Consider the following 455,036-nt stretch of genomic DNA (forward strand, 5'->3'; position numbering starts at 1 on the left):
AGCGTCTCATAGCTGACCTGGACGAAATCGGCGCCGCGCAGGACCGGCTGCGTGAGCCGCAGCTGGTAACGCCGGTCGCCATCGACGACGTCGATCACCCGCTGCGGCTGGAACCATTGTGCGGGCAGGATCGCCGACGCGTCGGCCTTCAGGGCCGGGGTGGCAGGCAGCAGGAAACCCTCGACAAAGGGTTCGCGCAGGCCGACAGGGCGTACCGCAACGACTTTCGGAAAGCCGGCGAGGACGTGGATGCCGGTTTCCATGACGCCGTCGGCGCGGTACATGAGCCAGCTCACCCGGGCGAGCAGGAAATGCTCGCTATCCGGGGGGCGCACACCCACGAGCTGATGGTGGCCGAGCCGCCCGGTGTGCGGGTTCTGGAACAGGCGGAAGCCGCTGACGGAATGGTCCGCAACCTGCCAGGGTTCGCACGTGAAGCCGAGTCTCGCGGCCGCACGTCGGCGTTCGCCCTCCGACCAGCGCCTGTTCTTGACCGGGGCGGCGCGTTCGCCGAAGGTCATCAGCGCGATGTCGTTGCGCAGGCTGCGCTGGGTCGCATAAATCGGAGGTTGCTCGAACGGGGTGCCGCTGACGTGGAAGGCGACCGCCGACCACCCTGCCGCGAGTTCGGCGCGTCCGTGGGCGCCGCGCCGCGGGAATCGGCGCCCTGCGGACGCAAGGCCCCAGGGGCGGTAGAGCGAGAGCAGTAGCCGGGAGCAGGCGTCGGCCGCGCAGTCGGCGCCAAGGCCTAGCGAGGACGGGGTGACGCCCTGCTTGAGCTGCTTGAACGCGGACTGGATCTGCCCGGCGAGTTTGCTGCCGTCGAAGCGGCGTGGCAGACCCGCGGGCTGCAGCACACCGAGCGGGCGCAGGCCGTGGTCGGCGCCGAGATCGAGGCCGTAGGCGGCGGGTTGCGGCGCGTCGCCGCCCGGCCCGTCGGACAAGTCGCAATAGGGCGCGAAGCGCTGCGCCCAGCGACATACCCATCCGAGCTCGCGTTCGCTGCGTCCGTACGGGTTGGCCAGGTCGACGAGCAGCACGGCGATAAAGGCCTCGGTGGGGCTCTGCGCCTTCCAGATGTCGTTGAGCGGGTCCGGCACGCGGATCGCGCCGACCCCCAGCGCCTCGGCGGCGCAATAGCTGTCGTGCAGGTCGGTCCAGGTGCCGTCGGGGAGGACGCGGTGCGCGCGGAAGTACTCGAGGGGGACCATCCCGGCGTAGTGGATGCGGCGCTGGGCGAGGAGTGCGCGCTGGTCGGCCGGGAGGCGTTCGGCGCCGCTTCTGCGCGCGATGTGTGCATAGGCGCTGGCCAGCGCGTTCCACAGGGTGACGACGCCCTGCAGTGTCGCGTTGTCCTCGCTGTCGGGCGGCAGCGGATGCGCGGCGTAGCGGCGGGACATCTCCGTCTGGGCAGCCGCGACATGCGGGCGCGCCGCTTCGAGGATCTCGAGGTGTCGCTCGGGCGTGAGGTCGGCCTGCAGCAGCGCCGGTACCATCTCCGACAGCAGCCGGTGGTTCTCGTCGACGTCCGGCGGCCGCAGCCTGCCGAGCAGTTCCAGGCACTCGACGGGGTCGTGATAACCCATGGATGCTCCGTGTGCGTTCGGTCCGTGCGCGGGGCGTGCTCAGCCGGCGGTCTGCTCGGTCAGCATGGCGACGAGCGTCGCGGCCAGCGCAGCGACGGACGGCGCCGCGCGGCGTGTGCCGGTGCGCTGCGGCGCGCTCCACACCGACTGGGGGAAGTGGGGGTCGTCGGCGAAGCGCGGGATCACGTGCCAGTGCAGGTGCGGAACCATGTTGCCCAGGCTCGCGAGGTTGATCTTGTCGGGACGCATCAGCTGTCGCAGCGCGGCCTCGGTCGCGAGCACGACGTTGAGGAGGTGGCGCTGCTCGCCCGCGGTGAGGTCGGTCATCTCGGCGACGTGGTGGCCCCACACGACGCGGCAGAAGCCGGGGTAGTCGGCGTCCTGGACGAGGATGACGCGGCAGCTGCCGTCGCGCCACACGAGGGTCTCGTCGGCGGCCAGGCACAGTGGGCAATCGGTCACGGGCTTCCCCTTCGGCAAGGATGTCGGAACGGCCACTCTAGCCTGACGGCATGGCGCTGCGAAGCGAAATTTACACGCTGCCTGCGCCGGCGGCCGGATTGCCCGCGATCGTCGCGGTGTCGCCGAGGGCCTCGATGGCGCCGTGGCGGAAGGCGAGCAGCGTGCCTGCCGGGATCGTCTGCCACACCTCGTTGTCGGTCAGCGCTGCGGTCGCGATCACCGCGACGCGGTCGGCGGGGGTCGTGAGCCGGCTGAAATCGACGCTGAGGTCCTGGTCGGCGAGGTGCGCGGTCGTGAACGGGGCCTGGCGGATGAGGTAGGTGAGCCGCGTCGAGCAATGCGCGAAGAGGTAGTCGCCGTTCGACAGCAGGAAGTTGAACGGGCCGTGTGCGCCGATGCGGATCGCGAGGCGCCGCAGCGCCGCGTACAGGGCTTCGGCCGGGGGCGGGCCGTCGGGGAATTCGGCGGCGAGGCTCTGCAGGATGTCGCAGAACGCGGCCTCGGAGTCGGTGCAGCCGACCGGCACGAAGCGGCCGTCGAAGCGCGGCGCGTAGTCGAGCAGGTTGCCGTTGTGCGCGAAGATCCAGTAGCTGCCCCACAGCTCGCGCTGGAAGGGGTGGGTGTTGTCGAGCGTGACGCGGCCCTGGGTGGCCTTGCGGATGTGCGCGATGACGTTGAGCGAGCGGATCGGGTAGTTGCGCACCAGCTCGGCGATCGGCGACGAGGCGCTGGGCTGGGGATCGAGGAAGACGCGCACGCCGCGTCCCTCGAAGAAGGCGATGCCCCAGCCGTCGGCGTGCACGTCGGTGCCGCCGCCGCGCGCCTGGAAGCCGGCGAACGAGAAGCAGATGTCCGTCGGCACGTTGCAGTTCATTCCGAGGAGCTGGCACATCGCGCGTTCCTCCGTCGATCGCTCCGGCAATGCTCCGTTCGCCCCGAGCCCTTCGTCGAGCCCGGCACAGGCCTGTCGCGGGGTGCTCGCGGTGACCGGGCTGCGACAGGCTCGCCCGAACGCTGCCCGGTTACCGGATCAACTGCCCGCGAGCTTGCGTTTCAGCAGATCGTTCACCTGCGCCGGGTTGGCCTTGCCGCGGCTCGCCTTCATGACCTGGCCGACGAGCGCGTTGAAGGCCTTCTCCTTGCCGGCGCGGAACTCCTCGACCGACTTCTGGTTCGCCGCGAGAACCTCGTCGATCATCGCCTCGATCGCGCCGGCGTCGTTGGTCTGGCGCAGGCCCTGAGCCTCTATGATCGCATCCGCCGTCGCCCCTTCGCCGTTCCACAGGGCTTCGAACACCTTCTTGCCGATGTTGTTCGAGATCGTGCCGTCGCTGATCCGCGCGACGAGGCCCGCGAGTTGCGCGGGCGAGACCGGCGAGGCGGAGATGTCGAGTTCGGCCTTGTTGAGCCGCGCCGCGAGGTCGCCCATGACCCAGTTCGCGCAGGGCTTCGCGAGCGCGACACCGGCGGCGTCCACCGTGGCTTGGTAGAAGGTGGCGACTTCCTTCGAGGCGGTGAGCGTCGTCGCGTCGTACGCGGAGAGGCCCCACTCTTCCATGAAGCGCGCCTTCATCGCGCCCGGCAGTTCCGGCATGCCGGCCTGCACGCGTGCCTGCCACTCGGGCGAGATCACCAGCGGCAGCAGGTCCGGGTCGGGGAAGTAGCGGTAGTCGTGCGCGTCTTCCTTCGAGCGCATCATGCGCGTCTCGCCGGTGTCGGGGTCGAAGAGGACCGTCGCCTGCTGCACCTTGCCGCCGTCCTCGATGGTATCGATCTGCCACTGCACCTCGTAGTCGATCGCCTGCTGCAGGAAGCGGAAGGAGTTGAGGTTCTTGATCTCGCGGCGTGTGCCGAGCGGGCCGCCGGGGCGGCGCACGGAGACGTTGGCGTCGCAGCGGAAGGAGCCTTCCTGCATGTTGCCATCGCAGATGTCGATCCAGCGCACCAGCGCGTGCAGCGTTCGCGCGTAGGCCACCGCCTCGCGCGAGGAGCGCATGTCGGGCTCGGAGACGATCTCGAGCAGCGGCGTACCCGCACGGTTGAGGTCGATGCCGCTCATGCCGTGGAAGTCCTCGTGCAGACTCTTGCCGGCGTCTTCCTCGAGGTGGGCGCGGGTGAGATGCACGGTCTTCTCGTAAGCGGTGTCACCTTCGCCGACGTGGATCGTGATCGTGCCGCCTTGCACCACCGGCAGCTCGAACTGGCTGATCTGGTAGCCCTTGGGGAGATCCGGGTAGAAGTAGTTCTTGCGTGCGAACACGCTCCGGGGCGCGACGTTGGCGCCGATCGCCAGGCCGAAGCGGATCGCGCGCTCGACGGCGCCGCGGTTGAGCACCGGCAGCACGCCCGGCAGCGCGATATCGACGGCGCAGGCCTGCGCGTTCGGCTCGGCGCCGAACGCGGTGCTGGCGCCGGAGAAAATCTTCGACGCGGTGTTGAGCTGGGCATGCACTTCCAGCCCGATGACGACTTCCCAATCCGATCTGCTCATGTTCGTATCTCTTGTTTCTTCACGCGGTCAGCTGCACTGGCCGTTCGACCGGTCCACCAGGATCGGCCACACATATTCGAACGCGCCGTGCGTGCAGCGTTTCGCGCATTCGGAGAATGCGACGGTAACCTGCTCGCCCTGTTCCCACACCCGCACCGTGCAGCCGTCGCGCGCCTGCAACTCGACGTGCGGCTCCTTGAGCACCTGCTTGAAGTCGGCGAGGTCGAACTGGCAGCTGCCATGCCTGGGTACGTCGAGGTGTGCGGCGAAGGCGCGCACCTCCGAGTAGCTGATGTCGAGCACGGCGCTGCCACCGTAGCCCACTTCGTCCTTGAACTGGCAATCGGTCTTGATCGAGAGCGGGCGCACCGGCATCGGCTTGAGCCGCCCGCGCTGCAGCGCACGCTTCGGCTCCGCCTCGGCGGCGGACTGCGCCGGGGAGGGCGTGGCCGCGGCCGATTCCGGCTTGCGCTCCGGCGGCGTCGCGCACGCGCCGAGCAGCACGGCCGCGGCGAGCGCCGCGGCGCGGAGGGCGGAAGGGAGGCGGCGCATGACGATCAGCCCGGACGGCGCAGGTGCCAGTCGGTAGCCTGCTGGTACTGGTGCACGGTGGCGAGCAGGCGCGCTTCACCGAAGTAGTCGCCGATGAGCTGCAGGCCGACCGGGAGCTTGCCGGCACCGAAGCCGCAGGGGTGCGACAGGCCCGGCAGGCCGGCGAGGTTCACGGCGATGGTGTAGATGTCCGACAGGTACATCTGCACCGGGTCGTCGGTCTTCTCGCTGATCGCCCACGCGGTGGTGGGGCTGGTGGGGCCGGCGATCACGTCGCAATCCCTGAACGCGGCCTGGAAGTCCTGCGCGATGAGGCGGCGCAGCTTCTGCGCCTGCAGGTAGTAGGCGTCGTAGTAACCGTGCGATAGCACGTAGGTGCCGACGAGGATGCGGCGCTTCACTTCGGCGCCGAAGCCTTCGGCGCGGCTCTTCGCGTACATCTCGGCGAGGTCGCGGTACTCGGCGGCGCGGTGGCCGTAGCGCACGCCGTCGAAGCGCGACAGGTTGCTGGAGGCTTCGGCGGGCGCGATCACGTAGTAGGCGGGGATCGCGAGCTTCGCGTTCGGCAGGCTCACGTCGACGGTGGTCGCCCCGAGCTTGCGGTACTGGTCGAGGGCCGTGTCGACCGCGGCACGTACGTCGTCGGCCATGCCTTCGGCGAAGAATTCGCGCGGCAGGCCGATGCGCAGGCCGGCGAGCGGTTTCTCGTTCGCCGGTGCGGCGAGCTCGCGCGTGTAGTCTTCGGCGGGGCGGTCGAGGCTGGTCGAGTCGCGCGCGTCGAAGCCCGCCATCGCGGTCAGCAGCTGTGCGCAGTCGGCCGCGGACGCGCCGAAGGCGCCGCCCTGGTCGAGCGAGCTCGCGTACGCGATCATGCCGTAGCGGCTGACGACGCCGTAGGTCGGCTTGATGCCGGTGATGCCGGTGTGGCACGCGGGCTGGCGCACAGAGCCGCCGGTGTCGGTGCCGGTGGCGATCGGCGCGAGGCGCGCGGCGACCGCGGCGGCCGAGCCGCCCGAGGAGCCGCCGGGGATGCGCGTGGTGTCCCAGGGGTTGCGCACCGGGCCGTAATGCGAGTTCTCGTTGGACGAGCCCATCGCGAACTCGTCCATGTTGGTCTTGCCGAGCGTGACGGCGCCGGCGGCCTTCAGTAGCGCGACGACGTGGGCGTCGTAGGGGCTGACGAAGTTCGACAGCATCTTCGAGCCGCAGGTCGTGAGCAGGCCTTCGGTGCAGAACACGTCCTTGTGGGCGAGCGGGATGCCAGTGAGCGGGCCGGCTTGGCCGGCGGCGATGCGCGCGTCGGCGGCCCGGGCGGCCGCGATCGCGCCGTCGCGGTCGACGGTGATGAAGGCGTTGAGCGTCGGGTTGTGCGCGGCGATGCGGTCGAGGAAGAGCGTCGCGAGCTCGACGCTGGATATCTTCTTCGCGTCGAGTGCGGCGCGCAGTTCGGTGAGGCTGGCGTGGATCATGGCTTACTCGATGACCTTCGGGACGAGGTAGAGGCCCGCTTCGGTCTGCGGCGCGACGCGCTGGAAGGCCTCGCGGCGGTTCGCTTCGGTGGCGGCGTCCTCGCGCAGGCGCTGCGCGACGTCCTGCGGATGGCTCATCGGCTCGACGCCGCGGGTGTCGACCGCCTGCATCTGTTCGATCAGGCCGAAAATTCCGTTCAGCTTGGCGCGCGTGGCCTCGACTTCGCCCTCGGCGAGTTCGAGCCGCGCGAGTCCCGCGATGCGCAGGACCTGTTCAGTGGTAAGCGACATGAGGAAACAAAACCCGCTTAAATCACAAAGATTTGTAGGTTATCATACTCGTTTGCCGCCAGTCCGGCCGGGCATCTGCCCCACCTCTCCTCACCGGTTTCGGGATCTTCCGCATGTTTGGTTTCCTGCGCTCTTATTTTTCCAACGATCTGGCCATCGACCTTGGCACCGCGAACACGCTGATCTACGTGCGCGGCAAGGGCATCGTGCTCGATGAGCCGTCCGTCGTCGCGATCCGCACCGAGGGCGGGCCCAACGCCAAGCGCACGATCCAGGCGGTCGGCCATGCGGCGAAGCAGATGCTGGGCAAGACGCCGGGCAACATCACGGCGATCCGCCCGATGAAGGACGGCGTGATCGCCGACTTCGTCGTCACCGAACAGATGATCAAGCAGTTCATCAAGAAGGTGCACGATTCGCGCATGTTCTCGCCGAGCCCGCGCATCATCATCTGCGTGCCCTGCGGTTCGACCCAGGTCGAGCGCCGTGCGATCCGCGACGCGGCCCTCGCTGCGGGTGCCTCGCAGGTGTACCTGATCGAGGAGCCGATGGCGGCGGCGATCGGCGCGGGACTGCCGGTGTCGGACGCGACCGGGTCGATGGTCGTCGATATCGGCGGCGGCACCACCGAGGTCGGCGTGATCTCGCTCGGCGGCATGGTGTATGCCGGCTCGGTGCGCGTCGGCGGCGACAAGTTCGACGACTCGATCGTCAATTACATCCGCCGCAACTACGGCATGCTGATCGGCGACACCACCGCCGAGAACATCAAGAAGGAAATCGGCTCGGCCTTCCCCGGCTCGGAAGTGCGCGAGATGGAAGTGAAGGGGCGCAACCTCGCCGAAGGCATCCCGAGGAGCTTCACGATCTCGTCGAACGAGATCCTCGAGGCGCTGACCGAACCGCTCAACCAGATCGTCTCGGCGGTGAAGATCGCGCTCGAACAGACGCCGCCGGAACTCGGCGCCGACATCGCCGACCGCGGCATGGTGCTCACGGGCGGCGGCGCGCTGCTGCGCGATCTCGACCGCCTGCTGATGGAAGAAACCGGCCTGCCGGTGATCGTCGCCGAGGAGCCGCTGACCTGCGTCGCGCGCGGCTGCGGCATGGCGCTGGAAAAGATGGACAAGCTCGGCTCCATCTTCGCGTCCGAGTAACTCGCGCCGTTGCGGCGGGCGATTGCGCCGGCCGCACTGCGCCGCACACGCCTCACGATGTCCCTCGCCGGTCATCCGTCGCCACCCATCTTCAAGCAGGGACCCACGCCGCTCGTGCGGCTGCTGGTGCTGGTGTCGGTGTGCCTGGCGATGCTGATCACCGACCTGAAGTTCCGCTACCTCGAAGTGATGCGCCAGGCCTTGTCGGTGGCGACCTGGCCGCTGCAGATGGCCGCCGCCGCGCCGGCCGACGTCGTGCGCAATGCGGCGGTGTATTTCGGGACGCTCGTGGACGTGCAGAAGGACAACGCCGTGCTGCGCGGCCGCGAGCTCGAAGCGGCGCAGCGCCTGTTGCGCTTCGAGCAGCTGGAGGAGGAGAACCGCCGCCTGCGCGGGCTGCTCGACATGAGCGCCGCGGTCGCGACGAAGAGCGTCGCCGCCGAGATCCTCTACGACGCGCCCGATCCCTTCGACCGCAAGGTGATCCTCAACCGCGGCAGCCAGCAGGGCGTTCAGGCCGGCATGGCGGTCGTCAATGAACAGGGCATGATCGGCCAGGTCACGCGCGTCTATCCGGTGCAGGCCGAGGTGACGCTGCTCACCGACAAGGACCAGGCAGTCCCGGTGCAGGTCGCGCGCAACGGACTGCGCGGCGTGCTCGCCGGCGCCGGCCACGGGCGGCTCGAGATGCGGTTCACGCTGTCCGGGGCGGACGTGCGTGTCGGCGACCGCCTCGTGACCTCGGGCCTCGACGGCCTCTTCCTCGCCGGCCTGCCGGTTGCCGACGTCGTCCGCGTCGATCGCGACGCCCAGACTTTCGCGGTGATCGTGTGCGAGCCGGTCGCCGGCGTCGAGCGCACGACGCAGGTGCTGCTGCTGAGCCGCGCCGAAGCGCCGCCGCCACGTCCGGTGCCGGAACCCGAACCTGCCGCGCCGCGCAAGGGTCGCAGGGGCTAGCGATGCAACCGACCCACCGCTCCAGCCGCATCCTGCTGCCCGCGAAGACCTGGTTCACCTACCTGAGCCTGCTGATCGCGCTCACGCTGAACTACATCCCGACCGGGCGTACGCCCGGCGTGCCCGACTGGGTCGCGCTGGTGCTGGCCTTCTGGTCGATCCGTGAGCCGCTGCGCATCGGCATGGGCGCGGGCTTCCTGTTCGGCTTGCTGGTGGATATCGGCCATGGCGCCGCGATGGGGCAGCATGCCCTCGCCTACGTCGTGCTGTGCTACCTCGCGACCACGGTGTCGCGCCGCGTGCTGTGGTTCGGGCCGACGCAGCAGGCGCTGCAGATGTTCCCGCTGCTGCTGCTGGCGCAGGTGATCATGGTCGTCGTGCGCGTCATCGCCGGGGCCGAGTTCCCCGGCTGGTGGTACTTCCTGTCCAGCTTCACGAGCGCGGCGTTGTGGGTGCCGTTGAACTATCTCCTGCTGCTGCCGCAATACCAGCCGGTGGACCGGGACGACAACCGGCCGATCTAAACCCATGATGGAATTCCGAACCCCCGACGAGGAACTGGGGCGCTTCCGGCGCCGCGTCCTGATCGCGGGCGTTTTCATCGCGGTGTGCTTCGGCCTGCTGGTCGCGCGCTTCTGGTTTCTGCAGGTGCTGCGCTACGACTACTACCACACCCGCGCCGAGGACAACCGCATCGCGCTGCTGCCCATCGTGCCGGGCCGCGGTTCGATCGTGGACCGCAACGGCGTGCCGCTCGCGCGCAACTACGCCGCTTATACGCTGGAGATCACGCCTTCGCGCGTGCGCGACCTCGACGCGACGATCGACGGGCTCGCCGAGATCATCGAGATCGACGCGCGCGACCGCCGCCGCTTCAAGAAGCTGCTCGAGGAGAGCAAGAACTTCGAGAGCGTGCCGCTGCGCAACCGCCTGACCGAGGAGGAAGTCGCACGGGTGATCGCGCGGCGCTACCAGTTTCCCGGTGTCGAGGTGCAGGCGCGCCTGTTCCGCGACTATCCGCAGGGCGAGCTCGCGTCGCACGTGGTCGGCTACATCGGCCGCATCAACCAGCGCGACCGCGACCGCATCGAGGACGCTGGCGACGACGCGAACTACCGTGGCTCCGAGCATATCGGCAAGAGCGGGCTGGAGCAGAGCTACGAGGCCGAGCTGCACGGCGTCACCGGCGCCGAGCAGGTCGAGGTGAATGCGGGCGGGCGCGCGGTACGCCAGCTCGCGCGCACGCCGGGCCTGGCGGGCAACGACCTCGAGCTGACGCTCGACATCGAGATGCAGAAGGTCGCCGAGGCGGCCTTCGGCAAGCGCCGCGGCGCGCTCGTTGCGATCGAGCCGGCGACCGGCGGCGTGCTGGCGCTGGTGTCCAAGCCGGGATTCGACCCCAATCTCTTCGTCGACGGCATCTCGACCGATGACTGGAAGGCGCTCAACGATTCGCCCGACCACCCGCTGGTGAACCGTGCGATCTTCAGCGCCTACCCGCCCGGCTCGACCTTCAAGCCCTTCATGGCGATGGCGGGCCTGACCGCGGGCAAGCGCACGGTCACGCAGACGATCGCCGACCCCGGCTACTTCATGTTCGGCGGCCACCGCTTCATGGACGACAAGCCCGGCGGGCACGGCATGGTGGACTTGCCGAAATCCATCGTCGTGTCGTGCAACACCTACTATTACCAGCTCGCCAACGACCTCGGCATCGACGGCATCGCGAACTTCATGCGTCCGTTCGGCTTCGGTTCGCGCACCGGCATCGACGTGCCGGGCGAGGCCGATGGCGTGCTGCCGACGCCCGAATGGAAGCGCAAGCGCTTCCGCAACAGGGAGCACCAGAAGTGGTTCGGCGGCGAGACGATCTCGGTCGGCATCGGCCAGGGCTACAACGCCTACACGCCGGTGCAGATGGCGAATGCGCTGGCGGCGCTGGTCAATGACGGCAAGATGTTCCGGCCGCACGTCGTGCGCAACATCGTCAATCCCGTGACCGGCGAGCGCCACGCCGTCGAGCCCGAGCCGATCCGCACGATCCCGCTCAAGCCCGAGCACCTGGCCGCGGTGCGCCAGGCGATGGTGGACGTGAACCGGGCCGGCACGGGCGCGCGCGCTTTCGCCGGCGCGCCCTACTCGGTCGGCGGCAAGACCGGCACGGCGCAGGTGTTCTCGCTGCGCGGCCAGCGCTACGTCGAGGGCCGCGTCAGCGAGCGCCTGCGCGACCACTCGTGGTTCATCGCCTACGCGCCGGCCGACAAACCGACGATCGCGCTGGCGGTGCTGGTCGAGAACGGCGGCTTCGGCGCGCAATCGGCGGCGCCGATCGCGCGCCAGGTGATCGATTACCATCTGCTCGGCAAGCGCCGCGACCAGCCGGCCGGCGAGGACGTCGATGCGGGCGACGAGGGCGACGCCCACGCGCACGCGGCCGAGCCGGCCGGCGCTGCAGGCACTCGCCCGGCCGATGCCGAGCCGCGCCCGGCGGAGGCCAGTCCCGAATGACCAACACGCGTTTCCATCCGCGCGAGCTGCTGCGCGCCTTCCTGCGGCCGATCGATCCGGCGCTGCTGCTGCTGCTCGGCCTGCTGCTCGCCTACGCCATTTTCGTGATGATGAGCGCCTCGCCCGAGCGCGTGGTGTCCCAGCAGGTCAATTCCGTCGTCGCGCTGGCGGCGATGTGGGCGGCGGCGCGCCTGCCGGCGCAGCGCCTGCTGAACCTCGCGCCGCCGCTGTACGTCGTCGGCGTGCTGCTGCTCGTCGCGGTCGAACTCTTCGGGGAGACGTCGAAGGGGGCGACGCGCTGGCTCAATATCGGCGTCACGCGCATCCAGCCGTCCGAGATCATGAAGATCGCGATGCCGCTGATGCTTGCGTGGTACTTCCAGCAGCGCGAGGGGCAGATCGGCCTGCGCGAGTTCATCGTCGCCGGCCTGCTGCTGCTCGTGCCGGTGGGCCTGATCATGATGCAGCCCGATCTGGGCACGGCGGTGCTCGTGACCGCCGCGGGCGTCTACGTGATCTACTTCGCCGGCCTGTCGTGGAAGCTGATCGTGCCGGTCGTCGCCGCCGGCGTGATCGGCATCGGCGCGATCGCCGGCTTCGGCGACCAGATCTGCCAGCCGGGCGTCGATTGGCCGGGCATGCGCGAATACCAGAAGCACCGCGTGTGCACGCTGCTCGACCCCACCCAGGACCCGCTCGGCAAGGGCTTCCACATCATCCAGTCGACGATCGCGATCGGCTCGGGCGGCGTGTTCGGCAAGGGCTGGAAGGATGGCACGCAGACGCACCTCGCCTTCCTGCCCGAACGCCATACCGATTTCGTCTTCTCGGTGCTGTCCGAAGAGCTCGGCCTCATCGGCATCGTCGTGCTGCTGGCGATCTACACGATGCTGCTGTTGCGCGGCTTCTACATCGCCGCGATGGCGCCGGCGCTCGGCACGCGCCTGCTCGGCGGTGCGATCACGATGATCTTCTTCACGTATGCATTCGTTAATATGGGCATGGTCAGCGGTATCCTGCCGGTCGTGGGCGTGCCGCTGCCCTTCATCAGCTATGGCGGAACCGCGCTCGTCACGCTGTGTCTCGGCATCGGGATATTGATGAGCATCCAGCGCAGCCGTGTGCTCGCGCAGGCGTGAATACGGAGACTGACTGATGGCCGTCCCCTTCCCTGCGGCCGGGTACAGGCTGCTGCTCGCGGGCCTGGCGATGCTGGCGCTGGTGCTGGCCGGCTGTGCCACGACCGCTCCCGTCGGCGCTCCCGCCGGGACGCAAGCCCAGCCTGCGCCGGGCAAGAGCAGCGTGCAGAAGCGGGGCGGCGCCTACTACAAGGACGACGGTCCGGGCGACAACCCGCCCGCGAACCTTGACGACATTCCCGATGCGCAGCCGCGCCTCGAGCCGTTGCACCGCTTCGCCAATCGGCCCTACAGCGTGCTCGGCCAGGATTACGTGCCGGCCACCTCGCTGATGCCGTTTCGCCAGCTCGGGCGCGCGAGCTGGTACGGCAGGCGCTTCCACGGCCAGTCGACCTCCAGCGGCGAGCCCTACGACATGTACAGCATGACCGCCGCCCACCCGACGCTGCCGATTCCCAGCTACGCGCGCGTCACGCACCGGGCGAGCGGCCGCTCGGTGATCGTGCGCATCAACGATCGCGGCCCCTTCCTCAAGGGCCGCATCATGGACCTCTCCTACGCGGCGGCTTACCGCCTCGGCTACGCCAGCGTTGGCAGCGCCGAGGTCGAAGTCGAAGCCATCATTCCCGATGGCGCCGATGCCATCGCCTCCGCGGCCCCGGCCGCCCGCGCCCGCCCGCCGGACGCCCCCGCCCCCCCGCCCCAACCGCCGCTGCAGCTCGCGATGGCCGAGCCGGCGACCCTCACCGACGCGCCGCGCGGCATCTTCCTGCAACTCGGTTCGTTTGCCTCCGCGACCAACGCCGAAGGGCTCCGCAGCCAGGTGCGCGACACCTTTTCCGAGTTCGGCGACCGCCTCGAAGTGGTCGCCGACGGCACGCGCCACCGCCTGCACCTGGGGCCGTTCGCGTCGATCGACGAGGCGAAAGGCGAAGCCGAACGCATCGCCCGCGTGCTCGGGCTCCATCCTTTTGTCGTCACACGCTGATGCAAACTGAACCAATTGCCGCCCGCAACGGTCTGCTGTGCGGGCCGGGCGAGCCTCTATAATCGACGCTTCGGCCCCGATCCCGACCCCTTTCCCCGCTCACTTCCACCTAGCCGACCCTCATGCGTTTCCTCGTCGCCCTGCTGTTCGCCGTCCTCTCCTTTGCCGTATCCGCCCAGAACGTTCCGCCCCCGGCCCTCGCCGCCCGTGCCTGGCTGCTGATGGACCAGGCCACCGGCCAGGTGCTCGCGTCGCGCGAGCCCGATGCGCGCATCGAACCCGCGTCGCTGACCAAACTCATGACCGCCTACGTCGTTTTCGAGGCGCTCAAGAGCGGCAGCATCAAGCTCGACCAGACCGTGCCGGTGTCGGAGAAAGCCTGGCGCATGGAAGGCTCGCGCATGTTCATCCAGCCCGACAAGCCGGTCACGGTGGGCGAACTCGTGCAAGGCATGATCGTCCAGTCCGGCAACGACGCCTGCGTGGCGCTCGCCGAGCTGATCGCGGGCGGCGAGGACTCCTTCGCGGCGCTGATGAACCGCGAGGCGCAACGCATGGGCATGAAGAACACGAGCTTCATGAACGCGACCGGCCTGCCCGACCCCAACCACTACACCACCGCGCGCGACCTGTCGCTGCTCGCGGCGGCGCTCTCGCGCGACTTCCCCGAGTACTACCATTACTACTCGCAGAAGGGATACACCTACAACGGCATCGCCCAGCCCAACCGCAACCGTCTGCTGTGGCTCGACCCCACGGTCGACGGCATGAAGACCGGCCACACCGCGAACGCCGGCTACTGCCTGATCTCGTCGGCGCTGCGCGGCCCGCGCCGCCTGGTGTCGGTCGTGCTCGGCACCGATTCGGACACCATCCGCGCGCAGGAATCGCTCAAGCTGCTGAACTACGGCTTCCAGTTCTTCGATACCGCCAAGCTCTACTCGGCCAACCAGGAGCTGTCGCGCTTTCGCGTGTGGAAGGGCGAGAAGAACGAGCTGCCGGTCGGCTTCCTCAACGATTTCGTGATCTCCCTGCCCAAGGGCCAGGCCGAGAAGGTCCAGAGCCAGCTCACCAGCCGGCAGCCGGTCGTTGCACCGCTGCAGAAGGGCCAGCAGGTCGGCACGCTGCAGCTCACGCTCGACGGCCAGCCGCTCGGCGAATACCCCGTCGTGGCGCTGCAGGACGTGCCGGTCGCGGGCTTCTTCGGCCGCCTGTGGGACACCATCGTGATGTGGTTCAAGAGCCTGTAGGACTCCCGGGGCGTCCATGAGCATCTGTTACCTCGATGGCAGCTACCAGCCGCTGGCGGAGGCGCGCATTTCGCCGATGGACCGCGGCTTCCTTTTCGGCGACGGCGCCTACGAGGTGATCCCGGCGTATTCGCGCCGCCCCTTCCGTATCGCCGAGCACATCGTGCGCCTCGGCCGCACGCTGGACGCGGTGCGCATCCCGAACCCGCACCCGGCGGCCGAATGGGAGACCATCGTGCGCGAACTCGTCGCGCGCAACGCCTGGGACGACCAGTCGATCTACCTGCACGTGTCGCGCGGCCCCGACGCGCGGCGCAATCACGCCTTCCCGGTAGTGGCGCGGCCGACGGTGTTCCTGATGAGCGAGGCGCTCGTGACGCCGCCGGCCGATGTGCTCGCGCGCGGCGTCGCGGCGGTGAGCGCGGCCGATTTCCGCTGGGCGCGCTGCGACCTCAAGACCACCGCGCTGCTCGCGAACTGCCTGCTGCGCCAGGTCGCCGTCGACAAGGGCTGCGCCGAGACGGTGCTGTTCCGCGACGGCTTCCTCACCGAAGGCGCGGCCTCGAACATCTTCATCGTCAGGGATGGCGTGCTGCTCGCGCCACCGAAGAGCCACCTGATGCTGCCGGGCATCACCTACGACGTGGTGCTGGAACTCGCCGCCCGGCACGGCCTCGAACATGCGGTGCGCGAGATCCTCGAGGACGAGGTGCGCACGGCCGACGAAGTGTGGCTGACCTCGTCGACCAAGGAAGTGCTCGCGATCACCAGCCTCGACGGGCGTCCGGTCGGCGACGGAAAACCCGGGCCGGTGGGACGCGCGATGCTGGCGTGGTACCAGGATTTCAAGAACAAGGTGATGCGTGGTGACTGACCAGAGCCGGGAAACCCTCCTCGAATTCCCCTGCGACTTCCCGATCAAGATCATGGGCGCGCGGGTCGAAGAGTTCGCGCAGGCGGTCGTCACCGTCGTGCGCACGCACGCGCCGGACTTCGATCCGGCGACGGTCGAGATGCGACCCTCCAGCAAGGGCACCTACCTGTCGCTCACTTGCACCGTCCGCGCCGTCTCGAAGGTGCAGCTCGACGCGCTGTACCGCGACCTGTCCGCGCACCCGCTCGTGAAGGTGGTGCTGTAGTGCCCGACGCGAATCCGCTGCAGTTGGTCGTGCGTCGCCTCGGCCTCGTCGAGTACGAGCCGACCTGGGCGGCGATGCGCGAATTCACCGGCGCCCGCAGCGCCGAGACGCCCGACGAGCTGTGGCTGCTCGAACACCCGCCGGTGTTCACGCTCGGCCAGGCGGGCAAGCCCGAGCACCTGCTGCGCGAGACCGGCATCCCGCTGGTGAAGATCGACCGCGGCGGGCAGATCACCTACCACGGCCCCGGCCAGATCGTCGTGTATCTGCTCATCGACTTGCACCGCCGCCACATCAAGGTGCGCGAGATGGTGAACCTGATGGAGCAGGCGCTGATCGACTGCCTCGCCGACTACGGCCTTGCGGCCGAGCGCAAGGACGGCGCGCCGGGCGTGTACATCGCCGGCGCGAAGATCGCGGCGCTGGGCCTGCGCGTGCGGAACGGCTGCACGTACCACGGCCTCGCGCTCAACGTCGACGCGGACCTCACGCCGTTCACGGCGATCAACCCCTGCGGCTACGAGGGGCTGGAGACGATCAGGATGAAGGATTTCGGCGTGACCGACGGCGTGGCCGCGGTGGGGGAGCGCCTGCTTGCCCACCTCGGGCGCCTGCTCGCACCCCGGCCGGCCGCCGACACGCCATAATGCCGCGGGCGCCACAAGCGCCCGCTACCCCGAAGAGACGAGAGAATCGCATGACCACCGACAACCGCAAACAGCGTGGCGCCGACAAGACCGCGCGCATCCCGATCAAGATCGTGCCCGCCGAGCGGCTGAAGAAGCCCGAGTGGATCCGCATCAAGCTCGGCGCCGGCCAGGAAGCCGAGCGCTTCAACGAGATCAAGGCGACGCTGCGCGACCACAAGCTGCACACGGTGTGCGAGGAAGCCTCCTGCCCGAACATCCATGAATGCTTCGGCAAGGGCACGGCGACCTTCATGATCATGGGCGACATCTGCACGCGCCGCTGCCCGTTCTGCGACGTCGGCCACGGCCGCCCCGAGCCGCTCAACGCCGACGAGCCGAAGGACCTCGCGCAGACCATCGCCGCGATGCGCCTCAACTACGTCGTGATCACCAGCGTCGACCGCGACGACCTGCGTGACGGCGGCGCACAGCATTTCGTCGACTGCATCCGCGAGACGCGCGCCGCGTCGCCGAAGACCGCGATCGAGGTGCTGGTGCCGGACTTCCGCGGCCGCATGGAGATCGCGCTGGAGATCTTCGACCAGGCAGCGCCCGACGTGATGAACCACAACCTCGAGACGGTGCCGCGCCTCTACAAGCAGGCCCGCCCCGGCGCGGACTACGCGTATTCGCTGAAGCTGCTGAAGGAATTCAAGGCGCGCCACCCGCAGGTGCCGACGAAATCCGGCCTGATGGTGGGCCTGGGCGAGACCGACGCGGAGATCCTCGAGGTGATGCGCGACCTGCGCGCGCACGACGTCGAGATGCTGACGATCGGCCAGTACTTGCAGCCCTCGACCGGCCACCTGCCGGTGTTGCGCTACGTGCACCCGGACACGTTCAAGATGTTCGAGACCGAAGCGCTGAAGATGGGCTTCAAGAACGCCGCCTGCGGCCCGATGGTGCGGTCGAGCTACTGGGCCGACCAGCAGGCTCACGGCGCCGGCGTCGTCTGAGCGCTTGCTCGATCATCTCCGTTCGCCCTGAGCCTGTCGCAGGGCATCAGGGCGGGCTTCGGCAGGCTCCGCGCATCGGCTGCCGGCCCCTTGACGGGTAGGCAGCCGGGCTGAACAGCGGCCGCCCCCGGAACTTTCAGCGGAAGAGGCGCTCCTCGCGCTCGTGGCGCTCCTGCTCCTCGATGCTCAGCGTCGCGGTGGGGCGCGCGATCAGGCGGCCGACGCCGATCGGCTCGCCGCTGACTTCACAGAAGCCATAGCTGCCGTCCTCGATGCGGCGCAGCGCCGATTCGACCTTGTGCAGCAGCTTCAGCTCGCGGTCGCGGATGCGCTGCTCGAGCACCTGTTCCTCTTCCTGGGTCGCACGGTCCGCCTCGTCGGGTGTTGCGACCGTTTCGCGCAGGTGCGAGCGTGTTTCCTCGCTGTTCTCGCGCAACTCCTTCTGCAGGTCGAGCAGGCGCAGGCGAAAGAATTCGAGCTGCGCCGCGTTCATGTAGTCGTCCGGCGACATCGCCAGCACTTCGGCCTCGGAGAGCGCGCGGGGGCGTGTGGCTGTTGCGGTCATCGTCAGTTCTCCGTATTGCCGCCCCATGCGCCGCAGCGCGGTGGAGCCATGTCGAAAAATGAATAAAGGGTAACTCTGGCACGCACACGATCACTACCGGGGGGTATCCTGAACGCCGTCTTGAGTCGGACCGTTTCTGGAGACCATCATGCGTTCCATTCTGCGAGCTTTCGCCCTGCTTGTCATCTGTGTGCCGGCCTGGGCGGCCGGGCTGGCGAACATCACGGATTCCGAGGCCTCCGGCGGCCTGCGCGAGGCCCTCACGCAGGGCGCCGGCCGTGCGGTGGAACTGCTGGGCAAGCAGGACGGTTTCCTCGGCAACCAGAAGGTGAAGATCCCGCTGCCCGACGGGCTTGCGCAGGTCGAGCCGGTGATGCGCATGGCGGGGCGCGGCAAGGATTTCGACCGGCTCGTGACGACGATGAACCGCGCTGCCGAAGCCGCGGTGCCGGAGGCGAAGACGCTGCTGGTCGATGCGGTGAAGCAGATGTCGGTGGAGGATGCGCGCAACATCCTGACCGGTGGCGACGATTCGGCGACGAACTACTTCAGGTCGAAGACGCAGGCGCGCCTTGTGGAGAAGTTCCTGCCCATCGTCAAGCAGAACACCGACCGCCTCGCGCTGGCCGGGCAGTACAACAAGCTCGCGGGCCAGGCGGCGAGCTTCGGCCTGGTGAAGAACGAGGACGCGCAGATCGAGAATTACGTCACGCGCAAGGCGCTCGACGGCCTGTACCTGATGATCGCCGAGGAAGAGAAGGCGATCCGCAGGAATCCGGTGCAGGCGGCGGGTTCGCTCGCGCAGAAGGTGTTCGGCTTGCTGGGGCGGTAGGTTTCGAGCCCTGCCGGACCGGTTGATCGTTCGGGCTGAACCGTCGAAGCCCTGCCCGCGCCCGTCGACAGACTCAGGGCGAACGGGGGGCGACCGGCTTGGTCCGCCCGCGTCGGGTTGCAAGCGGCCGATGCGCCGCAGGCGATGCGGTAAAATCCGGCCACGGCGCCGCCCGCGGGCGGCGCGGCCTTTTCCCCCACCGCAGTCCCGTCCGCAAGGTCCATGTCCGCACTCCTCAACGCCCCGCAGCGCGAAGCGATCCGCTATCTCGACGGCCCCAGCCTGGTGCTCGCGGGCGCGGGTAGCGGCAAGACGCGGGTGATCACGCACAAGATCGCGCACCTGATCAACGAGTGCGGGCTCAACCCGTCGAACATCGCGGCGATCACCTTCACGAACAAGGCGGCGAAGGAGATGCAGGAGCGCGTCGCCGGCCTGATGGGCGGGCGCGCGCCGGGCGGGCTGACGGTGTGCACCTTCCACGCGCTGGGCGTGCGCATGATCCGCCAGGAGGCGCAGCACTGCGGGCTGAAGCCGCAGTTCTCGATCCTCGACGCATCCGACACGGTGCAGATTGTCTCCGACATCTCGCGCGACGCCGACAAGGCACGCGCGAAGGCGATGCAGTGGCAGATCTCCGGGTGGAAGAACGCGATGGTGACGCCCGAGCAGGCCGCGCAGCTCGCCGACGACGAGATCTCGTCGGCCGCGGCGATGCTGTACGCGGAGTACGAACGCACGCTGCGCGCCTACCAGGGGGTCGATTTCGACGACCTGATCTCGCTGCCGGTGCGCCTGCTGGAAGAAAACCCGGAGGTGCGCGAGCGCTGGCAGAACAAGCTGCGCTATCTCCTGGTCGATGAGTACCAGGACACGAACAAGGCGCAGTATCGCCTGCTGCGCCAGCTCGCCGGTGTGCGCGGGGCGTTCACGGCGGTGGGCGACGACGACCAGGCGATCTACGCGTGGCGCGGCGCGGACGTCGAGAACCTGAAGCTCCTGCAGCAGGATTACCCCAAGCTGAAAGTCATCAAGCTGGAGCAGAACTACCGCTCGTCGCGGCGCATCCTGACCGCGGCGAACACGGTGATCGCGAACAACGAGAAGCTCTTCGAGAAGCGCCTGTGGTCCGAGCACGGCGACGGCGAGCAGGTGGCGGTGACGGCGTGCCGCGACGCGGACCACGAGGCGGAGTGGGTGGCGTCGAAGCTCGGCGCGCACAAGTTCGAGCACCGCACGAAGTTCTCCGACTATGCGATCCTGTACCGCGGCAACCATCAGGCGCGCGTGATCGAGCAGCAGCTGCGCAACCAGAAGATCCCCTACGTGATGTCGGGCGGGCAGTCCTTCTTCGACAAGGCCGAGATCCGCGACCTGATGTCGTGGCTGCGCCTCTTGATGAACGAGGATGACGATCTGGCCTTCATCCGCGCGATCACGACGCCGCGGCGCGGGGTCGGCGCGGCGACGATCGAGGCGCTGGGCAACTACGCCGGACGCCGCCACGTGAGTCTGTTTGCGGCGGTGTTCGAGGAAGGCGCGGCGCATGCGCTGAACGCGCGCCAGCTCGAGCAGTTGCAGGAGTTCGCCAACTTCATCAACCGCATCCAGTACCGCGCCCACCGCGAGCCGGCGGCGCGCGTGCTGGAAGACCTGCTCGCGGCGATCCGCTACGAGGCGTGGCTGTTCGAGCACCTCGACACGCGCGAGGCGGAGTCGAAGTGGAGCAACGCGCGCGACTTCGTGAACTGGCTCGGCAGGAAGGGCGAGGCGGACGGCAAGAACCTGATCGAACTGACGCAGACGATCGCGCTGATCTCGATGCTCGACAAGGACGACGCCGAGTTCGACGGCGTGCAGCTCGCGACGCTGCATGCGTCGAAGGGGCTGGAGTTCAAGCACGTGTTCCTCGTCGGCGTCGAGGAAGGCCTGCTGCCGCACCAGTCCTCGATCGACGAGGACAAGGTCGAGGAGGAGCGGCGCCTGATGTACGTCGGCATCACGCGCGCGCAGCGCACGCTCAACATCACGTGGTGCGAGCGGCGCAAGGCGGGCAAGGAGACGCGCACCTGCGAGCCGTCGCGCTTCATCGCCGAGATGGGCGGCGACGTGAAGATCAGCGACCGCAAGACCAACGCGCCGGTGTCGAAGGAAGAAGGCCGGGCGCGCGTCGCGAACCTGATGGCGATGTTCGAAGGGCGCTGAAGGCCGCGGCGCGCCACAAGGGCCGGCATTAAAGTTTTGCCGGGGCGGGACGAAAACAAGCGTACCTCCATAACCGGGAACCGTTCTGCCATGAGAACCCAGAACAAGCGGATACCCTTCGAGCTCGCCGCGGCGGCTTTCCTGATCGTCGCCGTCGTGATGGCGGTGCTGACCGTGGCGGTCACGCGCGAGCTGATGCGTTCGACCGAGGAGCGCCATCTGGGCGAGCTTCTGAGTCGCAGCGAGATGATCGTGCGGCAGCTGGAGACGTTCTCGGCGACGCTGAAGCAGTCGGCCGACCAGCTCGGCAACGTTTTCGAGTCGCACTTCGCGCGCGGACTGGCGATCGATCCGGCGCGGACGGTGGCGATCGGCGCCGTTGCGACGCCGGTGGTGAGCGCCGATGGGCGGGTCCTGAATCTCGTCTTCGACCAGGTGGACGACTTCCATCGCATGACCGGCGGCAACGCGACCGTCTTCGCGCGCCTGGGCGACGATTTCGTGCGCGTGACGACCTCGGTCAAGAAGGAGGATGGCAGCCGTGCGGTCGGCACTTTCCTCGGCAAGAGCCATCCGGCCTACGCTGCGATGATGAAGGGCGAGACCTACATCGGCCGCGCGACGCTGTTCGGCAAGGATTTCATGACCAAGTACACGCCGGTGCGCGACGCGCGCGGCGAGGTGTTCGCGATCCTCTACGTGGGCCTGGACTACGGCGCTTCGCTCGCGGCGATGAAGGATTACCTGCGCAAGCTGAAGATCGGCGAGCACGGGTATTTCTGGCTCGTCGACGCGGCCGAGGGCGCCAATCGCGGCAAGGTGCTGCTGCACCCGTCACGGGAAGGCGCCAGCGTGCTCGAGCAGGCCGAGTTCGCCGCGATGCTCGACCGCGATGCCGGCCGGACGAAGTATGTCGATGCGGGCGGCGAGCACGGACTCGCATTCGCGCGCAGTGCCGACTGGAACTGGGTCGTCGCCGCCAGCAGCGACCTCGACGAGTTCCAGGCCGATGCGCGCACGACGCGCACCTGGCTGATCGGTGGCGGCGCGGTCGCGGTGCTCGTGATCGGGGTGCTGCTGTATCTGCTGATCGCGCGCCGGCTGGCGCCGCTGGGCGAGTTCATCGAGGATGCGAAGCGGCTCGGCGGCGGCGAACTCGACGTGCGCATCGGCTATCGCCGCGCCGACGAGATCGGCGAGCTCGCCCGCGCGTTCAACCACATGGCGGACCAGCTCGCGGCGGTGATCGGTGGCGTGCGCACCGCGGCCGCAAACGTTCGCGACGGCGCGCTCGCGGTCGCGCAGACCGCAGACCGGACGCTCGAGGGCGCACGGCACCAGTCGGACGCTTCGGCTGCAACGGCGAGCGCGGTCGAGGAGCTCACGGTGAGCATCCACCACATCGCCGAACGCAGCCAGGACGCCGAGGCGATTTCGCTGTCGGGGAGCGAGGAGGCCGGGCGTGGCGGGGAGGTTGCGAGCCGGGCGGCCGACGAGATGAGCCGGATCGCTCAGGACGTCGGGCGCAGTGCCGAAGCGGTGCGCAATCTGGGCATGCGTTCGCAGGAAATCGGTGGCATCGTCGGCGTGATCAGGGAGATCGCCGACCAGACGAATCTGCTCGCGCTCAACGCGGCGATCGAGGCGGCGCGCGCGGGTGAGCAGGGCCGCGGCTTCTCGGTCGTCGCGGACGAGGTGCGCAAGCTGGCGGAGCGCACCGCCGGGGCGACCGGCCGGATCGCCGAGCTGATCGTGACGATCCAGGCCGAGATCGGCGAGGTGGTGCAGCGCATGGACGACGGCAACACCCGCGTCGCGCACGGCAAGGAGCTCGCACGCGAGGCTGCCGCGGCGCTCGCGGCGATCCACGAGGGGGCGATGCGCTCGCAGCAGACCGTCAGTGACATCGCGCTCGCGACGCGCGAACAGAGCGCAGCGGGGACCTTGATCGCGCAGCACGTCGAGGAGATCGCGAACATGACCGAGGCGAATACCCGCGCGGCCGACGAGGTGGCGCGGGCCGCCGGCGAGCTGCGCCAGGTGGCCGAGCAGCTGGAGGCCTCGATCCACCGCTTCGGATGACGCCCGCGTGGTCGGGGCCGGCTCCCCGGCAATAGGTAAATTCATCTAGCCGCCTGCCCGATCCCGCCAATTTTCGCTCGCCCCGGGCGGGCCTACAGTGGCAACGACTCCCACTCACCCGGAGCGTTTGTCATGAAACACCATAGCGAGTCCGCCGTCTCGGCCTCACGGCGGGCATTCCTGGGCGGTATCCCGGTGATCACGGCCGCCGCCGCGCTCGCCCCGGCGCCGGCGCTCGCCGCCGGCGGCAAGCAGCACTGGGCGATGCTCGTCGATGTCAGGAAGTGCATCGGCTGCCAGGCCTGCACCGTGGCCTGCATCCAGGAAAACGCGGTGCCCGAGGGCAGCTTCCGCACCGTGGTGTCGACCTACAGCGTGAAGCTGGTCGACGCCGTGCAGCCGGCGGGCACGTACCTGCTGCCGCGCCTGTGCAACCACTGCGAGGCGCCGCCGTGCATCCCGGTGTGCCCGGTCGGCGCGACCTTCAAGCGCGACGACGGCATCGTCGTCATCGATGGCGAGCGCTGCGTCGGCTGCGCGTACTGCGTGCAGGCCTGCCCCTACGACGCGCGTTTCATCAACCACGCGACCAACAAGGCCGACAAATGCACTTTCTGCGCGCATCGCGTGGATGCAGGGCTGTTGCCGGCCTGTGTCGAGACCTGCGTGGGCGGGGCGCGCATCTTCGGCGACCTGAACGACCCGCAGGGCGAGCTGCGCCGGCGCCTGGATGCCGCGAAGGCCGAGGTGAAGGTGCTGAAGCCTGAGCAGGGCACCGAGCCGCGCGTGTTCTACATCGGCCTCGACGAGCGCTTCCAGGGCAAGGTGGAAGGCCAGGGCACGCTGTGGCAGCCGCGCAAGGCCCACGGCTGACGCGCACAGGAGATCGATCATGACCCCGGATATCGTCGAAACCGTCAATGTCGCGCGCGAGATCGCGTGGCTGCCGTGGGCGGTGCAGTACTTCTTCCTCATCGGCCTGTCGTATGGCGCCTGGCTCGTGTCGCTGCCCGGACTGGTGTTCCGCCGCCGCGGCTGGGAAGGGATCTCGCGCCTGGCGCTGCTCGCTGCGCTGCTGTGCGGGCTGACCGCGCCGGTCGCGCTGCTCGCCGACCTGCACCAGCCGGGACGCTTCTGGCATTTCTACGCCTACTTCACTCCGACGTCGTGGATGTCGTGGGGGGCGTTCTTCATTCCGGTGTACCTGACCGGCCTGATCCTGTACGCATGGCTCGCGTTCCGTCCGGCGCTGGCGCGCCACGCGGACGAGGGCGGCAGGCTCGCCGGTCTCGCGCGCACGCTTGCGTACGGCGGGCACGAGAGCCGCAAGGCGCTGGTCGCGGCGGCGCTGCTCACCTTCGTCGGCGCGGCGCTGGTCGCGTTGTATACCGGCGTCGAGGTGATGCTGGTGCGTGCCCGTCCGCTGTGGCACACGCCGCTGCTGCCGGTGCAGTTCTTCGTCACCGCGCTGGCGGGCGGGCTGGGCCTCGCGCTGGTGTTCAACCGCGCGCTGCCCGGCGGCGGGGATCCGGCGGCGACACGCCGCATGGCGGTCGCGCTGGCGCTCACGCAGCTGGCGGCGCTGCTCGTCGGGGCGGCGTGGCTCGTGCTGGGCCTGAGCGGGATGTCGCCGGTGCATGCGCAGGCGCTGGCCGAAGTCGCGCCGTCGGCGAACTGGAAAGTGAGTGCGGTGTGGGCCGTGGTCGCGACCGTCGTGACGCTCGCGCTGGCCGTGCGCCGCCCCGGCTCCGGCCTGCTGATCGGGCTGCTGGCGCTGCATTCGGCGTGGATGATGCGCTGGACGATCTTCATCGGCGGGCAGGAGGTGCCGAAGACCGGCGCCGGCTACTACAGCTACCAGCTCCCGCTCGGCCCCGAGGGCCTGATGGGCATCGTCGGCACCGCCGGGCTGTGGATCTTCCTCTTCGTCGTGCTGACGACGCTGCTGCCGCTCGACCGTATCGGCCGTGCCGAACGTGTCGGCGCGTGAATCGAATCCAGGGAAACTGATCATGAAAATCGAACGTCGCGAACTGATTGCCGCCGGTGGCCTCGCCGCCTTCGCCGCGGGCTTCTCCCAGACCCTGGGCCGCATGGTGTCGGGCCTCGTCGGGGACGAACCGAAAGCGCACAACATCCACGGCCGCTCGGCCGAACCGGAATTCAGCGTGGATCCCGCGACCGGCGAGCTGCGCGTGAACCCGAACCAGCAGGTGAGCTACACCGCCTGTCTCGGCTGCACGACGCAGTGTGGCGTGCGCGTGCGCGTCGACAAGGCGAGCGGCAAGGTGATCCGCGTCGCGGGCAATCCGTACAGCCCGCTGTCGACCGAGCCGCACCTGCCGATGAAGGCCTCGGTGAAGGAGAGCTTCGTCGCGCTGTCGCGCTTCCAGGACAAGGGGCTGGCGGGGCGCTCGACCGCCTGCGGGCGCGGCAACGCGGCGATGGACCAGATCGAGTCGCCCTTCCGCGTGCTGACGCCGCTGAAGCGCGTCGGACCGCGCAACGGTGGCGAGTGGCAGCCGATCTCCTTCGAGCAGCTGGTCAAGGAGCTCGTCGAGGGTGGTGACCTGTTCGGCGAAGGGCATGTGGACGGCTTCAGGGCGCTGCGCGACCTCGCGACACCGATCGACCCGGCGGCCCCCGAGCTGGGGCCGAAGGTGAACCAGGTCGCGCTGATCTCCAGCGTCAATGACGGCCGCGAGCCCTTCGCGCGGCGCTTCTGGAACCAAGCCTACGGCACGCTGAACTTCGTCGGCCACGGCTCATACTGCAGCGGCGCCTACCGCTCGGGCTCCGGCGCGCTGTTCGGCGACCTGAAGAAGATGCCGCACGCGAAGCCGGATCTGGCCAACGCCGAGTTCGTGATCTTCATCGGTACGGCGCCGGGCAACGCCGGCAACCCCTTCAAGCGCACCGGCGCGCTGCTCGCGCAGGGGCGCAGCGAAGGGCGGCTGGAGTATGTCGTCGTCGACCCGGTGCTGACCAACGCCGACAACCGCGCGGCCGGCGAGCGCGGGCGCTGGGTGCCGATCCGCCCCGGCACCGACGGCGCGCTGGTGATGGGCATGATGCGCTGGATGTTCGACAACGGGCGCGTGAATACGGCCTATCTCGCCAACCCCAACCTCGCGGCGGCGGAGGCCGCGGGCGAGCCGTCCTTCACCAACGCGAGCTGGCTCGTGGTGGCCGAGAAAGGCCATCCGCGCGAAGGGCGCTTCCTGCGCGGTTCGGACATCGGCATGACGGTGGCCGAGGAGGACAAGTACAAGGAGGCGGACCCCTACCTCGTGCTCGGCCCGGATGGCAGGCCGATGCCGGCGGAGGCCACGACCGGTCCGGCGCCGCTGGAAGCCGCGGGCCCGGTGACGGTTGGCGACAAGGCGCTCGCGGTGAAGACCTCCTACGAACTGCTGCGCGAATCGGCGCTGAAGCTGAGCGTCGCGGAATGCTCGGCGATCTGCGGCGTGCCGGAAACGGTGATCACCGGCCTCGCCGACGAGTTCAGCCGCCACGGCCGCAAGGCCTGCGCGATCGCGCACGGCGGCATGATGGCCGGCAACGGCTTCTACAACGCCTACGCGGTCGTCACGCTCAACGCGCTCATCGGCAACCTGAACTGGAAGGGCGGTTTCGTCGTGAACGGCGGCGCCTTCAAGGACGCCGGCGCGGGCCCGCGCTACGACCTCGAGACCTTCCCCGGCATGGTGAAGCCCAAGGGCACGCCGCTCGGGCGCAACGTGCCGTACGAAAAGTCCGCCGAGTTCGCGCGCCGCAAGGCCGAGGGCAAGCCCTATCCGGCGCGCGACGCGTGGTTCCCGAACGCGCCGGGGCTGGTCACGGAGTGGTTCCCGGCGATGCTGCGCGGCTATCCGTACGGCGTGAAGGCGCTGGTGCTGTGGAGTTCGAGCCCGGTGTACGGCCTGCCCGGCGGGCGTGCGCTGATCGAGAAGGAGCTCGCCGATCCGAAGAAGATCCCGCTGATCGTGTCGGTCGATCCGCTGATCAACGAGAGCAACGCGTTCGCCGACTACATCGTGCCGGATTCGCTGATGTACGAGAGCTGGGGCTGGACGGCGCCGTGGGGCGGCGTGCCGACGAAGGCAACGACGGCGCGCTGGCCGGTGGTCGAGCCGAAGGCCGCGAAGACCCCCGACGGCCAGGCGATCGGCATGGAGACTTTCTTCATCGCGCTGGCGCAGGCGATGGAGCTCCCCGGCTTCGGCCCCGAAGGGCTCGCCGACATGGACGGCCGCCGGCTACCGCTGGAACGGCCCGAGCACTGGTACCTGCGCGGCGGCGCGAACATCGCTTTCCTCGGCAAGGCGCCGGTCGGCGATGCGAGCGACGAGGACCTCGCGCTGTCCGGCGTCGAGCGCCTGCGCCCGCTGCTGGAAGCGACGCTGAAGGAGGACGAGTGGCGCAAGGTGGCCTTCCTGTACACGCGCGGCGGCCGCTACCAGCCGGCCAAGGAGGCGCAGGAGACGCAGGATGGGGCGAACCCCGAATGGCAGACCAATCGCTTCCGGAACGCGCTGTGGCTGTGGAACGACAACGTCGGCGGCGCGAAGAATAGCCTCACCGGCAAGCGCTTCGCCGGCTGCGCGAGTTGGCAGCCGCCCGCCTTCGCCGACGGTACGCCGATGCGCGCGCTGCACAAGGAAACGGATTGGCCGCTGCTCGCGGTGGGCTACAAGTCCGCGCTGCAGAACGCCTATAGCATCGCGACGCGCATCACGTCCCTGCACCCCGACAACCCGGTCATCGTGCATCCCGAGGACGCCGCGCGCCTGGGCCTTGCCACCGGCGACCTCGCACGCATCCAGACGCCCGGCGGCGCGGCGACCTGCCACGTGATCGTGCATGAGGGCGTGACGCGCGGCGTGCTCGCGGTCGAGCACGGCTACGGCCACCGTGAGCTGGGGGCGCGGGCGCACCGGATCGGCGAGGCGCGTCAGCCGCAGCGGCGGGATCTCGTGGCGGGGATCTGTCTCAACGATCTGGGCCTGGTCGACCCGACGCGGGGCGGCGAAGCACTGTGGGTCGATGCGGTTTCGGGGACCGCGGTGCGCAACGGGCTGCCGGCGCGACTGGTGAAGCTCTGATCAGTCGAGCGCTGCGGGGTCGGCGCGCAGCATCAGGCGCGCGAGTTCCGCGGCGCTGCCGACCTCGGCCTTGTCCATGACGTGCTGGCGGTGCACATGCACCGTCTTCTCGCTGATGTCGAGTTCGCGCGCGACGAGCTTGTTGGGCAGCCCCTGCGCGACCAGGCGCGCGACTTCCAGCTCGCGCGGCGACAGGCGGGCGAGGCGTGCCTTCGCTTCGTCGCGCTGCGCGTGGCGCGAGCGGTCCTCGGCACCGCGCCGCACGGCGGCCGCGACCGCGTCGAGCAGCGCCTGATCCCGGAACGGCTTCTGCAGGAAGTCGCAGGCGCCGTGCTTCATCGCCTGCACCGCGAGTTCGACGTCGCCGTGGCCGGTGATGAAGACGATGGGCGGCAGCGTCCCGTCCGCGCGCAGGCGCTCCTGCAATTCCAGGCCGCTCATCGTCGGCATGCGGATGTCGAGCACGAGGCAGGCGGGGGCGTCGGCCGATCCTTGTCGTACCGCGAGGAAATCCTCGGCCGAGGCGTGGCTCGCGACGTGCCAGCCGACCGATTCGAGCAGGAACACGAGCGAGCGGCGGAAGGCCGCGTCGTCGTCCACGACATGGATCACGGCTTCATCGGTGGGCAGCATGGTCGGTATGGGACTCCGGTGGTGCGCTGGCGGGCGCGCCCAGCGGCAGGCTGAGGACGAATTCGCAGCCCGGCCCGCCGTCCGCGCCATCCACGGTGAGGCGGCCGCGGTGGGCTTCGGCGATCGTGCGGCAGATCGACAGGCCCAGGCCGAGGCCGTCCGGCTTGGTCGTGAAGAAGGGCTCGAACAGGCGTTCGCGCGCCGCCGCGTCGAGGCCCGCGCCGTGGTCGCGCACCGCGATGCAGGCGTGGCCATCGCAGTCGCGGAGGTGCACGGCCAGGCGCTGGCGTTCGGGCGGCAGGCCGCGGGCCGCATCGTAGCCGTTCTTCAGCAGGTTCAGCAGCACCTGCTGGATCTGTAGCGGATCGACCTCGACGACGGCGTCGGCCGGCAGCGTGTCGTCCACAGCCACTTCGGGCGCGTTCGCGAGCATGCCGCGGAACAGCGCCACCGCGTCGGCGACGAGTGCGCCGGGGGCGACGCGCTCGCGCACCGCCGCGCGCTTCTTCGCGAAGCCGCGGATGCGGCCGAGGATGCCGGCGGCGCGTTCGGCCTGGCCGGCGATCTCGCCGGAGGCTTCGCGCACGGCGTCGTCGGTGAGGCGGCCGTTGTCGCTGCGGCGGATGAGGCTCTGCGCATAGTTTGCGATCGTCGCGAGCGGCTGGTTGAGTTCGTGGGCGAGCGTGCCGGACAGCTCGCCCAGCACTGACAGACGCGCGAGATGGTCGGCCTGCTCCTGGTTGGCACGGATGCGCGCCTCGAGCGCCTCGCGTGCCGCGAGCACCGCGCGCAGCTCGGCGGTGCGCGCGTGCACGAGGTGCTCGACACGCACCGTGTACAGGATCCAGGCCGCCAGCAGCAGCGCGAACGCGGCGATCCAGCGCCAGTAGCGCTCGGCCAGCACCATCAGCGTCGGTTCGTGCAGGTAGGCATAGGGGCCGGTCTGCAGCTCGCGGAACATCTCGTGCACCGACTGGTAGTCCGCCGGCACGGCCCATGCCATGCCGTCCGCGCGCTCCGACATCGCCAGCAGCGCGAGCGCCACCTCCTTGGCGAGCGCCGGTGGCGTGTGGCGCAGGGTCGCGAGCGGCCAGTCGGGATACAGCCGCGTCGAGGTCGCGCAGGGGAAGTCCGGCTCGTTGCGTGCGCCCAGCACGGCGAAGGCGCTGCGCCATTCGTCGCGGCTTTCGAGCAGGCAGCTGCGAACGAAGCCGGCGTCCGCCTCGCCGCGCGCGACCGCGTCGAAGACGCCGGTCATCGGCAGGCCGACGACCTTCAGCTCGGCGAAATCGCGCTGCGGGTCGATGCCCTGCGCGGCGAGCTCGCGCCAGATCGTCTGGAAGCCGCCGAACACGTCGGTCGACACCACCGCGACGCGCCGCCCGCGCAGGTCGGCGAGCGTGCGCAGGGCACCGTTGCCGGCCTTCACGATCACCGTCGAGCCGAGCGAGCGCTCGGGCGCGCGCGGCGGGCCGGGGTCCAGCGTGAGGATGCGGCTCGCGCCGAGTTCGGCTTCGAGCTCGACGTAGTGGCCGGGGTTGGTGATGAGGAAGTCGATGTTGCCCGCGGCCGCGGCGTCGTGCAGGCCGCCGTGGTCGAGCTGCACGAGGCTGACTGGGCGCCCCGGCAGCGCGGCCTGCAGGCGGCGCAGCACCGGCGACCATTCGCCGGAGGCGGCGTCCGCGCCGAGAAAGGCGAGCACGCCGATGCGCACGGCGCCGGCATCGTCGGCCGGGGCCGCGCGGGCCGGCGCGAGCAGGGCGAAGAGCAGCAGCACGGCGCCGACGAGGCGCCGCCCGCCGGGGGATGCAGGCATCGCGCAAGCATCCCGCGTTCGCCGCGGCGGGTCAAGCGGCTGTCATGCGGGGGCGAGCCACCCGGCCGCGCCCAGCGCCTGCGCGGCCTTACTGCGCGACGGGGGGTTCCGCGAACTTCGCGCCGCCCTTGTTGGCGAGATAGGCGACCGCACGGCGCACTTCGGTGTCGGTGAGGTCGGCGCCACCACCGCGCGGCGGCATCTGGCGGATGCCTTCGATCGCATGCTTGGCCAGCGTGTCGAAGCCCTGCGCGATGCGCGGCCCCCAGGCGGCAGTGTCGCCGGCCTTGGGCGAGCCGAGCGCCCCCGCGCCGTGGCAGCCGGCGCAGATGCCCTGGTACACCTGTTCGCCGGTGCGGCTGCCCGGTGCAGCCTTCTGCACCTTGAGCGAGATCTTCGCGACCGGCTGGATGCGGCTGGCGCGCGCCTCCGCGTCGGTGTCGGCGGGTTGGCTGCAGGCCGCGAGCATGACGGCGGCAAGCGCGGCCGCCGCGAGGGCGAGGCGGCTGGCGCCGGGGTGGGAGAGGGGTTGGGGGCGGTCGCGCAGGTCGGACATGCGGGTTCCTTTGTTCGGTCTTGTTATGGAAAACCGCAAGTATAGCCGCCACGCCGGCTGCGGGCCGGGTGGCGGTCGCACGTCATTGCCCGCGGCGGGCGTTTACTTGTAGCTTAGCGCCTCGCCCTTCCGGGCGATCGCGCCGAGCGTTTCGGCGCCGGCAGCGCCCGCGCGCCGCGCAAACAAAAAGCCGGGGCGTCCCCGGCTGATCCGTATGCGGCGGCAGGACGTGCGCTTACTGCACGCGCACCTCGACGCGCCGCGCCTCGGCTGCGTCGCCGCCGCCCAGCGTCACCGCCGGACGGCGCAGCAGCACGCGCTCGGCCGGCACGCCCGCCTCGAGCAGCGCCTCGCGCACCGACAGTGCGCGGTTCTTCGACACTTCCGCGTTCGCTGCGGCGGCGCCGCTCTCGTCGTGAAAGCCCGACAGCAGCACCTTCTTGCCCGGCGTTGCATCCAGTGCAACGACGATCGTCGCGATGTCGGCCGGCGCATCCTCCGGCAGCGTCGCCTCGCCGACGGGGAAATAGAACTTCACCAGCGCCTCGCCCACTTCCGCGACATCCGCGAACTCGCTTGCCCCCGCCGCGGCCGCTTCCGGCTCCGCGGCCGCATGCAGCTTCCACATGCCGAGACCGATCACCAGCGCGATCACCAGTGCGATGACGCCGAAGAGCACCCCCATGACGACGTTGAGTTCGCCGTCTTCCTGATCGAACATGTCCTACGCTCCCATTATTGTGATCCCGCCTGTGCGGGGTCGCCCGGCAGTTTAGCCGAAGTGTATCGGAACATGTCGCAGGCAGACTGCGGCGCCGTGACGCGTGTCGCGGCGTGCGCAATGTTGAATTCCAGTTGCCTGCGCGGCGGCGTGGCGGTTGAATATGCGAAGTCCGAGGGGCTGTGCTCCGTCCGGAACGGCGTGGAAGCCGCCGCGTCCGGTCCATCGGTTGCGAGGGGAACACACATGGATGCACCGACGCTCATCGAAAAAGCCACGATCCTGGTGGTCGACGACACGCCGGACAACCTGTCGCTGATGTCCGGCCTGCTCAAGGACCGTTACCGGGTCAAGGTCGCCAACAATGGCGAGAAGGCCTTGCGCATCGTGCGCGGCGATGCGCCGCCGGAGCTCATCCTGCTCGACATCATGATGCCCGGCCTGTCCGGCTACGATGTGTGCGAGGCGCTCAAGGCCGACGCGGCGACGCGCGACATCCCCATCATCTTCCTCACCGCGATGACCGCGACCGAGGACGAGACGAAGGGGCTCGCGATGGGGGCGGCCGACTTCATTACCAAGCCGGTCAATCCGGCGGTCATGCTCGCGCGCGTCGCCACCCAGCTCAAGGTCAAGGCCGCCGCCGATTTCCTGCGCGACCAGAACGCCTACCTCGAAGCCGAAGTCGCGCGGCGCACGCGCGAGCTCGCAGCGATCCAGGACGTCGCGATCCTGGCGATGGCGTCGCTCGCCGAGACCCGTGACAGCGACACCGGCAATCACATCCGCCGCACCCAGTTCTATGTCCGGGCGCTCGCCATCCACCTGCAGCCGCACCCGCGCTTTCGCCATTTCCTCACCGACGCCACGATCGACATGCTGTTCAAGTCGGCGCCGCTCCACGACATCGGCAAGGTCGGCATCCCCGACCGCATCCTGCTCAAGCCGGGGCGCTTCAGCGCCGACGAGTTCGAGACGATGAAAGCGCACACGACGCTGGGCCGCGACGCGATCCTGCACGCCGAGAAGATGCTCGGCATGGATGTCGACTTCCTGCGCCTGGCGAAGGAAATCGCCTACTACCACCAGGAAAAGTGGGACGGCTCCGGCTATCCGGAGGGCATCGCGGGCGATGCGATCCCGATCTCCGCGCGCCTCATGGCGCTGGCCGATGTGTATGACGCGCTGATCAGCCGGCGCGTCTACAAGGACGGCATGTCGCACGCGGAGGCGGCCGTGATCATCCGCGAGGGCCGCGGCTCGCATTTCGACCCCGACGTCGTGGACGCCTTCGTCGCCCTGCAGGACGAATTCTGCGCCATTGCCGCGCGCTTTGCCGACTAGGCCGCTTTTTCAACCAGGCGCTTGCCGCCGCGACCGACAGGAGCCACAAGGATGCAATTTTCGATCACGGCGCTGGAGCGCCGCTCGCTCACCGCAAAGCTCGTGCTCGGCTTTGCCGGGCTGATGCTGGTGGTCGGCGGCATCAGCCTGCAGTCGATCTACAACCAGAACGTCGTCAACGCCGAACTGCGCGACCTGTACGAAAAGGAGCTGCTCGGCGTCTCGCACGTGAAGGAGGCGCGCATCCAGTTCGCGCAGATGGGCCACGCGCTGCGCCAGGCCATCCTGCCGCAGACGCCCGACGAGCGCGAACGCGCCTACCGGCAACTCGCCGAATCCGAAAGCCGCCTGCGCCAGGAACTGGACGACGCGTCGAAGCTGCTGCACCGCGAGGACACGCGCGCCGAGCTCGCGCGCTTCGACGAGCGCTTCGCGCGCTACAAGGCCGGCATTGCGCGCGTCATCGAGCTGCAGCAGAAGGGCGAACTCATGGACGCGCTGGGGGCGGTCGTCGCGCCCGATTTCCAGCTCGCCGGCCAGACGGCCGGCGACACGCTGGTCGGTATTGCCCGCATCATGGAGGAGGAGGCGCACGAGGCCGCGCGCCAGGCCAGCCGGCGCCTGGCCGAGATCAAGCGCACCACCTACGCCCTGATCGGCGGCGGCAGCGTCCTCGCGCTGCTGCTGGGCGCCCTCGTCGGCGTGTCGATCCGCCGCCCGACGCAGCGCCTGCGCGCCGTCGTCGAGCAGATCTCCGCCGGGCGCTTCGAGCAGCCCGTTCCGCACACCGAATATCCGAACGAGCTCGGCGAGCTCGCGCGCGCGATCGAGGTGCTGCGCGTCGAAGCGCGCAAGGTCGAGACGCAGCGCTGGCTCAAGACGCACCTCGCGGCCATCTCGGGCGACCTGCAGACGTCCACGAGCCCCGCCGAGCTCGCCCGGAAACTCCTTTCCAACCTCGCGCCGGTCCTCAAGCTCGGCCATGCCGCCTTCTACCGCCACGACGAAGCCGCGCAGCGGCTCGTCCTGCTCGCGGGCTATGCGCTGCGTGAGCCGGCGGAGCCGGTGCCGCAGTTCGCCCTCGGCCAGGGGCTGGTCGGCCAGTGCGCGCTCGAGCGCAAGCCGATCATCTTCACCAACCCGCCCGCGGACTACATCCACATCGGCTCCGGGCTGGGCGACGCCGCGCCCCGCGTGATCGCCGTGTTGCCCGTGATGCGCACCGACCGCCTGCTCGCGGTCGTCGAGCTGGCCACTTTCGACGCCTTCGGCGCCACCCACGAAAGCCTGCTCGAAGGCGTGATGCCGATTCTCGCGATGAGCCTGGAGATCCTCGAACGCAATGCGCGCACGCAGACCCTGCTCGAGGAAACCCAGCGCCAGGCCGAGAACATGGAGCAGCAGGCGCGGCAGCTCGAGGAGCAGACCGTCGAACTCGAGGCGCAGCAGGAGTCCCTGCGCGAAACCTCCGCCCACCTCGCGATCCTCGAAGAGCGCAGCCGCCTCATTCTCGGCTCGGTCAAGGACGGCATCGTCGGCCTCGACCAGGAAGGCGTGATCATCTTCGCCAACCCCGCCGCGCCGGCGATGCTCGGCTTTACCGAGGAGGAACTCGTCGGTCAGCAGATGCATGTACTGATCCACCACAGCTACCCGGACGGCCGCCCGTTCCCGCGCGAGGAATGCCCGATGTTCCGCACCGGCGTGGACGGACAGGCGCGCACCGTCGACAGCGAGGTCCTGTGGTGCAAGGACGGCACCGCAATCCCGGTCGAATACGCGACGACGCCCGTCCGCAAGGGCGACTCGCTCGTCGGCACCGTGGTCGTGTTCCGCGACATCACCGAACGCAAGGCCGCCGACAAGGCCATCGCCGACCAGCGCGCCTCGCTGCAGTACATCCTCGACCACAGCCCCATCGGCACCGCCTTCACCACCGACGGCGTCTTCCGCTACACCAGCCCCGAATTCACGCGCATGTTCGACTGCCGCGCCGGCGATTCGGCGGTGAAGATCTACGCCACGCCCGAGGACCGCGCGCGCATGGTGGCGGACCTGCGCCGCGAAGGCTACCTGCGCGACCGCGAGATGCGCCTGGTGGCGGCCGGCGGCGAGCTGCGCGACTTCCTCGTCACCTTCATGCCCTTCGCGCACGAGGGCGAACAGGGTGTGATGGGCTGGCTGCTCGACATCACCGACCGCAAGCGCGCCGAAGCCGAGATCCTGCGCGCCAAGGAGATCGCCGAGGACGCCACGCGCGCCAAGAGCGACTTCCTCGCCAACATGAGCCACGAGATCCGCACGCCGATGAACGCCATCATCGGCATGTCACACCTCGCGCTGCAGGGCACGCTCGACCGCAAGCAGCGCAACTACATCGAGAAGGTGCACCGCGCCGGCGAAAACCTCCTCGGCATCATCAACGACATCCTCGACTTCTCGAAGATCGAAGCCGGCAAGATGTCGATGGAAACGGTCGAATTCCGTCTCGAAGACGTCATGGACCACCTCGCCAACCTCGTCGGCCTCAAGACCGAGGACAAGGGGCTGGAACTGCTCTTCAACGCCGCCCCGGACGTCCCCACGGCCCTCGTCGGCGATCCGCTGCGCCTCGGTCAGGTGCTAGTGAACCTCGGCAATAATGCAGTCAAGTTCACCGAAACGGGCGAGATCGTCGTGGGTATCGACACCGTCACGCAGAGCGCGGACGAGGCCGAGCTGCATTTCTGGGTGCGCGACACCGGCATCGGCATGAGTCCCGAGCAGTGCGACACGCTGTTCCGCAGCTTCACCCAGGCCGACGCCTCGACGACGCGCAAGTACGGCGGGTCCGGCCTCGGGCTCGCCATCTCGAAGAAGCTCGTCGAGATGATGAAGGGGCGCATCTGGGTCGAGAGCACCGTCGGCCACGGCTCCACCTTCCACTTCACCGCGCGCTTCGTCCTGCAGGCCGAACCGGTGGCCCGACGCATGTTCCGCGCCGACGAACTGCAGGACGTGAGCGTCCTCGTCGTCGATGACAACGCCTCGGCGCGCGAAATCCTCTCCGCCATGCTGCGGCACTTCGGGCTCGCGGTCGATGTCGCGTGGGACGGCAGCCAGGCGCTCGACATGATCGCCGCGGCCGACGCGCGCCACGCGCCCTATGACCTCGTGTTGATGGACTGGAAGATGCCCGTCGTCGACGGTGTCGAAGCCGTGCGGCGCCTGCAGGCGCATCCCCCGGCGAAGCTGCCCGCGGTGATCATGGTCACCGCCTACGGCCGCGAAGAAGCGCTCGGATCGGCCGAACAGCGCGGTGTCGCGGTCAAGTCCGCGCTGACCAAGCCGGTCACCGCCTCGCGCATGCTCGAAGCGATCGGCGAAGCCCTCGACAAGCACGGACTGGTCGAGACCCGCGTCTCCGAGAGCATCAACGGCTCCAGCGCCGCGATGGCGGCCCTTGCCGGCGCCCGCGTGCTGCTCGTCGAGGACAACGAAATGAACCAGGAACTCGCCGCCGACCTGCTGCAACAGGCCCGCATCGACGTCGCGATCGCCGGCAACGGCCGCGAAGCGCTCGACCTCCTCGCCCGCGACGCCCGCTTCGACGGCGTGCTCATGGACTGCCAGATGCCGGTCATGGACGGCTACACCGCCGCGCGCGAAATCCGCCGCAACCCCGCGTGGGCGCACCTGCCCATCCTCGCGATGACCGCCAACACCATGGCCGGTGACCGCGACAAGGCCATCGCCGCCGGCATGAACGACCACATCGCCAAACCGCTCGACGTTGCCGAAATGTTCGTCACCCTGGCGAAGTGGGTGCGGCCCGCGGGCGCCGCCCGCGCGCCGGCGCCCGCGTCCGACAAAGGCGCCGCCGCGGTCGTCCTGCCCCCGCTGCCCGGCATCGACACCGCCGCCGGCCTCGCCACCACGATGGACAACCACAAGCTCTACCGGCGCATGCTCGCCCGCTTCCGCGACACCCAGGGCCGCTTCGCCGAACAGTTCGCCGCCGCCCAGGCCGGGGCCGATCCCGACGCCCCCCTGCGCGCCGCCCACACCCTCAAGGGCAACGCCGGCAACATCGGCGCCCACGGCGTCCAGACCGCCGCCGACGCCCTCGAACACGCCTGCCGAGACAAACTCCCCGCCGCGCAGCTCGCCCCGCTCCTCGAATGGACGCTCGCCGAACTCGCCCCCGTCATCGACGGCCTGCAACGGCTCGGCCCGGCCGAAACCGCCTTACCGGCCCCCGAGGAGATCGCCGCAACCATCGGCGCCGCGAACCTGCAGCAGGACTTCGCGCACCTGAAAGCCCTGCTCGAAGACAGCGACCCCGACGCCGCCGAAGCCGTCGCCACCCTCACCGAACGCGCCACCGGCACCCCGCTCGCACCCGCCCTGAAACAGATCGCCGCCAGCGTCGCCGCCTACGACTTCGACAAGGCCCTGGAAAGCCTCGCCGCCCTGACGCCGGCAGGTGGGTGAGACGGTTCACTGGCGCCACGGCGCCTGCCCTCCGAAGGCAGGGGTCGTCATGCGCCGCAGTTAAGGTATAATCCCGCGTTCTGTCGCCACGCCAGTGGCGCTTGGCGCCCGTAGCTCAGCTGGATAGAGTACTGCCCTCCGAAGGCAGGGGTCGGACGTTCGAATCGTCTCGGGCGCGCCAGATACCGGAAAGCGCTGATTTCATGAAGAAATCAGCGCTTTTTTCATATCTCGCCAGCCCGGCTGGATGTCCTCAACCGCCCGCTGGGCGCGCCCGGACGCCCGTGACCTATCAGCGCCGGTTTCTGATGAGTATGTTCCCAATGAGTCAGCTTTGCTGCCCCCTGAACTGGCGGACGCCCTCGCACAGGAAGGCCGGATGCAGGGGCGGCAACCCGCGAGGACGTATGTCCGGAAGGTCCTTGAACAGCTCCTGATCGATCGAGTACGGATAGCCCTGCGCCAGCCCGTAGCTTTTGGCCTCGTCCACATACTTCACAGTGGGCACTACATCTTTCTCCTCGCCTCGAAAGTTTCTTGTCGGACGCCTGGGTCATGTTTCGACGCCGGCAAGCTGCCGGCGTCCTGCCGCTCGATTGCGGCTGTCGCGCTATGGGACGATCCCATGGAGCGCCCGTAACGCGTCGATCATCAGTCGCTCGTCACCCTTCCAGATGCCTTCATTGCCGAGGTTGACGTCGGCCAGCGCTCTGCGCCCCTTCACCCGCCGGACGAAGTTGACAATGGTATCCGCGACGAACTTGGGCTGGTCGGTGCCGGCAAAATGGCCGGCACGGGGCACATAGGTAATCTGCACGTCGTCGGAGCCCAGCACGTTGGCGAAGCGCTGAGTCTGCGCGGCCGGCATCATGTTGTCGTATTCTCCCCACATGATCAGCGCAGGCACCGTGATGTTGTCGTACCGCACTCCCTCGGGATTTTCCCCTGCGTCGTAGGGCAGAAGCAGCGCGGGGCTGAGGATGGAGGCGCGATCCGCGAGCACGCGGATGTTGTGCAGCTTGAGGCGTAGGGTGACGGACTTTGCCACGTCACCCACCCCATCGCCCCGGTCGTTGCGCTCGTAATCGACGTCCACATAGGGGAAGGTGATGCGGCGCAGGTTGTACTGGTTATACACGGCCGGGTTGTAGACCATAGTTTTGTAGATTTGCACCAGCGTTTGGTCGAACGCACCGAAGGCGGCGGCGAACATGGCATTGCCTTCCGGGGTGTCGGGGATCAGGGATGCCCGTCCGATCGCCTGGATTTCGTTGACCGGGTAGCCGTCGAAGGCGATGGGGTCGAGCTGCACCAAGGCGTCCAGGCGATGGTTGTACTTGGCCGCGTAATGGGAGGCGATGCCGCTCCCCCAGTCGTCCGCGACGAAGATGAACTTGCGCCCCGGGTACTCGTGCTGCATCAGCTTTTCAACGTAGTCCGTGTCGTTCCTCCAGTACCACAGGTCGTTCCGGTCGGGATCGGTCTTCCTGCCGTACAGCCGCGGCATAGTGCTTTCTCCCATGCCAAGCATGTCGATGGAGATGGTCTCGCAGAAGCGCGAGACGTGGCGCTGGATGTCCTCCCATTGGGCCCGATTAGTTGGCACGCCGTGCAGGAAAAGCACGAGCGGGCCCTTGTCGCCCATCTTTGTGTAAGCGATCTCGAATTCGTCCGTCCAGATGGTGTCGGTGCTGTGAGGACCGCCCACTTGCACCAGCCCTTCCGCCGGGGCCTTGTACGGGTACCTGCCGTAAATCGCCCGGCCGAGCGGTCGATATATCGACAGATCGACGTCGCACCCTGCTTCCCGCACGGGAGCGTGGCTTAATGCTGCGTAAAAACCCTTGCTTTCCATGATGTCTCCTTCCCTCATTGGTGGGCTGTTGCCGCTTTGCGGCGAGGTCTTAGAAATTCCAGGTGAAGCCGATGCCGGCTTGTAGTTCCTTGACATCCACCCGGGTCGTGCCGATGGTTCGCTTGCCGTCGAAGGCATACCCGATCTGCGCATCGAGCTGGACAGTTCTGGACAGCGCATAGCCGACACCGGCGCTCACCTGCTGGCGCCAGTAGGGCTGGGTAAGCGTGGCCTGGACGAACTGGACCAGCGGCGGTGAGATCGGTACCGTGGCCCCACCCACGGCGAGTGAGCTCAGATTGCCGATGGAGCTGCCGACGTCCTTCTTCTGCAAGTCGGTCGAATAGCTGAAGCCCAGCCGAGTCTTCCAGGCCCCCGATGTGTGTTGCGTGCCGAGGGCCACGATGGTCTGGTTGCGCCACAGGTCCTTGTAGGTTTCGGCCGACGCCCAGTTTTTCCAGATCAGATCTGCCTCGATCACCCAATCGGGATGCAGCGCCGGCGTGGTGGCGATGCCGATCACCACGTCCTGAGGCTGCTCCACGCGCAGGTCGGTGAACACGCCTGGCGCCGTTTCCGTGACGCGGTCGAAATTGAGGACCAGGGGACTCGTGTAGCTCGCGCCCAAAATGACGGGGCCGAGATTGTAGGTAGCGCCGACCGAGCCGCGGACCCCGAAACTGTGGGTGAGTGCGGTGTTGCGCAGCAGCCCGACCTCAAGCAGGCCGAAGGCCACCGTGACCGAGGTGCCGACGCTTAGATTCGGCGTCACCTGGTAGGCCGCGGCGGCATTGGCGCCGAACACCACCAGTTCAACTTGGGGTGCCAGCGCGGTTGCGGCGCGGAAATCCGAGCCGAGGCCGGACACCACCTGCAAGCCGCCACCCAGCACCAGCTGATCGGACAGGCGATGGTGAACGGCGATGGTCGGCAGCAGGTAGTTCCTGGCGTCGGAGTTCGCATCGAAGGGCGTTCCAGTGATCGTTCCGTCGTGGCCCGCGTGGGCCGAGACGTCGAGCAACGCGGCACCGAAGGTGAAGCGGGTGCTGTTCTCGCCCTGGGTCAGAGTGGCAGGATTGCCGAAGACGGACGCAACCGGATCCTGCGGTCGGACATAGCCAGCCCCTGCCATGCCCCCCGTCGCCGGAGTCAGCGTCAGGTTCAGGTCCGAACCGAAATTGCCGGCGAATGCCGCCTCCCCGGAAACCAGCACTAAGGCGAGTGGCGTGGCCAACACAAGGCGAAGCTGGTTCATTCTTCCTTCCTCCTACTCGACCCGCCCGTGATTGGGCGATCCTCGCTTAGAGTTCGGCGCCGCTCGCGATCTGTCCGTGCGTCGAAACGAGATACGGCACTAGATATGTCAGTGCCATCTGCAGCATCACCTCGGGAGTGACCCCGGGCGCCAGCAGGACGCCGTAGTGGTTGATCAAATTAAGTGCCGTGCCGACGACCGCCGCCACCCTTGCGGCCCGCCTGATCACCTGCGGGTGGCGCCAGGCACCTCGGATACCCGCTCTCATCGACGAACTACCCGCATGTAACCCTCCATCGACCTCGTCATGATCGGCTTGTATGATCAGCAAAGATCATCAATGATCACGTGTCAAGAAAAAAGTGTATGCCTCGGGCGGCGGCCACAGCTGGCGTGCTTGCGCCTGCGCGCTGGATGGAATATATGTATCGCTGTGGCACAAAGATCATGCGTGATGAGCAAAGTACAAGACAGCGAGCTTCTCAACATCAAGCAGGCGGCCCAATTCCTCAACGTTAGCGAAGTGTCGCTGCGGCGCTGGACTGGCAGCGGACGGCTTGCCTGTCTGCGGGTCGGCGCCAAGGGCGAGCGGCGCTTTCGGCGGACCGACCTGGAAGCGTTCCTTCAACTCCAGGCTGCCGTCTCACCCGTCCCCGAATCGCAAGTTCGAACGGGATGCGCTGGACATGTGCTGCTGGAAGGCATCGTGATCAATCATGGTAGCCATCTTTGCTGCGTCTACGAGGGCGATCCGGGACGGGTCAAGCTCGCGGTTCCGCTGCTCGCCGAGGGGCTGGACCGGGGTGAGCTGTGCTTCCTCGTGGCGACGGGGGCCGCCCAGCATCATCTGCTCGACACTCTGGAGAAGTCCCGCCCGGGCGTGCGCGCCGAGATGACGCGCGGCAACCTGCATTTGGTGGAAGGCGCTGATTCGGCCACCGCCATGTACGACTACTTTGCCAACGCATTTGTGGCTGGCACACGCTCGGGAAACCGCTCGTTGCGTGTGGTGGGCGATATGGCGTGGGTCCTCGACAAGAAGCTGTGCTTGGACGAGCTGATCGATTTCGAACTTCGGTACAATCAGTTTCTGGCCCGGCAATTTCCCCTCGTGAGCCTTTGCCAGTACGACGCCCGACGGTTCAGCGGCCTGGCCGTCCTCAATGCGCTAAAATGCCATGAGGATACTTTCGCCTATCCGATGAGCCGTTTTCTTACATAGCAGAACGCCACCCGAACAAGCGCGCCGGGGACAACATGGAGCGCTCGCGGGTACTGCTTGAGGAGCGCTTTCCCGTCTTGTGACAGCATGCCCGGAGGATGAACTCGCCATTCTCCAGGGCCGGCACCTTGCCTTCATCTTAAGAAACTGTTCGCGGCGGCCTTCCTTGGCGAGAAGATCGATTTCGGAGCACTCATAGGGCGCGTCGACCTCTTCGAGGCCCGGATGTGGGAAGCCGATTTGAGTACCAGGTATGGACGGGCAGTTATCGCCTGGTTGGCAATGATATGGCGATGGGCAACTCCGCCACTTCGATCCAGTGCCCATGCTCGTCGTCTCGGGCGCGCCAGAATTCAAAATGCGCTGATTTCATTGGGAAATCAGCGCATTTTTCATTTTGACCGGCGCGACGGCTCTGGGCACGGGACACACAAAGCTGCTCTCACCCGCCGCATGGCCCGGTCTGGTGAAAAATCCGGTAGCGGATCGTTGTGGAGTAGAAGATCTGCTCAATTTCCTTTCCTTTCCGGTGAAAGTTGAGTAGATTTCCATGATCTCATCACTTCTGAGGAGATCAAACGGGATCTCCTCAATGTCACAGAAACTGCAGCCGGACGCCATTCTGAAGGCCGTCAAGGCGCTTGCGGCCGAAGGTCTCCTTGGCGTTTCGTCATCCCAAATCCATGCGCGCGTTGGCGGTAGCTACGCTACTGTCGGGCGGCTTCTCGGCAAACTCGTCCAGGCGCAAGCTCTCGTCCGGACCGGAAAGGCACGGGCCACCCGTTATTTCCTGCCGCCGGCCGAAGTCGACGTAAGGGAAGCACTGCGAGTCACGGACCTTGTGACGGCGACCGTTTCGCCAGCTTGGTCCGACCAAGCGCGATCGCTGCTGGATGTTCTCAACCGTCCGCTGGGCGCCCGGGCGCCCGTGACCTATCAGCGCCGGTTTCTGGACGAGTACGTTCCCAATGAGTCCGCTTTGCTGCCCCCTGAACTGGCGGAAGTCCTGTCACAGGAAGGCCGGATGCAGGGGCAGCAACCCGCCGGGACGTACGCGAGGAAGGTCCTTGAGCAACTCTTGATCGATCTGTCCTGGTCGTCGTCGCGACTGGAGGGCAACACGTACAGTCTGCTGGCGACGGAAGTGCTGTTCAAGAGCGGCGATCCGCCGACGGATTGGGAAGGCGTCATGTTGCTCAATCACAAGCGCGCCATCGAATTCCTGGTCGACGCGGTGCCCACCTATGGTCTCACCGACATCGTCATCCGCAACCTGCACGCGCTGCTGATGCAGGACTTGCTGGCCGACGCCGCCGGACTGGGGGCTATCCGAAGCAAGGTGGTCAATATTTCGGGCACCACGTACGTCCCAACGCAGGTGCCGCAGCTACTGGAGGAAATGCTCTCGCAGATCGTGGGCAAGGCCCAGCTCGTCAAAAATCCTGTAGAGGCCGCGTTCTTCCTGTGGGTGAACCTCGCCTACCTGCAGCCCTTCGAGGACGGCAACAAGCGCACGAGCAGGCTCGCCGCGAACATTCCGTTGATGCTCTATAACTGTGCTCCGCTTGCCTTTCTCGATGTCGATCCGCATGACTACGCGAAAGCCATGATGGGCGTCTACGAACTCCTCGATGTCACGCTGGCAGTCGAACTCTTCGCGTGGACGTACCGGCGATCGATCCGAAAATACAAGGTCATCCTGGAGGCGATGGGATCGCCCGATCCTTTCAGGGTCCGTCACCGCGAACACCTAACCGAAGCGGTGCAACTGGTTGTGAGAAATGGCAAGCCTTTCGGGCAGGCGGTGGTGGAAGTGGGCGTGGCTTTCGAGGAAGTGGAGCATTTCGGCGAGACGCTGAGAGCGGAGCTCAAAATGCTGACGGTGCACAACTGTGCGCGATACCGATTGACTATTCGGGAAGTGCAGGCGTGGATTGAACGCGGCAAGCCGATCTGAGTGTCAGGGTATGAGCCGACCCTATGGCTTGGTTGGCAACGGCAAGCGGGCGGACAACTCCGCCACTTCCATTCAGTGCCCATGCTCGTCGTCTCGGGCGCGCCAAATACAGAAAAGCCCTGATTTTCTTATGAAATCAGGGCTTTTTCATATCTCCGGGCCGGACGAATCCGGCTCTTACTCACTGTGTGTCGATCAGTCAGTTGCTCGGGCGGTAGTTCGCCAGCCAGTGCGCGTACGGGGCGGGCAGCACCCAGGACGGTTTCTCTTCCTTCAGTTGCAGGGCCGCCTGGTAGCTCCAGTGCGGATTGGCGAGATGCGCGCGGCCGATCATCACGAGATCCATCTGCTGGCCGGCAACGACCCGGTTGGCCGTGGCCGGCGCGTCGATGCCCCAGGACGCGGCGACGGGCAGTTCGGCCTCGCGGCGGACGCGTTCGGCAATCGGCGCGAGGAAGGCCGGGCCCCACGGGACCTGCGCATCCGGCGTGGAGAAGCCGACGCTGACGTTGAGCAGGTCAAGGCCGCCGCGGCGGAAGGCGCGAGTGAGTTCGATCGACTCCGCCAGCGTCTCCTCGTCGCGGCCGTCGTATTCGATGACGCCGAAGCGGGCCGTGAGGGGCAGGCGTTCCGGCCACACCTTGCGGACCGCGTCCAGCGTTTCGAGCAGGAAACGGCTGCGTCCGGTGAAGTCGCCGCCGTATCGATCGGTCCGCTGGTTGGCGTGGACGGAGAAGAAGCTTTGCGCCAGGTAACCGTGGGCAAAGTGCAGTTCGAGCCATTCGAAGCCGGCATCCCGCGCGCGGCGTGCCGCAGCGACGAAATCGCGTTGGACGCGGGCGATATCGTCAACGCTCATCGCGCGCGGCACCTTCGGCAGGTGGGCGCCGAATGCGAGGGCCGAGGGGGCCAGTGGCGTCCATGTGCGGACGTCGCCATCGGGGATGTGGTCGTCACCTTCCCACGGGCGGTTCGCGCTCGCCTTGCGGCCCGCGTGGCCGATCTGGATGCCGGGAACGGCGCCGCCGGCCTTGATCGCGGCCGCGATGCGGGCGAGGCTTTGCGCCTGTTCGTCGTTCCAGAGACCGAGGCACGCCGGGGTGATGCGGCCTTCCGGCGCCACCGCGGTCGCCTCGACGATCACGAGGCCGGTGCCGCCGCGTCCGAGGCTGCTGTAATGGCCCCAGTGCCAGTCGTTGCCGACGCCGTCGACGGCGCTGTATTGGCACATGGGAGGAATGGCGATGCGATTGCGCAGGGTGACGTCTTTCAGTTTGAAGCTGCTGAACAGGGCGGACAAGGTGTGATCTCCGGAAAGGGCGGACCGTATGCACGTCGACGCGTGCCGTGTCGAATGCGGGCTGGACGGGATCCTAAATCATTAATCGGTGATGTGCATGATTCCGCTCCCGCTCCGGACGGACGTGAATCCATGCCCGATCGACCTTGACCAGGGGCCCGGTTCGCTGCTCGTCCTGTGCCCCACCGCGTTGCCTTCTGCCCGGGCCTCGACCGGTCATGTCATATGCCGACGTCGATATGCTTACATCCGGATAAAATTGTTCCGATCGATTTCCGCCAAACCATTTGCTCATGGCCGCTCCGCCCGCCGCGCCGCGCGCGCGGTGCCTGTGTCTCGACATCGAAACCGCTCGCCAGGACCGCATGGCCCTGCGCGAGCTGGGCGTGTTTCGCCCGGATCTCGATGCGCGGCTGAGGCTTTCCGGCAAGGATTCCAAGCTCGTTTCCCGGCTGGATGCGCTGACCGAAGGTGCCGCCTTTGTGCTTGGTCACAATGTCATCGCCTTCGACCAGCCTGCGCTGGCGGCGCTGCATCCCGAACTCGCGCTGCACCGTTTGCCGCTGATCGACACGCTCGAACTTTCGCCCGTCGCCTTCCCGCAGAACCCGTATCACCGGCTGGTGAAGGACTACAAGCTATGCGCGACGACCCGCAATGACCCGGTGCGCGACGCGGAGCTCGCCTACGAGCTCTTCGTCGACCAGAACGAAGCCTTGCAGCAGCGCGTTGCCGACCATCCGGACGAGGCGCTGTGCCTGCACTTCCTGCTGGCGCCAGAGAACGGCAAGGGTGTGGCGAACTTCTTCGCGACCCTGCGTCGTGCCCTGAAGCCTTCGCTCGAAGAAGCCGCCGCCGCGTGGCAGCGCGCGACCGCGGGCAAGGTCTGCATCACCGGAGAGCGCTGGGTCATCGAGCACTGCCTGCCCGATCCCGCCTGGCACAAATCCCTGGCGTATGCGCTGGCGTGGCTGCGTGTGGCGGGCGGCAATTCGGTGCTTCCGCCTTGGGTGAGCCTGAGTTTCCCCCAGGCGCGCGAAGCGATCGCCGCCCTGCGTGACGTGCCCTGCCCGGATCCGGCTTGCGCATGGTGCCGCGAGCAGCACGACCTCGAAACGCTGCTGCCACGCTACTTCCCCAGCATTACGCGCTTCCGCAGCACGCCGACCACGGCCGATGGCCGCTCGCTGCAACAGACGATCGTCGAGAACGGCTTCGCCGGCCGACCGACGCTCGCGATCCTGCCGACCGGTGGCGGCAAGTCGCTGTGCTTCCAGCTGCCGGCGCTGGCGCGCTACTACCGTAATGGCAGCCTCACGGTGGTGATCTCGCCGCTGCAGTCGCTGATGAAGGACCAGGTCGACAATTTGGAGGCGCGCGGCATCACCTGCGCGGGCTACCTCAACAGTCTGCTCAACCCGATGGAACGGCGGGTGATGCTCGACAAGCTGCGCCTGGGCGACCTCGGGCTGATCTTCGTCGCGCCCGAGCAGTTCCGCAGCACGGCTTTCGCCAACGCGCTGATGCATCGCGAGATTGGCGCGTGGGTGTTCGACGAGGCGCACTGCCTCTCGAAGTGGGGCCACGACTTCCGCCCCGACTATCTGTACGTGTCGCGCTTCATCAAGGCGCGCCAGAAGGACAAACCTTCGCCGGTGTTCTGCTTCACCGCGACGGCCAAGCCCGACGTCGTCGACGACATCTGCGCCCACTTCGAGAAGCGCCTCGGCGTGGTGCTCGACCGGCTCGAAGGCGGGGTGGGTCGTGACAACCTCAGCTACGAGGTGTACCCGGTTTCGGTGCAAGCCAAATACGCCGCGGTGCTGCGCCTGCTGCAGGAAACGCTGCGCGAGGAGGGGGGCGCGATCGTGTTCTGCGCGCGGCAGAAGGGGGTCGAGGACCTCGCGCAGTTCCTGAGAGACGCAGGCCTCGACTGCGGTTTCTTCCACGGCGGCATGTTGCCCACCGACAAGCGCGCGGTGCAGGAAGCCTTTCTTGCCGGCACGCTGCGCGTGATCGCCGCGACCAACGCGTTCGGCATGGGTGTCGACAAGCCTGACGTGCGGCTCGTGATTCACCTCGACACGCCGGGTTCGCTGGAGAATTATTTGCAGGAGGCTGGCCGCGCCGGGCGCGATCAGGCACCGGCGCGCTGCGTCCTGCTGTATGACGATGCGGACCTCGACGTGCAGTTCCGCCTGCTGAAGAACTCCCGCCTCACTCAGCACGACATCGGCGCGATCCTGAAGGCGCTGCGGGCGATTGAACGCAAGGACCGCAGCGAAGGCCAGGTCGTCGTGACGAGCGGCGAGATCCTGCTCGAAATCCCCGATGCGCACCGCATCGACCCGGACGCGAGCGACGCCGACACCAAGGTGCGCATCGCCGTCGCCTGGCTTGAGGAAGCGCGCCTGCTTGAACGCCACGAGAATCACACCCGGGTCTTCCCTGGCAGTCTCCTCGTCGCGAACGAGGAAGAGGCGCGCGCGACCCTGCGCAAAAAGCTCGGGTCGGAGGCCGACATCGAACCTTATGTGCGCATCTTGTCGATCCTGATTCAGGCTGATGATGACGAAGGCCTGTCGACTGACGAGCTGATGCTCGCCACCGGCAAGGACTCGCGCACCCTGCAGCACATGCTGCGCGAACTCGACCGCTGGAAGCTGCTGTCGAACGACACCGAGATCGGCGTCACCTTCTACCGCGATCCCGACACGGCGCAGCGCCTCGATGAGCTCGCGCGCATCGAAGACGCTCTGCTCAAGAACCTGCGCGAAGAGGCGCCGGACGCCGACCAGGAAGGCTGGCAGGTCCTGAATGTGCGCCGGTTGTGCGACACGTTGCGACGCGATGCGCAGGTGGACTTCGACCCGGACAAGCTCACGCGCCTCCTAAAATCCTTCGCCGAGCCCTTCGGTGACGGCGTCGCACAACGTGGTTTCTTCGCCCTTCGTCCGCAGACCGCGGACAGCCGCTACCTGAAGCTCCTGCGCCCGTGGAAGGACATCGAGACCATCCGCGAACGCCGCATGCGCCTCGCCCGCGCGCTGCTGCAGGAATTCCAGCGCCGCCGGCAGGGCAACACACTGCTCGTCACGTGCAAGCAGGGCGAACTCGAAACCGCGTTGCAGGCCGATACGACCCTCGCCGATCTCGGCGTCGAAAAGTGGGACGTCGCACTGTCTGCGGCCTTGCTCTACCTCGACGCCAACGAGGTGCTGCATCTAGCGCGCGGCAAGGCCGTGTTCCGCTCTGCGATGAGCATCGAACTCAATGCCGAGGCGCGTCGCCGCCAGTTCAAGAAGTCCGACTACGCCGAGCTCGCGCTGCACTACAAGGACAAGATCGTCCAGGTGCACGTGATGGCCGAATACGCCAAGCTCGCAGTCCGCAAGGTCCAGGCGGCGATGGCCTTCATCGTCGATTACTTCAGCCTCGACCGCGCCGAATTCGTGCGGCGCTACTTCGCCGGGCGCAAGGACGTGCTGGAGATGGCGACCACGGAGGCCGCGCATCGGCGCATCCTCACTGATCTCGCCAACCCCGAGCAGCAGGCCATCGTCGCCGCGCCCCTCGAAGGCAACCACCTGGTGCTCGCTGGCCCAGGCGCCGGTAAGACGAAGGTCATCGTGCATCGAGTCGCGTGGCTACTGCGCGAATGCATGGTGCTGCCGGAAGCGATCATGGTGCTCGCCTACAACCGCTCCGCCGCCAACGAGATCCGGCGCCGCCTTTGGGCGCTGGTCGGCACGGATGCCGCCGGAGTGGCGGTGCAGACGCTCCACGGGCTCGCGATGCGGATCACTGGCACCAGCTACGCGGTGGCTATCGAACGCGGAGAGGCGGTGGACTTCGGTGAAGTGATCCGTAAGGCCACCCAGCGGCTCCGAGCCGCCGAGCAGGGCTCGGGCGAGGGGGATGGCGTCGGCCCCTCCATCGTCCGTGACCGCCTGCTGTCGGGGCTGCGCTTCCTGCTTGTCGACGAATACCAGGACATCAACGGCGACCACTACGAGCTCATCAGCGCGGTCGCCGGACGCACGCTGCAGACCGAGGAAGACCGCGTCTCGCTGATGGTGGTCGGCGACGACGACCAGAACATCTACGCCTTCGACGGCGCGAGCGTGCGCTATATCCGCCAGTTCGAGGCCGACTACGCCGCGCGCCGCTACGCGCTGATCGAGAACTACCGCTCGACAAAGCACATCATCCATTGCGCCAACCGTGTCGTCGAACGCGCCCGCGACCGCATGAAGGCCGGGCAGGCGATCCGCGTGAACCACGCGCGGCGCGAACAGCCCGACGGCGGCGAGTACGGCGCGCTCGATCCGCTCACAGAAGGCCGCGTGCACGTCCTCGAAGTGCCGCGCAACCCGCATCAGGAAGTGCAGGTCGCACTCGACGAACTGCAGCGTGCGCATGACCTGATCGCGCAGGACGGCGAGGCAGGCCAATGGGGCCGCTTCGCCGTCATCGCCCGCCGCTGGGAAGACCTCGAACCGATGGCCGCGCTATGCCGCCTGCGCGGGATCCCCGTGCGGCTGCTGCGGGACGGCGCTAGCGTCAGCCTGCACCAGACGCGCGAAGGCGACGCCCTCGCGACCTTGCTGCGCGGCCAGCGCCGCAGCCTCCAACGGCGGCGCGTGCTGATCCGCTCCGGCGTCCTGTCTCGCTGGTTCCGCCGCCGCTTCCACGCCCCGCCGGACGGCCTCATCGAGCACCCCCAGCGTGCCGCGCTCGCGCAGTTCATCAATGACGTCGAGTCGACTGCCCCCGGCCGCGAACTCGTCGTCGACGACCTCATCGAATCCCTCTACGACTTCGGCGCGATCGGCAAACCCACCGCCGACGCCCGCCCCAACGCCCCGCTGGTGCTGATGACCGCCCACCGCGCGAAGGGCCTGGAGTTTGACCACGTGCTGATCCTCGACGGCGGCGGTTGGCAGGGACGCGGGGATGACGAGCGGCGGCTCTTCTATGTCGCGATGACGCGGGCGCGGAAGTCGCTGACGGTGTGTGAGGTGGTCGGCGGGCAGCATCCGTTTGTGGGCGATTTGGAGAACCTGGTGATGCGCTCACGGCCGAATGTGCCGCCGCCGGAGCCGGGCGTCGCGCATCGGATCTGGTGTGCGGATCCGGAGAAGATCGTCCTTTCGTGGCCGGGGCGCTTCGCGCCCGCGGCACTCATTCATCGGGCGCTGGCGGCGCTCGATGTCCGCGATCCGCTTGCTTTGCAGCCCCGGAGCGACGGTGCTGCAGGCTGGGAGATTGCCGACGCGTCGGGCGTCGTAGTTGGACGGATGTCGTCGAAGTTTCAGCCGCCGCACGGCGAGATCACTGCCGTGCGGGTGGCGGCGGTGCTTGTGCGCCATGCGAGGGAGGACGAGCAGGAAAAATTGCGGCGCCAGTCCTGGGATCTCGTTCTGCCTGAAATCGAGTACGTGGGGAGATAACCCGCGTGGGACAGCTCATGGTCGAGATGTGATCTTCGCCTCTGGATCAGGTCTGCAAAGGAAGGCGCAAGCCAGGGGTATGGAAGGACGTCAAACCGCCAACAGATTCAGCATCCCATGAGCGCGATTGCGCTTGACAGAAGGGAGAGGTCGAAAGAGTATGTGTCCATTGTCCATGGACTGTGGACGGGTGCTGAGGGCAGATTGTGAAAAGTCAAGATGTCTATTTGTTACTGAAGCTGGTTTCACTCTCGAAGCAGGAGCAACAAGAGCGAGACGACCCCTTCGGTAGCAAGCTTATGCCACTTGAAGCTTGGCGAGACTGGAGCGACGAGGATGAATCGCACGAGCAGTTTGATCTCGGTTTTCCATCGTATGGAAAGGGACCTGATTCTGACCGCTACAGTGTCCGGTCCCTGTCCGTGCTCACAGGGATTAGCAAGTCGGAAATTAGCAACGCACTTAATCGATGTTACCAGTCTGGGCTCGCGAAGATTTCACGTGATGATGCCGTTCCGACAGTAAACACAAGGGCTTTACGCGATTTCATCATTTATGGGATTCGCTATGTGTTTCCCGCCAAGATGCAAGAAATGACAAGAGGGATCGCCACCGGCCTAATGGCACCTGTGTTTGGTGGCGAGCTCAGGTCTGCCGGACAACAAATTCCCGTTTGGCCTGATCCTAGAGGTAACACATCAGGTTTGGCGGTAGAGCCCCTCTTCAAGACTGTAACGATGGCAGTACGAAAGGACCGAAACCTATATATATTACTGGCTCTGGTGGACTCAATTCGCCTCGGTTTGCCGCGAGAGCGAAATCTGGCAATCAAGAAATTAGAGGATGTCCTTCGGGATTAGTAATGTCAATTTACGATGATCATGTCGCGATGATTGCGTGTGTCGCGGAGGCTATGGGGCCGGACTTGTGCAAGGAAGTCGCCTTTGTTGGCGGCTGTACAACCGGACTCCTCCTCACCGATCCTTACACGCGGGAGCTGGTACGGCACACAGACGATGTCGATTTAATCGTTCACGTAATCAGCACGCGGGGTTGGCACGAGTTACTCGATAAGCTTCGGTCTAAGGGCTTCAAAGAGGACATGCAGGAAGACGGCCCTATCTGCGCCATGTACCTGAATGGTCTTCGTGTAGATTTCATGCCGGATGATGCCTCTATTCTCAGTTTTTCGAATATCTGGTATAGGGATGCTCTCCAGAAGGCAGAGGAATACCGCCTCAGTGAAAAGCTGACAATTCGGTTGGTGCGGCCGGAGTATTTTGTTGCGACAAAACTAGAGGCCTATCGCAATCGCGGAAATGACGATCCACTTGAAAGTCGGGACATCGAGGATATTTTGAATTTGCTTGATGGGCGACCGGAGCTTCCGGCCGAAATACTGGCGGCTCCAAAAGCGATGCGGGTTTACATAAGTGAACAGTTCTCAGCATTGCTGCGAACACGTGATTTCGATTACGCCGTACAGGCGGCCGCGAACAGCGATAGTGGCCGCGAAGAGTTGCTCGTCGATCGTATCAAGCTTGTGATTGGCTTCGGTGACTTGGGATGAACATCGAAACTCGAATCGAGTGGCAGTGGACTAGTCGGCGTGGAGCTGAGCGGGGCGAAAATCGCGATGCATGCGGTCTTTTCGGCGGGAAGGCATACACCTTCGCGGCAATTATCGACGCGTCCTCAAAGGGAAAAAATGGCGTTCGCTTTAATGAGTTATGGATCAACGCTCTCTTGAATGGGCTGCCAGCGGATCGGGCGTCACGAGAGCAGGTAATAACGGCGATGCGCAACGCGCAGGGGAAGCTACGTTCTGAGGGGCTCTTTCAGGAACGGGCATGCTTTGCTGCACTGCTATTGCCTCACGCGCTTCCAAATACCGGTTTGGCTTTTACATGCGGCGACTGCAGAATTGGCTTCGAGTCACAGAGCGGAGAAATCATATGGTTAACGGAGACGCACAGGCTTGGGGACATCTGTCAGCGTAATGGCTTGGTACTGGATATACCCAATCCAAATATTGTTACCCGGACATTAAACGCAAGGCGTCATGAGGACCCGGAAATTCTTGAATTGATGGCACCGGAGGGCAGTGCGTGGGTGCTGGCGACGGATGGTTTCTGGTCAGACTGTAAGTGTCCTCGGACGCCACCAGAGGATGACAGTAGTTACTTGCTGCTTGGTTCGATGCTCAAGCGTTACGAAAACAGCGATACACCAAACCTGATTCTAGAAGGCTCATTCGCAGGTACGATCAGCGACAACTTGAATTTCTCCGCTGATCAGTGCGCTCTGCTTGTTCGATCGTAGCTATGCCTCCTTGGACCGTCGAAAGGAGTGCGATGAAAGGGAGATGGTGGTAACAATCAGCTCCTCCGAGAACCGGACGGCACCACCGCGGACCAACTCAAGTCCGCAAGACGCTATACCGTCTGAACAACGCTACCGGCAACGTCCGCTCCAGTCGCCACGTGATCGACAGCGGCCGATCCCCCTCCCAGCATTCCAGCGTCACCGGCCCCAATGCGCGATACGCCTGCCCGCGCGCCTCCCGGACGAAAAGTTGGAAATTCCACCCATTGCTCGGCGATTCGCAGTAGCGGCGCCCAGCCGGCGTGTCCGGCCCCGCGGAGTTTTGTGATTGCCAGTGGAACAGCTCCGGGCTGATCGCGTAGTCGTGGTAGGCGATGCGTTCGTTGAAGCCGTCGCGCTTGTCGAGGGTGACGAACAGGAGTTCGGTCTTGTGCTCGGGTAGCGCGAGGACGCCCGCGCGGAACGGAGTGCGACGTTCCGCAGTGAGCCAGCCGACGGCGGTGAGAATTTCGCGGATCTGGTAGGCGGCATGCAGGGTGAGCGGCCAGTCGGCGGGGGCGCCGGGGAGAGGCTCCGGGTCGAGATCGGCGCGCTCGTCGAGGCAGGTGGCGAGTTCTCCGAGTTCGCGGCACATGACGGGATTGTCGGCCATGCGGGCGAGGAAGGCGGGGACGTCCATCAGGGCGCTGCGGTCGCTGAAAAGCTGGTAGGCGAGCATTTGCAGGCGACCCCGCTCGGTGGGCGTGAGTTGGCCGGCGAGGTCGCCGGGGTTTTCTGCGACGCGGCGCAGGACCCGAAGGTGCTCGGGATCGTCGATATGCAGGAGCGCCGCGAAGTGTTTGCCGAGGTAGGTTTCGTCAGGATCGGGCGCGGAGTGTTCGAGATCGGCGGCGCGGCGCAGCGCGGTCCAGCCGGGTTTGCCGTCGTAGAGGTCTTCGAGGTCCAGGCACTGGTCGTGCACGAAGTCGGCGAGCGTCAGGGGCGCGCCGCGGCGGGTGGTGGCGTAATAGCGCAGTTCGGCGGTGAGGCGACGCCAGTTCTGGTTGCTGATCTGGCGCAGGCCGCGCAGGACGGCATCGCGCGCGACGCGGTCGAACTGGATGTGGCAGCCGGGTGGCAGCGTCGTGAAGCCCTGTTCGACGGCTCCGATGAGCTGCTGGCGGTTGAGGCCGGTAATCGAGCGATACAGCAGGTCGAAGCGGAAATCGTCTTGTAGCCGCCCGACGAAATCGAGAACGAGGCAGCTCTCCTTGCCGTCGGCGAGGCGTAGGCCGCGCCCGAGTTGTTGCTGGAACACGACCGGGCTTTGGGTCGGGCGCAGGAGCAGCAGCGTGTTGGCTTCCGGGATGTCGACACCCTCGTTGTAGAGATCGACGGTGCAAAGCACTTTCAGCGTGCCGGCGGCGAGGTCTTGCGGGGCGCGATCGCGGACGTCGCGCGGCGTCTGGCTGGTGATCGCGAGCGCCGGGAGGCCCGCCTTGGTGAGCCAGTCAGCCATGAAATTCGCGTGGGCGATGTCGACGCAAAACGCGATCGCGCGCATGGCGCTGTGGTCGGCGACGTATTGCTCGATGGCGTGGATCACCAGACGGGCACGGGCGTCGTTGCCGCTGATGACGTTGGCGAGCTGGGCGAGTTCGCCGGGCTGATTCCAGCGGATGCGGCTGAGATCCGTGCTGTCGGTACTCGCGTAGTACTCGAAGGGTGCGAGGAGTTGCTGGTCGAGCGCGTCCCAGAGGCGCAGTTCGACCGCCGGACTGCCGTCGGGGCGCGCGTCGAAGTACTGCAGCACCGAGCGTCCGTCCGCGCGCTCGGGCGTCGCGGTGAGGCCGAGCAGGAAGCGCGGGCGGATCGTGCTGGCGAAGGCGTCGAACTGGCTCGCCGGCAGGTGGTGGCATTCGTCGATGACGACGGTGTTCCAGTAGTCGACGCCGTGGCTTGCAAGCAGATCGCGAGCGGCGACCGACATGATCGTCGCGAAGAGGTGTTCGCTGCTGTCAGGTTGGCTGCCGTCCGCAAGGAGCTCGCCGAAGGCGGGGGAGCGCAGCACCTGGGGGTAGGTTTCGATGGCCTGCCGCAAGAGCTCGACGCGATGCGCGACGAACAAGAGACGCGGCTTGCCGCCCTGCTGCTCGCACAGGCGCTTGTAGTCGAACGCTGCGACGACGGTCTTGCCGGTGCCGGTCGCCGCGACGACAAGGTTGCGCGTGCGGCCGTGGCGGCGTTCGGCGGCGAGGCGGTCGAGCATCGCCTGCTGATAGGTCTTCGGCTGCAGGTCGAACCACGTGGGGGTGGCAATGGGCTCCGTGTTCGTGCCCTTGGCCTGATGCAGTGCGCGGCGCAGTTCGAGGCGATGCGTGTCGTCGTGAGGGTCGAAGCGCTGAAATTCCGGGTCGTTCCACAGCGTTTCGAAATGCGCCTCGGCAGCGGCGAAGAGGTCGGCTTGTCCGGCCTGGGTGAACTTGACCGTCCATTCGACGCCACCGAGCAGCGCGGCCGCCGACAGATTGGCGCTGCCGACGAAGGCGGTGCCGAAGCCGGTCGCGCGGTGAAACAGCCAGGCCTTCGCGTGCAGGCGGCTGCGGCGGCCGTCGAGGGAGATACGGAGTTCCACGCCCGGCAGGGCCGCGAGCGTCTCGACGGCGCGGGCTTCGGTCGCGCCGGTATAGGTGGTCGTGATGACGCGTAGCCGCGTGCGCGGCTGGCCGTCCGCGCCGATCGCGGTGACGGATTCCAGCACGTCGAGGAGCTTGCGCAACCCGCTCCACGTGATGAAGCTGACGACGATGTCCACGTGGTCGGCAGAACCGAGCTCGGCCCGAAGTTCGGCGAACAGCGAGGGGTCGGCGCGTCCGGCGGTGAACAGCCACGGTGCGAGCAGGCCCGTGGGAGGCTGTGGTGGGCGGGCGTTGGTGCGATAAATCGAGCGCAGCCAGTACGGGCGCAGTCCACTCCGCTGCGGGCGCATCGCCGTGTCGCAGGTGGGTGAGCAGGCGGTTGATGAGCGCCAGTTCGCGTTGCTCGCGTGCGATGTCGTCTTCGGCGTCGGTCGCCTCTTCGAGCAGATCGGGCAGCAGTCGGGCAAGCACTTCGACCAGCCGGCGGCGGCGGGCATCGCCGGTGAGACGCTCAACGTCGGCTTGCCCCGCATCGCGCAGCTGCAGCGCGAGTTCCCGGATACGCCCGTCGAGCAGGAGATCGTAGAGGCCGTTGGGGAGGCTGGTCATGAGTGCAGGATGCCGTCTTTCGGTCAGATGCTTTAATGGTATCGCCGCAGCATAGGCCGTGCGCTGCCTGTGCGGGCGAGACTTCTACTGCAACTGATGAATGCGTTCCTGTTACGTAATCGAAATGATCTCTATCCAGTGCCCAGTCTCGTCGTCCCGGGCGTGCCAATTTCAATGAAGGAGCCACCAATCGGTGGCTTCTTCGCTTCCCGCTACACCGCCGCGTGCCTACCCCCCGAGGTAAGCCTCCTCGACCTTGGGATTGGCCAGCAGGTTCTCGCCTGAATCGGACAGGACGATCCTGCCGGTTTCGATCACGTAACCACGGCGCGCGATTTTCAGGGCCTGGCGGACGTTTTGCTCGACCAGCAGGATGGTCAGGCCGGCGCGATTGATCTCCGTCACGGTCCGGAAGATTTCCTGCACCATCAGCGGCGCCAGCCCCATCGAGGGTTCGTCCAGCAGGAGCAGCTTCGGTTTTGCCATCAGCGCACGGCCGATCGCCAGCATCTGCTGCTCGCCGCCGGAAAGGTTGCCGGCGAACTGTCCGGCGCGGTCCTTGAGGCGGGGAAACAGCTGATAGACCTCGTCCAGGGAGTCGCCGACCCCGGCCTTGTCCGGGCGGGTGTAGGTGCCCAGCTGCAGGTTCTCGGCGACCGTCAGGGTCGTGAGGATCGCGCGGCCTTCGGCCACCTGTACCACGCCGCGCTGGACGATCTGGTGCGGTGCGAGGCGGGTGATGTCCTCGCCCTGGAACTCGATCTTGCCGCGCGAGGGTTTCAGCAACCCGGACAGCGCCAGCAGGGTCGTGCTCTTGCCGGCGCCGTTGGCGCCCACCAGGGCGGTGATTTCGCCTTCATTGAGGTCGAAGTCCAGGCCCTTCACGGCCTCGATGTGGCCATACCTCACGGCGAGGTCGTGCACGCGCAGGATCTCGCTCATGCCGCGTCCTCCTTGCCGAGGTAGGCTTCGATCACTTCCGGGTTGTTGCGCACCTCGTCCGGCGTGCCTTCGGCGATGATCCGGCCGAAGTTGAGCACGGCGATGCGGTCGCACACGCCCATCACGAAGCGCATGTCGTGCTCGATCATGAAGACCCCGTAGCCGCGCTGGCGGATGTTGCGGATTTCTTCCATCAGGACGGTCTTCTCCGCGGGGTTCATGCCGGCGACCGGCTCGTCGAGCAGCAGCAGCTTGGGCTCGGTGGCGAGCGCCCGGGCGAACTCCAGCTTGCGCTGGTCGCCGTAGGACAGGTTGTCGGCCAGCATGTCGGCCTTGTGCGCGAGTCCGACCCAGGTCAGCAGTTCGAGCGCGCGCTCGCGTGCGCGGCGTTCCGCCGCACGGTAGGCCCGCGTGTTGAAGAAGAGCCCGGCGCCTCCGTACTTCAGGTGCTCGTGCCGGCCGACCATGACGTTTTCCAGCAGGTCCATTTCCTTGAAGATGCGGATGTTCTGGAAGGTGCGCGCCACGCCGCGCTGCGTGATGCGGTGCGGGGCCAGGCCGAGCAGGCTTTTGCCGCGGAAGTCGATGCTGCCGCTGCTCGGCGCGAGGAGGCCCGTGACCAGGTTGAAGACCGTCGTCTTGCCGGCGCCGTTCGGGCCGATGAGGCCGTAGATGCAGCCCGGGGGCACTTCGAAGCTGACGTCGTGCAGCACGTGCAGGCCGCCGAAATGCTTGCCGACGTTGCGGATGGACAGCAGATTGGCGCTCATGCCCGCTTCCCCTTGTTGCGATTCAGCCAGTTGCGGATGCGGCGCGGCTCCCAGATGCCCTTGGGCAGGAAGAGGACGACCAGCACCAGGATGGCGCCGTTCACCAGCGAGCGGAAATCGTGCAGCGAGCGCAGCAGTTCCGGCAGCAGCGTGAGGATGGAGGCGCCGAGCATCGGGCCGAGCAGGCCGGAGGTGCCGCCCAGTACGGCCATGGTCAGGATGTCGACGGCGTTCTCGAAGCCGTATTCGCGCGGGCTGATGAAGAAGGTGAGGTGGGCGTTGAGCGCGCCCGCGATGCCGGCGATGAAGCCGCCGAGCACGAAGGCGAGCAGCTTGTAGCGATCGACGTCGACCCCCATCAGGCGCGCCGCCACCTCGTCTTCCTTGATCGCCTCGAAGGCGCGGCCGACCTTGGAGCGGCGCAGGCGGGCGAGGCCGTAGACGGTCAGGGCGAGCAGCAAGGCGATGTGCCAGCCCTCGGTGGCGAGCGGAATGCCGTTGAGGCCTTCGGGGCCGCCGGTGATGTCGAGGTTGAGCACCGTGATGCGCACCACCTCGCCGAACGCCAGCGTCGCCATCGCGAGGTACACGCCCGACAGGCGCAGCACCGGTGCGCCGATGATCAGGGCCACGACGGCCGGTGCAATGCCGCCGGCGAGCAGCACGGTGCCGAAGGGCCATTCGAGATGCAGCGTCAGCAGGGCCGACACGTAAGCGCCGATGCCCATGAAGGCGGCATTGGCGAGCGACAGCAGGCCACAGGACAGGGTGAGCCAGATCGACAGCGCGAGCAGGGCGTGGACGCCCACCAGGAACACGAGCGTGCTGTAGGTGGACCAGAAATCGCTGAAATTGCCGGGGAGCCATTCCATCATGCTTTGCGCTCCAGCTTGCGCCCGAAGAGCCCCGACGGGCGCACCAGCAGGATCAGGAAGAGCAGGCCGAAGGCAACGGCGTCGCCCATCTGGCTCGAGAGGTACGCCTTGCTGATGACTTCGGCGAAGCCGAGGAAGAGGCCGCCGAATAGCGCCCCGCGGATGTCGCCCATGCCGCCGAGGATGATCGCCGCGATGCCCTTGTGCAGGATGGGCTGGCCCATCTGCGGTGTGATGGCGTTGAAGTTGAGGCCGATCAGCACGCCGGCGATGCCACCGAGCGCGGCCGCCGCGAACGAGGTGACGTGGAACAGGCGCTCGACGTTGATGCCGAGCAGCCAGGCCGCCTTCGGCGACTCGGCGATGGCACGCAGGGCGCGGCCGAGTTGTGTGCGCTTGAGCACGGCGAACAGCACCGCCATGAGCGCGAAGGCGATCGCGACGATGGCGATTTCCAGCGCGCGGACATGCACGTCGCCAACGACGAACTCGCCGGCGGGCAGGGTGCCGTCGGGGAAGCGCAGGAGTTCCGCGCCGAACAGACCCTGCGCGGTACTCGTGAGCATGATGCCGACGCCGATCGTGGCGATCATCGGGATCAGGTGCGGCGCGTTGCGCGCGCGCAGCGGTCTGAGGATCAGCACGTCGACCAGCAGGCCCAGGGTGCCGCTCACCAGCATCGCGCCGAGCATGGCCGCCCACAGCGGCGCCTCGAGGCGGGTGACGAGGGCCAGGGCGGCATAGCTGCCCACCATGAACACCGCCCCGTGCGACAGATTGATCACCGCCAGCACGCCGAACACCAGCGTGAAGCCTAGGGCGAACAGCGCATAGACGCTGCCAAGCGTCAGGGCGTTGAGAAGTTGTTGTTCAAGCATCGGAAGATCCCGTGGGTGGAACGACACGCCGCGCCAAAAACAATGCGGGGCAGATTCTCATCGGCCCCGCATGTCTGGCGGATGCTGGCTTACTTGGCGTCGTGCAGCGCGAACTTGCCGCCCTGGACCACGTAGATGAACGGCTTCTGGTCGGCATCCCAGCCGCCGGGCTTGCCGTCCTTGGTCTTTGCCGGACGGAACTTGAAGGGGCCGGTGACGCCGTTGATCGCCACCTTGGGCAGGGCGTTCTTCACCGCCTCGCGATCGGCATTCAGGTCGCCGGAGAGCTTGACGTCCTTCAGCGCCGCCGCAGCGACGTACAGCGCGTCGTAGGCCTGGGCGGCGAACTGGTTGGGCTCGGCGTTGTATTTCTTCTGGTACTCGGCGACGAAGGCCTTGTTGACCGGCGCCGGGTTGGTATTGGCCCACGGGCTGCCGACGAAGGTGCCGTCACCGGCCAGCTTGGAGATCTCGAACAGCTTCGGCGAGTTGAAGCCGTTGCCGCCGATGAAGGGCACCTTGATGCCCAGGCTGCGCGCCTGCAGGATGATGTTGGCGGCTTCCTCGGCGAGGCAGGAACAGACCACCGCGTCCGGTGCCGAGGCCTTGATCTTGGTGAGCTGGGCCTTGAAATCCACGTCACCCTTGACGTAGGTCTCGGTGGTGGTGACCGGCAGCTTACGTTCTTCCAGCACTTTCTTGAAGACGTCGTAGCCGCTCTTGGTGAAGGCGTCGTCGTTGCCGTAGATCACGGCGACCTTCTGCAGCTTGTATTGCTTGGTCGCGGCAGCGACGGTGACCGGCAGCACGTCCGATTCCATCACCGAGTTGCGGAAGACGTAGGGGCCGATGTCGGTGATGCCGTTGGCGGTATTCGAGGTGCCGAAGACGACGACCTTGGCGGCGTTGGCGACGGGGCCGGCGGCGAACATCGAGTTGGACAGGGTGGGGCCGAAGATCATCAGCACCTTGTCCTGGAAGATCAGTTTCTTGAAGACGTTGATGCCTTCTTCCTTCTTGCCCTGTTCGTCCTCGATGACGAGCTGGATCTTGTTGCCATTGATGCCGCCCTTGGCGTTGATTTCGTCCGCGGCCAGCTGAAAGCCGTTGCGGATGGGGACGCCATACTGGGCCGCCCCGCCGGTCAGCGCTTCGGCGACGCCGATCTTGATGTCGGCAGCCTGGACGAGGCCGGCACAGGCGAGGGCGCCACAAACGACGAGGGTCTTCGACATCAACTGCATAAGTCCTCCAGTGAATTTGTTTGGATTAAGGGAACTTGCTGCCCATCGCTCATTGAACCGTACCCTTCCCTACAAGGCAAACACGTTGATAGGTCCATCCAGCGCCCGGATGCGTCCGCGGTGCCGCGCCAGAACTCGCAAGACGTGGATTTAATGCAAGAAATGGACAATTCGTGTGTTGTCGGGCGGGGCGAAGCCGGGCTCTGCGCGACGCGGCTGCCGCCGCTGGATTGGTTGCCGCCCTAATCCGGCTCAGCGACGGGCGTCGCGCCCTGCCATCGTTCCGAGCGCGCGAGTTCCCGGCACAAGGGGCCGGTGAGCGAGGCCACCGCCTCCGCTGCCGCCGACAAGGGCAGGTGACGCGACGCGCACAGCACGACACGCCGGCTCAGCGTCGGGCGTGTCAGCGCGGTGTCCGTGAGCAGGCCGGCGTCCAGCTCGTGGCGCAGCGGCATCGGGGGCAGCAGCGTGTGGCCGAGACCGGCCAGCAGGCTGGTGCGCAGGATGCTGATCGAACTGATGTCGGCCACCACGTTGGGAGGCGGCAAGCCGTGCTCGCGCGCGGCCTGCTCGATGATGGGGCGCACGCCGTGCGGCGGTGCGGGCAGGATCAGCGGCAGCGCCAGCGCAGCGGCGAGGGTGACCGATTTCCGGTGCGGGCGGTCCGGCGCCTGCGCGGGGGAAATCAGCATCAGGCGCTCGTCGAGCAAGGGCTGTTGCGTGAATTCGCCGATCTGGCCGTCGTCGAAGAGCACCGCGAGGTGAAGCTGGCCGCTGCGCAGCTGCAGCACCAGGTTGCCGGTGAGCTCCTCGGTCAGCTCCAGCTCGACTTTCGGCAGCTGTTCGCGCACCGCCTGCAACAGCGGCAGCGCGAGCGCGGCCGAGACGCTGTGCGGAATGCCGAACACCACCTTGCCCGTCGGCTCGCCGCGCGCCGTCTGCACCGCGACGCGCGCATCCTCCACCTGCCGCAGGATCGCCGCCGCATGGGCGAGAAAGATGCGCCCCGCCTCGGTCGGCTCCACGCCGCGCCGCGAGCGGTGGAACAGCGGCGTCCCCAGCTCCTCTTCGAGCTGTGCAAGCTGGTGGCTCAGTGCCGACTGCGCGACGAACACCTGCTCGGCGGCTTTCGACAGGCTGCCGGAGCGGGCGATCGCGATGACGTAACGCAACTGGCGCAATTCCATGCCGAGGATTGTAGCGGTATCTGAAAAAGAGATCGAACAATCGCGATTCTGTATTTTTCAGATCGTACCGATGCGGGTCTAATGAATCCATCCGTAGCCGATGCATCCCCCCGCCGTCACAAGCGACGGGCCCCGGCGACACCTCGCCAGGATGCCTCGGCCCGGCCTTCCCACCGGAATGCCGAGCGCCGGACGCTCCGCCCACCGGCGTGCGATGATCCTTCCGGGCCAACCCGCATTGTGCGGCGTTGGCCCGTGTCATTTATGCCGGCCGTCGTTCTGTGTCGGAGGTGCCGGTGCGACCAGACTGCACGAATCGCAAGCAATGCATCCGGCGGAAGGCGTTTTACCATGAGAACCGTTTGCGGGTCTGTTCCATGTCAGCGCTTCGGTTACAACCGCTTGGCCAATTCCTCCAAGGCAACTACGCAGTTGTCCAGGTAGTCTTGCTTTACCGTCACACGGTGTCCATTGACGGATTGCTTCCCGGCTCGAACATAGGAGAATGGCTGGCCTTTTGCGAAAGCAACGACCCCAGTTGTCTGGAAATCGCGAATGCTAACAAAACCTTCGTCCGCCTTCTCAAAGGTAAATAAGTCGGGGTTTGTTTTCAATAATGTGGCGACGTCAGAACGAATTGCTTGAAGAACAGCCGCATATGCCGAGGCTTCGCCCATGTACTGAGTAAGACGATTCCTCGCAATCAAGTGAATGGACGTGAGCAAGTCCTATTGTTCCTCTTTGCCCTGTGGATTGGCGACTCGCAGAACCGATAGCCGAGAGCCCTCAGGCGCGGAGCCAACCCCTGCCCTGCGTTCGAGTAACGCGATTCGACCCTTCAGCCCTCAGCACTGAGATCGAATGCGCTTTGCGGACTCTTCGGCGGCCAGCGCCCGGCGGCCTTGCGGTCTTCGAACCAGCGGTGCATCGCTGCATCTTCGACCGCGTATTCTCCGCGCGCTGATTTCCACACCAGCGCGGGCATTCGTTGCCGCAAGGATTCCAGTGCATTCTGGGCGCGTTGTGCCGTCACCTTTTCCGCGGTCTGTGCGCGGTAGAAGGCCAGCGCCTCGGCGTCGTAGGGGCGGAAACGTGTTCCCACTTCGAGCATGCGCCACAGGACGGCCTGCTCCAGCGGCTTGAGGCCCAGGTAGTCGGATTCCATCTGGGATTCGTCATCGCACTGGCGCTGCAAGGCAGCCTCGAGCATGGCCAATTCGAAGCGCTCGGTAATCCCCGCAAGTGGGCTGAGTGCCTGGCCCAGCGCTTCCATGAAGAACTGAGGACGATAGCCAAATCCCTCGAATGCCTTGTAAAGGGTGCCGCGATCAACGCGTCCAAGATCCGGGCGCTGTGCTTCGATCAGATGCGCGATGAAATCGATGAAGCGCTCATCCAGTGGGGGCATGCGCTGAATCTGGGAGCCGTAGAACGGTGCGCCGTTGGAATTCACCAGGCGCAGCAGTTTGTCGCGATCCGAACCGGACATCACAAGCATCAACTGCACGTTTCCCGGTCGGTTCATCTGGTCGCGTGCGGACTTCAACGCCGACATTGCGTTTTCGCCCGCGGCGCTGGTCAGCGCGTGCTGCGCTTCGTCGATGATCAGCGTCACGGGTTTGCCAGCGGTTTCGTTGAGCGCCCGTAGCGCGTCGACCAGCGTCAACCCGTCGACCTTGCCGATACGGGTGGCATCGACGTGCAGCCAGCCGCCGAGATTCACCTTTTCGAGCCCCGCACTCTTCGCCGTCCTGGCGACGACGCCCAGATGCGGTTGTAGTGCGCGGCCGATCGCTTCCGCGATCAGGACGCCAGGGTCGCGCGCGGCATCGGCCCACAGGTCAACGTACACAACTGCCACGCCGGCCGCTTCAAGGGCGGGACTCAGGTCGCCGCGCAGAAAGGTCGTCTTGCCTGTACGACGCGGCGCGGCGAGGAATAGGCCGTTATGCGCATCGCTGAAGCTGGCCTTGCCCTGCAGGGCGGTGACCAGTTCACCGGCTAGCTCGGCTCTGGAGAAGGAGATCATGATTTTATCGTGGATTATGCAGTTTTGGATAAATTATCAAAACGTGAATAAAAAGCAATAATCACCTGACAGGGGCGAGGCGTCTTCGGCCTGACCGGCGTCGCGCAGTTGCAGGGCGAGCTCGCGGATGCGCTCGTCGAGGAGCAAGTCATGGAGCCCGTCGGGAAGGATGGTCATGGGCGCTGGATTCTGCTGAAAGCCGACGCATCAGGAGTATTGCCGGAGCATACCCCGGCGCGATTGTCGCGCGGCCGGGTTTCCCGCTCATGCGCGTCGCATCACGCCTCGACCACTCGACTGTCGGCCGATTGACCGGCCTTTTCCGCAGCGCGACGCCACCCCCCGCCGCATTTGCGCGCGCCATCGCCGCCGCGATCGGCGCACAATGATCCTTCCACGGACGCCCGCGTGGTCAGCGCAGCGCATGCGCCGCGGGTGTGAAGGTGCGCATCACTCGCCAGCGTACGGTCGGAAGATATCGCCCGACACAGTGATGCGGACATAGCAGCCGGCGTAACGTCCGGCCGCCCGTGGCCACTCGCCGGTCGCGTCAGCGCCGTCGGAGCATCCAGACGCTTTCGGTGGCCGGGCACTTGCCTTTCAGGCCGCCCGGCACGTCGATCTGCACGAGCCGGGTGAGGTGGTAGGCAGCCTCGTAGTGCTGCCGTACCTCGTCGCCTTCGACCGCGAAGGGCGGCCCGGCGTGCTGGTCCTGCTCGTATTCGAAGCAGATGAGCAGCTGGGGCGCGCCGTGCGTGATGGCGACGAGATGGGCGGCGTAGCGTGGCCGCACGCCTGGCGGCAGGGCGACGAGTGCGGCGCGGTCGTAGACTGCGTCGACCGGGCCGAGAATTTCCGAGGTAAGACTGAAGATGTCGCCCACGTAGATGTCGAGATTCTCGGCCGTGTAGTGGTCGAACGGGCCGGCGCGCGACACCGTCGGTTCCACGCCGAGCTCGGCAAAGAGCTGCTGGATGGCGAGCGGGCTCAGTTCCGCGCCGACGACGCGATAGCCCTGGGCGAGCAGCCAGTGGATGTCCAGCGTCTTGCCGCAGAGCGGCAGGAAGATGCGGCTGCCCGGTGCGAGCGCGAGCGCATCGAAGTGTTCGAGGAGCAGCGGATTGGTGTCACTGCCGTGGAAACCGATCTCGTTGCGCTCCCATTTCGCGTGCCAGAAGTTGGCGTCCATGAGCGAAGCCCCTGCGGTTGTGTTGCGGTGGACCGGACAGTTTAGCGGCGCTGCGGGCCCGGACGATATGAAATCTGCCGACGCATCAGCGCACCAGCTCCGCGGCCAGCGTGCGGATCATGCGCTCGGCCTGGCCGAAGTAGCTGCGGCCGAAGAGGTTGAGGTGGTTGAGGATGTGGTACAGGTTGTAGAGCGTCTTGCGCAGTTCGTAGCCCTCGGCGGGCGGCCAGGCGCTGCGGTAGGTGGCGTAGAAGGACGGCGGGAAGCCGCCGAAGAGTTCGCTCATCGCGAGGTCGGCGTCGCGGTCGCCGCGGTAGACGGCGGGATCGAAGAGGACCGGGGTGCCGTCGGCGGCGATGGCGGCGTTGCCGTTCCACAGGTCGCCGTGCAGCAGGCTCGCACGCGGGCGGTAGTCGAGGAACACGGCGGGGATGCGTTCGAGGACCTTGTCGGCGTCGCGGCCGACCGCGCCCGCGTAGCCCTTCGCGCGCGCCAGCTGTAGCTGCGGCCGCAGGCGGCAGTCGACGAAGAACCGCGCCCAGGCGTCGTGCGGCGTGTTGAGCTGGGGCGTCGCGCCGACGTAGTTGTCGCGCGTCCAGCCGAACTGTTCGCCGGTGTCGCGGTGCAGCGCGACGAGCGCTTCGGCGAAGCGTCGGCCGTCCTCGGCGCTCGCGAGCGGGCGCAGCTCCAGGTGTTCGAGTAGCAGGAAGGCGTCGGTGTCGGTGGCGCCGCAGGCGAGCGCGCGTGGCACGCGGAAGGCGTCGCAGGCCGCCAGCGCGGCGAGGCCGTCGGCTTCGGCCTCGAACATCGGCCGCGTCGCGGCGTGGTTGAGCTTGAGGAAGTACCGCCGGCCGCCGGCTTCGACTTCCCGCGTGCGATGGATGCAGCCGCCGCCGACCGGCCGCAGCCGGGCACCCGCGAAATCGATGCCGCTCGCGGCTGCGAGGGCGCGGGCGAGGTCGTCGCCGAGGTTTTCAGGGTGTTCCACCGCTTGGCTCTCCGTTCGTGGATGTGTGAGTCTACGACTTCAACGACGGCGCGGCACGGCGAGAAGGCATTTGCACGTATTCTCGCGATCCTCGCCGGATCAGGATCGGGCACGGGAACGCACTTCAGGAGAGCACATGGAAATTCGCGATGCGCGCGCGGACGATGCGGAAGGCATCATGGCGATCTACAACGACGCGGTCGCCAACACCACGGCGATCTGGAACGAGACGCTGGTCGACGCGGCGAACCGGCGCAAGTGGATCGCCGACCGTCAGGCCCTCGGCTACCCGGTACTGGTCGCGGCGGGCGCCGACGGCGCGGTGCTGGGCTACGCCAGCTTCGGCGACTGGCGTGCCTTCGACGGCTATCGCCATACCGTCGAGCATTCGGTGTACGTGCATAAGGACGGCCGCGGTGCGGGCCTCGGCAAGGCGCTGATGCTGGCCCTGATCGAGCGTGCCCGGGCGCTCGGCAAGCACGTGATGGTCGCGGGCATCGAGGCCGGCAACGAGACTTCGATCGCGCTGCACCTGAAGCTGGGCTTCGCGCGCACCGGCCTGATGCCCGAGGTCGGGACCAAGTTCGGCCGCTGGCTGGATCTCGCCTTCCTGCAGCTGAAGCTCGACGACGCGCTGCCGCGCTAAGGCCCGTTTTTCGGGCGGGCGATGTGGGCGGTCGCGCAGGATGCGGACCCTGCGCGACGTGCTATGTCCTTGCCGCGGCCTCGTGCGCGGCAATGCAGGCGACGAGCTTCTTGTCGACGGTCGTCGTATGCAGCGCGAACCAGTTGAACATGAACTGCGCCAGCTCCTCGAGGGGGGCGCTATCGGTGTAGTACGCGTGGACTTCGTTTTCCAGCCGGCGCAGCAGCCACGCGTGTTCGTCGCGATGCTCGTCGTAGTCGGGGTAGCCGATGTCGAGCATGATGTTCTCTTCGCTGATGAAGTGGAACTCGGCGTACTTGCGCACTTCGAGGAGCAGGCGCAGCGCCTTTTCCTTGGGGCAATCGCGCTCGGCTTCGACGGATACCGCACGGATGAGATCCACGAAGGCCCGGTGCTCGGCGTCGATGCGCGGGTGCCCGATTTCGAATTTACTGTCCCACTTGATGTCGATCACGTTCGCCTCCGTCCGGCGCGTCAGGGCGCCGGGCGCTTTCCGCCCGGTACCCCCGGCACCGGGACCTCCGGAAAGCGCGCGTAGTGCATATCCTAAGCGAATATGCACATGCCGGCAGCTATCGTGCGCTGCGGGCCGCCAGGGCCGGGTCGGGCATCGCCGGTTCGGCGGCGGGTGCGTGCCCGCGCAAGCCCGGGATGTGGCGCTGCACGAGCGCCAGCGCGAGGAGCGTGAACACCATCGAGAAGCCGAGCAACGAGAGGTAGCTCGACGCGCCGCCCGAGGTGATCACCGCGGCGCCCGCGAAGGAGCTCAGGATCGCGCCGAGGCGCCCGAAGGACAGCGCCGAGGCGGTGCCGGTCGCGCGCACCATGGTCGGATAGACGTAGGCGCACAGCGCGTACATCGTCGCCTGCACCGCGATCACGAACATGCCGTGCAGGCCGAGGCCGATCATCAGCCAGGTCGTGTTCGCCGAGAAATCGACCCCCTGCAGCATGAAGGCGCTGGCCGCCGCACCAATACTGGCGAGGATCAGCGGCCAGCGCGAGCCGTAGCGCGTGATCGCCAGTGCGCAGCCGAGCGAACCGATCACGCCACCGAGGTTGTAGGCGGTGAGACCGGAGCCGGCCAGCGTCGCGGGCAGGCCTTCGGCCGCAAGCATCGTCGGCAGCCAGCTGAAGGCGGTGTAGGTGGCGAGCATCACGAGGAAGAAGCCGGCCCAGATCGCCAGCGTGTCGCGCGCCCGGCCGGCCTGGAACAGCGCCGCGAAGCCCGCGCTGTGCCCGGCGCCGGCTTCGGCGGCATCGACGAATACGGTGCCGGGAGCGGCAGGACGTGCCATGCGCGCGAGGAGCTGGCGCAGTTCCGGCCAGCGGGCGGTCTTGCGGGCGAGGTAGCGGGCGGATTCGGGCATCAGCGCGAGCAGCACGAGGCTGTAGGCGACGGGGACCGCGCCGCCGATCCAGAACAGCCCGCGCCAGCCGAGTACGGGCAGGATCGCGGCGGCGAAGAGACCTGCAAGCATGCCGCCGAGCGGGTAGCACACGATAGTCGCGGTGACGGCGAGCGTGCGCCGGCGGGCTGGCGTGAACTCCGCAGTCATCGTCGAGGCGCTCGGCAGCGCGCCGCCGATGCCCAGTCCGGCGAGGAAGCGCAGCACGGCGATCGTCGTCACGTCCGGCGCGAAACCGATCGTGATCGTCGCGGCACCGAACAGGAACACGCTCGCGGCCAGCACCAGCCGCCGGCCGAAGCGGTCCGCAACGATGCCGGCGCACGCGCTGCCGACCGCCATGCCGACAAGCCCCGCGGCCACGGCGGGCGCGAACGCGGCCTTCGTGATGCCCCACTCCTTGATCAACATCGGGATCGCGAAGCCGATCAGCTGCCCGTCGAAGCCGTCCAACACGATCGCCAGCGCGGCGAGCATCACGACGAGCCTCTGCATCGAGGTGAAGGGGCCGTAGTCGAGAATGCCGCCGATATCGACGGCGGAAGAGGAATGGGAATGCTGCTGCATCGGCATGTCTCCTGAGAATTGCCGGTCCGCGCCGGAACGGGCGACCTGTTTGCGGGAAACGATACTATTTTGATTGATTGACAGCAAGCAATTTGTATCACAACAGTAACGGCGGCGCGATCAGGCGCCTTCACGCCGGCGGGAATTCCTTGCAGAAGCTGTGGTCTTTTCAGGGGCTTCATGCGTTAACGAAACGTCAGCCAGTCGAATGGGGAGACCACCATGAAATGGCTCAAACTTGCGCTTGTTGCACTCCTGGTGCTGGGATCCGCGTTGCCGGACATGGCTGCGGCCGACCACCGCCGGTTCCGTGGCCACAGCCGTTCGAGCATCGGCCTCTTCGTCGGCGTCCCGCTGTACTGGGGGTGGCCGGGGCCGTATTACTCCCCCTTCTACTCGCCCTATCCCTACTACTACCCGCCCTATTACAGCTATCCGCCGGTCGTTACCGTGCCGTCGTCGCCGCCCGTCTATATCGAGCGCGAGGACGAAGCGGACGCGGACCGCGCGTCGCCGGGCGGTTACTGGTATTACTGTGACCGGCCAGCCGGCTATTACCCGGACGTGAAGGAATGCTCCGGCGGCTGGGAACGCGTGAAGCCGCGGTCGTCGCGTTGAGGGGGATCCGAACATGAGCACCTGTTTCCGTTTTGTGCCGCTCGCGCTCGCGCTGCTGACGGCCGGCTGCGTGTCCATGCCGTCCGGGCCGAGCGTGCTCGTGCTGCCTGGCACCGGCGCGAGCTTCAGTGAATTCCGTGCCGACGACGTGGCCTGCCGCCAGTACGCGCGCGAGTCCATCGGCGGGCGCTCGGCCGAGCAGGCCGCGACCGACGCCGGCGTGCGCAGCGCGGTCGTCGGCACCGCCATCGGCGCCGCCGTCGGCGCCGCGGTCAATGGCGGCCGCGGTGCCGGGGTGGGTGCCGGCACCGGGCTGCTGGTCGGCAGCGCGGCGGGCAGTGGCACGGCCGAGGTGTCGGGCTACGAGGCGCAGCGGCGCTATGACCACGCCTATGTGCAGTGCATGTACGCAAGCGGCCACCGCGTGCCGGTGCAGGGCCGGTATTCGCCCGGCCGCCCGGATCGTTATCGCAGCCCGCCTCCGCCGCCGCCCGCCGGCACGCCGCCTCCGCCGCCGCCCGGCGTGCGCTGAGCGGTCGGCCGCGGCCGCCGTCGCGCCCGTCGGCGTGATCGCGTGGCCCGCGTTCAATACTTCACGCCAGGCCGGGGCGGCGTCTCGCTATGCTGGAGCCATTCGACGCCGCCCGGAATGCGTCCGGGCGAGTTCGCCGAACGGGCGGCCATCCCCGCCACCACGAGGATGGGCCGGAAGAAGCCGAGCGGCGACTTTCGTGCCGGAACCCGGCGATGGGGCCGTAGCGGAGGACCGTCATGTCAGATGAGCCGAACAGCCGTCCCGCTGCGCCGACCCGTTCCTCGCTCAGGCTGAAAAAAATTGCCAGCCGGCTGCAGGACTGGTTCGTGATCCAGACGACGCTGGTCAAGCTCATCGTCGTGGCGGTCGTCGTGCTGATTCCCTTCACGGCCATGCATGCCGTGATGCTGGCGCAGAAGCGCGCCGCGCTGGCCGAGGAAGTCAAGGTGATGGAGGTCGCCGGGGGGCCGGGCGCGCGCGTGTGGGCTTTCGACGAGAGCGTGCCGGTGGTGCTCGGCAGCGGCTCGGTGCTCGGCTTCCTCGACGCGAACCCGGTCGACCGCGTCACGGTGATCTACGAGCCACTGATGTGGAACCTGTCGGAGCGCATCATCCTCGTGCAGTCGCGAGGGCGGCAGCATGCCTACTACCCGAGCGACCTGGAAACGAAGATCTTCGCCGACAAGGCGGTGTCGGCCCCGTGGTCCGGCCGCCTCGCCTTCATTCCGCGGGCCGAACTGGGCGAGGGCGCGCTGAAGGTGTTCGAGCGTCTCGACCAGCGCTTCGCGAACGGGCGCCCGCGTTCGGCCGACGACGGCTGGCGCGCCGTGATCAGCGGCGTGCTGTCGTCCGCGCTGATGCTGGGGTTGCTCATTTTCCTGTTCATGCAGCTGCGCGGGCAGTTCAAGGCGCTGAAGTTCATCGAGCCCGGGCAGGTGCGCGGCTCCATCGACGAACTCGTCGGCATGGACGACATCAAGGCCGAGGTTGCGCAGATCAAGGACCAGTACGAGCGGCGCGTGCTGTACGCCGAATACGGCATCCGCAAGCCGTTCAACGTGATGTTCAGCGGACCGGCCGGCACCGGCAAGACCAAGCTCGCGAGCTATCTCGCGAAGGAGCTGAACCTGTCGATCCTGTTCCACTCCGCCGCGAATCTGGAAACGGGTTACGTCGCCGGCGGCGCGAACACCCTCACCCGCATCGTGTCGATGGCGAAGCGGCGCAAGCGCTGCATCGTGTTCCTCGACGAGGCGCAGGATCTCTTCATGAAGCGCGGTGGACGGCGAAAATTCGACGACGATACCGCCAATACCCTGCTCGCCGTGCTCGACGGCGTGCGCAGCAAGGACGAGGCGGAGATCATCTGGATCGTGGCGAGCAACTTCAACAGCCAGTCGATGGAGATGGACGAAGCGATGCTGCGCCGCTTCCAGATGAAGGTGGATTTCCGCCTGCCCAACCGCGAAGAGCGCCTCGCGATCATCCGCCACTACCTCGCGCAGCGCGCCGACAAGGTGCTGCCCGACCTCGACCTGAGCCACCTCGTCGGCGTCACCGAAGGGCGCAGCCCCGCGGACCTCGAGACCATCGTCAACCAGGCCGGCATCACCGCGGTGCAGGCGGGCGAGATGATCGGCGCGGATACGCTGATGCAGGCCGCCGAGCGCGTGCTGGTCGGCAACGTCAATTCCAACACCACCGACGAACGCGAGCGGGACCGCCGCATCATCGCCGTGCACGAGTGGGGCCATTTCTTCGTCGACCTGCAGCGCGAGCGCGAGCGCACGCGTGACGACTGGGACCGCATCCTCGCCGACATGAAGACGATCAAGATCTCGCTGAAGGCCATTCCGCGCAGCAACGCCCTGGGCTTCGTCTTCCACAAGCAGGGCACCAACCTGCTGAAGACCAAGGGCGACATCGAGCACGACGTGCGCGTGCTGCTTGGCGGCATGGCCAACGAGGAGCTTTTCTTCGGCGAGGACGGCACGACCAACGGCGCCCACAACGACATCACCCGCGTCACCCAGCTCCTGCATCACGCCGTCGGCGAGATGGGCATGTACCGCAAGACGCGCCTCAACTTCGGCGCGCTCACGAACGACGGTCAGCGGTCGAGCCGCGTGCTCGACGAAGAAACGCGCGGCATCATGGAGGCGCAGAGCGAGCGGCTGTATGGCGAGACCAAGGCGGTGCTGGCGGGGTTCAGGCCGCTCACGGAGCATCTGGTCGGCAAGCTGCTGGAGGCCGGCGAGATGAGCCTGGACGAGACGCTGGCGGAGATCCGCCGCTTCGAGGCGTCGACTGCGGCATCGCCGGACTCGCGCGCCGGTTCCGGCCTCGCGTTCAGGGTGTGAGCCCCAGCTCCCAGATTCCCGCCGGCGGGGGGTTGCGCCAGATCACCGAGGTGCGTTTCCAGCGCAGATGCCGCGGCGCCAGAAAGGGCGCGCGCGGCTGGTACGTAAACTGCACGAGCTTGCGCTCGGGGTTGTGCGCGAGGAAGCGGCACAGGCTGTGCGCGGTCTCGGTCGCGACGTGCGCGGGGAGCGAGCGGAAGGGCAGGCTGGAGACAAGAACGATCCGGCCGGGGTGCTCTATCAGGGAGTCGACGACCTGGCTGGCCGTCGCCTGGCGGATGTCCGCGCCGGGATAGCGATGGCGCAGGCGGCGCGCGAGCGCCGCTTGCAGTTCGACGGCGATCAGGGGCACGTGGGGCAGTTTCTGCAGCAAGGCGTCGGTGACCGCTCCCGTGCCCGCGCCGAGTTCGACGACGAGGTCGGCACCCTCCGCGGCGCCCGCCATCGCATTCGCGAGCGCGCGCGAAGACGGCAGCAGCGTACCGGTCGACGCCGGATTCCGCAGCATCGCGACCAGCAGCTGCAAGTGCGCAGAAGAGGGCGTGGCAAGCCGAAACATGTCCGCCATATTAGTGAGCGACCGCCGCAGGGGCGCGCGCGCTTACATTTTGAAATGAAAACCCTCCGCACTGCTCGGGCCGTCAGGGGGAGTCGTGGCGCGGTTTTCCTCTGCCTGAGAACGCTGGATGACGAGGCGAGTTCCCCGGCGATGGGCGCGCGTGGTGCTTTCGACGGGCAGGGGTCCGAATCGGACGATGTGGGTCGCCTGCGCGACGACGTGGCGCGCCCGGAAAACCGTCCGGGTTCACACAAGGTGCCGGGATGGGCCTCAGGCCGCGGTCTCGGGCTTCTGGGTCTCTTCCGTGACGTCCAGGCCCCAGTCGCCGTACTCGTACCAGTCGTCGCCGAGCAGCTCGGCCGGGTGCTGCGTGCGGCCCGAGCCGTTGCCGCAGCCGAGCGAGTCCGCCGGGCAGTATTTGTCACAGCCCCAGCAGATGCGTTCGGGGTGCTTGGGGTGCAGGGGGAATTTCTTGGCCATGTCGGGGAGCCTCGTGACCGCTTGGGTTGCGGATTCTGTAGATGTCCGACAACTTTACTCGGTTATGGCCGGCGAACTTTGATGTCCGTCAAGATTGCCCGGTGTCGCGACGGCTGCACCGCAGGCGCGGGCGGCGTATAGTCGCGGGTCCGCGAAGCGCTCTTCCCTTTTCGCTCCGCCTGCCGACCCCGCGCCGCAGCCTCCCGTCCAGGCTGCGGCGCCCGCACTGCCGAATCAAGATGTCACTGCCCCGTTTCGATCCCGCCGACTACCCCGCCCAGCTCGCCGACAAGGTGGCCCGCTTCGCGAGCGATTTTGCGCCGCTGGGCGTCTCTGCCCCGGAGGTGTTCGCGTCCGAGCCGCTGCACTACCGCCTGCGGGCGGAATTCCGCATGTGGCACCACGGCGATGGCCTCGTCGACTACGCGATGTTCGCCGCGGACGACCCGAAGACGCCGGTGCTGCTCGAAGACTTCCCCGCGGCGGCGGCGCCGATCTGCGCACTGATGCCGCGCCTGCGCGACGCGCTGCGGGCGGACGACGTGCTGCGCAGGAAGATCTTCCAGGTCGAGTTCCTCGCGACGCTGAGCGGCGAACTGATGGTGAGCCTGGTCTATCACCGCGCCCTCGACGAGGCGTGGGCGGTGGCGGCGCGCCTGCTCGCGGAGCGGCTGGGCGTGCAGGTCATCGGCCGCAGCCGCAAGCAGAAGATCGTGCTCGATCGCGACTGGCTGCTGGAAGAGTTCGACGTGGACGGCCGGCGCCTGCGCTACCAGCAGATCGAAGGCAGCTTCACGCAGCCCAACGGCGGCGTGAACCGGCAGATGCTCGGCTGGGCGCGGCGCCAGGTGATGGGCGTCGGCGGCGACCTGCTCGAGCTCTATTGCGGCAACGGCAACTTCACGATGGCGCTGGCGCCGCTCTTCGAGCGCGTGCTCGCGACCGAGGTCAGCAAGTCCTCGGTGCGCGCCGCGCACTACAACCTCGAGGCCAACGGCATCGACAACATCACGATGGTGCGCATGTCGAGCGACGAGATCAGCGACGCCTTCGCCGGCGGGCGCGAGTACCGGCGCATGAAGGATGTCGATCTCGCGAACTACCGCTTCTCCACGCTCTTCGTCGACCCGCCGAGGAGCGGCCTCGACGACGCCACCGTGACGCTCGCGCGCGGCTTCGACCGCATCCTCTACATCTCGTGCAACCCGGTGACGCTGCGCGACAACGTCGCCGCCCTCGCCGACACGCACGACATCGCCGCCGCCGCGGTGTTCGACCAGTTCCCCTACACGCACCACCTCGAGGCCGGGCTGCTGCTGACGCGGCGTACCGCGGGCGGCTGATCGTTCAGCGGCGGTGTCCCTGGGGTCGCGGCGTCGACGGCGGATCGGGGCGCTCGGCGTCCTCCAGCGGATAGGAGTCGGCGAAATAGGCCGGCCCCTTCATGATCAGCACGATCACCGCGCCGATCGCCAGCACGGTGACGCTGCTGAAGGTCAGGCCGAGGATGCTGAGGCCGATGATGTCCGCGGTCGTGATGCTGGCGGTCGGATCCGGCCCGAACCCGGCCCACGCCAGCAGGCGCGCGAGTGCCGGCGCCAGGCCGGCGATCAGCGCGCCACCCACCAGCACGAAGGGAAGTCGTAAGAGCAGGTTGCGTTCAAACACCGTCGAGACGGCGGTTCTGTCGGGGAGGTGCGGGGAGTTCATGGCGACTCCTTTCGTTCTGGTGGGGGTTGGACGTTGCGCGGGGCGGATGATTCCATGCGAAATCGCTTCAGGGTGCAAGCAGCGGGACCCGACCCCGGATCTGACCGCGAGCCGATCGTCGAGACGGATCGCCCGGTTTAACGTGCTCCCGCTTCCTGCGAACGGGGAATTGTCGCCTCGCACTCGCGCAGGCGCTTGCGTGCGGCCGCAATGGTCTTGTAGTTGTTCGGATTGCCGAGGCAGTCGTCGCGTTGTTCGACACGTAGCACGCCGGGCGTGGAATCGAAATGCAAGGCGATGGTGGTGACGAATTCGGGCGGTTCGTAACGGGCCTCGGCGGGTTCCGCGCTGTCAGAATATCCGAGGGTGATCAGAAGGACGTCGCGCGCAGCGCCCGCAACAGCCATCGCCTTAATGCTCTGGCACCGGGGTTTGCCTTTCAACAGACGGCGGTCGCGGACGATGTTGAGCGGGATGACTTCGGCCAGACTCAAAGTACCGGCGCCGAACAGAAATAAATGACAGACCATGTGGCTATTCACCATCCAGTCACAGTTGCTGTCACAGTCTGGTAAAGGGTCAATATTCGAGGTGTATTGCGCTGCGGCGCTCAGATACTTCTTTCCGGAAATCGTCCATGCGAAGATCGAATTGTCTATATCCTCCTTACCGTCAAATACCCAAATGTTGTCACTGAACATCCCCTTGGCGCGGGGGGCTGCGTAGCGCTTGATCGATAGTTCGATGGACGGAATTACCGGTTTGACATCCAAAGTCTTGTCCAGGGTAATTTCGGCCACGGAGTGAGAAGCCGGCAGGCACGTCAGCGCTAGCGATACGAGGGCTGTATACAGGAGGCGCACGGACGATTTGCTCCAATCAGGTGAATGCGGCGTAAGCGAGTTTCACGTAGCTGCGTCGCAGCAGAACGGGGTTGTTGGCCGCGACCTTGTAACTGCCATTATTGTGATGGTCGATCTCACCCGGATTGACAATCCGGGTGACGGCATCGATGACAGCATCGGTGATACCTCCATCAGCTGCTCGCCAACACTTGTTATCCAGCCAGAACGACACCGCCGAACGGATGGCATAGGGCATGTGGCCGACCAAATCATTCTGTTGCTCGAAATCGACGTTTTCGTCCCAGATCTCCCGATGTCGAGCTGTAAAGTCTCGGTAGTTGCGTCGTCCAGTCAGCTGCTTCATGCCCCGTCCGCGGAAGCGCCAGCCATCGCCGGCTTCAGTGTTGCCTAGCCCTATACTCTTTCTTCCTGTCCCATACGCCTTATTCGCAATCGTCTCCTGTTCGGCAGGCTTTGTTCGCTTGGTGCCGTCGGGCAGTGTCGTGACTGTCCGACCATCGATCTGCGCTTCGTTCGGGTGCCGCTTGTAATACCTGAAAGTGCTCTTGAGCCCGTCCGGGCTGTAGTCCAGGCTCTCCGCGGCACCGGAGAGCAATGATCCGGCCTCGCGCTTGATCTGACCGAAGAAATGCGCGCGCCGCACGGGTGTATCGAGTTTGAATTTTCGCAGGTCGGCATTGAGTTCGTCCGCCACCGCCTGCAGGTGTGAGTCGGTCGGTGCGCCGCCCTTATTCTTCGGGAAGATCGTGCGCAATTGTGCGACGGTGATCTTGTCCGGCACGGGCCGTTCGGCAGGGAACAGCGGGTTGCCTTGCTCATCACGCTCGGGCGCCGGGGGATGAACTCCCTGGTTGGCCGCGGGCGAGGGGCCGGGTGGCGGCGGGGGGCGAGGGGCCTCGGGGCGAGGCAGTGGCGCCTTGGGCTTTTCCGGTTTGTCCGTTTCTCCCAGCACCTTGAGGGTGTTCAGGCGCTTGCGCACCAACATGGGCTGACCGAGCAAGGGTACGACCGGGTCCAGTTCCTCGAAGTCCTCGCGCTGGCGCGACCAGACCCACACCCGGATCGGAGCAAGCGTTTTCGGCTGGAATTCGATGCAATAGTGTGCGTCGGAAGTGGTGCCCGTCAGTTCCCGGCCATCGAAGCGGATTCTGTATTGCACGCCGTCGAGCGCATTCATGTAGCGGTTGACGAAACAGATCATGACTTTGCCGGGCGACAGGGGAGCGGCTTCACCGCTGGTGTCCGGGAAAGTGGTGCCATCCGGCAGGAGGGTCTGGATTTCCTTCGCCATCCTTTCGAGAAAGTCTTCCCAGGCGCTCATGCGAACTCTCCCGTGTCGCGGACGTGGTCCACGCTATCGATGAAATCCGTCCATTCGCTCTCCCCTGCGAACAGTTCAATCGATTCGGCGCTTGCGGTGCTGACCACGAAGCTGCGATTGAGCTCGTCGAGCGTCCCGCGGGCGATCAGTTCCGGCGTTTCGCCCCGCGTCCACACTTCAAAGCCGGTACCGAACAGTGCAGGGTCGTTATGGATCAGGCTCCCGATGTCAAAAACGGCCGTGCAGGATCCGCAGGCGCCTGACGCAAGTTCGCCGAGGCCCGACACCGGGAAACTCGGTAGTTTCACCGTCGTTGCCTTCGGCCCCGTCAGATTCTTCCTGCTCGCCTTGAGCGCAACCTTCCCCGGCGCATGCAGCTGGATGTCGCCCCCTTCGATCCTGAGATACGCCCCCTGCGCCGTGGCGAGGATGTGCTTCTTGGCGCTTGCCGACACGGCGGCGGAGGTGCTGGCGATGGTTACCTTCCTGTCGGCGGCGGCGGTGAACTTGCCGCTCTGGCTTTGCACGCTGATCGCGCCGCTTGCGGCGTGCAGGTGGATCCCGGTTTCGGTGTTGGGTTTTGCACCGTTCGGGGCTTTGCCGGCGGTGAAGAGGGCGATGCCGTTGCGGGCCGCCATGCCGTGATTGCCCTGGCTGACGAGCTGGGCGTCGCCGGTCGCGGTGACGAGGTGGTGGCCGGTGGCGAGGATCTGGTCCTGCGGGGTGAGGAGGGCGATGCCGGCGGGGGCGCTGTACTGGATTCGCGGCGACGACCAGGCGGCGACGGTGCCGGTGCCGCCGGCGGTGCGGCGGATGCCGTCGCTCGGGGCGTCGCGGCCGGGTGCCTGATGGCCAGCTGTGGCGGCGAGGGTGTCGCGGGCGCGGGCGAGCGAGGCGGTGGCGGGCAGCGGGTCGGGGGCCTTGTCGGGCGCGAGTCCGGCCAGCCTCTGCACGAGGCCGAGGGCCTGTTCGGTCTGGTCGATGGCTTCGCGGCTGTCGAGGTGGTGGCCACTGGCGTCGGGTCGGGCGTCGGCGCTGATGAGGAGGCCGCTGCCGGCGCGCACGGCGATGGCCGCGCGGGTCGCGAGTTCGGCGCCGTGCCCGCGGCTGGCCTGCCGGGCGTTGCCGGTTTGCTGCTTGAGGTGGCCGAGCTGCAGCTGCGTGGCGTGCTGGGTGGTCGAGAGTTCGATGCGCCCTTCGCCCGGCGTGTCGTCGAAGACGAGCTGGTTGTGGCCGCCGAGTCCGCTGCGGCTCGCCGCGAGTTCCTGCGTCTTCAGGCCGGAGAGGCTGGCGCGGTGGCTGTGCGCGGGATCGGATTGTCCGGCGAACCAGGCCGGGGCGTTGGCGGTGGCGTGCTGCGTGCCGCCGGCGAGGCGGTTGCCGGCGGCGTCCGGGGTGCCCTGGCCGTTGTAGACGCTGCCGATGACGACGGGGCGGTCGATGTTGCCGTGCTGGAAGGCGACCAGCACTTCCTGTCCCGGCCGCGGGACGAAGTGGCCGCCCCAGTCGGCGCCGGCCATCGGCGAGAGCACCCGCAGCCACACGCCGCGCGTGGCATCGGCCGGGGCGTTGTCGCTGCCGCCGGGGTGGGGCTGGCGGCTGGCGGCGCGGCTGCCGCGTTGCCAGTGGAATTGCACGCGGATGCGGTGGTCGCGGTCGGTGTGGGTGGGCGCCGGCTCGCCTCGGCCGGTGCAGTCGCCGACGACGATCGCGGTGGCGGGGCCGGTCGCGGTGGGGCGCGGGTGGATCGTGCGGCCGTGGCCGTCGTGCATCAGCGGGCGCCACGGCACGCTGGCGGGGACGCACTGGAGGCGGTTGCGATAGAAGTCGACTTGTCCGGCGTCCTCGCCGGAGTCGGCGGTCGCGGGCCGCAGCGTCGCGAGGTTGTTGCGTGCCTGATGCGTGACGGCGGTGATCAGGAAGCGGCGTCGGTCGGTGTCCGCGTGGCGTGCGTGGTCGAGGAGTTCGAAGGTGGTGCCCGGGGCGGCGCCGCGCGCGCTGCCTTCGCCGCCGAACTGCTGCGTGCGCGCGTCGATGGCCTCGCGCTGGCGGCGGATCATGCGTTCGCCGTCCGCCGCGGCCTGCCAGGCGTAGGGCCCGGGGTCGTCGGTGGCGGAGGTGGGGACGGAGGCTCCGACAGGCGTGGCGCTGTCGGCAGCTTGCGGGCGCGTCGCGCGGCTGCGGTAATCCCAGCTGGCGGCGCGCGTGCTGCTTGTGTCGAGGCGGGCGATCGCGGTCCAGCGGTCGAGGCTGTCTTCGGCGAGCGTCGCGCCGGCCTGGGTGAAGCGGAGGCGCGCGTGCGGGGCGTCGCGGAAGGCGGTGTTGTCGTCGGCGATCATCAGCGTGTGCGACCCGAGTGCCGCGTCCGTGTCGACCTGGTGCTCGAACCAGCAGAACAGGCCTTCTTCGGCGAGCAGGCGCTTGAAGAAGGCGAGGTCGCTTTCGCGGTACTGCGCGGTCATGCCGCGCCGCGGGTAGAGGGCGGGGTCGGCGAGCTGCCAGCGCCACGCGGGGACGAGGTGGCCCTGTCCGCGCCAGTCGGTGAGCAGTTCGTCGATGATGTCGACGACGCTCATGTCCTGGAAGAGATAGCTGTCCTGCGTATGGCCGAGGAAGCTCAGCCAGGGCTCGATCGTCAGCCGGTAGCGCGCGAAGCCGCCGTCGGCGCCGAGGCGGGCGGCGTGGGTGATGTGGCCGTGGAAGGGGCGGCGTTCGGTGCGCGAGGCGGATGTCAGGAGATCGACGCGCGCGGGCTGGCCGAGGAGCGTGGCGAGCGGCAGGTGGGCGTCGACGCTCAGCGCGGTGAGCGCGATGCGGAATCCGGCATGGTCGGCGAGCGGGCCGAGGGCCTCGTCGATGTCGGCCGTTTCGGCAAGCAGCACGTCGGGCCCGAGCGGCGTCGTCAGGGTGAGCAGGCGCGCGGTCTGGCGCCAGCCGGCGCCGCCGGCGATGAGGTCGGGAATGCTGGGCATGTGAGATCCGGGACGCACGCGTGCCGTCTCGGCATGGTTGCCGGAGAAGTCGAATAGCATATACGAAAAACATAATTGGCGGGCTCAGAAGGTCGGCCGCCGGGCTACCAGGTGCCCTTCGACAAGCTCGGGGCGAACGGCGTCAACTCTGTCGCTTTGCCGCGTCCTGCCTGCGCGGGATCGCACTGAGCGGGCAACACGGGGTCGAAGGCTCAGGGCGATGGCCTGCGGCGGGCCGGGCGGGGCGCTGGCGCCGCGAAAAATGTTGCTTACATTCTCCGGGCGCGTGTGCAGAATGGCGCTACGTGGGGCTTGGTGCGGAGGAGTGCGATGCGACTGCACGGGTTTCTGGCTGCGGCATTCGGTCTTTTCGGGTGGGCCGTGATTGCGTCCGGTGCGGGGGCGGCCGACGAGCGCGCGCTCAACGTCTACAACTGGAACGACTACATCGCGCGCGACACGATCCCCGCCTTCGAGAAGGCCACCGGCATCGCGGTGAAGTACGACCTGTACGACAGCAACGCGACGCTGCAGGGCAAGCTGCTGGCCGGGTCGAGCGGCTACGACGTCGTGTATCCGAGCGTCGAGTATGCGGGGCGGCAGATCCAGGCGGGCATCTTCCAGCCGCTGGACAAGGCGCGCCTGCCCAATTACTCCAACCTCGATCCGCTGATCCTGAAGGCAGTCGAGCGCGCGGACCCTGGCAACCGCTTCGTCGTGCCCTACATGTGGTACACGACCGGCGTCGCGATCAACGTCGACAGGGTCGAGAAGGCGCTCGGCGGCAAGCTGCCCGACAATGCGTGGGACCTGCTCTTCGATCCGGCCGTGACGGCGCGCCTGAAGGGCTGCGGCATTGCACTGATGGACGAGGCGAGCGACGTGATCCCGGCGGCGATGATCTACATCGGTGCCGACACGTCGAAGATGGCGCCGGCCGACATCCGTGCCGCGGTCGAGCGCATCCGTCCGGTGCGGCGCGACATCCGCGTGTTCAATTCGTCGCCGATCGACCTGATGGCCAAGGGCAGCGTGTGCGTCGCGATGATGTTCTCGGGCGACGCGCTGATCGCGGCGCGGCGCGCCAACGAGTCGCACACCGGGGCGAACGTCCGCTACCTGATCCCGAAGGCGGGGGCGATGATGTCGGTGGATGTGATGGCGATCCCGCGCGATGCGCCGCACGTCGCCAACGCACACGCGTGGATCAACACGATGCTGGATCCGAAGGTCGTGGCGCAGATTTCCAACGAGACCTATTACCTCAGCGCGAACAAGGCGGCGCTGCCGCTCACGGCGGCCGAGATCACCGGCAATCCGGCGATCAACGTGCCCGAGGCGCTGAAGCGGCACCTGCAGGCGAAGCCGGTGCTGACGCAGGACGCCCAGCGCGAGCTCACGCAGGCGTTCAACCGCTTCAAGACCGCCAGGTAGCGGGACGATCGGGCCGGCCGCCGTGGCACAGGATAGCGACTCCGGATCCCGGCCGCGCCGGGACTACCTGCGCATCGAGGGCGTGACCAAGCGTTTCGACGACACGCTCGCGGTCGATGGCGTGTCGCTCGCGATCGCCGAGCGCGAGATCTTCGCGCTGCTGGGCAGTTCCGGCTGCGGCAAGACCACGCTGCTGCGCATGCTCGCGGGGCTGGAGACGCCCGACGCCGGCCGCATCGTGCTCGACGGCGAGGACGTTGCGGCGGTGCCCGCGTACCGGCGGCCGACGAACATGATGTTCCAGTCCTACGCGCTGTTTCCGCACCTGACGGTCGAGGCTAACGTCGCCTTCGGGCTGTGGCAGGAGCGGCCGCGGCTGGCGCGCGCCGAGGTCGCCGCGCGCGTCGCGGCGATGCTGGAGCTGGTGCAGATGCAGCGCTACGCGCGCCGCAAGCCGCACGAGCTCTCGGGCGGACAGCAGCAGCGCGTCGCGCTCGCGCGCAGCCTCGCGAAGGAACCCAAGCTGCTGCTGCTCGACGAGCCGCTCGCCGCGCTCGACAAGAAGATCCGCCAGCGCACGCAGCTCGAGCTCGTGAACCTGATCGAGCGCGTCGGCGTCACCTGCATCCTCGTCACGCACGACCAGGAGGAGGCGATGACGATGGCCGGACGCATCGGCGTGATGAACGAGGGGCGCCTGCTGCAGGTCGGCACGCCGGGCGAGATCTACGAGACGCCCAACTGCCGCTTCACCGCCGAATTCGTCGGCGAGACCAACCTGTTCCGCGGGCGGGTCGATGGCGCTGTGCTGCATTGCGAGGATTTTCCCGCGCCGATCCTACTGCCCGCCAATGCCGACCCGGACGACGGCGGGGAGGCCTGGCTGTCGGTGCGCCCCGAGCGCGTCGCGCTGAGCCGGCCGGGCGCCGCGCCCGCGGGCGCCGGCTGCAACGCCGCGGCGGGCGAGGTCGCCGAGATCGCCTACCTCGGCAGCCATTCCGTGTATCACGTGCGGCTGGCGAACGGCCGCATCGTGATCGCGAGCGTGCCGTCCGCGCATTGGCGCGACGCCGCGCCGCCGACCTGGGGCGACGCCGTGCACGTCGCGTGGTTCGCGCCCGACGGCGTGGTGCTGACGCGATGAAACGGGCGCGCTGCTTCCTCCTGCGCGGGCACTTCTGGGTCGGGCTGCTGCCCTGGGCGTGGATGCTGCTGTTCTTCGCGCTGCCCTTCGCGCTGATCCTCAAGGTGAGCCTGTCGACGCCCGAGCTCGCGGTGCCGCCCTATGTGTCGCCCTTCGTGGTGGAGCCGGGTGCGGTGCTGCCGCATTTCCGCCCGGACCTCGCTAGTTACCGCCGCCTGCACGACGAGCTGCTGGCGCTGGGGCAGGCCGGCGCGGACCTGCAATACCTCTCCGCGTGGGGCGGCTCGCTGCTGCTCGCGGCGCTGACGACGCTGCTGTGCCTGCTGATCGGCTATCCGTTCGCGTACCACATCGCACGCTCGCACGAGGCGGCGCGCAACACGCTGCTGATGCTGGTGATGCTGCCCTTCTGGACGTCCTTCCTGCTGCGCGTGTATGCGTGGATGTCGCTCCTCGACAGCAGCGAGCTGGGCCTCATCAACCGCCTGCTGCTCGGCGCGGGGCTGGTCGATGCGCCGCTGCAGCTCCTCTACAACCGCGGCGCGGTGCTGCTCGGCATGGTGTACAGCTACCTGCCCTTCATGGTGCTGCCGCTCTATGCGAACCTCGTGAAGCTCGACCAGCGCCTGCTCGAGGCGGCGGCCGACCTCGGCGCGAAGCCGTGGATGACCTTCCTGCGCGTGACCCTGCCGCTGTCGCGCCGCGGCATCGTCGCCGGCTCGATGCTGGTGTTCATCCCGGCGGTGGGCGAGTTCGTGATCCCGGACCTGCTGGGCGGCGGCGACGTGCTGATGATCGGCCGCAAGATCTGGGACGACTTCGGCCCTAACCAGGACTGGCCGATGGCTGCGGCGGTGGCCGTGACGATGGTGCTGGTGCTGATCGTGCCGATCGCGCTGCTGCATCGTCACGGGCGCGCCAACGGCAACGGGGCGCAGCGATGAACGCGCGCTCCCGCCCCGGCGCGACGGCCTGGCTCGTCGTCGTGTACGCCTTCCTGTACCTGCCGATCCTGTGCCTGGTCGTGTTTTCCTTCACCGCGGGCGAGATCACCACCGAGCTCGACGGCTTCTCGCTGCGCTGGTACGCGGAGCTGCTGCGTGACGAGGAGCTGATCGCTGCCGTGCTGCTGTCGCTGCGCGTCGGCGCGTTCGCGGCGACGGCGGCGGTGATCGTCGGCAGCGCGGCGGCCTTCGTGCTCGCGCGCTGCGGGCGCTATCCGGGCAGTGCCGCCTTCGCCGGCATGACGACCGCGCCGATGGTGATGCCCGAAGTCGTGATCGGCCTGTCGCTGGTGCTGTTGTTCACCCATCCGGTCTTCGCCTTCCTCGGCGGGCGCGGAGTCGCGGCGATCTGGGCGGCGCACACGACGCTGTGCACGGCCTACGTGACCGTGCTGGTGCAGTCGCGCCTGCGCGAGATGGACCGCGCGCTCGAAGAGGCGGCGCTCGATCTTGGCTGCCCGCCCCTCAAGGTCTTCTTCGTCATCACGGTGCCGGTGATCGCGCCGGCGCTCGCGGCCGGCTGGCTGCTCGCGTTCACGCTGTCGATGGACGACTTCGTGCTCGCGGCGATGCTCTCCGACCCCGGCAGCACGACGCTGCCGGTGCTCGTGTTCGCACGCCTGCACCACGGCCTCAAGCCGGAGATCAACGCGCTCGCGACGGTGATCGTCGCGGTCGTGTCGCTCGCGGTCGTCATCGCCAACCGGGTCATGCTGTCGGCACAGCAGAAACGCATGGCCGCGACGCAGCATGCGGCAGGAATTTCACCTGCGGTGGGACAGCCGTTACACTGAGGGATCCCGACATTCGGAGTGAATGGATTGCGCATCCCTGAGACCGCCGCGACCGAGGAAGACGAACAGGCGGTGCAGGCGACCGTCGCCGTGCTCGCGGACCACGAGGCGGCGCACGATCGCCCCGCCAGCCTGCCGGCGATGTACCGCGCGCTGTGGCAGCACGCGGACGGGGTGCGCCACCTGATCTTCGGCGCCTTCGGGCTGCTGCTCGCGTCGCAGCTCTTCAAGCTCGCCGTGCCGTGGTTCGCCGGCAACGCGATCAACGCGATCCAGAAAGGCGGCATCGAGGCCTTGTCCAGCGCCGGGCGCTGGCTGATCCTGCTGTTCACGGCCATCGTCGCGACCTGGCTGCTGCACGGCCCGGGCCGCATCCTCGAGCGCAACGTCGCGCTGCGCGTGCGCGAACGCCTGTCGGCGCTGCTGGTCGGGCGCCTGATGCGCGCGCCCCTGGCGTGGCACGAGCGCCACCATTCGGGCGAGATCACGCATCGCGTGCAGCAGAGCACGGGCGCCCTGTACGACTTCGCGCAGAGCCAGTTCATCTACCTGCAGAACACCGTGCAGCTGATCGGCCCCATCGTCGCGCTGTGGCTGATCTCCTCGCTCGTCGGCAGCGTCGCGGTGATCGGCTACGGCCTCATCGCGCTGATGATCACGCGCTTCGACCGCGTGATGATGAAGATCGCCGTCGACACCAACCGCGCCGAGCGCGCCTGGTCGGCGACGATGGTCGACGTGCTCGGCAACGTGCTGTCGGTGCTCGCGCTGCGCCGTGCCGACGGCGTCGCGCGGCTGATCGCGGCGCGGCTGGAGGCGATGGCGGGGCCGTTGAAGCGCAGCATCGTCATCAACGAGGGGAAGTGGGCGGCGGTGGACCTCCTCGCGAGCCTGCTGTGGTGCATCCTGGTCGCCGTGTACGCCGCGCAGGCGGCGGGGCTGATCGGTGCCGGGGCCGCCGCGGGCGTCGCGAGCGGCATCGCGCTGGGCAAGGTGTTCATGGTGTACGAATACTCGCAGCAGGCCGGCGGGGTGATCACCGCGATCGCGTCGCACTTCCAGTCGCTGTCGCGCCAGCGTGCCGACTTCGCCTCGGCGCGGCCGGTGTTCGCCGCACGCGAGGCCGCCGAGCCGGCGCGCTGTTCGGCCGAAGGCGAGCCGTGGCGGCACATGACGGTCACCGACCTGCGCTTCGCGCACGCCGGCAGCGACCGTGCGGGCGCCGCGATCGACATCCCGCACCTGGAACTCGAACGCGGCCGCCGCTACGCGCTGGTCGGCCCCAGCGGCGCGGGCAAGAGCACGCTGCTGCGCCTGCTGGCGGGGCTGGACACGCCCGTCGAGGCGGTCGTGAGCTTCGACGCGATCCCCGCGCCGGAGACGGCCTCGATCCTGCGCGGCATCGCGACGCTGATCCCGCAGCAGGCCGAGATGTTCGACGGCACGGTCGCCGAGAACCTGCTGCTGGGCGGCACGGCCAGTCCCGACAGCATCAGCGCGGCGCTGCGGGCGACCTGCGCGGATGCCTTCGTCGAGGGCCTGCACGGCGGGCTGGCGGCGCGCGTTGTCGAAGGCGGCGCGAACTGGTCCGGCGGCCAGCGCCAGCGCCTCGCGCTCGCCCGCGGCGTGCTCGCCGCCGACGGCAGCTCGCTGGTGCTGCTCGACGAGCCGACCAGCGCGCTCGACCCGGAAACCGAGGCGCGCGTGTACCAGGGCATCTTCGACCACTTCGCCGACGCGGTCCTCGTCTCGTCGGTGCATCGCCTGCACCTGCTCGACCGCTTCGACGGCGTGATCCTGATGCAGGACGGACGCATCGAGGCGATGGGGACGGCGTGGGAGCTTGCGCAGGCGTCGCCGCTGTTCCGCGAGATGCTCGCGGCGCAGGGCGGCGTGCGCGCCTGAAGCGGCAAATGGCTGTGTCGGGGCGTCTGCCAACGCGGCGCTGAAACGAAGGTGTGCGACGGTTCCGGTGCTTGTGGCCTGCCGCCGCTGTTCAAATCGGGGCTGAGGCGACGTCGGGGAGGAATCCGGCCGGAGCTGCCGAGCACACCTATGAGCGATGGCTCGGCAGCGTCAGCTTTCCGGTGCGAGGCGCCTGAACTCCCGGATGCGGCCATTATCTGACGCTCACTGGCCGCGCAGGGCCGCCGTTCGAGCGACTACTCTGCGTGGAGAGTAGTCCGACGGCCGGGCAGACATTGCTTTTGCCTTTCATAACCGATTTGCAAGTGCATCACGTCGATAGTGGAATGACCAAACATGCGCTCGGCGTGTAGCCTTGATCGGTCGTTTTATTTTTTCCTTAAATAATGAACGTCAGCGTCCTCCACGCACTCCTTGCGGCAGCCCTGTTCGGCGCAAGCACCCCGTTTGCAAAACTCTTGACCGGTGGGTTACCGCCGTTGCTGATCGCGGGGCTCCTCTACCTCGGCAGCGGCGTCGGCCTCACCATCGTCAGACTGGCACGCGACCGCGGGTGGGCACCGTCCGGCCTGTTGCCGTCGGAATGGCCGTGGTTTGCGGGCGCCATTCTGTTCGGCGGCGTGCTCGGACCGATGGCTTTACTCTTTGGGCTCACCTACACGGTCGCCTCGACCGCGTCGCTGCTGCTCAACCTCGAAGCCGTTCTGACGGCCGCCATTGCGTGGGTGGTGTTCAAGGAGAACGCCGATCGGCGCATCGTGCTAGGCATGGTCGCAATCGTCGCCGGCGGGTTGGTATTGGCGTGGCCTGCAGACGACGGTGGCGCCTCTCGCTGGATCGGCCCGGTTGCCGTAGCGGCGGCCTGCCTGTGCTGGGCGATCGACAACAATCTGACGCGCAACGTGTCCGCGTCCGACGCCTTCTTCATTGCGGGCATCAAGGGTCTGACGGCGGGTAGCGTCAATACGGTGCTCGCGTTTATCCTCGGCGCGGCCTGGCCCGATGGCGGGATTGTCCTCGGGGCGATGACCGTAGGGTTGCTCGGCTATGGGATCAGCCTGGTGCTCTTCGTGCTCGCGCTGCGCGGCTTGGGGACGGCGCGCACGGGCGCCTATTTTTCCGTCGCCCCCTTTATCGGGGCGGCGGTGTCGTTGGCCTTGCTCGGCGAGACGACGTCACTGGCGTTCTGGCTGGCGGCCGCCCTGATGGGCATCGGGGTGTGGTTGCATCTCACGGAGAAGCACGAACACGTCCACTGGCACGAACCGATGGAGCATACCCATCGGCACATCCACGACGAGCATCATCAGCACTTACACGATTTCCAGTGGGATCCGTCGAAGCCGCACACCCACCGGCATCGACACGCGGCGATGAAGCATAAGCACCCGCATTTCCCGGACATTCACCACCGGCACTCGCATTGATTGCGTGGCGAGTGCGTCTAGAGCAGGGCGTTGCAGTCAGCGATGACGGAGAGAGTGCGCTGTAACAGACGTTTCTTTTTTTGAAATACACAATGTTTAGATGTAGTATGTGATTCATACAGGAAATCACTTATTACATCATGAACTGGCTACTCCTTATTGCAACCCTTCCTGGACAGGCCGGGAGCCTGCGCCTTCGATTCTGGCGCCATCTCAAAGGAGTCGGAGCGGCGAACTTGCGCGATGGCGTCTACCTGTTGCCTGCACAGGAGCCCGCGCGGCCAGGGCTGGCAGCTTTATGCGATGAATTGATCGCCGCAGGAGGTAGCGCCTGGCTGTTGGATGTGCCGGGCCAGTCTCCGGACGTGGAGCAGGCTTGGCGAGCCTTGTTCGATCGCAGCGACGCCTATCGGGAATGGCGGGCGGCGCTGGCTACGGTGCAGGACGGGCTGACCGAAACGGCGGAAACGGACGCCCGTCGTCAGATGCGGCAGTTACGCAAGGATCTCGAAGCCATTGCGGCGACCGATTTTTTCCCGGACCAGCAGCTCGACATCTCACGCCGGACGCTCGCCGACGCCGAGCGGCGATTGACCCGCCAGTTCTCCCCCGACGAGCCTGAAGCATTTGGGGGCGCCGTACCTCGACTGGAGCTGTCTGACTACCAAGGCCGCCGATGGGCGACGCGTGCACACCTTTGGGTGGACCGAGTGGCCTCCGCATGGCTGATCCGGCGCTTCATCGATCGCGATGCCCGCTTCGTTTGGCTTGAGGATGTCCGCGCATGCCCGGCCGATGCACTGGGTTTCGACTTCGATGGCGCAGCGTTCACGCACGTCGGCGACCTCGTGACCTTCGAGACTCTGCTGGCGAGCTTCGGTCTGGACGCGGATCCAGGCTTGTTTCGCCTTGGAGCCTTGGTACATGCCCTGGATGTCGGCGACGGCTTCGCGCCGGAAGGTCAGGGCTTCGAGGCCATTCTTGAGGGCGCACGCCAGCGCCACACCGATGACAACAAGCTGCTGGAAGAAATCGGCCCCGTCCTCGATTCCCTCCATGCCTACTTCGCACAGACGAAGTGACCCGCTTTCCCCAAATCTGCCAAGCGAGGTTTCTATGACCGCACCATCCACGCACCCCAGCTATACGCTGTGGCAAATCGTCCTCTACATGCTGCGCCTCGGCTCGCTGGGTTTTGGCGGGCCCGTTGCGCTGGTCGGCTACATGCATCGTGACCTCGTCGAGCAACGCGGCTGGATCAGCGAATCGGACTACAAGGAAGGCATCGCGCTCGCGCAGATGGCACCCGGTCCGCTTGCCGCACAGCTCGCCATCTACCTCGGCTACGTCCACTACCGCCTCCTTGGGGCAACGCTGGTGGGCATCGCCTTCGTCGTGCCGTCGTTCCTGATGGTGGTGGCCTTGGGCTGGGCCTACGTCGCCTTCGGCGGGCTGCAATGGATGCAGTCGGTCTTTTACGGGGTCGGTGCGGCAGTCATCGGCATCATCGCGATCAGCGCGTTCAAGCTGACGAAGAAGAGTGTCGGCCAGGACAAACTTCTGTGGGCGATCTTTCTGACGCTCGCGGCCGTCACCGTCATTACGGAATCCGAGGTTGCCTGGCTGTTCATTGCCGCGGGTGTCCTCGTCTGGTTCTGGCGCGCGCCGCCGGAATGGCTCAAGAAGGGTGGGGTGGCCGCGGCTCTTTCGGCGCAATTGCCACCCGCCGCCGGTCTAGCCACGTCCTTCGATCCGGCGCTCCTGACCCAGATCGGGCTTTTCTTCGCCAAGGCAGGTGCTTTCGTTTTTGGTTCCGGCCTCGCCATCGTGCCCTTCCTCTACGGGGGCGTCGTCACGGAGTATCACTGGCTCAACGACAAGCAGTTCGTGGATGCGGTCGCCGTCGCGATGATCACGCCGGGGCCGGTGGTGATCACCGTCGGCTTTATCGGCTATCTGGTGGCCGGGCTGCCCGGTGCCAGCGTCGCGGCGCTGGCGACCTTCCTGCCATGCTATCTCTTCACCGTCATCCCGGCGCCGTACTTCAAGAAGTACGGCAAGCGGCCCGGTGTTGTCGCGTTCGTCGATGGCATCACGGCCGCGGCAGTCGGGGCCATCACGGGTTCGGTCATCGTCATCGCCCAGCGGTCGATCACGGACCTGCCCACGGCCTTGCTGGCGGTGTCGGCGACGGCTGTCCTATGGAAGTTCAAGAAGCTTCAGGAACCCGTCGTCGTGATCGTCGCGGCGGCTCTCGGTCTTGCCCTGTATCCCCTGATGCATCCCTGAGTTGGAGGAGCCATCATTCCCTATGCACGGATGCCGCTGTCGTGCGACCCGACGAAGCTGTCAGGCTTGTCCGTGCTGAAGAATGTTCTCTGGCTGCTGGCTGCCCTGGGCTTCGCTAGCACGGCTAGTGCTGGACAGGAGGGGGCAGGTTGGCGCGCCGTCAGCGGCAAGGCGCTGCAGGCGCTCTTTGCCGACCAGGACCTGGGTGACGGCGTGCATTACGCCGATCAATTCCATCGCGACGGCCTGCTCACCGGCATGAACATGGGGAAGCCCGCCCGGGGCACCTGGAAAGTGACTGGGAAATACCTGTGCTACACCTGGAGCCGGCGCGGCAGTGAGGAAGAGTGCTACGAGGTCCGGCTGCGCGGCCATGAGGTCCGGATGTTCCGGGATGGCTACGAAGCCTTTTCAGGGACCTTGACCCCCATTCAATCCCTTCCATCGAAGGAGTGACCCCATGAAATGGATTACCCGCGAGCGCCCGAAAATCGACCGCATCGCCTGCCCTTGGCTGATTGCTCGCTTCATCGACGAGAGCCCGGAGTTTCTCTACGTGCCGTCGGGCGAGGTAATGAAGATCGCCGCCGAGACCGGGTCCATTCCCTATGACGTATCCGGGGTGGAGTTGGGCCACCATGGCGACCAGTGCAGCTTCGACGCTTTCATCGCCAAGTACGAACTGGCCGATCCGCCCCTGCAGAAGCTGGCGACTATTGTCCGCGCCGCCGACACCGGTCGGCCCGACTTGGCCAAGGAAGCGGCCGGGCTCCTGGCCATCTCGAAGGGATTGTCCCTCAATTTCGAGGACGACCACGAGATGCTCAAATACGGCATGGTGATCTACGACGCCCTCTATGCCTGCTGTGCGGAAATTCGCTGACGCGAAACAGGGTTTCTGTTGCTCCTGGTCGCCAATGCGCTGCTCGCTAACGGCGTCGAACGCATGGTTGCGCAGGAGTGCTTGCCGCCGTTGCTCGCTCCGGCCTGGGACCCTTCCGTCATCCTCGCCGACGGGCAGAGCATCGGACGCTTCCGTGCCGATTTTCACGTTTATCGAGCACGACCTCCCGGCGTTCTCCTGGCTGCCAGCCTTGCATTCCGGTGCTATGCGCTGTGGCGACTCTGCAGTCCGCAAACCGATGGGGCATCGGATACGCAATCCTGACGAGAAATTCAGAAACTCTTCAGTGGAGTCAGGATTACAGCCTCTCTAGCATATCTCCTGTCCAATCTTTCCATTCCGTCATGCGCATCCTGATCGTCGAAGACGAACTCAAATTAGCCGAGGCCCTCAAGCAGGGGCTCGAGGCCGAGCATTACGAAGTGAAATTGGCCTGCAGCGGCGAAGAGGGGTTCTTCCTCGTCAACACGGAAGTCTTTGACTTGATGCTTCTCGACCTGATGTTGCCGGGGAGAGACGGCTTCGAGGCGCTGGCCGCCTTGCGCGGGCGGGGCCTGCAAACCCCTGCATTGATCATCTCAGCAAGGGATGCCGTTGAGGATCGCATACGCGCGCTGGACAGCGGCGCCGACGACTACCTCGTCAAGCCGTTCGCGTTTCCGGAACTCCTCGCCAGGATCCGCGCCTTGATCCGCCGCGGACGGGCCGACGAGATTCTTCGCCTGCGAGTGGCCGATCTGGAAATCGACTTGCTTACGCGCAGAGTCACTCGCGGCGACCAACTTCTCGATTTGACGGGCCGCGAATTCGAACTCCTCGAATACCTGCTGCGCCACGAAGGGCAGATCGTCTCCCGCGAAATGCTGGCGCGGGACGTTTGGAACGAGGTCCAGCGGGCCACACCGCTGGACAACGTAATCGACGTCCATATCGCCCGCCTGCGCAAGAAGGTGGACGGCACCTCAGCGGCCAAGCTGATCCACACGCTGCGCGGAGTCGGATTCACGGTGCGCGAGACGACACCGGGCGGATTGGACGTCTGACCGGACATGGAGGCGGCCGAGGGGTGACGAACTAGCGTTATTGTTGTTCTTAGGGAGAATGCATAATGAATATGACAGAAATAGCACGGAAAACAATCCGTTGGGGCAGGGCGATAGCGGTATTCGGGTTGGCCGGGCTGGCCCATCTTGCAATGGCGCAAACGACGCTGACGCCGACGGAAACGTTCTCGGCGGCGCGAGAGGCCCACCGCGTCGAATCGGGGCAGAAGTTCTTCGGCGACGCCAAGTATGCCGGCAGCGATAGCTGCAAGTCCTGCCACGAGAAGCAGTACGGCGAGTGGAAGAACACCTGGCATTCCAAGATGCAACGCCTGGCGACGCCCGACGTCGTCGTCGGCGATTTCAACAACCGCATCGTCACCTACAAGGACGTGGCGATCAAGGACAAGGACGGCCATCCGGCCAAGGATAAGGACGGCAAGGAGATCAAGCTCACCTTCCAGGTCCGCGCCCACCGCGAGGGAGACAAGTTCTTCTTCACGGTGCTCGACCAGGACAATCCCGCCAACAACCAGACCTACGAGATTTACAAGGCACTGGGCGGCAAGTGGGACCAGCAATATGAAATCAAGGTTGGCGACAACTTGTTGCCGGGCATCCTGCGCTGGTCGGTGGCCAACAACGGCTGGATCGTCAACTCCTACCGCCCCGATGAATGGGTGATCGCCGACGGCACGCCCGACGGCCGCCCCCGCAAGCCGGAGGAACTGCCCAAGAATCGCTTCGCCGAAGCCAAGTGTTCGGGCTGTCATACCACCGGCAACGACTTCTATAAGGATGAGGCGGGTGTCTGGAAGGCCAAGCCCAATGGCACGAGCGAGATGGCCGTCGCCTGCGAGCGCTGCCATGGCCCGGCGAGCAAGCACGTCGCCGAGGCGGAGGAGGCCAAGGCGGCCGGCAAGAAGCTCGCGCCCGAGGCGACCACCATCGTGCATCCGCTCAAGGATCTCAACAGCCTTCAGCAGCTCGAAATGTGCGCCCAATGCCATGGGCGCCACAGCAACAAGGAAATTCCCGACATCAACTTCCAACTGGGCTTTCGCCCCGGCGATGTGGACATGACGACCCGCGCGCGCTTCTGGAACTATTCGAGCACCCCCAAGCACTCGGAGAACCATTATTTCTGGGTCAACGACTGGGCCGCGCGCAACCGCCAACAGTGGCAGGACTTCACCAAGAGCAAGCACTTCAGCAAGGCTGGCATGAGTTGCCTGACTTGCCATACCTTCCACGGCGAATGGGAGAACGCGCAGCTGCGAATGAAGCCCGAACAGCTTTGCGTGTCCTGCCATGCCAGCGGCGGCTATGCGAAGCGGCCCAACGCCGAGATGTTCAAGGACAGTCCGATGGAGAAGGCCGGTGTGCAGTGCGTCGACTGCCACATGCCGAAGATCGGCTACCGCTCCGACAAGACCGCGACCAAGCCGCATCCCTGGGATGTCACCGCGCACACTTTCATGGTGGCAAAGCCGGAGTTGGAACTGCGCCAGGAAATCCGCAGCAGTTGCACGAGTTGCCACGTCGAAGGCAATAAATTGGCTTCAGGCGCTCAGGCCCCTGCTTTCGACATCAATACGCTCGACGTCGTGCTCAAGCAGAAGCAGTCCATGACGCGCGCCGAGATCGATGCCGTGGAGGCCGTGTTGACCAAGGCCGAGCAAGGCAAGTCGGCGGAGGCCAAGAAGCTCATGGCGGACGCCCGCGGCAAGCTGAACTTCGTTTTGCTCGATGGCAGCATGGGGTTCCATAACCAGGAGAAAGCCATGAACTACATCGCCGAGGCGCGTAAGTTGGCCGAGAAGGCCGTCAAGAGCAAATAAGCGTTTCCTGCAACCGACAAGAGGGGAGAGTTTCTCTTCCCCCTTTTCGCAGTAAGAGTCTCTACCCATGACTTTCAAAACCATCCTGTTCCCTATCATATCCGGCTGCGTCGTCACGGTCGTATCGCTCCCTGCCGTAGCCGGCGAGCCTGTGTTCGGTGAGCCGACGCTGTACGGGCGGATCAACGCCACCGTCGAACGGGCAAGAATCGGCGGCAGCGGCGCCGATACCGATCTCGTGGACAACGGTTCCCGCCTCGGCATGCGTGCCGGCAAGGTGCTTTCCGACGAGACATCGGTGATGATTCAGCTTGAAGGACGTATCCGGCCGGAAGATGATCACGCGGGATGGATACTCAAGACCCGTGACAATTGGGTCGGCATCAAGAATGAGACGCTGGGAACGTTGCGCCTCGGCAAGATGGAAGGCCCTCTCTATCATGCCACGTATGATGAAATCAGCATGCACAACCACGACAGCGGCCGATCCTCCGACAAGCTTCTTTGGGAGGATGCGACGGGGGGGCGGATGACCAAATCCGTGTACTACAGTGCTCCCTTCTCCGGGCCGGTCAAGGTCGAGGTGCTGCACGCCTTCCTGGACAAGGACAACGGCAAGCCGCACGCCTCGAATCCGCGTCATGACGAGTTCGCGGTGACCTACGAGTACGGCGAGTCGTGGATCGCCGGCGGGTACGCCGAAAGCCGGGATCTGGACGTCAACAAGGCATGGACGATCGGCGCCGCCACAACAATCCAAGGGATCGTCCTTGCCGGCGTGGTCGAGAGGGCGGCGAGCCTTCCCGAGGGCGGGTCGTCCTCGCATCGCAACTATGCGCGGGTCGCAGTGAAATATCCGTTCGGCAAGCATGAGCTTCACGTCAATTACGGCGTTGCCGGCAATTGGTCCGGCCGCCCCGATAGTGGCGCCACGCAAAGCACCCTCGGCTACAACTACAACCTGACCGAGAAAACCAAGATCTACGGGTTCGTCACCCGGATCAAGAACGATGCCAACGCTTCTTACAGCTTCCTTGAGCATACCCCGACGGGAGCGTCCAACACCTCTTTGGCGCTGGGAGTTCGCCATAATTTCTGAAGACTCTATGAAATCCGAAAAAGGCGTGTCGCCGGCATGGCGGTGGGCCGCGCTAAGTATCCGCGCGCGGCTGTCGATGAGCTATGCCGCGGCATTGGGCATGATGCTCGTTATTTATGCGGCTTTCGTCTACACGACGGTGCGAGAGCGCTTCGGCGTCGAGATCGACCATCGCCTCGATCAGGAGGTCGAGATCGCCGAGCAAGCGCTGGTGCGAGATGCTACCGGGCAACTGTCCTGGCGAATGCCCGGAGAGCGGGTCGACGGTTACGTGACCTTAGCCAACATGCTGTGGGTCGACGTACATCTAACCGACGGGACTTTGGTTTATCGCCTAACCGGCGGTTACGCGAAGAACCGAAATCCGGAGGCCCTGCCCTTCGGTAGGCGAGCGCCCGGCTTTTTCTCGACCCGACTCAGCAGCGGTGTGTCGCTTCGGGTGTTGCAGCGGGAGGTCGAGGTGGACGGGATTCGCGCCGTCATTCGCGCGGCATTTCCCGAGGAGCAGATCGAGCGGGAATTGGCTTCCTTGCTTTGGGTGCTCGCCGTCGGCCTGCCGCTTGCCATCGGGGCTGCCGGAATTGCCGGCTACTGGCTGGCAGGTAGGGCGCTGGCGCCTGTCTCGAAAATGACTGATGAGGCACAGTCCATCACCGCTGACCGTTTGCACGCCCGTCTGCCCATCGCCAACCCCAACGACGAACTGGGCCGCCTCGGTACCACCTTCAACGATCTGTTTGCCCGGCTCGAAGGATCCTTCGAGCAACTGCGCCGATTCACCTCCGACGCCTCCCACGAGTTGAGGACCCCGCTGACGGTTATCCGCAGTGTCGGCGAGGTCGCGCTGCGCGAGCGCCACGACGAAGCCGGCTACCGTGAAATCATCGGGGCCATGTTGGAAGAGTCGGATCGACTGGCCCAGTTGGTGCAAAGCCTGCTAACCCTGGCCAGGGCGGACGGCGGACGCATTCCATTGAATCCCGCGCCGTTCGATCTGGCGGAACTGGGCGAGGAAACGGCCAGTCATCTTCAGATTCTCGCCGAGGAGAAATCTCAGCAACTCCTCTTCGATAATCGCGCCGGACAGCTGCCGGTCATGGGGGATCGAAGCGTCATGCGGCAGGCAGTGCTCAACGTTCTGGACAATGCCATCAAGTACAGTCCGGAAAAGGGACCTATCAGGGTCGTGGCGCGCTGCGATAACGGCAGGGCGATTCTTGAGATTGAGGACAGCGGGCCGGGAATCGCCCTAGAGCATCGCGCCAAGGTCTTCGATCGGTTTTACCGCATCGACTCTGGGCGCAGCCGCAAGGAAGGCGGATTCGGGCTCGGCCTGGCCATCGCACGTTGGGCCGTCGAGGCCAATGGGGGAAGAATCGTTGTCCAGCGGGGGGATCCCGGCGGGAGCGTGTTCAGAATGACGCTGCCCCTTTCGAAACAAGCGGACTGAGTCGATGCAAGGCGAAATTAGCGCCCTTCCTCCTCCGAGTGTGCTGGCGGTCGCAGGATTGTCCCGACGGTTCGGTGACTATCAGGCGCTTGTCCAAGCCGATTTCGAGGTCTATCCCGGCGAAATTCTGGGAATCATCGGGCCGAACGGGGCAGGCAAGACAACACTGATGGAATGCCTGGCGGGATTGCAGCCCGCCGATGCCGGCGAGGTGACGTTCCGTGGGCGTCGGCTTGCGCCCGGCAGGCGCAAGGAGGCAATGTTCTACCTGCCGGACGGGATTACCCCTTGGGCGGAACAACCCGTCTGCCGAATCACTGGTTTCTTTCGCGAGATGTTCGGCCGAAGCCTGGCCGATGAGAGGCTTGCGATCGACCGCCTGGCATTGGGTCCCGTCCTGGGGAAAGCGACGTCCGCCTTGTCCAAGGGGTATCGGCGGCGCTTGCTGCTCGCCCTGGCTCTGCTGACGCCGCATCCCGTCTTGATTCTGGATGAGCCCTTCGATGGCTTCGACTTGCGCCAGACCCTTGGGGTCATGGCTCTGTTGCGGGAAATCGCCGCAGAAAAGCGGACACTGATTCTCTCGATCCATCAACTCAATGATGCCGAACGCATCTGCGACCGGCTGTTGCTGCTGGATGCCGGGCGGGTTCTCGGATGCGGAACCCTGGCCGAGTTGCGCCAGCAGGCCGATCTGTCCCACGGCTCCCTGGAGGAGGTGTTCCTTGCGCTTACCTGATCGTTTGCGGATAGCGCGGGTTCTGCTGCGGCATGAAATTCGTGGCGTCCTCGCCTCCAAGGCACTGTGGGCGATGCTGTTGGTGCTTTCCCCGCTGGTTGGCTACAGTTTCATTCAAGCGGTTTCTCTGTTCGGCGAGGCCAGCAAGTCAGCCTTGGAGTTTCCCGAATTGCGGCGCGGCATGACGCCCCTGGATGGCATTCTCGTGCCGACCCTGGGATCGCTCTATATGGCGATAACCCTACTGTTCCCTTTCGTCGCCATCCGTGTCGTCGGCCAGGACAAGCAATCCGGGGCCGCCAAACTGGCCGAGCAGTACCCGGTAGGCATGGGAACCTTGCTAACCGTCAAAACGCTGGCCGTCGGCGTTGCCTGGTGCCTTGCCATGATTCCCGCCTTGTCGGCCACGGCGATCTGGGGTGTCGCGGGAGGGCACACCCATTTGCCGGAACTGACCAACCTCCTGCTGGGGCATGCGCTGTACGGTTTTGCCGTCACCGGCATCGCTTTCTTTGCGGCGGCGGTCGCAGATTCTGTGGCGACCGCCGCGATTGTCGCCCTGGCCTTTACACTGGGATTCTGGGTGTTGGACTTCGCCGCCGGCAGCAGCCAGCTGGACTGGGTGCAGACGGCTTCGCGCCTTTCATTGACCGCACTATTGCGGCAGTTCGAGCATGGCTTGTTCGGGTTGCCCCAGGTACTGGAAACCATCCTGCTGGGCCTCTCGCTGATCGTGGCGGCGGGGCTTTGGCTCTCCTGCGGTCGCCGCCTATCCCGAAAAATCGGTGGCAGCCTGTGCGTTGCTGCCGCCGCTGGATTGTTGCTGGCGGCTTCCGGCCACGCAGGCTTCTATCGCGATTTCAGCGAGGATCGTCGCAACAGCTTCGGCGCAGCGGAGGAGGCGGCGCTGGCCCGCATGCCGCAGCGCTTGATCATTACGCTGAATCTTTCCCCGGACGATAGCCGTCTGAAGGATATCGAGACCAACGTGCTGAGCAAGTTGAGGCGGCAGGTGCCGGGGCTGGAAGTCGGTTTCGGCGATGCCGGGAGAGTCGGGCTGTTCGGTTCTTCGGGCGACCAACGCTACGGGCTGATCATCTACGAATATGCGGGCAAGCGGATGGAAAGCCGTTCCAGCGATCCGCGCGAAATCTTGTCGATCATCCATGGCTTGGCCGACGTCACGGTACAGTCGGAGGATGCGACACCCTACCCAGGCTATCCGCTAGTGGCGGATGTCGCCTGGTCGGGTTACTGGTTTTATTGCGGTTTCCCCCTGCTGACACTCATATTCTGGCGCTTCTCGCGGATGACGCCAAGGCATGACATTGGAAAGGAGAAGAGATGAATTCGGCCAATCTGTTTAGGTCACTGATATGCGGCGTCACACTGGTCGCGATCTTGCCGGCCGCGGCCGCGGCGGCGACGGAGATGAAAATCGACTTTTCGACGGAGAAGGTCGGCGCCGAACCCACCAGCTTTGTTGCCACCGTTGGCAACTGGGCCATTGCAAAGGACGGAGACAACGTTGTGCTGGCCGTCGAGGGCTCGACGTGGTCGCGCAACCAGCCCACGGCGGGAATCGCCGACAAGGCCAGGGCGCTGTATGGCGAGCGCTACGCCGAATTTCTCGATAATGTGAAATCCTACGCGTACTACCCGTTGGCCGTCGCCAAGGATGTGGAAGATTTCCGCGAGGGAGAGATCAGTTTCCGTTTCAAGGGGATCAGCGGTCGCATCGACCAAGGGGCGGGTATCGCCTTCAACCTTAAACCCAACGGCGACTATCTGATTCTGCGTGCCAACTGCCTGGAAGATAACCTGGTCCTGTTCAAGTACGAGCGCGGCAATCGCAGCGCGGTCAAATGGATTCGGAACACGCCGACGCCCTCGAAGCAGTGGCATGACTTGCGTCTGGTTGTTCAGGGAAAGAACGTCAAAGGCTACCTTGACGGCAAGCTGTATCTCGAACACACGCTTTCCGAACCTGTCTCCGGCCGAGTTGGCGTCTGGTCGAAAGCGGACAGCGTCGTGTATTTCGACGACTTCCGCGTCGAAACCGCGAAAACACAGTGATCAGGGCGCGCCCTTTGAACTGCCTGGGTCAAAGATTAACCTCTCGTCAGCGTCTAGCGACGACCAGCACTGGCTGGAGTTTCAATACCGGCCATGCGCTCAATGCCGCCACAACACACACCAGCAGGAAGTTGTGTGCGTCCAGTTGTGCAATTTGGGGCCGACGTCCTGTCGCTGGGTGATTACGCCGAATGACTGCCAGACTCAGTTACCTGCCGTTGGAAACCCAAAGCGCCGAACGGCAGGTGTGGGTCGGTGGCGGCCGGCCGAACCTCGCGGGAACTGCCGATCGCTCCGGCGGGCCGGATCAACTGCCCGAGCCCGCGTCCGCACTCCGCGCCCCGGTCAGGACCAGCCGGCCATCCTTGACGGGAATGCGCTCACCGGGTTCGTGGTCCATGCGCACGTGGCCGAGCTGCTCGCCGAGCCGGTATTTGACGTCATAGCCGATCACCCGTTCGCTGGTGTCCGTCACCGTCTTGCACCGGGTTTCGGTGGTGCTGTAGGTGTCGTTGGCCTGCATGTTCTCCTGGACCTTCTTGCCCGCATAACCGCCGGCGGCCGCGCCGGCGAGGGTGGCGACCTTCTTGCCGGAGCCTGCGCCGATCTGGTTGCCCAGCAGCCCGCCGGCCAGCGCACCGACCACCGTGCCGGCGATCTGGTGCTGGTCCTTGACCGGGGCGCGATGATTCACCACGACGTCCTTGCACACTTCGCGCGGCGTCTTGACCGCTTCCTTGAGCGGCTGCACGGCGACCACCTCGGCGTACTTCGGTCCGTGGTCGACCAGGTTGTAGGTGGCGACGGCACCCCCGGCGGTGACGCCCAGCGCCCCCAGCCCGATGCCCAGCATCATCGATTTATCCATAGGTTCTCAGTGGTTCCCGAATCTGGTGCGAAGAACTCGCGGTAACCGATTCTACTTCCGCGTCCGCTGCCGGTTCGGGTGGGGAAACAAAGAGATACCCAAACGTCGTTCGGAAATGTAACCGGGGACGAAATCGAGGTCGGGAAAGGCCGCGGCCGCCGCACCGGCGGCGATCGTCTGCCGGACGGGCAGGGGCGCCGTCGTTGCGAAGGGGGTTGCGGCCGCGGTGGAAGCGGTCACCGGACGCCGTGCGGCGAGCAGGCGCCCGAAAGCGCGCGGGTGAGCGTATCCATGCGGCGTTTGAGACGATCCGGCGCGCTTCGTTCCCGCCCGGGAGAGGCGTTTGCCGCTTATTCGGGGCGGAAGGCGTAGAAGAGGTTGGGTTCGCTGACGACGTAGAGGCTGCCGCGCCCGTCGAGCGCGATCCCGGCCGCCTGCGGGACGCTCTCCGCGAGGCCGGCGAAGCCCGCGCCAAGCCCCTGGTAGCCGATCTGGCGGCCGTCGTCCGCGTCGATCTCCAGCGCGAGCCGGGAGGCGGCGCTGAGCAGCAGCAGGTGGCCGGTGCGCGGGTCGAATTGCACCGAGGAAAGGTCGCGGGCGAGGAGCTTGCCGCGCAGCCAGGCCTCGCGGTCGATGATCCGGGCGTCGCCCTGCCCGGCGAGGCTCGCCTGCAGGTCGCGGATCTCGTGGAGCTTGCGTGGCGCGTGTTCCGTGACGAAGAGGCGGTCGCCGGCCTCGTCGTAGGCGATGCCTGCGATGCCGGCGCCGATGCCGTCACCCGGCGCGAGCGTCAGCGTCGGCAGGTTGTCGCGCGACAGGACTGCGTCGGGGCCGGCCGGGACGGGCGCGACGACGAGCGACTGGTGCGCTTCGACCAGCAGCAGACGGCCGTCGCCCAGCACGGTGACGCCGGCGACGTCGTGGAAGCCGGCGAGCGGATGGCGCGCCAGCACTTCGCCGCGGGCGTCGAGTGCGAGGAGCTGCGGCGGTTCATTGCCGACCGCCCACAGGTGGCCGCGCTGCGCGTCCCACGCGAGGCCGGAGAGCTTGCGCGTGACGCCCGCGACGGGGCGGGCCTCGACGCTCACGCGGTAGTCGGTCAATGCGCTGACCGTGCCTTGCGGGCGGGCCGGCTTCAGCGCGGCGATCGTCGCGGCGAAGGCGCGGTCGGGCAGCCCGGGGTCGGCCTGCAGCGCGAGGCCCAGCGCCAGCGCCGCGACGATGCCGCCCCACCAGGCATTCGGTCGGGGGAACGCGAGAGGTTTCGCGAGGCGTTTCGAGAGGGGATTCGACAGGGTGGTCATGGCGCTGCCTTGTGTGTTCGTGCATGCAGCGTCCAGTCTCGCAGGCCAATGTTTCAGGCGCTTGTCGACCGGTGCGGGTCGCGTGCTACTGTAGCCGGCTGCGCGGCGGAAGTGGCTTCCACGGACATCGCTATGCGACATGGATTGTCGCGAGCGGGCGTTAGAGTGCGTACCGTGGCCGCGGCGGCGGCGGAAGAGTGTGCGGGAGACGGGAACAGGTATGGGGCGCGAGGACGATCTGGCGGGCGAACCGGGCGGCGGGCTGATGGTGATTCACGGCAATCACCCGGAGGCGCTGCGCGACGTGCTGGTCGCGTGGATGAAGCGCCATCCGCTGGCGCCGCTGGAGAACGAGCTGATCCTCGTGCAGAGCAATGGCATCGCGCAGTGGCTGAAGATGGCGCTGGCGGCCGACGAGGCGGCGGGCGGCTGCGGCATCGCGGCGGCGCTGGATGCCTTCCTGCCGTCGCGTTTCGTGTGGCAGGCCTATCGCGCGGTGCTGGGCATGGAGGCCGTGCCCGAGGTGTCGCCCTTCGACAAGCCGCGGCTGGTGTGGCGGCTGATGCGCCTGCTGCCGGCATTGCTGGTGCGCGCGGAGTTCGCGCCGCTCGCGCGCTTCCTCGCCGACGACGCGGACCTGCGCAAGCGCCACCAGCTCGCTGAGCGCCTCGCCGACCTTTTCGACCAGTACCAGATGTATCGCGCCGACTGGCTCGCGGCGTGGGCCGAGGGCGACGATGTCGTGCTGACCGCGCGTGGCGGACGTGAGCCCTTGCCGGCCGCGCAGCGCTGGCAGCCGGCGCTGTGGCGGGCGCTGCTCGAAGACGTCGGGGCGGCCGCAGCGGGCAGCGGCCGGGCGGCCGTGCATACGCGCTTCCTCGCCGCCGTCGCGCGGCTGCAGGGCGCGGCGCGCCCGCCTGCGCTGCCGCGCCGCGTGATGGTCTTCGGCATCTCCTCGCTGCCGGCGCAGACGCTCGAAGTGCTCGCCGCGATCGCGCAGTGGAGCCAGGTGCTGCTGTGCGTGCATAACCCCTGCGAGCACTACTGGGCCGACATCATCGCGGACAAGGACCTGCTGCGCGCGGGGCGCTCGCGGCAGTCGCGCCGCGCCGGCATGCCGGAAGTACTGGCCGAAGAGGCGCTGCACCTGCATGCCCACCCGCTGCTCGCGGCGTGGGGCAAGCAGGGGCGCGACTTCATCGGGCTCCTCGACGAGCACGACGCGGGCGAGGCGCGCGCCCGCTATGCGTCGCAGTTCGCGGAACTCTCCCAGCGCATCGACCTCTTCGAATCGCACGGCGAGGACTCGCTGTTGCACCAGCTGCAGGACGACATCCGCGACCTGCGCCCGCTCGCCGAGACGCGCGCCCGCTGGCCGGCGGTCGATCCGGCGTCGGACCCTTCGATCCGCTTCCACGTCGCGCACGGCCCGCAGCGCGAAGTCGAGATCCTGCACGACCAGCTGCTCGCGGCCTTCAACGCCGACGCCAGCCTGCGCCCGCGCGACGTGATCGTGATGGTCCCCGACATCGACGCCTACGCGCCGCACATCCAGGCAGTGTTCGGCCTGATGGACGCCGACGATCCGCGCTTCATCCCCTTCACGGTCGCCGACCAGGGCCTGCGCCACCACGATCCGCTGCTCAACGCGGTCGAAAAGCTCCTCGGCCTGCCGCAGTCGCGGGTGGCCGTGTCCGACGTGCTCGACCTCCTCGAAGTCCCGGCCTTGCGCGCGCGCTTCGGCATCGACGAGGACGACGTGCCGCTGCTGCACCGCTGGGTGCGCGGCGCCAACATCCGCTGGGGCCTGCACGCCGAGCAGCGCGCGAGCCTCGGCCTGCCCGACGGCGCCGAGCAGAATTCCTGGCTCTTCGGCCTGCGGCGCATGCTGCTGGGTTACGCGGTCGGCGGCGCGAGCGACACGGATGGGGCCTGGCAGGGCATCGAGCCGTACGACGAGATCGGCGGCCTCGACGCGGGGCTCGTCGGTCCGCTCGCGGCGCTGCTGGAGCGGCTCGACGCGAGCTGGCGGATGCTGCGCGATCCGGCGACGGTCGACGACTGGTGCGCGCGCCTGCGCGGCCTGCTCGCCGACTTCTTCGATCCCGCCGACGGCAGCGGCGCCTTCACGCTGCAACGCCTCGAGGCGGCGCTGCAGGCGTGGCAGGAAGCCTGTGCCGCGGCCGATCTCACGGAAGCGCTCCCCTTGTCCGTGGTGCGCGAACACTGGCTCGCGCAGATGGACGAATCGGGCCTGTCGCAGCGTTTCTTCGCCGGCGCCGTGACTTTCGCGACGCTGATGCCGATGCGCGCGATCCCCTTCCGCCACGTATGCCTGCTCGGCATGAACGACGGCGACTACCCGCGCACGCGCATGCCGATGGACTTCGACCTGATGGGGCGCGACTACCGCCCCGGCGACCGTTCGCGGCGCGAGGACGACCGTTATCTCTTCCTCGAAGCGCTGCTCTCGGCACGCGAACGCCTGCACGTGAGCTGGGTCGGGCGCAGCATCCACGACAACACCGAGCGCCCGCCGTCGGTGCTGGTCGGGCAGCTGCGCGACCATCTCGCGGCCGGCTGGCGGCTCGCGGGGGAGGACGGCGACGATGCCGGCGACCGCCTCCTCGCCGCGCTCACCGTCGAGCACCGCCTGCAGCCCTTCAGCGCCGACTACTTCCCCGCCGCCGGCAGCGCCACGCCGCTCTTCACCTATGCGCGCGAATGGCGCGAGGGCCATGCCGCCCCCGCCGAGGCTGCTGTAGCGGGCGCGTTGCCCCCGCTCGAAGAGACCGAGCCGCTGACCCTGCGCGAGCTCGCCGATTTCCTCAAGGAGCCCGCGAAGGTCTTCCTGCGCCGGCGCCTCGGGGTGTATTTCGAGCTGCCCGATCCGTCGAGCGAGGACCACGAACCCTTCGCGCTCGACGCGCTGGAGAACTGGCAGCTGCAGGACGAACTCATCGCCGCCCAGCTCGACGCGCTGCGCCATGACGCGCTGCGCCATGACGCGCCGCGCGAGGAGGCGCTGGCGCGGACGCTCGCGCGCATCGAGCGACGCGGCGAACTCGCGCCCGGGCACTTCGCGGCGCTGATGCAGGCGCAGCTTGCCGAGCCGATGGAAAACCTCTTCGAGCGCTACACCAAGGCGCTGGACGAATGGCCGGAGGCGGTCGAGCCGGACGAGGAAATCATGTTCGAACACGAGGTCGGTGGCGCGCGCCTCGCCGTCGCGGATCGCCTCGGCAGCCTGCGCCGCAGCGCGGACGGTAGGCGTGGCCGCATCGTGCTGGAACGCAGCGGCGTGGTGACGAAGCAGAGGAAGTACCGCCGCGACAAGCTGCTGCGCCACTGGATCGCACACGTCGCGGGCCACCTCGCGGGCGTACCGCTGACGAGCCACGTCGTCGGCAAGGTCGGCGACGCACCCATGGATGCGCTCGACGTCGAGGCCGCGTGCGGCTGGTTCCACGACCTGCTCCAGGCCTGGCATGAAGGCCTCGTGCGCCCGCTGCCGCTCGCCGCGCAGACCGCCTTCGCGTGGATCGAAGCGGGCGGGCGCAGCGATACGCCGAAGGACAGCGACGCCGGCCGCGCCGCGCGCCTCGCCTACGAGGGTGACGGCTTCTGGCGCCGCGGCGAGATCGAGGACAGCCCCTATCTCGCGCGCGCATGGCCCGATTTCGATGCGCTGTGGGCGGACGGCGAGTTCGCGCGCCGCGCCGACACACTGCTGCGGCCGGTCTATCTGGGGATCGGCACGGCCAAGGACCACAAGCTGGGCCTCGCGCAGGGAGCCGAGGCATGACCGCCGCCATGACGACTGCCCACCCGAGCCCCGCCCGCAAGCTCGACCCGCTCGCCTTCCCGCTGCACGGCAGCCGGCTCATCGAGGCGAGCGCCGGCACCGGCAAGACCTTCACGATCGCCGCACTGTACGTGCGCCTCGTGCTCGGCCACGGCGGCGACGCGGCCTTCGCACGCCCGCTCACGCCGCCCGAGATCCTCGTCGTGACCTTTACCGACGCTGCGACCAAGGAGCTGCGCGACCGCATCCGCGCGCGCCTCGCCGAGGCCGCGACGTGCTTCCGCGCCGATCCGGCGGCGGTCGGCACGCTGGCACGCGGCCAGGACTTCCTGCACGACCTGCGTGCCGACTACCCGCCCGCCGCGTGGCCCGGCTGCGCGCGCAAGCTGCAGCTCGCCGCGGAATGGATGGACGAGGCGGCGGTGTCGACGATCCACGGCTGGTGCAGGCGTATGCTCAACGAGCACGCTTTCGACAGCGACAGCCTGTTCACGCAGCAGCTCGAAACCGACCAGGGCGAACTGCTCGCCGAGGTCGTGCGCGACTTCTGGCGCAGCTTCTTCGTGCCGCTGGACGAACGCGCGGTGGCGCAGATCGCCGGCTGGTGGGCGACCCCGGACGCGCTGCTGGCGCAGCTCGGCAAGCTCGTCGAACACGCCGAGGCGCTGGAGGATGCGCCCGTGCCGGCCGCGGCGATCGCCACCGCGCGCGACGAAAAGGCCCGCGCGCTCGCGGCACTCAAGGCCCCGTGGGCGGAATGGATCGAGGCGCTGCAGGAATTGTTCGACGGCGCGGTCGCGGCGAAGAAGATCAACGGCCACAAGCTCAAGAAGGCGCATTACGACAACTGGCTCGACCTCCTGCGCGCCTGGATCGTCGATGCGGACCAGGTCACGCCCGCGCTCTCCGATTCGGCGTGGAAGCGGCTGACGCCCGAGGGCTTCGCCGAAGCCTGGAAGGACGGCGAGGCGCCCCGGCATCCCGCGCTCGAAGCGCTGTCGTCCCTGCGGGGCGAACTGGCGCAGCTCCCCGACGCCCGCGCCGAGCTGCTGCGCTTCGCCGCGCGCTGGGTTGCCCGGCGCTTCGCCGCCGAGCAGCAGCGCCGCGCGCAGATGGGCTTCAACGATCTCCTCACGCGCCTTGCCGCCGCCCTGCAGCAGCGCAACGGCGCACGGCTGGCCGAAGTGATCCGCGCGCAGTTCCCGGTCGCGCTGATCGACGAATTCCAGGACACCGACCCGGTCCAGTACGACATCTTCGACCGCGTCTATCGCATCGATACGAACGCCCCCGACACCGGCGTCGTGCTGATCGGCGATCCCAAGCAGGCGATCTACGCCTTCCGCGGCGCCGACATCTTCACTTACCTGCGCGCGCGCCGCGACGCCGGCGGGCGGCTCTTCACGCTGGGGACCAACTACCGCTCCACCGACGGCATGGTCGCCGCGGTGAACCGCTGCTTCGCGCAGGCCGAGGCGCGCGCGGACGGCCAAGGCGCCTTCCTGTTCCGCGCGCAGGACGACAACCCCGTGCCCTTCCAGCCGGTCGTCGCCCACGGCCGGCGCGAGCGCCTTGTCGTCGATGACGCGCCCGTCGTCGCGCTGACCTGCTGGACGCTGGAGGCCGGCGAAAACGGCCATGCGCTCACGGCGGGCCCCTACCGCGCGCGCATGGCCGCCGCTTGTGCGGCCGCGATCGTGCGCCTGTTGAACCTCGGCCAGCAGGGTCGGGCAGGCTTCGCGCGCGAGGGCGAGCCGCTTGCTGCGCTGCGCCCGGCCGACATCGCGATCCTCGTGAACAGCCGCACCGAGGCCGACGCCGTGCGCGCCGCGCTGGCCGCGGGCGGCGTGCGCAGCGTGTATCTCTCCGACCAGGAATCCGTGTTCGCGAGCCCGCAGGCGGCCGAATTGCAGCGGTGGCTCGCCGCCTGCGCCGAGCCGGACGACGAGCGCCTGCTGCGCGCCGCGCTCGCCACGCCCTGCCTCGGACTCGACTGGGCCGCACTCGACCGCCTGCGCCGCGACGAGCTCGAGTGGGAAGCGCGCGTACTGCAGTTCCGCGACTATCGCCAGCTGTGGCGCCGGCAGGGCGTGTTGCCGATGCTGCGGCGCCTCTTGGGCGACTTCGGCGTGCCGCGGCGGCTCCTCGGTGCGGGAGAGGGCGCACCGCCCGACGGCGAACGCGCGCTCACCGACCTGCTGCATCTCGCCGAACTGCTGCAGCACGCGAGCGTCGCGCTCGAAGGCGAACACGCGCTGATCCGCCATCTGGCCGAACAGCGCGCGGACGCCGCGAACGGCGACGACGCGCGCAAGCTGCGCCTCGAAAGCGACGCCGATCTCGTGCAGGTCGTCACCGTGCACAAGTCCAAGGGCCTCGAGTACCCGCTCGTGTTCCTGCCTTTCGCGTGCACCTGCCGCGTCGTCGATCCGGCCGACCTGCCGCTCAAGCTGCACGACGACGCGGGCCGCCTCAGGCTGGTGCTGGAAGCGGAGGGGGACGACCTCCCGCGCGCCGACCGGGAACGCCTCGGCGAGGACCTGCGCAAGCTCTACGTCGCGCTGACGCGCGCGCGCCACGCGACCTGGATCGGCGTCGCACCGGTCGACAAGCTCGACCGCAGCGCGCTCGGCCATCTCCTCGCGGGCGGCGCGGCGATCGCGGCGGATGAACTGCCCGCGGCCCTCGCCGCCTTGCGCGGCGACTGCGAACACATCGCGATCGCGGCCGCGCCCGAACCGACCCGCGAGCGCTTCACGCCGCGCACCGCCCAGACCGCCATCGGCGCCGCGCGCGAGCCGCGCCGCCCGGTGCGCGAAGCCTGGTGGATCGCGAGCTATTCGGCGCTGCGCACCGCGGAGGCGGGCAGCGCGCAAGCCCTTGCCGGCGAAGCCTCCGCGGCCGCCGCGGAAAGCCTGCCGCCCGCTGCCGACACGCCCGCCGAGGATACCTTTTCCGAGATCCTCGACGAAACGCCCGGCGTCCCCGCCGCCCCCGCGGGCGACTCGCGCCTGCACCGTTTCGCGCGCGGCGCCGGCCCCGGCACCTTCCTCCACGAACTCCTCGAATGGGCGGCCCGCGAAGGCTTCGGTCGCGTGCTCGCGGCGCCCGAACGCGCCCGCGACATGATCGCGCGCCGCTGCGCCGTGCGCGGCTGGAGCCACTGGACCGACACGCTCGCGGGCTGGCTGATCGACTTCGTCGCGACGCCGCTGCCGCTGCCCGACGGCGCCACGCCCCGCTTCGCCGACCTCGCGGGCGCCCGCCCGGAGATGGAATTCTGGTTCGAGGCGCACCACGCCGACCTCGCCCGCCTCGACGCCCTCGTGCACCGGCACACGCTCGCCGCCGCGCCGCGGCCCGCGCTCGCCCCGGGCCAGCTCAACGGCATGCTCAAGGGCTTCATCGACCTCGTCTTCGAACACCGGGGGCGCTACTACGTGGCCGACTACAAATCCAACTGGCTGGGGCCCGACGACGCGGCCTACACCGCGGAGGCGATGCGCGACGCGGTGCTCGCGAAGCGCTACGAGCTGCAATACGTGCTCTACCTCTTTGCGCTGCACCGCCTGCTCAAGTCGCGCCTGCCCGACTACGACTACGACCGCCATGTCGGCGGCGCCGTGTACCTCTTCCTGCGCGGCAGCCACGCGCCGACGCGGGGCCTGCACTGCGAACGCCCGCCGCGCGCGCTGATCGAGGCGCTCGACGCCGAATTCGGCATGGCCGTCACGGCCGGGGAGGGCGTGCGATGACCCGTGCGACCCGCGGCAGCCGTCCCGGCGCCGAGCTGATGGGCGACCTGTTCGATCCCGCGCCGGCGGCGCTCCTCGCCGGCCTCCCGCAGCTGCTGCGGCGCTGGGTCGAGCACGGCTGGCTGCGCCCGCTCGACCGCGCCTTCGCGCAATTCCTGCGCGACCATGCGCCCGACGCCGACCCGCTGCTCCTCCTCGCCGCCGCGCTCGCGAGCCACCAGCTCGGCCGCGGCCACGTCTGCCTCGACCTCGCCGCGACGCTCGCCGACCCGCGCTTCGCGCTGTCGCTGCCGCCCGAAGGGGATGACGAGAGCGACCTGCCGCCGCTGCCCGACGAAGTGCTCGCCGGCGTCACGCTCGAATGCTGGCGCGCGGCGCTCGACCACCCGCTCCTCGTCGCCCCTGGCGCCGGCAACACCCCCCTCGTCTGCGTCGGCACCCGTGTCTACCTGCGCCGCTACTGGCAGTACGAGCGCGACGTGCGCGCGGGCATCGACGCGCGCCTCGCCGCCCCGCCCGCGGCGCCGGACCCCGCCCCCTTCCGCCAGGCGCTCGACGCGCTCTTCCCGCCGCGGGCAGACGATGCGGTCGATTGGCAGAAGCTCGCCTGCGCCCTCGTCGCGCGCAGCGCCTTCGGCATCGTCACCGGCGGCCCCGGCACCGGCAAGACCACCACCGTCGTGCGACTGCTCGCGCTGCTGCAAAGCCTCGCCCTCACCGGCGCGCCGCAGCGCCCGCTGCGCATCCGCCTCGCCGCGCCCACCGGCAAGGCCGCGGCGCGCCTCAACGAATCGATCGCCGGCGCCGTTGAGAAGCTCGCGCTCGCCGACCTGCCCGGCGGCGAAGCGGTGCGCGCGGCGATCCCGACCGCGGTGAGCACGCTGCACCGCCTGCTCGGCAGCCGCCCCGACACGCGCCATTTCCGCCACGACGCGGCGAATCCGCTGCCGCTCGACGTGGTCGTCGTCGACGAGGCCTCGATGGTGGACCTCGAGATGATGGCCGCGCTGCTCGCCGCGCTGCCCGCGCACGCACGCCTCGTGCTGCTCGGCGACAAGGACCAGCTCGCCTCGGTCGAGGCCGGCGCCGTGCTCGGCGAACTGTGCGCCGGCGCCCGAGAAGGCCGCTACACGCCGGCGACGCGCGACTGGCTCGTCGACGTCGCGGGCGCGCGCCTCGACGCCGCCCTCGTCGACCCGCAGGGCGGACCGCTCGACCAGGCCGTCGCGATGCTGCGCGTGAGCCACCGCTTCAGCGCCGACAGCGGCATCGGGCGCCTCGCCGAGGCCGTGAACGCGGGCGATCTCGCGGCGATGCACGCCTTGTGGCCGCGGGGCTGCGCGGATCTCGCGCGTGTGCGCGTCGCGGCCGGCGATGATGGCGCCTTCCGCGCCCTCGTGATCGACGGCGGCGGGGCGAACTTCCCCGCGCCAGGGCGCGGCGGCCGCAGCGGCGACGCCGCCCTGGCGCCGCCCGTGGGCTTCGGCCACTACCTTGCGGCCCTGCGCGACGGCCAGCCGAGCGCCGATGCCGACCCGGCCGCCTTCGACGACTGGGCGCGCATTGTGCTCGCCGCGCATGGCCGGTTCCAGCTCCTGTGTGCGCTGCGCCGCGGACCGTGGGGCGTGGAAGGGCTCAACGAGCGCGTCGCGCGCCTGCTGCATGCGGCCGGCCTGATCCCGGCCAGCCACGGCTGGTACCTCGGCCGGCCCGTGCTGGTCACCCACAACGACTACGGCCTGGGCCTCATGAACGGCGACATCGGCATCACGCTGGCCCGCCCGCGGCCCGCCGCGAACGGCGGCGAACCGCAGTGGGCGCTGCGCGTCGCCTTCCCCGCCGGTGACGGCACGGCCGCCATCCGCTGGGTGCTGCCGAGCCGCCTGCAGGCGGTCGAGACCGTGTATGCGATGACCGTGCACAAGTCGCAGGGCTCGGAATTCGCGCATGCCGCGCTGCTGCTGCCCGATGCGCTGAATCCCGTGCTCACGCGCGAGCTCGTCTACACCGGCATCACGCGCGCGCGCGAGCGGCTGACGCTGGCAACGGCGGGCCCCGACCGCGTGCTGGACGAGGCGGTGCAGCGCCGCGTGTTGCGCGCGAGCGGGCTGCTGGCTGGCCCGTCTTCCGTGTGAGCCGGCCGCCGCGCACTGGCCCCGCGGGTGTTTCGGGATAGGCCGAATGCCAAGTGATCCGTATGCGGAAATTCGTGACGGATAGCCGTTATTACCTGAATCGGATAGGAAAAAATGCGGCTATCGGTACCCGGGGCGGGGAAGCCCCGTAAGGTTTGCGGCGTGCGGGATGTGCCGCGGCCAGCTGCATCTTGTAGCGTTAAGTCGTTCACGGTTTTCGCCGGTGATTGCGCGCACACTGCATCGAGGGTGCGCACGGGGCATTTCACCCGTCGTGCCTCTTGCAAGAGGTCGATGCAAACATGGACAGCGTCCGGAAACCCTTCAACCTGCGCAAATGGTTCTCCATCGTCAGCCTGGTGGTGACGGGGGGGGCGGCAATTGTCTCGGGCGCGATCCTGTCCAGCTTTTTCGTGAACGAGGCGATCAAGCGCGACGCGATGCTGACGACGCAGTTCATCCAGTCGATCGCCGAGATCGAGTCGCGCCACGCCCGCCTGGGCCCGAACCACACCAGCCTCGCCGCCATTCTCGATGATCGCCTGACGGCGCGGGAGCTCGGCGTTCCGGAGGAAAACCTCGAGCGTGCACGCGCGGAATTCTTCGATCATCTCCGCCAGATGCCCGAAGCCCTGCTCGCGACCGTGTTCGCGCCTGACGCCTTCGTGATCTGGTCGGCCAATCCCAAGCTGACCGGGCAGAGGCTAAGTGACAACGACGAGCTGCAGGAAGTCCTCGAGCACCGCCAGACGGTGGCCGCGGGCCATCTCAAGGAGTCCGAGGGCAAGAAGGCCGAGCAGAAGTTCGTGCGCGAGCCGAAGGACATGTACATCGAGAACTACGTGCCCCTGCTCAACACCGACGGGAGCGTGGCCTCCGTGGTCGAGATCTACAAGGAGCCGCGGGACCTCATCAGTTCGCTCAAGCGCGGCTATCTGCTGATCTGGCTGGCCGCCCTGCTGTCGGGCGGCGCGATCTACGGATGCCTGCACTGGATCATCGACCGGGCCGCGCGCGAACTCGACGCCCAGCAGCGCGAGATCGTCGAGAACCAGACGCTGGTCGCGCTCGGCGAGATGTCGTCGGCGATCGCGCACGGCCTGCGCAACCCGCTCGCCTCGATCCGCTCCAGCGCCGAAGTCGCGCTCGAACTGGGCGATTCCGGGACCACGAAGAACCTCAACGACATCATCACCCAGGTCGATCGCGTGTCAAAGTGGGTACGGGAATTGCTACAGTTTTCGAGGCCGATCACCGACCAGAATGAGGCCGTGAACGTCGTGACTGCGCTGGACAACGCGCTGAGCACCTACGATGTGCAGATACAGCGGGCCGGCATCGAAATCGACTGGGCGCCGCAAGCGGCACCCGCGGTGGCGGTGCAAGCCAACGGCTCGCTGCTGGAACAGGCGCTCAACAGCGTGTTCTCCAACGCGATCGAGGCGATGCCGCGCGGCGGGCGCCTCGGCGTGGCCGTCGAGCAGCCCGCGCGCGACCGCGTCACGGTCAGGGTGGCCGACACCGGCTGCGGGATGTCCGAGGCGCAGCTGAAGACGCTCTTCAAGCCGTTCCACACGACAAAACGTGGCGGCCTGGGGGTTGGATTGGTGCTGGTAAGCCGGATAATGGAACGCTTCGGTGGTGCGGTTGAACTGGACAGCAAGGAACAGGCGGGAACCACCGTCCGTCTGACCTTCAAGGTAGCGAATCAGGAGTAGGAAGATGCCAAACACGATCCTGGTCGTCGAAGACGACGAGATCCTGGGCGAAAATATCTGCACCAGCCTCAAGCGCAATGGCTGGGATGCGCAGCTGGCGGACTCCTCGGAAGAAGCGTTGCGCCTGGTGGCGACGCTGCACCCCGACGTCGTGCTCACCGACCTCAACCTGCCGGGCATCACCGGCATCGAACTGATCGGCCGGGTGCGCCAGGCCGAACCGGACGCCAAGGTCATTCTCATGACCGGGGATGGCAACGTGCAGCGTGCGGTCGAGGCGATGAAGGCCGGCGCCTACGACTACCTCACCAAGCCGCTCGTGCTGGCCGAGCTCAAGCTGCTGATCGAGCGCGCCCTCGAAGCCCGGCGCATGGAAAAGACCCTGTCCTTCTATCACGAGCGCGACACGCGCGAATCCGGCATCGGCGCGCTGATCGGCAACTCCGCGCCGATGCAGGCGATGAAGGGCATGATCGGCCAGCTTCTCGAAGCCGAGAAACACATGCCCGCGAGCGAGCTACCCGTGGTCCTGATCAGCGGCGAAACCGGCACCGGCAAGGAACTCGTCGCGCGCGCCCTGCACGTGGACGGCACCCGCAGCAGCGGCCCCTTCGTCGAAGTGAACTGTGCGTCGATCCCGTCGCACCTGCTGGAAGCCGAACTCTTCGGTCACGAGAAGGGCGCCTTCACCGATGCGCGCGACCGCCGTGCCGGCCTCGTCGAAGCGGCCGACGGCGGCACGCTCTTCCTCGACGAGATCGGCGAGATCGACCTCGCGCTGCAGGCCAAGCTGCTCAAGCTGCTCGAGGAGCGCACGATCCGGCGCCTCGGTTCGGTCAAGGAGATCAAGGTCAATCTGCGCATCATCAGCGCCACCAACCGCGACCTCGAAGAGATGGTGCGCGAGGGCAAGTTCCGCAGCGACCTCTACTTCCGCCTGCGCATCATTACCGTCAAGGTGCCGCCGCTGCGCGAACGCGGCGACGACGTCGTCGCGCTGGCGAAGCATTACCTCGAACAGCACGCGCGCCGCTACGGCAAGCCGGGCCTGTACTTCAGCGACGACGCGCTCAACGTGCTGAAGTGCTACGGGTGGCCGGGCAACGTGCGCGAACTGCGCAACATGCTCGAACAGACGGTGCTGCTTGCCGCCGGCAAGGCCATCACGTCCAACCAGCTCGCGATCTGCCCCGGCCTGTACGGCACCTGCGACCGCGATTTCCACTCGCTCGACTCGTACTGCATGTCCGTGCCGGCCAGCGGCGTCAGCGTGCCGGAAGTCGAGCGCGATCTCGTCATCAAGATGCTCGACAAGACCGACTGGAACGTCACCAAGTCGGCGCGCCTGCTGGGCCTCACGCGCGACATGCTGCGCTATCGCATCGAGAAGCTGGGCCTCGAACGGCCGGAGCGCTGACGCAAGGAGTACGGGAGGGGAGGGGGAAAGGGGCGCGACGCGAGCCGCGCCCTTTTTCCTGTCGCGGTGCCGCCGGGACCGCGTGCGCGGGCGCTTACTGGATGCTGCTCGCCAGCTCGAAGATCGGGATGTACATCAGGATCACGATGACGCCGATCACCAGGCCGATGAAGACCATCAGCAGCGGTTCGAACAGGCGCACGAACCACTCGATGAAGCGGCCCATCTCCTCGTCGTAGAAGTCGGCGGTGCGCTCCATCATTTCGCCCAGGTTGCCCGCGTGCTCGCCGGCGCGCAGCATGCGCAGCGACACCGGCGTCGCCAGGTGGTTCTTTTCCAGCGCCCAGGACAGCGCCTGGCCTTCGCGCACGCGCGCGGCGACTTCATCCAGGCGGCTGCGCACGCCGACGCCGAGCAGGCCGCGCACCATGCCGATCGCGGTCAGGATGGGGATGCCGCCTTGCAGCAGGATGCCCAGCGAGCGGTAGAAGCGCGCCATCTCGTAGATGAACAGCCGCTTGCGGATCGCCGGCACGGCCTCCAGCGCCTTCGCCAGCGCGCGCCGCACCGGCGGCTGGCGCAGCAGCAGTGCCGCCCCGGCGACGGCCGCCACCGCGCCGGCGCCCAGCGCCGCCTGGTGCGCGTGCAGGAACTGGCCGGCGCTCAGCAGCACGCGCGAGAGCCACGGCAGGTTGGAGCCGAGGTCCTCGAACACCACCGCGAAGCGCGGCACCACGTAACCGATCAGGAACAGCAGCACGCCGCAGCCGACGAGGAACAGCAGCACCGGATACACCGCGGCGCTGACGATCTTCTGGCGCACTTCGTCGACGCGGCTGCGGTAGGCCACGTAACGGCCCAGCGCGGCGCCGACCTCGCCGGTCTTCTCGCTCGACTGGATCAGCGCGACGTACAGCTCGGGAAAGACTTCGGGCGTGCGCGCAAGCGCCTGCGACAGCGACTTGCCCTCGTACAGCGCGCGCACCAGGTCGTCCAGCACCTTGCGCGCCTGGGCGTCGCTCTCCTTCTCGGTGAGGCTCTCCAGCGCATCGATGAGGGCGAGGCCGGCGTTGAGCAGTGTCGCCAGCTCCTGGCTGAAGAGCACCAGCGGAAAGGCTTCCCGCCGCTGCCAGCGCAGCGCCGGCAGGCGTCGGGCCGTGCGCAGCGACATCACGCGCAGGCCCTGGTCCTCGGCCTGGCGGCGCGCGTCGGCGAGGTTCGCCGCGTCGATCGTCAGTGCGACGACGCTGGCCTCGCGGCTGACCCCCTTGACGTGAAAGCGCATGGCGGCACCTGCTGAAAAGTGGCGATTAACCCGGCGACCAATTGCCGTTCGGGCCGAGCGTGTCGAAGCCCCTGCTGAGCCCGCCCTTCGGCAAGCTCAGGGCGAACGGGGGGGGCTATTCAATGGCCTTGTCGATAACGTCTCACTGCCAGCTGTTCACGTCGGCGTTTTCGCCGTCGCCGCCCGGCTGGCCATCCTTGCCCAGCGAGGACAGGTCGTATTCGCCGTGCTCGCCGGGTGCCGCGTAGATGTAATTGCGGCCCCACGGGTCGGCCGGAATGTTCTTCTGCAGGTAGGGGCCGGCCCACCGCGGCTCGTTGGCGGGGCGCGTCACCAGCGCCGCCAGGCCCTGTTCGGTCGTCGGGTAGTGGCCGGTGTCGAGGCGGTACAGGTCCAGCGCCTTGGCGAAACCCTCGACCTGCGCACGTGCGGCCTTCACTTCCGATTTGCCGAGCTGGCTGAAATATTTCGGCGCCACCAGGCCGGCGAGCAGGCCCAGCACCACCAGCACGACCAGCAGTTCCAGCAGGGTGAAGCCGCGCGAAGGGCCGCGGGCGGCGCCGCGGCGAAGCATTCGACAGTCATCCATGATGTTGTCCGCAGAAATGAGGGAGGTGTCCCGCCAGTGTAGGAACAGGCTTCGGGCGGCGTCAATTTGCAGCAGCAGGAAACATGCCGGGGGCGTGACAGGTGTCGCGGGCCGGAAGGGGAAGGCACGCCGCTTGCGTAGCACCGTCCGGAGCGGGGATTCGTCCCCGGTGTACATGACCGTCCTGGAGCCGCCACATGAAACCGCCGATCCCGCTTCTCGCCGCCGTCTGGTTCGCACTGCCGCTGGCCGCGCAGGCCGATGTCTATCTCAAGGTCGAACCGGACGGGACGGTCACGCTCACCGACGAACCGCGTCGCGGTTTCGAACGCGTCGTCACGGCGCCCGCCCCCAGGAGTGGGGGATCGGCCCCCATAGGCGGGACCGGCCTCGTCCACGGCGAGCCGTCGGGCGAGATCGGTGCGCTGCCCTTCGCTCCGCAGGTCGCTGCGGCCGCGGCCGAGCACGATCTGCCGGAGGCGCTCATCCATGCGGTGATCCGCGTCGAATCCAACTACGACCCGCGGGCGGTGTCGCCCAAGGGGGCGGTCGGCCTGATGCAGCTGATGCCCCGCACGGCGCGTGCGATGGGCGTCGTCGACGCACGCAATCCGGCCGAAAACATCCGTGGCGGCGCGCGTTACCTCAAGCGCCTGCTGGAGATGTTCGGCAACGACGTCGGGCGCGCCGTGGCCGCGTACAACGCCGGACCGGGCGCGGTCGTGCGCAGCGGCGGCATGCCGCCGTTCGCCGAGACGCGGCGTTACGTGCCGCGCGTGATCGAGCATTTCGAGCGCCTGGGTGGCCGCCGCGCCGGGAGGCTGTCGTGAACGACCGGGGGAATCTCCCGTTGTTGGGGGAGTACCCCCACTCTTTGTGGCTGTGGGAGAATGCCCCCCGAAAGCGGGGGAGATGAGGAGGAGGTGGCGCTCGACCCCCGACACTGGCTGCGCATCGGGCCGGCGCCATGCGCCAGATCAAGGAACGTAGCCGGTGAGTGCAGTATGGTGCGGCGTTTGTTCAAGGTCTCCGGGGAAGGGTCCCCGGGGAAATGCCGATGCGGAACAGGGGAAAATGAGCACGATGGGTGAGGTCGCCGCCCGGCCGCAGCGGTTCGGAGCGCACGCCACGGCGAGGCAGCCGTGATGGCGTGCGGGCGTCCGGCTGCCGGAAGGGGGCAGCACGGCGAGCGCATCCTCGTCGCGGTGCTGGCCTTCGTGCTGTGGCTGGCGCCCATCCTCGCGCTGGGCCACGCGATAACGCACGACCCGGTGCCGGGGTCCGACATCTGCCGGGCGCAGTCCGCCGGGAGTGCGGACGAGCATCCCGCCACCGGGGGCGGCCATCGCTGCCAGGATTGCTGCTGCTCGGCGGTGCGCCTCGGCGGCGGGCCGCCGGCGAGCACGGGCTGGTTCTTCCTTCCGGCGTCCGCGCCCGTGCTCGCGGGCGACGTGTCCTCCGTTCCGCGCCCGCTCGTGTGGCGCGACCTTGCGCCGCCCCCGCGTGCGCCCCCCTCCCCGGCCGCTGATTCTGCCGTCGCACCCGGCATCGGCTGATCGTCCGATGCCGCCCGATCACGAATTCAGGCCCTGATCCGCCCATCTGCGTGGTGGACGGGGCCGGGGAGTCCAACCATGTTTTGCCTTCGCCCTGTCGCGGCGAGCGCGCTCGCGCTCGCGCTTGCCGTACCGTCAGCCGCCTTCGCGTCCTGCGGCTCCGCCTTTTGCTCGGTCAATACCAGCTCGGCCTTCATGAACGCCGGCCTCGCGGGTGACACCCGCCTGGGCCTGCGCTACGAGTTCATCGACCAGCGCCACCCCATGCACGGCGACAACGACGTGTCGGTGGGCGAGCTCCCGCGCCATCACGACGAAGTGCGCACGCTCAACCGCAACACGCTGTTCACGCTGGAGCGCGATCTCGCACCGGACTGGACGATCGGCGCGACGCTGCCGCTGGTTGACCGCAGCCACAAGCACATCCACAACCACCATGAAGAAGACGGCGACGTGCACCACGTCCCCGAGACCTGGAATTTCCGCGAGCTCGGCGACCTGCGCATCGAGGCGCGCCACGAACTCCTTACCAGCCGTGAGCAGGGGGTTGGCGTGAGCTTCGGGGTCAAGCTGCCCACCGGCCGCACCAACCTGAAGAACCGCGACGGCGACCTGGCCGAGCGCAGCCTGCAGCCGGGCAGCGGCACCACCGACCTGCTGCTGGGGGCGCACTGGCGCCGGGAACTGGCGGGCGGCTCGACGGCGTTCGCGAGCGTCAGCGCGGATCTGGCGACCGCAGAGCATGACGGCTACCGCCCCGGCCACCGCATGCACCTCGATGTCGGCTGGCTCAAGCCGGTCAGCGACCGCCTGAGCTTCCCGCTGCAGCTCAACGTGTCGTACAAGGCGCGTGACCGCGGCGCCGAGGCCGAGCCGGAGGATTCGGGCGCGACGACGGTGGCGCTGAGTCCGGGAGTCAGCTGGCAGATGTCGCCGCACTGGCAGCTCTACGGCTACTACCAGCGTCCCATCTATCAGCACGTGAACGGCGTGCAGCTCACGTCGCGCTGGAGCGCCGTGCTCGGAACGACCTACGCGTTCTGAGCCGGCCCCTTTTCCCCCGCCCCGGCCGCGCGACGCCCTGTCGCCGGCCGGAAGCCGCACGCCGCCCGGCCGCGTGCGGGGAATCCTCGCCCACGCCGCGTCCGAAAGTGGGTGCCCCACCCGCAATGCGGGGAAAAGTTGGGGAATCTTTCCGCGCTGACCTTCTGCAATAACGCAACGCATTGAAAAATAGCCAGATTTATCCTGGCACGGGCGTTGCGAGGAGGTTCACGGGATTTCCCGCCCGTGGTCCGGCTCGGGTGTGCAAAGGCCCAGCCGGGTATGGCGTGGCAGTCTGCAGTCGAGTCGTCATGGCGTTGCATCCGTGGGGGAACGACGATGAAGGGCACGCATCCGAAGGAGTTGGCACCTGCCGCAGCCGGTGGCGCATGCCGCCGGCTGCGGCTGTCCGGCCTGCTCGCGCTGGCCGGCGCCACGCTGTTTGCGGCCGGTGAGGCGAAGGCGGCGATCACGTGCACGCGCACGCTGGTGGCCGACGTGGTGGCGCTCGACCAGCCGCTGATGTTCAACCGGCTCGGCGCGCAGAACATCAACGGCATGATGTTTGCGCTCGAGGAGGACGTGGTCGATGCGGCCGGCCGGACGCTCGCGGCCGGCGGTGCGAAGTCGCCTGGCAACGTCAGGCTGCGCGACGACAAGCGCCCGCGTCCGCTGGTGCTGCGCATCGCGGCGGGCGAATGCCTGACCGTTCGGCTGACCAACCTGCTCGCCCCGACCGCCAACGCGCGCACCGCGTCGCCGCCCGAGATGCACATCGACGAGCAGGTCGCCGACCGCCACGTCGGCTTCTTCGCGCAGGGCATGCAGGCGGTCAACAGCATCGCCGACCTCGGCGACAACGTCGGCCGGAACATGAGCTCGCTGGTGGCGCCGGGCAACAGCAGGACCTATACGCTCTACGGCGAGCGCGAAGGGACTTTCGCGATCACGAGCTACGGCGCGACCTTCGGCGGCGAGGGCACTGCCGGCAACACCACCAGCGGCCTGTTCGGCCAGCTCACCGTGTTGCCCCCGGGGGGGGCGCCTATCGCAACGTCGTGAGCGAGGAAGAGCTGCGCCTCGCCGCCGACAAGAACGGCGACGGCGTGCTGACCGCGGCGGCCGGCGAGCTGACGGCGGCCGGGCAGCCGGTCGTGAATTACGAGGCGCGCTTCCCCGACGCCGAGCCGTGGATCTCCGAGGGCAAGGCCGGCAAGCCGGTGCTCAACATGGTCGACGGCACGCGCATCGTGCATACGGAGCTCGACGCCGTGGTGCTGGGCCCGGATCCCTACGGCACCTTCCCCGCTTCGACCTACCCGCTGGAGGCGATCGGCAAGCGCAACCCCGCCTACCCCAACCGCCTCGAGCCGTTCCGCGACTTCTCGGTGATCTTCCACGACGAGACGGCGGCGGCGCAGGCCTTCCCGGGCTTCTTCGACGACCCGGTGTTCGGCTACGTGCTGAAGGCGACCCGCGACGCGTTCATGATCAACTACGGCTCCGGCGGCATCGGCGCCGAGATCATCGCCAACCGCATCGGCGTCGGCCCGATGCACGACTGCCTGCGCTGCGCGTACGAGGAATTCTTTCTCTCCGCCTACGCGGTCGGCGATCCGGCACTGCTGGTCGACATCCCCGCGAACGTCGGCCTCGAGGCGCTGAAGCCGGGCCAGGCCCCGCAGCCCGGCACGACCGGCATCAAGGCGACCAAGGCGCTGTATCCGCAGGATCCGGCGAACGTGCATCACAGCTACATCGGCGACTTCGTGAAGTACCACAACGTGCACGTGGGCAAGGAACAGCACGTGTTCCACCTGCACAACCACCAGTGGTTGTTCAACCCGAACGACGACAACTCCAACTACATCGACGCCCAGGGCATCGGGCCGGGTTCGGGCTACACCTACGAGCTGGTGAATGGCGGCTCGGGCAACCGCAACCGCTCGCCCGGCGACGCGATCTACCACTGCCACTTCTACCCGCACTTCGCCCAGGGCATGTGGTACCTGTGGCGCATCCACGACACCTTCGAGGCCGGCACCCGGCTGCAGGTGTCGAACGGCGCCAAGGGCTACCACAGCACGCCGTTTGCGCTGCAGGACGGCACGCCCGCACCGGGCGCGCGCGCCCTGCCCGACGGCGAGCTGGTGGTCGGTGCGCCGATCCCGGCCGTGGTGCCGCTGCCGGGCAAGGCGATGCCGCCGATGCCGGGCAAGGTGGAGGTCGTGACCAAGTACGTCACCGACCCGGCCGGCGCGAGCCACATCGCCGGCTCCAGGGCGCTGGTCGACCGCAGCGCCGCCAACCGGAACGCCGACGGCACGCTGAAGAACCCGGGCTATCCGTTCTGGGTCGCGGGCATCGAGGCGACGATGGGGCAGCGTCCGCCGACCCCGCCGCTCGACATGCTCACGCCGGCGAAGGCGCAGGCGCTCAAGAACAGCGGCAACCCGCTGTGGTCCGGTCTCGTGCCGGCGCAGGCGGAGGGCTGGGACGGCGGCCTGCCGCGCGGCACGCTCGAAGGGAAACTGTCGGGCGGCACGGCCGAGGTGACGACCAGCCCGGTCGACTTCCTGAAGAAGCTGACGTCGGCGAAGGCGGTGTACTTCCCCGAGGAAGGCACGGACGCGGAGCAGGCCGCGATGGCTTTCCACGCGCAGCCTTTCCACGTCAGCTACGCGGTCGACCCGACCGGTGCCACGGTCAGGGCGGCGAACTTCAAGACCAACGGCGCGAAGCCTTCGGTCGCCGCGCCCTATGCCGAGCCCTGCATCGACGACACGCAGAAGCAGCTCACCAGCTCCGCGGGCGCGGGCACCTGGTTCAGCGGCGCGACCCTGACCGCGATGTGGATCGGCAAGGCCTCGAAATACAACGCGACCACGCCGCGCGTGTACAAGGGCGCCAACATCCAGTTCGACGCGGTGCTCAACAAGGCCGGCTACCACTTCCCGCAGCAGCGCATCATCACGCTGTGGGAGGACGCGATGCCGGTGATCAACAAGCAGCAGGCGCCCGAGCCGCTGGTGATGCGCGTCAACACCTTCGACTGCGCGATGTACTACCACACCAACCTGGTGCCGGAGTACTACGAGCTGGACGACTACCAGGTGCGCACGCCGACCGACATCATCGGCCAGCACATCCACCTGCCGAAATGGGATCTGACGACGACCGACGGGGCGGCCAACGGCTGGAACTACGAGGACGGCACACTCGCGCCGGGCGCGGTGGTCGAGAGCATCCACGCGATCCGCCAGTACAACCACTGCGCCGAGCCGGCCGATCGGCGCGACGGCACCAACGTCTGCCCCGTTGCGAAGAAGCACCCCTACTTCGGACAGTTCAATCGTCCGGACTGGATGGGCGCGCGCACGACGATGCAGCGCTGGTTCGCGGACCCGGTGCTGAACCAGCACAGCGTCGACCGCGGCCTCGGCAACATCTTCACGCATGACCACTACGGCCCCTCGACCCACCAGCAGATCGGCCTGTACGGCACCGTGCTGACCGAGCCGGCCGGTTCGACGTGGTACCACGCCGAGACCGGCACCCCGCTGTACACGCGTGCGGACGGCGGCCCGACCTCGTGGCAGGCGGTGATCAGCTCGGGCGACATCGACAACGACAAGATCGATGACAGCTTCCGCGAGTTCTACCTCGAGTTCACCGACTTCCAGCATGCCTACGAAGCCGGCGTGTATGTGGGCGCCGGCCCGGACGGCAGGCCCGACCCGGTGAGGTACCCGACCAGCCGCGACAGCTTCCGCTATGCGATCAACCCGCCGGCGAAGATGACCACGCAACCCATCTTCCCCGACATGCAGCGCATGGCCGCGGGCGCCCAGAAGCCCACCTGCCCGGTGCGTCCCTGCCCGCAGGCGATCTCGACGGACGACCCGGGGATGTTCTCGGTGAACTACCGCAACGAACCGGTGGCGCTGCGCATCTACGACCCGACCAGGACCGGCCCCGACGGCAAGCCCGGCATGCAGGCGGACGGCGACGCCGGTGATCTCGCCTTCGCGCTGCAAAGCCGTACCGACCGCAAGATCGCGAACTTCAACCTCGCGCCCGGCGCGATCACGCAGGCGACCGGTCCGACCGGCGGCGTCACGACCTTCCCGCCGCACATCAACAAGGGAGGCGACGTCGCGGGCGATCCCTTCACGCCGATGCTGCGCACCTACGCGGGCGACATCGTGCGCGTGCGCGTGCAGGCCGGCGGCCAGGAGGAGGCGCACAGCGTCAGCATCCACGGCGTGAAGTGGCTGCAGGCCGGCTCGAGCTTCGGCGCGGCGCCCAACTCGGGCTGGCGCAACGGCCAGATGGTCGGCATCTCCGAGCAGTTCAGCCTCGGCATGCCGGTGGCCATGTACGCCCACCCGGACACGCCGGCGGCCGACTACCTGTACTCGATCAACGCCTCGATCGAGGGCTACTGGAACGGCTCGTGGGGCGTGATGCGCAACTATGCCGAGAAGCGTGCCGACCTGTTCGCGACGCCCAATAACCCGCAACCGGTTGCTGCCGCCAACGCGGCGGACTTCAACGGCATCTGCCCGAAGACCTACACCGATCCCGTGCTCGGCGTGCTGCCGGTCAAGCAGCGCGACTTCAGCGTGGTAGTGGCGCTCGCCAACGACATCCTGCCCAACCCGCTCGGCCTGACCATCGGCATGGCGGACAGCAACGGCAAGCATGTCGGCGGCCCGCTCAAGGCCGGCGGCGGCACGCTGGTGTACAACGCGCGTCCGACCAGCATCCCGGCCGCGACCCTCATCGACCACGCGACCGGCCAGACGATCACGATCGGCGGCAAGTCGGGGCCGCTGCACGACCCGACCGCGATCATGTACGTGCGCAAGGAGGACCTCGATCCGACCACCGGCAAGCTGAAGGCCGGCGTCCCGGTCGAACCCCTGGTGCTGCGCGCGGCGTCCGGCGAATGCGTGAACGTGGTGCTGGAGAACCGCCTGCCGGCGGAGATGCCGGACCTGCCGTCGCCCAACCTGATGGCGCCGGTGGTCGTGCGCGACCGCTACGACCCGCTCGGCACCACCGCCTTCAACAACAACCTGATGCGCCCGTCCGCGCACGCCGGCTTCCACACCCAGCTGCTGATGTACGACGTGACGCGGTCGGACGGCACCAACGTCGGCATCAACCCGGTACAGACGGTTGCGCCCGGCGGGGCGCCGAAGACCTATCAATTCTACGTGGGAGACCTGGCGCGCGCGTATTCCAAGGCCACTTCCCTGGTGAAGGGGACAACCTCCACCCGGACGGGGAACGCCGACACGATCAGTGCCGTGGGGATCGAGTTCGGCGGCGTCAACATCATGCCGGCGGACAAGATCAAGCAGCCGCAGAAGGGCCTCAACGGTGCGTTCGTCGCCATGCCGCCGGAATCGACCTGGGTCGAGGACGGCAACATGCGCGCCGCCGCCACGGTGAGCAAGACCACGAAGCCCGCGCTCGTCACCTACCGCGACTTCGCGCTGCAGTGGGCGAAGGGCCTGAACATGCGCTGGGCCAACGGGGATCCGGTGGAGAACATCGCCGCCGAGGGGCCGATGGTGCATGAGGATCCGGAAGACAACTCTTCGATGGCGGTGAACTACCGGGTCGAGCCGCTGTGGTACCGCTTCGGCAAGGCGCCGGACGCACCTTTCGGCCACGCCAACGGCGCCGGCCTCGCGGACGTGCCCAATGCCAACGAGGCCTACAGCAACGCGCTGGTCGGCGGCGCGGACCCGGAGACCCCGGTGCTGACGGTGACGCGGGGCCAGCCGTTCCGCATCCACCTGGTGCAGGCGTCGGGCGGCAGCCGCATGGGCACCTTCGCCCTCCACGGCCACGTCTGGCAGCGCGATCCGTACCGTGCGCACAACGCGGTGCAGAGCGGCTACCCGTCGGTGAAGTACGGCGTCGCCTCGACGCGGATCCTGGAGAACCCGCTGGGGATGTACCTGGGCGGCCAGGAAAGCATCCTGCCGGCCGCGCACTTCACCTTCAACCTCGAAAGCGCGGGGGGCGCCAATGCCATCGCGGGCGACTACCTGTACCGCGACTTCGAGTCGCTGGGCAACCTGAGCGGCCGCTGGGGCATCGTGCGGGTGGAGTGAGCAGCACGCAGTCCGGGGACCCGGAAACGGGGCCCCAAAACCGGGGGAAAGCACCGTGAGCAGACTTCGCTTCGCAACAGGCTCGCTGCTGGTGTCCTGCGCCTTGTCGGGATCGCTTGCCGCGGCGCCGGCGCCGGTCCCCGCGCCGGGGGGCGCGGCGGCGGAGGCCAGACCCGCGGCCAGCGGGCGCGTGACGCGCGACGGCGTGGCGATCGACTTCGAGGCGCGCCCGGCGGACGGGGCCACCGAGCTGGTCGAAGGCGGTCTTGCCGACCTCACCTTCCGCATCACCGACGCCAGGACGGGCACGGGCGTGCCGGGGCTCAGGCCGGGTGCGTGGCTCGACCTCGCGCAGGTGATCGCGAACCCGAAGGCCAACGAGCAGAAGGAATGCAAGGACAAGATCGCCCTCTACCTGAAGGGCGTGGTCGGCGTGCGGCCGATGGTGGACCTCAACAGCTACTACCTGATGGTGCTCAACCAGGACCCCAGCATCAGCGTCATCGATCCTCTGACCTCGATGGCTGGCGTGACCAGCACGCTCACGCGCATCATGCTCAAGCGCCCGCCGATGGACTGGGCCAGGAGCGTCGACGGCAAGCACATGTTCGTGTCGATGCCGACCGCCGGTCAGGTCGCGGTCGTCGACACGGGCAGCTTCCGCGTCGTCGCCGACGTCGATGCCGGTGACGAGCCGGTGCGCGTCGCGGTGCAGCCCGACGGGCACTACCTGTGGGTCGGCAACAACGCGCGCGATCCCGGCAAGAGCGGCGTCACGGTGATCGACGCCCACGGCTTCGAGCCGGTGAAGCGCTTCGCGACCGGCAAGGGCCACCACGAGATCGCCTTCAGCGACGACTCGCGCCACGCCTTCGTGACCAACCGCGACGCGGGTAGCGTGAGCGTGTTCGACGTCGCCGCGCTCGAGAAGGTGGTGGACATCCCGACCGGTCCGCGGCCGATCTCGGTGGCCCTGTCGGGCCTGTCGAAGGCGCTGTACGTCGCCGACGGCGAGGCCGGCACGATCACGGTGATCGACGCGAAGACGCTTGCGCCGCGCAAGGTGATCCAGGCCCGGCCCGGCCTCGGCCCGGTGCGCTTCACGCTCGACGGCCGCTTCGCCTTCGCGCTCAACACGCGGGAGAACACCGCGACGGTGATCGACGCGGGCGGCGACGAGATCGTGCATGAACTCGGCGTTGCCGCCGAACCCTACGAGGTGAGCTTCACGCCGGGCTATGCCTACGTGCGCGGCCTCGCGACCGAGAACGTGGCGATGGTGAGGCTCGACACGCTCGGCAAGGGCCGCGAACCGGTGCTGCAGAGCTTCGCCGCGGGCGCCGAGGCGCCCAGGCTCGCCGGCGACCTGCCGCTGGCGGCGAGCCTCGCCACGCGCAGCGATGAGGGCGCGGTGTTCGTCGTCAATCCGGCGAACAACACCACCTACTTCTACATGGAAGGCATGAATGCGCCGATGACCGGCTACCTCCACCGCGGCCACACGGCGCGCGCGGTGACGGTGGTCGACCGCGCGATGAAGCAGACCGAACCGGGCGTGTTCTCGACGCAGGTGACGCTGCCGGCGTCGGGCAAGTTCGACGTCGCCTTCATGCTCGACCGCCCGCAGGTGCTGCACTGCTTCAGCGCCGACGTGAAGCCCGGCGCGATCAGCGACGCGAAGCTCGCCGCACCGCGCCTCGAGTTCCTGCCCGCGCCGGTGACCGTGCAGGCGCCGGGCAAGGCGACGGTGCGCTTCCGCCTCGTCGCCGGCCGCAAGGACACGCCGCGCACCGGCGTCAAGGACCTCGGCGTGACCTGGTTCCTGGCGCCGGCCGGCGCGCGCCAGCACACGGCGGCGCGCGAGGTGGGCGAGGGCGTGTATGAGGCGGAGCTGCCGCTCGCGCAGACCGGCGCGTACTACGTGCATGTCGATTCGGCGGCGCTGCGCGAGACGCAGAAGAAGCCCTACCTGACGCTGCGCGCGGTTTCCGCGGTGGCGGCGGGGACGAAGGACGGCAACTGAGGAGGGGGGACGATGACGAACGGAGCAAGGCGCATGCAGCACGATCGCAAGGCCGTCATGCGCGCCGGCCTGGCCGCGGTGGCGGTCGCGGCGGCCGTGGGCATCCTCATGCCGGGCGCGGCGCGGGCGCACGCCGAACATGCGAAGCCGCAGGGCGCCACGGCCGGCGCCCACGCGAACCACGGCGCATCCGGCCCGACGCGGCCCGAAGACGTGACGGTGCGCCTCCCCGACGTGACGCTGCTGGACCAGCACAGCCGCGAACGGCGCCTCAAGCCCGACGTGATCGGCGATCGCGTCGTGGTGATGGATTTCGTCTATACCAGCTGTACGACCGTGTGCCCGGTGGCCTCCGCGATCATGGCCGAAGTGCAGCAGAAGCTCGCCGCGCGGGTGGGGCGCGAGGTTGCGCTCGTGTCGCTGACCGTGGACCCGGTGCGCGACACCCCGGCGCGCCTGCGCGACTACGCCGGCGCCCGCGGCGCGGGCGAGGGCTGGTCGTGGCTCACTGGCAGCGCCACGGAGGTCAACGACACGCTCAAGGGCCTGGGCACGTGGACGCCGGACTTCGAGGACCATCCCGTCGTGATGATGGTCGGCGACGGCCGCAGCGGCAAATGGACGCGCTTCTACGGCTTCGCGGACCCCGCGGTGCTGGTCGCGCAGGTCGAATCGCTCATCGCGGCGCGTGCCGCAACCCGGGAGTAAGCACATGATCGCTGCACGCCGCACCGTCTTCCTCGCCGCCTTCGCGGCGCTCGCACAGGTCCTCACCCTCGCCGCCGCCGCGCAAGCGGCCGCGCAGGCCGTGGCGCCCCCCGCCACCGGCGGCACGCACGACGCGCGTGCCTACTTCACCGACACCGAGCTCGTCGACCAGCACGGCCGCAAGGTCCGGTTCTACAGCGACGTGCTGAAGGACCGCGTCGTGATGCTCAACGTGGTCTACGCGAACTGCAAGGACGCCTGCCCGCTCATCACGCGCAAGCTCACGGAAGTGCGCGCCACGCTGGGCGAGGAGGCCGCGCGCAAGGTGCATTTCATCTCGATCAGCAGCGACCCGCTGCACGACACGCCGGCCTCGCTGAAGGCCTTCGCGGCGAAGAACCACGCCGATAGCCCGAACTGGATCTTCCTCACCGGCGACAAGGCGAAGGTCGACTTCGTGCTGAGCCGCCTCGGCCAGCTCGGCAACAGCGTCGAGGAGCATTCGACGCTGCTGATCGCCGGCGACGTGCCGAACAAGCGCTGGAGCAAGATCCGCCCCGACGCACCGCCGCCGGCGATCGCCGAGCGCCTGAGGCTGCTCACCGAACCGGTGGAGAAGGTGAGCCTGGGACGGTAACGATCATGGCAAGCCGCCGCCTTACAGGGTGGTCGGGTCTGATGGCCGCGCTACTCTGCGTCGCGGGGCCTGTGGCCGCAATCGAGCTGACTGCTTCCGAACAGGCCGGCAAGCAGATCTTCGTCGAAGGCCGCAGCGCCTCGGGCAGCACCATTGCGGCCCGCGTCGGGGGCGCGGACACGGCGATACCGGGAACGGTGGTGCCGTGTGCCAACTGCCACGGCGCCGATGGCCGCGGGAGGCGCGAGGGGGGCGTGCGCCCGCCCGACATCACCTGGCGGCGGCTTGCCCTTCCTTATGGCCAGCGCATGGAAAACGGGCGCGAACGGCCCGCCTACGACGCGGCGAGCTTCGCGCGCGCGATCACCACCGGGGTCGATTCCGCCGGCAACCGGCTCGACCCCGCGATGCCGCGCTTCACGATGTCGGCGCGCGACGCCGAGGACCTCACGGCCTACCTGAAGCGCCTCGAGGACGACGGCGACCCGGGCCTCGCGCAGGACGCCGTGCGCGTCGGCACGCTGCAGCCCGCGACGGGGCTGCTGGCCGAGCTGGGCACGACCGTCACGGCCATCCTGCGCGGCACTTTCGACGCCGTGAACGCCGGCGGCGGGGTGCACGGCCGGCGCATCGAGCTGGTCGTCGCCGATCCCGGCAGCGATGCCGCGGGCGCGGAGGCCGCGCTGCGCCGCCTCGTCGACGAGGAAAAGGTGTTCGCCCTCGTCGCGCCGCTGGTGCCGGCGCTCGACGGGCGCCTGGGCGCGCTCGCCGACGCCGCGCACATCCCCGTGGTCGGCCCGCTCGCGCAGCTGTCGGCGAGCGGCGGCCGCTTCGTGTTCGATCCGCTGCCCGGCCTCGGCGAGCAGCTCGGTGCGCTCGGCGAATACGCCGCCGCCACGCTCAAGCTCACGAATCCGCCGGTCGCGATCGTGCATCCGGACGAACCCCGCAGCGCCGCCATCGCCAGCGCGCTCGCCGGGCGCCTCGCGCGCCACGGCTGGTCGCAGGTGCGCGCCTACGCCTACGTGCCGGGCGCGTTCAACGCCTCCTGGGTGGGCACGGCGGTGGCCGGCCAGGGCGCGAAGGCGGTCTTCTTCATCGGCCGCGACGCCGACTTCGGCGCGCTCGCCGCGCAGGAGCCGTTGCAGAAGGCGCCGCCGTGGCTGTTCGCGGCGGCGAACCAGGTCGGCCCGGCCGTGCTGCGGCTGCCCGCGCCGCAAGCCGAGCGCGTGTTCATCGCCTACCCGACCTTGCCGCAGGACTGGAGCCCGCAAGGCGCGGGCGCGCTGCGTGCGGTGCGCGCCCGCAGCGGCGCGGGCGACCGCCACCCCGCCTTCCAGGTCGGCGCCTACGTCGCGGCGTTGGTGATGGTGGAAGGCTTCAAGCGCGCCGGGCGCGACGTGAGCCGCGACAAGTTCGTTGCCGCGCTGGAGGGCATGCGTGGCTTCCAGACCGGCGTGGCGCCCGCGATCGGCTTCGGCCCCGGGCAGCGCGTCGGCGCGCCGGGCGCCCACATCGTCGGCGTGGATGCGCAGAAGCACATTTTCCGCCCGACCGGCCGCTATGTGCGCCTTGACACAGTACAAGAATGAGGTGATGAACTAATGTAGTAAATACCGATGGGAGGAGACGGGCTTGAGGACAGACCGGGCATCCGGCGGGCACGCCGTCACGACGCAGGGAAGGAGAGGAGGGGCCGCGCGCCGCCGTGCGTCGTGCGGTCTGCGGCATGTGACGGCGGCCCTGTGCCTGGTCTGCACCCTCGCGTTGCCGGCGCCGGCCTCCGCGCAGGAGGTCGGCGTCGCGGCACGCGTCAATGGCGCCGAAATCACCGTCTTCCGCCTCGAACGCCATTTCGAGGACTACCTCCGGCTCAAGGCGCGCAATGTCGCCGCCATCCGCAGCCCCGACGTGTTCAAGCGCCTCAAGCGCGAAGCGCTCGACCAGCTCATCGACAAGGAGCTGCTGTGGCAGGAGTCGCAGCGCCGCGGCGTGAAGGTCGATGACGCGGCGGTCGAGGAGATGCGCAGCGGCATCGAATCGGGATTCGCGACGCGCGAGGCCTACGAGCGCCGCGTCCGCGACGCCGGCTTCGACGAAGCCTCCTACGCCGAATACCTGCGCCGCGAGCTCGCGGCGAGCCGCACCCTGCAGGCGCTCGCGGGCACGCCCCGGATCAGCGACGAGGACGTGCGGCGCACGCTGGAGCAGGAGCCGGCGCCCGCGGGCATGCCCGAGGCCGAGGCGCAGCGCCAGGTGCGCGCGTACCTGGCCGCGAGCCGCCGCGCCGAAGCCGGCCGCGAGGCGCTGCAACGATTGCGCGAGTCCGCACGGGTGGAGGTGCTGCAGCCGTTCTGACGGGCGTCCGGCCGCATGCCCCGATTTGGGGACTGGCGGCCGGTAGCGGGTGGTTTTTCCCCGCTTTCGGGGGTGAAAAGGGCAACGGATCGGCGAAGTCATCGAAGAAATGGCCCAATCCGCGGCATGTATCGCGTGGCACGCGGCGTGCTGTAGTTGTGTCAAACGGGATCCGGCAGGCGATGCCGGAATCGGCTGGAAAGCGGAGAGCGGCCATGTCATCCACCACAAGAGTCCTGATCGTCGAGGACGAGGACATCCTCGCAGGCAACCTGCAGGCCTACCTCGAACGCGTCTGCTGCGAAGCCCGCGTCGCGCCGGACGGAGGCAGTGCGATCCGGTCGATCGATGCCTTTGTCCCGGATGTGCTGGTGCTCGACTATCGCCTGCCCGACATGACCGGCTTCCAGGTGCTGGACGCGATCCGGTCGCGCTGCGCCCACGCCAACGCGATCCTGATCACGGGGCAGCCGCGCAACGAGGTGCAGCAGGAAGCGGCGCGGCGCGGGATCGCGCACATCCTGTTCAAACCCTTTCCGCTCGCCGAGTTGTCCAAGGTCGTGTGCAGCATCGGCCCCTACGTTTCGGCGCACATCGCCGGTGATGCGGAGCCGCACGACGCGCACGGGCCGACGCATCCGGACCGGCGCCAGCACAAGCACAACCGCTTCCCGATGCGGCTGTATGACGGAACCTGGCTGTTCGCGGACCGCCGGCATGCGCACAAGTCCGGGCAGGATTGCGCAGACGACGAAGAATGAGGGCGGAAAGGTGCGGCGGGGCGCAGACGATGGCAGAATCATCGCGCAGCGCTGCGAAACATGGCAGGGCCGGCCCTTCTGGCCGGAAGGAGACTGATGCAATGGATATGCATGTCATCCCTGAAATGGTCGTACCGGACAGTGCCGAGGGCGTTGTCCAGAGGCTCGATGTCGCGCTGCTGCGTTCGGCGCGCGACCGCGCCGCGGCCCACGGCCGCCGCATGATCGACGAACTGGAGGAGCTCGCCGGCCTCGATCCGCGCGAATTCGTGCGCCGCCTTGCCGCCACGCTGCATTACCCGGTGCTGTGCGGCGAGGAGCTTTTCGCCGGCGCGCCGGACTTCTCCAAGGTGTCGCTCGCCGAGGCCATCAAGCACGAATTCGTGCTCGTGAAGCGTTCGCCGGACGCGGGCGGCGGCCTCATCGGCGTGTTCTCCGACCCCTTCGACGACGCGCGCCTCGCGTGGATCGACGAGCGCCTCGGCGGTGCCGAGCTGCATCTGGCGCATCCGGCCGACCTCGCGGCCTGCCTCGCGCGCCACGAGGAGGACTTCCATGCGATCGACTCGCTCGCCGCGGCGCAGGAGGAATGCGCTGCCGCCGAGGACGTCGAGACGCTCTCGCTCGCCCGCATCAGCGAGGACTCCAGCGTCGTCGTGAAGCTGGTCAACTCGACCCTCTACGACGCGCTCAAGGCCAAGGCCAGCGACATCCACCTCAGCGCCACCGGCAGCGGCATGGTCATCAAGTACCGCGTCGACGGCGTGCTCGACACCGCCAGCCGGGTGCAGGGCGCCGACGTCGCCGAGCAGATGATCTCGCGCGTGAAGGTGATGGCGGAGCTCGACATCGCCGAGAAGCGCGTGCCGCAGGACGGCCGCTTCAAGGTGTCGATCAAGGGCCGCCAGATCGATTTCCGCGTGTCGATCATCCCCAGCATCTTCGGCGAGGACGCCGTGCTGCGCGTGCTCGACAAGCAGGACCTCGCCGACCAGGTGCATGGCGTGCGCCTCGACTCGCTCGGCTTCGAGCCCGACGTGATGAAAACCCTGCGCCGCCTCGCGAGCGAGCCCTACGGCATGGTGCTCGTCACTGGCCCCACCGGCAGCGGCAAGACCACCACGCTGTACGCGATGCTCACCGAGATCAACCGCGGCGTCGACAAGATCATCACGATCGAGGACCCGGTCGAATACCAGCTCCCCGGCGTGCTGCAGATCCCGGTCAACGAGAAGAAGGGCCTCACCTTCGCGCGCGGCCTGCGCTCCATCCTGCGCCACGACCCGGACAAGATCATGGTCGGCGAGATCCGCGACGCCGACACCGCGCAGATCGCCGTGCAGTCGGCGCTCACCGGCCACCTCGTGTTCACGACCATCCACGCCAACAACGTGTTCGACGTGATCGGGCGCTTCACGCAGATGGAGGTCGACCCGTACAGCTTCGTTTCGGCGCTGAACGGCGTGCTCGCGCAGCGCCTGATCCGGCTCGCGTGCCCGCACTGTGCCGTCGAAACGCAGCCGCGGCACGACGAACTCCGTGCCGCCGGCCTCGATCCGGCCGAGGTCAGGGGCTGGCGCTTCGTGCATAGCCCCGGCTGCGGCCGCTGCCGCGGCACCGGCTACCGTGGCCGCACCGCGATCGCCGAAGTGCTGCTGCTCGACGACGAACTGCGCCAGACCATCATCGACCACCGGCCCATCGCCGAACTGAAGGAGCTCGCGAAGAAGCGCGGCCTGCGCCTGCTGCGCGAGTCGGCGCTCGACCTGGTGCGTACCGGCGAGACCACGCTCGAGGAGATCAACCGTGTCACTTTTGTCGCGTGAGCGCCTCATCGCGGTACTCGCCCCGGCGCGGGTGACGCTGCTGCGCGCGGGGCCCGGGCGCCCCACGCCGGGCGGCGCCTGCGACTGCGAGGGCGGCTGGGACGGTGCCGTCGATGCGCTGCAGGGCCTGCTGCGCGAGGCCGGCGTGCGCCGGAGCGACGTCACGGTCGTGCTCTCCTGCCACTTCGCGCACTTCCGCCTCGTGCCGTGGAGCGACGCGATCAGTTCGCCCGCCGAACTCGAAGCCTTCGCGCGCATCGGCTTCGAGGACGTCTACGGCGCCGTCGCGGCCGGCTGGGCGCTGCGCATCTCGCCCGAGGCGGCCGGTCGGCCGCGCGTCGCCGTGGCGATCGAAAAGGCCCTGCTGGAGCGCCTGCACACCATCGTCGAGGGCGCGGGGCTGCGCCTCGCCTCGGTGCAGCCCTACCTGATGGCCGCCTACAACCGCCTGCAGCCGAGCCTCGCGCGCGACGACTTCGTGTTCGCCGTCGCCGAGCCGGGCCGCTGCAGCATGCTGCTCGCGCGTGCCGGCCAGTGGCTCAGCGTGCGCTCCAGCGCGGCCGGCGACAACGAACACGCGGTCGCGGATCTCCTCGAACGCGAATGCGAACTCAACGGCATCGGCGACCCGCAGTCGGGGCCGGTGCCGCCGGTATTCATCCATGCCCCGGGGCGCGCCGCGAGCGCGTGGCCGCCGGTGGAAGGCGTCACTCCGCGCGCCCTGACGCTGGGCAGCGGGGACGATCCGTGGCAGGACATGGCGCGGGCGGTGGCGTGATGAAACGGCTACAGCTCGACTTCCGTCGTTCGCCCCCCGCCGGTGCCGGGGGCTGGGCGCTGCTCGCCGTGGGCGCCGTCCTCGCCGGCACGGTGACGTGGGCCGGCGTGCACATCCGGGGCGAGATCGCGGCGCAGGACGCGACCGCGCGCCAGATCCTCGCCGGCCTGCCCGGGCCCCTGCGCGACAGCAGGCCGGCCGCGGCGGGCGGCAGCGAGCGCGACGGCGCGCTGGCGGGCATGCATCGCGTGCAGGCGAGCATCGACAACCGCCCCTGGCAGGCGCTGTTCGCGACGCTCGAGGGCCTCGCCAGCGACGACGTCGCGCTGCTGGCGCTGACACCGGACGCGCGCAAGCACCAGCTCCGCATCACTGCCGAGGCGCGCGACCTCGGCGCGATGCTCGATTACCACCGCAAGCTGGAGGGCACGCCCGCGCTGCGCGACGTGGCGCTGGTCAGCCACGAGTTCGCCGAGCAGGTGCCGGGCCGGCCGGTGCGCTTCAGCCTCGTCGCAAGCTGGGTGACCGACCATGCCAATCCATAAGCTCACGCTCCACGAAGCCGTGCGCCGCCTGGGCCTGCCCGGCCTCGGCGGCGCCCTCCTGCTGGCCGCCGCCGCGGCCGGCACCCTGTCGGTCGTGCTGCCCGGCCTCGGGGCGCGCGAGCGCGCCGGGCAGCAGGTGCTGCGCGCGCAGGCCCAGGCCGCCGCCGCCCGACGCGGCGAAGTGCCCGACGCGCTGCCGCCCGCACGCCAGCTCGACGACTTCTACGCCGGCCTGCCGCCCCAACTCGCCGCGACGAAGGCGATCGACGGCCTGTATACGGCTGCCGACGCGGAAAAAATCTCCCTCGCGCGCGGCGAATACTCGCTCGCCGTCGAACAGGGCTCCGACATGGCGCGCTACCAGATCCTGCTGCCGGTGCGCGGCACCTACGCGCAACTGCGCCGCTTCCTCGACGCCGCGATCGCGAAGGTGCCGGGCCTCAGCGTGGAGGACCTGGACATCCAGCGCAAGGAGGTCTCCGAGACCGAGCTCGAAGGCCGCATCCGCATGACCCTTTACCTGTCGAGGCGGTGATGGCGAACCGGCGTGGGCTCTTCTGGCTGGCATTCCTCGGCGCGGCCGCGGCGCTCGCGGTCATTCCGGAATTCTTCGACAAGGCGCCCGACGAGGCCGCGCAACCGGTGAGCCGTCCGCGCGCAACGGCGAGCGCACCGCCCGCCGCGCAGGCCGGACAGCTCGCCGGGCTGCGTTCCGCGGCACCGCCCGCCGCGGGGCAGGACGACGCGGCAAGCGCTGCCGCCCCGAGCGCCCCGGAGGCGGGGCCGGCCGCGCCCCGCCCCGTGCCTGAACTCTTCGCCGCGCACAGCTGGTACGTCCCGCCCCCGCCGCCCCCGCCGCCGCCCCCCGCCCCGCCGCCCCCGCCCCCGGTGCCCGTCGCGCCGCCCGTCCCCTACGAATATCTCGGCAAGCTCGCCGACGGCAATTCCGTGCGCGTGTTCCTCGTGCGCGGCGACCGCCCCTACACGGTTTCCGAAGGCGATGTACTGGACGGCAGCTACAGGGTGCAACGCATCACGGACACCACGATGACGCTCGTCTATCTTCCTCTCAACATGCCCCAAACCTTGCCCGTGGGAAGCAAACCATGATGACGGATACCGTGCTCCGCCGAGTTGTCCCCCATGTCGCGATCGTGGTGCTGGCGTCATCGCTCGCCGGCTGTGCCAACGACGCCCTGCAGCGCGACGGCATGCGCCTGATCGACGAGGGACATTACGAGGAAGGACTGGCCAAGCTCGACGAGGCCGTGCGCGAACAGCCGCGCGACCCCTCCGCCAATGTGGCGCAGACGACGCAGCGCCAGCGCGTGATCACCGCGCTGCTGGCCAACGCCGAGCGCGCCCGTCGCATGCGCGACAACAACGCTGCGGCGCGCGACTACGAGCGGGTGCTCGGCATCGAGCCGGCCAACGAGCGTGCGGCCGAGGCGCTGCATCAGCTCGAGCAGCTGCGCAACGCCGGCGAGAGCGTGCGTCAGGCCCAGGTCGCGCTGCGCCGCGGCGACCTCGACGGTGCCGACCGCCTGGTGCGCCAGGTGCTCGTGCTCGACCCGCGCCACGAGGGCGCGCTGGCGCTCAGGCGCGAGATCGAGGACATCCGCTCGCGCACCGTCCAGACCTATCCGCAGCTGCGCACGAAGATGGCTGCGCCCGTGACGCTGGAGTTCCGCGACGGCAACCTCAGGCAGATCTTCGAAGTGCTGTCGCGCACTGCCGGCATCAACTTCCTGTTCGACAAGGACGTGAAGCCCGACCTCAGGGCGACGCTGTTCGTGCGCCAGGTCCCGGTCGAGCAGGCGGTCGAGCTGCTGCTGCTGCAGAACCAGCTGCAGCAGAAAGTCATCAGCGACAACACGGTGATGATCTACCCCGACACGCCGCAGAAGCAGCGCGACTACCAGGACCTCACGATCCGCACCTTCCACCTCGCCAACACCGACGCCAAGACGGCGATGAACATGCTCAAGACCCTGCTCAAGAGCAAGGACGTGTTCATCGACGAGCGCCTCAACACGCTGACGATGCGCGACTCGGCCGACGCCGTGCGCCTCGCCGAGAAGCTGCTCTCCGCGCAGGGGCTGCCCGAGCCCGAGGTCGTGCTCGAGGTCCAGGTCATGGAAGTGTCGCGCCAGCGCATCCTCGACCTCGGCCTGCAGTGGCCCAGCACCTTCGGCCTGCTGCGTCCCGACCTCGGCGGCCCGCCGGGCGTGCTGACCGACTACAACCACGTCAACGGCAGCCGCATCACCGTCGGCCCGTCCCCCGAACTGCGCATCAATGCCAACGACAGCGACGTGAACACGCTCGCGAACCCGGTGATCCGCGTCAGCAACAAGGAAAAGGCGCGCATCCATATCGGCCAGCGCGTGCCGGTCGTCAGCGCGACCTCCACCCCCTCGACGCAGGGCCCGGTGATCACCGAGAGCATCCAGTACCTGGAGGTCGGCCTGAAGCTCGAGGTCGAGCCCACCGTGCATCTGGACGACGAGGTGATGATCAAGATCGCGCTCGAAGTCAGCAAGGCCACCCAGCAGTCGCCGACCAAGAACGGCACCATCCCCGTGCAGGTCGATACGCGCAATGCGGTGACCGTGCTGCGCCTGAAGGACGGCGAGACGCAGGTGCTCGCCGGCCTGGTGCGCAACGATCACGACGTCGCCGGCAACCGCATCCCGGGTCTCGGCGACATCCCCGGGCTGGGGCGGCTCTTCGGCAGCAACAAGGACACCATCGGCAAGTCCGAACTGGTGCTGTCGATCACGCCGCGCATCGTGCGCAACCTGCCCTACATGAGCCCGCAGGACATCGAGTACCCGTCGGGCACCGAGGCGGTGCTGAGGTCGCGGGCCGACCTGATGCGCGGGGTGACCGTGCCGGCGGCGGGCGCCGCGCCGCAGGGCGCCGTACCTGCGGCAGAGGTCGCCGCCCTCGCGCCGCCGGCCGCGGTCAGCAGCGACGCCCCGGGCGCGCTCGCGTCGCCCGCGGCCGCCATCCTGTCGTGGACGGCGCCTGCCAGCCTCAGGCCCGGAGAGGAAACCGACGTGGTCCTGCGCGCGAACGTGTCCCAGCCGCTCGGCGCCGCGACGCTGCAGTTCGCCTACGATCCGGCGGCGCTGCGTGTCGTCTCGGTGACCGAGGGCGACGTGATGAACGCCGACGGCGCTATCACCTCCTTCGCGCCGCGCATCGACGACAAGACCGGACGCATGTTCGTCGCGCTGTCGCGCACCGCGCCGCAGGGCGCGCGCGGCGACGGCGCGCTGGTGCGCCTGCGCGTGGCCGCGCTGCCCGGCAGCACGGCGCCGGCGGAGCTCCGCGTGGTCGGCGTGTCGGCGTTCGGCGAGGGCAACCGCCCGGTCTCCGTGCCGCTGCCCGCCGCGCTCGCGCTCGGTGCGCAGCCCTGAGGGAGGGGGCGATGCGGCGCGCGCACGGTTTCTCCCTCGTCGAGGTCGTCATCACGGTGGCGATCGTCGCGCTGCTCGCGAGCATCGCCGCGCCGCTCACCGAGACGGTCGTGCGCCGCGGCAAGGAGCAGGAACTGAAGAGCGCGCTGTACCACATCCGCGACGCCATCGACGCCTACAAGCTCGCGGCCGACACCGGCCAGATCGAGAAGCTCGCCGACGCGAGCGGCTACCCGCCCACGCTGCGCGTGCTGGTCGACGGCGTGCGCGACGTGCGCAGCGTCGAAGGCAAGCGCATCTACTTCCTGCGCAGCATCCCGCGCGACCCCTTCACCGATCCCAAGCTGCGGCCGGAGGAAACCTGGGGCCTGCGCAGCTACGACAGCCCGCCCGACAGTCCCCGTGCCGGCGCCGACGTGTTCGACGTCTATTCGCTCGCGTCCGGCGAGGGCCTGAACGGCGTCCCCTATCGCCAATGGTGAGATCCGAAATGGACACCCTGCGCAAATCCCGGGCCGGCTTCACGCTGATCGAGCTGCTGGTCGTGCTCGCCATCATCGCGACCCTGCTCGCGATCGCCGCGCCGCGCTATTTCGGCAGCCTGGAGAGATCCGAGGACACGGCGCTGCGCCAGTCCCTCTCCGTCATGCGCGACGCGCTCGACCACTACTACGGCGACACCGGCGTCTATCCCGACTCGTTGCAGGCCCTGGTCGACAAGCGCTACCTGCGCAGCGTCCCCGTCGACCCCATCACGCAGCGCAGCGACACCTGGGTGATCGTGCCCCCGCAGGGCGCCGCCGGCGGCACCGTCGGCAACGTGCGCAGCGGCGCGGAGGGCAAGGCGCGTGACGGGACGCTCTACTCGGAGTGGTAGCCGTGCTGCCGGACGTCCGTGTGCGCGAACGGGGCTTCACCTACATCGGTGTGCTGGTGCTGGTCGTGATGATGACGCTGGCGCTGGTGGGCACTGCGCAGCTGTGGTCCACGGCCAGCCTGCGCGCCCGCGAACGCGAGCTGCTGTGGGTCGGCTCGCAGTACGCGCACGCGCTGCGCCTGTACTACGAGACGTCGCCCGACCTGAAACGCTTCCCGCAGCGGCTCGACGACCTGATCACGGACCAGCGCAGCCCCAAGCCGCGCCACCACCTGCGCCGCCTGTACGCCGACCCCATCACGCGCAGCACCGACTGGGGGCTGATCCGCAGCGCCGACGGGGGCATCGTCGGCGTGTACAGCCAGTCGACCGACGCGCCGCTGAAGCGCGCGCGCTTCCCGGTCGAGTGGGCCGAGTTCGAGGGGGTGGAAACCTATGCCGGCTGGCAGTTCGTCGCCGACCGCGCCTTCAGCACCACCGCGCAGGCCAACGGGAGCGCGAACGCACCGCCGGGGGCTGCGGCAGGAATGCCCGCCCCGGCCGACCCGCGCAAGAGCCTGATCGACGCTGCCCGTGCGCCGCGGCCGGCGCCGCCGGTGTCGCCTTTCCAGCAAATGCGCTGACGCCGCGCGCGCAGCCGGCGCGTACAAACAAAAAAAGCCCGGCAATGCCGGGCTTTCCTCATTCGAATCCAGCCGCGAGGCGGATTACATCGGGCGGATGTTGCCTGCCTGCTTGCCCTTCGGGCCCGAGGTCTCGTCGAACTGCACTTTCTGACCTTCGGCCAGGCTACGGAAGCCGTTGCCCTGGATCGCGGAGAAGTGAGCGAAGAGGTCTTCGCCGCCGTTGTCCGGGGTGATGAAGCCGTAACCCTTGGCGTCGTTGAACCACTTGACGGTACCAGTTGCCATTTTCTGAATTTCCCAAATCAAAGTTTAAATAAGGGGCGTTTGCCCAGAGTTGCGACAATCGCGATCGGGGAATGACGGACTGGAGTACCAGAGGACTTCGAGCACGAAACACCACGCGATGACTGATGCGCGCAAGCAGTCTGGTGAAAAACCGCGCCGCGGTCAACTGCCTTCGCGCGCCTTTCCAGGTCTTCCGGCACCGGCGGCGTGCAATCGGTCGCGGCGACGTGCGCCGCGCCCCGCGCGAACGCGCACACCGTGATGACATCCCGCTACAATCGCCGGCGAGGAGGTTCCCATGAATATCGAATGGTGGCACTGGACCGTCGTCGGCATCGCACTGATCCTGGCCGAGTTGGCGCTGCCGTCCTTCTTCGTGATCTGGTTCGGCATCGCGGGGCTGGCGATGGCGCTGGTGCTCTTCGTCGCACCGGGGCTGTCGCTCACCGCCCAGCTCGCGGCCTGGACCGTCCTGTCGCTGCTCATGGTCGCGCTGTGGTTCCGCGTCTTCAAGCCCGGCTTCCACAAGACCCGCATCGGCACGGCCGACGGTGAGGTCATCGGTGAAGTCGGCCTGCTGGTCGGCGCCGTCGCCCCCTTCGAGCGCGGCCGGGTGCGTTTCCAGCGCCCGCTGCTCGGCGCCGAGGAGTGGGTGTGCCTCGCCGAGAGCCCGATTTCCGCCGGCGAGCGCGTGCGCGTCGTCGCCGTCGAAGGCAGTTTCCTGAAAGTCGTCAAAGCCTGAGGAGCATTCATGAGCGGCAGCCTGATCTTCGTCGTCGCGGTACTCGTCTTCGTCATCGTCACGCTCGCGAAGGGCGTGCGCATCCTGCCGCAGGGCGAGGAATGGATCGTCGAGCGCCTGGGCAAGTACCACGGCACGCTCAAGCCCGGCCTCAACCTCATCATTCCCTACCTCGACAACGTCGCCTACAAGCTCGTCACTAAGGACATCATCCTCGACGTGCAGGAACAGGAAGTCATCACGCGCGACAACGCGGTGATCCTCACCAACGCGATCGCCTTCATCAAGGTCACCGACCCGGTGAAGGCCGTGTATGGCGTCACCGATTTCGCCGAGGCGATCCGCAACCTGATCATGACGACGCTGCGCTCCATCGTCGGCGAGATGGAGCTCGACGAGGCGCTCTCGTCGCGTGACAAGATCAAGGCGCGCCTGCGCGAGAGCATCGCCGACGAGGCGGTGGACTGGGGCCTCACGGTGAAGTCGGTGGAGATCCAGGACATCAAGCCTTCGCAGTCGATGCAGCGCGCGATGGAGATGCAGGCCGCCGCCGAGCGCGAACGCAAGGCCGCGGTGACGAAGGCCGAAGGCGAGAAGCAGGCCGCGATCCTCGAGGCCGAGGCGCGCCTCGAATCCGCCAAGCGCGACGCCAACGCCCAGGTGATGCTCGCGGAGGCGTCCGCCGAAGCGATCCGCCGCGTCGCCGCCGCGGTCGGCGACCAGCCCGGCCCGATGATGTACCTGCTGGGCGAGAAGTACATCCACGCGATGGAGCGCATGGGCTCGTCCGAGAGCGCCAAGGTCGTCGTGCTGCCGGCCGACCTGCAGGAGACGGTGCGCGGCCTGCTCGCGCGCGGCAAGGTCGCCGGCTAGGAGTCTGCGCGGCAGAAGCCAAGCGTCGGTGAGGTAAGCCCTCCCTGGCGTGTCGGGGCCGGTAGACTGTCGAGATGACGAGCTATCTGCCCTATTGCCCGCAGCAGCAGATGCTGCTGCCCCAGGCGCTGCAGGAGTGGCTACGCGAAGGCCACCTGGCGTACTTCATTAGCGACGCGGTCGACGGATTGGACCTGAGCGCGTTCCACACCCGGTATGCCGGGGGCGGACCGCGCAACCAGCCGTTTCATCCGGCCATGATGGTCAAGGTGCTGCTGTATGCGTACGCCACGGGCGTGTTCAGCTCGCGCAAGATCGCGCGCAAGCTGCACGAGGATGTGGCGTTCCGGGTGCTGGCGGCAGGCAACTTCCCGGCCCACCGCACGCTCAGCGACTTTCGCGCTGTCCACTTGAAGGAGCTGAGCGAGTTGTTCGTGCAGGTGGTGCGACTGGCTCGCGAGATGGGGCTGGTGAAGCTCGGGACGGTGGCCATCGACGGCACCAAGGTCAAGGCGAACGCCAGCCGCCACAAGGCGATGAGTTACGGCCACATGGTGAAGGCGGAGGCCGAATTGAAACGGCAGATCGAGGCGCTGCTCAATCGGGCCAAGGCCGCCGACGACGCCGAGAGGAACGAGCCCGAGCTGGATGTGCCGGCCGAGATCGCGCGGCGCGAGGCGCGGCTGACGGCGATTGCCGAAGCCCGGGCGCGGCTCGAGCAGCGCCAGCGCGAGGCCGATCAGGCGCGCGGGCGCAGCGACGATGACGACCGCCGTCCGCGCGGCGGTGACGGCAAACCGAAGGGTGGGCGCTACAAGCGCGACTTCGGGGTGCCCGAGGACAAGGCACAGGAGAACTTCACGGATCCAGACAGCCGCATCATGAAGCGCGCCGGCGGCGGGTTCGATCCGGGCTACAACGCCCAGACGGCGGTCGACGAGACCGCCCACATCATCGTGGCGGCCGAACTGACCAACAACGCCAGCGACGCCGGGCTACTGCCGGGGATGTTGCAGGTCGTGCGCGACACCCTCGCGCAGCGCCCGCGCCAGGCGCTGGCCGACACCGGCTACCGCTCGGAGCAGACGTTCCGGGAGCTCGACGGCTGCGGGACCGAACTGGTGGTGGCGCTGGGCCGGGAAGGCAAGCGCCGACTCGGTTTCGACCGTGAACGCAGTCCGCACACCGCGCAGATGGCCGACAAGCTCGATAGCGAGGCGGGCAAGACGGCTTACCGAAAACGGAAATGGATCGCCGAACCGCCCAACGGCTGGATCAAGAACGTATTGGGATTCCGGCAGTTCAGCCTGCGGGGCCTGGAGCGCGTCAAAGCGGAGTGGAAGCTCGTCTGTATGGCCCTGAACCTGCGCAGGATGAGCACACTGAGGACGGCATAACGGGAAAAAGGGGCGCAAATCTGTCCCCGTTCCCGTCCGGCACGGGCGCAGCACCGTCGCGAAGCAATTCAACCACGGCCGCAGTCTCTTCCCGCACCTCTCGCTTCGCCGATCCTTCTGCTAAAACCCCACTCTCTGGAGTTCTGCCGCGCAGACTCCTAGCCGCCGAGCCGGGTTCGACGGCAGGCGCTCTGCCTGGTGCGCAAGTGCGACGGACGGGTTCGGGTTGGTGCCGGGGCGGGAAATGTAAAAGGGTGATGGCCTTGGCCCCGGGCGTCGCGCAGGCAGCGCGAATTCACGCAGAGTGAATGCACCTCTTCCCGGCAGGGATTATCGCTGATACTCTCCCGCGCTTCACACACTGCGAGCCCGCGAGGAAAGTCCATGCGTACCCAGATCGTTGCCGCCGCGTTCGGTGTCCTGGTCGGCAACGCAGTATTCGCCGCACCGCCCGACGTTCAATCCCTGACGCAGCCCTGCGCGGAATGCCACGGGGCGGCAGGTGTCAGTGGGGCCGCGAAGATGCCATACCTGAACGGCCAGCTGGCGGACTACCTGGAGCAGGAGATTGCCGGCCTCGCGAACGGCGACCGTATCAGCGACATCCCGAACCACGTGCCGAAGACGTGGTCCGCGCCGGACATCGCCGCCGTGGCGCAGTTCTACGCTCAAAGTACCGCGCAGCGTCCGGCGCAGTCCGTCGATCCGCAGAAAGTCGCGCAAGGCAAGGTCATCCACGGTAAGCGCTGTGCCGATTGTCATCCGGATGCCGGTCGCAGCTCGGACCACGATGCGCCGCTGATGGCGGGCCAGAATCTTGAATACATGCTCGAGCAAATCAAGGCATTCGTGTCGGGCAAACGTAAATTCGTCTACCTGATGGACGACGCCTTCCGGGGGTTGACGCCCGACGAACTCGCTTCGGTCGCGCATTTCTTCGCCAGCCAGGATCAACGCAAGAAGTAGCGGCAGAGAGGCCGGCCGAATGATCGATCCACGTCACGCAAGAATGTGGTTTCTCGCCGCGGCTGTTGCCCTGACCGTCGTTCCGGCACCGGCTTCCGCGATCGATGCCGCTGAGGCGCAAATGTTCGCGCGCCAGAACAGCTGCTTCAAATGCCATGCCATCGACAAGCGCAAGGATGGGCCGCCCTATCGCGAAGTCGCCGAGAAGTACCGCGGGCGGGACGACGCGCAGGCTGCGCTGCTCCACCACCTCACGTCCGGGCACAAGGTGAAGTTTCCGGATGGGCATGAGGAGAGCCACAAGATCCTCAAAGCGCCGCCCGAGGACATCGACAACCTGATCGGCTGGATACTGTCCCTGTAAGTGCCGCGCTGCGCTCGCGCGCGGCAAGGTCACGGTCTGAACCGAAGGTCCCCGCGGCGGGCGCGCCGGAACTCAAGACCCGTCGATCGCTCGAAGGCTGTATCGATCTGCCCACCGCAGGTCGTTGTCCGGCCGCAGGTGGTTCGGATCGATACCGGACACTCGTTCCCAAGTGCGAACGAGACACTTGGACAGACGCCATCAGGCAGGAGGATGCCATGAGTTCCATGAAACGGAAGTCAATGCTGGCCGTTGCCATCACAGCACTCGTTGCGGTCCCGGCGGGGGCCCTGGCGGGCATGTACGGAGAGGGCCCCGGCAGCCACCAGATGCATTCGCAGATGGGGACCTCGGGACAGTTGCAGACGATGACCCCGAGCCAGTTGCTCGGCACCGAGGTGGTCGGCACCAACGGCGAGACCATCGGCACGGTGAAGACGGTCGTGCAGAGCCGCCAGGAGAAAAACATCCAGGCGGTGATTGCCGCCAGCGGGCTCGGGCTCGGCAACAGGGAGATTGCGGTGCCGCTCGACAGCATGCGTTATGAGGAGGGCAAGCTGCGGCTGAGCGCAAGCGCGGACGAACTGAAGGCGAGGCCCGCATACCGCGCCGAGCAGTACGTCGAGGTGCGGCCGACGGACCAGCCGATCAGTGAATTCTCGGCGTTCGAGACCGTGTCCGGGAGAGCTGCGCCCCACAGGGGATCCATGTGGGACCGTGGCAGCAGCAATCCCAATGCGTTCTATCCCGAGAGCAATCAGTTCACGCCGTAAGCGCACCGACCGGAACGGTGTCGGGCGCGGAGCGTCCGATGCGCCACAGCCGGCACGCCCGACGAGGTGCCGGCTTTTTTCTGCTTCGGCTCAGTTGTCGAACGCGGCGAGGTCTGCGGTGTCGCCCGGCACGTTCGCCGCGGCGGCGGTGAGGCAGTGGCTGAGGACCAGGCGCGGCGGCTCGAACGAGAAGATGAACGGCGCTGCCCGCTGCAAGGCGTTGAGTCCCAGGATCGCACGCGTGGCGCCGGGGAAGACCGCCGCCTCGACATCCTTGAGCCAGCATCCGCCGCCGATGCTCACGGCCTCGATCGCATACACCGGCACGGTCAGCTCGTTGCCGTTCGCGAGCCGGCCGCGCAAGTCCTTCACGTAGCGCACGCGGCCGGCCTGTGCGAGGCGCGCCAGCATGTCCTCGTTGATCGTCATGTAGCCGGAGCCGGTGTCGACCATCAGGTCGACGTTACCGAGTCCCGCAATCCGTCCTTCGACGTAGAAGGTCGTTGCGCTGGTCGCGCGCATGGCGACGGTGGTGTCGAACTCCCCCGCGCAGGCGAGGCCCACCGTGCCAGCCAGCGCGGCGGTCACAAGACACGAGAGAAGGCACGAGAATTTCCTCATCCGACGGTCCCCGGAAAAGTGGTTCACCCATTGCGTCCGGAGTACCGGCGATCGCGATATTAAACCAAGCAACGGGCGTGCCGGTACACGGCAAAAACGTCCGCTGTAACAAGCAGATACGGATTCCTCCGGCGAGTGAAGCGCCGCGGCTCGCCGCGAAAACGCGCGGGGCGCGAAAACAGGGGCGATGCGCCGCGGCGGCATGACGAATCGGTTGCCGGAGGGACCGGGGCGGGAGATGCGGGCGCCCGGCGCCGACGCGTGATCTGCGCACCATTCCGGAAACCGGTTCCCATATCAGGGAATTTGCTGCGCGGTGGCACAGCCTCGCGCCAGGGGGTGTGCCAGGGAGGGGCAAAGTATCGAGCATCGGCCCGGTCCGCATTACACTCCCGGGCACATTCACCGGACCGCGAAATGAGTTCCCAATTCCAGCTGATGCGCGAGCGGCGCTTCCTGCCTTTCTTCCTCACCCAGTTCCTCGGCGCCTTCAACGACAACCTGTACAAGAACGCGCTGGTCGTGCTGATCACCTTCCAGGCCGCGCGCTTCACGACGCTTGCGCCGGGCATCCTCGTGAACCTCGCCGCGGGCCTCTTCATCCTGCCCTTCTTCCTGCTCTCGGCGACTTCCGGCCAGCTCGCGGACAAGTTCGAGAAGACGCGCCTGATCCGCTTCGTGAAGCGCTTCGAGATCGCCATCATGGCGCTCGCGGCGGTCGCTTTCGCGCTCGATTCGCTGGCGCTGCTGTTCGCGGCGCTCTTCCTGATGGGCGTGCATTCGACGATCTTCGGGCCGGTGAAATACGCGGTGCTGCCCGTCTATCTGCGTGAAGCGGAGCTCGTCGGCGGCAACGCGCTGGTCGAATCCGGCACCTTCGTCGCGATCCTGCTCGGCACCATCGCCGGCGGGGTGGCGATCGCGCTGCCGGGCGGCGCGGCGTGGCTGTCGGCGGCGGTGATCGCCGTCGCCGTCGCGGGCTACCTGACGAGCCGGGCGATCCCCGTGGCGCCCGCCGCCGATCCCGGGCTGAAGATCAACTGGAACCCGCTCACCGAGACCTGGCGCAACATCCGCTTCACGCGCGAGAACCGCACGGTCTTCCTGTCCATCCTCGGCATTTCGTGGTTCTGGTTCTACGGCGCGCTGTTCCTGTCGCAGTTCCCCGGCTACGCGAAGGATGTGCTGGGCGGCGACGAGCATTCGGTGACGCTGCTGCTTGCGCTGTTCTCGGTCGGCATCGGCGTCGGTTCGCTGCTGTGCGAGAAGCTCTCGGGCAAGCACGTCGAGATCGGCCTCGTGCCCTTCGGCTCGATCGGGTTGTCGCTCTTCGCCTTCGACCTGTGGCTCGCGAGCCCCGCGGCCGCGCCCGCCGGCAGCCCGCTGCCGCTCGCGGCGGTGCTGGGTGCCCCCGCGACCTGGCGTGCGCTCGTCGATCTGGTGATGATCGGCGTGTTCGGCGGCTTCTTCATCGTGCCGCTGTACGCGCTGGTGCAGGCGCGCTCCAATCCCGCGCACCGCTCGCGCATCATCGCCGGCAACAACATCCTCAACGCCCTCTTCATGGTCGTCGCGGCCGGCCTCGGCGCCGGGCTGCTTGCCGCGGGCGTCACGATCCCGCAGCTGATCCTGATCACGGCGGTGCTCAACGCCGCCGTGGCGCTCTACATCTACACGCTGGTGCCCGAGTTCCTCGTGCGCTTCATCGCGTGGCTGCTCGTGCATACCGTGTACCGGCTGCGCGTGAAGGGCATCGAGCACATCCCCGCGGACGGGCCGGCGCTGCTCGTCGCGAACCACGTCAGCTTCGTCGATGCGCTCGTGATCATGGCGGCCTCGCGTCGGCCGGTGCGCTTCGTGATGGACCACCGGATCTTCCGCTGGCCGGTGCTGTCCTTCGTGTTCCGCGCCAGCCGCGCGATCCCGATCGCCTCGGCGAAGGAGGACGCGGCGATGATGAAGCGCGCCTTCGACGAGGTCGCCGGCGCGCTTGCAGCCGGGGAGCTGGTCGGCATCTTCCCCGAAGGGCGCATCACCGACGACGGCGAACTGAAACCCTTCCGTTCGGGTGTCACGCGCATCCTCGCGCGCACGCCGGTGCCGGTGGTGCCGCTCGCGCTGCGCGGCCTGTGGGGCAGCAGCTTCAGCCGCAAGGACGGCCCCGCGTTCAGCCGGCCGCTGCGCCGCGGTTTCTTCAGCCGCATCGAGGTGGTCGGCGGCATGCCCGTCGCGGCCGAGGCGGCCACGCCCGAAAGCCTGCAGGCGGCGGTCGCCGGGCTGCGCGGCGAGATGCGCTAGTCGCGCGCCAGGAAAGCCTCGATCGCCGCCGCGACCTGCTGCGGCTGGTCGTGCTGCAGGTTATGGCCGGAGTCGGTGATCGTGACGCGCCGCACGTCCGCGAAGCAGGCGAGGCGGCGCTCGACCTCGGCGGGGGCGTCGGCAAAGCGCTCGGCCACGTAGCCCTTGTCGGCGAGCATCATCAGCACCGGCGCCTTGATCCCGCGCCAGGCCGCCATCACGTCGCCGGCCTGGTAGCGCACCGGCGACGGCACCTTGTGCCACGGGTCGCCCGCCATGGTCACCTGGCCGTCGGGCAGCGCGCGCGACACGTTGCGTGCGAGGAAGGCGGCCTTCGCGTCAGTGAGCCGCGGATTGGCGAGCTGCAGCCGGCGTGCGAACGTGTCGTGGTCCGCGTAGCCGCGCAGCGGCTGTTCCTTGCGCAGGTTGTCGAGCCAGCCGGCGAGCTGCGCGGGCGCATCGCCTTCGGCCGTCGCGGTCAGGCCGAGGAAGTCCATCATCACGAGCTGCGCGACGCGGTCCGGGCGCACGCCGCTGTAGGCCGACGAGATCGCCGCGCCCATGCTGTGACCGACGAGGCGCGCCGGGCGGTCGGGCGAATAGTGCGCGAGCAGCGCGTCGAGGTCGCCGTAGTAGTCGGGGAACCAGTATGGCCGGCCGAGCCACTCGCTCATGCCGTAACCGCGCCAGTCGGGCGCGATCACGTGCCAGTCGTGCGCGAGCGCGTCGACGACAAACTGGAAGGTGGCGGAGGTGTCCATCCAGCCGTGCAGGAAGAACACCGCCGGGGCATCGGCGTTGCCCCAGTGGCGCACGTTGTAGCGCAGCCCGCGGAGGTCGAGCTGCTCGCAGTGGGAAGCTTTCATGCTGTCGATGATAGCAAGCCCGGCCGGCCCGCGCCGGGCCGGCACCGTCGCGGAAGGTTCACGCCGCGGTGATTTCGCGCGCCGTCAGCGTGTAGCGGAAGTTCGCCGGATCCAGGCTGTCGAAGCGGCCGTCGCGGTTCTCGCCCTGCGGATACATCAGGTAGGGCGCGTCGGGGCCGTCGCTGCCCGGCAGGCGGATGTCGTGGCCGAAGTTGTACGCCAGCCAGTTCATCTCCCACGCGCCGAACAAGGTGTTGCGCGCTGCCACGACTTTCGGATCGGACAGCAGCAGGTTGCCCGGCGGCTCCTCGAGCGCGACCTTGCGCACGTCGGCCGGATCGATCGGCGTCCAGCCCGCGTGTTCCAGCCAGACCTCGGCGCGGCAGTGCTGCGCGCGCGACACGTCGCCGCTCTTGCCCAGGCTCTTGTAGCCGTAGCGCGAGTCGGCGACGCGGATGCCGTAGACGTCGCGCGCCGGCACGCCCACGGAGCGCGCGAGGCCGACGTACAGCGCGTTGAGGTCGGCGCACTTGCCCGAGAGGTCTCCGGTCTCCAGCATCGCGCGGATGTCGCCCAGGCCGCAGCCGCGCGTTTTGGGGTTGCGGAAGGTGTTCGCGACGATCCACTCGTAGATCGCGCGCGCCTTGTCCTCGTCGGCCTTCGCGCCGCGCGTGATCTCGCGTGCGGTGTCGAGCACGATGCCGTCGGTCGGCAGCATCGCCGTCGCCCGTGTGTACAGCGCGCGCTCGGCCGCGGCGAGTCGCGGCACGCAGCCGCCGTGCGTGAGGTCGACCGCACGGTCGCGCGTCGCGCAGCGGCTCACGACCTCGACCACCGGGGCGTCGGTCGCCACCGGCCAGGTCGCGTGCAGCATCGTTGCGCCGTAGACCGGGTCGGTTGCGAGCGCCATCTCCTTGGCATTGCCGGTCCACGCGTTGCCGACGGGGCGGCTCCAGCCGCTTTCGGCCACCGTCGGCAGCGGGATCCACACCTGGGTCGGGCCGTCCGTCGCGACCGGCTCGACGCGCGTCACGAGCTCGAACACGCGCCAGCCGTTCTCCGGCCGCGGCGTGAAGACGGGCGCGACGGGCTGCGCCGCGCGGCTCCATGCGGGCAGCGCGAGGCTCGCGGCGATCGCGGAGGTCTTGAGGAAATTTCTGCGGTTCATGTTGATCGTCTCCGTTTCAGGCCTTGCCCGAACGATTCGCGGTGACGCTGCGGATGCGCGCGCGCACGCTGTCGTGATGCCAGTCGAGATCACCGCGCACGCGCAGCTGCGGCTGATGGGCAGCGTCGAGGAGCAGGGTGGTCGGCAGGTAGCGCACGTCCCACGCGCGCGAGATGACCTGCTCGGGATCGTTCACGAACGGCGGGTCGACGAGGTGGTCGTCGAAGAAGCGGCGCACCGCGTCCGCACGGTCGGCGACCGCGACAGTGACGAGCGCGAGGCCCGGTTCCGATTCGGCGAGGCTGACGAGTGCCGGCATTTCCGTGCGGCAGGGTTTGCACCAGGTCGCCCAGAAATTGACCAGCACGGATTTGCCGCGCAGCGGTTCCAGTGCCCGGCGCAGGGCGGCGGGCGCAGGCGGAAGCTGGCTCACCGCCTCCAGCTTGTCGCCCGGCTGCGGTGTCCGCGAGCTGCCGGGCATGGACAGCGCCGGCGGCGCGATTGCGGCCGCGACGAGGCCTCCGATGGAGGCGAGCACGCGCCGTCGTCCGGCACGATGCGGATCGAACATGATTCCTTCTCTCCCGAATCCTTCGTGGCGGCGCGCGCAGGCGCGAAGCCACAGCCGCCCCGGTGCGGAAGTCGCCGGGGCTTAAAAGGGGATGCACAAGGGCGTCCCGTCCGTGAAACAATGCGGTACGCAGACCGCGTCAGGCGGCCGATGCACAGATCGGCCTTTCGTGCCCGAATTTGCAATTATCGCACGGCCGCGGCGGGGCCTGCGTGGGGTGGTGAAATTCCCCAGTCGGGGTCGCGTAAGTCTCTGCCTTGCTGAGGAAAGTTGGTTACGATCCAGTCGAATGGTATTTTTTTTGCGTGATAGAATTTGCGGTTCCACGGCTAATCGGCCGTGACGTTTACGGAGAATTCCTGTGAAAGCCTGGTTGTTGGTCGCTGTTGCCGCGTCGGTCGGCCTTGCTGCATGTTCCAAGAAAGAAGAGGCTGCCGCGCCGAGCCCGGCGCCCCAGGCCGCTGCGCCCGCGGCTCCGGCGGGGCCCGCAGCCGTTTCCGCCGCCACGCCGAATACCGGCAAGGTCGTGCAGCTGCAGCAGGGCGGCGGCTACACCTACGCCGAGGTCGAGACGGCCAACGGCGAGAAGGTGTGGATCGCCGGCGGGCAGATCGAAGTCAAGGCCGGTGACACCGTCCAGTGGGGCGACTCGGCCGTGATGACCAACTTCGCGTCGAAGTCGCTGAACCGCACGTTCGACCGCATCCTGTTTGTAAACGCCTGGGGTCCCGCCGGCTCCGCGCCGACCGGCGTGGCGCCGCACGGCACGCAGCCGCTGGCCGGCCCGGCGATGGGCCAGCATCCGCCGATGCCGGGCATGCAGCAGCCGGCCGCGCAGGCCGCCGCGCCGGCCGGCAGCAGCGGTCAGGTGAAGAGCGTCGTGAACGGCGGCGGCTATACCTATCTCGAAGTGCAGCAGAACGGCGCCACCGTGTGGGTCGCCGCGCCGGTCACCGAGGCGAAGGCGGGCGACACGGTCAGCTGGGGTGACGGCATGGTCATGACGAACTTCACCAGCACCTCGCTCAACCGCAAGTTCGACCAGATCATCTTCGCCAGCGCGGTGCGCGTGGGCAAGTGATCCGGCGGCGGCCGCACCCGTGTGCGGCCCGGGATGCAGCAGGGGGCCGTGCTTTTCGCGCGGCCCTTTGCATTTTCAGCGCACGGGAATCGGCGTGGCGCGGTCCACCGCGACGGCGGTGACGCTGTTCTGCGGACTGCCCTCGATGATCTTGTCCGAATAGGTCAGATAGACGAGCACGTTGCGCTTGCTGTCGACCATGCGCACGACCTGCAGGCGCTTGAACAGGATGGATTGTCGCTCCGAGAACACTTCCTCCTTCTGGGGCAGCGGTTTCGCGACGTGGATCGGTCCGACCTGGCGGCAGGCGATCGAGGCCTCGGCGACGTCCTCGGCGAGGCCGAATGCACCCGACAGGCCGCCGGTCTTCGCGCGCGACACGTAGCAGGTGATGCCTTCGACGCGCGGGTCGTCGTAGGCTTCGACGACGATTTTGTGGTTCGGGCCGATCAGTTTCCAGACCGTCGAGACGTCGCCGAGCGTTTCCGCCAGCGCCGTGCCCGCCGGGAACAGGACGCAGCCGAGGAGGGCCGCGGCGAGCCGCGGTGTTGCGTGTGTCATGGCGTGAGGTTCTCCACGAGTGGCGGGATGCGACGCGCAGGCGGTGCCGCGGCGGCGCGGATGCGGGGAGTATAGCGCCGGCGATCGGCGCGGCGTCCGCGATTCCCGCGCGCGGGAACGGCACGACCGGAGCGTCGTCGTACGGATGTCGGGTTCGCGGGGGGTGGGTGGTCGTGCCGGACCGCGGTGCGTGATTCTGTTGTGGCCGGATCGCTGCGGACGGGGCAGAATGCGCGCCGAACGTGACGGTGCGTGCGTCCGCCCGGCGGCAAGCGCGGCAGGCGGCGGGCGCGTGCCATTGGTGCCGAACTTGCTTGCAGGCGCGGCAGGATGGATGGACTGTGATCTGATGGGAAAACGAATCTTGCGTGGCCTGGCCGGCCTGTGCGTGGCGGTCGCGCTGTATGCCGCCGGAACTGATGCCGGCGCCGTGTTGAAAGCCGTGGCCGTGCTGCCCGCTGCGGAAGAGACGCCGGCCGCCGCCGCGCCTGCGCCCGCACCCGCGCCGCGTGCCGCCGGACAGCAGCGCGCCCCCGCCAGCGAATTCTATGATCCGACGAGTCCCGCGTATGAACGCCTGCAGCGCGCCGACGAGGCGCTGAGCGACCTGCCGCGCGACCGCGACGGCAAGGTCGACTGGATGGCCGCGCTGCGCCAGGGCCTGATCAAGCCGCGTCAGCGCATCGACGGCAAGGACGGCGAGCCGCCGCTGGATCTCGACGTGATCCTGCGCAACACCAAGGAGATGCCCAACGTGCGCTTCCCGCACCGCGCGCACACGGAATGGCTGGCGTGCAAGAACTGCCACCCCGATCCGTTCGCGGAGAAGGCCGGGAGCACGAAGATCCGCATGGAGGACATCTTCCGCGGGCAGTTCTGCGGCAAGTGCCACGACCGCGTGGCCTTCATCACGCACCGCAACTGCTACCGCTGCCACAGCGTCAATCGGGACGGCACGCCCGCGCAGCCGCCGGCGGTGCTGCCGGTGCATCCCGCGGCACCGCCCACACCGGCGCACTGAGCGGTTCAGGCGTTCTGCAGCGACTGCAGGACTGCCGCGCCCAGCACCGCGGGGGTCTGCGCGCCGGAGACCGCTAGGCGGCGGTTGAAGATGAAGAAGGGCACGCCGTTGACGCCCTGCTTCTGCAGTTGCCCCGCCATGCGTCTGACCGTCGCCGCGTCCTCGTCGCTCTCCAGGTAGGCCTGGACGTCCTCGCGGTCGTCCCCCGCCGTCTCGGCCGCGATGTCGACCAGCGTCGCGATGTCGCCGATGTCCCGCCCCTGCTGGAAATGCGCCGCGAACAGCGCCTCGCCGAGGGCGTTGATCTGTGCCGCCGTGTGCCCCTGCGATTGCGCGCGGTAGGTCAGGCGATGCGCGGGGAGCGTGTTCGGGCGTGTCGCGATGCGGTCGAACGCGAACTGCAGGCCGTCGGGTGCGGCGGCCCCGGCGATGCGCCCGAGCATCTCGTCGACGCCGCGGCGTCCGCCGAACTTCGCTTCGAGGTAGGGCCGGTAGGGTTCGCCTGCGGCGGGGGTGTCCGGGTTGAGGAAGAAGGGCAGCCAGTTCACGCGCACCTCGAGGTCCGCGTGGGTCGCGCGGACCTGTTCGAGCGCGCGGACGAGACGCGTCCTGCCGAGGAAGCACCAAGGGCAGACGAAGTCGGAGACAAAGTCGATGTCGAGGATCATGGAGTACTGGTGGAGGGTGATGGGGCGGGCGGTCGCCCGGCGGAACACGGCATGCGCGGGTTGCTTGGCCGTCTTCGGGAGCGCCCTAGGGGACGTCCGGCGTGTCGGGCAGCCAGCGCGCTTCCCAGAGTGCCACATCCGGCAGGTGGCGGGAATGATTCGCGGCGACGAGCGTGTCGAGCTGTTCGAGCAGTTCGCGCATCCCGGCGTCCGGCGCCTCGGGCAGTACCGGCACCAGATGCACGATCAGGTCGCCCGCCGCCTGCCCCGTGCGCCCTGGAAAGCCCGCCCCCGCGACCCGCAGCGTGCGCGCGGCCGCAGTGCCGGCTTCCAGCCGGAGCGCGCGCGTGCCGCCCGGCAGCGGAATCGCCAGTTCTCCCCCGATCAGAAGCCGCAGCGCGCTGACGGGCCGCTCCAGCACCAGGTTGCGGCCCTCGAGCCGATACAGCGCGTGCGGCAGGTGCCGGACGTGCAGGATCAGGTCGCCGGGCGAGGCACCGGGAGCCGCATCCCCCGCGCCGGCGACGCGGATCTCTTCGCCGTCGAGCAGGCCGGCCGGCAGGTGGGCGATCACCGGCCGCAGCGTGCGCTGGCGCCCGCTGCCGTGGCAGCTCGGGCAGGCCTGTTTCGTCAGGTAGCCGCGGCCCGCGCAGTACCTGCACGCGACCAGCCCGGTGCGGCCATGCACGCGGCCGGTGCCGTGGCAGTGCGCGCACAGCCGCGTATGGCGCAGCACTTCCTCGCCGCTGCCGTCGCACGCGCCGCAGGCGCCCTCGTCATCGACGTCGACGGTGCGTTCGCCGCCGTGGAAGGCCGCTTCGATCGTGAGCGTGAGGTCGTGGTGGCGGTCCGCGCCGCGCGGCGTGCCGCCGGCCGCGTCGCGGCCTTCGTCCGCCGGCTCGGCATCGTCATCGCCCGCGGCGGGTGCTTCGCCGTTCCCGGCCGTCAGGCCGTCCAGCAGGGTTTCGTACGCGGCCCGCAGGGCCTTGAAGTGCTCCAGCGCATGCGGGTCGGGGTTGCGGTCCGGGTGCCACAGCATCGCCAGGCGGCGGAAGGCGCGCTTGATGTCGTGCGCGCTGGCGCCCGGCGCGAGGCCGAGCAGCTCGTGGGCGTCCATGTCGTTCAGCGCTCCGGCGAGGGCGGCAGGGGTGTGGCGAGGCGTTCGAGCATTGCCCGCACCGCCTTGATCTGTCCGCCGTTACGAGTCGCGTAGTCGGGGTCCGCGTAGCCCCACCAGTCCCAGCAGCCTTTCGGGTTATACACCCAGCGCAGCGATCCCCAGGCGAAGCCGCTGCGCGGCCGGACCTGCGGATACAGCACGATCAGCCGGTTGCTGTCGGCCCATTCATTGTAGCCGGCGCCGTCGACGAAGCGGCGGCCGACCTGGGCCTCGCCCTGGCGGCAGCCGTGGAAGGCGACATGTACGCGGCACCCGCCGCTGCGGCATCCGCCCGGCACGTACACGTAGCCGCGGTCGGCGAGGCTCAGGTCGATCGGGGCGCGGCCGGTGAAGGGGCGCTGGTCGAAGGCGAGCATCTCCCCGGTGCGGGCCGCGCTGCGCGGCGCGAGCGGTCCGAGCAGATGCGCGAGCAGTTCGCCCGCGGCATCGAAGTCGCCGCAGCGGTTGATGAAGGGCGGCTCCGAGGTCGCGCAGGCGTTCGGCTGCGGATCGGCGATCGACATCATCGCGTGACCGGCCTCGCCGACCTCGACGAAGCGGATCGCGTCGCCGGGCAGCACGCGTCGGTAGAAGGCGAGCAGCGCATCCACCACCGGGCGTTCGACGGTGTGGTCCGCGCCGCCGCTGAACACCCAGACCCGGTCGTCGCGCAGGCCCTCGGGCGGGTCGATGCTGTGTGCGGCGGCTTCCTCCCGCACGCGGGTGAAGGTCTGCTCGGCGCTCGGGGCGCGCGTGCCGGCGCCGGGGTTCATGCAGTTGTTCAGTGCGCGCCACATGCTGCCGGCCGCGCATTCGTAGGGGCCGGCCGCGAGGATGCCGGCGCCCGTCACCAGCGTGGAGTGGGCGACCTGGAACTGCACCGCCATGTAGCCGCCGGAGGACACGCCCGAAACCGTGAGCTGCGCGAGGCTGGCGCCCAGCGCGGGCATCGGCGGCGCGTCTGCAGCCTGCGCCGTGCCGGCCAGGAGGACGAGGCCGGCGAGCAGTCGGGCGATGGAACGGGTGGCGCGGGTCATGCCGTGCACGATAGCGGAAGCGGCCGTTCAGCGGCGGTTCGCGCCGAGCCGCACGAGGTCTTCGCCGCGTAGGTGCGTGAGCAGCGCGTTGCCGTGCGCATCGACGCGGAACTCGCCCCACTGCGCGTCGCGGAAATCGGCGGCATGGCCTTCCTGGAAGAAGAAACCGTTCGGTCCGATGCTCGCGCGACCGTTGCGCGAACGCAGCTTCATCGCGACCAGCGCGGGATCGTCGGGCAGGCGGTCGTCGAGGCCGACCAGGCTCGCGCGCCCTTCCGCGTCGAGGGCGAGGTGGGCGTAGCGGCCTTGCCCGTCGCTGCGCAGGATCTCGTTGTCGATCGCGTAGCGCAGCGCCATGTAGTCGCCCTGCATCAGCGAGCGCGGGTCGACCGGCGCGAGCTGCGCCAGCACGATGCGCCCCTCGGCGAGGACGCGTTCGTTGTTGCGCACCGCGTACAGTGCAGTCGCAACGACCAGCAGGAAGGCCGCGAGCAGGGCGGTGCGCAGGGTCTTCGGGTTCATGCGGTCCTCCCGGCGCGGGTGCGCAGCAGGGTGCGCAGCACGAGCAGCACCGCACCGCTGGCGATCAGCGCGAGCGATTTCACCAGCAGCGTTTCCTGCAGGCTGTAGTAGAGCTCGCCCAGGTAGAGCGTCGCGAACACCAGCGTCATCGCCACCCACGGGCGGTGGCTCGCCTGAAAGGTGGCGAGCAGCAAGGCCGTGGCGATGGGCAGGCCCGGCGTCGCGTAGGCGGCGAGAGCGAAGAGCAGTGCGCCCGCGAGGGCCGGCAGGCGCAGGGCGACGGAATCGCGGCACAGCCATGCGGTGGTGGCGAGGAGCACCAGGGCCGCGCCGATGCGATAGACGGGGAGGACGAGGCCGGTGCGGGAGCCGGTGATCGCCTCCTCGAGCACGCTCAGCATCGAATGCGCGTGGCCATAGGGTGCGATCGTCAACGCCGTGAGCGTCAGCGCATGGGCGGCGGCCTTGATCAAGGCGGCGCGCGGGCGGGCGGCCCAGGTCGGGCGTGCGAGCCACAGTGCCGCGGCGGCGGCGGCGGTGGCGATGCCGAAGAGCGCGAGTCCCGTGCCGGGGCCGATCAGCCACGCGAGGCTGGACAGGGCGAGCAGCGCGCATGCGCTGCGATGCAGGGTCGTCGCGGGTACGACGGCCATCGCCAGGCTGGCGGCGAGCGCCGCGAGCGCGAGGACATCCGCGCCCTCGACGAAGTCGGAGAAGCGCTCGGCGAAGGCCGAGACGAACAGCGACTGGCCCGCGAGCGAGAAGGCCAGCCCCATCTGGTCGGTGAAGGGTTTGCGCAGGCGGAACAGGAAGACGCTTGCCGCGGCCAGCAGGATGCCGCCGATGCCGCGCACGACCGGACCGTTGCCGAGGACGAGGACGGGGACGAAGAAGGACGACAGGATCAGCAGCGATGCGACCCACGCGGCGAAGCCGAGTAGCAGCGCGAGCCACCACGGCGGCCGCGTCAGCGTTTGCAGCGTGGCAAGACCGGCGGCGTCGATGATGCCCGCCTGGTGGAGACGCGTGGGGAACGGCGGGGAGGCGGTATCGCTCATGGCTGGCGCCCCTTGCGGTAGAGCCGCGCCAGCCACGTGCCGGCGATGCCGGTGCTGGCGATCACGAAGATCGCGACAAGGTTGATGGCGAAGAAGTCGGCGCCGTGCGGCAGCACGCGGATCAGCGCGGCGGTGGCGACGGCGATCGTCGCGAAGGCGGTCTGCGCGAGCATCGGCACGTCGCGCCGGTGCGCCAGGTAGGCCAGTGCGAAGGCGGCGGCGGTCGCGGCGAAGGCGAGACCTGCGAGGCGAAAATCCTTGTCCCACCAGCTCAGGCACGCGCCGAACGCCAGCGGCGCGAGCACGCCGAGTCCGGCGACGCGCGCCACATGGCGGCGCGGGTTCGCGAGCAGCCCGCGGGCCGCGGACTCGAACCCGAGCAGCACGAGGCCGTTCAGCGCGGCTACGGCGAGCAGCGACTCGGACTCGCCGAGAAAGCGCGCCCACCACGCTTCCGCCAGGTAAGCCAGCAGGCCGGCGTTGGCGACGAGGAGCCATAGCAGCCAGCTTGCCGACGAACGCGCGAGCAGCACGAAGGGCGTCATGAGCGCCGCCCATGCGACGAAGAGTTCCCAGATGTCGGCCCCCGTCTGGTAGATCTGGCCGATCAGCGCGAGCAGCGCGCCGGTGACGAGGCTGGCGGCGAGCAGCGCGGCGCGCCATGCCGTGCCGAAGGGTGCCGCCGCGAGGGCCGTGCCGGTGCACGCGGCGAGCGCGGCGACCGCGGTGCCGAGCTTCGCGAAACGGTGCAGGTCGTCCCAGTTCCAGGCGAAGAAGAAGATCAGGCCCGCCGCGAGGAGCAGGGCGCCGGCGCCGGCAAGCAGGCGGTCGGCGCCGGCCAGCCATTCGCCGCGCGTGGGCGTGAGGGGCGCGACCACGGCCGCCCGTTCGAGCTGCGTCGGCGTCAGCCGGCCGTCCTCGGCGAGTCCGAGCAGCGTGCCGCGATCGGGAACGGTCCAGGACATCGGCTTATCCGGAATGGTGGAATATGCATTGTAGTATCAAGGCAGCAACCGGATACAAGCTTTCGCCGCGAGTCCTTCGTCATGCCCGGGGCAGGCTTGCCGAAGGGCGCTGCCCGGGGCGTCGCCGGGCTCCGCCGTAACGGCAGGCACGTGCCGGGTTTGGCGTCGCCCCCTGCCGCTGGCACAATCGGGGTTCCGCCCGAACGCGGAGCCGGCGCATGCCGGCCACGACCCACCTGCGAAACACGGAGGCGCTGCTTACGCGAGAGGCGGCGCGCGCAAACCATGCCCGGTACCCTGATCATCATCACTGCGCCGTCCGGCGCCGGCAAGACGACCCTCGTGCGCGGGCTGCTCGAGCGCGACCCGCAGATGCACCTGTCGGTGTCCTACACCACACGCGCGCCGCGCGCCGGCGAGCAGGACGGGCGCGAATACCATTTCGTCGATGTCGGCACCTTCCGCACGCTGCGCGACCGCGGCGAGTTCCTCGAATGGGCCGAGGTGCATGGAAACTACTACGCGACGTCCCGGGTCTGGCTGAAGGACCAGATCGCTGCCGGGCGCGACATCCTGCTCGAGATCGACTGGCAGGGGGCGCAGCAGGTGCGCAGGAGCTTCCCCGACGCGGTCGGCGTGTTCGTGCTGCCGCCCTCGGTGGAGGAACTCGAATCGCGCCTGCGCGGCCGCGGCACCGACAGCGAAGAGGTGATCGCCCGCCGCCTGCTGGGCGCGCGCGGCGAGATGCGGCATGTAGGGGAATTCGACTACGTTATACTGAATGACGATCTGCAAAACGCCATCGGCGACCTCGTCGCGGTGGTGCGGGCGTCGCGGCTGCGCTACGGGCGCCAGCGCGTGCGGCACCAGCAGTACTTCGATTTTCTTGAACAGGACTGAACCATGGCTCGTGTCACCATCGAGGATTGCCTCAAACGAATCCCCAACCGCTTCCAGCTGACCCTGGCCGCGACCTATCGCGCGCGCCAGATCACCATCGGCTCGACGCCGCAGGTCGAAATCGACAAGAGCGACAAGGACAAGCCGACCGTGATCGCCTTGCGCGAGATCGCCGCCGGCAAGGTCGGACTGGAAGTCCTCAACCGCGGGCAGGCCTGATCCCCGCACGGGGCGCCGGGAGTCGTGCCGTCATGGAAGCAGCCGCTGCGGTTCCCGCCCCCGAACCTTTCCGTCCTCCCGCCTCGAGCGTGCTGTCGCTCGACTTCGCCGAACTCAAGGCGAAGCTGGCGACCTACCTGAAGCCCGAGGACGTCGGCCGCGTCGAGGCGGCCTACCATTTCGCCGCAAACGCCCACGAGGGCCAGTTCCGCATCAGCGGCGACCCCTACATCTCGCACCCCGTCGCGGTCGCCGACATCGTCGCCGACTGGCATCTCGACCCGCAGGCGCTGATGGCCGCGCTCCTCCATGACGTCATGGAGGACACCCACATCTCCAAGCAGGAGATCACCGAGCGTTTCGGCAAGACCACTGCCGAGCTCGTCGACGGGCTCTCCAAGCTCGACAAGATCGAATTCCGCTCGCAGGAAGAGGCGCAGGCGGAGAACTTCCGCAAGATGCTGCTCGCGATGGCGAGCGACCTGCGCGTGATCCTGATCAAGCTCGCCGACCGCATGCACAACATGCGCACGCTGCAGTGCGTGCGCCCGGCCAAGCGGCGCCGCATCGCCAACGAGACGCTGGAGATCTACGCGCCGATCGCCAACCGCCTGGGGCTCAACAACCTCTACCGCGAGCTGCAGGAGCTGTCGTTCGAGCACAAGTACCCGATGCGCTACCGCGTGCTGTCGCGCGCGATCAAGGCGGCGCGTGGCAACCGGCGCGAGGTCGTCGGCAAGGTGCTGCAGGCGATCGAGGAGCGGCTGCCGCAGTGGGGCATCCGCGCCGAGGTGCGCGGGCGTGAGAAGCACCTGTTCTCGATCTACCGCAAGATGTCCGAGAAGCACCTGTCGTTCTCGCAGGTGCTCGACATCTACGGTTTCCGCGTCATCGTGCCAGACGTGCCGGCCTGCTACCTCGCGATCGGTGCGCTGCACTCGATGTACAAGCCGGTGCCGGGCAAGTTCAAGGACTACATCGCGATCCCCAAGGCGAACGGCTACCAGTCGCTGCACACGACGCTGATCGGCCCCTTCGGCACGCCGGTCGAAGTGCAGGTGCGTACCGCCGAGATGCACCACATCGCTGAGAGCGGCGTCGCGTCGCACTGGCTGTACAAGGAAGACGAGAAGACGCTCACCGAGCTGCAGCAGAAGACGCACTCGTGGCTGCAGTCGCTGCTGGAGCTGCAGTCGGCGTCGGGCGAGGCGACCGAATTCCTCGAACACGTGAAGATCGACCTCTTCCCCGGCGAGGTGTACGTGTTCACGCCCAAGGGCCGCATCCTGTCGCTGCTCAAGGGGGCCACGCCGGTCGATTTCGCCTACGCGGTGCATACCGACGTGGGGAACCGCTGCGTCGCCTGCCGCATCAACGGCGACCTGATGCCGCTGCGCACCGAGCTCAGGAACGGCGACCAGATCGAGATCATCACCGCCGCGCACGCGAACCCCAATCCGGCCTGGCTCGCGTACGTGCGTACCGGCAAGGCGCGCGCGCAGATCCGCCACTTCCTCAAGGGCGCGCAGCAGGACGAATCGGTGACGCTGGGCGAGCGCCTGCTCAACCAGGCGCTGCGTCCGCACGGTCTGACGCTGGGCCAGATCAGCACCTTTGCGTGGGACCGCTTCCTACGCGACCGCGGCGTGCGCGCGAAGAAGGAGGTTTTCACCGACGTCGGCCTGGGGCGGCGCCTGCCGGCCATCGTCGCGCGCCGCCTCGCGCAGGCGCAGGACCAGGAGTCCGGCCGCCCTGACGTCATCAAGCCGAAGCCCGCCGGCGCGATCCTGATCCGCGGCAGCGAAGGCATCGCGGTGCAGCTCGCGCGCTGCTGCCAGCCGATCCCGGGCGACCCGATCATCGGCGTGATCCGCAAGGGGCAGGGCCTGGAAGTGCATCTGCACGACTGCCCGGTGGCCTCGAAAGTGCGCGGTGACCGCGGGCGTTGGGTGGATGTCGAGTGGGAGGCCGGCGAGGATCGTCTGTTCGACGTCACGATCCGCGTGCTGGCGAAGAACGTGCGCGGCGTGCTCGCGCGCGTCGCCAGTGCGATCGCCGACGCGGACTGCAACATCCAGAACGTGTCGATGGACAACGAGCAGGGCGGCCTGTACACCGCGATGAGCCTCACCGTGCAGGTGCGCGACCGCATGCACCTCGCGCACGTGATGCGCGGCGTGCGGCGCGTGCCCGAGATCGTGCGCATCGCGCGCCCGAAGAGCGACGCGCGCTCCTGAAATGGCCCACGCCCGGCCCGACGCCGCGGAGGGCGGCGACCGCCGCATCCCCGTGACGCTGCTGACCGGTTTTCTCGGCGCCGGCAAGACGACCCTGCTGAACCACCTGCTGCGCGACTCCGCGATGGCGCGCGCTGCCGTGCTGATCAACGAGTTCGGCGAAGTCGCGGTCGATCACCACCTCGTCGACAAGGTCGACGAGACCCTCGTCGTGCTCGACTCCGGCTGCGTGTGCTGCAGCGTGCAGGGCGACCTCGTGAAGGCGCTGAAGAGCCTCTTCATGCGCGCGCTGCGGCGCGAGATCCCCGGCCTCGAGCGCGTGCTGGTCGAGACCACCGGCCTCGCCGACCCGGCGCCGGTGATCTACACGCTGATGCAGGAGCCCTTCATCGCCGAGCGCTACCGCTGCGACGGCGTGATCACGGCCGTCGACGCGACGCACGGCCAGGGCCAGCTCGACCGCCACCGCGAAGCGGTGCGCCAGGTCGCGATGGCCGACCGCCTGCTGGTGACGAAGTGCGACCTCGCCGGTGCGGACGAGCGCGCGGCACTCGCGGCGCGGCTTGCGACGCTCAACCCGGGCGCGCAACAGGTCGAGGTGTTCCGCGGCGAAGTGCCCGCTGCGGCGGTGTCGGGCTGTGGCCTGTACGACCCGGCGGGCAAGATCCCGGACGTCGCGCGCTGGCTCGGCGACGAGCGCGTGCGCGCGCAGGCCGCGGCGGCGCCGGCATGGCGCAAGCCGGGGGCGAAGTCCGTCGCCGTCGAGGGCCACGCGGCGCGCCACGACGAGCACGTCACGAGCTACGTGCTGCGCTTCGACGCGCCGCTCGACTGGTTGGGCTTCTCCGACGGCCTCGGCCTGATCCTGCAGGTGTATGGCGCCCGCATCCTGCGCATCAAGGGCCTCCTGAACGTCGCCGGCGATCCGCTGCCGCGCGTCGTGCAGTGCGTGCAGCACGTCGCCTACCCGACCCGCAGCCTGCCCGCGTGGCCGGACGGCCCGCCCTACGACGACCGCAGGAGCCGCCTCGTGTTCATCGTGCGCGACCTCGCGCGCGAGGAGGTCGTGAGCATCCTGTCGAGCTTCTGCGGCCAACCCTGTTCATGACTGTTGCCGCGCGAGCTCTCCGAGCGTCATCAGCGCATGCACGTGCCGATCGGAGAACGGATAGCAGCCCGACAGCCGGATGTGCCGGGTGTAGCGCCCGCCGGGCGAGAACAGCTGTCCCGGCGTGATGCTGATGCCGCGCGCGAGCGCGTCGTCGAACAGGCGGTTCGAGTCGCAGCCCGCGGGCAGCTGCACCCATAGCAGGAAGCCGCCGGTCGGCCGCGTCGCCTGCGTGCCAGCGGGGAAGGCGCCGTCGATCAAGCCGCGCAGGCGCTCGACCTGCCCCGCGTAGCTGCGCCGCAGCCGGCGCAGGTGCTGCGCGTAGCCGCCGTTCTCCAGGAACACGCCGAGCGCCTCGCACAGCAGCGCGGGCTGCGCGACCGAGCTGCAAAACTTGAGATCGTTGAGTTCCCGCCGGAAGCGCCCGCCCTCCATCCAGCCGATGCGAAAGCCCGGCGCCAGCGTCTTCGTGTAGGACGCGCACACGATCACCCAGCCGTCGCGGTCGAAGGCCTTCGCGGCCGGCTGCAGCGGCGTCGCGTATTGCAGTTCGGCGTACAGCGCGTCCTCGATCACCGGTACGCGGTACTCGTTGGCGAGTTCGGCGAGGCGCCGCTTGCCTTCAACCGGCATGCTGGTGCCGAGCGGGTTGTGCACGTTGGGCATCGTCACGACGGCCTGCACGCGCTTTTCCGACAGCAGTAGTTCCAGCGCGTCGAGCGACATGCCGGTCCCGGGATGCGTCGGCACCTCGATCGTCTTCAGCCCCAGGCGCTCGGCGAGCGGGATCAGGTTGAAGTAGGTCGGCGACTCCAGCGCGATCGTGTCGCCGGCGCGCGTCACCGTGCGCAGCGCGAACTGCAGCGCCTCCATGCAGCCGTTGGTGAGGATGATGTCCTCGGGCGCCAGCGTCATCGCCAGATCCCGCGCATGGCGGCAGATCTCGCGCCGCAGCAGCAGCGATCCGGGCGGCAGGCAGTAGTCCGACAGCAGTTCCGGCCGCCTGCGGGCGAGGTCGGACACGAGCCGCCCGAGGCGTTCGCCCGGATAGAAGTCGCTGCCCTTCGGGCACGCGAGCGACAGGTCGATCGTGTCGGGGCTCGCCTGGGCGGCGACGACGCGGCTGATCTGGTCGAGGACCTCGGCTTCGGCGGATTTCGCCAGCGTGCTGGCGGAGGCGAAGCGCGGGGCTGCGGGCGTCGGCAGGCGCGAGCGCACGAAGTAGCCCGACTGCGGCCGCGCCTCGATCAGGCCGTGCGCCTCGAGCTGGCGGTAGGCCGCGAGCACGGTGTTGATGCTCAGCCCGCGGCTCTTCGCCGCCTCGCGCACCGAGGGCAGACGCTCGCCGCTCGCGAGGCGCCCGTCGGTCATCGCGTGGCGCAGTTCCAGCGCGAGGGACTGGTACAGCGGCTGGCTGTCGTCGAGCATGGTGGGAACCCCCGGGGCGATGGATGCAGTCTGTGCCGCAATCGAAGGATACAGTTCGATGACGGAGAAACTGTATCCAGTATAAAAGCTATTTTCTGGCGCTGTAACCGTGTCGTGCGAATCCTTATTCTGGGTGACATGCAAGACAGCCCGGAGAAGGCCCCATGTTCGACCTGCCTCTGATGACCTACGTGGTCACGATGTCCGTCACCCCCGGACCGAACAACCTCATGCTCGCCGCGAGCGGCGTCAATTTCGGCTTCCGCCGCACCTTGCCGCACCTGCTCGGCGTGAGCATCGGCCACGGCGTGCAGGTCGTGCTCGTCGCGAGCCTGCTGGCGTGGATCATGGTGTGGCTCGAAGCGCTGCGCGTGCCGCTGGTGATCGCCGGCTGCACCTACCTGCTGTGGCTCGCGTGGCGCCAGGCACGCGCCGGCGAACCGACCGCGCGGGGACAGGCGCGCCCGCTGGGCTTCTTCGGCGCCGCCCTGTTCCAGTGGGTCAATCCCAAGGCGTGGATGATGGTGCTCAACGTCGCGATTCTGTTCCTGCCGCGCGGTAGCGGCTGGCCGGCAGCGGGCGAGCTGGCGCTGTGGTGTGCGCTCGTGAACCTGCCGTGCATCGCGCTGTGGGCGTTCGCGGGCGACCGCATGGGCGTCTTCCTGCAGAGCCCGGTCGCGCTGCGCGCCTTCAACTGGACGATGGCCGCCCTGCTCGGGGCGACTGCCGCGTGGATCCTGATCAGCGAACTGCTGTCGAAGTAACACGTGGGAATCCCGTTTTGCGCACGCGGATTGGCGGGCGGCGGGGCAGGCGTCTACAATGCGTCGCCTTGTACCGGGAGAGAAGAAATGGCGATGTACGAATCGGATCACACCAAGTTCATGCGCGAGTGGCTGGAAAAGCATCCGAAGGAACTCGACGAGCAGAAGAAGGGCCGTGCCCTGTGGTGGGACAAGCCGCAGGACGTCGAGACCCAGAAGCGTTACGACGAGTCCCGCGTGCCCGTGCACGCCTACTACTACGATACGCACTCTTGATTCGGCACGGCTGATTCGTCCGCGGCGCCCGCGCCCGCTGTTGTCGCGTGCGTCCTGCCTGACGGGAATCCGACCTTTCCCACGCCCGCGTGTCGCTGCCTGACTCACTGGTCCTGATCGACGTCGAAACCACCGGCGCGAATCCGTTGCGCGACCGCGTGACGGAGATTGCCGTGCTGCGCATCGAGCGCGGCGAGCTGGTCGATCGCTGGGAAACGCTGGTCAATCCCGAATGCCCGATCCCGCCGCTGATCCAGCGGCTGGTCGGCATCACCGACGCGATGGTCGCCGGTGCGCCGACTTTCGCGGCGCTCGCCGACGAGGTGCGTGCCCGGCTGGGCGGCGCGGTGTTCGTCGCGCACAACGCGCGCTTCGACTACGGCTTCATCCGCAGCGAGTTTGCGCGCATCGAGCAGACTTTCGACGCCCCGGTGCTGTGCACCGTGAAGTTGTCGCGCGCGCTGTATCCCGAGCATCACCGCCACGGCCTCGACGCGCTGATCGAGCGCCACGGCTTCACCTGCGGCGCCCGCCACCGTGCGATGGGCGACACCGAGGTGCTGTGGCAGTTTGCCCGCCTCGTCACCGACTCGTTCGCGCCCGACGTGCTCGCGCGCGCGGTCGAGCGCGCGATGAAGCGCCCGGCGCGCGCGGTCGAGCTGCCCGAGGGCGTGCTCGAAGGCCTCCCCGAGTCGCCCGGCCTGTACTACCTGTACGGCGACAACGACCAGCTCCTCTACATCGGCCGCAGCCCCTGCCTGCGCGCGCGCGTGATGGAACACTTCGCGCCCGGCGTGAAGGGCAAGGACGCGGAACTCGCCAAGCGCGTGCGCCGCGTCGACTGGGAGGAAAGCGCCGGCGAGCTGACGGCGACGCTGCGCGAGATGGAACTGTTGCACCGGCGCTGCCCGCCGTACAACCGCGTCGCGGGCAGCGCGGACGTCTTCGGCCTGCAGTACGTGCCGGGGCGCAAGCGTCCCCCCATCCTGCAGCGTGTCGCGCTGGCGGGCAGCGATCCGGCGGCGTGGGGCGACGTGCACGGCACGTTCCGCACCAAGAAGGAAGCCGACAACCTGCTGCGCGAACTGGCGCAGGCCTATCAGCTATGCTTGCGCCGCCTCGGGCTGGAGTCGGGCAACAGCGGCCCGTGCTCGGCGCACCTCGCGAAGCGCTGCGCCGGCGTGTGTGCCGGCAAGGAAAGCTTCGCGGCGCACGACGAGCGCCTGCTCGGCGCACTCGGGGCCGTGCGGCTGCGCCCCTGGCCGTGGCCGGGCGCGGTGATGATCGCGGAACGCTGTCCCCACAGCGGCAGCGAGGCCTGGCACGTGGTCGACCGCTGGTGCCTGCTCGGCACCGCCGACAGTCCCCTGGCGCTGGACGCGTTGCGCGCGGCGCTGCCGCCGCGCCGCTTCGATCTCGACATCTACCGCACGCTGGTGCGCTGGCTGGCCGCGGACGGTCACCGCGACGCCGTCACGCCGCTCCTGTCCTGACCCTTCCGACCCTGCCGCGCTGCGGCGTCAGGCCGCGATGCGTTCGAGCTGCAGCCGGTTGGTGAGGGTGATCGCGCGCCGTCCGCGCGGCACGATGAAGCCGTCGCGCCGCAGCCGGTTGAGCACGCGCGAGAAGGTCTCCGGCGTGAGGTTCAGCTGCGACGCGATGGTCTGCTTGTCACAGGGCAGATGCACTTCGCCGTCGTCGCCATCGGCATGCTGGACGAGATAATGCGCGACACGCTGCGTGCTGCTGCGCTGCGTGCATTGCTCCATCCCTTCGACCAGTTCCTGCATGCGTTCGGACAGGCGGGCCATCAGGGCCATCGCGAACTGCGGCTGCGCCGCCATCGCGGCCTGCAGCGCGTTGCGCTGGAGGTGCAAGACGATGCTGCTGCGGGTCGCCTGCGCCGCGAGCGTCTGGCGCGTGCCGCTGAAGATGTTCTCCTCGCAGAAGGTGTCGCCCGGTCCGGCGAGGCGCACGACCTTTTCCGCGCCGGCGCTGGAGATCAGGAACAGTTTGACCTCGCCTTCGAGGACCAGGTACATGCCTCCGGGCTCCGTGCCGCGGTGCAGAATCATTTCCCCGCGCGAGGCGCGCACGGAGCGCACGCCGTGGGCAAGCCGCCCCAGCGTGGCGGGGTCGAGACAGTCGAAGGGCTCGAGGAGGGCGAGGGTCTGGACGGTCTGGGCCTGGATCATGTTCATTGCGTTACGCTCCCTGGACGTCACATGCGAGATTCGGGCCGATAATCTGGCCTGAGTCTAGAAGCAGAAGTAGTTTTGATCCAGTCTGCATATGCGGGGCGAGAAGCGGAAAATACCTCTTCGGAGGTATGAGTGGTAGTTGTTAGGTAATTGATGTTGATGGATTGTTGCGAATCAGGGTATTTCTCGAGACGGGTTTGGGTATATGGAGGTATTCCCATGAGTTCAGCCGCTGCAGCGCAGGGCGCTGGGTGGCGCGGGCTGCCGGAGCGCGTCTGGCGGATGATCGCCGGGCGCGCCGTGCTGCTCCTGCTGCTGCTTGCGTTCCTTGTCGTGGCGCTGATCGGCGTGGTCGGGATCGGCGGGTCGGTGGTGGTCATGGAGTCCGTCCAGGGCAGCGCCAGCGCGGTCAACGTCGCGGGCAGCCTGCGCCGGCTTGCGCACCGGGCCGGCGGGCTTGCCGTCGCGCGCAGCATCGGCGCGGCGGATCAGGAGGCGGTGCAGGAGGCTGTCGCGAAGTTCGAAGCCGCCCTCGCCAGCCCGGTGATCGCGAACGTGCTCGACCGTCAGCCGAGCAGCGTGTTCGCGTCGGTCTTCCGCGGGGTCGAGGCGGGCTGGGCGACGCGCATCCGGCCGCGCGTGCTGGCGATCCCCGAGGCATCACCCGGGGATCCGTCCGCGGCGGCGCATTACCGCGCGCTCCTCGCCGAAGTCGACGCCTTCGCCGAGGAGATCAACACGCTGGTCGCGGTGCTCGAGCACGACGCCGAGTCGCGCATCGAGCAGCTACGCACCCTGCTCGGCGCGGCGCTGGTGCTGCTGGTGTGCGCCATCGCGCCGGCGCTGTACGTGCTGCGTCGGCGCGTGATTGCGCCCCTGACCGGCTTGCGCAACTGCGCGGCGCGCATCGCCCAGGGAGACTTCGACGCACGCACCCGCTTCACCGGCCGCGATGAGCTGGGGCGCGTCGGCGAGGCCTTCAACGCGATGGCGGGCGAGCTGTCGGTCGCCTATCGCGAGCTCGAATCGCGGGTCGAGCGCAAGACCGCGGACCTCACCCGCAGCAACCGCGCGCTGGAACTGCTGTACTACGTGATCTCGCGCCTCTATCACGCACCGGCCAGCAGCGCGACCTACGCCGAGACCCTGAAGGATCTCGAGCAGACGCTGGGACTGCGCGGCAGTTTCATCTGCGTCGAGCCCAAGCTCGGCGGGGCGGCATCGGTGCTCGCCTCGACGATGGGCGAGTGTCCCGAACGCCGGGCCGGCAACGAGGATTGCGCCCGCTGCTCGGGGCGCCGAGCGCCGTGGAGCTACCGCGGCGAGGGTGACAGGGACGTGCTGCTCGTGCCGCTGCGCGACGCCGAGCGCCATTACGGCATGCTGCGCCTCGCGCTGCCCCCGGGCCAGCGCCTGGCGGACTGGGAGCGGACGCTGCTCGAAGCGGTGACGCGGCACATGGGCATCGCGCTCGGCATCTCGCGCCAGAGCGAACGCGACCGGCTGCTCGCACTGCAGGAAGAGCGCTCGATCATCGCCCGCGAACTGCACGATTCGCTCGCGCAGTCGCTGTCCTTCATGAAGATCCAGGTCAGCCTGCTGTCGCCCGCGCTGGCGCGGCCGCAGGCGCGCGAGGAAGCGGAGACGATCCTCGCCGACCTGCGCGAAGGCATCAACGCGGCCTACCGCCAGCTGCGCGAATTGCTGGCGACTTTCCGGCTGCGCATCGAGGGCGATTTCGCGCGCCTGCTCGGCAACACCGTGTCCGAGTTCGCGTCGCGCAGCGGGCTGCCGATCGCGCTCGAACTCGAGCTCGGCGGCAGCCACCTCAGCCCCAACCAGGAAATCCACGTCCTGCACATCATCCGCGAGGCGCTGTCGAACGCGGTCCGCCACGCCCAGGCCACGCGCATCCGCGTCGCGCTCGCCAGCGCCGCCGGCGGCGACATCACCGTCGTCGTCGAGGACGACGGCCGCGGCGTGGGCGACGAATCGGTGGCCGCCGCACATCACTTCGGCCTCACGATCATGACCGAGCGCGCCCGCGGCCTGGGCGGCTCGCTCGAAGTCCTGTCCTGTCCGGATGGCGGCACGCGCATCGTGCTGCGCTTCAACCCGCAGCCGGCCGAGGGGCGCCCGGAACTACCCATTGTCATGGAGAGCAAATGACCGACACCCGGCAACGCGTCATCATCGTCGACGACCACCCGCTGTTCCGCAAGGGACTGATCCAGCTGCTGCGCACCGTGCCCGGCTTCGATCTCGTCGCCGAAGTCGCCGACGGCAAGGAAGGCATCCGCCAGATCCTGCGCCTGCGCCCCGACCTGTTGCTGCTCGACCTCAACATGAAGGAGATGTCGGGCCTCGACGTGCTGCGTTTCGTGAAGCAGGCCGACCTCGACACCCGCGTCGTGATGGTCACCGTCTCGGATGCCGCCGACGACCTCGTCGCCGCGCTGCGTGCCGGGGCCGACGGCTATCTCCTCAAGGACATGGAGCCCGAGGAAATGGTGGACGCGCTGCGCGCCGCCGCCGCGGGCCGCATCGTCGTTTCCGATGCGCTCACGCACCTGCTCGCCGCCGCGCTACGCGACGACAAGCGCCCCGAGAGTGCGTCGGCGGCCGGGCTCACCGAGCGCGAGCAGGGCATCCTCGAATACATCGCCGGCGGCCTGTCGAACAAGCAGATCGCCCGCGAACTCACCATCGCCGAAGGCACCGTCAAGGTGCACGTCAAGCACCTGCTGCGCAAGCTCAACTTCCGTTCGCGCGTCGAGGCGGCCGTCTGGGCCGTCGAACACCTGCGCTCCGAACGCTGATTTCCACCCCTGCGGCGGGCCCGGATGGGAGCCGTTCGCATCTTGACTGCAGTCAAGGTCCGGCAATCGGGGCGCGTGTCCAATGAAAACCCATGAACGTTTCATGGTGTTGCGCGCGTCATGTCGACTTCACGCCGCGGTTTTCTCAGGGGGTATATCCGCTCGGATGTCGATGTGCTGCGTCCGCCCTGGGCGATCGCCGGCGGCGCCTTCGAGGATGCCTGCACGCGTTGCGGCGACTGCCTGAAGGCCTGTCCGACCGCCATCCTCGTCGCCGGTCCCGGCGGCTATCCGGGCGTCGATTTCGGCCATGGTGAATGCAGCTTCTGTGGCGACTGCGTCACTGCCTGCAAGGCCGGCGCGCTGCGGCGAAGCGACGGCCTTGCGCCGTGGCGGCTCGCGGCGGTGATTGCCGAGGCCTGCCTCGCGCGCCGCGGCATCGAATGCCGGGTGTGCGGCGAGGCCTGCGGGGCCGCCGCGATCTGCTTCCGCCCCAGCCGCGGCGGCGTCGCGCAGCCCCTGTTCGATGCCGAACGCTGCACCGGCTGCGGCGCCTGCCAGGCCCCCTGTCCGGCCGGCGCCATCGCAATGAAGAATCCCGTGGAGATGCCCGCATGAAGATCGCAAGCCTGGTCGTCCGGGTCGGCCCCGAGCACCTCGACGCCCTGAAGGACGCACTGCGGAAGATCCCCGGCGTCGAGCTGCACGGCGCGAGCAGCGAGCTCGGGCGCGTCATCGTCACCGTCGAGGACGGCGAAGGCTATGCGATGACCGATTCCCTGCTGGCCGTGAACGTGGCGCCGCACGTGCTCGGCGTCACGCTCGCCTACGAATACACGGACGAAGGTTTGGAACACGAATCGGAACACCCGGAGCCGATGCCGGGCCTGCCGCTCGCGGGGGACGGAATCGGCAGCGCTCAGGACAAGGAGGCTTGAAATGACCATGGATAGACGCGAGTTCATCAAGACCAATGCCATCGCGGCTGCCGCGGCGACCGCCGGCATCGGTATCCCGGCGGCGGCCGAGGCCCAGGCCCAGCCGGCCGGCAAGGCCTCCACCAAGGTGCGCTGGGACAAGGCGGCGTGTCGCTTCTGCGGCACCGGCTGCTCGGTGCTCGTCGGCGTGCAGAACGGGCGCATCGTCGCGACCCAGGGCGACCCCGATTCGCCCGTCAACCGCGGCCTCAACTGCATCAAGGGCTATTTCCTGTCGAAGATCATGTACGGCAACGACCGGCTCACGAAGCCGCTGCTGCGCATGAAGAACGGCAAGTACGACAAGAACGGCGAATTCGCGCCGATCACCTGGGACCAGGCCTTCGACATCATGGCCGAGAAATGGAAGGCCGCGATCAAGCAGCACGGCCCCGACTCGGTCGGCATGTTCGGCTCGGGCCAGTGGACGATCTGGGAGGGTTACGCCGCGTCCAAGCTGCACAAGGCCGGCTTCCGCAGCAACAACCTCGACCCCAACGCCCGCCACTGCATGGCCTCGGCGGTGGCGGGCTTCATGCGCACCTTCGGCATCGACGAGCCGATGGGCTGCTACGACGACATCGAGAACGCCGACGGCTTCGTGCTGTGGGGCTCGAACATGGCCGAGATGCACCCGATCCTGTGGTCGCGCATCACCGACCGCCGCCTGTCGAAGGAAGGCAGCGAGGTGCACGTGCTGTCGACCTACGAGCACCGCTCGTTCGAGCTCGCCGACAACGGCATGATCTTCGTGCCGAACACCGACCTCGCGATCCTGAACTACATCTGCAACTACATCATCCAGAACAAGAAAGTTAATACCGAGTTCGTCAAGACGCGGGTGAACTTCAAGAAGGGCGAAACCGACATCGGCTTCGGCCTGCGCCCCAACCACGCGCTCGAAGCGAATGCCACCAACAACGGCTACGCCGGCGCGGACGGCAAGCCCAAGGGCAACACCGGCGCGGCGACCGACATCAGCTTCGAGGAATTCGCCAAATTCGTGTCCGAGTACACGGCCGAGAAGGTGTCGAAGCTCTCGGGCGTGCCCGTCGACCGCCTCGAACGCATGGCGAAGCTCTACGCCGACCCGAAGAAGAAGGTCGTGTCCTTCTGGACCATGGGCTTCAACCAGCACACCCGCGGCACGTGGGTGAACAACATGATCTACAACGTGCACCTGCTGGTCGGCAAGATCTCCGAGCCCGGCAACAGCCCGTTCTCGCTCACCGGTCAGCCGTCCGCCTGCGGCACCGCACGCGAGGTCGGCACCTTCTCGCACCGCCTGCCCGCCGACATGGTCGTCACCAACCCGATGCACCGCGCGATCACCGAGAAGATCTGGCAGCTGCCCGACGGCACGATCCCCGAGAAGATCGGCTACCACGCCGTCGCGCAGAGCCGCGCCCTCAAGGACGGGAAGCTGAAGTGCTACTGGACCAGCACGACCAACAACATGCAGGCGGGGCCCAATATCAACGGCGAGGTCTACCCCGGCTGGCGCAACCCCGAGGCCTTCGTCGTCGTCTCCGATGCCTACCCGACCGTCTCGGCCCTGTCCGCCGACCTGATCCTGCCCGCCGCGATGTGGGCGGAGAAGGAAGGCGCCTTCGGCAACGCCGAGCGCCGCACCCAGTTCTGGCGCCAGCAGGTGTCCGCCCCCGGCCAGGCGAAATCCGATCTGTGGCAGCTCGTCGAGTTTTCCAAGCGCTTCAAGGTCGAGGACGTGTGGCCGGCCGAACTCATCGCCAAGAAGCCCGAACTCAAGGGCAAGACCCTGTTCGACGTGCTGTACAAGAACGGCGCGGTGAACAAGTTCCCGCTCGCCGACGTCGAGAAGACGAACGCCCACGCGATTCCCGGCTACATGAACGACGAGTCGAAGGAACTCGGCTTCTACCTGCAGAAAGGCCTGTTCGAGGAATACGCGCAGTTCGGCCGCGGCCACGGCCACGACCTCGCGGATTTCGCGATGTACCACAAGGCGCGCGGCCTGCGTTGGCCGGTCGTGGAAGGGAAGGAGACCCTGTGGCGCTTCCGCGAGGGCTACGACCCCTACGTCAAGACCGGCGAGGGCGTGAAGTTCTACGGCCACAAGGACGGCAAGGCGGTCATCTTCGCGCTGCCCTATCAGGATCCGCCGGAAATGCCGGACAAGGAATACGACATGTGGCTGTGCACCGGTCGCGTGCTCGAACACTGGCACACCGGCTCGATGACCCGCCGCGTGCCCGAGCTGCACCGCTCGGTGCCCGAGGCGCAGATCTTCATGCACCCGGACGACGCCACCAAGCGCGGCCTGCAGCGCGGCATGCTGGTCAAGGTCGCCTCGCGTCGCGGCGAGATCACCGCGCGCCTGGAAACGCGCGGCCGCAACAAGCCGCCGTTCGGCCTCATCTTCATCCCGTTCTTCGACGAAGGGCGCCTGGTGAACAAGCTCACGCTCGACGCCACCTGCCCGATCTCGAAGGAAACGGACTTCAAGAAATGCGCCGTCAAGGTGCTCAAGGTCTGACGGCATGGGGCAGCGGAGCGCGGATCATGGGTGACACGCAGGACAAGCCGGTCGGTCAGGGAGGCCCCTCGCCCCGCCGCCGCTTCCTCCGGGAAGCGGCGGGGGTCGCGGGCGGCGCCTGCCTGCTCTCGCTCGGCGTCGGCCTGTACGCGAAGCAGGCGAGTGCCCTGCCCGCGACCGCCCTGCGTCCGCCCGGTGCGCTCGCGGAAAGCGATTTCCTCGCTGCCTGCGTGCGCTGCGGCCTGTGCGTGCGCGACTGTCCCTACGACACGCTCCGGCTCGCCGAACTCGGCGACGGCATCGCCACCGGCACCCCGTACTTCGCCGCACGCCAGATCCCGTGCGAGATGTGCGAGACCATCCCCTGCGTCGTTGCCTGCCCGACCGGCGCGCTCGACCACGGCCTCACCGACATCGGCAAGGCGCGCATGGGCCTCGCGGTGCTGATCGACCACGAGACCTGCCTCAACTTCCTCGGCCTGCGCTGCGACGTCTGCTATCGCGTGTGCCCGGTCATCGACACGGCGATCACGCTGGAGCGCCAGCACAACCCGCGCTCCGACCGCCACGCAATGCTCTTGCCCACGGTGCATTCGGACCACTGCACCGGCTGCGGCAAGTGCGAAAAATCCTGCGTGCTGCCGGGCGAAGCGGCGATCAAGGTGCTGCCGGTCAAACTCGCGCAGGGCTCCAGGGCCGAGCACTACCGCAAGAGCTGGGAAGAAAAGGAAGCCGCCGGCGAGTCGCTGATCGGCGAACAGATCGAACTGCCCGTGCGCGGCCTCGAAGGCAGGTCCTACGGCGACACGCGCGTCGCGCCGGGGCAGGGGCCCGTGCCGGCTCCCGCCGCGCCGGCCCGGCCGGGTAGCGGCCTCGATTCGGGGTGGAAGCCATGAACGCCGCCGCCGCACCGAAGGCCGTGCGCCCGCGCGTCGGCGCCGACGCGATCGCCGCCAAGGGCTGGCTGCGCGCGCACCGGTGGCTCCTCCTGCGGCGCGTGTCGCAACTCGGCATCCTGGCCGCCTTTCTCGCCGGTCCCTGGTTCGGGCTGTGGATCGTCAAGGGCAACCTGTCGTCCAGCCTCACGCTCGGCGTCCTGCCGCTCACCGACCCTTTCCTACTTGCACAGTCGCTCGCGGCCGGAACGCTCCCGTACAAGGAGGCCCTCATCGGCACCGGCATCGTCGTCGCCTTCTACCTCGTCGCCGGCGGCCGCGTGTTCTGCTCCTGGGTGTGCCCGATGAACCTCGTCACCGACGCCGCCGCGTGGTTGCGCCGGCGCCTCGGCCTCAAGGGCGGCAAGCTCCCCTCGGGCGACACGCGCTACTGGCTGCTCGGTTTCATGCTGCTCGCCGCCTTCGCGACCGGCAGCCTCGCGTGGGAATGGGTCAATCCGGTGTCGATGCTGCACCGCGGCCTCATCTTCGGCTTCGGCCTCGCGTGGGGCATCGTCGGCGGCGTCTTCCTGTACGACCTGTTGATCGCCACGCGCGGCTGGTGCGGCCACCTCTGCCCGATGGGCGCCTTCTACAGCCTGCTCGGCCGCGCCGCACTCGTGCGTGTCAGCGCCGCGCATCGCAGCGCCTGCGACGACTGCATGGACTGCTTCGCCGTCTGCCCCGAACCCCAGGTCATCCGTCCCGCACTCAAGGCGGCCGGCCAGGACCATCCGGTCATCCTCGACCGCAACTGCACCAATTGTGGCCGCTGCATCGATGTGTGCGGCAGGAACGTTTTTCGAATCACGACCCGATTTGATAGGAGCGAGTCATGAAAAAACAGACCCGTAACCTGGCGCTGGCGCTCATTGCCGCTGCGAGCTTCGGCCCCTTCGGCGGACAGGCGCTGGCCCAGCAGGTGCAGAGCCTGCGCGGCGCGCCGGTGGACGCCGCCGAGCCGGCCACGGCGGCGGCGCACATCCGGCCCGACGGCCCGGCCATCTCGCGCGACTACGTGCAGCAGCCGCCCCTGATCCCGCACAAGGTCGAGGGCTACGAAGTCACCAAGAACTTCAACAAGTGCATGGACTGCCATGCCTGGAGCCGCTACCAGGAGTTCAACGCCACCAAGGTCAGCCTCACCCACTTCAAGGACCGGGACGGCGGCGAGCTGTCGAACATCTCCCCGCGCCGCTACTTCTGCCTGCAGTGCCACATTCCCCAGACCGACGCCAAACCGCTGGTCGACAACACCTTCAAGCGCGCCGAGGGCCTGCGCTGATCCTCGACGCCTCACGGACAGGGAACCAACATGACCCAGGACAACAACAACGCGAAGGGCAGCCCGTGGCAGCGCCTGCGTCGCCTCGCCTTCGGCGCCGTCGGCATTGCCTTCGTCGCCGGCATCATCTTCTGGGGCGGCTTCAACACGGTGCTGGAACTCACCAACCGCGAAGCCTTCTGCATCGGCTGCCACGAGATGAAGGAAAACGTCTTCAAGGAGTACCGCAACACCATCCACTACCAGAACCGCACCGGTGTGCGCGCCACCTGCCCGGATTGCCACGTGCCGAAGGAATGGATCCCCAAGATCATCCGCAAGATCCAGGCATCCAACGAAGTCTTCCACCACCTGCTCGGCTCGATCGACACCCCCGAGAAGTTCGACGCCAAGCGCATCCAGCTCGCGCAGAACGAATGGCGCCGCATGAAGAAGAACAACTCGCAGGAATGCCGCAACTGCCACAACTACGAGTACTTCGACTACTCCGTGCAGGGGCGGCGCTCCAACAAGGCGCACCAGGCCGGGCTCGCCGAGGGCAAGACCTGCATCGACTGCCACAAGGGCGTCGCGCACTCGCTGCCGCCGATCGAGCAGGACATCGGCGCGGCGCATGAAAGTGTCGCGCCCGAGGTGTTCCACCCGCCGGCACCGCCCAGGCAGGAGTGAAATTCCCGCTTTTCTCCGGTCCCGCCGCGATTTGATCAATCCGTTGATTGGATCGCGGTTTTTCCGCCGTGTGGGGCTCCCGAAGCGGCCCCGTCTGTGGTTAAATCCACGCCCATGCTTTATGCCAACGCTCTCGCCTGCGTGAAGGGTGACCGCCCGTTGTTCCGTGGCCTCTCCCTGCGGGTCGCTCCGGGGGACTTGGTGCGTGTCGCCGGCCCGAACGGCTTCGGCAAAACCAGCCTGCTGCGTATCCTGTGCGGCCTCGCGCTGCCCGAAAGCGGCGAAATCCGCTGGAACGACGTGCCCATCAACAGCGACCGCGAAAGCTACCATCGCACCTTGCTGTACCTCGGGCACGCACCGTCCCTCAACGACCTCCTGACGCCGCTGGAGAACCTGCGCTTCGCGTGTTCCTCCGGGGGCGACAAGGTCGACGAGGAAGCCTGCGTCGATGCCCTGGTGCGCATCGGCCTCGCCCAGCAGCTCGATCTTCCCGCCCGTGTCCTGTCGCAGGGGCAGCGTCGGCGCGTCGGCCTGGCCCGTCTGTTCCTCGAAGCCGACCGCAAGCTGTGGATCCTCGATGAACCCTTCACGGCCCTCGACGTCGCCGCCGTGGCCGACCTGACCGCCACCCTTTCCGAACACTGCGCCGCCGGCGGCATGGTGGTGCTCACTACTCACCAGGATGCGCCGTTCGCCAAGGCTCCGGTGGTACTCGATCTTACCGAGGTAGCCTGTTGAGCCGCGCCCTGGGTCCCTTCGCCGCGGTCCTGAGCCGCGATCTCCTGCTCGCCTGGCGCGGCCGTGCCGACGTTCTCGTCACGCTCGCCTTCTTCGTCGTCGTCGTCTGCCTCTTTCCGTTCGGCGTCGGTGCCGAACCCAACCAGCTGCGCGCCATCGCGCCGGGCGTCCTGTGGGTGGCGGCGCTCCTGTCCACCCTGCTGTCACTGCATCGCCTGTTCGCCCAGGACCACGCCGACGGCACGCTCGAACAACTGCTGCTCACTCCCGAACCCACCGTCCTGTGGGTCGTCGCCAAGATATCCGCCCACTGGATCGCCACCGGCCTGCCGGTGGTCGTCGTCGCGCCGGGCCTTGCGCTGTTGTTCGACGTGGAGCAAGGTGCGCTCGGGGTGCTGATCCTCTCGCTGGCGCTCGGAACGCCGATCCTCGCGCTGCTGGGTGCGGTCGGTGCCGCCCTCACGCTGGGCCTGCGCGGGGGCGGCATGCTGCTCGCGCTGCTGGTGCTGCCGCTCTTCGTGCCGGTGCTGATCTTCGGTGCCGGCGCGGTGGACGCGTACCTGTCCGGCTCCGGCGCGCAGGCACATCTTTTGCTTCTTGGAGGCGGTCTGCTGGCCGCCCTTGCGCTGGCGCCGCTGGCCTGTGCGGCTGCACTCCGAATCGCCGTTGAATGATGAAATGAAAGACATACAAAAGCCCGAACGCAGCAAGAGCCTTTTCCGCTTTGCGGCGCCGCAGATGTTCTACCCGCTGGCGGGCAGGCTGGCACCCTGGTTCGCGGTCGTTGCGGCGGTTCTCGCGGCGATCGGGGTGTGGCTCGGCTTTTTCGTCGCGCCGACCGACGCCGTCCAGGGCGACGTCTATCGCGTCATCTACATCCACGTCGCCGCGGCGTGGATGTCCATGTTCGTCTACCTGGTCATGGCCTTCTGGTCCTTTGTCGGCCTGGTCATGAACACCCGCCTGTCCTTCATCATGTCGCAGGCGCTGGCGCCCACCGGCGCGATGTTCTGCTTCGTCGCGCTGTGGACCGGCTCGTTGTGGGGGAAGCCGACCTGGGGGGCTTACTGGGTGTGGGATGCGCGCCTGACTTCCCAGTTGTTGCTCCTTTTCCTGTATTTGGGATTTATGGCGCTCACGCGCGCGATCGAGGATCCGCGCCGTGCCGACAAGGCGGGCGCGATCATCGCCCTCGTCGGCGCGGTCAACGTGCCCATCATCTATTTCTCCGTGAAGTGGTGGAACACCCTGCACCAGGGCGCATCCGTGAGCCTCAACAAGGCGCCCGCGATGGCGGCGACGATGCTGAGCGGCATGCTGGTCATGGCGCTCGCCGCGTGGGCCTACACCATCGCGGTCACGCTGTGGCGCGTGCGCTCGCTCATCCTGGAACGCGAACGCCATACCGAATGGGTCGCCGCCGAACTGAACGCGCTGGAGGGCAAGGTGTGATGCAGTGGGAATCCTGGAGCGCGTTCTGGAATATGGGCGGTTTTGCCTTTTTCGTGTGGGGCAGTTACGGCCTGGCGCTGCTGCTCGTCGTCGGGGAACTGATCCTCGTCACGCGTCGTCGTAGGGATACCGTGCGGCGCCTGTTGCGCCTGCGCCGGGCCAATGCGGCCGGTGCAGGCGGCCGTCGTGCTTTTGAGGAGATCGTTGAATGAAACCCCGTAGCAAACGGCTGATGCTGCTCGGCGGTGCCGTTGCACTGTTGGTCGGGGCGGTGGCGCTCGTGCTGTCCGCCTTCCAGGAGAACCTCGTGTTCTTCCATACGCCCACCGAAGTCGCTGCAGGCAAGGCCCCGAATGGCCGTACCTTCCGCATCGGCGGTCTGGTCGAACCGGGTTCGATCAAGCGCGCGGACGATGGCGTGACGGTGCAGTTCGCGATCACCGACACCGCGAAAACCATTCCCGTCACTTACAAGGGTTCGCTGCCCGACCTCTTCAGCGAGGGCAAGGGGGCGGTCGTGCAGGGCAAGCTGGGCCCTGATGGCCGGTTCACGGCCTCGGAAGTGCTCGCCAAGCACGACGAGAACTACATGCCGCCCGAAGCGCAGCACGCGGTCGACCAGGCGCACAAGACGGCTCAAACGGTGAAGCAATGATTCCCGAACTCGGTCATTTTTCGTTGATCCTCGCGTTGATTCTCGCCTTCGTGCAGGGGGTGGTGCCGCTCATCGGCGCGAGCCGCAACCGCCTCGCCCTGATGGCAGTCGGCCGCCCGGCCGCGCAGGGCCAGTTCCTGTTCATCGTCTTCGCGTTCGGATGCCTGACGTGGTCCTTCATCAACAGCGACTTCTCGCTGCAGCTCGCCGCGAGCAACTCGCACTCGGCCACGCCGTTGATCTACAAGATCACCGGCGTGTGGGGCAACCATGAAGGCTCGCTGCTCCTGTGGGCCATGGCGCTTGCGCTGTGGACCGTTGCGGTGACCGTGTTCAGCCGCAACCTGCCGGAGATCTTCATGGCGCGCGTGCTGGGCGTGCTGGGGCTCGTCAGTACCGGCTTCCTGCTGTTCCTGCTGGTCACGTCCAACCCCTTCGACCGCATCCTGCCCGCTGCCCCTGAAGGCCGTGACCTCAACCCGCTGCTCCAGGATCCGGGGATGATCATCCATCCGCCGCTGCTGTACATGGGCTACGTCGGCTTCTCCGTCGCGTTCGCGTTCGCGATCGCCGCGCTGCTGTCCGGCCGCATGGACGCGGCCTGGGCGCGCTGGTCGCGGCCGTGGACGACCGTCGCGTGGATCTTCCTCACCTGCGGCATCGCCGTCGGCTCGGGCTGGGCCTACTACGAGCTCGGCTGGGGCGGCTGGTGGTTCTGGGATCCGGTCGAGAACGCCTCCTTCATGCCGTGGTTGGTCGGCACCGCGCTGATGCACTCGCTTGCGGTCACCGAGAAGCGCGGCGCATTCCGCAGCTGGACCGTGCTCCTCGCGATCGCCGCGTTCTCGCTCTCGCTGATGGGCACCTTCCTCGTCCGCTCGGGCGTGCTGACCTCGGTGCATGCCTTCGCCACCGATCCGGCGCGCGGCCTCTTCGTGCTGGCGCTGCTCGTGCTCGTGATTGGCGTCTCGCTGGGGCTGTTTGCGTGGCGCGCGCCGACGCTGGCGGGCGGCGGCAGCTTCGGGCTGATCTCGCGCGAATCCTCGCTGCTTGCCAACAACGTGCTGTTGACGGTTGCCAGTGGCTCCGTGCTTCTCGGCACGCTCTACCCGCTCTTCATCGACGCGCTGAACCTCGGCAAGATCTCGGTCGGGCCGCCGTACTTCGAGACGGTTTTCGTCCCGTTGATGGCCCCGTTGGTCGTGCTGATGATGATCGGCCCCTTCGTCCGCTGGAAAGGGGATGACGGCAACAACGTCCTGCGCAAGGTTGCGCCGGGCATCCTGGGCAGCCTCGTGATCGGTGGCGGCACGGCCTTCGCCCTGGGGCATGTGAGCGTGCGGACCGTGCTCGGTCTTTCGCTCGCGGCGTGGGTCATCATCGGCAGCGTCCAGATCCTGTGGCAGCGCATTGCAGACCGCCGCGGCGCGGGCGCCGGCGCGCGTCTGCGCAGCATTCCCTCAGCGTGGTGGGGCATGTGGTTCGCACACGTCGGGATTGGCGTCTTCATCATCGGCGTTGCACTGGTCGGCAGTCTCAACACGCAGATGCAGGTCAAGATGCTGCCGGGCGACACGGCGCACCTGGCGGGCTACACGTTCACCTTCCGCGGCGCGAAGGAGGTCTCCGGGCCGAACTACGCAGCGGCGCGCGCGACGATCGACGTGACGCGCGGCGCGGCCAAGGTCGCCACGCTGAGCCCCGAGAAGCGCTTCTACCAGGCGCAGGGCATGCCGATGACCGAAGCCGCGATCGACGTCGGTCTCTTCCGCGACGTGTATGTGAATATCGGCGACCAGCTCGACGACGGAGCATGGGTCGTCGGCCTGTTCTACCGCCCGTTCATCAGCTGGATCTGGTTCGGGTGCGCATTGATGGCGCTCGGCGGCATCTTTGCCGCGTCGGACCGCCGTTACCGTCGTCTGGCCGAGCGCGAGGCCCCCGCGGGGGCTGCGCGCCAGGCAGCCTGAGAGGTTCCATGAAAGCGAAGTTCCTGATTCCCCTCTTCATTTTCCTCGCGTTGGCGGGCTTCCTCGGATACGGGCTCAAGCTCAATCCGCGCGAAGTTCCGTCGCCGCTCATCGGCAAGGCAGCCCCCGCATTCCGGGTGCCGCAGCTGCAGGCTGAGGGCAAGACCATTTCGCCCGAAGACATGAAGGGGCGCGTATGGCTTCTCAACGTCTGGGCATCGTGGTGCGTGTCGTGCCGTTACGAGCATCCGGTGCTGGTGCAACTGGCCCGCAACAGCCCGGTGCCGATCGTCGGGCTCAACTATAAGGAAATGCGCGGCGACGGCGCGGCCGACGTAAAGGGTGTCGCCCCTGCGACGGAACTGGCCACCGCGCGCCAGCGCGCGCGCCAGTGGCTGGTCGAGCACGGTGGCGACCCCTACACGGTGACCGCCCTCGATCTCGACGGGCGCGTCGGCATCGACTACGGCGTGTACGGTGTCCCCGAGACCTTCCTGATCGACCAGCAGGGCGTGATCCGTTACAAGCACATCGGCCCGATCACCCCGGAGTCGCTGCGCGACGTGCTGCTGCCGAAGATCGCGGAGTTGCAACGTGCGAGCTGACCTGATGCGCCGCCTGGCGCTTGTTGCGGCCCTGCTGCTTCCCGTGGCGGGACATGCCGGCGAAGCCGCGCCGGTGACCAATGATCCCGCTCTCGAGGAGCGCGTCATGCGCTTGGCGCATGACCTGCGCTGCCTCGTGTGTCAGAACCAGTCGATTGCCGAATCCAATGCCCCGCTGGCCGTTGATCTGCGCGATCAGGTACGGGAGCAGTTCCTGGCCGGGAAGGATGAAGCTGCCGTCGTCGATTATCTCGTCGCGCGTTACGGCGACTTCGTTCTCTATCTGCCGCCGTTCAAGGGCATCACGTTGTTGCTGTGGCTCGGGCCGGGGCTTCTGCTCGTGGCGGGTGCAGGGTGGCTTGTGTGGCGGCTGCGCAGCCGTGTCCGCGAGACACCGCATGCCCTGAGCGCGGAAGAACATGCCCGCGCCGCCGCCCTGCTTGACGGTACCGCCAAACCTTCCCAGGAGTCCCGCTCGTGACTGTTTTCCTGATTCTGGCCACCTTGCTGGTGGCCGGTGCCCTGCTGCTCGTCATTCCGCCCCTGCTGGGCGCTGGAGCGAAGGCGCGCGAACACGCGGCGCGGCAGGAGCAGGCGCGTACGGTGCTGGTCGTGTTGCGCGAGCAACTCGCGGATCTCGATGCCGAACGGGCTGCCGGACGCATCGCCGAAGCGGATTACCAACGGTCACGCGACGAACTTGAACAGCGTGCGCTGGCCGAAGGAGGGACGGCGGAAGCCGGTGTCGACGGTAAGCCGGCGCGCGGCTGGGCGCTTGGCGTGGTGTGCGCCGTGCCGGTGCTTGCGGTCACCGCATACATGCTGCTCGGCACCCCGGAGGGACTCGATCCCGAGAACGTGAAGCCCGCGCCCGAAGCCGGCCATCAGATCACGCCCGAGCAGATGCAGGCCATGGTGGCCCAGCTCGCAGAACGCCTCGAGCGCGAGCCCGACAACGTCCAGGGTTGGATGATGCTCGGACGTTCGTATGCGGTCATGCAGAACTTCCAGGGCGCCGTCGCGACGTGGCAGAAGATTGGTGGGCAGATCCCGGAGCAGGCCGATATTCTGGCAGACTGGGCCGACCTGCTTGCGGGCGCGGCAGGACGCAAGTTCGAAGGCGATCCCGATCGGCTGATCGCACGGGCCCTCGCGCTTGACCCGAACCACGTCAAGGCGCTTGCCCTGTCGGGGACGTCGGCCTTCCGTCGGGGTGATTATGCCCAGGCGTCGGCCCAGTGGGAGAAGATCCTCGCCAGCTTGCAGCCCGGCGTGGAGCCCTATCCGTCGATTCTCGCCAGCATCAACGAGGCGCGTGCCAAGGGCGGCCTGCCGCCGCTGAACCCGCCGGCCGGGCCGCAGGCGGCCGGAATGGCGGGTGGGGGGGGCGCGGCCCAGAGTGGTGCTGCGAGCACCGCGCTGACGCTGCGCGGGCGGCTCAGCCTCGCCCCCGAACTCGCGGGCAAGGCCGGTGCCGACGACACGATATTCGTCTTTGCGCGCCCGGCGCAGGGCGGCATGCCCATCGCCGCCCTGCGCGTCCGCGCCGGCGAGCTCCCGGTCGATTTCGATTTCGCCACCGCCCAGCGCATGTCGCAGGGGCCTTTGCCGGCACAGATCGCGATCGGTGCCCGGCTATCGAAAGGCGGCAGTGCCACCGCGAGCGCGGGCGACCTTGAAAGCCAGGCGGTGCTCGTTGCGCCCGATGCCGAGGGCGTGAGCATCGTCATCGACCGCGTGCGCAAGTAACAAGCGGGAACCTCAACCTTTGCCGAAGGGGGCGCGGTGCTGCGGCACCCGCCCCCTTCGTTCATGGCGGGGCGACTTTTGCCTTCCGGTTCAACTCGCGCCGAAGGGGGCCACGCCGTTCGATCCGCCTGTTGAAGCATGAAGCGAAGGCTTGGGCAGGTCGGGTTCGCGCGCCGCCATCCGGCCGGCTGAGGGCTATTGACCCGGCAACCAGATACCGTTCGGGCTGAGCCTGTCGAAGCGCAACTGCGGCGTTAATAAATGATCAGTGACCGGCGAGGAAGTGCCGGTTGCCGGCATTCATTCGGGAGGGTGCATCGACGCCTGTCGCGGGGATGGCGGAGGCATAAAAAAAGACCGCCCCACTTGCGCGGGACGGCCAGGGATGCGGTGCAGGTCTCGTCGGATCAGGAGTTCGGGCGGATGTGCGCGACGCCGCCGTAGCTGCCAACCCAAAGATCTCCTTCCTTCGTCGTGGTCATGGAGAACACGGCGTCGCCGAAAAGTCCTTCGGCCGACTTCATGACCCGGAAGCGGTCGCCGTCCTTCATCGCCAAGCCGTTGTTCGTGCCGATCCAGAGGCGGTTCTGCAGGTCGCGGTGCAGCATGAACACGTGGTTGCCAGGCAGGCCTTCGACCGTCGTGTAATTGGTCCACTTCCCGTCCTTGTAGTGGGCGAGCCCGCCACCCCAGGTGCCCGACCAGACCGAGCCGTCCTGGTCGACGACGAGGGAGATGATGTAGTTCGGGTTGTAGGCCTGGTCAATCCCTTCGAGGCCCATTTCGCGCTTTTGCTGGGCGTGGTGCAGGGACTCCTTCGCCGGATCGCTCTTGTAGGCGATATCCTGCTTGACCTTGTCGTAATCGGCACCGATGCCGCGGGAGTGGTTCCAGTTTTCCCACTTGCCGTCGGCAAAGTGCGCCATGCCGCCTTCCGTAGCGAGCCACATGTCGCCGTCCTTGCCCTCGGCGAGGCCGTACACCCAGTCGTTCGGCAAGCCGCCGCCGGTGCTCTCGACCGTATGCAGTTCCCAGGCGGACGGATCCTTCAGCTTGCCGCCGCGCACGCGATTGACGCCCGACCAGGTGGCGATCCAGATGTCGCCCGAGCGGGTCTCGACGACGTCATAGACGAAGGCGTCGCCGAGGCCCTCCGGGATGTTGTAGGTTTCCCACGTGCCCGTCTTTTCGTCGAGCATGGACATGCCTCCGCCGTAGGTGCCGACGGTGATCTTGCCCTGGACGCGGCCGACGTAGAACATGCCGTTCGACAGCAGGCCGTTCTGGTTGTCGTACATCTTGAATTCGTCGGTGCGCGTGTCGTAGCGGATCACGCCCCCCGAAGTCGCAACCCAGACGATCCCGTCGTCGATGTAGATCTTCTTGACGTTCTTGTTGCCTACCCGGAAGTGTGTGAATTTCTCGTTGGGGTCGACACCAACTTTGCCTTCACGGACTTCCTGGCTGCTCGCGGCGGGCGCGGTGCTGGTCGTTGCGCTGGCGACGGGCGCGGGGGTTTTGCCCTGCTGCTGGCCAAGCGTGAAGGCGCCGGCAATCGCGACGACGCCGACGATCGAGGCAACGGCTGCAACTTTGTAACTCATGCGAAAGACTCCTTGAAGTTCCGGTTGTCGCCCGCCAGGCCCGGACCACGGTCGGACGGGCGCTCCGACGAAGACGGTTATTTGCCGATGACCGCGACACCGCGGCGCGTGCCCACCCAGACGTCGCCGTTGGCAGCAGCCGCGATCGCGTAGACGTTGGAATCGAGCAGCCCTTCGTTGGTCGTGTAGGAGCGCCACGTCTTGCCGTCGAAGCGCGACACGCCCTTGTCGGTGCCGAACCAGAGGGCGCCCTGCTTGTCCTGGGCAATCGAGTACACGATGTTGCCGACCAGTCCGTCCTTGCTGTTGTAGTTCTTCCAGGTCTTGCCGTCGAACCGGGCGACTCCGCCGCCCCAGGTGCCGACCCACGCAGTCCCTTGCGGATCGATGTGCATGGCGAAAGAGTAGTTGGGGTTATAGGTCGGCTGCCCGTGTTCCATCGTCGTCAGATCGTGGCGCGCACGCGTGCCGAGGCCGGTGTTGCTCGATGCTGGCAACTGTTCGGTGTTCGGCGCCCCCAACCCGTCCTTGTGCGTCCAGGATTTCCATTCCTTGCCGTCGAACATCGACACGCCGCCCTCGGTGGCGAACCAGACGCGCCCCTTGGCGTCGACGTCGAGGCCGTACACCCACTCGTTGATGAGTTCCTTGACGTATTTCTTGAATTCGCCGGTCTTGACGTTGAACTGATTGACGCCTGCCCAGGTACCGATCCAGAGGTTGCCGTCCTTGTCGTTGGCGTAGGAGTAGATCCAGTAGTCGGCGAGGCCGTGCATCGGGAAATAGGTCTTCCACTTGCCGTCCTTGTAGCGCGAGGCGCCACCCGCGTTGGTGCCGAACCACTTGTAGCCCTGCGTATCGATGCCCACGGCGAACACGTACTCGTTCGCCAGCCCGTCCGCGCGGGTGAAGGTGTTGCGCGGCTTGCGCGTGGCGAGGTCGATCTCATGCACGCCGGTCGACGTTCCCACCCAGATCGTGTTGGTGTCGGGTTCGATTTTCAGTGCCCTGACGTACACGCTGTCGCCGACATTGAAGGTCTCGCGGATCCGGTAATCGGGCGACGGGGTCTCGGCGGCGGCGCCGGTCATGCAGGTGAGGGCCAGTGCGGCCGCCGTCAGGGCGTGCCGTGCGTGCTGCAGGTGCAGGATCATCGTTGAAGTGTCCGTAGATAAGCGATTACGTCGAGAATTTCTTGATCCCTGAGGATACCGTTGAACGATGGCATCGTCATCTTTCCGGCCTTGATGCTTGCAAGCAGGACCATGTCGGGCTGCATCAACCGCTCGCCGCGCGAAAATTTCGGGGCATTCGGGATCGCGCTGTTGCCGCCGGGGCCGTGGCAGCCGATGCAGTGCTGGTTGTAGATGCGCTGGCCTTCGATGACGTTCGCCGCGAGCGCAACGCCTGGCGTCACGAGCGCCGCGACAAGGAGGGTCGCCAGTCTGCCGATCGCCTTCATTTGCGCGCACCCTTCTTGTTCGTGCCGAGAATTCCCGCGATCCGTGCTTCCCATTGTTCCGCCTTGGCGGTATCGGTCGCGAGTCCGTACTTGCCTGTCCGGTAGCCCTGCGCCACGGCCTTGATTGCATCCACCTCGCCGAGTTCGGCGGCCTTGAGCAGCAGTGCGCCCGCTTCCGGCGTGTCGGAATTTTCCGCGTCGAGGCGCCGGTCATTGCGGACGAAGGCGAGCGCCATCGTGACGATCGCGAGGGGGTGCCCCTTTGCCGCAGCAGAGCGCATCAGCCGGCCGGCCTCGGACGGATTGGGGGCCTTGGCCTCGCCGGTGAAATACATCTTCGCCAGCCCGTATTCGCCATCCATGTTGCCCTGTTCGGCGGCCTTCTGGAGGTACTGCACGGCTTCGTCGTCGAGTTCGGCGCTGTCGAGGATGGAGCCGTAGAGCGCCTGTGCCGCCGCATGGCCCGCGTCTGCGGCCTTCTTGAGCGGATCCATCGCACCAGCGACGTCGTTGAGGTGATAGGCCTCGCGCCCCTTCTGATAGTCGGCCTCCGCGTCGGCCAGGGCCGCGGGCACCACGGTGATCAGGGCCAGGGCGAGAAGCGCGTGGCTGAAAGCGGGAACGATCTTCTCAGTTCCGGGAAGCTTCATTCTAGGTTCCTTGTTCGAAGTTGGGGTCACGTGCGGAATGGAGATTGCCAGCGCCGCTCCTGTGGATCCCGAACGCTTCGAATTCCTCGAGCTTCCGGTACAGGCTCGACAGGCCGATACCCAGCTTCTGCGCTGCAGTACGTCTGTCGCCGCTCGTTTCGTCCAGCATTCGATAGATCACGTCAGCCTCGAACTCGCGCAATTGATCGCGCAGGCTCCGCTGGCTAGCAATCGATGTGCCATGCACGGGTGAGCGTGTGCAGGTGCGCGCGATCTCGGGGGGAAGATCGTCCAGCGTGATGCAGCTGTCCTCGGCAAGGATGCACGCGCGGTTGATCACGTTTTCCATCTGGCGCACGTTGCCCGGCCAGGGGTAGCCGACGAGCAACCGCTCGACGTCGTCCGACACGGTCATGCAGGCGGCCGCATCGCGCTGGTCGCGTACCCGGTCGAGGATGAAGCGGATGAGGCTGCGGATGTCTTCCTTGCGCTCGCGCAGGGGCGGGATATGGATGTGGAACATGCTGAGCCGGAAGAACAAGTCCTCCCGGAAGGTGCCTTCCTTGACCATTTGGCTGAGGTCGCGGTTGGTGGCGGCGATGATCCGGCAGTCGACGCGTCGCGACTGCTCGCTGCCGACGGCGCGGATTTCCTTTTCCTCGATGGCGTGCAGCAGCTTGGTCTGCATCAGCATCGGCAACTCGCCGACCTCATCGAGGAAGAGAGTGCCCAGATCGGCTTGCAGGAACAGCCCCTTTCGGGCCTTGTCAGCGCCCGTGAATGCGCCCTTGGTGTGGCCGAAGAATTCGGCCTCCATGAGTGTTTCGGGGATCGCGCTGCAGTTGACCGGCAGGAACAGGTGTTCGCTGCGCCGGCTCTGTTCGTGGATCAGGCGGGCAAGCACGCCCTTGCCGGTTCCCGATTCGCCGGTGATCAGCACGGTGCTGTCGGTGGGCGCGACCTTGCCCGCGAGGCGTTCCACCGCGGCCATCGACGGCGATGTGAAGCGGAACTTGTCGGAATCCGCCTTGGCGAACTTGCGCAGGACGCGGTTTTCCTCGCGCAGGCCGCGCAGCGCCGCAATCTGCTGCACGCGGTGCAGCATCTCCTCGACGTTGAAGGGTTTGGTGACGTAATCGGACGCCCCCAGGCGCAGGGCCTCGACAGCCGACTCCATCGATGCGAACGCCGTGACCATGATGAAGTTGGTCTCGACCCCGGACTCCTTGATCGATCGCATCAGATCGACCCCGTTGCCGTCCGGCATCTTGATGTCGCAGAGCGCGAGGTCGACGTCGCCGCGCACCAGTTTCGACGCGGCTTCAGTGCAGTTGCGCGCCTCATCCACCGAGTAGCCGGCCTGTCGGCAGGCATCGGCGAGGATTTCCCGGACCGCGCGCTCGTCGTCGATGACCAGTATGTGCATCGAATTCCCTTGTAGTGTGGATGCCAGCCAGTTGTCAGGTTACCCGTTCGGGGGCGCGCAGGGGCAGGCGTATGCGCGCGGTAGCTCCCTTGCCGGCTTCGGACTCAAGGGTCAGGGAGCCGCCCGAGTCTTCGATCAGTTCGCGGCTGAGTGCGAGCCCGAGGCCGGTGCCCTTGCCGGCCGGCTTGGTCGTGAAATATTCGTCGAACACCTTCCCGAGCGTGACGGTATCGATGCCGGCTCCGTTATCCGCGATCTCGATCAGCGCTTCGGATTCGGATGCCCGCGTGCGCACGAGAATTTGCGCGGGATGGTCCGCAGGCATCTCCTCGAGGGCGTCCGCCGCGTTGAACAGAAGGTTCATCAGCACCTGCGTCAGGTGATCGCCTATCGCACGTATGGCCGGCATCTCCCCGTCGAGTTCCGTCGTCATGGCGATCCGGCGGAAGCGCCGATCGTAGCTGACGAAGGCGCAGGTATTGCTGACCAGTTCATTCAGGTTGAGCAATTCCGGACGTTGCGCCTGCGGGCGCGTGAAATCGGCAATCTGCCGTGTGATCGCCGAGATGCGCTTCGCCTGTTCGAGGATCAGTCCGGGGTGGCAGGTTTCGCCGTGGCTGGGGCATTGCCGGATCTGCTGCACCTGGCTCATCGCGCTCGCCACGCCGGTGATCGCCGCGATGGGGTTGTTGATTTCGTGGGCGAGCTGTGCAGCGAGCGATCCCACGGCCACCATTTTTTCGCGATGGAACTGTTCGAGGCGTGCCCGTTCGATGTGACGTTCGCGCTCGCGCAGATCCTGCTGCATGCGATTGACCGCGTGCATCAGCGTTCCCAGTTCGTCGTTGCGCGTGACAGGCAGGGGCGCGTCCCGGCTTCCATTCACGATCCCGTGCGCGTGTGCCTCGAGTTTGCGGATGTCCCATGTCAGACGGCTGAAGAATATGGCAGTGACGGCTCCCAGCAGGATCAGGCCGATCACCAGCATCGCCAGGCTGCTGAGTGTAATTCGATCGTAATTTTCCCGGTACTGGTCCAGCAGCATCAGCCGGTGGGCGTGTGCGCTCTTCGTGATGCCGTCGAGCTCGATGATCAGCTCGTTCAGTGTTGCACGTGCGACCCCCAGGGTGGTGAGCGTCGGCGACTGGGCAAGATCGCGCACCAGTGCGTGCAGCTTGCCGGCGAGCATCAGAACCGCGGGATGACGGTCCTGTATGGCTTCGAGCAGCGACAGGCTCGCTTCGACCTCGATCATCGAGCGGATCGCCGAAGATGCGAGGTCGTCGTCCGAAAAGGACATATTCACGGCGAACAGCGTACGCGCCATGGAGGTGTTGATCTCGAGGAGCTGAGCCTCGGTGCGGTGAGCGGCTTCGAGGTCCTGGACCACGCTCAGGAGTCCCTGGCGCTGGGTCTCGGTGGATACGCCGATCAGCAGCGAATAGGCGACCATCAGGATGAAGGCGATGATCCCCTTTGCCCTGAGCGACAGTGAGCGTGGCTGCGGCGCCACGGATTCCTGCGGCCGGGGCTCGTCGTCGGTCATCTCGTAGACACCGTCGGCAGTGCTGGAGGTCGTGTTCATCTGGCGCCTATGGGTGCGTACTCCGGTCGGGGCTGTCGGGCTACACTATGTGTACGCACCGACATTTTCTCAGATCGCGCGCCCGCCCGCACGTCGGGGTTTGGCGCGGGAAGTGTTGTGTATGAACGCGGCGGTGAAGATACGTTCGCTGCCGCGCTGCACGGTATGGTTATTGCATGCAAACCCCGCCAATGTGCCGGGAGCGCTGTGTTACCGCTTTCGGGAATCGAGCCGGTTTGATAGAGAGAGGGTTCTTTCATGTTGCGTCGTCTGGCCTTTTGCATGATGTTGCTGACCGGGGGAGTGCATGCCGCCCCGATCGACGATGCGCTCCAGCAGTACGACGGCGGCCGGTACGATGCCGCCGCCAAGCAGCTTGCGCCACTTGCGGAGCAAGGTAACGCGGTTGCCCAGGAAAAGCTTGCGGTCATGTATTTCTATGGGCGCGGTGTACCGGAGGATGAGGAGAAGGCCCTGCAGTGGGCCCGTCGCAGCGCGGATCAGGGCAACCTTGATGCGATGTTCTTCATCGGCAACATGTACGTGTTCGGAGACAAACTTCCAAAGTCCGTGCAGGATCCTGATCAGGAGGCTGCGCGCTGGTATTTCGAAGCGGCACGCAAGGGCCATGCCGAGGCCGAGTACGGCCTGGGCTTGCTGTTCCTGGCGGGCAAGGGCGTGGTGCAGGACCAGGAGGAGGCCATGCGCTGGATCCGCTCGGCGGCCGACCATGGTCATCCCGGTGCGCGGTCGTTCCTTGGGGGAGCGAAGGCCGGACACTGAGCGGCGCGCGGCCATATCTTGCAGTAACTCGGTTTCCCCGGGCAGGAGTTTGATTGATTTCATCGCAGCAGATCGGGAGAAGCCGATGAGATTGCGCTGGATGGCGGGTTTCCTGTCTGCCGTGCTCGCCGCGGCCGTGGGCGCTCAGGCGCCCGCCGACGATGCAGATCAGCGGCGGCGCTTGATCGAGCAGAAGATCCGGCTGGTTGATATCCTGATCAACTCGCCGGCAGGCCGGAGTGCGGCCGAGGGGCACGAAGCCGACTTTCGGGCTCTCATCGAGCAAGGGCACCAGGCGGTCGACGACGCGCGCAAGGCGCTGGTCGACGGGCGTTTCGACGAGGCCGCGAAGCTGGCCGACGACGCCTTGCGTTCCGTGTCGAGCGCATCGCGTCGCATGTCGCAAGAGGGCGCGCTGAGTGAAGACGCCCAGCGCAAGAACCTCCGTGATCTCGGCGACCAGGTGGGGATGTATCGCGGCTCGATCGAGGAACTTGCCAAGGATCCGCAAAAGAGCGCGGGGGCGAAAGCCCTGCTCGGACGCGTGGACGGCCTGACTGCCGAGTCGAAGCAACTCGCCGAGGCCGGCCGGCTCGGTGAGGCCGGCAAGAAAATGGCCGAGGCTTACAAGATCGCAGTCGAGGAGCTGTCGCGCCTTCGCGCCGGGCAGGAGGTCCTGCTTTCCCTGAAGTTCGACACGCCGGCTGACGAGTATGCGTACGAGAAGAAGCGTTTCGCGAGCAACGAGATCATGGTTGACATGATGATCGCGGAAGGTCGCGCCGCGGGCGACAAGCGCCGCCTGGTGGACGGATTCGTCGAGGCGGGGCGCAGGCTCGGCACGCAGGCCGAAGAGCAGGCGACGGCTGGCCGGCATGCCGAGGCCGTCAAGTTGATGGAGCAGGCCTCCGCCCAACTCGTTCGGGCATTGCAGTCGATGGGCGTCCCGGTGTTCTGACGCGACGGGCGTGGTATGGCAAGGAAGCTGGTGGCGGCTGGATGTACCACTGCCACATCCTCGATCATGCCCGGGCGGATGAGGGAAGGATTCGTGTGCGGGGCGACCTCGGCCCGGCGGCCCGTCGGGTGCGTGGAAGGTCTGCCGGATCAGGGTTTTCGTGATGCTGCAACGGGAAAGCGGCTCCGCACTTCGCGCACCGTGGCGGGGTCGGCCCAGTCCCGCTGTCCGAGATGACTGCCCAGGATGCGACCGTCGGCACCGACGTACAAGGTCTGCGGGAGCGCCACGACTCCCAGCGCGGACATGGTCTGGCTCGGTGAATCTGCGATGCTCACCGGCAGCTTGATCCCGTACTTGAGGAGAAATTCGCGCACCAGGTTGTGATCGGTATCGACGGACAATGCCAGCACGCGAATGCCGTCGGGGGCGAGGAGCGTTTCAAGGCGCTGCAGTGAGGGCATCTCTGTCCGGCAGGGCGCGCACCACGTCGCCCAGATATTGACGACGGTCGGGCGGCCGCCAAGCCAGTCCTGGCTGCGGACTGCAGCCCCGTCGAGACTGGTGAGCGACAGGGCCGGCATGGATGCCGGTGGGCCGGCGCTTGCCAACTCCGCCGCGGTGGTCAGGAGCGCGGCGAGTGCAAGGATGACGACAGTCCGGCTGATCCGCTTCCAAAGTGAAGCGATCCGGACCTTGGCTGGCAACGTTTCCCGATCAGAATCCTGAGTCCTCATTTCGCGGTTTCCTTTCCTTTAGTGCAATTTTGGCATAGCGGCCAAGATGCTCAAGGATGGAACGGCGCGTCAAGGCGATAACCCCAATTTCCGTGAGGATCACGACGATTGTGACGAGGTAGGCGTTCCAGATGTACAGACCGTCTCCCCCCATCGACCAGAATTCGCTCCAACCGCTCCAGTTCATGATCGTGCTCCGAAGTTCCGTGCAACCCACTCGCTGTTTCGTTCGCGCTTGAGAATGACGTTTCGCAGCCGGGCGAGCGTTGCCGCGACGGTGTACGCAAATAGTCCGAGGCCCATCAACAGAAGCCCCATGGTGATGATCGGATTTCCCGGAGCCGCCAATCCGCGCGGCGCGTTACCGTACATCGCGCTCCAGTGGATTATCGAGAAGTAGAGGAGGGGCAATCCAAACGCGCCGACCAGCGCAAGCAGGCCGCTTGCCCGATCCGCGCGCCGGGCGTCATCGATGGCTTCCTGAAGGGCGATGTAGCCGAGAAACAGGAACAGCACCAGGAGTTCTGCCGTCAGACGCGTCTCCCATATCCACCACGTCCCCCAGATCGGTTTGCCCCAGAGGGATCCGGTCCATAGCGCCAGAAACGCGAACATCGCACCTGTCGGCGCAAGGGCCGAGGCAAACATCGACAGGAAGCGTTGCCTTCTAGCGAGACTGCACCCCGCCGCAATGGCGGTTGCGAAATAGATGGCGACCGACAGCCAGAGGGCCGGGGTGTGGATGAATGCGATGCGGTAGTGCTCGTGCTGATGCGGATCCGTCGGTGCCAGGACCAGGCCGACGAAGAGGCCGAGCGTGCACAACACTACCGCCGCCCAGCCAAACCACGGATACAGACGCGTCGCCAGAGCGTACCCGCGCTGCGGCGTCGCTGCCGACCAGGTGGTCAGAAGCGGCGGATCGTCCGAGCGGAGGGCGCTGCTGAATGCGGGCATCGGTTTGTATGCGTTCGATTGCGGGGTTGCATGTCTTGGCTAGCAATCGGCATGCCGGCCCGCAGCGGGGCTGCAGGCGGCCAGCGGCCCCCGTGCCGCAGGGTTTGCGGAGCGCGGCGCGGAAGCCTAGCTGAATGATTTCCTGATATCAGGAAATCCGGCCCTTCCCATTTGCGGGGGCGGGCGGTGTGCCGTCTCCGGCGGATCGGTGATCGAGTCCTGCGTCCGCAGGCGCTCAACCGGGGATATAGATGCCCGCGCTGCGGATCGCCTTCACGAGTTCGCTCGTCGACTGTTCGAGCAGCTTGATGCCCGCTTCGTAGTCCTTGCGCGAGGCCGCCGCCTCGGCTTCGCCGCGCAGCGCGCCCGCAGTGGAGAGGAATTCGGTGACGCGCGGACTCATGGGCGCGCCGCCGAGTTTGTCTTCGAGCAGAACCTTCACGAGCATCTTGTGCGTTTCGTTGCGGTCGATCTCGTAGTGATACTCCTCTTCTTTCGAAGCGAAGTTCAGGGATCTGACCAGCGTGTCGCCGGAGCGCATGGAGCTGATGGACGCCTTGGCGAGCAGGTAGGCCTGTTCGAGGATGGTGCGGCCGCTAGCGTATTGGCCGGCAGCGGCCTTGCGTTCGGCGTCGGCGATAAACGCCTCGACCTGGTGGCTGCTTTCCTGTGATTCCTTGTTACCCTTTTCCGACGCAATCCGTTTCTGTGCGGCGAGGAGGGCGCGCACGCTTTCCAGCTTGTTCTTGTAGTCCGTCTCGATCTTCTGGGCGGTGACGCTCTCGGGTGCGGCGAGGCGTGCCGCCTCGAACATGGTCTTGCTGGCCGCGGACAGCAGCGTGGATGCCTTTGCGAGATCGCCCGCATCGAAAGCGGACTTGGCTTGCGTGTATTGTTCCTTCGCTGCCTTGCGTTTCTCGATGGCGGCTGCTTCGCCGCTGGTTTCGATCTGGCGCGCGGCGGTCGATTTTTCGATCAGTGTGCCAACCGATTCGAAGCGGCGTTCGAGCTGGGCGCGATCGGGTTCATTGGCCTGGAGCCGGGTCGATGCGCTGCCCGACGGTGCCGGTTCGGTCTGGGCGAGAGCGGAACCGGCAGCGACGAGCGCGAATGCAAGCGCTGCATGTCCAAGGATCCCTTTACGGTGGGTCGATTTCATCATTGCGGACTCCTGGACATGCAGGTTTTCGGCTTCAAAACGACTTGCTGGCCGGCTTACTGGGCGGTACGGGCGATCGGCCCGTCCTTCTTCTTCGAGTGGCACAGACGGCACTCGGATACGGGGAAGGCGACCTTGCCGTGGCACACGCCGCACTTCTGCCCGAGAAGGATGGCCGCCATGCTGATCTGGTTGGCACCCTTTTGCGGGATGAAGATTGCCGGGTGGCAATTGGAGCAGTCAAGCCATTCAGTGTGCTGCTTGTGCGGATAGACGACGTCCGGCATCGATCCTTTCACTTCGCGGACGATGTTCAGATCCATCACCACCGGCGCCGCTTTGGGGTCGATGCGGTCCCAGCGCGGGTTGATTGCGTGGTCTTCGAGCGCCTTCACCCAATTCACGCGGTTTCCGGCATTGCTGCGCGGAAGCGCCTCGAATGCGGCCAGCGGCGGCATCAGCGCAGCCGTGCCTTCGCTGGTGGGGTCATGGATGCCGTCCTGCATCGGCGGCAGGTTGCGCTGGTTGGCAGGCTTCAGCAGGCGGTTGAAGCGATTCACGTCGGTTGCCGGAGCGGCAGGAGCTGCGGCCGCGGGAGCTGCGGCGGGTGCGGTTGCCGGAGCTGCGGCCGGCTTGCTCTTGGCGTCCTGGGCTGCGACAACTGTCGAGCCGAACAGGCCTACGGCGACCGTCAGGAGAAGGATTGGAATGCGGCGGGTCATTTCTTGCTACCTCCTTGCCCGACGGGAACAGCCAGTTTCTGGATCGTGCTTTCGTGCACTTGCGTAGGAGTGTGCGGTTTGCCGGAGTGGCACAGGTCGCAGTTTTCGACCGACCAGGCGACCTCGCCGTTATGGCAGGCGCCGCAGAACTGGCCGTCGATGATCTTCAGCATCGTGATCTCGTTGCCGCCTGCCTTGAACTGGAATCCCAGGTCTGCGTGGCAGACCTTGCAGCGAAAGCGGATACGATGGAACCAGTGCGGGAAGATCGCCGGTCGCATGCCCGCCGCATCAGCGTAGTTGTTGATGACGATGTCGCCATACTCGGCGCGGCTGTCGGTCGGGGCCCACAACGTGATGGCCACCACGGCAAACAGCAGCGCAGTGAGCCCACGGCGGACTCTTGTTACCCACGGGACCTGCTTCATAGTTCAACCCTCTTGAAAACGTGAACCGTTCCAGCCAGCCAAATTGCCCGAGATTCCCCTGGCTGGCAACCTAACGAATGTAATCGTCCCCGTCGCTGCCCCAGACCTGCGAGGCACCGGAAGCTCGTACTGTTGCACCGAGTTCGTCCATCGTTGACGCCGCGATGGAGCTTCGATGTGTGTCGGACGGATGTCTAAAGCAAGAAACGCGCCGTATTGCTATCACCATTGGCGTATTGTTCCGAAGCGTGTGACGGCCGTTGGCTCTCCGTCGAATGTAACTGTTTATTTCGATCGCGAGAATGGGTTCCTGAATTCGGGAATGGCGTGCGGTCGCTTCGGCGCTGCCGGCCTTGCCTCATATTCTAGAGGACGCTCGGCCGGGTGCGAGCCCTTGCGCTCGCGGCCAGCGGGTGCGGAAAGGATGTGCCCTGCGCCTTCGCCCATGGATGCCGGTGCCGTCCACTTGCCGCGACGGGGTGTCAGCGCCCGCCGGCTTCGGTGCTGCCGGCGGCAGCGGCCGGGTTCTGCTGTGCCGTGCGCCATTCCCACAGAGCGGACTCAGCGCGTGCCCGGAAGGGGTCGTCCGCGGGCGCTCGATGGAGGTAGGTCTGCATGGCACCCATGGCACCGGCGCGGTCGCCCAGCGCATCGAGGGTTATGGCGAGCCCGTAGTAAGCATTGATCTGGTCCTTGCGCAGCTCGATGGCCGACTGGAAGAAATCGCGTGCATTCTTCCATTGCTGGAGTCCGACCAGCGCAAATCCCATATTGACATGCGCTTCCGGAAGCTTGGGATTCAAGGCGAGGACCTGGTGAAAGGCGGTCAGCGCGTATTCGTACTGGCGCATGTGGAGCATTGCGACGCCCTGTTCGAACCGCGCCCTCACCGCCTTCCGCGTCGCTGCCAGGGACTCGCCGGGCTTGAGCGTGAATACGTCCGCGAAGGTGAGCCGCGGAGGCGGCTTGAGGTTGCCCCGTTGCGGCCCCAAAGCGAGCAATCCCCCGAGCGCCAGCGTGGCGAGAACCGTGATGGCTATCGCGCGGCGGCGAACGTCGCGGCGGCTGCGGGGGAGTTTTGCGGGGAGATCGGGCTTGAGGCTGCCTGGCATAGATTGACAATCCGGGGTACGGCGATGAATGCGAAGTATGCGACGCCGACGATCGTGATGGTGCCGCCCAAGCCGGTCAGAGCGGCCGCGATGATCGCGGGAAGTTCGGCCCCGGCCGCGCTGAAGGCCACTTTGCGTGGAGCACCGAGCATGCCGCTCCATGCAAGGCTGCAAATCAGCGTGGTGATGCCGAAGAAGTAGATCGACAACGGCCTGCGGGTCGGTTTAGCGGAGCGTTTTGCGTCCTGGGGCGGCGACAGGCGCGCCAGCACAGCAGCCATTTGCGCCAGCGTGAAGGCGCCGATTGTACCGTGATAATGAGCCGGTATGAGGGTTGTCTGGCTGTCGATGGCGGCGCCGGCAAGAATGCCGATGCAATAGAGCCCGAGCGAGGCGGCAAAGCCATCGGCGCGCCGGGCACCCTTCCGCAGCGCAAGCAACAGGCCGAAGGCGAGCGGCGCAGGCCAGTTCGACCAGCGCATGGCCTGGGTGTGGAGATCGTGCAGGGTGCCGTGATCCACGCCGGCAAGCAGCAGTGTCGGGGCGATGATCGCGGGCAGCGAAGCGAGGGCGAACAGGGGAATTGCAATCGCGGGGGACAGGCCGCCTGCGTCAGCGCGTTCCGACAGCCGCAGCCAGATCGACATCATGAGGGTGACGAATCCGAACTGCAGGATGTGGCCGGCGCCCCACAGGGCGTCGATGAGCCGCATCTCCCGATGCCACGCCAGCAGGAGGTAGATCGTCGCCATGAGGAAGGGCAGGCGTGCGATTGCGAAGCCCCATTCGGCGACATCGCGGGGACGGATCAGCGAAATGCCTGCCGTGCACAGTCCGGCTCCGGCAAAAAGGGCGAGCGATGCGAGAAACAGCGGGTGATCGAGATAAGGGACGTAATTCGCGAGGACCGGATTGCCCGGGGCAAGGAGGCCGGCTGCGATGACGCCGAGCGCCCCGGCGGCCCCGACGAGCTGCAGCGTGCCTGCAAGGCGTTGACGGCGTGCGCCCAGCGTTTCGGTCCACAGCGCCGCCGCCATCGCGAAATACCACAGCAGGGTGGCGAGATTGACGTGCACCACGAGCGCGCGCGGAAAGCTGTCCGGCGGCACGAGGGACGTCAGGATGGGTGTGCGGGCGAGGACGAGGGCGGTGGCGGCAACCGCGGACAGGCCGAGCGATGATGCGGCGACCAGCAGCCAGCGGTGAGAGACGGCGGGCAGCGTACGCATTACGTGCGTCATCACACGGCCCCCTGGTGCGGGGTGGCGGATATGAACGGGACCCCGAAGAAGGTCAGGAAGGCCGTGACGAACACCGCGAGCACCAGGCCCGCGTGGACCGGGGGCGACAGGCGGTAGGCGAGGCGGGCGTGGATCGTGAACGCGACCGTCAGCCACGTGATGAAGGCCCACGTTTCGAGCGGGTCCCAGGCCCAATATCGCCCCCACGCATCCTGAGCCCAGATGGCGCCCGCGATGAGCATCAGGGTATGGAAGATCAGCCCGATCGCCATGCAGCGGAAGGCAAGCTCGTCCAGTTGCGCGCTGGCCGGCAACTGGGCAAACCGCTGCAACCCGATTCCTGCGTGTCGCAGGAGAATCACGCACGACAGGCCAACGGCCACCAGGACTGCGCCGAGAAACACCTTCCCGAGCCCGATGTGGATATACAGCCAAGGGGTGTTGTAGGTCGGGGGGTAGTGACCTTCCCCGGGGTGGGCGACCATCAGCCAGCCCAGCATGATGAACATCAGCGGCATCACGACGGCAGCGGACGCGCGAATCCGCGGAATCCGCCAGTAAGCCAGTGTGTAGGCGGTCATCAGGCTCCACACGTTCGAGCAAAGGATCTCGAACATCGTGATGAAGGGGCCGTGCCCGAGCCGCGCCCAGCGCAGTCCGATCGACAGGGCCTGGAGTGCCAGCCCCGCAAGCATGAGCGAGAGTACCGTGCGTTCCGGCCGCTTTCCCAGCACCACGCCCACGACGGCGAAGACACCGGCAAGCACGTAGGCCGTCACGGCGACCCAAAGGACCTGGAGTTCCTGTTCCATACTATGCGTCCCACGGCCTCGCCGTGAATTTTGTCCAGAAATGTGCAGCCAGACTCACGACCGCGACCGTACACGCGGCAAGGAGCCAGGGCAGGGTCCAGTCGTAGAACACGCGATAGCCCATCCAGTTGCGCAGGCCCTCGAATTCGAGCGTGCCATCGGGAGTCTGCAATGAATCGCCCGGATGCATTTCGTGGCGTTCGCGCCCGATCCGGACGACAAGCTTATAGTGTTCCGGAAGGTGGAACGACGTGTGTTCGGCGGGATCAAGAATGATTTCGTCAATGTCGAGCAGCACCCAGATCGGGAGCGCGCTGCCGGGAGGGCTCCATTCCGCGGCCTGGCTGTATTCCTTCATTGGGTAGGGAGGAAGCTGCACGGACCCGCGGACCACGTTGCCCTGATTGTCCCGCCACCGGAACGTGGGGGCAAAGCCCTTGTTGAACGTGGTGTAGAAGCGGTAGCCGGAAACGATCAGGGGCTTCTGGTCGCCGATGATTTCGTCGTGCCAGCGGCCGTCCGGGCCTTGCCAGGCGACCTGATTGCGCGTGGCCTCGCGCTGCAGGCCGGGGGCGTAGTCGATGTGGAAACCCTTGTTTACGAAGTGCACGCTCGAAAGCGCACCGGCGTGCAGCGGACCCCGGTCGACTCCCGACAGCTCGCCGTTGAAGGGCACGCCCTCGGTAACGCCGACATGGGCATTCAGGTAGGTAAGGCGTCCCGCCGCGACCAGCAAGAGCAGCACGACCAAGGCGAGGTGAAAGACGAGCAGCGCGGTCTGGCGCCGGAACACGCCGTTGCTCATCACGGCGGCCATCAGGTTGATCGCCAGCAAGACGAGCGGCACCACCAGGGGCCAGGTTCGCGCGCCTTCCCGGAGGTAGGCGAACGCGACGCCGCCGCCCAGAAGGACGATCAGTGCGAGGGTCAGCCGGAGCGAAGCAAGGCGGCGTACCAGTCTCCCGCCCGCGGAGCTTCGTTCGGTCGGATCGCTGCTGTCCGTTCGCGCCTGCCCGGAGGCCGCTTGCGCCAGTCCGTTCCGCTTCACGGCGCCATCCATCGTGCCGTCCGTACTGCCATCATTCCGCGTCGGCCTTCGCTCCACCAAGGTACTGGAAGATCGTCACGCGGCCGTTGAACGTATCGGCAACGAACACGCGATCGAAGGAATCGACCCAGACCCCTGCCGGGAGATAAAAGTTGCCCGTCCCCTGACCGACGCCGCCGATAGGCATCAGGAACTCCCCGGCCTCGTTGAAAACCAGCAAATTATCGTAATAGGACTCGACGATGTAGATGTTGTTTTCGCTATCGACGGCGACGCCCTTGGGTCGAACCAGGTTGCCGTAATAAAGACCGCGCCGCCCGATGATCTGCGGTTTGGCGTCACCTTCGAGCGGGATCACCTGCACGCGGTTGTTCATCGTGTCCGTCACGTAAAGCTTGCCGTGCGCGAGTGCGATGTGGGTTGGGAAATTGAACTCGCCGGGCCCCTCCCCGCGTTCGCCGATGACCTTTTCCAGCCGGCCGTCGCTGCCGAAGACCTTGATGTCGTGGGCGTAGGTGTCGGCGACGTACAGCAGGCCGGTCGCCGGGTCACGTGCGATTCCCGTGGGGCGCTGCAAAACGCCCGCACCAATGGGCGTCAGCGGGTTTCCCTGCGCATCGAGATGCGCAACGATCTGCAACTCCGAATCCGTAACCCAGACGCCGCCGCCTTCGGCGAGTGCGACGCCGATCGGGGAGACGAAACGCCGCAAGCCCACGGCGAACTCCCAGACCTTGAGTTCTCCGGCAGGTTTGTCAAAGACAAAGACGGCGGCGCGACTCACGTCGGTGACGAAGATCCGTTCGCGTTCATCCACTACCACGGCCTGAGGCCTCTGCAGGACGTTCGGCTTTTCCTCCTCCATCAGGCCGACCACCCAGGCGAAAAACTGCGCGACCCCTTTCGATTCGCCCTCGCGGACGAAATTCTCCTCGCCGGTGAGCTGGCCGGCGAACTGGTAGCGCGGGACGTCCGGTTCGGCCGGCCACATGAGCCGCTTGCCCTCGGGGGCATCGAGCAGCCCGTAATGGAGGCGCGCAGGTGTGGACTGCGTCGCGCAGCCCGTCAGCGCGGCGGCAAGCGCAAGAATCAGCCATGGGAGAGCGGACGACACGGTGGGTTTCACGCTCATCTCCGTGAGGGCGGGGTGATGCCGAAAATTCCGATCCGGCCGGCCGGGCCATCGGCGATGTATGCGGTATGGAGGTCGATCGAGATCGCCGTAACGTCGACGAGACCGAGCTGCGGGGGCTGCAGTGCGGCGACCAGCCTGCCCTGATCGAAGATCTTGAGACGCCGGTCGCCCCGGTCAACCACCCACGTGCGGCCGGCGGCATCGAGTGCAAGGTCCGCCGGGTTCAGCAGTTCGCCTTCTCCGTACTTGCCGATGACCGCGCCCTCGCGGTCGAAATCGATCAGGCAGCGGCAGCGCGGATCGAATCCGGTGACGCGCTCGCGGCTGGCGGCGAGCAGCGTTGCGCCGCCGAACTCGTCCGAAAAACCGTCGCCGCGTCCTACGAGAGGCTCGCTTTTTCGTCCGGACGGGTGGAAGGCAAAGACGCCTCCCGCCGCATCCGATATCCACGGCCGGTTGAGCGTGGGTTCGATGACGATGTCGGCGGGCTGAAGGATTTCGAACTTTGCGCTGAAAGTGGCGATCGGGCGCCCGTCGCGCGCGAGGCGAGCCACCTCTCCACGATCCGGGCGGACCACGTAGACGCTGCCGTCGGCACCAGCCTTGATGCGCACTCCGGGCAAGGGAGGTATTTCGCGCAGCGGCGTGACCGATTGACTGACCGTATCGAAATGCAGGAGCAAGCGCTGGCCGCTGTCGGCAACGTAGAGGTCGGGACCGTTGGCGGCCAGGGCCGACGGGTGAAGGAGCTTGAGATAGGCGCCGGTAGGGGGGCGCCCGGGGACCGGCGAGGCCGGCGCCGAAAAGCCGCCGACAATCATCCCCTGGGGCGAAAGAAAGGCGTTCGCCCGTTCGAGCGGCTCCGTATCGAGGCCGGCTGCGCCCGCAAGCAGGGCCCACGCGAGGAGCACACAGCCGGCTAGGTTACGCCACATGTTGAATTCACCAACGTCCAGGTCCGAGTGTCTCGTGGCCACCAAAAATACCGGGGGGCAGGCCCGCCTTGCCGGAATGGCACAAGTCGCAGTTCTCGACCGACCACGCAGTTTCTCCGTCATGACAGGCACCGCAGAAGCGGCCATCGATGATGTCGGTCATCTTGATCTGATTCGCGCCCGCCCGCATCTTGAAACCGAGTTCCGCGTGGCACACCTTGCAGCGGAACCGGATACGGTGGAACCAGTGGGGAAAGACGACCGGCCGCATGCCGGCCGCTTCCGCCACGCGATTGATGACGACATCAGCATACTCCGCCATGGCGTGCGGCGCTGTAAAAAATAGCGACATGCACACCAGTGCAGCATAGGCGATCCGCCGCGAGGTCTGTCGAGCAATCATTTGGACTTGCCCCCGGCCTTGTGGGCAGGCGCGTGCGCTTCTGGCGCCGGAGTCGCCGGGGGCGCCGGCGTCGGTTTTTCCGCGGGAGCGGGAGGCGGTGCGGCGGCTTTGGTGGCGGCTTTTGCAGCGGCTTCGCGTTCGAGTTCGGCTAGCGCGTCGGCGCGCTTCACGCTGTGACAGCGGGCGCACTCGGTCAGGGGAAAGGCCACGGCCCCGTGGCACACACCGCATTGCTCACCCTGCAGGATCAGGAACATGCTGATCTTCGACGCACCCCTTTCCTTTTTGAACAACTGGTCGTGGCAATTGGTGCAGTCCAGCCACTCGTTGTGGATGCTGTGAGGAAAGCGTACGACCGGCATCCCCCCATTGAGGTTCAACAGCACGTCCTTATCGTAACTTTCGCTTTTCAACGGTTTGCGCAGGCTTGACCGCGGATTGATCTGTCCTTCCCGCAAGGCGCGGACCCAGCGGACCTGGTTTCCCGCGGTATCCGGCTCGAGAGGGGTCAGCGCATCCGCAGGTTGCTGCAACACCTTCACGGCCGGGCCGTTGGGATCACGCAGCCCGTCCTTGGCGATCGGGAGCCAGGAACGGTCGTCCGCGATTGCAGGCTGCATGGCGGCCGCCACGAGGAGCCACAGGCAGCAGGCGAACGGTCCCAGAAAAGTACATCGTAGGCGGAAGGACATAGTTGCAGCGCACCCGGTTCGGGCAGATTGGTCCGACAGATTATCGGATTTAGTCGGCAGGGTGGGCGGAAGGTTGCATTCGGCCATATAACGTCCGGCCGATCGCTCTCAGAACGAGCCGAACTCCCGGATCACCCGGAAGAAAAGCAACTGGTTGCGCTCGCCCCTGATCTCGGCGATGCGGTACTGCAGTTCGGTATCGAGGCGGCCGATCCGATAGAGCAGGCGTTGGTCGAGATCCAGGGTTGCGCGGTCCTGCTCGCGCAGGGCGTCGGGGTTGCCGAAGCGCCGCGAGTCATCGCGGTTCGTATTGGCGCGGAAATCGAGCCGGTAGCGCAGGCCCCGGATACCCGCAAATCGACGGTGGCTGTAGCCCACGCCGCCGGAGAGACTCGTGTTGCCGGTGCGCGACGTGTCGTCACGGAACACCGGGCGTCCGAACTGGTCGATGAGGACCACCGGTTGGTTGATCCTGTCGGACTGCTGACGCGACCACTGCCAGGTGAGGTTCGAGTCGAGTTCCGAGTTCGCGTCGACGCGCCAATTCCCGGTAAGCTGGACATTGAACAACTGGAAGGAGGATGTGGCGTCCCCCCTTGTACGGCTGTCCGAGAAGCTCGTACTGAGATAGCCGGTGAGCCGGTCTCCTGCATTGGCCTGCATGCTGAGGCTCGCCCCGTGGTTGAGCGTGGTCGTGCTCGCCGATCCCAGGCCGGTCGTGCGGGAATTCGTGACCGACTGAGTGACACTGCCGCTGAGCAATGACTGGTCACTGATCTGCCAGCTCCGTACCAGGCTATGCCCGAGCGACCCGTTTATCGAACGGGAGGTAATGCCTTTGGCCGCGGTCGAGTTCGTCGCCGATGCAGAGGTGAACCACGTGTAGTCGTAGCCGCCCAGGTGCCGCGGGTCGCCGCTATAGCTCACGCCCAGCGCCTGGTTCGAATTCACCCGTCTGTCGCTGTCGACGTTGATGCCGGCAGTCCCGAAAAAGCTCAGGTTGCGGCTGGCCTGGTAGGTCAGGTTTGCCGCGCCGCCCAGGGTCCGGCTCTCGAAGGTCGTTCCGGCGATCGTGTTGTTCGTCTCGAAATAGCGAAGATTCGCCGAGCCGCGCCACTTGGAATCCATCGGGGTCCAGTTCGCATAACTGAAGACCTGGGTGCTTTGGGTCTTCGCAGTGGTGCTGTCTTCACTGCCAATGCCGAACTGCTGGCCGGTAATACTGGCGTTCGTGTTAAGGGAGAGTTCATCGCTGAAGCTGAACCCGTGTCCACCGCCGAGATAGTAACTTCTCGACGACTGACCGTCCGCGCGGCTCCTCGTGAAATCTCCGGAAAGGTTGACGGAGTGTTTTCCCAGTACGTTCGAGTAGTTGCCGAAGACGCGGTCCACGGTGTCCGAACCGAACGTTCCGGTGAGTTCACTGCGATCGTAGCCGGCTGCGGCTGTCCATTGCCCGATCTGTGGGCGGTAGTCCTGCCGCAGCGACAGGCGCCTTTGCTCGATGTTCGAGGTGGAGAACGAGCCGTTGCTGCGGCTGTCCGACAGGGCCAGCGAAGCCGTGAAGGGAAAACGACTCTGTGGAAACAGATTGAGCGTGCCGCTGCCGGTTACCGAGGTGCCGGCCAGGTTGCTCGACGCGGCGTCCCCTGAATCCTGGGAACGGATGGCGGTGAGTGCAAAATCGCCTGAAACGAGCGCGATATATGGTTTCCAGATGTAGGAGTTTGCACGGAGGCGTGCTTCGTAGATCTCGCTTGTCGTGCTGGTCGAGTTTTCCGAGGTGCTGCGCCGGAGGCCCGCCGAGAGTGTTCCTCCCCACCGCACCGGCGCCATGCCCCAACGTTTCCGAGGTGTAGTGGCCTGATCCGCCGCCGCGGAACCCTTGTTTCGCGAGGGGACAGGGAGATCTGCCACAGCAGGTTCGGCGTCCAGTTCGTCGGCGGGCCGGAAATCCCCGTCTCCGACGACTTTGGCATCCGAACCACGGGGCGCCGCCGATTCTGCGGTTTCGGCTGCGGCTAGCACGGGCGCGGCCGGCGTCCGGGATGTTTCGGTGTCGCGCTTGGTCTTGCCCGATTTATCATCGGCAGGATCCTGTGCGTCCGATTTCACGCTCGTCGAACGCCGGGCGGGAATGGGGGCCGCGTCCCCCCTCGACGGTTTATCGCCGGGTTTCGGTTGCTGGGGAGGGCGCGTGCCCTCGGGCGGACCGCCGCTCGAGGGTGGCACGACAGTCTGGGCCGCCGGTTGTGCGGCGGGCCCTTCGGGTAGCTGGTATGTCCACTCGAGAGCGAGGGGCGCGGGCTCCGTCGCCGGGCTGGCCATCTCCGCGGTGCCGGCCGTCGCCGGCGGGGCATCGGGGGCCGGCTGGCGCTCCTGTCGCAGGCTTTCGAGAATCGTTGCAAGTCGCAGACGAGGCTGCGCGGGGGGCTCTGCCGCTTGCGAAACGGATGCGGCGAAAGCCGGAACTGCGGTCAAGCCGAGAAGTACCCCCCCGCAGACAGGCGAAATGCGTCCGCGGCAGACCGATGACGCCGTGTCAAAGGTGCCGCGGTACGTGGACGCGATGTTCCGGGCGAGTATGAAGCGCAACATTCCGCCGAGCCTATTTCGGGGCCGGACTCTTCTTGGCAAGAGCGGGGTAACGCTGCGTGTTCATCTCGAGCTTGGCCTTCTTCCGTAGCTGGTCCTTCAGATTCCGCCAAGCTTCGTCGCCCAGGTCGCGCATCAGCAGATCGGTGGCCCGCGGTTTCACGGACTCAAAGTCGTGATGCTTGGGCGGCTGCAGCGCTTCGTAGCGGAACAATGCGACCCCTTGCAGCACTCGGGTGGGGGGGGACAGATCGCCGGGCTTCATGCCGTCGATCTGCCCCTGGATGCCTTCGGGCAACATGCCCCGGTGCATGTAGCCGAGGTCTCCGCCGTTGGCCGCCGACTCGTGGTTCGAGCGTTCTCGAGCCAGCTGTGCGAAGTCGGCGCCGCTTTCGTTGAGTTTGAGCCGCAGCGCGCCGGCCTCGGTCTCCGCGGCATCCCATGCCGACGTGGGTGCCGAAGGATCGACACGAAGCAGAAGAAGCGAAATGCGCATCTTCTCGGGTTCGGTGAACTTCTCCGGGTGCTTCTTGTAGTACGCAAGCACCTTGTCCTGCGTCGGCTGCGGGACGTTCCGCGTCGTCGCTTCGAGGGTCGCAAGCATGTCGTCCTCTTCCAGGCGCTGACGCAAGGGGGGGAGAATCTGCGCACGCTCCTGCTGCCAACGCGCACTCGAGGCGTAGCGCTTTTCGTAGCCTGCGAGTTGCTCATCGACCGCTTTCGTGTTGGGCTTCATGTCCCGCCGCTTCATCTCCTCGACCAGGAGAATGCGGTCGATCATGCTGTTGGCGACATCCCGAACAACTTGTTCGAGTTCCCCTTCGGGAGGTGTGCCGTGATAGAACTTCTGGCGGATCGCCTCGCGGGTCGCCGTATCGAATTCGGCGGAACTGATCACCTTGCCGTTGACGACCGCGACGTAAGGCGGCACCGCATGCGGGTCCGCGGGCTTTTGTGCCGCAACGGGCGTCGGGGATGCCCCCGCTTTGGGCGCATCCGCTGCATTGACGCCGAAGGCAATGAACATCGGGGCGAGAGCGCCGGTTACGGCGCGTGCGATCGTTTTCATCAGGAAATCTCGTCTGCTGGGCTGCAAGTGTCCACTTGGGCCGCAGGTGGCGCAAGCTGGTGATAATGCCCAATTGTGACAAAAAAAGGGCCAGGCGACTTTGTCGCCCGACCCTTTTCGCGACCGCGGCTGCGTCGTTCTTGCGGCAATGCGTGAAAAACAGGCCCGCGGTCTATGCCCGATTTACTTGACGTGGCAAGACAGGCAGATCTTGCTGCCGGACGTCGTCACGCGCATGAAGTTGACGTCGGAACCCGTAGCCGCCTTGTCGCTATGCGGGTCGTGGCAGGACGCGCATTCGACGGACGGGCCGGTTTGGGCGCCCGTGAAGGTCCGGGTGTAGAGGATCATGTCGGTCTTCTCGCGCGTGTTGTTGGCAACGCTGGTATCGACCCAGAAGACCTGCACGCCGTTGATGGTCTTGGTCACCGGCAGCTTGAAGTCCTTGTCGTTACACGTGCCGTTCACGGTCGTGCCCGTGCCGGTCAGGCCGCCGCCGCAATACTGGATGCCGATCGGGTGGTCGTTGGTCAGGTCCGGCTGCAGGTTTGCCACGCCGGTGATCTTGTTCGCGCCGGTGGTCCAGGTGTAATTGCGGTTGGAGCCGCCAACCACCAGGCCGCCGGAGCCCGGGGCGTTGACCAGGTTGTCCATCGCCTGGGTGCCGTCATGGCAGGACAGGCAGGCGGCAGACACCGAGCCGACGGTCAGCACGGCGCCGTCGATCGTGTTCGAGTTGGCCGTCGAGTAGGTTGTGTAGGTGGTGGGCGGCAGACCCTTGTTCCACAGGGGGGCATTAACGGCCGTGTTCGCGGCGTGCGGCGTATGGCAGAACACGCAGATCTGTTGCGTGGTGCTCTGCTTGTTCGGGCCCGGCCCGGTTGCCGTCAGGTTGTGCGGCGTGTTCGTGATGCCCGCCGACGCGGTGCCGGCGATCAATGCGATCGATGCGGCTGCGAGCGACCGGTGGAAGATTTTTTTCATGGTAACCCCCGATGGATGATTGAACGGTTTGTCAGTCACGCAGGGGGGCTGCCCGTGCTGCCGCCGCCGCCAACGACTGCCAAAACAAAGTTCGCTGTTGCAAGCGCTACAAGCATGTTTTGGTCCACTACTGCCAGGGGCGGTTGCGAAACGCTGCCGGATGCGTGGATCGCCTGTGTGGCGGGGGTTTTGAGCACGGCGCAGCAGGGTTTCTGCTGCGCCGTGCAGGGAGGGCTTAGGGAAAACCCGGAAGTGACGCTGGGATATTCCTGATCTCGGGAATATCGATTATCAGTGCTTGGAAGCGGCTGCCCGATGGACGAGGAAGCCCTGATCGGCCGGCAGACCGTATGGCCTGAAGACGTCGATCTTGGCGAACCACTGGTCGACGAAGTAGACCCGACCGTCTTCATCGACGGCGATGCCCGAAGGCAGGATGTACTGGGCGGGGCCGCCCTGCTCGGAGCGGTTCCCGACATACATCAGCAGCTCGCCCTCGGGGTCGAAGATCTGGAAGTTGCCGAAGGCGGCATCGGCGACGTAGACGTTGCCGTCCTTGTCTGTTGCGATTTCCTTTGGTCGGGCGAAATTCCCGAGTTGACGACCGACCGAGCCGAAGCTGCCGTGGTAGCTGCCGTCCGCATTGAAGATCTGGACGCGGAAGTTTCCGCCGTCCACGACATAGAGGCGCCCGTCCTTGCCGATGGCCATGTCGCGCGGAAGATTGAACTCTCCGGGGCCCGAGCCGCGTTTGCCGATGTCCATGACATGACGGCCGGTGGCAGTCTCGAAGACGCGGACGCGGTGGTGTTCGGATTTGACGCCGCCGATGTCGACGACGTAGATGCGCTGGCCCGAGGGGTCGACCGTGACGCTGGAGATACGGTCGAAGAGGTCGTTGCCGCCGATCTTGCGCAGGAACTTCCCGTCGCGGTTGTAGATCATGATCATCTTCAGGGTCGCGTCGGCCACGTACAGGCGCCCTGCGCGGTCGACGTCGATGCCGAGCGGCTTGACGAGCTGGCCGGGTTCGTCTTCGCCGATCACGAAGTACTTTGCTGCCGCGATGTCGAAGACCTTGATGGTCCGGTCTGCCGAGTCGGAAACGAATATCCGGCCGCGATGGACGGCAACGGCATAGGGTTTGGTGAGGAAATAACCTGTGCGCTGGGTTCCGGTGACGAGGCGCCGGAACGCGTCGTCGCCGGTGTCGATTTCGATGTCCGCCGAACTGGTGATCGTACGTTCGTAGACGAATCGGGGGGTGTCGGGAGGGCCGGGGAAAACGAGGGGGCCGGTGTTCGCGTGAGTGCTTGGTCCGGTGTCACCCAGCTCGGCGCATCCCGTGACCAAGGCGACGCCGCCTGCGACGACGCAGGCGAGAAGAAGCGAAATCGCGCGGGAGGCGTGCGAGCCCGTTCGGGGGGCATGGTGGCGAGGGAACAGTTTCATTGGCATATCGGGCTGGAAGGGTCGAAATGGAAATGCTGCGGATGGCTCTCTCTAGCAGCTTCTGTGCACGACGGCGTTGCCGGCTACTTGACGTGGCACGTCAGGCAGAGGTCACTCGGGTTGTCTTCGGCGCGGAGGAACAATGGGCGCACGGTATGTGGATCGTGGCAGCTCGCACACTCCACGAACGGGATTTCCATCTGGTCGGCCTGGTCGACGCGCACGAAAAGGGGGACATCCAGGCGGCCGCGCTGGGCCGAATCCGGATCCTTCGAGACCCACCAGACAGGGCGGTTGTCGACGACCCCGCGTCTGGCCGCGCGGAAACCGTCGTCGAACTTGAGCTGCTTGGCCGTGTTGATGAGTTTGCCGGCCCGTTGCAGTTCTTCACGGATTCTCTGGCGCTGCTCGGGAGTCAGGGCGCCGCGATACGGCACGGCGAAAGGGTGGTCGTAGGCCCCGCCGGTGATCCCGAAGGCCTGGGAGGAGTCGTGGCAGGAGAGGCAGGCGATCGACTGCGAGCCGACGGCTTCGCTCCCTTCGTTGCCCATGCGTCCGATGTCGTCGAACATGGGAAAGATGCCGCCACCCGGCACTGCGCTCTGCCACCTCGGTTGCGCCGCGTCGGCCGGGTTGGCATTGGTCGGCGTGTGGCAGAAGACGCAGATCTGGCGGGGGTCGACGCTGCCCTTGCCGTCGGACGGCTGCGTGAGGTTGTGCTTGGTGTTGCGCATGTCGATCCGCTCCGCGGCCGCCTGATCGCCCCAGAAGAGTGAGCAGGCCACCAGCAGCGTGCCGATCGCTGCGATCAGGCGGGAAGGAGGTACGGTGAGCACGCTACGCAATTGTCGCTCGCAATATCGCCGGATTTCCAAACCGTGGAACGCGTTCTCAAGTTCGGGAGCCGGTCCGCGCCGTGTTTATCGAGACTGCGAAACCATGTATTCGACGGCCGCCTTCACCTGGCTGTCGGAAAGACCTGGGTTGCCCCCCTTCGGTGGCATCCCACCCCTGCCCCGAAGCGCCGATTGCTGTAACGCGTCGAGCCCTGTGGGCAGGCGTGGCGCCCACGCTTCCCGGTTGCCGAGGATCGGGGCGCCGGCCACGCCCGTCGCATGACAGGCACGGCAAATTTGAGTATAAACCGCCTTGCCGTCAGCCGCTGAAACATTGGTTGTCGCGACGAGGAGTACCAAGCCGGCCGTTGCAAGGATAGGTTTCATTCTGGTCCCGTCGATGAATCGCAATGCTGATCCGAGGCGTCGCGCGCGGTCGGATCGGTATCCAAGCAATGCACGTGCCACTATCCGGAGCAGGTCGGTTCGGTTCTTGCATCAAGGCTGAAGTTTTTCGACCCAGAGGTATCTTGTGAATCAGAACAAGCAATTCACGCAGCTCCTGCGCGCGTGTGTCCTGCGCGCGTGTGCAATGGGTGTCGGTGCGGCGCTGAGCTTCGGCGCGAGCGGCAGCACGATCAAGGCCGACGTGCTCTATCACGAATATTGTTCGGTGTGTCATGGGGACCGGGGCGACGGCCATTCGCGGGCGATGAAGAGCCTCAACCCGCCGCCTAGGGACCTGACGAAGGCCGGTCCGTCGCTGCCGCGTGACTACATCTTCCACGTCATCTCCGAAGGGAAGCCGGGTACGGCAATGGTGGGATTCAAGACCCGCCTGAATGATGAGCAGCGCGGGGCATTGGCCGATTATGTGCACACCGAAATCGTCAATCGCGGCGCGGCCATTTCGGCCGGCCTCGTGAAGGGCATTTCCGGGACTTCGGGGACGACCGGCGGATCGGACTCGCCGACGCCGGCTCCTGCGGGCAGCGCGGCGCCGGTGCCGCCGATCGCTGCGCCGCTTCCGCCGATCAAGCCGGTGGGGCCTGACGAGCGGGCCGACATGGGAGCGCCGTTCCCGTCCGGACTGAAGGGCGATGCGGCCAAGGGGCGGGCGTTCTACGATAAGAATTGCGCGGAATGCCACGGAGCGAAGGGGGACGGCCAGGGGCGGCGTGCCTATTTCATTCGCCCGGTGCCGCGGGATTTCCTGCAGGAGCGTTCGCGCCTGACGCTGAACCGCCCGGCGATCTACGCGGCGGTCTTCTTCGGGCGCAACGGGACCGAGATGCCGGCATGGAGCAAGGTTCTGAGCGAACAGGAAATCGCCAACGTCTCGGAATACGTGTTCCAGAATTTCATCCGTTCCGGTGAGAAGGCTGCCAAGGCGAAATGATCGGACGTATCTGGCTGGGCGGGTTTGCCGCGGCATTGGCCGCGGCCTCGTTCACGGCGCCGGCGTTTGCCGACGCCGGCAGGGACGCCCGGCACGAGGCCGGGCGCAAGATCTACAACTTTCGTTGCTACTTTTGCCACGGCTATTCCGGGGATGCGAAAACGCTGGCAGCGACGTATCTCGCTCCCAAGCCGCGCGACTTCACGAAGGACGACGAGAAGTCGATCAGCCGCGAGCGGATGATCACCGCGGTGCGTGACGGAAAGCCGGGCACGGCGATGAAAGGCTTCAAGGGCATCATCTCCGAGCAGGACATGGAGTCCGTCGTGGATTTCGTGCGTGCCGAGTTCATTCGCGCCAAGGCGGTGAACACGCACTACCACACGCCCGAGAACGGTTGGTTCAACCACGAGCGGAACAAAGTGGCGTTTCCCTTCGCAACGGGGGCGATTCCGCTCGATCGTCCGTGGGAGAAACTCAGCCCGACCGAACAAAAGGGCAAGCGGCTATTCCTGACAACGTGCATTTCCTGCCATGACCACTCGCGGACCGAGGATCCGGGGCCGGCGTGGGGCGGGCGGCCGCTGTCCTACCCGCGCAACCATTTCGATCCGGGCGATTTCAACGCGCCGCCGCCGACCAAGACCGATGCGATCGCGAGCGCCAGTCCGTATGCTCTGCATGACGTGGTGCCGCAGGTGTCGGGCCTGACGTCTGGCGAAAAACGCGGGGAGACCCTGTTCCAGGCGAACTGCGCCTTCTGCCACGGCGCGACCGGCACGGGGCGGAACTGGATCGGCAGCTTCATGGAGCCGCATCCTCGCGATCTGACCGATCCGAAGTTCATGAAGGACATGACGCGTGGGCGCCTGGCGCATACGATCCGGGAAGGGCTGCCGAATACGTCGATGCCTGCGTGGAAATCGGTGCTGAAGGACGATGAGATCGACGCGATCGTTTCGTATGTTTCGCGTGTTTTCCATCCGGTGAAGCCGTAAGCCGGCAGGCCGCGGTCGGCGCCGGGCGCGTGCGCTGCCCGGCGCCTCCCAGGCTAGGGCTGCTGCGTGGTGCCGAGCTCGCCGATGAGGCGGGTTGCGCGCTCATCGGTGGGGTCGAGGATCAGTGACCGCTGCGCCGCTTCGAGTGCTTCGCGCCGGCGGCCGAATTGCGCCAGGGCCGCGGCGCGGCCGTAGTGGGCACGCGCGCTGTCGGAGGATTGCGCGATCACCGCGTCGAAATCTGCGAGCGCTGCCCCCGGCTTGTTGCTTCGCAGGTACGCGTAACCTCGATTGAGGCGCGTTCCGTCCTGGGCGGGATCGAGCTGCAGTGCGCGGTCGAATGCGCGGATCGCTTCGTCGAAGCGGCCGAGGCGACCGAAAGCCGCGCCGAGCAACGCGAAGTAGGGCGCGTCGGCCATTGCGGCGTCGCGGGCGCGGGCCTGTTCGAGGGCCTGGACCGTGGCGTCGGGGCGGCCGATGGCGAAATAGACGTCTGCAAGCTCGCGTGCGGGGAGTGCGGAGCGTCCGTCGAGCCGGCCGGCAAGGTCGAGCCAGCGGATTGCATCGTCGTATCGTCCGGTTGCGGCATACAGGCTGCCGAGCGCGTAGGGGCCGCGGTAGTCGCCACCTTCGAGGCGGACGAAGCGCTGGTAGTCGGCTTCGGCGGCGGCGAGGTCGCCACGCTTGCGGTAGCTCGAACCGCGGTTGAGATAGGCAATCGTGCGGCCCGGGTCGATCTCCAGGGCTTTCGTGTAGGCGGCGATCGCGTCCGTGGTCCTGTCTTCGCCTTCATAGGCCGTCGCGAGGTTGGTCCATGCGCGGGCCGCGCCGGGTGCGACGCGCACCGCATGCTCGTAAAGGGTGACGGGCGTCCGCCAGGTCGGGACGCGGGCGATCGTCGCGGCCATGAAGCCGAGCACGGACAGGATGGCCAGCGCGAACGCCGCCGGGCGGAGGCGGGTGCGGGCAAGGCGGTGAAGGCCGAGGCCGGCGAGACCGGCCAGCCCGACCGACGGCAGGTACATGCGGTGCTCGAAGACCATTTCGAGCGGGACGATGCTGCTTTCCACGGCCAAAGTTGCCGGGACCCAGAGAACCAGGAAGCCGGCAACGGGGAAATTGCTGCGCAGGGCGAGCCAGATGCCGCCGACGATCCAGGCGCCGATGCCGGCGATCGCGACGGCCGTGGTCCACGGCTGCCAGAGGCCTGTCGAATTCGGGAAGGCGTGTTCGATGGAGAAGCGGTCGGGCAGCGGGAGCAGTATCTGGCCGAGGTGGAAGAAGATCACGCGGGGTTGGGTGAGCAGGCGCTCGGTCGGGGTGAAGTCGCGATGTGCGTAGCCCGGCATCACATAGTCCGACAGGGGGCCATGCAGGATCGCGAGGTCTGCCACGGCATATAGGCCCGCGGCGACGGGCAGCGCGAGGACGAGGCAGTCGAGGCGCGAGGTGATGCGCTCGCCGGGTTTGCGGCACAGCGTGTATTCGGTGAGCAGGATCAGTGCCGGAAGGATGTAGGCCGTCTCCTTGGACAGGCAGGCGGCGACGCCGGCGAGGGCGGTGACGGCATACCAGGGCCGGTGGCGGGGAGCGTTTCTGGCATGGAGGTAGGCGATGAGCGCGACGAGCATGAACAGCGCCGCCATCGACGCCATGCGCTGGACGATGTAGGTGACTGCCTGGACCTGGATGGGGTGGGTTGCCCACAGCGTGGTTGCGGTCGCAGCGGTGATCCAGGCGCTTCGTTCGGGCATGCCGGCGCGCCGGAATGCCGCGAGGAGGAGGCCGAGCACGGCCAGGGCGGTGGCGGCGTGGATCAGGATGTTGGTGAGCTGGAATGGCGCCGGGGAGCCGTTGCCGCGCCACCAGTCGACTGCCAGGCTGAGGTTGGGCAGGACGCGTTGCGGCAGTACCGCCTGGGTGACGGCCCGTTTGAGTGACGCGATATCCAGTTCGGCGACGTGCATGGGGCCGTGACGCACGACGTTCACGGCGTCGTCGAAATGGAATCCGTTTTGCGGCGCGGCGTGGTAAGCGATCGCAATCGTCAGGAGCAGCAGTGCGATCAGGCACAGCCGCAGCAGGGCGAAAGGGACTCGTTGCACTTCGGCGCGGCTGGGGGTGTCGGACATGGGAAGAGGTGTTTTCAGCGGCCGCAGTCGATGCTTACGCCGAGCGCGCATGCCCGACGGCGGGCGATTTGCGCTTCGTCGAAGCGGCCTGCCTGCTGGTAGATTTCACCGAGATAGTGCTGGGCTGCGGCCTCGCGCGGCGAGACGGCGATCGCCTTTTCGAGGTCCGACTGCGCGCCGAGGGTGTCGCCCTGAACGTAGCGGGCGACGCCGCGATTGGTGAGCGGCGCGGCGTATTGCGCATCGAGCGCGATGGCGCGGTCGAAGGCTTCGAGGGCGCGCAGGTAGTGGTCGCGGCTGACGGTTTCGCCACGCCGCTGGGCGAGGTTGGCGATGCCGAGCTGGTTCCAGGCGCGCGCCGAACGCGGCGCACGCTGCACCGCCCGTTCGTACAGGCTCGCCTCCGAGCGCCACTGCGGGACCTGTTCGCTGGTCGCCCACCAGGCGAGGGTCGTGGCGGCGGCGAATACGAGGGTGGCGGTGGGCAGGGCCTTGCCACCGTGTCGTATCGCGCGCCGGAATGCGAGCGCGACCAGCCCGGCGAGGCCGACCGCGGGCAGGTACATGCGGTGCTCGAACACCATTTCCAGCGGGACCAGCGAGCTCTCGATCAGCAGCGTGACGGGAAGCCATAGCACGAAGAAGCCGGCGATACGGCTGCCCTGCCGTGCGGCGAGCGCGACGCCGGCTGCGCACCAGGCGAGGATCGCTGCGAGCGGCGCCCAGAAATCGGGAGACGCTGCGGAGCGCACGACGTCGATATCGTGCTCGAGCGAAAAGCGCTGCGGAAGCGGCCAGGCGATCTGGGACAGGTGGAAGAGGACGACCTTGGGCTGGGTAAGGAGGCGCTCTGTCATCGTGAAGCCGCGCATCGCGTAGCCCGAGAGCGCCCATTGGCTGACAGGCCCCCTGAAAGCGAGGTCGGCGAGCAGGGCAATTGCGGCGCATGCCGGGATGACGAGCAGCAGCGCGTCGCGCCGGTTGCGGATGAGCTTTGCGTCGTTGCGCGCGACCAGGAGCTCGGCCATCAGCAGCAGGACGGGCGTGATCCAGGCGTTTTCCTTCGAGAGCGCGGCAAGTGCGAAGCTGACTGCTGACAGCGCCCACCACGACCACCTGGCACGGCTTGCCGTGCGGCCTTTCAGGTAAGCCCAGACGCTCAGGACCGCGAACAGCGCCGCCATCTCGGTCATGCGCTGGACGACGTAGCTCACGGCCTGAACGTGGATGGGCTGGACGGCCCACCACAGGGCTGCCGCGCCGCTGGCGATGACCGCGGGGGCCGCTGGCGGCGTGTTCTTCGCGAGGATGTGCAGCAGCAGGGCGAAGACGGCCCACGCCGTCAGGATGTGGAAGACGAGGTTGGTGATGAGGAAGGTTGCGGGGTCGCCGCTGCCGCGCCACCAGTCGATGGCGAAAGTGATCGACGGAATGGGGCGCAGCGGCAGGAAGGCGCCGCGGGCGGCGTCGACGAGCGCCCCGACGCTGACATGTGCCATGTGCAGCGCGGCGTTGTCGAGGATGTTGGGCCAGTCGTCGAAATGGAAGCTGTTCCGCTCGATGCCTTGGTAGGCAAGGGACACGAGGAGAGCCAGCGCGAGCATCACAAGCAGGTGTTGCCCGCGGGTTGTGGTCCGGTTCGGTCGGACAAGGGGTGCGTCCGATGGCATGGCGGCGTGCTCGATCATGGTGGCCTTAGTGCGAGCAGTCCTTGGCGATCCCGAGACGGCACGCATGCAACCGCGCATCGGTGGCTTCGATCCCGCGGCCTTGTGCCGTGTAGATATTTGCGAGGTAGTGCCAGGCGATGGACTCGCGCGGAGAGAGCCGGACGGCTTTTTCGAGGTCGGGAAGCGCCGCCTGAGTGTCGCCGCGCAGCGCCTGTGCGGTGCCGCGGTTGGTCCAGGCAGGCGCGTAAGCGGGATCGGTATCGATCGCGCGGTTGAAATCCTGGATGGCGAGTTCGAACTCGCCAGCACGCAGGCGCATCAGCCCCCGGTTGTTGTATCCCAGCACTTGGCGCGGGAACAGGCGAATCGTCTCCTCGTACACGGCCAGGGCCTTGTCGGGCTGGCCCATGGCTTCCAGAAGCACGCCGCGATTGACGAAGGGGTAGCCGTCGCCCCAGCGGGGTTCGATTTCGTTGGCGCGGTTGATGGCGCGCCGTGCGCGATCGAGGTTCCCGATTTCGAGGTATTTCAGGCCGAGCTCGTTCCAGACCCGCACCGAGTGCGGCGCGTGCCGCGTCGAATTCTCCAGAAGGGTGATCTCGGTGCGCCATTGCGGCAGGCGCTGCTGGGTCGACCAGATGCCGAACGCAGCGGCGAGCGCGATCGCGGCCCATGCGAAGGGCGCAAGCCGGGCGGCGCGGCGCGGCGCCCGTGCGAGCCCGAGTGCAATCAGGCCCGCGACGCCGACCGACGGGAGGTACATGCGGTGTTCGAACACGAGTTCCAGCGGAATCACGGTGCTTTCGATCAGCAGCGTGACGGGAACCCACAGGACGAAGAAAGCCGCCGGCCGGGTGTCGCGCCGCCGTGCCAGCCACAAGCCACCGAGCGTCCAGGCGAGAATGGCGACCATGGGCAGCCAGAACTGGGGTGAGGCGGCGGAACGGACGACTTCGACGTCGTGTTCGAGCGAAAAACGGTCCGGTAGCGGCCACAGCAGTTGCGAGACGTGGAACAGCACGACCTTGGGTTGGGTGAGCAGGCGCTCGGCGAGCGTGAAGTCACGCCATTCGTAGCCGCGCAGGACCCACTGACTGACGGGGCCGTCGATGAGCAGGGCGGCGAGGCCCAGTGTTCCGATGATCGCCGGGAGGGCGAGCAAGGCGGCGTCCAGCCTCTTCCCGCTGAGCCTGTCTTGGCGGTGCACGATCAGGAACTCGGCCATCAGGACAAGCGCGGGCGTGATCCAGGCATTCTGCTTCGACAGCGCACCGAGCGCGAGACTCAGCAGTGACAGCGCCCACCACGCGGCGCGTCCGCGCGCGGCGGTGCGCCCCCGCACGTAGGCCCAGAGGCACAGGACGGAGAACAGCGCGGCGAGCTCCGTCATGCGCTGCACGACATAGCTCACGGCCTGGACGTGGATCGGTTGCGCGAGCCACCAGGCGGCGGCGAGACCGGCCGCGGCGATCGTCCGCAAGGCAGGAGGGCTGCCCGGTTCGCCCCGGCCCAGCGCCTGGACGAGGAATGCAAACACGGCGATGCCCGTGGCGACGTGCAGCGCCAGGTTCGTCGCGAGAAAGGAGGCTGCGTGCTCTCCGCCGCCGCGCCACCAGTCGAGTGCAAACGTGATCGAAGCGAAGGGGCGGTGGGGGAGCGATGCGCCGCGGGCCGCGTCGATGAGGCCGCCCAGGGTCAGGCGTTCGAGATGGACGGCAGGGTTCAGGAGGATGTTGTGCCAGTCGTCGAAGTGGAAGCCGTTCAATTCGATGCCGTGGTAGGCGAGGAGCGCCACCGCGACCAGCAGGGCGGCGGCGAGCGCGCGGGCAACGAAGGACGGGTGGGAGGGCGTCAGCGGGGGCACGGGTATCGGGGTGCGGATGCAGTGGTTCGGCTGCTGGTCTGGTGATTGTTCGAGTGGTCGAGGCTAAAAGCAAGCATCGTTCCCGCTTGGCGTGTACGAGCATGAATCGTGCTTGCAGTGTCAGGGGACGCTATCATTGTCGCCCCAATGACGAGGTAATGGCCGCGCGGCTGCCCGTTTCCACCGGAAGAAACATGAACAGACTCAGTGTCATCCTGCCCGCGAAGAACGAGGGGGCCGTAATCGGACGGGTCGTGGAGGGGGTCAGGACGCTTCTGCCCGATGCCGAAGTGCTCGTGGTCAACGACGGCTCCACCGACGCCACGCGCGACGAGGCGGAGCGCGCGGGCGCGACGGTCGTCACCCACCCCTACAGCATGGGCAACGGTGCGGCGATCAAGAGCGGCGCGCGGGCGGCGACGGGCGATATCCTCGTGTTCATGGATGCCGACGGACAGCATGACCCGGCCGACATCCCGCGCCTGCTCGCGCAACTGGACGACGGTTTCGACATGGTGGTCGGCGCGCGCGACGGCGGCTCGCAGGCGAGCCTCGGGCGCGGGCTGGCGAACCGGTTCTACAATCGCCTGGCGAGCTACATGACCGGCCACCGGATCGATGATCTCACTTCAGGGATGCGTGCGGCGCGTGCGCACCGCTTCCGCGAGTTCCTGCACCTGCTGCCGAACGGCTTCTCCTATCCGACCACGAGTACGATGGCGTTCTTTCGCGCCGGCTATCCGGTGTCCTACATCCCGATCAAGGCCGCGAAACGGGTCGGCAAGAGCCACGTGCGGATTCTCAAGGACGGGGCACGCTTCCTGCTGATCATTTTCAAGATCGGGACGCTGTATTCGCCGCTGAAGCTGTTTGCGCCGGTGGGGCTGGTGCAGGCACTGCTGGGGCTGGGTTACTACGCGTACACGTTCATCCTGCACGGACGCCTGTCGCTCGCGACCATCTTCCTGCTGACCTCGGCGGTGACGACCTTCCTGATCGGGCTGGTGTCAGAGCAGATTACGCAGTTGATGTATCGCTCACCCGGTGCGAGCGAGGTGATGAGCGGTATCGCGGCCGGATCGGCCGGTGTGCGGCCCAGCGTATCCGTCGGGATGTCGGACCGGGAATGAGATCGCCGGTCGGGCGTAACGCGGTCTGGAATATCGTCGGAATCGTCGTCCCCTCGGTGGCCGGGGTGTTGGCGGTCCCGATGCTGCTCCATGGGCTCGGTGCCGCGCGCCTGGGCGTGTTCACGCTCGCAATCGGATTGATCGGTTTTTCGGGCATCTTCGATCTGGGGCTCGGTCGGGCGCTGACCCAGGTCGTTGCGAGTGAGCACGGACGCGGGGCTGCGCCGTTCGAACTGGCCGCGCTGGCCCGCAAGGCGCTGGGCATGCTGCTGGCCCTCGGGGTGTTCTGGGCGGCGGTGTTGTGGTTCGGGGCGCCGCTGCTGGTCGTCAAGGCGTTCGGATTCGAGCGACTCCTGGGCGACGAGGCGGTGGATGGCCTGCGTTGGGTGGCCGCGTCCCTGCCGTTCACACTGGTGTCGACGGGCCTCGTCGGTTGCCTCGAGGGTTTCCAGCGCTTTGCCGTCGTCAATGTCGTCCGTCTCGCATTCGGCACCGCGACCTTTCTGGTGCCTGGCGTGACGGCCATGCTGACTCAGCGTCTCGATCTCACGCTCGCGTCGCTGGCGGCCGTAAGAATCGTCGCGATGCTGCCCTGGCTGTGGCTGGTACGCGCGGAACTCGACTTCGGTCGCGGGCACCGGGCCGCGGACGGCGCGATCCGGCGGCTCGTGAGTTTTGGCGCGTGGCTGTCGGTCTCGAGCGTGATCGGCCCGCTGATGGTTTTTGCCGATCGTTTCTATCTGGCCAGCATCCTGCCGCCGGCGGTAGTGGCGTTGTACACGGTACCGCTCGATGCGGTATCGCGATTCGGTGCGCTTCCGATGGGGGCGGTCAATGCCGCATTTCCGGAACTCGCGAAGCGGTCCGGGGCGCGGATGCAGAGTGCCGAACTGGTGCGCGGTGCCGTGACGGCGATGACGGTGCTCTGGTTTCCGCTGGTGGCCATTCCGATGCTGCTTGCCGATGAATTGCTGACCGTCTGGCTGAACGCATCGATGGCCAGCGAAGGGGCGGGAATCGCCCGCTGGCTGTTGTCGGGCGTGTTCCTGAACGGGTTCGCACACATCCCGTACGCGATGCTCCAGTCGGCAGGTCGTTCGGATGTGACTGCGAAGCTGCACCTGCTGGAGTTTCCGGTCTATGCGCTGCTGCTCGTGGCCGCAGTGGCGCAGTTCGGCGTACTGGGCGCCGCGCTGGCCTGGTGTGCGCGGATTGCGATCGACACGAGCCTGCTGTTCGTCGCGGCTGCGCATTTCGAGCCGGATTGCAGGGCCGTTCTGCGGCAAGCGGGAATACGCATTACGGGTGGCATGACGCTGCTGGCAGCCAGCATGATGGTGACGGCTCCGGTCTTGCGCTGGGCGCTTGCCGCGGTCGTCGCGCTGGCCTTTGCCGGAATGCTGTGGCGCTTCGGCCGTCAGCGACTGTTTGCCAAACCCCAGGAGGCCGATCATCGCCGCAGTTGACCCTTCCGATGTCGCCGAGTGGCCGGAGTCCGAGTGCGAGGCGGTCGAGCGTTGTCCGGTTTGCGGATTCGGGCAACGGGCGCTGCTGCACGCCGGACTGACCGACCGCATCTTTCGCGTTGCGCCCGGGCGCTGGAACATGTATCGCTGCGGGGGGTGTGGCGCGGCCTATCTGGCTCCGCGCCCGGATCGTGCGACGATCGGGCGCGCGTATTCGAACTACTACACGCATTGTGCCCAGAACGTGCCGACGGTCCGGCGGATCGGCGCGATCAGGACGCTGCTGCACGACTGGCTCAACGGCTACCTGAACAGCCGTTACGGGCTTGCGCGCCATCCCGCGCGAGCGGCGGGCCGTCTGCTCATTCCGCTGCTGCCGCCGCTGCGTGCGGCGGCGGACGCCGAATGCCGCCATCTGGCCCGTCCGCCGGCGGGTGGGGGCGCGCTGCTCGACGTGGGATGCGGCAACGGCCGCTTCCTCGCGGTGGCGCGTGAGATGGGGTGGCGTGCGGAGGGGATCGATTTCGACGAGCAGGCGGTTCGCGCCGCCCGCGCCGAGGGTTTGCAGGTCCGCCACGGCGGCATCGAGCTGTTCGACGACGTGCGCGAACGCTACGACGTGATTACCGCGAGCCATGTCATCGAGCATGTTCATGATCCCGTCGACATGCTCGTGCGCATCCACCGTCTCCTGAAGCCCGGCGGGCGCCTGTGGCTCGAAACGCCCAATCTCGCGAGCCTCGGGCATCGCCTGTACGGACCGAACTGGCGCGGGCTGGAGCCGCCGCGGCATCTCGTGCTGTTCACACCCGATTCGTTGCGCGCCGCCTTGCGCAAGGCCGGTTTTTCGCGTATTTCGCAGGAGCTCCGTGGGCTGGTGCTGTACTCCATCTTTGCCGCGAGCGAGGCGATCGGGCGTGACGAGGACGTTCTGACGGCATCGCGGAAAGGCAGACCGAAGATGTCGGATGTGCTGGCGGAGGCTTGCGAGATGCTCGCTCCCGGGCAGCGCGAATTCCTGACTTTTCGGGCGGTGAAGGAAAAGTGAGCGGCCTGTCGTTCTGGTCGGCAGTCGGGGCGTCGTGCCGGCGGGTTCCGGTTTCCACGCTCGTGGGATCTACGTGGTGCAGGCGAAGAAATGGCTGAAGAGCGCGATGTTTCAATCGGCGTCGTGATCGTCGCTTACAAGCCGGACCTCCAGTCCCTGCAGGAACTGGTGCGCACCTCGCTCCGCGAGCTGGACGCCGTCCGGGAGGTTCAGGTTTTCGTGTGGGACAACTCGCCGCTGGGCGGGGCGGAGTCGACGGAGGGCGTGGAGGGCGTGGAGGGCGGGCAGGTCGTCGTGATGGGGGGCGACGGCAACAACCTCGGTTTCGGGGCGGCCATCAACAAGGTGATCGAGGGCACGGACAAGGACTGGTACGTCGTGCTCAACCAGGATCTGCGGATCGGCGAAGGCGCGCTGACGCGGGCAGCACAGGCGATTCGGCGCGCGGGGCCCGTCACGGCGGTGCTGGAACTGGCGCATCGGCCGTATGAGCACCCGAAGGAATACGACCCGGTTTCGCGCGAGACGCCGTGGTTCTCGGGTGCGGCTTTCTGCGTGTCGCGCGAGGCATTCCTTGACGTCGGGGGTTTCGACAGCCGGCTCTTCATGTACGGCGAGGATGTCGACCTGTCGATCCGGCTGCGCAGCAAGGGGTGGGGGATCCGCTATCTCCCCGACTGCATCGTGTTTCATGACGACCTCGTCGGGATGCACGGGCAGAAGCCGCTGCAGGAAGCGTACGACCGGGCGAACAACATCCTCCTGCGTCTCAAGCATGGTTCGGCGCTCGTTGCCGTGCGCGGATTACTCTGGTTGTTGGGCGAGAGCCTGTATTTCTTCCTCAAGGGCAGGCGGATCGCCGTTCACCGTGTGCTGTCTCTGGTTGTCCGGCGCGCTGCAGCCTTCCGGGCCGACTGCGCGGCGGACGCGTCGCGGGCTTCCCGTCCGCAATTTGACCGCTGGCGATACTGCCGGCATCGGCTCGGCGGACGTTATGCGATCGAGGCGGTTGCGGCGAAGCCCAAGGTTTCGATCGTGATTCGAACCATGAACCGCCCGGCGATGTTGGTGGAGGCGATAGGGACTGCCTGGAACCAGACCTACGGCAATGTCGAGCTTGTCGTGGTCGACGACGGCGAGGGGCAGGGCAGGCAGATCGTGGAAAACCTTCCCGCAGCTGCCGGACGGGAGGCCGTGTACGTCAAGACCGGCGGATCCGTTGGTCGGGCGGCGGCAGGGAACCTGGGCCTTGCCCATTGCAGTGGCGAGTTCATCTGTTTTCTGGACGAGGATGACCAGCTGTACGCGGACCATGTCGAGGTGCTGGTCGCTCACGCGGGCAATAACGGCCTGAAAGTGAGCTATGCGCTCGCGGAGGAGATTACCGCCGAGTACGCGGCCGATGGCAGCTGGACCGACGGGGCGGTGGCCGTACCGTACCGGCAGGAATTCTCCCGCGTGCTCCTGTGGTACAAGAACTTTCTTCCGATCCAGTCGGTGTTGTTCGCGCGCTCCCTGTACGAGGAGCTGGGCGGCTTCGACGAGGCGCTCGATCTCTATGAAGACTGGTCCCTGTGGGTCAAGTACTCGACGAAATGTGATTTCGGTTTCGTTCCGAAGGTGACCTCGCGCTACAGGATCTTCACCGGCAGAGCGACGCGCAGTGCGGTCTTCGGCGATTCGTATGCGCGTGTTGCAAGCACGCACGATTACCCGGGCTTCGTGGTGTCGCCGGTGGAGTTCAGGCGCATGATCGCCGAATACATGCGATACCGTGGCCTCCTGTGCCTGACGCGCGAGCAGCTCATTGCGGCGCAGGCAAGGTTGCGCGCCCTGTTTCGCGGGCGGGCCTAGGCGCCTCTAGCGCAGCGCCGGGATCCCGTACTTCAGGAGCATCTGCAGCTTGCGCGGCAGCAGCGTGAAAGCGCTCCGATAGGCAGGCGTGCCGCGCCGGCGGGTGGCCTGCGCCGCCGTGCGGCTGCGCTTGAGGCGGTCGAATTCGCATCGCAGGCTTCGGTAGGTGCTCGCATACACTTCGCGCCACACGCGCAGGTCGCGCTTGAGCAGGACAAGTACGGCGCCTTCGGCGGCGAGCGCGAGCAGGTGCAGCGTGAGCAGAAGCCACATCCACGGTCCCGGCGTGCAGATCGCCAGCACGAAGGTCTTGTTGCGCTCGCTCAGGCGGCGGCGGCGGTAGGTGCTGGCGAGGCGTCCCGTGGTGGCGCGATTGCCGCCGAAGCTCTGGCCCTGGCGATGGCGATAGCCGCTCTTGTCGGTGACCTGCACCGGGTGGCCGGCCAGGCGTGCGCGGCAGCACAGGTACATGTCTTCCGCGATCGACTCGAACCATTCCGGGAAACCGCCCAGCACGTGCCACAGCTCGCGCCGGATCCACAGGCAGGCGCCGATCACCATCGCGACGTCGCGCCGGGCCGGGTCGAGGTTCGGGACCGGGTTGTAGAAGGGGTCGAGGAGGCAGCCGCGGTCGACGAGTTCGCCCGTTTCCCAGTCGTATTGCGGCAGGGTGAGGATGCCAGCCGGTTGCTGGCGGCGGGCGTGGGCGAACAGGGTGCGCAGGGCGTCCGGGGCGAGGGCGGCGTCGTTGTTCAGGAGCAGCAGGTAGCCGCCGCGCGCGCGCTGGGCCAGGCGGTTGTTGGCGATGCAGAAGCCGACGTTGGTGGTGCTGGCGATGACTTCGACCTGGGGGTAGCGTTCGCGCAGCAGTTCGAGCGAGCGGTCGGTGGAGGCGTCGTCATGGACGAGGATCTCGACGGGGAAGTCGCAGTCCTGCGCGAGAATCGAGTCGATGCAGTCGGTGAGGAGGGCTTCGCCGTTGTAGTTGGCAACGCAGACCGAGCAGACGGGGCGGGGAGTCATGTCGCGGCCATGTGCCACTGCCATGCGGCGGCGAGGCCCGCTTCGATCGTCGTGCCGGCGAGCCAGTCGTAGTGGTGCTGTGCGCGGCCGGGGTCGAGGACGATGCGCGAGACGTCGACGCTGCGGCCGGGGACGTAGTGGCGCTGCAGGGGGCGGCCGGTGACGTTCTCGATATGCGCGAAGAGTTCGTTGAGGCTGAGGCCCGTGCCGCTGGCGGCGTTCAGGACCTGGGTGCCGGCGGGCATCGGGCGGGCGAGGATGGCCAGGCAGAGGGCGACGAAGTCGTCGATGTAGAGGTAGTCGCGCACGGCGCAGCCGTCGCCCCAGACGGTGAGCGGGGTGCTGCCGCGCAGCGCGTCGAAGGCGGTGGGGATGATGCCGAAGCCCTGGCGCGTGCTCTGGCCGGGACCGTACAGGTTGGACGGGCGCAGGATCGTCGCGTGGCCGCCGAACTGGGCGCTCCAGGCGGTGATGAAGTGCTCCGCAGCGGCCTTGCCGGCGCCGTAGTAGGACTTGGGGCGGATGACGTCGCGCTCGGTCGCGGGGCTGATCTCGGCGTCGCCGTACAGCGTGCCGCCCGAGGATAGGTAGAGCAGTTCGCACTGCGGATGGGCCTGCAATGCGTCGAGCAGGGCGAAGGTGGGGCGGAGGTTGCGGTCGAGTTCGAACAGCGGTTTGCCGGCGCTGCTGCCCGGTGTCGAGGCGGACGCGAGATGCACGACGGCGCGGCAGCGCGGCAGCCATTCGGCGAATTGTTCCGGTTCGCTGAAGGCCGCGGGGACCGTCGTGATTCCCGGAACGGGAGCGTCGCCCGGATGGCGACCGACAGCGATGACGGCAGCGCCGGCGGCCGCCAGTGCGCGGGTCAGCGCGGTGCCGACGAAGCCGTGTGCGCCGAGGAGCAGGATCGCGTCGTTCATGCCTGGCCGTTGTCGAGGAGTTGGCGATAGAGCGCAGTGTAGCGGGCGGCGCAGTCGTCCCAGGTGCCGATTTCGCGCGCGGCCCAGGCGCGTGCGGCGGCGCCGGCCCGGAGGTTGGCGTCGGGGGCATCGAGGCGTTCGAGCGCCGTCGCGACGTCTTGCGGGCGGTCGCACAGCGCGCCGGTTTCATCGTGGAAGACGATGTTTTCGTGGGCCGGCAGGCGCGACGCGATGATCGGCAGGCCGGCGGCCATTGCTTCGAGCATGACCTGCGGGCGACCTTCGGCGTGCTGGCTGAGGGTGATGAGGCCGCGGGCGCGCGGGAACCACTCGCCCATCAGCTGGGCGGGCGTGGCGGGGCCGTGGTAATGCACCCAGTCGGGCAGCGCGATCTCTTCCTGCATCGGCCCGAAGAGATGCAGCTCGCGCGCGCCGTCGCGAAAGTGCGCTTCGCTCCACTCGAACAGGGACCCCAGCTTGCCGCGCGTGAGCCGCGTGACCGCGAGCCATCGGGCGGGGGCGTCGGCTGCGAAAGTTCGTTCGATCGCATACCAGCCCGGGTCGATGCCGAAGGGGACGAAGCGTACCGTCGCGAGGTCGCCGAATCGTTCCGCGAGTTCGGGGACCATCCATTCGGCGTTGGGGCAGATCGCCACGGCACGGCCGCGCATCGCGCGCCGGAGCAGCGTTGCCATCAGCGGCAGCTTCAGCAGCTGCATGTCGGTACCCAGAACGGTGATCAGCGCGGGGCGTCCGTTGGCGGGCAGCGGCAGGGCGTTTTGCAGCCAGTTGACGTGATAGACGTCGACTTGGCGGCTGCGCGCGTAAGTGCTGCGCAGGAATTGCAGCAGACGCAGTGCGCGGGCCAGCCCCTGCAGGGGGCTGTTGCGCAGCAGGTGGGCGATGCCGCCTTGCTGCATCAGCGCGGCGAGCCAGGCCGACTCGGCAGGCGTCGCGGCGGCGTGTACGGCAGGGTGCGAATCGCCCGGCGGCGCCCACAGTTGCAGGGCGAGGTCGCGGCGTCGGGCGAGCGCGTCGGAGAGGTGGCGGATGAAGAGGCCGCGCCAGTCGGTGAGCGTCGAAGGGTAGGAGGTGCTGACCATCAGCACGTCGAGGGAGGAGGCGTGATCGATCGCTGCTGGCATCACAGTGTTGAACGATGGGGGCGTGCCCGTCATGCAATTCGGCTTATGCCGGGTGCTTCGCGCCGACGGCGGCGCGAAACCGCCTGGCGGCCAGGAAGAGCAGTGTGGCAACGAGCAGCGGCCCCGTTTGTACGCCGGCGGCGGCCGCCACGTACTTGACACCCAGCAGTGCAGCGACGGCGGTGAAGAGGACCGTCTGCTCGCCGCGGCCGGCGTTGCGTCGCGTCGCCATGTCGGCCCAGATCCAGGCGGCGGCCGGCACCAACAGCACGAGATCGTAGAGATAAGTCATCGGGATCGTGAGCGGCGTCGCGGTGCAGAGAATGGCCGACTGCAGGCCGAGCGTGTCCGGGTGCCGGCGTCCGCGCCACCACGCCCAGGCCACAAGCGCAGCCATCAGCGCGGCCGTGGCGTACTGGGCAGTCCAGGCAGTGGCGAGCGGCAGGCCGGCCATTTTCAGGGCCGCCAGCACGGTCGCCATCGGGACGAGGTTGTAGGCGCCGGCCGCAAAGCCTTCCAGATGGAACAGGGCGGTGCCGATGAAGGCAAACCACGGGTCGTCGCCGTAGGCGACGACGCTCGCGGCGATCGTGGCGAGGACCGTTACCGACGCCGCGGCAAAGGTTCGCCAGTAGCCGCCTGCGGCCAGGGCGATCGGGATGAGGATGCCGAAGTGGGGCTTGAAGCTTGCGAGGCCGATCAGGGTGCCGGCGACAAGCGGATGGGTCGCGAGCAGGGCGAGGCCCAGCCCGATCAGCCCGCCGGTGAGAAAACCAGTCTGGCCGTAGATGACGTTGAAGAACACCGGCGGCGCGGCCAGCGCGGACGGCCAGGCGAGGGGCGCGGGCAGGATCCGGCGCATCGCCGCGAGGTAGGGTACGGCGGTGAGGCCGATCCATACGAACCACGACAGCAGGTAAGGCATGCCGGCGAGCGGGGCGATCAGGAGGATGAAGGTCGGCGGGTACATCCACGGCGCGAAACCGACGCCGCGCGCTTGCTCGGCCGTGATGCCGGGATAGGCGGCGACGGCGGCACGCCGTCCGGCTTCGGCCATGTATTTCGGGCGATACAGGTTCTCCGCAGGTATTTCGCGGACCAGTATCGACGCGGCGTAGGTCGGGGTGTAGTCCGTGTAGGTCGGCATTTTGCCGTCCGCGGCCGAACGGTAACCGTCGGCCAGTGTCCAGCCGACGAAGGCGGCATAGCTTCCCGCAAGCAGCCACATCGCTGCGATGGCGAGCCTGGCCCTCGTCATGACCGAATCGTTGCCGGGAGGGCGCGTCGCGTGCTGAATCGTCGGAGGGCGACCATCAACACGAACGCAAAGGCGCCGCAACCGCCCGGCAGGGTTTGCAAGGCCGGTCATCAATCATGGCGGGCTGGCGCACGTGCTCGTCATCCAGTTCTTGCCCGATCCCGGGTTGGTGAGGTTGGTTGTGCCGCCCTGGCTGTTCGCGATGAGGCTGGTGCCGCTTTTCAGGGAAGACCCGCAGTCGGTGTCCGCCCAACTGGTGTTCTCCCTGAAATTGATGATCTTGGCCTTCGCGTTGCGGTAGTAGGGACCCACGCTATAGGTGTCGGTGCTGGCGTTGATGGCGACTTCCTGGCTGCCGCTTTGCCCTGCCTCGGCACCGATGTCATTGAGATTCACCAGGAAGGACTTGTTCTTCCAGCCGTGTGGAATCGCGACATGGCACCAGTTGCAGCGCATGCGCCCGATCCGGGTGAAATGGATGGCGTGGCCGTCCTTGCCTATCGTCGTCGAAAACCCGGTCTGGCCAAGGTTGTCGCTGGAGGGAGTCGCATAGCGGGCCGCGTCATGACAGCGGAAACAGAGACCGGTGCTGTCGCTGCCGGTGTTCTGGTCATAGGGACGTTTCAGCAGGAAGTTGTTCTGTGAGCCGTGCGGACCCCACACGCCGGAGTCCGGTGTGATCAGCGGCGCCGTGATGCCGCTGGCATTGGAGCCATGACAGTCGGTGCAGTACATGGTCTGGTTGCCGACGTTGGCGTTCCACGGCGCCAGGAACGCGTTGGGGTCCATGTTGTTGCGCTGCGCGACGGGGCGGCCGGTGACGGCGATCACCGGGTGCCAGGAGCGGTGGTTGCCGGCCTGGTAGCTGGCACCGGCGCCGGTGTTGGTGAGTGCGTTGTTGGGCTGGAACTCGCGCGCCTGGTTGGTGTAGCTGGTGTAATTGGTGCGGACGCCGTCGGGGTTGGACGGAGTCAGGTTGGTCGTGGTCCCCAGTTGCGGGCGCCTGGTGCTGCTGGGATAGACGTTGTCATCCTGATAGGCATAGTCCGAATGGCATTTCAGGCAGATCTGGTATTCGCGCGTCACCCAGGGGCTGCTGACGGCGGTGGAGGCGCCCGTGCCGCCGTCCCCTTTCTTGTCCGTGTAGCTGTTGGGAAGGGAGAAGAAGCTGGTGCCGCTATAGACCGGTTCGACGCCAAAGGTGCCGCGCAGCACGCCCGAGGCGATGTTGCCGTTGCCGGTGGACGATGGCGTGCCATCGAGGCCGCCTGGCACGTGGGTGCGCTTGGCGTTGTCACCCAGGGTGGTGAACAGGTTGTTGCGCGTCAGGCGGTGCGGGTTGTGGCAATCCGTGCATTCGGCATGGCGGTTGGTGTTGCTGAGCTGGCCGAGCGTCGTGCGGTCCTCGACGAAGTCGCTGTTCTTGATGTCGTGCGTTTCGACGCCCGACGCCTGTTCGCTCGTGACGATCGGCATGTGCCGGAGCAGGCTGAATTCGGTCTTGATGTCGGGGACTGCGCCGGTGGCGGTATTCACGACGCTGTTGGCCGAGGTCGTGTGGCACTGGTAGCAGGTTTCCTCGATGGCCGAGACGCTGTTGGGATTCGAGGTCGAAGCCCAGCCGAGCTTGTAGGTACCCGTGCCGACGCCGCCGCTGCTGCCGAGCACGCCTTCGCGCAGCAGCCGCCGGGAGCCCTGCACGGTGTGGGTGTCGTGGCAGTTGAGGCAGCCGGCCTCCCACACCTGGATGCTCGCTTTCCCGCCTGCGAGGAATTCGCGCACGTTCGCGGCATCGGTCTTGTAGGTTTCGTCGCCAATGGTCTGCGACGCGTGCGAGGACTGAGCCCAGGCCGTGCCGAGTTTGTTGTGGCAGCCAAGGCAGATCTGGTCTGCCGACGCGTTGAATTCGCCGCCCGCCGGGTTGCTGACCTGGAGCCGGTTCAGACGCAGGAATTTCGGCACGTTCAGATGCGGGTCGTGGCACGTCGTGCATTGGACCTGGCCGGCGCCGGCCGTGCCCGTCGGCTGCAAGGGCAGGAGCGGCTTGTAGCCCGCTTTGCGGACGCCGATGACGGTGCCGGTGCCGGCCGGGTAGCGCTGTTGCGCATCCATGCGCCGCAATTCGCCGTCGGTGGCCGCGAGCGTGTCGTTGTACGTGAAGGAGATCGGGTGGTCGTTGCGCAGGTCGATGCCCAGATTTCGCGTGAAGCCGGTCGTCGCGCCCAGCCCGGTGGGCATCGTCCCGCCCGTGCCGGTACCCGTCATCGTGATCGAGACATTGGCCTTGCCGCCGAGCACGCCGACCGTCCCGATCGCCATCGTGCCATCGTGGCAGGACAGGCACAGCTTGGAACTGCCGCCCGGCTGCGACAGCGCGCCGAAGATCGTCTGGGCGTCGAGCGAGTTGGAGGTGTAGGGCGTGTAGGTGGCGGTGGAGAGCGTGCGGTTCCACAAGGGGGCCGGAGCGCTGGCGTTGGCCGCGTGCGGCGTGTGGCAGAAGACGCAGATCTGGCTTTCCGAAGTCGACTTGACGGTGCCGGTGCCGGATGTGGACAGGTTGTGTTTTGTCTGGGCGATGTTCGCCTGCTGTGCCCCGGCCGGTGCCATGCCGCCCACGACGGACAGCATGCACACGACGAACGTCAGTGCGTGCCGGAAACCGCTTGCGAGGAGACTGTTCATGTCCATTCGAGTGATATGGTCTTGCGCGCGCACAGATTTCAGCAACGCGTTAACTCGCGTCGCACCCTGGATGCCACCTGCGAACTGCTTCCCGGAGCGGCAGCGCGAAACGCTTGCGTGCGCCGGGAATCGTTCGCGGATTCCGGTTCGGCGGCCCGTCGGATAGCCGAACGTCATGACGCCGACAGCGGCGTCCCACCATTATCAGCCAGTGCGTGACGAATGGAAAGCGTGACGGTGCGTGCTTCGGTCCCCTTTGCGGGAAACTTTCAGAGGTACGGGAAATACTGTCGGTCGGCGCCGACGAGGTGCTGCGCGATGACGTCGTAGGCAAGAAACTGGAAGACGTCCGCCACCGGGATCTCGGCATTGTCCCGGGCGTGCCGGAACAGCCGGCCGGCACGGTCGAGCAGCCGTCCGTGTTCGGCCGCGTGCGCGTCGCGTGCGGGGAAGCCGATGCTTTCGTGCAGGCGCTCCTCGTCCTCGAAGTGTGTGCCGATATCTTCGATCAGGACTTTCATCGCTTCGAGGATTTCGTCGCGCGCGGCATGCGAGACGACGGCATGCAGCAGCCGGTTGGCGTGTTCGAAGAGCTGCTGGTGCTGGCGGTCGACGCGCTCGCTGCCGCAGCAGTAGCTGTCGCGCCAGATCAGCTGCACCGGCGAGCAGGCCTGGCGCGTGCCGTCTTCCGCCAGGGCGGTGAACGGGTCGAGGACGACGCGATTGCGCCCCGCATTCTTGGCCCGGTACATCGCGCGGTCGGCGCGTGCCAGCCAGTGATCCAGGCCTTCGCCGCAGCGGTATTCGGCGACCCCGATGCTGACGGTGATCGGCCGGGCGCTCGACAATTGCGCCTCGGCGACGCATGTGCACAGCTTGTGTGCGAGTTGTTCGGCTTCGCGCAGCGGCGTGTCGGGAGCGAGCACGATGAATTCTTCACCGCCCCAACGCGTGACCGTATCGGCGCGGCGGATGACCCCGCGGATGCGGCGCACGAGTTCGATGAGCACGTAGTCGCCTGCGGTGTGACCGAACTGGTCGTTGATCTCCTTGAAGTGGTCGACATCGAGCACGAGCAGCGACGCCGCATGGCCGTGGCGTACGGCACGGGACATTTCCAGCAGTGCGGCGTCTTCCAGGTGGCGGCGGTTCCACGCGCCGGTCAGCCGGTCGGTGTAAGCGAGGCGCTCCATTCGTTCGAGGGCGTGCAGCAGTTCGGCGTGACGCGCCTCGGCATGCCCGGCAGGGTTGGCGGCGGTCCCCGTGCGGCTGCCGATCGCGGTGGCGATCATCCCCGCGGCGATCGTCTCGCCGTCGGTGGCGCGCAGCGGGAAACGCGTGACGAGGAAGCGGCCCGACCGCTCCCCGACGGTGGCGTCCTCCTCGCCGCGTGTGACGCTGGTGGCGGCGTCGCCGCCGATGCGCAGGGCCGTGCGATTGCCGGCCGTGTTGAGGACATCGTCTTCGTGGCGGCCCGGCAGGGATTCGGCGGGCAGGCCCAGCATCTGCGCGAAAGCGTCGTTCGCGTAGAGGTAGCAGCCGTCGTTGCCGCGAATGGCGATCAGCGCCGGCGACTGGGCAACGAGCGAATACACGAGGGACGCTTGAGCATTCCCGACCGGGATGTCGGTTTGGGTCAGGGATTCACTCATTCAAACCGTTTCCCGTGTGCGTGACGACGAAACCGCACACCGCTCAGCGGCTTGCGATTGAGCCGGATTTTAGCGGTATCGGGGGGCGGCGCCGCGTGATGCCTTTCACGCGCCCGGCTCGGCAGGCGCGGGCCACCGCCGGCGCAAAGCGCGGTATAGTCCGCTCCGTCCAGAACCCCCGGGATTGCCAGTTTGCACGCCGTTTCCAACCGATTTCGAGTGTATGCGGTCGACATGGCCGGCAGGTGTGCGCGAGTGATCCGGCGGCAGGGAGGCTTCCACCGCAGGAGTGGCCATGGTCGGCCCTGAGGCGATGCGTCGCATCGACCGCTGGCTCGGCGTGCCGGTGTGCGCCGCGCTGTCCGGCGTGCGGCGGATCGTGCGGCGGTGGCGGAAGGGGGCGCCCGGGGGCGAGCAGGCGGTGCGGCGCGTGCTGTTCGTGCAGCTTGCCGAATCGGGGAGCATGGTCCTCGCCGATCCGGCGATGCGTGCGCTGACGGCGCGCAGCGGCGCGCAGGCGTACTGCCTGACCTTTGCCCACAACCGCGGCAGCCTGGCGATCGCCGGCACGGTGCCGCCCGAGCGCGTGTTCGCGATCCGGACCGCCTCGCCCGGCGCGCTGATCGCGGATACCTGGCGATTCCTGCGCGAGGTGCGGCGGGCGCGCATCGACGCGATCGTCGATCTCGAACTGTTCTCGCGCCTGACGGCGGCGCTGTGCCTGCTGACCGGCGTGCGCCGCCGTGCCGGGTTCCACCGCTTCGGCGGGGTCGGCCTGTATCGCGGCGATCTGTACACGCATCCGCTCGCGTTCAACCCGCAGCTGCACATGGCGCAAAACTACCTGATGCTGGTCGAGGTGCTGTTCGCCGACGGTGCGCCGCCCGCGCCGCGCGTGCCGGCGGCGATGCTGGTGCCGCGCGTCCGGCGGCGCGAGGTCGGTGCCGCGGAGCTGTCGGCCGTGAAGAGGCGTCTGGCGCAGCTTGCCGGTGCCGAAATCGGCCGCAGGCGCCTGATCCTGGTGAATGCCAACGCGAGCGCGATGCTGCCGCAGCGGCGCTGGCCGCAGGCGCATTTCGTGGCGCTGGTGCGCGCGGCGCTCGGGCGTCATGCCGACGTGCGCGTGCTGCTGATCGGGGGCGAGGACGACCGGGCGACGACCGCGGCGATCGCGGCGCAGGTCGCGGATCCGCGCTGCGTGGATGTCGCCGGGCGGTTCGCGCTCGGCGAGCTGCCGGCGCTCTTCACGCTGGGGACGGTGCTGGTCAGCAACGACTCGGGGCCGGCGCATTTCGCGGCGGTCACGGCGCTGCCGGTGATCGCGCTGTTCGGCCCGGAGACGCCGGTCCTGTTCCGCCCGCTGGGGGATGCGACCGTGATCAGCGCGGGGCTGGCCTGCTCGCCGTGCGTGCATGCGGGCAATCAGCGGCGCACGCGCTGCACGGACAACCAGTGCATGCAGCGCATCCCGGTCGCCGAGGTGTTCGGCGCGCTGTGTCGCGTGCTCGACGCGCGCGAGGCGGCGACGGCGCGAAGCGGCACGCTCGCGGAGGTCGGGGCGTGATCCCGCGGCGGCGCATTCCGCTGGAGTGGGCGGATCTCGCGGACGCGCTGCGCGCGCTCCGGGATTCGTCCGATGCCGCCGCGGTGCGGGTCGCGGCCTTCGAGCATGCCTTCGCGGTCGAAGTCGGCGTGCCGCACGCGGTCGCCACGGCGAGCGGCCGCGACGCGCTCGGCCTGATCCTCGACGGCATGGGACTGGGCGCGGGCGACGAACTGGTGATCCCCGCCTACACGCTGGGCGAACTGGTGCCGCTGGTGCAGGCGCGCGGCATCGTGCCGGTGCCGGCGGACGTCGATCCCGACACCTTCAACATGACCGCCGACAGCGTCGCGGCACGCATCGGAGCGCGCACGCGGGCGATCTTCGTCGTGCATCTGCTCGGCGCGCCGTGCGACATCCGCGGCATCTGCGCGCTGGCCGAAGCGCGCGGCATCCCGGTGATCGAGGACTGCGCGCACGCGTTCGGCGCGCGCGTCGATGGCCGCCCGGTCGGCAGCTTCGGCCGCGCGGCGCTCTTCAGCCTGGAGGCGACGAAGGCGGTCGCGGCCTTCGGCGGCGGGATCCTGGCGACGGCGGACGACGGTCTGGCCGCGGCGGTGCGGTCGCGGGTCGCGGGCCGTGCGCGGCGCGAATGGCCGCCGGTGCGCAAGATGCTCCTGAAGCTCGTCGAGGAGCTCGCGGTGCGCAGTCCGGCGTATGCGGTCGCGGCGCGCCTGATGTTCTCGCCGCACAGCGCGGGCGGTTTCGACCGCCTGTATCGCCGGGCGCACGACCGGGTACGCGGCCGCGCGGCGGCGTTCAGCGGTTTCCAGGCGCGGCTGGGGTTGCGCCGGCTCGCCCGCTCGGCCGCGCGCCGGCAGCACCTCAACGCGCAATGGGAGGCGCTTGCGCGCAGCCTGCCGGCACGCTTCCGTGTGCAGCGCCGCAGTGAATGCGGCGAGCCGGCCTTCTATAATTTCGTTGCGCGCTTCGACGGCGACATTGCCGCCTTGCGCGCCGCGGCGCAGCGCCGCGGACTCGATCTGGGCATCGGCGGCGAGGTGATGGACGATACGGCGGCGATGCTGGGTTTTACCGACTGCCCCGGCGCAGCGGCCGCGGCGGCGCAGGCGGTGCTGATCCCGTTGTACGACGGGCTGTCGGCGCGGCGGCTGCGGCGCACGGCCGACATCCTCGACCGGCTCGCGAAGGAACTCGAATGAACGGTGACGTGCATCCTGTCGTCGTACTGCGCATCGACCGCGAGGCGAGGCGCCATACCGGCCATCCGCGCCACCTGCATCCGGCGCTAGACCTGAAATACGTGCAGGCCCGGCTGGAGTCGGCGCTGAAGGTCCCGGTGCCGCTGTTCGACGGCTGGCTGGCGGACTTCTCCGTTGCGGCCTTCGTCGCGCAGGTGTTGGCGCTGCGCCCGCGCGTCGCGGTGATCCGCGCCGTGACCTGGTGCCTGGATGAGTCGGTACAGGTGGCGGCGGCGCTGCGTGCCGCCGGCATCGTCACGATCGCGGTCGGCCAGCAGGTGCAGCACGTCGCGCGCACGGGCTTCGCCGGCTGGGACGATGCCTACGACCTCGCCGTCGCGGGCGAACCGGAGGAGGCGGCGCCCCGCCTCGTGCTGCGGGTGCTGGCCGGCGCAGACGTGGCGGCCCTGCGGGACGAGTCCCGGCAGCGCATCGCGAGCGGCGCAATCGCGCTCGTCGCGGCGCCGGACGTGCTGCCGTGGCCGCAGGTCGCGCGCGACGAGCTGACGGCCTACGCCTTTCCGTTCCCGGTGCGCGGGCGCCCGGTGTCGCGCTGGGCTTACGTGCTGACGGCGTGGGGATGCCCGCGTCCCTGCCGTCACTGCACGGCGATCGTGCGCAAGAGCGTCGGGCGGGATCTGCGCGTGCGGACCGTCGATGCGGTCGTCGACGAGGTGCTCGCGCTGAAGGACGCGGGCGCGCAGGCGATCGCCTTCGAGGACGATTCGCTGCTGGTGCATCGCGCGCGCTTCCTGCAGCTGGCCGATGCGCTGGTGCGGCGCGGGGTCGGACTGCCGTGGATGGCGAATGCGCGTCCCGACGAACTCGACGCCGATCGCGTCGCGGCGGCGTCCGAGTCGGGGGCGGTGTTGCTCAAGGTGGGCGTCGACAGCGGTTCGGCACGCCTGATCGAGCGTCTGGGCAAGACCGCCGATGGGGCGGGCTGGATTACGGCGACCGAGTCGGCGTTCGAACGCCTCGACCGCGCGGGCATCGGCTCGGTGGCGCTGTTCATGGTGGGCATGCCGGACGAGACCGAGGAGGACGCGGAGGACACGCTCGCGCTGGCGCGGCGCATCCGCCCCGATTACCTGCAGATGCAGATCTACCGTCCGTATCCGGACGTGCCCCTGTGGGGCGAGCTGCCCCGGCAGGTGCGCACGCATGGCGCGGACTACCATTACCTCACACCGGCGAGCAGCTGCAGCCGCATCCCGCCGGCGGCGCTCGCCGCCTTGCAGCGGCGCTTCTACCGCACTTTCTATCTGCGCCCGGGCTTCGTCGCGCGGCATCTCGCGCGCCACTGGCGGCATTACCTGTCGAGCGCCGGGCTGGCGCGCGCGCCCGGCGCGCTCGCCTACCTGCTGCGCGGCGCCTGAGCCCGGCGCGCGGCCGGGCCCGGCCGGGGGATCAGTGGCCCGAGCAGCCGCAGCCGCCGCCACCGCCGCCGCAGCCACCGCCCTGGCGGGCCGGTGCCTGGGCCTGCGCCGGCGTCGATTCGGCGTCGCGCGGCTGCAGCTGGATGCGGAAGTCGATGACGATGTTGCCCGGTTCGCGCGCGACGTACTCGATTGTGACCTGCGAGCCGTAGCGCTGCTGGATCTGGCCGAGCAGCGGCAGGGGGTCGTGATCGTTCACGAAGCGCATCGTCTCGCCGTCCTCGAGCGACTCGAGGGCGCCGAAGATCGCCGCGTGGCGGAAGCGTTTGGCGACGCCGCGGGCGTCGAAGGGAAAGATCGCGTTGTCGAACATGGGAAGGTCGCTCATGGCTGGGGTCTCCGGGTGGGCGGTCAAATTGGGGACCGCAGGGTGCCGATCGTAGGCGGCGCACATGCCCCGCGCCTTGAGCCAGAACAAGAATCGGACCGGGGTGCACGAACCTATGGGAGTAATTTGTTTCTTTCGGTTATATGACAATGTGCAGGCTGCGGCCGCCTGTGCTATCTTCCGATAAAACAAGAAGATATTCGGGATATGAGGATGATGCTGCTTGGGCACCGTTCCATCGGGGACTGCAGCCGGGGCGCGGTCGTGACAGTCGCCGTGCGGGGACGCGTGGCGCGGAGCGGCCTTGCCGGGGCGGGCAGGAGTCGGGCGGTCGATGCGCGCTGACCCGCTTCCGGCAGCCCGCGAGCCCGGCGAGGCACCGCCCGCGCGGAAAGGCATGCGGCTCGGGCTGCGCGGGCGCTACACGCTGTACGGCGCGGCACTGACGACGCTCGTCGTCGTGGTGATGACCGCCTCGTCGTACTTCAACGCGCGCACGCTCGCGCACGGCATCGCCGAGGGGCACCTCGCGCAGATCGCCGCCTCCGTGTCGGAACGCATCGAACGGACCCTGGATCTCGCGCATCGCGAGCTGGCAGCCCTGGCGGAACAGCCGCTGCTGTCGAATGCCCTGCTCGATTCGCAGGGCCGCGACACCTACCTGCGACCTTTCCTCGCCCGGCATACCTTGCCGGTCTCCATCGACTACAACCTGGTCCTGACCGACTACCGCGGCGAACCCGTCGCCGCCCGCAAGGGGCCGCGCAGCTACCGTGGCGAGGCGTGGCTGTCGGACCGGGTGCTGCGCGGCGAGACGTATGCGGCCATCGACCGGCGCGGCACCGACGCGATCCTGCGCATCGCGGTGCCGATCCTGTTCAGCGCCACCGGCACGTTCGAGGGCGCGCTGGTGTTCGAGGCCAATCTCAGCCAGTGGCTGCTCGGCGCCGGCTCGCCCTTCGATCTGCAGGACGACGGCGTGATCGGCGTGGAGTTGGCCGCCGGGGGCGAGCCGCTGGTGAAACGCGCCTTTTCCGGCGAATCCGCGCGGCTGGTGACGAGTTCGCGCACCGTGAAATCCGGGCCGCCGCTGTCCGCGCCGCTGCAGGTGAAGGTCAGCATGGACGCCGAGGTGTTCGAGCAGCCGATCGAGTCGCTGCTGATCGAGCATGTGGGGTGGGGCCTGATCGCGATCCTGCTGGTCGGGGCCGCGAACAGCGTGCTGGCGCGCGCGCAGACGCGCCGCATCGAGGAGCTGGCGAGGGAAGCCGGGGTGGTCGCGCTGACCGGGCAGGCGCGGCCGGGGTTCAGCCCGGGGCGCTTCGGCAACGACGAGGTCGGCGATCTGGCGGCCAGCATCGTGAGCCTGCTCGAGGAGCTGAAGGCGCACGAGAGCGAGCTGGAGTCGCTGGTCGAGGAGCGCACCGCCGACCTCAACCGCGCGCAGGCGATCGCGCACGTCGGCAGCTGGGTGTACCTGCCGCGCACGCGCAAGCTGGAACTGTCGGCCGAGACGCGCCGCCTCTTCGCGCTCGCCGCCGGCCGGCCGCTGTCGTGGCCGATCCTGCTCGAGGCCGTGCACGTCGAAGACCGTGCCGCAGTGCGGCGGGCGTGGAGGCGGGTGATCGCGGGCGAGGCTTTCGACATCGAGCATCGCGTGGTGCTGGACGGCGAGGTCCGCTGGGTGCGCGAGATCGCCGAACGCATCGTGCTGCCGGGCGAGCCGCCGCGCTGCGTCGGCACGGTCGAGGACATCACCGTGCGCCGCCTGACCGAGGCGCGCATGCGCGAGGCGATGGTCGTGTTCTCGGCGTCGAGCCAGGGGATCATGACGATGGATGCCGAAGGCACGATCACGTCGGTGAATCCTGCCTTCTGCCGTATCACCGGGTACGCGGCCGAGGAAGTCATCGGTCGCCCGTCCGCCGTGTTCCGCTCCGGGCGCCAGGACGACGCCTTCCATGACGCGATGTGGGCAGCGCTGAAGACTGCTGGCGAGTGGGAGGGCGAGATCTGGAACCGGCGCCGCAGCGGCGAGAGCTACCCGCAGTGGCTGACGATGTCGGCGGTGCGCGGCGAGGGGGACGGCATCATCGAATACGTCGCGCTGTTCAGCGACATCACCGAGCGCAAGCAGCACGAGGACGAGATCTGGCGGCAGGCGAACTTCGATGCGCTGACCGGGCTCGCGAACCGCAGCCTGCTGTACGACCGCCTCGACCGTGCGCTGGCGCACGCGCGCCGCAAGGGCTGCAAGGCAGGACTGCTGTTCCTCGATCTCGATGGCTTCAAGTGGGTGAACGACACGCTCGGTCACGATGTCGGTGACGAGCTGCTGGTCGAGGTCGCGTGCCGCCTGCAAAAGTGCGTGCGCGAGCAGGACACGGTGGCGCGCCTGGGCGGCGACGAGTTCACGATCGTCGTCGGCGACCTGCGGGACACCGAGGACCTGCGCACGGTGGGCGACAAGGTGCTGGGGGTGCTGGCCGAGCCGATCGCGCTGGGTGACACGCGCCACCAGATCTCGGGGAGCATGGGCATCACGGTGTACCCGGACGACGGCGAGGACGTGAAGATCCTGCTGCGCAACGCCGACATCGCGATGTACAAGTCCAAGCAGAACGGCAAGAACCGCTTCCAGTTCTACGCGCGCGAGATGCAGTCCGACGCGATCAGGCGCATGCAGATCGAGGCGGACCTGCGCGCGGCGCTCGCGCAGCACGAGTTCACCCTCGAATACCAGCCCATCGTCGCGGCCGGCAGCGGCGAGCTGTTCGGCGCCGAGGCGTTGATCCGCTGGTCGCATCCCGAGCGGGGAGCGGTGGCGCCCGCGGATTTCGTGCCGGTGGCCGAGGATAGCGGCCTGATCGTGCCGATCGGGACCTGGGTGCTGCGCGAGGCGGTGCGCCAGATGCGCGAATGGAACCAGCGCGGCCATGTCCTGCCGCATCTGGCCGTGAACGTGTCGGGCGTGCAGTTCCGCGATCCGGCACTGCCGGCGCTGATCGCGGACGTGCTGGACGATCATGCCGTGGCGTCGGGCGCGCTGACGCTGGAAATCTGCGAATCGGTGATGGTCGATGCGAACAGCGCCACCGAGATGCGCATGCGCGCGCTGAAGGAGCTGGGCGTCGACTATTCGCTGGACGACTTCGGCACGGGCTTCTCGTCGCTGTCCTACCTGAAGCGCTTCCCGGTCGACATCGTGAAGATCGACCGCAGCTTCGTGCGCGACTGTCCCGACGACCGCAGCGACGCGCACCTGGTCGAGGCGATCATCAACATGGCGCACAGCCTCGACCTCAAGGTCGTCGCCGAGGGCGTCGAGACGCAGGCGCAGGCGGATTTCCTGCGCGAACGCGACTGTGACTACCTGCAGGGCTACCTGATCTCGCGGCCGCTGCGCGCCGAGGCCTTCGAGGCGCTGCTGGCGCCGGGCGGGCGCGGCGGCAGCTTCCGGGGCGAGCTCGCGATGGCGGGGTGAGGGGGCGGCGAGAGGACGCCCGAGAGAGCAGGATCAGCCGGTGTATTCGAAGCGCACGCGCTTGACGTTGCACAGCAGCTCGTAGGCGATCGTGTGCGCGCCCTCGGCGATGCGATTGACCGGGACGTTGTTGCCCCACAGTTCGACGCGGCTGCCCAGCCGCGCCTCGGGCAGGTCGGTGATGTCGACGGTGAGCATGTCCATCGACACGCGGCCGATCAGGCGCGTGCGGATGCCGTCGACGGCGACCGGCGTGCCGTTGGGCGCCGTGCGCGGGTAACCGTCGGCGTAGCCCATCGCGACGAGGCCGACGCGCGTCGGGCGCTCGGCGTGGAAGCGTGCGCCGTAGCCGAGCGGTGCGCCGGCGGGAATCTCGCGGATCGCCATGATCGCGCTTTCGAGCGTCATCACCGGGCGCAGCCCGTTCGGTTCGCCCGGCATGGGATCGGCGCCGTACAGCAGGATGCCCGGGCGCGCCCAGTCGCGGTGCGCATCGGGCCAGCCGAGGATCGCGCCCGAGTTGGCGAGGCTGCGGGGGCCCGGCAGGTCGCGCGTCGCGGCGTCGAAGGCGGCGACCTGCTCGGAGGTCGCGAGCACGTGCGGTTCGTCGGCGCGCGCGAAGTGGGTCATCAGCGTGATGCTGCCGACGCGGCCGTTGTCCTTGAGGCGCTGCCACGCGGCGCGCAACTCGTGCGGCAGGAAGCCGGCGCGGTTCATGCCGCTGTTGACCTTGAGCCACACGTCGAGCGGCAGCGCCGGCTTCGCGTGGTCGATGATGCGGATCTGCTCGGCGTGGTGCACGACCATCCACAGGTCGTGGCGCACGACGGCGTCGAGTTCGTCGGCGTCGAAGATGCCTTCGAGCAGCAGGATGGGCTGCTCGATGCCGGCCTCGCGCAGTTCCAGCGCTTCCTCGAGGAAGGCAACGGCGAAACCGTCGACTTCGGGGGCGAGGGCGCGTGCGCATTCGACGGCGCCGTGGCCGTAGGCGTTGGCCTTGACGACGGCGAGGGCCCGGCCGCCGTGGCGGCCGCGTGCGAGGTGGTAGTTGTGACGCAGGGCGTCGAGATCGATCAGGGCGCGGGCGGGTCTCATGCGACGGGAGAGAGATTAAGGCCTTGGGAGCGGGAAGCCGCTACTTTGCCATAACGCGCGAGTCCCAGATCGCGATGACGGATCGCCGGCTGTTTGCCGGTGACCAGATCGGCGACGAGCTGCCCCGAACCGCAGGCCATCGTCCAGCCCAGGGTGCCGTGGCCGGTGTTGAGGTAGAGCTGCGGATAGGCGGTTTCGCCGACGATCGGGGTGCCGTCCGGCGTCATCGGGCGCAGGCCGGTCCAGAATTCCGCGGCGGGCAGGTCGCCGCCGCCGGGGAAGAGGTCGCCGACGACCATTTCCAGCGTCGCGCGGCGGCGCGGGTTGAGCGAGAGGTCGAAGCCGGCGAGCTCGGCCATGCCGCCGACGCGGATGCGGTCGTCGAAGCGGGTGATCGCGATCTTGTAGGTCTCGTCGAGCACGGTCGACACCGGCGCCTTCGCGGCGTCGACGAGCGGCACCGTGAGCGAGTAGCCCTTCAGCGGATACACGGGCAGGTCGAGGCCCAGCGGCTTCAGCATCTGGCGCGAATAGCTGCCGAGCGCGAGCACGTAGTGGTCGGCTGCGAGCACTTCGTCGCCGACCTGCACGCCGATGACGTCGCCGCCGCCCGTCAGCACTTCGCGGATGTCCTGACCGAAGCGGAACTCAACGCCCAGTTCGCGCGCCTTCGCGGCGAGCCGCGTGGTGAACAGCTGGCAGTCGCCGGTCTCGTCGTTGGGCAGGCGCAATCCCCCGGCGAGCTTGTCGCGCACTGCGGCGAGCGCCGGCTCGGCGCCGGCGAGCGCGTCGCGGTCGAGCACTTCGAAGGGCACGCCGCATTCCTGCAGCACCTCGATGTCGCGCGCCGCGGCGTCGACCTGGGCCTGGCTGCGGAAGAGCTGCAGCGTGCCGCGCGTGCGTTCCTCGTAGCGGATGCCGGTGTCGGCGCGCAGCTCGCGCAGCACGTCGCGGCTGTACTCGGACAGGCGCATCATGCGTTCCTTGTTCACGGCGTAGCGGCTCGCGGTGCAGTTCCTCAGCATCTCGGCCATCCAGCGCAGCTGGTAGAGGCTGCCGTCGGCGCGGAGCGCGAGCGGCGCGTGGCGCTGGAACAGCCACTTGATCGCCTTCAGCGGGATGCCCGGCGCGGCCCACGGGGTCGAGTAGCCGGGCGAGACCTGGCCGGCGTTGGCGTAGCTGGTCTCGAGCGCCGGGGCGGGCTGGCGGTCGATGACCGTGACCTCGGCGCCGCTGCGGGCGAGGTAGTAGGCGGTGGTGGTGCCGACGACGCCGCTGCCGAGGACGAGAACGCGCATGACTGTCTCCATGACTTTCGATTCATTGAATATCTCCAGTCTAGTGATCATTTCTCAGTGAAATTCACTTAAGTTGATGCGCTTGTAAGTGAATTTATGTATGTTTGGGCAGTGATTTCCTTCGGGACAGTGAAATGCGCGAACTCGACCGCATCGACCGCAAGATCCTCGATCTGCTGCAGAAGGACGGCCGGATTTCGATGACCGATCTGGCGGCGAAGATCGGCCTGTCGGCGACCCCGTGCACGGAGCGCGTGCGGCGGCTGGAGCGCGAGGGGGTCATCACCGGCTACCACGCGCACGTGAATCCGCACGCGCTGGGCAAGAACCTGCTGGTGTTCGTCGAGATCAAGCTGTCGGCGAAGTCCGGCGAGGTCTTCGACCGGGTGAAAAGGGAGCTGAGCTTCGTGCCCGAGGTGATGGAGTGCCACCTCGTGTCGGGCGACTTCGACTATCTCGTGAAGGCGCGCATCACCGAGATGGGCGAGTACCGGCGCCTGCTCGGCAACATCCTGCTCAAGCTGCCGTCGGCGGCGGAGTCGCGCAGCTACGTCGTGATGGAGGAGCTGAAGGAGACGCTGTACATCCCCGCCGAATGAGCCTCAGATGAGGCCGGGGATGTCGGGGCGGAACAGCGAGTCGGCGAGCGGGGTGTCGAACTCGACCGTCTCGATCTCCGAGCGGCCGATGTAGCGGCCCATCGCGTAGTGGTGCTCGACGGCGGGGTAGAGCCGGCCGTCGACGCTGCGGAAATCCTCGTAGACGGTGCCGAACACCATCTCGCCGCCGCCCGGGTGGGTGAGGATGCCGTGCGAACGCAGGATGCGTCCGGACTCCGGTTCGACTTCGGCGACGACGCGCAGGGTGTCGCCGAGCGGCATTTCGATGAAATGCAGGCGCATGTCGCCGATGAGGTGCTCGCCGCCGTCGCGCAGCCGGTCGCGCGCCGCGAACAGGTTCCACGGTAGCGCGATGCGTGCCGCCTGCAGGATCAGCGCGCCGCGAAAGGCCTCGCCCATCGGCTTGCTGCGCTGCCACGCGACGGGGCCGTCGACGATGCGGGTCTCGACACCCGTGGCGTAACGGATCTCGATGCGGAAGCGCTCGGCGCCGCGATAGGCACGCAGCAGGGAGCCTTCGCCGCGGCTGAACGAGATCGTCCGCCCGCGCTGCAGGATCGAACTCGGCAGCGTCGTCGTGCCGTAGGCGCGTTCGATGCGCTCGAGCAGCGGCCCGAGGTCGGCCGCCCCCGCCGCACCGGCGCAGGCGAGCAGCGCCGCGGCGAGCAACAGGCGCAGCCAGCGTGGCGGGGCGGGCGTGCCGCGCATCGCGCTATTCCTTTTTCCAGCGGTCGTGGCCGATGAATTCCTCCCAGTCGATGAAGCCGTCGTGGTTCTTGTCGAGCCGGTCGAAATTCTCGCTCAGGTAGGGGTGGCTGCTGACCTCCTCGCGCGAAAGTTTTCCGTCCTTGTTCGTGTCGATGCTGTCGAAGCGTTCGATGGCCTTCTGGCGTGCGGCGCGACCGACTTCGCCGAGGTGGTCTTCGCGGTCGAGCGAGGGGATGCGCGACTGGGCCGTCGCGGCCAGGGGAGTCGCTAGCGCGAGCACGAGCAGGGTGGCGGCGAGGGAGTGTGCTGGGGAATTCATGGTTGCCTTGATGCTGGAGCGGAAACGCCGGTGCGCTGCGGATGCCGGGTGTCGAAAGGGATATTCCGCCAAATCCCGGGCGCTGGCAAATCGCAAACGGGCGAATCTCCCCGTCCACGCGGATCCGGGTGTTCCAGCCTGTAGCAACTGTGCCGCCGGGTGTTTGCCCGCTGTGTCAAAGCGGATCACTTCTGTGCGTCGATCTGTGAGTAATGCGCAGAGAAAATCGCTAAAACTGGCGTCAACGTGCAGTAATCCGGACTTGGCCCGGAGTTTGCGAAACCCGCCCGGGCACGCCGCCTGGCGTGGCTGCGCGCACCACATGCCGCCCTTCGGGGCAGGGACACGGGTGCGGAACGCAAACAAACAGGCATCAAAACCAAAGGCCAAGGAGGAAAAAATGAGGATTCGTGCGAAATCGGCGGTGTTGGGGCGAGCCGTGCTCGCCGGTGCGCTGTGCGCGCTCGGGCTGGGGCAGGCGCAGGCGGTGAGCTTCACGCAGGGCGACTCGACGGTCGACATCAACGGCACGATCAACGGCTTCTACTCGAACCGCACGGCCGAGGTCGGCGGCGTGAAGACGACGAACTCGGCGCTGACCAATGGCCTGCTGCCGGGCTGGATCAACTTCGTGTTCACGACCAAGGTCGAGGGTCTGGACATCAAGGCGCACGTCGGCTTCGCGCCGGGCATCAACGACAAGTCGAGCGTCGTCGGCCTGCCGACCAACCCGGGCTGCGGCGGCGCGACCGGCTGCGACAGCCCGTTCTCGCAGATCGACACGCGCAACCTGTACTTCCAGTTCGGCGCGCCCGACTGGGGCACGATCAAGCTCGGCCGCGATATCGGTCTCTTCGGCCAGAAGATCATCCTCTCGGACATGACGCTGCTGGGTCTGGGCGGCAACACCTTCGCCGCGACGCCGTTCAACACCACCTTCGGCATGATCGGCCACGGCTACATGTACACGGGTTTCCAGCCGCAGATCACCTACACGACGCCGACGCTGGGCGGCTTTTCGGCGTCGGCCGGCATCTTCGATCCGAACAGGTTTGCCGGCAGGGAGACCAAGGATCCGGGCGTCCAGGCGATGCTGAACTATGACTGGAAGGCGGGTGCGAGCACGAGCGGTTCGCTGTGGGCGGGCCTCATCAGCCAGGGCACGAGCGGCGCGGGCAGCTTCGACGCGCGCGGCTACGAGCTCGGCGGGAAGGTCGGCTTCGGCAACTTCGAGGCGGTGGCCTATGGCTTCGACGCGAGGGGGCTGGGCCTGTCGACGGTCGGCGCGCTGTTCTTCTCGCCCTTCGAGAAGACCAAGGGCAAGGGCTACTTCGTGCAGGGCACGTACAAGTTCGGCAAGACCAAGGTGGGCCTGAACTACGGCGAGAACCGCGACAGCGACGGCCTGCTGACCGACACGAACAAGTTCCGCTCCGCGACCCTGGGCGTGTATCACAGCCTGAACAAGTACATCACGCTGGTGGCCGAGTACAACCGCGAGAAGGGCACGGGCGCGGATGTGTTCCCGGGCGACCTGAAGACCCGCACGATCTCGCTGGGCGGCATCCTGTTCTTCTGATTGGCGTTGCGACATCGCCGGCGGCCCGTGGCAGGGGTCGCCGGCGCCGGCACCGCGGGAAATGATTCGTTGCAGCCACAGGCCTGAGCCGCTTGCGGCGACTGCGCAAAACTCGGGGCGGACCGCTCAGTCTACTCTGCTGACGTTGCGGTAAGATTGCGCACCTTCCGGTGCGATGCCGCCGTCCGGAAGCCCGCCGGAGTTGTCCTGTCAATGCGCGTTAGAAAACTGCTCAAACCTCTGGCGATCCTCGTCGGCTGCCTGCTGTATGCCGTCCCCGACTGGCTGACCGACGAGTTCGGTTCGGTGACGATCGATCAGGTGCTCTATCACCTGCGTTTCGGCACCGAAGGCCTGATGACCAGCGATCCCGAGCTGACGCGCCGCTTCCTGTGGCGTGCGGTGGCCTTGCCCGTCGTGCTGGCGCTGGTGCTGTGGGGGCTGGACGAGTGGGTGAACCACCTGCGCGCGCATCCCGACAAGTGGCCGGTGCCCTGGCTGCGGCGCGGCTGGTACTGGCTGCGCGTGGGCATGCGCCGCGTCGGGCGCGTGCTGGTGCGCATGACGCGGCACGGGGCGTCGCGCGCGATCCCGCTGATCGTGCTCGGGGCCGGCGTCGCCTATTTCATCGACAGCTTCTCGCTGGCGCGCTACGTGCGGGCCTACTTCGGCGAGGACTATTTCGCGGGTTCCTACGTCGATCCGGTGCGCGTGTCGATCAAACGCGGCAAGGAGCAGCCAAAGAACCTCGTGCTGATCTACGTCGAGAGCCTCGAGAACACCTATTCCGACCCCGCCCTGTTCGGGCACGACCTGCTGCACCGGCTCAACGCCTACAAGGGCAAGCCGCGCGTGGTGTCGTTCGACAACTACCACGAGATGCGCGGCGCGCACTTCACGATCGCCGGCATCGTGTCGACGCAGTGCGGGCTGCCGCTGAAGTCGGTGGCGCTGTTCGGCGGCAATGCGCAGGGCGAGCAGATCGAAAGCTACCTGCCGCGCGCGCGCTGCCTCGGTGACATCCTCGCGAGCAACGGCTACACCAACGTCTTCCTCAACGGCTCCAGCCTCGCCTTCGCCGGGGTCGGCAAGTTCTTCAAGGATCACCATTACAACAAGGTGATGGGGCGCGAGGAGTGGGTGAACGAGGGTGCGCGGCCCGAGCTGATGAGCGGATGGGGGCTGTACGACGACGACCTCTTCCGCAATGCGCGCGGCGAGCTCGACCGGCTGATGAAGACGAAGAAGCCCTTCAACCTGACGATCCTGACGATCGACACGCACCACCCCTACGGCCACCTGTCGGCGACCTGCGAGCGGCAGGGCTATGCGGATTTCGAGGGCATCGTCGAATGCACCGCCGGGCAGGTCGCGGACTTCATCGAGTACATCAACGCCAAGGGCTGGTCGGACCGCATCGCGATCCTCGTGCAGGGCGACCATCTCGCGATGGGCAACACCTCGTACGACAAGCTCGTGAAGAATCCGAACCGGCGCGTGTACAACCTGCTGATCGGCGCCGACAAGAAGCTCGTGAAGAACACCGACGAGGTCACGCACTTCGACATGCTGCCGACGATGCTGCGAGCGCTCGGCTTCGACGTCGAGGGCGAGCGGGCCGGGCTCGGCTACGCGGCGATCGGTCCGGCCGTCGTGCCGCGGCCGGCGGACCGCATCGCCCGGATGACCGAGCAGCTGATGAACTACAGCGCGACCTACCGGGCGCTGTGGGAGCTGCCCACCACGCAGCCCGCTCAGGCCGGCGGGACGCCCGAAGGCGTCGTGGTGACGCCGGTGCCGGTGCCGCCGCGCGCGGCGGTGCAGCGCGACATCGTGCGCGAGCGCTGAGGCGCCCGGGGGCAGCGCGCGTCCTGCGGGCGGTTCACCTCGAGTCCACGTGCACCGCGAGCCAGATGGTCGCCGGCCCGGTCGATTCGACGCGGTGGCGGCGATGCGGCGCGATCGTCGTCCAGTCGCCCGCTGACAGCGCCCGGCGCTCGCCGTCTTCGAACGCGAGTGTCGCCTCGCCCTGGATGACGATCACCCATTCCGTCTGCGCCTGGTCGTGCCAGAAGCCCGCGGGGCTCGCGTGGCCGTGCGAGACGATGCGCTCGATGCGCGTGCCGGGGCGTTCGAGCAGCGTATCGAAGGCTTCGTCGCCGCCGGGCGGCGGCAGGTCGGCGAACAGGTTCCCTTGCGTGGGCATGGCGGCGGCTCCGTGGGCGTGGGGGCCAGCATAGCGGTGATCGGGACGAATGGGGCCGGAGTGGGGCAAACGCCCGACTTGGGTGGGTGAAGACACCCTGCCGGCTCGAACGGTGCAACGGCGGTACGCCGGCGTCCACCTTTAAATCGATGAAACATGTTGAAAATCAATTCGTTGCACATTTCCGTGCAACACCTGCGGCATTGGCATCGGATGTGCTACATGCTGTCCAGGCGGGAAAATTTCCCACTGACCCATCAAGGACACCCTCAACCCCTTGCTCGGCAGTGCCGCGGATGACGCGCCGAATTGCTCAGGAGACGAAAATGGAAAGCAATCTGAAAAAGCTGCGACTGCACGTGCTGGTCCTCGCCGTTCTCGGCAGTGTCGCCGCAGGAGGCGCAGTTGCCCAGGTCGTGAGCGACGATCTCACCGCTGACGGGGTCAAGCTGCGTGGCGACGGCACGATGGACGACATGCAACCGGCCGGCGCCGTCGGCGGAGTCGATCTGCGTGGTGACGGCACCGTCGATGATACCCAGCCGGCGGGCGTTGCAGCGGGTGTGAAACTGCGCGGTGACGGTTCCGTCGATGACACGCAGCCGGGCGCGGCGGGCGCGGGTGTGAAGCTGCGGGGCAATGGCACCGTGGACGACCACCAGCCGCCGGGCGTTGCACTCGGCGTGAAGCTGCGCGGCGACGGCAGCGTCGATGACAATTTCGGATCGGTTGTCCGCGAGGTGGCGCGTGAGATGCGGGGGGGCCGGACGGATCGCCCGGAAAGAGCCGAGCGCGCCGAACGCCCGGAACGGGTCGAGCGTCCCGAAAAAGTCGAGCGCGCGGAGCGCCCGGAACGGGTCGAGCGTCCCGAAAAAGTCGAGCGCGCGGAGCGCCCGGAACGGGTCGAGCGTCCTGAAAAAATCGAGCGTGCGGAACGCCCGGAACGGGTCGAGCGTCCCGAAAAAGTCGAGCGCGCGGAGCGCCCGGAACGGGTCGAGCGCGCGGAGCGGGTCGAACGCGTCGAACGGCCCGAGCGGCCCGAGCGGGTCGAGCGGGTCGAGCGGGTCGAGCGGGTCGAGCGGGTCGAGCGGCCCGAGCGCGTGGAACGGGTTGAACGCGTGGAGCGCCCTGAGCGGGCGGAACGCGTCGAACGTCCGGAACGCATCGAACGTCCGGAGAGCGGCGAGCGTCGCGGCTGAGTTTGCGCAAGTCCCCGGCGCCGGCGGCACGCACCGCCGGCGCTGCGTGCAGAGGCTCCGCTTCGGCTCGCGCCTGTTGTTGGCACCCCGCGCGCCCTGAGCGAATTCTCGCAGTCCCGCGCTTCGCCGTGAGCGGGCCGCTGCGGTCGTCTATGTGGCTTTACGCGGGTGACCGCGAGTTCCCGCGAATTTCCCGGTGTGTCGAACCGGCGCCTCCCGTTCGAGGCGACACGCCTCGAGTTCGTCGTCGTGCGCGCTTCCGCGGGAGTCATCGTCAGGCTCGTCGATGTCGAATCCCGCCAGATCATCCGGCAGTATTCGCTTTCCCAGTTGTCCGACTACGTTGTTTCGGGTAGTGCCGGCTCCGGGAGGCTACTTTATGATACGGCGTGACCGTAAAAGAATGTAACTGCGTCGCCTCGCGGAGGCATGCCCGGGAGAGGCTTGCCAAAACACGGCCGCGGCCATGCAGGACGCCACAACAATGAGAATGAGTCCGACATGAATTCGAGGCCGGTTGCCCGGATGCACGTCCGTCTGCTGCTGCTGGTCCTCGCGGCGGTCCTGCCTTCGATTGCGATCATCGTCGATATGGGCGTGGAGCAGCGCCGCGGGGCGATGGCGGCCTCGGAACGGCTCGCACTGTCCACGGCGCGCCAACTGGCGACGCGCCAGCGGGACATGATTTCCTATGCGCACGAGGCGCTGCAGGGGCTGGCAGACGCACCCGAAATCCGGGGCCTGCACTCGACGCGCGACTGCAGCCGCTGGCTTGCGCGCGTGGCGACGCTGGGCAAACTCTATTCCGATCTCTTCGTCTTCGATCGCGGCGGGGACGTCCTTTGCAGTGCCAAGCCTTACGGTGACCGCATCAACGTGGCGGATCGCGCCTACTTTCGCCGCGCGGTCGAGCGGCGCGACTTCGCCATCGGCGACTTCAACCTCAGCCGGGCGAGCGGTAAGCCGATCGTGGTGTTCGCGAACCCGGTGTTCGACGAGCGCAACGAAATCTCCGCGGTCGTGGCGCTCGCGGCGGAGCCGCCGGCATTCGGGGCGCTGCTGCGCGAATTGCTGCTGCCGGACGATTCGGTGGTGACGGTCCTCGACAGCCAGGGCGTGATCCTCGCCCGCCTGCCGGATCCGGATGCGCTGGTGGGGCGCACGATCCCGGAACTGACCGCGTTCAAGGCCGCCACGGTCGATGCCAGCGAAGTGGTGACCGAAGCCGTTTGGCTCGACCGGATCCCGCGCGTGACGGCCATCGTGCCGGTACTCAGCACCTACGGTGACCTGTACGTGCGTGTGGGCATTCCCACCGCGATGGCGCAGGCGAACGCCGCGGCGGTCGCCCGGCACAATCTGCTGCTTGTCGCGGCGGCGGCGGGACTGTTGCTGGTGGTCGGCTGGGCCGCGGCGCAGCGCCTGGTGCTGCGGCGGGTGCGCGATCTCGCGGACACGGCCCGACGCATCGGCACGGGGGACCTTCAGGCCCGCTGCACCCTGCCGCCGGACGGCGGCGAGCTGGGAGAACTCGCGCGGGCGCAGAACGACATGGCGGAGCGCATCGAGCATGCGATGACGCGACTGCAAACGGCCGCGGAGGAAATCCGGCTGCGCAACCGCGCCATCGATGCGAGCCGCAACGGCCTGGTGATCTACCGCTATGCTTCCCCGGCCGGTATCGTCAGTGCAAATCCGGCGCTGCTCGCACTGCTCGCGATCACGCCCGCGGAGCTCGGCGCGGCCGATCTGGCCGCTCTCGGGCAGCGGGGTTTCGATGCCGGCGGCTGGGAACAGCTGGAGGCGCTGCTGGTGGCGCGGCGCGAGGGCGAGGTCGGGCTGCGCCTGACGCGCGCGGCGGAGGACGTCGTGTGGCTCGACGCCGGCGTGACCCTGGTTGTGAGTGCGGGCGGGGAGGCCGATCACGCAGTCGTCGAATTCCGCGACGTCACGGAGCGCCACCGCTATGAAGAGCAGCTCGCCCATCAGGCCAATTACGATACGCTGACCGGCCTGCCCAACCGCAACCTGCTGGTGGACCGCCTGCAGCAGGTGCTTTCCCCTGCGCCGCGCACTGGCGGCGGCTTTGTCCTGTGGCTCGACATCGACCGCTTCAAGGTCGTGCATGACAGCGTTGGCCGCCGGGCTGCGGACGCGGCGCTGGTTGACCTCGCCCGCCGCGTGGCCGACGCGGCGCCGGAGGGCGCGACCGTCGCGCGCGTGGCGGGGGACGAGTTCGTGCTGATCGCCGACGAGCTGCCGGGCCTGCAGGCGCTGGTGTCGCTCGCCAATCGCCTGCTCGAGGCCGTGCGACAGCCGCTCGTGGTCGGCGGCGAAGTGCAGCGGTTCACTGCCAGCATCGGCGTGGCCGAGCGTGGCGCAGCCGGCCAGGCGGCGGATGCGTTGCTGCGCAACGCCCGCGTGGCGATGAACCGCGCCAAGGAGATGGGGCGCGATACCTTCTGCTTCTACGATGCGGACATGAACGCCCGGGCGGCGCCGAGACTGCGGCTCGAACTCGAGCTGCGGCGCGCGATCGAGCGGCAGGAACTCCATCTGGTGTACCAGCCCGAGGTCGACCTCCTGACCGGCGCGGTGGTCGGCTGCGAAGCCTTGTGCCGCTGGCACCACGGGGAACTCGGGCTGGTGCCGCCGGCGGAGTTCATTCCCGTCGCCGAGGACAGCGGGCTGATCCTGCCGATCGGGCGCTGGGTGCTCGAGACTGCGTGTGCGCAGATGCGCGCCTGGGTCGATGCCGGGATCACGTGCCCGCGCGTGGCGGTCAATGTGGCGCCGCTGCAGTTTCTGCGCGATGACCTGGTGGCCGAAGTGCTGGCCCTGCTGTCGCGCTATCGCCTCGACGCGAATGCGCTGATGCTGGAGATCACCGAAAGCACGTTGATGCGCGACCCCGGGCGTGCCGTCGCGGTGATGAAGGGGCTCAAGGCCATCGGCGTGCGGCTGGCCATCGACGACTTCGGTACGGGCTTTTCGTCGCTCAGTGCGCTCAAGCACTTCCCGATCGATTACCTGAAGATCGATCGCGCCTTCATCACCGATCTGACGACCAACGCGAGCGATGCCGCGATCGCGGTCTCCATCATCGCGCTCGCGCGCAGCCTCAACCTGCGCGTGATCGCCGAAGGGGTCGAGAACGAAGGGCAGCTGCTGTACCTGCGCGGCCGCGGCTGCGACGAGATGCAGGGCTGCCACTTCTCGCCGCCGATCGCCCCCGAGGCCTTCGCGGACATGCTGTCCGGCGGGAAGAGGCTGGTGCTGCCGGTTCAGAAGGACCTTCCCGCGCGCACCCTGCTGCTCGTCGACGACGAGCCGTCGATCCAGTCGGCCGTGCGCCGCATCCTGCGCCGGGAAGGGTACACGCTGCTGTTTGCCGGCAGTGCCGCCGAGGCGCTGGATCTGCTCGCGCGGCATGCGGTGGGTGTGGTGATCTCCGACTTCCGCATGCCGGGCATGGACGGCGTACAGTTTCTCGACAAGGTGCGGGCGCTCTATCCGCAGACCACCCGCATGATCCTGTCGGGTTATGCCGATATCGCCATGATCACCAGCGCGATCAATCGCGGGGCGATTTTCCGCTTCCTGCACAAGCCGTGGGACGACCGCGAACTGTTGGAGGCGGTGCGCGACGCGTTCGAGCATTTCGAGCTCCAGGTGCTTGCAGCGGCGGCCTGAGGCTTGGCTGGGGGAAAATCCCCTTCGGTTTGGCAAGCTGCTGTTAAAATCCCGTTGTCCTGACTTGGGAGGGTTCATCCGTGATGTGCGGGCAAGATGCTGGCAACCTCGACGGGGCCGTCGCGGCGGGCCTGGGGACAGCGTCACCCGGAGCCGCAGGGGACGACCCGAGCGGGCGCATCTTCGATGCGATCGGCCTGCGCCGGCGCGCGGGCGACGAGGCACGGTTGAGCGGCTGGCTGCAGCCGCGGCTGCGTGAGCTGCGCCTGTCCTCCGCCGGGGGCTATGCGGACCTCATAGAAACGGCAGGCGCCGCGAGCCGGCGCGAGCGCGAACGGCTGATGGAGCACTTTTCCACCGGCGAAACCTATTTCTTCCGCGACCAGGGCCTGTTCGGGCTGCTTGCGGCCCGTGTCCTGCCCGAACTCGTCGCGCGCCGTTCGGCGCAGCGCACGCTGCGGCTGTGGAGTGCGGGCTGCGCGAGCGGGGAGGAGGCCTATACGCTGGCGATGCTGATCGACGAGATGGCGCCGGAACTGGCCGACTGGGACGTGCGGATCCGCGGAACCGACATCAATGGCGACGCGATTGCCCGTGCGCATCGCGGGCGGTACGGCGAATGGTCCTTCCGTGCGCTGGATGGGCTGCGCAGGGCACGCTATTTCCACCGACGCGGGCGCGAATGGCAGATTGACGCGCGCCTGCAGGCGATGGTCGATTTCGAGCGAAGCGACCTGCTGCAGGACGACGCCGGCGAGGCCGGCGGGTTCGACCTGATCCTGTGCCGAAACGTGTTCATCTATCTGACTTCGCCCGCGGTGACGCGCATCGCGGATAAGCTGGCGGCGGCCCTGTCGGAGGGCGGCTATTTCGTTCCGGGGCACGGCGAACTGCTGGGCTGCGTCCCGCCCGGGCTGGAGGCGCTCACCTATCCCGACGCGACCGCGTATCGCAGGGCGGCGGCGCCCGAACGGCCGCTGCCGCCCGGGTCGCCATCGGTGCCATCTTCCGCGCCCACCGGCTTGCCACGAACGCTGCCGGCGGCGAGCCTGGGCGGCCGGCGCTCCGCCCGGCAGCGCAAAGTCGAGCCCAGACCGAAACCCGAGGCGATGCCGGCGGCCGGGGCGGACGAGATGCTGGCGCAGGCCTGGCGTGCCGCCGACCGCGGCTCGGCGCAGACGGCGCTGGCTGCCTGCGAGCAAGTGCTTGCCGTTTCACCCCTCGATCCGCGCCCGTATTTCCTGCTCGCGAAGCTGGCCGAGGAGCGGCGCGCGAGCGACGAGGCGCAGACCCTGCTGCGCAAGGTGCTCTACCTCGATCCGGGTTTCGTCGCCGCACATCTCGAACTGGCCGATCTGTGCACACGCTCGGGCGACGTCCGGCGCGCGCGGCAACTGCGTGCGCAGGCGCTGCGCGAACTGGAAAAGATGCCGTCGGAGGCGCTCCTGCCCGTGCCGCCGCATGCCACCGTCGGCAGCCTGCTGCGCGAGCTCAGGGCCGTCACGGGTGGCGCGCCTGGTGGGCCGGAGGAGGCGCTGGATGGCTAGCCTGCATCTCATCTTCTCGCACCGGGGGGTGCGCTACGCGCTGGATGCCGCGCTGGTGCAGGAGATCGTGTGGCTGCCCGGACTGTCTTCGGTGGCCGAGGCGTCGACGCGGGTGATCGGGGCATTCAACCTGCGCGGGCACGTGATTCCCGTAATCGACCTGGCCCTGTGTTTCGGACGGGGGCGGTCGGCTCTGCAGGTCGGCGACGCGGTGGTCGTGCTGGCTGTCGATGGCGAGCGCTTCGGGATTCTTGCCGGCGCGGTGCTCGATGCGGTGACGATCGCTGCCGACGACGTCGAGGACGTGCGCGACCACGACCACCTGCTGGGCAACGCGGCGCCACTGCTGTCCGGTGTCGCCATGAGCGGCGCGGACCTCGCGATGGTGCTCGACGCCCGTGCGTTGCTTGCCGACGCCGCGACGGCCGCAGCGCTGGAACCGCCTTCCGCCGGCGCTGCGCCGGACGGCATGGCGTGCGCGGATCCGGCCGCCGGGATCTTTCGCACGCGTGCCGACAGGATGGCCCGTCCGCCGGACGCGCCGGACGCTGCCGGCAGTGCGCCGTTCGTGCTGGTCGGCCTCGATGGCGGGCTCTTCGGCATTCCGGCGGGGGTGGTGCGCGAGATCGTGCACCTGCGCGGCGTCAGGCCGGTGCCATGCTGTCCGGCGCACATTCTCGGCAGCATGAATCTGCGGAGCGAAATCTTGACCGTGGTCGACCTGCGCCCGGCTCTCGGTCTGCCGGCGCGGCAGCCGCTCGCGGCGGTCGTCGTCGTTCGGGTCGGCGCCCTGGTGGTCGGGCTCGCCGTCGGCGAGGTGCATGATGTCGTCGCGGCCGGCGCGCAGGCGGCGCCAGCGCAGGGCGAATACGACCTGCCATTCTGCCGCGGCCCCATGCGCGCGGACGAACGGATTTTCAGCATGATGGATATCGAGGCCATGCTTGCGTCGCGCGTGCTCCACGTCGCGGACGGGCCCGGCCGGGACAGACCGGAGCCACGCAACGCGGCTCCAGACGCAGGGGAGCAATCATGATCGGCACAATGAATCTGCGGCAACGCATCCTGGCGGGCTATGTGGCGCCGCTCCTCCTGATGATCGGCGTCGCGCTCGCCGTGTTCCTGCAGACCCAGCGCCTGCAGGCCCTGTCGGCGGACGCGGTCGAGGCGGGCCATGTCGTCGCGCTCGCGCAGGAGGTGCATGTGGGGCTGGCGCAATACCAGCGCGACATGCGCGGCTTCCTGCTCGGACTGGACCGCGCCCTGCTGGAGTCTGCGGCCAGGAACATCGCACGCACGAACGGGAACCTCGAATCGCTGACGACGCTCGTGAGGGGCGAGGAACAGCGTGTGCTGCTGGCCAGCCTGTCGAAGACCGTCGCGGAGATCGCCCGCGTCGGCGGCAAGTACCGCGAACTGACCGAGGGCGGCGGTGCGGCGAAGGCGGTGGAGTTCTACCGCCAGTCGAATCTCAACGATCTCGGCGCCCGCGTCGATGGCCTGATCGACCAGATCGAGGCGCACGAACGGGAAATACTGACGCAGCGGGACGCCGAGCGCACCAGTGCCGCGAACAGCCTGGTCTCGGTCGCGCTGGGCGCCACGCTGGCCGCGATCCTGCTGGCAGTCGGCATCGGTCGCGCGCTGGCGGCGCGCAGCACGCGCACGATCAGCGAATCGGTGGCACGGATGGGCACCGCGTCGACCGAGATGGCGGCGACCGTGGACGAGCATGAACGCACGGTCACGCAGCAGGTGGCGGCGGTCAGCGAGGTGTCTGCGACGGTGGAGGAACTGGGGATGTCGGCCCGCCAGTCGGCGAGTCAGGCCGAATCGTCCGCCGCGGCCGCGCTGGAGGCGCTGGAACTCGCCCGCCACGGCACCCGTGCGGCGGACGAGGCCGCCCAGAGCACTGCGGGCATGAAGGAGAAGATCGACTCGCTGGCCCATCGCATCCTCCGCCTGTCGGAGCAGGCGGGGCAGATCGGCGGCATCGCCAAACTGGTCGGCGAGCTCGCGAGCGAGACGAACATGCTGGCGCTCAACGCGGCGGTGGAGGCCGCGCGCGCAGGCGAGCAGGGCAAGGGCTTTGCCGTGGTCGCCAGCGAGATCCGCAAGCTCGCGGTACAGAGCAAGAAATCCGCCGAGCGCGCCGATGCGCTGGTCACCGAGATCCAGAATGCGACCAACAGCGCGGTGATGGTGACCGAGGACGGCTCGCGCAGCGCCGACGAGGTCATGGCGGCGGGCAGCCGTGTCGCGGAGGCCTTCGATGCGATCGCCGGAGCGGCCAACAACGTCTCGGAGAATGCGCAGCAGGTGATGCTCAACAGCAAGCAGCAGGCGGCTGCCCTGAGCCAGGTGACCGACGCGATGCAGAGCCTCGCTGCCGGCTCGCGCCAGATGGCGGCGGGCACCGAGCAGACGAAGGCGGGCATCGAGAACCTGAAGCTGGCCGCGCACGGGCTGCAGGCGATGGTGTGACGGTGGCGACGACGCGGAGCCGCGCGCCATGATTGCGGACGAACGCCTGCAGGATCTGTTCAGGCAGGAAAGCGGCGACTACCTGCAGCGGCTCGACGACGGGCTCTTGCGGCTGGAGCACGACGCCGGCGAGGACGCGGCCGTCGAGGCGCTGTTCCGCGACGCCCATAGCCTCAAGGGGGCGGCGCACATGCTCGGTCTGCACGCGGTCGAACTGCTCGCGCACAGCCTGGAGGACATGCTCAACGCCGCGCGCCATGATGCCGAGGCGCGTGGCCCCGAGCACGTCCGGGAAATGCTGCGGCAGCTCGGCGACATCCGCGTTGCGGTGGGCGATGCGCTCGGAGCGCAGGCGGGCGCGGCCGTGACGGCCGCGTCGCCCGGCGGGTTGCCCGCGCTCGACGCGGTGCGGGTCGACGCCCGCCGGCTCGACGCCCTGTTGAACGCATCCGGCGAGCTGGCGGCCGGATGCACGCGCACGTTGCGCAGGCTGGCCGACGTCGACGCCATCGTCGACCGGTGCGAGGACCTGCGGCGCGCGGTCGCGGGCGGACCGGGTTCTGCCGCGCCGGGCACGCTGGCGCTGCTCGAGCGCCTGGCGCCGGTCGAGGCGCTGCTCACGCGCCTGCGCGCCGCGATGGACGACGACCATGCGCAGCTGCAGCGCGTCAGCAGCGAACTCGGCGAAGGCGTCCGGGCAATCCGCCTGCTGCCGCTGGCGAACATCTTCCGCCAGTTTCCGCGCATGGTGCAGGAACTCGCGCGCAGCCAGGGCAAGGCGGTCGAACTGGTGATCGAAGGGGACGACGTCGGTGCCGACCGCCGCATCCTCGAGGAGATCCGCGACCCGCTGATGCACCTGCTGCGCAACGCGATCGACCACGGCATCGAGCCGGCGGCGGAGCGCGTGCGGGCGGGGAAACCGGTTGTCGGCCGCATCGGCCTGCGGGCGCGGCGGGGCGAGAGCACCGTCGAGATCGTCGTGGACGACGACGGGCGCGGCCTCGACGAGGAGGCAATCCGGCGGGCGGCGCTGGCGTGCGGGCTGGAGAGCGCCGCGACCCTCGCCGCGATGACGCCGGCGCAGCGGCGCGCGCTGGTGCTGCGTGCGGGCCTGACGACGGCGCACGACGTGACCGATGTCTCGGGACGCGGCATCGGACTCGATGTCGTGCGTGACGCGGTCGAACGCCTGAAAGGCTCGCTCGCGCTCGACTCGTCGCCCGGGCGTGGCCTGGTGTTCACGCTGCATCTCCCGGTGACGCTGGTCACCGCACGCATCCTGATCGTCGAGGTCGACGGCTACCCGTATGGCCTTCCGGTCGAGCACGTGCGGGGCATGCGCCGGCTTGCCGCGGCCGACGTCCTCCGGCTCGACGGGCGCGATGCGATCCTGTTCAACGAGCAGCCGGTCACGCTCGCGAAGCTCGCGGAACTGCTGGAACGGCCCGTCGCGCCGGTCGTTGCGGACGGCCGCACGGTCGTGATCCTGGAGGCGGCGGGCGGGTGCTTCGCGCTTGCGGTCGAGGCCCTGCTCGACGAGCAGGAAGTGGTGCTGAAGGCGCCGGGGAGCCTGCTCGAGCGCGTGCGCAACGTGGCCGGTGCCACGATCCTCGACAGCGGGGAGATCTGCGTCGTGCTCGATCCCCAGGATCTGTTTTTCGCGCTCCGGCATGCGGCTCCGGCCGCGCCGACGCCCGCCGCGGCGCCACAGCGGCGCAAGCGGGTGCTGCTGGCCGAGGACAGCATCACCACGCGCACGCAGGAGTGCCGCATCCTGGAGTCCGCAGGCTACGAGGTCGTCACCGCGGTCGATGGCCTCGATGCGCTGCGCAAGCTCGTGCGGGGCGAATTCGATGCGGTCGTCACCGACGTCAACATGCCCACGCTCGACGGCCTTGAACTGGCCCGGCGCATCCGCTGCGAGGCCCGGCACGCCCACCTGCCGGTCATCCTCGTGACCTCGCTCGCGTCGGATGCGGATCGGGTGCGGGGGCTGGAGGCCGGCGCGAACGCGTACATCACCAAACCCGGTTTCGACCAGAGGGAGCTCATCGAATGCCTGGAACGCCTGATCTGAGATCGTTGCCGAGGTTTCGGCCGTGAGCGGCGTCTGGCGGCCGCCGATCCGCGTGCTGCTGGTCGACGACTCGGCGGTCGCACTCGAGGTCGTCCGGCGCATGCTCGCCCCGGAACCGGCGATCCGCGTCTGCGGTACGGCGCGCGACGGCCGCGAGGCGCTGGCGCTGATCCCGCGGCTCAAGCCCGACGTCGTCTGCACCGACCTGTACATGCCGGGCATGGGCGGCCTCGAATTCACCCGCGAGCTGATGGCGGCTCATCCGCTGCCCATCCTCGTGCTGAGCGTCGCGGTGCAGCGCGAGCAGGCCCACACCATCTTCGAGATGCTCGAGGCCGGTGCCGTGGATATCGTCGCCAAGCCGCGCGACGGCCTGTCCGAAGCGTCGGCCGGGCTCGCCGCCGAGCTGGTGCGCAAGATCCGGGTGGCGGCCGGTGTCGTCGCGTTGCGCCGCCGCAACCGCGTGGCGCTCCCGGCTGCGGTCCCGCCCCGCCCGGCCGGACCGACCGGCGAACGCCCGCGCATCGTCGGCATCGCCGCGTCGACCGGCGGGCCGCAGGCGTTCGAGACCGTCCTGCGCCAGCTCCCGCGCGACTTCCCGCTGCCGGTGCTGTGCATCCAGCACATCGCCGAGGGCTTCATGGAAGGCCTGGTCCGGTGGCTGGCCAGTTCGGCGCCGATCGCGGTGCGTACCGCGCAGGACGGCAGCCTGCCGCAGCCCGCGACGGCCTATTTCGCGCCCGACGGCATGCACCTCGAGGTCGACGCGCACGGGCGCCTGCGCTGCTCGCCGCAGCTGCGCGGCCAGCCGCATCGCCCATCGGCGGATCTCGCACTCGCATCGCTCGCGCGCGTGCATGGCGGCGATGCCATCGGCGTGGTGCTCACCGGCATGGGGCGCGACGGCGCCGCCGGCCTCGCCGAGATCGCCGCGGCGGGCGGCGCGACGATCGCCCAGGACGAGGAGACCAGCGTCGTCTTCGGTATGCCCGGCGCGGCGATCCGCGACGGTGCCGCCGGGCTCGTGCTGCCGCTGGGGCAGATCGCCCCGGCATTGGTGCAGCTCGCGAGGGGCGAGGCGCCGGCCGGGGCTGGCGGAGGGTTCGTGCGATGACGGCGAACGCACCTGCCGCTCTCGGAGCGGTGCTGATCGTCGAGGACAGCCCGGTGCAGGCGGAAATGCTGCGGCGTGTCGTCGAAGGCGCCGGCTATGCGGTGCTGAGCGCCGGCGACGGTGCGACGGCGTTGACGCTGGCGCGCCAGCACCGCCCTGCGGCGGTCGTGAGCGACGTCAGCATGCCGGTCATGGACGGTTACGAGCTGTGCCGGCGCCTGCACGACGAGGAAGGGCTCGCGGGCATTCCGGTCGTCCTGCTGACTTCCCTCGCCGACACCGACGACGTCATCCGCGGCCTGAACGCGGGCGCCGATTGCTACGTCACCAAGCCCTATGACGAAGCCCTGCTGCTCGCCAGCCTGCGGGCGCAGATCGAGGCGCCGCCGTCGCCGTCGTGCGCAGGAGGGTGCCCGCCGATGCGGCTGCGCCTCGGCGACGCCGTGCACGAGGTGAGGCCGCGCGACGCGCGCCAGCTGGTCGGGCTGCTGGTGTCCACGTACGAGAGTGCGGTGCACCAGAATCGCGAGCTGCGCAGGATGCAGGAACGGCTGCTCGCTGCGAATCGCGAGCTGGAGGCCTCGAACCGCACCCTCGAGGCTGCCTATGCGGAACTGCGCGAGACCCAGTCGCGCCTCGTGCAGTCGGCCAAGATGGCCTCGCTCGGCGAGCTGGTGGCCGGGGTGGCGCACGAGATCAACAATCCGCTGGCCTTCGTGCTGAACCATCACGCGACGGTGTCGCGCGCGCTGGTGCAGGTCGAAGCGGAGGCGCGGCCGCATCTGTCGCCCGAACGTGCGCGGCTGCTGGACAAGGCGGAAGAGCGCCTCGCCGACATGGCGGGCGGGCTCGAGCGCATCCGTGACCTGGTGGTCAAGCTGCGCACCTTTTCCCGGCTCGACGCGGGCGAAATCCGCACGATCGACGTCGAGGAGGCGATCGATGCGGTGCTGACGTTGCTGCAGCACCGCATCCGCGACCGCATCCGCGTGACGCGGTGCAGCGGGCCGGCGCACGGGCTCGACTGCTACCCGGGGCCGTTCAACCAGGTCCTGATGAATCTGCTCGCCAATGCGATCGACGCGCTCGACGCCGCGGCGGGCGGCGGGGAAATCACCATCACCACCTTCCAGGACGAAGAGATGATGAGCATCGAGGTCGCCGACAACGGCAAGGGCATGTCCGAGGCCGTGCGCGAACGGATTTTCGAACCCTTCTTCACGACCAAGGGGGTCGGCGAAGGGACCGGGCTGGGCTTGTCGATCTCCTTCGGCATCGTCCGGCAGCACGGTGGCACCCTCGAGGCGTTCAGCGAGGAAGGCGCCGGCACGCGCATGGTGGTCCGCCTGCCGCTGCGGCAGACGGCGCCCCGCGCCGCGACGAACACGGGAGCACAAACATGACAGGCCCGACACCCCTTGCAGCGATGCCGGAGGCGTCGTTCGCGTATGTCAGCGAGCGTCCGGTGGTGCTGGCCGTGGACGACGAGCCGCAGATCCTTGCGGCGATCGTCGATACGCTCGAGGACGAGTGCATCGTGCACACCGCGCTGTCGGCCGAAGCGGCGATCGCCCTCATCCCCGAACTGCCGGATCTGTCGGTGCTGCTGTCGGACCAGCGCATGCCGGGCATGTGCGGCGACGCGCTGCTCGCGCAGGCGCGCGGGCTCTCGCGCGCCGCGGCCATCATGGTCACCGGCTATGCGGACCTCGATGCGGTGGTGCGCGCGGTGAACAGGGGGCGCATCTTCGGCTACATTACCAAGCCGTGGAACCAGGACCAGCTGCGCCTGATGGTGCAGTCGGCCCACGCGCATTACCGCCTGCAGCGCGAACTGCTCGCCGAGCAGCGCCTGCTGCGCGAGTTCATGGACAACAGTCCCGACCTGGTCTTCTACCAGGACGGCGGCCAGCGCTTCATCCGCGCCAACGGGCAGGCCGCGCACCTGCTGGGCAGCGACGGGCCCGAGGCGCTGATCGGGCGCACCGCTGCCGAGTTGCTCCCCGATGCCGAGTCGGCGGGACTGTGGGACCCGGCCGAACACGAGCGCGTGCTGCGCAGCGGCGAGCCGTCACGCGAGCAGTGCGTGCGCGTGCGCCTGCCCGGCAGCACGGAATGGCGCTGGTTTTCGACGACGCGCGCGCCGATCCGCAACGATCGCGACGAGGTGGTCGGCGTGGTGGGCGTCTCGCGGGACGTCACCGAGCGTCTCGGCGTGCTGGAGGCCTTGCGCCTGCGCGAGCGGGCGATCGAGGCGAGTGTGCACTCCGTTTCCATTGTCGACTGCCAGCAGCCGGATCTTCCGATCGTGTACGTGAACCCGGCTTTCGAGCGCATCACCGGCTACCGCGCGGAGGAGGCCATCGGACGCAATCCCCGTTTCCTGCATGGCGCGGACCGCGACCAGCCCGGCCTGGACGAGATCCGCGTGGCGGTCCGCGAGCGTCGCGCGGGGCATGCGGTCTTCCGCAACCATCGCAAGGACGGTCGCGTCTACTGGGCGGATCTGCACATCGCGCCGGTATGCGACGAGGCGGAGCGCTGCACCCACTTCGTCGGCATCCAGTACGACGTCACGGAACGGCTCCGCTACCAGGAAGAGCTCGAACGGCACGCCAATTTCGACAGCCTCACGGGGGTCGCGAATCGCAATCTCCTCGACGACCGTCTCGCGCAGGCGCTGGCGAATGCGAATCGCCACCAGCATTCGGTCGGGGTGCTGTCGATCGATATCGACCGCTTCGGCGGCCTCGTCGGCTCCTTCGGTCATGCGGCGGGCGACGACGTCCTGCGCCACGTCGCCGCACGGCTCGCCGCCCTGGTCCGCGAGGGCGACACCGTGGCACGCGTCGGGGTAGACGACTTCGTCGTCGTACTGGGCGATCTGGCCGGGGTCGATGCCGCCGGCGTGATCGTGCGCCGGATTCTCGACGAGATTGCCCGGCCGTTCGCCGTCGACGGCCGCGAGTTCACGGTCACGGCAAGCATGGGCGTGTGTCTCTACCCCGGCGACGGCGACAACCCGGCGGTGCTGCTGCAGCATGCCAACATCGCGCGACTCGAGGCGCGCAGCGCCGGCGGCAACCAGTACTGCTTCGATACCCCGGCGATGAACGCGGCCGTCGTGCAGCGCCAGGCACTCGAGCATGCGTTGCGCGGTGCGCTCGAACGCAGCGAGTTCGTGCTGCACTACCAGCCGCGCGTGAACCTGCGCGACGGCGCGATTGTCGGGATGGAGGCGTTGCTGCGCTGGCAGCATCCCGAACTCGGGCTGGTTCCGCCGATGGAGTTCATTCCGCTGGCCGAGGAAACCGGCCTGATCGTGCCCATCGGCGAATGGGTGATCGGCGCCACATGCCGCCAGATCCGGCGCTGGCGGGACCGCGGGCTCACGGTCCCGCCGGTCGCGATCAACCTCTCGGCCCGGCAGTTCCGTTCCGGCGGGCTGGATCGCACGATTGCCGCCGCGCTCGCAGCCACGGGGCTGGATGGCGCACAGCTCGAACTCGAGATTACCGAAAGCACGGCGATGACCGATGTCGGCGAGGCGGTTGCGGCGATGCAGAAATTCAAGGCGCTCGGCATGTCGCTGGCCCTCGACGACTTCGGCACCGGCTATTCGAGTCTCGCCTACCTGAAGCGCTTCCCCATCGACTACCTGAAGATCGACCGCGCCTTCGTGAGTGACGTGGTGACCGAGCCCGGCGATGCCGCGATCTGCATCGCGACGATCCGGCTGGCGCACAGCCTGCGGCTCCAGGTGATCGCCGAGGGGGTCGAGAACGAGGCGCAGATGGAGTACCTGCGGCGGCAAGGGTGCGACGAGATCCAGGGCTATCATTTCAGCCCGCCGGTGGAGGACGAGGCGCTCGCGGCGATGCTGGGCGAGGGCGCACGCATGGCGCTGGCGACGCCCGCCGAGGACGCCCCGCTCCCGACGCTGCTGCTGGTCGACGACGAGCCGCACGTCCTGAGTGCGCTCAAGCGGCTGCTGCGCCATGATGGCTACCGCATCCTGACCGCGGCCTCGGCGCGCGAGGGGCTCGACGTCCTGGCCCGGGAGCCGGTGCAGGTCCTGCTGTCGGACGAACGCATGCCCGGCATGAACGGCAGCGAGTTCCTGATGCGCGTGAAGGAACTGCACCCCGACACGGTGCGGATGGTGCTTTCGGGCTATGCCAACGTCGACGCCATCACGCGCGCGATCAACAACGGGGCGGTGAGCAAGTTCCTGCTCAAGCCGTGGGACGATGAGGAACTGCGCGTCACGATCCGCGAGGCGTTCGCGCGTGCAGGCGCGGGCGAGGTGGCGGAACCATGAACCGCGGACGCGGGCAGGCCGCAGCGCGGCAACTGCACGGTCTTCGGGGCGGGTGACATGGCGGACAACCGGCCGGACGGGCCGAACGCGGGGCTCGATGCCGCGCTGTATGCCGGCCTGGCGGAAATTGCCGCCGATACGTTTCCCAAGCGCTGCGCCGCGTGCGGCCGCAGTTATCGCGACGTCGATGATTACGTCGCACAGACGCAGCGCGTGGGCAGCGGCGGCAGCGGCCTCAGGCAGACGGTGGGCGACGACGGACAGGTGATCGTCGAACTGTTTCGCAACTGTGTGTGCGGTTCGACGCTGCTGGAGCTCTTCCACAACCGCCGCGATGTCGGCGAGGCGGGGCTGCGCCGCCGCGCGCGCTTCGGCGAACTGATCGAGATGCTGGTGGCGCGGGGACTCGAGCGCGAACAGGCACGCACCGAGCTGCTCAAGCTCCTGCGCGGGGAGCCGTCGGCGATCCTGACGGCGCGTCCGCCCGGCGGGGCCGGCATTCCCGAAGACGGGGAATGAGGCGGCCCACCGGGGCGCCGCGTCGGCGTTATTGACCCGGCAAGTTAATAGATCACCACCCGTTCGCCGTGAACCCGTCGAAGGGTGTTGGCAGGACTTCGACGGGGCTCGGTCCGAACGGCAGCATCCGGCTGCTGGGGCGCTTACTCGACGTGGTAGCGGCGCTGCACGACGCGGAAGCGGTTGGCGACGAAGGCGCTGTCGGCGTAGCTCGCGTTGGCCGCCGGGTTCATGCCGACGCCGTGGTAGTCGGAGAAGCCCGCCGACTGGTTCACGAACACGCCGCCGGTGAGGTTGATCGACAGCGCGACGCCCGCACGCCAGGTCGCCTCGGTCATCGCGTCGACGACTTCGGCCTTGCTCGAATACACGCCGACCGTCAGCGCGCCGTGCTCGCGCACGATGCGCTCCGACAGCGCCACTGCCGCGGCGCCGTCGGCGGTCTTCACGACGAAGGCGATCGGGCCGAAGCGCTCTTCCATGTAGGCCTTTTCATCCGCGGCGTCGCACGCGAGCAGCACCGGGCTGCGCACTTCGGCGCCGGGGAATTCGGCGTGCTCGATCTTCGCCGACGCGCGCACGACGCGGCCGTACTCGGGGGCCTCGGCGATGCGGCGCAGCGTGTCGGGCGACTGGATCGCGCCCAGCACCGCGGTTGCGACCGCGGGGTCGGCGAGGAACTTGTCGACCGCTGCGGCGAGGTCGGTGCAGACGTCGTCGTAGCTCTTGCGGCCCTGGTCGGTGTCGATGCCATCGGCCGGCACGAGGATCGCCTGCGTCGTCGTGCACATCTGGCCGGAGTACAAGCACAGCGTGAAGGCGAGGTTCCTGAGCATCGCCTTGTACTGGTCGGTCGATTCGATGACGACGTTGTTCACGCCGGCGAGCTCGGCATACACCTGCGCCTGCTTCGCGTTGTCGATGAGCCAGTGGCCGAAGCTGTTGCTGCCGGTGAAGTCGATCGATTTCACCGCCGGATGCTTCGCCAGCGCCTGTGTGGCTTCGCGCTTGTCGAAGGCCGCGAGCGTGACGAGGTTGGGGTCGAGGCCGGCCTCGGCGAGCACTTCGCGCGCGATGCGCACGGTGATCGCGGCGGGCAGGATCGCGTTCTGGTGCGGCTTGACGATCACCGGGTTGCCGGTCGCGAGCGCGGCGAAGAGGCCCGGGTAGGTGTTCCAGGTCGGGAAGGTGCCGCAGCCGACGACCAGCGCGACGCCGCGGCCGACGACCTCGAAGTGCTTCTTCATCTTCAGCGGCGGGTTCTTGCCCTGCGGCTTCTCCCACACCGTCTCGTGCGGGATGAACTTCATCTCGCGGTACGCGTAGGCGACCGCTTCGAGGCCGCGGTCCTGCGCGTGCGGGCCGCCCGCCTGGAAGGCCATCATCCAGCCCTGGCCGGTCGTCAGCATCACCGCGTGGGCGATCTCGAAGCTGCGTTTGTTGAGGCGCTCGAGGATCTCCAGGCACACGCCGGCACGCCCCTGCGCGCCGATGCGCTGCCAAGCGGGCATCGCGGCCTGCGCGGCGGCGATCAGCGCGTCGGCGTCGCACACCGGATAGCGCACGCCCAGCTCGACGCCGTAGGGCGAACGCTCGGTCGTCATCCAGCCGGCCTGGCCGGGCTGGCCGAGCTCGAAATCCTGGCCGAAAGTGGCCTCGACCGCCTTGCGGCCGTCTTCCTGCGCGGTTTCCCCGTACACCTTGGGGCTGGGCATCTCGGGGTAGGGCGTCCAGTAGCCGCGGGCGTGGATCGCCTGGACGGCGGCTTCGAGGGGCGCGTGGTGCTTGTCGAACAGCTGGGCGGGCGTGACGTGGGACATCGAGGGTCTCCTCTGGTGGCGGATCGGGGCTTCTGCGGCCCCCTGCGGATCGGTGGCGCTGACCTCGTTATAGCGGCCGGCGCGTTGTTGCGCTGCGGGGAAACTTGTCAAGCAAAAAACTGTTGTCTTTTGATCTGGATCAAGCTTACTATTGATTGACCGGTCGGTCAAACAAAGGCCGGACTACAAAGAAAGCTCGGAAACCGGGCGATTTCCCCGCCGTCAGGAAGCCTCGACGCTTCCGGGCGACCCAGAAAAGGAGACTCTGCAGAATTGCCGCCATGAAGGAATAGGCGCTTGTGCAGAGGGATGACAGGAGGAGACATGGGCAGCGAGTTGGGAAGCACCGATTGGAACATGCAGGGCGAGACGATCCGCCTGGAGGTGGTCGAGGGCGTCGCGACGCTGACGCTGAATCGCCCGGACCGGCTGAACTCCTTCACGAAGCGGATGCACGAGGAAGTGCGCGAGGCGCTCGCCAGCGTGAGGGCGGGCCGCGACGCGGGCGCCGTGCGCGTGCTGATGCTGACCGGTGCGGGCCGCGGCTTCTGCGCCGGGCAGGACCTGTCGGACCGCGCGGTCGCGCCGGGTGCGGCGCCGGTGGACCTGGGCGAATCGGTCGAGAAGAACTACAAGCCACTCGTGCTCGCGCTGCGCAGCCTGGAAATGCCGGTGATCGCCGCGGTGAATGGCGTCGCGGCCGGCGCCGGGGCGAGCATCGCGCTCGCCTGCGACCTCGTGTTTGCGGCGCGCTCGGCGAGTTTCATCCAGTCCTTCAGCAAGCTCGGCGTGGTGCCCGACACCGGCGGCAGCTGGATCCTGCCGCGCCTCGTGGGCCCGGCGCGCGCGATGGGCATGGCGCTGCTGGGCGACAAGCTGCCGGCCGAGCAGGCCGAAGCGTGGGGCCTGATCTGGAAGTGCGTCGATGACGAGGCGCTGATGCCGACCGTGCGCGAAGTCGCGGCGAGCCTCGCGAAAGGGCCGACGTTCGGCTACGCGAAGACCAAGCAGGCGATCTGGGCGAGCTCGACCAACGACTTCGAGACCCAGCTGAACCTCGAGCGCGACCTGATGACGGTGTGCGGCAACTCGAACGACTACCGCGAAGGGGTCGCCGCGTTCATGGAAAAGCGCGGCCCGAACTTCAAGGGTGACTGAATGAGCATCCTTGCGAAGGGCGCGAAGGTGCTGGTCGTCGGTGCCGGCGCGATGGGCAGCGGCATCGCCCAGGTTGCGGCGCACGCGGGCCACACCGTGTATCTGTATGACGGCCGCGCCGAGGCGATCACCGCCGGGCGCGCGGCGATCGAAAAGGATCTGAAGTTCCTCGTGGCGAAGGGCCGGCTGGGCGAGGCCGAGGCTGCGGCGACGCTGGCGCGCGTCGTGCCGGTGACGACGCTGTCGGAGGCCCGCGACGCCGCGCTCGCGATCGAGGCGATCGTCGAGAACCTGGACGTCAAGCGCAAGCTGTTCGCCGAACTGGAAAGCACGCTCGGCGCGGACGCGATCATCGCGAGCAATACCTCGTCGCTGTCGATCAACGCGATGGCGGCGGGGCTCGCGCGTCCCGGACGCCTTGCCGGCCTGCACTTCTTCAACCCCGCGCCGCGCATGGCGCTGGTCGAGGTGGTGTCGGGGCTGACGACCGACCGCGACGTCGCCGAGACCCTGTACGCGACGGCGCGCGCGTGGGGCAAGATGCCCGTGCATGCGACTTCGACGCCGGGCTTCATCGTGAACCGCGTCGCGCGTCCCTACTATGCCGAAGCGCTGCGCGTGCTCGCCGAGCACGAGGCGGAGCCGGCGACGCTGGATGCGATCCTGCGCGAAGGCTGCGGCTTCGCGATGGGCCCCTTCGAGCTCATGGACCTGATCGGCCACGACGTGAACTTCGCGGTGACGAAGTCGGTGTTCGAAGCCTACTTCCACGACCGCCGTTTCGCGCCCAGCCCGTTCCAGCAGGAACTCGTCGCCGCCGGGCGCCTCGGGCGCAAGACCGGGCGCGGCATTTTCGAGTACGGCGAACTCGCCGCGAAGCCCGTGCCGCAGGACGAACCGGCGCACGAGGGCGAAGCGCGCATCACGGTGGTCGGCGACATCGGTGCCGCGGCGCCGCTGCTCGCGCGCCTGGAAGCGGCCGGCATCGAGGTGCGGCGCGAGCCGGGCATGCCCGGGCATCGCGGCTGGATGCAGATCGGCGCCGCGCGCGTCGCGCTCACCGACGGCCGCACCGCGACCGGCCGCGCGGTCGAGGAACGCCAGCCCAACCTCGTGCTCTTCGACCTGTGCCTCGACTACGCGACCAGCACCCGCATCGCGCTCACGCGCGCCGACCAGTGCGGCCTCGGCGCGCTGCGCGGCGTCGCCGGCTCCTTGCAGAAGGCGGGCTTCAAGGTCAGCGTGATCGACGACGTCGCCGGGCTGATCGCGCTGCGCACCGTCGCGATGCTCGCGAATGAGGCCGCCGACGCCGTGCTGCAGGGCGTCGCCAGCGCGCGCGACGTCGATACCGCGATGCGCTACGGCACCAATTACCCGAAGGGCGGGCCGCTCGCGTGGGCCGACCAGCTCGGCGCCGGTTTCGTCGTCGAGGTGCTGGCGAACCTGAAGGAACACTATGGCGAGGAGCGCTACCGCGTGTCGCCGCTGCTGCGCCGCAAGGCCCACAACGGGGAGGCGATGTATGACTGAGGCAGGCTATCGCGACCTCACCAACGGCATGCCGCCGCAGACCGTCGCCGAGCGCGTGCGCGACGGCATGTCGGAGAACGACCGCGTGCTGCACGCCAACGGCATCCGCTTCGAGGCTGTCGGCCCGGGCTACGCGAAGCTCACGATGACGGTGCGCGAGGAGATGCTCAACGGCTTTGACATCTGCCACGGCGGCTTCATCACGGTGCTCGCCGACTCGGCTTTCGCCTACGCGTGCAACAGCTACAACGAGCAGACCGTCGCCTCCGGCATCAGCCTCGACTTCATGGCGCCCGGCCGTCCCGGCGACGTCCTGTGCGCCGAGGCGAAGGAAGTGTTCGCGGCCGGCCGCACCGGCGTGTACGACATCAATGTCACCAACCCCAGGGGCGAGCTGATCGCGGTGATGCGCGGCAAGTCGTACCGGCTGAAGGGGAGGGCGGTCGTCGAGCTGTGAAATGAACGGGGTTTGACGCGGGTCACTCCGGGATCCCCCGCAGGCGGGGAATAATTCCGGATTCATACGAAACCCGTGCAGACCGAAGAACCTTGGAGGAGAGAGAGCAATGCCCGTGAAGACCCCGTCGCCCGGCGACCTGGAATCGATCGAGAAGGCGAGCCAGGACGAGCTGCGCGCGCTGCAGCTGGAACGCCTGAAGTGGAGCGTGCGCCACGCGTACGACAACGTGCCGCACTACCGCAAGGCCTTCGACGCCAAGGGCGTGCATCCGGACGACCTGAAGACGCTCGCCGACCTGGCGAAGTTTCCCTTCACCGCGAAGAGCGACCTGCGCGACAACTACCCCTTCGGCATGTTCGCGGTGCCGCGCGGGAAGCTCGCGCGCGTGCATGCGTCGTCGGGCACGACCGGCAAGCCGACGGTGGTCGGCTACACGCTGAAGGACATCGACACCTGGGCCAACGTCGTCGCGCGCTCGATCCGCGCCGCGGGCGGGCGGGCCGGCGACATGGTGCACGTGTCCTACGGCTACGGCCTGTTCACCGGCGGCCTCGGTGCGCACTACGGCGCCGAGCGGCTGGGCTGTGCGGTGGTGCCGATGTCCGGCGGCCAGACCGAGAAGCAGATCCAGATGATCCAGGACTTCCGCCCCGACATCATCATGGTGACGCCGTCCTACATGCTGACCATCCTAGACGAGATGGAGCGCATGGGCATCGACCCGAAATCGACCTCGCTGCAGGTCGGCATCTTCGGCGCCGAGCCGTGGACGCAGGGCATGCGCGAGGCGATGGAAGCGCGTTCGGGGCTCGACGCGGTCGACATCTACGGCCTCTCCGAAGTGATGGGGCCGGGCGTGGCCAGCGAGTGCGTGGAATCGAAGGACGGGCCGGTGGTGTGGGAAGACCATTTCTACCCCGAGATCATCGACCCGAAGACCGGCGAAGTGGTGGCGGACGGCGAGGAAGGCGAGCTCGTCTTCACGACGCTGACCAAGGAAGCGATGCCGGTGATCCGCTACCGCACGCGCGACCTCACGCGGCTCCTGTCGCCGACCTCGCGCAGCATGCGGCGCATGGCGAAAATCACCGGGCGTTCAGACGACATGCTGATCATCCGCGGTGTGAATCTGTTCCCGACGCAGATCGAGGAGCTGATCTGTCACATGCCCCAGCTCGCCGCGCAATACCTGCTGGAAGTCGACAAGAAAGGCCACATGGACACGCTCACCGTGAAAGTCGAGTTGGACCCGGAAGCGGTCGTCGGCCGGCATCCCGAGCAGAAGGCGGCGGTCGGCGAGGAGCTCGCGCATCGCATCAAGACCTTCTGCGGCGTGTCGGCGAAGGTCATCGTCGGCGAGCCGTTCTCGCTCGAACGCGTGACGGTCGGCAAGGCGAAGCGGGTCGTCGACCATCGCCCCAAGGAATAAGAGAGGAGGAGACCACGGAATGTATACCCAAGCATTGGACATCCCGCAGCAGAGCGCCGACAAGGGGCCGAAGGCGGTCGAGAACCCCGCCTATCAGGCCGAGTTCGACGCGAAGATCGACGCGGGCGGCTACATCGAGGCCAAGGACTGGATGCCCGAGGCCTACCGCAAGACGCTGGTGCGCCAGATCAGCCAGCACGCGCATTCCGAGATCGTCGGCATGCTGCCCGAAGGCAACTGGATCACGCGCGCGCCGACGCTCAAACGCAAGGCGATCTTGCTCGCCAAGGTGCAGGACGAGGGCGGCCACGGCCTCTATCTCTACGCGGCGGCGGAGACCCTGGGCGTATCGCGCGACGAGCTGCTGGATGCGCTGCACACCGGTAAGGCCAAGTACAGCTCGATCTTCAACTACCCGACGCTCACCTGGGCGGACATCGGCGTGATCGGCTGGCTGGTCGATGGCGCGGCGATCATGAACCAGATCCCGCTGTGCAAGTGCAGCTACGGGCCGTATGCGCGCGCGATGGTGCGCATCTGCAAGGAAGAATCCTTCCACCAGCGCCAGGGCTACGACCTGTTGCTGACGATGATGAAGGGCACGCCCGAGCAGCGCGAGATGGTGCAGGACGCCGTGAATCGCTGGTGGTGGCCGTCGATCATGATGTTCGGGCCGCACGACAAGGATTCCGTGCATTCCGGCCAGAGCGCGCGCTGGGGCATCAAGCGCATCTCCAACGACGACCTGCGCCAGAAGTTCGTCGATGCGACTGTCGAACAGGCGAAGGTGCTGGGCGTGACGATGCCCGACCCGGAGCTGACGTGGAACGCCGAACGCGGGCACTACGACTATGGTGCGATCGACTGGGACGAGTTCTGGAACGTGGTGAACGGCCACGGCCAGGGCAACGTCGACCGCCTCGCCGCGCGCGTGAAGGCGTGGGAAGACGGCGCCTGGGTACGCGAGGCCGCGCTGGAGCACGAACGCAAGCGCGCCGCCCGCGAGCACCAGGCGGCCTGACAGGAACATCCCGAACACACCGACAGAAAGGGCGGCCCCGGCCAGCCCTCACGAGAGGAAAAGAGACATGGAACGCAAGGAATGGCCGCTGTGGGAAGTCTTCGTGCGCAGCCGCAACGGGCTCGATCACAAGCACTGTGGCAGCGTGCACGCGCCCGACGCCAAGCTCGCGCTGCAGGTCGCGCGCGACGTCTACACCCGCCGCCAGGAAGGCGTGAGCATCTGGGTCGTGCAGGCCGACCACATCGTCGCGTCGGACCCGGACGCGAAGCCCGAGCTGTTCGACCCGGCCGAGGACAAGATCTACCGGCATCCGACGTTTTACCAGCTGCCCGACGAAGTGAACCACATGTGAGAGGGCTGCAAAGATGACGACCCCCAACCCCGCTCACCTCGAATACGTCACCCGCATCGGCGACAACGCACTGATCCTCGCCCAGCGCATGTCCGAATGGTGCGGCCACGCGCCGGTGCTCGAAGAGGACATGGCGCTCGGCAACATGTCGCTCGACCTGATCGGCCAGGCGCGCATGCTGCTCACGCACGCCGGCCAGCTCGAAGGCCAAGGCCGCGACGAGGACCAGCTCGCCTTCCTGCGCACCGAGATGAATTATCGCAATCTCACGCTGTGCGAGCTCCCGAACGCCGACTTCGGCCGCACGATGGTGAGGAACTTCCTCTTCGCGAGCTTCCAGGTGCTGCTGTGGGAGCGCCTGCTCGCGTCGAACGATAGCGAGCTCGCCGCGATCGCCGCGAAGAGCATCAAGGAAGCCCGCTACCACGCGCAGCACGCCGGCGACTGGGTCGTGCGCCTGGGCGACGGCACCGCCGAATCGCACGCACGCACGCAGGCCGCGCTCGACTACCTGTGGCCCTACACGGCCGAGTTCTTCGTCGCGACGCCCGCCGACGAAGCCGCCGCCGCAGCGGGCATCGGCCCGGCGTGGAGCGAGCTCGAAACGGCGTGGGAAGCGGTCGTCGTGCCGGTGCTCAACGAAGCCACGCTGACCGTGCCGGCGCGCACGCCGTTCAAGTCCTACGGCAAGTTCGGCCGCCACAGCGAGTACCTGGGGCATCTCCTGTCCGAGATGCAGTACATGCAGCGCACCTATCCGGGCGCGCAGTGGTGAGTGCCGCGATGCTCAGCGAAACCCAGGCCTGGGACGTCCTCCACGCCGTGCCGGACCCCGAGATCCCGGTGATCTCGGTCACCGAGCTCGGCATCGTGCGCGAAGTGCTCGTGCGCGAAGGCGGACTCCACGTCGTCGTCACGCCGACCTATTCCGGCTGTCCGGCGACCGAGGTGATCTCGCAGAGCATCCACGACGCGCTGGTCGCGGCCGGCGCCGGCGAGGTTTCCGTCGAGACGCGCCTCGCGCCCGCCTGGACCACGGACTGGATCACCGAACCGGCGAAGGAGAAGCTCCGCGCTTACGGCATTGCGCCGCCGTCCGGCGACGCGTCGGTCGGCGGCGCCCAGCCGATCCGCTTCGTGCCCCGCAAGCTCGCTTGCCCGCGCTGCGGCTCGACCGACACGACGCGCCTGTCGCAGTTCGGCTCGACCGCGTGCAAGGCGCTGTACCGCTGCCAGAGCTGCCTGGAGCCGTTCGAGTACTTCAAACCCATATAAGGACCGAGTCGCTCGCAGAAGCGATCGAGGAGACAAAGACATGACGACGACGCACAGAACGCCGAAATTCCACCCGCTCAAAGTCGCCGAAGTGCGGCGCGAGACGCCCGAGGCCGTGAGCCTGCGCTTCGAGATCCCGGCCGAGCTCGCCGACGACTACCGCTTCGAGCAGGGCCAGCACCTCAACCTGAAAGTGAAAGTGAACGGCGAGGAGCTGCGCCGCTCGTACTCGATCTGTTCCGGCGTCGACGACGGCGAGATGTGCGTCGCGATCAAGAAGATCAACGGCGGCCTGTTCTCGACCTGGGCCAACGACGACGGCATCAAGGCCGGCGACGTGCTGGAGGTGATGACCCCCGAAGGCCGCTTCCATACCCCGCTCGACGCCCAGCACGCCAAGCACTACGTCGCCTTCGCCGCCGGCAGCGGCATCACGCCGATCCTGTCGCTGGTGAAGACGACGCTGCGCGCCGAACCCGAGAGCCGCTTCACGCTGGTCTACAGCAACCGCCGCCAGGCGAGCGTGATGTTCGCCGAGACGCTCGAGGACCTGAAGAACCGCTACATGGCGCGCTTCACGCTGTACAACCTGTTCTCGCGCGAGGAGCAGGAAGTGCCGCTGTTCAACGGGCGTCTGGACGGCGAACGCGTGCGCATGTTCCTCGATACGCTGATCCCCGCCGACACCATCGACGAAGCCTTCATCTGCGGCCCCGGCGGCATGATCGACGAAGTCGAGGCGGCGCTGCTGGCGGGTGGCCTCAAGGCCGAGCACATCCACCTGGAGCGCTTCGGCGTGCCGGCGACCGCGCCCGAGCACCACGTCGAGCCGGGCGATGCGACGCAGGCGAGAGTCACCGTGATCGCCGACGGCCTGAAGCGCGAGATGGAGTTCCGCGCCGAGGATCCGTCGATCCTGGATGTCGCGCTGCGTGCCGGCATGGACCTGCCCTATTCGTGCAAGGGCGGCGTGTGCTGCACCTGCCGCGCGAAACTGCTTGAGGGCAAGGTGCGCATGGACAAGAATTTCACCCTCGAGCAGCCGGACATCGATGCCGGCTACATCCTCACCTGCCAGTCGCATCCGCTCACCGAGCGCGTCGTCATCAGTTTCGACGAGCGCTGAAGGGCCGCGGCGGCAGCTCCCCGACACGGAATCCCGCATGGCACGAGGCAAGGCACCCACTTTCGAACTGCAGCGCGCGACGATGCTGCGCGCGGCGGCCGGGCTGTTTGCCGAGAAGGGTTTCCACAACGCGTCGATGTCGGCCATCGCGCAGGCCTGCGGCGTGTCGAAGCCGCTGCTGTACCACTACTACCGCGACAAGGAGCACCTGCTGTTCGACATCGCCGACAGCTACATCGACGAGCTGCTCGCGATCGTCGCGGCCGTGGAGGCGCGCAAGCTTGCCGCGGAGGACCACTTCGCGGAGCTCGTGAGGCGTTTCATGGAGGAGTACGAGCACGCGCAGGACCAGCACATGGTGATCGTTCAGGATGTGAAGTTCCTGCGCGAGGAGCAGGCCGCGAGTGTCGCCGGCAAGCAGCGCCGCGTGGTCGCCGCCTTCGCCGACGCGCTCGCGCGCGTGGAACCGGGCCTGAAGGGGCGCAAGCTCGACAAGGCGGTCACGATGATCCTGTTCGGGATGATCAACTGGACCTTCACGTGGCTGCGTGCCGACGGTCCGCTGACCTTCCGCGACATGGCGCCCATCGTCACGCAGATCTTCCTGAACGGCGTGCGTGGCCTGATGAAGAAGGAGGAGCCGGCAGCGAGCGAGGCCGGCTAGCGATGCGCCCGCGATCGAGACGTCAGCTTGAAGCAAGCGAGGACGCTTAGGCTCCAGGTACGACCTTCGGCGGTGTTTTCCGATGTCGCGAGTTTGTGACACAGATCAATAGTTTGACTGGCAATAGTTTGTATCGTAAGCAATAATCACCCGACGCGATCGCGGCTTCCCTCAGGCCCGGTCGCCAATAAATCACGAGGAGGAGACACACCATGAAACTGCGCACTTCCCTGATGGCTGCGATCGGTCTGGCCTTTACCGCGACTGCCGCGCACGCCGACATCAACGTCGGTGTGACGGTGTCGGCGACCGGGCCTGCCGCGTCGCTGGGCATCCCGGAAAAGAACACGATCGCGCTGCTGCCGACGACGATTGCCGGCGAGAAGGTCAACTACATCGTCCTCGATGACGCCTCCGACACGACCTCGGCGGTGAAGAACGTCCGCAAGCTGATCTCCGAGGACAAGGTCGACGTCATCCTCGGCTCGACCATCACGCCGAATTCGCTGGCGATGATCGACGTGGTCGCCGAGGCCGCGACGCCGATGATCTCGATGGCCGCGTCCGCGCGCATCGTCGATCCGGTCGACGACAAGAGGCGCTGGGTGTTCAAGACGCCGCAGAACGATGCGCAGATGTCGACGGCGATCGTCGAGCACATGACCAACCACGGCGTGAAGACGGTCGCCTTCATCGGCTTCTCCGACGCCTATGGCGAAGGCTGGCACGAACAGTTCGCCTCGGTGGCCGAAGCGCGCAAGCTGAAGATGGTCGCCAACGAGCGCTTCGCGCGCACCGACACCTCGGTCACCGGCCAGGTGCTGAAGATCATGGCTGCGAAGCCCGACGCGGTGCTGATCGCCGGCTCCGGCACGCCCGCCGCGCTGCCGGAGAAGGCGCTCAAGGAGCGCGGTTTCACCGGCAAGGTCTACCAGACCCACGGCGTTGCCAACAACGACTTCCTGCGTGTGTGCGGCAAGGACTGTGAGGGCACCTTCCTGCCGGCCGGCCCGGTGCTGCTCGCGAGCCAGTTGCCCGACGGCAATCCGGTGAAGAAAAGCGCGCTCGAGTACATCAACAAGTACGAAGCTGCGCACGGCAAGGGGAGCGTGTCGACCTTCGGCGCGCACGGCTGGGACAGCGGCGTGCTGCTCGCCGCCGCGGTGCCGACCGCGCTGAAGAAGGCCAAGCCCGGCACCAAGGAGTTCCGCGCCGCGCTGCGCGACGCACTCGAAGGCCTGAAGGAAGTGCCCGCCGCGCACGGCATCTTCAGCATGAGCGCGAACGACCACCTGGGCCTGGACCAGCGCTCACGCGTGATGGTGCAGATCCAGAACGGGGCCTGGAAACTCGCCAACTAAGTCCTTTCTGAGCTGAAGCCGCGCATCACGGGCAAGGCCCCGTGCTGCGCGGTCTCCTTCGTCGCTGAAAGAGCCGGGGCATCCGCTTCCGGCCGGAGTTCGTCCATGGATTTCCAGATAGCGCTGTTGCTCGCGCAGGACGGCATCACCAACGGTGCGATCTATGCGCTGCTTGCGCTCGCATTGGTGCTGGTGTTTGCCGTGACGCGGGTGATCTTCATTCCGCAGGGGGAGTTCGTCGCGTATGGCGCGCTCACCCTGGTCATGATCCAGGCCGGCACGGTGCCGGCGACGCTGTGGCTGCTCGTCGGGGCGGGGGTGCTCGCGGCGGCGCTCGATGCGCGCCATGCGCTCGCCAGCGGGCAGAAGGGGCGGATCGCCAACGTGCTGGCGTGGAACGCGGGCTACCCGCTGGTGCTCGCGGGCCTGCTCTACGCCCTGCCGCTCGCGACCTTGCCGCTCGCCGTGCAGGTGCTGCTGGCGCTCCTGGTGGTGGTGCCGCTGGGGCCGCTGATGTACCGCCTGATCTACCAGCCGGTCGCCGCCGCGTCGGTGCTGATCCTGCTGATCATCTCGGTGGCGGTGCACGTCGGCATGGTGGGCCTGGGGCTGCTCTTCTTCGGCGCCGAAGGCTCGCGCACGCCGGCCTTCTCGGAAGCGCGCTTCGAGCTCGGCCCGATGATGGTCACCGGCCAGACGCTGTGGGTGGTCGTCGCCTCGATCGTGCTGATCGTCGCGCTGTACCAGTTCTTCGGCCGCACGCTCTACGGCAAGGCGCTGCGCGCGACCGCGATGAACCGCAACGGCGCGCGCCTGATGGGCATCTCGCCCGCGCTCGCCGGGCGCCTCACCTTCCTCCTCGCGGCGGCGATCGGCGCGCTTTCCGGGGTGCTGATCGCCCCGATCACGACCATCTACTACGACACGGGCTTCCTTATCGGTCTCAAGGGCTTCGTCGCCGCCATCGTCGGCGGCCTAGCGAGCTACCCCATCGCCGCCGCGGGTGCGCTGCTGGTGGGCCTGCTCGAAGCCTTCAGCTCCTTCTGGGCCAGCGCCTACAAGGAAGTCATCGTGTTCACGCTGATCATCCCGGTGCTCTTGTGGCGCTCGCTCACCAGCCACCACGTGGAGGAAGAGGAATGAAGCCGCGCGTTGTCCTGGGCCTGTTCCTGGCCCTGCTGCTGGGGGCGCCGCTCGTGATGCCGCCCTTCTACGTCACGCTCCTGAACTACATCGGCCTGTACGCGCTGGTGGCGCTCGGCCTCGTGCTGCTGACCGGCGTCGGCGGCCTCACGAGCTTCGGCCAGGCCGCTTTCGTCGGCCTCGGGGCCTACACCACCGCGGTGCTCACCACCGCGACCGATCTGCCGTCCTGGCTCGCGTGGGCGGGCGGCTCGCCGTGGCTCGCGCTCGTCGTCGGCCTCGTGTTCACCGCCACCGTCGCGCTCGTGCTCGGCTCGATGACGCTGCGGCTCTCCGGCCACTACCTGCCGCTGGGCACCATCGCGTGGGGCATCAGCCTGTACTTCCTCTTCGGCACGCTCGAGACGCTGGGCGGCCACACGGGCCTCACCGGCATCCCGCCGATCGCGGTGTTCGGCTACGAACTCACCGACGGCAGCCAGATCTTCTACCTGATCTGGGTGTTCCTGCTGTCGGCGGTGTTTACCACCCAGAACCTCCTCGACTCGCGCGAAGGCCGCGCGATCCGCGCGCTCAAGGGCGGCATGGTGATGGCCGAGGCGATGGGCGTGGATACCGCGCGCTCAAGGATGGTGATCTTCGTCATCGCGGCGCTCCATGCCTGCGCCTCCGGCTGGCTGTACGCGCACATGCAGCGCTTCGTGAACCCCACGCCCTTCGGGCTGCACATCGGCATCGAGTACCTCTTCATGGCGGTGGTGGGCGGCGCGGGGCAGGTGTGGGGGGCGCTCCTCGGCGCGGGCGTCATCACCATCGCCAAGCAGTGGCTGCAGGACCTCCTGCCGCGGCTCTTGGGCGAGAGCGGCAATTTCGAAGTGATCTTCTTCGGCCTGATGATGGTCGTGATCCTGCAGCGCGCGCGCGAAGGCCTGTGGCCGATCGTGGCGCGCCTCGTGCCGGTGCGGGCGACGCGTCGCACGCTCGACGCCGCGGCCGAACCGCTGCCGCGAAAGCCCTTGCCGGCGCGCGGGGAAGTGATCCTCGAAGCGAAGGAGGTCACAAGGAAGTTCGGCGGGCTCGTCGCCAACAACGCGATGAGCCTCTCCGTGAAGGCGGGCGAGATCCTCGCGCTGATCGGCCCCAACGGCGCGGGGAAAAGCACCATGTTCAACCAGATCTCGGGCGTCGACACGCCGACCTCGGGTGAGGTGCTGTTTCTCGGCCAGTCGGTCGCCGGCCACGGCTCAAGAGAAATCGCGCGCATGGGCATGAGCCGCACCTTCCAGCACGTGAAGCTGCTCCCGACGATGAGCGTGCTCGAGAACGTCGCCATCGGTGCGCACCTGCGGGGCGGCAAGGGCGTGTTCCCGGCCGCGTGGCGCCTCGACCGCGGCGAGGAAGCGCGGCTCCTCAACGAAGCGGCGCGCCAGATCGAGCGCGTGGGGCTCGCCGAGCACATGTTCGACGCCGCCGGTAGCCTCGCGCTGGGCCAGCAGCGCATCCTCGAGATCGCGCGCGCACTCGCCGCCGACCCGTGCCTCTTGCTGCTCGACGAGCCCGCCGCCGGCCTGCGCTTCAAGGAGAAGCAGGCACTCGCCGAGCTCCTGAAGAAGCTCAGGGGCGAAGGCATGGGGATTCTTCTCGTCGAACACGACATGGACTTCGTGATGGGCCTCGTCGATCGCGTCGTCGTGATGGAGTTCGGCCAGAAGATCGCCGAAGGCCTGCCCGAGGAAGTGCAGCAGAACCCGGCGGTGCTCGAAGCCTATCTCGGAGGTGTGGAATGAACGGCATGAGCGTGGAGATCAATGCGATGAGGGACGTGATCGAGCAGACGCTCGACACCGCCCCCGGCACCCCGCGCGCGGTGCTCGAAGTGCGCGACCTGTGCGTCGCCTACGGCAAGGTTGAGGCCTTGTCGAACGCCAACCTGCGCGTCGGCGAAGGCCAGATCGTCACCGTGATCGGCCCCAACGGCGCGGGCAAGACGACGATGCTCTCCGCCATCATGGGCCTGCTGGAGTCGCGCGGCCAGGTCACCTTCGACGGCGAAGCCGAGTACGTGCCGCGGGTCGAGCGCATGGTCGCGCGCGGCATGAACCTCGTGCCGGAAAAGCGCGAACTCTTCGCCGAGATGAGCGTCGAGGACAACCTGCTGCTGGGCGCCTTCCAGCGCTACCGCATGGGCAAGCGCGACCACGGCGAGACGATGGAGGAGGTGTATGGCCTCTTCCCGCGCCTCAAGGAGCGCAAGGCGCAGATGGCCGGCACGCTCTCGGGCGGCGAGCGCCAGATGCTCGCGGTGGGGCGGGCGCTGATGGCCAAACCGAAGTTGCTGATGCTCGACGAGCCGAGCCTGGGGCTCGCGCCGCTGATCGTGCGGGAAATCTTCCGCATCATCAGCGAGCTGCGCCGGCGCGGCGTGTCGATCCTGCTGGTCGAGCAGAACGCGCGCGCCGCGCTGCAGGTCGCCGACTACGCCTATGTGCTGGAGACCGGCGAGATCTCGATGGAAGGGCCGGCCAAGCAACTCGCCGACGATCCGCGGGTGATCGAGTCCTATCTGGGGCTGGGCGGCAAGCACCAGGACAAGCTGGCGGGCTGAGGCTGAGGCTGAGGCTCAGGCCGGCCGGGCGTCGGGCGGGGGCTCCTCGCCCGGCGGTAGCGCGATCAGGTTACCCGATACGATGCGCGGGAAGGCGTCGTGCGGGCAGCTGCGGAAGTTCGCCGCGTCGAAGAGCGGCGGCTCGTGGCGGAACACGCGGTAGCCCTGCTCGCGCAGGAAGGTGAGCAGCGGGGCGAGCTGATCCGGGCGGTCGCATTCGACGTGGATCACCGGGCGGCAGCGGGCGATCAGCGCCGTGGCGCCGCGCAGTACGTCGAGCTCGCGTCCTTCCACGTCGATCTTGAGGAGGCGGCAGGCGGCGATGTCCAGGTCGTCGAGGCGCACGAGCTCGACCTCATCGCCTTCCCCGTCGTCGGCGAGGCTCACCCCGCCGAAGTTCGCCGCACTGGCCGGATCCAGGCGCGGAATGCGCGCGTGCACCACGGTGGCGCCGACGGCGCGGCGCTGCAATTCCACCTGTGCGAGTCCGCTGTCGGCGAGCGTCTGCGCGAGGCATGCGTGGATCGCGGCCTGCGGCTCGAAGGCGATGACGCGTCCGTCCTGCCCCACGGCGCGCGCCATCGCCAGCGTCAGCGCGCCGAGGTTCGCGCCGACGTCGATCGCGGTGTCGCCCGGCCGCAGCCACGCGGCGAGTACGGCCGCCTCGCGTGGCGAATATTCGCCGTACAGCAGCAGCGACAGCGTGATATAGCGGTCGAAAAGCGGCAACGTGACGATGCCGTCGCGGCAGCGTGCCTGTACCAGCGGGAACTCGTTGCGCAGGATCGTCCCCGCGGCGTCGACGTCGATGTTCCCGGACAGCGGGGCAGCGGCATCGCCGCCGAGGCGCGCGACGAGTCCGGCGAGCGGCGCATCCCAGCCGCCGCCCACCGGCTGACGGACCAGCGTGGCCGCGGGATACCAGTCGCAGCGCTCGCCGCCGAGGCCCCAGCGCCAGTCGTGCAGCCACGGCACGAGGATCCACGTCGGCACGCCCAGCGCGCCGGCGAGGTGCGCCGGGCCGGAGTCGAGCGACACGACCGCGTCGACGGCCGTCATTGCGGCGGCGAGGTCCTCGAAGTCGGCGATGTCGTCGGAGAGATCGACGAGGGCCCGACCGGCGATTTCGGGCTGCGCGACGCCGAACTGCAGCGAGACCGCGGTCCAGCCCGGCAGCGTCAGCAGCGGCAGCAGGGCGTCCTCGGGCAGGCGGCGCCGGCGGTTCGCCGAGCCGGCCTCGCCGCCGCGCCACACGATACCGAGCTTGCGGCCGGGGTGGGCGGCGAGGCGCGACGCGAAATGCGCGGCGCGTGCCGCGTCGTGCCCGAGGTAGAGGCCGGGGTAGGAGCCGGGGGAGGCGGCGTCCGCCGGCGCCGCGAGACCGAGGATGCCGGGCAGGCTCATCAGGCCGCAGGCCGTGTCGAACGTGCGGCCTTCCGCAATCGCGGTCACGATCTCCACCGCTTCCGCGCCCGGCGCACGTCGGGCGATGCGCGCGAGCGGCGGCGGCACGACGAGCGTCACCGCAGCGCCGGCGTGGCGGACCGCTTCGGGGAGGAAGCGCAGCATCTGCAGCGTGTCGCCCAGCCCCTGTTCCGCGTAGAGCAGCAGCCGGCCGGTGCTTTCGCCTGTCCACGGTGGGGCTGCGGCGTACTTCGTGCCACCGTGGTAGGGCAGGTCCCAGCGCGCCTCGAACAGCGGCCAGCCTTCGGCGTAGGCGCCGCGCATCAGCAGTGCGCCGGCGAGGCCGAAGCGTGCCTCGGCATTGTCCGGCTGACGGGCGAGCCAGGCGCGGTAGTGGCTTTCGGCTTCGCCGATGCGCTGCTGTTCCTTCAGCAGGTGTGCGAGGTTCAGGCGGGCGTTCTCGTTGTCCGGCGCGAGGTTCGCGGCGATCGTGTCGTACAGTTCGGCGCGCGCGAGGTCCTGGACCTCGTTGCAGGCTTCGCCGAGCAGTAACCAGCCGCCCCAGAAGCCCGGGCTGGCGGCGATCGCTTTTTCCGCCTCGGCGGCGCCGTCGGCAAAGCGCTGCGCCTGGATGTGATCGCGCGCCGTCATCGTGTGGAAGCGGGCGATCGCATTGCGCGCGAGCTCGTTGTCGCAGGTCCGCAGCTTCGCGAGCGCGCTCTCCACAACGTCGCCGTTTCCGAGCCGGCGCGCGAGCTCCAGGCTCTGCGCCAGCGCTTCGACGTAGCGCGCATCGAGCGCGACGGCGCGCTGCGAGGCCGCGAGCGCCTCCGCCGCGAGGCCGTCCGCAGCGAGCACCAGCGACAGGTTGTGGTGGGCCATCGCGAGGCCCGGCGCGAGGCGCACCGCGCTGTTGAAGTGCCGGCGCGCGCGTGCGAGGTCGCCGAGCTGGCGCCAGGCTTCGCCGGCGGTGTTGTGAAAGTTGGCGACATCCGGGGCCGCGGCGATCGCCGCTTCCGCGAAGCGCGCGGCATCCGTGTGGTGGCCGCGCGTGTGGCAGATCAGCGCGCGCAGATGCAGGGCGTCCGGGTGCCCGGGCACCTTGCGCAGGAGGTCGGCGTAGATCGCGTCGGCCTCGTCGAGGCGCCCCTGGTTCTGCAGCGCGATCGCTTCGTGGAGTCGCGCCAGCTGGCTCGCGGAAATGGCTTTCTTCTTCATCGGCTCGTGCGGAAGTGGATTTCCCGCGAGCGCGATCCGGCCCCGGCGGGTGTGCAGCGGACTATTCTAGCCGCATGCGCCCCCGCCCGCCGCCGACGTGCAGCGTGCGTTCGGCCTCAGCGTGGCGCCGCGACGGCGGCCGGGACCAGGCGCGCGAGGGGGCGTGCCGCGACAAAGGCGCCGAGCGACACGCACACCAGCCCCGCGAGCAGCCAGCCGGTCAGCGCCTCGTCGAGCAGCGGCACCGCGGCGACGCCGGCGAGCACCGGCACCAGCGCGATCAGCGCGCCGACGCGCTCGGCGCCGAGCTTCTCGACGGCCTTCAGGAACAACAGCATCGCGATGATGGTGGCGCCGAGACCCTGGTACAACCCCTGCAGCACCAGCGTGGACATCGGCACCGCGTCGAGCTGCTTGGGCAGCCACAAGAGATACACCGGCAGGTAGACCAGCGCCGAGCTGAAGGCGACGAAGCGCGTCAGCAACCAGGGATGGAAGCCCCAGCGTTTCGCAAGCACGCTGTAGAAAGCCCACATCAGGGCCGACGAGAGGATCAGCGCGTCGCCCGCGAGCATGGCTGGCGACCACGTGCTGCCGCCCAGGTAGGACTGCGCGGCGAAGCCGACCCCCAGCGCGATGAAGGCGAGGCCGAACGCCCGTTCGCGCGGCATGCGCTGGCGCGTCAGCAGCCACGCCACCCCCGCGACGAGGAAGGGCTGCATGCCGGGCAGCAGGATGCCGCCGTGCGCCGCCGGCACGAGCTTGAAGCCCGCATACACGAGCACGCCGTACAGCAGGCCGCCGATCATGCCCAGCGCCCACAGGCGCACATCGCGCCACGCCCCGCGCGGCAGGCTGCCGGCGAAAGGCAGCAGCAGGAAGGCAGCGACGCCCAGGCGCAGGGCGAGGATGTCGTGGCCCGTCAGCGCGCTCTTGCCACCCAGGCGCGAGATGAGGATGAAGCCCGTCCAGATCGCCACCGTGCCCGCTGCGGAGAGATAGCCGATGGTCTGGTCCCGTCCAGTGCTCATGTGCTGCTCCCGAGTGCTGTTGGTACGGCTGCAACGATATCGCTGGACATCGTTCGCGTAAAATGAATAATTCTGATTCAAAGCATTCTTGTGAGAGAACGATGGATCTCGACGACCTGACCATCTTCCGCACCGTCGTCCGCGAGGGCGGCATCACGCGCGCGGCCGAGAAGCTGCATCGCGTGCAGTCCAACGTCACGACGCGCATCCGCCAGCTCGAGGACAAGCTGGGCGTCGAGCTCTTCATCCGCGAAGGCCGGCGCCTCATCGTGTCGCCACCGGGGCGCGTGCTGCTCGACTACGCCGACCGCCTGCTCGCGCTCGCCGACGAGGCGCGCACCGCGGTCAGTGACGGCGCACCGCGCGGCCGCCTGCGCTTCGGCTCGATGGAGAGCACCGCGGCGGCGCGTCTGCCGGCGCTGCTTGCGCGCTTCCACGCCCAGTACCCGGAAGTGCAGCTGGAACTGCGCACCGGCCCGACCGGGACGCTGATCGCCGAGGTCATCGACGGCCATCTCGAATGCGCGCTCGTCAGTGGCCCGGTGGAGGACGTGCGCCTCGCGAGCGTGCCCGCCTTCGACGAGGAGCTCGTGCTCGTTGCGCCGGTGGGACATCCGCCGATCACCTCGCCGCGCGACCTGCGCGCGCGCACGCTGCTCACCTTCGAGCCGGGTTGTGCCTACCGCCAGCGCCTGCAGGCGTGGCTCGCGTCGGGCGACGTCGTGCCCGAGCGCGTCGTCGAGCTCGCGTCCTACCACGCGATGATCGGCTGCGCCGCGTCCGGGATGGGCGTCGCGCTGGTGCCGCGCAGCCTGCTCGCGAAGCTGCCGGTGGACGACAGCGTCTCGATCCACGCGCTGCCGCCCCGCTTCGCGCAGGCGCGCACGGTGCTGATACACCGCAGCGGCGCGCCGGGGCCGACGGTGCGCGCGCTGGCGGAATTGATCACGCGCGGCCGGGGCTGAGATACTCACCCGCTTTGCGGCGCCCCGCGTTCGTCCGACGGTCGCGGGACGACCCGACTGCGCCGGAACACCGCATCGAACACCAACAAGGAAAAACGAAGAACAATGACTGAGGCGACGACCGTACAGATGCTCGCGGCCGGCCTGTTTGCACTGGCCATCCTCCACACCTTCTCGACCAGGTTCTTCGAGCAGCTCGCGCATCGCCATCCGGCGCACGCCGGCGTGTTCCACCTGCTCGGCGAGGTCGAGGTCGTGTTCGGCTTCTGGGCGATGGTGCTGATCGTCGCGATGGGCGTGCTCGCCGGCCGCGGCGAGGCGATCGCCTACCTCGACAGCCGCAACTTCACCGAGCCGATGTTCGTGTTCGCGATCATGGTGATCGCCGGCAGCCGGCCCATCCTGCGTTTCGCACTGGCGCTCGTGCGCATGGCGGCGACGCTGTTGCCGCTGCCCGCCAACGTCGCGTTCTACTTCATCACGCTGGCGCTGGTGCCGCTGCTCGGCTCCTTCATCACCGAGCCGGCAGCGATGACGCTCGCGGCGCTGATCCTGCGCGACCGGTACTTCGCCGACCGCATCTCCACCCGCCTCAAGTACGCGACGATCGGCACGCTGTTCGTGAACGTCTCGATCGGCGGCACGCTCACCCCCTTCGCGGCGCCGCCGGTGCTGATGGTGGCCGGCGCCTGGAGCTGGGATACCGCGTTCATGGTCGCGAACTTCGGCTGGAAGGCGCTGCTCGCGGTCGCGGTCAACGGCCTGGTCGTGACGATGGCGTTCCGCCGCGAACTCGCCGCGCTCGACACGGGCGGCGCGCAGCGGGGCGAGGCGCGCATGCCGGTGCCCATCGTCGTCGTGCACCTGCTGTTCCTCGCCGGCGTCGTCGCGTTCGCGCACCACCCGGCCGTGTTCATGGGCCTGCTGCTGTTCTTCCTCGGCTTCGCGACCGCTTACGAGCGCTACCAGGATCGCCTGATCCTGCGCGAAGGCCTGCTGGTCGCGTTCTTCCTCGCCGGGCTCGTCGTGCTCGGCGGGCAGCAGTCGTGGTGGTTGCAGCCGCTGCTCACCGGCATGGACGCGACCACCGTGTACTTCGGCGCGACCGCGCTCACGGCCGTCACCGACAACGCCGCGCTGACCTACCTCGGCTCGCTGGTGCAGGGCCTGTCGCCGGAATTCAAGTACGCGCTGGTCGCCGGCGCGGTCACCGGCGGCGGCCTCACGGTCATCGCCAACGCGCCCAATCCGGCCGGTTTCGCGATCCTGCGCGGAAACTTTCCCGACGAGGCCATCCACCCGCTCGGCCTGCTGCTCGCCGCGCTGCCGTCGACCCTGGTCGCGATCATCGCCTTCCAGCTGCTGTAGGCGGGCTGCGCCTCAGGCGGGCGCTGCGCCGAGCAGCGCCTCGTACAGCGCGAGATCGCCCGCCGAAAAGCAGCAGAAGATGACTTCCGCGATCGCCGGCAGGGCCGCGACGCATTCGCGCACGGTCGCCACCGCGATGCGCGCGGCCTCGTCCTTGGGGTAGCCGTATACACCGGTGCTGATGCCCGGAAACGCCACCGTCGCCGCGCCGTTCGCCGCCGCCACTTCGAGCGAACGCCGGTAGCACGACGCCAGCAGCGCTGGCTCGCCGCGCGTGCCGCCGTGCCACACCGGGCCCACGGTGTGGATCACGAAGCGCGCCGGCAGGCGGTAGCCCCGGGTCAGCTTCGCCTCGCCCGTCGGGCAGCCGCCCAGGCCGCGGCATTCCTGCAGCAGCTCGGGGCCGGCCGCGCGGTGGATCGCGCCATCCACGCCGCCCCCGCCCAGCAGCGAGGAATTCGCGGCATTGACGATCGCATCGACGGGCAGCGTCGTGATGTCGGCCTGAAGGGCGCGGAGCCTCGCGGTCATGGCGGATGCCTCCGGGAAATGGGGAAGGGGCGCGCCGGGGGCACGCCCTGTTCCCGGAGCTTAGCAGCCCGCCGGTGCAGTCGCGCTCAGCCGTGGCTCGGGAACGCGAACTGCGCCTTCTCGATGCCCGCCACCGCCCAGCGCTGCGTCATCGTCTTGCGCCGCGTGTAGAAGCGCACCGCGTCCGGGCCGTAGGCGTACAGATCGCCGAACAGTGAGCGCTTCCAGCCGCCGAAGCTCTGGCACGCGACCGGCACCGGCAGTGGCACGTTCACGCCGACCATGCCGACCTGCACGGTGTCGGTGAAGTGCCGCGCGACCGCGCCGTCGCGCGTGAACACGCAGGTGCCGTTGCCGAACTCGTGCGCGTCGATCAGGCGGATCGCCTCTTCGAGGCTCCGCACCCGCAGCACCGCGAGCACCGGCCCGAAGATCTCCTCGCGATAGATGCGCATCGACGGCTGGACGTGGTCGAAGAGCGTGCCGCCGAGGAAGAAGCCCTGCTCGTGCCCGGGCACTGTCAGCGCGCGCCCGTCGACGACCAACTGCGCCCCTTCCTCGGCGCCGAGGTCGATGTAGCTCTTCACCTTGTCACGCTGCGGCCCGGTCACCAGCGGCCCCATGTCGAGGCCGCGCTCCCTGCCGTTGCCGATGCGCAATTCCTGCACGCGGGGCTTGAGCCTCGCGACCAGCTCGTCGCCGACCTCGTCGCCGACCGCGACGACCACCGAGATCGCCATGCAGCGCTCGCCGCAGGAGCCGTACGCCGCGCCCATGATCGCGTTGACCGCGCTGTCGAGGTCGGCGTCGGGCATCACGACGGCGTGGTTCTTCGCGCCGCCCAGTGCCTGCACGCGCTTGCCGTGCGCGGTGCCGGTCCGGTAGATGTATTCGGCGATCGGCGTCGAGCCGACGAAGCTCACCGCCTGCACGCGCGGATCGGTGAGCAGCGTATCGACCGCCTCCTTGTCGCCATTGACGACGTTGAACACGCCCGCCGGCAGGCCCGCTTCGGTCAGCAGTTCGGCCAGCAGCATCGACGTCGACGGATCCTTCTCCGAGGGCTTCAGCACGAAGGTGTTGCCGCAGGCGATCGCCATCGGGAACATCCACATCGGCACCATCGCCGGGAAGTTGAACGGCGTGATGCCGGCGACCACCCCCAGCGGCGGGAATTCGGACCACGAGTCGATGTCAGGCCCGACGTCGCGGCTGTGCTCGCCCTTCAGGAATTCGGGCGCGCCGCAGGCGTACTCGACGACCTCGATGCCGCGCGCGAGCTCCCCGTGTGCGTCCTCCCACACCTTGCCGTGCTCCTCGACGATCGCCGCGACGATGCGGTCGGCGTTGCGCTCGAGGAGCTCCTTGAACTTGAACAGGATCCGCGCGCGCTTCAGCGGCGGCGTCTTGCGCCACGCCGGGAAAGCGTCCGCGGCGGCGGTGATCGCCTGTTCGACGGTCGCCTGCGAGGCCATCGCCACCCGGCGCACGGGCTCGCCGAGGGCGGGGTTATGAACGGGTTGCGCGCGGGTTTCGTCGGCGACACGGGCGCCGGCGATGTAGTGTCCCAAGGTTTCCATGCTTGTCTCTCGTAAAGGGTGGGGGGTCAGGTGACGCTGCGGATCGCCTGGCGCACGGTGTCGAAGATGCGTCCAAGCTCGTCGGGCGTCGAATCGAGGAAGGGGGAGCACTGCAGGATGTCGCCGCCATTGCGGATCACGACCCCCGCCTCGAAGCATTTCAGGAACACGTCGAAGCCGCGCGCCCCCGGCGCACCGTCGCGCGGCGCGAGCTCGATGCCGCCCATCAGGCCGAAATTGCGGATATCGACGACGTTCGGCTCCCCGCGCAAGGAATGGATCATTTCCTCGAACACAGGTTCCACGCCGCGGGCGCGCGCGAAGCTGTCCTCCTCGCGGTAGGCGGCGAGCGTGGCGAGGCCCGCGGCGGCGGCGAGCGGGTGGCCGGAATAGGTGTAGCCGTGGAAGAGCTCGACCACGTGCTCCGGCCCCTGCATCAGCGCGTTGTAGATCGTGTCGCGCACGATCACTGCGCCCATCGGCACGACGCCGTTGGTGAGCCCCTTCGCGGTCGTGATGAGGTCCGGCATCACGCCGAAACGCGTCGAGGCGAAAGGCGCGCCGACGCGGCCGAAGGCGGTGATCACCTCGTCGAAGATCAGCAGGATGCCGTACCGGTCGCAGAGTTCGCGCAGGCGCTGCAGGTAGCCGATCGGCGGCACGAGGATGCCGGTCGAGCCCGCGACCGGCTCGACGATCACCGCGGCGATGTTCGATGCGTCGTGCAGCGCGCACAGGTGTTCGAGGTCGTCCGCGAGCTGCGCGCCCCACGCCGGCTGGCCTTTCGAGAACGCCATGTCCGCGGCGCTGTATGTATGACGGATATGGTCGACGCCGGGCAGCAGCGCCGCACTGAACACCTTGCGGTTGCCCGGGATGCCGCCCACCGACAGGCCGCCGAAATTCACGCCGTGGTAGCCGCGCTCGCGCCCGATCAGCCGCGTGCGCTGGCCTTCGCCGCGCGCGCGGTGGTAGGCGAGCGCGATCTTCAGCGCGGTGTCGGCCGACTCCGAGCCCGAGTTCGTGAAGAACACCTTGCCCATGCCCGCCGGCGCCAGCGCCGCGACGTCGCGCGCCAGCGCGATCGCCTTGTCGTTCGCCACCTGGAAGCTCATCGCATAGTCGAGGGTGGCGACCTGCTCCTGCACCGCCGCGACGATCTTCGGATGGCAGTGTCCGAGGCCCGAGGTCCACAGGCCCGAGAAACCGTCGAGGAGCTGCCGGCCGTCCTCGGTCGTGTAGTAGTGGCCGCGCGCGCCGGTGATGACGCGGGGCGATTTCCAGAACGCGCGGTTGGCGGTGAAGGGCAGCCAGAAAGCCTGGTCGTGGGACATGCGGAACTCCTTGTGGGGGTTGCGGCCATCCTACGGCGGGCGATGAGTGCAGAAAATCACAACTTGCGTACGCAAGGTTTCGAGTTGATGAAACAATGCCCGCATGAAACCGCGTGCCCTCCTCGCCAGCCTCGCCGAAGCCGACCTGCGCCTGCTGCGCGTGTTCATCGCGATCGCCGAGTCCGGCGGCCTCGCCGCGGCCGAGCTGCGCCTCAACATCAGCCGTTCGGTGATCAGCCGCCACCTCAAGGACCTCGAGCTGCGCCTCGGCGTGCGCCTGTGCGAGCGCGGCCGCGCCGGTTTCGCGCTCACCGAGGAAGGGCAGGTGGTGCTCGGTGCGGCACGGCGGCTCCTCGCGCAGATCGAGGCTTTCCGCGGCGAAGTCGCCGAGTTGCACGCCGGGATGCGCGGCGAGCTCAACCTCGTGATGTTCGACAAGATCGTGTCCAACCCCGGCTGCCGCCTCGCCGACGCGATTGCCGCCTTCGGCGCCGAGGCGCCTGCGGTGACGCTCAACGTCTTCGTCGCCGGCAGCAGCGAGATCGAGAAGGGCCTTCTCGAAGGGCGCTTCCACGTCGCCGTCCATCCCTTCCACCGCGCCAGCGACAGCTTCACCTCGGTGCCGCTGTTCGACGAGTTCCTGCCGCTCTACGCTGCGCCGTGCCACCCGCTGCTCGCCGGCGGGCGCCTGCCGTCCGACGACGAACTGCGCCGCGCGGCCTTCGTCGGGCTCGGCTACCACTCGCCCAACATGGAGCACTTCTGGCGCCTGGGCCTGCAGCCGGCCGCGCGTGCCTTCGAGCAGGAGGCGAGCGTGCTGCTGATCCGCTCGGGGCGCTACGTCGGCTTCCTGCCGGACCACTACGCGCAGGCCTTCGAGGCGCGCGGCGAGATCGTGCGCATCCCGTCCGAAACCCTGCGTTATGCGTGCGAATGGCAGGCGTCGACGGCGCGCACGCCCCCTCCGGGACGCGTGGCGCGGCGTTTCGTGGAGATTCTCGTCGCCCTGCATGCTCCCGCAGCGCCGTCCGGGGCCTGAAATGGCTGCTCCGGAGCGGATTCCGGCCCGTTTTCACCGCGAAAGCGCCGATTGCGCGGCGACGGTGGGCAGACGAGTTTCGGCGGCTGCGTATTTGCCCTTATTCCGATTTGCCGTACGACACCCGAAAATGTGTCCATGGCATCGAAACATGCTCAGGAATTCGTATCTTTGATGCGGATGAATGCCCCGCAAACCGCGACAATGCTAGAATCCGGCCGTTAGATGTGCAGCACCGAACAACTCACACACCAATCGAGGTAAAGCATGAACAAAGGTGAATTCGTCGAAGCCCTGGCTGACCGTCTGGACGTCTCGCGCGCCCAGGCCGACCGCGCCCTGTCCGCCGTGCTGGACATCATCGCCGAGCGCATGGCCGCCGGCGAGAAAGTGTCGTTCACGGGCTTCGGCTCCTTCGAGGTGTCCGAGCGTGCCGAGCGTACCGGCCGCAACCCGCAGACCGGCGCCTCGATCAAGATCGCCGCGTCGCGCGTGCCGAAGTTCTCGGCCGGCGCGACGCTGAAGGGTGCCGTCAACGGCTGATCCCGCCGTCTCGCAAGGAAGTGATGCGGAGGCCCGGTGCCGGATGGCGCCGGGCCTCGTTTTTTTTCTGCTTTCCTGCAGGCGCAAAATCGGCTACCATTACGCCCGTTGTGCAATGCAGCAGTCGGTTTTATTTCAGGTCTTGACTCGCGGAACAGGATTCCGCGGACCCAGCCGAGGGACTGTATCCACAGCCCCATCGCCCCCGACCCTCCCGTCGAACTCCTCTCGTTCTCCCTGATCGAAAGGCATCGCGAATGCCGGTTGGTGCCGATGCGCGGTCGCATCCGTCGCCTATAGTTGTTTCTGGTTCGACGGTATCCGACCGGCCCAAGCCCATCGCGCGCTTGCCGCCACCGCGTCCCCCGTGGACGGTGCGATGCCTTTTCATTGGTCCGCCAAAGCGGACCGTATGCCGTTGCGGCCACCCGCCGCCGCGGCGAACACAGGAAGAACCCATGACGTTCAACGAACTCGGCCTCAACGAACTGCTGCTGAAGGCCGTCGAATCCACCGGCTACACCGTTCCCACCGAAGTGCAGGCGCAGGCGATCCCCGCCGCGCTGGCGGGCGCCGACCTGATGGTGTCGTCGCACACCGGCAGCGGCAAGACCGCCGCCTTCACGCTGCCCAGCCTCTCGCGCCTCGTCGAGCGCAAGCCTGCGCCCGGTGCCGGTCCGCGCGTCCTCGTGTTGACCCCGACGCGCGAGCTCGCGCAGCAGGTCGAGAAGGCCGTGAAGACCTACGGCCGCCACCTGCGCTGGCTCAACACCGCCTGCCTCGTCGGCGGCGCGCCCTTCTTCGCCCAGGTGAAGCAGCTGCAGCGCCCCGTCGACGTTGTCGTCGCGACCCCGGGCCGCCTCATCGACCACCTCACTCGCCGCAAGATCAAGCTCTCCGACATCGAGACCCTGGTGCTCGACGAAGCCGACCGCATGCTCGACATGGGCTTCGTCGAGGACATCGAGACCATCGTCGCCGCGACCCCGGCTTCGCGCCAGACCCTGCTGTTCTCGGCGACGCTGGACGGCGTCGTCGGCAACCTCGCGAGCAAGCTGCAGCGCAACCCGCAGCGCATCGAGATCGCACCGACGGTCGAGAACCGCGGCAACATCGAACAGCGCCTGATGATGGCCGACAACCTCGTGCACAAGACGCGTCTGCTGGAGTCGCTGCTCGGCGGTGACGGGCGGCAGCAGGCCGTGGTGTTCACGGCCACCAAGCGCAGCGCCGAGGAAGTGTCCCTGTCGCTGCAGGAAAAGGGTTTCTCGGCGGCGGCGTTGCATGGCGACATGCACCAGACCGCGCGTAACCGCACGCTGGACAAGCTGCGCCAGGGCCGTATCGACGTGCTCGTCGCAACCGACGTCGCCGCGCGCGGCATCGACGTCGCGGGCATCAGCCACGTCATCAACTTCGACCCGCCGCGCCAGGTCGAGGACTACGTGCACCGCATCGGCCGCACGGGCCGCGCCGGCCGCGACGGCATCGCGATCACGATGTCCGGCCCGCGCGAGATGGGCATCATCCGCGCGATCGAGCGCTTCACCGGCAAGCGCATGGACGTGCACGTGATCGAAGGCCTGGAGCCGACCGCGCGCCCGACCTCGCCGCGCCGTCCGGGCGGCGGCAAGCCGGGCTATGGCGGCGGCCGTCCGTCCGGCGGTTCGGGCTGGAGCCGCGATGCGCGCGACTCGCGTCCGGGCGCCGGCAAGGGCTGGTCGTCGGAAGGGCGTGACGGCAATCGCGGCGGTTACGGCCGTGACGAGCGCAGCGGTGCCCCGCGCGAGGAGCGTCCCGGCTTCGGTCGCAGCGAGCCCCGCAGTTTCGGCGAGCGCGCCGAGCGCAGCACCTATCCGCGCGACGAACAGCGCGGCGGCTGGAACCGTGACGACCGCGGTCCGCGCCGCGAAGGTTCGCGCGACGGCGCCCGTTTCGGCAGCGATCGTCCGGAGGGCGCCCGCCGTCCGCGTCCGGCGGCACGCGGTTGAGTGCGCCTGACTGAGTGAGTTCCCGCCCCCGCAGGGGGCGTAGATGAAAGGCAGGGCCCGGCGGTGCGCTGATGCACTGCCGGGCCCTGCCGTTTTGCACCGTGCGGCGGCGCGCCCCGGATCGGGAAATGAAAACGGGCCTCGCGGCCCGTCTCGTCTTCCTGCTTGCGCGAGCGGTGCGTCAGGCCTTGCCGGTGTCCTTCGCCGCGCTCACCTCGACCGCGCGCAGCTTGGTCGCGAGCTTGTCGAGCACGCCGTTCACGAAGCGGTGGCCCTCGGTGCCGCCATAGCTCTTCGCCAGTTCGATCGCCTCGTTGATGATCACGCGGTAGGGCGTGTCGAGGCCGTTCTTCAGTTCGTGCGTCGCGAGCAGCAGGATCGCGCGCTCGACCGGGGAGAGTTCGTCGACGGAGCGGTGGATGAAGGGGACGAACTCCGCCTGCAGCGCCTCGACGTTGGCGAGCGTGCCGCGCAACAGGCTGACGAAGAATTCGCGGTCGGCCTTGTCGAAGCCGGTGACCTGGGCGACGTGGTCCTCGATCACGGGGACGGAGTTGCCCGACAGCAGCCACTGGTAGATGCCTTGCAGGGCGAATTCGCGCGCGCGGCGCCGTGCCGCCTTGCCACTCATTTCAGCATCCGCAGCAGGCGGGCCATCTCGACCGCGGTGCGCGCGCAGTCGCTGCCTTTTTCCTGCATCCGCGCGAGCGCCTGGTCGTCGTCCTCGGTCGTGAGCACGCCGTTGGCGATCGGCAGGCCGGTGTCGAGGCCGATGCGGTTGATGCCCGTGCCCATCTCGTTCGAGACCAGCTCGAAGTGGTAGGTTTCACCACGGATCACCGCGCCGAGCGCGATCAGCGCGTCGTAGCGGCCGCTGCGCGCCATCGCCTGCAGCGTGAGCGGGATCTCCAGCGCGCCGGGGACGGTCGCGATACGGATCAGGTCGGGTGCGACGTTCAGGCGCAGCAGCTCGGCGGTGCAGGCCGACAGCAGGCCTTCGCACACGTCCTGGTTGAAGCGGCTCATGACGATGCCGATGCGCAGGCCTTGCCCGTTCAGGTCGGGTTCGAATTCGGGGATGTTGTCGTAACGGGCCATGTTCGATTCTTTTGAAAGCGGAAAAGCCGGAAATCCGCAGGACTTCCGGCACAGTGAAACGCTGAGAGTACCACCTCAGGCCGGATCGACGAAACCCGTGATCTCCAGCCCGAAGCCGGCCATGCTCGGGATCTTGCGCGGGCTGGAGAGGAGCCGCATCCTGCCGACTTTGAGGTCGCGCAGGATCTGGGCGCCGACGCCGAACAGGCGCGCGTCCCACTTCGGCGGCTGGTAGCCCTCGCCGGTCAGGCTTGCGAGCAGTTCGCTGCCCGACTGCGGCCGGTACAGCAGCACGATCACGCCCTGCTCGGCCTGGGCGAGGCGGGCGAGCGAGAGGTTGACCGGGAAGGTGTGGCGGTTGCTTTCGGCGTCGAGGAAATCCACGACCGAGATCGGCTCGTGCACGCGCACCAGCGTCTCGCGCTCGGGGCGGATGTCGCCCTTGGTCATCGCGAAATGCACTTCGCCGGTGGTCTTGTCCTCGAACGCGAACAGGCGGAAGCGGCCGTGCGGGGTGTCGACGTCCTTCTCGGTGACGCGCCTGATCAGGTGCTCGTGCGCCGAGCGGTACTGGATCAGGTCGCGGATGGCGCCGATCTTGAGGCCGTGCTCCTTCGCGAACTCGATGAGGTCGGGCAGGCGCGCCATCGTGCCGTCGTCCTTGAGGATCTCGCAGATCACCGCCGCGGGTTCGAGCCCGGCGAGCGACGCGAGGTCGCAGCCGGCTTCGGTGTGGCCGGCGCGGATCAGCACGCCGCCGTTCTGCGCCATCAGCGGGAAGATGTGGCCGGGCTGGACGATGTCGGCGGGCTTGGCGTTGCGCGCGACGGCGGCCTCCACGGTGCGCGCGCGGTCGTGCGCCGAGATGCCGGTGGTGACGCCTTCGGCGGCCTCGATCGAGGTCGTGAAGGCGGTGCCGTGCGGCGAGCGGTTGTCGCGCACCATCAGCTGCAGGCCGAGCTGGCGGCAGCGCGCTTCGGTGAGCGTGAGGCAGATCAGGCCGCGACCGTAGCGCGCCATGAAGTTGATCGCTTCGGGCGTGACGTGCTCGGCGGCGAGCACGAGGTCGCCTTCGTTTTCGCGGTCTTCCTCGTCGACGAGGACGACCATGCGGCCGGCGCGGATTTCGTCGACGATTTCGGTGACGGGGGACAGTGCAGTCATTGTGCGGATTCCTCGCGCCACGCGAGCAGGCGTTCGCAGTAGCGGGCGATCAGGTCGATTTCCAGGTTCACGCGGTTGCCCGCCTGGAGGTGTTTGAGGTTGGTGACGGCGACGGTGTGCGGGATCAGGTTGATCGAGAACTCCGTGCCTTCGACGCGGTTCACGGTGAGGCTCACGCCGTTCACCGTGACCGAGCCCTTGCGCGCGATGTAGCCGGCGAGCGCCGCCGGGGCGCGGATCACGAGGTCGTGGCTCTCGCCGACCGGCGCGAAGCGCACGACTTCGCCGACGCCGTCAACGTGGCCGGTGACGAGGTGGCCGCCGAGGCGGTCGGCGAGACGCAGCGCCTTCTCGAGGTTCACTTCGTTGCCGACGGCGTCGAGGCCGGCGGTGCAGTTGAGCGTCTCGCGCGACACGTCGAACTGCACGCGCGGGCCGTCCGTCGCGATGACGGTGAGGCACACGCCGCTGTTGGCGATGCTGTCGCCGAGCTGCACGTCGGAGAGATCCAGGTCGGCCACGTCGACCGTCAGGCGAACGCCGTCCTGCAGGGGATCAATGCGCTCGATTCGGCCGCAGGCGGCCACGATTCCGGAGAACATTTGGGTGGGCGGGAGGATAAGGAAGCAGTGATTGTAGGCGAAACGCGCCGAAAAGCGATCGCTTCGCCCACTGTTGCGGGAGCGGCCGTCAGCGCAGCGCGCGGTCGAGCACTTCGCCGAAGGGGCCCGCTTCCAGGAAGCCGACGACGCGCAGGTCGTTGCGCTCCTTGCCGTTGCGGTCGAAGAAGATCGTGCCCGGCGGCCCGAAGAGGTTGAAACGCTTGAGCAGCGCCTTGTCGTCGTCGTTGTTGGCGGTGACGTCGGCCTTGAGCAGCAGCATGCGACCCATGCGCGCCGCGATCTTCGGGTCGGTGAAGGTGAAGCGTTCCATCTCCTTGCACGACACGCACCAGTCGGCATAGAAGTCGAGCATCACCGGGCGGTCGGTCGAGGTCAGGCGGGCGTCGAGCTCGGCGACCGAGGACACCTTCTCGAAGCGCGGCGCCTCGGCCGCGTTCGCGTTCGCGCCTGCGGTGCCGGTGTGCAGCACCGCGAGCGGCTGCAGCGGGTCGCGAGAGCCGGCGAGCGCGCCGACCAGCATCGCCGCGCCGCCGATCAGCAGCACGACGCCGACACCCTTCCAGAAGCGCTGCCAGCCCTTCGCCTGCGGCGGCAGCGGGTCGATCGCGTGCAGGAAAATGCCCGAGAACACCAGCAGCGCGGCCCATGCGAGCATCGGCAGCAGCGGCGGCACGACCGGCGTCAGCAGCCACACCGCGACGGCCAGCAGCATCACGCCGAAGGCTTTCTTGACCCCTTCCATCCACGCGCCGGCCCTGGGCAGCACCGAGCGCGCGGCGACGCCCACGGCAAGGAGCGGCGCGCCCATGCCGAGCGCCATCGCGAAGAGCGCGGCGCCGCCGAGCGCGGCGTTGCCGGTCTGCGCGATGTAGAGCAGCGCACCCGCGAGCGGCGCGGCGACGCAGGGGCCGACGATCAGCGCGGACAGCACGCCCATCACGGCGACGCCGCCGAGATGGCCGCCCTGCTGATGGCTGGCGGTCGAGGACAGGCGGCTCTGCAACGCGCTCGGCAGCTGCAGTTCATAGAAGCCGAACATCGACAGCGACAGCAGCACGAAGACGAGCGCGAAGCTGCCGAGCACCCAGGCGTTCTGCAGCGCGGCCGACAGCATCGTGCCGGAGAGGCCCGCGGCGACGCCGGCGGCGGCGTAGGTCACGGCCATGCCGAGCACGTACACCAGCGACAGCATGAAGGCGCGCCCGCGCGAGATGTTGTGGCCGTGGCCGACGATGATGCCCGAGAGGATGGGGATCATCGGGAACATGCAGGGCGTGAAGGCGAGCAGCAGGCCGAAGCCGAAGAAGCTCAGCAGCACCAGCGGGCCGCTCGCGTCGCGCAGCAGGCCGGCGATGCGCCCGCTCTCGTCGCCGGCGATGCCGGTCGCGCCCGGCGCGGACCTGTCGTCGCGTGACAGCAGGCCGTCGAGGAAGCTGCCGCCGGTCTTGACCGGTTTCGCCATCAGGTCGATGTCGGCGGTCTGCTCGTTGGGCGGATAGCAGATGCCGCCGTCCCAGCAGCCCTGCACGGCGCCGAGCAGGCGGAACTTCGTGACCCCGTCGGGCGCGGTCACCGGCAGCAGGAGCTTCACTTCCTTGCGGTAGGTCTCGACCCTGCCGAAGAACTCGTCGTTCTTCACATGGCCGGGCGGGCGCTGCGGCGTGCCGAAGCTGACGGTGTCGGGATCGGCGCGGAAGCGGAACTTGTCGGCGTAGAGATAGTAGTCGCTGGCGATCTTGACGGTGACCTCGACGGTCTGCGGGTCGAGCGCCTGGGCCGAGAGCACGAAGGCCTCTTCCGGGCGCATCGGCGAACCGGAGGGGGCGGCGCCGGCGGGCGCGGACAGCGCGAGCAGGCTGGCGAGGAGGGCAAGCAGGGACAGGAGGCGGGACATGGAATCGATGGGTATTGCGCGGTGGCGCGATTGTAGGACGGATGCGGCAGCGGGCGTTCGATATGGATCAATACCTCTGCGGGGCTGACCCGGACGCCAACAGGCGCACGCCGGACGTGCGCCTGATCACGAATCGGCCGCGTCTGCACCTTCTTCGCCGGGAAGCGGCGCGGTTTCCGCGGCGATCCAGTCGAGGTAGGCGGGCAGGCCCCGCATGACAGGGACCGCGACGATTTCCGGAAGTTCGTAGGGATGGTTGGCGCGGATCGCCGCCTCGAGTTCGGCGTAGCGCACCGGGCTGGTCTTGATCAGCAGCGGGATTTCGGTGGCGATTTCGGTCCTGCCCTGCCAGTGATAGGCCGAGCGGCAAGGGGCGAGGATATTCACGCAGGCGGCCAGGCGGCGCTCGACCAGCAGCGCGGCGAGCGTCTCGGCGCAGGCGGCGTCGGGGCAGTTGGTGAGCACGACGAGCGCTTCCGTCATCGCGGGTTCCTCCATATGGCAGTCGCGCGATTGTCCCAGAGTCTGCGGCCCGGCGCATGCGCACGGACCGGCGCAGGGTTCTGTCGCCGGCCCGCGCGCGTTATCCTGAGGCTTTGCCTGGGAGCCCGCATTGCGATGATCTCCAGTCCCGATTCCGCCGCGCTCGCGCGCTGGCCCGACGTTCCCGCCTGCTACGACTGGCTGTCGCTCGACCGCCGCGGCAGCTGGCGGCTGCAGGGGGAAGTGGTCGTGCATGCGGGTCTGGCCGGTTTCCTGAACGCGAACTACGGCCGCGACGCGGCCGGCAACTGGCTGGTGCACAACGGGCCGCAGCGCGTGTTCGTCGCGCTCGACTACGCGCCCTGGGTCCTGCGCCTGCACCCGGACGGCGGGCTGACGACGCATACCGGGGCCGACGCCGGCGCGATCGCCGCTGCGTATCTCGACGAGGAGGGCAACGTGCTGCTCGACGCGCCGCGCGGGCCGGGGCTGCTCGACGACCGCGACCTCGCCGCCTTCGTCGCGCAGTGCCGCCGCAGCGACGGCGGCGTGGCGGACGACGAGGCGCTGCTCGCGGTGATGGCGGGCGGATCGGGGGTGGCGTGGCGCGGCCTGCCGCTGCAGGCGATCGCCCGCGACGCGGTGCCGGCGCGCTTCGGCTTCCGGCGGTGGCCGGCGCCCTGAGCGGAGCGCGGCGATGGTGTCGGCGAGCTTCCGCTTCTACGAGGAACTCAACGATTTCCTCGCCCCGCCGCGCCGCTATCGCGAATTCACGGTGCCGTGCGCGCGTGCGGCGACGGTCAAGCACATGGTCGAGGCGCTCGGCGTGCCGCACACCGAGGTCGAGCTGGTGCTGGTCAACGGCGAGTCGGTGGCCTTCGACCACCCGCTGCGCGACGGCGACCGCGTGTCGGTGTATCCGCGCTTCGAGACTTTCGACATCACGCCCTTGCTGCGCGTGCGCGAGCGTCCGCTGCGCCGCACCCGCTTCGTCGCCGACGCCCACCTCGGCGGGCTCGCGCGCCTGCTGCGCATGACGGGCTTCGACACGCTCTACGACAACAACTTCGCCGACCCCGACATCGAGGCCATCGCCGCGCACGACGGGCGCATCGTGCTCACGCGCGACCGCGAACTGCTCAAGCGCCGCACGATCACGCACGGCTGCTACGTGCATGCGTTGAAGCCCGAGCACCAGTTCGCCGAGATCCTCGCGCGCCTGGATCTCGCCCGCAGCGCGCGGCCGTTCACGCTGTGCCTCGCGTGCAACGCGCCGCTCCACGCGATCGACAAGGCGAGCGTCGAGCACCTGCTGCCGCAGAGCGTGCGCGAGCGCCACCAGCGTTTCAGCACCTGCGACGTGTGCCGGCGGGTGTTCTGGGAAGGGTCGCACTGGGTGAAGATGCGGGCGCTGATCGCGCGCCTGCTGCCGCGTGACTGAGGCTGCGCGGTCAGCTCCCCGCGGCGAGGAGGGATTCGACCGTCTCGATCAGTTGCAGCGGGCTGAAAGGCTTGGTCAGGTAGGCGTTGGCGCCGGCGAGCTGGCCGAGTTCGAGGTCCTGCAGCTGGCTGCGCGAGGTGAGGAAAACGATGGGCGTGGCCGCGATCGCCGGGTGGGCGCGCACGCGTTCGCACACCTGGATGCCGTCGAGTTCGCCCGGCATCATCACGTCGAGCAGCACGAGATCGGGGCGCAGCGCCTCGATCATGCGCAAGCCCTGGGCGCCGCTGTCGGCCTCGTGCACCTCGTGCCCGCCGTAGTCGAGCGTCAGGCTGACCAGCTTGCGCAGGTCCGGCTGGTCCTCAACGACGAGGATGATCTTGTTCTTGTTCATCGCGTTTGGCCGTCGCGCCCGCGCGGACGAGCTGCACGAGATCCCGCGCGTAGCGTTCGAGCTGGGCCTTCATCACGGCGTCGTCCTGCGCGTGCGGGGCGCCGGTGGGGATCTCGAGCGTGATGCCGATCAGGCCGGCGAGATCCTGCTTCATCGCGATCGTCCCGCCGTGCGCCTCGATGACGCGCCGCACGATCTCGAGGCCCAGTTCCCGGTCCTCGGCGGGGTCGAGCAGCGTCGAGGCGCCGAGCGCCGCCGGGCGGCGTGCGCGCGGGCGCGAGAACGGGCCGCCCGCCTGCGTGGGGCGCAGCGCGAGCACGGCCACGCCGCCGCGCTGGCGCAGGCTCACCGCGATGTCGGTCGCGTGGGGGCAGGCTTCGATCGCATGGGCGAAGAGCTCGACGAGCCCGCGTTCGAGCCATTTTTCGCTGCCATACACCGGGGTGAGTTCGCCCGGCGCCTCGCTCAGCGCGATGCGGCAGCGCGCGTCGGCGGTGCGCCGGGCGATGTGCTGCATTGCCCGCTGCGCGACGCGCGCGAGGTCGACCCGGTCCTGTGCCGCCGCCAGCGGTCCGGCGAGGCTCAGTTCGAGGACCGTGCCGATCCGCTCGATGCGCTCGCGCAGTTCGCTGGCGCGCGCGAGCGCCTGCCGGCGGTCGCGCTCGAGCCGCGCGGCGTCCGGTTCGGTGGATGCGAGCCCGGCGATGACGCGGTCGAGCGCGACGCCGAGCTCGCCCAGCGCCGACGAGGGTTCGCCCTGCAGCAGCACCTGCAGGGTCGCGAGGGCGCGGTCGAGCACCGTCTGGTCGTCGCGGCGGCGCAGGACGATCACATATTCGCCGGTGCCCGTGCTCGGCAGCAGCATCGCGCGCAGCAGCTGCGGCGCGGCGGGAGCCGTGCCGGAGGCGGCCTGCAGCGCGTCGACGTCGAGCTCGGCTGGCAGCGGACCATCCACCGCACGCTCGACTTCCGCACGGATCCGCGCCGGCAGCGAATCCTTGCCCGCGCGGACGCCGGTCGTCTCGGCTGCCGCACGGTTGGCGAAGCGCACGTGGCCGCCGCGCTCGAACACGATCAGGCCGTCGCTCAGGCTGTTGAAGATCTGTTGGGCTCGCGAGAACATCGCATCTTCCACAATAAGCGTAAGAATACCATAGTGTAAATGTTACGCGCGATGCGCCAGTCAGGGCGGCCGCGGGAAAATTCATCGCAGATTCCGGAATTGCTCTTTCGTTTCAATGTAAATGCAGCCGGAATGAGCGTCGAGGCGCAGACGGGCGACGCCCGTCGAAGGGTAATGATTTGCGTTGCAGGTATGGTAATTTGAGGTTAAATTGACGCTGGCAGTCGCGTGGCGGTGAACCTGGCTTCGCGGCAGGGCATCTCCCTTTCGGCGACGTCGAGGAATCTGCACCATGCTCCTGAGCGGCCTTCCACCGGGCATCGACACCCTGATGCGTTACGGCGATTTTCTCTCCGAGCTCGAGATCGGGATCCTCGCCCATGCGCCCGACGGCTTGATCGAGTACGCGAATGAAACGGCGCGCAGCCACCTCGGTTTTCGCGGCCTTGCGGGCCTCGGACTCGACAGCACGTGGGACTTGCTGGACGCGGATGGCGGCCATCTCGCGTTGTCGGAACTGCCGGCGGTCAAGGCCTTGTGCCTGGGCCGGGCGGTCGCCGGGACCGTCGTCGGCTGCATCCTCGGCGGCGAACTGCGCCTGTTGCGCATGGATGCGCTGCCCGTGCCGGCGTGGGACGGTCGCATCGCCCGTGTCGTGACGGCCTTCCGCGATGTCACGCCGTCTGCCCCGGCGCCGCAGGCGGCGCTCTCCGGAGCGAGAGCGGCCGGCCAGATGACCGGTCGGGCGCCGAATCAGGCCTGAGCGGGCCAGCGTTCGTCGGCGGCGAGGCGCTCGGCCATCTGCCGCTGCGTCGCATCAAGGGTGTCGGCGAGCGCGCGCACCTGGTCGGGCACCTGGCCCGAATCGCCGGCGCGGATCGCCGCTTCCGTCTGCAGCGCCTGGGCCTGCAGGGCATTCAGCCCGAGATTTCCCGCCACCCCTTTCAGCGTATGCGCCTCGAGGCGCAACGGGTCGAGGTCGCCTTCGGCCAGGAGCCGGTGGAGGCGCGCCCCGCTGTCGCGGTGATGATCGAGGAACATCGCAGCCAGCTGGCGGTACAGCCCGGCGTCGCCGCCGATGCGCGCCAGGGCCTCGTCGAGTCCGGGTTCCGGCGGCATCGCGGAGGTGTGGCCCGGCGCAGCGGGGGCAGGGGGCTGGTCCGGGGCCGGCGTGTCCGCGCCCGCTCGCGGCTGCGCGTGCCCTGCGGCGGCATCGGCCACGGCGAGCCAGCGCGCCAGCACGTCCGGCAGGGTGCGGAAGTCGATCGGCTTGATGACGTGGTCGTTCATGCCCGCCGCCAGGCAGCGTTCGCGGGCCTCGCTGAAGGCGTCGGCGGTGATCGCCAGGATCGGCAGCGCGTCGTGGTCGAAGTGGCGGCGGATCTGCCGGGTCGCTTCGAGGCCGTCCATCACCGGCATGTGCAGGTCCATCAGCACGAGGTCGTAGGCGCCGTCGCGGGCGCGCGCGACGGCTTCCTCGCCATTGTTGGCGATGTCGACCGTCAGGCCCAGGCGGCGCAGGAACTCGCCGGCGACCTGCTGGTTGAGCGGATTGTCCTCGGCGAGCAGGACGTGGTGGCCGGCCAGGCTGAACGAAGCGGCGCCGGCCTGTCGGGCGGGTGCCGCCGACCCCTGCGCCGCGGCGGCCGGGCGCAGGCGCAGCGCGAAGCGGAAGCGGCTGCCGACGCCGGGCTCGCTGTCGACCGCGATCGCGCCGTGCATCAGTTCGGCCAGCTGCTTCGAGATCGCCAGCCCCAGGCCGGTGCCGCCGAACTGGCGCGTGATCGCATCGTCGGCTTGCGAGAAGGGCTGGAACAGGCGCGCGACCTGGGCGGCGGTCATGCCGATGCCGGTGTCGCGCACGACGAACTGCAGCAGGTCGCCGTCGGCATCGCTGCCCAGGCGCTGCAGCTCCAGGCTCACTTCGCCGTGGTGGGTGAACTTGATCGCGTTGTTCGCGAGGTTCAGGAGGATCTGGCCGATGCGCAGCGCGTCGCCGACGTAATCCATCGCGCCCTGCTCGTCGAGGCTGACGCGCAGCGCCAGCCCCTTTTCGCGCGCGCCGAAATCGAGCTGGCCGACCACTTTCGCGACGAGTTCGCGCAGGTTGAACGGCGCGGCGCCGATCTCCATGCTGCCGGCCTCGATCTTGGAGAAGTCGAGCACGTCGTTGATGACGTGCAGCAGGCCGTCGGCGGCGCCGCCGATCTTGTCGAGGTAGTCCTGCTGTTGCGCGTCGAGCGGGGTATCGAGCGCGAGCCGGGACATGCCGATGATGGCGTTCATCGGCGTGCGGATCTCGTGGCTCATCGTCGCGAGGAAGCGGCTCTTCGCACGGTTCGCGGCTTCGGCCGCATGCAGCGCCTGCTCGAGGCGCGCGTTGGCGTGTTCGAGCGCGTCGCGGCTCGCCTGCAGTTCCTGCGTGCGCAGCGCGACTTCGCGTTCGAGCTTGTCGTGGAACTGGCGGTGGGCGTCGAGCGCCTCGCGCAATGCGCGCGACAGGATGCCGATCTCGTCCGGGCTGTCGTCGGCCGGGATGGCGTGGACGCCCTGGGCGAGCGGCGCCTCGACGGCGCCGGCGAGCCGGTCGAGGCGCACCGTGAGCCGGTTCGCGAGCCGGTCGAGGCGCACCGTGAGCCGGTTCGCGAGCCGGTTCGAGAAGCGCCACACCAGCCACATCGCGGGCAGTGCCAGCGCGATCAGCAGCAGCAGGGTGTCGCGCAGGGGGCTGAACCACGGGTTGTCGCTGCGGGAGAGCTCGAACGTGATGTGATAGAGGTCGGGATGGCGCGGGGGCTGCACGACCTGCGTCACCGACGGGGCGTGCGGGCCGCGCGCGCTGCCATCGCGTATCGCGATCACCGGCGCGTCCCCGCGTTCGAGCAGGACGTTGAAGTGCTCGCCGAGCGTGCCGCTGGCCTCGGTGAGCAGCACCGACAGGTCGACGCGGCTCAACAGCACGCCGATCACGTCGTCGGTGTAGGGGAAGACGACCGGGTAGGCGACCAGCATCGCATTGCCCTGGTCGACGGCGATCGGGTGACGATCCGCGCCGGTCGCCGCGAGCACCCGCGACGCGAGTTCGTCGGCGACGGTCTTCGCTTCGTCGACGAGGTTTGCCGACCCGGCGATGAAGCGTCCGCGGTAGTCGAGCAGGGCGAGCCGGGAGATCTTGCCGCTGTTGTACTGGCGCAGGAAAGGCCGCAGGTAGGCTTCGCGCCCCGTCGTGTCGGTCAGCGCGGTCCAGATCAGGGGGCTGCGGCTGAGGTCTTCGGCGGCCTCGGTGAGGTTGGCGAGGCGGGCGTTGAAGTTGCCGGCCAGGACCTGCAGCGTGGTCGTCTGCGCTTGCCGGATCGAACGGCCGATGTTGTAGGCCTGCAGCGACAGCACGCCGACGCCGGTCAGCACCAGCACCGACATGGTCAGCAGGAAGGCGCTCTGCCGGATGCGGGCGGCGAGGCCGGTCGCGTGCTGGGCCACGAGCGCGTCAGCGCCTTTCCGTGCGCGCGGACGAAGCCGCCAGCGGCACGAGCACGTCCTGCGCGGTGTAGCGCGCCATGAACACCTGCTCGGGCGACAGCGCGTCGTGGCGATCGGGCGTGAACGGCCGTTCGTAGTTGCGCACCAGGCCCTTGTAGGCGGGCAGATGTTCGAGCGCGTCGCGCACCTTGGCGCGGTCGGCCGAACCGGCCCGCGCGATCGCCCGCGCGAGGAGATGGGTCAGGTCGTAGGCGTGGGCGACGCCCACCGGCGCACGCACCCGCTCGGCGCCGGCGATGCCGTAGCGTGCCTTCAGCGCCGCGAGCACGCGCTTCGCGGCAGGGGTGTCGCGCCCGATGAAGCTGAAGGTCTGGACGACGGCGAAGTCGACCTGGTCGAGCGCCGGGCCGGCCAGTTCCGCGAAGGCGCCGCCGGTCACCCCCCAGTGGCTGATGATCGGCATGCGCTCACCCGCCGGCAGGGCCGCGAGCTCGCGCACCAGCAGCGAGCCTTCGGTCTCGTTCGCGACGAGGATGATCGCCTGGGCGCCGGCGGCGCGCAGGTCGCGGTATTGCTCGAGCAGGGACTGGTCGCCCCAGTTGTACCAGCGCTCGCCGACGATGCCCACGCCGGCTGCGCCCGAGGCGGCGGTGAGGGCGGCGCGGTTGCTGCGGCCCCAGCCGGTGTTGGGCAGCAGGATGCCGACGCGGCTGGCGCCACGCTGGTGGCGCGCGAAGTTCAGCATCACCGGCGCAGCCCAGGAGTCCTTCAGCGACAGCCGGAAGGTGTAGCTCGGGCGGTACTTGTGCTCGGTGATCGGGTCCGCGGAGCCCCACGGGTCGAGGATCAGCACGCCCTGCTCCTGCGCCACCGGCAGCCATTCCAGGATCACCGGGCTGAACTTGCCGCCGAACACGCCGACGAGGTTGGGCATCGCCGCCAGTTCGCGCAGGTTGTCGACGCCGATGGCGGGGATCGAGCGGTTGTCGCGCGTGACGAGGGCGAGCTTGCGCCCGCCGAGCAGCCCGCCGGCGGCATTGATCTCGTCGATCGCGAGCTCGATGCCCTGCTGGATGGCCTGGGCGGAGGTGCTGGTCTTGTGTCCGAATTCGGCATCGAGGCCGACCAGGATGGGCGGCTGCTCGGCGGCCGCGGACGACAGGCTCACGGCGAGGGCGAGCGCGCCGAACAGGGCGTGCAGGGGCTTGAGCGACATCGGGAGCTCGTTCGCGGGGGCGTTCAGGCGTCGTCGTCGTTGAGCAGGGCCCCCAGTAACTGGAAAGCCTTGCGTTCGGACAACTTGTCCGTGCGCGACAGGTTGAGGATGGTCTTGGCGAGCGCTTCGGCGATCGGGCCGACAGTTGCGCGCGGTTTGTCGAACAGCGCCGTCGGTGCGGTGGCCTGCGCGAGCAGCGCGGCGACGGCGGCACCGGCTCCGCCGGAAAGGACGGCGTCGACCGGCGTGCGCGGTGCGGCGGGGGAAGGTGCGGCGCCCTCCGGGCCGGCGGGAGGGCCGAGCACGTCCCAGGCGGACTGCGGCACGGTGTCGTACGCCTGCGGCACATCGAGCCAGCCGCCGGGCAGGCCGAGGGCCCGCTCGATCGCCTGCGCGAACGGGTCGGACACGGGTTTGCGGCCGGAGGTCATCAGGCTCACGCGGCTGCTGGTCAGGTTCGCCGCATGCGTCAGCGCGATCTTCGCGCCGCGCGCGGCGGTCAGCATGACGAGGTTGCGCCGGCGCGTCTCGTTGCGCTCGTGCTTGCCGCTCGCGGCCAATGCGGATGGGCGGGGCCCCGGAGTGGCCGTGGGCGCCGTGTGGCCCGGTGACTGCGCGTGTTCATCCATGCAGGTTTCTCCATCGCAGGTTCCGGCAGGGTTCGCCCTTCGCCGAAACGCGTGCATCTCGTGTGGCTCGCCGGCCGGGAACGGCGGTGCCGCCGGGCGGGCCTTGCGCGGGGTGCGAGGTGGAATCTTACCTGTTTACCTGGCGCGCGTATGGTTCCCGGAATGTTACCTATCGGGGAGGGGGGCGTCAATGTGGCGGGCGGGTCGAGGCGGCCGTTAGTGGGCTTCCAGCGCGAACTCGTGCGCAAGGTCGACGCAGAAGCGCCGCAGCGCTTCGGCGAAATCCTGCGCATGGCCGCGCACGGCTTCGCGGTCGCCCGCGCGCGCGGCCGACCGCAGGGATTCGACGGTTCCGAGGACCTCGTGGGCGCCGATCGCTTCGGCGCCGCCCTCCATGGCGTGGCAGAAATCGAGCACCCCACGGAGGTCGCCATTGCGTGCGAGCCGGTCGAGCGTCGAGATGCGGTCCGCCGCCAGTTTGTAGAACTCTTCGGCAACGGCTCGCTGGATGGTCCGGTCGGGGCCGATGTAGAGCTTGATGTGTTCGAAGTCGATGCGCGAGTGCGTCGGCCGCCCGGGCGCGGTGTCGGGCGTCCCGGCCGACTCGCCCAGGCGCAGTCCCCAGCGCACGGCGCGCTCGAAGAGATCCGCGCGCACCGGCTTCGCGAAGATGAAGACGTTCCGGTACGCGCTGCGGATGCGGGCGAAGTCGCCCGGGGCCGAGCTGATCACGAGGACCGGCAGGGCCTCGTATTCCGGCTTGGACTTGACGATGTCGAGCAGCGCGACGCCGTCGAACTTGGGCATGCGCAGGTCGAGGATGATCAGGTCCGGCGTGCGTTCGGACAATGCCACCAGCGCGGCGTAGCCGTTTTCCGAGGAGCGGATGCGGATGTCGCCGCCCAGCTCCTTCAGCTTGCTCGCATACAGCGTGCGGTAGAACGGGTCGTCCTCGATGATCAGTACATGGTGGTGGGCATTCATCGTCCGCGCACGCGATGTGGGTAATGGAAGGATGGTACGCGAGCTTTCCCGCGTATGCAGTCTTGTTTCAATGTAACGGTTTACGTTTTGAGGTAAACTATACCTTGTGCCGCGGAGGGGAACGTGCCCTTCGATCGGGGCCGGGCGGCAGGGGAGAGCGAAGCGTGACCGGGGACGGAGCGGAATCAGGACTGGCGCCGAAGGACGGCGCAGGGGCGGGCGTGCGCCGGATCCTCGTCGTGGACGACGATCCGCTGATGTGCAAGCTCATGGGGGCGATGCTGTGCGAGTATCCGGCGCAAGTCCGCGTCGCCGGCGATGTGGCGGAAGCACGGGCCGCGATCGGCGCCTTCCGGCCGCAGTTGGTGTTCCTCGACGTCGCCCTCGCGGGGCCGTGCGACGGGCTCGATCTGTGCCGCGAACTGAAGGCCGCGGCCGGCGCCGCGTCACCGCTGGTGATCATGATATCGGGCCACAATGCGCTCGCCGACATCGATGCGGCGTTGCGCGCGAGTGCCGACGGCTACCTGCTGAAGCCGTTCTCGGCCGTCCAGGTGGAGGGGGTGCTCGATGCGGCGGAAGCGTGGCTGCTGGGCTCGCCGCGGCCGTTTCGCCATTACTGGCCGTTCGACCGGCGCTGCCCGCCGCCGGCCGCCCCGGTGACCGGTTGAGCGCCGTGCTTCGCGATGGCAGACCGCGCCCGGCTGCGCGGTCAGCGCGCGCGTGCGCAAGTCACGCGGCGTTTGTCGCAGTTGCCGGTATCATTTTCCGGGCAGCGGCGCAACAGATAGAAAGGCCGTGATGCGGGAAGGCGCGTGGTACGCCGCACGGCGCGGGAGGGAATTTCGCCATGACGGTTCGTGAGGAATTGGCGGCCGAGTCCGTCGCCGACCCGGCCGGGGAGCCGGGCGAGGTGCGTGGCTTCATCGCGGCGATCGTCCCGCAGGCATGGTGGGGGAAGGTCATCGCGCTGGCGGTGCTGTATTTTGCCGCCGGTCTGCTGGCGACCCTGCTGGTCGCTGCGCCCACCTACGCCTCGCCGGTGTGGCCGGCTGCCGGCGTGGCCTTCGTCGCCCTGCTCGTGTGCGGCCCGCGTTGCTGGCCGGGGGTGTGGGCGGGGGCTTTCCTCAGTGACCTGATCCAGGATTTTTCCGCGACCGGGGCCGTCTTTGCGGCGTGCGTCGCCACGGGGGCCGCGCTGCAGGCCCTGGCGGGTGCCTGCCTGGTGCGGCGCCTGCAGCCGGATCTGCGGTTGATGTCGCAGGCGGGCGACGTCGCGCGCTTTCTCTTCCTGATCGGCCCGCTCGCCTGCATCGTCGCGCCCAGCCTCGCGGTGTCGGCACGCCTCGGTCTCGGCCTGATGCCGCTCGATGCCCTGCCCGGCGAGTGGCTGGCGTGGTGGGCGGGGGACACGCTCGGCGTGCTGCTGTTCGCGCCGGTCCTGCTGATCGGCATGACGAGGGGGCGTCCGCCGTGGGCGCGGGGCGCGGCGGCGTTGCGCATCGTCCTGCCGCTGCTGGTGACGGCGATCCTGCTGGTTACGGCCAACCACGGCATCGTCCGTCTCGAGCAGAGCCGGATGCAGGCGCAGATCGCCCAGCGCATCGACGAAGTGTATGAGATCGGCTTCCTGCCGGTGCCGGGCGTGCTGGGGCCGCTGCGCGGAGTCGAGCGATTCTTGTCGTCGAGCGAGGAGGTCACCCGCGAGGAGTTCGAGCGCTTCACGTCGTGGTTCGCCGCCCAGTCCGCCGTGCTGGCCGTCGACTGGGCGCCGCACGTGACGCAGGCGGGGCGTGCGCGCTTCGAGGCGGACGTGGCGGCGGGAGGGGCTCCGGGATACCGCATCATGGAACCCGACGACGATGGCCGGCTGCGGCCGGCAGGCGAGCGCAGCGACTATTTCCCGGTGCTGTTCAGCGCACCACGGCGCGCGAACCTCTCGATCATCGGCCTCGATCACGCGTTCGAGTCGCTGCGCCGCGTCGAGCTCGCACATGGGCTCGCCAGCGGTGATGTGCATGTCGCGGAACAGATTGCGTTGGTGCGCAAGTCGTCGCCAGCCGTGCTCGCCTACCTGCCGGTCTTTCGCGTGGATGAAGCTGCGGGGCCGGGGCTTGAGCCGCCGGCGGCGCGCGAGGTCCGCGGTTATGTCGTGGGTATTTTCGACATCGCGCGCATGTTCGCGCCGCTGGCGGACGCGGCGCGTGCGCGGGGGCTCGCGTTCCGCATCTCGGACGTGACGTCCGGGAGCGGGAGCAAGGTATGGGTCGAACAATGGCCGGCCGGTACTGTGGCGCGGTGGGCGCGCGACCTCGATTTCGGCGGGCGGACGCTGCGCCTCGACCTTGCGCCGGCGGGCGGCGTCATGGCGGCGGGCTACTCCATCGAGCTGAAGATGTTCGAAGCCATCGCGGTGCTGGCCGCCTTCCTCGTCGCCTTCGTCGCGCTGAGCGCCGCGAGCCACGCGGCCGCGGTGCAGCGCGAAGTCGCCGTGCGCACCGCCGACCTCGCGCGCGAGCTCGCGGCCCGGCGCGAAGCCGAGGCACTGCTCGACCGCTTCTTCACGCTGTCCCTCGACCTGCTCGCGATCGCCACTGCGGATGGCCGCTTCGTGCGCGTGAGCCCGGCGTCCACGCAGACGCTGGGCTGGGGGGCGGACGAGCTGGAGGCGCAACCGCTCTTCGCGCAGGTGCATCCGGACGATGTCGATCGCGTGCGCAGCGAATTCGCCGCGACCGGCGAGGACGGCACGATCGGCTTCGAATGCCGGCACTGCTGCAAGGACGGATCCTGGCGCTGGCTCGAGTGGCGGGCGCGGCGCCATCCGGACGGTCTCGTGTTCGCATCGGCGCGCGACATGACGGAGCCGCACCAGACGGCGCAGCGCCTGCGCGAACTGAATGTCGAACTGCAGCGGGCCAGCGCCGACGCCGAGCAGGCGAGCCGTGCCAAGTCCGCCTTCCTCGCGACGATGAGTCACGAGATCCGCACCCCGATGAACGGCGTCATCGGGCTGGTCGACGTGCTGTCGCGCACCGGACTGACCGAGGAGCAGGCCGACCTCGTCAAGACCGTGCGCGAGTCCTCGACCAGCCTGCTGGGCATCCTCGACGATGTGCTGGATTTCTCGAAGATCGAGGCGGGCAGGCTCGAGATCGTGCGCACGCCGGTGGTGGTCGAGGATCTCGTCGAAAGCCTGTGCAGCTCGCTCGCGCCGCTCGCCGCCCGCCAGGGCGTGGACCTGTCGGTGTTCGTCGCGCCCGACATTCCCGAACGCGTGCTGGCAGACGAGACGCGCCTGCGCCAGGTGCTGTACAACCTCGTCGGCAACGGCATCAAGTTCTCCGCCGGGCGCCCCGAGCTGCGCGGTGACGTGGCCGTGCGCGCGCGCGTCGCCCAGGCGGAGCCCTTGCACCTGAGCTTCGAGGTGTCGGACAACGGCATCGGCATTGCGCAGGAGCGGATCGCCCACCTGTTCACCCAATTCACGCAGGCCGAAGCATCGACGACGCGGCGCTTCGGCGGCACGGGCCTGGGGTTGGCGATCACGAAGCGCCTGGTGAGCCTGATGGACGGACGGATCGAGGTCCGGAGCGCGCCGGAGGCCGGCTCGGTGTTCACCGTCACGCTGCCCTTCGACGCCGTCGAAGCGGCCGGGCAGCGCGAGCTGCCGCAGCTGGAGGGGATCGAGTGCATCCTCGTGTGCCGCGACGACCACGGTCCGGCGCTCGCGGATGTGCGCAGCTACCTCGAGCACGCCGGCGCACGGGTGCATCTCGCGCCCGATGCGGACGCCGCCGAGCGGCTCTCGGGCCGCCTCGCAGGCGTCTGCGTGCTCGTCGAGTGCAGTGCCGGTGCGGGGGCGCCACCGGCCGCGGGCGAGGCGCCGCCTTGCGGGCTGCGCCGGCTGCGCATCTCCCGCGGCCGGCGCAGGCACGTGCGCGTGGTCGACGCCGGCACGGTCAGCGTCGACGGCGACGCGCTGCGCCGCCGCACGCTGCTGCGCGCGGTCGCCGTGGCGGCCGGGCGCGAATCGCCCGACGCGGTGCCGGTGCAGGCTGCGCCGGCCGCGATCGAGTCGAAGGCCGCGCCGCCGGCGATCGCGGACGCGCGCGCGTCCGGCCGGCTGATCCTGATCGCCGAGGACGACCCGGTGAACCAGAAGGTCATCCTGCAGCAGCTCGCGCTCCTCGGCCACGCGGCGGAAGTCGCGGGCGACGGCGCACAGGCGCTGCAGATGTGGCGCGAGGGGCGCTATGCGCTGCTGCTGACCGACCTTCACATGCCCGGCATGGATGGCTACGAACTGGTGCGGACGATTCGCGCCGAGGAGGCCGGGCGCGGCCGCATGCCCATCCTCGCCCTGACCGCGAACGCGCTGCGTAGCGAGGCGCGGCGCGCGCAGGAGGGGGGCATGGACGAGTACCTGACCAAGCCGATCCAGTTGCAGCTGCTGAAGGACGCCCTGGAGCGCTGGCTGCCGCACGAGGCGGCGGCGCCGGCCGTCGACGCGCCCGCGGCGGTCGTCGCGGTGCTGGAGGCGCTGATCGGGGGAGAACGTGCGGTCGTCGACGAGTTTCTCGGCGATTACCGCAGTGCGCTGCGCGAACTGTCCGGCGTGCTGCGGACCGCCGTCGCGCACGACGATGCGGGCACCATCGTGGCCGTGGCGCACAGGCTGAAGTCCTCGTCGCGCGCGGTCGGCGCAGGGCAACTCGGCGAACTGTGCGCAGAGCTGGAGATCGCGGCGCGGGCGGGCCTCAGGGCGCTGGTGGCCCGGCACCTGGGCGAGTTCGATGCGGCGGCGGCCATTGTCGAGGCGCGCATCGACGAGCGGCTGCGCGAGCACGGCGTTTCACCGGAACGGGAGCACCCATGAATATCCTGATCGTCGATGACGACCCCATTCTCTGCAAGATTCTTGCGAATCAGCTGACCGTGCTCGGAGCGGGGCGGGTGAGCTGCCATGCGTGGGCGCGCGATGCGCTGGCCCGCGTCGCGCGCGGCGAGGCCATCGGGCTGATCTTCCTCGACCTGCGCATGCCCGAGGTCGATGGCATCGAGTTCGTCCGCGAACTCGCCCGTTCCGGCTACCGTGGCGGCCTGGTGCTGATCAGCGGCGAGGATCCGCGCATCCTGCGCACCGCCGAGCGGCTGGCGCAGGCGCACCGGCTGCGGGTGCTGGGCGCGTTGTCGAAGCCGATCCGGCCCGAAGGGCTGCGCGAGGTGCTCGACCGGCACGCGCGCTGCGCGCCCGAGGCGCCCCCCGCCGATCGCGTGTTCTATCCGGAGCAATTGCGGCGGGCGATCGCGTCGGGCGAGCTGGTGAATCACTACCAGCCGACCGTGTCGCTCGCGACCGGCGCCGTGATCGGGGTCGAGACCCTGGTGCGCTGGAACCACCCGTCCGAGGGGCTGGTGCCCCCCGATGCGTTCGTGCCGCTTGCGGAGGCGTGCGGCGTCATTGACGAGCTCACGCAAGGGGTGCTCCGCACCGCGCTGCGCGACGCGCGACGCTGGCACGACGCGGGGTACGGGCTGCAGGTCGCCGTGAACGTGTCGATGGAGAGCCTCGTCGCGCTCGACTTCCCGGACATGGTCAGGGACGAGCTCGCGGCCTCCGGGGTGCCGCCCGAACGGCTGGTGCTGGAGATCACCGAGAGCCGGCTGGCGCAGGATTTCGTCGCGGCACTCGAAATCGTCGCGCGCCTGCGGCTCAAGCACATCATGCTGTCGATCGACGATTTCGGCACCGGCTATTCTTCGCTGACGAAGTTGCGCGACATTCCTTTCAACGAACTCAAGATCGATCGCAGCTTTGTGAGCGAGGCCTGCGAGGACAGGACATCGTGTGCGATCGTCGACGCGAATCTGCGCCTGGCCCGCAGCCTCGGGCTCAGGAGCGTCGCGGAAGGCGTCGATACCCGTGCCGTGTGGGATATGCTGCAGGCGCGCGGCTGCGGCCTCGCGCAGGGCTGGTTCGTCGCCCCGGCGATGCCCGCCTGCGAACTGCCGGAGTGGATCGCGGAGTGGGAGCTGCGGCGGCCCGACCTCGTGGCGGCGGTTCAGGAACCCTGCTGGAAACCGCAGGGTCAGCGCGCGGGCATCGGCAACGCCTCGGCGCTCACCGACACTTCGGTCGCGACGAGGTAATACACGACGCCCTTGGCGTCGATCGTGCGGATCAGCACCGGCAGGCCGAAGTGCTCGGTCGCGAGCCATACGTCGGTCATCTCGCGCGCGCTGCCGTAGCGCGCGCGGACGTGGCGGGCGCGCCAGCCCTCGCCGAAGGGCAGATGCACCGTTTCTTGGCCGATGGTTTCCAGCTGGTAACTGCGCAGCGCCCCGCCGGCGGTGACCGCGACGCTGCCGCCGGCCGCCGCGCCGGGGTAGCCGAGCTGGTAGAGCAGCGACAGGATGTCCTGGGCGTCCTCGGGCAGCGCCTCGCGGGCGCCGGTGTCGCGGAATTCACCCGCGGCACGGTCGAGTTCCGCGAGCGTCTCGCCGGGGCGCCCGTCCTCGCGTTCGGTGAAGCGCTCCGGGCGCAGGCCGCTCGCGGTGATCCTTCCCGTGCTTTCGCGCAGCTTGCGGCCGGGGCGGAACCACGGGATCGCGGCCACCTGGGCCGGTTCGACGAGTTCGGAGATGCGATAGCTGCCGTCCGCCGCCACTTCCCACTGGTGCGTCGCGCGGCCCATGGGAAGCTGCTTCTCGCCCATCAGCGCGAGGTAGGCGATGCGCCCCGCGCGCGGCCAGGCCTGCCCGCCGCTGGCGGCGACCGGCGTCGCCTCGGCGACGGGCGCCCCCTCTTCGGTGACGGGCGATTCCGGCGCCGTCGCCGACGTGCCGGGGGGCGTCTCCGTTGCCGCGTCGGCGACCGTCGCAGGCGCCTGCTCGGGTTCGGGCGCGGGCGGTTCCGCCGCTGCGGCGGGCGTCGGGGCGGCGTCGGGCGGTGCGACGGGCTTCTCGCTGATGCTCGCCTGGGGGGGCTTCGCCGCCGCCCGGGGGCGGGGCGGTTTCTTCTTCGCGGGCGGCGGGGCCGGCGGCGGCGCCTCGCTCACGGCGAGCTGCGGCGCGGTGCGCACGAGCGTCACGTCGAGCCGCTTCAGCTCGGGCAGCGGGCGCAGGTCGACCCGCGGGCCGATCAGTACCGCGAGGTGCAGCAGCAGCGACAGCGCGACGCCCAGCAGCAGGGGACGCGACAGCACGGGAGAGGAGGCAGGCATCGACTCGGTCATTGATCGTTGCCCGCCGCGGCTGCATGTCGAATGACGACGACATCGGAAAGGCAGGCGGGCGCAATTCTAGCGCGAGTTCGCCGCCCGTGCCGCCGCCGTGCGAAAAAGCCCTCCCGTCAGCGCGGGCTGGCGTCGGGCTCCGTGTAGACGAGCGCCGGACGGGCCGGCAGGATTCAGGCGGCTGCCGAGGCAGGGCAGGAGCCGAAGCAGTGTTCGAGGCGCTGCTGCAGCCGGCCGCGGTAGAAGTCGACGAACTGGCGCACGCGCGCCGGCTGGTGCCGCCCCGGCGCATACACCGCGTACAGGCCGCCGCCCGACGGCGACCAGTCGGGCAGCACGCGCACGAGGCGGCCGCTGTCGATCGCGGTCTTCGCGCTGAACTGGTCGAGCGCCGAAATGCCCGCGCCGCCTTCGAGCAGGGCGCGCAGCGCGGCGGCGGAATCGGCGCGCAGGTGGCCGCGGGTGCGCACGCTGCAGCTTTCCCCGTCCGTGTTGGCAAAGGTCCAGGTGAGCGGCGCCGGCAGCAGGGTCAGGGCGACCCATTCGTGCCGGGCGAGATCCTCCGGGTGCTGCGGCAGTCCGGCGCGCGCGAGGTAGTCGGGCGCGGCGACGAGGTACTGCGCGAAGTCGGCGAGCTTGACTGCGCGCAGCGACGAGTCGCGCAGCCAGCCCATGCGGAAGCTCACGTCGAGGCCTTCTTCGACCAGGTCGACGACCTGGTCGCTGGTGCGCAGGTCGATGTGCAGGCGCGGGTGCAGCGCGGCGAATTCGGCGACCACCCGGCCGAGGGCCTGGACCGCGTGGTCGACGGTGCAGCCGATGCGCAGCGTGCCGCTCAGTTCCGCGGAGGGGCTGCCGAGCTGGGTCAGCGCTTCCTCGATGCCGCGCAGCCGCGGCACGCACTCCGCATAGAGCGTGTGGCCGGCCTCGGTGAGGGCGACGCGCCGCGTGGTGCGGCTGACGAGGCTGATGCCGAGCTGCGCCTCGAGCCGGCTGATTTCGGTGCTGACCTTGGCCTTGGCGACGCCCAGGCGATCGGCCGCGGCCGTGAAGCCGCCGGCTTCGGCGAGGGCGGCGAAGATCACCAATCCATTGAGGTCGATGCGGTCTGAGAGGCCCATGAGGTGTCCGGATTGTTTATCGACTGAAAACATTGAATTGTCCACTGGAATCTTTTTCAAAACAATCTCCGGCGCGATGATGGCGTCGCTCCAGCCCCAACCCCTCCCAATCGAACAGGTGAAACGCATGAACATCGTACTCATCGGCGCGTCCGGCTACGTCGGCGCCGCCCTGCTGAAGGAAGCGCTGGCGCGCGGCCATCGAGTGACGGCGATCGTCTCCCATCCCGCGCGGCTCGCGCCGCAGCCGGGCCTCGAAGCCGTCAAGGCAGACGTGCTCGACGCCGCGGCGCTGGCGGCGCAGCTGCCGGGACACGATGCGCTGGTCAGCGCCTTCAGCGGCCACGCCCAGGCGGACGTGCGCGGCTATTACGTCACGGGCATGCGCTCGATCATCGCCGCGGCGAAGCAGGCCCGCGTGCCGCGCCTGCTGGTGGTCGGCGGTGCCGGCAGCCTGGAGGTCGCGCCGGGCGTGCAGCTCGTCGACACCGCCGAATTCCCGGCGGCGTGGAAGGGCACGGCCGAAGGTGCGCGCGATGCACTGACGCTGCTGCGCGACGAGGCGGAGCTCGACTGGACGATGCTCAGTCCCTCGGCGTATCTCGAACCGGGCCAGCGCACCGGCCGCTTCCGCCTCGGCATCGACCAGCTCCTCGTCGATGCGCAGGGCGAGAGCCGCATCTCGCTCGAGGACTACGCAGTGGCGATGATCGACGAGCTGGAACGCCCCGCGCACTCGCGCCGGCGCTTCACGGTCGGTTACTGACCGCGGGGGGCTTTGCGAGAGGGGCGCCCGTCGCCCCGGCGGGTGAGTTAGCCGCCGCTGAGCGCCCCGACGACGACGAGCTCGTCGCCTGCGGCGAGCGGGCACGACAGCGCAAGGGCGGGGTCACGGTTGATGAAGAAGCGCACGTGCGGGCGGATCGCGCCGTGCTCGTCGACGACGCGAAAGCGCAGGCCGGGATAGCGGCGGTCGAGGTCGGCCAGCACCTCGCCCAGCGTCGCACCTTCGGCGGCGAGCTGCGACTGGCCGCCGGTGTAGCTGTAGAGCTGGCCGGGGACGACGACGCGGACGCTCACTGGACGACCCTCCTGTCGCTGCGCGACATCCTCCCCACGGGAGGGAGGGCGCCCCCTTCGGGCGGCCGGGCGGGGGCGCTCATGGTCCGACCGTGGCGGCTTCCACGGAGAAAATCTCCGGCAGGTGCTCGGCGAGGCACAGCCAGGTTTCGCCTTCGTCGTGGCTGCCCCACAGCTGGCCGCCGGTGGTGCCGAAATACAGCCCGAGCGGCGTGCCGGTGTCGGCGCAGAAGGCCTGGCGCTTCACCGTCCACCACGCGTGCCCGCGCGGCAGGCCGTTGTCCTGGCGCTCCCAGCTTTCGCCGCCGTCGCGGCTGCGATACGCGGCGGGCTTGCCGCCGGGCGAGGTGCGCGGCCAGTTCTCGGTGCCGTCCATCGGGAACACCCACAGCGTGTCGGGATCGCGCGGGTGCAACACGATGGGGAAGCCGATGTCGCCGATCTCCGCCGGCATCGCCCTGCCGATGCGCCGCCAGCGGTCGCCGGGGCGGTCGAGGCGATAGATGCCGCAGTGGTTCTGCTGGTACAGGCGATCCGGCGCGAGCGGGTGCAGCGCGACGCGATGCGGGTCGTGGCCGACGTCGGCATCCGGGTCGGGGAGGAAGTCGGCGGCGACGCCGCGGTTGAGCGCGCGCCAGTTCGCGCCGCCATCCGTGGTCTCGAAGGTGCCGCCCGACGACAGCGACACGTACAGGTGGCGCGCGTCGCGCGGGTCGATGCAGATCGAGTGGAGCGGCGGCCCGCCCGGGATCGGGCCGATCACCTCGCGCAGGTTGGGCAGGAGCTCGTGGTTGAAGCCGCGCACTTCCTGCCAGGTGTCGCCGCCATCCGCCGAGCGGAAGAGGCCCGGCGGCACGGTGCCGGCGTACCACACGCCGGGCTCGGCGGCGTGGCCCGGCGCGAGCCAGAACACGACGTCGACGCTGGGCGCCTTCGGGTCGTCGGACGGTGCGAAAGCGGGCGGTTTCGTCGCCTCCTGCCAGTGAGCGCCGAGGTCGGTCGAGCGGAACACGGTGGGTCCGAGATGACCGGGGCGCGTGCCCAGCAGCAGCGTCCTGCGGTCGCGCGGGTCGAGCACCATGTGATGCACCGCCGAGCCGAGGAAATGGGGGCCCGTGAGGCGCCATTCGCGCCGCGCGGCGTCGGTGTGAAGGAGGAACGCACCCTTGCGCGTTCCGATCAGCAGCACGCTCTCGTCCATGCGTTTGCCCTCCCCAGAGTCCTCAGGATAGCCGCTGGGGGGGACGAAACAAGCGTGCCGCGTGCCGGAAAAGAAAAAACCGGCCTCGCGGCCGGCCTTCGTCGGGGGCGGGGGTTCCTGCTTACTTGGCCGCCTTCATCTCGGCCTGGCACTTCTTCATGAACGAGTTCTTCGCCGCGCCTGCGAGCGGCTTGCCGTTCTTGTCGAGCGCCTTCGCCGAGCATTCGGTATTCGTCATCTCGGCGTGGCACTTCTTCATGAAGGACGACTTGGCGGCGCCGGCGAGCGGCTTGCCGTTCTTGCCGACGGCCTTCGATTCGCACATCGAATCGCCGGCGGGAGCGGCGGCGGGGGCCTGCGCAAAGGCGGAACCGGCGACGAACAGGCTGGCGAGGACGGCGGTGATCAAGCGGGACATGCGGGGATCTCCTGGTGATCCGGACCGAACCGTGCGGCGTATCGGGCGTCCCGCTGCCGGCGGTGATCCGGTGTGGTTGCGTCGAGAACTGCGGTCATGCACCTGCGCCCGTGAATATAACGTGTGATTACCCGTTGCGGGTGAAATCGTTTGCAACGATCCGCGTGCCGTGCGCCACGAACGCAAAAAAAAGAGCGCCGCAGCGCCCTTTCCCGGTGTCGCGCGTGTCGCCGTCCTACTTCTCGACGAAGGCGTGCTCGATCACGTAGTCGCCCGGTTCGCCGATGCGCTTGGACATGTGGAAGCCGCGCTTGTCGAGGAGCTCGCGCGAGCTCTTGAGCATCGCCGAGCTGCCGCAGATCATCACGCGGTCGACGGCGCGGTCGAGCGGAGGCAGGCCGATGTCCTCGAAGAGCTTGCCGCTTTCGATCAGGTCGGTGAAGCGGCCCTGGTTGCGGAAGGGCTCGCGCGTCACGGTGGGGTAGTAGATCAGCTTCTCGCTGACGGCTTCGCCGAGGAATTCGTGCTGCGGCAGCTCGTGCGTGATGTAGTGCTCGTAGGCCACTTCGCTGACGTAGCGCACGCCGTGGATCAGGATCACCTTCTCGAAGCGGTCATACACGTCGAGGTCGCGGATCACGCTCATGAAGGGCGCCAGCCCCGTGCCGGTCGAGAACAGGTAGAGGTGCTTGCCCGGCAGCAGGTCGTGCAGCACCAGCGTGCCGGTGGGCTTGCGCGACACGAGGATCTCGTCGCCCGGCTGCACCTTCTGCAGGCGCGAAGTCAGCGGGCCGTCGGGCACCTTGATGCTGAAGAATTCGAGGTTTTCCTCGTAGTTCGGGCTCGCGATCGAGTACGCGCGCATCAGCGGGCGGCCGTCCACTTCCAGGCCGATCATGACGAACTGGCCGTTCTCGTAGCGCAGCGCGCGGTCGCGCGTCGTGGTGAAGGAGAACAGCGTTTCGTTCCAGTGGTGCACGCTGACGATCTTTTCGGTGATGAATGCTGCCATGGCTACTTGGTCGGGTTTTGGGCTGAAGGCGTGAATTGTACTGCTGCGATGCAGCGTGGGGAGAAATATGTAGTAATCAGTTGGTTATAAGAGAAGGCAGGGCAGATCGAGCATCGGGAAAGACGGATGTCGGGGGGGCGGCTGCACGCGCCGGCGCAGGAACGCGATCGGCCGGCCGGGGTCGATGAACATGCTGCGGGTGAGTTGGCGGACGAACCGGCGGAGAACATGGCGGACAAGGCGAGGCCGGTGGCGACGCGCAGGGCTGCGCGGACGCGAGGAGTGGGGTGACGAGGGGGACGAGGATCGTGAATACGGATGCGAGGGAGCCGGTCATGCCATCCGAGCTCGTTCGCGGCTACCATGAGCGCAGCAAGCACCGCCCGGAGCGCTATGCGCCGGGCCCGGGCAGGCTCGACTGGGCGAACCAGCCGGACCCGTGGCGCACCTGGGACGGCACGCCGCGCACGGCGCTGCCGCTGGCGGCGGACGGCCTCGCGACGCGCCATGCCGCGCTGCGACGGGGCGAGCTGCCGCCGCCTGCGCCATTCGATCTCGTGCATCTGGGCATCCTGTTCGAACTGTCGCTGGCGCTGTCGGCATGGAAGGAGTTCGCCGGGTCGCGCTGGGCGCTGCGCTGCAACCCGTCGAGCGGGAACCTGCATCCGACCGAGGGCTACCTGATCGCGCCCGCGCTGGCCGGCATCCCGGCCGGCGTGCACCACTACCTGAGCCGCGAGCACGTGCTGGAGCAGCGTGCGCTGCCGCCCGCGGGCTGGGGGCGGGCCTTCGGCGGGGAGGCGGTGCTGGTGGCGCTGAGCTCGATCCACTGGCGCGAGGCGTGGAAGTACGGCATGCGCGCGTGGCGCTATTGCCAGCACGACTGCGGCCATGCGGTGGCTGCGCTGTCGCTTGCCGCGGCGGCGCTCGGCTGGTCTGCACGGGTGCTCGACCGGGTCGGCGACGACGCCATTGCCTGCCTGGCCGGACTCGACCGCGCGGTCGATTTCGGCGCCGCCGAACGTGAGGCGCCCGAGGTGCTGATGTGGATCGGGGGCGCGCAGGGCGACGTCGATGTCGATGCGCTCGTCGCGCTCGCGGGGCGTTGCACGTGGCAAGGGCGGGCCAACCGCCTGAGCGCCGGGCATGTCGACTGGCCCGATATCGGCGTCGTCGATGCGGCGGCGCGCAAGCCGCGTACGGCGGCTGTGCAGGGCGCGGCACGCCTGGCGCTGCCCCTGCCCGCGGCCGCCACAAACGATCTGCCCTTCGCGACGCTCGCGCGCCGGCGCCGCAGCGCGGTGGCCTTCGACGGCGTCACGACGATGGGCGGCGCCGCGTTCTTCGCGCTGCTCGATGCGCTGCTGCCGCGTGCGCACGTTCCGCCGTGGTCGGCGTGGCCGTGGCCACCGCAGGTACACCCGGCATTCTTCGTGCATCGCGTGGACGGGCTGGAGCCGGGGCTGTACGTGCTCGTGCGCGACCCCGCGGCCCTCGCCGGGCTGCGCGCCGCGCTGCGCGAAGACTGGCTGTGGCACAAGACCGGCCCCGCGCACGTGCCGCTCTACCTGCTGATTCCCTACGACCTGCGTGCGGCGGCGCAGCTGGTGAGCTGCCACCAGGAGATCGCCGCCGATTCGTGCTTCGCGCTCGGCATGCTGGCGCACACCGGGCTCGTCGCGCGCGAGCCGTGGCGCTATGCGCAGCTCTATCGCGAGTGCGGCCTGATCGGCCAGGTGCTCTATCTCGAAGCGGAAGCGGCGGGGCTGCGCGGCACCGGCATCGGCTGCTTCTTCGACGACGCAATGCATGAACTGCTGGGCATCACGGGCGATGCGTGGCAGAGCCTCTACCACTTTACCGTCGGCGGGCCGATCGAGGATTCACGCCTGAGTTCGCTGCCGCCGTACGCCGGACGCGGTGGCTGAAACCGCCCGGCTCGCGCCGGTTCCATTGTCGACGGCGGCGAAAACTCGCGCGAGACGCGATGGTCATAGTCATGTGAAGGCCGGTGCGGCGGGCGGTGCGGATTCGATGACGGCCGCGGCGTGCCACGTCGCAGGCGACCCGGGCAAGGAGGTCGTCATGAGAGGCTTGAGGAGGCTGTATTTCCTGCTGCCCGATGTCGGCATCGTGCGCAGGATCGTCGATGAGCTGCTGCTCGCCCATATCCCCTACGAACACATCCATGTCCTGGCGCGCGCCGAGACGCCGCTCGAGGAACTCCCCGAGGCCGGCGTCGCGCAGCGCACCGACCTCGTGCCGGCGATCGAACGCGGACTGGCCGTCGGCGGCACGGTGGGCGTCCTCGCCGGGCTGGCGGCGCTGGTGTTTCCGCCGGCCGGCATGGTCGCGGCGGGGGGCGCCATCCTGTTCGGGGCGCTCGGCGGGGCGGGGTTCGGCGCCTGGGTGTCGGCGATGATCGGGGTCGGTATCCCCAACTCGCATCTCGCGCGCTTCGAGGCTGCGATCGGGCAGGGCATGCTGCTGATGATGGTGGATGTGCCGAAGGACCGCGTCGAGGAGTTCGAGGACATGATCCGGCAGCATCACCCCGAGGCCGACATCGAAGGCGCGGAACCGACCATTCCGGCGTTTCCATAAGACAAAGACAACGCCCGCGGGCGGGCAGCGACCGGAGATCGGTCCATGGCTATGGCAATCGCGCTGGTAGTGATCGTCGTCGCGTCGGTGGCGTTCCACTTTGCCAGCCCGTGGTGGTTCACGCCGCTCGCGTCGAACTGGGGGCAGCTCGACGACACGATCCTGATCACGCTGGTGATCACCGGCGCGGTGTTCGTGGCGGTGAACCTGTTCGTCGCGGTGGCGATCCTGCGGTTTCGCCATCGCGAGGGGCATCGCGCCGCTTTCGAGCCGGAGAATCGGCGCCTCGAAGGACAGCTGACGCTGCTGACGACGGTCGGCATCGTTGTGATGCTGGCCCCGGGCCTGTACGTGTATTCGGAGATGATCGGCCCGCCGGCGGACGCGATTCGGGTCGAGGTGCTGGGCCAGCAGTGGCAGTGGCGCTTCCGCTTCCCCGGCGCCGACGGCCGTCTGGGGCGCACCGACACCCGTTTCGTCGGCCCGGACAATCCCTTCGGCGTGAATCCCGACGATCCCGCCGGCCGCGACGACGTGCTCGTAGACAGCCCGGAGCTGCACCTGCCGCTCGGCCGCCCGGTGCTGCTGCTGCTGCGCTCGCGCGACGTGCTGCACGACTTCTTCGTGCCGCAGTTCCGCGCCAAGATGGACCTGGTGCCGGGGTTGGTGTCGCGCTTCTGGTTCACGCCGACGCGCGCCGGCCGCTTCGAGGTCCTGTGCGCCGAGCTGTGCGGGCTCGCGCACTACAACATGCGCGGCCATGTCGTCGTCGAGGACGAGGCCGCGTTCCGCACCTGGCTCGCCGCCCAGCCGACCTTCGTCGCGGCGACGGCGAGATAGGAGGGGGCGATGAGCGAGCACGATGCACACGGCGAACCGCGCAGCTTCTGGACGAAATACGTGTGGAGCCAGGACCACAAGGTCATCGCGATCCAGTACAGCCTCACCGCGATCGCCGTCGGACTGGTCGCGCTCGTGCTGTCGAACCTGATGCGCCTGCAGCTGGGCTTTCCCGGCGCCTTTCCCTTCATCGACCCGGCGCGCTATTACCAGTTCGTGACGATGCACGGGATGATCATGGTGATCTACCTGCTCACCGCGCTCTTCCTCGGCGGCTTCGGCAACTACCTGATCCCGCTGATGGTGGGCGCGCGCGACATGGTCTTCCCCTACCTCAACATGCTCTCGTACTGGATGTACCTGCTGGCGGTGCTGGTGCTGATGGCCGGCTTCTTCGTGCCCGGCGGACCGACCGGCGCGGGCTGGACGCTGTATCCGCCGCAGGCGATCCTGCCCGGCACACCCGGCACCGAATGGGGCATCGTGCTGATGCTGGTGTCGCTGCTGATCTTCATCGTCGCGGCGACGATGGGCGGCCTCAACTACGTCACCACCGTGCTGCAGGCGCGCGCCCGCGGCATGACGCTGCTGCGCCTGCCGCTCACGGTGTGGGGCATCTTCGTCGCGTCGATCCTCGCGCTGTTCGCGTTTCCCGCGCTGTTCGTGAGCGGCGTGATGATGCTGTTCGACAAGCTGCTCGGCACCAGCTTCTTCATGCCGGCGATCGTGTCGATGGGGCAGCCGCTCAAGCACGCCGGCGGCAGCCCGGTGCTGTTCCAGCATCTGTTCTGGTTCTTCGGCCACCCCGAGGTGTACATCGTCGCGCTGCCCGCCTTCGGCATCATCTCGGACCTGATCAGCACCCATGCGAGGAAGAACATCTTCGGCTACCGCATGATGGTGTGGGCGATCGTCGCGATCGGCGGGCTCTCGTTCGTCGTGTGGGCGCACCACATGTACGTCTCGGGGATGAACCCGTACTTCGGCTACTTCTTCGCGACGACCACGCTGGTCATCGCGGTGCCGACCGCGATCAAGGTGTACAACTGGGTGCTGACGCTGTGGCGCGGCGACATCCACCTGCGCGTGCCGATGCTGTTCGCGATCGGCTTCATCAGCACCTTCGCGATCGGCGGGCTGACCGGGCTCTTCCTCGGCAACGTCAGCGTCGACATCCCGCTGTCGGACACGTATTTCGTCGTCGCCCACTTCCACATGGTGATGGGCGTGTCGCCGATCCTCGCGATCTTCGGCGGCATCTACCACTGGTACCCGAAGGTGACCGGGCGCCTGCTCGACGAGCGCCTCGGCAAGCTGCACTTCTGGGTGACCTTCCTCGGCACCTACGCGATCTACATGCCGATGCACTACCTCGGCTTCCTCGGCATGCCGCGGCGCTATTACGCGTACGAGGGCTACGAGTTCATCCCGGCGTCGGCGCAGGACCTCAACGCCTTCATCACCGTCGCGGCGCTGGTGGTCGGCGTCACGCAGCTGGTGTTCCTGTTCAACCTCGCGTGGAGCGTGCGCCACGGCCGGCCGGCCGGCCCGAACCCGTGGGGCGCGACGACGCTCGAATGGCAGACGCCGGACACGCCGCCGCGGCACGGCAACTGGGGCGAGACGCTGCCCGAGGTGCATCGCTGGGCCTACGACTACAGCGTGCCCGGCGCCGCGCGCGACTTCATCCCGCAGAACGTGCCGCACTCGGAGGCCCCCGCGGGCGACGGTGCGCCGCCCGCTGATCGGCATGCCTGGGAGGGCCACGCATGAGCGCACGCTCGGGCATCCTCGCCGCCCTCACGACGAAACCGTGGCTGCCGCAACCGCTGCCGCCCGTGGTGGTGCCGCGCCTGGCCGCCGCGACCGTGGGGCTGCGCGTGTTGCTGGGCGTGATCGGCGTGCTGTTCGGCCTGTTCGCGATCGCGCTGCTGGTGCGCGCGCGCCTGCCGGACTGGCAGCCGCTCGCGGGCACGCCGACGAGCCCGCTCGCGGGGCTGGGGCCGCTGTGGACGAACACGGCGCTGCTCGCGGCGAGCAGCCTCGCCTTGCAGGCGGCGAGCGTCGCGGCGCAGCGCGGCCGGCTCGCGGCGACGCGCCTCGGGCTGGTGTTGGCGGGCATCGCCGCGCTCGCCTTCCTCGTCGGGCAGGGGTGGGTGTGGTGGCTGTTCATTGCCACGGGCCATTTTGTCGCAAGCCACCCGGCGGCGAGCTTCTTCTATCTGCTTACCAGCGTGCATGGCCTGCATCTTGCCGGCGGCCTGGTCGCGCTGGGGCGCAGCGTCGCGCGGGCGTGGCGCGAGCGGTCGTGCGTGCGCGTGCACCCGGGGGTCGCGCGCTGCGCGCTGTACTGGCATTTCCTGTTCGCCGTGTGGCTCGTGCTCTTCGCGCTGCTCGCCAGCCCGCCCGCGACGCTGGCCGCGCTGGCCGACATCTGCGGCATCCGATGAGGGAAGGAGACGCGCCATGACCACGATCGCACCCGCTGCCGGCGCCGCCGCGAGCGGCTGGCGCAGCCTCGTCGCCGACTGGTCCGGCGACCGTCGGGCCTTTGCTGTGCCGTGGGGCAAGGCGATGATGTGGATCTTCCTGATCTCCGACACCTTCATCTTCGGCTGCTTCCTCACCGGCTACATGACGGTGCGCATCGCGACGACCGCCGCTTGGCCGAAGCCGTCCGAGGTCTTCGCGCTCACGATCGGCGGCGAGAGCGTGCCGCTGATCCTGATCGCGATCATGACCTTCATCCTGATCACCAGCAGTGGCACGATGGCGATGGCGGTGAACTGCGCCTACCGCCGCGACCGTGTGCCCTGCGCGGCGCTGATGCTGGCGACCGCGCTGCTCGGCGCGAGCTTCGTCGGCATGCAGGCGGTCGAATGGAGCAAGCTGATCGCCGAGGGCGTGCGCCCGTGGAGCAACCCGATGGGGGCCGCGCAGTTCGGCGCGAGCTTCTTCATGATCACCGGCTTCCACGGCCTGCACGTGAGCGTCGGCGTGATCTACCTGCTGACCATCGCCGCGCGCGTGCTCGGCGGGCGCTACGAGGCGCGCGGCGACTACACCATCGTCGAGATCGCGGGCTTGTACTGGCACTTTGTCGACCTCGTGTGGGTGTTCATCTTCGCGCTGTTCTACCTGTGGTAGGGGAGGGCACGGCCATGGACCATGCGTCCGGACAGCAGCATCCGATCGGCGTCTACCTGAAGGTGTGGGCGTTGCTCTTCGTGTTGAGCACGATGTCCTACCTGGTCGACTACTTCCACCTCCAGGGCCTGCTGCGCTGGGGCCTGATCGTCGCCTTCATGCTGATGAAGGCCAGCCTGATCGTGGCCGTGTTCATGCACCTGCGCTGGGAGCGGCTGGCGCTGGTGTATGCGATCCTGGTGCCGCCGCTGTGCGTGCTGGTGCTTGTCGCCCTGATGGTGCTCGAGGGCGACTACGTCTTCCTCACGCGTAGCGCGTTCTTCGGTGGGTAGGCGCTAGACCGGCGGCAGGGGTTTCACGAGGGTTACCGGGACCGGCGAACGCTCAAGCACGCCTTTGGCGACCGAGCCGAGCAGCGCCTGCAGCAGTGCGCCGTGGCCGTGGGTGCCCATGACGATCTGGTCGAAGCGGTGCTCGGTGGCGTAGCGGACGATGGTGTCGGCGCTGTGGCCGACCGCGATGTGGTGGCTGTACGGCACGGCGGCGGCGTCGAGCGCCGCGCGCGCGGTCGCCAGCGCGGCGAGTCCTTCCTCGCGGTACCAGGCCTCGAGGTTGTCGCGGCTGACGAAGCTGCGCGCGTGCCCGTCGACGGGGATTTGCACGTTGAGCAGGTGGATGTCGAGCTCGCCGCTCGCCGCGCGCAGCTTCATCAGGTGGTCGAGCACGCGGTTGGCGTTCTCCGAGCCGTCGAGGGGTACGAGCACCTTGAGCATCACGATCTCCTTGTCCGCCGGTCAGTGGCGCCGGGCATGGCTGTCGCCGGTGTCTTCGACCGCGAGCTCGACGAGCGGCGCCTGCGTGCCGGCCTTGCGTTGCGCGAGCCACGTGCCCAGCGCGACGACGAGGATCGCGCCCGCGGCCGAGGTCACGTAGTGCAGCCAGCCGGGCAGGTGCCCGACATACGGCTTCACCACCACGTCCCCCACCAGCATGCCACCGGCAATCCAGCCGAGCAACGCGGCGCCCAGCGTGATGACGACCGGGAAGCGGTCCATCAGCCGCAGGACGAACTTGCTGCCCCATACGATGATCGGGATGCTCACGACGATGCCGAACACCACCAGCGTGAGGTCGCCCTTCGCCGCGCCGGCGACCGCGATCACGTTGTCGAGGCTCATCACCGCGTCGGCGACGACGATGGTCTTGATCGCACCGAGCAGATGCGTCGAACCCTCGACGTTCGCGTGGCCGTCCTCGTCCTCCGGTTGCAGCAGCTTCACGCCGATCCACAGCAGCAGCAGCGCGCCGACGATCTTCAGGAAGGGCAGCGCGAGGAGTTGCAGCGCGAAGAAGATCAGGACGATGCGCAGCGCGATCGCGCCCACCACGCCCCACGCGATGCCCTTGTTGCGCTGGTGCGCGGGCAGCTTGCGGCAGGCGAGCGCGATCACGACGGCGTTGTCGCCGCCGAGCAGGATGTCGATGGCGATGATCTGCAGCACCGACGTCCAGAAGGCGGCGGTCGTCAGCGTTTCGAGCACTGCTCGTTCTCCTCGTCAGGCACGGATGCGCCGAAGGCCGCCATTGTCGCCAAGAACGGCGCTTCGGGACAGGGGGCGGCCGGGAACGGAACGGCGGTGCGGGCTACAGCGTCGCCCAGCGCGCGAACTCGCGGCCGAAAAAGGCGATCAGCACCAGCGCGAGCGGCGCGAAGGCGACGAAGACCTTCAGCACGCGGCGGATGAAGGCGTGCGCGAGCTCCGCCTCGATGAAGCGCTCGGCGATCAGCATGCCCTTCGCCCACACGATCGCGGCGACGACCACCGGCAGCCAGGGGGCGCCGTGGAACCATTGCCCCAGCACGAGGCTCACGAGCGTCAGCGCGACGAGGATCAGCCACGCCGCGGTCAGCGGGGCCAGCGCGGTGGCGGGTTTCCGTTCGGTCGGGCTCATCGTTTACGCCAGCACGTAGAAGAAGGGAAAGAGGACCAGCCAGATGATGTCGGTGGCGTGCCAGTAGCTCGCCAGCGCCTCGAGGCCGCTGTGCTCTTCGGCCGAATAGGCGCCGGCGACATGGCGCGCGAGCACCCACAGGATGCCGAGGATGCCCCAGGTCGCATGCACCAGGTGATTGAAGGTCAGGTAGTAATAGACGGTGAAGAAGATGCCCGCCTCGCCGTCGATGCCGTGCGCGAGGTTCCAGCGGATCTCGAGGACCTTCGCGACCGGATAGCCCAGCGCCACGACCAGCCCGGCGACGAGCCACCACAGCGAGCGCCGGCGCTGGCCGGCGCGCATCGTCACGACCGAGGCGGCGATGAAGAAGCTGCTCGTCACCATCAGCAGCGTGATGACGGTGCCGGAGACCCGTGACAGGCGTTCCGAGCCATGCTCGAAGGCCTCGGGAAAGTGCGCGCGGGAGACGAAATAGACGGTGAAGAGCACCGCGAATTCGACGAACTCGCAGGTGATGCCCACCCAGATGCCGCTGTTGCCGGGGACTCGCCCCGTCGGCGCAGCGTCCTGCCGCGGCGGGGGGGCGGGAATCGCGATCGTTGTCATGGTCGTGCGCCCATTGTTCATTGCGGCCATTGTCGCCCCGACGGGCCCCGAATGACAGGCACAGCCGGCCCGCTTTCGCGTCGGCACAGTTTCGGCGGCGTGCCGCGGATGGCGCCGCGCACGCTTCGGCTATCATCGGAGGAAGCGCCGCCCTCGTGCGGCGGGTGCGACAACCGGGCGGTCGACATGTCCTCGATCTTTGACATCCTTGCCGAGCAGCGCATCGCCGACGCCCTCAAGCGCGGCGAGTTCGATCACCTGCCGGGGGCGGGCAGGCCGCTCGTGTTCGACGACGAACTCTTCCAGTCGCCCGAGCAGCGCATGGCCAACCGCATCCTGAAGAACGCCGGCTTCGTGCCGCAGGAAGTGCTGCTGCGGCGCGAGATCGCCGCGCTGCGCAAGGCGCTGGCGAGCGCCGAGGAGGGCGAAGGCGTGGACGAAGCCGGCACGGCGCAGCTGCGGCGCCGGCTCGGCATGCTGGTGGTGACGCTCGGTTCGCTGCTGCGCCGCTGACACGCGGCCCGGCGATCAGCCCAGCAGGCGCCGCCGCGTGAGCCCCAGCGCGATCCAGAACGCGCCCGTGCCGTAGGCCGCGAGCACCGCGAGGTGCAGCACGATGTCGTCGGGCAGCTTGCCCAGCAGCAGCGGGCGCGCGAGCTCGACCGCGTGCGCGAGCGGCAGCAGCGAGGCGGCGACCTGCACCGTGGCGGGGAGCTGTTCGGCGGGGAAGAACACGCCTGACAGCAGCGTCATCGGCGTGATGAAGAGGGTGAAGTAGTACATGAAGAAGTCGTAGCTCGGCGCGATCGCGGTCACCACCAGGCCGAGCGCGCCGAAGCTCAGGCCGATCAGGAAGATCAGCGGCAGCAGCCACAGGATGTAGCGGCTGTCGACGAGGCCGAACACGGTGATCACGACGAGGATCGCCACGCCCGACAGGAGCGCCTTCGACGCCCCCCACACCAGCTCCGCGAACACGATGTCGTCGAGTTCCACGGGCGCGTTGAGGATGGCGTCCCAGGTCCGCTGCACGTGCATGCGCGAGAAGGACGAGTACAGCACTTCGAAGGACGCGCTGTTCATCGTCGATGAGCACACCATGCCGGCGGCGAGGAAGCTGATGTAGGACACGCCGCCGATCTCGGGCACCAGCATGCCGATGCCGAAGCCGAGGCCGAAGAGGTAGATCATCGGGTCGGCGAGGTTGCCCAGCACCGAGGGCAGCGCGAGCTTGCGCCACACGAGGAAGTTGCGCTGCCACACCGGCACGAAGCGGCGCGACAGGCGCGGCGTGCGGAAGATCAGGGCAAGCGGTGTCGCGTTCATCGGTCGGGACTCCTCAGTCGCGCAGGTCGCGCCCGGTGAGCTTGAGGAACACGTCCTCGAGGTTCGCCGGCCGGCGCAGGTAGCGCAGGCCCGGCTGTTCGGCGAGGTGCGCCATCAGCGGCGCCGCGTCGTCGAGGTAGCAGAAGGCGGTCTCGCCGCTGACCTCGTAGCGCCGCGCGAAGGCGCCCGCGTGCGCCTCGGCCCACGCCTGCGCGCCGCTGACCGCGCTGCGGCCCTCGCGTGCGGTGCCGTTCCAGTCGCCATACACCTCGACCACCTGCGCCTCGATCTGCGCCGCGATCACGTCGCGCGGGCTGCCCTCGGTGAGGATGCGCCCGGCGTCGAGGATCGCCAGCCGGTCGGCGAGGCGCTCGGCCTCGTCCATGAAGTGCGTCGTCAGCAGCACGGTGGTGCCGTTGCGGATCAGCTGCTTGAGGCGCTCCCAGATCAGGTGGCGCGCCTGCGGGTCGAGGCCGGTCGTCGGCTCGTCGAGGATCAGCAGATCGGGGCGGTTCACGAGCGCGCGCGCGAGCGTCAGGCGCCGCTTCATGCCGCCCGAGAGCGACTGGATGCGCGCGTCGCGCTTGCTTTCGAGGCCGGCGAAGGCGAGGAGCTCGGGGATGCGCGCCGTGATCGCGGCGTCGTCAAGGCCGAAGTAGCGGCCGTACACGAGCAGGTTCTCGGCGCAGGTAAAGTCGGGGTCGAGGTTGTCCTGCTGCGGCACGACGCCCACGCGCATGCGCGCCTCGCGTGCGCGCCCGGGCACCGGCAGGCCGGCGAGGAGGATCTCGCCGCCGGAGGGGCGCGTGAGGCCCAGCGCGCAGCGCAGCGTCGTGGTCTTGCCGGCGCCGTTGGGGCCCAGCAGCGTGAAGCATTCGCCTGCGCGCAGGCGGAGGTCGATGCCGGCGACGACCTCGTTGTCGCCGTAGCGCTTGCGCAGGCCGCGGATCTCCAGCGGGCTCGCGAGGGCGTGCGTCGTGAGGCGTTCGCCCGACACGGCCTCAGCCAACCGGCGGCTTGGTCGTGGTGAAGCTCGGGCGCGCAAACATGCGCCGCGCCAGCCCCGCCAGCGAGGGATGCTCGCGCCGCCATTCGTGCTGCGGGAAGCGCAGGTCGAGGTAGCCCAGCGCCACGGCGACGGCGATGTCGCCCAGGCTCAGCGCGTTGCCGTACATCCAGTCGCGCCCGTTCGCGCGTGCCTCCAGTGCGTCGAGGGCGCGGTCGACCTTGTCGATCTGGCGGTCGATCTCGGGTTCGCTGCGCAGGCTGGCGGGGCGGCGCGATTCGAGCAGCGCGAGCACGGCGGCGTCGGTCACGCCGTCCGCGAGCGCCTCGATCTGGCGCACGCGCACGCGCTCGAGCTCATCGGCCGGCAGCAGCGTCGGGCCGGCATCGAGCGTCTCGAGATAGCCGGCGATCACCGGCGAATCGAAGAAGATCTCGCCCGTGTCGGTTTCCAGCGCCGGCACCTTGCCGAGCGGGTTCACGCTCGGCACGCGCGTGTTGGCCTCCCAGGGCGAATCGACGACCAGTTCGTACGGCAGCGCCTTCTCCGCGAGGATGATGCGGATCTTGCGGGCGTAGGGGCTGGTGAGCGAGGCGAAGAGCTTCATGCGATCTCCTTGTGCAGAGGCCGCTCAGAGCGGCGCCCAGTTGCGCGCGATGATGTCGCGGATGAGGGTGAGGCGGGCGTGGAAGAAGTGGTCCGCGCCGGGCACGACGACGACCGGCAGGTTCTGCGGCCGCGCCCAGTCGAGCACGTTCGCGAGCGGAACGGTCTCGTCCGTCTCGCCGTGAATGATCAGCGTGTCCTTGGGCACCGGGCCGGTGGTGTAGCTGCGCGCGCCGCTCACCTCGCCCGCCGCGGTGCCGACGAGCACGATGCGCTGCGCGGGCGTCACGCCGCCGGCGAGCCGTGCGGCGACGCGCGTCTGCACGTAGGCGCCGAACGAGAAGCCGCCCAGCGCGAGCGGCAGCGTGCCCCAGCGCGACTGCATCCACGCGATCACCGAGAGCATGTCCTCGGTCTCGGCGTTGCCGTGATCGTGCTCGCCTTCGCTCTTGCCGACGCCGCGGAAGTTCGGGCGCACGACCGCATAGCCGAGCTCGCGCAGCGTGCGCGCGAGCGTGTGCACGATCTTGTTGGTGTTGGTGCCGCCGAAGAGCGGGTGCGGATGGCACACCAGCGCGATGCCGCGCACGGTGTCGGGGGTGTCGATCAGCGCCTCGATCGCGCCGTCGCGTCCGCGCAGCAGGACGTTTTCGGGAAGCTGCGGCCGGCTCATGGGTTATCGGAAAGCCGCAGGCGTTCGACGATGCGGCCGTGCGCGAGGTGCTCGTCGATGATCTCGTCGACGTCGTCCTTGTCGATGTAGGTGTACCAGACGTTGTCCGGGTACACGACCAGCACCGGGCCTTCGTCGCAGCGGTCGAGGCAGCCGGCCTTGTTGATGCGGACCTTGCCGCGGCCCTTGAGGCCCAGCGCGGCGATGCGGTCCTTGGCGTAGGTCTGCATCGCCGTCGCCTTGTGGTCGTTGCAACAGGTGTTGCCGGGTTCGCGCTGGTTGCAGCAGAAGAACACGTGGTGCTTGAAATAACTCATCGGGTACTCCGGAAGGGGGCGGGCGCGGCGTCGGGCCGCTCCGCAATGCGTCCGATTATAGCTGCCGGGCCGCTCAACGCTTGGTCAGATGCTCGCCGCGCCACAGGCCCACCGCGGACAGGTAGGCCAGCGCGAGAAAAGGCCACAGGTTGGCGCTCAGTTCGGTAAGGCCGTGGAAGTTCAGGAAGTTGCCCTGGGTCACCATGCGGTGGCCGATCTCGGCATAGGGGTTCTGCGGCAGCAGGTTGGTGAGGCTGGTGGCCGCGAGCAGGGCGACGCCGGCGAAGGCGTGCTGCAGCACGCGCGCCAGCAGCAGCGCCACGGCGAGCACGAGCACGCCCAGCAGCAGGCCCTGGCGCGTGCCGGGCGTGAGCCACAGCAGGGCGTCGCCGGGGATGTAGAACGAGGCCGTCGCGATCGACTTGGTGCCGATGCCCAGCAGCAGGAGCAGCGCGACCGGCCACGGCGAGCGGCCGCGCATCATGGAGCGCGCGAACAGCCCGACGCTGAGGACGGTGATCGCGACCTGCACCGTCTCGAGCAGGATGTAGCGTTCCGGCTCGAAGCGCAGCGGGGTCGGCAGGCCCAGCAGCTGGCGCAGGTCGCCGCTGCCGAACAGCACGTGGTCGGGCGTGAGCTGTGCCAGCAGCCACAATCCGAGCAGGATCAGCCCGAAGTCGCCGAGGTGTCCCGGGATGATGCGGGCGGCGCGCCAGCGCTGCAGCCAGCCGCGCTCGTCGAACATCGGATGGCCCCAGCGGGCGCCGGCGAGCGCGCCGAGGAAGGCGCCGGTGGTGTTGCAGGCGAGGTCGATGTTGGAGGGGACGCGCGTGGGCAGGAAGTTCTGCGTCAGCTCCATGCTGAAGGACAGCAGCGCCGCGATCAGCGTCGCGAGCGCGATGCCCGCGGCGCGGCCGATGCGCTGCGGCAGGGCGGGTGCGAGGACGAAACCGAACGGCATGAAACCGAGCACGTTGATCACGATGTCGGCGCTGCGCACATACTTCGGCCAGGGGGCGGTGAGGAAATCGAGCAGCGGGAGCCCCGTCGAGCGCCAGCCGGTCAGCGGGTGCAGGCACGCGTAGACGATCAGCAGGCCGTAGGCGAAGGCGAGATTGCGCGGCAGGGATGACGCGGCGCGCGCGGTGGGCATCGGCGGGTCGGGGCAGGCTTCGGAGCCTCGATTCTAGCGCGAAGGGCGGTCGATCGGTCCGGGCCGAGAGGGGGCAGGGCTTCCGTAGGGCGCGATTACCTCCCGTCCTACGGAAGCCTCTGCTGGGGGGCAGCCTGCTCAGTGCGCGCCGAGCGACTGCTGCGGGTGGTGGCGCGTGAGCGGGTTGAAGCGGCGCAGCACGCTGGCGGGCGCGTATTCGGTCCGCAGCGCGTCCCAGTCCACCGCATCGAGCGTGTTCTTGACCAGCAGGCCGAGGTCGGTCGCGCCCTCCATGAGCAGGCGGCGGCCGAAGAACAGCGTGTCGGCGTCTTCCTCGCGCAGCGCGAGCGCGATGTAGTCGCGCACATTGGCGGTCAGCGTGAGGTCGGGTTCGCCGCCGGCGGACAGCGGCACGAAGCCGCGCGGGCCGAGCGTGAAGTCGAGCGTCAGGCCGGCGTCGCGTACGCGCATGCGCAGGTGGCGGCCGGTCAGCGGCTCGAGGTCCTCGCGCGACAGCACGCGGCCGAGCGCGAGGTTCAGCGCAGTGGTCAGCGCGAAGGTGGGCGGGCGCTGCGGCAGGTGCGACGCGAGGCGCGCGAGCGCCGCGGGGAGCGTGAAGGCCGGGATGCGGAAATTGCTCATGCTCATGTGTGCACTCCAGGAAGACGGAATCAGGCGGAGACGTACTGTTCGACGCCGGGGCGGCCGTGCCAGAAGCCGTTGCACGGCGCTTCGACCATCAGCGTCTTGCTGCGGGTGAAGGCGTCCAGCGGCGACAGCGTGCCGGCGATGGCGTCGCGGAAGAGTTCGAGCACCGCCACGGTGTTGTCGCCCTGCGGGCTCACGCGCAGCACCTGCGCGGTGTCGCGCAGCGTCGGCAGGTCGGCGAGCAGGTTGTGCACGCGCGCGGACTGCGTCTGCACGCCGTTCAGCGTCAGGAAGGGCTCGCCTTCGCGGGTGCGCAGCACCAGGCCGTCCTTCATGCCGAGGCAGCGGAACTCGCAGGTGTCCTTCTGCAGGTTGTAGTGGCGGGCGGTGAAGCAGCGCGCCGAGTGGGCGAGCGGCAGGCGGCCCCAGGCGAGCACTTCGGTCTCGATCGCGGGCGCGCCGGAGGCGAGGAGTTCGGCGAGCACCGCGCCGGACATCTCGGGCGGCGCCATCCAGCGCGTCGCGCCCGATTCGGCCATCATCGACAGCGTCTGCGGATTGAAGATGTTGAGCGTCGGGCCGGCGATCCAGTCGCGGCGGCCGGCCTTGGTCAGCAGGTTCACCGCCGACATGTCGTTGGCTTCGACGCGGAATCCGTCCTGCGCGACGATGCGGCGCAGGGCCTTGAGGTCGGATTCGGACTCGATCAGCGATTGCGAGGACAGCACGGCTTCCTTGCCGGCGGCCTTGAGCATCGCCGCGACGTCGAGCCAGTCCTCGGCGCGCAGTTCGTGGCGGCGCGAGCACACCGTCTCGCCGAGATAGACGATGTCGGCGGGGCTTTCCGCGATCTGTGCGTAGAACTCCAGCGTCTGCTGGCGCGACCAGTAGTAGAGCAGGGGACCCAGGGCGATTTTCATTCTGTTGTTCACTTCCACGGCCGGTAGTACGCGCCGAGCGTATGGCTGCGGCCTTCGGAGACCTTGTCGAGTTCGGCGATCCACGCCGGCTGCACGGCGAAGCTGTCGGCGTCGCGCATCACCTTGTCGATCGCCTCGCGCCACACGCGCGTGACTTGGCCGACATAGGCGGGGCTGCGCTGGCGGCCTTCGATCTTGATCGCGCGCACGCCGGCGCGGGCGAGGTCGGGCAGCAGTTCCAGCGTGTTGAGGCTGGTCGGCTCCTCGATCGCGTAGTAGGTCTCGCCGTTCACGTCGAAGCGGCCCTTGCACAGCGTCGGGTAGCCGGCGCGCTCGCCGTCGTCGAAGCGGTCGATGAGGATGCCGTTGAGGCGCGTTTCCATGCCCTGGGGTGTCTGTTCCCAGCGCACGTGCTTGCCCGGCGAGCAGGCGCCGTTGCAGTTGGGCGATTCGCCGGTGGCGTAGGCGGACAGCGCGCAGCGCCCTTCGACCATCACGCACAGGCCGCCGAAGCCGAACACTTCGATCTCGACCTGGGTGTTGGCGATCACGTGCTGCACCTGCGGCAGCGACAGCACGCGCGGCAGCACCGCGCGCTGGATGCCGAAGCGCTCGGCGTAGAAGTTGATCGCCTCGTAGGTGGTCGCCGAGCCCTGAACGGACAGGTGCAGGCGCAACTGCGGGTGTTTCTTCTGCGCGTAGGCCATCAGGCCGGGGTCGGCGACGATGATCGCGTCGATGCCCATGTCGGCGGCGCGGTCCACGGCGGCCGTCCAGCCGGCCCAGTTGCCGGCCTGCGGGTAGGTGTTGAGGGCGACCAGCACTTTGCGCTTGCGGTCATGGGCGTAGCGCACGCCTTCGGCCAGCGCCTTGGCGTCGAAATTCAGGCCGGTGAAGTTTCGCGCGTTGGTCGCGTCCTTGAAGCCGAGATAGACGCAGTCGGCTCCATGGTCGACGGCCGTCTTCAGCGCCGGCAGGCTCCCTGCCGGGCAGACGAGTTCGATTTTCGTATTGGAGGTCATGGCGGGGGTTGGGGAAAAAAGCTCCGCAACCATAGTGCGCCGGCGCCCGAGCCGCGTTGACGGGGGTCAAGGGGCCGGTTCGGCGAGGCGGCAATTCTCTACAGTGGAGATCCGGAATGAGGTCACTCCGACAGGCCGGGCTCCACCTCGCGTGGGAGGCGCCGGCTTATTGACCCGGCAACCCAATACCGTTCGGGCCGAGCCTGTCGAAGCCCAACTGAGCCAGGCCTTCGACAAGCTCAGGGCGAACGGAGATGATCGATTCGACTGCCGTGTTAACAGCCTTCGATTCTTGTCGGTTTCCGCTGCTGCCCCATCTCACCCATCAAGGGGTCGAGATTTCCACGCGGCTGGCGAAAACCGGCGCGATACCGTACTTGCCGTCGCCGTATTCGATGCGTGGTATGCCGTCTTTATCGCCATCCTTCTGGTAGAGAGCTGTTTCGCCGGTCTCCTCGAACTCGCTCTGCTGGATGCCGCTCGCATCGATGGCCTGGGCCCAGAAGCGCTTGTAGCGGGCGATGAGTTCCGGGCTCTTGGTTTCCAGAATCATCTCCCGTAACGCACCGATGGCCGCACCGAGGTTCAGGGGGGTATACACGCTGGTGGCGGCGCCGAGTTCCGAGCGGTAAAGGCCGGTCTTCTCATCCCACAGCCGGGCATTCATGAAATCCAGCGCATTCCTTGCCGCCGTCTTGAAGCGCTCATCGCCGAGTACGTGGTAAGCGGCCAACAGGCCCCGGACGGTCAGGCCCTGATCGAGCAAGGCCGGTGCCCCCGCGACGGCCTTATCGCCGTCGTAGGCGGCGGTCACGCTGCCATCGCCTGCCTGCAGGGCGCTCGCCAGAAAGTCCGCCTGCCTGCGCAGCATCCCCTTGGCGCGTTCGACGACGGCCGTGTCGGTATGCACCTTGTCGACGTAGTTGGCCAGGGCGACCAGGGACATGCCCAGGTCGGCCGTCCTGGTCAAGGCGCCGCGCCCGTGCTCCGGGGTCCATTCGGAGGCCAGCACGCCGTTGGTGGCTTGATGCTTCGTTTCCATGGTCGATAGCACCAGATCGGCCAAGCCTTCGGCCAGAACGATGTACTTCTGCTCCATGATCGATCCGTCATAGGGCGTGTTGTCGCCGAATACCCTATTCCAGTTGCCTTTCACCGCGGGATCCGCGAAGTGATAGAACTCGCTCAGTCCCCACAGCAGTGAGGCTTGATCGAACAGCTGGCTGCTGTTGTCGACAACGGAAAATTCTTCCGGCCGCGGCGGCAGGTCGCCGACCATTCGCAACCGGACGCCGATACGGTGCGGGAAGTAATAGGCGCCGGGTTTTGCCGTGCGCGGATCGACGCCGCCCAGCGCCTTGCCGTCGTAGAGCATCGCCGATTTCATCATCAGCATCTTGCTGACGGCGCTCAGATTGAGCATGGCGCCACGGAAGCCGTCCTCGGGCGTAATGCCGAGATACTTGTCGTCGTGATGATTGCCTGCCAGGAAGAATTCCGACCACAGCGCCAGTTTCATCAAGACCTGGCCCTCGGCGCCCATGTCCACGACGTGGGACATCCGTCCGTGATCCCAGCGCAGGCTGAGGAAATTCTCGCGATAATTCACGCGGTAAGCCCAATCCTCGTTGCCTTTCGTATCTGCTCCATAAGGTGTGGCGGGGAAAGCGGGGCCGTAGATTTTTTTCAGGTCGTCGTCGCGCAGCCGGTTTTCGGTGCTCTGGAAGCTGCCGCCCTTGTCCAGCGGCCGGGTCAGATGCGGGTCGCAGGACTCGAACGCCAGCATCAGGGGCGAGGCATCCTCAAAGCGGCGGGGGAAGCCGGTTCTCGCCAGATACAGGGGCGTGATGTCCTGCAGCAATGTGCCCTTGTTCGATCGGACATATTCGCCGCGGTCGCGGTTGTCGTTGGCACGCCCTTGCTGCAGCGCTTTTTCCGTTACATAGGGGCCATGCACCAGATGAACGCCACAGCGGCTTTCGGTATTCAACGCTTCCATGTTGTAGCGCGAGTACCAGTAGGATTCGACGGTGGCCATGAAGATCAGGTCGCTATCCATCGGGATCCCCCGGTTTCCCGCCTGGATCAGGAACGGGAAACCGCTTCTTTCCATTTCGTTGGCCAGGTACATGGCTTCCTTGGTGGTGAAACGGCGGTCCGTTACGGTGGCCTTGATCGGGCTTCGGTATCGATCCAGATTGACCTGTTCGGTGCCGACGGCTTTTTCGAGCCGGTCGCCGGCCTGGCCGCGGTCCTGAGTTGAAAGCTGGGCGCAGCCGGCCAGAGCCAGCAGCGCGATCTGGGTCGCGACGACATTGAGCTTGAGTAGTCTTTTCATGACGATCTCCCGACGTTAAAAGGTATGCTGGACCGACAGATCGAAAGTCCACGTGGGCGAAGGTCCCTGGTCGGGTTCGGCGATCCGGACGGCCGGACTGGCAGTGATCCGGTAGCTCGGCGCGGGAATGTATGACAGGCTGGGGCTGAAGAACACCACATTGCCGTATTTGAAATCGGGACGCGGAGTGACGAACATCACGAGATTTCCGCTGGCGTCCATGACGGGCCCGCCGGTGGCAGGGTTGCGCTCGGGATGCATGATCAGGCCCGGGAATTTCTCCGCCCCCTTGTAGCGGCCGGCAATCGCCAGATCCAGCGACAGGCGGTCGCTGTCGAGGGGCGGGAACACATAGGAAACCCCGTAACGCAGTTCGTTGCCCACCGTAATGCCGTTGTTCTTGTCGAAGAAGTCGTACATGAAGCCGCCGTGAATCGCGCTGCGCTGGAATTGGTAGCTTGCCGCCAGACCGATGCGCCCGCCCCAGGCGCCTTGCCCCGGTTGCACGCCGGGCGGCAAGAGTTGCTCGTTGGCTCTGCGGCTGAAGATGTTGAGCGGCAGCGGCGAAAGGGTTGCCGGCATGCCCTGCATCTTGAGCGTCTGCGCGGTGTTGAATGTCTCGCCGTCGTCGCCCGTCGGGAAAATGACGCCGAACATCGTCGACAGCGTGACCGGATCGTTGCCCTGGTCGAGCCACTTTTTCTTCAGCGTCAGGGAAACGTCGCCCAGCCCGCCGCTGGTTCCGTCCATGCTCATGTCCATCGGATCGATGCGGAAAGGATGCCCCGTGCCTTTGAGCCGTGTCGTCTTGAACGGGATCTCGAGGTTGACCATCATGTCCTTGATGCCGAAGGCCTCGAACCCGTACATGAATTGCAGATCACTCTGCAGGGTGTCCACCTTCACGTTGTTGAAGAACTTGGAATAGAACGCGTCGCGGCCGAAATCGCCCGGGTTGTGCGCGACGCCGACATCGAGCTTGATCCTCGCCGCGCCGGGCGGCAGCACGTAACCGTGCAGGGGCCTGGCCGGTTCGTATAAGGGCGGAATCGACTGTTCGATCTGGTCGACCACGCGGTAACGCTCGGCTTTCACGTAGTCGGTATCCTGTCCCAGTTTCAGGAACCGGTAGTCCCGATTGTCCTGTGCGGCATCGCTCAGCTTCGGCGCCCGCCGCTGTTCCCGGCTGCCGGCGTTGTCGAGCGCCGCCTCGAGTTCCTTGATGCGCTTTTCCAGCGCTTCGTTTTTTGCTGCCAATTCGCCGTTTTCCTTCTTCAGGACACTGACATCGGCCGTGGGCCTGTCCGGCGGCGAGGCGTGTGCCGCTGGAAGTGCCAATATGCCTGCCGCGAAAACGGCTCCCGGAAGAAATGACCTTGGTTTTCTGCGCGATTTCATACATCGACTCCCTTTCTTGGTATGCCCAGTCGCTTAGTCGCCGATGGCGACATTTCCTTACAGGGAGCATGGGAATTCTTGTTTGGCCACAGCGAACGCCCCATGTCGTGCGATTTCGAGCGACAGAGCGCAACGCAGCAGGGCATTGGAAAGACAGCGGAAGCCGGCGAATTCTGTGAGGATTAGTGACGCCTGCCTGTAAGGAATCTCCTCCGCCGTCCGACCGACATGAACACCCAGATCGCCGCCAGCGCCCTCGGGGCAAAGCCGGGCAGCCGAGAACATCTCTGTCAGCGTCGGCAATATCAACGAGTTTGCCCACCGGACATCGGCCGATGCCCGCACGACCCAGGACGTCAGCGCACAGCTGGCCGGCTTGGCGCAAGAGCTGCAGTCCCTGGTGGGCCAGTTCCGCGCGCGACGAGGCTCGGCGCATGACATTCGACGATCGATGACTTTCTGATGGATGGGCGAACCATGAAACGACGGGCGACGATTCTGCTGACGAGCGTGCTGCTGCTGGTCGCGGCTGCGGCCGCCGTTGCGCAAACCAGGAACGGCTTCGACCTCACCGGCGCACTGGTGCCGGCGGCACAAATCCTGTCAGGCGGCCCCCCCAGGGACGGCATCCCGGCCATCGACCGGCCCAAATTCGTCAAGGCGGATGACGCTCGCTTCCTGCAAGGCGACGACCGGGTGCTGGGCGTCGAGCGCAACGGCATCGCCAAGGCTTACCCGGTGCGCATCCTCAACTGGCACGAAATCGTCAACGACACTTTCGGCGCCGAGCGCATCGTCGTGACCTTCTGCCCGCTGTGCGGCACCGGCATCGCCTATGTCGCGGAAACGGGCGGCAAGACCCTCGACTTCGGGGTGTCAGGGCTGCTCTACAACAGTGACGTGCTGTTCTACGACCGGCAAAGCCAGTCGCTGTGGTCGCAAATCCTCGCCCAGGCGGTGAGCGGACCGCTCAAGGGCGCGAAGCTCGCGACCGTCGCCCTCGCCCACACCAGTTGGGCAGACTGGAGGCAACGCCATCCGGATACCCTGGTGCTGTCCAACGATACCGGCTTCGCCCGCGACTATGACGTCGACCCTTACGCGGGCTACGCCCGCGATCCGAGCATCATGTTCCCGGTGACCGGCCGCAGCGCGCGCTATCAACCCAAGGAGCCGGTGATCGGCGTCGAGGTCGGCGGCAAGTTCAAAGCCTACCCCTTCGTCGAACTGGCCAAAATCGCAGGCGGCACGGCGACGGACCTGCTGGACGGGAAAAAACTCACGGTACGCTTCGATCCGCAACACCGGACGGGGGCGGTATTCGACGCCCAGGGCCGGGAGATGCCCTCGATCATCGCCTACTGGTTCGCCTGGTACGCCTTTCACCACGACACCGAAGTGTTTCAGGCGAAATAGTTTGAGCAGCCAGGGACGGGCCGAATGCCGTTCCTCGGCTATTGGCCCAATCACCCCTCGTTCGCCCTTGCCCGGTGCGCTCGTCAACCCGAGCGTTGGGCCAGCAGCGAAGCGATTTCCCCGCCCGGCACCGGCCGGCCGACGAGGTAGCCCTGCATTTCTTCGCAGCCATAAGCCTTGAGCCTGGCAAGCTGCGCCTCGGTTTCCACGCCTTCCGCGATCACTTTCAGGTTCAGGGCGTGGCCCAGCGCGATCACGGCCTGGACAATGGCCGCGGCGCTGGCCTCGCTCATCATTTCCCGCACGAAGGATTGGTCCACCTTGAGCTTGTCCAGCGGGAAGCGTTTCAGGTAGGCGAGCGACGAGTAACCTGTACCGAAGTCGTCGATCGAGAGCCGGACCCCGATCGCCTTCAAGTCCCGCAGCGCCGCGACGGTCGCCTCGACTTCCTGCATGGCGACGCTTTCAGTGACCTCCAGCTCCAGGTATTGGGGTGCCAGACCGGTCTCCTGCAGCACCCGGCCCAGCACCTCGGGTAGATTATTGCCGCGGAACTGACGCGCCGAGATGTTAACCGCCACTGTCATGGCCGGCCAGCCCGCCGCCTGCCATGCCCGGTTCTGGGCGCAGGCGGTGCGCAGCACCCACTCGCCGAGGGGGACGATCAGCCCGGTCTCCTCGGCCAGGGGGATGAATTCGCCAGGAGACACGATGCCGCGTAAGGGGTGGCGCCAGCGCACGAGGGCCTCGACGCCGACCAGGCGGCCGCTGCCGATCTCCAGTTGGGGCTGGTAATGCACCTCGAGCTGTTCCTGGGCCAAGGCCTGGCGCAGGACGGCTTCCATCTCCAGCCGCTCCAGCGCCAGCGCGCTCATCTCCCGGGAGCAACAGCGGAAGCCGTTGCCGCCGTCCTGGATCACCCGGTGCAAGGCACTTTCCGCGTTTTTCAACAGGGCCTCGGCGTCCATTCCGTCGTCGGGGAACAGGGCAACGCCGATGCTCAAGGTCCCGAACAGTTCCCGCCCGTCCACCACCAGCGGGGCTTCCATCGATGCGGCCAGACGGGCGGCGAACAAAGCCGGTGTCCCGGGCGATTCGACGTCGACGGCGAGGATGGCGAAGAGGTCGCCTTCGAATCGGAACAGCGCCATATTGCGGCCGGATTCCCCGGTCCGCTCGACCTGTTGCCCCAGGCGTTGTGCCGCGGCGGCCAGCAAGTGGTCGCCGACGGCCTGCCCCAGGCTTTCGGTAACCAGCTTGAAACGGTCGAGGCTGAGGAGAATGATGGCGGTCTTGCCATCGCCGGCATCCGCGCAGGCCTCGTCGAGCCGTTCCAGGAAACGGCGACGGTTGGGCAGCCCGGTCAGCGCGTCGTGGTAGGCCACGTAGATCAGTTGCTCCTCGGCCCGCTTGCGCTCGGTGATGTCCGACAAGTAGGCGTGGAACTCCCGGTAATCGTCCAGGTAGTGAATGGCGCAGCCGAAGCTGCGGCCGCGGACGACGTATTCCCAGGCGTCCTGGTCCCTCCCCGATGCCTTCATGGCCGTGAGGCGCCGGGTCAGGTCCGGCGGAAGCAGCGCCACCGGCCCGCTGCCGGCGAGGCCCAGGCGCCGCAGCGCCGCCCGCGCGCCGGGATTGGCATAGCCTACCGCCCCATCCTCGGCCAGGCTGAACACCGGATTCGGGTCCCGCTCCGGGAACATCGCCAGGCGCCGTCGCGCTGCGCCCTCGGCCAGGTAGCCCCGGGCGTAGTAGCCGCCGATCAAGGCGACGATGAACAGCAAGGCGCTGAATACCGCCACCAGGTGGGCGATCCCTTCGATACCGCGCTGCACGACAGTGCCTCGGTCCGCCACCCCCTGCTGGATGGACTCGGCCAGTCTTTCGACATTGCCGTTGATGCTCATGCACACGCTGCTGACCCCCATCAGCAGGAAACTCGCCTGTTCCCAGTCGATTGGCCGGGTGTCGAGGACCTGCCCGAGGCGACCGACCAGGGACTTGATCTGCCCGTACTGCGCGTCGATCTCGCCCAGCCCCTGGTCCTGGGGGAAGGCGACACGGATCGTCTTCAATCCGCGCTCGATGCTGTCCTCGGCGGCTCGGGCGCGATTGAGGAAGGTTTCCCGGTCGAGCCGCACGTAATACTGGTAGACGATGGGCTCCAGCGCCGCCACGTCGTACTTGAGGTTGGCCAGCGTCCTGAGCGTGGGGATGTCGTCGTCCACCAGGAACCGCGTCGCCTTGACCGCCGCCTGGCCCTGCCAATACACGATTCCGGAGAAAGCGAGGCTGACCAGGAAAATCAGCGCATAGACGATCAGCACGGTCTGCTTGAGGCTGAGCCGAAGGATTCCCTTTACTTCGGGACGCTGGAGAACATGATCGGACATCAATGCCCCCTTGTCGTTTTCGCCACAACAGGTTCAGCGCGCCCTGCAGCTGCTCGCACGGCCGCCTGTGCAATAGTCGGAGAAATCCGGGAAAAATTACATCAGCCGGTCCGGCGCGATCGGCTCGGGAACGGGATCGGCGCGCTAGCGGGCTATCCGGCGCAGGGCGACGATTCCCGGATCGAAGGCACTGATGACCGATCCGTTAAGCAGCTTGAGGATCTTGAAACCGGCCTCGTCTGTGTCGCTGGTCGGCATGGCCTGCCTCCCGACGACGGGCGCCGTGCCGTGGATCATTTCCCGGGAATCACCAGCGGCAGCGTGGCGGGCGGCAGGCAGGCTTCGTCGTTGCACGCCTGGACGCTGACTTCGGCATCGATCGCCTTAACCGGGAGGGCGCCGGGTTTCGCTACCCGGGCGCTGATGTTCACCGTGCCCTCGTAGGTCTTCAAGCCCTCCGGCGCGAATTGCGGCCTGATCACGGTGGCGTCGGGATAGGTGATCGGGATGCCCGGCAAACTCTTGAAGGATACGCGGGTCGGGATGAGGTAGTCGAAAGTGGCGGGATTGGCATTGACGTGATACCCCGGATCGACCACGAGGGTAATGCTGATCATGTCGCCCAGGTCTGTGCGGCGCACCTCGCCTCGGGCGTGTACATGATCGGCGCTGCTCGGCGGGCCGGGTCGGACTTTGGCCTCGTCCGTCGCGTGCTTCCTCGCCGTCTCGTCAGCCGGAAGCGGGTAGCGAGTCATGGCGGCGATGGCGCTGGGCCACTGACCGGGCTGTCCGGTCAAGGCCGCACCGAGGTGGACGACGATGGACTCTGCGGCATCCGCATACACCGCCTTGCCGGTGGCGATGTGGAGCCGAGCGAGCAATTCCAGTGCGGCCGATGGGCCGGAAGGGGCAGCGTGGTCCCCGTATTGCGGCGGCGGCAGCAACAGGTCATCGCCGGACTGGGTGGTGGCAAGCCCATCGGCATGCCAGAAGCGGCGCAGCATGGCCGCTCCGACCTGCTGGGCCCGCTGTTGCCAAACCGCTTCCCCGCTCGTCTCGCCAAGACTCAGCAAGGCGCTGCCGAACAAGGCGTAGTCGTCCAGATAGGCGGGGATCTGCGCCCGACCGTGAAAGATCTCGTGTTTCAGATCGCCGGTTCGGGAATCAAACGCCTGCTCCCAGAGAACGCTTGCTGCCTGTCTGGCAAGGGCGATATGGTGCGCCTCATCCAGGATTTGCCCGCTCCGTGCCAGCGCATCGATCGCCAGCGCGTTCCAGGCGACGATGATTTTTTCGTCGCGGGCGGGCTGTGCCCGGCGTTCACGGGCTGCGCGCAATGCATCCCGGGACGGCGCCAAGGCGGCCAGGACGCGGGTGAGCTCGTCGTCGCCGGCACGCTTCAGGGTCTCGCCGAGCGGCACGCGCACGCGCAGCACGCCTTCGGGATCGTCGGTCGGGGATGGGGCCCGGTCCGGCAGCGTGGTCAGGGCATAGACCCGGAAGAAGTGGCGGGCCGCCACCTTGCCCAGGATGGCCTCGATTTCCGTCTGGTGCCACAGGTAGCTCGCCCCCTCGCGCCCGCCGACCTCGGCGTCCTGGGCGGCATAGAATCCGCCGGCGGGGGCCATCATCCGCTGTTCGAGGTAGGCGGCGATGTCCTCGGCCATGGCGCGGTAGAGCGGAACCCGGGTCAGTTGCCAGGTCTCGGCATAGAGTCTCAACAACTGGGCGTTGTCGTACAGCATCTTCTCGAAGTGGGGGATGGACCAGCTGGGCTCGGTACTGTAGCGGTGCAGGCCACCGCCGAGCTGGTCGTGGATGCCGCCCAGGGCCATCGCGTCCAGGGCGGTCTTGAGCATCGCGAGCGACGCGACATTGCGGGTGGCACGGTAATCCGCCAACAGCAGGCTCAGTGCTGGTGCGTTGGGGAATTTCGTGGTGCCCTGGTTCAGTCCGCCCTGCTTTGCATCCTGCTCACGCAACAGTTCTTCCCGGACCTTGGCCAGGGATTCGGCCGGTTCGATCGGAACACTTGCCGCCGCGTCCTGTTGCTGCACCTGGCGCATGGCGGCGAGAACGGCGTCGGCCCGGCGCAGAACGTCCGCCGGATGGCTTGACCAGGCATCGTGGATGGCCTTGAGCACGGTCGGAAAACCGGGGCGCCCGGGGCCGTCATCGTTCGGGGGAAAGTAGCTGCCGGCGAAAAAGGGTTTCAGGTCCGGCGTCAGGAACACGTTGTTGGGCCAACCGCCGTGGCCCGCCATCAGCTGCGTCGCCAGCATGTAGATGCCGTCGATGTCGGGGCGCTGCTCGCGATCGATCTTGATGTTGATGAACCAGTCGTTCATCAGCTTGGCGATCTCCGGATTGGAATAGATCATCCGCTCCGCCACATGGCACCAGTAGCACGTGCTGTAGCCCACCGAAATGAATATGGGGCGATTCTCCCGCTTGGCCTTCGCGAGCGCTTCCGGCCCCCAGGGGTACCAGTCCACGGGGTTGTGGGCGTGCAGCAGCAAATAGGGATCGTCGGAATCGATCAGGCGGTTGGTGTAGCGGTGAGTGCTGCCCGTATCGCCCGCCGAAGCGTCGTCGCAATGACCGGGCCCTGCCGCGAACATCACGCTGGCGGCCAGCGCCATGCCGCGGAGCAGGGCGCCGGCGCTCATCCGGTTCATGGCACGGCCTTCTCGCCCATGGAACGTGTCGGGCGCGCAGGCAATGCCTGTCGCGACTCGTAGAGCACGTAGCTTGACTGCTCGGCGTGGCGCAATGCCTGGCTGATCGCTGCGCGGCCTTTTTTGAAGTCCGGGTCGCGCAGGGTGGCGCGGTAGAAATCGGCATAGAAGGCATCGGGTTCGACCTTGATCCGCACCGCCAGGGCAACCGCTTGCGGATGCAACGAGCCGCGGTAGGAATAACGCCGCACCTCGTCCGGCAGGATGCGCGTGTCGGCGTGCTCGGTGGTGAGATCCAGGCTCACGTCGCGGGCGATCAGGTGGCGCTCGACCGTGGATTCGACCAGTGCGCCGTGCCCGTCTGCCTGGCCGATCTCGACCAGGACATGGGGCGTGACGTAGGTCGGGAAGGCATGTCCCACCCCCTGGTTGGCAATGCGCAGTTCACTCGAAACGTCACCGCCGGCGATGGCCGGGGCCGAGGTCTCGATGCCCAGGCCGGACTTCACCATTTCCGGATCATGGATGCCGCGCCACAGATGGCGCCGGTCGGGCATGTGGCAGGACTGGCAGGTGCGCTGCTCCTTGGCATGGCGGCTGGCCCGCCACTCCTCGTAGGTGTTTTCCAGAAGCTTGCCGTTGAGGGCCGGGCCGTCGGACTCGAACTGGTGGCAGGCGGCGCAGAAACGGGAATCCTCGAAAGCCGCGCTCACTTGCCAGCCGGCGTGGGGCAGTTGTTCTCCCGCTCCGGGGCCGCTGCCGTCTCGGCGGGCCGGGCCGAAGCGCCGCTGCTCGCGGACATGGCAGCCGGCGCAGGTGAGGCCATGGGCGTAGGCCGCGCCGTCGGGTCGTGGCGGCACGGAACGGGGCGAGGCGGCCAGCGCCTGCTGCAGATGCTCTTCCTGCTCGGCCAGCGGCGCGTGGCAGCGCAGGCAGGCCTGGTGGTCATCGACGGCGTCGGCGGCCATTTCCTGCAACTGCCCGAACAGCCCGGGCCCCATGGCGCGGCTGTGCAGCGCCGTCTTCCAGTCCTCGAACTGACTCTGGTGGCAGGTGCCGCAGGCGGCCGGGTCGAGGGAGGCTTCCTGCGGGCTGACACCCGCCGGCGCCTTGCCCTGCGGTGCGAGCGGCCGTTGCCAGTGCCGTTCGAGAAAAGCCTGATGATCTTCCGCCGCCGGCGGCGCGGCCGCCGGGGAGGAGGAGGCTCCCGGACCGGGACTGCAGGCGGCAAGCAGCAGCATCAGTGCCCCGCCCCCTGCCAGCCATCCGATAGTCCCGTTCCGGATCTGCATCGCGGCTTATTTCTTGGTGGCGGCGCAGGGATTGGCCGCCTTGGCCGCGCAGGGGTTGGCGGCGGCCTTCTTCTTGGCCTTCTTCTTGGTCTCGTGTTTGGCGGCGCAAGGATTCTTGGCCTTGGCCGCGCAGGGGTTCGCTGCCTGGGCCGCACAGGGGTTGGCCATCCCTTCGGCGGCCGCCACCGGCAGGGCCAGGGCGGCAGTGGTCAGGGCAAGCAAACCGAGGGAAACCATTTTGCGGGAAGCAATTTTCATGGACAGTCCTTTCGAGTTATTGAATGCACGCGAATGCGATTCGCGCCGGAATCATCAACCTCGTCGCGCCGACAGTGCGGCACCAACCAGGCCGACAACGGAAAAAGCGGGTCGCTGCGCCAGGCAACGATGGCCCGGCAAAAGCGCCCGCGCGTCAATGATAGGTACATTCATCGAGAGCCGGAAGCACCCCATTCTCATGATTTCGTGATGGAAGATCGTGGATCGGTGAAAATCGAAGGATAGGACAATCGCATTACTGCTTCTTGGCGGCACACGGGTTCTTGGCAGCACAAGGATTGGCCTTCGCCGCACCGGGCTTGAATCCCTTCTGCACCTCGCCGACGTACGCGACAAGCGATGCCAGTTCCTTGGAATTCCAAGGCAGCGGCTGGGTGGCCATGGGCTTCACCATGCACAGCTGGACCATTTCATCGAGGTGAATCTGCTTTAGCCCGACGCTCTCCTTGGCCATCTGGACGGCATGTGGGTAAGGCTTGGCGAAGCTCGCCTGATAAGCGTTGTCGCCCTGGTGGCAGGTGTTGCAAGACATGCCGTTGGTGCTCAGCTTGGTGTCCTTGAAGAGTCGTTCGCCGTCGGCGAGCAGCGCGGCCTTGTCCCCCTGGTAGGGCTTGTAGCCGGCCGGTCGGACAACTTGCTTGGGGTCGATCTTGGCGCCTGCCGCGCAGGGGTTCTTGGCGGCACACGGATTCTTCGCCGCGCAGGGATTGCCGGCCTTGGCGGCGCACGGATTTTTCGGTGCACAAGGATTGGGATTGGCGGCCAGGACCGGCCCCCCCAGGATGGTGGCCAGCAGGCCGCACGAAATCAGCGCAGCGAGTCGCGCATTGCGGGGTTTTGCGGATGAATTCATATCAACCTCCCAAGTTGGATCAAAAGGTCGAGGCCGCTTGCGAGGCCTCGTCTGGCGCAAGGGCGCCACCATAACTGCGCCCCGGACCGGCGGTGCAGCCATGGCAACGGTCGACCACTCGGGCCGGGGCGGTTCTCGAATCTCATCCCGCAATCCGGATGAATGCGTCCGATGTGTCACCCAGGGGGCTCCGGAGAGGTCCTTCCCCGTTAGTCGGACCAGCCCGCCGTTACCTTACAAACATGCCGAATATATGTGGCCGGGGATGGCCGGGCATGGCCGCCGCGGACGCGTGCGGATCGATCGGCGCGAACCCCGGCACGGGCGGCCGGAGCGGTCGCGCCGGTGCGCTTACTTCGCCGCGTTGGGGAAAAAGAGCTGCTCGCCGTTGATCTTGTAGTCGGCGATGACATTCTGGCCCGTCGGCGAGACGACCCAGTCGATGAACTGCTGGCCCATCTCGCGTTTCACGTGCGGATGCTTCGCGGGGTTCACGAGGATCACGCCATACTGGTTGAAAAGACGCTTGTCGCCTTCGACCGCGATCACGAGGTCCTGGCGGTTCTTGAATGACAGCCAGGTGCCGCGGTCGGCGAGGATGTAGGCGCCGAGCGAAGCGGCCATGTTGAGCGCGGGGCCCATGCCCGAGCCGGAATCGCGGTACCACGGCCCTTTGGCTTGGTCGAGGTCGATGCCGGCGATTTTCCATAGGCGCAGCTCGGCCGCGTGCGTGCCGCTCTTGTCGCCGCGCGAAACGAAGGGCGCCTTCGTCGCCTCGATCTTCTTCAGTGCCTCGACGATATCGTGGCCGCCGGCGACTTTCGCCGGATCGGCCTTCGGGCCGACGAGGATGAAGTCGTTGTACATCACTTCCTTGCGTTCGACGCCGAAGCCTTCGGCGACGAATTTCTCTTCGGCAACGCGGTCATGCACGAACACGACGTCGGCGTCGCCGCGGCGGGCCGTGTCGAGCGCCTGGCCGGTGCCCAGCGCGACGACGTGCACCTTGATGCCGGACTGCTGTTCGAAGCGTGGCAGCAGGTAGCCGAAGAGGCCGGATTGTTCGGTGGAGGTTGTCGACGCGACGGTGATGAATTTTTCCTCGGCATGGGCACCCGCGATGCCCAGCAGGCAGGCGCAGGCGAGCAGCAGGGGGCGGAACAGACTTGCCATGAAAGGTCTCCTTGGAGTTGTTGTGATTGAGTGGTCGCGCGGCGCGCGCATAGCGACCCTTGTATCAAAAGCCGTGTCGCCACGGGCTGACGGCGTCGGAAGCGGGGCGGCGGCTTATGCATGGATTTGCATAATGACATCCGCCACGAGCGAGGGGCGGTGGCAGTCCTGACGAGGGCATCGATCGGCTTGGGCCTTGCTTCGGGCGGTACATTGGCATAAAGGCATGTTGCTTTTTGCGCATCGGCAGGGCGGCAGTGGGCGGCGCTGCACGAGGGGAATTTCGGTTAAGCTCGATGCATGGGCGTGACACTCGATTACCGCTTCACTGCCGGCGCCGGCGACCCGCAGCCGGGCGGCGCCTTGCAGTTGGGCAATCCGCTGACGGCGATGCTCGACGCGATCCGCGTGCAGGGCTCGATCGCGAAGGCGGCCGGGCAATTGGGGGTGTCATATCGCCACCTGTGGGGCGAACTGCGGCGGCACGAGGCGGCGTTCGGGCAGGCGTTGATCGCCGGTGGACAGGGGCGTGCGGCGCGGCTGTCGGAGTTTGGCGAAAGGTTGCTGTGGGCCGAGAAGCGCGCACTGGCGCGCCTGCTGCCGCAGGCCGAGAGCCTCGCGGGCGTGCTCGATCGCGAGATGCTGCTGGCGGTTGATCCGGGACTCGTGGTGACCTCGGTTGCGGCGAGCCATGACCTGCTGTTCGGCGGGCTGCGCCAGACGCTGCTGGGGGCGGCGCGCGTGCTGCTCGATGTCGAGTACGTCGGCAGCACGCAGGCGCTGCAGCGGCTCAATGCGGGGGGCTGCGCGCTCGCGGGCATCCATCTGCCGCTCGATGACGAGCGCCTGTGCCGGCGCGGTTCGCGCATCCACGCCGCGATCGGGCGCGAGTTGCGCCTGGGCGTGCACAAGCTGATCCGCTTCGCGCACCGCGAGCAGGGCGTGATCGTCGCGCCCGGCAATCCGCGCGGGCTGGCGGCGCTCGCGGACCTCGCGCGGCCGGGCGTCGTGTTCGTCAATCGGCGGAAGGGTTCCGGCACGCGCCTGGTGTTCGACGAGCTGCTCGCGCGGGCGCACCTGTCGCACGCAAGCATTGCGGGGTATGCCACCGAGGAGCACACGCACCTGTCGGTAGCGGCGCAGGTGGCCGCGGGGAGCGCTGACTGCGGCTTCGGGCTGCGCGCGGCAGCGCAGCGCTTCGGCCTCGATTTCGTGCCGCTCGTGCGCGAACAGTATTTCCTCGTGTGCCTCAAGGAGGAACTGGCGTCGCCGGCGCTGCGGGCCGTGCTCGACGCCCTGCGCAGCGACGGTTTTCGCCGCCTGGCCGAGGCGCAGGCGGGCTACGATGCGGCCGGCGCGGGCGAGATCGTGTCGCTGCGGCGCACGTTGCCCTGGTACAAGTAGGGCGCTAGCCAAACCGTCCCGTGATGTAGTCGGCCGTTTCCTGTCTCTCCGGATTGACGAAAATCTTGTCCGTGCGGTCGACTTCGATCAGCCTGCCTAGGTACATGTAGGCCGTCGTGTCGGACACGCGAGCGGCTTGCTGCATGTTGTGCGTCACGATGACGATCGTGTAGTTCAGCTTCAATTCGCTGATCAGTTCCTCGATCCGTATCGTGGAAATCGGATCGAGCGCGGAGGTCGGTTCATCCATCAGGATGACTTCCGGCTGGACGGCGATCGCGCGGGCGATGCACAGGCGTTGCTGCTGGCCCCCCGACAGGCTGTGCGCGTTCTGCCGGAGCCGGTCCCGGACTTCATCCCACAGCGCGGCCGAACGCAAGGCCGCTTCCACGCGACCATCGAGTTCGGAGCGCGATACGCGTTCGTGGTGGCGTATCGCGAAGGCGATGTTTTCGTAGATCGACATCGGGAACGGAGTCGGACGCTGAAAGACCATGCCTACCTTGCGGCGGAGACGGTTGATCGGGTAGTCCGGTTCCAGGATGTTTTCGCCGTCCAGCAGGACTTTCCCCTGCGCGTGCTGCCCGGTCTGGGTGTCATAGATCCGGTTGAAGATTCTCAGCAGGGTGGATTTCCCGCAGCCCGAAGGGCCGATGATGGCGGTGACCCGGGAGTCGGGGATGTCGAGGCTGATATCCGTCAACGCCCGCGTCTTGCCGTAAAAGAAATCCAGGTGACGCACCGATATCCGGGCGGGAAATTCCTGCGCGGGTTGCAGGATGTCGCCGATCATGGCGAGATCAGATTCATTCATGTGATATCCGTCGCTTCGCAACCACCGACCGGGCGATCAGGCTCAGCACCAGGACCAGCAGCGTGATGGCAAACGCGCCGGCCCAGGCGAGCGCGTGCCACTCTTCGTACGGGCTCATGGCGTACTGGAAAATGACCACCGGAACGCTGGCGAGCGGCGCGCCGAGATCCGTGCTCCAGTACTGGTTGTTGAGCGCAGTGAACAGGAGGGGCGCGGTCTCGCCGCTGATGCGCGCGAGCGCCAGCATGATGCCGGTGATGATCCCGGGCAAGGCGGCGCGGTACAGGACGTGGGTCGTCACTTTCCATTGCGGGATGCCCAGCGACAGTGCGGCTTCGCGCATGGCGGCGGGAACCAGTCGCAACATCTCGTCGGTGGTGCGCACGACCACCGGGAGGGCGATCAGGGCCAGCGCCACCGCGCCCGCCCACCCCGAAAAGTGACTGAACGGGCGCACCAGCAGCGTGTACACGAAGAGACCGATGATGATCGAGGGGGCCGACAGGAGGATGTCGTTGACGAAGCGCACGCTTTCACGCAGGGCCCGCCACTGTGCCGTTTCGGCGAGATAGGTACCCGCGGCGATGCCGATCGGCACGGCCATCACGATGGCGAGGAAGCTCATGGTCAGGCTGCCGAACAACGCGTTCGCCAACCCGCCTTCCTCGCCCGGCGGCGGCGTCATGTGGGTCAGCAGTTCGGGCTTGAGCGCCGTCAGTCCGTGGGCGAGCGTGACCCACAGAATCCAGCTCAGCCAGAAGAGCGCGAAGCCCACCGCAGCGGCGCTGAGGGTCTTGGCGAAGCGGTCGCGGATCTTCCGGCGCAGGATGTGCTTGTGCAGGGCGGGTTTCATCGTTGCCCCTCCTTCCGGGCGACGCCGCGCAGCATCAACCGTGCAATCAGGAGCACGACAAAAGTCACGACGAACAGGAGGAAGCCGAGCGCGATCAGTGACGACAGGTACAGGTCGGAGTCGGCTTCGGTGAATTCGTTGGCGATGGTCGCGGCGATCGAGTTGCCGGGCATCAGGAGCGACGCCGACAGTTGGTGCGCGTTGCCGAGCACGAAGGTGACGGCCATGGTTTCCCCCAGCGCCCGGCCAAGCCCGAGAAAGATGCCGCCGACCACCGCGGTGCGCGTGTAGGGCAGGACGACATCCCACACCACCTCGAAAGTCGTGGCCCCCAGCGCGTAGGCCGACTCCTTGAGCCCGCGCGGCACCGACAGGAACACGTCGCGCATGATCGACGAGATGAAGGGGATGATCATGATGGACAGCACGATGCCGGCGCTGAGCATCCCGATCCCGAGCGGCGGCCCCTGGAACAGCGCCCCCACCCCGGGCAGGCTGCCGAGGTTGTCGTTGATCCACGGCAGGGCGTTGTCGGCCATGAAGGGCACGAAGACGAAGAGCCCCCACATGCCGTAGATGATCGATGGCACGCCGGCGAGCAGTTCGACGGCCGCGGCGATCGGCGTGCGCAGCCACTGTGGCGCGACTTCGGTGAGGAAGAACGCGATGCCGAAGCTGACCGGCACCGCGATGAGCATGGCAATCGCTGCGGTCACCAGCGTGCCGTAGATCGGCACCAGCGCCCCGAAATCCTTGTTGACCGCATCCCACTCGGTGCTGACGAGGAAGTGCCAGCCGAAGGTTTCGAAGGCGGCGCGCCCGCCCCAGATCATCGATGCGCCGATGAGGGCGAGCGCCACCAGGACGAAAATCGCGGCGCCCGCCACGCACCGGCGGAAGAACCGATCCGCCCGGGCATCCACATGCGAGCGGTCCGAAATGCCCGATCGGAATTGGTTTCCGGCCCGGACCGAGTTTGCGAAGGAGTTAATGGTTGCTACTCACAATAAAAAAATTGGGGTGCCAAGCACCCCAAAGTATACCAAGTCAGAACCGGTTACTTGATTTCCGAGCTCCAGTGGGTCTCGATCTGCTTGACCAGCGGGGCCGGCAGCGCGACGTAGTCGAGCGCCTTCGCCGCGGCCTGGCCGTTCTCCATCGCCCACTTGAAGAACTCGAGCGTCGCCTTGCTGCGTTCCGCATCCTTCGGCTGCTTGTACATGATCACGAACACCGAGGCAGCGATCGGCCACGAGTCGGCGCCCGGTGCGTCGGTGATGACGAGGTAGAAGTCCTTGGCCTTGTTCCACTCCGCGCTCGCCGCTGCCGCCTGGAACGTCTCCAGGCTGGGCTCGACGAATTTCCCGGCGCGATTCTTCAGGCCGACGTAGGACATCTTGTTCTGCAGCGCGTATGCCAGTTCGACGTAGCCGATGGAGTTCTTGAGCTGCTTGACGTATCCGGCGACGCCTTCGTTACCCTTGCCGCCGACACCGACCGGCCACGGCACGGACGTACCTTCGCCGACCTTGGACCCCCACTCGGGACTGACCTTTGCCAGGTAATTCACGAAATTGAACGTCGTGCCGGAGCCGTCGGAACGATGCACGACGTTGATCGTTGCCTCGGGCAACGCTACGCCGCTGTTGAGCGAGGCGATCGCTGCATCGTTCCATTTCGTGATTTTACCGAGAAAGATGTCCGCGAGCACGGGGCCGGTCAACTTGAGCTTGCCCGGTTCGACTCCGGCGATGTTCACCACCGGCACCACCCCGCCGATAACCACCGGGAACTGGGTCAATCCGGCCTGTTGCAAGTCTTCCGTCTTCAGGGGGGCGTCGGACGCGCCGAAGTCGACGGTGCCGGCCTTGATCTGGGCGATGCCGCCACCCGAGCCGATCGACTGGTAGTTGATCTTGCTGCCGGTCTTGGCATTGTATTCCGATGACCATTTGGAGAGGATCGGGTACACGAAGGTGGATCCTGCGCCGGTGATATCCGCGGCGGAGACTGCGTAGGCCATGCCGAGACCGAAGACGACCGCGGCCCCCTTGGCCACGCGCGAGGTAAAGCTCATCAGTTCACTCCTCAATAGGCCCTATCGCCGGGCCGGATTCAAACTTCTAATCATATTGACGAAATGTTTCAGAAATTTGAAATCCAGCCCTAGCCGGAGATGGGGGGCCACCTGCCCCGCTGCCGACCGGGGCGGCAAGCGCCGCTAGTAGAGCTCCGGGAAGCGTTCGAGCCACAGCCAGTCGACGGCGAGCAGGAGCGCGACGAGCAGCGTCCAGGTCGCGAAGATGAAGCAGGCGGCGGCGGGCACGGTCAGGCCGAGCGGTTCCAGTGCGCCGCCGGCCGCCATCGCGAACAGCGTCAGGAAGCTCCATTTCGCGACGAAGCCGGGGAGGTGGCGGCGCATCGCGCGGTTGTGACGGTAGGCCTGCTGGCGCTCCAGGCGGCCGCCGCGCGTGACGTCGCGGAAGTACTGGAAAGGCCACAGGTAGCGATAGAGCAGGTAGGGGAAGGATGGCGCCGCGCCGCGCCCGTCGATCTGCGTGCCCATGTACCCTCCCTTGGTCGCCTCGCCGCCGGCGAATGCCCACTTTGATCCCATCCGCTGAAAACGTCACCGTCGCAGGGATGAAATTTACGCTTTTCAGGCAAAGGCCGTGCGACGGGTTCGCGGCGAGACCCGCGACGCGGGGCGGCGGGCGGCGAGGCGGATGCCGGTCAGAGCGTAGGGCAGGCGTCGCCGAGCGTTGCGGGGCGCGCGTCGGCGGCGACCAGCGTGACGCCGTTGCGGCGCGCGGTGAGGTCGGCGAGGATCGCGAGCGCGATTTCCGGCGGGGTGCGGCTGCCCAGCGGCAGGCCGACCGGGCCGTGCAGGCGGTCGACGTCCGTGTCGGTGAGGTCGAAGAGCTTGAGCCGTTCGCGCCGGCGTTCGCTGTTGGCGCGCGAGCCGATCGCGCCGACATAGAAGGCGTTGGTCTTGAGCGCGTCGATCAGCGCGAGGTCGTCGAGCTTGGGGTCGTGGGTCGCGCCGATGATCACGGTGCGGCGGTCGGGGCGCAGCGCGGTGACCGCGTCGTCGGGCATCTCGGTCGTGAGCGTCGCGCCGGGCACGGCCCAACTTTCTCGATATTCCTCGCGCGGCTCGCAGATCGTCACCTGGTAGTCGAGCGCCAGCGCGAATTCGGCGACGTAGCGCGACAGCTGGCCGGCGCCGATGATCAGCATGCGCCAGCGCGGGCCGAAGGCCGACACCAGCGTCGCGCCGTCGAAGACGACGGCGGCGTCGGGGACGTCGCCGAGGAGGTTGACCGCTGCCGTTTCGAGGTCCACGCGGCGCGCGACCATCTCGCCGCGTTCGATCGCGGCGAGCGTCTCGGCGAGGCGGTTGCCGGGGACGAGCGGCTCCAGCACCAGCTCCAGCTTGCCGCCGCAGGGCAGGCCGAAGCGGCGTGTCTGCTCGGCGGTGATGCCGTAGGTGACCTGCTCGGGGCGCGCGGGGCGTTCGGCGCGCAGGCGGTCGAGGAGGTCGTCCTCGATGCAGCCGCCGGACACCGAGCCGACCAGGCGGCCGTCGCCGGCGATCGCCAGCAGCGCGCCTTCAGGGCGCGGCGACGAGCCCCAGGTGCGCACGACGGTCGCGAGCGTGACCGGCACGCCGGCCGCGTCCCAGGCGACGGCCTGGCGCAGCACTTCGAGATTGACGCTGTCCATGTCAGCCTCCTTTGGCTTCATCCCACAACCGGCGCACGAGCCGTTTCGCCAGCACCGGCGTCGCGCGGCGGCGGTAGGGCACGCTCATCAGCGTCGTCTCCATCGGCTGGATGCCGCGCTTGACGTGACGTTCCATTGTAGCCAGCGCCGCGTCGTCGAGCGTCTGCCCGACGAGTTCGTCGAGCCCGGCGATGAGCTCGGGGCGCGAGGATACGCCGGTGCAGGCGACGCGCAGTTCGGCGATCCTGTCGCCGTCGCGGCGCAGTACCACGGCGACGCCCGCGAGCGGGAAGTCGATCGCGCCGCGCACGCGGATCTTCTCGTAAGTGCTGGCACGGCCCGCGACGAGCGGCACCGTCACCGCGACGAGGAGTTCGTCCGCGCCGAGTGCGAGCCAGCGCATGCCGTCATCGACGTAGAAGTCCGCCAGCGGCAGGCGGCGCGCGCCTTGCGGGCCGAGGAGTTCGACTTCGGCGCCGAGCGCGAGCAGGGCCGGCGCGACGTCGCCGCTGAAGGCCGCGTAGCAGCGGCTCGACTTCGGTGCGACGCGGCAGGTGTCGCCGTCGAGCTTCATGCAGAACTGGTTCGCGGCGCGCCAGTGCTCGCTCTGGTTGAAGTACTGGCAGCGGGTCTCGAGGCACAGGTTGCCGCCCAGCGTCGCCGCGCGGCGGTGCGTCGGGCCGGCGACGGCGAGTGCGGCTTGCGCGAGCGCGGGCAGGTGGGAGACGACGGTCGGATCGGCGGCGAGCGTCGCGAGCGTGACGCCGGCGCCGATGTGCAGGCGTTCGCCGTCGCGGCGCAGCTCCTTCATTTCGGCGACCGCGCCGAGGTCGATCAGGACCTCGGCGCCGACCAGCCCGCGGCGCATGTTCGGCAGCAGGTCGGTGCCGCCGGCGATGAAGCGGCTCGCCGGGAATTCGCCCCGCAGGCGCACGGCGTCGGCAGCGCTCGCCGGACGGAAGAAACGGAATTCGGACAGCGCGCCCATCAGGCTTCTCCTTTCGCGGTGGCGGTCGGGTTTGCCGCGGCCGCGGCGGCGGGTCTGGGTTTGCGGTTGAGCGCATCGAAGACGCGGTCGGGCGTGAACGGCGTCTGGCGGATGCGCGCGCCGGTGGCGTCCTCGACCGCGGCGGCGAGCGCCGACAGGAAGCCGGACAGCGGCCCTTCGCTCGCCTCCTTCGCGCCGAAAGGGCCGTTCGGGTCGATGCTCTCGACGATATGCACGTCGATCTCGGGCGAATCGGCCATCGTCGGCACGCGGTAGTCGAGCAGGTTGGCAGCCTTGTGGCGGCCGTTCTCGTACACCGTCTCCTCCGACAGCGCCTGCCCCATGCCCATCCACACTGCGCCCTGCACCTGGCCTTCGACCGACATCGGGTTGAGCGCGAAGCCGCAGTCGATGGCGGTCCACACCTTGTCGACGGTGACGGTGCCGAGCTCGGTGTCGACGCTGACTTCCACCGCCTGCGCGGCGTAGGAGAAGCCCATCGTCGAGCCGACCGCGCCGCCGCGCTGCTTGCCGCCCTGGAACTCGGGCGGGCAGGTGAAGATGCCTTTCGCCGTGATCGTGCCGGTCGCGACCAGCGCCTCCTCGACGGCGTCGGCGAAGGCGATCTGGCGCGCGGGATCGCCGACGACCGCCGCCGCTTCGCCGAGCCAATCGACTTCCGCCTCGCTCACGCCCAGGCGCTTCGCCGCCGCAGTGACGAGGATGCGCTTCAAGTTCTCGGCGGCATCGAGCGCCGCGTTGCCGACCATGAAGGTCACGCGCGACGAGTACGAGCCGTTGTCCTTGGGCGTGATCGCGGAGTCGGTGGCGATCAGGCGGATGCGCGAGTGGTCGATGCCCAGCACTTCGGCGACGACCTGCGTGATGATCGTGGACGAGCCCTGGCCGATGTCGGAGGCGCCGGTGAGGATCGTGACGCTGGCGTCGAAATCGACTTTCAGCACGATCACCGCATGCGGTTCGCCCGACCAATGCACGGGTTTCGCCGAGCCGCTGACGAAGTGCGAGCAGGCCATGCCGAGGCCGCGCTTCACCGGCCCGTCGCCGACAAGCTTGCCGCGCCGCGCGCGCCAGCCGGAGGCCTGCTCGACCCAGTCGATGCATTCGGGCAGGCCGTAGCTCATCACCTTCAGGCCGTTGATCGTGTCGGTCGGGGCCTTCAGCAGGTTCCTGCGGCGCACGGCGATCGGGTCGAGGCCGAGTTCGCCCGCCATCGTGTCGAGCAGCGATTCGAACGCGAAGCGCGCATTGACCGTGCCGTGCCCGCGCATCGCGCCGCAGGCCGGCGTGTTCGAATAGACGCGGTAGCCGTCGTATTTCACCGCCGGAATGTCGTACAGGCCGTTCAACAGCGCGCCGGCGTAGAGGATGGTGACGAGGCCGTAGCCGCCGTAGGCGCCGCCGCGCTGCACCATCTCGGCCTGGCAGGCGGTGACGCGGCCGTCGCGGGTGAGGCCCAGTTTCATGCGGATGTGGGTTTCCGGGCGGCCGCGATGGGTCAGGAAGGCTTCCTCGCGGGTCTGCAGCAGGCGCACCGTGCCGCGTGCGGCGCGCGCGAGGAGCGCACAGATGACCTCGAAGTTGAGCGCCTCGACGCGGTGGCCGAAGCCGCCGCCGACGTAAGGCTTGATCACGCGGATGTGCGCGGCTTCCATCTTCAGGCAGCGCGCGAGCGTGAGGTGCACGTAGTAGGGCACCTGCGTCACCGACCACAGCGTGAGGTGGCCGCGCTCGACGTCCCAGGCGGCGAGCGCGGCGTTCGGTTCCATCATCGCGTGATGGACTTCGGCGCACTGGTAGGTCTCCTCGCGCACCAGGTCGGCGGCGGCGAAACCCGCCGCGACGTCGCCGAATTCGTTGTGCACCTCGCGCTCGATGTTGCCCGGCTTGTTGTCGTGCAGCAGCACCGCGTCGGGCTTGCGCGCCTCCGCCGCGCTGAAACAGGCCGGCAGTTCGCGCACCTTGACGCGGATCAGCGCGAGCGCGGCGTCGGCAGTGGCCTCGTCGACGGCAGCGACCGCCGCGATCGGGTCGCCGTGGTAGCGCACGCGGCCGCGGGCGAGCGGGAATTCGTTCTGCGCGATCGGGATCACGCCGTAGGGCATGTCGCAGGCGTCGCCGGTGATGACCGCGCGCACGCCGGGGAGCTGCTGCGCCGCGCTGACGTCGACTTCGAGGAGTTCGGCATGCGCCCAGGAACTGCGCAGGATCTTGCCGACCAGGGCGCCGACGGCCGGCAGGTCCGCGGTGTAGCGCGCGGCGCCGGTCACCTTCTCGACGCCGTCGACGAGCGGCAGGCGGGCGCCGACGCCGTGCGCTTCGCCGCCGGCACGCCCGACGCGGGGCAGGACGCGGTCGGGGGCGTTCATGCCGTCACCTCGCAGCATTTCGACGCGGCCTCGACCGAATCGACGATCTTCACGTAGCCCGTGCAGCGGCACAGGTTGCCGGCGAGCGCGGCGCGAATCTCGTCGCGCGACGGCTGCGGATTGCGCCGCAGCAGCGCTTCGGCCGCCATGATCATGCCCGGCGTGCAGAAGCCGCACTGGCTGCCCAGATGCTCATGGAAGGCGCGCTGCAGCCGCGACAGGTTGCCCGCGGTGCTCAGGCCCTCGATGGTCTCGATGCGGCGCCCTTCGACGCTGTGCGCGAGCGTGCTGCACGCCAGCCGCGGCACGCCGTCGATCAGCACCGTGCAGGCGCCGCATTCGCCGCCGTCACAGCCCTGCTTGGTGCCCGTGAGGCCCAGCGTGTCGCGCAAGTAGTCGATCAGCAGCGTGTTCTCGGCCACCGCGTCCTCGCGCAGGCGCCCATTCACCGTCAGTGTCAGCAGTTTCTTCACATCGCCTCCCGTCCCGCGGGCAAATCCGGCGGGGTTCATCGGATTGATTGTTTGACATCAAACAATTTGGTGGGGCGATGCTAGCACCGTTCCCGGCAAAGGGAAATATGAAGGTGCATACATAGCCGGAACGCCCTTGCGGATCGCCGGAATATCGGCAATCCGCGGTTTTCCGGCATTCCGGGAGATCCGACGGTCTTGATCGGGGCAATGTGCGGGCGGGTATTTTGCGCCCCGGTTGCGGCCGGGCCGGGCAGCCCAGCGGTGCTGCGCTGTCACCGGTAGTGACCGTGACGCTCGAGCACCTCGATCTTGTAGCCGTCCGGGTCCTGGATGAAGAAGAAGCGCGCGAGCAGTTCGTCGCCGCGCTTGAATTCCTTCACCGGGGCAGGTTCGTAGCCCTTGGCCGTCAGTTCGGCGTGGCGTGCGGCGACGTCGGGCACGACGACGGCGATGTGGCCGTAGCCGGTGCCGTGCGTGTAGGCCTCCTCGCGCCCCTTGTTGAGCGTCAGTTCGAGTTCGTAGTCGTTCTCCGCGTTGCGCAGGTAGACGAGCGTGAACTCGGGAAAGTCGAGGCGGTGCGCTTCGCGCAGGTCGAGCACGTCGGCGTAGAAACGCATCGATCTGTCGAGGTCGAGCACGCGGATCATGCTGTGGATGATTTTGGCCATGGAGACTCCGTGAGTTGGGGGGAAATCGTTTTTGGCGGATGGTGCCGCGAAGGGCGCGGGCTTATGCCTTACCCGCCATTGCGACGATCTTCGAGGTCGCCGCCGGTAGCGCCGGCGACGCTGCGTTTGGGAGCGCGCGTTCCGCGGCGATGAGCTTGCGCCGCAGGTAGCGCATGCAGGTCACGCGCAGGAAGGAGGCGAAGTTCGGCACTTCGCCGCGGTGCGCGAGGATCTCGTCGTGGAAGGTCGCGACGAGATGGTTGGTCGTGCACTGCTCCTCTTCGGCCATCTCGGCGAGGATGTCCCACACCATGTTCTCCAGGCGGATGCTGGTGAGCACGCCGTGGATGCGGATGGTGCGGGTGCGCTGCTCGTACTGGATCGGGTCGGCCTTGACGAAGTATTCGCACATGGAAGGATCCTCGTGTCGGGGCGGTCAGAGCTGCTTGCGCTTCATCAGGTCGGCGATGTGATCGGCCTGGCGGATGGCGAGGGCGACGATCGTGAGGGTCGGGTTCTCCGCGCCACCGGTCGTGAACTGGCTGCCGTCCGAGATGAACAGGTTGGGGATGTCGTGCGTGCGGCCGAAGGCGTTGCACACGCTGTCCGCCGCCCTGGCGCCCATGCGGCAGGTGCCGAGGTTGTGCGTCGAGGGGTAGGGCGGCGTGCGGAAGCTGCGGATCGCACCCGCCGCCTGATAGACCCGCTCGCCCTGCGTATAGGCGTGCTCGCGCATCGCGATGTCGTTGGCGTGGTCGTCGAAGTGCACGTTGGGCACCGGGTTGCCGTACTTGTCCTTCACGTTGGCATTGAGCGTGACGCGGTTGCTCTCGCGCGGCATGTCCTCGCCGACCAGCCACATGCCGGCGAGCTGGCTGTAGTGCTCCATCCACCACGCGAAGTCCTCGCCCCAGCCGCCGGGGTTGAGGAAGGCGGCCATGAAGGGCACGCCCAGCGACAGCGTCTCCATCTCGTAGCCGCCGACGAAACCGCGCCGCGTGTCGTGTCCCGCCTCGTCGCGCACGATGCCGGCCATCGTCGTGCCGCGGTACATGTGCACCGGCTCCTTGAACGCCGCGTACACCGAGCCGGTCATGTGGCGCATGTAGTTGCGCCCCACCTGGCCCGACGAGTTCGCCAGCCCGTCGCGGAACTTGTCCGTGGCCGACATCAGCAGCAGGCGCGGCGTCTCGATCGAGTTGCCGGCGACACACACGGCGCGCGCCTTCTGCCGCTGTTCCTTGCCGTCCTTGTCGAAATACACCACCGCGCTCACCTTGCCGGCCGCGTTGTGTTCGATGCGCGTGACGTGGGATTCGGGGCGCAGGTCGAGGTTGCCCGTGGCCTCGGCCTTGGGCAGTTCGGTGTACAGCGTCGACCACTTGGCGCCGCTTTTGCAGCCCTGGAAGCAGAAGCCCAGCTGCATGCAGCGCCCGCGCCCGTCGCGCGGGCGGCTGTTGATCGCCATGCGGCCGGTGTGCACTTCCTTGTAGCCGAGCTTGGTCGCGCCGGCGTACATCACCTTGAAGTTGTTGTTGCCCGGCAGTCCGGGGATGCCGTTGGTACGCGTGACGCCCATCTTGTCCTCGGCCTTCGCGTACCAGGGCTCCATCTCCTTCAGCGTCAGCGGCCAGTCCATCAGGTTGGCGCCGTCGATGGCGCCGTAGCGCGTGCGCGCCTTGAATTCATGCTCCTGGAGACGCAGCGACGCGCCGGCCCAGTGCGTCGTCGTGCCGCCCACCGTCTTGCAGATCCACGCCGGCAGGTTCGGAAAGTCCTTCGCGAGGCGCCAGCTGCCCGAGGTCGTGCGCATGTCCAGCCACGCGAGCTGCGCGAACGATTTCCACTCGTCGTTGATGAAGCTGGCGCTCGACTGCATCGCCCCCGCTTCGAGACACACCACCTTGATGCCCTTCTGGCACAGCTCGTTCGCAAGGGTGCCGCCGCCCGCGCCCGAGCCGACGATGACGACCGCCGAAGCGTCGTCGAATGCGATCTTGCCCATGTCCCGTCTCCGAATATTTTGATTGTCGTGATGCCGTTCAGCCCATGTACGGCGGCGGGCTGGCGCTCTCCGGCGGGGCCGGCAGCCACTTCAGGTCCTGGAAGCCGCGAGTGATGTAGCCGCCCTTGCTCCACGATTCGCCGGGGTAGCCGAAGGCCGCCCAGGTCATGTCGTTGTCGTAGAGCGAGGTCACGCACTTGCCGCGCACGGTGGCGAAGAAGGGGCTGCCTTCGATCGCCTTGACGGCCGCAAGCTGCGCGGCCGCGCTGGCCTTGGCGAACGCGCCGCCGGCCGCCCGGTCGAGGCCGGCCACGCCTTCGCGCAGCTGCAGCGCGACCTTCGGGTCGGCTGCCGCCATCGCGTCGAGATCCTTGACGAGCAGGGCGTACACGGCGTCCGGCAGGTTCGGGTGGGGATAGAGGACGCGGCCGAACTTGAGCAGGGTCTCGCCCGTGGCCGTGTCGAGCGTCTTGAGTTCCAGCGCCCACGCCGGAGAGGGGGCGAGCGCGGCGAGCGGGGTGCCGATCGCGAGCGTGCCGAACAGGATGCCCGAGCCTTTCAGGAACTGGCGCCGCGTCAGCGGCAGATCGCGGCCGGACGCCGTGGACGACGACCCGTCGCGAATCGCCGCGGCGATCCGGATTGCTTGCATGGTTTGTCTCCTCGTCTTGTCAGGGACTGAGCGCCCTGATTGCCGAGCAGTATTTCATCGCGTCACCGCGCGCAGGTAATAGGCTGGTACCTACGGCGGTGGCGGCGATACCGTCCCGCATGTCCGGGCATACCCCTCATCGCAGCATAGGCATTGCAGGCGCGGGGGGCGAGCCATTCGGGCACGATGGTCGGGAAAAGTGCGGACGATCCGGGCCGGATCGCGGCGCGACCCGGCAAGGCAAAGGAGGGCGTGCGGGGCGCGACGCGCCCGCGGCCCCGGTGCAGGCGGGGCGGCGGAATGCGTCCCCGGTCAAGGCTCCGCGCGCACGTGTTGCTGTCCGTGCTCGTGCAGCGCCGGTCCGGCGTGGTGGGTCTGCGCGGCGGCGTGGCCGTGGCGCAGCATGTCGTGGATCCCGCGATCGTGCGGAATCGCCTGCGGCAGCAGCGAACCGGCCGCCATGCCGATGGCGCTGGCGATGAGGCCGGCGAGCTGGGCCGGGATGAAGGGGTCGTCGGGGCCGCCGAGCAGCACGCCGAGCCAGGTGCTGACGCCGAAGAAGATCGATACCAGCGCCCCCTGGTTGGTTGCCCGCCGCCAGTACACGCCGCACGCGAGCGGCACGAAAGCCATCACCAGCGTGATCTGGTAGGCGTTCTCGACCATCTTGAAGATGCTCGACTTGGAATACATCGCGTACAGCGTGACGAGTACGGTGAAGGACAGCGTGACGATGCGCATCGTGCGCAGCAGCTCGCGGTCGCTCACCTTGCCCAGCATCGGCTTGAGCAGGTTCTCGGTGAAGGTCACGGACGGCGCGAGGAGCGTGGCCGAGGCGCAGCTCTTGATCGCCGACAGCAGCGCACCGAAGAACATCACCTGCGCGAACAGCGGCGCCTTGTCCATCACGAGGCGCGGCAGGATCATCTGCGGGTCGCTTCCCGTCAGCTCCGCGACCATCTCCGGGGCGATCAGCGTCGCCGAATAGGCGAGGAACATCGGCACGAAGGCGAACAGGAAGTACAGGCCGCCGCCCAGCACCGAGCCCCACACCGCGATCTTCTCGGTCTTCGACGACTGCACGCGCTGGAACACGTCCTGCTGCGGAATCGAGCCGAGCATCATCGTGATCCACGCGGCGACGAAGCCGATGATCTCCTTCGCGTCGAGCGCCGGCCAGAACGCGAACTTGCCTTCCCCGGTCGCCTTCGCGATCACGACATCGACGCCCCCGACCATGCCGCTGACTTCGCCGCCAATCCACAGCATGCCGAGGACGATTACGATCATCTGCAGGAAGTCGGTGATCGCGACCGCCCACATGCCGCCGAACAGCGTGTAGATCAGGATCGTGCACGAGCCGATCCACATGCCCGCGAGTCGGCTGATCTCGCCGCCCGACACGACGTTGAACACCAGGCCCAGCGCCGAAATCTGCGCGCCGACCCAGCCGAGGTAGGAGATCACGATCGCGATCGTCGTCAGCGCCTCGGCCGAGCGCCCGTAGCGCTTGCGGTAGAAGTCCCCGATCGTCAGCAGGTTCATGCGGTACAGCGGCGCGGCGAAGAACAGGCCGACGAGGATCAGGCACATCGACGAGCCGAAGGGGTCGGCGACGACGCCGGCGAGGCCTTCGTTGAGGAAGGTCGCCGGAATGCCGAGCACCGTCTCGGAGCCGAACCAGGTCGCGAACACGGTCGCCGTGACCATGTAGAAGGGCAGGTGGCGCCCCGCGACGGCAAAGTCCTTCGTCGTGTGTACCCGGGTGGCGGCCCACAAGCCGATGCCGACTGAGATGGCCCAGTAGCCGATGACGAACCAGAGCAGCATAGGTGAGGATCTTTTCTAAGGGGCTCGAGAAAGAAGGACGTTTTCGATGGGCGCGCGGCAAACTCACGCTGGCCTGGCGGTCGTGGGCTGCCTCGCGACACGCTCACCCGCCGCCGACGCACCGATTCGGGGCGTTGCCAAACCGAAAGCAATTGAATTCGCGGGAAATTCTAGCAACGAATGCCGCTCCGGGGGCGACGATTTCCTCCGGAGCGGCAAGCGGGCGCGGCGCTGGGGCGCCGTCAGGGGTGCAGCGGTTCGTGACGTGGCACGGCGGTGGCGGACGCCAGCGTGTCGATGACGATGTCGGCCGCGGCGTCGAGCTCGGCCTCGGTGATCACCAGCGGCGGCGCGAAGCGCAGCACCGTCCCGTGTGTGTCCTTGGTCGCGATGCCGCGCGCGAGCAGCAGCTCCGCCGCGGTCGTTGCGCGCAGCAGTGCCGGATCGAGCTCGATGCCCACGAGCAGCCCGCGCCCGCGCACCTCGCGGATGCAGGGCAGGCGCGCGTCGCGGAAGCGGGCCATCAGGCGTTCGCCGAGGCGTGCGGCGTGTTCCCACGGACGCGTCTCGTCGAGGAGGGCGAGGACTTCCAGCGCCACGGCGGCGCCGAGCGGGTTGCCGCCGAAGGTCGAGCCGTGGTCGCCCGGCCGGAAAACGTCCATCACTGGTGCGTCGGCAAGGAAGGCCGACACCGGCAGCAGCCCGCCGCCCAGCGCCTTGCCGAGAATCAGCCCGTCCGGGTGCACGCCCTCGTGGTCGCAGGCGAGCAGGCGCCCGGTGCGGCCGAGGCCGGTCTGGACTTCGTCGGCGATCAGCAGCACGTTGTGGCGGCGGCAGATCTCGGCGCAGCGCGCGAGGTAGCCCGTCGGTGGTACGAGGATGCCGCCTTCGCCCTGGACCGGCTCGACGAGGAAGGCCGCGGTGTCCGGCGTGATCGCCGCCTCGAGCGCGTCCGCGTCGCCATACGGGATGCGCTTGAAGCCCGCCGGGAAGGGGCCGAAGCCGTCGCGGTACTGCGCTTCCGAGGACATGCCGACGATGGTGATCGAGCGCCCGTGGAAGTTGCCTTCACAGGCGATGATCTCGGCGCGGTCGGGCGCGATGCCCTTGACCTTGTAGCCCCACTTGCGCGCCGTCTTCAACGCCGTCTCGACCGCCTCGAGGCCGGTGTTCACCGGCAGCACGCGGTCGTAGCCGAGCAGGCTGCACAGGCGCTCCATCAGCACCGGCAGGCGGTCGTTGGAGAACGCGCGCGAGGTCAGCGCGAGGCGCTGCGCCTGGTCGTTGAGCGCGCGCAGCAGGCGCGGGTTGGCGTGGCCGAAGCTGACCGCCGAGTAGGCGCTCATCATGTCGAGGTAGCGCCGCCCCTCGACGTCCCACAGCCACACGCCCCGGCCGTGGCGGAAGACGACCGGCAGCGGGGCGTAGTTGTGGGCGCCGAACTCGCGCTCCTTCGCGCGCAGCAGGTAGGTCGACGGGCCCAGCGCCGCGCCGGCGATGTTCGCGACCCAGCCCGCGCAGGTGCCGCCCGGATCGAGGCCGGGCAGGTATTCGACGATCTCCAGCGCGGCGAAGTCGCCGCAGCCGCGCAGCGCGAGCAGCGCGTCGCACAGCTCCTCGGGCGCGATGCCCGCCGTTTCCGGGCAGGTGACCGCGGGGAAGGCCGAGGCGTCGAGCGCGTCGAGATCGATGCTGACGCCGAACGCGCCGGTGCGTTCGCGCACCACGCTCAGCGCGTCGCAGAACACCGCGGCGATGCCGCGCTCGCGCACCTCCGCCATGTCGAAGACCTGTACGCCCAGGCGCCGCAGGCGCTCGCGCTCTTCCGGCTCCCAGGTGCGGGCGCCGATCACGGCGACGTTCGCCGGATCGATTCTCGGCCCGTCGATCCCCGTCAGGGCCGGGTCGCCCTCGTCCAGCAGGGCCGCGAGCGGCATGCCGTGGATGTTGCCCGAATGCGTGCTGAGCTCGGTGTGGCTGTCGAGGTGGGCGTCGATCCAGATCAGGCCCAGCGCGCCGCGCGCTGCGACGCGGGTGGCGACGCCGCGCCACGTGCCGATGCCGATGGCGTGGTCGCCGCCGATCACGAGGGGAAAGACCTCGGGGGCGAGCGCGGTCAGGTGGTCCGCAACGCGCCGCGCGAGCTCGCCGACCGCATCGAGGCGCTCGCGCATCGGCGCGCCCGCGGGCGGCACCGTGAGCGGCGCGAGCGTTTCCTGCCAGCTCGCCGCCACCCCCAGCCCCCGCAGGTGCTGCAGCAGGCCGTGGCGCTCGAGTGCGGCAGGGGCCGCTTCCGGTCCCGGCGCGGGGGCGCCGAGGGCCGACGCGACGCCGACGATGCGCACGACGGCGCGCAGGTCGGCATGGGACGGGACGTGCAGCGGCGCGGAGTGAGTCATGGCCATCCTCCCTGCCCGCAGGAGTGCGGACGAATAATCGATGCGCTTACGCATTCGACGTACACCGCAGGGATTCGTTCAGGGGCCGCCGGCGTGCGCGGGCTGGCGCGTGACGGAGTGCGCGTCTGCCGCGCGGGGCGGTCAGCCGATGAGCCGGTACAGCTCCAGCCCGAGGATGGCCGCGAGCAGCGTCGAGACGAGCCACAGCACGCGCCCGTGCGTGCGCTGCGCGACAGCGAGACGCTCCAGCTCGCCGCTCTGCACCTCGTGACGATGCGCGGTCGAGTCGAGCACGCGATGCACGAGACGCGGCAGCTGCGGCAGCGTGCCGGCCCAGGATGGCGCCTCGTCCTTGAGGTTGCGCAACAGGCCGCGCCAGCCCATCTGCTCTTCCATCCAGCGTTCGAGGAAGGGCTTCGCGGTCTTCCACAGGTCGAGCTCGGGGTCGAGCTGGCGGCCCAGGCCTTCGATGTTCAGGAGCGTCTTCTGCAGCAGCACGAGCTGCGGCTGCACTTCCATCTCGAAGCGGCGCGCGGTCTGGAACAGGCGCAGCAGCGTCTTGCCGAAGGAGATGTCCTTCAGCGGGCGGTCGAAGATCGGCTCGCACACCGCGCGGATCGCGCTCTCGAACTCATCCACGCGCGTGTGCGCGGGCACCCACCCGGCCTCGATGTGGGCGCGCGCGACGCGGTTGTAGTCGCGCTTGAAGAAGCCGAGGAAGTTCTGCGCGAGGTAGCTCTTGTCCTCTGCGTTGAGCGTGCCGACGATGCCGAAATCAAGCGCGATGTAGCGCCCGTCGGCATGCACGAAGATGTTGCCGGGGTGCATGTCGGCGTGGAAGAAGCCGTCGCGGAACACCTGCGTGAAGAAGATCTCGACGCCTGCGCGCGACAGCGCCTTCAGGTCGGTGCCCTGCGCGCGCAGCGCGTCGAGCTGCGAGATCGGCACGCCGCGCATGCGCTCCATCACCATCACGCTCTTGCCGCACCAGTCCCAGTACACCTCGGGGACCTGCAGCAGCTTCGAGTTCGTGAAGTTGCGCCGCAGCTGCGAGCAGTTCGACGCCTCGCGCATCAGGTCGAGCTCGTCGTGCAGGTACTTGCTGAATTCGGCGACCACTTCGCGCGGCTTGAGGCGGCGCGCCTCGGGCCACAGTTTTTCGAGCAGCGCCGCCGCGGTGTCGAGCAGCGCGAGGTCGTGCGCGATCACCGGCTCGATGCCCGGGCGCAGGATCTTGACGGCGACCTCGGTGCCGTCGGGCAGGCGCGCGAAATGCACCTGCGCGACCGAGGCGGACGCGACCGGCGTGCGCTCGAAATCGACGAAGACCTCGTCGACCGGCTTGCGGTAGAAGTCCTCCAGCACCTTCAGCGCCTGTTCGGTCGGGAAGGGCGGCACGCGGTCCTGCAGCAGCGCGAGCTCGTCGGCGAGATCGGGCGGCAGCAGGTCGCGGCGCGTCGACAGCATCTGGCCGAACTTCACGAAGATCGGGCCGAGCGACTCCAGCGCCCGGCGCAGGCGCTCGCCGCGCGGCGCCTTGGGGTGGCGCCAGAAGAACACCATGTGCCACAGCTTTACCAGGCGTCCGCTCGGATCGGCTTCGAGCACCATCTGGTCGAGGCCGAAGCGCAGGCCGACGGTGATGATCTTGGCAAGACGGAAGAGACGCACTTTGGATTGCCGGGCGGGGAAAGGCGGGACTTTAGCCCGAAGGGGCGTGCGTGGAAAGGGTGGCGGCGCGGCCGGATGGCCGGCGGAAGCGCCGATCGGCAGCGCGGCCCCAAGCAACGCACTGCACGCGCACCGACACGTGCACGTCGGGCCTTGCCGGGCGATCCGCTATAATCGCGCGTTTAGTTTCTTTTCCGAGTGCCATGAGCGCCGATCCGAAAGTCCAACTTGCCGACCTGCTGCGCGCCGCGCTGAAGAGCGTCGCGCCCGATCTCACCGACATCCCGATCCAGCTGGAACGCCCCAAGCAGGCCGGTCATGGCGACTTCGCCACCAACCTCGCGCTGCAGCTCGCCAAGCCGCTGCGCCGCAGCCCGCGCGACCTCGCGACGATGCTGCTGGCCGAGCTGCCGGCCTCGCCGCTGGTCGCGAAGACCGAGGTGGCCGGCGCGGGCTTCATCAACTTCACGCTCAATTCGGGGGCGAAGACCTCGGTCGTCGCCGACGTCCTCGCCCGTGGCGCGGCATTCGGCCGCGGCGTGCGCCGCGACACCCGGGTGCAGGTCGAGTTCGTCTCGGCCAACCCGACCGGACCGCTGCACGTCGGCCATGGCCGCGGCGCGGCCTACGGCGCTTCGCTGTCGGCGGTGCTCGATTTCGCCGGCTACGACGTCACGCGCGAGTACTACATCAACGACGCCGGCCGGCAGATGGACATCCTCGCGCTGTCGACCTGGCTGCGCTACCTCGCCTTCCACGGCATCGAGATCGACTTCCCGCCCAACGCCTACCAGGGCGACTACGTCATCGACATGGCGCGCGAGCTGCGCGAGGGCCACAAGGACCGCTTCGCGAAAGTCACCGTCGCGCAGATCCTCGCCGGCGCGCCCGGCCTGCCCGCGCCCGAGCGCAAGGACGACGAGGCCAAGGCGCAGCGCGAGACGCACCTCGACGCGCTGATCGCCAACGCCAAGCGCCTGCTCGGCGAGGACTACCCCTTCGTGCATGGCTTCGCGCTCAACGAGCAGCTCGGCGACGGCCGCGACGACCTGCACGAGTTCGGCGTGCATTTCGACCGGTGGTTCTCCGAGCGCAGCCTGTTCGACACCGGCCTGGTCGAGCGCGCCGTGACCGAGCTCGAGAAGCGCGGCCACCTCTACCTGCAGGACGGCGCCAAGTGGTTCCGCTCGACCGCCTTCGGCGACGAGAAGGACCGCGTCGTGCAGCGCGACAACGGCCTGTACACGTACTTCGCGTCCGACATCGCCTACCACCTGAACAAGTACGAGCGCGGCTTCGACCGCATCATCGACATCTGGGGCGCCGACCACCACGGCTACATCCCGCGCGTGAAAGGTGCGCTCGCCGCGCTGGGCCTGCCGCCGGAAAAGCTCGAAGTGGCGCTGGTGCAGTTCGCCGTGCTCTACCGCAACGGCCAGAAGGCGGCGATGTCTACCCGTTCGGGCGAGTTCGTGACGCTGCGCGAGCTGCGCCGCGAAGTCGGCAACGACGCGTGCCGCTTCTTCTACGTGCTGAGGAAGAGCGACCAGCACCTCGATTTCGACCTCGACCTGGCGAAGAGCCAGAGCAACGAGAACCCGGTCTACTACGTGCAGTACGCGCACGCGCGCGTGTGTTCGGTGCTGCAGCAATGGGGCGGCGACGCGGGCGAGCTGGCCGCGGCCGACCTCGCGCGCCTCGAGAACGAGCGCGAACTGGCGCTGTGCGCACGCCTCGGCGCCTTCGCCGAGCTGGTCCAGGGCGCCGCCGCCGACTACGCGCCGCACCAGATCGCGTTCTACCTCAAGGACCTCGCCGGCGAGTTCCACAGCTGGTACAACGCCGAGCGCATGCTGGTCGACGACGAGGCGGTGAAGCTCGCGCGTCTCGCGCTCGCCGCCGCGGTGCGCCAGGTGCTCGCCAACGGCCTCGCGCTGTTGGGCGTGTCGGCACCGCAGTCGATGTAATCCTCGGAGAACCCCGTGAGTCGTGACCGCAAGCCCAGCAGGAAATCGAGCCGCCCGGCGAGGAGCGGCGGCGGCGTGATCGTCGGCATCTTCATCGGACTGGTGCTCGGCGCACTGTTCGCCGCCGCCGCCGCGTGGTACTTCACCCGCAATTCGCCCTTCCAGCCGCCGGCTGCGCCGGCGCCCGCCGCGACGCGCGCGCCCGCGGCCGAGCAGCCGCCGGCCTCGCTGCCGGGCAAGCCGGGCGACCGCCCGGTGGTCAAGCCCGACTTCGAGTTCTACAAGATCCTGCCGCAGGGCGAGGGCGCGCCGGCCGAGAGCAAGCCGCCCGCACCCGCCGCGGCGGCGCCGGCCGCGGCCGACAAGCTCTACCTGCAGATCGGTGCCTTCGAGAATCCGGCCGAGGCCGACAACCTCAAGGCCAAGCTCGCGCTCAACGGCATCGAAGCCAGCGCGCAGCGCGCGCAGCTGCCCGATGGCCGCACGATGCATCGCGTGCGCATCGGCCCCTTCGCCAAGCCGGAAGACATGAATCCGGTGCGCGCGCGCCTGTCCGAGGCCGGCTTCACGGCGACGGTCGTGAAGGGCAATCCCTGAGCGATACCGCCGTTCGCGCCGAGTTCGTCGAAGGGCTCGGCCCGAATGGCATCGGGGCGATATGCCGCAGAGATTTCGGGAACCACTCGCAGGGCCGGCCGTCTGAGACCTTGTCATCCACTCGGGAGTATTGAATGAACCGTCGTGCTGCACTCAAGCAACTGTCTGCCCTGACCGCCCTGTCCGTCCTCGGCGGCGGCGCCTGGGCCCAGAAGGCCGGCCAGCCCTTCCAGACGCTCGCCACCAAGGTGCCGACCGAAGTCGCCGGGAAGATCGAGGTGATCGAGTTCTTCTCCTACGGCTGCCCGCACTGCAACGACTTCGAGCCGCTGCTGAACCACTGGAAGAAGACACTGTCGCCCGACGTCAATTTCGTGAAGGTGCCGATCACCTTCAATCGCCCCGAGTGGACCAACCTCGCGCGCATCTACTACACCCTCGACGCGATGGGCGAGGCCGACAAGCTCGGTTCGGCCGTGTTCGCGGCGATCCACGAGCAGCGGCGCCCGCTGCAGAAGGAAGACGTGCTGCTCGAGTGGATCGGCGGCGTCACCGACTCGAAGCGTTTCAGCGACACGTGGAAGTCCTTCGGCGTGCAGTCGCGCCTGCAGCGTGCGAACCAGATCGCCGCCGCCTACCGCGTCACCGGCGTGCCGATGATGGCCGTCGACGGCCGCTTCGTGGTGTCGGCCTCGACCGCCGGCAGCCACGAGGCGATGCTCAAGACCGTCGACGAGCTGGTCGCGCGCGCGCGCTCGGAGAAGGGCAAGGGCTGATGCCCGCGCGGCCCGGCTGCCGCGCGTCCGGGCACGCATCCGATCGCCGATCCCGCATGGTTCGCTCCTCCGCAAGTCCGGCTCCGGCCGGACTTCGTGTTTTCCTGACCGGCGCCTCGAGCGGCCTCGGGCAGGCGTTCGCGCGCCATTATGCGCAGCGCGGTGCGCGGCTCGGGCTCGTCGCGCGGCGCGCCGACGCCCTGTCGCAGCTGGCGGCCGGACTTCCCGGCGAGCATCTCGTGCTGCCCGCGGATGTCGGCGACGGCGCGGCGCTCGCGGACGCGGCCCGGACCTACCTCGCGCGCGTCGGCGTGCCCGACATCGTCATCGCGAATGCCGGCGTGTCGGTCGGCACGCTGACCGAATGCGCGGAAGACCTCCCCGCCTTCGAGCGCGTCATGCGCACCAACGTGAATGGCATCGTCGCGAGCTTCCAGCCCTTCGTCGCGGCGATGCGCGAGCGCGGCGCGGGGCGGCTCGTCGGCATCGCCTCGGTCGCCGGCATCCGCGGCCTGCCGGGGGCGGGCGCCTACAGCGCGTCCAAGGCTGCGGCGATCGCCTATCTCGAAAGCCTGCGCGTCGAGCTGCATGGCAGCGGAGTGCGCGTCGTGACGCTTGCGCCCGGCTACATCGCGACGCCGATGACGGCCGTGAACACGTACCCGATGCCCTTCATGCTGCAGGCCGACGAGGCGGCGCGGCGCATGGCGAAGCTCATCGACGCCGGCCGCGGCTACGCCGTGGTGCCGTGGCAGATGGGTGTGGTCGCGCGCGTGCTGCGGGCGCTGCCCAATCCCCTCTTCGACGCCCTGTTCGCACGCGCCGGCCGCAAGCCGCGCGGATTGCCGCTGTAGTTCCCGCATACGGCGCGCCCCTTCCCCGCGGCACGCGATGCGGGTATGGTGATCCGGATATTCATCCGACAATGAAATACCGTTCGGGCTGAGCCTGTCGAAGCCCTGCCGGCGCCCTTCGGCAAGCCCGGGGCGAACGGGGTGTTTGATGGGCGCGGCCCGCGTCACGCGGGAGACAGCGATGCAGACACGCCATGTGGAGAGCGGTGCCGCAAGTTTCGAAACGATCCTGGAACAGATCGAACTCAAGCTGCCCGCCGACCAGGCGGCGCTCGTCGCGGCCTTCGCACGGCGCTGGTTCAGCCAGGTCGCCCCGGAGGACATCGCCGACTACACCGTCGACGACCTGTACGGTGCGGTGCTCAGCCACTGGAACTTCGCGCGCAAACACCGCGGCGGCACGCGGCTGAGGGTCTATAACCCGAAGCTCGAGGAACATGGCTGGGAGTCGACCCACACCGTCATCGAGATCGTCAACGACGACATGCCCTTTCTCGTCGATTCGATCGCGATGGAGGTCAACCGCCAGGGCCTCACGCTGCACCTCATCATCCACCCGGTGATGCGCGTCGTGCGCGACGCGGAGGGTGTACATCAGCGCATCATCGAGGAGGCCGACGCCTCGGAAGGGGGGTACGAGTCGATCATCCATGTCGAGGTCGACCGCCGCACCGATGCGGACGACCTCGATGGGCTGCGCGCGGGACTCGAGCATGTGCTGGCCGACGTGCGTCTCGCCGTCGCCGACTGGCGCCCGATGCAGCAGCGGGTGGCCGAGATCGTCGCGGAGGTCGAGCGGAACCCGCCGCCGGTGCCCGCGGAGGACACGCAAGAGAGCGTGGCGTTCCTGAAGTGGCTGATGGACGACAACCTCGTGCTGCTGGGGTGCCGCGATTACGAACTGGCCGAGCTCGATGGCAAGCCCGAGCTGTGCATCGTCGCCGGCTCGGGCCTGGGCCTGCTGCGCGAGAAGGAGGGCGAGCGGCAGTCGCGCTCCTTCGGCGCCCTGCCGCCGGAGCTGAAGACGAAGCTGCCCCACCTGCCCGTGCTGCTGACGGTGACGAAGTCGAATACGCGCTCGACGGTACACCGCGTCGGCTACATCGACCGCTTCAGCATCAAGCGCTTCGACGCGGACGGCCACGTGTGCGGCGAACGCCGCGTGATCGGCCTGCTGGCGTCGACCGCGTACAGCACCAGCCCGCAGCTGATCCCCTTCCTGCGCCGCAAGGTCGATGCGGTGATCGCCCGCGCCGGCCTGATGCCGAAGAGCCATGCGGCCAAGGCACTGCTGACCATCCTCGAACGCTATCCGCGCGACGAGCTGTTCCAGATCGACGCCGGGGAACTCTTCCACCAGGCGATGGGCATCCTGCACCTGGGCGAGCGCCAGCGCACGCGGGTTTTCGTGCGCTGCGACCCGTTCGCGCGCTTCGTCTCCTGCCTGATCTACGTGCCGCGCGAGCACTACAACACCGACCAGCGCCTGCGCATGCAGGCGGTGCTGATGGAAGCCTTCAACGGCGTGAGCTCGGACTTCGACGTGCAGTTCTTCGAGTCCGCGCTGGCGCGCGTGCTGATCACCGTGCGCACGCGCGGCTCGGCGATCCCGCCCTTCGAGGTGCATGAACTGGAACAGCGCATCGTGCGCGCGACGCGGCGCTGGGAGGACGAACTGCATCGCGTGCTGCTCGAACATTGCGGCGAGGAGCGCGGCATGGCGTTGCTGCGCCGCTACGGCGGCGCCTTCCCGGCGGGCTACCGCGAGGAGTATTCGCCGCGCGTGGCGGTGTTCGACATCGAGCAGATGGAATCGGTGGCGGGCGACGGCCTTGCGATGAGCCTCTACATCCCGCTCGAGGCGCCTGCGGGGCGGCTCAACTTCAAGATCTACCGCGCCGGTGCGCCGGTGCCGCTGTCGCAGAGCCTGCCGATGCTCGAACGCATGGGCGTGAAGGTGATCGAGGAGCGCCCGTCGGAGATCGCGCGCCAGGACGGCCAGTGCGTGTGGATCCACGACTTCGGCCTGGCCTACGTGGGGGCCGAGGAACTCGACATCGACACGCTGCGTCCGCTCTTCCACGATGCCTTCCTGCGCGCCTGGCGCGGCGAGATCGAGAGCGACGACTTCAACCGCCTGACGCTGCTCGCCGGCCTCACGTGGCGCGAGATCACGGTGCTGCGCGCCTACGCGAAGCACATGAAGCAGGCGGCCTTCACGTTCAGCCAGGCCTACATGCAGCAGACGCTCGCGGCCCATCCGCGGCTCGCACGCCAGTTGATCGAGCTCTTCTCGCTGCGCATGGACCCCGCGCGCGTGGCCGAGTGCGCACGGCACGAGGCGACGGTGCTCGCCGGCATCGACGACGCCCTCAACGACGTCGCGAACCTCGACGAGGACCGCATCCTGCGCCAGTTCCTCGCGATGGTGCGCGCGACGCTGCGCACGAACTACTACCAGCGCGACGCCGACGGCGCGATCAAGCCCTACCTGTCCTTCAAGCTCGACCCCCGGCGCATCCCGAACCTGCCGCAGCCGCTGCCGATGTTCGAGATCTTCGTCTATGCGCCGCGCTTCGAAGGCGTGCACCTGCGCGGCGGCAAGGTCGCGCGCGGCGGCCTGCGCTGGTCGGACCGCATGGAGGACTACCGCACCGAGGTGCTGGGCCTGGTGAAGGCGCAGATCGTCAAGAACGCGGTGATCGTGCCGGTCGGCTCCAAGGGCGGCTTTGTCGTCCGGAATCCGCCGCCCGCGGGCGACCGCGAGGCCGTGCTCGCCGAAGGCATCGCGTGCTACCGGCTGTACCTGCATGGCCTGCTCGACCTCACCGACAACCTCGTGCAGGGCCGTGTCGTGCCGCCGCCCGACCTCGTGCGCCACGACGGTGACGATCCCTACCTCGTCGTCGCCGCCGACAAGGGCACGGCGAGCTTCTCCGACTATGCCAACGGCGTCGCCGCGGAGTACGGCTTCTGGCTCGGCGATGCCTTCGCATCCGGCGGCTCGGCGGGCTACGACCACAAGAAGATGGCGATCACCGCGCGCGGCGCCTGGGAGTCGGTGAAACGCCATTTCCGCGAGCTCGGCCTCGACACGCAGAAGCAGCCGTTCACGGCGGTCGGCATCGGCGACATGTCGGGTGACGTGTTCGGCAACGGCATGCTGCGCTCGCGCAAGATCCGCCTGATCGCCGCCTTCGACCATCGCCACGTCTTCTTCGACCCCGACCCGGACCCGGAAGCGTCCTTCGTCGAGCGCGAGCGCATGTTCGCGCTGCCGCGCTCGTCGTGGAACGACTACGACCGCGCGAAGATCTCCGCGGGCGGCGGGGTGTGGCCGCGCAGCGCGAAGTCGATCGCGCTGTCGCCGCCGATGCAGGCGGTGCTGGGCGTCGAGGCAGAGTCGCTGACGCCGTCCGAACTGATCCGCGCGATCCTGCGTGCGCCAGTCGATCTGCTCTACAACGGCGGCATCGGCACCTACGTCAAGGCGACGAACGAGACCGACGCCGCGGTCGGCGACCGTGCCAACGACGCGGTGCGCGTGAACGGCGCCGAGCTGCGTTGCCGCGTGATCGGCGAGGGCGGCAACCTCGGCATGACGCAGCTCGGGCGCATCGAGTACGCGCTCAAGGGCGGCAAGCTCTGCACCGACGCGATCGACAACTCCGGCGGCGTGGATTGCTCCGACCACGAGGTGAACATCAAGATCCTGCTCAACAGCGTGATCGCCGAAGGCGAACTCACCGGCAAGCAGCGCGACGCGCTGCTCGGCGAGATGACCGACGAGGTCGCTGCGCTGGTGCTGCGCGACAACTACGCGCAGACGCAGATCCTGTCGGTGATGCGTTCGCGCGGCGTGGCGCTGCTCGACGAGCAGGCCGAGTTCATCCGCCGCCTGAGTTTCGCCGGACGCCTCAACCGCAAGCTCGAATTCCTGCCGCTCGACGACGAGATCGCCGAACGCGCCGCTGCCCGTATCGGCCTGGTCACGCCGGAGCTCGCGGTGCTGCTCGCCTACAGCAAGATCGAGTTGTACGACGAGGTGCTCGCGTCCGACGTGCCGGAAGATCCGTACATCGGCACCGCGCTGTCGCGCTACTTCCCCGAACCGCTGCGCGAGCGCTTCGCTGCGCACATCGCCAAACATCCGCTGCGCCGCGAGATCATCTCCACGCACGTCATCAACAGCATGATCAACCGCGTCGGTCCGACTTTCGTCGGCCGCCTGCAGGGCGAGCTTGGCGTCACGGCAGCGGATGTCGTGCGCGCCTACATGGCCACGCGCGAAGTGTTCGGGCTGGTGCCCACGTGGCATGCGATCGAGGCGCTCGACAACCGCGTCGAGGACGCCGTGCAGACCGCGATGATCATCGACTGCGGCCGCCTCGTGCAGCGCGGCACGCTGTGGTTCCTGCGCCACCGCGAATGGCTCGCCGACCTGCCGGCCACGCTTGCCTACTTCTCGCCCGGCGTCGCCGCGCTGTCCGAACACCTCCACCGCCTGGTGTCCGACGACTACCGCACGCAGCTCGACGCGGCCGTCGCGCGCTACGTCGAGCGCGGCGTGCCCGCGGAACTCGCGCTGCGCATCGCCTCGCTCGACGAACTCTACTCGGCGCTCGACCTCGTCGAGATCGCCGCCGACACCGGCCGCCCCGGGCCGACCGTCGCCGCCGCGTATTTCACGCTCGGCGGCCACCTCGACCTGTACTGGCTCGGCGCGCAGATCGCTGCGCTGCCAGCCGACACCCGCTGGCAGAACCTCGCCCGCGGCGCCCTGCGCGTCGACCTCTCGAACCTCGCCCGCGCGCTCGCCGCGGAGGCCCTGAAAGCCTCGCCCGACCTCGGCCAGCCGGACGACGTCATCGCGGCCTGGGAAGCCCGCCGCATGCCGCAGCTCGACCGCTACCGCCACCTCCTCGCCGATGTGAAGACGACGCAGGCGATCGAGATGTCGATGCTGTCGGTGCTGCTGAGGGAGCTGCGCGGGATGGTGTGAGCGCCGGGGCCGGACGAAAAAAAGGGAAGCCCGTGCGGGCTTCCCTCGGTTGCGCCCCCGGTGAGGGGGCAAGGGCGGGTCAGGCGTCAGTCAGCAGCTTGTGGTCCTGGACGAGCTTGTTGATCACGTCGGTGCCGCTGAACGTTCCGGTCAGGCCGAGATCGTTGCCGAGCGTGGCGATGCTCGTGTAATTGTCGAACACGATCTTCTGCGTCGCCGCAAACGAGCTCCCGCCAACCCCGCCGTCGTGATCGACGGACAGCACCACTTTGCCGCTCTCGATGTTGAGCTGCAGGTACTGCGAGAGGTTGCTCGGGGGGCTGCCGAGGCCGCTGTGCTCGCCCTGCAGCAGGTCGGCCAGGTTGAGCGTGTCGCCCGTGCCGGGGGAGAAATCCTTGATCGTGTCGATCGCCGGCGAAGTCGTGCTGCCCTGGTCGCCGAGTTGCCACTTGAAGGTATCCGCCCCGATGCCGCCCCACATCGTGTCGTTGCCCGGGCCGCCGATCAGCGTGTCGTTGCCGTCGCCGCCGACCAGGCGGTCGTCGCCGGCCTTGCCATCGAGGGTGTCGTTGCCCGCGCCGCCGTACAGCACGTTCGCGTCGGCATTGCCGGTGAGCACGTCGGCCGATGCGGATCCTATGATGTGCGGGGAGCTGGTCGTCGCGGTTGCCGTGACGCCCGATGTCGCTGCCGAGTAGTCTAGCGTCGTGGGAGCATCCGGCAGCAGATTCACGCCCAGCGTTGCGCTGACCTTGTCGCCGTCGCCATCGATCACGTCCAGTGCCAGTCCGAAATTGACCGGGGAGCCCTGGTGCAGTTGCGAGGTACCGAAGTCGCCGATCTTGAAAGCCTCTTCGCCGGCGTATTGGTATACGACGCTGCTGTACCCGTCCGCCGTATAGGTGGCAATTTTCGTGTCGGAGACCACGCCGGATACGGTGACCTGATAGATCGGCGTCGAACTGCCCGGACTGCTGCCGATATTGTCGAAGTCGACGATGAAGTCATGGCCGCCGACGGAGAACGTCGTTGCCGACAGGCCCGTCGCGTGGACCGACACGATTCGCGCTTCGCCGCGGTAGGTGATGCCGATAGCAACCACCGAATCCTGAGTACCGTTTCCGACAATGTTGTCGTGGTCGAAATCGTCGAAGGCCTTGATCAGCACGTCACTCTTCTTCTCGATGCCGGTGAAGAGCGCGGATGCGCCGTTCGTCGCGTAATGGCCCGTGAACGAGTGGGACGTGTAGTCCGTCGCGTAGGATTGGCCGTTCTTCGGCGTGCCGCTGAGATCGGTGACGAAGTCGATACGGATGGCCTCGCCGGCGCCGACGCTGTTGCCACCGCCAACCCCGCCCGCAATGTTGCTCGTATTAACCGTGCCGTCATTTATGTAGATGCCGGCGGAATTCTTCAGCATCGGCGTGATGAGCAAGTCGGAACTGTTGTCGGTTGCCGGGGTGTCGAAGCCTGCCCATGCACCGTTGCCGCCGGTGAAGTTGTAGCCGCCGCCGTTGAAGTCGATCGTGCCGGCGCCACCATCGACGGTGCCGAACATGTGGAGCTGATACGTTCCGTGGGCGGGATCGAGTGTGGCCGTGAAGACCGTTCCGGCCGCCGTCGAGGCGGTCAGGGTCAGTCCGTCGCCGGAAATCGCGTAGGAGATCGGCAAGCCGCCCGACGTGAGTGCGGTCGTGCCTGCGAGACTGGACGCGAAGCGGATCGAACCGCCATCGGCGCCGTAGTTGTTGACGATGCTCCTATCGAGATCCAATGCCCCGGTGAATGTCGCGCCGACCTCATTGACGAGGACCGTGGCGTCGGGCAGGAACGGCGTCGGGGCGTCGTCGTAGACGGTTACGGTGAAGTTCTTCGTGGCCGTCGAGCCGTCGGCATCCGTCGCGCTCGCCGTGATCGTCAGCACGATCGAGTCGTTCGGGTTGGTCGGGTCGGGATGATGCATCGCCGCCAGTTGCGTGAAAGTGTAGGTGCCGTCGTTGTTCACCGTGGCCTGCCAGGTGCCGTCGTTCGCCGTAAGTGTCTTCGTGGCGGCTGACCAGGTTGCGCCGCTTGCGGCGAGCGAAACGCTCCCGGCGGCATCGCCGCCATAGTTCACCGACAGCGTGCCGATGACCGTATCGAATCCGCCGGTTTCATCGACGGACTGGTTCGATGTGGTGATCAACGGCGTGTAGTCGATGTCAGTTGTCACTGATCCGGATGCGGTCAGGAACTCGAACGAACCTTGCGATCCGCTGACGGGCTGGGTTGCCGTCGCCGTCACCGGGCCAACCGATGGCGTTGTTCCGTCGTTCGGGGCCGTGGTCGTGATTGAACCCGTGGCGCCCGCCGTGATCTGGAACGAGAGTCCGTTGGACAAAGTCACCAGTACCGGCGCGTCTCCTGCACGCACGTCGTGATCGAGTGTCGCGGTATAGGTGATCGTCCCGCCGGGAACGGCCGAGGCCGTGCCGGTGAGCAGGACGGAGGTCGGGTCGGCGTCATCGACGACGGTGTTGGAGACGGTGCCGGTGGTGGCGAGGGCCTCGAAGTTGCCGCCGGTGGGAGTGCCGCTGATGGTGACCGGGGCGAGGGTCTGGGTGCCCTGGACGTAGGCGTCGTCGGGGCGCACATCGGCCGGGTCGGAACTCGCGGAGGTCGCGCCGACCGGGATGGTGACGGTGACGCCGTTGGACAGCGTGACCACGAGCGGGGTGCCGGTGACGGCGTTGTCGACGGAGACGGTATAGACGATGCTGCCGCCCTCGGTGATGGCCTGGCCGTTGGTGGCCGAGCTCAGCGTGACGGTGGTGGCATCGTGGTCATCGACGACGGTGTTGGAGACGGTGCCGGTGGTGGCGAGGGCCTCGAAGTTGCCGCCGGTGGGAGTGCCGCTGATGGTGACCGGGGCGAGGGTCTGGGTGCCCTGGACGTAGGCGTCGTCGGGGCGCACATCGGCCGGGTCGGAACTCGCGGAGGTCGCGCCGACCGGGATGGTGACGGTGACGCCGTTGGACAGCGTGACCACGAGCGGGGTGCCGGTGACGGCGTTGTCGACGGAGACGGTATAGACGATGCTGCCGCCCTCGGTGATGGCCTGGCCGTTGGTGGCCGAGCTCAGCGTGACGGTGGTGGCATCGTGGTCATCGACGACGGTGTTGGAGACGGTGCCGGTGGTGGTGAGGGCCTCGAAGTTGCCGCCGGTGGGAGTGCCGCTGATGGTGACCGGGGCGAGGGTCTGGGTGCCCTGGACGTAGGCGTCGTCGGGTCGCACATCGACCGGGGTGGAACTCGCGGAGGTCGCGCCGACCGGGATGGTGACGGTGACGCCGTTGGACAGCGTGACCACGAGCGGAGTGCCGGTGACGGCGTTGTCGACGGAGACGGTATAGACGATGCTGCCGCCCTCGGTGATGGCCTGGCCGTTGGTGGCCGAGCTCAGCGTGACGGTGGTGGCATCGTGGTCATCGACGACGGTGTTGGAGACGGTGCCGGTGGTGGTGAGGGCCTCGAAGTTGCCGCCGGTGGGAGTGCCGCTGATGGTGACCGGGGCGAGGGTCTGGGTGCCCTGGACGTAGGCGTCGTCGGGTCGCACATCGACCGGGGTGGAACTCGCGGAGGTCGCGCCGACCGGGATGGTGACGGTGACGCCGTTGGACAGCGTGACCACGAGCGGAGTGCCGGTGACGGCGTTGTCGACGGAGACGGTATAGACGATGCTGCCGCCCTCGGTGATGGCCTGGCCGTTGGTGGCCGAGCTCAGCGTGACGGTGGTGGCATCGTGGTCATCGACGACGGTGTTGGAGACGGTGCCGGTGGTGGTGAGGGCCTCGAAGTTGCCGCCGGTGGGAGTGCCGCTGATGGTGACCGGGGCGAGGGTCTGGGTGCCCTGGACGTAGGCGTCGTCGGGTCGCACATCGACCGGGGTGGAACTCGCGGAGGTCGCGCCGACCGGGATGGTGACGGTGACGCCGTTGGACAGCGTGACCACGAGCGGAGTGCCGGTGACGGCGTTGTCGACGGAGACGGTATAGACGATGCTGCCGCCCTCGGTGATGGCCTGGCCGTTGGTGGCCGAGCTCAGCGTGACGGTGGTGGCGTCGTGGTCATCGACGACGGTGTTGGAGACGGTGCCGGTGGTGGTGAGGGCCTCGAAGTTGCCGCCGGTGGGAGTGCCGCTGATGGTGACCGGGGCGAGGGTCTGGGTGCCCTGGACGTAGGCGTCGTCGGGTCGCACATCGACCGGGGTGGAACTCGCGGAGGTCGCGCCGACCGGGATGGTGACGGTGACGCCGTTGGACAGCGTGACCACGAGCGGAGTGCCGGTGACGGCGTTGTCGACGGAGACGGTATAGACGATGCTGCCGCCCTCGGTGATGGCCTGGCCGTTGGTGGCCGAGCTCAGCGTGACGGTGGTGGCATCGTGGTCATCGACGACGGTGTTGGAGACGGTGCCGGTGGTGGTGAGGGCCTCGAAGTTGCCGCCGGTGGGAGTGCCGCTGATGGTGACCGGGGCGAGGGTCTGGGTGCCCTGGACGTAGGCGTCGTCGGGTCGCACATCGACCGGGGTGGAACTCGCGGAGGTCGCGCCGACCGGGATGGTGACGGTGACGCCGTTGGACAGCGTGACCACGAGCGGAGTGCCGGTGACGGCGTGGTCGACGGAGACGGTATAGACGATGCTGCCGCCCTCGGTGATGGCCTGGCCGTTGGTGGCCGAGCTCAGCGTGACGGTGGTGGCGTCGTGGTCATCGACGACGGTGTTGGAGACGGTGCCGGTGGTGGTGAGGGCCTCGAAGTTGCCGCCGGTGGGAGTGCCGCTGATGGTGACCGGGGCGAGGGTCTGGGTGCCCTGGACGTAGGCGTCGTCGGGTCGCACATCGACCGGGGTGGAACTCGCGGAGGTCGCGCCGACCGGGATGGTGACGGTGACGCCGTTGGACAGCGTGACCACGAGCGGAGTGCCGGTGACGGCGTTGTCGACGGAGACGGTATAGACGATGCTGCCGCCCTCGGTGATGGCCTGGCCGTTGGTGGCCGAGCTCAGCGTGACGGTGGTGGCATCGTGGTCATCGACGACGGTGTTGGAGACGGTGCCGGTGGTGGTGAGGGCCTCGAAGTTGCCGCCGGTGGGAGTGCCGCTGATGGTGACCGGGGCGAGGGTCTGGGTGCCCTGGACGTAGGCGTCGTCGGGGCGCACGTCGACCGGGGTGGAACTCGCGGAGGTCGCGCCGACCGGGATGGTGACGGTGACGCCGTTGGACAGCGTGACCACGAGCGGAGTGCCGGTGACGGCGTTGTCGACGGAGACGGTATAGACGATGCTGCCGCCCTCGGTGATGGCCTGGCCGTTGGTGGCCGAGCTCAGCGTGACGGTGGTGGCATCGTGGTCATCGACGACGGTGTTGGAGACGGTGCCGGTGGTGGTGAGGGCCTCGAAGTTGCCGCCGGTGGGAGTGCCGCTGATGGTGACCGGGGCGAGGGTCTGGGTGCCCTGGACGTAGGCGTCGTCGGGTCGCACATCGACCGGGGTGGAACTCGCGGAGGTCGCGCCGACCGGGATGGTGACGGTGACGCCGTTGGACAGCGTGACCACGAGCGGAGTGCCGGTGACGGCGTTGTCGACGGAGACGGTATAGACGATGCTGCCGCCCTCGGTGATGGCCTGGCCGTTGGTGGCCGAGCTCAGCGTGACGGTGGTGGCATCGTGGTCATCGACGACGGTGTTGGAGACGGTGCCGGTGGTGGTGAGGGCCTCGAAGTTGCCGCCGGTGGGAGTGCCGCTGATGGTGACCGGGGCGAGGGTGTCGGTGCCCTGGACGTAGGCGTCGTCGGGGCGTACGTCGACCGGGTCGGAGCTCGCGGAGGTCGCGCCGACCGGGATGGTGACGGTGACGCCGTTGGACAGCGTGACCACGAGCGGAGTGCCGGTGACGGCGTTGTCGACGGAGACGGTATAGACGATGCTGCCGCCCTCGGTGATGGCCTGGCCGTTGGTGGCCGAGCTCAGCGTGACGGTGGTGGCGTCGTGGTCATCGACGACGGTGTTGGAGACGGTGCCGGTGGTGGTGAGGGCCTCGAAGTTGCCGCCGGTGGGAGTGCCGCTGATGGTGACCGGGGCGAGGGTGTCGGTGCCCTGGACGTAGGCGTCGTCGGGGCGTACGTCGACCGGGTCGGAGCTCGCGGAGGTCGCGCCGACCGGGATGGTGACGGTGACGCCGTTGGACAGCGTCACCACGAGCGGGGTGCCGGTGACGGCGTTGTCGACGGAGACGGTATAGACGATGCTGCCGCCCTCGGTGATGGCCTGGCCGTTGGTGGCCGAGCTCAGCGTGACGGTGGTGGTGTCAATACTGTCCACCAGCTGCACGGTACCTACGGTCGGGGCCCCGAGCGCCTCGAAGTTGGCGCCGCCGCTGATCGTGACGTTGGTGGCGACGAGCAGGTCGGCCGGCGCTTCCTTGTAGGGGTCCTCGAACAGCGATTCGGGGATCACCACGTTGACCGAGCCGGTCGTGCCTTCGGTGATGGTGATCGTGTGGGCGTGGCCGGCGAGGTCGGTGAAGCTCACGCGCACCGGGTCGTCCCCGGGGCGAACCGCAGCGCTCAGGGTGAGGACGTAGGTCAGGGTGGCGCCGTCTTCAGTGAAGGTCGGGGCGGCGTTGAGTTCGACGGTGAGCGCGGAATGCGTGATGTCGATCGTGTCGCGCACCTCCACGATGGCCGGACCGGTCGGGGTGACCGTGCCGAAGCCGCTGCCGCTGCTGCTGCCGACGCTGACCGGGAAGGTCTGGGCGTCGATGTAGGGGTCGTCGCCCTGGATCGGGAAGGGCGTCGAGGTGCCGGTGGTCGAGCCGACCGGGATCGTGATCGTTGCGCCGTTGCTCAGGGTGATTACCAGGTCGCTACCTGTAACGGGACTGTTTAACGTCGCAACGATGGTGGCCGTGCCCGACCCTTCGGTGACGGTGACGTTGCCGAGCGTGACGGTGGCGTTGAGCGGCTGCGGTTCCAGGGGCGTCAGCGTGGCCTCTTCGGGCACGATGCGGGCGATGGTTTCGTGGCCGAACTGGAAGTCGAGCGGGGAGACGCCTTCGGTGATGCGCAGCAGGCGCACGAAGCTGTTGCCCTCGCCGCCGCCACCGCCGGCGAGGCCGGCCGCGGGCGCTTCGAGGTTGTCGAGGTTGTCGCCTTGTTCGAGGGCCTGGATCACCTGATCGACGGTCGCCTGCGAGACATGGGCGTCTTCGGCGGTCGGACGGGTCGTCGCCGATACGTCGGCGGTGAGGGTTACCGTCTGGTCTTCGGTGATCGCCATCGGCGCGCCGTCGGACATCGAGAGTTCGACATGGCCGCCGGCCATCGTGATGACCACTTCGTTTTCCAGCAGCGTGTCACCCGCCTTGAGCGGGCGCAGGTTGCCGTCCAGATCGCGCGCAAAGGCCTTGCCCGTGACCGCCACGACTACTGCAATTGCTTGTGTCATTTTCGCTGCTCCTCTGATGGTCCGGCGAAGCCGCCAAGGGTGGCCGCACGATGCCTATTACACTTGGTAACAGGATATGACCCGGGGTAGTCGCGAGGTATTGGCCGGAGGTACAGGGGCGGGGCGGTTTTCGTGAAGCACTTCACGGGGTGTAACGATCTGTTTCGAGCGCCGTTGCCGCGCGGTGTGGCGCGACGGTCCGGCGCGAAAAAGCCTATCATTCGGGGCCGTCCGCGGTGTGCCGGACGCCTTTCGATGTCACCCGGTCCTGCCGATGTCGCACGCCTTCGCCCTTGAATTGCTCGCTCCCGCCCGCAACCTCGAATCCGGCATCGCCGCGATCGAGCACGGGGCCGACGCCGTGTATATCGGCGGACCGTCGTTCGGCGCGCGCGCGTCGGCGGGCAACAGCATGGCGGACATCGGGGCGCTGGCCGCGCATGCGCACCGCTATTCCGCGCGCGTGCTGCTCGCCCTCAACACCATCCTGCGCGACGACGAGCTGGAAGACGCGCGCAAGGTGGTCATCCAGGCGTACGAGGCCGGTGTCGATGCGCTGATCGTGCAGGACATGGGCCTGCTGGAGCTGGATCTGCCGCCGATCCAGCTGCACGCGAGCACGCAGTGCGACATCCGCACGCCGGCGAAGGCGCGCTTCCTGCAGGACGTGGGCTTCTTCCAGATCGTGCTGGCGCGCGAGCTGGACCTGCGCCAGATCCGCGCGATCGCCGACGCGACCGACCGCGAGCGCTGCGCGCTGGAGTTCTTCATCCACGGCGCGCTGTGCGTGAGCTACTCGGGGCAATGCACGATCAGCCACGCCTTCACCGGGCGCAGCGCGAACCGCGGCGAGTGCTCGCAGATGTGCCGCCTGCCGTGGTCGCTGAAGGACGCCGACGGCACGCCGGTGGCCGACCGGCGGCACCTCCTGTCGCTGAAGGACAACGACCAGACGGCGAACCTGGAGGCGCTGATCGACGCCGGCATCCGCTCGTTCAAGATCGAGGGGCGGCTGAAGGATCTGGCCTACGTGAAGAACGTGACGGCGCACTATCGGCAGCAACTCGACCGCATCCTGGAGACGCGGCCCGAATTCGCCCGTAGTTCGGCGGGCCGTTCGATCTTCAGCTTCACGCCGCGGCCGGAAAAGACTTTCAATCGCGGCAGCACGGATTACTTCGTGAATGGCCGCCACGGCGACATCGAGTCCTTCGAGTCGCCCAAGTTCGTCGGCGCCCCGGTCGGGCGCGTGCTGGGCGTGAGCGGGCGCTTCGTCACCGTCGAGGCGGCCGAGCCGCTTGCCAACGGCGACGGGCTGGCGTGGTACGGCGCCGCGGGCGAGCTGCAGGGCGCCCGCGTGAATCGCGTCGAGGGCGCGCGGATCCAGCTCGTCGACCTGCCGCAGGGCCTCGTCGCCGGCGCGACGCTGTACCGCAACGTCGATCACGTGTTCGAGAAGCTCCTGGCCGGCAAGTCGGCCGAGCGCCGCGTGCAGGTGGGACTACGGTTGGCCGATGCCACGGACGGACTGGCGCTGACGATCACCGACGAAACAGGCGTGTCGGCGACGGCGGCGCTCGCCTGCGACAAGGCCGAGCCGCGCGACCCGCTGCGCGCCGAGGCGACGCTGCGCGACAGCCTCGCGAAGCTCGGGGGCACGATGTTCGTCACCGAAGCAGCCGCGGTCGCGCTCGACACCGCGCAGCCGTGGTTCGTGCCGGTCGGCCAGCTCAATGCGCTGCGCCGTGCCGCGGTGGAGGCGTTCACCGAGGCGCGCGCGGCAGCCTGGCAGCGTCCGCCGCGCGCGGTGCCGGTCGATCCGCCGGCGCGCTACCCGGACACCTCGCTCAACTACCTTGGCAACGTCTTCAATGCCCGCGCGCGCGACTTCTACCGCAAGCATGGCGTCGAGCTGATCGCCGACGCCTTCGAGGCGAACCACGAGGACGGGCTCGTCTCGCTGATGATCACCAAGCACTGCCTGCGCTACAGCTTCAACCTGTGCCCGAAGCAGGTGAAGGGCATTCGCCCCGATCCGATGACGCTGTGGCAGGAACGCGGCGAGGACGGGCGCGTCGTGCGCGAACCGCTGACGCTGCGCTTCGACTGCAAGAAGTGCGAGATGCACGTGGTCGGCCGGCGCGTCGGCGGCAAGGGCGCGCGGCCGCAGCTTGGCGGCTGAGGGCGCGCGTCAGCGCACGAGGAAGGGCAGGTTGGCGGTTGCCGCCTTGCCCTTGCGGTCGCGGAGCGTGATGAAGAGGCGATAGGCGCCCGGCTGCCGCGGGGCGATGAAGCGCGCGCTCGTCGCATCGGCATGCAGCATGCGCACGTCGATGCGCGGCGGTGCGGCTTCCGTGTCGCCGCCCTTGCGCAGATCGGTCGCTTCGGCGAAGACGTTCCACTCCACCGTCAGCGGCGAGCCGTCGAACGAGGCGGCGTCGACGCCCGCGGAAATCTCCGCCCCCGGCGGGAACACATCCGCCCTGATGCCGATGCCGCGGATCGCCGGCGCGGGCTCGGCGACCGGCTTCCCCCACGCCTGCGTCAGCGCGTCGGTCATCGCCGTGAGGCTGCCATCGGCCAGCAGCAGGCCGTGCCACGTGGCGGTCTGTTCGTGCTTCGCGCCCCACAGGAAAGGGAACACCCCGGCGATCTGCGGCTCCTTGCGCAGGAAGGCGAGCGCATCGCGCAAAAAGGCGGCCTTCTCGCTGCTCGTCGGTTCGACCGGCGCGCCCCACGGCTTCTTGCCGGCCTGCCACTGGCCGAGCGGCCCCAGTTCGGTGACCACGGCCGGTTTCGCGATGCCGGCGTCGTGCAGCCGCTGCGGCAGGTCGAACACCGCGCCGGCATAGACGTTGATGCCCAGCAGATCGACGTTCGGGCAGCAGCCGGCGAGCGTGCGCAGCTGCGCCATGCCGGTGTCGGCGACGACCATCATCGTCGGGTGGGCGGGGTCGAGCGCCTTGACGATGCCGGCGAGCCGATCCACTTCGCGCCACGCAGGCGACGGGTCCGCCACGCCCGTTTCGACCTCGTTGCCGACGCCCCACGCGAGCAGCGCGGGGTGGCTGCGATAGCGGGTGACGAAGGCGCGGATCGCGCGTTCCTGCGCCTGTACGGCGGCCGGGTCGCCGAGATCGAAACCGTGGCGCGGATGACCGACCCACAGGCCCATCACGACCTTCAGCCCGAGCGCCTGCGCGGCGTCGAGCACCCACGCGTCGGACTCGCGGTACACACGCACGACACGCGCGCCGGCTGCGGCGAGCTTTTCCAGCGCGGCGCGATTGCCCTCGAAGGCGGCGCCCTGCCATTGCTCCGTCGCGGTCTGCGCATCGGCCGGCGGCGCTCCGAGGCTCATCGACGCGAACACGACGGCGAGCAGGTGGCGAAACGCGGAAGCGGGCCGCAATGGGATGTCCACGCGCGCTTCCCGCGCTTCAGGCCGTCCTGCCGCGCAGCGCATTGAGCAGGATCGCGATCGTGCTGCCGTTGTGCAGCATTGCCGTCGTCACCGGCGACAGCACGCCGATCGCCGCCGCGCCGAGGATCGCGGTGTTGAGGCCGACCGTCAGGCGGTAGTTGTTGCGGATGCGCGTCATCGTCGCCTGCGCGAGCGCCTTGGCGTCCGCGACGCAGCCGATGTCGTCTTCCAGAAGCGCGACGTCGGCGGTCAGGCGCGCGATGTCGGCGCCCTTCTGCATCGCGACGCCGACGTGGGCGCCGGCGAGCGCCGGAGCGTCGTTGATACCGTCGCCGATGAAGGCGATGCGGGCGCCCTGGCGGCCGAGATCCTCGACGATGCTCGCCTTCTGCTCGGGCAGCAGTTCGGCGTGGAAGCCGTCGAGGCCCAGCTCCGCGGCGAGTTCGGCGGCGCGTTCGTGGTGATCGCCGGTCAGCATCAGGATGCGGCGGGCACCGAGCGCGCGCAGCCGCGCGATGGTCGCCGCGGTGTTGGCCCGCACTTCGTCCTTCAGCGCCAGCACGCCCAGCAGCTTTCCGCCGAAGCCGATGTAGAGCAGCGTCTTGCCTTCGCGGTACAGGCGGTCGATCGTCTCGGTGTGCGCCGAGACGTCGATCTTCTCGTCGTCCTCGATGAAGTGGCGCGAGCCGACGACGATGCGCCGGCCGTCGATCGCGCTGGCGACGCCGTGCGCGACGATGAACTGTACTTCCTGGTGATCGAAGTGCTTGCCGGAAATTTCCTTCGCTGCCGCGACGACCGCCAGCGCCAGCGGATGGAAGTAATGCTCCTCGACCGACGCGGCGAGCCAGATCAGGTCGTCGGCGGAGTAGCTGCGGTCGAAGGTCACCGAGTCGGTGACCGCGAGCCGGCCGGCCGTCAGCGTGCCGGTCTTGTCGAAGATGAAGGTGTCGGCCTCGGCCAGCCGTTCCAGCGCGCTCGCGCCCTTCACGAGGATGCCGGTGCGCCCGGCGCGGTACATCGCCGACTTGAACGCCACCGGTGTCGCGAGCTTCAGCGCGCACGAGTAGTCGGCCTGCAGCACCGCGGCGGCACGGCGCCAGTCCCGCGACAGCAGGTAGGTCGAGCCGGCCAGCCCCAGCACGATCGGCACCAGCCGGTCGGCGAGCCGCGCCGCGCCGAGCTGCGCCTCGCTTTTCGCCGTGAGCGATTGCTCGACGTAATCGGCGATGCGCGCCGCGGCGGTGCGCGCGCCGACCTGCTCGGCGTAGATCTGCAGCCGGCCTTCCTCGATCAGCGTGCCCGAGAGCACCGAGGCGCCACGCGCCTTGGCGACCGCGACGCTCTCGCCGGTCATCGCCGCCTCGTTCACGGTGGCTTCGCCGCCGAGCACGGTGCCATCGATCGGGATCACGGCGCCGGTGCCGACGACGACCGTGTCGCCGACGCGCACTTCGGGGGCGGGGATGAGGACTTCCTGTCCGTCGCGCACGACCCACACCTCGTCGCTCGACGGGCGCAGCAGGTGCTTGAGGAGATCGTCCGAGCGCCGCGCGATCGAGTCCTCGAGGTACTCGCCCAGCGCGAGCATGAAGGTTGTCGTGTTGGCCGCGCTGAAGTCGCCGCGCGCGAGCGAGATCGACACGGCCAGCGCCTCGAGCACGTGCGAGGAGATGCCGTTGTCGCGGTAATCCGCGAGCGCGTGCTTGAGCAGCGGCGCGGCCGCGCCGAGCGTCACCGGCAACTGCACGGAGGCGGGCAGGTAGGGGGTGCCCAGCAGCGTCGCGAGGCTCGCCACCAGCGGTCCCGCGCCGCCCTCGACGTCAGCCGGTTTCGCCCGCGTCGCGCGCCCGTCCGGCGGCGGCAGCGCCGCCAGCGCCTGCTGCAGGGCTTCGACGCCGGTCGCGGCCGGATCGAAGCTCAGCACCAGTGAGTGCGCGCGCGGATTGACCCGCGCCTCCTGCACGCCCGGGATGTTCTCCGCCGCGCGCTCGACCGCAAGCGGCGTCACGGGCGTGTCGGGGGCGCACGTGAAGCGGAAACGCACCCGCCCGCGCGTGCGATGCGCGACCGCCAGCGAGCGGAACCACGATCCGCCGCTCATGCGCCGCCGTGCTGCTCCGCCTCGACTTCGGCCTTCAGGTCGGCCATCTGTTCCTTGAACTCCTCGACACCGCCGAGCAGGCCCGCATACAGCTTCATGCCGGTCTTCAGCAGCTTGCCGCGCAGTTCCTCGTCGCCGAGCACGTAGGCGGCTGCCGCGCCGATTGCCGCCCCGAGCAGGAACTGGTCGTACTGGCGCGATTTCAGCAGGCCGGGCATTGCCTTCAGCAGGCCCTCGTCGAAGCCGTGGCCCGCAGGGCCGCCCTGGCCGCTGGCCGGCGGCATGCCGTAGCCGCTGCCCCAGCCGCCCGGCGCGTAGCCGGCGTAGTCGTCATGCTGCGCTTTCTTGTGCTTCTTCTTGCCCAAGGTGCTTCTCCCCGTGTCCGTTGCTGCGGCGCGCCGATTTGCGCGCCAGGTAATCGATTGCGGCCAGTCCCGCCGCGCCGCCGGCGACCGCGACGAGCATGCCGCGGTAGTCTTGCCGCTGCCAGGCGTCGGCCGCGGCACAGCCCGCGGCCAGTGCCGTGCCGCCTTGCAGCGCCTGCTTCAGCACGCCGCGGGCGGCGCCGGCCGTGACGCGCGCGCCCGGTTCCTGCAGCGTCGCGAGGAGGCCGGTGGCGACGAAGCCGCGGACGAAATTCGCCGGCGCTTCGCCGGTCTTCACCTTGACCGGAAGCTTGTGGATGGCTCGCATCAGGCCGAGTCTCCGGTGTCGGCAGGCGGGGGCGGCGTGGCCTTCTTGCGCGTGCGCGGTGCGGTTGTCTTGGCCGTGCTGGTCGTGGCGCTACCCGCTGCGGCCGTGCTGCGCCGGCGTGCCGGGGCCTTGCGTGCAGGCGCCTCTTCCGCGGAGGCTGTCGCGGCTTCAGGAGCGGCGGCTTCTGGCGCGGCGGCTTCTGGCGCGGCGGGCGCCGCCGCCAGTTTGGCCTTCAGGCCGGCCGACGAATGTTCGATCGCGTCGAGGCTCGTGATCGTCGCCTCGCGCAGTCGTTCCTGAGCCTTGTCCAGACTGCCCTGCAGGCTCACCGTCTTGAGCAGCCTCACGGCCGCGGCACCGACCATCGCGCCGATTGCAAATGGAAGCACGGGATACATCTCATCCCTCCTTTCCGTCTTGAGTGAAATTGAGCTTGCCACGGGCAAGCAGGACGCCTGCGCCGCCGGCGGCGATGCCGGCCAGCAGTGCGGGGTTGAGTCTGCCCAGCAGCGGGCCGACCACGCCGATGGCGGCGTGCTGGCCGCTGAGCACCGAAAAGGTTTTTTCCAGGAAGTCGCCGATCAGCCCGTGTTCTATGTGCGCCTCGTCGGGTGCGATGCCGCTCTGCGCATGCAGCTGTTCGAGGCGGACGGCCTCGGCGACCGCTTCGTGCCACACCTGCAGCTGCTGCGCATCCTCGGCCTGCAGACGGCGCAGGCTCTTGCGCAGGGCGCCGTCGGTGCGCGCGCTCAGCGTTTCGTAAAGCTGCAGCCGCCCGAGCGTGCCCGCGAGCGCGCGCTCGCAGTTCGCGCGCCAGCCCGGCGCGAGGCTCGTCTCCAGCGGGAAGGGGTCGAGCGGGCTGGCGACGCCGTAGCGCCGGCACAGCCGTGCGAGCGTGGCGATGCGCGCTTCGGCTGCCTTCAGGCTCGTGGCGAAGGGTTCGCGCGGGCCGTAGGCCTCGACCGCCTTGCGGAAGAAGGCGCGCGCGGCAAATTCGTCGTACAGCGCGATGCGCAGCGCCTGGTGCGCGGGCGGGAACGGTGCCTTGCCCGCGATTCGCCGGCCGCGCAGGATCGCCTCGTCGTAGTTACGCACCCGTCACCTCGCGGTGCTTGGCGACGAGGATGCCAAGCAGGACTTCCGCCGCGGGCGAGCGCACGCCGCCGAGCAGGTCGGGCCACGCGGCCGTGGGGATCGCCCCGGTGTCGTATTCGACGGTACACGAGCGGGCGAGCAGGTTGAGCTTCACCGAGCGGATCCCGGGGATGTCGTCGAGCGCCCGGCCGAAGCGTTTCGCGTCGCCGATCGCGTCCATCTGCCCCGCGTCGAGATCGCTCTCGAGCTTGAGCCGGATGCGCCCCGGGATGTGGTGGGCGATGCGCAGGTTGCGCGAGAAGCGTTGCAGTTGCTCGAATGCGTCCATGAATGCAGTGATCGGGTCGGGATTTCTCGGCCTTCGTGAGCCGGCTATTTGAACAGATGACGGCGGTGCACCGCCAGGTGGACGCCCAGCAGGCCGAGGAACAGGCCCCCGGTTGCCGCATGCGCCTTCTTGTTGCCGGCCGCGGCGAGCGCGAGCGAGACGCCCAGGCTGCCGAGCATGCCGTATTTGGCCCAGGTGTTGAGGCGTCGGTCGCGCTGCCAGCGCCGCGGCGTGCGCGGGGCGTGGTCTTCCGCACGCGGGGCTGCCGGTGGCGCGAGTTCGGCGCCGACGGCGGCCGACACGCGGGCCTCCATCTCGACGCGTGTCGCGCGTTCCGGGGTATAGCGCAACAGCATGCTGCCGGTGCGCGGATTGCCTTCGACGTCGACGATCCCGTCGATTTCCGCAAGGACGGCACCCAATCGCTCCTGCCGTGCGGCATCGCGCAACTGGACGGCGCGGATCCGGATGCGGCCGGGCACGGCCGAGACGATCCACTGCATGCTGGCGTACCCCCCCTTTGCTGGAAAGCCGATTATTTCCGAATCATAGCTCGACCTGCGTGCCCAGTTCCACAACGCGGTTCGGCGGCAGGTGGAAGTAGTCGGCGGCGCTGCCGGCATTGCGGAACATGACGATGAAGAGGCGTTCGCGCCATATCGCCATGCCCGAGCCCATGCGGCGGACGATGGTCTCGCGGCCGAGGAAGAACGAGGTTTCCATCGTCTCGAAACGCATCCCCTTTTCGTCGCAGCGCGCCAGCTCGGCGGGGATGTCCGGGTCGTCCATGAAACCGAAGGTCAGGCGCACGCGATAGAACCCGTAGTCGATCTCCTCGATCTCGACGCGGTCCCTCTCCTGCACGTGGGGCACGTCTGCGGTGTTCACCTTCAGCAGCACCACGCGCTCGTGCAGCACCTTGTTGTGCAGCAGGTTGTGCAGCAGCGCGCGCGGCACGCCGTCGAGCCAGGTCGTCAGGAACACCGCCGTGCCCGCGACGCGCGGCGGGGGGCTCGTGAACATCGACTGGATGAACAGGCCGAGCGGGATCGTGTCGTTGCGGACGCGGTTGTTGAGCATGGAGCGGCCGCGCTTCCAGGTCGTCAGGAAGGTGAAGATCGTCGCCCCGATGAGCAGCGGGAACCAGCCGCCGGCGACGATCTTCACCGTCGTCGCGGAGAAGAACGCGATGTCGACGGAGAGGAATACCGCGAGGAACAGGCCCGCCTTCAGCCTGCCCCAGCCCCACAGCGGCCGCACGACGACGAACGCGAGCACCGTGTCGATCATCATCGTCATCGTCACGGCGATGCCGTAGGCCGAGGCCAGCGCGCTCGACGAGCGGAAGCCGACGACCAGCGCGATCACTGCGCCGAGGAGCATCCAGTTGATGCTCGGCACATAGATCTGGCCCATCTCGCGCGCCGAGGTGAAGATCGTGCGCATGCGTGGCGCGTACCCCAGCTGCATCGCCTGGCGCGTCAGCGAATAGGCGCCCGAGATCACCGCCTGGCTGGCGATGATCGTCGCCAGCGTCGCCATGCCCACCATCGGATACACGAACTCGTCGGGCACCAGCAGGTAGAAGGGATTGCGCACGTTGTCGGGGTGGTCGAGGATCAGCGCGCCCTGGCCGAGGTAGTTCAGGTACAGGGCCGGGAACACGATCGTGAACCACGCGAGCTTGATCGGCTTGCGGCCGAAGTGGCCCATGTCGGCGTAGAGGGCTTCGCCGCCGGTGATCGCCAGCACGACGGCGCCCAGCCCGAGCCAGCCCAGCAGCGGATTGTCGGCGAGGAAGCGGATCGCCCACCCCGGGTTGAGGGCGCCGAGGATCTCGGGGTGCAGCCGGATGCCGGAGATACCCAGCGCCGCCAGCACGAGGAACCAGCACACCATCACCGGCCCGAAGATCGCGCCGACGCGGCTGGTGCCGTGGCGCTGCATCATGAAGAGGCCGACCAGGACGATCAGCGCGATCGGCAGCACGTAGGGTTCGAAAGCCGGCGTCGCGACTTCGAGACCTTCGACCGCCGAGAGCACCGAGATCGCCGGCGTGATCATGCCGTCGCCGTAGAACAGCGCCGCGCCGAAGACCCCCAGCGAGGACAGCACCCAGGCCTTGCGCCCGTCGGGGACGACGCGCAGCGCGAGCGAGATCAGCGCCATGATGCCGCCCTCGCCGCGGTTGTCGGCGCGGGTGATGAAGACCACGTACTTGGCCGACACCACCAGCATCAGCGCCCAGAACACCAGCGACAGCACCCCGTACACGTTCGCCGGTGTCACCGGCACGGCGTGATGACCGTTGAACACTTCCTTCAGCGTGTACAGCGGGCTCGTGCCGATATCGCCGTAGACGACGCCGATCGCGGCGACGGCGAGCCCCGCGAGGCCGGCGCGATGTTCGGTGGCAGGTGCCTCGGCCGGTTGTTCCACACGGTCTGCAGTGTGCACGACAGCACCTGGTTGTTCTTTTGGGAGGCTAAGGATACTGCAATGCAATATCCCGAGACAGGGGAATTTGCGGGGCCGTGCCGGCGGGAAAAACCTTTCAGGACAGGCGCATCGGGCCGGTTGCGCACGGCCGCCGCGACTGCCCTACAATCGCCTGTGATTCCCGTCATCCCCATCACCACCATGCCGCGAGGTTGCCGATGAGCCACTCCCCTTCACCGGATCCGGTACCGTCCATGCGCGATGCGATCGGCACCGAACACCAGCCGGCCGCCGGCGAAGTCCGCATCGTCTCGCTCGTGCCCTCGCTGACCGAACTCGTGTGCGATCTCGGCCTGGCCGATCGCCTGGTCGGGCGCACCGGCTTCTGCGTGCACCCGCGCAGCGTGCTGAAGCTCGTCCCCAAGGTCGGCGGCACGAAGGACGTGAAGGTCGATGTCGTGCGGCAACTCGCGCCGACGCACCTGATCGTCAATATCGACGAGAACCGGCGCGAGACGGTCGAGGAACTGGCCGCCAGCGTGCCCCACGTGATCGTCACGCATCCGTGTGCGCCGACGGACAACATCGCGCTGTACCGCCTCTTCGGTGGCGTGTTCGATTGCGCTGCCCGGGCGGAGCAGCTCGTGACGGTCCTGGAGGGCGCGCTGGCCGAAGCGCAGGCGGTCGCGCGCGAGCTGCCGCGGGAGGAGGTGCTCTACCTCATCTGGCGCGCGCCGTGGATGACGGTCGCGCGCGAAACCTACATCTCCGCGACGCTGGCCGCCGTGGGCTGGGACACGCTGCCGGCGGAGGCGGGCGCACGCTATCCGGAAGTCGACTGGCGGGCGCCGTGGATGGAGCGCGCCGCGCGCGTGTTCCTGTCGAGCGAACCCTACCGCTTCGGCGAAACGCATCTCGACGAAGTGAAGGCGCTGTCGGGGCGGCCGGTGGCGCTGATCGACGGCGAGATGGCGTCCTGGTACGGCAGCCGCGCGATCGACGGCATGCGCTATCTCGCCGCGCTGCGCCGGCGGCTGCGATAAGGAGGCGGTCCTCAGGCCGCGGCCAGCGCCGCGACGAAGGCCTCGGGCGTCACGATCGCGAACAGCGGGCGGACGAGGCGGTGGCGGTTGAGCTTCAGCAGCAGCTTGTCGCGGCTCACGAGGTGGGTCGCGCCGCCGTCGCGCGCGAGCGTCAGGAACTTCTGGTCGTCGCCGTCCCGGCACGCGGGTAGCGGCGGGGCGCCGGCCGGGTCCTGCGCCGGCAGGACTGCCGTGCGGGCCGCATAGGCGGCGCGGAGCGCGTCCTGGCGTTCGGGCGCAATGCCGAACTGGCGGTAGGCGAGCACGCGGCGCAGCTCCTCGAGCGTCGCGTCGTTCGCGAGCAGTACCGGCGCACCGGCGTCGACGAGCGCGCGCAGTGGGGCGAGCCGGGGGTCCTCGAACACCCACAGCGCCATCACGGTGTTGGTATCGAGCACGAGGCGCAGGGTCGGAGGCGCGGGCAGGGGCGGCACGGGAGGGGGGGCATCGGCGGGTGGTAAACGAAATCGAGGGGGCGATGCCCCCCTCGGCTTCATCCCTGACGGGCTGGAATCAGGCGGCCTCTTGGGCGTCGAGACGGATCTTGACGTAGGAGCCTGGTGCGTCCTCCAGCACCTTCAGCTTGCCCTTCGCCGGATCGCGCACGTCGGTCTGTTCCGCGTCGTGCGCGGTGACCCAGGCCTGCCAGTCGGTCCACCACGAACCCGGCTGGTGCTCGGCGCCCTCGAACCATTGGTCGGCGGTGTCGGAGAGTTTCGCGGCCGGGTTCAGCCAGTAGCCGTACTTGTTGGCCGCCGGCGGGTTGACGATGCCGGCGATGTGACCCGAGCCGCCCAGCACGAAGCGCACCGGGCCGCCGAAGTTCGTCGCGCCGACGTAGGTGCTCTTCCACGGCGCGATGTGGTCTTCCAGCGTCGAGATGAAGTAGCAGGGCACCTTGATCTTGCCGAGGTCGATCGCCACGCCGTCGACCTCGATGCCGCCGGGCTGCACGAGGCGGTTTTCCATGTACATCGCGCGCAGGTAGAAGCTGTGCATCTTGGCCGGCATGCGTGTCGAGTCGGAGTTCCAGTACAGCAGGTCGAAGGGGAAGGGATCCTTGCCCATCAGGTAGTTATTGACGACGAAGGACCAGATCAGGTCGTTCGCGCGCATCATGTTGAAGGTGCCCGCCATCTCGGCGCCTTCGAGGTAGCCGCGCTCGAACATCTTCTTCTCGAGGCTGGACACCTGGCCTTCGTCGATGAACACGCCCAGCTCGCCCGGCTCGGCGAAGTCGGTCATGGTCGTGAAGAAGGTCGCTGCGGCGATGCGCTTCTGCTTCCTGCCCGCGAGGTAGGCGAGCGTGGTCGCCAGCAGCGTGCCGCCCAGGCAGTAGCCGCAGGCGTTCACTTCCTTCTCGCCGGTCTGCTTCTCGATCGCGTCCAGCGCCGCGATGATGCCTTCGAGCACGTAGGACTCGAAGGTCTTGTCGGCGAGGTGCTCGTCCGGGTTCACCCACGAGATCACGAACACCGTGTGGCCCTGGTCGACGCACCACTTCACGTACGAGTTCTTCTCGCGCAGGTCGAGGATGTAGAACTTGTTGATCCACGGCGGCACGATCAGCAGCGGACGCTTGTAGGTCTTCGCGGTCGTCGGCGTGTACTGGATCAGCTGCATCATGTCGGTCTGGAACACGACCTTGCCCGGCGTCGTGCCGACGTTCTTGCCCAGCTCGAAGGCGCTGGTGTCGGTCATCTTCACGCGCAGCTGGCCGCCACCGTCTTCCATGTCGCGCAGCAGGTTGTTCAGGCCCTTGATCAGGTTCTGGCCGTTGCTCTTGACCGTCTCGCGGAACACTTCCGGGTTGGTCAGCGCGAAATTCGACGGCGACAGCGCGTCGATGTACTGGCGGGTGTAGAAGTTGACCTTCTTCTGCGTCTGCTCGTCGAGGCCGTCGACGCAGCACACCGTGTCATGCACGTGGCGCGCGGCGATCAGGTAGGACTGCTTGATGAAGTCGAACAGGAAGTGCTCTTCCCACTGCTCGTCCTTGAAGCGCTTGTCGCTCTTCTCCGGCTCGACGATCGGCGTGCCGTGCATGCCCATCACGCGCAGCATCGAGTGCTGCCACAGCGAGAAGTAGTCCCACACCAGGTTCATCTGCGACTGGGCAAGCTTGTACGGGTTGGCGAGCAGCTTGGACATCATGTCCATGAAGGCCTGCGCGATGCCCAGCTCGTCGCTGGGGGTGGCGACGCCTTTCTTCAGCTGGCGCTGGACGTGTTCGCTGATGAGGTGCGAGGCGCGCTGGGCGACTTCGGAATAAGTCTTCGCGACTTCCTTGGGATCGGGCAGGTCGGCGAACACGGTCTCGGGGGTGGGTGCGGCCATTCTGTTCTTGCTCCTGTCTTCAAGCTTCAAGCTGTTTTTTCGAATCGGATGATGCTGGTCCGGTCGCCCACCCTGCGGGCCTCGCCGCGCGCGGCAAGGTAGTTGAGGTGGGCAATCGCCTCTCCCATGGCGAACATGACCTGATGCGTGTCCAGTTCGCGGGGGAACAGCGTCGATAGCAGTTCCCCTGCGCTGCGGGGGGTCTCGATCTCTTTCAATAGTGCACTGCAGCGTTCACGGTGGTGCGCCTCGAGTTGGGCGATGCGCGCACGGATGCCGCGGAACGGATGCCCGTGTGATGGTAGCACGAGCGTATCGTCGGGCAAGTCCTTGAAGCGATTTAATGATTCGAGGAACCAGCCGAGCAGGTCATCCTCCGGGGTGAGGGCGTAAACGCTGACGTTTGTCGAGATGCGCGGTAGCAGCATATCGCCCGAAATGAGCACTCCGAGCGACTCGCAATACAGGCTCGCGTGCTCAGGGGAATGGCCGAAGCCGACGATCACGCGCCAGTCCCGGCCGCCGATGCGGACGACGTCGCCGTCGAAGATCCGCTGGTAGGACTTGGGCAGTGCCGGCACGCCGCGGCGATAGGAGTTGCCGCGCTCGCGCAGCGCCCCCTGGCGTTCGGGGTCGAGCCCGTGGGCTGCGAAGTGCGCGACCATCTCGTCCACCGCGGTGCCCGCGATTTCGTTCCAGATCGCGTGGCCGTTGAAGAACTCGCCCTGCGTCATGACGACCGGCGCGCCGTTGCGTTTGGCGAGCCATGCGGCAAGGCCGAGGTGGTCGGGGTGGCTGTGGGTGACCAGCACGCGCGACAGCGGGCGCGGGTCGCGATCGAGGATCGCGCTCCAGTTGTCGCGCACCGCGTCGATGCCGAAGCCGGTGTCGACGACCGTCAGCGCGGCGCCGTCGTCGAGCAGCCACAGGTTGATGTGGTTCAGCACGAAGGGCAAGGGCATGCGGACCCAGCCCACGCCGGGCGCGACCTGCCGCACTTCGGCTGCGCCGGGGGTGTCGGGGAACGGGTACTGCAGATCCTGCAAGGTCGTCATTCGAATCTCTCTCGGTTGGCGGGGCGCACTCGAGCATTGCCCGAACCCCTGAATTCTGATTAACTTTTCCGCCCTGTCGGGGCGGCTCCGGCAAAAACACGGTCGGCGTCCGACCGTTTTACTTCGAGCAATCGGCCAATGGCAAGCGAACAGACCTACACCATCACGGAACTCGCGCGGGAATTCGACGTGACCCCGCGGGCGATCCGCTTCTACGAGGACCAGGGCCTGCTGAAGCCGTCGCGTGCCGGCCGCACCCGGGTGTACTCGAAATCCGACCGCACGCGCCTCAAGCTCACGCTGCGCGGCAAGCGCCTGGGTCTGTCGCTCGCCGAGATCAAGGAACTGATCGAGATGCACGGCGGCGTGGGCAATTCCGCCCCCCAGCTGCTGCGTTTCCTTGTCGTGCTCGCCGACCGCCGCGCCGCGCTCGAACAGCAGCGCGAAGACATCGAGGCGGTGCTGGGCGAGATCGATTCGCTGGAGAAGCAGTGCTCGGAACTGCTCGGCCACGACGCGTCGCGTGCTGCCGAGGAGCGCGCGGAAGTCGTGCGCCGCATGCGCACCGGGGCTTGATTTTTTTGATGGTTAGTTTACGTTGACGTAAACGTAATTACAACGGGAACGGCCGGGCAATACGGGTCGGTGTGACGAATTTTGCGGTGCTCATGCCCTTCGGAGATGGGCGCGGGTTGTGGCAGGATTGTGGATTGGGTGCGTCCGCTGCCATGAGCAGGCGGGCACGCGCGCATGCGGCGGGACCGGCGGTTCCGCTGCACACCGATAATCCGCGAGCGCAGGGATGTTCCCCGCTCGTGACTGTTCCTGGGAGTGACGATGGCAGCAAAGCTTCGCATACTGAGTGCCGACGATAAGGTCGAACTGGAGCACGTGCGCCAATTTTTCCGCAATTACGCGGGCTGGCTGGGCGTGGACCTGTGTTTCCAGGGATTCGGCGAAGAAATGGCGTCCCTGCCCGGCGCGTATGCGGCCCCCGAGGGGCGGCTGTTCTATGCGGAAAACGACAGCAAGCCGGCGGGCTGCGTGGGGCTGCGACCGACCACCGAAGGCGTGTGCGAGATGAAGCGCCTGTACGTCGAGCCGGCGCACCGCGGCCTCGGCATCGGCCGCGACCTCGTGCTCGCGGCGATCCGCAGCGCCAAGGATCTCGGCTACCGCCGCATCATGCTCGACACGCTGCCGGCGATGCGCATCGCGCTGAAGCTGTATCGGGAAATGGGTTTCAAGGAGACGCCGGCCTATTATCCGACGCCGGTCGAGGGGACGATCCTGCTGTCGCTGGACCTCGAGAACTGGTCCGAGGAAGAGGTCGCCAACGAGAACCTGTTCCACCTCTTCGACTACAACCGTGCCTGGTCGCAGCAGATGCACCAGGTCGATCCGACTTTTTTCCAGAAGCTCTCGAAGCTGCAGGCGCCGGAATACCTGTGGATCGGCTGCTCCGATTCGCGCGTGCCGGCCAACCAGATCATCGGCCTGCTGCCGGGCGAGGTCTTCGTGCATCGCAACGTCGCGAACGTCGTCGTGCATACGGATCTCAACTGCCTGTCGGTGATCCAGTTCGCCGTCGATGTGCTGAAGGTCAAGCACATCATGGTGGTCGGCCACTACGGCTGCGGCGGCGTGAAATCGGCGCTGGAACGTGATCGCATCGGCCTGGTCGACCTGTGGCTACGCCACGTGCAGGACGTGCATGTGAAGCACCAGAAGGCAGTCGACGCGCTGCCTGCGGAGCTCGCGCACGACCGTCTGTGCGAGCTGAACGCGCTGGAGCAGGTCGTGAATGTGTGCCAGACCGTGGTGGTGCAGGACGCGTGGCGCCGCGGCCAGCCGCTGACGGTGCATGCCTGGATCTATGGATTGAAGGATGGGCTGGTGCGCGACCTGGGGCTGAACGTGCGCCGTCCGGAAGACTTGATGCCGCGTTATGTTGCGGCACTGGAATCACTGGCCTGAGAGCCGGGTAACCAAGACGTTTTACAGGAGAGAAGCATGAGTGATCCCGTCGTTATCGTTTCCGCCGCGCGTACGCCGATGGGCGGTTTCCAGGGCGAGCTGTCCGGCCTGACCGGCCCGCAGCTCGGCGCTGTCGCGATCAAGGCCGCCGTCGAGCGCGCCGGGATCACTCCCGAGCAGGTTCAGGAAGTGCTGATGGGCTGCGTGCTGCCCGCGGGCGTCGGCCAGGCGCCGGCCCGCCAGGCGGCGCTCGGCGCGGGCCTGCCGCTGTCGGCCGGCTGCACGACGATCAGCAAGGTGTGCGGTTCGGGCATGAAGGCGACGATGCTTGCGCACGACCTGCTCGTGGTCGGCACCAACGACGTGATGGTCGCGGGCGGCATGGAGTCGATGTCGAACGCGCCCTACATGCTGCCGAAGGCGCGCGGCGGCTATCGCCTCGGCCACGGCCAGATGCTCGACCACATGTTCTACGACGGCCTCGAGGACAGCTATTCGAAGGAAACCAAGGGTCGCCTGATGGGCACTTTCGCCGAGGACTGCGCGGGCCATTTCGACTTCACCCGCAATGCTCAGGACGAGTTCGCGATCGCTTCGACGACGCGCGCGCAGAATGCGATCAAGGACGGCTCCTTCGCGTGGGAAATCGCGCCGGTGACCGTATCGGGCCGCAAGGGCGAGGTCGTCATCGACAAGGACGAGCAACCGCCGAAGGCGCAGATCGACAAGATCGCAGGCCTCAAGCCCGCGTTCGCGAAGGACGGCACCGTCACCGCCGCGAACTCGTCCTCGATCTCCGACGGCGCGGCCGCGCTCGTGATGATGCGCCGCTCGACTGCCGACAAGCTGGGCCTGAAGCCGCTCGCGACCATTGTCGGCCACGCGACGCACGCGCAGGAGCCGAAGTGGTTCACGACCGCCCCGGTCGGTGCGATGCAGAAGGTGCTGGCGAAGGCCGGCTGGACGAAGGATCAGGTCGACCTGTGGGAGATCAACGAAGCCTTTGCGGTCGTCACGATGGCGGCGATGAAGGAGCTCGACCTGCCGCACGACAAGGTGAACGTGCATGGCGGTGCTTGCGCGCTGGGCCATCCGATCGGCGCTTCGGGCGCGCGCATCATCGTCACGCTCCTGGGCGCGCTGAAGAAGTACGGCAAGAAGCGCGGCGTCGCGAGCCTGTGCATCGGCGGCGGCGAGGCGACGGCCGTGGCAGTGGAGCTTGCGTAAATGATCCTCACGCAAGAACAGGAAATGATCCGCGACTCCCTGCGCGCCTTCGCGCAGGAGCGCCTGGCGCCTTTCGCCGCCGAATGGGACCGCAACCACACTTTCCCACGCGAGGCGCTGAAGGAACTCGCCGAGCTGGGCGCCTTGGGCATGGTCGTGCCCGAGCAGTGGGGCGGCGCGGGGATGGACTATGTGAGCCTCGTGCTCGCGCTGGAAGAGATCGCGGCGGGCGACGGCGCGACCTCGACCATCGTCAGCGTGCAGAACTCGCTCGCCTGCGGCATCCCGAATCGCTACGGCAACGACGCGCAGAAGGACGAGTGGCTGAAGCCGCTCGCCCGCGGCGAGAAGCTGGGCTGCTTCTGCCTGACCGAACCGCACGTGGGTTCGGACGCCTCCGCATTGAAGACGACGGCTGTGCGTGACGGCGACTCGTGGGTCATCAACGGCGTGAAGCAGTTCATCACGACCGGCCGCGAAGCCGATGTCGCGATCGTGTTCGCCGTGACCGACAAGAACGCCGGCAAGAAGGGCATCTCGTGCTTCCTCGTGCCGACCGGGTTTCCCAACTACGCGCCGGGCTACATCGTCGCGCGCATCGAGGAGAAGATGGGCCAGAAGGCCTCCGACACTGCGCAGATCCTCTTCGAGAACTGCCGCGTGCCGGCGGGCGCGCTGCTCGGCGCCGAAGGCGAGGGCTACAAGATCGCGCTGTCAAACCTCGAAGCCGGCCGGATCGGCATCGCCGCGCAGTGCCTCGGCATGGCGCGCGCGGCGCTGGAAGCCGCGGTGAAGTACGCGCACGAGCGTGAGACCTTCGGCAAGCCGATCTTCGAGCATCAGGCGGTGAATTTCCGCCTCGCGGACATGGCAACGCAACTGGAAGCCGCGCGCCAGCTCGTCTGGCACGCCGCGACGCTGAAGGACGCCGGCCGGCCCTGCCTGAAGGAAGCGTCGATGGCGAAACTCTTCGCCTCCGAGATGGCGGAGAAGGTCTGCTCGGACGCGATCCAGATCCACGGCGGTTACGGCTACGTCAGCGACTTCCCGGTCGAGCGCATCTACCGCGACGTGCGCGTGTGCCAGATCTACGAAGGCGCGAGCGACATCCAGCGCCTGGTGATCGGCCGCTCGCTGGCGATCTGATCGGCCGCCACGTTATACGGTCCTGCGGGAGCAGTCGCGGCGGGCATCTCCCGCAGCCTCCCTCCCGATTTCTTGCCGCGTCCCGCAGGACCTCCTATCCCGGCAAGGGGCCGCAGAGCCCCACGCCTTGAAAATCGATCCGGAGACGAAATTGAAGTACGAAACTCTCGAAATCGCGCTCGAACAGGGCGTCGCCACGATCTGGATGAACCGTCCGAACGTCCATAACGCCTTCAACGCGCAACTGATCGCCGACATCACGGCCGCCTGTCGCGAGCTCGATGCAGACAACGCGGTGCGCGTCGTGGTGCTCGCCGGTCGTGGCAAGAGCTTCTCGGCCGGCGCCGATCTCAACTGGATGAAGGCGGCGGGCGAGGCCAGTGTCGAGGAGAACCTCGCCGACGCACGCAAGCTCGCGGGCATGCTGCGCACGCTGTCCGAGATGCGCAAGCCCACGATCGCGCGCGTGCAGGGCGCGGCCCTCGGCGGTGGCATGGGACTCGCTAGCGCTTGCGACATCTGTGTGGCGTCGGACAAGGCGGTGTTCGCGACCTCCGAGGTCAAGTTCGGGATCATCCCGTCGGCGATCAGCCCCTACGTGATCCGTGCGATCGGCGAGCGCCAGTCCTGCCGCTACTTCCAGTCGGCCGAGCGGATTTCCGCCGGGCGTGCAGGCGAGATCGGCCTCGCGCACGAAGTCGTCGCGGCCGAGGAGCTCGACGCGAAGGTCGCCGAGATCGTCACCGCGCTGCTGCAGGGCGGGCCGAACGCGCAGGCGGCGGCGAAGGACCTGATCCGCGCGGTGGCGCACCGGCCGGTGTCGGACGAGATCGTCGAGGACACCGCGCGGCGCATCGCCGGCCTGCGTGCGACGCCGGAAGCGAAGGAGGGGCTGGACGCCTTCCTGTCGAAGCGTCCGGCCGCGTGGGTGCCTGCGTCCTGACAAACCGCCGAACAACACACCCGTTCGCCCTGAGCCTGTCGAAGGGCTGGCACAGGGCTTCGACAGGCTCAGCCCGAACGGCCTTTGGTGCCGACTGAAGGCCGCCTGGGGATACAAGGTGAACCGAATGAACTTGCCGAAAAGCGTACGCATCGTCGACGTCGGCCCGCGCGACGGGCTGCAGAACGAGAAGCAGATCGTCGCGACCGAGACCAAGGTTGAACTGATCGCGCGGCTCGCCGATGCGGGCTTGAAGACGATCGAGGCGACGTCCTTCGTGTCGCCGAAATGGGTGCCGCAGATGGGCGACAATGCCGAGGTGATGGCGCGTATCGTCCGCCGTCCCGGCGTCGCCTATCCGGTACTGACGCCGAACTTGAAGGGCTTCGAGGCGGCGCTCGCCGCCGGGGCGGAGGAGGTCGCGGTATTCGGCGCGGCGTCCGAATCCTTCAGCCAGAAGAACATCAACTGCTCGATCACCGAATCGCTGGAGCGCTTCCGCCCCGTCGCCGAGGCCGCGCGCGCGGTGGGCGTGAAGGTGCGCGGCTACGTGTCCTGCGTCGCCGGCTGCCCCTACGAGGGCCCGGTCGCGCCGGAGAAGGTCGCCGAGGTCGCCGCGACGCTGATGGAGATGGGCTGCTACGAAGTGTCGCTGGGCGACACGATTGGCAGCGGCAATCCGGCGAACATCGCGCGCATGCTCGAAGCGGTGGTGAAGCGCGTGCCGGTCGAGCGCCTCGCCGGCCACTACCACGACACCTACGGCATGGCGGCGGCGAACATCTACGCGTCGCTCGAGATGGGCGTGTCGGTGTTCGATGCGTCGGTCGGCGGGCTGGGCGGCTGCCCCTACGCGGCCGGCGCGTCGGGCAACGTCGCGACCGAGGACGTGGTGTGGCTGCTGAACGGCCTCGGCATCGACACCGGCATCGATGTCGAACGCCTCGTCGACATCGCGGCGTGGATCAGCGGTGTGCTCGGGCGCGAACCGGCCTCCCGCGTGGCCCGGGCGGTGCTCGCGAAGCGCGCGAAGGCGGCCTGCGCGGGCTGACGCCGCGCCCGCACAGTGAACTCCATCGGGCAGTGGCGGACCAAACCTCACAACACGCCGCGCCCGATCCCAACGACACTCCCGACCCCGACATGAGTATCGCTTCCCCCTGCATCAACATCTGCCGCATGAATGCGGCGACCGGTCTGTGCGAAGGCTGTTTCCGCAGCCTCGACGAGATCGCCCGCTGGAGCCGCCACGACGATGCGGAGAAGTTGCGCATCCTCGAACGGGTCGCGCAGCGCCGTACCGAGCTGGGCGCCGCGGCGGCGCCGACGCTCGCTTCGACGGAGGAGGGCGCATGACCGAATCCCTGTGTGTCGGCGTGTGCATGATCGACTGGGACTCCGGCGTATGTCTCGGCTGCGGGCGCACGCCCGAGGAGATCGACGGCGTTCCCGTGCCCGAGGCGCAACCGGCGCCGAAACCGGCTGCGCCGCCGCTGCCCGACAACGTCGCCGCGCAGGTCGGCGAAGGCTCCGAATGAGCGCCGCGGCCAGGCTCCCCGACACCATCCGCGTGCTCGAACGCGGCTGGCTGTCGGCCAACAACGTCGTGTTATTCGATGGCGGCAGGGCGACCGTGGTGGACAGCGGCTACGTCAGCCACGGGGAGCAGACCGTCGCGCTGCTGCGCGAAGCGCTGGCGGGGCGGGAGCTCGCCGATCTCGTCAACACGCATTCGCATTCCGACCACATCGGCGCCAACGCGCTGCTGCAGCGCACCTTCGGCTGCGCGATCACGGTGCCGGCGGGCATGCTGCCGGCGGTCGCCGCGTGGGACGAGGACGCGCTGCTGCTGACGACCGCCGCGCAGTCGGCCGAGCGTTTCCACGCCGACCGCGCGCTGCATCCGGGCGACACGCTGGAGATGGGCGAACTGGTGTGGCAGGCGATCGCCGCGCCCGGCCACGACATGGATGCGCTGGTGTTCCACAACCCGGATCGCCGCATCCTGATCTCGGGCGATGCGCTGTGGCGCGACGGCTTCGGCATCCTGTTTGCCGAGGTGCTGGGCCTGGGCGACGGCATCGGCGCGACGCGGCGCACGCTGGAGGCGATCGCGCGCCTGCCGGTCGACGTCGTGATCCCCGGCCACGGCGCGCCTTTCGTCGAGTTCGACGATGCGCTCGCACGCGCCTTCGCACGCCTGCGCGCCTTCGAGGAGGACGGCACGCGCATGGCGCGCAACGCGATCCGCGCCTGCGTGACCTTCTCGCTGCTCGACACGCGCAGCATGCCGATCGACGCACTCGCCGCGCATCTCGCCAGCGTGCCGCTGTACCGCGAGGCCAACGCCCGCTTCCTCGGCCTCGCCCCGGACGCGCTCGCGGACTGGCTGGTCGGCGAGCTGACGCGCGCGGGCGTCGCGCGGCGCGAAGGCAACTTGCTCGTTGCTGCCTGATTAGGCTTTCGTCGTACGTGTAATCCTTGCGCGCTGGCCGCCGCGAGGCGCTTTGGGGATAATCACCGCTCCACGGCGGAGTTTGGGGTCATGCAGATCGTTCTGATAAGCGGCTTGTCGGGTTCGGGGAAGAGCGTTGCACTCAAGGTGCTCGAGGACGCCGGCTACTACGCCGTCGACAACCTGCCGGCGAGCCTGCTGCCGAAGCTCGTCGCGGAGCTGCGCCGCACCGGCTACGAACGGGTCGCGGTTGCCGTCGACGTGCGCTCGGGCGTCAACATCGAGGCGCTGCCGCAGAAGGTCGAGTACCTGCGCAGAACGGTCGGCGATCTGCGCGTGATCTTTCTTGAAGCGCGCGACGACGTGCTGTTCGCGCGCTTCTCGGAAACGCGCCGGCGCCATCCGCTGGCGAGCGACGAGGTCTCGCTCGAGGAGGCGATCCAGATGGAGCGCGACGCCCTCGAATCGATCGCCGCGCTGGGCCATCGCATCGACACCAGCGAGCTGCAGGCCAACACGCTGCGCGCGTGGATCAAGGACTTCATGCAGATCAAGCCCACCGCCGGGCTCACGCTGATGTTCGAATCCTTCGGCTTCAAGTACGGCATTCCGCTCGATGCCGACCTCGTGTTCGACGTGCGCTGCCTGCCCAACCCGCACTACGATCCGCTGCTGCGCCCCTTCACCGGCAAGGACCAGCCGGTGATCGACTTCCTGGAAAGCCTGCCGGAAGTCGAGCGCATGTACGAGGATATCCGCGGCTTCGTCGCCGGCTGGCTGCCGAGCTACGCGCGCGACAACCGCAGCTATCTCACGGTCGCGATCGGCTGCACGGGCGGCCAGCACCGTTCCGTGTACCTCGCCGAGCGGCTGGGGCAGCACTTCGCCGGATCGGTCCGCATGCTCGTTCGCCATCGCTCGGCCGCGCGCCGCGACGTCGATCGCCGGGCACGGCTGGTCGATCAGTGAGAGCGCGGCTGGCCGAGTGGATCGTCCTGCTGCGGCCGGGCGACTGGGTCGTGCTCGCCGGCGCGCTCGCGTTGTGCGTGCTGTCCGCCCTGGCGCTGTGGCGCGGTGGCGCGCCGGACAAGGCGGTCGTGCGCGCGGGTGGCAAGGTGTTTGCCGAAGTGGGACTCGCGCGTGCGCAGATCCTCGAAGTGCCCGGCCCGCTGGGCGTCACGCGCATCGAGATCGCACCGGGCCGCGCGCGCGTCGCTGCCGATCCGGGGCCGCGCCAGTACTGCGTGCGCCAGGGCTGGCTCACGCGTTCGGGGGCGGTCGCGATCTGCGCGCCCAATCAGGTCTCCCTGAGCCTCGCCGGCGGTGCCGCGGACTATGACTCCCTCAACTATTGAGATCGTGCCGACGCCCGACGACCGGCGCATCGCGCGCCTGGCCGCCGCCGCGATCGTGCTGACCGTCGCCGAAGCCGCGATCCCCCTGCCGCTGCCGGGCGTGAAGCCGGGGCTGGCGAACATCGTCACGCTGATCGTGCTCGCGCGCTGGGGCTGGCGCGACGCGGTGTGGGTCGCGCTGCTGCGCGTGCTGGCCGGCAGCCTGCTGCTCGGGCAGCTCTTCGCGCCCGGCTTCTTTCTCAGCCTCTCGGGCGCGGTCGCGAGCCTGGCGGTGCTGGGGCTCGCGATGCATCTGCCGCGCCGTTGGTTCGGCCCCGTGACGCTCAGCGTGTGCGCCGCGTTTGCGCACATCGGCGGGCAGCTCGCGCTGGCACGGCTGTGGCTCGTGCCGCACGACGGCGTGTTCTACCTCGTGCCGCTCTTCGCCGCCGCCGCGACGCTGTTCGGCCTGGTCAATGGCCTGATCGCCGCGAAGCTGATGCGGGGCCGGGTTACAGATAGAATCTAAAAATAAGAAAAATCTGATGTTTTCCGGAAAGGAGTGGTGACGTGAGCGAACCAGCGATCAGCCGTTTCCCGGTCCCCGAACTCAAGGACCTGCCCGACGACATCCGCGAGAAGATCCTCGCGGTGCAGGACAAGGCGGGCTTCGTGCCCAACGTCTTACTCACGCTCGCCCACCGCCCGGACGAGTTCCGCGCGTTCTTCGCCTACCACGACGCGCTGATGGAGAAGAACGAGGGCCTGACCAAGGCCGAGCGCGAGATGATCGTCGTCGCGACCTCGGGCGCCAACAACTGTCTGTACTGCGTCGTCGCGCACGGTGCGATCCTGCGCATCCGCGCGAAGAACCCGCGCGTCGCCGACCAGGTCGCAACCAACTACCGCAAGGCCGAGATCACGCCGCGCCAGCGCGCGATGCTGGATTTCGCGATGAAGGTCGCGCTCGAGGCGGCGGTGATCGACGAGGCCGATTTCGCGGTGCTGCACGGACACGGCTTCAGCGAGGCCGACATCTGGGACATCGGCGCCATCGCGGCCTTCTTCGCGCTGAGCAACCGCCTCGCCAACCTGGCCAGCATGCGGCCGAACGACGAGTTCTACCTGATGGGGCGCCTGCCCAAGGCCTGACGATCAGGGCCGCGGGCCCGTTACCGTCCGTGCCGAACCTGCCGAAGCCCTGCCGGGATCCCGCCCTTCGACGGGTTCTGGGCGAACGGTGGCTGCCGCTCGCCAGGTCAATCGGGGACGACGAGGATGCGCCCGGCGCGGCGGCGTCCGCCGATTCCGCCGGTCATCCCTTCGCCGCCATGCGCATGGCAGATCGCGCAGGCGAGCGCGTCCGCGGCGTCCGGGCTGGGGCAGCCGTCGAGCGACAGCAGGCGCTGCACCATGTGCTGCACCTGTTCCTTGTTCGCCTTGCCGTAGCCGACCACCGCCTGCTTGACCTGCAGCGCGGTGTATTCGTGCACCGCCAGGTCGCACGACACCGCGCCGCAGATCACCGCCCCGCGCGCCTGCCCGAGCAGCAGCGTCGATTGCGGGTTCACGTTCACGAACACCTTCTCGACGGCGACCTGGTCGGGCGAATAGCTCGCGACGACCTCGCGCACGCCGTCGAGCAGGGTCTTCAGCCGTCCTGGCAGTTCGCCGTCGCGCGTGCGGATGCAGCCGCTCGCGACGTAACGCAGCTGGCTGCCGAGCTTGTCGATGACGCCGAAGCCGGTGATGCGCAGTCCCGGGTCCAGGCCGAGGATGCGGGTGGCGACGATGCGCGATGCGGAGGCTTCCTTCATCCGCGCATTCTAAAGGAAGGCCGCGCTCCATCGCCCGGACGTCTTCATATACAAATCCTTTCATGACGAACGGGTTGATCGCGGCCGATGCCGGTAAGATACTCGCTTCGCTGCCACCCGATGTAGCGTCAATAACAAACCGGAGATCCCCGATGATCAGACCCGCACTGCTCGGCATGGCCGTCTCGGCGGCATTCAGCGCGAGCGCCCTCGCCGCCGATTTCAGTAGCACGATCTTCTTTGGCGACAGCCTGAGCGACGCCGGGACTTTCTCCGCCTTCCTGCCGCCGGGAGCCGGGCGCTTCACGACCAATCCGGGGCCGGTGTGGAGCGAGAACCTCGCCGCCGCGCTCGGCACCGGCGCGAGGCCGGCCGTGGCGGGGGGGACGAACTTCGCAGCGGGGGGCGCGCGCATCACGTCCCTGCCCGGTTTTCCCGACCAGAATCCGACCCGCTTAGCCACGCCGGTCCGCAGTCAGATCGCGGCCCATCTCGCCGCGAACGGCGGGCGCGCCGACCCCGGCGCCCTCTATTCCGTCTGGGGCGGCGCCAACGACCTCTTCGTGGCGCTCCAAAGTTCCACCCCGCTGGTCGGCGTCGTCACGGCTGCCCGTGACGAAGTGGCGGCCGTCGGCTCCCTGCAGGCCGCCGGTGCGCGCTACATCCTCGTGCCGAACCTGCCCGATGTCGGCGCCACACCCTTCGGCGCCTCGCTGGGGCCGGTCAATGCCGCGGGCGTCACCGCGCTCGTCGGCGCCTACAACCAGGTGCTGTTCGGCGGGCTCGCCGCCGCCCGCATCCAGGTGATTCCGCTCGATACCTTCTCGCTGCTGCGCGAGGTCGGTGCCGATCCGGCACGCTACGGCTTCGCGAACGTGACGGTTCCCGCCTGCGGGGCGACGCCGGCGCTGCTGTGCACGTCCGCCGATTTCATCGCGCCCGGCGCCGACCGGAGCTTCCTGTTCGCCGACGACGTGCATCCGACGACTGCCGGCCACCGCGTGATCGCCGAGTACGCGCTGAGCGTGCTGCGTGCGCCAGGCGCGGTGTCGCAGCTCGCCGAATCGCCCCTGTACACGCGTGAGGCGCTCTACACCACGGTGCAGGACCAGCTCGCGCTCGGCGCCTGGGCGCGCGGGCAGAGCGGACGCAACGTGTGGGCGAGCCTCGGCGGCGGGCGCCTGAAGCATTCGTCGAGCGAGTCCGTCCCCGGCGCCAGCGGCAATCCCTACGATCTCGCCGTCGGCGTCGATACCTGGGTGACGCCTTCGCTCAGCGTCGGCGCGGCGGTCAGTCTCGCCACGCTCGACGCCGACTTCGCCCGCGATGGCGGCGACTACGAACAGCGCGAGCAGACCGTCGCGGTGTACGCCGGCTACCGCAACGGCCCGCTGCATGCGACCGCCATCGGCGCCTTCGGCAACATCGACTACGACACCCGGCGCGATGTCACGCTCGGCGCGGCGCAGCGCACGATGAGAGGCTCCACGTCGGGCACGAACGTCTCGCTCGGGGTGCAGGCCGGCTACGACTTCAGCGCCGGCGCGCTGCGTCACGGCCCGACCGCCGGCGTGCATCTGCAGCAGGTCGAAGTCGACGGCTTCACCGAGAAGGGGCAGTCCTCCACGACGATGGCCTTTCGCAGCCAGGACCGCGATTCCCTTGTCGGCAACATCGGCTATCAGGCGAGCTGGGACCTCGGCCGCTACCTGCCCTACGCACGCGTCGCCCTCAACCACGATTTCGAGGACAACGACCGCACGGTGCGCGCCAACCTCGTCAGCCTGCCGGCCAACAGCTTCGCGCTGCCGGCCTTCGCGCCCGAGCGCACCTGGGGAACGGCGGCGGTCGGCGTCGGCGCCAAGTTCTCGCCGGCACTGAGCGGCAACCTGGCGCTGTCGACCCGCATCGCCCAGGACAACGTGCGCGCCTGGGCGCTGCAGGCGGGTCTCAGTCTCGGATTCTGACCTGCGCACGACGGGCCGTTTCCCGCGCGCCCGTCGCTGCAACGTGCGCCCGCCGGCCGTGGCGTATCCCGCGGCCTGGCGGGCGTGGCGCCGCTTTTCCCCGACGGTCGCCAGCGGCCCGGCACCTCTCCCCGCCCCGATCAAATCCACGACTGTGTCATGGTCAATGAGCTAGACTGGCAACATGAGTGGTGCGGCCACCCCGTTTCCGGATTGATGCTCCGGGAGGCCCGGAGCGGGCAAGGCCGGGCTCTGGATACCCAAGACGAGGGGAAAAATCATGAAAAACAGATCGAAACATGCGCTCGGAGCTGCGCTGATCGCGTCTGCCGGTCTGCTGGCGACGGCCGACGTGCTTGCGGACGTGCAGTCGGCCCGCGTTGTGGCTGCCGAGGAAGCACGGATGAAAAGCGCCTTTCCGCGCTTGCTCGACAGCGCCAGGGAGCTCAACAAGGCGCTCAAGCGCGTCAGCGAGCAGAGGAAGGTCGACAACTCGCGCGTGGTGCAGGACAACGACGCCAAGATCAAGCAGGCGGAAGCCGCGGCGGCCGACGGCAGGATCGTCGATGCGCGCCTGATGCTCGATGACGCCTATCTGGCGGCCAAGCTGGCGATCGCCGACATGGTGAAATCGGCGCCGCCGGCCGCCAAATCCGCGTCGTCCGCAGCCGGACAAGACACGCCCGATCCGCGGGAACAGAAGGACTATGCCGCACGCAAGGAGTCGACGCAGGCGCTGCGTGACGCGCTGGCCCGCATCGCCGACGAAAAGAACGACGACAAGGGCCGGGCCGAGGTGCAGGTCATCGACAAGCTGATGCGCGATGCCGATACCGAACGCGCCGGCAACGCCAGACGCGGCCGCGCGATTCTCGACCACGCCTACCTGCGCACCAAGGTCCAGATCGAACGCCTGCGCGGCGGCGAGACGCTGGTGCGTACGCTGCAGTTCGACAGCAAGGGTGACGAATACCGCTACGAGCAGGATCGCAACGAGACCTACCGCATGCTGATCCCCATGCTGGTGCAGAACGGCAATGCGCGCGAAGCGCGCCTCAAGGACATGCTCGACCGCGCCGCGAAGCTGCGCACCGAAGCCGATGCCCAGGCCAGGCGCAACGAGTTCGAAGGTGCGCTCAAGACCATCGACGAATCGACGACCGAGTACCAGAAGGCCATCCGCAACTCGGGCGTGCTGCTGCCCGGTTGAGCGGATCGCGGGCCGGCGCCCCGGCCCCGAGCGCCGCATGAAAAACAATCGGCCCGCCGACATCTGCCGGCGGGCCGATTTTCATCGTGGCGGCCGCGGAACGGCCACCGGAGGAGTGCTTACGCGTGGGCAGGGGCGGCTTGCGGCAGTTCGGCCGGCTGTGCCACTTTCGCCACGGCCGGGCGCACGTCCATGTGCGCGTCCTGCAGGTCGAGCACGGCCTCGGGGGTGTCGGCTTCGTCGAGCGTCTCGTTGTTGAGGTGGGCGTTGAGTGCCTTCATGTCCACGTCCTTGCACCACTTCGCCACCACGACCGTCGCGACGCTGTTGCCGATCAGGTTGGTCAGCGCGCGCGCTTCCGACATGAAGCGGTCGATGCCGAGGATCAGCGCGAGGCCGGCGACCGGCACGCCGCCCACGGCCGACAGGGTCGCGGCGAGCACGATGAAGCCGCTGCCGGTGACGCCGGCCGCGCCCTTCGACGTCAGGAGCAGGACGGCGAGCAGCGTGACCTGCTGCGTGATGTCGAGCGGGGTGTTGGTCGCCTGCGCGATGAACACGGCCGCCATCGTCAGGTAGATCGAGGTGCCGTCGAGGTTGAACGAGTAGCCGGTCGGGATCACGAGGCCGACGGTCGACTTCTTGCAGCCTAGGTTCTCCATCTTCGCCATGAGGCGCGGCAGCGCCGATTCCGACGACGAGGTGCCGAGCACGATCAGCAGCTCTTCCTTGATGTAGGCGATCAGCTTCACGACCGAGAAGCCGTGCACGCGGGCGATCAGGCCCAGCACGCCGAAGATGAACACGATGCAGGTCAGGTAGAAGGTGCCCATCAGCATCCCGAGCTGGGCGAGGGCGCTGACGCCGTGCTTGCCGATCGTGAACGCCATCGCGCCGAATGCGCCGATGGGGGCGGCTTTCATGATGTAACCGACGATGCCGAACAGCACGTGCGAGAACTTCTCGATGAAGTCGAACACCAGTGTGCCGCGGCCGCCGAACTTGTGTAGCGCGAAGCCGAACATCACGGAGAACAGCAGCACCTGCAGGATCTCGCCTTTCGCGAAGGCGTCGAAGACGGTCGTCGGGATCACGTTGAGCAGGAACTCGACGGTGCCCTGCATCTTCTTCGGATCGGTGTAGGCGGCGAGCGCCTTCGTGTCGAGCGTCGTCGGATCGATGTTCATGCCGGCGCCCGGATGGAGGACGTTGACGATCACGAGGCCGATGATCAGCGCGATGGTGCTGACAACCTCGAAGTAAAGCAGCGCGAGGCCGCCAGTCTTGCCGACCTTCTTCATGTCCTCCATGCCGGCGATGCCGACGACGACGGTGCAGAAGATGATCGGGGCGATGATCATCTTGATCAGCTTGATGAAACCGTCACCCAGCGGCTTCATGGCCGCGCCGGTCTCCGGGTAGAAGTGCCCGAGCAGCACGCCGACGACGATGGCGACGATGACCTGGAAATACAGCGAACGGTAAAGCGGTGTTTTTGCCACAGTTTTCTCCTCCATTTGTGGCGCGATTTTTTCCATAAGCTCCTTTTCTGGGTAGTGTGAATTTCCGCATTGTGGAAATCACCTAATCGTCACCGGAGGAAACGCGCCGCCACGTGGCGAAGGAAAACCTGTCGCGATCGTGCCGGCATCGGGCGCGATCGGGCGATGGCATTGCGGTTTTTCGGCTGGCCGTGTCAGGTCTTGCGCGCGAGCCACACGCCGGCCACCGCCACGGCCATGCCGACGAGCGCGAGCCCCGTCAGCGTCTCGCCGAACAGCAGCCAGGCCAGCAGCGCGGTGGTGGGCGGGGTCAGGTAGAACAGGCTCGCGACGTTCACCGCGCTGCCGCTGCGGATCAGCAGGTTGAGCAGGCTGATTGCGCCCAGCGACAGCACCAGCACGAGCCACAGCAGGGCGAAGACGAAGTCGCCGCTCCAGGCGACATGCATCGTCTCGGTGCGGCTGGCGAGCAAGGCGGTGACGGCCAGGCTGGGGATGAACTGCACCACCGAGCCGGTGCGCAGGTCGAAGCTCGGGCAGAAGCGCTTCTGGTACAGCGTGCCGACGGTGATCCCGACCAGCGCCGCCAGTGCCGGCATCAGCATCCAGCCGACCCCGGCGGTGGTGCCGTTGCCCGCGCCGACCTTGTTGCTGACGACCAGCGTGACCCCGATGAAACCCAGCGCGAGGCCTGCCCACTGGCGTCGCGTTACGCGCTCGCGCAGCAGCCAGCCGGCACCGAGCGCAGTCAGCAGCGGCTGCATGCCGACCACCAGCGCGGAGACGCCCGCAGGCAGGCCGCGGTGGATCGACATGAACACGCCACCCAGATAGGTTGCCTGCACCAGCAGGCCGGCGATGCCGATGTGCGCGACCTGGCGCCAGTCGCGCGGCCAGGGTGCGCGCATGGCCAGCGCCAGCGCACCCATCAGCGTGATCACGAGCACGTAGCGCGTGCTCAGGAAGGTCAGCGGCTCCGCGTAGGGCAGGCCGAACTTCGCGCCGAGGAAGCCGGTACTCCACAGCAGCACGAACAGCAGCGGGGCCGCGGCGGTGAGGCGGGAAGGCTGTGGGGGCATCGGTCGGCGGCGGACAGGTCGAAAGTGCACGATACTACCTGTGTGTGACCGATATTGCCGAGCGGATGCCGAAGTACAGGGGCAAAAATGCACAGGGCCGCCTTGCGGCGGCCCTGCTTGCGGTGATGGTGAGGCGGGAGGCTTATTCCTCGTCGTCCAGCACTGCCGACGTATAGACGTTCTGCACGTCGTCGAGCGACTCGAGGGCGTCGAGCAGCTTCTGCATGCGCACGGAGTCGTCGCCGGTGAGTTCGGTCTCGTTCAGCGGCTTCATCGTCACTTCGCCGAACTCGACCTTGAAGCCGGCCTTCTCGAGCGCCTCCTTCACCGCGGAGAACTCGTACGGGGCCGTGACGACCTCGATCGAGCCGTCGTCGTTGGGGATCACGTCCTCGGCGCCGGCTTCGAGCGCGGCTTCCATCAGCGCGTCCTCGCTCGTGCCCGGGGCGAACATCAACTGGCCGCAGTGCTTGAACTGGAACGCGACGCAGCCGTCGGTGCCCATGTTGCCGCCGTACTTGGAGAAGGCGTGGCGCACGTCGGCGACGGTGCGGGTCTTGTTGTCGGTGAGGCAGTCGACCATCACCGCGGCGCCGGCGATGCCGTAGCCTTCGTAGCGTACTTCCTCGTAGCTCACGCCTTCGAGTTCGCCCGTGCCGCGCTTGATCGCGCGGTCGATGTTCTCGCCCGGCATGTTCTGCGTCTTCGCGCTATCGACCGCGAGGCGCAGGCGCGGGTTGAAGTTCGGGTCGCCCCCGCCCATGCGCGCGGCGACGGTGATTTCCTTGATCAGCTTGGTGAAAATCTTGCCCCGCTTGGCGTCCTGACGGCCCTTGCGGTGCTGGATGTTGGCCCATTTGGAATGACCAGCCATAAAAACCTCGAATCCTGCCGGGTGGCGTTGAATGAACAGAACCGCGGGCATTATACAGGCGCGCTGCCCCCGACCTAACTGCTTGCGGGCTGTTCCGGCAGTGGCCGGCTCTGGTAGATTCCCGTCATTATTTGCGACCGCGCATGCCGGAGGGCCGGCGTGAAGCGACGGCGCGATGCGAAGGGAGAGACGATGCGGCGCAGGCTCTTGCTGGGCGCGGTTCTCGCGCAACTATGCGCGGGGGGAGGGGTGCATGCGCAGGAGCAGACCCTGTACTTCGGCTGTACCGATGCGGAAGGCCGCAGCGTGGCCGCGGTGAGCGATCCCTCGCTCGAACGGGTGGTGGCGAGTCGTGCGGGGCGCACGCCGGAGATCCGCTACAACGAGGCGATCTTGCCGCGCCTGACACCGGAGTCGCGCCTGTTCCTGTTCGCGCACGAATGCGCCCGCCACAACCTCGGCCTGCCGCTCGCCGGCGCGCGCTCGGAAGCCGACGCGCGGCGCGCGGACTGCCACGGGCTGGAGTCCTTGCGGCGCTCGGGGCTGCTCGATGCGGCGCGCATCGACGCGCTCGAACGCGACCTGCAGTTCTCCGCCGACGAGTGGGAGCGCATCCCGGGGCCGTCGCGGACCTTCGCGCTGCGCGCGTGTGCTGCGCAGGCCGCCGCCCGCGGCATCCTCACGCGGACGACCCCGGCGCAGCCCGAATGGAACGCCTGCGTACGCGGCTGCGGCGAGCGGCTGCGCGCCTGCGCCCCGCGCGCGGCCGCGTGCGACGACGCCTACGAGCGCTGCGCCGCGCTGTGCGATTTCCGCTCGCCGCCCTGAGCGGCGCGCATTGCGCCGCTGCTTACCGAATCCGCCCTGAACGCACCCATGAGGCATCCGAAATGGCCGAACCGCTGCTGATCGCAAAGAACGCCCAGAAGGACATCACCCTGCTGCCCCGCCTGGCCAACCGCCACGGACTCATCACCGGCGCGACCGGTACCGGCAAGACCGTGACGCTGCAGAAGATGGCCGAGGCCTTCTCGTCGATCGGCGTGCCGGTGTTCATGGCCGACGTGAAGGGCGACCTGTCGGGGGCCGGCGCCGCGGGTGTCGCGTCCGAGAAGCTGATGCAGCGCCTCGCCGCGCTGGGCATCACCGAATACACGCCGCGCGCGAACCCGGTGGTGTTCTGGGACGTCTTCGGCGCAGGCGGGCACCCCGTGCGCGCGACGATCTCCGACATGGGGCCGCTGCTGATCGCGCGCCTGTTGAACCTCAACGACACACAGGCCGGCGTGCTGCAGCTGGTGTTCAAGATCGCCGACGACAATGGCCTGCTGCTGCTCGACCTGAAGGACCTGCGGGCGATGATCCAGCACGTCGGCGACAACGCGAAGTCCTTCACGACCGAATACGGCAACGTCTCCGCGGCGTCCATCGGCGCGATCCAGCGCGGCCTGCTGGCGCTGGAGCAGGAAGGCGGCGACAGCTTCTTCGGCGAACCGATGCTGGACCTTGCCGACCTGATCCAGGCCGACGGCGACGGCCGCGGCGTGATCAACATCCTCGCGGCGGAAAAGCTCTACCAGTCGCCCAAGCTGTATTCGACCTTCCTGCTGTGGATGCTGTCGGAGCTCTTCGAGCAGCTGCCCGAAGTCGGCGACATGGACAAGCCCAAGCTGGTGTTCTTTTTCGACGAGGCGCACCTGCTGTTCAGCGACGCGCCGAAGGCGCTGGTCGAGAAGGTCGAGCAGGTCGTGCGCCTGATCCGCTCGAAGGGTGTCGGCGTGTACTTCGTGACGCAGAACCCGCTCGACGTGCCCGAGACGGTGCTCGGTCAGCTCGGCAACCGTGTGCAGCATGCCTTGCGCGCTTTCACGCCGCGCGACCAGAAGGCGGTCAAGACCGCCGCCGAGACGATGCGCGCGAACCCGGCGTTCGACGCCGCGACCGCGATCACCGAACTGGGCGTCGGTGAGGCGCTGGTGTCCTTCCTCGACGACAAGGGCCGCCCGGACGTCGTCGAGCGCGCGTTCGTGATCGCGCCCGCGTCGCGCCTCGGCCCGCTGACGCCCGAGGAGCGCAAGGCCGCGATCCAGGGCTCGGTGCTGTACGGCCACTACGAGCAGCAGCTCGACCGCGAATCGGCCTACGAGAAGCTGCGCGGGCAGGGCGCCGCCGGCGCGGCCGGGACGCCCACGGGTGCGCCGGCGGGACAGGCGCCGGCAGGGCAGGAGGGCGGGGGCATGCTGGGCGGCATGAGCGACATCCTCTTCGGCTCGACCGGGCCGCGCGGCGGCAAACACGAGGGGCTGGTCGAGGTCGCGGCGAAGACCGTCGTGCGCACGATCAGCAGCTCGGTCGGGCGCGAGATCGTGCGCGGCCTGCTCGGTTCGCTGCTGGGCGGACGCCGCCGATGAGGCGCCGCAACTGAGCGGCCGGCCCTCCCCGAACCGCACCGGGCTGCTCTTCGCGACGCTCGGCGCGGTCGGATTCTCGTTCAAGGCGATCTTCGTCAAGCTCGCGTACCGCTACGGCGTCGACGCGGAGACGCTGCTCGCCCTGCGCATGGGGCTGTCGCTGCCCTTCTTCCTCGTGATGGGGCAGGTCGCCGACCGGCGGGCCGCGCACCGGCTGGGGGGCGGCGACTGGCTGTGGATGGTGGCGCTGGGCTTCTCCGGCTACTACCTGTCGAGCTACCTCGACTTCCTCGGCCTGCGCTACATCACCGCCGCGCTCGAACGCCTGATCCTGTTCCTCTATCCGACCCTCGTGATCCTCCTGTCGGCGCTGTTCCTCGCGAAACCGATCGGCCGGCGCACGCTCGCGGCGCTGGCGTTGTGCTACGCGGGCATCGGCCTCGCGGTCGGGCACGACCTCCACGTCGCTGGCGAGGCGCGCGACGTCGCCGCGGGCGGCGCCCTGGTGTTCGCCAGCGCGCTCTTCTACGCGCTGTACCTGATGGGCAACGGGCAGGTCGTCGGCCGGCTCGGGGCGATGCGCGTGACCGCGTTTGCGACCAGCGTCGCGTGCGTGCTGTGCATCGGGCAGTTCCTCGTGCTGCGGCCGGTTTCCGCGCTCGACCTGCCCTGGCAGGTGTACGCGCTCGGCGCGACGATGGCCCTGATGTCCACGGTCGCCCCGGTATGGCTGGTGTCGGAGGCGATCCGCCGCCTCGGCGCCGGGCCAGTGTCGCTGATGGGCTCGCTGGGGCCGGTCGTGACGATTTTCCTCGGCTGGCTGCTGCTCGACGAGGGGCTCGGCGTGTCGCAGCTCGCCGGTGCGGCCCTGGTGATCGCGGGCGTGCTGGTGATGGCGCGGCGTTGAAGCCTGTTCGCGGCAACTCGCGCGGAGCGGGAGCGGTCCAACCGGACGTCCCCGCCCCGTGCACGAGGTCGAGCCATGACGCCAGAATCGGTCGAATCCCTGATTGCCGAGATCGAAGCCGAGGATCACATCGATTTCGGCGAGCTCGCCATCGGCGAGGAGGAGGCGCGCAGCCTCATGGCGCGCCATTTTTGCGACATCGACCGCAAGCTCGCCGAACACGGCCTCAGCGCCGAGGGCCGGCTGGAGGTGATGGCTGCGATCGCGGCGCACACCATGGTCGAGAACCTGGTGCTGCACCTGGGGCGCCTGCGCGGCGCCGCGGCGACGGCGGACTTCCGTGCGTGGATGCGTCGCCACGGCCTGTCCTGAAGGCCCGTCTTGCACCGGTCAATAAGAATTTCGATCCCGACTAAACTGCGTGAGATTCCTGCCGATATGTCCACCGTGGGAGACGGCGCGCGCGTCAGCGGCGCCGGAACCGATGCACTCTGACAGCAGGGGGAATGCAGCATGGGATGGTTTGGAAGCGGTGCCGAACTCGCGGCCCTGAGGCAGGAGCTGGCGGCAAACCGGGAGGCGCTGGAGCGCGAACGCGCGCGTTCGGCGGAGCTCGAGGCGCGGCTCGCGGAGCAGGGTAACGAGGCGGATGCGGCGACGCAGCGTCGGGCGATGCTCGATGCGCTGTTCGGCAACCTCAAGACTTATGGCGATTCACTGATCTCGGTCCAGGGGACCTTCGCCCAGCTGGCCGAGGGGCTCGGCCGGCAGCAGGACGTCGCCCGCAAGACGACGGCGTCGGCAGGCGGCAGCGCAACGACGATCGACCGGATCTCGAAGAATCTCGACCTCCTCGCCGAGGAGACCCACGGCACGGTCGCTTCGGTGCATCAGCTCAACGAGCGCGCCGGCCAGATCGACGGCATCGTCCGCCTGATTCGCGAGATTGCGGACCAGACAAACCTGCTCGCGCTCAATGCGGCGATCGAGGCCGCGCGCGCGGGCGAGCAGGGGCGCGGCTTCGCGGTCGTCGCCGACGAGGTGCGCAAGCTCGCCGAGCGCACGGCGTCGGCGACGAACGAGATTTCCGAGCTGGTCGGCACGATCCAGGGCGAAACCGGCCAGACGCAGGAAATGATCCACGCGCTGGCGAGCAAGGCCGCGGAAGCCGCCGAGGAAGGGCGCCACGCGCGGGAAAGCATGACCGAGCTGGTGGGCATGTCGCAGGAGGTGGCGGACACGATGGAGGGGGCCGCGGTGCGCAGCTTCGTCGAACTGGCGAAGCTCGACCACCTGATCTACAAGATGGAGGTCTACAAGGTCGCCACGGGCAATTCCGCCAAGCGCCCCGACGAATTCTCCGACCACCACAAGTGCCGGCTCGGCCACTGGTATTACGACGGCGCGGGCAAGCGCTTCGTGTCGCTGCCGGCGTTCCGGCGTCTGGAAGCGCCGCACGCGCGGGTGCATGAGAGCGGCCGCCGCGGCCTCGAGCGCCTGCTGTCGGGCGACAACCCGTCCGGCCTGCAGGACATCGCGGCGATGGAAGCCGCGAGCATGGAGGTGCTCGACTGCCTGCAGGAAATCGCCGGCAGCGTGCACGTGCAGGGGAGCTGAGTCCGGCTGCGTGCGCGAACCCGGGCGCCCCCGCCTGCGCGGAGGCGCCCGTTGTTTCAGACGAGCCTGAGGCGCTCGCAGATGGCCGTCGTGAGGCCGGCCTGGTTCATGCTGTAGAAGTGCAGGCCGGGGGCGCCGGCGGCGATCAGCCGTTCGCACAGTTCGGTCACCACATCGAGGCCGAAGGCGCGGATGGACTCCGTGTCGTCGCCGAAGGACTCGAACTTCCGGCGCATCCAGCGCGGAAGCTCCGCGCCGCACGCGTCCGAGAAGCGCGCCAGCTTGTAGAAGCTGACGATCGGCATGATCCCGGGCACGATGGGGATGTCGACGCCCATCGCACGCACCTCATCGACGAAATGCAGGTACGCGTCGGTATTGTAGAAGTACTGCGTGATCGCCGAATTCGCGCCCGCGTCCGCCTTGCGCTTGAACGCCTTCAGGTCGTCCCGCGGGCTCTTCGCCTGCGGGTGCCATTCCGGGTAGGCCGCAACCTCGATGCGGAAGCGGTCGCCGGTTTCGGCGCGGATGAATTCCACCAGCTCGTTCGCGTAGCGGAACTCGCCCGGATCGCCCACGCCCGACGGCAGGTCGCCGCGCAGCGCGACGATGCGACGGATGCCCGCGGCCGCGTAGTCGGCGAGGATCTCGCGGATGCCCGCGCGCGTCGAGCCGATGCACGACAGGTGCGGTGCCGCCTCGAAGCCCTGCGCGGCGATCTCCTTCACGGTCGCGAAGGTGCGCTCGCGCGTCGAGCCGCCGGCGCCGTAGGTCACCGAGAAGAACGCGGGCTTGAGGCGCGCGAGCTTGTCGCGCGTCGCCCGCAGCTTCTCCTCGCCGTCGGGCGTCTGCGGCGGAAAGAACTCGATCGAAAGTTCAGGCTTGTGCATGACGCACCCCGATCAGTAGCGGTAGTGGGCCGACTTGTACGGGCCCTGCTTTGACACGCCGATGTAGGCCGCCTGCGCATCGGTGAGTTCGGTGAGCTGCGCGTTGAGCTTCTTCAGCTGCAGGCGCGCGACCTTCTCGTCGAGGTGCTTGGGCAGCGTGTACACGCCCACCGGGTAGTCCGCGGTGCGCGTGTACAGTTCGATCTGCGCGATTGTCTGGTTCGCGAACGACGAGCTCATCACGTAGCTCGGGTGGCCGGTCGCGCAGCCGAGGTTCACGAGGCGGCCCTTGGCGAGCAGGATGATGCGTTTCCCGTCCGGGAAGATCACGTGGTCGACCTGCGGCTTGATCTCTTCCCACTCGTACTTCTCGATCGACGCGACGTCGATCTCGTTGTCGAAGTGGCCGATGTTGCACACGATCGCCTGGTCCTTCATCCGCGCCATGTGGTCGTGCGTGATGACGTGGTAGTTGCCGGTGCAGGTGACGAAGATGTCGGCATGTTCGGCGGCGTAGTCCATCGTCACCACGCGGTAGCCTTCCATCGCCGCCTGCAGCGCGCAGATCGGGTCGATCTCGGTGACCCACACCTGCGCCGAGAGCGCGCGCAGCGCCTGCGCCGAACCCTTGCCGACGTCGCCGTAGCCCGCGACCAGCGCAACCTTGCCGGCGACCATCACGTCGGTCGCGCGCTTGATGCCGTCGACGAGCGACTCGCGGCAGCCGTACAGGTTGTCGAACTTGGACTTGGTGACCGAGTCATTGACGTTGATCGCCGGGAACTTCAACTCGCCGCGCTCGTGCATCTGGTACAGGCGATGCACGCCGGTCGTGGTCTCCTCGGTGACGCCCTTCACCTGCGCGAGGCGGGTCGAGTACCAGCGCGGATCCTGCGCGAGCTTGGCGCGGATCGCGGCGAAGAGGATGGTTTCTTCCTCGGAGCCCGGCTTCGCCAGCACGGAAAGATCCTGCTCGGCGCGTGCCCCGAGGTGCAGCAGCAGCGTCGCGTCGCCGCCGTCGTCGAGGATCATGTTGGAGTAGACGCCATCCTTCCATTCGAAGATGCGGTGCGTGTAGTCCCAGTAGTCGGCGAGCGTTTCGCCCTTCACCGCGAAGACGGGAATGCCTTCGGCCGCGATCGCGGCCGCGGCGTGGTCCTGCGTCGAGAAGATGTTGCACGAGGCCCAGCGCACCTCGGCACCGAGCGCGGTCAGCGTCTCGATCAGCACCGCGGTCTGGATCGTCATGTGCAGCGAGCCGGTGATGCGCGCGCCCTTGAGCGGCTGGGCGGCGGCGAATTCCTCGCGGATCGCCATCAGACCGGGCATCTCGGTTTCCGCGATGCGGATTTCCTTGCGGCCCCAGTCGGCGAGCTTGAGGTCGGCGACGACGTAATCGGTGAAGGTTTCAGCCACAGTGTTCATGTGAACTCCTTGAACGTGTGGCCGGGAAGGGGTGCTGCGGGTGGGCTCACCTCGTCACCCCGTGCCCGGCACGGGTTAAGGTGAGCGCAGTTCCGGATAGCCGAGCCTGGGACGGGAGTCTCGCAGCGCTCCTCGGCGAGGGCGGATTATAGCGTAGGTGCTGCCGGATGCCGCAAGGCGCCGCCGATCAGCTGCCCTGCAGCGAATCGATCAGGCTGAAGAGCCGCTTGTAGAAGTCCGGATCCGAGATCGTTTCCTCGCCGACCTTGATCAGCGCTTCCTTGTCGGCGGTCCACGGCAGCGAAATGGATCCGATGCCCGCGACGCCGACGCCGGCGCTGGTTGCCGAGGATTTCAGCTCGTAGCGCGTCTGCAGCGCGTTCGCGTAGATCGCGGTGCCGACGTTGCTGGGCAGGCACACCAGCGTGATGTTGAGCGTCATGCCGTAGTTGGCTTTCGGCAGGAAGAATTTTTCGCCCTTGATGCGCGTGGTCTTCACCGCATCGACCTGATAGCCCTGGCTCAGCAGCGCACGCTTGGCCACTTCGCAGGCGGCGTCCGGGTCGCGGGTGCTCCAGGTGACGAAGGGCGATTCGGCCGAGAAGCTCTCGCCCCGGTAGGCGGCAGGAGGGGGGGAGGAGGCGCAGCCGGCGAGCAGCAGTCCCGAAAGCAGCAGGACAGGGAAGCGACGCGCGGAATGAAGCATGAGGTCGATCCGGAATGGGGTTGCGAAAACGGATATTAGAGCATCCCGCGGGCTCGCGGTTCGGCGTTGCGGGCTTCTCGCGCCCCTCGGCGTCAGGCGCTGCTAGCCGTGTACAGGACGGGCGCGCGCGGTGCCCGGCGTGCCGTGAAAAGTGTAAAAATTCATATTTTGTTTGCAAGACGAGGCAATGCGGTCCATAGTGCCCCCAGCGATCTTCAAGTAGCACAGTTGTTTGCTGGTCCGGTTTCTGCTGTTTCTGCGGTACTCCCTCCTCTGCATCCTGCCGTCTTGATCCTCGCCCGCGCCTTAGGGCAAATCTTTTATTTTTCAGGATATTCAAGACATGGCAGCAGGTACCGTGAAGTGGTTCAACGACGCCAAGGGCTTCGGCTTCATCACCCCGGAAAACGGCGGTGACGATCTCTTCGCCCATTTTTCCGCGATTCAGGGCTCTGGCTTCAAGACCCTGGCCGAAGGTCAGCGCGTCACTTTCGACGTCACGACCGGCCCGAAGGGCCAGCAGGCGTCGAACATCCGCGTGGCCGACTAAGTTCGCGCCGGCGCGGCGGGCATGCCGCGCCCCCGGTCCCGACGGGACCGGGAATCCGGAGTCCGTTCCGGAACGCATTCGCAAAGGCCTGGCACAAGCCCGGCCTTTTCTTTTTTCCGACTCCCAAGGAGAACTATCATCGCCAAGGAAGAACTGATCGAAATGGGTGGAGTGGTGACCGAGGTCCTGCCCGATGCCCGATTCCGTGTGACCCTCGACAACGGTCACGACCTCGTGGCGTATTCCGCAGGCAAGATGCGCAAACACCACATCCGCATTCTGTGCGGCGACAAGGTTTCGCTGGAACTGTCGCCCTATGACCTGAGCAAGGGGCGCATCACGTTTCGCCACATCGAAGGTCGTGGCCCGGTGAGCCCGCAGGCGCGGCGCCGCCGCTGAAACTTTTTCCCTGCCGGGAACAATTCGCGCTCGTCGGCTGTTTGAGTTGAGTGTGCGCCGCACCTGCGGGCACGCTTTTCCCCGACGACGAGGATTTTCCATGAGCAAACGATTCCCCGCGCTGGTTGGCGCGCTGTTTTGCGCCGCGACATCGGCTTTTGCCGTTGAGCCGGCCCCCAATGGCATCACGCTCCCCGAAGGCTATCGCCAGTGGCAGGTGCTGGCGGTGCATCAGCGCTCGGACAACACGACGCTGCGTGCCGTGCTCGGCAACGACGCTGCCGTGAAGGCGGCGCGCGAAGGCAAGACCAATCCGTGGCCGGATGGCGCGGTGCTCGCCAAGCTCGTGTGGAAGGGGGTGAAGCACGACCGCTGGGAAACGGCGCTTGCGCCGGGCGATTTCGTGCATGCCGAATTCATGGTCAAGGACAGCGCCAAGTACCCCGCCACCGGCGGCTGGGGGTTCGCGCGCTGGGTTGGCATGGCGCAGAAGCCTTACGGCACGGATGCGAACTTCGTGCAGGAGTGTTTCAATTGCCATCAGCCGGTGAAGGACCGGGACTTCGTCTTCACCCACCCGGCCCAGCTGCCCTGAGTGCGGACGCCCGCGGGCGCTGACCGCCCCGGCGGGCGCCGGGGCGGTGGGACGGCGCGCGTCCCGCGAGGGGCCTACAGCCCGGCGTCGGCGCGCAGCGCGGCGGCCTTGTCGGTGTTCTCCCACGTAAACTCCGGCTCGTCGCGGCCGAAGTGGCCATAGGCGGCGGTCTTGCCGTAGATCGGGCGCAGCAGGTCGAGCTCCTGGATGATCGCCTTCGGCCGCAGGTCGAAATGGCGCCGGACCAGTTCGACGATCTTCTCGTCGGTGATCTTGCCGGTGCCGAAGGTGTTGACCATCATCGACACCGGCTTCGCGACGCCGATCGCGTAGGCGACCTGCACTTCGCAGCGCTCGGCGAGGCCTGCGGCGACGATGTTCTTCGCGACCCAGCGGCCGGCGTAGGCCGCCGAGCGGTCGACCTTGGACGGGTCCTTGCCGGAGAACGCGCCGCCGCCGTGGTGGGCCGCGCCGCCGTAGGTGTCGACGATGATCTTGCGGCCGGTGAGGCCGCAGTCGCCGTGCGGGCCGCCGATGACGAAGCGGCCGGTCGGGTTGATGAGGTAGCGCACCTCGTTCTGCATCAGCTCCTTCGGCAGCACCGGCTTGATGACCTCCTCGATCACCGCCTCGCTGATCTGCGCGTGCGACACCTCCGGGCTGTGCTGCGTCGACACGACCACGGTGTCGATCGCGACCGGCTTGCCGTCGACGTATTTCACCGTGAGCTGGCTCTTCGCGTCCGGGCGCAGCCAGTTGAGACGGCCGTCCTTGCGCAGCTCGGCCTGGCGCTGCATGATGCGGTGGGCATAATAGATGGGCAGCGGCATCAGGCTCGGCGTCTCGTTGCACGCGTAGCCGAACATCAGGCCCTGGTCGCCCGCGCCCTGGTCGAGATCCAGGCCTTCGCCTTCATTGACGCCCTGGGCGATGTCGGCCGACTGGCGGTTGATCGCGGCGAGCACCGCGCAGCTCTTGTAGTCGAAGCCGATGTCGGAGTTGTCGTAGCCGATGCGGCGGATGACTTCCTGCGCGATCTCGCGGTAGTTCGGATGCGCGCTGGTGGTGATCTCGCCCGAGATCACGACGAGGCCGGTCGACACCAGCGTCTCGCAGGCGACGCGCGCCTTCGGGTCTTCCGCGAGGATCGCGTCGAGGACGCCGTCGGACACCTGGTCCGCGACCTTGTCGGGGTGGCCTTCCGAGACCGATTCCGAAGTGAAGAGGAATTCCTTGCTCATACGTTGCTCCTGAAAACAAAAATCCCCGGTGCTATCCGGCGTTGCCGGCTCCGGGGATTTCGTCGAGCAGGCGACGCTTTAGCAGTATTTGTTCGCCGCGACCGGTCTGGTGCGCTCGCGGCTCCGCCCTGCAAGTTGTCGTATTAACTCGGCGGGTAAGCGATAATTATAGCTTCCGAATTCAGTCGGTCAACGCGCGTCGCCCGCCGGGCCGTGCCTGCGCCGACGCTTGTGACCGTGACCGTCGATTTCCTGTTCCGCGTTCTCGCCCGCTTCCCACTCGCCTGGCTGCACCGCCTGGGCGGCCTCGCCGGCTGGCTGACCTGGCGCTTCTCGCCGAAGTACGCCCGCCGCCTCGAAGAAAATCTCACGCGCGCGCTCGGGCGCAAGGATCCGGCGATCCTGCGTGCGGCGATCCGCGAAGCCGGGCGCCAGGCGCTGGAACTGCCATACGTGTGGCTGCGGCCGCAGGACGAGGTGCTGGCGCGTGTCGTCCGCGTCGAAGGGGCCGAACTCCTCGAACGGGCGCGCGCCGACGGCGCCAGCGTGCTGCTGCTGACGCCGCACCTCGGCTGCTTCGAGCTGTGCGCGCAGTATTGTTCGATGCACGGTCCGATCACCGTGCTGTTCCGCCAGCCGCGCAAGGCGGCGCTGGGGCCGCTGATGGAGGCGGGGCGCGCGCGCGGCAACGTCAGGGTCGCGCCGGCCGACGTCTCCGGCGTGCGCCGCCTCTTGAAGGCGCTGCGCGGGGGCGAGATGGTCGGCATGCTGCCGGACCAGGCGCCCGGGGAGGGTGAAGGGGTGTGGGCGCCGTTCTTCGGCAAGTTTGCATGGACGATGACGCTCGCGGCGCGCCTGTCCGAAGTGAAGGGCGTGCGCGTGATCATGCTGTGGACCGAACGCCTGCCGCGCGGCGCGGGCTACGTGCTGCGCCTGTCCGAGCCGGCCGAGCCGATCGTCGGTTCGCTCGAGGAGCGTTGCGCGGCGATCAACCGTGCGATCGAGCGCCTGATCCTCGCCTGCCCGCAGCAGTACCTGTGGGGCTACAACCGCTACAAGCGCCCCGCCGGGGTCGAACCGGCGCCGGCTGAAGGGGGGGCGCAATGAGACTCTTCAGCTATCTCGCGGTCGCCTTCTTTTGGCTGTTGCACTGGCTGCCGCTGCCGGTGCTGGCTTTCCTCGGGCAAGGCCTGGGCGAACTGCTGCACCTGTTGGCGCGCCAGCGTCGCCACGTCGTCGACGTCAATCTGCGCCTGTGCTTTCCGGAACTGGACGCCGCGGCGCGCCGGCGTCTCGCGCGCGCGCATTTCCGCGCGCTCGGCCGCAGCCTGCTGGAGCGCGGGCTGTTGTGGTGGGCGAGCGCGGAGCGGCTGAAAGGGATTGTCCGTTTCGAAGGCCTGGAGCACTTGCGCACGCTGGTCGAGGCCGGTACGCCGGTGATGATGCTGTCACCGCATTTCCTCGGCCTCGACATGGGCGGCGCGCGCATCGCGATGGAATTCGACAGCGTGAGCGTCTACGCGCGGCAGAAAAACCCGGTCTTCGACCGTCTGCTCTACCACGGCCGCAGCCGCTTCGGCGATCAGCTGCTGCTGTCGCGTCAGGACGGGGTGCGCGGCACCGTGAAGGCGATGAAGGCGGGGCGGCCGTTCTACTACCTGCCGGACCTCGACTATGGCCGCAAGGAAACGATTTTCGTGCCTTTCTTCGGCGTGCCGGCGGCGACGATCACGGGCGTGTCGCGCCTGTCGCGGCTCGCCCGCGCGGCGGTCGTGCCGTGCGTGACGCGCCAGCTGCCCGGCGGGCGCGGCTACGTCGTCGAACTGGGTGTGCCCCTGCCCGATTTCCCGACCGAGGATGCCGAGGCCGATACCCTGCGCATCAACCAGTGGATCGAGTCGGTGGTGCGCACGATGCCGGAGCAGTATTACTGGGTGCACCGGCGCTTCAAGACGCGCCCGCCGGGCGAGAAGCGGCCCTATTGATCCCTGCCCGGCTGCCGTTCTCGTCGCCTTCACCGACGCGGCCGTCGCTGGACTCCCCCCGCATGCTGCGCGAGAATTCCCCGATTCGGCTCGCGCCGCTTCGAACCTTCTGACCGGAACCTTTCATGCACCTGCGCTTTGCCAAAATGCACGGCCTCGGCAACGACTTCGTCGTCATCGACGCCGTGCGCCAGTACGTCGAACTCACGTCCGAGCGCGTCCGTTTCCTCGCCGACCGCCATTTCGGCGTCGGCTGCGACCAGCTGCTGGTGGTCGAGCCGGCGACGCAGCCCGGCGTGGATTTCCGCTACCGCATCTTCAACGCCGACGGCGGCGAGGTGGAGCAGTGTGGCAACGGCGCGCGCTGCTTCGTGCGCTTCGTGCATGAACAGGGGCTCACCGCGAAGCGCGAGATCCGCGTCGAGACGAAATCCGGAGTGATCGCGCCGCGCCTCGAGGACAGCGGCCTCGTCACCGTCGACATGGGCGTGCCGGTGCTCGAGCCGGCGCGCGTGCCCTTCGTCTCGGATTCGGATGCCGTCGTGCAGCCGCTCGATGTCGCCGGCACGCCGGTCGCGATCACCGCGGTGTCGATGGGCAATCCGCACGCGGTGCAGGTCGTGGCCAACGTCGATGCCGCGCCGGTGGCGACGCAGGGTCCGCTGATCGAGCATCATGGGCGCTTTCCTGCCCGCGTCAATGCGGGTTTCATGCAGGTGGTGGATGAGCACCGCATCCGCCTGCGCGTATACGAGCGTGGCGCCGGCGAGACGCTCGCCTGCGGCACGGGGGCGTGCGCGGCGGTGGTCGCGGGCATCCGGCGCGAGCTGCTGGTGTCGCCGGTACGCGTCGAGACGCGCGGCGGCGAGCTCGCGATCGCCTGGGCGGGGCTCGGCGAGCCGGTGCTGATGACGGGGCCGGCCGTGACGGTATTTGCCGGCGAGCTCGAGCTCGCCTGATCGAGGCGGGCGGTGCCGTGTCATCCACGCGCCGTGCCGATTGCCAACGAACACGCGCGGGCGCGAACCGTCCGCAGGGAGTGGTCTTTCCATGAATGCAGCCGACGTCGCACGCTATCTCAAGGAACATCCGGATTTTCTCGCCGACCACGGCGAACTCTTCACCGAGCTGACCGTTCCGCATCCGCACGGCGGGCAGGCCATCTCGCTCGCCGAGCGCCAGCTGCATGCGCTGCGCGACAAGATCCGGCTTCTCGAAGGCAAACTCTCCGAACTCATCCGTTTCGGCGAGGAGAACGACGAGATCGGCGAGAAGATTCATCGGCTGACGCTGGATCTGCTCGAGGCCGAGGACTACGAAAGCCTGCGTCATGCGCTGTTCGAGAACCTGCGCGACGATTTCGCCGTGCCCAACATCGCGCTGCGTGTCTGGAACTCGGTGCTGACCCGCGAGAGCGAGGATTTCGCGCCGGTCGGCGAGGCCGTGCGCCTCTTCGCCGGCGACATGCGCCATCCTTATTGCGGCGCGCCGGCCAACCTCGAAGTGCTCGAGTGGTTCGGCACCGCCGCGGCGCACGTGCGCTCGGTCGCGCTGGTCCCGCTGCGGCGCGACGCGCAGGTCTTCGGCCTGCTCGCACTCGGCAGCCAGGAGAGCGAGCGCTTCTACCCCGAGATGGGCACGCTCTACGTCTCGCGCATCGGCGACATCGTCGCCGCAGCGCTGCGCCGCCAGCTGGGTTGAGCATGACGGGCCGCGACGCCCCGGCCGTTGTCGCGGATCAGCCGCCGCCCGCGTGGCTGGCGGACTATCTCGGCTATCTCGCGACCCAGCGCCGCGCCGCGGCGTTGACGCTGGAGAACTACCGCCGCGATCTCGAACGCCTGCAGCGGCTCGCCGACGGGCGCCCGCCGCAGGCGCTCACGGGGCACGACATCCGCCGCTTCGTCGCGCGCATGCACGGCGAAGGCCTGGGCGGGCGGTCGATTGCGCGCGTGCTGTCGGCCTGGCGCGGGCTGTTCCGCTGGTTCATCCGCCAGCGCCGGGAGATGGAGGCGAACCCCGCGGAAGGCGTGCGCCCGCCGAAATCGCCGCAGACGCTGCCGAAGGCGCTGTCGCCCGATCAGGCGCAGGCGCTGCTCGACGCCGAGCCCGACGACGGGCTGGAAGTGCGCGATCACGCGATGTTCGAGCTGCTCTATTCCTCCGGACTGCGCCTCGCGGAGCTCGCTGCGCTCGACGTCGGCCCCGCCCTCGACCTCGTCGAGCGGCTGGTGACCGTGCGGGGAAAACGTAACAAGATGCGTACCGTTCCGGTCGGCTCGCAGGCCGTCGCGGCGCTGCAGGCGTGGCTCGCCCAACGCGGCCATTTCGCCGCCGGGGACGAGGCGGCGCTCTTCGTCACGCGCAGCGGCACGCGCATGAGCGCCGGGGCGGTCCGCTCGCGCCTGGCGCGCTGGGCGCAGACGCGCGGGCTGGGCGTCCACGTGCATCCCCACATGCTGCGCCACAGTTTCGCGAGCCACGTGCTGCAGTCGAGCGGGGACCTGCGGGCCGTGCAGGAGCTTCTCGGCCACGCCAGCATCCGTAGCACACAGGTATATACGCATCTCGATTTCCAGCACCTCGCGAAGGTCTACGACGCAGCGCATCCCCGGGCCCGCCGCCGCTGACGACGCTTTCCGCCGCGGCGCGGCGGAAATACCTTTTAAATATTGTTTGCTTGTGCAGTGGTGCCCAAATCGGGTAGCGAAAATCCAGATCGGGAGTCGCGCGTGCGCTATGCTCGAAACGGGCATGACCCGATGAGCCGGGTTGGCCGATCCCAACACGTCTGCCTTACGTCGGTTGGTGGAGACGTCAGGGTCAAGGCAGCCATGAGCCGCATTATTAAAGAAGACAAGGAAGCCATCGGCCCGCACGCCGGAGAGCGCGGGTATGCGGTGGAGGAGGGCGCTTGCGCCAGTCCGCTACGTGCTGCGGCGATCCTGCTTGCGCGCTACCAGGTCCGCAGCCTGAGGCGCCTGTTCGAAGAGTTCGAGCGCGACATCCTGTTGCCGCTGCTGCTCGGCGAAATTGCGCTGCATAACATCGGTGCGCTCGAGAACAACAGCGAGTCTGCACTGGACCTCGACGCCAACGCGCTCGCGTCCATCATGCGTCCGTGCAATGCCTACTCGATCGCCGCTGCGACGGGTCTGCCGCGCGAGACGGTGCGGCGCAAGATCGTGCGCCTGGTCGAGCTCGGCTGGATCGCGCGCCGCGAAAACGGCCATCTGTTCCTGACGCCACGCGCGATCGATCATTTCGGCCGCCTGCTGGGCTCGCGCGATTTGCCCGAACTGCTCGACACCGCCGACCGCATCCGCCGCCGCCTGCAGGAGTAGGGGGCGGTTGCGTCGCCATCGGACGGCGGCGCGTTGGCTGGCGAGGCGGGGCGCGCGGCGATAAACTCACGCGCCTGATTTCCTCCGCGGTCCGCACCATGTCCAAGCTCGTTCTCCATCCCGGCAAGGAGCGTTCGCTCCTGCGCCGCCACCCGTGGGTGTTCGCCGGTTCCGTGGCCCGCCTCGAAGGCCGCGCGCGACCCGGCGATACCGTCGAAGTCGTCGCCGACGACGGCCGTCCGCTCGGGCGCGCCGCGTGGTCGCCGGAGTCGCAGATCCGCGCGCGCATGTGGACCTTCGCGCCCGACGAATCGATCGACCACGCCTTCTTCAAGCGCCGCGTCGCCGAATCGGTCGCCCGCCGCGCGACCCATCCGCTGCTCGCGCACGAGAGCGGCGTGCGCCTGATCCACGGCGAATCCGACGGCCTGCCGGGCGTGATCGCGGATCGCTTCGGCGACGTGGTCGTGGTGCAGCTCACCAGCGCGGGGGCCGACAAGTGGCGCGACGCGATCGTCGCCGGGCTGGTGCAGGCCACCGGCTGCAAGGTGGTGTATGAACGTTCCGACTCCGACGTGCGCAAGCTCGAAGGCCTGGCGCCGACAACGGGGTGCGTGCATGGCGAGCTGCCGCAGGACATCCTGACCATCGTCGAGAACGACGTGCGCATGGAAGTCGACGTCGTCGCCGGGCACAAGACCGGTTTCTACCTCGACCAGCGCGACAACCGCAAGCTGACCGGGCTGCTCGCGAACGGGCGCAGCGTGCTGAACTGTTTCTGCTACACCGGCGGCTTTTCGCTGCAGGCGCTCGCGGGCGGCGCGGCCTCGGTGCTGTCGATCGACTCATCGGGGCCGGCGCTGGATGTCGCGCGCCGCAACGTCGTGCTGAATCCGCAGCTCGATGCGGGGCGCGCCGAGTGGCTGGAGGCCGACGTGTTCGCGGCGCTGCGTGCGCTGAAGGCCGAAGGGCGCCGTTTCGACCTGATCGTGCTCGATCCGCCGAAGTTTGCGCCGTCCGCCGCGCATGTCGACCGCGCCGCGCGCGCGTACAAGGACATCAACCTCTTCGGCTTCCGCCTGCTCAACCCGGGCGGCATCCTGATGACTTACTCGTGCTCGGGCGGCATCGGGCTGGAACTCTTCCAGAAGATCGTCGCCGGCGCGGCGAGCGATGCGGGTGTCGATGCGCGCATCCTGCACCGGCTGTCCGCGGCAGCGGATCACCCGGTCGGTCTGGCGGTGCCGGAGGGCGAATACCTGAAGGGGCTGGCGGTTCAGATCGGCTGAGGACGCCTCGTGGGGCGGGGTGAAATCCGCCCTACTGCGGAGCGACGGCGTTGTCCGGTGCGCGCCAGTCCGGGTTCGGCCCGCGCTCGCCGAGCGTGAAGGCGGCGCCGACGAGGCCCAGCGCGAGCAGGATCAGCAGGAAGTAGCGGAGCTGCCAGCCGGGAGATGGCGTGCCGCGAACGCCGCGCGCCGCGCGCGCGATCACCATCGCGCCGAGGCCGGCGATCGTCAGCAGGCCGGCGCCCAGCAGTTGCGACGACAGGCCGCCGAGCCGGACCCCCTGCGCGGGATCGAAGCGGTCGGGCCAGAAGAAGGCCGGGCCCCCCAGCAGCCAGGCGCCGCCGAGCAGGCACAGCACCATCGTGAAGGCGACGAAGGCGCGCATGGGTGCGGGGTCAGGCGCCGAACAGATCGTCGCCGCGCCCCGGGTGGGCGAGGCCGAAATGCTCCCAGATCGCCGCGGTGGCGATGCGCCCGCGGGGCGTGCGCTGCAGGTAGCCCTGCTGGATGAGGTAGGGTTCGAGCACGTCCTCGATGGTGTCGGACGACTCGCCGATCGCCGCGGCGAGGTTGTCGAGGCCGACCGGGCCTCCGGCGAATTTTTCCAGCATCGCGCCGAGCAGCTTCCGGTCCATCAGGTCGAGGCCGAGGTGGTCGACGTCGAGCATGCGCAGCGCGGCGTCCGCGACCTTGGCGGTGATGTCGCCGCCGGCCTTCACCTGCGCGTAGTCGCGCACGCGGCGCAGCAGGCGGTTGGCGATGCGCGGGGTGCCGCGCGAGCGGCGGGCGATCTCGAAGGCGCCGTCGTCGTCGATCGTGACGTCCAGCAGGCGCGCCGAGCGGCCGACGATGAAGGCGAGCTCCTCCGGCGTGTAGAACTCCAGCCGCGCGACGATGCCGAAGCGGTCGCGCAGCGGGTTCGTCAGCATCCCCGCACGCGTCGTCGCGCCGACCAGCGTGAAGGGCGGCAGATCCAGCTTCACCGAGCGCGCCGCGGGCCCTTCGCCGATCATGATGTCGATCTGGAAATCTTCCAGCGCCGGGTACAGGATCTCCTCGACGACCGGCGACAGGCGGTGGATCTCGTCGATGAAGAGCACGTCGTGCGGTTCGAGGTTGGTCAGCAGCGCGGCGAGGTCGCCGGCGCGCTCGAGCACCGGCCCCGAGGTCTGGCGGAGATTCACGCCCATCTCGGTGGCGACGATGTGCGCGAGCGTGGTCTTTCCCAGGCCCGGCGGGCCGAACAGCAGCACGTGGTCGAGCGCTTCGCTGCGCTGGCGTGCCGCGGCGATGAAGATCTCCAGTTGTTCGCGGATCTTCGCCTGGCCGACGTATTCGGCGAGCCGCTTCGGGCGCAGCGCGCGCTCGACGGCGTCCTCCTGGCGGTCGGCGGGCTGCGCGGAGATCAGGCGCGGGGCCTGCAGCTTGTCGGTTTCGATCATGGCGGGAGTTTAGCGCAGCGCGAGGCGGCGTTTCAGCCCTTCGACAGGCTCTTCAGCGCGAGGCGGATGCCGTCCGACACGCCGCTGTCCTCCGGCACCGCCTTCATCGCGCCGAGCGCTTCCTTCTCGTTGTAGCCGAGCGCGAGCAGGGCGTTGAGGATGTCGCTGCGCGCGTCCGGTGCCGCCACGACGACGCCCGGCGAGACCGTCGCCCCCAGCGTCGGCAGCGCCTTGCCGAGCTTGTCGCGTAATTCCAGCAGCAGGCGCTCGGCGGTCTTCTTGCCGATGCCGGGAATCTTCACGAGGCGGCCGGCCTCCTGCAGCGCGACGGCCTGCGCGAGGTCGGTGACCGACAGGCCGGACAGCACCGCGAGCGCCGTGCGTGCGCCGATGCCGGACACCTTCAGCAGCTGGCGGAAGGCCGCGCGCTCGTCGGCGCTGGCAAAGCCATACAGGAAGTGGCCGTCCTCGCGCACCGCGAGGTGCGTGAACAGTGACACCGGCTGGCCGGTCGCCGGCAAGCCGTAGAAAGTGCTCATCGGCACATCGATCTCGTAGCCGACGCCCTGCACGTCGACGACGATCTGGGGGGGATTCTTTTCCAGCAGGTTGCCGGCGATGCGTCCGATCATGTGTTCAGGTCCGAAGATTGGGTCAGGCGTGGCGTGCAAACGCGAGCGTTGCAGCGAGCACGAGGCCGTGCAGGTTCGCCGCGGCGATCGTCAGCTTGATCGCGGGCCGCAGTTCGGCCGGCTCATCGGCGTGCTCGCGCAGCTGGCGCGCCGCATGGAAGGACAGCACCAGCGTCAGCGCCGCCGCCGCGCAGGCCTGCGGCAGGTTGTAGCGCCCGACCTGCAGCACGAGCCAGCCGTAGGCCGCGAGCGCGATTGCGAAATAGCCCCATTTCGCGGTGTCCGCGCCGAGGCGCACGACCAGCGTGCGCTTGCCGGCAGCCTCGTCGCCCGCGCGGTCGGGAAACTGGTTGATGAACAGCAGGTTCGCGACCAGCAGCGCGAACGAGACGCCCGCCGCGACCGGTGTCCACGCGAAGGTGCCGCGCTGCACGAAATCCGCCCCGACGACGACCAGCAGCCACGCGCCAGCGATCGCGAGTTCGCCCAGCCCGCGGCTCGCGAGTTTCAGGGGCGGCGCCGAGTAGGCCCAGCCGAGGACCAGCCCCGCGAGCCCGATCGCGAGCAGGCCGCTCCCGGAACCGTAGGCGAGCCACAGTCCCGCGGGCACGACCAGACCGAAGAGTGCATAGGCGAAGCGCGCGGTCTGGCCGGTCGTCAGGACGCCGTTCTGGATGAAGCGGCTGCCGCCGGTGAAGGGGTAGAGCCGGTCCGCGTTCGCATCGTCGGCGCCGCTCAGCGCGTCGTGGTAGTCGTTGAGCACGTTCGCGCCGGCATGCGCGAGCAGCGCGAACAGCACCGTCACGGCCGCGCGCAACGCATCGAGCGCGACGCCGTCCGCACGGGCCGCGGCCAGCCCGATCAGGCAGCCGACCAGCGTGACGGAGAGGAAGGCGGGCCGCGTCGCCGCGAAATAGCGCAGCGGCGCGCTGCCGAAACGCTGCTTTGTCGGCTCCGCGCCGCGGGATGTCGCGCGGGCCGTCACAGCAGCACGATGTCGAACTGTTCCTGCGAGTAGCTCGCTTCCGGGTGCAGCGAGATCTTCTTGCCGATGAAGTCCGACAGCATCGCGAGCGATTGCGATTCCTCGTCGAGGAAGAGGTCGATGACGTTGGGCGCGGCGAGCACGCGGAATTCGCGCGCGTTGAACTGGCGTGCCTCGCGCAGCAGCTCGCGCAGGATCTCGTAGCACACCGTGCGCGCGGTCTTCACTTCGCCGCGGCCGCCGCAGGTGGGGCAGGGCTCGCACAGCAGGTGGGCGAGCGATTCGCGCGTGCGCTTGCGGGTCATCTCGACGAGGCCCAGCGCGGTGAAGCCGTTCACCGTCATCTTCGTGTGGTCGCGCGCGAGCGCCTTGCGGAACTCGTCGAGCACCATGTCGCGGTGCTCGGGGTTTTCCATGTCGATGAAGTCGATGATGATGATGCCGCCGAGGTTGCGCAGGCGCAGCTGGCGCGCGATCGTCTGCGCGGCCTCGAGGTTGGTCTTGAAGATCGTGTCGTCGAAGTTGCGCGCGCCGACGAAGCCGCCGGTGTTCACGTCGACGGTGGTCATCGCCTCGGTCTGGTCGATGATCAGGTAGCCGCCCGACTTCAGGCTCACGCGCCGCGCGAGCGCTTTCTGGATTTCTTCCTCGACGCTGTGCAGGTCGAAGAGCGGGCGCTCGCCGCCGTAGTGTTCGAGCAGCGGCAGGACCTTGGGGCTGTATTCGGACGCGAAGGCGGTGAGCTTCTGGAAGTTCTCGCGCGAGTCGATGAGGATGCGCGTGGTGTCGTCGTTGACGAGGTCGCGCAGCACGCGCTGGCCCAGGCCGAGGTCCTCGTACAGCACCGCGGGCGGGACGCGGCCGGTGGCGCTGTTGCGGATCTCGCCCCACAGCTTCCTCAGGTAGGCGATGTCGGCGGCGAGCTCCTCGTCCGAGGCCGACTCCGCCATCGTGCGCACGATGAAGCCGCCGGCTTCGTCCTCGGGCACGAGGCGCGTGAGCCGCTCGCGCAGCGCCTCGCGCTCGGCCTCGTCCTCGATGCGCTGAGAGATGCCGATATGCTTTTCCTGGGGCAGGTACACGAGCAGCCGCCCGGCGATGCTGATCTGCGTCGACAGGCGCGCGCCCTTCGTGCCGATCGGGTCCTTCAGCACCTGCACGGTGAGGTTCTGGCCTTCGGCGAGGATGCGCTCGATCGGCTTGCCGGTGTCGCCGTTGTGGCGGTCGCTCCAGATGTCGGCGACGTGCAGGAAGGCGGTGCGCTCGAGGCCGATGTCGATGAACGCCGACTGCATGCCCGGCAGCACGCGCACGACCCGCCCGAGGTAGATGTTGCCGACGATGCCGCGGCTGGCGGTGCGCTCGACGTGCAGTTCCTGCACGACACCCTGTTCGACGATCGCGACCCGCGTCTCCTGCGGTGTGAAGTTGATGAGGAATTCGATGCTCATGGACTGACTGCCAATGGGAAATGCGCAAGCGCAGACGTGAGGCACCGATTGCGCATTGCCCATCGAGGGCGCGGCCCGACGCCCGGGGGCGGGAGCCGCCCGAGCTTACAGCGGATAGCCGAAGGCGTCGAGCAGCTGTGCGGTCTCGAACAGCGGCAGCCCCATGATTCCGGTGTAGCTGCCACGGATCTCCTCGATGAAGATCGCCGCGCGCCCCTGGATGCCGTAGGCGCCGGCCTTGTCCATCGGCTCTCCGGTGGCGATGTAGTGGCGGATCTCGAGGTCGGTGAGCGCGCGAAAGCGCACGTCGCTGGTGCTGATGCGGCTGCGGGTCTGCGTGCCGTCGCTGATGGCCACCGCGGTCAGCACGCGATGCGTGCGTCCCGACAGGCGGCGCAGGATCGCGGCGGCATCGGCCGCGTCGGCCGGCTTGCCGATGATCTCGCCATCGAGCGCTATCGTCGTGTCCGCCGACAGCACCGGGTAGAGCGGCAGGGTGCGCCACTGCAGGCGCCGCCAGCCGGCTTCGGCCTTGACGAGGGCGATGCGCTCGACATAGTGCTCGACCTCCTCGCCCGGCAGCGGCGTCTCGTCGACGTCCGCATCCGCGCCGCGTTCGCCGCCGCGAAACACCAGCAGATCGAAGGGCACGCCGATCTGGCGCAACAGTTCGCGCCGGCGCGGGCTGCGCGAGGCGAGGTAGATTCGGGCTTGGAGACTGGACATGAGTGCCGGAAAATCAGGGGCGGGGCGCCGCAATTGTTATGCCGGATTCTACCCTCCAATGCCCCGCAGGCGATTGCCGCGCAAGCCGCGCCGCGGTCATGCCTTACTCGCGGTGGTAGGGGTGGTTCTTCAGTACCGTCCAGGCGCGGTACAGGGCCTCGGCCAGCAGGGGGCGCACCAGCGCGTGCGGGAGGGTGAGGCTCGACAGGCGCAGACGTTCATGAGCGCCGGCCTTGAGCGCCGGCGCCAGCCCGTCGGGGCCACCGACGATCAGCGCGACGTCGGCCCCGTCCGCCTGCCAGGCTTCGAGCCGGCGCGCGAGCTCGACGGTCGTGAGGTCGGCGCCGCGCTCGTCGAGGATCACGCGGCGGCAGCGCGGCGGCAGCGCCGCTTCGATGCGCGCCGCCTCGGCCGTCATCATCGCCTCGACGGTCTTGCCGGTGGTACGCGGTTCGGCCTTCACCTCGACGAGTTGCAGCGGCAGCTCGCGCGGCATGCGGCGCGCGAATTCGTCGAAGCCGGCCTCGACCCACGCGGGCATGCGGGTGCCGACGGCGACGATCGAGAGCTTCACGGGAGGTGGGGGCGGGTTTGCAGCCGGCCGATGGCCGGCGGCAGCGCAGGCGTCATTGTGCCGCGACGCGCGCGGCCGCGCGGCCGCGCCGCAGGGTCGAGGGGGCGGCCCACAGTTCTTCGAGGTTGTAGTAGCTGCGGATCGCCGGCTGCATGATGTGCACGACGATGTCGCCGAGGTCCACCAGCACCCATTCCCCGGTCTCTTCGCCTTCCACGCTGACGACAGGGGCGCCCGCCTCGCGAACCTTGTCATGCACGTTGCGCGCCAGCGCCCGCGTCTGGCGGTTGGAATCGCCGGTGGCGATGATGATGCGGTCGAACAGCGAAGTCAGCTTGGTGGTGTCGATGACTTCGATGTCCTTGGCCTTGATGTCTTCGAGGGCGGCAACGACGGTTTCTTCGAGTGTGCAGGTGTCCATCAGGTTTTGCGGTAGAGGTGGTGCACCCCAATATAGTCGAGAACCGGATCGGGCAGCAAATAGCGGGCGCTGTGCCCGCCGCGGATGAGGTCGCGGATCAGCGATGCGGAAATCGCCAGCGGCGTCATGTCGAAGGGGACGACCCGTCCGGCAGGGCTCTCGTGCAGGATGGCCGGGTGGGTGTCAATCCGACTCGCGCAGGCGGCGTCGAGTTCCGGCGACAGGGTGCCCGGCCAGCGCCGGCCGTGCGGTGCGAAGCCGGGGCGGTTGGCGACGGCGATGTGGGCGAGGGCGAAGAGGTCCTGCCAGCGATGCCAGCCGGGCAGGCCGTTGAACGCGTCGGCGCCGAGGATGAGCACGAGCGGGCGGTCGGGTCCGTGCTGCGCGCGCAGGCGTTCCAGCGTCAGCACGGTGTAGCTCTTGTTGGGCGCGAACACCTCGCCGGTGTCGACGACGAGCCCGGGATTGCCGGCGCTCGCGAGCCGCACCATCTCCAGCCGGTCGACGGCCGGGGACTGCGGCGCGCCGCGGTGCGGGGGCCGGCCGGCGGGGATCAGCGCGACCTGCGCGAGGTTGAGCGCCTCGCGTGCTTCCTCGGCGAGGCGCAGGTGGCCGAAATGGATCGGGTCGAAGGTGCCGCCCAGCAGGCCCAGCGCACCCCGGTCAGGGTTGTTCGAAGGCATTCCCGGGTTCGCCGAAGATGTCGCGCGCGTTGGCGTAGAAGCTGGCGAAGACGATGGGGATGAGCAGCAGCGGCAGCGGCACCGACAGCAGGGTCGCGAGCATCGGCGACGCCATGCCGACGAGGCCGAGCAGGATGCCGGGCAGGACCGCGCCGAACAGGGCCAGCGCGATCGAGTAGGTAAGGAAGGGGCGCCAGTTGCGCAGGCACGCGTAGAAACTGAAGAACATTGCCTTGGGAGCCGAGAGCTTCCACCAGCCGGCGAGCAGCGGCGCGAACCAGTAGGCCATCATGACCGGTGTCGACAGCGTGATCGCGATCAGCAGTGCAACGGTGAAGCCGGTGCTGGTCGCGGCCTCGGCTTCGATCTTGCCGCCGCTGGTCATCACCTTGAGCAGCGTGCCGCCGTCGGCGAGGGAGGTGAGCAGCAGCACCAGCAGGCTGCCGGCAAGGTAGATCAGGCCGATCGTCACCAGCGCGGGGAGGTTCTGCTGGAAGCCGGAGAACAGCACGTCCGGCCCCGCCTTGCGCCCCTTGTCGATCGCCTGGCAGGTGTTGAGCACGCCCAGCGACAGGATCGGCATCAGCAGCGAGGCGATGACCTGGCCGAGGAACGGGACCACGGAGACGAGGATCAGCAGCAGCAGGTAGCCGAAGGACGCGAAGGTGAGCAGCGCCGGGTTGCGCCGCCAGATCTGCAGGCCTTCGCCGAGCCAGGCGAAGCCGCGCCCGGACGGGAGTTGTCGTGCTTGCATGCGCCTACTCGTCGGCGGTGTCGATGGGGGCGAGCAGGGCCGGGGCCGGCTGCGGGCGATCGGGCGCGAAGGTGTCCTGCCACGCGGCGTGCAGGGCACCGGCCAGCACCGGGACCAGGGCCAGCATGCCGAGCCCGGCCGGCAGCATCGCGATCCACACCAGCACGTAGAGGATGAAACCCAGCACGATGAAGCTGGTGAGGTTGCCAAGGCAGGCGCGCGCCGAGAGCTTCATCGCGTCGAGCGGCGAGACGCCCTGCAGCATCACGAGGGCCGGCGCGAACCACAGCGCCATCAGCAGCAGCACCCACAACACCGTGAACACCGCGACGGCAAGCATCACCCCGCCCGCCGCGAGGCTCATGCCGGCGAAGGCGCCGACCAGCATGCCGGTCAGCGCCGCGCTGCTGCCGACGGCGGCGGCGATCAGGGCCGCGAGCAGGGCGCCCAGCAGGTGGAAGCCGCCGATCATCAGGAGATTGCCGGCATGGCGGCGCACGCCGTCGAAGAGGTGGTCGATGCGCAGCGGCTCGCCCTGCGCCAGCGCATGGGCTCCGGAGAGCATGCCGGCGACGAGCACCGGGAAGGCGAGCGGTGCGAGCGCCCAGCCGAGGAAGGGCACGAGGCCCAGGGCGCTGAGGGCGACGATCAGCACGAGGGTCTGGGCGACCCAGATGCCGGGGCTGGCGGTGAAGGTCTTCCAGCCCGCGGCGATCCATTTCAGCGTGTCGGCCGGCGTGACATGGCCCGGCGGCGGCAGCGGATGGCGGCGGTGCGGGGCACCGTGTCCCGCCGGGTCGGCGGAATGGTGCGCGGAGTGAGTGGAGTGGGCTTCGTTCATCGTTCAGAGCGGCAGGGAAGGCGCTGCCGCAATGCGCAGGCGCAGGATGTCGCGGTATTCGGCGGGCGGCTTCACGAGCACCATCTCGCCCGGTTTGGGCAGGTGAAAGTCTTCGGCGCGTGACAGCCAGAAGCGCAGTGCGGCCGCGCGCAGCATCGCCGGCCAGCTCGCGCGCTCGGCGCCGGTGAAGGGGCGTTCGGCATGGTAGGCGTCGAGCAGCGCCGCGCTGCGCTGCGGGTCCAGTTCGCCGTCGGCGCTCGTGCACCAGTCGTTCACGGTGACGGCGACGTCGAAGAGCAGCGCATCGTGGCCGGCGAAGTAGAAGTCGATCACGCCGCCGACGTGGTCGCCGTCCCACAGTACGTTGTCGCGGAAGAGGTCGGCGTGGATCACGCCCTGCGGCAGGCTCGCGTAGTCCACGGCAGCCTGGAAGGCGAGCTCGGCGTCGAGCAGGGCCTGTTCGTCGGCGGGCAGGAAGGGGCGCACGCGGGCGGCGGCGGCCGTGCGCCATGCCGCGCCGCGCGGGTTGTCCTGCCTGCGGCCGTAGGACAGGCCGGCGAGGTGCAGGCCCGCGAGCATCGCGCCGACGCGCGCGCAATGCTGCATGCCCGGCGCCATCTCGGACTTGCCCGACAGGCGCATCACCAGCGCGGCGGGCCGCTCGCTGAGCGTGCCGAGATATTCGTTGTCGCGGTTGGCGATCGGTGCGGGCACCGGCAGGCCGTGGCGCGCGAGATGCGCCATCAGGTGCAGGTAGAAGGGCAGCTCGGCGCGCGGAATCGCCTCGAACAGCGTCAGCACGTAGCGGCCGAGCGTGGTCGTGACGAAGAAATTGCTGTTCTGGACGCCGGCCGAGATGCCCTGCAGCTCGACGAGGCGGCCAATGGCATAGTGGCCGAGCCAGCGGGACAGCGTCTCGGGGGCAACGGCGGTGAAAACGGACATGTGAGGATGAGCGGTGAGTCAGTGGCCCGCAGGCCGGAAGGGCATTACCAGGACTTGATCACCCACATCGGCACGGAGAGCGACGGCAGCACGTCCTGGCGCGACATGACGCCGTTGCCCTCGTTGTCGATGAGGTAGTAGGGCACGCCGTGCGGGGGCGTGACCTTGATCATGTAGAGCTTGCCGCGGATGCGGTACTCCTGCACCGTGTCCTGGCCGCGCTTGACGATCGTGACTTCCGGGTCCATCGACGGATCGCCGGCCGGCATCGGCGGCGGTTCGGGAATCGGTTCGAGCTTGGGGGGCTGCTGGGCCGCAACCGGGGTTGCGATGGCCATCAGCAGCACGATGAGATTTCGGCGCATGGTGCTCTCCTTATATGCGCGGATTCTAGCAGACCCGCGCCGTGCGTCCGTCATCACAGGTTGAGCAGCAGTTCGTGTTCCTCGGGCAGCGGCAGGAAGCCGCGGTGCTCGTAGTGCTTGAAGATCGCCTCGACGACTTCCTCGGGGGTGTCGATGACCTGGATCAGGTCGAGGTCCTCCGGGTTGATCATGCGTTCGGCGACGAGGCGGTCGCGGAACCAGTCGATCATGCCTTTCCAGAACGGCCCGTGCACGAGGATGATCGGGATCTTGCGGCCCTTGCCGGTCTGGATCAGCGTGAGCGCTTCCATCAGCTCGTCGAGCGTGCCGAAGCCGCCCGGCATCACGACGTAGGCCGAGGCGAAGCGCACGAACATGAACTTGCGCGCGAAGAAGTGCTGGAAGGTCTGCGAGATGTCCTGGTAGGGGTTGGAGCTCTGCTCCATCGGCAGCTGGATGTTGAGGCCGATCGACGGACTCTTGCCGAAGTAGGCGCCCTTGTTCGCGGCTTCCATGATGCCCGGGCCGCCGCCCGAGATCACCGAGAAGCCGGCGTCGGAGAGCAGGCGGCTGATGCGCTCGGCGAGGAGGTAGTACATGTGGTCGGGCGGGATGCGCGCGCTGCCGAAGATCGACACCGCCGGCCGGATCGCGTTGAGCCGTTCGGTCGCCTCGACGAACTCTGCCATAATTCCGAAGATGCGCCACGATTCGCGCGCATTGAAGCGCGGCGCGGTGCTGCTCGGGGCGCTGGGGGGGATTTTCTCTTTCGCGGCCATGTTGTTCTCGTCTTGTCGTTCTGCCGGTCCGTGCGCCGGCGTCTTCTGATTCCGGGCGGCGCCCGGATCCCGCAAGGAAATCTGCCTGATGCCCGTCCTGTTGCTCGTCGATGGTTCCAGCTATCTGTATCGCGCCTTCCATGCGCTGCCGGATCTCCGCACGTCGCAGGGCGAGCCGACCGGGGCGATTCGGGGTGTGTTGTCGATGCTACGTCGGCTCGAAAGCGACTACAAGGCCGAATTCCGTGCCTGCGTGTTCGACGCCAAGGGCAAGACCTTCCGCGACGACCTGTACCCGGAATACAAGTCGCACCGCCCGCCGATGCCCGACGACCTGCGCGCGCAGATCGAACCGCTGCACGCGGCGGTGCAGGCGGAAGGCTGGCCGCTGCTGGCGATCGAGGGGGTCGAGGCCGACGACGTGATCGGCACGCTCACGCGCCAGGCCCAGGAGCGTGGCTGGGAGGTCGTGATCTCGACCGGCGACAAGGACCTGACCCAGCTCGTGCGCCCTGGCGTGAAGTGGGTGAACACGATGAGCGAGGAGGTGCTCGACGAGGCCGGCGTGACGGAGAAATTCGGCGTGCCGCCCGAGCGCATCGTCGATTATCTCGCGCTGGTCGGTGATGCCGTCGACAATGTGCCGGGCGTCGAGAAGTGCGGGCCGAAGACGGCGGTGAAGTGGCTCACCGAGTACGGCACGCTCGACAACCTCGTCGCGAACGCCGACAAGGTGGGTGGCAAGGTGGGCGAGAACCTGCGCAAGCATCTCGATTTCCTGCCGCTGGGGAAGAAGCTCGTGACGGTAGTGACCGACGTCGCGCTGCCGCTGGCGCTCGACGCGCTGCCCGCGCGCGGGGACGACAAGGCGGCGCTACGCGCGCTGTACGAGCGCTTCGAGTTCCGCGGCTGGCTCAAGGATCTGGACGGGCCGGCGTCGGTGCGCAATGCTGGGGGTAGCGCCCGGTCGGCGAACGCCGTTGCGCCGGAGGCATCGGGCGCGGTCGCCGTCGTGACGGAGGACCCGCCCGCGGCGCCGGGCGCGCATCGCGGCGGCTACGTGACGATCCTCGACCGGGCGACGTTCGACGCCTGGCTGGCGAAACTCGAGGCCGCGGTGCTCGTCGCGTTCGACACCGAGACGACCAGCCTCGACCCGATGGCGGCGCAGCTCGTGGGCATGTCCTTCGCGACCGTCGCGGGCGAGGCGGCCTACCTGCCGCTGGCGCACCGCGGACCCGACGTGCCGGCGCAGCTGCCGCTCGCCGAGGTGCTCGCGCGCCTCAAGCCGTGGCTCGAATCGGACGCCCATGCCAAGCTCGGCCAGAACCTCAAGTACGACGCGCACGTGCTCGCCAATCACGGCATCCGTCTCGCCGGTATCGCGCACGACACGCTGCTGCAGTCCTACGTGCTGGAAAGCGACAAGTCGCACGACATGGATTCGCTGGCGAAGCGCCATCTGGGCCTGACGACGATTCCCTACACCGACGTGTGCGGCAAGGGCGCGAAACAGATCGGCTTCGACGAGGTCGCGCTCGAGCGTGCGAGCGAATACGCGGCCGAGGACGCCGACATCACGCTGCGCCTGCACGAGACGCTGTGGCCGCAGCTCGAGGCGGTGCCGGCACTGGCCGCGTTGTACCGCGACATCGAGATGCCGGCGATGCAGGTGCTGTTCGACATGGAACGCACCGGCGTGCTGATCGACGACTTCCTGCTCGCGCAGCAGAGCGAGGAGCTCGGGCGGCGCCTGATGGCGCTGGAGCGCGAGGCGCACGAGCTCGCCGGGCAGCCCTTCAACCTCGCCTCGCCCAAGCAGCTCGGCGAGATCCTGTTCGGCAAGCTGGGCCTGCCGGTCGTCAAGAAGACTGCGACCGGCCAGCCCTCCACCGACGAGGAGGTGCTCGTCCAGCTCTCCGACGACTACCCGCTGCCCAAGCTGCTGCTCGAACACCGCGGCTTCGCGAAGCTCAAGAGCACCTACGCGGACAAGCTGCCGCGCATGGTCAACCCGAAGACCGGGCGCGTGCACACGAGCTTCTCGCAGGCGGTCGCGGTCACCGGGCGGCTGGCGAGCTCGGAGCCGAACCTGCAGAACATCCCGATCCGCACCGCCGAAGGGCGGCGCATCCGCGCGGCCTTCATCGCGCCGCGCGACCACGTGATCGTGTCGGCCGACTATTCGCAGATCGAGCTGCGCATCATGGCGCACCTGTCGGGCGACGCGCGCCTGCTGGAAGCCTTCGCGCACGGCGAGGACGTGCATCGCGCGACCGCCTCGGAAGTGTTCGGCGTCACGCCGGCGGAAGTCACCAGCGAGCAGCGCCGCTATTCGAAGGTCATCAATTTCGGCCTCATCTACGGCATGAGCGCGCACGGGCTGGCGAAGAACCTCGGCATCGACCGCGCCGCCGCGCAGGGCTGGATCGACCGCTATTTCGCGCGTTATCCGGGCGTCGCCGACTACATGGAGCGCATCAAGGGCGAGGCCAAGGCGAAGGGTTACGTCGAGACGGTGTTCGGGCGCCGGCTGTATCTGCCCGACATCCGCGCGCAGCAGGTGGGGCGCCGCCAGGGGGCCGAGCGCGCGGCGATCAATGCGCCGATGCAGGGTACGGCGGCGGATCTCATCAAGAAGGCGATGATCGCGGTGCACGGCTGGCTCGGGGCGTCGGGGCTCAGGTCGCGCCTGATCCTGCAGGTGCATGACGAACTGGTGCTGGAAGTGCCGCGCGACGAGCTCGAGCTGATGCGCCGCGAACTGCCCGCGCGAATGGGCGGCGTGGCCGAGCTCGCGGTGCCACTGCTGGTCGAGGTCGGGGCGGGGAACAACTGGGATGAAGCGCACTGAGGGGCGCTGAGGACCGGCTATTAGTCCGGCAACCAACTACCGTTCGGGCTGGGCTTGTCGAAGCCCTGCCAATGCTCTTCGACAGGCTCAGGGCGAACGGTTGTATTTGGTTGCCGGGTGACTGAACAACCGGGATTCTTCTTTGGCGTTCACTGTTCTCGGCCTTTCCGGCAGCCGGGCCTGCGACCCGGCGGCGGCCTTGTACGTCGACGGGCAGCTCGTCGCGGCGGCCGAGGAGGAGCGCTTCGTGCGCGAGCGGCATGCGCCGGGCAGGATGCCGAGAGAGGCGGCGAGTTTCTGCCTGGCGTCGGCGGGGATTGCGCCGGACGAGGTTGATGTCGTCGCGGTGGCGCTAGCGTCGGATGGCGAATCCGCTACGGATCGGGCCCGGGTCGAAGCCTTTCTCGGCGACTTGGATTTCGATGCTGCGCGCACGCCGATCGAGCCGGTCGACTACCTCGATTCGCACGCCGCGAGTGCCTATTACTGCTCGGGCTTTGCCGAGCACACGGCGATCCTGTGTCTCACCGGGTCCGGCAGTCTTCTCGGTTACGGTGAGAGCGGGCGGATTCACCGCCTCCGCGAATCCGCCTATCCGCACTCGCTTTGGGCGCTGTACGGCGCTCTGACCGAATATCTGGGGTTCGAGATGGGGGACGGCGAATACAAGCTGATGGGGATGGCGCCCTACGGCGATCCGCGTCGCTTCGACCTGTCGCGGCTTGCGTGTTTCGAGGACGGCGAGCTCGTCATCGACACGTCGTACGTGAACGTGGCCGCCGGCCAGCGCTACATGGAAGACGGGCGGAGTTATTCGTTCTCGCGGCGGCTGGTTGACTGGCTCGGGCCGCCTCGGCGGGGCGATGCCGCTGACGAGCCCTACGTGCATTACGCGGCGGCGATGCAGGCGTTTTTCGAGGCGCTCGCGCTGCAGATGATCGACCATGACCTCGGCGACATGCTTCGCGAGACTGGGCGGATCGCGTTCGCGGGCGCGGGAGCGCTCAACGTCAAGCTCAACCAGCGCATCGTCGCGCGCGGCGATGTGCGCGAGCTCTTTGTGCAACCGGCCGCGGGGGATGCGGGGACGGCGCTCGGGGCTGCGGCGGCGGTATCGGCGAAGCGCGGCGTCGTGATCGAGTGCATGGAGCATGTCTATCTGGGGCCGCGGCATACGAACGAGGACGTAATCGCGGCGTGCGAGGCATATCCCGTCCTCCCGCGCTGGCATGTGCTAGACGACGTGCCCCGTCGTATCGCCCGATTGCTCGCCGATGGGCATCCGGTCGCGTGGTTCCAGGGGCGGATGGAGTTCGGGCCGCGGGCCTTGGGTGCGCGTTCGATCCTCGGCTGTCCGAGTGTCGCGGGTGTGGCCGACCGCATCAACGAGCAGATCAAGTTCCGCGAACGCTGGCGGCCGTTCGGCCCGGCGATGCTCGATCGGGTTGCCCCGCAAATGCTTGCGGGTTCGCATCCCGCGCCTTTCATGACGCTGACCTTCGACGTCGCCGATTCGTGGAAGGTGCGGGTGCCGGAAGTCGTGCACGAGGACGGCACGGCGCGCGCGCAAGTCGTGCGGCGCGAGCAGCATCCTCGGTATTACGCGCTGATCGAAGAACTTGAAAGGCTCACCGGCAACGGGGTTGTGCTGAACACCTCGCTGAACCGTCGTGGCGAGCCGATCGTCTGTTCGCCGCGAGACGCGCTCGATATGTTCTTCGCCTCTGACCTGCAGTACCTGGTGATGGAGGACGTGCTGGTCGAGAAGGGCTGAAGCTTCAGGTCGATGGCACGAATTCCGCGCGCCGGATCGGTGGCTGCTTCGGCGTGTTCTTGAGGTGCATCTTCCACAGTACACCGACCAAGCTGTCGCCGTAGGAGACCGCCTTGCGCGGCAGTGTCAGCGGGTCGTCGGCGACGGTCGCGGGCGCGCGCAGGCAGGTCGTCGCGCACGCGTAGCCCGCTTCGGCGACGGCCTCGACGGCGCGGATGTCGTGGCTGCCGTAGGGATAGCAGAAGTGCGGCACGGCTTCGCCCAGCAGGTCTTCGAGCATCGCTTTGCAGTCGGTGACTTCGCGGCGGATCGTCGCGGTGTCCTGCTCGGCGAGCTTCACGTGGTTCACCGAGTGGCCGCCGAAGCCGCAGCCTTCGCGGCGCAGCTGGCGGATGCGCTCGGCGCTCATCAGCGGCGGGGTGTCGCGGCCGTCGCGGGCGAACCATTCCGAGGGCTTGCCGATGAGTCCCGCGATCAGATAGACCATCGCCGGAAACTGGTAGCGCTGCAGGATCGGCCACGCGTGCTCGTAGAAGTTTTCATAGCCGTCGTCGAAGGTCAGTGCGACCGCGCGCTCGGGGATCGCCATTTCGCCCTGCACGCACGCGAGCACCTCGTCCATCGACAGCACGCGATAGCCGAAGCGGGCGAGCCAAGCCATCTGCGCGGCGAAGCGGTCGACGCGGCAGTAGGTCGAGCGGTGCGCCTGCATCGGCGCGAAATTGCCGATCTGGTGGTACATCAGGATGTTGATGCCGTGGCTCATGGCGGGGGCGGGCGGAGACTCAGGGCGCATTGTCGCACGATGCCGCGGCGTCAGCCGCCGGCGAGGCGCGCGTAGAGTGCCTGGTAGCGCGCGAGGATCGCGGCTTCGCCGAAGTCGTCGATGACGCGGCGCACGCCCTGCGCGACGAAGGCGGTCTGCAGCGCGGCGTCGGCGAGCAGCCCTTCGATGCCGGCGGCGAGCGCGGCTGGATCGTCGCACGGCACGATCCAGCTGTCCTCGCCGTGATGGGCGATCTCGCGGGCGCCGCGGAAGGCGGTCGCGACGAGCGGCTTGCGGTAGGCCCAGGCTTCGAGCACGACGTTGCCGAGCGTCTCCTCGTCGCGCGACGGGAAAACGACGGCGTCGGCGAGGTGGAACCACTGGGCGGGCTCATGCTGCCAGCCCGCCCA

The 455,036-nt window shown here is 68.1% G+C and carries 401 protein-coding genes, 1 tRNA gene, 2 pseudogenes and 1 riboswitch (3 of these 405 cut by a window edge); of the genes and pseudogenes, 209 read left to right on the plus strand and 195 right to left on the minus strand.

All coding sequences use genetic code 11. The features are described from left to right. A protein-coding gene (phoR, locus tag CDA09_RS00530) for a phosphate regulon sensor histidine kinase PhoR (RefSeq protein WP_286164505.1) crosses the window boundary here: on the plus strand, nt 1-16 show its 3' portion. 1,283 nt of this gene lie to the left of the window's left edge; only the last 16 of its 1,299 coding nucleotides appear in the window; the start codon falls outside the window, past its left edge; its stop codon occupies nt 14-16. Here the strand turns inward: phoR and CDA09_RS00535 are convergent. The 7 genes from CDA09_RS00535 to gatC all read right to left on the minus strand — a co-directional run. After that, a protein-coding gene (locus CDA09_RS00535) for a cyclic-di-GMP receptor FimW-related protein (RefSeq protein WP_121426835.1) crosses the window boundary here: on the minus strand, nt 1-1,586 show its 5' portion. Its footprint begins 43 nt before the window's first position; 1,586 of the gene's 1,629 nt are visible here — the first part of the coding sequence; it begins with the start codon at nt 1,584-1,586; its stop codon lies off the left edge, out of view. The genes phoR and CDA09_RS00535 overlap by 59 nt on opposite strands. 39 nt (nt 1,587-1,625) lie before the next feature. Continuing rightward, nucleotides 1,626-2,048, minus strand: a complete 423-nt coding sequence (locus CDA09_RS00540) for an HIT family protein (protein ID WP_121430664.1) — start codon at nt 2,046-2,048, stop codon at nt 1,626-1,628. Nucleotides 2,049-2,118: 70 nt separating this feature from the next. Further along, entirely contained in the window at nt 2,119-2,940 is an 822-nt protein-coding gene (locus tag CDA09_RS00545) for a class II glutamine amidotransferase (RefSeq protein WP_121426836.1), read from the minus strand. Between the two features lie 138 nt (nt 2,941-3,078). Further along, nucleotides 3,079-4,539 (minus strand): Asp-tRNA(Asn)/Glu-tRNA(Gln) amidotransferase subunit GatB, encoded by a 1,461-nt coding sequence (gene gatB, locus CDA09_RS00550; protein ID WP_121426837.1) that lies wholly within the window; start codon nt 4,537-4,539, stop codon nt 3,079-3,081. A 27-nt stretch (nt 4,540-4,566) separates the two neighbouring features. Further along, nucleotides 4,567-5,091, minus strand: coding sequence for a hypothetical protein (locus tag CDA09_RS00555; RefSeq protein ID WP_121426838.1), 525 nt, complete (start codon nt 5,089-5,091; stop codon nt 4,567-4,569). Nucleotides 5,092-5,096: 5 nt separating this feature from the next. Beyond that, nucleotides 5,097-6,560, minus strand: coding sequence for an Asp-tRNA(Asn)/Glu-tRNA(Gln) amidotransferase subunit GatA (gatA, locus tag CDA09_RS00560; RefSeq protein ID WP_121426839.1), 1,464 nt, complete (start codon nt 6,558-6,560; stop codon nt 5,097-5,099). Nucleotides 6,561-6,563: 3 nt separating this feature from the next. Next, nucleotides 6,564-6,851 carry an Asp-tRNA(Asn)/Glu-tRNA(Gln) amidotransferase subunit GatC gene (gene gatC / locus CDA09_RS00565; RefSeq protein WP_121426840.1) on the minus strand — a complete coding sequence of 96 codons (288 nt, stop codon included), beginning with the start codon at nt 6,849-6,851 and terminating at the stop codon, nt 6,564-6,566. A 113-nt stretch (nt 6,852-6,964) separates the two neighbouring features. Here gatC and CDA09_RS00570 point away from each other — a divergent pair, with 113 nt between their 5' ends. The 11 genes from CDA09_RS00570 to lipA all read left to right on the plus strand — a co-directional run bounded on the left by CDA09_RS00570 (nt 6,965) and on the right by lipA (nt 17,634). Beyond that, on the plus strand, nt 6,965-8,008 hold the full coding sequence (locus CDA09_RS00570; protein WP_076602349.1) for a rod shape-determining protein: 1,044 nt from the start codon (nt 6,965-6,967) through the stop codon (nt 8,006-8,008). Nucleotides 8,009-8,065: 57 nt separating this feature from the next. Continuing rightward, nucleotides 8,066-8,965: a rod shape-determining protein MreC gene (gene mreC / locus CDA09_RS00575; protein ID WP_121430665.1), complete on the plus strand. Its 900-nt coding sequence runs from the start codon at nt 8,066-8,068 to the stop codon at nt 8,963-8,965. 2 nt (nt 8,966-8,967) lie between these two features. Further along, a complete protein-coding gene (gene mreD / locus CDA09_RS00580) occupies nt 8,968-9,489 on the plus strand; it encodes a rod shape-determining protein MreD (protein WP_121426841.1) in 522 nt (173 codons plus the stop codon). A gap of 4 nt (nt 9,490-9,493) precedes the next feature. Next, complete coding sequence (gene mrdA, locus CDA09_RS00585) at nt 9,494-11,473, plus strand: penicillin-binding protein 2 (RefSeq protein ID WP_121426842.1); 1,980 nt, start codon at nt 9,494-9,496, stop codon at nt 11,471-11,473. Beyond that, nucleotides 11,470-12,612: a rod shape-determining protein RodA gene (gene rodA, locus CDA09_RS00590; RefSeq protein ID WP_121426843.1), complete on the plus strand. Its 1,143-nt coding sequence runs from the start codon at nt 11,470-11,472 to the stop codon at nt 12,610-12,612. Before mrdA ends, rodA begins: the two co-directional genes overlap by 4 nt. A 16-nt stretch (nt 12,613-12,628) precedes the next feature. Beyond that, on the plus strand, nt 12,629-13,600 hold the full coding sequence (locus CDA09_RS00595; protein ID WP_121426844.1) for a septal ring lytic transglycosylase RlpA family protein: 972 nt from the start codon (nt 12,629-12,631) through the stop codon (nt 13,598-13,600). 122 nt (nt 13,601-13,722) lie between these two features. Further along, on the plus strand, nt 13,723-14,850 hold the full coding sequence (locus tag CDA09_RS00600) for a D-alanyl-D-alanine carboxypeptidase family protein (protein WP_121426845.1): 1,128 nt from the start codon (nt 13,723-13,725) through the stop codon (nt 14,848-14,850). Nucleotides 14,851-14,866: 16 nt separating this feature from the next. Next, nucleotides 14,867-15,724 carry a D-amino acid aminotransferase gene (locus tag CDA09_RS00605; RefSeq protein ID WP_121426846.1) on the plus strand — a complete coding sequence of 286 codons (858 nt, stop codon included), beginning with the start codon at nt 14,867-14,869 and terminating at the stop codon, nt 15,722-15,724. 52 nt (nt 15,725-15,776) lie between these two features. Further along, entirely contained in the window at nt 15,777-15,989 is a 213-nt protein-coding gene (locus tag CDA09_RS00610; RefSeq protein WP_502697097.1) for a YbeD family protein, read from the plus strand. A 23-nt stretch (nt 15,990-16,012) separates the two neighbouring features. Further along, nucleotides 16,013-16,636: a lipoyl(octanoyl) transferase LipB gene (gene lipB, locus CDA09_RS00615; protein WP_121430666.1), complete on the plus strand. Its 624-nt coding sequence runs from the start codon at nt 16,013-16,015 to the stop codon at nt 16,634-16,636. A 50-nt stretch (nt 16,637-16,686) separates the two neighbouring features. After that, nucleotides 16,687-17,634 (plus strand): lipoyl synthase, encoded by a 948-nt coding sequence (lipA, locus tag CDA09_RS00620; RefSeq protein WP_121426848.1) that lies wholly within the window; start codon nt 16,687-16,689, stop codon nt 17,632-17,634. Nucleotides 17,635-17,770: 136 nt separating this feature from the next. Here the strand turns inward: lipA and dksA are convergent, their stop codons facing one another. Then, on the minus strand, nt 17,771-18,199 hold the full coding sequence (dksA, locus tag CDA09_RS00625; RefSeq protein WP_121426849.1) for an RNA polymerase-binding protein DksA: 429 nt from the start codon (nt 18,197-18,199) through the stop codon (nt 17,771-17,773). Nucleotides 18,200-18,347: 148 nt separating this feature from the next. Between dksA and CDA09_RS00630 the strand changes: the two genes are divergently transcribed. From CDA09_RS00630 to CDA09_RS00655, 6 genes are all read left to right on the plus strand, one after another. After that, nucleotides 18,348-19,031 carry a DUF4197 domain-containing protein gene (locus CDA09_RS00630; protein WP_121426850.1) on the plus strand — a complete coding sequence of 228 codons (684 nt, stop codon included), beginning with the start codon at nt 18,348-18,350 and terminating at the stop codon, nt 19,029-19,031. Nucleotides 19,032-19,253: 222 nt separating this feature from the next. Beyond that, on the plus strand, nt 19,254-21,236 hold the full coding sequence (locus CDA09_RS00635; protein WP_121426851.1) for a UvrD-helicase domain-containing protein: 1,983 nt from the start codon (nt 19,254-19,256) through the stop codon (nt 21,234-21,236). A 90-nt stretch (nt 21,237-21,326) separates the two neighbouring features. Next, complete coding sequence (locus CDA09_RS00640; protein ID WP_121426852.1) at nt 21,327-23,318, plus strand: methyl-accepting chemotaxis protein; 1,992 nt, start codon at nt 21,327-21,329, stop codon at nt 23,316-23,318. A 132-nt stretch (nt 23,319-23,450) separates the two neighbouring features. Then, on the plus strand, nt 23,451-24,191 hold the full coding sequence (gene dsrO, locus CDA09_RS00645; protein WP_121426853.1) for a sulfate reduction electron transfer complex DsrMKJOP subunit DsrO: 741 nt from the start codon (nt 23,451-23,453) through the stop codon (nt 24,189-24,191). Nucleotides 24,192-24,210: 19 nt separating this feature from the next. Next, nucleotides 24,211-25,308: an NrfD/PsrC family molybdoenzyme membrane anchor subunit gene (gene nrfD, locus CDA09_RS00650; RefSeq protein ID WP_121426854.1), complete on the plus strand. Its 1,098-nt coding sequence runs from the start codon at nt 24,211-24,213 to the stop codon at nt 25,306-25,308. A 22-nt stretch (nt 25,309-25,330) separates the two neighbouring features. Further along, nucleotides 25,331-28,423: a molybdopterin dinucleotide binding domain-containing protein gene (locus tag CDA09_RS00655; RefSeq protein ID WP_121426855.1), complete on the plus strand. Its 3,093-nt coding sequence runs from the start codon at nt 25,331-25,333 to the stop codon at nt 28,421-28,423. Here CDA09_RS00655 and CDA09_RS00660 read toward each other — a convergent pair whose 3' ends face one another. From CDA09_RS00660 to CDA09_RS00675, 4 genes are all read right to left on the minus strand, one after another. Next, on the minus strand, nt 28,424-29,056 hold the full coding sequence (locus CDA09_RS00660) for a response regulator transcription factor (RefSeq protein WP_121426856.1): 633 nt from the start codon (nt 29,054-29,056) through the stop codon (nt 28,424-28,426). It abuts the gene before it with no gap. Beyond that, entirely contained in the window at nt 29,040-30,872 is a 1,833-nt protein-coding gene (locus tag CDA09_RS00665) for a sensor histidine kinase (protein ID WP_121426857.1), read from the minus strand. The genes CDA09_RS00660 and CDA09_RS00665 overlap by 17 nt, the downstream gene beginning before the upstream one ends. Before the next feature lie 88 nt (nt 30,873-30,960). Then, on the minus strand, nt 30,961-31,428 hold the full coding sequence (locus CDA09_RS00670) for a c-type cytochrome (protein WP_121426858.1): 468 nt from the start codon (nt 31,426-31,428) through the stop codon (nt 30,961-30,963). A gap of 235 nt (nt 31,429-31,663) precedes the next feature. Then, the gene (locus CDA09_RS00675) at nt 31,664-32,149 is read right to left on the minus strand and encodes an OmpA family protein (protein WP_121426859.1); all 486 of its coding nucleotides are present in this window, start codon (nt 32,147-32,149) and stop codon (nt 31,664-31,666) included. Nucleotides 32,150-32,395: 246 nt separating this feature from the next. Here CDA09_RS00675 and CDA09_RS00680 point away from each other — a divergent pair, with 246 nt between their 5' ends. The 3 genes from CDA09_RS00680 to CDA09_RS00690 all read left to right on the plus strand — a co-directional run bounded on the left by CDA09_RS00680 (nt 32,396) and on the right by CDA09_RS00690 (nt 38,147). Then, entirely contained in the window at nt 32,396-33,493 is a 1,098-nt protein-coding gene (locus CDA09_RS00680; RefSeq protein WP_121426860.1) for a response regulator, read from the plus strand. Between the two features lie 51 nt (nt 33,494-33,544). After that, nucleotides 33,545-37,966, plus strand: coding sequence for a response regulator (locus tag CDA09_RS00685; RefSeq protein WP_121426861.1), 4,422 nt, complete (start codon nt 33,545-33,547; stop codon nt 37,964-37,966). Between the two features lie 104 nt (nt 37,967-38,070). Next, nucleotides 38,071-38,147 (plus strand) — tRNA-Arg (locus tag CDA09_RS00690). A 147-nt stretch (nt 38,148-38,294) separates the two neighbouring features. Here the strand turns inward: CDA09_RS00690 and CDA09_RS00695 are convergent. The 4 genes from CDA09_RS00695 to nrtS all read right to left on the minus strand — a co-directional run bounded on the left by CDA09_RS00695 (nt 38,295) and on the right by nrtS (nt 41,344). Next, nucleotides 38,295-38,474, minus strand: coding sequence for a hypothetical protein (locus tag CDA09_RS00695; protein WP_121426862.1), 180 nt, complete (start codon nt 38,472-38,474; stop codon nt 38,295-38,297). A 102-nt stretch (nt 38,475-38,576) separates the two neighbouring features. After that, nucleotides 38,577-39,821 carry an alpha/beta fold hydrolase gene (locus CDA09_RS00700; protein ID WP_164844344.1) on the minus strand — a complete coding sequence of 415 codons (1,245 nt, stop codon included), beginning with the start codon at nt 39,819-39,821 and terminating at the stop codon, nt 38,577-38,579. A 49-nt stretch (nt 39,822-39,870) separates the two neighbouring features. Continuing rightward, nucleotides 39,871-41,076: an OmpP1/FadL family transporter gene (locus tag CDA09_RS00705; protein ID WP_121426864.1), complete on the minus strand. Its 1,206-nt coding sequence runs from the start codon at nt 41,074-41,076 to the stop codon at nt 39,871-39,873. A gap of 46 nt (nt 41,077-41,122) precedes the next feature. Continuing rightward, complete coding sequence (gene nrtS / locus CDA09_RS00710) at nt 41,123-41,344, minus strand: nitrate/nitrite transporter NrtS (RefSeq protein WP_121426865.1); 222 nt, start codon at nt 41,342-41,344, stop codon at nt 41,123-41,125. Nucleotides 41,345-41,530: 186 nt separating this feature from the next. Between nrtS and CDA09_RS00715 the strand changes: the two genes are divergently transcribed. Together CDA09_RS00715 and CDA09_RS00720 are read left to right on the plus strand one after the other, a co-directional pair. Further along, nucleotides 41,531-42,298, plus strand: a complete 768-nt coding sequence (locus CDA09_RS00715) for an MEDS domain-containing protein (RefSeq protein WP_164844345.1) — start codon at nt 41,531-41,533, stop codon at nt 42,296-42,298. 592 nt (nt 42,299-42,890) lie between these two features. Next, nucleotides 42,891-44,255: a Fic family protein gene (locus CDA09_RS00720; protein WP_121426867.1), complete on the plus strand. Its 1,365-nt coding sequence runs from the start codon at nt 42,891-42,893 to the stop codon at nt 44,253-44,255. A 199-nt stretch (nt 44,256-44,454) separates the two neighbouring features. Here CDA09_RS00720 and CDA09_RS00725 read toward each other — a convergent pair whose 3' ends face one another. After that, a complete protein-coding gene (locus CDA09_RS00725; protein WP_121426868.1) occupies nt 44,455-45,555 on the minus strand; it encodes an NADH:flavin oxidoreductase/NADH oxidase in 1,101 nt (366 codons plus the stop codon). Nucleotides 45,556-45,848: 293 nt separating this feature from the next. On the opposite strand from CDA09_RS00725, the gene CDA09_RS00730 reads away from it, so the two are divergent. The 4 genes from CDA09_RS00730 to CDA09_RS23085 all read left to right on the plus strand — a co-directional run bounded on the left by CDA09_RS00730 (nt 45,849) and on the right by CDA09_RS23085 (nt 53,330). After that, a complete protein-coding gene (locus CDA09_RS00730; protein WP_121430667.1) occupies nt 45,849-51,008 on the plus strand; it encodes a RecQ family ATP-dependent DNA helicase in 5,160 nt (1,719 codons plus the stop codon). Nucleotides 51,009-51,214: 206 nt separating this feature from the next. Then, nucleotides 51,215-51,868: a hypothetical protein gene (locus tag CDA09_RS00735; RefSeq protein ID WP_121426869.1), complete on the plus strand. Its 654-nt coding sequence runs from the start codon at nt 51,215-51,217 to the stop codon at nt 51,866-51,868. Between the two features lie 2 nt (nt 51,869-51,870). After that, nucleotides 51,871-52,578, plus strand: a complete 708-nt coding sequence (locus tag CDA09_RS00740) for a nucleotidyl transferase AbiEii/AbiGii toxin family protein (protein WP_121426870.1) — start codon at nt 51,871-51,873, stop codon at nt 52,576-52,578. After that, nucleotides 52,575-53,330, plus strand: coding sequence for a PP2C family serine/threonine-protein phosphatase (locus CDA09_RS23085; RefSeq protein ID WP_128106517.1), 756 nt, complete (start codon nt 52,575-52,577; stop codon nt 53,328-53,330). The genes CDA09_RS00740 and CDA09_RS23085 overlap by 4 nt, the downstream gene beginning before the upstream one ends. Before the next feature lie 97 nt (nt 53,331-53,427). On the opposite strand, the pseudogene CDA09_RS00745 reads toward CDA09_RS23085, so the two are convergent. From CDA09_RS00745 to CDA09_RS00795, 12 genes and pseudogenes are all read right to left on the minus strand, one after another. Beyond that, nucleotides 53,428-56,560 (minus strand): annotated as a pseudogene (locus CDA09_RS00745) (DUF3427 domain-containing protein). 228 nt (nt 56,561-56,788) lie between these two features. Then, the gene (locus tag CDA09_RS00750; protein ID WP_121426871.1) at nt 56,789-57,502 is read right to left on the minus strand and encodes an ABC transporter ATP-binding protein; all 714 of its coding nucleotides are present in this window, start codon (nt 57,500-57,502) and stop codon (nt 56,789-56,791) included. Next, nucleotides 57,499-58,272, minus strand: coding sequence for an ABC transporter ATP-binding protein (locus CDA09_RS00755; RefSeq protein WP_174718395.1), 774 nt, complete (start codon nt 58,270-58,272; stop codon nt 57,499-57,501). Before CDA09_RS00755 ends, CDA09_RS00750 begins: the two co-directional genes overlap by 4 nt. Next, nucleotides 58,269-59,147 (minus strand): branched-chain amino acid ABC transporter permease, encoded by an 879-nt coding sequence (locus CDA09_RS00760; RefSeq protein ID WP_286164328.1) that lies wholly within the window; start codon nt 59,145-59,147, stop codon nt 58,269-58,271. Before CDA09_RS00760 ends, CDA09_RS00755 begins: the two co-directional genes overlap by 4 nt. Then, nucleotides 59,144-60,025 carry a branched-chain amino acid ABC transporter permease gene (locus tag CDA09_RS00765; RefSeq protein WP_121426872.1) on the minus strand — a complete coding sequence of 294 codons (882 nt, stop codon included), beginning with the start codon at nt 60,023-60,025 and terminating at the stop codon, nt 59,144-59,146. Before CDA09_RS00765 ends, CDA09_RS00760 begins: the two co-directional genes overlap by 4 nt. 89 nt (nt 60,026-60,114) lie before the next feature. Continuing rightward, nucleotides 60,115-61,260 carry an ABC transporter substrate-binding protein gene (locus tag CDA09_RS00770; RefSeq protein WP_286164329.1) on the minus strand — a complete coding sequence of 382 codons (1,146 nt, stop codon included), beginning with the start codon at nt 61,258-61,260 and terminating at the stop codon, nt 60,115-60,117. Nucleotides 61,261-61,511: 251 nt separating this feature from the next. Then, entirely contained in the window at nt 61,512-62,456 is a 945-nt protein-coding gene (locus CDA09_RS00775) for a LysR family transcriptional regulator (RefSeq protein ID WP_121426874.1), read from the minus strand. A 392-nt stretch (nt 62,457-62,848) separates the two neighbouring features. Further along, on the minus strand, nt 62,849-63,181 hold the full coding sequence (locus CDA09_RS00780; RefSeq protein WP_174718396.1) for a hypothetical protein: 333 nt from the start codon (nt 63,179-63,181) through the stop codon (nt 62,849-62,851). A 113-nt stretch (nt 63,182-63,294) separates the two neighbouring features. Further along, a complete protein-coding gene (locus CDA09_RS00785; RefSeq protein ID WP_121426875.1) occupies nt 63,295-64,485 on the minus strand; it encodes an ATP-binding protein in 1,191 nt (396 codons plus the stop codon). Nucleotides 64,486-64,521: 36 nt separating this feature from the next. Then, nucleotides 64,522-64,662, minus strand: a complete 141-nt coding sequence (locus tag CDA09_RS23230; RefSeq protein WP_164844346.1) for a hypothetical protein — start codon at nt 64,660-64,662, stop codon at nt 64,522-64,524. Between the two features lie 373 nt (nt 64,663-65,035). Further along, nucleotides 65,036-65,674 (minus strand): thiopurine S-methyltransferase, encoded by a 639-nt coding sequence (tmpT, locus tag CDA09_RS00790; RefSeq protein WP_121426876.1) that lies wholly within the window; start codon nt 65,672-65,674, stop codon nt 65,036-65,038. A gap of 85 nt (nt 65,675-65,759) precedes the next feature. Then, the gene (locus tag CDA09_RS00795; RefSeq protein WP_121426877.1) at nt 65,760-66,662 is read right to left on the minus strand and encodes a fructosamine kinase family protein; all 903 of its coding nucleotides are present in this window, start codon (nt 66,660-66,662) and stop codon (nt 65,760-65,762) included. Between the two features lie 136 nt (nt 66,663-66,798). Between CDA09_RS00795 and CDA09_RS00800 the strand changes: the two genes are divergently transcribed. Continuing rightward, nucleotides 66,799-67,308: a GNAT family N-acetyltransferase gene (locus CDA09_RS00800; RefSeq protein ID WP_121426878.1), complete on the plus strand. Its 510-nt coding sequence runs from the start codon at nt 66,799-66,801 to the stop codon at nt 67,306-67,308. 61 nt (nt 67,309-67,369) lie between these two features. Here CDA09_RS00800 and CDA09_RS00805 read toward each other — a convergent pair whose 3' ends face one another. Together CDA09_RS00805 and CDA09_RS00810 are read right to left on the minus strand one after the other, a co-directional pair. Then, complete coding sequence (locus tag CDA09_RS00805) at nt 67,370-67,783, minus strand: bacteriohemerythrin (protein WP_121426879.1); 414 nt, start codon at nt 67,781-67,783, stop codon at nt 67,370-67,372. 118 nt (nt 67,784-67,901) lie between these two features. Then, entirely contained in the window at nt 67,902-69,305 is a 1,404-nt protein-coding gene (locus tag CDA09_RS00810) for an MFS transporter (RefSeq protein WP_121426880.1), read from the minus strand. A 222-nt stretch (nt 69,306-69,527) separates the two neighbouring features. On the opposite strand from CDA09_RS00810, the gene CDA09_RS00815 reads away from it, so the two are divergent. From CDA09_RS00815 to CDA09_RS00825, 3 genes are all read left to right on the plus strand, one after another. Beyond that, complete coding sequence (locus CDA09_RS00815; RefSeq protein WP_121426881.1) at nt 69,528-69,923, plus strand: hypothetical protein; 396 nt, start codon at nt 69,528-69,530, stop codon at nt 69,921-69,923. Between the two features lie 13 nt (nt 69,924-69,936). Then, nucleotides 69,937-70,455 (plus strand): YMGG-like glycine zipper-containing protein, encoded by a 519-nt coding sequence (locus CDA09_RS00820; RefSeq protein WP_121426882.1) that lies wholly within the window; start codon nt 69,937-69,939, stop codon nt 70,453-70,455. A gap of 239 nt (nt 70,456-70,694) precedes the next feature. Then, on the plus strand, nt 70,695-72,818 hold the full coding sequence (locus tag CDA09_RS00825; RefSeq protein ID WP_121426883.1) for an AAA family ATPase: 2,124 nt from the start codon (nt 70,695-70,697) through the stop codon (nt 72,816-72,818). Here CDA09_RS00825 and CDA09_RS00830 read toward each other — a convergent pair. Together CDA09_RS00830 and CDA09_RS00835 are read right to left on the minus strand one after the other, a co-directional pair. Next, on the minus strand, nt 72,808-73,386 hold the full coding sequence (locus CDA09_RS00830; RefSeq protein ID WP_121426884.1) for a class I SAM-dependent methyltransferase: 579 nt from the start codon (nt 73,384-73,386) through the stop codon (nt 72,808-72,810). The two genes, CDA09_RS00825 and CDA09_RS00830, sit on opposite strands and share 11 nt — an antisense overlap. A gap of 261 nt (nt 73,387-73,647) precedes the next feature. Further along, nucleotides 73,648-73,857, minus strand: coding sequence for a DUF3079 domain-containing protein (locus CDA09_RS00835; RefSeq protein WP_121426885.1), 210 nt, complete (start codon nt 73,855-73,857; stop codon nt 73,648-73,650). Nucleotides 73,858-74,096: 239 nt separating this feature from the next. Here CDA09_RS00835 and trmA point away from each other — a divergent pair, with 239 nt between their 5' ends. Continuing rightward, a complete protein-coding gene (trmA, locus tag CDA09_RS00840) occupies nt 74,097-75,200 on the plus strand; it encodes a tRNA (uridine(54)-C5)-methyltransferase TrmA (RefSeq protein ID WP_121426886.1) in 1,104 nt (367 codons plus the stop codon). Nucleotides 75,201-75,204: 4 nt separating this feature from the next. Here the strand turns inward: trmA and CDA09_RS00845 are convergent, their stop codons facing one another. The 4 genes from CDA09_RS00845 to CDA09_RS00860 form a co-directional block, all read right to left on the minus strand. Next, nucleotides 75,205-75,567, minus strand: a complete 363-nt coding sequence (locus CDA09_RS00845) for a hypothetical protein (protein ID WP_121426887.1) — start codon at nt 75,565-75,567, stop codon at nt 75,205-75,207. A 137-nt stretch (nt 75,568-75,704) separates the two neighbouring features. Beyond that, nucleotides 75,705-76,367 (minus strand): hypothetical protein, encoded by a 663-nt coding sequence (locus CDA09_RS23090; RefSeq protein ID WP_128106518.1) that lies wholly within the window; start codon nt 76,365-76,367, stop codon nt 75,705-75,707. 79 nt (nt 76,368-76,446) lie between these two features. Continuing rightward, nucleotides 76,447-77,754 carry a glycoside hydrolase family 19 protein gene (locus CDA09_RS00855; protein ID WP_121426889.1) on the minus strand — a complete coding sequence of 436 codons (1,308 nt, stop codon included), beginning with the start codon at nt 77,752-77,754 and terminating at the stop codon, nt 76,447-76,449. Beyond that, nucleotides 77,751-80,726, minus strand: a complete 2,976-nt coding sequence (locus CDA09_RS00860) for a type VI secretion system Vgr family protein (protein WP_121426890.1) — start codon at nt 80,724-80,726, stop codon at nt 77,751-77,753. The genes CDA09_RS00855 and CDA09_RS00860 overlap by 4 nt, the downstream gene beginning before the upstream one ends. 330 nt (nt 80,727-81,056) lie before the next feature. On the opposite strand from CDA09_RS00860, the gene CDA09_RS00865 reads away from it, so the two are divergent. The 17 genes from CDA09_RS00865 to CDA09_RS00945 all read left to right on the plus strand — a co-directional run bounded on the left by CDA09_RS00865 (nt 81,057) and on the right by CDA09_RS00945 (nt 99,896). Then, nucleotides 81,057-82,160 carry a polyamine ABC transporter substrate-binding protein gene (locus CDA09_RS00865; RefSeq protein WP_121426891.1) on the plus strand — a complete coding sequence of 368 codons (1,104 nt, stop codon included), beginning with the start codon at nt 81,057-81,059 and terminating at the stop codon, nt 82,158-82,160. 22 nt (nt 82,161-82,182) lie between these two features. Beyond that, nucleotides 82,183-83,304, plus strand: coding sequence for an ABC transporter ATP-binding protein (locus tag CDA09_RS00870; RefSeq protein ID WP_121426892.1), 1,122 nt, complete (start codon nt 82,183-82,185; stop codon nt 83,302-83,304). Then, the gene (locus tag CDA09_RS00875; protein ID WP_121426893.1) at nt 83,301-84,248 is read left to right on the plus strand and encodes an ABC transporter permease; all 948 of its coding nucleotides are present in this window, start codon (nt 83,301-83,303) and stop codon (nt 84,246-84,248) included. Before CDA09_RS00870 ends, CDA09_RS00875 begins: the two co-directional genes overlap by 4 nt. Beyond that, the gene (locus CDA09_RS00880) at nt 84,245-85,102 is read left to right on the plus strand and encodes an ABC transporter permease subunit (RefSeq protein WP_121426894.1); all 858 of its coding nucleotides are present in this window, start codon (nt 84,245-84,247) and stop codon (nt 85,100-85,102) included. Before CDA09_RS00875 ends, CDA09_RS00880 begins: the two co-directional genes overlap by 4 nt. Nucleotides 85,103-85,129: 27 nt before the next feature. Next, nucleotides 85,130-87,007 carry an ATP-binding cassette domain-containing protein gene (locus tag CDA09_RS00885; RefSeq protein WP_121426895.1) on the plus strand — a complete coding sequence of 626 codons (1,878 nt, stop codon included), beginning with the start codon at nt 85,130-85,132 and terminating at the stop codon, nt 87,005-87,007. A gap of 407 nt (nt 87,008-87,414) precedes the next feature. Further along, nucleotides 87,415-88,455 (plus strand): DMT family transporter, encoded by a 1,041-nt coding sequence (locus tag CDA09_RS00890; protein WP_164844347.1) that lies wholly within the window; start codon nt 87,415-87,417, stop codon nt 88,453-88,455. Nucleotides 88,456-88,595: 140 nt separating this feature from the next. Further along, on the plus strand, nt 88,596-89,537 hold the full coding sequence (locus tag CDA09_RS00895) for a chromate resistance protein ChrB domain-containing protein (protein ID WP_121426897.1): 942 nt from the start codon (nt 88,596-88,598) through the stop codon (nt 89,535-89,537). A 34-nt stretch (nt 89,538-89,571) separates the two neighbouring features. Next, a complete protein-coding gene (locus CDA09_RS00900; protein WP_121426898.1) occupies nt 89,572-90,744 on the plus strand; it encodes a chromate transporter in 1,173 nt (390 codons plus the stop codon). Between the two features lie 72 nt (nt 90,745-90,816). Beyond that, nucleotides 90,817-91,200, plus strand: a complete 384-nt coding sequence (locus CDA09_RS00905; RefSeq protein WP_502697098.1) for a hypothetical protein — start codon at nt 90,817-90,819, stop codon at nt 91,198-91,200. Nucleotides 91,201-91,204: 4 nt separating this feature from the next. Further along, nucleotides 91,205-91,627 carry a chromate resistance protein ChrB domain-containing protein gene (locus tag CDA09_RS00910; RefSeq protein ID WP_121426900.1) on the plus strand — a complete coding sequence of 141 codons (423 nt, stop codon included), beginning with the start codon at nt 91,205-91,207 and terminating at the stop codon, nt 91,625-91,627. Nucleotides 91,628-91,992: 365 nt separating this feature from the next. Then, on the plus strand, nt 91,993-92,691 hold the full coding sequence (locus tag CDA09_RS00915; protein ID WP_121426901.1) for a response regulator: 699 nt from the start codon (nt 91,993-91,995) through the stop codon (nt 92,689-92,691). 152 nt (nt 92,692-92,843) lie between these two features. Next, nucleotides 92,844-94,532 carry an ammonia-forming cytochrome c nitrite reductase subunit c552 gene (locus CDA09_RS00920; RefSeq protein ID WP_164844348.1) on the plus strand — a complete coding sequence of 563 codons (1,689 nt, stop codon included), beginning with the start codon at nt 92,844-92,846 and terminating at the stop codon, nt 94,530-94,532. A gap of 67 nt (nt 94,533-94,599) precedes the next feature. Further along, nucleotides 94,600-95,631 carry a porin gene (locus CDA09_RS00925; protein WP_121426903.1) on the plus strand — a complete coding sequence of 344 codons (1,032 nt, stop codon included), beginning with the start codon at nt 94,600-94,602 and terminating at the stop codon, nt 95,629-95,631. A gap of 7 nt (nt 95,632-95,638) precedes the next feature. Continuing rightward, nucleotides 95,639-97,081: a sensor histidine kinase gene (locus CDA09_RS00930; protein WP_164844349.1), complete on the plus strand. Its 1,443-nt coding sequence runs from the start codon at nt 95,639-95,641 to the stop codon at nt 97,079-97,081. A gap of 4 nt (nt 97,082-97,085) precedes the next feature. Further along, nucleotides 97,086-97,820, plus strand: coding sequence for an ABC transporter ATP-binding protein (locus CDA09_RS00935; RefSeq protein ID WP_121426905.1), 735 nt, complete (start codon nt 97,086-97,088; stop codon nt 97,818-97,820). Next, complete coding sequence (locus tag CDA09_RS00940; protein WP_217351273.1) at nt 97,807-99,168, plus strand: ABC transporter permease; 1,362 nt, start codon at nt 97,807-97,809, stop codon at nt 99,166-99,168. The genes CDA09_RS00935 and CDA09_RS00940 overlap by 14 nt, the downstream gene beginning before the upstream one ends. Further along, nucleotides 99,165-99,896, plus strand: coding sequence for a LamG domain-containing protein (locus CDA09_RS00945; RefSeq protein ID WP_121426906.1), 732 nt, complete (start codon nt 99,165-99,167; stop codon nt 99,894-99,896). Before CDA09_RS00940 ends, CDA09_RS00945 begins: the two co-directional genes overlap by 4 nt. 307 nt (nt 99,897-100,203) lie before the next feature. On the opposite strand, the gene CDA09_RS00950 is transcribed toward CDA09_RS00945, so the two are convergent. Continuing rightward, a complete protein-coding gene (locus CDA09_RS00950) occupies nt 100,204-100,764 on the minus strand; it encodes a glycine zipper 2TM domain-containing protein (protein WP_121426907.1) in 561 nt (186 codons plus the stop codon). 350 nt (nt 100,765-101,114) lie between these two features. Then, nucleotides 101,115-102,068: an SdiA-regulated domain-containing protein gene (locus CDA09_RS00960; protein WP_121426908.1), complete on the minus strand. Its 954-nt coding sequence runs from the start codon at nt 102,066-102,068 to the stop codon at nt 101,115-101,117. Between the two features lie 220 nt (nt 102,069-102,288). On the opposite strand from CDA09_RS00960, the gene recC reads away from it, so the two are divergent. From recC to CDA09_RS00985, 5 genes are all read left to right on the plus strand, one after another. Continuing rightward, nucleotides 102,289-105,873 (plus strand): exodeoxyribonuclease V subunit gamma, encoded by a 3,585-nt coding sequence (recC, locus tag CDA09_RS00965; protein ID WP_121426909.1) that lies wholly within the window; start codon nt 102,289-102,291, stop codon nt 105,871-105,873. Next, entirely contained in the window at nt 105,870-109,628 is a 3,759-nt protein-coding gene (recB, locus tag CDA09_RS00970) for an exodeoxyribonuclease V subunit beta (RefSeq protein WP_121426910.1), read from the plus strand. The genes recC and recB overlap by 4 nt, the downstream gene beginning before the upstream one ends. Next, nucleotides 109,625-111,763, plus strand: coding sequence for an exodeoxyribonuclease V subunit alpha (gene recD, locus CDA09_RS00975; protein WP_121426911.1), 2,139 nt, complete (start codon nt 109,625-109,627; stop codon nt 111,761-111,763). The genes recB and recD overlap by 4 nt, the downstream gene beginning before the upstream one ends. Nucleotides 111,764-112,065: 302 nt before the next feature. Continuing rightward, nucleotides 112,066-113,481, plus strand: a complete 1,416-nt coding sequence (locus CDA09_RS00980; RefSeq protein ID WP_121426912.1) for a sensor histidine kinase — start codon at nt 112,066-112,068, stop codon at nt 113,479-113,481. 4 nt (nt 113,482-113,485) lie between these two features. Further along, a complete protein-coding gene (locus CDA09_RS00985; RefSeq protein WP_121426913.1) occupies nt 113,486-114,898 on the plus strand; it encodes a sigma-54-dependent transcriptional regulator in 1,413 nt (470 codons plus the stop codon). Nucleotides 114,899-114,992: 94 nt separating this feature from the next. Here CDA09_RS00985 and CDA09_RS00990 read toward each other — a convergent pair whose 3' ends face one another. Together CDA09_RS00990 and gspG are read right to left on the minus strand one after the other, a co-directional pair. Then, nucleotides 114,993-116,183 carry a type II secretion system F family protein gene (locus tag CDA09_RS00990; protein ID WP_121426914.1) on the minus strand — a complete coding sequence of 397 codons (1,191 nt, stop codon included), beginning with the start codon at nt 116,181-116,183 and terminating at the stop codon, nt 114,993-114,995. A gap of 142 nt (nt 116,184-116,325) precedes the next feature. Further along, nucleotides 116,326-116,772, minus strand: a complete 447-nt coding sequence (gene gspG / locus CDA09_RS00995) for a type II secretion system major pseudopilin GspG (protein ID WP_286164332.1) — start codon at nt 116,770-116,772, stop codon at nt 116,326-116,328. A 197-nt stretch (nt 116,773-116,969) separates the two neighbouring features. On the opposite strand from gspG, the gene CDA09_RS01000 reads away from it, so the two are divergent. The 20 genes from CDA09_RS01000 to CDA09_RS01090 all read left to right on the plus strand — a co-directional run bounded on the left by CDA09_RS01000 (nt 116,970) and on the right by CDA09_RS01090 (nt 140,064). Further along, nucleotides 116,970-117,602 carry a lytic transglycosylase domain-containing protein gene (locus CDA09_RS01000; protein WP_121426916.1) on the plus strand — a complete coding sequence of 211 codons (633 nt, stop codon included), beginning with the start codon at nt 116,970-116,972 and terminating at the stop codon, nt 117,600-117,602. A gap of 315 nt (nt 117,603-117,917) precedes the next feature. Next, nucleotides 117,918-118,328 (plus strand): DUF2946 family protein, encoded by a 411-nt coding sequence (locus CDA09_RS01005; RefSeq protein ID WP_121426917.1) that lies wholly within the window; start codon nt 117,918-117,920, stop codon nt 118,326-118,328. Between the two features lie 78 nt (nt 118,329-118,406). Next, entirely contained in the window at nt 118,407-119,372 is a 966-nt protein-coding gene (locus CDA09_RS01010; protein WP_121426918.1) for a transporter, read from the plus strand. 339 nt (nt 119,373-119,711) lie between these two features. Further along, complete coding sequence (locus CDA09_RS23585) at nt 119,712-120,434, plus strand: LBP/BPI/CETP family protein (protein WP_286164333.1); 723 nt, start codon at nt 119,712-119,714, stop codon at nt 120,432-120,434. Further along, nucleotides 120,431-125,503, plus strand: a complete 5,073-nt coding sequence (locus tag CDA09_RS01015; protein WP_286164334.1) for a cupredoxin domain-containing protein — start codon at nt 120,431-120,433, stop codon at nt 125,501-125,503. The genes CDA09_RS23585 and CDA09_RS01015 overlap by 4 nt, the downstream gene beginning before the upstream one ends. A 55-nt stretch (nt 125,504-125,558) precedes the next feature. After that, a complete protein-coding gene (locus CDA09_RS01020) occupies nt 125,559-127,526 on the plus strand; it encodes a YncE family protein (protein ID WP_121426919.1) in 1,968 nt (655 codons plus the stop codon). Between the two features lie 12 nt (nt 127,527-127,538). Then, complete coding sequence (locus CDA09_RS01025; protein WP_286164335.1) at nt 127,539-128,234, plus strand: SCO family protein; 696 nt, start codon at nt 127,539-127,541, stop codon at nt 128,232-128,234. 4 nt (nt 128,235-128,238) lie between these two features. Continuing rightward, entirely contained in the window at nt 128,239-128,871 is a 633-nt protein-coding gene (locus CDA09_RS01030) for an SCO family protein (protein WP_121426921.1), read from the plus strand. A gap of 5 nt (nt 128,872-128,876) precedes the next feature. Beyond that, nucleotides 128,877-130,463, plus strand: a complete 1,587-nt coding sequence (locus tag CDA09_RS01035; RefSeq protein WP_286164336.1) for an ABC transporter substrate-binding protein — start codon at nt 128,877-128,879, stop codon at nt 130,461-130,463. Between the two features lie 43 nt (nt 130,464-130,506). Beyond that, nucleotides 130,507-131,229 carry a SurA N-terminal domain-containing protein gene (locus tag CDA09_RS01040; RefSeq protein WP_174718397.1) on the plus strand — a complete coding sequence of 241 codons (723 nt, stop codon included), beginning with the start codon at nt 130,507-130,509 and terminating at the stop codon, nt 131,227-131,229. Between the two features lie 215 nt (nt 131,230-131,444). Then, nucleotides 131,445-131,990, plus strand: a complete 546-nt coding sequence (locus tag CDA09_RS01045) for a response regulator (protein WP_121426923.1) — start codon at nt 131,445-131,447, stop codon at nt 131,988-131,990. A 101-nt stretch (nt 131,991-132,091) separates the two neighbouring features. After that, nucleotides 132,092-133,816 carry a GspE/PulE family protein gene (locus CDA09_RS01050; protein WP_174718398.1) on the plus strand — a complete coding sequence of 575 codons (1,725 nt, stop codon included), beginning with the start codon at nt 132,092-132,094 and terminating at the stop codon, nt 133,814-133,816. Continuing rightward, nucleotides 133,797-134,594, plus strand: coding sequence for a hypothetical protein (locus CDA09_RS01055; RefSeq protein ID WP_128106520.1), 798 nt, complete (start codon nt 133,797-133,799; stop codon nt 134,592-134,594). Before CDA09_RS01050 ends, CDA09_RS01055 begins: the two co-directional genes overlap by 20 nt. Next, nucleotides 134,594-135,139 (plus strand): PilN domain-containing protein, encoded by a 546-nt coding sequence (locus CDA09_RS01060; protein WP_121426925.1) that lies wholly within the window; start codon nt 134,594-134,596, stop codon nt 135,137-135,139. Before CDA09_RS01055 ends, CDA09_RS01060 begins: the two co-directional genes overlap by 1 nt. Beyond that, nucleotides 135,126-135,674, plus strand: coding sequence for a GspMb/PilO family protein (locus CDA09_RS01065; protein WP_121426926.1), 549 nt, complete (start codon nt 135,126-135,128; stop codon nt 135,672-135,674). Before CDA09_RS01060 ends, CDA09_RS01065 begins: the two co-directional genes overlap by 14 nt. Then, on the plus strand, nt 135,674-136,249 hold the full coding sequence (locus CDA09_RS01070) for a secretion system X translation initiation factor (protein ID WP_121426927.1): 576 nt from the start codon (nt 135,674-135,676) through the stop codon (nt 136,247-136,249). The genes CDA09_RS01065 and CDA09_RS01070 overlap by 1 nt, the downstream gene beginning before the upstream one ends. After that, nucleotides 136,246-138,564 carry a secretin GspD/PilQ domain-containing protein gene (locus CDA09_RS01075; RefSeq protein WP_121426928.1) on the plus strand — a complete coding sequence of 773 codons (2,319 nt, stop codon included), beginning with the start codon at nt 136,246-136,248 and terminating at the stop codon, nt 138,562-138,564. The genes CDA09_RS01070 and CDA09_RS01075 overlap by 4 nt, the downstream gene beginning before the upstream one ends. 11 nt (nt 138,565-138,575) lie before the next feature. Next, nucleotides 138,576-139,046, plus strand: a complete 471-nt coding sequence (locus tag CDA09_RS01080; RefSeq protein ID WP_121426929.1) for a type II secretion system protein — start codon at nt 138,576-138,578, stop codon at nt 139,044-139,046. Between the two features lie 8 nt (nt 139,047-139,054). After that, complete coding sequence (locus CDA09_RS01085; protein WP_121426930.1) at nt 139,055-139,441, plus strand: type II secretion system protein; 387 nt, start codon at nt 139,055-139,057, stop codon at nt 139,439-139,441. Between the two features lie 2 nt (nt 139,442-139,443). Beyond that, on the plus strand, nt 139,444-140,064 hold the full coding sequence (locus tag CDA09_RS01090; protein WP_217351274.1) for a type II secretion system protein: 621 nt from the start codon (nt 139,444-139,446) through the stop codon (nt 140,062-140,064). An 84-nt stretch (nt 140,065-140,148) separates the two neighbouring features. On the opposite strand, the gene CDA09_RS01095 is transcribed toward CDA09_RS01090, so the two are convergent. Further along, complete coding sequence (locus CDA09_RS01095) at nt 140,149-140,352, minus strand: cold-shock protein (RefSeq protein WP_121426931.1); 204 nt, start codon at nt 140,350-140,352, stop codon at nt 140,149-140,151. A 298-nt stretch (nt 140,353-140,650) separates the two neighbouring features. On the opposite strand from CDA09_RS01095, the gene CDA09_RS01100 reads away from it, so the two are divergent. The 6 genes from CDA09_RS01100 to CDA09_RS01125 all read left to right on the plus strand — a co-directional run bounded on the left by CDA09_RS01100 (nt 140,651) and on the right by CDA09_RS01125 (nt 145,467). Further along, complete coding sequence (locus CDA09_RS01100; RefSeq protein ID WP_121426932.1) at nt 140,651-141,094, plus strand: NfeD family protein; 444 nt, start codon at nt 140,651-140,653, stop codon at nt 141,092-141,094. 9 nt (nt 141,095-141,103) lie between these two features. Beyond that, nucleotides 141,104-141,967 (plus strand): SPFH domain-containing protein, encoded by an 864-nt coding sequence (locus CDA09_RS01105; RefSeq protein WP_121426933.1) that lies wholly within the window; start codon nt 141,104-141,106, stop codon nt 141,965-141,967. Nucleotides 141,968-142,041: 74 nt separating this feature from the next. Further along, on the plus strand, nt 142,042-143,364 hold the full coding sequence (locus tag CDA09_RS01110) for an IS1182 family transposase (protein ID WP_121426934.1): 1,323 nt from the start codon (nt 142,042-142,044) through the stop codon (nt 143,362-143,364). Nucleotides 143,365-143,748: 384 nt separating this feature from the next. Next, complete coding sequence (locus tag CDA09_RS01115) at nt 143,749-144,330, plus strand: c-type cytochrome (protein WP_121426935.1); 582 nt, start codon at nt 143,749-143,751, stop codon at nt 144,328-144,330. A gap of 121 nt (nt 144,331-144,451) precedes the next feature. Next, a complete protein-coding gene (locus tag CDA09_RS01120) occupies nt 144,452-144,694 on the plus strand; it encodes a c-type cytochrome (protein ID WP_217351275.1) in 243 nt (80 codons plus the stop codon). Between the two features lie 218 nt (nt 144,695-144,912). Continuing rightward, the gene (locus CDA09_RS01125) at nt 144,913-145,467 is read left to right on the plus strand and encodes a PRC-barrel domain-containing protein (RefSeq protein ID WP_121426937.1); all 555 of its coding nucleotides are present in this window, start codon (nt 144,913-144,915) and stop codon (nt 145,465-145,467) included. A gap of 90 nt (nt 145,468-145,557) precedes the next feature. On the opposite strand, the gene CDA09_RS01130 is transcribed toward CDA09_RS01125, so the two are convergent. Continuing rightward, complete coding sequence (locus CDA09_RS01130; protein WP_121426938.1) at nt 145,558-146,088, minus strand: retropepsin-like aspartic protease; 531 nt, start codon at nt 146,086-146,088, stop codon at nt 145,558-145,560. Between the two features lie 417 nt (nt 146,089-146,505). Between CDA09_RS01130 and CDA09_RS01135 the strand changes: the two genes are divergently transcribed. Further along, nucleotides 146,506-148,386, plus strand: a complete 1,881-nt coding sequence (locus tag CDA09_RS01135; protein ID WP_121426939.1) for an MFS transporter — start codon at nt 146,506-146,508, stop codon at nt 148,384-148,386. On the opposite strand, the gene CDA09_RS01140 is transcribed toward CDA09_RS01135, so the two are convergent. The 3 genes from CDA09_RS01140 to CDA09_RS01150 are packed head-to-tail and all read right to left on the minus strand — an operon-like array spanning nt 148,383 to nt 150,991. Beyond that, complete coding sequence (locus CDA09_RS01140; RefSeq protein ID WP_121426940.1) at nt 148,383-149,252, minus strand: alpha/beta fold hydrolase; 870 nt, start codon at nt 149,250-149,252, stop codon at nt 148,383-148,385. The genes CDA09_RS01135 and CDA09_RS01140 overlap by 4 nt on opposite strands. 58 nt (nt 149,253-149,310) lie before the next feature. Continuing rightward, complete coding sequence (locus tag CDA09_RS01145) at nt 149,311-150,420, minus strand: transglutaminase-like domain-containing protein (protein WP_121426941.1); 1,110 nt, start codon at nt 150,418-150,420, stop codon at nt 149,311-149,313. A 16-nt stretch (nt 150,421-150,436) separates the two neighbouring features. Next, nucleotides 150,437-150,991 carry a TlpA family protein disulfide reductase gene (locus tag CDA09_RS01150; protein WP_121426942.1) on the minus strand — a complete coding sequence of 185 codons (555 nt, stop codon included), beginning with the start codon at nt 150,989-150,991 and terminating at the stop codon, nt 150,437-150,439. Between the two features lie 361 nt (nt 150,992-151,352). Between CDA09_RS01150 and CDA09_RS01155 the strand changes: the two genes are divergently transcribed. Further along, nucleotides 151,353-152,072 carry a GW dipeptide domain-containing protein gene (locus tag CDA09_RS01155; RefSeq protein WP_286164337.1) on the plus strand — a complete coding sequence of 240 codons (720 nt, stop codon included), beginning with the start codon at nt 151,353-151,355 and terminating at the stop codon, nt 152,070-152,072. Between the two features lie 75 nt (nt 152,073-152,147). Here CDA09_RS01155 and CDA09_RS01160 read toward each other — a convergent pair whose 3' ends face one another. After that, nucleotides 152,148-152,633 carry a CreA family protein gene (locus CDA09_RS01160; RefSeq protein WP_121426943.1) on the minus strand — a complete coding sequence of 162 codons (486 nt, stop codon included), beginning with the start codon at nt 152,631-152,633 and terminating at the stop codon, nt 152,148-152,150. Nucleotides 152,634-152,982: 349 nt separating this feature from the next. Here CDA09_RS01160 and CDA09_RS01165 point away from each other — a divergent pair, with 349 nt between their 5' ends. After that, nucleotides 152,983-153,654, plus strand: a complete 672-nt coding sequence (locus tag CDA09_RS01165; protein WP_286164338.1) for a c(7)-type cytochrome triheme domain-containing protein — start codon at nt 152,983-152,985, stop codon at nt 153,652-153,654. A 5-nt stretch (nt 153,655-153,659) separates the two neighbouring features. Here CDA09_RS01165 and CDA09_RS01170 read toward each other — a convergent pair whose 3' ends face one another. From CDA09_RS01170 to CDA09_RS01195, 6 genes are all read right to left on the minus strand, one after another. Continuing rightward, a complete protein-coding gene (locus CDA09_RS01170; protein WP_121426945.1) occupies nt 153,660-154,322 on the minus strand; it encodes a DsbA family oxidoreductase in 663 nt (220 codons plus the stop codon). Nucleotides 154,323-154,407: 85 nt separating this feature from the next. After that, on the minus strand, nt 154,408-155,439 hold the full coding sequence (locus tag CDA09_RS01175) for a DnaJ C-terminal domain-containing protein (RefSeq protein ID WP_121426946.1): 1,032 nt from the start codon (nt 155,437-155,439) through the stop codon (nt 154,408-154,410). 5 nt (nt 155,440-155,444) lie between these two features. Then, a complete protein-coding gene (locus CDA09_RS01180) occupies nt 155,445-156,518 on the minus strand; it encodes an extracellular catalytic domain type 2 short-chain-length polyhydroxyalkanoate depolymerase (RefSeq protein ID WP_164844350.1) in 1,074 nt (357 codons plus the stop codon). Nucleotides 156,519-156,545: 27 nt separating this feature from the next. After that, a complete protein-coding gene (locus tag CDA09_RS01185; RefSeq protein WP_121426948.1) occupies nt 156,546-157,040 on the minus strand; it encodes a GDYXXLXY domain-containing protein in 495 nt (164 codons plus the stop codon). Then, nucleotides 157,037-158,098 carry a DUF4401 domain-containing protein gene (locus CDA09_RS01190; RefSeq protein ID WP_121426949.1) on the minus strand — a complete coding sequence of 354 codons (1,062 nt, stop codon included), beginning with the start codon at nt 158,096-158,098 and terminating at the stop codon, nt 157,037-157,039. Before CDA09_RS01190 ends, CDA09_RS01185 begins: the two co-directional genes overlap by 4 nt. Next, nucleotides 158,095-159,063: a DUF2157 domain-containing protein gene (locus CDA09_RS01195; protein WP_121426950.1), complete on the minus strand. Its 969-nt coding sequence runs from the start codon at nt 159,061-159,063 to the stop codon at nt 158,095-158,097. Before CDA09_RS01195 ends, CDA09_RS01190 begins: the two co-directional genes overlap by 4 nt. A gap of 285 nt (nt 159,064-159,348) precedes the next feature. Here CDA09_RS01195 and gmk point away from each other — a divergent pair, with 285 nt between their 5' ends. Genes gmk through CDA09_RS01215 form a run of 4 tightly spaced genes read left to right on the plus strand, consistent with a single transcriptional unit; the run spans nt 159,349 to nt 163,527 of the window. Further along, nucleotides 159,349-159,963 carry a guanylate kinase gene (gene gmk / locus CDA09_RS01200; RefSeq protein WP_121426951.1) on the plus strand — a complete coding sequence of 205 codons (615 nt, stop codon included), beginning with the start codon at nt 159,349-159,351 and terminating at the stop codon, nt 159,961-159,963. Between the two features lie 3 nt (nt 159,964-159,966). Next, a complete protein-coding gene (gene rpoZ, locus CDA09_RS01205) occupies nt 159,967-160,182 on the plus strand; it encodes a DNA-directed RNA polymerase subunit omega (RefSeq protein ID WP_018989425.1) in 216 nt (71 codons plus the stop codon). Between the two features lie 32 nt (nt 160,183-160,214). Then, nucleotides 160,215-162,419, plus strand: a complete 2,205-nt coding sequence (locus CDA09_RS01210; RefSeq protein ID WP_121426952.1) for a RelA/SpoT family protein — start codon at nt 160,215-160,217, stop codon at nt 162,417-162,419. A gap of 1 nt (nt 162,420) precedes the next feature. Continuing rightward, complete coding sequence (locus tag CDA09_RS01215) at nt 162,421-163,527, plus strand: CobW family GTP-binding protein (protein WP_121426953.1); 1,107 nt, start codon at nt 162,421-162,423, stop codon at nt 163,525-163,527. Here CDA09_RS01215 and CDA09_RS01220 read toward each other — a convergent pair. Next, the gene (locus tag CDA09_RS01220) at nt 163,522-164,955 is read right to left on the minus strand and encodes an aminotransferase-like domain-containing protein (RefSeq protein ID WP_121426954.1); all 1,434 of its coding nucleotides are present in this window, start codon (nt 164,953-164,955) and stop codon (nt 163,522-163,524) included. The two genes, CDA09_RS01215 and CDA09_RS01220, sit on opposite strands and share 6 nt — an antisense overlap. A 164-nt stretch (nt 164,956-165,119) precedes the next feature. On the opposite strand from CDA09_RS01220, the gene CDA09_RS01225 reads away from it, so the two are divergent. From CDA09_RS01225 to CDA09_RS01235, 3 genes are all read left to right on the plus strand, one after another. Then, nucleotides 165,120-165,719, plus strand: coding sequence for a LysE family translocator (locus CDA09_RS01225; RefSeq protein ID WP_121426955.1), 600 nt, complete (start codon nt 165,120-165,122; stop codon nt 165,717-165,719). An 87-nt stretch (nt 165,720-165,806) separates the two neighbouring features. Continuing rightward, nucleotides 165,807-165,995 (plus strand): DUF3460 family protein, encoded by a 189-nt coding sequence (locus CDA09_RS01230; protein WP_121426956.1) that lies wholly within the window; start codon nt 165,807-165,809, stop codon nt 165,993-165,995. An 89-nt stretch (nt 165,996-166,084) separates the two neighbouring features. After that, on the plus strand, nt 166,085-167,488 hold the full coding sequence (locus CDA09_RS01235; protein ID WP_121426957.1) for an exonuclease domain-containing protein: 1,404 nt from the start codon (nt 166,085-166,087) through the stop codon (nt 167,486-167,488). 27 nt (nt 167,489-167,515) lie between these two features. On the opposite strand, the gene CDA09_RS01240 is transcribed toward CDA09_RS01235, so the two are convergent. Beyond that, nucleotides 167,516-168,196: a Crp/Fnr family transcriptional regulator gene (locus CDA09_RS01240; RefSeq protein ID WP_121426958.1), complete on the minus strand. Its 681-nt coding sequence runs from the start codon at nt 168,194-168,196 to the stop codon at nt 167,516-167,518. 219 nt (nt 168,197-168,415) lie between these two features. Between CDA09_RS01240 and CDA09_RS01245 the strand changes: the two genes are divergently transcribed. The 18 genes from CDA09_RS01245 to ccmI all read left to right on the plus strand — a co-directional run bounded on the left by CDA09_RS01245 (nt 168,416) and on the right by ccmI (nt 184,568). Beyond that, on the plus strand, nt 168,416-170,365 hold the full coding sequence (locus CDA09_RS01245; protein ID WP_121426959.1) for an ATP-binding protein: 1,950 nt from the start codon (nt 168,416-168,418) through the stop codon (nt 170,363-170,365). Continuing rightward, nucleotides 170,362-171,015, plus strand: coding sequence for a two-component system response regulator NarL (narL, locus tag CDA09_RS01250; RefSeq protein ID WP_121426960.1), 654 nt, complete (start codon nt 170,362-170,364; stop codon nt 171,013-171,015). The genes CDA09_RS01245 and narL overlap by 4 nt, the downstream gene beginning before the upstream one ends. Nucleotides 171,016-171,135: 120 nt before the next feature. Then, a complete protein-coding gene (napF, locus tag CDA09_RS01255; protein ID WP_121426961.1) occupies nt 171,136-171,633 on the plus strand; it encodes a ferredoxin-type protein NapF in 498 nt (165 codons plus the stop codon). Beyond that, nucleotides 171,630-171,953 (plus strand): chaperone NapD, encoded by a 324-nt coding sequence (locus tag CDA09_RS01260; protein WP_121426962.1) that lies wholly within the window; start codon nt 171,630-171,632, stop codon nt 171,951-171,953. Before napF ends, CDA09_RS01260 begins: the two co-directional genes overlap by 4 nt. A 1-nt stretch (nt 171,954) precedes the next feature. Further along, the gene (napA, locus tag CDA09_RS01265; RefSeq protein ID WP_121426963.1) at nt 171,955-174,507 is read left to right on the plus strand and encodes a nitrate reductase catalytic subunit NapA; all 2,553 of its coding nucleotides are present in this window, start codon (nt 171,955-171,957) and stop codon (nt 174,505-174,507) included. Between the two features lie 26 nt (nt 174,508-174,533). Further along, nucleotides 174,534-175,403 carry a ferredoxin-type protein NapG gene (gene napG, locus CDA09_RS01270; protein WP_121426964.1) on the plus strand — a complete coding sequence of 290 codons (870 nt, stop codon included), beginning with the start codon at nt 174,534-174,536 and terminating at the stop codon, nt 175,401-175,403. Beyond that, the gene (napH, locus tag CDA09_RS01275) at nt 175,400-176,281 is read left to right on the plus strand and encodes a quinol dehydrogenase ferredoxin subunit NapH (protein ID WP_121426965.1); all 882 of its coding nucleotides are present in this window, start codon (nt 175,400-175,402) and stop codon (nt 176,279-176,281) included. The genes napG and napH overlap by 4 nt, the downstream gene beginning before the upstream one ends. Further along, the gene (locus CDA09_RS01280) at nt 176,278-176,727 is read left to right on the plus strand and encodes a nitrate reductase cytochrome c-type subunit (RefSeq protein ID WP_121426966.1); all 450 of its coding nucleotides are present in this window, start codon (nt 176,278-176,280) and stop codon (nt 176,725-176,727) included. Before napH ends, CDA09_RS01280 begins: the two co-directional genes overlap by 4 nt. A 30-nt stretch (nt 176,728-176,757) precedes the next feature. After that, a complete protein-coding gene (locus tag CDA09_RS01285; protein ID WP_121426967.1) occupies nt 176,758-177,396 on the plus strand; it encodes a NapC/NirT family cytochrome c in 639 nt (212 codons plus the stop codon). Between the two features lie 114 nt (nt 177,397-177,510). Next, the gene (gene ccmA / locus CDA09_RS01290; RefSeq protein WP_121426968.1) at nt 177,511-178,137 is read left to right on the plus strand and encodes a cytochrome c biogenesis heme-transporting ATPase CcmA; all 627 of its coding nucleotides are present in this window, start codon (nt 177,511-177,513) and stop codon (nt 178,135-178,137) included. Continuing rightward, entirely contained in the window at nt 178,134-178,811 is a 678-nt protein-coding gene (ccmB, locus tag CDA09_RS01295; protein WP_121426969.1) for a heme exporter protein CcmB, read from the plus strand. Before ccmA ends, ccmB begins: the two co-directional genes overlap by 4 nt. A 4-nt stretch (nt 178,812-178,815) precedes the next feature. Next, a complete protein-coding gene (gene ccmC / locus CDA09_RS01300) occupies nt 178,816-179,589 on the plus strand; it encodes a heme ABC transporter permease CcmC (protein ID WP_502697083.1) in 774 nt (257 codons plus the stop codon). After that, the gene (gene ccmD, locus CDA09_RS01305; RefSeq protein ID WP_121426970.1) at nt 179,589-179,801 is read left to right on the plus strand and encodes a heme exporter protein CcmD; all 213 of its coding nucleotides are present in this window, start codon (nt 179,589-179,591) and stop codon (nt 179,799-179,801) included. The genes ccmC and ccmD (CDA09_RS01305) overlap by 1 nt, the downstream gene beginning before the upstream one ends. After that, complete coding sequence (gene ccmE / locus CDA09_RS01310; RefSeq protein ID WP_121426971.1) at nt 179,798-180,244, plus strand: cytochrome c maturation protein CcmE; 447 nt, start codon at nt 179,798-179,800, stop codon at nt 180,242-180,244. Before ccmD (CDA09_RS01305) ends, ccmE begins: the two co-directional genes overlap by 4 nt. After that, complete coding sequence (locus tag CDA09_RS01315) at nt 180,241-182,214, plus strand: heme lyase CcmF/NrfE family subunit (protein WP_121426972.1); 1,974 nt, start codon at nt 180,241-180,243, stop codon at nt 182,212-182,214. Before ccmE ends, CDA09_RS01315 begins: the two co-directional genes overlap by 4 nt. A gap of 8 nt (nt 182,215-182,222) precedes the next feature. After that, on the plus strand, nt 182,223-182,819 hold the full coding sequence (locus CDA09_RS01320; RefSeq protein WP_121426973.1) for a DsbE family thiol:disulfide interchange protein: 597 nt from the start codon (nt 182,223-182,225) through the stop codon (nt 182,817-182,819). A gap of 4 nt (nt 182,820-182,823) precedes the next feature. Then, nucleotides 182,824-183,300, plus strand: a complete 477-nt coding sequence (locus CDA09_RS01325) for a cytochrome c-type biogenesis protein (RefSeq protein ID WP_121426974.1) — start codon at nt 182,824-182,826, stop codon at nt 183,298-183,300. Further along, nucleotides 183,297-184,568, plus strand: a complete 1,272-nt coding sequence (gene ccmI / locus CDA09_RS01330; RefSeq protein WP_121426975.1) for a c-type cytochrome biogenesis protein CcmI — start codon at nt 183,297-183,299, stop codon at nt 184,566-184,568. The genes CDA09_RS01325 and ccmI overlap by 4 nt, the downstream gene beginning before the upstream one ends. Nucleotides 184,569-184,975: 407 nt before the next feature. Here ccmI and CDA09_RS01335 read toward each other — a convergent pair whose 3' ends face one another. From CDA09_RS01335 to CDA09_RS01360, 6 genes are all read right to left on the minus strand, one after another. Continuing rightward, nucleotides 184,976-186,172, minus strand: coding sequence for a ligand-binding sensor domain-containing protein (locus CDA09_RS01335; RefSeq protein WP_121426976.1), 1,197 nt, complete (start codon nt 186,170-186,172; stop codon nt 184,976-184,978). Nucleotides 186,173-186,249: 77 nt separating this feature from the next. Next, on the minus strand, nt 186,250-187,326 hold the full coding sequence (locus CDA09_RS01340; RefSeq protein WP_121426977.1) for a ligand-binding sensor domain-containing protein: 1,077 nt from the start codon (nt 187,324-187,326) through the stop codon (nt 186,250-186,252). Beyond that, the gene (locus CDA09_RS01345) at nt 187,323-187,634 is read right to left on the minus strand and encodes a c-type cytochrome (protein ID WP_121426978.1); all 312 of its coding nucleotides are present in this window, start codon (nt 187,632-187,634) and stop codon (nt 187,323-187,325) included. Before CDA09_RS01345 ends, CDA09_RS01340 begins: the two co-directional genes overlap by 4 nt. Next, nucleotides 187,631-188,284, minus strand: a complete 654-nt coding sequence (locus tag CDA09_RS01350) for a tetratricopeptide repeat protein (protein WP_121426979.1) — start codon at nt 188,282-188,284, stop codon at nt 187,631-187,633. The genes CDA09_RS01345 and CDA09_RS01350 overlap by 4 nt, the downstream gene beginning before the upstream one ends. A 1-nt stretch (nt 188,285) precedes the next feature. Further along, on the minus strand, nt 188,286-189,710 hold the full coding sequence (locus CDA09_RS01355) for a sigma-54-dependent transcriptional regulator (RefSeq protein ID WP_121426980.1): 1,425 nt from the start codon (nt 189,708-189,710) through the stop codon (nt 188,286-188,288). 34 nt (nt 189,711-189,744) lie between these two features. Continuing rightward, nucleotides 189,745-191,295, minus strand: a complete 1,551-nt coding sequence (locus tag CDA09_RS01360) for a sensor histidine kinase (RefSeq protein WP_121426981.1) — start codon at nt 191,293-191,295, stop codon at nt 189,745-189,747. Nucleotides 191,296-191,553: 258 nt separating this feature from the next. Here CDA09_RS01360 and CDA09_RS01365 point away from each other — a divergent pair, with 258 nt between their 5' ends. Further along, the gene (locus CDA09_RS01365; protein ID WP_286164339.1) at nt 191,554-192,078 is read left to right on the plus strand and encodes a tetratricopeptide repeat protein; all 525 of its coding nucleotides are present in this window, start codon (nt 191,554-191,556) and stop codon (nt 192,076-192,078) included. A 49-nt stretch (nt 192,079-192,127) separates the two neighbouring features. Continuing rightward, nucleotides 192,128-193,036, plus strand: coding sequence for a hypothetical protein (locus tag CDA09_RS01370; RefSeq protein ID WP_286164340.1), 909 nt, complete (start codon nt 192,128-192,130; stop codon nt 193,034-193,036). 149 nt (nt 193,037-193,185) lie between these two features. On the opposite strand, the gene CDA09_RS01375 is transcribed toward CDA09_RS01370, so the two are convergent. The 20 genes from CDA09_RS01375 to CDA09_RS01470 all read right to left on the minus strand — a co-directional run bounded on the left by CDA09_RS01375 (nt 193,186) and on the right by CDA09_RS01470 (nt 211,740). Beyond that, nucleotides 193,186-193,773: a TlpA family protein disulfide reductase gene (locus CDA09_RS01375; protein ID WP_286164341.1), complete on the minus strand. Its 588-nt coding sequence runs from the start codon at nt 193,771-193,773 to the stop codon at nt 193,186-193,188. Beyond that, complete coding sequence (gene ccmD, locus CDA09_RS01380; protein ID WP_121426983.1) at nt 193,754-193,960, minus strand: heme exporter protein CcmD; 207 nt, start codon at nt 193,958-193,960, stop codon at nt 193,754-193,756. The genes CDA09_RS01375 and ccmD (CDA09_RS01380) overlap by 20 nt, the downstream gene beginning before the upstream one ends. Then, a complete protein-coding gene (gene ccsA / locus CDA09_RS01385; RefSeq protein ID WP_121426984.1) occupies nt 193,957-194,730 on the minus strand; it encodes a cytochrome c biogenesis protein CcsA in 774 nt (257 codons plus the stop codon). Before ccsA (CDA09_RS01385) ends, ccmD (CDA09_RS01380) begins: the two co-directional genes overlap by 4 nt. Before the next feature lie 235 nt (nt 194,731-194,965). Next, nucleotides 194,966-195,892 carry a hypothetical protein gene (locus CDA09_RS01390; protein ID WP_286164342.1) on the minus strand — a complete coding sequence of 309 codons (927 nt, stop codon included), beginning with the start codon at nt 195,890-195,892 and terminating at the stop codon, nt 194,966-194,968. Nucleotides 195,893-195,945: 53 nt separating this feature from the next. Beyond that, nucleotides 195,946-196,611, minus strand: coding sequence for a c(7)-type cytochrome triheme domain-containing protein (locus tag CDA09_RS01395; protein WP_121426985.1), 666 nt, complete (start codon nt 196,609-196,611; stop codon nt 195,946-195,948). Further along, nucleotides 196,608-197,039, minus strand: a complete 432-nt coding sequence (locus CDA09_RS01400) for a c(7)-type cytochrome triheme domain-containing protein (protein WP_121426986.1) — start codon at nt 197,037-197,039, stop codon at nt 196,608-196,610. Before CDA09_RS01400 ends, CDA09_RS01395 begins: the two co-directional genes overlap by 4 nt. 482 nt (nt 197,040-197,521) lie before the next feature. Next, nucleotides 197,522-198,151, minus strand: coding sequence for a tetratricopeptide repeat protein (locus CDA09_RS01405; RefSeq protein ID WP_128106521.1), 630 nt, complete (start codon nt 198,149-198,151; stop codon nt 197,522-197,524). Next, nucleotides 198,076-199,392 (minus strand): hypothetical protein, encoded by a 1,317-nt coding sequence (locus tag CDA09_RS01410; protein ID WP_121426988.1) that lies wholly within the window; start codon nt 199,390-199,392, stop codon nt 198,076-198,078. The genes CDA09_RS01405 and CDA09_RS01410 overlap by 76 nt, the downstream gene beginning before the upstream one ends. Continuing rightward, entirely contained in the window at nt 199,392-200,204 is an 813-nt protein-coding gene (gene ccsA / locus CDA09_RS01415; RefSeq protein ID WP_121426989.1) for a cytochrome c biogenesis protein CcsA, read from the minus strand. The genes CDA09_RS01410 and ccsA (CDA09_RS01415) overlap by 1 nt, the downstream gene beginning before the upstream one ends. A gap of 1 nt (nt 200,205) precedes the next feature. Next, a complete protein-coding gene (locus CDA09_RS01420; RefSeq protein ID WP_121426990.1) occupies nt 200,206-201,264 on the minus strand; it encodes a cytochrome c biogenesis ResB family protein in 1,059 nt (352 codons plus the stop codon). A 19-nt stretch (nt 201,265-201,283) separates the two neighbouring features. Then, nucleotides 201,284-202,378 (minus strand): 6-bladed beta-propeller, encoded by a 1,095-nt coding sequence (locus tag CDA09_RS01425; protein WP_286164343.1) that lies wholly within the window; start codon nt 202,376-202,378, stop codon nt 201,284-201,286. Nucleotides 202,379-202,380: 2 nt separating this feature from the next. Then, on the minus strand, nt 202,381-203,322 hold the full coding sequence (locus CDA09_RS01430) for an NHL repeat-containing protein (protein ID WP_121426991.1): 942 nt from the start codon (nt 203,320-203,322) through the stop codon (nt 202,381-202,383). A 7-nt stretch (nt 203,323-203,329) separates the two neighbouring features. Next, complete coding sequence (locus CDA09_RS01435; protein WP_286164344.1) at nt 203,330-203,725, minus strand: c(7)-type cytochrome triheme domain-containing protein; 396 nt, start codon at nt 203,723-203,725, stop codon at nt 203,330-203,332. After that, a complete protein-coding gene (locus CDA09_RS01440) occupies nt 203,722-204,345 on the minus strand; it encodes a c(7)-type cytochrome triheme domain-containing protein (RefSeq protein ID WP_286164345.1) in 624 nt (207 codons plus the stop codon). Before CDA09_RS01440 ends, CDA09_RS01435 begins: the two co-directional genes overlap by 4 nt. A gap of 180 nt (nt 204,346-204,525) precedes the next feature. Then, on the minus strand, nt 204,526-206,532 hold the full coding sequence (locus CDA09_RS01445) for a TonB-dependent receptor (protein ID WP_286164346.1): 2,007 nt from the start codon (nt 206,530-206,532) through the stop codon (nt 204,526-204,528). A gap of 493 nt (nt 206,533-207,025) precedes the next feature. Further along, nucleotides 207,026-208,081, minus strand: coding sequence for a peptidylprolyl isomerase (locus CDA09_RS01450; protein WP_121426993.1), 1,056 nt, complete (start codon nt 208,079-208,081; stop codon nt 207,026-207,028). 183 nt (nt 208,082-208,264) lie between these two features. Then, nucleotides 208,265-209,065 (minus strand): cytochrome c3 family protein, encoded by an 801-nt coding sequence (locus CDA09_RS01455; RefSeq protein ID WP_121426994.1) that lies wholly within the window; start codon nt 209,063-209,065, stop codon nt 208,265-208,267. A 291-nt stretch (nt 209,066-209,356) separates the two neighbouring features. Continuing rightward, nucleotides 209,357-210,517: a 6-bladed beta-propeller gene (locus CDA09_RS01460; protein ID WP_121426995.1), complete on the minus strand. Its 1,161-nt coding sequence runs from the start codon at nt 210,515-210,517 to the stop codon at nt 209,357-209,359. An 83-nt stretch (nt 210,518-210,600) separates the two neighbouring features. After that, on the minus strand, nt 210,601-211,353 hold the full coding sequence (locus tag CDA09_RS01465) for a cytochrome c3 family protein (protein WP_286164506.1): 753 nt from the start codon (nt 211,351-211,353) through the stop codon (nt 210,601-210,603). Nucleotides 211,354-211,437: 84 nt separating this feature from the next. Then, the gene (locus CDA09_RS01470) at nt 211,438-211,740 is read right to left on the minus strand and encodes a c-type cytochrome (RefSeq protein ID WP_121426996.1); all 303 of its coding nucleotides are present in this window, start codon (nt 211,738-211,740) and stop codon (nt 211,438-211,440) included. A gap of 145 nt (nt 211,741-211,885) precedes the next feature. Here CDA09_RS01470 and CDA09_RS01475 point away from each other — a divergent pair, with 145 nt between their 5' ends. Continuing rightward, a complete protein-coding gene (locus tag CDA09_RS01475) occupies nt 211,886-212,752 on the plus strand; it encodes a c-type cytochrome (RefSeq protein ID WP_121426997.1) in 867 nt (288 codons plus the stop codon). Next, nucleotides 212,749-213,750 (plus strand): c-type cytochrome, encoded by a 1,002-nt coding sequence (locus CDA09_RS01480; protein ID WP_121426998.1) that lies wholly within the window; start codon nt 212,749-212,751, stop codon nt 213,748-213,750. Before CDA09_RS01475 ends, CDA09_RS01480 begins: the two co-directional genes overlap by 4 nt. Nucleotides 213,751-213,803: 53 nt before the next feature. Here CDA09_RS01480 and CDA09_RS01485 read toward each other — a convergent pair whose 3' ends face one another. From CDA09_RS01485 to CDA09_RS01495, 3 genes are all read right to left on the minus strand, one after another. Beyond that, on the minus strand, nt 213,804-215,882 hold the full coding sequence (locus CDA09_RS01485; protein ID WP_121426999.1) for a tetratricopeptide repeat protein: 2,079 nt from the start codon (nt 215,880-215,882) through the stop codon (nt 213,804-213,806). A 14-nt stretch (nt 215,883-215,896) separates the two neighbouring features. Next, nucleotides 215,897-217,486, minus strand: coding sequence for a tetratricopeptide repeat protein (locus CDA09_RS01490; protein WP_121427000.1), 1,590 nt, complete (start codon nt 217,484-217,486; stop codon nt 215,897-215,899). A gap of 91 nt (nt 217,487-217,577) precedes the next feature. After that, nucleotides 217,578-219,416 carry a tetratricopeptide repeat protein gene (locus CDA09_RS01495; RefSeq protein WP_286164348.1) on the minus strand — a complete coding sequence of 613 codons (1,839 nt, stop codon included), beginning with the start codon at nt 219,414-219,416 and terminating at the stop codon, nt 217,578-217,580. 194 nt (nt 219,417-219,610) lie between these two features. On the opposite strand from CDA09_RS01495, the gene CDA09_RS01500 reads away from it, so the two are divergent. The 4 genes from CDA09_RS01500 (at nt 219,611) to CDA09_RS01515 (ending at nt 224,914) form a co-directional block, all read left to right on the plus strand. Then, nucleotides 219,611-220,546 (plus strand): glycosyltransferase family 2 protein, encoded by a 936-nt coding sequence (locus CDA09_RS01500; RefSeq protein WP_121427001.1) that lies wholly within the window; start codon nt 219,611-219,613, stop codon nt 220,544-220,546. Further along, nucleotides 220,543-222,012 carry an oligosaccharide flippase family protein gene (locus tag CDA09_RS01505; RefSeq protein ID WP_121427002.1) on the plus strand — a complete coding sequence of 490 codons (1,470 nt, stop codon included), beginning with the start codon at nt 220,543-220,545 and terminating at the stop codon, nt 222,010-222,012. The genes CDA09_RS01500 and CDA09_RS01505 overlap by 4 nt, the downstream gene beginning before the upstream one ends. Continuing rightward, nucleotides 221,975-223,060 carry a class I SAM-dependent methyltransferase gene (locus tag CDA09_RS01510; protein WP_128106522.1) on the plus strand — a complete coding sequence of 362 codons (1,086 nt, stop codon included), beginning with the start codon at nt 221,975-221,977 and terminating at the stop codon, nt 223,058-223,060. Before CDA09_RS01505 ends, CDA09_RS01510 begins: the two co-directional genes overlap by 38 nt. 90 nt (nt 223,061-223,150) lie before the next feature. After that, nucleotides 223,151-224,914: a glycosyltransferase family 2 protein gene (locus CDA09_RS01515; protein WP_121427004.1), complete on the plus strand. Its 1,764-nt coding sequence runs from the start codon at nt 223,151-223,153 to the stop codon at nt 224,912-224,914. A gap of 6 nt (nt 224,915-224,920) precedes the next feature. Here the strand turns inward: CDA09_RS01515 and CDA09_RS01520 are convergent, their stop codons facing one another. The 6 genes from CDA09_RS01520 to CDA09_RS01545 all read right to left on the minus strand — a co-directional run bounded on the left by CDA09_RS01520 (nt 224,921) and on the right by CDA09_RS01545 (nt 233,594). Then, nucleotides 224,921-225,937, minus strand: a complete 1,017-nt coding sequence (locus CDA09_RS01520; RefSeq protein ID WP_121430683.1) for a glycosyltransferase family 2 protein — start codon at nt 225,935-225,937, stop codon at nt 224,921-224,923. Further along, nucleotides 225,934-226,857, minus strand: a complete 924-nt coding sequence (locus CDA09_RS01525) for an NAD-dependent epimerase/dehydratase family protein (protein WP_121427005.1) — start codon at nt 226,855-226,857, stop codon at nt 225,934-225,936. The genes CDA09_RS01520 and CDA09_RS01525 overlap by 4 nt, the downstream gene beginning before the upstream one ends. After that, nucleotides 226,854-228,002 carry a glycosyltransferase family 4 protein gene (locus tag CDA09_RS01530; protein ID WP_286164349.1) on the minus strand — a complete coding sequence of 383 codons (1,149 nt, stop codon included), beginning with the start codon at nt 228,000-228,002 and terminating at the stop codon, nt 226,854-226,856. Before CDA09_RS01530 ends, CDA09_RS01525 begins: the two co-directional genes overlap by 4 nt. 43 nt (nt 228,003-228,045) lie before the next feature. After that, the gene (locus CDA09_RS01535; RefSeq protein WP_121427007.1) at nt 228,046-229,260 is read right to left on the minus strand and encodes a glycosyltransferase family 87 protein; all 1,215 of its coding nucleotides are present in this window, start codon (nt 229,258-229,260) and stop codon (nt 228,046-228,048) included. A gap of 114 nt (nt 229,261-229,374) precedes the next feature. Beyond that, the gene (locus tag CDA09_RS01540; RefSeq protein WP_286164350.1) at nt 229,375-231,942 is read right to left on the minus strand and encodes a cytochrome c3 family protein; all 2,568 of its coding nucleotides are present in this window, start codon (nt 231,940-231,942) and stop codon (nt 229,375-229,377) included. 269 nt (nt 231,943-232,211) lie between these two features. Further along, nucleotides 232,212-233,594 (minus strand): diguanylate cyclase, encoded by a 1,383-nt coding sequence (locus CDA09_RS01545; protein WP_121427009.1) that lies wholly within the window; start codon nt 233,592-233,594, stop codon nt 232,212-232,214. Between the two features lie 295 nt (nt 233,595-233,889). Here CDA09_RS01545 and CDA09_RS01550 point away from each other — a divergent pair, with 295 nt between their 5' ends. The 3 genes from CDA09_RS01550 to CDA09_RS01560 are packed head-to-tail and all read left to right on the plus strand — an operon-like array spanning nt 233,890 to nt 237,778. Next, a complete protein-coding gene (locus CDA09_RS01550; RefSeq protein ID WP_286164351.1) occupies nt 233,890-235,158 on the plus strand; it encodes a glycosyltransferase family 9 protein in 1,269 nt (422 codons plus the stop codon). Then, nucleotides 235,155-236,360 carry a DegT/DnrJ/EryC1/StrS family aminotransferase gene (locus CDA09_RS01555; RefSeq protein WP_121427010.1) on the plus strand — a complete coding sequence of 402 codons (1,206 nt, stop codon included), beginning with the start codon at nt 235,155-235,157 and terminating at the stop codon, nt 236,358-236,360. The genes CDA09_RS01550 and CDA09_RS01555 overlap by 4 nt, the downstream gene beginning before the upstream one ends. Next, the gene (locus CDA09_RS01560; protein WP_121427011.1) at nt 236,357-237,778 is read left to right on the plus strand and encodes a B12-binding domain-containing radical SAM protein; all 1,422 of its coding nucleotides are present in this window, start codon (nt 236,357-236,359) and stop codon (nt 237,776-237,778) included. Before CDA09_RS01555 ends, CDA09_RS01560 begins: the two co-directional genes overlap by 4 nt. 31 nt (nt 237,779-237,809) lie before the next feature. Here CDA09_RS01560 and CDA09_RS01565 read toward each other — a convergent pair whose 3' ends face one another. Next, the gene (locus CDA09_RS01565) at nt 237,810-238,166 is read right to left on the minus strand and encodes a DUF2249 domain-containing protein (RefSeq protein WP_121427012.1); all 357 of its coding nucleotides are present in this window, start codon (nt 238,164-238,166) and stop codon (nt 237,810-237,812) included. Between the two features lie 334 nt (nt 238,167-238,500). Between CDA09_RS01565 and CDA09_RS01570 the strand changes: the two genes are divergently transcribed. Next, nucleotides 238,501-241,650, plus strand: a complete 3,150-nt coding sequence (locus CDA09_RS01570) for a bifunctional diguanylate cyclase/phosphodiesterase (RefSeq protein ID WP_286164352.1) — start codon at nt 238,501-238,503, stop codon at nt 241,648-241,650. 33 nt (nt 241,651-241,683) lie between these two features. Here the strand turns inward: CDA09_RS01570 and alr are convergent, their stop codons facing one another. Beyond that, on the minus strand, nt 241,684-242,745 hold the full coding sequence (gene alr / locus CDA09_RS01575; protein ID WP_121427013.1) for an alanine racemase: 1,062 nt from the start codon (nt 242,743-242,745) through the stop codon (nt 241,684-241,686). After that, a complete protein-coding gene (locus CDA09_RS01580) occupies nt 242,742-244,043 on the minus strand; it encodes a D-amino acid dehydrogenase (RefSeq protein ID WP_121427014.1) in 1,302 nt (433 codons plus the stop codon). Before CDA09_RS01580 ends, alr begins: the two co-directional genes overlap by 4 nt. Before the next feature lie 134 nt (nt 244,044-244,177). Here CDA09_RS01580 and CDA09_RS01585 point away from each other — a divergent pair, with 134 nt between their 5' ends. Continuing rightward, on the plus strand, nt 244,178-244,642 hold the full coding sequence (locus CDA09_RS01585) for an Lrp/AsnC ligand binding domain-containing protein (RefSeq protein ID WP_121427015.1): 465 nt from the start codon (nt 244,178-244,180) through the stop codon (nt 244,640-244,642). Between the two features lie 3 nt (nt 244,643-244,645). On the opposite strand, the gene CDA09_RS01590 is transcribed toward CDA09_RS01585, so the two are convergent. Continuing rightward, nucleotides 244,646-245,371 (minus strand): hypothetical protein, encoded by a 726-nt coding sequence (locus tag CDA09_RS01590; RefSeq protein WP_121427016.1) that lies wholly within the window; start codon nt 245,369-245,371, stop codon nt 244,646-244,648. A 4-nt stretch (nt 245,372-245,375) separates the two neighbouring features. Next, on the minus strand, nt 245,376-245,690 hold the full coding sequence (locus tag CDA09_RS01595) for an EF-hand domain-containing protein (protein ID WP_121427017.1): 315 nt from the start codon (nt 245,688-245,690) through the stop codon (nt 245,376-245,378). A 400-nt stretch (nt 245,691-246,090) separates the two neighbouring features. On the opposite strand from CDA09_RS01595, the gene CDA09_RS01600 reads away from it, so the two are divergent. Both CDA09_RS01600 and CDA09_RS01605 read left to right on the plus strand, forming a co-directional pair. Continuing rightward, nucleotides 246,091-247,269 (plus strand): porin, encoded by a 1,179-nt coding sequence (locus tag CDA09_RS01600; RefSeq protein WP_121427018.1) that lies wholly within the window; start codon nt 246,091-246,093, stop codon nt 247,267-247,269. 213 nt (nt 247,270-247,482) lie between these two features. Then, a complete protein-coding gene (locus CDA09_RS01605; protein ID WP_121427019.1) occupies nt 247,483-249,117 on the plus strand; it encodes a sulfatase-like hydrolase/transferase in 1,635 nt (544 codons plus the stop codon). Nucleotides 249,118-249,151: 34 nt separating this feature from the next. Here the strand turns inward: CDA09_RS01605 and CDA09_RS01610 are convergent, their stop codons facing one another. Next, nucleotides 249,152-249,475, minus strand: a complete 324-nt coding sequence (locus CDA09_RS01610; RefSeq protein ID WP_121427020.1) for a cupin domain-containing protein — start codon at nt 249,473-249,475, stop codon at nt 249,152-249,154. 326 nt (nt 249,476-249,801) lie between these two features. On the opposite strand from CDA09_RS01610, the gene CDA09_RS01615 reads away from it, so the two are divergent. The 10 genes from CDA09_RS01615 to CDA09_RS01665 all read left to right on the plus strand — a co-directional run bounded on the left by CDA09_RS01615 (nt 249,802) and on the right by CDA09_RS01665 (nt 266,432). Next, the gene (locus CDA09_RS01615) at nt 249,802-250,674 is read left to right on the plus strand and encodes a hypothetical protein (protein ID WP_121427021.1); all 873 of its coding nucleotides are present in this window, start codon (nt 249,802-249,804) and stop codon (nt 250,672-250,674) included. A gap of 501 nt (nt 250,675-251,175) precedes the next feature. Then, nucleotides 251,176-254,367 (plus strand): EAL domain-containing protein, encoded by a 3,192-nt coding sequence (locus tag CDA09_RS01625; protein WP_164844353.1) that lies wholly within the window; start codon nt 251,176-251,178, stop codon nt 254,365-254,367. Nucleotides 254,368-254,450: 83 nt separating this feature from the next. Then, the gene (locus CDA09_RS01630; protein ID WP_121427024.1) at nt 254,451-255,914 is read left to right on the plus strand and encodes a CheR family methyltransferase; all 1,464 of its coding nucleotides are present in this window, start codon (nt 254,451-254,453) and stop codon (nt 255,912-255,914) included. After that, complete coding sequence (locus tag CDA09_RS01635) at nt 255,907-256,950, plus strand: chemotaxis protein CheW (RefSeq protein ID WP_164844354.1); 1,044 nt, start codon at nt 255,907-255,909, stop codon at nt 256,948-256,950. The genes CDA09_RS01630 and CDA09_RS01635 overlap by 8 nt, the downstream gene beginning before the upstream one ends. Next, nucleotides 256,947-258,398, plus strand: coding sequence for a methyl-accepting chemotaxis protein (locus tag CDA09_RS01640; protein WP_121427026.1), 1,452 nt, complete (start codon nt 256,947-256,949; stop codon nt 258,396-258,398). The genes CDA09_RS01635 and CDA09_RS01640 overlap by 4 nt, the downstream gene beginning before the upstream one ends. A gap of 28 nt (nt 258,399-258,426) precedes the next feature. Further along, a complete protein-coding gene (locus tag CDA09_RS01645) occupies nt 258,427-260,478 on the plus strand; it encodes a hybrid sensor histidine kinase/response regulator (protein ID WP_121427027.1) in 2,052 nt (683 codons plus the stop codon). 22 nt (nt 260,479-260,500) lie between these two features. Then, nucleotides 260,501-261,592: a chemotaxis-specific protein-glutamate methyltransferase CheB gene (cheB, locus tag CDA09_RS01650; RefSeq protein WP_174718399.1), complete on the plus strand. Its 1,092-nt coding sequence runs from the start codon at nt 260,501-260,503 to the stop codon at nt 261,590-261,592. After that, on the plus strand, nt 261,589-262,995 hold the full coding sequence (locus CDA09_RS01655) for a hybrid sensor histidine kinase/response regulator (RefSeq protein WP_121427028.1): 1,407 nt from the start codon (nt 261,589-261,591) through the stop codon (nt 262,993-262,995). Before cheB ends, CDA09_RS01655 begins: the two co-directional genes overlap by 4 nt. Continuing rightward, nucleotides 262,992-265,913: an EAL domain-containing protein gene (locus CDA09_RS01660; protein ID WP_121427029.1), complete on the plus strand. Its 2,922-nt coding sequence runs from the start codon at nt 262,992-262,994 to the stop codon at nt 265,911-265,913. Before CDA09_RS01655 ends, CDA09_RS01660 begins: the two co-directional genes overlap by 4 nt. Nucleotides 265,914-265,970: 57 nt before the next feature. Beyond that, nucleotides 265,971-266,432, plus strand: coding sequence for an oxidoreductase (locus tag CDA09_RS01665; protein ID WP_121427030.1), 462 nt, complete (start codon nt 265,971-265,973; stop codon nt 266,430-266,432). 143 nt (nt 266,433-266,575) lie between these two features. Here the strand turns inward: CDA09_RS01665 and paaN are convergent, their stop codons facing one another. Beyond that, entirely contained in the window at nt 266,576-268,252 is a 1,677-nt protein-coding gene (paaN, locus tag CDA09_RS01670) for a phenylacetic acid degradation protein PaaN (RefSeq protein WP_121427031.1), read from the minus strand. Between the two features lie 324 nt (nt 268,253-268,576). On the opposite strand from paaN, the gene paaG reads away from it, so the two are divergent. The 14 genes from paaG to CDA09_RS01740 all read left to right on the plus strand — a co-directional run bounded on the left by paaG (nt 268,577) and on the right by CDA09_RS01740 (nt 282,382). After that, complete coding sequence (paaG, locus tag CDA09_RS01675; protein ID WP_121427032.1) at nt 268,577-269,410, plus strand: 2-(1,2-epoxy-1,2-dihydrophenyl)acetyl-CoA isomerase PaaG; 834 nt, start codon at nt 268,577-268,579, stop codon at nt 269,408-269,410. Then, nucleotides 269,411-270,943 (plus strand): 3-hydroxyacyl-CoA dehydrogenase PaaH, encoded by a 1,533-nt coding sequence (gene paaH, locus CDA09_RS01680; RefSeq protein ID WP_121427033.1) that lies wholly within the window; start codon nt 269,411-269,413, stop codon nt 270,941-270,943. After that, nucleotides 270,936-271,400 (plus strand): hydroxyphenylacetyl-CoA thioesterase PaaI, encoded by a 465-nt coding sequence (gene paaI / locus CDA09_RS01685; RefSeq protein WP_121427034.1) that lies wholly within the window; start codon nt 270,936-270,938, stop codon nt 271,398-271,400. The genes paaH and paaI overlap by 8 nt, the downstream gene beginning before the upstream one ends. 109 nt (nt 271,401-271,509) lie before the next feature. Further along, nucleotides 271,510-272,832, plus strand: coding sequence for a phenylacetate--CoA ligase PaaK (gene paaK / locus CDA09_RS01690; RefSeq protein ID WP_121427035.1), 1,323 nt, complete (start codon nt 271,510-271,512; stop codon nt 272,830-272,832). A 19-nt stretch (nt 272,833-272,851) separates the two neighbouring features. Further along, complete coding sequence (gene paaA, locus CDA09_RS01695; RefSeq protein ID WP_121427036.1) at nt 272,852-273,853, plus strand: 1,2-phenylacetyl-CoA epoxidase subunit PaaA; 1,002 nt, start codon at nt 272,852-272,854, stop codon at nt 273,851-273,853. 67 nt (nt 273,854-273,920) lie between these two features. After that, the gene (paaB, locus tag CDA09_RS01700) at nt 273,921-274,208 is read left to right on the plus strand and encodes a 1,2-phenylacetyl-CoA epoxidase subunit PaaB (protein WP_018989543.1); all 288 of its coding nucleotides are present in this window, start codon (nt 273,921-273,923) and stop codon (nt 274,206-274,208) included. Between the two features lie 13 nt (nt 274,209-274,221). Continuing rightward, complete coding sequence (paaC, locus tag CDA09_RS01705; RefSeq protein WP_121427037.1) at nt 274,222-274,983, plus strand: 1,2-phenylacetyl-CoA epoxidase subunit PaaC; 762 nt, start codon at nt 274,222-274,224, stop codon at nt 274,981-274,983. An 8-nt stretch (nt 274,984-274,991) separates the two neighbouring features. Beyond that, nucleotides 274,992-275,483, plus strand: a complete 492-nt coding sequence (gene paaD / locus CDA09_RS01710; protein ID WP_121430687.1) for a 1,2-phenylacetyl-CoA epoxidase subunit PaaD — start codon at nt 274,992-274,994, stop codon at nt 275,481-275,483. Between the two features lie 40 nt (nt 275,484-275,523). After that, on the plus strand, nt 275,524-276,609 hold the full coding sequence (gene paaE, locus CDA09_RS01715; protein ID WP_121427038.1) for a 1,2-phenylacetyl-CoA epoxidase subunit PaaE: 1,086 nt from the start codon (nt 275,524-275,526) through the stop codon (nt 276,607-276,609). A gap of 37 nt (nt 276,610-276,646) precedes the next feature. Further along, nucleotides 276,647-277,273 (plus strand): TetR/AcrR family transcriptional regulator, encoded by a 627-nt coding sequence (locus CDA09_RS01720; protein WP_121427039.1) that lies wholly within the window; start codon nt 276,647-276,649, stop codon nt 277,271-277,273. 212 nt (nt 277,274-277,485) lie between these two features. After that, nucleotides 277,486-278,634: an ABC transporter substrate-binding protein gene (locus CDA09_RS01725; protein ID WP_121427040.1), complete on the plus strand. Its 1,149-nt coding sequence runs from the start codon at nt 277,486-277,488 to the stop codon at nt 278,632-278,634. Nucleotides 278,635-278,739: 105 nt separating this feature from the next. Further along, nucleotides 278,740-279,777, plus strand: a complete 1,038-nt coding sequence (locus CDA09_RS01730; RefSeq protein ID WP_121427041.1) for a branched-chain amino acid ABC transporter permease — start codon at nt 278,740-278,742, stop codon at nt 279,775-279,777. After that, nucleotides 279,774-281,564 carry a branched-chain amino acid ABC transporter ATP-binding protein/permease gene (locus tag CDA09_RS01735; protein WP_121427042.1) on the plus strand — a complete coding sequence of 597 codons (1,791 nt, stop codon included), beginning with the start codon at nt 279,774-279,776 and terminating at the stop codon, nt 281,562-281,564. The genes CDA09_RS01730 and CDA09_RS01735 overlap by 4 nt, the downstream gene beginning before the upstream one ends. A 26-nt stretch (nt 281,565-281,590) precedes the next feature. Continuing rightward, entirely contained in the window at nt 281,591-282,382 is a 792-nt protein-coding gene (locus tag CDA09_RS01740) for an ABC transporter ATP-binding protein (protein ID WP_121430688.1), read from the plus strand. 15 nt (nt 282,383-282,397) lie between these two features. Here the strand turns inward: CDA09_RS01740 and CDA09_RS01745 are convergent, their stop codons facing one another. Together CDA09_RS01745 and CDA09_RS01750 are read right to left on the minus strand one after the other, a co-directional pair. Then, nucleotides 282,398-285,004: an FkbM family methyltransferase gene (locus CDA09_RS01745; RefSeq protein WP_121427043.1), complete on the minus strand. Its 2,607-nt coding sequence runs from the start codon at nt 285,002-285,004 to the stop codon at nt 282,398-282,400. Nucleotides 285,005-285,120: 116 nt separating this feature from the next. Further along, entirely contained in the window at nt 285,121-286,035 is a 915-nt protein-coding gene (locus CDA09_RS01750) for a DMT family transporter (protein WP_121427044.1), read from the minus strand. 101 nt (nt 286,036-286,136) lie between these two features. On the opposite strand from CDA09_RS01750, the gene CDA09_RS01755 reads away from it, so the two are divergent. Beyond that, complete coding sequence (locus CDA09_RS01755; protein ID WP_121427045.1) at nt 286,137-287,000, plus strand: LysR family transcriptional regulator; 864 nt, start codon at nt 286,137-286,139, stop codon at nt 286,998-287,000. 105 nt (nt 287,001-287,105) lie between these two features. Continuing rightward, nucleotides 287,106-288,368, plus strand: a complete 1,263-nt coding sequence (locus tag CDA09_RS01760) for a putative Na+/H+ antiporter (RefSeq protein WP_121427046.1) — start codon at nt 287,106-287,108, stop codon at nt 288,366-288,368. A 12-nt stretch (nt 288,369-288,380) separates the two neighbouring features. Here the strand turns inward: CDA09_RS01760 and CDA09_RS01765 are convergent, their stop codons facing one another. The 3 genes from CDA09_RS01765 to aptA form a co-directional block, all read right to left on the minus strand. After that, nucleotides 288,381-288,899, minus strand: a complete 519-nt coding sequence (locus CDA09_RS01765) for an O-acetyl-ADP-ribose deacetylase (RefSeq protein ID WP_121427047.1) — start codon at nt 288,897-288,899, stop codon at nt 288,381-288,383. Between the two features lie 86 nt (nt 288,900-288,985). Continuing rightward, nucleotides 288,986-290,479: a CoA-acylating methylmalonate-semialdehyde dehydrogenase gene (locus CDA09_RS01770; protein ID WP_121427048.1), complete on the minus strand. Its 1,494-nt coding sequence runs from the start codon at nt 290,477-290,479 to the stop codon at nt 288,986-288,988. Between the two features lie 26 nt (nt 290,480-290,505). Next, nucleotides 290,506-291,813 (minus strand): omega-aminotransferase AptA, encoded by a 1,308-nt coding sequence (gene aptA, locus CDA09_RS01775; RefSeq protein ID WP_121427049.1) that lies wholly within the window; start codon nt 291,811-291,813, stop codon nt 290,506-290,508. A gap of 103 nt (nt 291,814-291,916) precedes the next feature. Here aptA and CDA09_RS01780 point away from each other — a divergent pair, with 103 nt between their 5' ends. The 3 genes from CDA09_RS01780 (at nt 291,917) to CDA09_RS01790 (ending at nt 295,386) form a co-directional block, all read left to right on the plus strand. Continuing rightward, entirely contained in the window at nt 291,917-292,852 is a 936-nt protein-coding gene (locus tag CDA09_RS01780) for a LysR family transcriptional regulator (RefSeq protein WP_121427050.1), read from the plus strand. Between the two features lie 267 nt (nt 292,853-293,119). Next, nucleotides 293,120-293,395, plus strand: coding sequence for an HU family DNA-binding protein (locus CDA09_RS01785; RefSeq protein WP_050414315.1), 276 nt, complete (start codon nt 293,120-293,122; stop codon nt 293,393-293,395). A gap of 458 nt (nt 293,396-293,853) precedes the next feature. Then, complete coding sequence (locus CDA09_RS01790) at nt 293,854-295,386, plus strand: DEAD/DEAH box helicase (RefSeq protein ID WP_121427051.1); 1,533 nt, start codon at nt 293,854-293,856, stop codon at nt 295,384-295,386. A gap of 181 nt (nt 295,387-295,567) precedes the next feature. Here the strand turns inward: CDA09_RS01790 and nusB are convergent, their stop codons facing one another. The 6 genes from nusB to cutA all read right to left on the minus strand — a co-directional run bounded on the left by nusB (nt 295,568) and on the right by cutA (nt 300,648). Next, nucleotides 295,568-296,017, minus strand: a complete 450-nt coding sequence (gene nusB / locus CDA09_RS01795; protein WP_121427052.1) for a transcription antitermination factor NusB — start codon at nt 296,015-296,017, stop codon at nt 295,568-295,570. Beyond that, on the minus strand, nt 296,014-296,484 hold the full coding sequence (gene ribH / locus CDA09_RS01800; protein ID WP_121427053.1) for a 6,7-dimethyl-8-ribityllumazine synthase: 471 nt from the start codon (nt 296,482-296,484) through the stop codon (nt 296,014-296,016). The genes nusB and ribH overlap by 4 nt, the downstream gene beginning before the upstream one ends. 75 nt (nt 296,485-296,559) lie before the next feature. Continuing rightward, nucleotides 296,560-297,648, minus strand: coding sequence for a bifunctional 3,4-dihydroxy-2-butanone-4-phosphate synthase/GTP cyclohydrolase II (ribBA, locus tag CDA09_RS01805; RefSeq protein ID WP_121427054.1), 1,089 nt, complete (start codon nt 297,646-297,648; stop codon nt 296,560-296,562). Beyond that, complete coding sequence (locus tag CDA09_RS01810; protein WP_121427055.1) at nt 297,645-298,250, minus strand: riboflavin synthase; 606 nt, start codon at nt 298,248-298,250, stop codon at nt 297,645-297,647. Before CDA09_RS01810 ends, ribBA begins: the two co-directional genes overlap by 4 nt. An 88-nt stretch (nt 298,251-298,338) precedes the next feature. Beyond that, a complete protein-coding gene (gene dsbD / locus CDA09_RS01815; RefSeq protein WP_121427056.1) occupies nt 298,339-300,165 on the minus strand; it encodes a protein-disulfide reductase DsbD in 1,827 nt (608 codons plus the stop codon). A gap of 126 nt (nt 300,166-300,291) precedes the next feature. After that, a complete protein-coding gene (cutA, locus tag CDA09_RS01820) occupies nt 300,292-300,648 on the minus strand; it encodes a divalent-cation tolerance protein CutA (protein WP_121427057.1) in 357 nt (118 codons plus the stop codon). Nucleotides 300,649-300,783: 135 nt separating this feature from the next. On the opposite strand from cutA, the gene CDA09_RS01825 reads away from it, so the two are divergent. Both CDA09_RS01825 and CDA09_RS01830 read left to right on the plus strand, forming a co-directional pair. Further along, nucleotides 300,784-301,332, plus strand: coding sequence for a DUF2946 family protein (locus CDA09_RS01825; RefSeq protein WP_121427058.1), 549 nt, complete (start codon nt 300,784-300,786; stop codon nt 301,330-301,332). A 13-nt stretch (nt 301,333-301,345) separates the two neighbouring features. After that, nucleotides 301,346-302,089, plus strand: a complete 744-nt coding sequence (locus CDA09_RS01830; RefSeq protein ID WP_121427059.1) for a Mut7-C RNAse domain-containing protein — start codon at nt 301,346-301,348, stop codon at nt 302,087-302,089. Between the two features lie 10 nt (nt 302,090-302,099). Here the strand turns inward: CDA09_RS01830 and CDA09_RS01835 are convergent, their stop codons facing one another. Both CDA09_RS01835 and CDA09_RS01840 read right to left on the minus strand, forming a co-directional pair. After that, nucleotides 302,100-302,483, minus strand: coding sequence for a response regulator transcription factor (locus CDA09_RS01835; RefSeq protein ID WP_121427060.1), 384 nt, complete (start codon nt 302,481-302,483; stop codon nt 302,100-302,102). Continuing rightward, a complete protein-coding gene (locus CDA09_RS01840; protein WP_121427061.1) occupies nt 302,452-303,606 on the minus strand; it encodes a sensor histidine kinase in 1,155 nt (384 codons plus the stop codon). The genes CDA09_RS01835 and CDA09_RS01840 overlap by 32 nt, the downstream gene beginning before the upstream one ends. A gap of 292 nt (nt 303,607-303,898) precedes the next feature. On the opposite strand from CDA09_RS01840, the gene CDA09_RS01845 reads away from it, so the two are divergent. Beyond that, nucleotides 303,899-304,369: a PAS domain-containing protein gene (locus tag CDA09_RS01845; protein ID WP_121427062.1), complete on the plus strand. Its 471-nt coding sequence runs from the start codon at nt 303,899-303,901 to the stop codon at nt 304,367-304,369. Here CDA09_RS01845 and CDA09_RS01850 read toward each other — a convergent pair. The 4 genes from CDA09_RS01850 to CDA09_RS01865 form a co-directional block, all read right to left on the minus strand. Next, complete coding sequence (locus tag CDA09_RS01850) at nt 304,360-307,086, minus strand: ATP-binding protein (protein ID WP_121427063.1); 2,727 nt, start codon at nt 307,084-307,086, stop codon at nt 304,360-304,362. The two genes, CDA09_RS01845 and CDA09_RS01850, sit on opposite strands and share 10 nt — an antisense overlap. Before the next feature lie 7 nt (nt 307,087-307,093). Beyond that, the gene (locus CDA09_RS01855) at nt 307,094-308,302 is read right to left on the minus strand and encodes an ABC transporter substrate-binding protein (RefSeq protein WP_217351276.1); all 1,209 of its coding nucleotides are present in this window, start codon (nt 308,300-308,302) and stop codon (nt 307,094-307,096) included. A 23-nt stretch (nt 308,303-308,325) separates the two neighbouring features. After that, entirely contained in the window at nt 308,326-308,931 is a 606-nt protein-coding gene (locus CDA09_RS01860) for a hypothetical protein (RefSeq protein WP_128106524.1), read from the minus strand. A 216-nt stretch (nt 308,932-309,147) separates the two neighbouring features. Further along, nucleotides 309,148-309,915 carry a response regulator gene (locus tag CDA09_RS01865; protein WP_121427065.1) on the minus strand — a complete coding sequence of 256 codons (768 nt, stop codon included), beginning with the start codon at nt 309,913-309,915 and terminating at the stop codon, nt 309,148-309,150. A 164-nt stretch (nt 309,916-310,079) separates the two neighbouring features. Here CDA09_RS01865 and CDA09_RS01870 point away from each other — a divergent pair, with 164 nt between their 5' ends. The 3 genes from CDA09_RS01870 to CDA09_RS01880 all read left to right on the plus strand — a co-directional run bounded on the left by CDA09_RS01870 (nt 310,080) and on the right by CDA09_RS01880 (nt 316,068). Then, nucleotides 310,080-310,586, plus strand: coding sequence for a response regulator (locus CDA09_RS01870; RefSeq protein WP_164844355.1), 507 nt, complete (start codon nt 310,080-310,082; stop codon nt 310,584-310,586). Nucleotides 310,587-310,765: 179 nt separating this feature from the next. Then, on the plus strand, nt 310,766-314,794 hold the full coding sequence (locus CDA09_RS01875) for a CHASE domain-containing protein (RefSeq protein ID WP_121427067.1): 4,029 nt from the start codon (nt 310,766-310,768) through the stop codon (nt 314,792-314,794). After that, entirely contained in the window at nt 314,791-316,068 is a 1,278-nt protein-coding gene (locus tag CDA09_RS01880) for an EAL domain-containing response regulator (RefSeq protein WP_121427068.1), read from the plus strand. Before CDA09_RS01875 ends, CDA09_RS01880 begins: the two co-directional genes overlap by 4 nt. Here the strand turns inward: CDA09_RS01880 and CDA09_RS01885 are convergent. Both CDA09_RS01885 and CDA09_RS01890 read right to left on the minus strand, forming a co-directional pair. Then, a complete protein-coding gene (locus CDA09_RS01885) occupies nt 316,008-317,153 on the minus strand; it encodes a DUF3108 domain-containing protein (protein WP_121427069.1) in 1,146 nt (381 codons plus the stop codon). The two genes, CDA09_RS01880 and CDA09_RS01885, sit on opposite strands and share 61 nt — an antisense overlap. A gap of 173 nt (nt 317,154-317,326) precedes the next feature. After that, the gene (locus CDA09_RS01890; protein ID WP_121427070.1) at nt 317,327-318,274 is read right to left on the minus strand and encodes a LysR family transcriptional regulator; all 948 of its coding nucleotides are present in this window, start codon (nt 318,272-318,274) and stop codon (nt 317,327-317,329) included. A gap of 127 nt (nt 318,275-318,401) precedes the next feature. Here CDA09_RS01890 and CDA09_RS01895 point away from each other — a divergent pair, with 127 nt between their 5' ends. Next, complete coding sequence (locus CDA09_RS01895; RefSeq protein WP_121430690.1) at nt 318,402-319,040, plus strand: NAD(P)-dependent oxidoreductase; 639 nt, start codon at nt 318,402-318,404, stop codon at nt 319,038-319,040. A gap of 47 nt (nt 319,041-319,087) precedes the next feature. Here the strand turns inward: CDA09_RS01895 and CDA09_RS01900 are convergent, their stop codons facing one another. The 4 genes from CDA09_RS01900 to CDA09_RS01915 all read right to left on the minus strand — a co-directional run bounded on the left by CDA09_RS01900 (nt 319,088) and on the right by CDA09_RS01915 (nt 321,985). Then, nucleotides 319,088-319,354, minus strand: coding sequence for a MoaD/ThiS family protein (locus CDA09_RS01900; protein WP_121427071.1), 267 nt, complete (start codon nt 319,352-319,354; stop codon nt 319,088-319,090). A 79-nt stretch (nt 319,355-319,433) separates the two neighbouring features. After that, the gene (locus CDA09_RS01905; protein ID WP_121427072.1) at nt 319,434-320,555 is read right to left on the minus strand and encodes a beta propeller repeat protein; all 1,122 of its coding nucleotides are present in this window, start codon (nt 320,553-320,555) and stop codon (nt 319,434-319,436) included. A 121-nt stretch (nt 320,556-320,676) separates the two neighbouring features. Continuing rightward, complete coding sequence (locus tag CDA09_RS01910) at nt 320,677-320,973, minus strand: hypothetical protein (protein WP_121427073.1); 297 nt, start codon at nt 320,971-320,973, stop codon at nt 320,677-320,679. 235 nt (nt 320,974-321,208) lie between these two features. Then, nucleotides 321,209-321,985: a ferredoxin--NADP reductase gene (locus CDA09_RS01915; protein WP_121427074.1), complete on the minus strand. Its 777-nt coding sequence runs from the start codon at nt 321,983-321,985 to the stop codon at nt 321,209-321,211. A gap of 335 nt (nt 321,986-322,320) precedes the next feature. Here CDA09_RS01915 and CDA09_RS01920 point away from each other — a divergent pair, with 335 nt between their 5' ends. The 7 genes from CDA09_RS01920 to CDA09_RS01950 all read left to right on the plus strand — a co-directional run bounded on the left by CDA09_RS01920 (nt 322,321) and on the right by CDA09_RS01950 (nt 328,908). After that, complete coding sequence (locus CDA09_RS01920) at nt 322,321-323,913, plus strand: nitroreductase family protein (RefSeq protein ID WP_121427075.1); 1,593 nt, start codon at nt 322,321-322,323, stop codon at nt 323,911-323,913. Between the two features lie 157 nt (nt 323,914-324,070). Next, a complete protein-coding gene (locus CDA09_RS01925) occupies nt 324,071-324,589 on the plus strand; it encodes a DUF1269 domain-containing protein (RefSeq protein WP_121430691.1) in 519 nt (172 codons plus the stop codon). 45 nt (nt 324,590-324,634) lie between these two features. Then, nucleotides 324,635-325,429 (plus strand): cytochrome c oxidase subunit II, encoded by a 795-nt coding sequence (locus CDA09_RS01930; protein WP_121427076.1) that lies wholly within the window; start codon nt 324,635-324,637, stop codon nt 325,427-325,429. Between the two features lie 9 nt (nt 325,430-325,438). Further along, the gene (ctaD, locus tag CDA09_RS01935; protein WP_121427077.1) at nt 325,439-327,202 is read left to right on the plus strand and encodes a cytochrome c oxidase subunit I; all 1,764 of its coding nucleotides are present in this window, start codon (nt 325,439-325,441) and stop codon (nt 327,200-327,202) included. Then, the gene (locus CDA09_RS01940; RefSeq protein WP_121427078.1) at nt 327,199-327,879 is read left to right on the plus strand and encodes a cytochrome c oxidase subunit 3; all 681 of its coding nucleotides are present in this window, start codon (nt 327,199-327,201) and stop codon (nt 327,877-327,879) included. The genes ctaD and CDA09_RS01940 overlap by 4 nt, the downstream gene beginning before the upstream one ends. 16 nt (nt 327,880-327,895) lie before the next feature. Then, complete coding sequence (locus CDA09_RS01945; protein ID WP_121427079.1) at nt 327,896-328,576, plus strand: cytochrome c oxidase subunit 3; 681 nt, start codon at nt 327,896-327,898, stop codon at nt 328,574-328,576. Between the two features lie 14 nt (nt 328,577-328,590). Beyond that, nucleotides 328,591-328,908, plus strand: coding sequence for a cytochrome C oxidase subunit IV family protein (locus CDA09_RS01950; protein ID WP_121427080.1), 318 nt, complete (start codon nt 328,591-328,593; stop codon nt 328,906-328,908). Nucleotides 328,909-328,911: 3 nt separating this feature from the next. Here CDA09_RS01950 and CDA09_RS01955 read toward each other — a convergent pair whose 3' ends face one another. The 4 genes from CDA09_RS01955 to CDA09_RS01970 all read right to left on the minus strand — a co-directional run bounded on the left by CDA09_RS01955 (nt 328,912) and on the right by CDA09_RS01970 (nt 331,138). Then, complete coding sequence (locus CDA09_RS01955; protein ID WP_121427081.1) at nt 328,912-329,349, minus strand: universal stress protein; 438 nt, start codon at nt 329,347-329,349, stop codon at nt 328,912-328,914. A gap of 21 nt (nt 329,350-329,370) precedes the next feature. After that, nucleotides 329,371-330,117 (minus strand): TerC family protein, encoded by a 747-nt coding sequence (locus tag CDA09_RS01960; protein WP_121427082.1) that lies wholly within the window; start codon nt 330,115-330,117, stop codon nt 329,371-329,373. Between the two features lie 103 nt (nt 330,118-330,220). After that, entirely contained in the window at nt 330,221-330,529 is a 309-nt protein-coding gene (locus CDA09_RS01965; RefSeq protein ID WP_121427083.1) for a hypothetical protein, read from the minus strand. 3 nt (nt 330,530-330,532) lie between these two features. Next, nucleotides 330,533-331,138, minus strand: a complete 606-nt coding sequence (locus CDA09_RS01970) for a cytochrome c oxidase subunit 3 family protein (RefSeq protein WP_121430692.1) — start codon at nt 331,136-331,138, stop codon at nt 330,533-330,535. Nucleotides 331,139-331,324: 186 nt separating this feature from the next. On the opposite strand from CDA09_RS01970, the gene CDA09_RS01975 reads away from it, so the two are divergent. Further along, nucleotides 331,325-331,651, plus strand: coding sequence for a DnaJ family domain-containing protein (locus tag CDA09_RS01975; protein ID WP_121430693.1), 327 nt, complete (start codon nt 331,325-331,327; stop codon nt 331,649-331,651). Between the two features lie 15 nt (nt 331,652-331,666). Here the strand turns inward: CDA09_RS01975 and CDA09_RS01980 are convergent, their stop codons facing one another. From CDA09_RS01980 to CDA09_RS02030, 11 genes are all read right to left on the minus strand, one after another. Next, nucleotides 331,667-332,464, minus strand: a complete 798-nt coding sequence (locus tag CDA09_RS01980; protein ID WP_121427084.1) for an ABC transporter permease — start codon at nt 332,462-332,464, stop codon at nt 331,667-331,669. Between the two features lie 13 nt (nt 332,465-332,477). Continuing rightward, a complete protein-coding gene (locus CDA09_RS01985) occupies nt 332,478-333,461 on the minus strand; it encodes an ATP-binding cassette domain-containing protein (RefSeq protein WP_121430694.1) in 984 nt (327 codons plus the stop codon). A gap of 4 nt (nt 333,462-333,465) precedes the next feature. Then, nucleotides 333,466-334,077: a glutathione S-transferase gene (locus tag CDA09_RS01990; protein WP_121427085.1), complete on the minus strand. Its 612-nt coding sequence runs from the start codon at nt 334,075-334,077 to the stop codon at nt 333,466-333,468. 24 nt (nt 334,078-334,101) lie between these two features. Continuing rightward, nucleotides 334,102-334,749: an alpha/beta hydrolase gene (locus CDA09_RS01995; RefSeq protein ID WP_121427086.1), complete on the minus strand. Its 648-nt coding sequence runs from the start codon at nt 334,747-334,749 to the stop codon at nt 334,102-334,104. Further along, a complete protein-coding gene (locus tag CDA09_RS02000; protein WP_121427087.1) occupies nt 334,746-335,066 on the minus strand; it encodes a (2Fe-2S) ferredoxin domain-containing protein in 321 nt (106 codons plus the stop codon). Before CDA09_RS02000 ends, CDA09_RS01995 begins: the two co-directional genes overlap by 4 nt. A 73-nt stretch (nt 335,067-335,139) precedes the next feature. Beyond that, on the minus strand, nt 335,140-336,219 hold the full coding sequence (locus CDA09_RS02005) for a VanZ family protein (RefSeq protein ID WP_121427088.1): 1,080 nt from the start codon (nt 336,217-336,219) through the stop codon (nt 335,140-335,142). Nucleotides 336,220-336,357: 138 nt separating this feature from the next. Then, complete coding sequence (gene ubiT, locus CDA09_RS02010) at nt 336,358-336,861, minus strand: ubiquinone anaerobic biosynthesis accessory factor UbiT (RefSeq protein WP_121430695.1); 504 nt, start codon at nt 336,859-336,861, stop codon at nt 336,358-336,360. 29 nt (nt 336,862-336,890) lie between these two features. Then, on the minus strand, nt 336,891-337,787 hold the full coding sequence (locus CDA09_RS02015; RefSeq protein ID WP_121427089.1) for a U32 family peptidase: 897 nt from the start codon (nt 337,785-337,787) through the stop codon (nt 336,891-336,893). A gap of 8 nt (nt 337,788-337,795) precedes the next feature. Next, on the minus strand, nt 337,796-338,809 hold the full coding sequence (gene ubiU / locus CDA09_RS02020; RefSeq protein WP_174718400.1) for a ubiquinone anaerobic biosynthesis protein UbiU: 1,014 nt from the start codon (nt 338,807-338,809) through the stop codon (nt 337,796-337,798). A gap of 325 nt (nt 338,810-339,134) precedes the next feature. Continuing rightward, complete coding sequence (locus tag CDA09_RS02025; RefSeq protein WP_121427091.1) at nt 339,135-341,147, minus strand: hypothetical protein; 2,013 nt, start codon at nt 341,145-341,147, stop codon at nt 339,135-339,137. 15 nt (nt 341,148-341,162) lie between these two features. After that, on the minus strand, nt 341,163-342,545 hold the full coding sequence (locus CDA09_RS02030; protein ID WP_128106525.1) for a coiled-coil domain-containing protein: 1,383 nt from the start codon (nt 342,543-342,545) through the stop codon (nt 341,163-341,165). A 477-nt stretch (nt 342,546-343,022) separates the two neighbouring features. Here CDA09_RS02030 and CDA09_RS02035 point away from each other — a divergent pair, with 477 nt between their 5' ends. After that, the gene (locus CDA09_RS02035) at nt 343,023-343,961 is read left to right on the plus strand and encodes a DUF3179 domain-containing protein (RefSeq protein WP_121427093.1); all 939 of its coding nucleotides are present in this window, start codon (nt 343,023-343,025) and stop codon (nt 343,959-343,961) included. Between the two features lie 83 nt (nt 343,962-344,044). Here CDA09_RS02035 and CDA09_RS02040 read toward each other — a convergent pair whose 3' ends face one another. From CDA09_RS02040 to CDA09_RS02065, 7 genes are all read right to left on the minus strand, one after another. Beyond that, a complete protein-coding gene (locus CDA09_RS02040; RefSeq protein WP_121427094.1) occupies nt 344,045-346,354 on the minus strand; it encodes a putative bifunctional diguanylate cyclase/phosphodiesterase in 2,310 nt (769 codons plus the stop codon). A gap of 144 nt (nt 346,355-346,498) precedes the next feature. After that, nucleotides 346,499-346,651 carry a hypothetical protein gene (locus tag CDA09_RS23235; RefSeq protein WP_164844356.1) on the minus strand — a complete coding sequence of 51 codons (153 nt, stop codon included), beginning with the start codon at nt 346,649-346,651 and terminating at the stop codon, nt 346,499-346,501. Continuing rightward, complete coding sequence (locus tag CDA09_RS02045) at nt 346,648-349,032, minus strand: thioredoxin domain-containing protein (RefSeq protein WP_121427095.1); 2,385 nt, start codon at nt 349,030-349,032, stop codon at nt 346,648-346,650. The genes CDA09_RS23235 and CDA09_RS02045 overlap by 4 nt, the downstream gene beginning before the upstream one ends. After that, the gene (locus CDA09_RS02050; RefSeq protein ID WP_164844357.1) at nt 349,029-350,273 is read right to left on the minus strand and encodes a multiheme c-type cytochrome; all 1,245 of its coding nucleotides are present in this window, start codon (nt 350,271-350,273) and stop codon (nt 349,029-349,031) included. The genes CDA09_RS02045 and CDA09_RS02050 overlap by 4 nt, the downstream gene beginning before the upstream one ends. Nucleotides 350,274-350,330: 57 nt before the next feature. Then, the gene (locus tag CDA09_RS02055; RefSeq protein ID WP_121427097.1) at nt 350,331-350,582 is read right to left on the minus strand and encodes a hypothetical protein; all 252 of its coding nucleotides are present in this window, start codon (nt 350,580-350,582) and stop codon (nt 350,331-350,333) included. A gap of 256 nt (nt 350,583-350,838) precedes the next feature. Beyond that, the gene (locus CDA09_RS02060; RefSeq protein WP_121427098.1) at nt 350,839-351,456 is read right to left on the minus strand and encodes a c-type cytochrome; all 618 of its coding nucleotides are present in this window, start codon (nt 351,454-351,456) and stop codon (nt 350,839-350,841) included. Between the two features lie 351 nt (nt 351,457-351,807). Beyond that, nucleotides 351,808-352,629: an ABC transporter substrate-binding protein gene (locus tag CDA09_RS02065; protein WP_121427099.1), complete on the minus strand. Its 822-nt coding sequence runs from the start codon at nt 352,627-352,629 to the stop codon at nt 351,808-351,810. A 300-nt stretch (nt 352,630-352,929) separates the two neighbouring features. On the opposite strand from CDA09_RS02065, the gene CDA09_RS02070 reads away from it, so the two are divergent. Continuing rightward, nucleotides 352,930-354,033, plus strand: coding sequence for a substrate-binding domain-containing protein (locus CDA09_RS02070; RefSeq protein ID WP_121427100.1), 1,104 nt, complete (start codon nt 352,930-352,932; stop codon nt 354,031-354,033). Between the two features lie 4 nt (nt 354,034-354,037). Here CDA09_RS02070 and pstB read toward each other — a convergent pair whose 3' ends face one another. The 16 genes from pstB to ubiB form a co-directional block, all read right to left on the minus strand. Continuing rightward, the gene (gene pstB / locus CDA09_RS02075) at nt 354,038-354,826 is read right to left on the minus strand and encodes a phosphate ABC transporter ATP-binding protein PstB (protein ID WP_217351277.1); all 789 of its coding nucleotides are present in this window, start codon (nt 354,824-354,826) and stop codon (nt 354,038-354,040) included. A gap of 13 nt (nt 354,827-354,839) precedes the next feature. Further along, nucleotides 354,840-355,700 (minus strand): phosphate ABC transporter permease PstA, encoded by an 861-nt coding sequence (pstA, locus tag CDA09_RS02080; protein ID WP_121427102.1) that lies wholly within the window; start codon nt 355,698-355,700, stop codon nt 354,840-354,842. Then, nucleotides 355,697-356,623 carry a phosphate ABC transporter permease subunit PstC gene (pstC, locus tag CDA09_RS02085; protein ID WP_286164353.1) on the minus strand — a complete coding sequence of 309 codons (927 nt, stop codon included), beginning with the start codon at nt 356,621-356,623 and terminating at the stop codon, nt 355,697-355,699. The genes pstA and pstC overlap by 4 nt, the downstream gene beginning before the upstream one ends. 134 nt (nt 356,624-356,757) lie before the next feature. Then, the gene (pstS, locus tag CDA09_RS02090; RefSeq protein WP_121427104.1) at nt 356,758-357,777 is read right to left on the minus strand and encodes a phosphate ABC transporter substrate-binding protein PstS; all 1,020 of its coding nucleotides are present in this window, start codon (nt 357,775-357,777) and stop codon (nt 356,758-356,760) included. 144 nt (nt 357,778-357,921) lie between these two features. Beyond that, nucleotides 357,922-358,266 (minus strand): hypothetical protein, encoded by a 345-nt coding sequence (locus tag CDA09_RS02095; protein ID WP_121427105.1) that lies wholly within the window; start codon nt 358,264-358,266, stop codon nt 357,922-357,924. 167 nt (nt 358,267-358,433) lie between these two features. Next, nucleotides 358,434-359,426, minus strand: coding sequence for an XdhC family protein (locus tag CDA09_RS02100; RefSeq protein WP_121427106.1), 993 nt, complete (start codon nt 359,424-359,426; stop codon nt 358,434-358,436). A 1-nt stretch (nt 359,427) separates the two neighbouring features. After that, complete coding sequence (gene hcrB, locus CDA09_RS02105) at nt 359,428-360,414, minus strand: 4-hydroxybenzoyl-CoA reductase subunit beta (RefSeq protein WP_121427107.1); 987 nt, start codon at nt 360,412-360,414, stop codon at nt 359,428-359,430. Continuing rightward, a complete protein-coding gene (hcrA, locus tag CDA09_RS02110) occupies nt 360,414-362,804 on the minus strand; it encodes a 4-hydroxybenzoyl-CoA reductase subunit alpha (protein WP_121427108.1) in 2,391 nt (796 codons plus the stop codon). The genes hcrB and hcrA overlap by 1 nt, the downstream gene beginning before the upstream one ends. Next, on the minus strand, nt 362,801-363,277 hold the full coding sequence (gene hcrC / locus CDA09_RS02115) for a 4-hydroxybenzoyl-CoA reductase subunit gamma (protein ID WP_121427109.1): 477 nt from the start codon (nt 363,275-363,277) through the stop codon (nt 362,801-362,803). Before hcrC ends, hcrA begins: the two co-directional genes overlap by 4 nt. 275 nt (nt 363,278-363,552) lie before the next feature. Then, complete coding sequence (locus CDA09_RS02120) at nt 363,553-363,948, minus strand: VOC family protein (RefSeq protein ID WP_121427110.1); 396 nt, start codon at nt 363,946-363,948, stop codon at nt 363,553-363,555. 61 nt (nt 363,949-364,009) lie between these two features. Continuing rightward, a complete protein-coding gene (locus CDA09_RS02125) occupies nt 364,010-364,360 on the minus strand; it encodes a ribbon-helix-helix domain-containing protein (protein ID WP_121427111.1) in 351 nt (116 codons plus the stop codon). A gap of 24 nt (nt 364,361-364,384) precedes the next feature. Beyond that, on the minus strand, nt 364,385-365,953 hold the full coding sequence (locus CDA09_RS02130) for a GMC family oxidoreductase (protein ID WP_121427112.1): 1,569 nt from the start codon (nt 365,951-365,953) through the stop codon (nt 364,385-364,387). Between the two features lie 37 nt (nt 365,954-365,990). Beyond that, a complete protein-coding gene (locus CDA09_RS02135) occupies nt 365,991-366,605 on the minus strand; it encodes a twin-arginine translocation signal domain-containing protein (protein WP_121427113.1) in 615 nt (204 codons plus the stop codon). A 312-nt stretch (nt 366,606-366,917) separates the two neighbouring features. Beyond that, nucleotides 366,918-368,435: a high affinity choline transporter 1 gene (locus tag CDA09_RS02140; protein ID WP_121427114.1), complete on the minus strand. Its 1,518-nt coding sequence runs from the start codon at nt 368,433-368,435 to the stop codon at nt 366,918-366,920. Between the two features lie 242 nt (nt 368,436-368,677). Next, on the minus strand, nt 368,678-370,834 hold the full coding sequence (rocD, locus tag CDA09_RS02145; protein ID WP_121427115.1) for an ornithine--oxo-acid transaminase: 2,157 nt from the start codon (nt 370,832-370,834) through the stop codon (nt 368,678-368,680). Between the two features lie 141 nt (nt 370,835-370,975). Continuing rightward, nucleotides 370,976-372,505 carry a ubiquinone biosynthesis regulatory protein kinase UbiB gene (gene ubiB, locus CDA09_RS02150; protein WP_121427116.1) on the minus strand — a complete coding sequence of 510 codons (1,530 nt, stop codon included), beginning with the start codon at nt 372,503-372,505 and terminating at the stop codon, nt 370,976-370,978. Between the two features lie 203 nt (nt 372,506-372,708). Between ubiB and argS the strand changes: the two genes are divergently transcribed. From argS to CDA09_RS02175, 5 genes are all read left to right on the plus strand, one after another. Further along, nucleotides 372,709-374,472 carry an arginine--tRNA ligase gene (gene argS / locus CDA09_RS02155; protein WP_121427117.1) on the plus strand — a complete coding sequence of 588 codons (1,764 nt, stop codon included), beginning with the start codon at nt 372,709-372,711 and terminating at the stop codon, nt 374,470-374,472. Between the two features lie 15 nt (nt 374,473-374,487). Further along, nucleotides 374,488-375,069, plus strand: a complete 582-nt coding sequence (locus CDA09_RS02160) for an SPOR domain-containing protein (RefSeq protein ID WP_121427118.1) — start codon at nt 374,488-374,490, stop codon at nt 375,067-375,069. Nucleotides 375,070-375,203: 134 nt separating this feature from the next. Next, nucleotides 375,204-375,845 (plus strand): thiol:disulfide interchange protein DsbA/DsbL, encoded by a 642-nt coding sequence (locus tag CDA09_RS02165; RefSeq protein ID WP_121427119.1) that lies wholly within the window; start codon nt 375,204-375,206, stop codon nt 375,843-375,845. A gap of 56 nt (nt 375,846-375,901) precedes the next feature. Next, nucleotides 375,902-376,699 (plus strand): SDR family oxidoreductase, encoded by a 798-nt coding sequence (locus CDA09_RS02170; protein WP_174718401.1) that lies wholly within the window; start codon nt 375,902-375,904, stop codon nt 376,697-376,699. A 181-nt stretch (nt 376,700-376,880) separates the two neighbouring features. Further along, nucleotides 376,881-381,701 carry an NAD-glutamate dehydrogenase gene (locus CDA09_RS02175; protein ID WP_121427120.1) on the plus strand — a complete coding sequence of 1,607 codons (4,821 nt, stop codon included), beginning with the start codon at nt 376,881-376,883 and terminating at the stop codon, nt 381,699-381,701. Between the two features lie 79 nt (nt 381,702-381,780). On the opposite strand, the gene CDA09_RS02180 is transcribed toward CDA09_RS02175, so the two are convergent. Further along, on the minus strand, nt 381,781-389,187 hold the full coding sequence (locus tag CDA09_RS02180) for a retention module-containing protein (RefSeq protein WP_121427121.1): 7,407 nt from the start codon (nt 389,185-389,187) through the stop codon (nt 381,781-381,783). Between the two features lie 274 nt (nt 389,188-389,461). Here CDA09_RS02180 and CDA09_RS02185 point away from each other — a divergent pair, with 274 nt between their 5' ends. Beyond that, complete coding sequence (locus CDA09_RS02185; RefSeq protein ID WP_121427122.1) at nt 389,462-391,369, plus strand: peptidase U32 family protein; 1,908 nt, start codon at nt 389,462-389,464, stop codon at nt 391,367-391,369. 9 nt (nt 391,370-391,378) lie between these two features. On the opposite strand, the gene CDA09_RS02190 is transcribed toward CDA09_RS02185, so the two are convergent. The 9 genes from CDA09_RS02190 to CDA09_RS02230 form a co-directional block, all read right to left on the minus strand. Beyond that, entirely contained in the window at nt 391,379-392,548 is a 1,170-nt protein-coding gene (locus CDA09_RS02190; RefSeq protein WP_121430697.1) for a glycoside hydrolase family 2 TIM barrel-domain containing protein, read from the minus strand. 79 nt (nt 392,549-392,627) lie between these two features. After that, the gene (locus tag CDA09_RS02195; RefSeq protein ID WP_121427123.1) at nt 392,628-394,715 is read right to left on the minus strand and encodes a heavy metal translocating P-type ATPase; all 2,088 of its coding nucleotides are present in this window, start codon (nt 394,713-394,715) and stop codon (nt 392,628-392,630) included. Next, entirely contained in the window at nt 394,712-395,080 is a 369-nt protein-coding gene (locus tag CDA09_RS02200) for a DUF5132 domain-containing protein (protein ID WP_286164354.1), read from the minus strand. The genes CDA09_RS02195 and CDA09_RS02200 overlap by 4 nt, the downstream gene beginning before the upstream one ends. Then, a complete protein-coding gene (locus CDA09_RS02205) occupies nt 395,046-395,408 on the minus strand; it encodes a hypothetical protein (protein ID WP_174718402.1) in 363 nt (120 codons plus the stop codon). Before CDA09_RS02205 ends, CDA09_RS02200 begins: the two co-directional genes overlap by 35 nt. Continuing rightward, a complete protein-coding gene (locus tag CDA09_RS23240; protein ID WP_164844358.1) occupies nt 395,408-395,797 on the minus strand; it encodes a hypothetical protein in 390 nt (129 codons plus the stop codon). Before CDA09_RS23240 ends, CDA09_RS02205 begins: the two co-directional genes overlap by 1 nt. 10 nt (nt 395,798-395,807) lie before the next feature. Further along, entirely contained in the window at nt 395,808-396,503 is a 696-nt protein-coding gene (locus CDA09_RS02215; protein ID WP_121427125.1) for a ferritin family protein, read from the minus strand. Beyond that, nucleotides 396,496-396,831 (minus strand): HMA2 domain-containing protein, encoded by a 336-nt coding sequence (locus CDA09_RS02220; RefSeq protein ID WP_121427126.1) that lies wholly within the window; start codon nt 396,829-396,831, stop codon nt 396,496-396,498. Before CDA09_RS02220 ends, CDA09_RS02215 begins: the two co-directional genes overlap by 8 nt. Before the next feature lie 44 nt (nt 396,832-396,875). Next, on the minus strand, nt 396,876-397,334 hold the full coding sequence (locus CDA09_RS02225) for an HMA2 domain-containing protein (RefSeq protein WP_121427127.1): 459 nt from the start codon (nt 397,332-397,334) through the stop codon (nt 396,876-396,878). Between the two features lie 43 nt (nt 397,335-397,377). Next, complete coding sequence (locus CDA09_RS02230) at nt 397,378-399,288, minus strand: potassium transporter Kup (RefSeq protein WP_121427128.1); 1,911 nt, start codon at nt 399,286-399,288, stop codon at nt 397,378-397,380. Between the two features lie 236 nt (nt 399,289-399,524). Between CDA09_RS02230 and CDA09_RS02235 the strand changes: the two genes are divergently transcribed. Then, entirely contained in the window at nt 399,525-400,313 is a 789-nt protein-coding gene (locus CDA09_RS02235) for a helical backbone metal receptor (RefSeq protein WP_286164355.1), read from the plus strand. Between the two features lie 11 nt (nt 400,314-400,324). Here CDA09_RS02235 and CDA09_RS02240 read toward each other — a convergent pair whose 3' ends face one another. The 3 genes from CDA09_RS02240 to CDA09_RS02250 all read right to left on the minus strand — a co-directional run bounded on the left by CDA09_RS02240 (nt 400,325) and on the right by CDA09_RS02250 (nt 403,744). Then, complete coding sequence (locus CDA09_RS02240; RefSeq protein WP_286164507.1) at nt 400,325-400,729, minus strand: PIN domain-containing protein; 405 nt, start codon at nt 400,727-400,729, stop codon at nt 400,325-400,327. Nucleotides 400,730-400,865: 136 nt separating this feature from the next. Then, nucleotides 400,866-402,689: a PHA/PHB synthase family protein gene (locus CDA09_RS02245; RefSeq protein WP_121427131.1), complete on the minus strand. Its 1,824-nt coding sequence runs from the start codon at nt 402,687-402,689 to the stop codon at nt 400,866-400,868. Between the two features lie 26 nt (nt 402,690-402,715). After that, entirely contained in the window at nt 402,716-403,744 is a 1,029-nt protein-coding gene (locus tag CDA09_RS02250; protein ID WP_121427132.1) for an MBL fold metallo-hydrolase, read from the minus strand. Between the two features lie 138 nt (nt 403,745-403,882). Here CDA09_RS02250 and CDA09_RS02255 point away from each other — a divergent pair, with 138 nt between their 5' ends. From CDA09_RS02255 to CDA09_RS02315, 13 genes are all read left to right on the plus strand, one after another. Then, nucleotides 403,883-404,320 carry a MerR family transcriptional regulator gene (locus CDA09_RS02255; protein ID WP_121427133.1) on the plus strand — a complete coding sequence of 146 codons (438 nt, stop codon included), beginning with the start codon at nt 403,883-403,885 and terminating at the stop codon, nt 404,318-404,320. Between the two features lie 261 nt (nt 404,321-404,581). After that, complete coding sequence (can, locus tag CDA09_RS02260) at nt 404,582-405,721, plus strand: carbonate dehydratase (RefSeq protein WP_121427134.1); 1,140 nt, start codon at nt 404,582-404,584, stop codon at nt 405,719-405,721. A gap of 36 nt (nt 405,722-405,757) precedes the next feature. After that, nucleotides 405,758-406,948, plus strand: a complete 1,191-nt coding sequence (locus tag CDA09_RS02265; RefSeq protein WP_121427135.1) for an acetyl-CoA C-acetyltransferase — start codon at nt 405,758-405,760, stop codon at nt 406,946-406,948. Beyond that, on the plus strand, nt 406,949-408,094 hold the full coding sequence (locus tag CDA09_RS02270; protein WP_121427136.1) for an acyl-CoA dehydrogenase: 1,146 nt from the start codon (nt 406,949-406,951) through the stop codon (nt 408,092-408,094). A 151-nt stretch (nt 408,095-408,245) separates the two neighbouring features. Then, nucleotides 408,246-409,037 carry an enoyl-CoA hydratase/isomerase family protein gene (locus CDA09_RS02275; protein WP_121427137.1) on the plus strand — a complete coding sequence of 264 codons (792 nt, stop codon included), beginning with the start codon at nt 408,246-408,248 and terminating at the stop codon, nt 409,035-409,037. Nucleotides 409,038-409,164: 127 nt separating this feature from the next. Further along, the gene (locus tag CDA09_RS02280) at nt 409,165-410,088 is read left to right on the plus strand and encodes a hydroxymethylglutaryl-CoA lyase (RefSeq protein WP_121427138.1); all 924 of its coding nucleotides are present in this window, start codon (nt 409,165-409,167) and stop codon (nt 410,086-410,088) included. A 92-nt stretch (nt 410,089-410,180) separates the two neighbouring features. Next, nucleotides 410,181-410,393 carry a DUF1289 domain-containing protein gene (locus CDA09_RS02285; protein ID WP_121427139.1) on the plus strand — a complete coding sequence of 71 codons (213 nt, stop codon included), beginning with the start codon at nt 410,181-410,183 and terminating at the stop codon, nt 410,391-410,393. Beyond that, entirely contained in the window at nt 410,390-410,575 is a 186-nt protein-coding gene (locus tag CDA09_RS02290) for a DUF1289 domain-containing protein (RefSeq protein WP_121427140.1), read from the plus strand. The genes CDA09_RS02285 and CDA09_RS02290 overlap by 4 nt, the downstream gene beginning before the upstream one ends. Beyond that, nucleotides 410,572-411,492 (plus strand): MBL fold metallo-hydrolase, encoded by a 921-nt coding sequence (locus tag CDA09_RS02295; RefSeq protein ID WP_121427141.1) that lies wholly within the window; start codon nt 410,572-410,574, stop codon nt 411,490-411,492. Before CDA09_RS02290 ends, CDA09_RS02295 begins: the two co-directional genes overlap by 4 nt. Before the next feature lie 90 nt (nt 411,493-411,582). After that, nucleotides 411,583-412,461, plus strand: coding sequence for an RNase adapter RapZ (gene rapZ, locus CDA09_RS02300; protein WP_121427142.1), 879 nt, complete (start codon nt 411,583-411,585; stop codon nt 412,459-412,461). Further along, nucleotides 412,458-412,847, plus strand: coding sequence for a NusG domain II-containing protein (locus CDA09_RS02305; protein WP_121427143.1), 390 nt, complete (start codon nt 412,458-412,460; stop codon nt 412,845-412,847). The genes rapZ and CDA09_RS02305 overlap by 4 nt, the downstream gene beginning before the upstream one ends. Further along, nucleotides 412,828-413,355, plus strand: a complete 528-nt coding sequence (locus CDA09_RS02310; RefSeq protein WP_174718403.1) for a Gx transporter family protein — start codon at nt 412,828-412,830, stop codon at nt 413,353-413,355. The genes CDA09_RS02305 and CDA09_RS02310 overlap by 20 nt, the downstream gene beginning before the upstream one ends. A gap of 41 nt (nt 413,356-413,396) precedes the next feature. Continuing rightward, a complete protein-coding gene (locus CDA09_RS02315; protein ID WP_121427144.1) occupies nt 413,397-413,978 on the plus strand; it encodes a peroxidase-related enzyme in 582 nt (193 codons plus the stop codon). Nucleotides 413,979-414,085: 107 nt separating this feature from the next. Here CDA09_RS02315 and ruvC read toward each other — a convergent pair whose 3' ends face one another. After that, nucleotides 414,086-414,643 carry a crossover junction endodeoxyribonuclease RuvC gene (gene ruvC, locus CDA09_RS02320; RefSeq protein WP_121427145.1) on the minus strand — a complete coding sequence of 186 codons (558 nt, stop codon included), beginning with the start codon at nt 414,641-414,643 and terminating at the stop codon, nt 414,086-414,088. A gap of 152 nt (nt 414,644-414,795) precedes the next feature. Between ruvC and CDA09_RS02325 the strand changes: the two genes are divergently transcribed. Both CDA09_RS02325 and CDA09_RS02330 read left to right on the plus strand, forming a co-directional pair. Then, nucleotides 414,796-416,610, plus strand: coding sequence for an autotransporter domain-containing protein (locus CDA09_RS02325; RefSeq protein WP_121427146.1), 1,815 nt, complete (start codon nt 414,796-414,798; stop codon nt 416,608-416,610). A gap of 280 nt (nt 416,611-416,890) precedes the next feature. Continuing rightward, nucleotides 416,891-417,820 (plus strand): hypothetical protein, encoded by a 930-nt coding sequence (locus CDA09_RS02330; RefSeq protein WP_121427147.1) that lies wholly within the window; start codon nt 416,891-416,893, stop codon nt 417,818-417,820. 119 nt (nt 417,821-417,939) lie between these two features. Here CDA09_RS02330 and CDA09_RS02335 read toward each other — a convergent pair whose 3' ends face one another. The 3 genes from CDA09_RS02335 to CDA09_RS02345 all read right to left on the minus strand — a co-directional run bounded on the left by CDA09_RS02335 (nt 417,940) and on the right by CDA09_RS02345 (nt 421,275). Next, nucleotides 417,940-419,322 (minus strand): dicarboxylate/amino acid:cation symporter, encoded by a 1,383-nt coding sequence (locus CDA09_RS02335; RefSeq protein ID WP_217351278.1) that lies wholly within the window; start codon nt 419,320-419,322, stop codon nt 417,940-417,942. A gap of 194 nt (nt 419,323-419,516) precedes the next feature. Beyond that, the gene (locus CDA09_RS02340) at nt 419,517-420,401 is read right to left on the minus strand and encodes a DMT family transporter (RefSeq protein ID WP_121427149.1); all 885 of its coding nucleotides are present in this window, start codon (nt 420,399-420,401) and stop codon (nt 419,517-419,519) included. Between the two features lie 142 nt (nt 420,402-420,543). Next, the gene (locus CDA09_RS02345; RefSeq protein ID WP_121427150.1) at nt 420,544-421,275 is read right to left on the minus strand and encodes a YebC/PmpR family DNA-binding transcriptional regulator; all 732 of its coding nucleotides are present in this window, start codon (nt 421,273-421,275) and stop codon (nt 420,544-420,546) included. A gap of 159 nt (nt 421,276-421,434) precedes the next feature. Here CDA09_RS02345 and CDA09_RS02350 point away from each other — a divergent pair, with 159 nt between their 5' ends. The 6 genes and pseudogenes from CDA09_RS02350 to CDA09_RS23805 all read left to right on the plus strand — a co-directional run bounded on the left by CDA09_RS02350 (nt 421,435) and on the right by CDA09_RS23805 (nt 426,210). Continuing rightward, the gene (locus CDA09_RS02350) at nt 421,435-422,103 is read left to right on the plus strand and encodes a hypothetical protein (protein ID WP_286164356.1); all 669 of its coding nucleotides are present in this window, start codon (nt 421,435-421,437) and stop codon (nt 422,101-422,103) included. A gap of 62 nt (nt 422,104-422,165) precedes the next feature. Continuing rightward, nucleotides 422,166-423,686: a helicase HerA-like domain-containing protein gene (locus CDA09_RS02355; protein ID WP_121427152.1), complete on the plus strand. Its 1,521-nt coding sequence runs from the start codon at nt 422,166-422,168 to the stop codon at nt 423,684-423,686. Nucleotides 423,687-423,774: 88 nt separating this feature from the next. Further along, nucleotides 423,775-424,593, plus strand: a complete 819-nt coding sequence (locus CDA09_RS02360) for a DMT family transporter (protein ID WP_353616652.1) — start codon at nt 423,775-423,777, stop codon at nt 424,591-424,593. Nucleotides 424,594-424,668: 75 nt separating this feature from the next. Continuing rightward, the gene (locus tag CDA09_RS02365) at nt 424,669-424,965 is read left to right on the plus strand and encodes a hypothetical protein (protein ID WP_121427154.1); all 297 of its coding nucleotides are present in this window, start codon (nt 424,669-424,671) and stop codon (nt 424,963-424,965) included. Between the two features lie 528 nt (nt 424,966-425,493). Further along, a pseudogene (locus CDA09_RS23800) lies at nt 425,494-425,790 on the plus strand (methyl-accepting chemotaxis protein); the annotation flags it as partial. A gap of 108 nt (nt 425,791-425,898) precedes the next feature. After that, nucleotides 425,899-426,210 carry a CZB domain-containing protein gene (locus CDA09_RS23805; protein ID WP_502697099.1) on the plus strand — a complete coding sequence of 104 codons (312 nt, stop codon included), beginning with the start codon at nt 425,899-425,901 and terminating at the stop codon, nt 426,208-426,210. A gap of 56 nt (nt 426,211-426,266) precedes the next feature. Here CDA09_RS23805 and metF read toward each other — a convergent pair whose 3' ends face one another. From metF to CDA09_RS02385, 3 genes are all read right to left on the minus strand, one after another. Further along, on the minus strand, nt 426,267-427,100 hold the full coding sequence (gene metF, locus CDA09_RS02375; RefSeq protein ID WP_121427156.1) for a methylenetetrahydrofolate reductase [NAD(P)H]: 834 nt from the start codon (nt 427,098-427,100) through the stop codon (nt 426,267-426,269). 12 nt (nt 427,101-427,112) lie between these two features. Further along, complete coding sequence (gene ahcY, locus CDA09_RS02380) at nt 427,113-428,525, minus strand: adenosylhomocysteinase (RefSeq protein WP_121427157.1); 1,413 nt, start codon at nt 428,523-428,525, stop codon at nt 427,113-427,115. Between the two features lie 75 nt (nt 428,526-428,600). Continuing rightward, nucleotides 428,601-428,665: riboswitch (S-adenosyl-L-homocysteine riboswitch) on the minus strand. A 47-nt stretch (nt 428,666-428,712) separates the two neighbouring features. Further along, nucleotides 428,713-429,231, minus strand: coding sequence for a DUF2242 domain-containing protein (locus tag CDA09_RS02385; RefSeq protein WP_121427158.1), 519 nt, complete (start codon nt 429,229-429,231; stop codon nt 428,713-428,715). A gap of 343 nt (nt 429,232-429,574) precedes the next feature. On the opposite strand from CDA09_RS02385, the gene CDA09_RS02390 reads away from it, so the two are divergent. From CDA09_RS02390 to CDA09_RS02400, 3 genes are all read left to right on the plus strand, one after another. Then, nucleotides 429,575-429,781: a cold-shock protein gene (locus CDA09_RS02390; protein ID WP_121427159.1), complete on the plus strand. Its 207-nt coding sequence runs from the start codon at nt 429,575-429,577 to the stop codon at nt 429,779-429,781. A gap of 138 nt (nt 429,782-429,919) precedes the next feature. Then, nucleotides 429,920-430,180: a translation initiation factor IF-1 gene (infA, locus tag CDA09_RS02395; protein ID WP_121430700.1), complete on the plus strand. Its 261-nt coding sequence runs from the start codon at nt 429,920-429,922 to the stop codon at nt 430,178-430,180. A 100-nt stretch (nt 430,181-430,280) separates the two neighbouring features. Beyond that, nucleotides 430,281-430,775 carry a cytochrome P460 family protein gene (locus CDA09_RS02400; RefSeq protein ID WP_121427160.1) on the plus strand — a complete coding sequence of 165 codons (495 nt, stop codon included), beginning with the start codon at nt 430,281-430,283 and terminating at the stop codon, nt 430,773-430,775. Between the two features lie 74 nt (nt 430,776-430,849). Here CDA09_RS02400 and metK read toward each other — a convergent pair whose 3' ends face one another. After that, nucleotides 430,850-432,016, minus strand: a complete 1,167-nt coding sequence (metK, locus tag CDA09_RS02405; protein ID WP_121427161.1) for a methionine adenosyltransferase — start codon at nt 432,014-432,016, stop codon at nt 430,850-430,852. A gap of 237 nt (nt 432,017-432,253) precedes the next feature. On the opposite strand from metK, the gene CDA09_RS02410 reads away from it, so the two are divergent. The 7 genes from CDA09_RS02410 to CDA09_RS02440 all read left to right on the plus strand — a co-directional run bounded on the left by CDA09_RS02410 (nt 432,254) and on the right by CDA09_RS02440 (nt 438,634). After that, nucleotides 432,254-433,123: a lysophospholipid acyltransferase family protein gene (locus tag CDA09_RS02410; RefSeq protein WP_121430701.1), complete on the plus strand. Its 870-nt coding sequence runs from the start codon at nt 432,254-432,256 to the stop codon at nt 433,121-433,123. Continuing rightward, the gene (locus tag CDA09_RS02415) at nt 433,120-434,001 is read left to right on the plus strand and encodes a lysophospholipid acyltransferase family protein (RefSeq protein WP_121427162.1); all 882 of its coding nucleotides are present in this window, start codon (nt 433,120-433,122) and stop codon (nt 433,999-434,001) included. The genes CDA09_RS02410 and CDA09_RS02415 overlap by 4 nt, the downstream gene beginning before the upstream one ends. Before the next feature lie 125 nt (nt 434,002-434,126). Further along, complete coding sequence (gene dapF, locus CDA09_RS02420) at nt 434,127-434,960, plus strand: diaminopimelate epimerase (protein ID WP_121427163.1); 834 nt, start codon at nt 434,127-434,129, stop codon at nt 434,958-434,960. 91 nt (nt 434,961-435,051) lie between these two features. Beyond that, nucleotides 435,052-435,702 (plus strand): DUF484 family protein, encoded by a 651-nt coding sequence (locus CDA09_RS02425; RefSeq protein WP_121427164.1) that lies wholly within the window; start codon nt 435,052-435,054, stop codon nt 435,700-435,702. 2 nt (nt 435,703-435,704) lie between these two features. Then, complete coding sequence (xerC, locus tag CDA09_RS02430) at nt 435,705-436,631, plus strand: tyrosine recombinase XerC (RefSeq protein ID WP_121427165.1); 927 nt, start codon at nt 435,705-435,707, stop codon at nt 436,629-436,631. Nucleotides 436,632-436,835: 204 nt separating this feature from the next. After that, a complete protein-coding gene (locus CDA09_RS02435; RefSeq protein ID WP_174718404.1) occupies nt 436,836-437,345 on the plus strand; it encodes an IclR family transcriptional regulator in 510 nt (169 codons plus the stop codon). Between the two features lie 98 nt (nt 437,346-437,443). Continuing rightward, entirely contained in the window at nt 437,444-438,634 is a 1,191-nt protein-coding gene (locus tag CDA09_RS02440) for a class I SAM-dependent rRNA methyltransferase (RefSeq protein ID WP_121427166.1), read from the plus strand. 31 nt (nt 438,635-438,665) lie between these two features. Here CDA09_RS02440 and CDA09_RS02445 read toward each other — a convergent pair whose 3' ends face one another. From CDA09_RS02445 to CDA09_RS02510, 14 genes are all read right to left on the minus strand, one after another. Continuing rightward, nucleotides 438,666-439,019 (minus strand): hypothetical protein, encoded by a 354-nt coding sequence (locus CDA09_RS02445; RefSeq protein WP_121427167.1) that lies wholly within the window; start codon nt 439,017-439,019, stop codon nt 438,666-438,668. Between the two features lie 10 nt (nt 439,020-439,029). After that, nucleotides 439,030-440,076: a Holliday junction branch migration DNA helicase RuvB gene (gene ruvB, locus CDA09_RS02450; protein WP_121427168.1), complete on the minus strand. Its 1,047-nt coding sequence runs from the start codon at nt 440,074-440,076 to the stop codon at nt 439,030-439,032. Nucleotides 440,077-440,108: 32 nt separating this feature from the next. Then, entirely contained in the window at nt 440,109-440,708 is a 600-nt protein-coding gene (gene ruvA / locus CDA09_RS02455; protein WP_121427169.1) for a Holliday junction branch migration protein RuvA, read from the minus strand. Nucleotides 440,709-440,730: 22 nt separating this feature from the next. Then, complete coding sequence (locus tag CDA09_RS02460) at nt 440,731-441,693, minus strand: prenyltransferase (protein WP_121427170.1); 963 nt, start codon at nt 441,691-441,693, stop codon at nt 440,731-440,733. Then, nucleotides 441,690-443,144 (minus strand): ribonuclease G, encoded by a 1,455-nt coding sequence (gene rng, locus CDA09_RS02465; RefSeq protein ID WP_121427171.1) that lies wholly within the window; start codon nt 443,142-443,144, stop codon nt 441,690-441,692. The genes CDA09_RS02460 and rng overlap by 4 nt, the downstream gene beginning before the upstream one ends. 105 nt (nt 443,145-443,249) lie before the next feature. Next, nucleotides 443,250-443,870, minus strand: coding sequence for a Maf family protein (locus tag CDA09_RS02470; protein WP_121427172.1), 621 nt, complete (start codon nt 443,868-443,870; stop codon nt 443,250-443,252). A 103-nt stretch (nt 443,871-443,973) separates the two neighbouring features. Next, on the minus strand, nt 443,974-444,444 hold the full coding sequence (gene rlmH / locus CDA09_RS02475; RefSeq protein ID WP_121427173.1) for a 23S rRNA (pseudouridine(1915)-N(3))-methyltransferase RlmH: 471 nt from the start codon (nt 444,442-444,444) through the stop codon (nt 443,974-443,976). A gap of 52 nt (nt 444,445-444,496) precedes the next feature. Next, complete coding sequence (rsfS, locus tag CDA09_RS02480) at nt 444,497-444,865, minus strand: ribosome silencing factor (protein WP_121427174.1); 369 nt, start codon at nt 444,863-444,865, stop codon at nt 444,497-444,499. Further along, a complete protein-coding gene (gene nadD / locus CDA09_RS02485; protein ID WP_121427175.1) occupies nt 444,865-445,548 on the minus strand; it encodes a nicotinate-nucleotide adenylyltransferase in 684 nt (227 codons plus the stop codon). Before nadD ends, rsfS begins: the two co-directional genes overlap by 1 nt. Then, a complete protein-coding gene (locus CDA09_RS02490; RefSeq protein WP_121427176.1) occupies nt 445,529-446,302 on the minus strand; it encodes a BPSS1780 family membrane protein in 774 nt (257 codons plus the stop codon). The genes nadD and CDA09_RS02490 overlap by 20 nt, the downstream gene beginning before the upstream one ends. Nucleotides 446,303-446,306: 4 nt before the next feature. Then, complete coding sequence (locus tag CDA09_RS02495) at nt 446,307-447,143, minus strand: BPSS1780 family membrane protein (protein ID WP_286164357.1); 837 nt, start codon at nt 447,141-447,143, stop codon at nt 446,307-446,309. 3 nt (nt 447,144-447,146) lie between these two features. Beyond that, a complete protein-coding gene (locus CDA09_RS02500; RefSeq protein ID WP_121427177.1) occupies nt 447,147-448,088 on the minus strand; it encodes a homoserine kinase in 942 nt (313 codons plus the stop codon). 44 nt (nt 448,089-448,132) lie between these two features. After that, nucleotides 448,133-448,453, minus strand: coding sequence for a DUF2782 domain-containing protein (locus CDA09_RS02505; protein WP_121427178.1), 321 nt, complete (start codon nt 448,451-448,453; stop codon nt 448,133-448,135). 53 nt (nt 448,454-448,506) lie between these two features. After that, the gene (locus CDA09_RS02510) at nt 448,507-449,232 is read right to left on the minus strand and encodes an LOG family protein (protein WP_121427179.1); all 726 of its coding nucleotides are present in this window, start codon (nt 449,230-449,232) and stop codon (nt 448,507-448,509) included. 88 nt (nt 449,233-449,320) lie between these two features. Here CDA09_RS02510 and polA point away from each other — a divergent pair, with 88 nt between their 5' ends. Together polA and CDA09_RS02520 are read left to right on the plus strand one after the other, a co-directional pair. Then, entirely contained in the window at nt 449,321-452,086 is a 2,766-nt protein-coding gene (gene polA / locus CDA09_RS02515; protein WP_121427180.1) for a DNA polymerase I, read from the plus strand. A 142-nt stretch (nt 452,087-452,228) separates the two neighbouring features. Then, nucleotides 452,229-453,860 carry a carbamoyltransferase family protein gene (locus tag CDA09_RS02520; RefSeq protein ID WP_121427181.1) on the plus strand — a complete coding sequence of 544 codons (1,632 nt, stop codon included), beginning with the start codon at nt 452,229-452,231 and terminating at the stop codon, nt 453,858-453,860. 4 nt (nt 453,861-453,864) lie between these two features. Here the strand turns inward: CDA09_RS02520 and CDA09_RS02525 are convergent, their stop codons facing one another. Next, nucleotides 453,865-454,626, minus strand: a complete 762-nt coding sequence (locus tag CDA09_RS02525; RefSeq protein WP_121427182.1) for a polysaccharide deacetylase family protein — start codon at nt 454,624-454,626, stop codon at nt 453,865-453,867. A gap of 50 nt (nt 454,627-454,676) precedes the next feature. Beyond that, nucleotides 454,677-455,036 carry the 3' portion of a glycosyltransferase gene (locus CDA09_RS02530; protein WP_121427183.1) on the minus strand. It continues 714 nt past the right edge of the window, so only the last 360 of its 1,074 coding nucleotides appear in the window; the start codon falls outside the window, past its right edge; it ends in the stop codon at nt 454,677-454,679.

This window comes from Azoarcus sp. DN11 (genome assembly GCF_003628555.1).
Lineage (GTDB): Bacteria > Pseudomonadota > Gammaproteobacteria > Burkholderiales > Rhodocyclaceae > Aromatoleum.

Coding starts and splice junctions, on each gene's coding strand:
- CDA09_RS01175 (WP_121426946.1), bottom strand. CDS start 155,439: ATGGACGCCCACGAGCTGCTCGGCCTCGCGCCGGGCGCCAGCGCGCAC.
- dksA (WP_121426849.1), bottom strand. CDS start 18,199: ATGACCGCAACAGCCACACGCCCCCGCGCGCTCTCCGAGGCCGAAGTG.
- nrtS (WP_121426865.1), bottom strand. CDS start 41,344: ATGAGAGCGGGTATCCGAGGTGCCTGGCGCCACCCGCAGGTGATCAGG.
- CDA09_RS02030 (WP_128106525.1), bottom strand. CDS start 342,545: ATGAAATCGCGCAGAAAACCAAGGTCATTTCTTCCGGGAGCCGTTTTC.
- CDA09_RS00605 (WP_121426846.1), top strand. CDS start 14,867: ATGAGCATCTGTTACCTCGATGGCAGCTACCAGCCGCTGGCGGAGGCG.
- CDA09_RS01190 (WP_121426949.1), bottom strand. CDS start 158,098: ATGAGCGATACCGCCTCCCCGCCGTTCCCCACGCGTCTCCACCAGGCG.
- CDA09_RS02435 (WP_174718404.1), top strand. CDS start 436,836: ATGAGCCGCATTATTAAAGAAGACAAGGAAGCCATCGGCCCGCACGCC.
- CDA09_RS01975 (WP_121430693.1), top strand. CDS start 331,325: ATGTCCTCGATCTTTGACATCCTTGCCGAGCAGCGCATCGCCGACGCC.
- CDA09_RS00570 (WP_076602349.1), top strand. CDS start 6,965: ATGTTTGGTTTCCTGCGCTCTTATTTTTCCAACGATCTGGCCATCGAC.
- CDA09_RS02265 (WP_121427135.1), top strand. CDS start 405,758: ATGAGTGATCCCGTCGTTATCGTTTCCGCCGCGCGTACGCCGATGGGC.
- CDA09_RS01660 (WP_121427029.1), top strand. CDS start 262,992: ATGACAGGCCCGACACCCCTTGCAGCGATGCCGGAGGCGTCGTTCGCG.
- CDA09_RS01725 (WP_121427040.1), top strand. CDS start 277,486: ATGAAACTGCGCACTTCCCTGATGGCTGCGATCGGTCTGGCCTTTACC.
- CDA09_RS02040 (WP_121427094.1), bottom strand. CDS start 346,354: ATGTCCGATCATGTTCTCCAGCGTCCCGAAGTAAAGGGAATCCTTCGG.
- metF (WP_121427156.1), bottom strand. CDS start 427,100: ATGCACAAGCCTGAACTTTCGATCGAGTTCTTTCCGCCGCAGACGCCC.
- CDA09_RS01855 (WP_217351276.1), bottom strand. CDS start 308,302: ATGTCGCTCAAGCCCCTGCACGCCCTGTTCGGCGCGCTCGCCCTCGCC.
- paaN (WP_121427031.1), bottom strand. CDS start 268,252: ATGTCCCACGTCACGCCCGCCCAGCTGTTCGACAAGCACCACGCGCCC.
- CDA09_RS01195 (WP_121426950.1), bottom strand. CDS start 159,063: ATGTCCTGGACCGTTCCCGATCGCGGCACGCTGCTCGGACTCGCCGAG.
- CDA09_RS01950 (WP_121427080.1), top strand. CDS start 328,591: ATGGACCATGCGTCCGGACAGCAGCATCCGATCGGCGTCTACCTGAAG.
- CDA09_RS01885 (WP_121427069.1), bottom strand. CDS start 317,153: ATGACCGAGTCGATGCCTGCCTCCTCTCCCGTGCTGTCGCGTCCCCTG.
- metK (WP_121427161.1), bottom strand. CDS start 432,016: ATGAGCAAGGAATTCCTCTTCACTTCGGAATCGGTCTCGGAAGGCCAC.
- CDA09_RS00555 (WP_121426838.1), bottom strand. CDS start 5,091: ATGCGCCGCCTCCCTTCCGCCCTCCGCGCCGCGGCGCTCGCCGCGGCC.
- CDA09_RS01095 (WP_121426931.1), bottom strand. CDS start 140,352: ATGGCAACTGGTACCGTCAAGTGGTTCAACGACGCCAAGGGTTACGGC.
- CDA09_RS01130 (WP_121426938.1), bottom strand. CDS start 146,088: ATGAGGAAATTCTCGTGCCTTCTCTCGTGTCTTGTGACCGCCGCGCTG.
- CDA09_RS23230 (WP_164844346.1), bottom strand. CDS start 64,662: ATGACCATCCTTCCCGACGGGCTCCATGACTTGCTCCTCGACGAGCGC.
- CDA09_RS02240 (WP_286164507.1), bottom strand. CDS start 400,729: ATGGCGCTGTGGGTGTTCGAGGACCCCCGGCTCGCCCCACTGCGCGCG.
- CDA09_RS00895 (WP_121426897.1), top strand. CDS start 88,596: ATGAACTGGCTACTCCTTATTGCAACCCTTCCTGGACAGGCCGGGAGC.
- CDA09_RS01980 (WP_121427084.1), bottom strand. CDS start 332,464: ATGAACGCGACACCGCTTGCCCTGATCTTCCGCACGCCGCGCCTGTCG.
- dsbD (WP_121427056.1), bottom strand. CDS start 300,165: ATGTCCCGCCTCCTGTCCCTGCTTGCCCTCCTCGCCAGCCTGCTCGCG.
- CDA09_RS00765 (WP_121426872.1), bottom strand. CDS start 60,025: ATGCTTGAACAACAACTTCTCAACGCCCTGACGCTTGGCAGCGTCTAT.
- CDA09_RS01630 (WP_121427024.1), top strand. CDS start 254,451: ATGTGCGGGCAAGATGCTGGCAACCTCGACGGGGCCGTCGCGGCGGGC.
- CDA09_RS02250 (WP_121427132.1), bottom strand. CDS start 403,744: ATGACGACCTTGCAGGATCTGCAGTACCCGTTCCCCGACACCCCCGGC.
- paaE (WP_121427038.1), top strand. CDS start 275,524: ATGACGACGACGCACAGAACGCCGAAATTCCACCCGCTCAAAGTCGCC.
- CDA09_RS00600 (WP_121426845.1), top strand. CDS start 13,723: ATGCGTTTCCTCGTCGCCCTGCTGTTCGCCGTCCTCTCCTTTGCCGTA.
- CDA09_RS01745 (WP_121427043.1), bottom strand. CDS start 285,004: ATGAAGAAGAAAGCCATTTCCGCGAGCCAGCTGGCGCGACTCCACGAA.
- CDA09_RS01005 (WP_121426917.1), top strand. CDS start 117,918: ATGGCGTGCGGGCGTCCGGCTGCCGGAAGGGGGCAGCACGGCGAGCGC.
- CDA09_RS01065 (WP_121426926.1), top strand. CDS start 135,126: ATGCCAATCCATAAGCTCACGCTCCACGAAGCCGTGCGCCGCCTGGGC.
- CDA09_RS02100 (WP_121427106.1), bottom strand. CDS start 359,426: ATGGACAGCGTCAATCTCGAAGTGCTGCGCCAGGCCGTCGCCTGGGAC.
- CDA09_RS23585 (WP_286164333.1), top strand. CDS start 119,712: ATGAAGGGCACGCATCCGAAGGAGTTGGCACCTGCCGCAGCCGGTGGC.
- CDA09_RS01325 (WP_121426974.1), top strand. CDS start 182,824: ATGCGCCGCCTGGCGCTTGTTGCGGCCCTGCTGCTTCCCGTGGCGGGA.
- napG (WP_121426964.1), top strand. CDS start 174,534: ATGGGTGACACGCAGGACAAGCCGGTCGGTCAGGGAGGCCCCTCGCCC.
- CDA09_RS01105 (WP_121426933.1), top strand. CDS start 141,104: ATGAGCGGCAGCCTGATCTTCGTCGTCGCGGTACTCGTCTTCGTCATC.
- CDA09_RS00715 (WP_164844345.1), top strand. CDS start 41,531: ATGAGCAAAGTACAAGACAGCGAGCTTCTCAACATCAAGCAGGCGGCC.
- CDA09_RS01485 (WP_121426999.1), bottom strand. CDS start 215,882: ATGTCCGACACCCCCAGCCGCGCCGAAGTGCAACGAGTCCCTTTCGCC.
- CDA09_RS01280 (WP_121426966.1), top strand. CDS start 176,278: ATGAAAAAACAGACCCGTAACCTGGCGCTGGCGCTCATTGCCGCTGCG.
- CDA09_RS01455 (WP_121426994.1), bottom strand. CDS start 209,065: ATGAAAAAAATCTTCCACCGGTCGCTCGCAGCCGCATCGATCGCATTG.
- CDA09_RS02205 (WP_174718402.1), bottom strand. CDS start 395,408: ATGCGAGCCATCCACAAGCTTCCGGTCAAGGTGAAGACCGGCGAAGCG.
- CDA09_RS01970 (WP_121430692.1), bottom strand. CDS start 331,138: ATGACAACGATCGCGATTCCCGCCCCCCCGCCGCGGCAGGACGCTGCG.
- CDA09_RS02495 (WP_286164357.1), bottom strand. CDS start 447,143: ATGAACGAAGCCCACTCCACTCACTCCGCGCACCATTCCGCCGACCCG.
- CDA09_RS01135 (WP_121426939.1), top strand. CDS start 146,506: ATGAGTTCCCAATTCCAGCTGATGCGCGAGCGGCGCTTCCTGCCTTTC.
- CDA09_RS00860 (WP_121426890.1), bottom strand. CDS start 80,726: ATGCCCAGCATTCCCGACCTCATCGCCGGCGGCGCCGGCTGGCGCCAG.
- CDA09_RS01335 (WP_121426976.1), bottom strand. CDS start 186,172: ATGAGTTACAAAGTTGCAGCCGTTGCCTCGATCGTCGGCGTCGTCGCG.
- cutA (WP_121427057.1), bottom strand. CDS start 300,648: ATGACGGAAGCGCTCGTCGTGCTCACCAACTGCCCCGACGCCGCCTGC.
- CDA09_RS01840 (WP_121427061.1), bottom strand. CDS start 303,606: ATGTTCTCGCGAGCCCAACAGATCTTCAACAGCCTGAGCGACGGCCTG.
- CDA09_RS00660 (WP_121426856.1), bottom strand. CDS start 29,056: ATGCTGCCCACCGATGAAGCCGTGATCCATGTCGTGGACGACGACGCG.
- gatC (WP_121426840.1), bottom strand. CDS start 6,851: ATGTCGCTTACCACTGAACAGGTCCTGCGCATCGCGGGACTCGCGCGG.
- CDA09_RS00755 (WP_174718395.1), bottom strand. CDS start 58,272: ATGAGCGCCAATCTGCTGTCCATCCGCAACGTCGGCAAGCATTTCGGC.
- CDA09_RS01450 (WP_121426993.1), bottom strand. CDS start 208,081: ATGAAAACGATCGCACGCGCCGTAACCGGCGCTCTCGCCCCGATGTTC.
- gatB (WP_121426837.1), bottom strand. CDS start 4,539: ATGAGCAGATCGGATTGGGAAGTCGTCATCGGGCTGGAAGTGCATGCC.
- paaI (WP_121427034.1), top strand. CDS start 270,936: ATGACTGAGGCAGGCTATCGCGACCTCACCAACGGCATGCCGCCGCAG.
- dsrO (WP_121426853.1), top strand. CDS start 23,451: ATGAAACACCATAGCGAGTCCGCCGTCTCGGCCTCACGGCGGGCATTC.
- CDA09_RS02510 (WP_121427179.1), bottom strand. CDS start 449,232: ATGGCCGCGAAAGAGAAAATCCCCCCCAGCGCCCCGAGCAGCACCGCG.
- rocD (WP_121427115.1), bottom strand. CDS start 370,834: ATGACTCACTCCGCGCCGCTGCACGTCCCGTCCCATGCCGACCTGCGC.
- CDA09_RS01585 (WP_121427015.1), top strand. CDS start 244,178: ATGCGCGAACTCGACCGCATCGACCGCAAGATCCTCGATCTGCTGCAG.
- CDA09_RS01390 (WP_286164342.1), bottom strand. CDS start 195,892: ATGATGAAATCGACCCACCGTAAAGGGATCCTTGGACATGCAGCGCTT.
- ccmA (WP_121426968.1), top strand. CDS start 177,511: ATGCTTTATGCCAACGCTCTCGCCTGCGTGAAGGGTGACCGCCCGTTG.
- CDA09_RS00825 (WP_121426883.1), top strand. CDS start 70,695: ATGTCAGATGAGCCGAACAGCCGTCCCGCTGCGCCGACCCGTTCCTCG.
- CDA09_RS02135 (WP_121427113.1), bottom strand. CDS start 366,605: ATGCAAGCAATCCGGATCGCCGCGGCGATTCGCGACGGGTCGTCGTCC.
- aptA (WP_121427049.1), bottom strand. CDS start 291,813: ATGTCCCACGACCAGGCTTTCTGGCTGCCCTTCACCGCCAACCGCGCG.
- CDA09_RS01830 (WP_121427059.1), top strand. CDS start 301,346: ATGGTGTCGGCGAGCTTCCGCTTCTACGAGGAACTCAACGATTTCCTC.
- CDA09_RS00835 (WP_121426885.1), bottom strand. CDS start 73,857: ATGGCCAAGAAATTCCCCCTGCACCCCAAGCACCCCGAACGCATCTGC.
- ccmD (WP_121426970.1), top strand. CDS start 179,589: ATGCAGTGGGAATCCTGGAGCGCGTTCTGGAATATGGGCGGTTTTGCC.
- CDA09_RS02365 (WP_121427154.1), top strand. CDS start 424,669: ATGACGCCAGAATCGGTCGAATCCCTGATTGCCGAGATCGAAGCCGAG.
- CDA09_RS02280 (WP_121427138.1), top strand. CDS start 409,165: ATGAACTTGCCGAAAAGCGTACGCATCGTCGACGTCGGCCCGCGCGAC.
- CDA09_RS00890 (WP_164844347.1), top strand. CDS start 87,415: ATGAACGTCAGCGTCCTCCACGCACTCCTTGCGGCAGCCCTGTTCGGC.
- CDA09_RS01570 (WP_286164352.1), top strand. CDS start 238,501: ATGCGCGCTGACCCGCTTCCGGCAGCCCGCGAGCCCGGCGAGGCACCG.
- CDA09_RS01260 (WP_121426962.1), top strand. CDS start 171,630: ATGAAGATCGCAAGCCTGGTCGTCCGGGTCGGCCCCGAGCACCTCGAC.
- alr (WP_121427013.1), bottom strand. CDS start 242,745: ATGAGACCCGCCCGCGCCCTGATCGATCTCGACGCCCTGCGTCACAAC.
- napF (WP_121426961.1), top strand. CDS start 171,136: ATGTCGACTTCACGCCGCGGTTTTCTCAGGGGGTATATCCGCTCGGAT.
- CDA09_RS00595 (WP_121426844.1), top strand. CDS start 12,629: ATGGCCGTCCCCTTCCCTGCGGCCGGGTACAGGCTGCTGCTCGCGGGC.
- CDA09_RS02290 (WP_121427140.1), top strand. CDS start 410,390: ATGACCGAATCCCTGTGTGTCGGCGTGTGCATGATCGACTGGGACTCC.
- CDA09_RS00875 (WP_121426893.1), top strand. CDS start 83,301: ATGAAACGGGCGCGCTGCTTCCTCCTGCGCGGGCACTTCTGGGTCGGG.
- CDA09_RS00960 (WP_121426908.1), bottom strand. CDS start 102,068: ATGACCACCCTGTCGAATCCCCTCTCGAAACGCCTCGCGAAACCTCTC.
- CDA09_RS00545 (WP_121426836.1), bottom strand. CDS start 2,940: ATGTGCCAGCTCCTCGGAATGAACTGCAACGTGCCGACGGACATCTGC.
- CDA09_RS01320 (WP_121426973.1), top strand. CDS start 182,223: ATGAAAGCGAAGTTCCTGATTCCCCTCTTCATTTTCCTCGCGTTGGCG.
- ubiT (WP_121430695.1), bottom strand. CDS start 336,861: ATGAGCAATTTCCGCATCCCGGCCTTCACGCTCCCCGCGGCGCTCGCG.
- CDA09_RS00670 (WP_121426858.1), bottom strand. CDS start 31,428: ATGTCCGACCTGCGCGACCGCCCCCAACCCCTCTCCCACCCCGGCGCC.
- recB (WP_121426910.1), top strand. CDS start 105,870: ATGACCGCCGCCATGACGACTGCCCACCCGAGCCCCGCCCGCAAGCTC.
- CDA09_RS02070 (WP_121427100.1), top strand. CDS start 352,930: ATGGGCGTGACACTCGATTACCGCTTCACTGCCGGCGCCGGCGACCCG.
- CDA09_RS01440 (WP_286164345.1), bottom strand. CDS start 204,345: ATGCAGCCTGCAATCGCGGACGACCGTTCCTGGCTCCCGATCGCCAAG.
- CDA09_RS02500 (WP_121427177.1), bottom strand. CDS start 448,088: ATGTCCGTTTTCACCGCCGTTGCCCCCGAGACGCTGTCCCGCTGGCTC.
- CDA09_RS00985 (WP_121426913.1), top strand. CDS start 113,486: ATGCCAAACACGATCCTGGTCGTCGAAGACGACGAGATCCTGGGCGAA.
- CDA09_RS02050 (WP_164844357.1), bottom strand. CDS start 350,273: ATGCTGCTGCTTGCCGCCTGCAGTCCCGGTCCGGGAGCCTCCTCCTCC.
- CDA09_RS02140 (WP_121427114.1), bottom strand. CDS start 368,435: ATGCTGCTCTGGTTCGTCATCGGCTACTGGGCCATCTCAGTCGGCATC.
- mreC (WP_121430665.1), top strand. CDS start 8,066: ATGTCCCTCGCCGGTCATCCGTCGCCACCCATCTTCAAGCAGGGACCC.
- CDA09_RS02120 (WP_121427110.1), bottom strand. CDS start 363,948: ATGGCCAAAATCATCCACAGCATGATCCGCGTGCTCGACCTCGACAGA.
- mrdA (WP_121426842.1), top strand. CDS start 9,494: ATGATGGAATTCCGAACCCCCGACGAGGAACTGGGGCGCTTCCGGCGC.
- CDA09_RS00730 (WP_121430667.1), top strand. CDS start 45,849: ATGGCCGCTCCGCCCGCCGCGCCGCGCGCGCGGTGCCTGTGTCTCGAC.
- CDA09_RS00810 (WP_121426880.1), bottom strand. CDS start 69,305: ATGCAGCAGCATTCCCATTCCTCTTCCGCCGTCGATATCGGCGGCATT.
- CDA09_RS01890 (WP_121427070.1), bottom strand. CDS start 318,274: ATGGGCCTCTCAGACCGCATCGACCTCAATGGATTGGTGATCTTCGCC.
- recD (WP_121426911.1), top strand. CDS start 109,625: ATGACCCGTGCGACCCGCGGCAGCCGTCCCGGCGCCGAGCTGATGGGC.
- CDA09_RS00865 (WP_121426891.1), top strand. CDS start 81,057: ATGCGACTGCACGGGTTTCTGGCTGCGGCATTCGGTCTTTTCGGGTGG.
- CDA09_RS02270 (WP_121427136.1), top strand. CDS start 406,949: ATGATCCTCACGCAAGAACAGGAAATGATCCGCGACTCCCTGCGCGCC.
- rapZ (WP_121427142.1), top strand. CDS start 411,583: ATGCAGATCGTTCTGATAAGCGGCTTGTCGGGTTCGGGGAAGAGCGTT.
- CDA09_RS01150 (WP_121426942.1), bottom strand. CDS start 150,991: ATGTTCGATCCGCATCGTGCCGGACGACGGCGCGTGCTCGCCTCCATC.
- CDA09_RS00820 (WP_121426882.1), top strand. CDS start 69,937: ATGAGCACCTGTTTCCGTTTTGTGCCGCTCGCGCTCGCGCTGCTGACG.
- CDA09_RS01785 (WP_050414315.1), top strand. CDS start 293,120: ATGAACAAAGGTGAATTCGTCGAAGCCCTGGCTGACCGTCTGGACGTC.
- CDA09_RS01060 (WP_121426925.1), top strand. CDS start 134,594: ATGAAACGGCTACAGCTCGACTTCCGTCGTTCGCCCCCCGCCGGTGCC.
- CDA09_RS00635 (WP_121426851.1), top strand. CDS start 19,254: ATGTCCGCACTCCTCAACGCCCCGCAGCGCGAAGCGATCCGCTATCTC.
- CDA09_RS01115 (WP_121426935.1), top strand. CDS start 143,749: ATGCGTACCCAGATCGTTGCCGCCGCGTTCGGTGTCCTGGTCGGCAAC.
- CDA09_RS00785 (WP_121426875.1), bottom strand. CDS start 64,485: ATGATCTCCTTCTCCAGAGCCGAGCTAGCCGGTGAACTGGTCACCGCC.
- CDA09_RS01545 (WP_121427009.1), bottom strand. CDS start 233,594: ATGAGTGAATCCCTGACCCAAACCGACATCCCGGTCGGGAATGCTCAA.
- CDA09_RS01875 (WP_121427067.1), top strand. CDS start 310,766: ATGACGGTTCGTGAGGAATTGGCGGCCGAGTCCGTCGCCGACCCGGCC.
- CDA09_RS02505 (WP_121427178.1), bottom strand. CDS start 448,453: ATGCGCCGAAATCTCATCGTGCTGCTGATGGCCATCGCAACCCCGGTT.
- CDA09_RS00720 (WP_121426867.1), top strand. CDS start 42,891: ATGTCACAGAAACTGCAGCCGGACGCCATTCTGAAGGCCGTCAAGGCG.
- CDA09_RS01225 (WP_121426955.1), top strand. CDS start 165,120: ATGTTCGACCTGCCTCTGATGACCTACGTGGTCACGATGTCCGTCACC.
- CDA09_RS01965 (WP_121427083.1), bottom strand. CDS start 330,529: ATGAGCCCGACCGAACGGAAACCCGCCACCGCGCTGGCCCCGCTGACC.
- recC (WP_121426909.1), top strand. CDS start 102,289: ATGGGGCGCGAGGACGATCTGGCGGGCGAACCGGGCGGCGGGCTGATG.
- CDA09_RS02185 (WP_121427122.1), top strand. CDS start 389,462: ATGTCGCACGCCTTCGCCCTTGAATTGCTCGCTCCCGCCCGCAACCTC.
- CDA09_RS00705 (WP_121426864.1), bottom strand. CDS start 41,076: ATGAACCAGCTTCGCCTTGTGTTGGCCACGCCACTCGCCTTAGTGCTG.
- CDA09_RS01730 (WP_121427041.1), top strand. CDS start 278,740: ATGGATTTCCAGATAGCGCTGTTGCTCGCGCAGGACGGCATCACCAAC.
- CDA09_RS01145 (WP_121426941.1), bottom strand. CDS start 150,420: ATGAACCGCAGAAATTTCCTCAAGACCTCCGCGATCGCCGCGAGCCTC.
- CDA09_RS02325 (WP_121427146.1), top strand. CDS start 414,796: ATGATCAGACCCGCACTGCTCGGCATGGCCGTCTCGGCGGCATTCAGC.
- argS (WP_121427117.1), top strand. CDS start 372,709: ATGAGCGCCGATCCGAAAGTCCAACTTGCCGACCTGCTGCGCGCCGCG.
- CDA09_RS01740 (WP_121430688.1), top strand. CDS start 281,591: ATGAGGGACGTGATCGAGCAGACGCTCGACACCGCCCCCGGCACCCCG.
- CDA09_RS01100 (WP_121426932.1), top strand. CDS start 140,651: ATGAATATCGAATGGTGGCACTGGACCGTCGTCGGCATCGCACTGATC.
- CDA09_RS00855 (WP_121426889.1), bottom strand. CDS start 77,754: ATGAGCGCCTGGGAAGACTTTCTCGAAAGGATGGCGAAGGAAATCCAG.
- CDA09_RS01910 (WP_121427073.1), bottom strand. CDS start 320,973: ATGTCCCGCTTGATCACCGCCGTCCTCGCCAGCCTGTTCGTCGCCGGT.
- CDA09_RS02285 (WP_121427139.1), top strand. CDS start 410,181: ATGAGTATCGCTTCCCCCTGCATCAACATCTGCCGCATGAATGCGGCG.
- CDA09_RS01810 (WP_121427055.1), bottom strand. CDS start 298,250: ATGTTCTCCGGAATCGTGGCCGCCTGCGGCCGAATCGAGCGCATTGAT.
- CDA09_RS01165 (WP_286164338.1), top strand. CDS start 152,983: ATGGGAAAACGAATCTTGCGTGGCCTGGCCGGCCTGTGCGTGGCGGTC.
- CDA09_RS01120 (WP_217351275.1), top strand. CDS start 144,452: ATGTTCGCGCGCCAGAACAGCTGCTTCAAATGCCATGCCATCGACAAG.
- CDA09_RS01720 (WP_121427039.1), top strand. CDS start 276,647: ATGGCACGAGGCAAGGCACCCACTTTCGAACTGCAGCGCGCGACGATG.
- CDA09_RS00935 (WP_121426905.1), top strand. CDS start 97,086: ATGCAAGGCGAAATTAGCGCCCTTCCTCCTCCGAGTGTGCTGGCGGTC.
- CDA09_RS01520 (WP_121430683.1), bottom strand. CDS start 225,937: ATGACTCCCCGCCCCGTCTGCTCGGTCTGCGTTGCCAACTACAACGGC.
- CDA09_RS02345 (WP_121427150.1), bottom strand. CDS start 421,275: ATGGCTGGTCATTCCAAATGGGCCAACATCCAGCACCGCAAGGGCCGT.
- CDA09_RS02295 (WP_121427141.1), top strand. CDS start 410,572: ATGAGCGCCGCGGCCAGGCTCCCCGACACCATCCGCGTGCTCGAACGC.
- CDA09_RS00740 (WP_121426870.1), top strand. CDS start 51,871: ATGTCAATTTACGATGATCATGTCGCGATGATTGCGTGTGTCGCGGAG.
- CDA09_RS01025 (WP_286164335.1), top strand. CDS start 127,539: ATGACGAACGGAGCAAGGCGCATGCAGCACGATCGCAAGGCCGTCATG.
- CDA09_RS00920 (WP_164844348.1), top strand. CDS start 92,844: ATGGCGCAAACGACGCTGACGCCGACGGAAACGTTCTCGGCGGCGCGA.
- CDA09_RS02055 (WP_121427097.1), bottom strand. CDS start 350,582: ATGAAAATTGCTTCCCGCAAAATGGTTTCCCTCGGTTTGCTTGCCCTG.
- CDA09_RS01760 (WP_121427046.1), top strand. CDS start 287,106: ATGACTGAGGCGACGACCGTACAGATGCTCGCGGCCGGCCTGTTTGCA.
- CDA09_RS00910 (WP_121426900.1), top strand. CDS start 91,205: ATGAAATGGATTACCCGCGAGCGCCCGAAAATCGACCGCATCGCCTGC.
- CDA09_RS02490 (WP_121427176.1), bottom strand. CDS start 446,302: ATGCAAGCACGACAACTCCCGTCCGGGCGCGGCTTCGCCTGGCTCGGC.
- lipA (WP_121426848.1), top strand. CDS start 16,687: ATGACCACCGACAACCGCAAACAGCGTGGCGCCGACAAGACCGCGCGC.
- CDA09_RS01215 (WP_121426953.1), top strand. CDS start 162,421: ATGGCCCACGCCCGGCCCGACGCCGCGGAGGGCGGCGACCGCCGCATC.
- CDA09_RS01930 (WP_121427076.1), top strand. CDS start 324,635: ATGGCTATGGCAATCGCGCTGGTAGTGATCGTCGTCGCGTCGGTGGCG.
- polA (WP_121427180.1), top strand. CDS start 449,321: ATGCCCGTCCTGTTGCTCGTCGATGGTTCCAGCTATCTGTATCGCGCC.
- CDA09_RS01565 (WP_121427012.1), bottom strand. CDS start 238,166: ATGAGCGACCTTCCCATGTTCGACAACGCGATCTTTCCCTTCGACGCC.
- CDA09_RS01230 (WP_121426956.1), top strand. CDS start 165,807: ATGGCGATGTACGAATCGGATCACACCAAGTTCATGCGCGAGTGGCTG.
- CDA09_RS02165 (WP_121427119.1), top strand. CDS start 375,204: ATGAACCGTCGTGCTGCACTCAAGCAACTGTCTGCCCTGACCGCCCTG.
- CDA09_RS02180 (WP_121427121.1), bottom strand. CDS start 389,187: ATGACACAAGCAATTGCAGTAGTCGTGGCGGTCACGGGCAAGGCCTTT.
- CDA09_RS01535 (WP_121427007.1), bottom strand. CDS start 229,260: ATGACGAGGGCCAGGCTCGCCATCGCAGCGATGTGGCTGCTTGCGGGA.
- CDA09_RS02425 (WP_121427164.1), top strand. CDS start 435,052: ATGAATGCAGCCGACGTCGCACGCTATCTCAAGGAACATCCGGATTTT.
- pstB (WP_217351277.1), bottom strand. CDS start 354,826: ATGATCGGCGACATCCTGCAACCCGCGCAGGAATTTCCCGCCCGGATA.
- CDA09_RS01735 (WP_121427042.1), top strand. CDS start 279,774: ATGAAGCCGCGCGTTGTCCTGGGCCTGTTCCTGGCCCTGCTGCTGGGG.
- gspG (WP_286164332.1), bottom strand. CDS start 116,772: ATGGATGACTGTCGAATGCTTCGCCGCGGCGCCGCCCGCGGCCCTTCG.
- CDA09_RS02125 (WP_121427111.1), bottom strand. CDS start 364,360: ATGTGCGAATACTTCGTCAAGGCCGACCCGATCCAGTACGAGCAGCGC.
- CDA09_RS00675 (WP_121426859.1), bottom strand. CDS start 32,149: ATGTTCGATCAGGAAGACGGCGAACTCAACGTCGTCATGGGGGTGCTC.
- paaB (WP_018989543.1), top strand. CDS start 273,921: ATGGAACGCAAGGAATGGCCGCTGTGGGAAGTCTTCGTGCGCAGCCGC.
- CDA09_RS00925 (WP_121426903.1), top strand. CDS start 94,600: ATGACTTTCAAAACCATCCTGTTCCCTATCATATCCGGCTGCGTCGTC.
- CDA09_RS00990 (WP_121426914.1), bottom strand. CDS start 116,183: ATGCGCTTTCACGTCAAGGGGGTCAGCCGCGAGGCCAGCGTCGTCGCA.
- CDA09_RS23085 (WP_128106517.1), top strand. CDS start 52,575: ATGAACATCGAAACTCGAATCGAGTGGCAGTGGACTAGTCGGCGTGGA.
- CDA09_RS01610 (WP_121427020.1), bottom strand. CDS start 249,475: ATGCCCACGCAAGGGAACCTGTTCGCCGACCTGCCGCCGCCCGGCGGC.
- CDA09_RS02400 (WP_121427160.1), top strand. CDS start 430,281: ATGAGCAAACGATTCCCCGCGCTGGTTGGCGCGCTGTTTTGCGCCGCG.
- CDA09_RS01860 (WP_128106524.1), bottom strand. CDS start 308,931: ATGGATGAACACGCGCAGTCACCGGGCCACACGGCGCCCACGGCCACT.
- ccmE (WP_121426971.1), top strand. CDS start 179,798: ATGAAACCCCGTAGCAAACGGCTGATGCTGCTCGGCGGTGCCGTTGCA.
- CDA09_RS00845 (WP_121426887.1), bottom strand. CDS start 75,567: ATGAACTCCCCGCACCTCCCCGACAGAACCGCCGTCTCGACGGTGTTT.
- CDA09_RS01750 (WP_121427044.1), bottom strand. CDS start 286,035: ATGAGCACTGGACGGGACCAGACCATCGGCTATCTCTCCGCAGCGGGC.
- CDA09_RS00665 (WP_121426857.1), bottom strand. CDS start 30,872: ATGCCTGCATCCCCCGGCGGGCGGCGCCTCGTCGGCGCCGTGCTGCTG.
- CDA09_RS02045 (WP_121427095.1), bottom strand. CDS start 349,032: ATGAACCGGATGAGCGCCGGCGCCCTGCTCCGCGGCATGGCGCTGGCC.
- CDA09_RS01515 (WP_121427004.1), top strand. CDS start 223,151: ATGGCTGAAGAGCGCGATGTTTCAATCGGCGTCGTGATCGTCGCTTAC.
- CDA09_RS01185 (WP_121426948.1), bottom strand. CDS start 157,040: ATGAACCCGAAGACCCTGCGCACCGCCCTGCTCGCGGCCTTCCTGCTG.
- CDA09_RS01000 (WP_121426916.1), top strand. CDS start 116,970: ATGAAACCGCCGATCCCGCTTCTCGCCGCCGTCTGGTTCGCACTGCCG.
- CDA09_RS01755 (WP_121427045.1), top strand. CDS start 286,137: ATGGATCTCGACGACCTGACCATCTTCCGCACCGTCGTCCGCGAGGGC.
- paaK (WP_121427035.1), top strand. CDS start 271,510: ATGCCCGTGAAGACCCCGTCGCCCGGCGACCTGGAATCGATCGAGAAG.
- ccsA (WP_121426989.1), bottom strand. CDS start 200,204: ATGGAACAGGAACTCCAGGTCCTTTGGGTCGCCGTGACGGCCTACGTG.
- CDA09_RS01350 (WP_121426979.1), bottom strand. CDS start 188,284: ATGAAGCTTCCCGGAACTGAGAAGATCGTTCCCGCTTTCAGCCACGCG.
- CDA09_RS23805 (WP_502697099.1), top strand. CDS start 425,899: ATGGAGGTCTACAAGGTCGCCACGGGCAATTCCGCCAAGCGCCCCGAC.
- CDA09_RS01550 (WP_286164351.1), top strand. CDS start 233,890: ATGGTCGGCCCTGAGGCGATGCGTCGCATCGACCGCTGGCTCGGCGTG.
- CDA09_RS01530 (WP_286164349.1), bottom strand. CDS start 228,002: ATGCCAGCAGCGATCGATCACGCCTCCTCCCTCGACGTGCTGATGGTC.
- CDA09_RS01460 (WP_121426995.1), bottom strand. CDS start 210,517: ATGAAACTGTTCCCTCGCCACCATGCCCCCCGAACGGGCTCGCACGCC.
- CDA09_RS00945 (WP_121426906.1), top strand. CDS start 99,165: ATGAATTCGGCCAATCTGTTTAGGTCACTGATATGCGGCGTCACACTG.
- CDA09_RS01480 (WP_121426998.1), top strand. CDS start 212,749: ATGATCGGACGTATCTGGCTGGGCGGGTTTGCCGCGGCATTGGCCGCG.
- ruvB (WP_121427168.1), bottom strand. CDS start 440,076: ATGATCGAAACCGACAAGCTGCAGGCCCCGCGCCTGATCTCCGCGCAG.
- CDA09_RS02440 (WP_121427166.1), top strand. CDS start 437,444: ATGTCCAAGCTCGTTCTCCATCCCGGCAAGGAGCGTTCGCTCCTGCGC.
- CDA09_RS02255 (WP_121427133.1), top strand. CDS start 403,883: ATGGCAAGCGAACAGACCTACACCATCACGGAACTCGCGCGGGAATTC.
- CDA09_RS01605 (WP_121427019.1), top strand. CDS start 247,483: ATGCGCGTTAGAAAACTGCTCAAACCTCTGGCGATCCTCGTCGGCTGC.
- trmA (WP_121426886.1), top strand. CDS start 74,097: ATGTCACTGCCCCGTTTCGATCCCGCCGACTACCCCGCCCAGCTCGCC.
- CDA09_RS01825 (WP_121427058.1), top strand. CDS start 300,784: ATGATCTCCAGTCCCGATTCCGCCGCGCTCGCGCGCTGGCCCGACGTT.
- CDA09_RS00700 (WP_164844344.1), bottom strand. CDS start 39,821: ATGGAAAGCAAGGGTTTTTACGCAGCATTAAGCCACGCTCCCGTGCGG.
- CDA09_RS02470 (WP_121427172.1), bottom strand. CDS start 443,870: ATGTCCAGTCTCCAAGCCCGAATCTACCTCGCCTCGCGCAGCCCGCGC.
- CDA09_RS00680 (WP_121426860.1), top strand. CDS start 32,396: ATGGATGCACCGACGCTCATCGAAAAAGCCACGATCCTGGTGGTCGAC.
- pstA (WP_121427102.1), bottom strand. CDS start 355,700: ATGAAACCCGCCCTGCACAAGCACATCCTGCGCCGGAAGATCCGCGAC.
- narL (WP_121426960.1), top strand. CDS start 170,362: ATGACCGACACCCGGCAACGCGTCATCATCGTCGACGACCACCCGCTG.
- CDA09_RS01500 (WP_121427001.1), top strand. CDS start 219,611: ATGAACAGACTCAGTGTCATCCTGCCCGCGAAGAACGAGGGGGCCGTA.
- CDA09_RS01180 (WP_164844350.1), bottom strand. CDS start 156,518: ATGACCCGCGCCACCCGTTCCATCGCCCGACTGCTCGCCGGCCTCGTC.
- CDA09_RS00800 (WP_121426878.1), top strand. CDS start 66,799: ATGGAAATTCGCGATGCGCGCGCGGACGATGCGGAAGGCATCATGGCG.
- CDA09_RS01110 (WP_121426934.1), top strand. CDS start 142,042: ATGACGAGCTATCTGCCCTATTGCCCGCAGCAGCAGATGCTGCTGCCC.
- CDA09_RS01645 (WP_121427027.1), top strand. CDS start 258,427: ATGATTGCGGACGAACGCCTGCAGGATCTGTTCAGGCAGGAAAGCGGC.
- CDA09_RS01405 (WP_128106521.1), bottom strand. CDS start 198,151: ATGCCAGGCAGCCTCAAGCCCGATCTCCCCGCAAAACTCCCCCGCAGC.
- ribBA (WP_121427054.1), bottom strand. CDS start 297,648: ATGACTGCACTGTCCCCCGTCACCGAAATCGTCGACGAAATCCGCGCC.
- gatA (WP_121426839.1), bottom strand. CDS start 6,560: ATGATCCACGCCAGCCTCACCGAACTGCGCGCCGCACTCGACGCGAAG.
- CDA09_RS01625 (WP_164844353.1), top strand. CDS start 251,176: ATGAATTCGAGGCCGGTTGCCCGGATGCACGTCCGTCTGCTGCTGCTG.
- CDA09_RS02065 (WP_121427099.1), bottom strand. CDS start 352,629: ATGGCAAGTCTGTTCCGCCCCCTGCTGCTCGCCTGCGCCTGCCTGCTG.
- CDA09_RS00915 (WP_121426901.1), top strand. CDS start 91,993: ATGCGCATCCTGATCGTCGAAGACGAACTCAAATTAGCCGAGGCCCTC.
- paaA (WP_121427036.1), top strand. CDS start 272,852: ATGTATACCCAAGCATTGGACATCCCGCAGCAGAGCGCCGACAAGGGG.
- ctaD (WP_121427077.1), top strand. CDS start 325,439: ATGAGCGAGCACGATGCACACGGCGAACCGCGCAGCTTCTGGACGAAA.
- CDA09_RS01410 (WP_121426988.1), bottom strand. CDS start 199,392: ATGACGCACGTAATGCGTACGCTGCCCGCCGTCTCTCACCGCTGGCTG.
- ubiU (WP_174718400.1), bottom strand. CDS start 338,809: ATGACCTCCAATACGAAAATCGAACTCGTCTGCCCGGCAGGGAGCCTG.
- CDA09_RS01085 (WP_121426930.1), top strand. CDS start 139,055: ATGGACACCCTGCGCAAATCCCGGGCCGGCTTCACGCTGATCGAGCTG.
- CDA09_RS00655 (WP_121426855.1), top strand. CDS start 25,331: ATGAAAATCGAACGTCGCGAACTGATTGCCGCCGGTGGCCTCGCCGCC.
- CDA09_RS01140 (WP_121426940.1), bottom strand. CDS start 149,252: ATGAAAGCTTCCCACTGCGAGCAGCTCGACCTCCGCGGGCTGCGCTAC.
- CDA09_RS01595 (WP_121427017.1), bottom strand. CDS start 245,690: ATGAATTCCCCAGCACACTCCCTCGCCGCCACCCTGCTCGTGCTCGCG.
- CDA09_RS01360 (WP_121426981.1), bottom strand. CDS start 191,295: ATGAACACGACCTCCAGCACTGCCGACGGTGTCTACGAGATGACCGAC.
- CDA09_RS01220 (WP_121426954.1), bottom strand. CDS start 164,955: ATGCTCGACGACAGCCAGCCGCTGTACCAGTCCCTCGCGCTGGAACTG.
- rpoZ (WP_018989425.1), top strand. CDS start 159,967: ATGGCTCGTGTCACCATCGAGGATTGCCTCAAACGAATCCCCAACCGC.
- CDA09_RS01925 (WP_121430691.1), top strand. CDS start 324,071: ATGAGAGGCTTGAGGAGGCTGTATTTCCTGCTGCCCGATGTCGGCATC.
- CDA09_RS02195 (WP_121427123.1), bottom strand. CDS start 394,715: ATGAGCGGCGGATCGTGGTTCCGCTCGCTGGCGGTCGCGCATCGCACG.
- rodA (WP_121426843.1), top strand. CDS start 11,470: ATGACCAACACGCGTTTCCATCCGCGCGAGCTGCTGCGCGCCTTCCTG.
- CDA09_RS00685 (WP_121426861.1), top strand. CDS start 33,545: ATGCAATTTTCGATCACGGCGCTGGAGCGCCGCTCGCTCACCGCAAAG.
- ruvA (WP_121427169.1), bottom strand. CDS start 440,708: ATGATCGGACGCATCGCCGGCAACCTGCTGGAAAAGAATCCCCCCCAG.
- CDA09_RS02000 (WP_121427087.1), bottom strand. CDS start 335,066: ATGAGTTATTTCAAGCACCACGTGTTCTTCTGCTGCAACCAGCGCGAA.
- CDA09_RS01525 (WP_121427005.1), bottom strand. CDS start 226,857: ATGAACGACGCGATCCTGCTCCTCGGCGCACACGGCTTCGTCGGCACC.
- CDA09_RS01765 (WP_121427047.1), bottom strand. CDS start 288,899: ATGACCGCGAGGCTCCGCGCCCTTCAGGCCGACATCACGACGCTGCCC.
- CDA09_RS01590 (WP_121427016.1), bottom strand. CDS start 245,371: ATGCGCGGCACGCCCGCCCCGCCACGCTGGCTGCGCCTGTTGCTCGCC.
- CDA09_RS01490 (WP_121427000.1), bottom strand. CDS start 217,486: ATGCTCGCGCTGGCTCTCCTCGTGTCCCTTGCCTACCAAGGCATCGAG.
- CDA09_RS01240 (WP_121426958.1), bottom strand. CDS start 168,196: ATGAACATGATCCAGGCCCAGACCGTCCAGACCCTCGCCCTCCTCGAG.
- rng (WP_121427171.1), bottom strand. CDS start 443,144: ATGAGCATCGAATTCCTCATCAACTTCACACCGCAGGAGACGCGGGTC.
- CDA09_RS01880 (WP_121427068.1), top strand. CDS start 314,791: ATGAATATCCTGATCGTCGATGACGACCCCATTCTCTGCAAGATTCTT.
- hcrB (WP_121427107.1), bottom strand. CDS start 360,414: ATGGGCGCGCTGTCCGAATTCCGTTTCTTCCGTCCGGCGAGCGCTGCC.
- CDA09_RS01285 (WP_121426967.1), top strand. CDS start 176,758: ATGACCCAGGACAACAACAACGCGAAGGGCAGCCCGTGGCAGCGCCTG.
- CDA09_RS01640 (WP_121427026.1), top strand. CDS start 256,947: ATGATCGGCACAATGAATCTGCGGCAACGCATCCTGGCGGGCTATGTG.
- CDA09_RS01920 (WP_121427075.1), top strand. CDS start 322,321: ATGCCATCCGAGCTCGTTCGCGGCTACCATGAGCGCAGCAAGCACCGC.
- CDA09_RS01395 (WP_121426985.1), bottom strand. CDS start 196,611: ATGACCCGCCGCATTCCAATCCTTCTCCTGACGGTCGCCGTAGGCCTG.
- CDA09_RS01990 (WP_121427085.1), bottom strand. CDS start 334,077: ATGAAGCTCTTCGCCTCGCTCACCAGCCCCTACGCCCGCAAGATCCGC.
- CDA09_RS01030 (WP_121426921.1), top strand. CDS start 128,239: ATGATCGCTGCACGCCGCACCGTCTTCCTCGCCGCCTTCGCGGCGCTC.
- CDA09_RS01050 (WP_174718398.1), top strand. CDS start 132,092: ATGGATATGCATGTCATCCCTGAAATGGTCGTACCGGACAGTGCCGAG.
- CDA09_RS00830 (WP_121426884.1), bottom strand. CDS start 73,386: ATGGCGGACATGTTTCGGCTTGCCACGCCCTCTTCTGCGCACTTGCAG.
- CDA09_RS01160 (WP_121426943.1), bottom strand. CDS start 152,633: ATGACACACGCAACACCGCGGCTCGCCGCGGCCCTCCTCGGCTGCGTC.
- CDA09_RS01780 (WP_121427050.1), top strand. CDS start 291,917: ATGAAACCGCGTGCCCTCCTCGCCAGCCTCGCCGAAGCCGACCTGCGC.
- ccmC (WP_502697083.1), top strand. CDS start 178,816: ATGAAAGACATACAAAAGCCCGAACGCAGCAAGAGCCTTTTCCGCTTT.
- CDA09_RS00630 (WP_121426850.1), top strand. CDS start 18,348: ATGCGTTCCATTCTGCGAGCTTTCGCCCTGCTTGTCATCTGTGTGCCG.
- nusB (WP_121427052.1), bottom strand. CDS start 296,017: ATGAGTGGCAAGGCGGCACGGCGCCGCGCGCGCGAATTCGCCCTGCAA.
- CDA09_RS01540 (WP_286164350.1), bottom strand. CDS start 231,942: ATGAACAGTCTCCTCGCAAGCGGTTTCCGGCACGCACTGACGTTCGTC.
- CDA09_RS02175 (WP_121427120.1), top strand. CDS start 376,881: ATGCAGACACGCCATGTGGAGAGCGGTGCCGCAAGTTTCGAAACGATC.
- CDA09_RS02245 (WP_121427131.1), bottom strand. CDS start 402,689: ATGGCCGCACCCACCCCCGAGACCGTGTTCGCCGACCTGCCCGATCCC.
- hcrA (WP_121427108.1), bottom strand. CDS start 362,804: ATGAACGCCCCCGACCGCGTCCTGCCCCGCGTCGGGCGTGCCGGCGGC.
- CDA09_RS01940 (WP_121427078.1), top strand. CDS start 327,199: ATGAGCGCACGCTCGGGCATCCTCGCCGCCCTCACGACGAAACCGTGG.
- CDA09_RS00930 (WP_164844349.1), top strand. CDS start 95,639: ATGAAATCCGAAAAAGGCGTGTCGCCGGCATGGCGGTGGGCCGCGCTA.
- CDA09_RS01865 (WP_121427065.1), bottom strand. CDS start 309,915: ATGAATGCCCACCACCATGTACTGATCATCGAGGACGACCCGTTCTAC.
- gmk (WP_121426951.1), top strand. CDS start 159,349: ATGCCCGGTACCCTGATCATCATCACTGCGCCGTCCGGCGCCGGCAAG.
- rsfS (WP_121427174.1), bottom strand. CDS start 444,865: ATGGACACCTGCACACTCGAAGAAACCGTCGTTGCCGCCCTCGAAGAC.
- CDA09_RS02005 (WP_121427088.1), bottom strand. CDS start 336,219: ATGCCCACCGCGCGCGCCGCGTCATCCCTGCCGCGCAATCTCGCCTTC.
- CDA09_RS02035 (WP_121427093.1), top strand. CDS start 343,023: ATGAAACGACGGGCGACGATTCTGCTGACGAGCGTGCTGCTGCTGGTC.
- CDA09_RS02330 (WP_121427147.1), top strand. CDS start 416,891: ATGAAAAACAGATCGAAACATGCGCTCGGAGCTGCGCTGATCGCGTCT.
- ahcY (WP_121427157.1), bottom strand. CDS start 428,525: ATGAACACTGTGGCTGAAACCTTCACCGATTACGTCGTCGCCGACCTC.
- CDA09_RS01430 (WP_121426991.1), bottom strand. CDS start 203,322: ATGTGGCGTAACCTAGCCGGCTGTGTGCTCCTCGCGTGGGCCCTGCTT.
- napA (WP_121426963.1), top strand. CDS start 171,955: ATGACCATGGATAGACGCGAGTTCATCAAGACCAATGCCATCGCGGCT.
- paaD (WP_121430687.1), top strand. CDS start 274,992: ATGCTCAGCGAAACCCAGGCCTGGGACGTCCTCCACGCCGTGCCGGAC.
- ruvC (WP_121427145.1), bottom strand. CDS start 414,643: ATGAAGGAAGCCTCCGCATCGCGCATCGTCGCCACCCGCATCCTCGGC.
- CDA09_RS01345 (WP_121426978.1), bottom strand. CDS start 187,634: ATGAAGGCGATCGGCAGACTGGCGACCCTCCTTGTCGCGGCGCTCGTG.
- CDA09_RS00900 (WP_121426898.1), top strand. CDS start 89,572: ATGACCGCACCATCCACGCACCCCAGCTATACGCTGTGGCAAATCGTC.
- CDA09_RS02340 (WP_121427149.1), bottom strand. CDS start 420,401: ATGCCCCCACAGCCTTCCCGCCTCACCGCCGCGGCCCCGCTGCTGTTC.
- CDA09_RS01045 (WP_121426923.1), top strand. CDS start 131,445: ATGTCATCCACCACAAGAGTCCTGATCGTCGAGGACGAGGACATCCTC.
- CDA09_RS02385 (WP_121427158.1), bottom strand. CDS start 429,231: ATGCTTCATTCCGCGCGTCGCTTCCCTGTCCTGCTGCTTTCGGGACTG.
- CDA09_RS01635 (WP_164844354.1), top strand. CDS start 255,907: ATGGCTAGCCTGCATCTCATCTTCTCGCACCGGGGGGTGCGCTACGCG.
- paaC (WP_121427037.1), top strand. CDS start 274,222: ATGACGACCCCCAACCCCGCTCACCTCGAATACGTCACCCGCATCGGC.
- CDA09_RS01010 (WP_121426918.1), top strand. CDS start 118,407: ATGTTTTGCCTTCGCCCTGTCGCGGCGAGCGCGCTCGCGCTCGCGCTT.
- CDA09_RS01315 (WP_121426972.1), top strand. CDS start 180,241: ATGATTCCCGAACTCGGTCATTTTTCGTTGATCCTCGCGTTGATTCTC.
- nrfD (WP_121426854.1), top strand. CDS start 24,211: ATGACCCCGGATATCGTCGAAACCGTCAATGTCGCGCGCGAGATCGCG.
- dapF (WP_121427163.1), top strand. CDS start 434,127: ATGCACCTGCGCTTTGCCAAAATGCACGGCCTCGGCAACGACTTCGTC.
- CDA09_RS01615 (WP_121427021.1), top strand. CDS start 249,802: ATGGAAAGCAATCTGAAAAAGCTGCGACTGCACGTGCTGGTCCTCGCC.
- CDA09_RS02220 (WP_121427126.1), bottom strand. CDS start 396,831: ATGGACGCATTCGAGCAACTGCAACGCTTCTCGCGCAACCTGCGCATC.
- CDA09_RS02525 (WP_121427182.1), bottom strand. CDS start 454,626: ATGAGCCACGGCATCAACATCCTGATGTACCACCAGATCGGCAATTTC.
- CDA09_RS01435 (WP_286164344.1), bottom strand. CDS start 203,725: ATGATTGCTCGACAGACCTCGCGGCGGATCGCCTATGCTGCACTGGTG.
- napH (WP_121426965.1), top strand. CDS start 175,400: ATGAACGCCGCCGCCGCACCGAAGGCCGTGCGCCCGCGCGTCGGCGCC.
- CDA09_RS01835 (WP_121427060.1), bottom strand. CDS start 302,483: ATGAACAAGAACAAGATCATCCTCGTCGTTGAGGACCAGCCGGACCTG.
- CDA09_RS01080 (WP_121426929.1), top strand. CDS start 138,576: ATGCGGCGCGCGCACGGTTTCTCCCTCGTCGAGGTCGTCATCACGGTG.
- CDA09_RS01770 (WP_121427048.1), bottom strand. CDS start 290,479: ATGGAAACCTTGGGACACTACATCGCCGGCGCCCGTGTCGCCGACGAA.
- CDA09_RS00610 (WP_502697097.1), top strand. CDS start 15,777: ATGGGCGCGCGGGTCGAAGAGTTCGCGCAGGCGGTCGTCACCGTCGTG.
- CDA09_RS01955 (WP_121427081.1), bottom strand. CDS start 329,349: ATGCTCAAGGTGCTCGTACCCCTCGACGGCTCGGAGAACGCCAACCGC.
- CDA09_RS02415 (WP_121427162.1), top strand. CDS start 433,120: ATGAGACTCTTCAGCTATCTCGCGGTCGCCTTCTTTTGGCTGTTGCAC.
- CDA09_RS01035 (WP_286164336.1), top strand. CDS start 128,877: ATGGCAAGCCGCCGCCTTACAGGGTGGTCGGGTCTGATGGCCGCGCTA.
- CDA09_RS23235 (WP_164844356.1), bottom strand. CDS start 346,651: ATGATCCACGGCACGGCGCCCGTCGTCGGGAGGCAGGCCATGCCGACC.
- CDA09_RS02095 (WP_121427105.1), bottom strand. CDS start 358,266: ATGGGCACGCAGATCGACGGGCGCGGCGCGGCGCCATCCTTCCCCTAC.
- CDA09_RS01470 (WP_121426996.1), bottom strand. CDS start 211,740: ATGAAACCTATCCTTGCAACGGCCGGCTTGGTACTCCTCGTCGCGACA.
- paaG (WP_121427032.1), top strand. CDS start 268,577: ATGGGCAGCGAGTTGGGAAGCACCGATTGGAACATGCAGGGCGAGACG.
- nadD (WP_121427175.1), bottom strand. CDS start 445,548: ATGCCTTCGAACAACCCTGACCGGGGTGCGCTGGGCCTGCTGGGCGGC.
- CDA09_RS00950 (WP_121426907.1), bottom strand. CDS start 100,764: ATGGATAAATCGATGATGCTGGGCATCGGGCTGGGGGCGCTGGGCGTC.
- CDA09_RS01340 (WP_121426977.1), bottom strand. CDS start 187,326: ATGATCCTGCACCTGCAGCACGCACGGCACGCCCTGACGGCGGCCGCA.
- CDA09_RS02390 (WP_121427159.1), top strand. CDS start 429,575: ATGGCAGCAGGTACCGTGAAGTGGTTCAACGACGCCAAGGGCTTCGGC.
- CDA09_RS02025 (WP_121427091.1), bottom strand. CDS start 341,147: ATGAAAAGACTACTCAAGCTCAATGTCGTCGCGACCCAGATCGCGCTG.
- CDA09_RS00770 (WP_286164329.1), bottom strand. CDS start 61,260: ATGTCGAAGACCCTCGTCGTTTGTGGCGCCCTCGCCTGTGCCGGCCTC.
- CDA09_RS02170 (WP_174718401.1), top strand. CDS start 375,902: ATGGTTCGCTCCTCCGCAAGTCCGGCTCCGGCCGGACTTCGTGTTTTC.
- CDA09_RS02235 (WP_286164355.1), top strand. CDS start 399,525: ATGCGCGATGCGATCGGCACCGAACACCAGCCGGCCGCCGGCGAAGTC.
- pstS (WP_121427104.1), bottom strand. CDS start 357,777: ATGAGCTTTACCTCGCGCGTGGCCAAGGGGGCCGCGGTCGTCTTCGGT.
- CDA09_RS01420 (WP_121426990.1), bottom strand. CDS start 201,264: ATGGATGGCGCCGTGAAGCGGAACGGACTGGCGCAAGCGGCCTCCGGG.
- CDA09_RS00775 (WP_121426874.1), bottom strand. CDS start 62,456: ATGGAATTGCGCCAGTTGCGTTACGTCATCGCGATCGCCCGCTCCGGC.
- CDA09_RS01245 (WP_121426959.1), top strand. CDS start 168,416: ATGAGTTCAGCCGCTGCAGCGCAGGGCGCTGGGTGGCGCGGGCTGCCG.
- CDA09_RS01075 (WP_121426928.1), top strand. CDS start 136,246: ATGATGACGGATACCGTGCTCCGCCGAGTTGTCCCCCATGTCGCGATC.
- CDA09_RS01560 (WP_121427011.1), top strand. CDS start 236,357: ATGAACGGTGACGTGCATCCTGTCGTCGTACTGCGCATCGACCGCGAG.
- CDA09_RS02355 (WP_121427152.1), top strand. CDS start 422,166: ATGGCCGAACCGCTGCTGATCGCAAAGAACGCCCAGAAGGACATCACC.
- CDA09_RS01895 (WP_121430690.1), top strand. CDS start 318,402: ATGAACATCGTACTCATCGGCGCGTCCGGCTACGTCGGCGCCGCCCTG.
- CDA09_RS01365 (WP_286164339.1), top strand. CDS start 191,554: ATGTTGCGTCGTCTGGCCTTTTGCATGATGTTGCTGACCGGGGGAGTG.
- CDA09_RS01915 (WP_121427074.1), bottom strand. CDS start 321,985: ATGGCAGCATTCATCACCGAAAAGATCGTCAGCGTGCACCACTGGAAC.
- CDA09_RS02310 (WP_174718403.1), top strand. CDS start 412,828: ATGACTCCCTCAACTATTGAGATCGTGCCGACGCCCGACGACCGGCGC.
- can (WP_121427134.1), top strand. CDS start 404,582: ATGGCAGCAAAGCTTCGCATACTGAGTGCCGACGATAAGGTCGAACTG.
- CDA09_RS01505 (WP_121427002.1), top strand. CDS start 220,543: ATGAGATCGCCGGTCGGGCGTAACGCGGTCTGGAATATCGTCGGAATC.
- CDA09_RS01665 (WP_121427030.1), top strand. CDS start 265,971: ATGGCGGACAACCGGCCGGACGGGCCGAACGCGGGGCTCGATGCCGCG.
- CDA09_RS01125 (WP_121426937.1), top strand. CDS start 144,913: ATGAGTTCCATGAAACGGAAGTCAATGCTGGCCGTTGCCATCACAGCA.
- mreD (WP_121426841.1), top strand. CDS start 8,968: ATGCAACCGACCCACCGCTCCAGCCGCATCCTGCTGCCCGCGAAGACC.
- CDA09_RS02225 (WP_121427127.1), bottom strand. CDS start 397,334: ATGCAGTGGATCGTCTCGGCCGTGCCCGGCCGCATCCGGATCCGCGCC.
- CDA09_RS01210 (WP_121426952.1), top strand. CDS start 160,215: ATGGAAGCAGCCGCTGCGGTTCCCGCCCCCGAACCTTTCCGTCCTCCC.
- CDA09_RS00980 (WP_121426912.1), top strand. CDS start 112,066: ATGGACAGCGTCCGGAAACCCTTCAACCTGCGCAAATGGTTCTCCATC.
- CDA09_RS01355 (WP_121426980.1), bottom strand. CDS start 189,710: ATGCACATACTGGTCATCGACGACGAGCGCGCGGTCCGGGAAATCCTC.
- CDA09_RS01170 (WP_121426945.1), bottom strand. CDS start 154,322: ATGATCCTCGACATCGACTTTGTCTCCGACTTCGTCTGCCCTTGGTGC.
- CDA09_RS02015 (WP_121427089.1), bottom strand. CDS start 337,787: ATGAAAATCGCCCTGGGTCCCCTGCTCTACTACTGGTCGCGCCAGCAG.
- CDA09_RS00640 (WP_121426852.1), top strand. CDS start 21,327: ATGAGAACCCAGAACAAGCGGATACCCTTCGAGCTCGCCGCGGCGGCT.
- CDA09_RS01600 (WP_121427018.1), top strand. CDS start 246,091: ATGAGGATTCGTGCGAAATCGGCGGTGTTGGGGCGAGCCGTGCTCGCC.
- CDA09_RS00880 (WP_121426894.1), top strand. CDS start 84,245: ATGAACGCGCGCTCCCGCCCCGGCGCGACGGCCTGGCTCGTCGTCGTG.
- CDA09_RS01400 (WP_121426986.1), bottom strand. CDS start 197,039: ATGAAGCAGGTCCCGTGGGTAACAAGAGTCCGCCGTGGGCTCACTGCG.
- xerC (WP_121427165.1), top strand. CDS start 435,705: ATGACGGGCCGCGACGCCCCGGCCGTTGTCGCGGATCAGCCGCCGCCC.
- ccmD (WP_121426983.1), bottom strand. CDS start 193,960: ATGAACTGGAGCGGTTGGAGCGAATTCTGGTCGATGGGGGGAGACGGT.
- CDA09_RS00760 (WP_286164328.1), bottom strand. CDS start 59,147: ATGATGGAATGGCTCCCCGGCAATTTCAGCGATTTCTGGTCCACCTAC.
- paaH (WP_121427033.1), top strand. CDS start 269,411: ATGAGCATCCTTGCGAAGGGCGCGAAGGTGCTGGTCGTCGGTGCCGGC.
- ribH (WP_121427053.1), bottom strand. CDS start 296,484: ATGGCCCGTTACGACAACATCCCCGAATTCGAACCCGACCTGAACGGG.
- CDA09_RS01655 (WP_121427028.1), top strand. CDS start 261,589: ATGACGGCGAACGCACCTGCCGCTCTCGGAGCGGTGCTGATCGTCGAG.
- CDA09_RS02060 (WP_121427098.1), bottom strand. CDS start 351,456: ATGAATTCATCCGCAAAACCCCGCAATGCGCGACTCGCTGCGCTGATT.
- CDA09_RS01945 (WP_121427079.1), top strand. CDS start 327,896: ATGACCACGATCGCACCCGCTGCCGGCGCCGCCGCGAGCGGCTGGCGC.
- CDA09_RS00750 (WP_121426871.1), bottom strand. CDS start 57,502: ATGAGCGAGATCCTGCGCGTGCACGACCTCGCCGTGAGGTATGGCCAC.
- CDA09_RS01845 (WP_121427062.1), top strand. CDS start 303,899: ATGCTCCTGAGCGGCCTTCCACCGGGCATCGACACCCTGATGCGTTAC.
- CDA09_RS01070 (WP_121426927.1), top strand. CDS start 135,674: ATGGCGAACCGGCGTGGGCTCTTCTGGCTGGCATTCCTCGGCGCGGCC.
- CDA09_RS02445 (WP_121427167.1), bottom strand. CDS start 439,019: ATGCGCGCCTTCGTCGCCTTCACGATGGTGCTGTGCCTGCTCGGCGGC.
- CDA09_RS01790 (WP_121427051.1), top strand. CDS start 293,854: ATGACGTTCAACGAACTCGGCCTCAACGAACTGCTGCTGAAGGCCGTC.
- CDA09_RS01995 (WP_121427086.1), bottom strand. CDS start 334,749: ATGAGCCGGCCGCAGCTTCCCGAAAACGTCCTGCTGCGCGGACGCGAC.
- CDA09_RS02190 (WP_121430697.1), bottom strand. CDS start 392,548: ATGAGCCTCGGAGCGCCGCCGGCCGATGCGCAGACCGCGACGGAGCAA.
- ccsA (WP_121426984.1), bottom strand. CDS start 194,730: ATGCCCGCATTCAGCAGCGCCCTCCGCTCGGACGATCCGCCGCTTCTG.
- CDA09_RS01580 (WP_121427014.1), bottom strand. CDS start 244,043: ATGCGCGTTCTCGTCCTCGGCAGCGGCGTCGTCGGCACCACCACCGCC.
- CDA09_RS01905 (WP_121427072.1), bottom strand. CDS start 320,555: ATGGACGAGAGCGTGCTGCTGATCGGAACGCGCAAGGGTGCGTTCCTC.
- CDA09_RS02130 (WP_121427112.1), bottom strand. CDS start 365,953: ATGGGCAAGATCGCATTCGACGACGCTTCGGCGGTCGTCATCGTCGGC.
- CDA09_RS01375 (WP_286164341.1), bottom strand. CDS start 193,773: ATGAGGACTCAGGATTCTGATCGGGAAACGTTGCCAGCCAAGGTCCGG.
- tmpT (WP_121426876.1), bottom strand. CDS start 65,674: ATGGACGCCAACTTCTGGCACGCGAAATGGGAGCGCAACGAGATCGGT.
- CDA09_RS00815 (WP_121426881.1), top strand. CDS start 69,528: ATGAAATGGCTCAAACTTGCGCTTGTTGCACTCCTGGTGCTGGGATCC.